The organism is Mycolicibacterium brumae, from assembly GCF_025215495.1.
GTDB lineage: Bacteria > Actinomycetota > Actinomycetes > Mycobacteriales > Mycobacteriaceae > Mycobacterium > Mycobacterium brumae.
Genome location: NZ_CP104302.1, coordinates 397,099 through 839,020, shown reverse-complemented (window position 1 = coordinate 839,020; position 441,922 = coordinate 397,099). Strand labels below are relative to the sequence as shown.

At 68.8% G+C, this 441,922-nt stretch carries 460 protein-coding genes, 10 tRNA genes, 11 pseudogenes and 1 riboswitch (2 of these 482 running past the window's edge); of the genes and pseudogenes, 230 read left to right on the top strand and 251 right to left on the bottom strand.

The features are described 5' to 3' along the window. A protein-coding gene (locus L2Z93_RS04360; protein ID WP_090589302.1) for a hypothetical protein crosses the window boundary here: on the top strand, window positions 1-72 show its end. 1,161 nt of this gene lie to the left of the window's left edge; only the last 72 of its 1,233 coding nucleotides appear in the window; its start codon lies beyond the left edge, outside the window; its stop codon occupies window positions 70-72. Between the two features lie 89 nt (window positions 73-161). Here L2Z93_RS04360 and L2Z93_RS04355 read toward each other — a convergent pair whose 3' ends face one another. Further along, window positions 162-545: a hypothetical protein gene (locus tag L2Z93_RS04355; RefSeq protein WP_090589301.1), complete on the bottom strand. Its 384-nt coding sequence runs from the start codon at window positions 543-545 to the stop codon at window positions 162-164. An 86-nt stretch (window positions 546-631) separates the two neighbouring features. Between L2Z93_RS04355 and L2Z93_RS04350 the strand changes: the two genes are divergently transcribed. Continuing rightward, window positions 632-868, top strand: coding sequence for a DUF2191 domain-containing protein (locus tag L2Z93_RS04350; protein ID WP_090589300.1), 237 nt, complete (start codon window positions 632-634; stop codon window positions 866-868). Next, a complete protein-coding gene (locus L2Z93_RS04345; protein WP_090589299.1) occupies window positions 865-1,194 on the top strand; it encodes a type II toxin-antitoxin system PemK/MazF family toxin in 330 nt (109 codons plus the stop codon). Before L2Z93_RS04350 ends, L2Z93_RS04345 begins: the two co-directional genes overlap by 4 nt. 1 nt (window position 1,195) lies before the next feature. On the opposite strand, the gene mshB is transcribed toward L2Z93_RS04345, so the two are convergent. Further along, window positions 1,196-2,089, bottom strand: coding sequence for an N-acetyl-1-D-myo-inositol-2-amino-2-deoxy-alpha-D-glucopyranoside deacetylase (gene mshB / locus L2Z93_RS04340; protein ID WP_090589298.1), 894 nt, complete (start codon window positions 2,087-2,089; stop codon window positions 1,196-1,198). A gap of 101 nt (window positions 2,090-2,190) precedes the next feature. Here mshB and L2Z93_RS04335 point away from each other — a divergent pair, with 101 nt between their 5' ends. The 4 genes from L2Z93_RS04335 to L2Z93_RS04320 all read left to right on the top strand — a co-directional run bounded on the left by L2Z93_RS04335 (window position 2,191) and on the right by L2Z93_RS04320 (window position 6,082). Then, the gene (locus L2Z93_RS04335; RefSeq protein ID WP_128111807.1) at window positions 2,191-3,168 is read left to right on the top strand and encodes a hypothetical protein; all 978 of its coding nucleotides are present in this window, start codon (window positions 2,191-2,193) and stop codon (window positions 3,166-3,168) included. 91 nt (window positions 3,169-3,259) lie between these two features. After that, window positions 3,260-3,925: a hypothetical protein gene (locus L2Z93_RS04330; RefSeq protein WP_090589296.1), complete on the top strand. Its 666-nt coding sequence runs from the start codon at window positions 3,260-3,262 to the stop codon at window positions 3,923-3,925. A gap of 308 nt (window positions 3,926-4,233) precedes the next feature. Beyond that, window positions 4,234-5,145, top strand: coding sequence for a hypothetical protein (locus L2Z93_RS04325; RefSeq protein WP_128111806.1), 912 nt, complete (start codon window positions 4,234-4,236; stop codon window positions 5,143-5,145). A 517-nt stretch (window positions 5,146-5,662) separates the two neighbouring features. Then, window positions 5,663-6,082 (top strand): cupin domain-containing protein, encoded by a 420-nt coding sequence (locus L2Z93_RS04320; protein ID WP_090589294.1) that lies wholly within the window; start codon window positions 5,663-5,665, stop codon window positions 6,080-6,082. Between the two features lie 72 nt (window positions 6,083-6,154). Here the strand turns inward: L2Z93_RS04320 and L2Z93_RS04315 are convergent, their stop codons facing one another. Both L2Z93_RS04315 and typA read right to left on the bottom strand, forming a co-directional pair. After that, window positions 6,155-7,990 carry an ABC transporter family substrate-binding protein gene (locus L2Z93_RS04315; protein WP_090589370.1) on the bottom strand — a complete coding sequence of 612 codons (1,836 nt, stop codon included), beginning with the start codon at window positions 7,988-7,990 and terminating at the stop codon, window positions 6,155-6,157. 52 nt (window positions 7,991-8,042) lie between these two features. Continuing rightward, window positions 8,043-9,947, bottom strand: coding sequence for a translational GTPase TypA (gene typA, locus L2Z93_RS04310; protein ID WP_090589293.1), 1,905 nt, complete (start codon window positions 9,945-9,947; stop codon window positions 8,043-8,045). Window positions 9,948-9,998: 51 nt separating this feature from the next. Between typA and L2Z93_RS04305 the strand changes: the two genes are divergently transcribed. The 3 genes from L2Z93_RS04305 (at window position 9,999) to L2Z93_RS04295 (ending at window position 12,436) form a co-directional block, all read left to right on the top strand. After that, window positions 9,999-10,166, top strand: a complete 168-nt coding sequence (locus L2Z93_RS04305; RefSeq protein ID WP_090589292.1) for a hypothetical protein — start codon at window positions 9,999-10,001, stop codon at window positions 10,164-10,166. Window positions 10,167-10,212: 46 nt separating this feature from the next. Next, window positions 10,213-10,479, top strand: a complete 267-nt coding sequence (locus L2Z93_RS04300; RefSeq protein WP_090589291.1) for a hypothetical protein — start codon at window positions 10,213-10,215, stop codon at window positions 10,477-10,479. 241 nt (window positions 10,480-10,720) lie between these two features. Beyond that, the gene (locus L2Z93_RS04295) at window positions 10,721-12,436 is read left to right on the top strand and encodes a BCCT family transporter (RefSeq protein WP_090589290.1); all 1,716 of its coding nucleotides are present in this window, start codon (window positions 10,721-10,723) and stop codon (window positions 12,434-12,436) included. Between the two features lie 9 nt (window positions 12,437-12,445). Here L2Z93_RS04295 and L2Z93_RS04290 read toward each other — a convergent pair whose 3' ends face one another. After that, the gene (locus L2Z93_RS04290) at window positions 12,446-12,832 is read right to left on the bottom strand and encodes a (deoxy)nucleoside triphosphate pyrophosphohydrolase (protein ID WP_090589289.1); all 387 of its coding nucleotides are present in this window, start codon (window positions 12,830-12,832) and stop codon (window positions 12,446-12,448) included. Window positions 12,833-12,857: 25 nt separating this feature from the next. Between L2Z93_RS04290 and L2Z93_RS04285 the strand changes: the two genes are divergently transcribed. Next, the gene (locus L2Z93_RS04285; protein WP_090589288.1) at window positions 12,858-13,151 is read left to right on the top strand and encodes a 4a-hydroxytetrahydrobiopterin dehydratase; all 294 of its coding nucleotides are present in this window, start codon (window positions 12,858-12,860) and stop codon (window positions 13,149-13,151) included. Here L2Z93_RS04285 and L2Z93_RS04280 read toward each other — a convergent pair. Genes L2Z93_RS04280 through L2Z93_RS04270 form a run of 3 tightly spaced genes read right to left on the bottom strand, consistent with a single transcriptional unit; the run spans window position 13,105 to window position 15,994 of the window. Continuing rightward, a complete protein-coding gene (locus L2Z93_RS04280; RefSeq protein ID WP_234786159.1) occupies window positions 13,105-14,343 on the bottom strand; it encodes a mannosyltransferase in 1,239 nt (412 codons plus the stop codon). The genes L2Z93_RS04285 and L2Z93_RS04280 overlap by 47 nt on opposite strands. Beyond that, window positions 14,340-15,287 carry an Rv1157c family protein gene (locus L2Z93_RS04275; RefSeq protein WP_090589287.1) on the bottom strand — a complete coding sequence of 316 codons (948 nt, stop codon included), beginning with the start codon at window positions 15,285-15,287 and terminating at the stop codon, window positions 14,340-14,342. Before L2Z93_RS04275 ends, L2Z93_RS04280 begins: the two co-directional genes overlap by 4 nt. Before the next feature lie 50 nt (window positions 15,288-15,337). Beyond that, window positions 15,338-15,994 (bottom strand): hypothetical protein, encoded by a 657-nt coding sequence (locus tag L2Z93_RS04270; RefSeq protein ID WP_128111805.1) that lies wholly within the window; start codon window positions 15,992-15,994, stop codon window positions 15,338-15,340. A gap of 533 nt (window positions 15,995-16,527) precedes the next feature. Here L2Z93_RS04270 and L2Z93_RS04265 point away from each other — a divergent pair. The 4 genes from L2Z93_RS04265 (at window position 16,528) to L2Z93_RS04250 (ending at window position 19,518) form a co-directional block, all read left to right on the top strand. Next, entirely contained in the window at window positions 16,528-17,328 is an 801-nt protein-coding gene (locus L2Z93_RS04265; protein ID WP_370745839.1) for a class I SAM-dependent methyltransferase, read from the top strand. Window positions 17,329-17,337: 9 nt separating this feature from the next. After that, a complete protein-coding gene (locus L2Z93_RS04260; protein WP_090589285.1) occupies window positions 17,338-17,916 on the top strand; it encodes an HhH-GPD-type base excision DNA repair protein in 579 nt (192 codons plus the stop codon). A gap of 92 nt (window positions 17,917-18,008) precedes the next feature. Next, a complete protein-coding gene (locus L2Z93_RS04255; RefSeq protein WP_090589284.1) occupies window positions 18,009-19,358 on the top strand; it encodes an acyltransferase family protein in 1,350 nt (449 codons plus the stop codon). Then, entirely contained in the window at window positions 19,345-19,518 is a 174-nt protein-coding gene (locus L2Z93_RS04250) for a DUF5302 domain-containing protein (RefSeq protein ID WP_090589283.1), read from the top strand. Before L2Z93_RS04255 ends, L2Z93_RS04250 begins: the two co-directional genes overlap by 14 nt. A gap of 12 nt (window positions 19,519-19,530) precedes the next feature. Here L2Z93_RS04250 and L2Z93_RS04245 read toward each other — a convergent pair whose 3' ends face one another. Further along, a complete protein-coding gene (locus tag L2Z93_RS04245; RefSeq protein WP_090589282.1) occupies window positions 19,531-19,974 on the bottom strand; it encodes a PPOX class F420-dependent oxidoreductase in 444 nt (147 codons plus the stop codon). A 71-nt stretch (window positions 19,975-20,045) separates the two neighbouring features. On the opposite strand from L2Z93_RS04245, the gene L2Z93_RS04240 reads away from it, so the two are divergent. Together L2Z93_RS04240 and L2Z93_RS04235 are read left to right on the top strand one after the other, a co-directional pair. Continuing rightward, a complete protein-coding gene (locus L2Z93_RS04240) occupies window positions 20,046-20,564 on the top strand; it encodes a DUF1697 domain-containing protein (protein ID WP_090589281.1) in 519 nt (172 codons plus the stop codon). An 11-nt stretch (window positions 20,565-20,575) separates the two neighbouring features. After that, window positions 20,576-21,397, top strand: a complete 822-nt coding sequence (locus tag L2Z93_RS04235; protein WP_090589280.1) for a class I SAM-dependent methyltransferase — start codon at window positions 20,576-20,578, stop codon at window positions 21,395-21,397. Between the two features lie 34 nt (window positions 21,398-21,431). Here the strand turns inward: L2Z93_RS04235 and L2Z93_RS04230 are convergent, their stop codons facing one another. After that, window positions 21,432-22,175, bottom strand: coding sequence for an SIR2 family NAD-dependent protein deacylase (locus L2Z93_RS04230; protein ID WP_090589279.1), 744 nt, complete (start codon window positions 22,173-22,175; stop codon window positions 21,432-21,434). Between the two features lie 38 nt (window positions 22,176-22,213). On the opposite strand from L2Z93_RS04230, the gene L2Z93_RS04225 reads away from it, so the two are divergent. Next, the gene (locus L2Z93_RS04225) at window positions 22,214-22,567 is read left to right on the top strand and encodes an Rv1152 family transcriptional regulator (RefSeq protein WP_090589278.1); all 354 of its coding nucleotides are present in this window, start codon (window positions 22,214-22,216) and stop codon (window positions 22,565-22,567) included. A 2-nt stretch (window positions 22,568-22,569) separates the two neighbouring features. Here the strand turns inward: L2Z93_RS04225 and L2Z93_RS04220 are convergent, their stop codons facing one another. Genes L2Z93_RS04220 through L2Z93_RS04210 form a run of 3 tightly spaced genes read right to left on the bottom strand, consistent with a single transcriptional unit; the run spans window position 22,570 to window position 26,197 of the window. After that, window positions 22,570-23,214 carry a class I SAM-dependent methyltransferase gene (locus tag L2Z93_RS04220; RefSeq protein ID WP_090589277.1) on the bottom strand — a complete coding sequence of 215 codons (645 nt, stop codon included), beginning with the start codon at window positions 23,212-23,214 and terminating at the stop codon, window positions 22,570-22,572. Next, complete coding sequence (locus L2Z93_RS04215) at window positions 23,211-23,903, bottom strand: TetR/AcrR family transcriptional regulator (RefSeq protein WP_090589276.1); 693 nt, start codon at window positions 23,901-23,903, stop codon at window positions 23,211-23,213. The genes L2Z93_RS04220 and L2Z93_RS04215 overlap by 4 nt, the downstream gene beginning before the upstream one ends. Then, a complete protein-coding gene (locus L2Z93_RS04210) occupies window positions 23,900-26,197 on the bottom strand; it encodes an MMPL family transporter (RefSeq protein WP_090589275.1) in 2,298 nt (765 codons plus the stop codon). Before L2Z93_RS04210 ends, L2Z93_RS04215 begins: the two co-directional genes overlap by 4 nt. A 229-nt stretch (window positions 26,198-26,426) precedes the next feature. On the opposite strand from L2Z93_RS04210, the gene L2Z93_RS04205 reads away from it, so the two are divergent. Further along, complete coding sequence (locus tag L2Z93_RS04205) at window positions 26,427-26,552, top strand: hypothetical protein (protein WP_090589274.1); 126 nt, start codon at window positions 26,427-26,429, stop codon at window positions 26,550-26,552. Between the two features lie 362 nt (window positions 26,553-26,914). Here L2Z93_RS04205 and L2Z93_RS04200 read toward each other — a convergent pair whose 3' ends face one another. Next, entirely contained in the window at window positions 26,915-27,889 is a 975-nt protein-coding gene (locus tag L2Z93_RS04200) for an NAD(P)H-dependent flavin oxidoreductase (protein WP_090589273.1), read from the bottom strand. 11 nt (window positions 27,890-27,900) lie between these two features. Then, window positions 27,901-28,989: a CaiB/BaiF CoA transferase family protein gene (locus tag L2Z93_RS04195; RefSeq protein WP_090589364.1), complete on the bottom strand. Its 1,089-nt coding sequence runs from the start codon at window positions 28,987-28,989 to the stop codon at window positions 27,901-27,903. 128 nt (window positions 28,990-29,117) lie between these two features. Between L2Z93_RS04195 and L2Z93_RS04190 the strand changes: the two genes are divergently transcribed. Then, the gene (locus L2Z93_RS04190) at window positions 29,118-29,927 is read left to right on the top strand and encodes an enoyl-CoA hydratase (RefSeq protein ID WP_090589272.1); all 810 of its coding nucleotides are present in this window, start codon (window positions 29,118-29,120) and stop codon (window positions 29,925-29,927) included. On the opposite strand, the gene L2Z93_RS04185 is transcribed toward L2Z93_RS04190, so the two are convergent. Next, window positions 29,924-30,448, bottom strand: coding sequence for a gamma carbonic anhydrase family protein (locus L2Z93_RS04185; RefSeq protein ID WP_090589271.1), 525 nt, complete (start codon window positions 30,446-30,448; stop codon window positions 29,924-29,926). The two genes, L2Z93_RS04190 and L2Z93_RS04185, sit on opposite strands and share 4 nt — an antisense overlap. 275 nt (window positions 30,449-30,723) lie before the next feature. Here L2Z93_RS04185 and L2Z93_RS04180 point away from each other — a divergent pair, with 275 nt between their 5' ends. Continuing rightward, on the top strand, window positions 30,724-31,521 hold the full coding sequence (locus tag L2Z93_RS04180) for a fasciclin domain-containing protein (RefSeq protein WP_090589270.1): 798 nt from the start codon (window positions 30,724-30,726) through the stop codon (window positions 31,519-31,521). Window positions 31,522-31,581: 60 nt separating this feature from the next. On the opposite strand, the gene L2Z93_RS04175 is transcribed toward L2Z93_RS04180, so the two are convergent. Next, complete coding sequence (locus tag L2Z93_RS04175; RefSeq protein WP_090589269.1) at window positions 31,582-32,391, bottom strand: crotonase/enoyl-CoA hydratase family protein; 810 nt, start codon at window positions 32,389-32,391, stop codon at window positions 31,582-31,584. A gap of 23 nt (window positions 32,392-32,414) precedes the next feature. Further along, on the bottom strand, window positions 32,415-33,632 hold the full coding sequence (locus L2Z93_RS04170; protein WP_090589268.1) for a WS/DGAT/MGAT family O-acyltransferase: 1,218 nt from the start codon (window positions 33,630-33,632) through the stop codon (window positions 32,415-32,417). A 115-nt stretch (window positions 33,633-33,747) separates the two neighbouring features. Between L2Z93_RS04170 and L2Z93_RS04165 the strand changes: the two genes are divergently transcribed. Next, the gene (locus tag L2Z93_RS04165; protein WP_234786158.1) at window positions 33,748-34,455 is read left to right on the top strand and encodes an SDR family oxidoreductase; all 708 of its coding nucleotides are present in this window, start codon (window positions 33,748-33,750) and stop codon (window positions 34,453-34,455) included. A 55-nt stretch (window positions 34,456-34,510) separates the two neighbouring features. Next, window positions 34,511-35,584: a DUF4185 domain-containing protein gene (locus L2Z93_RS04160; protein ID WP_090589266.1), complete on the top strand. Its 1,074-nt coding sequence runs from the start codon at window positions 34,511-34,513 to the stop codon at window positions 35,582-35,584. Between the two features lie 52 nt (window positions 35,585-35,636). Here L2Z93_RS04160 and L2Z93_RS04155 read toward each other — a convergent pair whose 3' ends face one another. The 3 genes from L2Z93_RS04155 to L2Z93_RS04145 are packed head-to-tail and all read right to left on the bottom strand — an operon-like array spanning window position 35,637 to window position 37,273. Beyond that, window positions 35,637-36,371 carry an aminoglycoside 3'-phosphotransferase gene (locus L2Z93_RS04155; protein ID WP_090589265.1) on the bottom strand — a complete coding sequence of 245 codons (735 nt, stop codon included), beginning with the start codon at window positions 36,369-36,371 and terminating at the stop codon, window positions 35,637-35,639. Continuing rightward, entirely contained in the window at window positions 36,368-36,925 is a 558-nt protein-coding gene (locus L2Z93_RS04150) for a VOC family protein (protein ID WP_090589264.1), read from the bottom strand. The genes L2Z93_RS04155 and L2Z93_RS04150 overlap by 4 nt, the downstream gene beginning before the upstream one ends. Window positions 36,926-36,937: 12 nt before the next feature. After that, window positions 36,938-37,273: a hypothetical protein gene (locus L2Z93_RS04145; protein ID WP_128111804.1), complete on the bottom strand. Its 336-nt coding sequence runs from the start codon at window positions 37,271-37,273 to the stop codon at window positions 36,938-36,940. A 202-nt stretch (window positions 37,274-37,475) separates the two neighbouring features. Between L2Z93_RS04145 and L2Z93_RS19415 the strand changes: the two genes are divergently transcribed. Both L2Z93_RS19415 and L2Z93_RS04140 read left to right on the top strand, forming a co-directional pair. Beyond that, on the top strand, window positions 37,476-37,595 hold the full coding sequence (locus tag L2Z93_RS19415; RefSeq protein WP_090589262.1) for a helix-turn-helix domain-containing protein: 120 nt from the start codon (window positions 37,476-37,478) through the stop codon (window positions 37,593-37,595). A gap of 38 nt (window positions 37,596-37,633) precedes the next feature. Next, window positions 37,634-38,824, top strand: coding sequence for an alpha-hydroxy acid oxidase (locus L2Z93_RS04140; RefSeq protein ID WP_090589362.1), 1,191 nt, complete (start codon window positions 37,634-37,636; stop codon window positions 38,822-38,824). Between the two features lie 25 nt (window positions 38,825-38,849). Here L2Z93_RS04140 and L2Z93_RS04135 read toward each other — a convergent pair whose 3' ends face one another. After that, window positions 38,850-39,242: a type II toxin-antitoxin system VapC family toxin gene (locus tag L2Z93_RS04135; protein ID WP_090589261.1), complete on the bottom strand. Its 393-nt coding sequence runs from the start codon at window positions 39,240-39,242 to the stop codon at window positions 38,850-38,852. A gap of 28 nt (window positions 39,243-39,270) precedes the next feature. Further along, complete coding sequence (locus tag L2Z93_RS04130; RefSeq protein ID WP_162561929.1) at window positions 39,271-39,738, bottom strand: DUF1877 family protein; 468 nt, start codon at window positions 39,736-39,738, stop codon at window positions 39,271-39,273. A 218-nt stretch (window positions 39,739-39,956) separates the two neighbouring features. Here L2Z93_RS04130 and L2Z93_RS04125 point away from each other — a divergent pair, with 218 nt between their 5' ends. Further along, window positions 39,957-40,463, top strand: a complete 507-nt coding sequence (locus L2Z93_RS04125; protein WP_090589259.1) for an SRPBCC domain-containing protein — start codon at window positions 39,957-39,959, stop codon at window positions 40,461-40,463. Here L2Z93_RS04125 and L2Z93_RS04120 read toward each other — a convergent pair. The 3 genes from L2Z93_RS04120 to ychF all read right to left on the bottom strand — a co-directional run bounded on the left by L2Z93_RS04120 (window position 40,426) and on the right by ychF (window position 42,186). Then, entirely contained in the window at window positions 40,426-40,689 is a 264-nt protein-coding gene (locus L2Z93_RS04120; RefSeq protein WP_090589258.1) for a type II toxin-antitoxin system RelE family toxin, read from the bottom strand. The genes L2Z93_RS04125 and L2Z93_RS04120 overlap by 38 nt on opposite strands. Then, window positions 40,686-40,970 carry a type II toxin-antitoxin system Phd/YefM family antitoxin gene (locus tag L2Z93_RS04115; protein ID WP_090589257.1) on the bottom strand — a complete coding sequence of 95 codons (285 nt, stop codon included), beginning with the start codon at window positions 40,968-40,970 and terminating at the stop codon, window positions 40,686-40,688. Before L2Z93_RS04115 ends, L2Z93_RS04120 begins: the two co-directional genes overlap by 4 nt. A gap of 136 nt (window positions 40,971-41,106) precedes the next feature. Further along, complete coding sequence (gene ychF, locus L2Z93_RS04110) at window positions 41,107-42,186, bottom strand: redox-regulated ATPase YchF (RefSeq protein ID WP_090589256.1); 1,080 nt, start codon at window positions 42,184-42,186, stop codon at window positions 41,107-41,109. Window positions 42,187-42,290: 104 nt separating this feature from the next. On the opposite strand from ychF, the gene L2Z93_RS04105 reads away from it, so the two are divergent. Next, complete coding sequence (locus tag L2Z93_RS04105; RefSeq protein ID WP_090589255.1) at window positions 42,291-43,580, top strand: DUF6542 domain-containing protein; 1,290 nt, start codon at window positions 42,291-42,293, stop codon at window positions 43,578-43,580. Between the two features lie 35 nt (window positions 43,581-43,615). Here the strand turns inward: L2Z93_RS04105 and L2Z93_RS04100 are convergent, their stop codons facing one another. After that, complete coding sequence (locus L2Z93_RS04100) at window positions 43,616-44,617, bottom strand: 4-hydroxy-3-methylbut-2-enyl diphosphate reductase (protein WP_090589254.1); 1,002 nt, start codon at window positions 44,615-44,617, stop codon at window positions 43,616-43,618. An 81-nt stretch (window positions 44,618-44,698) separates the two neighbouring features. Between L2Z93_RS04100 and L2Z93_RS04095 the strand changes: the two genes are divergently transcribed. From L2Z93_RS04095 to L2Z93_RS04080, 4 genes are read left to right on the top strand one after another with little or no spacing between them, the layout of a single operon-like run. Then, window positions 44,699-45,265, top strand: coding sequence for a lipid droplet-associated protein (locus L2Z93_RS04095; protein ID WP_090589253.1), 567 nt, complete (start codon window positions 44,699-44,701; stop codon window positions 45,263-45,265). Then, window positions 45,262-46,524, top strand: a complete 1,263-nt coding sequence (gene xseA / locus L2Z93_RS04090) for an exodeoxyribonuclease VII large subunit (protein ID WP_090589252.1) — start codon at window positions 45,262-45,264, stop codon at window positions 46,522-46,524. The genes L2Z93_RS04095 and xseA overlap by 4 nt, the downstream gene beginning before the upstream one ends. Beyond that, window positions 46,514-46,735: an exodeoxyribonuclease VII small subunit gene (locus L2Z93_RS04085; RefSeq protein WP_090589251.1), complete on the top strand. Its 222-nt coding sequence runs from the start codon at window positions 46,514-46,516 to the stop codon at window positions 46,733-46,735. The genes xseA and L2Z93_RS04085 overlap by 11 nt, the downstream gene beginning before the upstream one ends. 28 nt (window positions 46,736-46,763) lie before the next feature. Then, window positions 46,764-48,095, top strand: coding sequence for an AI-2E family transporter (locus L2Z93_RS04080; protein ID WP_090589250.1), 1,332 nt, complete (start codon window positions 46,764-46,766; stop codon window positions 48,093-48,095). Here the strand turns inward: L2Z93_RS04080 and L2Z93_RS04075 are convergent. Continuing rightward, window positions 48,079-48,888 (bottom strand): dienelactone hydrolase family protein, encoded by an 810-nt coding sequence (locus L2Z93_RS04075; RefSeq protein WP_090589249.1) that lies wholly within the window; start codon window positions 48,886-48,888, stop codon window positions 48,079-48,081. The two genes, L2Z93_RS04080 and L2Z93_RS04075, sit on opposite strands and share 17 nt — an antisense overlap. Before the next feature lie 60 nt (window positions 48,889-48,948). Continuing rightward, entirely contained in the window at window positions 48,949-49,644 is a 696-nt protein-coding gene (locus tag L2Z93_RS04070; protein WP_090589248.1) for a DUF4245 domain-containing protein, read from the bottom strand. A gap of 111 nt (window positions 49,645-49,755) precedes the next feature. Between L2Z93_RS04070 and glpX the strand changes: the two genes are divergently transcribed. From glpX to L2Z93_RS04040, 6 genes are all read left to right on the top strand, one after another. Then, window positions 49,756-50,811, top strand: a complete 1,056-nt coding sequence (glpX, locus tag L2Z93_RS04065) for a class II fructose-bisphosphatase (RefSeq protein ID WP_090589247.1) — start codon at window positions 49,756-49,758, stop codon at window positions 50,809-50,811. Between the two features lie 85 nt (window positions 50,812-50,896). Further along, window positions 50,897-52,297, top strand: a complete 1,401-nt coding sequence (locus tag L2Z93_RS04060) for a class II fumarate hydratase (protein ID WP_090589246.1) — start codon at window positions 50,897-50,899, stop codon at window positions 52,295-52,297. 130 nt (window positions 52,298-52,427) lie between these two features. Next, window positions 52,428-52,595 carry a hypothetical protein gene (locus L2Z93_RS04055; RefSeq protein WP_162561928.1) on the top strand — a complete coding sequence of 56 codons (168 nt, stop codon included), beginning with the start codon at window positions 52,428-52,430 and terminating at the stop codon, window positions 52,593-52,595. Window positions 52,596-52,617: 22 nt separating this feature from the next. Continuing rightward, window positions 52,618-52,749 (top strand): hypothetical protein, encoded by a 132-nt coding sequence (locus L2Z93_RS04050; RefSeq protein WP_260575705.1) that lies wholly within the window; start codon window positions 52,618-52,620, stop codon window positions 52,747-52,749. A 331-nt stretch (window positions 52,750-53,080) separates the two neighbouring features. Beyond that, window positions 53,081-53,515, top strand: a complete 435-nt coding sequence (locus L2Z93_RS04045; protein ID WP_128111803.1) for a hypothetical protein — start codon at window positions 53,081-53,083, stop codon at window positions 53,513-53,515. Between the two features lie 66 nt (window positions 53,516-53,581). Beyond that, complete coding sequence (locus L2Z93_RS04040) at window positions 53,582-54,466, top strand: type IV toxin-antitoxin system AbiEi family antitoxin domain-containing protein (protein WP_090589244.1); 885 nt, start codon at window positions 53,582-53,584, stop codon at window positions 54,464-54,466. A gap of 304 nt (window positions 54,467-54,770) precedes the next feature. Here L2Z93_RS04040 and L2Z93_RS04035 read toward each other — a convergent pair whose 3' ends face one another. The 4 genes from L2Z93_RS04035 to L2Z93_RS04020 all read right to left on the bottom strand — a co-directional run bounded on the left by L2Z93_RS04035 (window position 54,771) and on the right by L2Z93_RS04020 (window position 59,941). Further along, the gene (locus L2Z93_RS04035) at window positions 54,771-56,120 is read right to left on the bottom strand and encodes an RNA 5'-3' helicase PhoH2 (RefSeq protein WP_090589360.1); all 1,350 of its coding nucleotides are present in this window, start codon (window positions 56,118-56,120) and stop codon (window positions 54,771-54,773) included. 247 nt (window positions 56,121-56,367) lie between these two features. Then, complete coding sequence (locus L2Z93_RS04030) at window positions 56,368-57,198, bottom strand: acyl-ACP desaturase (RefSeq protein ID WP_090589242.1); 831 nt, start codon at window positions 57,196-57,198, stop codon at window positions 56,368-56,370. Window positions 57,199-57,261: 63 nt separating this feature from the next. Continuing rightward, window positions 57,262-58,701, bottom strand: a complete 1,440-nt coding sequence (locus L2Z93_RS04025; protein ID WP_090589241.1) for a glycine hydroxymethyltransferase — start codon at window positions 58,699-58,701, stop codon at window positions 57,262-57,264. Window positions 58,702-58,732: 31 nt separating this feature from the next. Beyond that, complete coding sequence (locus L2Z93_RS04020; protein WP_090589240.1) at window positions 58,733-59,941, bottom strand: DUF885 domain-containing protein; 1,209 nt, start codon at window positions 59,939-59,941, stop codon at window positions 58,733-58,735. Window positions 59,942-60,009: 68 nt separating this feature from the next. On the opposite strand from L2Z93_RS04020, the gene coaA reads away from it, so the two are divergent. Further along, window positions 60,010-60,948, top strand: a complete 939-nt coding sequence (gene coaA, locus L2Z93_RS04015; RefSeq protein ID WP_090589239.1) for a type I pantothenate kinase — start codon at window positions 60,010-60,012, stop codon at window positions 60,946-60,948. A 63-nt stretch (window positions 60,949-61,011) separates the two neighbouring features. Here the strand turns inward: coaA and L2Z93_RS04010 are convergent, their stop codons facing one another. The 3 genes from L2Z93_RS04010 to L2Z93_RS04000 form a co-directional block, all read right to left on the bottom strand. Further along, window positions 61,012-61,422 carry a hypothetical protein gene (locus L2Z93_RS04010; protein WP_090589238.1) on the bottom strand — a complete coding sequence of 137 codons (411 nt, stop codon included), beginning with the start codon at window positions 61,420-61,422 and terminating at the stop codon, window positions 61,012-61,014. A 138-nt stretch (window positions 61,423-61,560) separates the two neighbouring features. Then, the gene (locus tag L2Z93_RS04005; protein ID WP_090589237.1) at window positions 61,561-62,919 is read right to left on the bottom strand and encodes a hypothetical protein; all 1,359 of its coding nucleotides are present in this window, start codon (window positions 62,917-62,919) and stop codon (window positions 61,561-61,563) included. Window positions 62,920-62,961: 42 nt separating this feature from the next. After that, complete coding sequence (locus L2Z93_RS04000) at window positions 62,962-63,759, bottom strand: (2Z,6E)-farnesyl diphosphate synthase (RefSeq protein ID WP_090589236.1); 798 nt, start codon at window positions 63,757-63,759, stop codon at window positions 62,962-62,964. A 167-nt stretch (window positions 63,760-63,926) separates the two neighbouring features. Between L2Z93_RS04000 and trhA the strand changes: the two genes are divergently transcribed. Beyond that, on the top strand, window positions 63,927-64,634 hold the full coding sequence (trhA, locus tag L2Z93_RS03995; RefSeq protein WP_370745844.1) for a PAQR family membrane homeostasis protein TrhA: 708 nt from the start codon (window positions 63,927-63,929) through the stop codon (window positions 64,632-64,634). On the opposite strand, the gene L2Z93_RS03990 is transcribed toward trhA, so the two are convergent. Together L2Z93_RS03990 and L2Z93_RS03985 are read right to left on the bottom strand one after the other, a co-directional pair. Further along, window positions 64,627-64,989 carry a nuclear transport factor 2 family protein gene (locus tag L2Z93_RS03990; RefSeq protein WP_090589234.1) on the bottom strand — a complete coding sequence of 121 codons (363 nt, stop codon included), beginning with the start codon at window positions 64,987-64,989 and terminating at the stop codon, window positions 64,627-64,629. The two genes, trhA and L2Z93_RS03990, sit on opposite strands and share 8 nt — an antisense overlap. Window positions 64,990-64,999: 10 nt before the next feature. Then, window positions 65,000-67,000 carry a thioredoxin domain-containing protein gene (locus L2Z93_RS03985; RefSeq protein WP_090589233.1) on the bottom strand — a complete coding sequence of 667 codons (2,001 nt, stop codon included), beginning with the start codon at window positions 66,998-67,000 and terminating at the stop codon, window positions 65,000-65,002. 35 nt (window positions 67,001-67,035) lie between these two features. Here L2Z93_RS03985 and L2Z93_RS03980 point away from each other — a divergent pair, with 35 nt between their 5' ends. Next, window positions 67,036-68,034, top strand: a complete 999-nt coding sequence (locus L2Z93_RS03980) for an alpha/beta hydrolase family protein (protein WP_234786154.1) — start codon at window positions 67,036-67,038, stop codon at window positions 68,032-68,034. Window positions 68,035-68,072: 38 nt separating this feature from the next. Here the strand turns inward: L2Z93_RS03980 and L2Z93_RS19480 are convergent, their stop codons facing one another. Together L2Z93_RS19480 and mca are read right to left on the bottom strand one after the other, a co-directional pair. After that, window positions 68,073-68,402: a hypothetical protein gene (locus tag L2Z93_RS19480; protein WP_438804074.1), complete on the bottom strand. Its 330-nt coding sequence runs from the start codon at window positions 68,400-68,402 to the stop codon at window positions 68,073-68,075. A 20-nt stretch (window positions 68,403-68,422) separates the two neighbouring features. Next, window positions 68,423-69,286, bottom strand: a complete 864-nt coding sequence (gene mca, locus L2Z93_RS03970) for a mycothiol conjugate amidase Mca (protein WP_090589231.1) — start codon at window positions 69,284-69,286, stop codon at window positions 68,423-68,425. Window positions 69,287-69,424: 138 nt separating this feature from the next. Here mca and L2Z93_RS03965 point away from each other — a divergent pair, with 138 nt between their 5' ends. The 3 genes from L2Z93_RS03965 to L2Z93_RS03955 all read left to right on the top strand — a co-directional run bounded on the left by L2Z93_RS03965 (window position 69,425) and on the right by L2Z93_RS03955 (window position 71,337). Further along, complete coding sequence (locus tag L2Z93_RS03965) at window positions 69,425-69,856, top strand: DUF4307 domain-containing protein (protein ID WP_090589230.1); 432 nt, start codon at window positions 69,425-69,427, stop codon at window positions 69,854-69,856. Window positions 69,857-70,085: 229 nt separating this feature from the next. Then, the gene (gene greA / locus L2Z93_RS03960) at window positions 70,086-70,580 is read left to right on the top strand and encodes a transcription elongation factor GreA (protein ID WP_090589229.1); all 495 of its coding nucleotides are present in this window, start codon (window positions 70,086-70,088) and stop codon (window positions 70,578-70,580) included. Window positions 70,581-70,638: 58 nt separating this feature from the next. Continuing rightward, window positions 70,639-71,337, top strand: coding sequence for a GPP34 family phosphoprotein (locus L2Z93_RS03955; protein WP_090589228.1), 699 nt, complete (start codon window positions 70,639-70,641; stop codon window positions 71,335-71,337). Window positions 71,338-71,372: 35 nt separating this feature from the next. Here L2Z93_RS03955 and L2Z93_RS03950 read toward each other — a convergent pair whose 3' ends face one another. From L2Z93_RS03950 to L2Z93_RS03935, 4 genes are all read right to left on the bottom strand, one after another. Further along, window positions 71,373-72,545: a cystathionine gamma-synthase gene (locus L2Z93_RS03950; RefSeq protein WP_090589227.1), complete on the bottom strand. Its 1,173-nt coding sequence runs from the start codon at window positions 72,543-72,545 to the stop codon at window positions 71,373-71,375. Window positions 72,546-72,583: 38 nt separating this feature from the next. Next, a complete protein-coding gene (locus tag L2Z93_RS03945) occupies window positions 72,584-73,594 on the bottom strand; it encodes a hypothetical protein (RefSeq protein ID WP_090589226.1) in 1,011 nt (336 codons plus the stop codon). Window positions 73,595-73,674: 80 nt separating this feature from the next. Continuing rightward, window positions 73,675-75,069, bottom strand: a complete 1,395-nt coding sequence (locus L2Z93_RS03940; protein ID WP_090589225.1) for a cystathionine beta-synthase — start codon at window positions 75,067-75,069, stop codon at window positions 73,675-73,677. Window positions 75,070-75,125: 56 nt separating this feature from the next. Further along, a complete protein-coding gene (locus tag L2Z93_RS03935; protein ID WP_090589224.1) occupies window positions 75,126-76,163 on the bottom strand; it encodes an alpha/beta hydrolase in 1,038 nt (345 codons plus the stop codon). Between the two features lie 194 nt (window positions 76,164-76,357). On the opposite strand from L2Z93_RS03935, the gene L2Z93_RS03930 reads away from it, so the two are divergent. The 3 genes from L2Z93_RS03930 to purT are packed head-to-tail and all read left to right on the top strand — an operon-like array spanning window position 76,358 to window position 79,787. Further along, the gene (locus L2Z93_RS03930; RefSeq protein WP_090589223.1) at window positions 76,358-77,314 is read left to right on the top strand and encodes an SGNH/GDSL hydrolase family protein; all 957 of its coding nucleotides are present in this window, start codon (window positions 76,358-76,360) and stop codon (window positions 77,312-77,314) included. A gap of 50 nt (window positions 77,315-77,364) precedes the next feature. Then, window positions 77,365-78,582 carry an acetyl-CoA C-acetyltransferase gene (locus L2Z93_RS03925; protein WP_090589222.1) on the top strand — a complete coding sequence of 406 codons (1,218 nt, stop codon included), beginning with the start codon at window positions 77,365-77,367 and terminating at the stop codon, window positions 78,580-78,582. 2 nt (window positions 78,583-78,584) lie between these two features. After that, window positions 78,585-79,787 carry a formate-dependent phosphoribosylglycinamide formyltransferase gene (gene purT / locus L2Z93_RS03920; RefSeq protein WP_090589221.1) on the top strand — a complete coding sequence of 401 codons (1,203 nt, stop codon included), beginning with the start codon at window positions 78,585-78,587 and terminating at the stop codon, window positions 79,785-79,787. 73 nt (window positions 79,788-79,860) lie between these two features. Here the strand turns inward: purT and L2Z93_RS03915 are convergent, their stop codons facing one another. Continuing rightward, entirely contained in the window at window positions 79,861-80,724 is an 864-nt protein-coding gene (locus tag L2Z93_RS03915) for a Bax inhibitor-1/YccA family protein (protein ID WP_090589220.1), read from the bottom strand. 225 nt (window positions 80,725-80,949) lie between these two features. Between L2Z93_RS03915 and L2Z93_RS03910 the strand changes: the two genes are divergently transcribed. Genes L2Z93_RS03910 through lpqV form a run of 4 tightly spaced genes read left to right on the top strand, consistent with a single transcriptional unit; the run spans window position 80,950 to window position 84,998 of the window. After that, the gene (locus L2Z93_RS03910) at window positions 80,950-81,978 is read left to right on the top strand and encodes an enoyl-CoA hydratase/isomerase family protein (RefSeq protein WP_090589219.1); all 1,029 of its coding nucleotides are present in this window, start codon (window positions 80,950-80,952) and stop codon (window positions 81,976-81,978) included. Between the two features lie 26 nt (window positions 81,979-82,004). After that, complete coding sequence (locus L2Z93_RS03905) at window positions 82,005-82,781, top strand: enoyl-CoA hydratase (RefSeq protein WP_090589218.1); 777 nt, start codon at window positions 82,005-82,007, stop codon at window positions 82,779-82,781. 9 nt (window positions 82,782-82,790) lie between these two features. Further along, complete coding sequence (locus tag L2Z93_RS03900) at window positions 82,791-84,575, top strand: alpha/beta hydrolase (RefSeq protein ID WP_438804073.1); 1,785 nt, start codon at window positions 82,791-82,793, stop codon at window positions 84,573-84,575. A gap of 3 nt (window positions 84,576-84,578) precedes the next feature. Continuing rightward, on the top strand, window positions 84,579-84,998 hold the full coding sequence (gene lpqV, locus L2Z93_RS03895; RefSeq protein ID WP_193438870.1) for a lipoprotein LpqV: 420 nt from the start codon (window positions 84,579-84,581) through the stop codon (window positions 84,996-84,998). On the opposite strand, the gene L2Z93_RS03890 is transcribed toward lpqV, so the two are convergent. Together L2Z93_RS03890 and L2Z93_RS03885 are read right to left on the bottom strand one after the other, a co-directional pair. Continuing rightward, complete coding sequence (locus tag L2Z93_RS03890; RefSeq protein WP_090589217.1) at window positions 84,999-86,627, bottom strand: long-chain fatty acid--CoA ligase; 1,629 nt, start codon at window positions 86,625-86,627, stop codon at window positions 84,999-85,001. Window positions 86,628-86,763: 136 nt separating this feature from the next. Next, window positions 86,764-87,831: a YncE family protein gene (locus tag L2Z93_RS03885; protein ID WP_128111802.1), complete on the bottom strand. Its 1,068-nt coding sequence runs from the start codon at window positions 87,829-87,831 to the stop codon at window positions 86,764-86,766. A gap of 528 nt (window positions 87,832-88,359) precedes the next feature. Between L2Z93_RS03885 and L2Z93_RS03880 the strand changes: the two genes are divergently transcribed. Genes L2Z93_RS03880 through L2Z93_RS03870 form a run of 3 tightly spaced genes read left to right on the top strand, consistent with a single transcriptional unit; the run spans window position 88,360 to window position 90,641 of the window. Next, window positions 88,360-88,785, top strand: a complete 426-nt coding sequence (locus tag L2Z93_RS03880) for a hypothetical protein (RefSeq protein WP_090589215.1) — start codon at window positions 88,360-88,362, stop codon at window positions 88,783-88,785. Between the two features lie 3 nt (window positions 88,786-88,788). Next, window positions 88,789-89,451, top strand: coding sequence for a response regulator (locus tag L2Z93_RS03875; protein WP_090589214.1), 663 nt, complete (start codon window positions 88,789-88,791; stop codon window positions 89,449-89,451). After that, complete coding sequence (locus L2Z93_RS03870; RefSeq protein WP_090589213.1) at window positions 89,448-90,641, top strand: sensor histidine kinase; 1,194 nt, start codon at window positions 89,448-89,450, stop codon at window positions 90,639-90,641. The genes L2Z93_RS03875 and L2Z93_RS03870 overlap by 4 nt, the downstream gene beginning before the upstream one ends. A 5-nt stretch (window positions 90,642-90,646) precedes the next feature. On the opposite strand, the gene L2Z93_RS19280 is transcribed toward L2Z93_RS03870, so the two are convergent. After that, a complete protein-coding gene (locus tag L2Z93_RS19280; protein WP_090589212.1) occupies window positions 90,647-90,892 on the bottom strand; it encodes a hypothetical protein in 246 nt (81 codons plus the stop codon). Between the two features lie 250 nt (window positions 90,893-91,142). On the opposite strand from L2Z93_RS19280, the gene L2Z93_RS03860 reads away from it, so the two are divergent. Further along, on the top strand, window positions 91,143-92,147 hold the full coding sequence (locus tag L2Z93_RS03860; protein ID WP_090589211.1) for an alpha/beta hydrolase: 1,005 nt from the start codon (window positions 91,143-91,145) through the stop codon (window positions 92,145-92,147). Window positions 92,148-92,150: 3 nt separating this feature from the next. Here the strand turns inward: L2Z93_RS03860 and L2Z93_RS03855 are convergent, their stop codons facing one another. Then, window positions 92,151-92,777 carry a LysE family translocator gene (locus L2Z93_RS03855; protein ID WP_090589210.1) on the bottom strand — a complete coding sequence of 209 codons (627 nt, stop codon included), beginning with the start codon at window positions 92,775-92,777 and terminating at the stop codon, window positions 92,151-92,153. Window positions 92,778-92,860: 83 nt separating this feature from the next. Between L2Z93_RS03855 and L2Z93_RS03850 the strand changes: the two genes are divergently transcribed. The 3 genes from L2Z93_RS03850 to L2Z93_RS03840 all read left to right on the top strand — a co-directional run bounded on the left by L2Z93_RS03850 (window position 92,861) and on the right by L2Z93_RS03840 (window position 95,116). After that, window positions 92,861-93,316 (top strand): Lrp/AsnC family transcriptional regulator, encoded by a 456-nt coding sequence (locus L2Z93_RS03850; protein WP_090589209.1) that lies wholly within the window; start codon window positions 92,861-92,863, stop codon window positions 93,314-93,316. A 16-nt stretch (window positions 93,317-93,332) separates the two neighbouring features. Further along, window positions 93,333-94,142: a BPSS1780 family membrane protein gene (locus tag L2Z93_RS03845; protein ID WP_090589208.1), complete on the top strand. Its 810-nt coding sequence runs from the start codon at window positions 93,333-93,335 to the stop codon at window positions 94,140-94,142. A 407-nt stretch (window positions 94,143-94,549) separates the two neighbouring features. Then, window positions 94,550-95,116, top strand: a complete 567-nt coding sequence (locus tag L2Z93_RS03840; protein WP_090589207.1) for a GNAT family N-acetyltransferase — start codon at window positions 94,550-94,552, stop codon at window positions 95,114-95,116. Between the two features lie 15 nt (window positions 95,117-95,131). On the opposite strand, the gene L2Z93_RS03835 is transcribed toward L2Z93_RS03840, so the two are convergent. From L2Z93_RS03835 to L2Z93_RS03825, 3 genes are read right to left on the bottom strand one after another with little or no spacing between them, the layout of a single operon-like run. Continuing rightward, window positions 95,132-95,890, bottom strand: a complete 759-nt coding sequence (locus L2Z93_RS03835; RefSeq protein WP_090589206.1) for an Rv2686c family ABC transporter permease subunit — start codon at window positions 95,888-95,890, stop codon at window positions 95,132-95,134. Continuing rightward, complete coding sequence (locus L2Z93_RS03830; protein ID WP_090589205.1) at window positions 95,887-96,600, bottom strand: fluoroquinolone export ABC transporter permease subunit; 714 nt, start codon at window positions 96,598-96,600, stop codon at window positions 95,887-95,889. The genes L2Z93_RS03835 and L2Z93_RS03830 overlap by 4 nt, the downstream gene beginning before the upstream one ends. Then, window positions 96,597-97,496: an ABC transporter ATP-binding protein gene (locus L2Z93_RS03825; RefSeq protein ID WP_090589204.1), complete on the bottom strand. Its 900-nt coding sequence runs from the start codon at window positions 97,494-97,496 to the stop codon at window positions 96,597-96,599. Before L2Z93_RS03825 ends, L2Z93_RS03830 begins: the two co-directional genes overlap by 4 nt. A 163-nt stretch (window positions 97,497-97,659) precedes the next feature. On the opposite strand from L2Z93_RS03825, the gene L2Z93_RS03820 reads away from it, so the two are divergent. Then, window positions 97,660-98,118, top strand: coding sequence for a GbsR/MarR family transcriptional regulator (locus tag L2Z93_RS03820; RefSeq protein ID WP_260575504.1), 459 nt, complete (start codon window positions 97,660-97,662; stop codon window positions 98,116-98,118). A gap of 24 nt (window positions 98,119-98,142) precedes the next feature. On the opposite strand, the gene L2Z93_RS03815 is transcribed toward L2Z93_RS03820, so the two are convergent. Then, window positions 98,143-98,216 (bottom strand) — tRNA-Leu (locus tag L2Z93_RS03815). Window positions 98,217-98,503: 287 nt separating this feature from the next. Between L2Z93_RS03815 and L2Z93_RS03810 the strand changes: the two genes are divergently transcribed. From L2Z93_RS03810 to L2Z93_RS03790, 4 genes and pseudogenes are all read left to right on the top strand, one after another. After that, window positions 98,504-98,593, top strand: coding sequence for a potassium-transporting ATPase subunit F (locus L2Z93_RS03810; protein ID WP_090589202.1), 90 nt, complete (start codon window positions 98,504-98,506; stop codon window positions 98,591-98,593). Continuing rightward, window positions 98,593-100,539 (top strand): annotated as a pseudogene (gene kdpB, locus L2Z93_RS03800) (potassium-transporting ATPase subunit KdpB); the annotation flags it as partial. The gene L2Z93_RS03810 and the pseudogene kdpB, both read left to right, overlap by 1 nt. Next, a pseudogene (locus tag L2Z93_RS03795) lies at window positions 100,515-101,024 on the top strand (sensor histidine kinase); the annotation flags it as partial. The pseudogenes kdpB and L2Z93_RS03795, both read left to right, overlap by 25 nt. Further along, complete coding sequence (locus tag L2Z93_RS03790; protein ID WP_090589201.1) at window positions 101,017-101,703, top strand: response regulator; 687 nt, start codon at window positions 101,017-101,019, stop codon at window positions 101,701-101,703. The pseudogene L2Z93_RS03795 and the gene L2Z93_RS03790, both read left to right, overlap by 8 nt. Before the next feature lie 14 nt (window positions 101,704-101,717). Here L2Z93_RS03790 and L2Z93_RS03785 read toward each other — a convergent pair whose 3' ends face one another. Genes L2Z93_RS03785 through eno form a run of 4 tightly spaced genes read right to left on the bottom strand, consistent with a single transcriptional unit; the run spans window position 101,718 to window position 105,269 of the window. Beyond that, window positions 101,718-102,674, bottom strand: coding sequence for a Ppx/GppA phosphatase family protein (locus L2Z93_RS03785; protein WP_090589200.1), 957 nt, complete (start codon window positions 102,672-102,674; stop codon window positions 101,718-101,720). Further along, a complete protein-coding gene (locus tag L2Z93_RS03780; RefSeq protein ID WP_090589199.1) occupies window positions 102,671-103,177 on the bottom strand; it encodes a DUF501 domain-containing protein in 507 nt (168 codons plus the stop codon). The genes L2Z93_RS03785 and L2Z93_RS03780 overlap by 4 nt, the downstream gene beginning before the upstream one ends. Continuing rightward, window positions 103,170-103,961, bottom strand: coding sequence for an FtsB family cell division protein (locus L2Z93_RS03775; RefSeq protein WP_090589198.1), 792 nt, complete (start codon window positions 103,959-103,961; stop codon window positions 103,170-103,172). The genes L2Z93_RS03780 and L2Z93_RS03775 overlap by 8 nt, the downstream gene beginning before the upstream one ends. A gap of 27 nt (window positions 103,962-103,988) precedes the next feature. After that, complete coding sequence (gene eno / locus L2Z93_RS03770) at window positions 103,989-105,269, bottom strand: phosphopyruvate hydratase (protein WP_090589197.1); 1,281 nt, start codon at window positions 105,267-105,269, stop codon at window positions 103,989-103,991. A gap of 175 nt (window positions 105,270-105,444) precedes the next feature. Here eno and L2Z93_RS03765 point away from each other — a divergent pair, with 175 nt between their 5' ends. Further along, window positions 105,445-106,326: a type IV toxin-antitoxin system AbiEi family antitoxin domain-containing protein gene (locus L2Z93_RS03765; protein ID WP_090589196.1), complete on the top strand. Its 882-nt coding sequence runs from the start codon at window positions 105,445-105,447 to the stop codon at window positions 106,324-106,326. Between the two features lie 325 nt (window positions 106,327-106,651). Here the strand turns inward: L2Z93_RS03765 and L2Z93_RS03760 are convergent, their stop codons facing one another. Further along, window positions 106,652-107,383 carry a lytic transglycosylase domain-containing protein gene (locus L2Z93_RS03760; protein WP_162561927.1) on the bottom strand — a complete coding sequence of 244 codons (732 nt, stop codon included), beginning with the start codon at window positions 107,381-107,383 and terminating at the stop codon, window positions 106,652-106,654. A 167-nt stretch (window positions 107,384-107,550) separates the two neighbouring features. On the opposite strand from L2Z93_RS03760, the gene efeU reads away from it, so the two are divergent. From efeU to efeB, 3 genes are read left to right on the top strand one after another with little or no spacing between them, the layout of a single operon-like run. Then, the gene (efeU, locus tag L2Z93_RS03755; RefSeq protein WP_234786153.1) at window positions 107,551-108,462 is read left to right on the top strand and encodes an iron uptake transporter permease EfeU; all 912 of its coding nucleotides are present in this window, start codon (window positions 107,551-107,553) and stop codon (window positions 108,460-108,462) included. Further along, window positions 108,459-109,616 (top strand): iron uptake system protein EfeO, encoded by a 1,158-nt coding sequence (efeO, locus tag L2Z93_RS03750; protein ID WP_090589194.1) that lies wholly within the window; start codon window positions 108,459-108,461, stop codon window positions 109,614-109,616. Before efeU ends, efeO begins: the two co-directional genes overlap by 4 nt. After that, window positions 109,597-110,889, top strand: coding sequence for an iron uptake transporter deferrochelatase/peroxidase subunit (gene efeB / locus L2Z93_RS03745; RefSeq protein WP_090589193.1), 1,293 nt, complete (start codon window positions 109,597-109,599; stop codon window positions 110,887-110,889). The genes efeO and efeB overlap by 20 nt, the downstream gene beginning before the upstream one ends. 11 nt (window positions 110,890-110,900) lie before the next feature. Here efeB and L2Z93_RS03740 read toward each other — a convergent pair whose 3' ends face one another. From L2Z93_RS03740 to L2Z93_RS03730, 3 genes are read right to left on the bottom strand one after another with little or no spacing between them, the layout of a single operon-like run. Next, window positions 110,901-111,821, bottom strand: coding sequence for a nucleoside triphosphate pyrophosphohydrolase (locus L2Z93_RS03740; protein ID WP_090589192.1), 921 nt, complete (start codon window positions 111,819-111,821; stop codon window positions 110,901-110,903). Beyond that, window positions 111,818-115,474, bottom strand: a complete 3,657-nt coding sequence (mfd, locus tag L2Z93_RS03735) for a transcription-repair coupling factor (protein WP_090589191.1) — start codon at window positions 115,472-115,474, stop codon at window positions 111,818-111,820. The genes L2Z93_RS03740 and mfd overlap by 4 nt, the downstream gene beginning before the upstream one ends. Window positions 115,475-115,514: 40 nt before the next feature. Beyond that, a complete protein-coding gene (locus L2Z93_RS03730) occupies window positions 115,515-116,108 on the bottom strand; it encodes a TetR/AcrR family transcriptional regulator (protein WP_090589348.1) in 594 nt (197 codons plus the stop codon). A gap of 86 nt (window positions 116,109-116,194) precedes the next feature. Between L2Z93_RS03730 and L2Z93_RS03725 the strand changes: the two genes are divergently transcribed. The 7 genes from L2Z93_RS03725 to pth all read left to right on the top strand — a co-directional run bounded on the left by L2Z93_RS03725 (window position 116,195) and on the right by pth (window position 121,517). Next, a tRNA-Gln gene (locus tag L2Z93_RS03725) sits at window positions 116,195-116,266 on the top strand. 39 nt (window positions 116,267-116,305) lie between these two features. Then, window positions 116,306-117,748: a bifunctional UDP-N-acetylglucosamine diphosphorylase/glucosamine-1-phosphate N-acetyltransferase GlmU gene (gene glmU / locus L2Z93_RS03720; protein ID WP_090589190.1), complete on the top strand. Its 1,443-nt coding sequence runs from the start codon at window positions 116,306-116,308 to the stop codon at window positions 117,746-117,748. A 197-nt stretch (window positions 117,749-117,945) separates the two neighbouring features. Continuing rightward, window positions 117,946-118,926, top strand: a complete 981-nt coding sequence (locus L2Z93_RS03715) for a ribose-phosphate diphosphokinase (RefSeq protein ID WP_090589189.1) — start codon at window positions 117,946-117,948, stop codon at window positions 118,924-118,926. Window position 118,927: 1 nt separating this feature from the next. Continuing rightward, entirely contained in the window at window positions 118,928-119,266 is a 339-nt protein-coding gene (gene arsC, locus L2Z93_RS03710) for an arsenate reductase (glutaredoxin) (RefSeq protein WP_090589188.1), read from the top strand. After that, on the top strand, window positions 119,266-120,126 hold the full coding sequence (locus L2Z93_RS03705) for an oxidoreductase (protein WP_090589187.1): 861 nt from the start codon (window positions 119,266-119,268) through the stop codon (window positions 120,124-120,126). Before arsC ends, L2Z93_RS03705 begins: the two co-directional genes overlap by 1 nt. A gap of 132 nt (window positions 120,127-120,258) precedes the next feature. Continuing rightward, complete coding sequence (locus L2Z93_RS03700; protein WP_090589186.1) at window positions 120,259-120,909, top strand: 50S ribosomal protein L25/general stress protein Ctc; 651 nt, start codon at window positions 120,259-120,261, stop codon at window positions 120,907-120,909. Window positions 120,910-120,938: 29 nt separating this feature from the next. Beyond that, the gene (gene pth / locus L2Z93_RS03695) at window positions 120,939-121,517 is read left to right on the top strand and encodes an aminoacyl-tRNA hydrolase (protein ID WP_090589185.1); all 579 of its coding nucleotides are present in this window, start codon (window positions 120,939-120,941) and stop codon (window positions 121,515-121,517) included. Window positions 121,518-121,573: 56 nt separating this feature from the next. On the opposite strand, the gene L2Z93_RS03690 is transcribed toward pth, so the two are convergent. The 11 genes from L2Z93_RS03690 to L2Z93_RS03640 form a co-directional block, all read right to left on the bottom strand. Then, complete coding sequence (locus tag L2Z93_RS03690; RefSeq protein WP_090589184.1) at window positions 121,574-121,822, bottom strand: hypothetical protein; 249 nt, start codon at window positions 121,820-121,822, stop codon at window positions 121,574-121,576. Between the two features lie 193 nt (window positions 121,823-122,015). Next, window positions 122,016-122,249 (bottom strand): hypothetical protein, encoded by a 234-nt coding sequence (locus tag L2Z93_RS03685; RefSeq protein WP_090589183.1) that lies wholly within the window; start codon window positions 122,247-122,249, stop codon window positions 122,016-122,018. Window positions 122,250-122,288: 39 nt separating this feature from the next. Next, window positions 122,289-122,693 (bottom strand): hypothetical protein, encoded by a 405-nt coding sequence (locus L2Z93_RS03680; RefSeq protein ID WP_099541257.1) that lies wholly within the window; start codon window positions 122,691-122,693, stop codon window positions 122,289-122,291. 168 nt (window positions 122,694-122,861) lie between these two features. Next, entirely contained in the window at window positions 122,862-123,080 is a 219-nt protein-coding gene (locus tag L2Z93_RS03675) for a hypothetical protein (protein WP_234786152.1), read from the bottom strand. Window positions 123,081-123,195: 115 nt separating this feature from the next. Further along, window positions 123,196-123,438, bottom strand: coding sequence for a hypothetical protein (locus L2Z93_RS03670; RefSeq protein WP_128111801.1), 243 nt, complete (start codon window positions 123,436-123,438; stop codon window positions 123,196-123,198). A gap of 144 nt (window positions 123,439-123,582) precedes the next feature. Next, window positions 123,583-123,828, bottom strand: a complete 246-nt coding sequence (locus L2Z93_RS03665; RefSeq protein WP_090589179.1) for a hypothetical protein — start codon at window positions 123,826-123,828, stop codon at window positions 123,583-123,585. A gap of 15 nt (window positions 123,829-123,843) precedes the next feature. Continuing rightward, window positions 123,844-125,481 carry a fatty acyl-AMP ligase gene (locus tag L2Z93_RS03660; protein ID WP_090589178.1) on the bottom strand — a complete coding sequence of 546 codons (1,638 nt, stop codon included), beginning with the start codon at window positions 125,479-125,481 and terminating at the stop codon, window positions 123,844-123,846. A 122-nt stretch (window positions 125,482-125,603) separates the two neighbouring features. Continuing rightward, window positions 125,604-126,551, bottom strand: a complete 948-nt coding sequence (locus L2Z93_RS03655; protein WP_090589177.1) for a 4-(cytidine 5'-diphospho)-2-C-methyl-D-erythritol kinase — start codon at window positions 126,549-126,551, stop codon at window positions 125,604-125,606. Window positions 126,552-126,560: 9 nt separating this feature from the next. Next, window positions 126,561-127,502, bottom strand: a complete 942-nt coding sequence (gene rsmA / locus L2Z93_RS03650; protein ID WP_234786157.1) for a 16S rRNA (adenine(1518)-N(6)/adenine(1519)-N(6))-dimethyltransferase RsmA — start codon at window positions 127,500-127,502, stop codon at window positions 126,561-126,563. Continuing rightward, complete coding sequence (locus L2Z93_RS03645) at window positions 127,466-128,593, bottom strand: resuscitation-promoting factor (protein WP_234786151.1); 1,128 nt, start codon at window positions 128,591-128,593, stop codon at window positions 127,466-127,468. The genes rsmA and L2Z93_RS03645 overlap by 37 nt, the downstream gene beginning before the upstream one ends. Window positions 128,594-128,743: 150 nt before the next feature. Beyond that, on the bottom strand, window positions 128,744-129,574 hold the full coding sequence (locus tag L2Z93_RS03640; RefSeq protein WP_090589176.1) for a TatD family hydrolase: 831 nt from the start codon (window positions 129,572-129,574) through the stop codon (window positions 128,744-128,746). Between the two features lie 26 nt (window positions 129,575-129,600). Between L2Z93_RS03640 and metG the strand changes: the two genes are divergently transcribed. The 5 genes from metG to L2Z93_RS03615 all read left to right on the top strand — a co-directional run bounded on the left by metG (window position 129,601) and on the right by L2Z93_RS03615 (window position 136,174). After that, window positions 129,601-131,145 (top strand): methionine--tRNA ligase, encoded by a 1,545-nt coding sequence (gene metG / locus L2Z93_RS03635; RefSeq protein ID WP_090589175.1) that lies wholly within the window; start codon window positions 129,601-129,603, stop codon window positions 131,143-131,145. A gap of 15 nt (window positions 131,146-131,160) precedes the next feature. Continuing rightward, window positions 131,161-132,516: an NADP-specific glutamate dehydrogenase gene (gdhA, locus tag L2Z93_RS03630; protein WP_090589174.1), complete on the top strand. Its 1,356-nt coding sequence runs from the start codon at window positions 131,161-131,163 to the stop codon at window positions 132,514-132,516. A 204-nt stretch (window positions 132,517-132,720) separates the two neighbouring features. Further along, window positions 132,721-133,884 carry an NAD(P)/FAD-dependent oxidoreductase gene (locus L2Z93_RS03625; protein WP_234786150.1) on the top strand — a complete coding sequence of 388 codons (1,164 nt, stop codon included), beginning with the start codon at window positions 132,721-132,723 and terminating at the stop codon, window positions 133,882-133,884. After that, window positions 133,881-134,786 carry an RNA polymerase sigma-70 factor gene (locus L2Z93_RS03620; protein ID WP_090589172.1) on the top strand — a complete coding sequence of 302 codons (906 nt, stop codon included), beginning with the start codon at window positions 133,881-133,883 and terminating at the stop codon, window positions 134,784-134,786. Before L2Z93_RS03625 ends, L2Z93_RS03620 begins: the two co-directional genes overlap by 4 nt. 128 nt (window positions 134,787-134,914) lie before the next feature. Further along, entirely contained in the window at window positions 134,915-136,174 is a 1,260-nt protein-coding gene (locus L2Z93_RS03615; RefSeq protein WP_090589171.1) for an aminodeoxychorismate synthase component I, read from the top strand. On the opposite strand, the gene rsmI is transcribed toward L2Z93_RS03615, so the two are convergent. After that, a complete protein-coding gene (rsmI, locus tag L2Z93_RS03610) occupies window positions 136,147-136,983 on the bottom strand; it encodes a 16S rRNA (cytidine(1402)-2'-O)-methyltransferase (protein ID WP_090589170.1) in 837 nt (278 codons plus the stop codon). The two genes, L2Z93_RS03615 and rsmI, sit on opposite strands and share 28 nt — an antisense overlap. 24 nt (window positions 136,984-137,007) lie before the next feature. Here rsmI and L2Z93_RS03605 point away from each other — a divergent pair, with 24 nt between their 5' ends. After that, window positions 137,008-138,552, top strand: coding sequence for a dolichyl-phosphate-mannose--protein mannosyltransferase (locus tag L2Z93_RS03605; protein ID WP_090589169.1), 1,545 nt, complete (start codon window positions 137,008-137,010; stop codon window positions 138,550-138,552). Between the two features lie 2 nt (window positions 138,553-138,554). Here the strand turns inward: L2Z93_RS03605 and arcA are convergent, their stop codons facing one another. Then, on the bottom strand, window positions 138,555-139,760 hold the full coding sequence (arcA, locus tag L2Z93_RS03600) for an arginine deiminase (RefSeq protein WP_162561925.1): 1,206 nt from the start codon (window positions 139,758-139,760) through the stop codon (window positions 138,555-138,557). 81 nt (window positions 139,761-139,841) lie between these two features. Between arcA and L2Z93_RS03595 the strand changes: the two genes are divergently transcribed. Beyond that, the gene (locus L2Z93_RS03595) at window positions 139,842-140,438 is read left to right on the top strand and encodes an alpha-ketoglutarate-dependent dioxygenase AlkB family protein (RefSeq protein WP_090589167.1); all 597 of its coding nucleotides are present in this window, start codon (window positions 139,842-139,844) and stop codon (window positions 140,436-140,438) included. Between the two features lie 185 nt (window positions 140,439-140,623). Here L2Z93_RS03595 and L2Z93_RS03590 read toward each other — a convergent pair whose 3' ends face one another. Continuing rightward, a complete protein-coding gene (locus L2Z93_RS03590; protein WP_128111800.1) occupies window positions 140,624-141,304 on the bottom strand; it encodes an LpqN/LpqT family lipoprotein in 681 nt (226 codons plus the stop codon). Window positions 141,305-141,353: 49 nt separating this feature from the next. Between L2Z93_RS03590 and L2Z93_RS03585 the strand changes: the two genes are divergently transcribed. Continuing rightward, a complete protein-coding gene (locus tag L2Z93_RS03585) occupies window positions 141,354-142,010 on the top strand; it encodes a DUF5642 family protein (RefSeq protein ID WP_090589166.1) in 657 nt (218 codons plus the stop codon). Between the two features lie 4 nt (window positions 142,011-142,014). On the opposite strand, the gene L2Z93_RS03580 is transcribed toward L2Z93_RS03585, so the two are convergent. From L2Z93_RS03580 to L2Z93_RS03535, 10 genes are all read right to left on the bottom strand, one after another. Next, on the bottom strand, window positions 142,015-142,833 hold the full coding sequence (locus L2Z93_RS03580; RefSeq protein WP_090589165.1) for a shikimate 5-dehydrogenase: 819 nt from the start codon (window positions 142,831-142,833) through the stop codon (window positions 142,015-142,017). A 1-nt stretch (window position 142,834) separates the two neighbouring features. Further along, window positions 142,835-143,821 (bottom strand): acetyltransferase Pat, encoded by a 987-nt coding sequence (locus tag L2Z93_RS03575; RefSeq protein WP_090589164.1) that lies wholly within the window; start codon window positions 143,819-143,821, stop codon window positions 142,835-142,837. A gap of 12 nt (window positions 143,822-143,833) precedes the next feature. Further along, on the bottom strand, window positions 143,834-144,754 hold the full coding sequence (locus tag L2Z93_RS03570; RefSeq protein ID WP_090589163.1) for a hypothetical protein: 921 nt from the start codon (window positions 144,752-144,754) through the stop codon (window positions 143,834-143,836). Beyond that, window positions 144,754-145,722: a hypothetical protein gene (locus L2Z93_RS03565; RefSeq protein ID WP_090589162.1), complete on the bottom strand. Its 969-nt coding sequence runs from the start codon at window positions 145,720-145,722 to the stop codon at window positions 144,754-144,756. Before L2Z93_RS03565 ends, L2Z93_RS03570 begins: the two co-directional genes overlap by 1 nt. A 183-nt stretch (window positions 145,723-145,905) precedes the next feature. Further along, entirely contained in the window at window positions 145,906-146,340 is a 435-nt protein-coding gene (locus L2Z93_RS03560) for a hypothetical protein (protein ID WP_234786149.1), read from the bottom strand. A 52-nt stretch (window positions 146,341-146,392) separates the two neighbouring features. After that, window positions 146,393-146,465 (bottom strand) — tRNA-Ala (locus L2Z93_RS03555). 59 nt (window positions 146,466-146,524) lie between these two features. Next, entirely contained in the window at window positions 146,525-147,556 is a 1,032-nt protein-coding gene (gene sepX / locus L2Z93_RS03550) for a divisome protein SepX/GlpR (protein ID WP_090589161.1), read from the bottom strand. Window positions 147,557-147,875: 319 nt separating this feature from the next. After that, the gene (locus tag L2Z93_RS03545) at window positions 147,876-148,532 is read right to left on the bottom strand and encodes a GNAT family N-acetyltransferase (RefSeq protein ID WP_090589160.1); all 657 of its coding nucleotides are present in this window, start codon (window positions 148,530-148,532) and stop codon (window positions 147,876-147,878) included. After that, complete coding sequence (glp, locus tag L2Z93_RS03540; RefSeq protein ID WP_090589159.1) at window positions 148,532-149,782, bottom strand: molybdotransferase-like divisome protein Glp; 1,251 nt, start codon at window positions 149,780-149,782, stop codon at window positions 148,532-148,534. Before glp ends, L2Z93_RS03545 begins: the two co-directional genes overlap by 1 nt. A gap of 41 nt (window positions 149,783-149,823) precedes the next feature. Continuing rightward, on the bottom strand, window positions 149,824-150,789 hold the full coding sequence (locus L2Z93_RS03535) for a UTP--glucose-1-phosphate uridylyltransferase (protein ID WP_090589158.1): 966 nt from the start codon (window positions 150,787-150,789) through the stop codon (window positions 149,824-149,826). A gap of 85 nt (window positions 150,790-150,874) precedes the next feature. Between L2Z93_RS03535 and L2Z93_RS03530 the strand changes: the two genes are divergently transcribed. Continuing rightward, a complete protein-coding gene (locus L2Z93_RS03530; RefSeq protein ID WP_090589157.1) occupies window positions 150,875-151,471 on the top strand; it encodes a 5-formyltetrahydrofolate cyclo-ligase in 597 nt (198 codons plus the stop codon). A 52-nt stretch (window positions 151,472-151,523) separates the two neighbouring features. Here the strand turns inward: L2Z93_RS03530 and L2Z93_RS03525 are convergent, their stop codons facing one another. Then, a complete protein-coding gene (locus tag L2Z93_RS03525) occupies window positions 151,524-151,865 on the bottom strand; it encodes a hypothetical protein (RefSeq protein ID WP_090589156.1) in 342 nt (113 codons plus the stop codon). Between the two features lie 194 nt (window positions 151,866-152,059). Between L2Z93_RS03525 and L2Z93_RS03520 the strand changes: the two genes are divergently transcribed. After that, entirely contained in the window at window positions 152,060-152,377 is a 318-nt protein-coding gene (locus L2Z93_RS03520) for an FmdB family zinc ribbon protein (RefSeq protein WP_090589155.1), read from the top strand. Window positions 152,378-152,396: 19 nt separating this feature from the next. On the opposite strand, the gene L2Z93_RS03515 is transcribed toward L2Z93_RS03520, so the two are convergent. Next, on the bottom strand, window positions 152,397-152,735 hold the full coding sequence (locus L2Z93_RS03515) for a hypothetical protein (protein WP_128111799.1): 339 nt from the start codon (window positions 152,733-152,735) through the stop codon (window positions 152,397-152,399). 178 nt (window positions 152,736-152,913) lie between these two features. On the opposite strand from L2Z93_RS03515, the gene L2Z93_RS03510 reads away from it, so the two are divergent. The 5 genes from L2Z93_RS03510 (at window position 152,914) to L2Z93_RS03490 (ending at window position 158,438) form a co-directional block, all read left to right on the top strand. Then, window positions 152,914-153,570: an SAF domain-containing protein gene (locus L2Z93_RS03510; protein WP_090589153.1), complete on the top strand. Its 657-nt coding sequence runs from the start codon at window positions 152,914-152,916 to the stop codon at window positions 153,568-153,570. Between the two features lie 119 nt (window positions 153,571-153,689). Further along, the gene (gene mscL, locus L2Z93_RS03505) at window positions 153,690-154,130 is read left to right on the top strand and encodes a large-conductance mechanosensitive channel protein MscL (RefSeq protein WP_090589152.1); all 441 of its coding nucleotides are present in this window, start codon (window positions 153,690-153,692) and stop codon (window positions 154,128-154,130) included. 70 nt (window positions 154,131-154,200) lie between these two features. Further along, window positions 154,201-154,935 (top strand): response regulator transcription factor, encoded by a 735-nt coding sequence (locus L2Z93_RS03500; RefSeq protein WP_090589151.1) that lies wholly within the window; start codon window positions 154,201-154,203, stop codon window positions 154,933-154,935. Next, window positions 154,935-156,101 (top strand): sensor histidine kinase, encoded by a 1,167-nt coding sequence (locus L2Z93_RS03495; RefSeq protein WP_164886118.1) that lies wholly within the window; start codon window positions 154,935-154,937, stop codon window positions 156,099-156,101. The genes L2Z93_RS03500 and L2Z93_RS03495 overlap by 1 nt, the downstream gene beginning before the upstream one ends. 18 nt (window positions 156,102-156,119) lie before the next feature. Continuing rightward, window positions 156,120-158,438 carry a SulP family inorganic anion transporter gene (locus tag L2Z93_RS03490; protein WP_090589149.1) on the top strand — a complete coding sequence of 773 codons (2,319 nt, stop codon included), beginning with the start codon at window positions 156,120-156,122 and terminating at the stop codon, window positions 158,436-158,438. A 20-nt stretch (window positions 158,439-158,458) separates the two neighbouring features. On the opposite strand, the gene L2Z93_RS03485 is transcribed toward L2Z93_RS03490, so the two are convergent. The 7 genes from L2Z93_RS03485 to rpmF all read right to left on the bottom strand — a co-directional run bounded on the left by L2Z93_RS03485 (window position 158,459) and on the right by rpmF (window position 165,100). Then, the gene (locus L2Z93_RS03485; protein WP_090589148.1) at window positions 158,459-159,112 is read right to left on the bottom strand and encodes a porin MspA; all 654 of its coding nucleotides are present in this window, start codon (window positions 159,110-159,112) and stop codon (window positions 158,459-158,461) included. Window positions 159,113-159,262: 150 nt separating this feature from the next. After that, window positions 159,263-159,919, bottom strand: coding sequence for a porin MspA (locus L2Z93_RS03480; RefSeq protein ID WP_090589344.1), 657 nt, complete (start codon window positions 159,917-159,919; stop codon window positions 159,263-159,265). 688 nt (window positions 159,920-160,607) lie between these two features. Then, the gene (locus tag L2Z93_RS03475) at window positions 160,608-161,159 is read right to left on the bottom strand and encodes a MogA/MoaB family molybdenum cofactor biosynthesis protein (protein ID WP_090589147.1); all 552 of its coding nucleotides are present in this window, start codon (window positions 161,157-161,159) and stop codon (window positions 160,608-160,610) included. Continuing rightward, window positions 161,156-162,535: a S1C family serine protease gene (locus L2Z93_RS03470; protein ID WP_090589343.1), complete on the bottom strand. Its 1,380-nt coding sequence runs from the start codon at window positions 162,533-162,535 to the stop codon at window positions 161,156-161,158. The genes L2Z93_RS03475 and L2Z93_RS03470 overlap by 4 nt, the downstream gene beginning before the upstream one ends. A 50-nt stretch (window positions 162,536-162,585) precedes the next feature. Beyond that, window positions 162,586-164,085 (bottom strand): HAMP domain-containing sensor histidine kinase, encoded by a 1,500-nt coding sequence (locus L2Z93_RS03465; protein ID WP_090589146.1) that lies wholly within the window; start codon window positions 164,083-164,085, stop codon window positions 162,586-162,588. 80 nt (window positions 164,086-164,165) lie between these two features. Next, a complete protein-coding gene (locus L2Z93_RS03460) occupies window positions 164,166-164,852 on the bottom strand; it encodes a response regulator transcription factor (RefSeq protein ID WP_090589145.1) in 687 nt (228 codons plus the stop codon). A 74-nt stretch (window positions 164,853-164,926) separates the two neighbouring features. Then, window positions 164,927-165,100, bottom strand: a complete 174-nt coding sequence (rpmF, locus tag L2Z93_RS03455) for a 50S ribosomal protein L32 (protein WP_090589144.1) — start codon at window positions 165,098-165,100, stop codon at window positions 164,927-164,929. 212 nt (window positions 165,101-165,312) lie between these two features. Here rpmF and L2Z93_RS03450 point away from each other — a divergent pair, with 212 nt between their 5' ends. The 7 genes from L2Z93_RS03450 (at window position 165,313) to L2Z93_RS03420 (ending at window position 174,418) form a co-directional block, all read left to right on the top strand. After that, complete coding sequence (locus L2Z93_RS03450; RefSeq protein WP_090589342.1) at window positions 165,313-167,007, top strand: acyclic terpene utilization AtuA family protein; 1,695 nt, start codon at window positions 165,313-165,315, stop codon at window positions 167,005-167,007. Then, window positions 167,004-168,152: an acyl-CoA dehydrogenase family protein gene (locus L2Z93_RS03445; RefSeq protein ID WP_090589143.1), complete on the top strand. Its 1,149-nt coding sequence runs from the start codon at window positions 167,004-167,006 to the stop codon at window positions 168,150-168,152. Before L2Z93_RS03450 ends, L2Z93_RS03445 begins: the two co-directional genes overlap by 4 nt. 28 nt (window positions 168,153-168,180) lie before the next feature. Further along, on the top strand, window positions 168,181-169,776 hold the full coding sequence (locus L2Z93_RS03440; protein ID WP_090589142.1) for an acyl-CoA carboxylase subunit beta: 1,596 nt from the start codon (window positions 168,181-168,183) through the stop codon (window positions 169,774-169,776). A gap of 8 nt (window positions 169,777-169,784) precedes the next feature. Then, window positions 169,785-171,773 (top strand): acetyl/propionyl/methylcrotonyl-CoA carboxylase subunit alpha, encoded by a 1,989-nt coding sequence (locus L2Z93_RS03435; RefSeq protein WP_090589141.1) that lies wholly within the window; start codon window positions 169,785-169,787, stop codon window positions 171,771-171,773. Between the two features lie 28 nt (window positions 171,774-171,801). Further along, window positions 171,802-172,968, top strand: a complete 1,167-nt coding sequence (locus tag L2Z93_RS03430; protein ID WP_090589140.1) for an acyl-CoA dehydrogenase family protein — start codon at window positions 171,802-171,804, stop codon at window positions 172,966-172,968. Further along, the gene (locus L2Z93_RS03425; protein ID WP_090589139.1) at window positions 172,968-173,756 is read left to right on the top strand and encodes an enoyl-CoA hydratase family protein; all 789 of its coding nucleotides are present in this window, start codon (window positions 172,968-172,970) and stop codon (window positions 173,754-173,756) included. Before L2Z93_RS03430 ends, L2Z93_RS03425 begins: the two co-directional genes overlap by 1 nt. Window positions 173,757-173,827: 71 nt before the next feature. Further along, window positions 173,828-174,418, top strand: a complete 591-nt coding sequence (locus L2Z93_RS03420) for a DUF1707 SHOCT-like domain-containing protein (protein ID WP_090589341.1) — start codon at window positions 173,828-173,830, stop codon at window positions 174,416-174,418. Between the two features lie 121 nt (window positions 174,419-174,539). Here the strand turns inward: L2Z93_RS03420 and L2Z93_RS03415 are convergent, their stop codons facing one another. Further along, window positions 174,540-175,754 carry a hypothetical protein gene (locus L2Z93_RS03415; RefSeq protein WP_128111796.1) on the bottom strand — a complete coding sequence of 405 codons (1,215 nt, stop codon included), beginning with the start codon at window positions 175,752-175,754 and terminating at the stop codon, window positions 174,540-174,542. Between the two features lie 197 nt (window positions 175,755-175,951). Here L2Z93_RS03415 and L2Z93_RS03410 point away from each other — a divergent pair, with 197 nt between their 5' ends. From L2Z93_RS03410 to L2Z93_RS03395, 4 genes and pseudogenes are all read left to right on the top strand, one after another. Beyond that, a complete protein-coding gene (locus L2Z93_RS03410) occupies window positions 175,952-176,809 on the top strand; it encodes a 3-hydroxyacyl-CoA dehydrogenase (protein WP_090589137.1) in 858 nt (285 codons plus the stop codon). A gap of 127 nt (window positions 176,810-176,936) precedes the next feature. Next, window positions 176,937-178,441: pseudogene (locus L2Z93_RS03405) on the top strand (oleate hydratase). Window positions 178,442-178,514: 73 nt separating this feature from the next. Beyond that, window positions 178,515-178,937 (top strand): DUF6188 family protein, encoded by a 423-nt coding sequence (locus L2Z93_RS03400; protein WP_090589136.1) that lies wholly within the window; start codon window positions 178,515-178,517, stop codon window positions 178,935-178,937. Window positions 178,938-178,975: 38 nt separating this feature from the next. Then, window positions 178,976-179,563: a nuclear transport factor 2 family protein gene (locus L2Z93_RS03395; RefSeq protein WP_090589135.1), complete on the top strand. Its 588-nt coding sequence runs from the start codon at window positions 178,976-178,978 to the stop codon at window positions 179,561-179,563. Here L2Z93_RS03395 and L2Z93_RS03390 read toward each other — a convergent pair whose 3' ends face one another. The 9 genes from L2Z93_RS03390 to sucC all read right to left on the bottom strand — a co-directional run bounded on the left by L2Z93_RS03390 (window position 179,564) and on the right by sucC (window position 191,455). Next, window positions 179,564-181,525 carry a vWA domain-containing protein gene (locus tag L2Z93_RS03390; protein WP_090589134.1) on the bottom strand — a complete coding sequence of 654 codons (1,962 nt, stop codon included), beginning with the start codon at window positions 181,523-181,525 and terminating at the stop codon, window positions 179,564-179,566. Next, entirely contained in the window at window positions 181,518-182,933 is a 1,416-nt protein-coding gene (locus tag L2Z93_RS03385; RefSeq protein ID WP_090589133.1) for a sigma 54-interacting transcriptional regulator, read from the bottom strand. Before L2Z93_RS03385 ends, L2Z93_RS03390 begins: the two co-directional genes overlap by 8 nt. A 9-nt stretch (window positions 182,934-182,942) precedes the next feature. Continuing rightward, window positions 182,943-183,845 (bottom strand): bestrophin family protein, encoded by a 903-nt coding sequence (locus L2Z93_RS03380; RefSeq protein ID WP_234786148.1) that lies wholly within the window; start codon window positions 183,843-183,845, stop codon window positions 182,943-182,945. A gap of 30 nt (window positions 183,846-183,875) precedes the next feature. Then, window positions 183,876-185,441 carry a bifunctional phosphoribosylaminoimidazolecarboxamide formyltransferase/IMP cyclohydrolase gene (gene purH, locus L2Z93_RS03375; protein ID WP_090589132.1) on the bottom strand — a complete coding sequence of 522 codons (1,566 nt, stop codon included), beginning with the start codon at window positions 185,439-185,441 and terminating at the stop codon, window positions 183,876-183,878. Between the two features lie 31 nt (window positions 185,442-185,472). After that, entirely contained in the window at window positions 185,473-186,114 is a 642-nt protein-coding gene (gene purN / locus L2Z93_RS03370; RefSeq protein WP_090589131.1) for a phosphoribosylglycinamide formyltransferase, read from the bottom strand. A 516-nt stretch (window positions 186,115-186,630) separates the two neighbouring features. Then, window positions 186,631-188,166, bottom strand: a complete 1,536-nt coding sequence (locus L2Z93_RS03365; protein WP_090589130.1) for a cell division protein PerM — start codon at window positions 188,164-188,166, stop codon at window positions 186,631-186,633. 25 nt (window positions 188,167-188,191) lie between these two features. Further along, the gene (locus L2Z93_RS03360) at window positions 188,192-189,166 is read right to left on the bottom strand and encodes a DUF5336 domain-containing protein (protein ID WP_162561922.1); all 975 of its coding nucleotides are present in this window, start codon (window positions 189,164-189,166) and stop codon (window positions 188,192-188,194) included. 208 nt (window positions 189,167-189,374) lie between these two features. Further along, window positions 189,375-190,277 carry a succinate--CoA ligase subunit alpha gene (sucD, locus tag L2Z93_RS03355; protein WP_090589129.1) on the bottom strand — a complete coding sequence of 301 codons (903 nt, stop codon included), beginning with the start codon at window positions 190,275-190,277 and terminating at the stop codon, window positions 189,375-189,377. 14 nt (window positions 190,278-190,291) lie between these two features. After that, complete coding sequence (gene sucC / locus L2Z93_RS03350; RefSeq protein ID WP_090589128.1) at window positions 190,292-191,455, bottom strand: ADP-forming succinate--CoA ligase subunit beta; 1,164 nt, start codon at window positions 191,453-191,455, stop codon at window positions 190,292-190,294. 266 nt (window positions 191,456-191,721) lie between these two features. Here sucC and L2Z93_RS03345 point away from each other — a divergent pair, with 266 nt between their 5' ends. The 4 genes from L2Z93_RS03345 to L2Z93_RS03330 all read left to right on the top strand — a co-directional run bounded on the left by L2Z93_RS03345 (window position 191,722) and on the right by L2Z93_RS03330 (window position 195,786). After that, window positions 191,722-192,705 (top strand): M23 family metallopeptidase, encoded by a 984-nt coding sequence (locus L2Z93_RS03345; protein WP_090589127.1) that lies wholly within the window; start codon window positions 191,722-191,724, stop codon window positions 192,703-192,705. Between the two features lie 8 nt (window positions 192,706-192,713). Continuing rightward, window positions 192,714-193,418 (top strand): hypothetical protein, encoded by a 705-nt coding sequence (locus tag L2Z93_RS03340; protein WP_234786147.1) that lies wholly within the window; start codon window positions 192,714-192,716, stop codon window positions 193,416-193,418. A 43-nt stretch (window positions 193,419-193,461) separates the two neighbouring features. Further along, on the top strand, window positions 193,462-194,559 hold the full coding sequence (locus tag L2Z93_RS03335) for a hypothetical protein (protein ID WP_090589126.1): 1,098 nt from the start codon (window positions 193,462-193,464) through the stop codon (window positions 194,557-194,559). 462 nt (window positions 194,560-195,021) lie between these two features. Beyond that, the gene (locus L2Z93_RS03330; RefSeq protein ID WP_193438871.1) at window positions 195,022-195,786 is read left to right on the top strand and encodes a hypothetical protein; all 765 of its coding nucleotides are present in this window, start codon (window positions 195,022-195,024) and stop codon (window positions 195,784-195,786) included. 4 nt (window positions 195,787-195,790) lie between these two features. On the opposite strand, the gene L2Z93_RS03325 is transcribed toward L2Z93_RS03330, so the two are convergent. Then, complete coding sequence (locus L2Z93_RS03325; RefSeq protein ID WP_090589125.1) at window positions 195,791-198,169, bottom strand: UvrD-helicase domain-containing protein; 2,379 nt, start codon at window positions 198,167-198,169, stop codon at window positions 195,791-195,793. A 293-nt stretch (window positions 198,170-198,462) separates the two neighbouring features. Here L2Z93_RS03325 and L2Z93_RS03320 point away from each other — a divergent pair, with 293 nt between their 5' ends. Then, a complete protein-coding gene (locus L2Z93_RS03320; RefSeq protein ID WP_090589124.1) occupies window positions 198,463-198,717 on the top strand; it encodes a chorismate mutase in 255 nt (84 codons plus the stop codon). Window positions 198,718-198,735: 18 nt separating this feature from the next. Here L2Z93_RS03320 and L2Z93_RS03315 read toward each other — a convergent pair whose 3' ends face one another. After that, window positions 198,736-200,184, bottom strand: a complete 1,449-nt coding sequence (locus tag L2Z93_RS03315) for an NAD-dependent succinate-semialdehyde dehydrogenase (protein WP_090589123.1) — start codon at window positions 200,182-200,184, stop codon at window positions 198,736-198,738. Window positions 200,185-200,273: 89 nt separating this feature from the next. Here L2Z93_RS03315 and pgi point away from each other — a divergent pair, with 89 nt between their 5' ends. From pgi to L2Z93_RS03300, 3 genes are read left to right on the top strand one after another with little or no spacing between them, the layout of a single operon-like run. Continuing rightward, the gene (pgi, locus tag L2Z93_RS03310) at window positions 200,274-201,926 is read left to right on the top strand and encodes a glucose-6-phosphate isomerase (RefSeq protein WP_090589122.1); all 1,653 of its coding nucleotides are present in this window, start codon (window positions 200,274-200,276) and stop codon (window positions 201,924-201,926) included. Window positions 201,927-201,942: 16 nt separating this feature from the next. After that, a complete protein-coding gene (locus L2Z93_RS03305) occupies window positions 201,943-202,797 on the top strand; it encodes an Fpg/Nei family DNA glycosylase (RefSeq protein WP_090589121.1) in 855 nt (284 codons plus the stop codon). A 13-nt stretch (window positions 202,798-202,810) separates the two neighbouring features. Continuing rightward, window positions 202,811-203,560, top strand: coding sequence for an SDR family oxidoreductase (locus L2Z93_RS03300; RefSeq protein ID WP_090589120.1), 750 nt, complete (start codon window positions 202,811-202,813; stop codon window positions 203,558-203,560). On the opposite strand, the gene cobF is transcribed toward L2Z93_RS03300, so the two are convergent. Next, window positions 203,544-204,293: a precorrin-6A synthase (deacetylating) gene (gene cobF, locus L2Z93_RS03295; RefSeq protein ID WP_090589119.1), complete on the bottom strand. Its 750-nt coding sequence runs from the start codon at window positions 204,291-204,293 to the stop codon at window positions 203,544-203,546. The two genes, L2Z93_RS03300 and cobF, sit on opposite strands and share 17 nt — an antisense overlap. Before the next feature lie 140 nt (window positions 204,294-204,433). Here cobF and L2Z93_RS03290 point away from each other — a divergent pair, with 140 nt between their 5' ends. From L2Z93_RS03290 to L2Z93_RS03280, 3 genes are all read left to right on the top strand, one after another. Further along, on the top strand, window positions 204,434-205,348 hold the full coding sequence (locus L2Z93_RS03290; protein ID WP_090589118.1) for an AurF N-oxygenase family protein: 915 nt from the start codon (window positions 204,434-204,436) through the stop codon (window positions 205,346-205,348). Next, the gene (locus tag L2Z93_RS03285; RefSeq protein ID WP_128111795.1) at window positions 205,345-205,992 is read left to right on the top strand and encodes a DUF4873 domain-containing protein; all 648 of its coding nucleotides are present in this window, start codon (window positions 205,345-205,347) and stop codon (window positions 205,990-205,992) included. Before L2Z93_RS03290 ends, L2Z93_RS03285 begins: the two co-directional genes overlap by 4 nt. 72 nt (window positions 205,993-206,064) lie before the next feature. After that, window positions 206,065-207,954 (top strand): propionyl-CoA synthetase, encoded by a 1,890-nt coding sequence (locus tag L2Z93_RS03280; RefSeq protein ID WP_090589116.1) that lies wholly within the window; start codon window positions 206,065-206,067, stop codon window positions 207,952-207,954. Here the strand turns inward: L2Z93_RS03280 and L2Z93_RS03275 are convergent. Beyond that, complete coding sequence (locus tag L2Z93_RS03275) at window positions 207,945-208,931, bottom strand: phosphotransferase enzyme family protein (protein ID WP_090589338.1); 987 nt, start codon at window positions 208,929-208,931, stop codon at window positions 207,945-207,947. The genes L2Z93_RS03280 and L2Z93_RS03275 overlap by 10 nt on opposite strands. Before the next feature lie 114 nt (window positions 208,932-209,045). Between L2Z93_RS03275 and L2Z93_RS03270 the strand changes: the two genes are divergently transcribed. After that, window positions 209,046-209,324: a hypothetical protein gene (locus tag L2Z93_RS03270; RefSeq protein WP_090589115.1), complete on the top strand. Its 279-nt coding sequence runs from the start codon at window positions 209,046-209,048 to the stop codon at window positions 209,322-209,324. A gap of 106 nt (window positions 209,325-209,430) precedes the next feature. Then, on the top strand, window positions 209,431-209,559 hold the full coding sequence (locus tag L2Z93_RS03265) for a DUF3349 domain-containing protein (RefSeq protein WP_109395660.1): 129 nt from the start codon (window positions 209,431-209,433) through the stop codon (window positions 209,557-209,559). Here L2Z93_RS03265 and L2Z93_RS03260 read toward each other — a convergent pair. Continuing rightward, window positions 209,556-211,448, bottom strand: a complete 1,893-nt coding sequence (locus tag L2Z93_RS03260) for a CocE/NonD family hydrolase (RefSeq protein WP_090589114.1) — start codon at window positions 211,446-211,448, stop codon at window positions 209,556-209,558. The genes L2Z93_RS03265 and L2Z93_RS03260 overlap by 4 nt on opposite strands. 76 nt (window positions 211,449-211,524) lie before the next feature. Between L2Z93_RS03260 and L2Z93_RS03255 the strand changes: the two genes are divergently transcribed. Next, window positions 211,525-211,597, top strand: a tRNA-Arg gene (locus L2Z93_RS03255). A 356-nt stretch (window positions 211,598-211,953) separates the two neighbouring features. Beyond that, window positions 211,954-212,232 carry a hypothetical protein gene (locus tag L2Z93_RS03250; RefSeq protein ID WP_090589113.1) on the top strand — a complete coding sequence of 93 codons (279 nt, stop codon included), beginning with the start codon at window positions 211,954-211,956 and terminating at the stop codon, window positions 212,230-212,232. Here the strand turns inward: L2Z93_RS03250 and nagA are convergent. From nagA to L2Z93_RS03235, 3 genes are read right to left on the bottom strand one after another with little or no spacing between them, the layout of a single operon-like run. Then, entirely contained in the window at window positions 212,229-213,386 is a 1,158-nt protein-coding gene (gene nagA / locus L2Z93_RS03245; RefSeq protein ID WP_090589112.1) for an N-acetylglucosamine-6-phosphate deacetylase, read from the bottom strand. The genes L2Z93_RS03250 and nagA overlap by 4 nt on opposite strands. After that, window positions 213,387-214,172, bottom strand: coding sequence for a glucosamine-6-phosphate deaminase (gene nagB, locus L2Z93_RS03240; protein WP_090589111.1), 786 nt, complete (start codon window positions 214,170-214,172; stop codon window positions 213,387-213,389). After that, window positions 214,172-214,630 carry a PTS sugar transporter subunit IIA gene (locus L2Z93_RS03235; RefSeq protein ID WP_090589110.1) on the bottom strand — a complete coding sequence of 153 codons (459 nt, stop codon included), beginning with the start codon at window positions 214,628-214,630 and terminating at the stop codon, window positions 214,172-214,174. Before L2Z93_RS03235 ends, nagB begins: the two co-directional genes overlap by 1 nt. A gap of 71 nt (window positions 214,631-214,701) precedes the next feature. Here L2Z93_RS03235 and L2Z93_RS03230 point away from each other — a divergent pair, with 71 nt between their 5' ends. Beyond that, window positions 214,702-216,249 carry a PTS transporter subunit EIIC gene (locus L2Z93_RS03230; protein ID WP_090589109.1) on the top strand — a complete coding sequence of 516 codons (1,548 nt, stop codon included), beginning with the start codon at window positions 214,702-214,704 and terminating at the stop codon, window positions 216,247-216,249. Window positions 216,250-216,344: 95 nt separating this feature from the next. Here L2Z93_RS03230 and L2Z93_RS03220 read toward each other — a convergent pair whose 3' ends face one another. Next, window positions 216,345-216,764: a hypothetical protein gene (locus L2Z93_RS03220; RefSeq protein WP_090589108.1), complete on the bottom strand. Its 420-nt coding sequence runs from the start codon at window positions 216,762-216,764 to the stop codon at window positions 216,345-216,347. A gap of 76 nt (window positions 216,765-216,840) precedes the next feature. Beyond that, window positions 216,841-217,230: a phage holin family protein gene (locus tag L2Z93_RS03215; RefSeq protein WP_090589107.1), complete on the bottom strand. Its 390-nt coding sequence runs from the start codon at window positions 217,228-217,230 to the stop codon at window positions 216,841-216,843. Between the two features lie 281 nt (window positions 217,231-217,511). Between L2Z93_RS03215 and L2Z93_RS03210 the strand changes: the two genes are divergently transcribed. Beyond that, window positions 217,512-218,162: a response regulator transcription factor gene (locus L2Z93_RS03210; protein WP_090589106.1), complete on the top strand. Its 651-nt coding sequence runs from the start codon at window positions 217,512-217,514 to the stop codon at window positions 218,160-218,162. After that, complete coding sequence (locus L2Z93_RS03205; RefSeq protein WP_090589105.1) at window positions 218,155-219,264, top strand: GAF domain-containing sensor histidine kinase; 1,110 nt, start codon at window positions 218,155-218,157, stop codon at window positions 219,262-219,264. Before L2Z93_RS03210 ends, L2Z93_RS03205 begins: the two co-directional genes overlap by 8 nt. A 761-nt stretch (window positions 219,265-220,025) precedes the next feature. Here L2Z93_RS03205 and L2Z93_RS03200 read toward each other — a convergent pair. From L2Z93_RS03200 to L2Z93_RS03190, 3 genes are all read right to left on the bottom strand, one after another. Beyond that, window positions 220,026-220,457, bottom strand: coding sequence for a type II toxin-antitoxin system Rv0910 family toxin (locus tag L2Z93_RS03200; protein WP_090589104.1), 432 nt, complete (start codon window positions 220,455-220,457; stop codon window positions 220,026-220,028). Window positions 220,458-220,531: 74 nt separating this feature from the next. Beyond that, window positions 220,532-220,747 carry an antitoxin gene (locus L2Z93_RS03195; RefSeq protein WP_090589103.1) on the bottom strand — a complete coding sequence of 72 codons (216 nt, stop codon included), beginning with the start codon at window positions 220,745-220,747 and terminating at the stop codon, window positions 220,532-220,534. 46 nt (window positions 220,748-220,793) lie between these two features. Continuing rightward, the gene (locus tag L2Z93_RS03190; RefSeq protein ID WP_090589102.1) at window positions 220,794-223,199 is read right to left on the bottom strand and encodes a cation-translocating P-type ATPase; all 2,406 of its coding nucleotides are present in this window, start codon (window positions 223,197-223,199) and stop codon (window positions 220,794-220,796) included. A gap of 137 nt (window positions 223,200-223,336) precedes the next feature. Here L2Z93_RS03190 and L2Z93_RS03185 point away from each other — a divergent pair, with 137 nt between their 5' ends. Continuing rightward, window positions 223,337-223,771: a hypothetical protein gene (locus L2Z93_RS03185; RefSeq protein WP_090589101.1), complete on the top strand. Its 435-nt coding sequence runs from the start codon at window positions 223,337-223,339 to the stop codon at window positions 223,769-223,771. On the opposite strand, the gene L2Z93_RS03180 is transcribed toward L2Z93_RS03185, so the two are convergent. Both L2Z93_RS03180 and L2Z93_RS03175 read right to left on the bottom strand, forming a co-directional pair. Further along, the gene (locus L2Z93_RS03180; protein ID WP_090589100.1) at window positions 223,768-224,874 is read right to left on the bottom strand and encodes an MBL fold metallo-hydrolase; all 1,107 of its coding nucleotides are present in this window, start codon (window positions 224,872-224,874) and stop codon (window positions 223,768-223,770) included. The two genes, L2Z93_RS03185 and L2Z93_RS03180, sit on opposite strands and share 4 nt — an antisense overlap. Before the next feature lie 2 nt (window positions 224,875-224,876). Continuing rightward, window positions 224,877-225,614: an enoyl-CoA hydratase gene (locus L2Z93_RS03175; protein WP_090589099.1), complete on the bottom strand. Its 738-nt coding sequence runs from the start codon at window positions 225,612-225,614 to the stop codon at window positions 224,877-224,879. 26 nt (window positions 225,615-225,640) lie between these two features. On the opposite strand from L2Z93_RS03175, the gene L2Z93_RS03170 reads away from it, so the two are divergent. The 5 genes from L2Z93_RS03170 (at window position 225,641) to L2Z93_RS03150 (ending at window position 231,341) form a co-directional block, all read left to right on the top strand. Then, window positions 225,641-227,203 carry a carboxyl transferase domain-containing protein gene (locus L2Z93_RS03170; RefSeq protein ID WP_090589098.1) on the top strand — a complete coding sequence of 521 codons (1,563 nt, stop codon included), beginning with the start codon at window positions 225,641-225,643 and terminating at the stop codon, window positions 227,201-227,203. A 66-nt stretch (window positions 227,204-227,269) separates the two neighbouring features. Next, complete coding sequence (locus L2Z93_RS03165; RefSeq protein WP_090589097.1) at window positions 227,270-228,109, top strand: ABC transporter ATP-binding protein; 840 nt, start codon at window positions 227,270-227,272, stop codon at window positions 228,107-228,109. After that, window positions 228,110-229,171 (top strand): ABC transporter permease, encoded by a 1,062-nt coding sequence (locus L2Z93_RS03160; protein WP_090589096.1) that lies wholly within the window; start codon window positions 228,110-228,112, stop codon window positions 229,169-229,171. 65 nt (window positions 229,172-229,236) lie between these two features. Beyond that, complete coding sequence (locus L2Z93_RS03155; protein WP_165782298.1) at window positions 229,237-229,935, top strand: response regulator transcription factor; 699 nt, start codon at window positions 229,237-229,239, stop codon at window positions 229,933-229,935. Window positions 229,936-230,015: 80 nt separating this feature from the next. Further along, window positions 230,016-231,341, top strand: a complete 1,326-nt coding sequence (locus L2Z93_RS03150; RefSeq protein ID WP_090589337.1) for a sensor histidine kinase — start codon at window positions 230,016-230,018, stop codon at window positions 231,339-231,341. Between the two features lie 192 nt (window positions 231,342-231,533). On the opposite strand, the gene L2Z93_RS03145 is transcribed toward L2Z93_RS03150, so the two are convergent. After that, entirely contained in the window at window positions 231,534-231,668 is a 135-nt protein-coding gene (locus tag L2Z93_RS03145) for a hypothetical protein (RefSeq protein WP_260575503.1), read from the bottom strand. Window positions 231,669-231,739: 71 nt separating this feature from the next. On the opposite strand from L2Z93_RS03145, the gene L2Z93_RS03140 reads away from it, so the two are divergent. Both L2Z93_RS03140 and L2Z93_RS03135 read left to right on the top strand, forming a co-directional pair. After that, window positions 231,740-232,678 (top strand): MbnB/TglH/ChrH family RiPP precursor modification enzyme, encoded by a 939-nt coding sequence (locus L2Z93_RS03140; RefSeq protein WP_090589094.1) that lies wholly within the window; start codon window positions 231,740-231,742, stop codon window positions 232,676-232,678. Beyond that, window positions 232,675-232,860 carry an SCO6045 C-terminal-like domain-containing protein gene (locus tag L2Z93_RS03135; RefSeq protein ID WP_090589093.1) on the top strand — a complete coding sequence of 62 codons (186 nt, stop codon included), beginning with the start codon at window positions 232,675-232,677 and terminating at the stop codon, window positions 232,858-232,860. The genes L2Z93_RS03140 and L2Z93_RS03135 overlap by 4 nt, the downstream gene beginning before the upstream one ends. Here L2Z93_RS03135 and L2Z93_RS03130 read toward each other — a convergent pair. From L2Z93_RS03130 to L2Z93_RS03110, 5 genes are all read right to left on the bottom strand, one after another. Then, complete coding sequence (locus L2Z93_RS03130) at window positions 232,857-234,554, bottom strand: serine/threonine-protein kinase PknH/PknJ (RefSeq protein ID WP_234786146.1); 1,698 nt, start codon at window positions 234,552-234,554, stop codon at window positions 232,857-232,859. The two genes, L2Z93_RS03135 and L2Z93_RS03130, sit on opposite strands and share 4 nt — an antisense overlap. Window positions 234,555-234,579: 25 nt before the next feature. Continuing rightward, window positions 234,580-235,509, bottom strand: coding sequence for a channel accessory protein ArfC (arfC, locus tag L2Z93_RS03125; protein ID WP_090589092.1), 930 nt, complete (start codon window positions 235,507-235,509; stop codon window positions 234,580-234,582). Next, window positions 235,509-235,655, bottom strand: coding sequence for a channel accessory protein ArfB (gene arfB, locus L2Z93_RS03120; RefSeq protein WP_090589091.1), 147 nt, complete (start codon window positions 235,653-235,655; stop codon window positions 235,509-235,511). Before arfB ends, arfC begins: the two co-directional genes overlap by 1 nt. A gap of 13 nt (window positions 235,656-235,668) precedes the next feature. Next, window positions 235,669-236,673, bottom strand: coding sequence for a channel-forming protein ArfA/OmpATb (gene arfA / locus L2Z93_RS03115; protein WP_090589090.1), 1,005 nt, complete (start codon window positions 236,671-236,673; stop codon window positions 235,669-235,671). A 70-nt stretch (window positions 236,674-236,743) separates the two neighbouring features. Continuing rightward, window positions 236,744-237,106, bottom strand: coding sequence for an FKBP-type peptidyl-prolyl cis-trans isomerase (locus L2Z93_RS03110; protein ID WP_090589089.1), 363 nt, complete (start codon window positions 237,104-237,106; stop codon window positions 236,744-236,746). 30 nt (window positions 237,107-237,136) lie between these two features. On the opposite strand from L2Z93_RS03110, the gene L2Z93_RS03105 reads away from it, so the two are divergent. Continuing rightward, window positions 237,137-238,732: a phytoene desaturase family protein gene (locus L2Z93_RS03105; RefSeq protein ID WP_090589335.1), complete on the top strand. Its 1,596-nt coding sequence runs from the start codon at window positions 237,137-237,139 to the stop codon at window positions 238,730-238,732. Between the two features lie 116 nt (window positions 238,733-238,848). Here the strand turns inward: L2Z93_RS03105 and L2Z93_RS03100 are convergent, their stop codons facing one another. From L2Z93_RS03100 to L2Z93_RS03080, 5 genes are all read right to left on the bottom strand, one after another. Beyond that, window positions 238,849-240,129, bottom strand: coding sequence for a citrate synthase (locus L2Z93_RS03100; protein ID WP_090589334.1), 1,281 nt, complete (start codon window positions 240,127-240,129; stop codon window positions 238,849-238,851). 62 nt (window positions 240,130-240,191) lie between these two features. After that, the gene (locus L2Z93_RS03095; RefSeq protein ID WP_162561920.1) at window positions 240,192-240,875 is read right to left on the bottom strand and encodes a TetR/AcrR family transcriptional regulator; all 684 of its coding nucleotides are present in this window, start codon (window positions 240,873-240,875) and stop codon (window positions 240,192-240,194) included. A 24-nt stretch (window positions 240,876-240,899) separates the two neighbouring features. After that, window positions 240,900-241,553, bottom strand: a complete 654-nt coding sequence (gene pdxH, locus L2Z93_RS03090; protein ID WP_370745834.1) for a pyridoxamine 5'-phosphate oxidase — start codon at window positions 241,551-241,553, stop codon at window positions 240,900-240,902. Window positions 241,554-241,694: 141 nt separating this feature from the next. Then, the gene (locus L2Z93_RS03085) at window positions 241,695-243,353 is read right to left on the bottom strand and encodes an FAD-dependent oxidoreductase (protein WP_090589086.1); all 1,659 of its coding nucleotides are present in this window, start codon (window positions 243,351-243,353) and stop codon (window positions 241,695-241,697) included. Between the two features lie 6 nt (window positions 243,354-243,359). Beyond that, window positions 243,360-244,442 (bottom strand): AurF N-oxygenase family protein, encoded by a 1,083-nt coding sequence (locus tag L2Z93_RS03080; protein ID WP_090589085.1) that lies wholly within the window; start codon window positions 244,440-244,442, stop codon window positions 243,360-243,362. Window positions 244,443-244,651: 209 nt separating this feature from the next. Here L2Z93_RS03080 and serC point away from each other — a divergent pair, with 209 nt between their 5' ends. Then, a complete protein-coding gene (gene serC, locus L2Z93_RS03075) occupies window positions 244,652-245,764 on the top strand; it encodes a phosphoserine transaminase (protein WP_090589084.1) in 1,113 nt (370 codons plus the stop codon). A 104-nt stretch (window positions 245,765-245,868) separates the two neighbouring features. After that, window positions 245,869-246,747, top strand: a complete 879-nt coding sequence (gene sepH, locus L2Z93_RS03070; protein WP_090589083.1) for a septation protein SepH — start codon at window positions 245,869-245,871, stop codon at window positions 246,745-246,747. Window positions 246,748-246,873: 126 nt separating this feature from the next. On the opposite strand, the gene L2Z93_RS03065 is transcribed toward sepH, so the two are convergent. Continuing rightward, the gene (locus L2Z93_RS03065) at window positions 246,874-247,329 is read right to left on the bottom strand and encodes an SRPBCC family protein (RefSeq protein ID WP_090589082.1); all 456 of its coding nucleotides are present in this window, start codon (window positions 247,327-247,329) and stop codon (window positions 246,874-246,876) included. 60 nt (window positions 247,330-247,389) lie between these two features. Beyond that, window positions 247,390-247,650 (bottom strand): DUF2530 domain-containing protein, encoded by a 261-nt coding sequence (locus L2Z93_RS03060; protein ID WP_090589081.1) that lies wholly within the window; start codon window positions 247,648-247,650, stop codon window positions 247,390-247,392. Window positions 247,651-247,725: 75 nt separating this feature from the next. Between L2Z93_RS03060 and L2Z93_RS03055 the strand changes: the two genes are divergently transcribed. Further along, entirely contained in the window at window positions 247,726-248,532 is an 807-nt protein-coding gene (locus L2Z93_RS03055) for a TrmH family RNA methyltransferase (protein ID WP_090589080.1), read from the top strand. Further along, the gene (locus tag L2Z93_RS03050) at window positions 248,529-248,807 is read left to right on the top strand and encodes a DUF2537 domain-containing protein (RefSeq protein ID WP_090589079.1); all 279 of its coding nucleotides are present in this window, start codon (window positions 248,529-248,531) and stop codon (window positions 248,805-248,807) included. The genes L2Z93_RS03055 and L2Z93_RS03050 overlap by 4 nt, the downstream gene beginning before the upstream one ends. 408 nt (window positions 248,808-249,215) lie before the next feature. Here the strand turns inward: L2Z93_RS03050 and L2Z93_RS03045 are convergent, their stop codons facing one another. Next, window positions 249,216-249,956, bottom strand: coding sequence for a DUF3027 domain-containing protein (locus tag L2Z93_RS03045; protein WP_234786156.1), 741 nt, complete (start codon window positions 249,954-249,956; stop codon window positions 249,216-249,218). Between the two features lie 477 nt (window positions 249,957-250,433). On the opposite strand from L2Z93_RS03045, the gene L2Z93_RS03040 reads away from it, so the two are divergent. Then, window positions 250,434-252,014 carry an MFS transporter gene (locus L2Z93_RS03040; protein ID WP_090589077.1) on the top strand — a complete coding sequence of 527 codons (1,581 nt, stop codon included), beginning with the start codon at window positions 250,434-250,436 and terminating at the stop codon, window positions 252,012-252,014. Next, on the top strand, window positions 252,011-252,490 hold the full coding sequence (locus tag L2Z93_RS03035) for a DUF2771 domain-containing protein (RefSeq protein WP_090589076.1): 480 nt from the start codon (window positions 252,011-252,013) through the stop codon (window positions 252,488-252,490). Before L2Z93_RS03040 ends, L2Z93_RS03035 begins: the two co-directional genes overlap by 4 nt. Before the next feature lie 399 nt (window positions 252,491-252,889). On the opposite strand, the gene L2Z93_RS03030 is transcribed toward L2Z93_RS03035, so the two are convergent. After that, complete coding sequence (locus L2Z93_RS03030; RefSeq protein WP_090589333.1) at window positions 252,890-253,306, bottom strand: cold-shock protein; 417 nt, start codon at window positions 253,304-253,306, stop codon at window positions 252,890-252,892. A 151-nt stretch (window positions 253,307-253,457) separates the two neighbouring features. On the opposite strand from L2Z93_RS03030, the gene L2Z93_RS03025 reads away from it, so the two are divergent. Then, window positions 253,458-253,859, top strand: a complete 402-nt coding sequence (locus tag L2Z93_RS03025; protein WP_090589075.1) for a YccF domain-containing protein — start codon at window positions 253,458-253,460, stop codon at window positions 253,857-253,859. A gap of 289 nt (window positions 253,860-254,148) precedes the next feature. Then, window positions 254,149-254,324: riboswitch (cyclic di-AMP (ydaO/yuaA leader) on the top strand. Between the two features lie 49 nt (window positions 254,325-254,373). Continuing rightward, entirely contained in the window at window positions 254,374-255,063 is a 690-nt protein-coding gene (locus tag L2Z93_RS03020) for a transglycosylase family protein (protein WP_370745833.1), read from the top strand. Between the two features lie 306 nt (window positions 255,064-255,369). On the opposite strand, the gene L2Z93_RS03015 is transcribed toward L2Z93_RS03020, so the two are convergent. Next, on the bottom strand, window positions 255,370-255,570 hold the full coding sequence (locus L2Z93_RS03015) for a hypothetical protein (RefSeq protein WP_193438960.1): 201 nt from the start codon (window positions 255,568-255,570) through the stop codon (window positions 255,370-255,372). A gap of 55 nt (window positions 255,571-255,625) precedes the next feature. Between L2Z93_RS03015 and L2Z93_RS03010 the strand changes: the two genes are divergently transcribed. The 6 genes from L2Z93_RS03010 to L2Z93_RS02985 all read left to right on the top strand — a co-directional run bounded on the left by L2Z93_RS03010 (window position 255,626) and on the right by L2Z93_RS02985 (window position 261,944). Further along, the gene (locus L2Z93_RS03010; RefSeq protein WP_090589066.1) at window positions 255,626-257,878 is read left to right on the top strand and encodes a helicase-associated domain-containing protein; all 2,253 of its coding nucleotides are present in this window, start codon (window positions 255,626-255,628) and stop codon (window positions 257,876-257,878) included. Between the two features lie 9 nt (window positions 257,879-257,887). After that, window positions 257,888-259,537: a DNA repair helicase XPB gene (locus L2Z93_RS03005; RefSeq protein WP_090589065.1), complete on the top strand. Its 1,650-nt coding sequence runs from the start codon at window positions 257,888-257,890 to the stop codon at window positions 259,535-259,537. A gap of 133 nt (window positions 259,538-259,670) precedes the next feature. Continuing rightward, window positions 259,671-259,979 carry an SDR family NAD(P)-dependent oxidoreductase gene (locus L2Z93_RS03000; RefSeq protein ID WP_162561916.1) on the top strand — a complete coding sequence of 103 codons (309 nt, stop codon included), beginning with the start codon at window positions 259,671-259,673 and terminating at the stop codon, window positions 259,977-259,979. Then, window positions 259,945-260,490, top strand: coding sequence for an SDR family NAD(P)-dependent oxidoreductase (locus L2Z93_RS02995; RefSeq protein ID WP_090589063.1), 546 nt, complete (start codon window positions 259,945-259,947; stop codon window positions 260,488-260,490). The genes L2Z93_RS03000 and L2Z93_RS02995 overlap by 35 nt, the downstream gene beginning before the upstream one ends. Before the next feature lie 10 nt (window positions 260,491-260,500). Further along, window positions 260,501-260,926, top strand: coding sequence for a pyridoxamine 5'-phosphate oxidase family protein (locus L2Z93_RS02990; RefSeq protein WP_090589062.1), 426 nt, complete (start codon window positions 260,501-260,503; stop codon window positions 260,924-260,926). Between the two features lie 10 nt (window positions 260,927-260,936). Beyond that, window positions 260,937-261,944 (top strand): nitronate monooxygenase, encoded by a 1,008-nt coding sequence (locus L2Z93_RS02985; protein WP_090589061.1) that lies wholly within the window; start codon window positions 260,937-260,939, stop codon window positions 261,942-261,944. Here L2Z93_RS02985 and L2Z93_RS02980 read toward each other — a convergent pair. Then, the gene (locus tag L2Z93_RS02980) at window positions 261,941-262,927 is read right to left on the bottom strand and encodes an LLM class F420-dependent oxidoreductase (protein ID WP_090589060.1); all 987 of its coding nucleotides are present in this window, start codon (window positions 262,925-262,927) and stop codon (window positions 261,941-261,943) included. The genes L2Z93_RS02985 and L2Z93_RS02980 overlap by 4 nt on opposite strands. Before the next feature lie 77 nt (window positions 262,928-263,004). Here L2Z93_RS02980 and L2Z93_RS02975 point away from each other — a divergent pair, with 77 nt between their 5' ends. Continuing rightward, the gene (locus tag L2Z93_RS02975; RefSeq protein WP_090589059.1) at window positions 263,005-264,648 is read left to right on the top strand and encodes a tetratricopeptide repeat protein; all 1,644 of its coding nucleotides are present in this window, start codon (window positions 263,005-263,007) and stop codon (window positions 264,646-264,648) included. Here L2Z93_RS02975 and L2Z93_RS02970 read toward each other — a convergent pair. Further along, window positions 264,645-264,812, bottom strand: coding sequence for a hypothetical protein (locus tag L2Z93_RS02970; RefSeq protein ID WP_162561915.1), 168 nt, complete (start codon window positions 264,810-264,812; stop codon window positions 264,645-264,647). The two genes, L2Z93_RS02975 and L2Z93_RS02970, sit on opposite strands and share 4 nt — an antisense overlap. A gap of 138 nt (window positions 264,813-264,950) precedes the next feature. Continuing rightward, window positions 264,951-265,844 carry a DUF8017 domain-containing protein gene (locus L2Z93_RS02965; RefSeq protein ID WP_128111792.1) on the bottom strand — a complete coding sequence of 298 codons (894 nt, stop codon included), beginning with the start codon at window positions 265,842-265,844 and terminating at the stop codon, window positions 264,951-264,953. 94 nt (window positions 265,845-265,938) lie between these two features. On the opposite strand from L2Z93_RS02965, the gene L2Z93_RS02960 reads away from it, so the two are divergent. Continuing rightward, window positions 265,939-266,526 (top strand): class I SAM-dependent methyltransferase, encoded by a 588-nt coding sequence (locus tag L2Z93_RS02960; protein ID WP_090589057.1) that lies wholly within the window; start codon window positions 265,939-265,941, stop codon window positions 266,524-266,526. Between the two features lie 70 nt (window positions 266,527-266,596). On the opposite strand, the gene L2Z93_RS02955 is transcribed toward L2Z93_RS02960, so the two are convergent. Beyond that, window positions 266,597-268,741, bottom strand: coding sequence for a 3-hydroxyacyl-CoA dehydrogenase NAD-binding domain-containing protein (locus L2Z93_RS02955; RefSeq protein ID WP_090589056.1), 2,145 nt, complete (start codon window positions 268,739-268,741; stop codon window positions 266,597-266,599). Window positions 268,742-268,781: 40 nt separating this feature from the next. Continuing rightward, entirely contained in the window at window positions 268,782-269,993 is a 1,212-nt protein-coding gene (locus L2Z93_RS02950; RefSeq protein ID WP_090589055.1) for an acetyl-CoA C-acetyltransferase, read from the bottom strand. 141 nt (window positions 269,994-270,134) lie between these two features. On the opposite strand from L2Z93_RS02950, the gene L2Z93_RS02945 reads away from it, so the two are divergent. Further along, window positions 270,135-271,301, top strand: coding sequence for a pyridoxal phosphate-dependent aminotransferase (locus tag L2Z93_RS02945; protein WP_090589054.1), 1,167 nt, complete (start codon window positions 270,135-270,137; stop codon window positions 271,299-271,301). Between the two features lies 1 nt (window position 271,302). Here L2Z93_RS02945 and L2Z93_RS02940 read toward each other — a convergent pair whose 3' ends face one another. Continuing rightward, window positions 271,303-271,743, bottom strand: coding sequence for an SRPBCC family protein (locus tag L2Z93_RS02940; protein ID WP_090589053.1), 441 nt, complete (start codon window positions 271,741-271,743; stop codon window positions 271,303-271,305). A 70-nt stretch (window positions 271,744-271,813) separates the two neighbouring features. On the opposite strand from L2Z93_RS02940, the gene L2Z93_RS02935 reads away from it, so the two are divergent. From L2Z93_RS02935 to puuE, 7 genes are all read left to right on the top strand, one after another. Then, on the top strand, window positions 271,814-272,170 hold the full coding sequence (locus tag L2Z93_RS02935; protein WP_090589052.1) for a carboxymuconolactone decarboxylase family protein: 357 nt from the start codon (window positions 271,814-271,816) through the stop codon (window positions 272,168-272,170). A 97-nt stretch (window positions 272,171-272,267) separates the two neighbouring features. Continuing rightward, window positions 272,268-272,525, top strand: coding sequence for a hypothetical protein (locus tag L2Z93_RS02930; protein ID WP_090589051.1), 258 nt, complete (start codon window positions 272,268-272,270; stop codon window positions 272,523-272,525). A gap of 10 nt (window positions 272,526-272,535) precedes the next feature. Then, window positions 272,536-274,239 (top strand): redoxin domain-containing protein, encoded by a 1,704-nt coding sequence (locus tag L2Z93_RS02925; protein ID WP_090589050.1) that lies wholly within the window; start codon window positions 272,536-272,538, stop codon window positions 274,237-274,239. A gap of 28 nt (window positions 274,240-274,267) precedes the next feature. Next, on the top strand, window positions 274,268-274,486 hold the full coding sequence (locus L2Z93_RS02920; RefSeq protein WP_090589049.1) for a DUF1990 family protein: 219 nt from the start codon (window positions 274,268-274,270) through the stop codon (window positions 274,484-274,486). Between the two features lie 59 nt (window positions 274,487-274,545). After that, a complete protein-coding gene (locus tag L2Z93_RS02915) occupies window positions 274,546-275,766 on the top strand; it encodes a DUF6986 family protein (protein ID WP_090589048.1) in 1,221 nt (406 codons plus the stop codon). Beyond that, entirely contained in the window at window positions 275,763-276,725 is a 963-nt protein-coding gene (gene alc, locus L2Z93_RS02910; RefSeq protein WP_090589047.1) for an allantoicase, read from the top strand. The genes L2Z93_RS02915 and alc overlap by 4 nt, the downstream gene beginning before the upstream one ends. Window positions 276,726-276,739: 14 nt before the next feature. Next, a complete protein-coding gene (gene puuE, locus L2Z93_RS02905) occupies window positions 276,740-277,621 on the top strand; it encodes an allantoinase PuuE (protein WP_162561917.1) in 882 nt (293 codons plus the stop codon). A gap of 62 nt (window positions 277,622-277,683) precedes the next feature. On the opposite strand, the gene L2Z93_RS02900 is transcribed toward puuE, so the two are convergent. From L2Z93_RS02900 to urtA, 7 genes are all read right to left on the bottom strand, one after another. Then, window positions 277,684-278,391 carry an aspartate/glutamate racemase family protein gene (locus tag L2Z93_RS02900; RefSeq protein ID WP_090589045.1) on the bottom strand — a complete coding sequence of 236 codons (708 nt, stop codon included), beginning with the start codon at window positions 278,389-278,391 and terminating at the stop codon, window positions 277,684-277,686. Further along, window positions 278,388-279,941 (bottom strand): NCS1 family nucleobase:cation symporter-1, encoded by a 1,554-nt coding sequence (locus L2Z93_RS02895; protein WP_193438959.1) that lies wholly within the window; start codon window positions 279,939-279,941, stop codon window positions 278,388-278,390. The genes L2Z93_RS02900 and L2Z93_RS02895 overlap by 4 nt, the downstream gene beginning before the upstream one ends. 84 nt (window positions 279,942-280,025) lie before the next feature. Further along, window positions 280,026-280,718, bottom strand: a complete 693-nt coding sequence (urtE, locus tag L2Z93_RS02890) for an urea ABC transporter ATP-binding subunit UrtE (protein WP_090589044.1) — start codon at window positions 280,716-280,718, stop codon at window positions 280,026-280,028. Further along, window positions 280,718-281,545: an urea ABC transporter ATP-binding protein UrtD gene (urtD, locus tag L2Z93_RS02885; protein WP_090589043.1), complete on the bottom strand. Its 828-nt coding sequence runs from the start codon at window positions 281,543-281,545 to the stop codon at window positions 280,718-280,720. Before urtD ends, urtE begins: the two co-directional genes overlap by 1 nt. Next, window positions 281,542-282,618, bottom strand: a complete 1,077-nt coding sequence (gene urtC / locus L2Z93_RS02880; RefSeq protein ID WP_090589042.1) for an urea ABC transporter permease subunit UrtC — start codon at window positions 282,616-282,618, stop codon at window positions 281,542-281,544. Before urtC ends, urtD begins: the two co-directional genes overlap by 4 nt. Further along, the gene (urtB, locus tag L2Z93_RS02875; RefSeq protein WP_090589041.1) at window positions 282,615-283,499 is read right to left on the bottom strand and encodes an urea ABC transporter permease subunit UrtB; all 885 of its coding nucleotides are present in this window, start codon (window positions 283,497-283,499) and stop codon (window positions 282,615-282,617) included. The genes urtC and urtB overlap by 4 nt, the downstream gene beginning before the upstream one ends. Window positions 283,500-283,506: 7 nt before the next feature. Beyond that, window positions 283,507-284,766 carry an urea ABC transporter substrate-binding protein gene (urtA, locus tag L2Z93_RS02870; protein WP_090589040.1) on the bottom strand — a complete coding sequence of 420 codons (1,260 nt, stop codon included), beginning with the start codon at window positions 284,764-284,766 and terminating at the stop codon, window positions 283,507-283,509. 153 nt (window positions 284,767-284,919) lie between these two features. Between urtA and L2Z93_RS02865 the strand changes: the two genes are divergently transcribed. Genes L2Z93_RS02865 through L2Z93_RS02830 form a run of 8 tightly spaced genes read left to right on the top strand, consistent with a single transcriptional unit; the run spans window position 284,920 to window position 290,389 of the window. Next, window positions 284,920-285,222 (top strand): urease subunit gamma, encoded by a 303-nt coding sequence (locus L2Z93_RS02865; RefSeq protein ID WP_090589039.1) that lies wholly within the window; start codon window positions 284,920-284,922, stop codon window positions 285,220-285,222. After that, entirely contained in the window at window positions 285,219-285,539 is a 321-nt protein-coding gene (locus L2Z93_RS02860; RefSeq protein WP_090589038.1) for an urease subunit beta, read from the top strand. Before L2Z93_RS02865 ends, L2Z93_RS02860 begins: the two co-directional genes overlap by 4 nt. After that, window positions 285,536-287,257: an urease subunit alpha gene (locus L2Z93_RS02855; protein WP_090589037.1), complete on the top strand. Its 1,722-nt coding sequence runs from the start codon at window positions 285,536-285,538 to the stop codon at window positions 287,255-287,257. Before L2Z93_RS02860 ends, L2Z93_RS02855 begins: the two co-directional genes overlap by 4 nt. A gap of 16 nt (window positions 287,258-287,273) precedes the next feature. Beyond that, window positions 287,274-287,909, top strand: coding sequence for an urease accessory protein UreF (locus L2Z93_RS02850; protein WP_162561914.1), 636 nt, complete (start codon window positions 287,274-287,276; stop codon window positions 287,907-287,909). A gap of 10 nt (window positions 287,910-287,919) precedes the next feature. Next, window positions 287,920-288,585 carry an urease accessory protein UreG gene (gene ureG / locus L2Z93_RS02845; protein ID WP_090589036.1) on the top strand — a complete coding sequence of 222 codons (666 nt, stop codon included), beginning with the start codon at window positions 287,920-287,922 and terminating at the stop codon, window positions 288,583-288,585. Continuing rightward, entirely contained in the window at window positions 288,585-289,241 is a 657-nt protein-coding gene (locus tag L2Z93_RS02840; protein ID WP_090589035.1) for an urease accessory protein UreD, read from the top strand. The genes ureG and L2Z93_RS02840 overlap by 1 nt, the downstream gene beginning before the upstream one ends. A 33-nt stretch (window positions 289,242-289,274) precedes the next feature. Next, window positions 289,275-290,027: an energy-coupling factor ABC transporter permease gene (locus tag L2Z93_RS02835; RefSeq protein ID WP_234786142.1), complete on the top strand. Its 753-nt coding sequence runs from the start codon at window positions 289,275-289,277 to the stop codon at window positions 290,025-290,027. Continuing rightward, the gene (locus tag L2Z93_RS02830) at window positions 290,024-290,389 is read left to right on the top strand and encodes a PDGLE domain-containing protein (RefSeq protein ID WP_090589034.1); all 366 of its coding nucleotides are present in this window, start codon (window positions 290,024-290,026) and stop codon (window positions 290,387-290,389) included. The genes L2Z93_RS02835 and L2Z93_RS02830 overlap by 4 nt, the downstream gene beginning before the upstream one ends. Here L2Z93_RS02830 and L2Z93_RS02825 read toward each other — a convergent pair. Then, a complete protein-coding gene (locus L2Z93_RS02825; RefSeq protein WP_234786141.1) occupies window positions 290,350-291,351 on the bottom strand; it encodes a hypothetical protein in 1,002 nt (333 codons plus the stop codon). The genes L2Z93_RS02830 and L2Z93_RS02825 overlap by 40 nt on opposite strands. Before the next feature lie 43 nt (window positions 291,352-291,394). Between L2Z93_RS02825 and L2Z93_RS02820 the strand changes: the two genes are divergently transcribed. Continuing rightward, window positions 291,395-294,367: an alpha-mannosidase gene (locus L2Z93_RS02820; protein WP_090589033.1), complete on the top strand. Its 2,973-nt coding sequence runs from the start codon at window positions 291,395-291,397 to the stop codon at window positions 294,365-294,367. A gap of 174 nt (window positions 294,368-294,541) precedes the next feature. On the opposite strand, the gene L2Z93_RS02815 is transcribed toward L2Z93_RS02820, so the two are convergent. From L2Z93_RS02815 to L2Z93_RS02795, 5 genes and pseudogenes are all read right to left on the bottom strand, one after another. Continuing rightward, window positions 294,542-295,810 carry an acyl-CoA dehydrogenase family protein gene (locus L2Z93_RS02815; protein ID WP_090589032.1) on the bottom strand — a complete coding sequence of 423 codons (1,269 nt, stop codon included), beginning with the start codon at window positions 295,808-295,810 and terminating at the stop codon, window positions 294,542-294,544. Window positions 295,811-295,827: 17 nt separating this feature from the next. Then, a pseudogene (locus L2Z93_RS02810) lies at window positions 295,828-296,454 on the bottom strand (SDR family NAD(P)-dependent oxidoreductase). Between the two features lie 69 nt (window positions 296,455-296,523). Further along, window positions 296,524-297,393 (bottom strand): MaoC/PaaZ C-terminal domain-containing protein, encoded by an 870-nt coding sequence (locus L2Z93_RS02805; protein ID WP_090589031.1) that lies wholly within the window; start codon window positions 297,391-297,393, stop codon window positions 296,524-296,526. A 1-nt stretch (window position 297,394) separates the two neighbouring features. Further along, window positions 297,395-297,835 (bottom strand): type II toxin-antitoxin system Rv0910 family toxin, encoded by a 441-nt coding sequence (locus L2Z93_RS02800; RefSeq protein WP_090589030.1) that lies wholly within the window; start codon window positions 297,833-297,835, stop codon window positions 297,395-297,397. After that, window positions 297,778-298,341 carry a SulP family inorganic anion transporter gene (locus tag L2Z93_RS02795; protein WP_090589029.1) on the bottom strand — a complete coding sequence of 188 codons (564 nt, stop codon included), beginning with the start codon at window positions 298,339-298,341 and terminating at the stop codon, window positions 297,778-297,780. Before L2Z93_RS02795 ends, L2Z93_RS02800 begins: the two co-directional genes overlap by 58 nt. 201 nt (window positions 298,342-298,542) lie before the next feature. On the opposite strand from L2Z93_RS02795, the pseudogene L2Z93_RS02790 reads away from it, so the two are divergent. Continuing rightward, window positions 298,543-299,031: pseudogene (locus tag L2Z93_RS02790) on the top strand (sulfatase-like hydrolase/transferase); the annotation flags it as partial. Window positions 299,032-299,099: 68 nt separating this feature from the next. Beyond that, window positions 299,100-300,271, top strand: a protein-coding gene (locus L2Z93_RS02785; RefSeq protein WP_409347462.1) for an IS3 family transposase whose coding sequence is annotated in 2 segments (ribosomal slippage) — window positions 299,100-299,352 and window positions 299,352-300,271 — 1,173 coding nt in all. Because the reading frame shifts where the segments join, the coding sequence is not laid out codon by codon here. Window positions 300,272-300,291: 20 nt separating this feature from the next. Here L2Z93_RS02785 and L2Z93_RS02780 read toward each other — a convergent pair. From L2Z93_RS02780 to L2Z93_RS02745, 9 genes and pseudogenes are all read right to left on the bottom strand, one after another. Next, window positions 300,292-300,780 (bottom strand): annotated as a pseudogene (locus L2Z93_RS02780) (ExeA family protein); the annotation flags it as partial. A 38-nt stretch (window positions 300,781-300,818) separates the two neighbouring features. Continuing rightward, a complete protein-coding gene (locus tag L2Z93_RS02775; protein WP_090589027.1) occupies window positions 300,819-302,282 on the bottom strand; it encodes a DDE-type integrase/transposase/recombinase in 1,464 nt (487 codons plus the stop codon). Window positions 302,283-302,370: 88 nt separating this feature from the next. Continuing rightward, window positions 302,371-302,757, bottom strand: a complete 387-nt coding sequence (locus tag L2Z93_RS02770) for a hypothetical protein (RefSeq protein WP_234786140.1) — start codon at window positions 302,755-302,757, stop codon at window positions 302,371-302,373. A 718-nt stretch (window positions 302,758-303,475) separates the two neighbouring features. Then, window positions 303,476-303,997 carry a hypothetical protein gene (locus L2Z93_RS02765; protein WP_090589025.1) on the bottom strand — a complete coding sequence of 174 codons (522 nt, stop codon included), beginning with the start codon at window positions 303,995-303,997 and terminating at the stop codon, window positions 303,476-303,478. 7 nt (window positions 303,998-304,004) lie between these two features. Continuing rightward, window positions 304,005-304,292: a DUF4326 domain-containing protein gene (locus tag L2Z93_RS19405; protein ID WP_368859697.1), complete on the bottom strand. Its 288-nt coding sequence runs from the start codon at window positions 304,290-304,292 to the stop codon at window positions 304,005-304,007. A 1,025-nt stretch (window positions 304,293-305,317) separates the two neighbouring features. After that, window positions 305,318-306,157: a short-chain dehydrogenase/reductase gene (locus tag L2Z93_RS02760; protein ID WP_090589023.1), complete on the bottom strand. Its 840-nt coding sequence runs from the start codon at window positions 306,155-306,157 to the stop codon at window positions 305,318-305,320. Next, complete coding sequence (locus L2Z93_RS02755; protein ID WP_090589022.1) at window positions 306,154-307,671, bottom strand: flavin-containing monooxygenase; 1,518 nt, start codon at window positions 307,669-307,671, stop codon at window positions 306,154-306,156. The genes L2Z93_RS02760 and L2Z93_RS02755 overlap by 4 nt, the downstream gene beginning before the upstream one ends. A 31-nt stretch (window positions 307,672-307,702) precedes the next feature. Further along, window positions 307,703-308,779, bottom strand: coding sequence for a PDR/VanB family oxidoreductase (locus L2Z93_RS02750; protein WP_090589021.1), 1,077 nt, complete (start codon window positions 308,777-308,779; stop codon window positions 307,703-307,705). Beyond that, on the bottom strand, window positions 308,776-309,669 hold the full coding sequence (locus L2Z93_RS02745; protein WP_090589070.1) for a metal-dependent hydrolase: 894 nt from the start codon (window positions 309,667-309,669) through the stop codon (window positions 308,776-308,778). Before L2Z93_RS02745 ends, L2Z93_RS02750 begins: the two co-directional genes overlap by 4 nt. A 102-nt stretch (window positions 309,670-309,771) precedes the next feature. Here L2Z93_RS02745 and L2Z93_RS02740 point away from each other — a divergent pair, with 102 nt between their 5' ends. After that, complete coding sequence (locus tag L2Z93_RS02740; protein WP_090589020.1) at window positions 309,772-310,401, top strand: TetR/AcrR family transcriptional regulator; 630 nt, start codon at window positions 309,772-309,774, stop codon at window positions 310,399-310,401. Here L2Z93_RS02740 and L2Z93_RS02735 read toward each other — a convergent pair. From L2Z93_RS02735 to L2Z93_RS02720, 4 genes and pseudogenes are all read right to left on the bottom strand, one after another. Next, window positions 310,390-311,016, bottom strand: a complete 627-nt coding sequence (locus tag L2Z93_RS02735; protein ID WP_090589019.1) for a TetR/AcrR family transcriptional regulator — start codon at window positions 311,014-311,016, stop codon at window positions 310,390-310,392. The genes L2Z93_RS02740 and L2Z93_RS02735 overlap by 12 nt on opposite strands. A gap of 20 nt (window positions 311,017-311,036) precedes the next feature. Then, window positions 311,037-312,176: an acyl-CoA dehydrogenase family protein gene (locus L2Z93_RS02730; protein ID WP_090589018.1), complete on the bottom strand. Its 1,140-nt coding sequence runs from the start codon at window positions 312,174-312,176 to the stop codon at window positions 311,037-311,039. A gap of 17 nt (window positions 312,177-312,193) precedes the next feature. Further along, window positions 312,194-313,954 (bottom strand): AMP-dependent synthetase/ligase, encoded by a 1,761-nt coding sequence (locus L2Z93_RS02725; RefSeq protein ID WP_090589017.1) that lies wholly within the window; start codon window positions 313,952-313,954, stop codon window positions 312,194-312,196. A gap of 629 nt (window positions 313,955-314,583) precedes the next feature. Beyond that, window positions 314,584-314,955 (bottom strand): annotated as a pseudogene (locus L2Z93_RS02720) (hypothetical protein); the annotation flags it as partial. A gap of 723 nt (window positions 314,956-315,678) precedes the next feature. Between L2Z93_RS02720 and L2Z93_RS02715 the strand changes: the two are divergent. The 5 genes from L2Z93_RS02715 to L2Z93_RS02695 all read left to right on the top strand — a co-directional run bounded on the left by L2Z93_RS02715 (window position 315,679) and on the right by L2Z93_RS02695 (window position 318,814). Then, window positions 315,679-315,948, top strand: coding sequence for a hypothetical protein (locus tag L2Z93_RS02715; RefSeq protein ID WP_128111762.1), 270 nt, complete (start codon window positions 315,679-315,681; stop codon window positions 315,946-315,948). Window positions 315,949-316,298: 350 nt separating this feature from the next. Continuing rightward, window positions 316,299-316,550, top strand: a complete 252-nt coding sequence (locus tag L2Z93_RS02710; RefSeq protein ID WP_128111763.1) for a hypothetical protein — start codon at window positions 316,299-316,301, stop codon at window positions 316,548-316,550. Beyond that, entirely contained in the window at window positions 316,547-317,428 is an 882-nt protein-coding gene (locus L2Z93_RS02705; RefSeq protein WP_234786138.1) for a DUF4436 family protein, read from the top strand. Before L2Z93_RS02710 ends, L2Z93_RS02705 begins: the two co-directional genes overlap by 4 nt. Window positions 317,429-317,456: 28 nt before the next feature. Then, window positions 317,457-318,200, top strand: a complete 744-nt coding sequence (locus L2Z93_RS02700) for a cysteine peptidase family C39 domain-containing protein (RefSeq protein ID WP_128111764.1) — start codon at window positions 317,457-317,459, stop codon at window positions 318,198-318,200. 14 nt (window positions 318,201-318,214) lie between these two features. After that, window positions 318,215-318,814 (top strand): DUF4190 domain-containing protein, encoded by a 600-nt coding sequence (locus tag L2Z93_RS02695; RefSeq protein ID WP_162561912.1) that lies wholly within the window; start codon window positions 318,215-318,217, stop codon window positions 318,812-318,814. Window positions 318,815-318,841: 27 nt separating this feature from the next. Here the strand turns inward: L2Z93_RS02695 and L2Z93_RS02690 are convergent, their stop codons facing one another. Genes L2Z93_RS02690 through L2Z93_RS02680 form a run of 3 tightly spaced genes read right to left on the bottom strand, consistent with a single transcriptional unit; the run spans window position 318,842 to window position 320,627 of the window. After that, a complete protein-coding gene (locus L2Z93_RS02690) occupies window positions 318,842-319,732 on the bottom strand; it encodes a helix-turn-helix transcriptional regulator (RefSeq protein WP_234786137.1) in 891 nt (296 codons plus the stop codon). A 41-nt stretch (window positions 319,733-319,773) separates the two neighbouring features. Further along, on the bottom strand, window positions 319,774-320,223 hold the full coding sequence (locus L2Z93_RS02685; protein ID WP_090589011.1) for a hypothetical protein: 450 nt from the start codon (window positions 320,221-320,223) through the stop codon (window positions 319,774-319,776). Beyond that, window positions 320,220-320,627 (bottom strand): hypothetical protein, encoded by a 408-nt coding sequence (locus tag L2Z93_RS02680; protein ID WP_234786136.1) that lies wholly within the window; start codon window positions 320,625-320,627, stop codon window positions 320,220-320,222. Before L2Z93_RS02680 ends, L2Z93_RS02685 begins: the two co-directional genes overlap by 4 nt. Window positions 320,628-320,783: 156 nt before the next feature. Here L2Z93_RS02680 and L2Z93_RS02675 point away from each other — a divergent pair, with 156 nt between their 5' ends. After that, complete coding sequence (locus tag L2Z93_RS02675; protein WP_090589010.1) at window positions 320,784-320,963, top strand: hypothetical protein; 180 nt, start codon at window positions 320,784-320,786, stop codon at window positions 320,961-320,963. Beyond that, complete coding sequence (locus L2Z93_RS02670) at window positions 320,960-321,196, top strand: hypothetical protein (RefSeq protein WP_090589009.1); 237 nt, start codon at window positions 320,960-320,962, stop codon at window positions 321,194-321,196. The genes L2Z93_RS02675 and L2Z93_RS02670 overlap by 4 nt, the downstream gene beginning before the upstream one ends. On the opposite strand, the gene L2Z93_RS02665 is transcribed toward L2Z93_RS02670, so the two are convergent. After that, window positions 321,197-322,204: a site-specific integrase gene (locus L2Z93_RS02665; protein ID WP_234786135.1), complete on the bottom strand. Its 1,008-nt coding sequence runs from the start codon at window positions 322,202-322,204 to the stop codon at window positions 321,197-321,199. It lies immediately after the preceding gene. Between the two features lie 503 nt (window positions 322,205-322,707). Here L2Z93_RS02665 and L2Z93_RS02660 point away from each other — a divergent pair. Beyond that, window positions 322,708-323,115, top strand: coding sequence for a hypothetical protein (locus L2Z93_RS02660; RefSeq protein ID WP_128111765.1), 408 nt, complete (start codon window positions 322,708-322,710; stop codon window positions 323,113-323,115). Between the two features lie 129 nt (window positions 323,116-323,244). Here L2Z93_RS02660 and L2Z93_RS02655 read toward each other — a convergent pair whose 3' ends face one another. The 3 genes from L2Z93_RS02655 to L2Z93_RS02645 are packed head-to-tail and all read right to left on the bottom strand — an operon-like array spanning window position 323,245 to window position 324,558. Then, the gene (locus L2Z93_RS02655; RefSeq protein WP_128111766.1) at window positions 323,245-323,832 is read right to left on the bottom strand and encodes a hypothetical protein; all 588 of its coding nucleotides are present in this window, start codon (window positions 323,830-323,832) and stop codon (window positions 323,245-323,247) included. Between the two features lies 1 nt (window position 323,833). After that, entirely contained in the window at window positions 323,834-324,367 is a 534-nt protein-coding gene (locus L2Z93_RS02650) for a hypothetical protein (protein WP_090590046.1), read from the bottom strand. Further along, complete coding sequence (locus L2Z93_RS02645; protein WP_128111767.1) at window positions 324,364-324,558, bottom strand: hypothetical protein; 195 nt, start codon at window positions 324,556-324,558, stop codon at window positions 324,364-324,366. Before L2Z93_RS02645 ends, L2Z93_RS02650 begins: the two co-directional genes overlap by 4 nt. 874 nt (window positions 324,559-325,432) lie before the next feature. Between L2Z93_RS02645 and L2Z93_RS02640 the strand changes: the two genes are divergently transcribed. From L2Z93_RS02640 to L2Z93_RS02630, 3 genes are read left to right on the top strand one after another with little or no spacing between them, the layout of a single operon-like run. Beyond that, window positions 325,433-325,771 carry a hypothetical protein gene (locus tag L2Z93_RS02640; RefSeq protein WP_090590049.1) on the top strand — a complete coding sequence of 113 codons (339 nt, stop codon included), beginning with the start codon at window positions 325,433-325,435 and terminating at the stop codon, window positions 325,769-325,771. After that, window positions 325,768-326,112, top strand: coding sequence for a VOC family protein (locus L2Z93_RS02635; protein ID WP_090590053.1), 345 nt, complete (start codon window positions 325,768-325,770; stop codon window positions 326,110-326,112). The genes L2Z93_RS02640 and L2Z93_RS02635 overlap by 4 nt, the downstream gene beginning before the upstream one ends. A gap of 57 nt (window positions 326,113-326,169) precedes the next feature. After that, window positions 326,170-326,391: a hypothetical protein gene (locus L2Z93_RS02630; RefSeq protein ID WP_090590057.1), complete on the top strand. Its 222-nt coding sequence runs from the start codon at window positions 326,170-326,172 to the stop codon at window positions 326,389-326,391. Between the two features lie 85 nt (window positions 326,392-326,476). On the opposite strand, the gene L2Z93_RS02625 is transcribed toward L2Z93_RS02630, so the two are convergent. After that, on the bottom strand, window positions 326,477-326,830 hold the full coding sequence (locus tag L2Z93_RS02625; protein WP_090590379.1) for an Rv2640c family ArsR-like transcriptional regulator: 354 nt from the start codon (window positions 326,828-326,830) through the stop codon (window positions 326,477-326,479). A gap of 103 nt (window positions 326,831-326,933) precedes the next feature. Here L2Z93_RS02625 and L2Z93_RS02620 point away from each other — a divergent pair, with 103 nt between their 5' ends. From L2Z93_RS02620 to L2Z93_RS02605, 4 genes and pseudogenes are all read left to right on the top strand, one after another. Next, window positions 326,934-327,356, top strand: a complete 423-nt coding sequence (locus tag L2Z93_RS02620; RefSeq protein ID WP_090590061.1) for an ArsI/CadI family heavy metal resistance metalloenzyme — start codon at window positions 326,934-326,936, stop codon at window positions 327,354-327,356. Next, window positions 327,335-328,459 (top strand): ACR3 family arsenite efflux transporter, encoded by a 1,125-nt coding sequence (gene arsB / locus L2Z93_RS02615; protein WP_090590066.1) that lies wholly within the window; start codon window positions 327,335-327,337, stop codon window positions 328,457-328,459. The genes L2Z93_RS02620 and arsB overlap by 22 nt, the downstream gene beginning before the upstream one ends. Next, a complete protein-coding gene (locus tag L2Z93_RS02610) occupies window positions 328,459-328,899 on the top strand; it encodes an arsenate-mycothiol transferase ArsC (protein WP_090590070.1) in 441 nt (146 codons plus the stop codon). The genes arsB and L2Z93_RS02610 overlap by 1 nt, the downstream gene beginning before the upstream one ends. A 333-nt stretch (window positions 328,900-329,232) precedes the next feature. Then, window positions 329,233-330,291 (top strand): annotated as a pseudogene (locus L2Z93_RS02605) (tyrosine-type recombinase/integrase); the annotation flags it as partial. Window positions 330,292-330,422: 131 nt separating this feature from the next. On the opposite strand, the gene L2Z93_RS02600 reads toward L2Z93_RS02605, so the two are convergent. The 3 genes from L2Z93_RS02600 to L2Z93_RS02590 all read right to left on the bottom strand — a co-directional run bounded on the left by L2Z93_RS02600 (window position 330,423) and on the right by L2Z93_RS02590 (window position 332,215). Next, a tRNA-Phe gene (locus L2Z93_RS02600) sits at window positions 330,423-330,522 on the bottom strand. 41 nt (window positions 330,523-330,563) lie between these two features. After that, entirely contained in the window at window positions 330,564-331,790 is a 1,227-nt protein-coding gene (locus L2Z93_RS02595) for a tyrosine-type recombinase/integrase (RefSeq protein ID WP_090590077.1), read from the bottom strand. Beyond that, window positions 331,787-332,215 carry a helix-turn-helix domain-containing protein gene (locus tag L2Z93_RS02590; protein ID WP_090590081.1) on the bottom strand — a complete coding sequence of 143 codons (429 nt, stop codon included), beginning with the start codon at window positions 332,213-332,215 and terminating at the stop codon, window positions 331,787-331,789. The genes L2Z93_RS02595 and L2Z93_RS02590 overlap by 4 nt, the downstream gene beginning before the upstream one ends. Window positions 332,216-332,343: 128 nt before the next feature. On the opposite strand from L2Z93_RS02590, the gene L2Z93_RS02585 reads away from it, so the two are divergent. The 7 genes from L2Z93_RS02585 (at window position 332,344) to L2Z93_RS02555 (ending at window position 335,908) form a co-directional block, all read left to right on the top strand. Next, complete coding sequence (locus L2Z93_RS02585) at window positions 332,344-332,622, top strand: helix-turn-helix domain-containing protein (RefSeq protein WP_162561962.1); 279 nt, start codon at window positions 332,344-332,346, stop codon at window positions 332,620-332,622. A gap of 2 nt (window positions 332,623-332,624) precedes the next feature. Next, a complete protein-coding gene (locus L2Z93_RS02580) occupies window positions 332,625-332,990 on the top strand; it encodes a DUF3846 domain-containing protein (protein ID WP_090590089.1) in 366 nt (121 codons plus the stop codon). Window positions 332,991-332,992: 2 nt separating this feature from the next. Further along, the gene (locus L2Z93_RS02575) at window positions 332,993-333,478 is read left to right on the top strand and encodes a hypothetical protein (RefSeq protein WP_099541375.1); all 486 of its coding nucleotides are present in this window, start codon (window positions 332,993-332,995) and stop codon (window positions 333,476-333,478) included. Window positions 333,479-333,481: 3 nt separating this feature from the next. Then, window positions 333,482-333,745 (top strand): hypothetical protein, encoded by a 264-nt coding sequence (locus tag L2Z93_RS02570; protein ID WP_090590097.1) that lies wholly within the window; start codon window positions 333,482-333,484, stop codon window positions 333,743-333,745. A gap of 2 nt (window positions 333,746-333,747) precedes the next feature. Continuing rightward, the gene (locus L2Z93_RS02565; RefSeq protein WP_090590101.1) at window positions 333,748-334,101 is read left to right on the top strand and encodes a hypothetical protein; all 354 of its coding nucleotides are present in this window, start codon (window positions 333,748-333,750) and stop codon (window positions 334,099-334,101) included. Window positions 334,102-334,332: 231 nt separating this feature from the next. Continuing rightward, entirely contained in the window at window positions 334,333-334,773 is a 441-nt protein-coding gene (locus tag L2Z93_RS02560; protein ID WP_099541372.1) for an ATP-binding protein, read from the top strand. 850 nt (window positions 334,774-335,623) lie between these two features. Further along, window positions 335,624-335,908 (top strand): hypothetical protein, encoded by a 285-nt coding sequence (locus L2Z93_RS02555; protein WP_090590109.1) that lies wholly within the window; start codon window positions 335,624-335,626, stop codon window positions 335,906-335,908. Here L2Z93_RS02555 and L2Z93_RS02550 read toward each other — a convergent pair. The 13 genes from L2Z93_RS02550 to L2Z93_RS02490 form a co-directional block, all read right to left on the bottom strand. Continuing rightward, entirely contained in the window at window positions 335,901-336,929 is a 1,029-nt protein-coding gene (locus tag L2Z93_RS02550) for a DNA cytosine methyltransferase (protein ID WP_090590112.1), read from the bottom strand. The genes L2Z93_RS02555 and L2Z93_RS02550 overlap by 8 nt on opposite strands. Then, window positions 336,926-337,081 carry a toxin-antitoxin system HicB family antitoxin gene (locus tag L2Z93_RS02545; protein ID WP_109790706.1) on the bottom strand — a complete coding sequence of 52 codons (156 nt, stop codon included), beginning with the start codon at window positions 337,079-337,081 and terminating at the stop codon, window positions 336,926-336,928. Before L2Z93_RS02545 ends, L2Z93_RS02550 begins: the two co-directional genes overlap by 4 nt. 99 nt (window positions 337,082-337,180) lie before the next feature. Next, window positions 337,181-337,339, bottom strand: coding sequence for a hypothetical protein (locus tag L2Z93_RS02540; RefSeq protein WP_162561964.1), 159 nt, complete (start codon window positions 337,337-337,339; stop codon window positions 337,181-337,183). Between the two features lie 107 nt (window positions 337,340-337,446). Next, entirely contained in the window at window positions 337,447-338,187 is a 741-nt protein-coding gene (locus L2Z93_RS02535) for a hypothetical protein (protein ID WP_090590116.1), read from the bottom strand. Between the two features lie 13 nt (window positions 338,188-338,200). Next, on the bottom strand, window positions 338,201-340,138 hold the full coding sequence (locus tag L2Z93_RS02530) for a P-loop NTPase family protein (RefSeq protein WP_162561966.1): 1,938 nt from the start codon (window positions 340,136-340,138) through the stop codon (window positions 338,201-338,203). 98 nt (window positions 340,139-340,236) lie between these two features. Then, complete coding sequence (locus L2Z93_RS02525) at window positions 340,237-340,701, bottom strand: hypothetical protein (RefSeq protein WP_128111769.1); 465 nt, start codon at window positions 340,699-340,701, stop codon at window positions 340,237-340,239. Then, the gene (locus L2Z93_RS02520) at window positions 340,698-341,798 is read right to left on the bottom strand and encodes a hypothetical protein (RefSeq protein WP_090590130.1); all 1,101 of its coding nucleotides are present in this window, start codon (window positions 341,796-341,798) and stop codon (window positions 340,698-340,700) included. The genes L2Z93_RS02525 and L2Z93_RS02520 overlap by 4 nt, the downstream gene beginning before the upstream one ends. Before the next feature lie 136 nt (window positions 341,799-341,934). Next, window positions 341,935-342,201, bottom strand: coding sequence for a hypothetical protein (locus L2Z93_RS02515; protein ID WP_090590134.1), 267 nt, complete (start codon window positions 342,199-342,201; stop codon window positions 341,935-341,937). 492 nt (window positions 342,202-342,693) lie between these two features. After that, window positions 342,694-343,725, bottom strand: a complete 1,032-nt coding sequence (locus tag L2Z93_RS02510) for a hypothetical protein (protein ID WP_128111770.1) — start codon at window positions 343,723-343,725, stop codon at window positions 342,694-342,696. 56 nt (window positions 343,726-343,781) lie between these two features. Further along, entirely contained in the window at window positions 343,782-344,900 is a 1,119-nt protein-coding gene (locus L2Z93_RS02505) for a hypothetical protein (RefSeq protein WP_090590141.1), read from the bottom strand. Then, window positions 344,897-345,181, bottom strand: a complete 285-nt coding sequence (locus L2Z93_RS02500; protein ID WP_090590145.1) for a hypothetical protein — start codon at window positions 345,179-345,181, stop codon at window positions 344,897-344,899. The genes L2Z93_RS02505 and L2Z93_RS02500 overlap by 4 nt, the downstream gene beginning before the upstream one ends. Window position 345,182: 1 nt before the next feature. Further along, window positions 345,183-346,865, bottom strand: coding sequence for a hypothetical protein (locus L2Z93_RS02495; RefSeq protein ID WP_090590149.1), 1,683 nt, complete (start codon window positions 346,863-346,865; stop codon window positions 345,183-345,185). Window positions 346,866-346,925: 60 nt separating this feature from the next. After that, complete coding sequence (locus L2Z93_RS02490; RefSeq protein ID WP_090590155.1) at window positions 346,926-347,192, bottom strand: hypothetical protein; 267 nt, start codon at window positions 347,190-347,192, stop codon at window positions 346,926-346,928. Window positions 347,193-348,199: 1,007 nt separating this feature from the next. Here L2Z93_RS02490 and L2Z93_RS02485 point away from each other — a divergent pair. Continuing rightward, complete coding sequence (locus L2Z93_RS02485) at window positions 348,200-348,736, top strand: hypothetical protein (protein ID WP_128111771.1); 537 nt, start codon at window positions 348,200-348,202, stop codon at window positions 348,734-348,736. Window positions 348,737-348,824: 88 nt separating this feature from the next. On the opposite strand, the gene L2Z93_RS02480 is transcribed toward L2Z93_RS02485, so the two are convergent. From L2Z93_RS02480 to L2Z93_RS02465, 4 genes are all read right to left on the bottom strand, one after another. Then, a complete protein-coding gene (locus L2Z93_RS02480; RefSeq protein WP_090590163.1) occupies window positions 348,825-349,196 on the bottom strand; it encodes a hypothetical protein in 372 nt (123 codons plus the stop codon). Window positions 349,197-349,776: 580 nt separating this feature from the next. Beyond that, on the bottom strand, window positions 349,777-351,336 hold the full coding sequence (locus L2Z93_RS02475; protein ID WP_090590166.1) for a hypothetical protein: 1,560 nt from the start codon (window positions 351,334-351,336) through the stop codon (window positions 349,777-349,779). Then, window positions 351,333-351,704 carry a hypothetical protein gene (locus L2Z93_RS02470; RefSeq protein WP_090590170.1) on the bottom strand — a complete coding sequence of 124 codons (372 nt, stop codon included), beginning with the start codon at window positions 351,702-351,704 and terminating at the stop codon, window positions 351,333-351,335. The genes L2Z93_RS02475 and L2Z93_RS02470 overlap by 4 nt, the downstream gene beginning before the upstream one ends. 360 nt (window positions 351,705-352,064) lie before the next feature. After that, entirely contained in the window at window positions 352,065-352,463 is a 399-nt protein-coding gene (locus tag L2Z93_RS02465) for a hypothetical protein (protein ID WP_090590174.1), read from the bottom strand. A gap of 155 nt (window positions 352,464-352,618) precedes the next feature. Between L2Z93_RS02465 and L2Z93_RS02460 the strand changes: the two genes are divergently transcribed. After that, window positions 352,619-353,053 carry a type II toxin-antitoxin system RelE/ParE family toxin gene (locus L2Z93_RS02460; protein WP_090590178.1) on the top strand — a complete coding sequence of 145 codons (435 nt, stop codon included), beginning with the start codon at window positions 352,619-352,621 and terminating at the stop codon, window positions 353,051-353,053. After that, window positions 353,050-353,358, top strand: a complete 309-nt coding sequence (locus tag L2Z93_RS02455) for a type II toxin-antitoxin system RelB family anti-toxin (protein ID WP_090590181.1) — start codon at window positions 353,050-353,052, stop codon at window positions 353,356-353,358. The genes L2Z93_RS02460 and L2Z93_RS02455 overlap by 4 nt, the downstream gene beginning before the upstream one ends. Window positions 353,359-353,414: 56 nt before the next feature. On the opposite strand, the gene L2Z93_RS02450 is transcribed toward L2Z93_RS02455, so the two are convergent. After that, window positions 353,415-353,657, bottom strand: a complete 243-nt coding sequence (locus tag L2Z93_RS02450; RefSeq protein WP_090590185.1) for a hypothetical protein — start codon at window positions 353,655-353,657, stop codon at window positions 353,415-353,417. A gap of 135 nt (window positions 353,658-353,792) precedes the next feature. On the opposite strand from L2Z93_RS02450, the gene L2Z93_RS02445 reads away from it, so the two are divergent. The 4 genes from L2Z93_RS02445 to L2Z93_RS02430 all read left to right on the top strand — a co-directional run bounded on the left by L2Z93_RS02445 (window position 353,793) and on the right by L2Z93_RS02430 (window position 356,819). After that, the gene (locus tag L2Z93_RS02445; RefSeq protein ID WP_090590189.1) at window positions 353,793-354,020 is read left to right on the top strand and encodes a hypothetical protein; all 228 of its coding nucleotides are present in this window, start codon (window positions 353,793-353,795) and stop codon (window positions 354,018-354,020) included. A gap of 288 nt (window positions 354,021-354,308) precedes the next feature. Continuing rightward, a complete protein-coding gene (locus L2Z93_RS02440; RefSeq protein WP_090590192.1) occupies window positions 354,309-354,560 on the top strand; it encodes a hypothetical protein in 252 nt (83 codons plus the stop codon). Further along, window positions 354,557-355,882 (top strand): hypothetical protein, encoded by a 1,326-nt coding sequence (locus tag L2Z93_RS02435; RefSeq protein ID WP_090590196.1) that lies wholly within the window; start codon window positions 354,557-354,559, stop codon window positions 355,880-355,882. Before L2Z93_RS02440 ends, L2Z93_RS02435 begins: the two co-directional genes overlap by 4 nt. 223 nt (window positions 355,883-356,105) lie before the next feature. Beyond that, entirely contained in the window at window positions 356,106-356,819 is a 714-nt protein-coding gene (locus tag L2Z93_RS02430) for a hypothetical protein (RefSeq protein WP_090590200.1), read from the top strand. Between the two features lie 195 nt (window positions 356,820-357,014). Here L2Z93_RS02430 and L2Z93_RS02425 read toward each other — a convergent pair whose 3' ends face one another. The 6 genes from L2Z93_RS02425 to L2Z93_RS02400 all read right to left on the bottom strand — a co-directional run bounded on the left by L2Z93_RS02425 (window position 357,015) and on the right by L2Z93_RS02400 (window position 362,005). After that, window positions 357,015-358,514, bottom strand: coding sequence for a serine/threonine-protein kinase (locus L2Z93_RS02425; RefSeq protein WP_090590203.1), 1,500 nt, complete (start codon window positions 358,512-358,514; stop codon window positions 357,015-357,017). A gap of 42 nt (window positions 358,515-358,556) precedes the next feature. Further along, complete coding sequence (locus L2Z93_RS02420) at window positions 358,557-359,117, bottom strand: hypothetical protein (RefSeq protein WP_202971908.1); 561 nt, start codon at window positions 359,115-359,117, stop codon at window positions 358,557-358,559. 117 nt (window positions 359,118-359,234) lie between these two features. After that, window positions 359,235-360,350: a DUF7373 family lipoprotein gene (locus L2Z93_RS02415; protein ID WP_090590206.1), complete on the bottom strand. Its 1,116-nt coding sequence runs from the start codon at window positions 360,348-360,350 to the stop codon at window positions 359,235-359,237. Between the two features lie 95 nt (window positions 360,351-360,445). Then, a complete protein-coding gene (locus L2Z93_RS02410) occupies window positions 360,446-360,778 on the bottom strand; it encodes a hypothetical protein (protein WP_234786178.1) in 333 nt (110 codons plus the stop codon). A gap of 286 nt (window positions 360,779-361,064) precedes the next feature. Beyond that, entirely contained in the window at window positions 361,065-361,469 is a 405-nt protein-coding gene (locus L2Z93_RS02405; RefSeq protein WP_090590210.1) for a hypothetical protein, read from the bottom strand. Continuing rightward, window positions 361,466-362,005 (bottom strand): hypothetical protein, encoded by a 540-nt coding sequence (locus L2Z93_RS02400; protein WP_090590213.1) that lies wholly within the window; start codon window positions 362,003-362,005, stop codon window positions 361,466-361,468. Before L2Z93_RS02400 ends, L2Z93_RS02405 begins: the two co-directional genes overlap by 4 nt. 123 nt (window positions 362,006-362,128) lie before the next feature. Between L2Z93_RS02400 and L2Z93_RS02395 the strand changes: the two genes are divergently transcribed. From L2Z93_RS02395 to L2Z93_RS02370, 6 genes are all read left to right on the top strand, one after another. Continuing rightward, window positions 362,129-362,767 carry a hypothetical protein gene (locus L2Z93_RS02395; RefSeq protein WP_090590216.1) on the top strand — a complete coding sequence of 213 codons (639 nt, stop codon included), beginning with the start codon at window positions 362,129-362,131 and terminating at the stop codon, window positions 362,765-362,767. 193 nt (window positions 362,768-362,960) lie between these two features. Continuing rightward, a complete protein-coding gene (locus L2Z93_RS02390) occupies window positions 362,961-363,527 on the top strand; it encodes a recombinase family protein (RefSeq protein ID WP_090590219.1) in 567 nt (188 codons plus the stop codon). Further along, the gene (locus L2Z93_RS02385) at window positions 363,524-363,865 is read left to right on the top strand and encodes a hypothetical protein (protein WP_128111772.1); all 342 of its coding nucleotides are present in this window, start codon (window positions 363,524-363,526) and stop codon (window positions 363,863-363,865) included. Before L2Z93_RS02390 ends, L2Z93_RS02385 begins: the two co-directional genes overlap by 4 nt. Before the next feature lie 25 nt (window positions 363,866-363,890). Further along, window positions 363,891-364,226, top strand: coding sequence for a hypothetical protein (locus L2Z93_RS02380; protein ID WP_090590226.1), 336 nt, complete (start codon window positions 363,891-363,893; stop codon window positions 364,224-364,226). Beyond that, a complete protein-coding gene (locus tag L2Z93_RS02375) occupies window positions 364,223-364,549 on the top strand; it encodes a VOC family protein (RefSeq protein WP_090590230.1) in 327 nt (108 codons plus the stop codon). The genes L2Z93_RS02380 and L2Z93_RS02375 overlap by 4 nt, the downstream gene beginning before the upstream one ends. Before the next feature lie 187 nt (window positions 364,550-364,736). Further along, window positions 364,737-364,934, top strand: a complete 198-nt coding sequence (locus L2Z93_RS02370; RefSeq protein ID WP_128111773.1) for a hypothetical protein — start codon at window positions 364,737-364,739, stop codon at window positions 364,932-364,934. Here L2Z93_RS02370 and L2Z93_RS02365 read toward each other — a convergent pair. The 7 genes and pseudogenes from L2Z93_RS02365 to L2Z93_RS02335 all read right to left on the bottom strand — a co-directional run bounded on the left by L2Z93_RS02365 (window position 364,931) and on the right by L2Z93_RS02335 (window position 366,925). Continuing rightward, window positions 364,931-365,449 (bottom strand): hypothetical protein, encoded by a 519-nt coding sequence (locus tag L2Z93_RS02365; protein ID WP_128111774.1) that lies wholly within the window; start codon window positions 365,447-365,449, stop codon window positions 364,931-364,933. The genes L2Z93_RS02370 and L2Z93_RS02365 overlap by 4 nt on opposite strands. Window positions 365,450-365,496: 47 nt before the next feature. Continuing rightward, on the bottom strand, window positions 365,497-365,730 hold the full coding sequence (locus tag L2Z93_RS02360; protein ID WP_090590241.1) for a hypothetical protein: 234 nt from the start codon (window positions 365,728-365,730) through the stop codon (window positions 365,497-365,499). A gap of 181 nt (window positions 365,731-365,911) precedes the next feature. Further along, window positions 365,912-365,988: transfer RNA gene (locus L2Z93_RS02355), tRNA-Phe, on the bottom strand. A 44-nt stretch (window positions 365,989-366,032) separates the two neighbouring features. Then, window positions 366,033-366,109: transfer RNA gene (locus L2Z93_RS02350), tRNA-Asp, on the bottom strand. Between the two features lie 39 nt (window positions 366,110-366,148). Next, window positions 366,149-366,221, bottom strand: a tRNA-Glu gene (locus L2Z93_RS02345). Window positions 366,222-366,316: 95 nt separating this feature from the next. Then, window positions 366,317-366,839 (bottom strand): annotated as a pseudogene (locus L2Z93_RS02340) (type 1 glutamine amidotransferase domain-containing protein). Window positions 366,840-366,849: 10 nt separating this feature from the next. Then, window positions 366,850-366,925: transfer RNA gene (locus tag L2Z93_RS02335), tRNA-Lys, on the bottom strand. Window positions 366,926-367,164: 239 nt separating this feature from the next. On the opposite strand from L2Z93_RS02335, the gene L2Z93_RS02330 reads away from it, so the two are divergent. Further along, a complete protein-coding gene (locus L2Z93_RS02330; protein ID WP_234786179.1) occupies window positions 367,165-368,847 on the top strand; it encodes a SulP family inorganic anion transporter in 1,683 nt (560 codons plus the stop codon). Here the strand turns inward: L2Z93_RS02330 and L2Z93_RS02325 are convergent. Together L2Z93_RS02325 and L2Z93_RS02320 are read right to left on the bottom strand one after the other, a co-directional pair. Next, on the bottom strand, window positions 368,826-369,902 hold the full coding sequence (locus tag L2Z93_RS02325) for a serine/threonine-protein kinase (protein ID WP_193438931.1): 1,077 nt from the start codon (window positions 369,900-369,902) through the stop codon (window positions 368,826-368,828). The genes L2Z93_RS02330 and L2Z93_RS02325 overlap by 22 nt on opposite strands. Window positions 369,903-369,920: 18 nt before the next feature. Then, window positions 369,921-370,925 (bottom strand): oxygenase MpaB family protein, encoded by a 1,005-nt coding sequence (locus tag L2Z93_RS02320; RefSeq protein ID WP_370745800.1) that lies wholly within the window; start codon window positions 370,923-370,925, stop codon window positions 369,921-369,923. 58 nt (window positions 370,926-370,983) lie between these two features. Here L2Z93_RS02320 and L2Z93_RS02315 point away from each other — a divergent pair, with 58 nt between their 5' ends. The 5 genes from L2Z93_RS02315 to phoU all read left to right on the top strand — a co-directional run bounded on the left by L2Z93_RS02315 (window position 370,984) and on the right by phoU (window position 376,835). Continuing rightward, window positions 370,984-371,571 carry a TetR/AcrR family transcriptional regulator gene (locus L2Z93_RS02315; protein WP_090590249.1) on the top strand — a complete coding sequence of 196 codons (588 nt, stop codon included), beginning with the start codon at window positions 370,984-370,986 and terminating at the stop codon, window positions 371,569-371,571. Window positions 371,572-371,648: 77 nt separating this feature from the next. Further along, entirely contained in the window at window positions 371,649-372,641 is a 993-nt protein-coding gene (locus tag L2Z93_RS02310; RefSeq protein ID WP_275984778.1) for an acyl-ACP desaturase, read from the top strand. A gap of 59 nt (window positions 372,642-372,700) precedes the next feature. After that, window positions 372,701-373,819: a tRNA dihydrouridine synthase DusB gene (gene dusB / locus L2Z93_RS02305; protein WP_090590255.1), complete on the top strand. Its 1,119-nt coding sequence runs from the start codon at window positions 372,701-372,703 to the stop codon at window positions 373,817-373,819. A gap of 97 nt (window positions 373,820-373,916) precedes the next feature. Continuing rightward, window positions 373,917-376,082, top strand: a complete 2,166-nt coding sequence (locus L2Z93_RS02300; protein WP_090590258.1) for an LCP family glycopolymer transferase — start codon at window positions 373,917-373,919, stop codon at window positions 376,080-376,082. A 69-nt stretch (window positions 376,083-376,151) separates the two neighbouring features. Continuing rightward, a complete protein-coding gene (phoU, locus tag L2Z93_RS02295; RefSeq protein ID WP_090590262.1) occupies window positions 376,152-376,835 on the top strand; it encodes a phosphate signaling complex protein PhoU in 684 nt (227 codons plus the stop codon). On the opposite strand, the gene L2Z93_RS02290 is transcribed toward phoU, so the two are convergent. Then, complete coding sequence (locus tag L2Z93_RS02290; RefSeq protein ID WP_090590266.1) at window positions 376,832-377,371, bottom strand: helix-turn-helix domain-containing protein; 540 nt, start codon at window positions 377,369-377,371, stop codon at window positions 376,832-376,834. The two genes, phoU and L2Z93_RS02290, sit on opposite strands and share 4 nt — an antisense overlap. A gap of 74 nt (window positions 377,372-377,445) precedes the next feature. On the opposite strand from L2Z93_RS02290, the gene L2Z93_RS02285 reads away from it, so the two are divergent. Continuing rightward, the gene (locus L2Z93_RS02285) at window positions 377,446-378,225 is read left to right on the top strand and encodes an aldolase (protein WP_090590270.1); all 780 of its coding nucleotides are present in this window, start codon (window positions 377,446-377,448) and stop codon (window positions 378,223-378,225) included. A 21-nt stretch (window positions 378,226-378,246) separates the two neighbouring features. After that, on the top strand, window positions 378,247-379,140 hold the full coding sequence (locus L2Z93_RS02280; RefSeq protein WP_090590273.1) for a dihydrodipicolinate synthase family protein: 894 nt from the start codon (window positions 378,247-378,249) through the stop codon (window positions 379,138-379,140). A gap of 443 nt (window positions 379,141-379,583) precedes the next feature. Here L2Z93_RS02280 and pstB read toward each other — a convergent pair whose 3' ends face one another. From pstB to L2Z93_RS02250, 6 genes are all read right to left on the bottom strand, one after another. Beyond that, window positions 379,584-380,360: a phosphate ABC transporter ATP-binding protein PstB gene (gene pstB / locus L2Z93_RS02275; RefSeq protein ID WP_090590276.1), complete on the bottom strand. Its 777-nt coding sequence runs from the start codon at window positions 380,358-380,360 to the stop codon at window positions 379,584-379,586. A gap of 10 nt (window positions 380,361-380,370) precedes the next feature. Continuing rightward, the gene (gene pstA / locus L2Z93_RS02270) at window positions 380,371-381,285 is read right to left on the bottom strand and encodes a phosphate ABC transporter permease PstA (RefSeq protein WP_090590280.1); all 915 of its coding nucleotides are present in this window, start codon (window positions 381,283-381,285) and stop codon (window positions 380,371-380,373) included. Further along, window positions 381,282-382,361 carry a phosphate ABC transporter permease subunit PstC gene (pstC, locus tag L2Z93_RS02265; RefSeq protein ID WP_090590283.1) on the bottom strand — a complete coding sequence of 360 codons (1,080 nt, stop codon included), beginning with the start codon at window positions 382,359-382,361 and terminating at the stop codon, window positions 381,282-381,284. The genes pstA and pstC overlap by 4 nt, the downstream gene beginning before the upstream one ends. A gap of 10 nt (window positions 382,362-382,371) precedes the next feature. Next, window positions 382,372-383,484: a phosphate ABC transporter substrate-binding protein PstS gene (gene pstS, locus L2Z93_RS02260; protein ID WP_234786180.1), complete on the bottom strand. Its 1,113-nt coding sequence runs from the start codon at window positions 383,482-383,484 to the stop codon at window positions 382,372-382,374. Window positions 383,485-383,583: 99 nt separating this feature from the next. Further along, complete coding sequence (gene mshD, locus L2Z93_RS02255; RefSeq protein ID WP_090590294.1) at window positions 383,584-384,465, bottom strand: mycothiol synthase; 882 nt, start codon at window positions 384,463-384,465, stop codon at window positions 383,584-383,586. Continuing rightward, on the bottom strand, window positions 384,462-385,187 hold the full coding sequence (locus tag L2Z93_RS02250; RefSeq protein ID WP_090590300.1) for a winged helix-turn-helix transcriptional regulator: 726 nt from the start codon (window positions 385,185-385,187) through the stop codon (window positions 384,462-384,464). Before L2Z93_RS02250 ends, mshD begins: the two co-directional genes overlap by 4 nt. 95 nt (window positions 385,188-385,282) lie before the next feature. Between L2Z93_RS02250 and lmeA the strand changes: the two genes are divergently transcribed. The 5 genes from lmeA to L2Z93_RS02225 all read left to right on the top strand — a co-directional run bounded on the left by lmeA (window position 385,283) and on the right by L2Z93_RS02225 (window position 388,161). Continuing rightward, on the top strand, window positions 385,283-386,089 hold the full coding sequence (gene lmeA, locus L2Z93_RS02245) for a mannan chain length control protein LmeA (protein WP_090590304.1): 807 nt from the start codon (window positions 385,283-385,285) through the stop codon (window positions 386,087-386,089). Between the two features lie 13 nt (window positions 386,090-386,102). Continuing rightward, on the top strand, window positions 386,103-386,519 hold the full coding sequence (locus L2Z93_RS02240) for a thioredoxin family protein (RefSeq protein WP_090590308.1): 417 nt from the start codon (window positions 386,103-386,105) through the stop codon (window positions 386,517-386,519). Window positions 386,520-386,693: 174 nt separating this feature from the next. Then, complete coding sequence (locus tag L2Z93_RS02235) at window positions 386,694-387,155, top strand: DUF4395 domain-containing protein (RefSeq protein ID WP_090590312.1); 462 nt, start codon at window positions 386,694-386,696, stop codon at window positions 387,153-387,155. Continuing rightward, window positions 387,152-387,400 carry a DUF1416 domain-containing protein gene (locus L2Z93_RS02230; RefSeq protein WP_090590315.1) on the top strand — a complete coding sequence of 83 codons (249 nt, stop codon included), beginning with the start codon at window positions 387,152-387,154 and terminating at the stop codon, window positions 387,398-387,400. The genes L2Z93_RS02235 and L2Z93_RS02230 overlap by 4 nt, the downstream gene beginning before the upstream one ends. Before the next feature lie 116 nt (window positions 387,401-387,516). Next, complete coding sequence (locus tag L2Z93_RS02225) at window positions 387,517-388,161, top strand: heme-binding beta-barrel domain-containing protein (protein ID WP_234786181.1); 645 nt, start codon at window positions 387,517-387,519, stop codon at window positions 388,159-388,161. 16 nt (window positions 388,162-388,177) lie between these two features. Here the strand turns inward: L2Z93_RS02225 and L2Z93_RS02220 are convergent, their stop codons facing one another. From L2Z93_RS02220 to L2Z93_RS02210, 3 genes are all read right to left on the bottom strand, one after another. Next, window positions 388,178-388,999 carry an ABC transporter substrate-binding protein gene (locus L2Z93_RS02220; RefSeq protein WP_090590326.1) on the bottom strand — a complete coding sequence of 274 codons (822 nt, stop codon included), beginning with the start codon at window positions 388,997-388,999 and terminating at the stop codon, window positions 388,178-388,180. A gap of 7 nt (window positions 389,000-389,006) precedes the next feature. Next, the gene (locus L2Z93_RS02215) at window positions 389,007-390,404 is read right to left on the bottom strand and encodes an ATP-binding cassette domain-containing protein (protein ID WP_090590330.1); all 1,398 of its coding nucleotides are present in this window, start codon (window positions 390,402-390,404) and stop codon (window positions 389,007-389,009) included. A gap of 107 nt (window positions 390,405-390,511) precedes the next feature. Next, the gene (locus L2Z93_RS02210) at window positions 390,512-391,363 is read right to left on the bottom strand and encodes an aminodeoxychorismate lyase (protein ID WP_090590390.1); all 852 of its coding nucleotides are present in this window, start codon (window positions 391,361-391,363) and stop codon (window positions 390,512-390,514) included. Between the two features lie 35 nt (window positions 391,364-391,398). On the opposite strand from L2Z93_RS02210, the gene ygfZ reads away from it, so the two are divergent. Both ygfZ and L2Z93_RS02200 read left to right on the top strand, forming a co-directional pair. Further along, on the top strand, window positions 391,399-392,478 hold the full coding sequence (gene ygfZ, locus L2Z93_RS02205; RefSeq protein WP_090590394.1) for a CAF17-like 4Fe-4S cluster assembly/insertion protein YgfZ: 1,080 nt from the start codon (window positions 391,399-391,401) through the stop codon (window positions 392,476-392,478). A 120-nt stretch (window positions 392,479-392,598) separates the two neighbouring features. Beyond that, the gene (locus L2Z93_RS02200; RefSeq protein WP_090590335.1) at window positions 392,599-392,763 is read left to right on the top strand and encodes a DUF3073 domain-containing protein; all 165 of its coding nucleotides are present in this window, start codon (window positions 392,599-392,601) and stop codon (window positions 392,761-392,763) included. A gap of 21 nt (window positions 392,764-392,784) precedes the next feature. Here the strand turns inward: L2Z93_RS02200 and purM are convergent, their stop codons facing one another. From purM to L2Z93_RS02170, 6 genes are all read right to left on the bottom strand, one after another. Further along, window positions 392,785-393,858 carry a phosphoribosylformylglycinamidine cyclo-ligase gene (purM, locus tag L2Z93_RS02195; protein ID WP_090590342.1) on the bottom strand — a complete coding sequence of 358 codons (1,074 nt, stop codon included), beginning with the start codon at window positions 393,856-393,858 and terminating at the stop codon, window positions 392,785-392,787. A gap of 44 nt (window positions 393,859-393,902) precedes the next feature. After that, window positions 393,903-395,465 carry an amidophosphoribosyltransferase gene (gene purF, locus L2Z93_RS02190; RefSeq protein WP_090590345.1) on the bottom strand — a complete coding sequence of 521 codons (1,563 nt, stop codon included), beginning with the start codon at window positions 395,463-395,465 and terminating at the stop codon, window positions 393,903-393,905. A gap of 40 nt (window positions 395,466-395,505) precedes the next feature. Continuing rightward, on the bottom strand, window positions 395,506-395,913 hold the full coding sequence (locus L2Z93_RS02185; RefSeq protein ID WP_090590396.1) for a sterol carrier family protein: 408 nt from the start codon (window positions 395,911-395,913) through the stop codon (window positions 395,506-395,508). After that, window positions 395,900-396,484, bottom strand: a complete 585-nt coding sequence (locus L2Z93_RS02180; protein WP_090590349.1) for an Rv0804 family intramembrane glutamic endopeptidase — start codon at window positions 396,482-396,484, stop codon at window positions 395,900-395,902. Before L2Z93_RS02180 ends, L2Z93_RS02185 begins: the two co-directional genes overlap by 14 nt. Window positions 396,485-396,649: 165 nt before the next feature. Then, on the bottom strand, window positions 396,650-398,932 hold the full coding sequence (purL, locus tag L2Z93_RS02175; RefSeq protein WP_090590352.1) for a phosphoribosylformylglycinamidine synthase subunit PurL: 2,283 nt from the start codon (window positions 398,930-398,932) through the stop codon (window positions 396,650-396,652). Window positions 398,933-398,941: 9 nt separating this feature from the next. Further along, complete coding sequence (locus tag L2Z93_RS02170; protein WP_090590356.1) at window positions 398,942-399,301, bottom strand: VOC family protein; 360 nt, start codon at window positions 399,299-399,301, stop codon at window positions 398,942-398,944. An 86-nt stretch (window positions 399,302-399,387) separates the two neighbouring features. Between L2Z93_RS02170 and L2Z93_RS02165 the strand changes: the two genes are divergently transcribed. Both L2Z93_RS02165 and L2Z93_RS02160 read left to right on the top strand, forming a co-directional pair. Continuing rightward, window positions 399,388-399,960, top strand: a complete 573-nt coding sequence (locus tag L2Z93_RS02165; protein WP_193438930.1) for an LGFP repeat-containing protein — start codon at window positions 399,388-399,390, stop codon at window positions 399,958-399,960. Between the two features lie 111 nt (window positions 399,961-400,071). Further along, the gene (locus tag L2Z93_RS02160) at window positions 400,072-400,635 is read left to right on the top strand and encodes an LGFP repeat-containing protein (RefSeq protein ID WP_164886111.1); all 564 of its coding nucleotides are present in this window, start codon (window positions 400,072-400,074) and stop codon (window positions 400,633-400,635) included. Here L2Z93_RS02160 and L2Z93_RS02155 read toward each other — a convergent pair. Next, entirely contained in the window at window positions 400,619-401,935 is a 1,317-nt protein-coding gene (locus L2Z93_RS02155; RefSeq protein WP_090590360.1) for a M18 family aminopeptidase, read from the bottom strand. The genes L2Z93_RS02160 and L2Z93_RS02155 overlap by 17 nt on opposite strands. Before the next feature lie 53 nt (window positions 401,936-401,988). Between L2Z93_RS02155 and L2Z93_RS02150 the strand changes: the two genes are divergently transcribed. After that, entirely contained in the window at window positions 401,989-402,972 is a 984-nt protein-coding gene (locus tag L2Z93_RS02150; protein ID WP_090590363.1) for a Dyp-type peroxidase, read from the top strand. Further along, window positions 402,969-403,769: a family 1 encapsulin nanocompartment shell protein gene (locus L2Z93_RS02145; protein ID WP_090590365.1), complete on the top strand. Its 801-nt coding sequence runs from the start codon at window positions 402,969-402,971 to the stop codon at window positions 403,767-403,769. Before L2Z93_RS02150 ends, L2Z93_RS02145 begins: the two co-directional genes overlap by 4 nt. Window positions 403,770-403,790: 21 nt before the next feature. Here the strand turns inward: L2Z93_RS02145 and purQ are convergent, their stop codons facing one another. Next, complete coding sequence (gene purQ / locus L2Z93_RS02140) at window positions 403,791-404,465, bottom strand: phosphoribosylformylglycinamidine synthase subunit PurQ (RefSeq protein ID WP_090590368.1); 675 nt, start codon at window positions 404,463-404,465, stop codon at window positions 403,791-403,793. After that, a complete protein-coding gene (purS, locus tag L2Z93_RS02135) occupies window positions 404,462-404,704 on the bottom strand; it encodes a phosphoribosylformylglycinamidine synthase subunit PurS (RefSeq protein ID WP_090590372.1) in 243 nt (80 codons plus the stop codon). The genes purQ and purS overlap by 4 nt, the downstream gene beginning before the upstream one ends. 71 nt (window positions 404,705-404,775) lie before the next feature. On the opposite strand from purS, the gene L2Z93_RS02130 reads away from it, so the two are divergent. Next, window positions 404,776-405,420, top strand: a complete 645-nt coding sequence (locus L2Z93_RS02130; protein WP_090590376.1) for an MBL fold metallo-hydrolase — start codon at window positions 404,776-404,778, stop codon at window positions 405,418-405,420. Between the two features lie 228 nt (window positions 405,421-405,648). Here L2Z93_RS02130 and L2Z93_RS02125 read toward each other — a convergent pair whose 3' ends face one another. The 3 genes and pseudogenes from L2Z93_RS02125 to L2Z93_RS02115 all read right to left on the bottom strand — a co-directional run. Further along, a complete protein-coding gene (locus L2Z93_RS02125; protein WP_099541445.1) occupies window positions 405,649-407,280 on the bottom strand; it encodes an IS1634 family transposase in 1,632 nt (543 codons plus the stop codon). 287 nt (window positions 407,281-407,567) lie between these two features. Next, entirely contained in the window at window positions 407,568-409,205 is a 1,638-nt protein-coding gene (locus tag L2Z93_RS02120) for an FAD-binding dehydrogenase (RefSeq protein WP_090593184.1), read from the bottom strand. Window positions 409,206-409,350: 145 nt separating this feature from the next. Beyond that, a pseudogene (locus L2Z93_RS02115) lies at window positions 409,351-409,671 on the bottom strand (alpha/beta fold hydrolase); the annotation flags it as partial. A 107-nt stretch (window positions 409,672-409,778) separates the two neighbouring features. Between L2Z93_RS02115 and L2Z93_RS02110 the strand changes: the two are divergent. Next, window positions 409,779-411,134, top strand: a complete 1,356-nt coding sequence (locus L2Z93_RS02110; protein ID WP_090593191.1) for a cytochrome P450 — start codon at window positions 409,779-409,781, stop codon at window positions 411,132-411,134. Window positions 411,135-411,718: 584 nt separating this feature from the next. Here L2Z93_RS02110 and L2Z93_RS02105 read toward each other — a convergent pair. The 4 genes from L2Z93_RS02105 to L2Z93_RS02090 all read right to left on the bottom strand — a co-directional run bounded on the left by L2Z93_RS02105 (window position 411,719) and on the right by L2Z93_RS02090 (window position 416,864). Then, complete coding sequence (locus L2Z93_RS02105) at window positions 411,719-412,420, bottom strand: DUF2334 domain-containing protein (RefSeq protein ID WP_090593194.1); 702 nt, start codon at window positions 412,418-412,420, stop codon at window positions 411,719-411,721. Between the two features lie 140 nt (window positions 412,421-412,560). After that, window positions 412,561-413,732, bottom strand: a protein-coding gene (locus tag L2Z93_RS02100; protein ID WP_409347462.1) for an IS3 family transposase whose coding sequence is annotated in 2 segments (ribosomal slippage) — window positions 412,561-413,480 and window positions 413,480-413,732 — 1,173 coding nt in all. Because the reading frame shifts where the segments join, the coding sequence is not laid out codon by codon here. A gap of 64 nt (window positions 413,733-413,796) precedes the next feature. Continuing rightward, on the bottom strand, window positions 413,797-415,974 hold the full coding sequence (locus tag L2Z93_RS02095; protein ID WP_193438963.1) for a S9 family peptidase: 2,178 nt from the start codon (window positions 415,972-415,974) through the stop codon (window positions 413,797-413,799). Beyond that, window positions 415,971-416,864: a phosphoribosylaminoimidazolesuccinocarboxamide synthase gene (locus L2Z93_RS02090; RefSeq protein WP_090593203.1), complete on the bottom strand. Its 894-nt coding sequence runs from the start codon at window positions 416,862-416,864 to the stop codon at window positions 415,971-415,973. The genes L2Z93_RS02095 and L2Z93_RS02090 overlap by 4 nt, the downstream gene beginning before the upstream one ends. A 51-nt stretch (window positions 416,865-416,915) precedes the next feature. Between L2Z93_RS02090 and L2Z93_RS02085 the strand changes: the two genes are divergently transcribed. Beyond that, a complete protein-coding gene (locus tag L2Z93_RS02085; protein WP_090593206.1) occupies window positions 416,916-417,527 on the top strand; it encodes a hypothetical protein in 612 nt (203 codons plus the stop codon). 4 nt (window positions 417,528-417,531) lie between these two features. On the opposite strand, the gene L2Z93_RS02080 is transcribed toward L2Z93_RS02085, so the two are convergent. From L2Z93_RS02080 to L2Z93_RS02070, 3 genes are read right to left on the bottom strand one after another with little or no spacing between them, the layout of a single operon-like run. Then, complete coding sequence (locus L2Z93_RS02080) at window positions 417,532-418,521, bottom strand: glutathione S-transferase family protein (protein ID WP_090593209.1); 990 nt, start codon at window positions 418,519-418,521, stop codon at window positions 417,532-417,534. A gap of 18 nt (window positions 418,522-418,539) precedes the next feature. Next, window positions 418,540-419,958 (bottom strand): adenylosuccinate lyase, encoded by a 1,419-nt coding sequence (gene purB, locus L2Z93_RS02075; protein WP_090593212.1) that lies wholly within the window; start codon window positions 419,956-419,958, stop codon window positions 418,540-418,542. 26 nt (window positions 419,959-419,984) lie between these two features. Beyond that, window positions 419,985-420,602 carry a TetR/AcrR family transcriptional regulator gene (locus tag L2Z93_RS02070; RefSeq protein WP_162562033.1) on the bottom strand — a complete coding sequence of 206 codons (618 nt, stop codon included), beginning with the start codon at window positions 420,600-420,602 and terminating at the stop codon, window positions 419,985-419,987. A gap of 80 nt (window positions 420,603-420,682) precedes the next feature. On the opposite strand from L2Z93_RS02070, the gene L2Z93_RS02065 reads away from it, so the two are divergent. Beyond that, window positions 420,683-421,519, top strand: coding sequence for an alpha/beta hydrolase (locus tag L2Z93_RS02065; protein WP_090593218.1), 837 nt, complete (start codon window positions 420,683-420,685; stop codon window positions 421,517-421,519). A 392-nt stretch (window positions 421,520-421,911) separates the two neighbouring features. On the opposite strand, the gene L2Z93_RS02060 is transcribed toward L2Z93_RS02065, so the two are convergent. After that, entirely contained in the window at window positions 421,912-423,435 is a 1,524-nt protein-coding gene (locus L2Z93_RS02060) for a PPE family protein (protein ID WP_090593221.1), read from the bottom strand. A gap of 190 nt (window positions 423,436-423,625) precedes the next feature. Here L2Z93_RS02060 and L2Z93_RS02055 point away from each other — a divergent pair, with 190 nt between their 5' ends. Continuing rightward, entirely contained in the window at window positions 423,626-425,287 is a 1,662-nt protein-coding gene (locus tag L2Z93_RS02055) for a hypothetical protein (protein ID WP_128111844.1), read from the top strand. Window positions 425,288-425,590: 303 nt separating this feature from the next. On the opposite strand, the gene purD is transcribed toward L2Z93_RS02055, so the two are convergent. Then, window positions 425,591-426,847 carry a phosphoribosylamine--glycine ligase gene (gene purD, locus L2Z93_RS02050; protein ID WP_090593229.1) on the bottom strand — a complete coding sequence of 419 codons (1,257 nt, stop codon included), beginning with the start codon at window positions 426,845-426,847 and terminating at the stop codon, window positions 425,591-425,593. 39 nt (window positions 426,848-426,886) lie between these two features. On the opposite strand from purD, the gene L2Z93_RS02045 reads away from it, so the two are divergent. Continuing rightward, window positions 426,887-427,291, top strand: a complete 405-nt coding sequence (locus L2Z93_RS02045; protein ID WP_090593232.1) for an HIT family protein — start codon at window positions 426,887-426,889, stop codon at window positions 427,289-427,291. Here the strand turns inward: L2Z93_RS02045 and L2Z93_RS02040 are convergent. Then, window positions 427,263-428,768, bottom strand: coding sequence for a sensor histidine kinase (locus L2Z93_RS02040; protein ID WP_090593407.1), 1,506 nt, complete (start codon window positions 428,766-428,768; stop codon window positions 427,263-427,265). The genes L2Z93_RS02045 and L2Z93_RS02040 overlap by 29 nt on opposite strands. Window positions 428,769-428,856: 88 nt before the next feature. Further along, complete coding sequence (locus tag L2Z93_RS02035) at window positions 428,857-429,585, bottom strand: response regulator transcription factor (RefSeq protein WP_090593410.1); 729 nt, start codon at window positions 429,583-429,585, stop codon at window positions 428,857-428,859. Between the two features lie 124 nt (window positions 429,586-429,709). Here L2Z93_RS02035 and L2Z93_RS02030 point away from each other — a divergent pair, with 124 nt between their 5' ends. Next, window positions 429,710-430,492, top strand: a complete 783-nt coding sequence (locus L2Z93_RS02030) for a hypothetical protein (protein WP_090593235.1) — start codon at window positions 429,710-429,712, stop codon at window positions 430,490-430,492. An 11-nt stretch (window positions 430,493-430,503) separates the two neighbouring features. On the opposite strand, the gene L2Z93_RS02025 is transcribed toward L2Z93_RS02030, so the two are convergent. Continuing rightward, window positions 430,504-430,911, bottom strand: coding sequence for an HNH endonuclease (locus L2Z93_RS02025; protein WP_090593238.1), 408 nt, complete (start codon window positions 430,909-430,911; stop codon window positions 430,504-430,506). Window positions 430,912-431,003: 92 nt separating this feature from the next. Here L2Z93_RS02025 and L2Z93_RS02020 point away from each other — a divergent pair. Then, window positions 431,004-431,078, top strand: a tRNA-Thr gene (locus L2Z93_RS02020). Here the strand turns inward: L2Z93_RS02020 and L2Z93_RS02015 are convergent. Next, the gene (locus L2Z93_RS02015; RefSeq protein WP_090593242.1) at window positions 431,057-431,683 is read right to left on the bottom strand and encodes a TetR/AcrR family transcriptional regulator; all 627 of its coding nucleotides are present in this window, start codon (window positions 431,681-431,683) and stop codon (window positions 431,057-431,059) included. The genes L2Z93_RS02020 and L2Z93_RS02015 overlap by 22 nt on opposite strands. A 43-nt stretch (window positions 431,684-431,726) precedes the next feature. Here L2Z93_RS02015 and L2Z93_RS02010 point away from each other — a divergent pair, with 43 nt between their 5' ends. The 6 genes and pseudogenes from L2Z93_RS02010 to L2Z93_RS01985 all read left to right on the top strand — a co-directional run bounded on the left by L2Z93_RS02010 (window position 431,727) and on the right by L2Z93_RS01985 (window position 437,828). Next, window positions 431,727-432,407 (top strand): DUF899 domain-containing protein, encoded by a 681-nt coding sequence (locus L2Z93_RS02010; RefSeq protein WP_090593413.1) that lies wholly within the window; start codon window positions 431,727-431,729, stop codon window positions 432,405-432,407. 182 nt (window positions 432,408-432,589) lie between these two features. Continuing rightward, a complete protein-coding gene (locus tag L2Z93_RS02005; protein WP_193438965.1) occupies window positions 432,590-434,020 on the top strand; it encodes an amino acid permease in 1,431 nt (476 codons plus the stop codon). After that, on the top strand, window positions 434,017-434,907 hold the full coding sequence (locus L2Z93_RS02000) for a universal stress protein (protein ID WP_162562034.1): 891 nt from the start codon (window positions 434,017-434,019) through the stop codon (window positions 434,905-434,907). Before L2Z93_RS02005 ends, L2Z93_RS02000 begins: the two co-directional genes overlap by 4 nt. A 63-nt stretch (window positions 434,908-434,970) precedes the next feature. After that, window positions 434,971-436,059, top strand: a pseudogene (locus L2Z93_RS01995) (LCP family protein); the annotation flags it as partial. A 170-nt stretch (window positions 436,060-436,229) separates the two neighbouring features. Further along, window positions 436,230-436,391 (top strand): hypothetical protein, encoded by a 162-nt coding sequence (locus L2Z93_RS01990; protein WP_090593256.1) that lies wholly within the window; start codon window positions 436,230-436,232, stop codon window positions 436,389-436,391. Beyond that, window positions 436,392-437,828, top strand: coding sequence for an alpha,alpha-trehalose-phosphate synthase (UDP-forming) (locus tag L2Z93_RS01985; protein WP_090593259.1), 1,437 nt, complete (start codon window positions 436,392-436,394; stop codon window positions 437,826-437,828). Between the two features lie 3 nt (window positions 437,829-437,831). Here L2Z93_RS01985 and L2Z93_RS01980 read toward each other — a convergent pair whose 3' ends face one another. The 5 genes from L2Z93_RS01980 to L2Z93_RS01960 form a co-directional block, all read right to left on the bottom strand. Next, window positions 437,832-438,389, bottom strand: a complete 558-nt coding sequence (locus tag L2Z93_RS01980) for a DUF5078 domain-containing protein (protein ID WP_162562035.1) — start codon at window positions 438,387-438,389, stop codon at window positions 437,832-437,834. Window positions 438,390-438,419: 30 nt separating this feature from the next. Beyond that, on the bottom strand, window positions 438,420-440,018 hold the full coding sequence (locus L2Z93_RS01975; protein WP_090593266.1) for an acetolactate synthase large subunit: 1,599 nt from the start codon (window positions 440,016-440,018) through the stop codon (window positions 438,420-438,422). A 3-nt stretch (window positions 440,019-440,021) separates the two neighbouring features. Next, window positions 440,022-441,053: an LLM class F420-dependent oxidoreductase gene (locus L2Z93_RS01970; RefSeq protein WP_090593270.1), complete on the bottom strand. Its 1,032-nt coding sequence runs from the start codon at window positions 441,051-441,053 to the stop codon at window positions 440,022-440,024. Between the two features lie 93 nt (window positions 441,054-441,146). Then, window positions 441,147-441,686, bottom strand: coding sequence for an alkylhydroperoxidase, AhpD family (gene ahpD / locus L2Z93_RS01965; RefSeq protein WP_090593274.1), 540 nt, complete (start codon window positions 441,684-441,686; stop codon window positions 441,147-441,149). 3 nt (window positions 441,687-441,689) lie between these two features. Beyond that, window positions 441,690-441,922, bottom strand: the 3' portion of a protein-coding gene (locus L2Z93_RS01960) for a peroxiredoxin (RefSeq protein ID WP_090593277.1). 355 nt of this gene lie beyond the right edge of the window; only the last 233 of its 588 coding nucleotides appear in the window; its start codon lies beyond the right edge, outside the window; its stop codon occupies window positions 441,690-441,692.

Genomic DNA, 441,922 nt, shown 5'->3' with positions numbered 1-441,922 from the left:
GGCCAGAAGGTTCAGCAGGCCGCCAAGTCGTTGACGAGCAAGGTCGCCAAGAAGGACGGCCCGAGCGAATAGGGCCCGGGCCCGACGGCGAAGGCGCACGCATACCCGCTTTGCCGTTCGAGCGTGCGCCCTCGCGAGGAAACACTGACCTGCGGAAGGCTCTACGCGCCTGCCGCGTGCCGTTGTCGCCGCAGCACCCACCACACTGAGGGCCCGCACCCCAGCAGGAGCAGCAGCAGCGGACCGGCCTGGTAGATGCCGGGCCCGCCGTACACGGAGTCACCGCCGGGGCCGAACACCATCAGCACGAACACCGTCGCCAGAAAGGTGTACATCGGCAGCGCCGTCAACCGGCTGCCGGGCGGCGCCCAATACGCGGCGGCCCACACCAGCGCCAGGTTCATCGCGCCGGCGGCGATCGCCGAGATCGGGAACGGGACGACGCCGAGGAACTCCGGCAGAAAGAACGTCCCCAGCAGCCCAACCAGCACCCCGTCGAGCCCGAGCAACACCAGCACGATCACCCGGAAGCCGCCGCGATCCATCCCGCGCATCCTTCCGTCGGCCGACGCCGCACAGCCTACGTCGGCGACGAACCACGCCCCTCGACTACCAGTGGCATAATTGTGGCATGTCTCGCATACGCGTTTCGACGACGGTGGACGCCGACCTTCTCCACGCCGCCCGCCAAACCCGATCCGGCGGCACCGACGCGTCGTTGCTGGACGCGGCACTCAGTGCCCTGCTCACCGCACATCGCGCAGCGCAGATCGACGCCGCCTACGTCGCCTATGACTCCCAGCCGCTGTCGGATCCTGATGAGTGGGGCGACCTGGCCTCGTGGCGTGACGCCGCAGGGTCATCATGAGCGGATTGCCAACACGTGGCGAAGTGTGGTGGTGCGAACTGCCAGACATCGGTCGACGTCCCGTCGTCGTGATCTCCCGCGACGTGGCGATTCCCCGTACACGCCGGCCCCTGGTCGCACCTTGCACCACCACGATCAGGGGCCTACCAAGCGAAGTTCAGCTGGAACCGGGCGTCGACCCGGTTCCTCGGCCATCGGCAGTCAACCTCGATTCCATCGAGAGCGTCGCCATCGGCTCACTGGTCGAGCGACTCGGGAGACTTGCCGACGATCGAATGCGCGCGATCTGCAGCGCCCTGAAAGTCGCGACGGGCTGCGGCGCCTAACTCAGCCGAGGTCGCAGCCGAGTTCGAGGCCCGCCAGCAGGTCCTGCTCGAGGCCGTCGTCGCCGACCGGTCCGAGCTCGCCGACCACCAGCTTGTAGTGCTCCGCACCGACCAGCGGCAGCGCCATGTCATTTGACAGCGCGCACGCCCGCCCCGTCGGCCCCACCACCACCTGGGTGGCGTGGGCGCGCAACGCCTCGATCTTGGCCGCCAGCCCGTCGGTGGCGTCGACGACAGTGGTGATCTCGTCGTCGGGGAATCCGAACTCGGGCGCTTCGGGCTTGTGCCAGTGCGTCAGCAGATCCTCGGGCCGCAGCTCGGCCAGCGCCGCCTGCCACAGTGAGCGCGGGGAGACCGTCCAGTAAAACTTCGGCACCGTCCACGGCTCGCCCGGAAACGACGGGTCCGCGCACGCCGCCACCGCCGCGGTGGTGACCCGATGCGCTTGAATGTGGTCGGGGTGCCCGTAGCCGCCGTAGGGGTCATAGGTCACCACCACGTGCGGGCGCAGTTCACGCAGCAGCGCCACCATCGCCGCGACGGCCTCGGCCTCATCGGCGTCAACGAAGCGCTGGCGACCCGGCCGCGGGTGGGTGTCGGCCATCCCGGAATCACGCCAATGGCCGGCGCCGCCGAGGAAGACCGGTTCGACGACGCCGAGCCGGCGCAGCGCCAAGGACAGCTCCGCGATCCGATATCCGCCCAACTGGTCGGCCCGGTCGGCGACCAACTGCGACCACTGCTCGCCGATGACCTCGCCCTCCTCCCCCAACGTGCAGGTCACGACGTCGACGCGGGCGCCCAGAGCGGCGTAGTGGGCGATGGTCGCGCCGTTGTTGATGCTCTCGTCATCGGGATGGGCGTGAACGAAAACGAGCCGGGGGCGCTCAGACATCCCCTGAGCGTAGGACGCCGCGCGGATTGGCTATGGACCGCTCCTACTTCTCCGCAAAACATAAGTTCTCTTCTCAGGGTTCCCTCAGGTACAGTGAAGGTTTGACCGAGCGACCGACGCCTGGGGGGCCGATGCAGCAGAAACTGCGCGCCTTCGCCGCCGCCGGGGTTTCGCTCGCCGTCGGCGGCGCCATCGTTGCCCTGCCGTTCACCGCGCTCAAGAACGATGAAGTCGCGATCCCGCAACGCACCGCCGTCTACGATCCGGCGTCCCTGGACTCCGAGACCGCCGATCTGATCCGAACCGTCACCGAAAACTCCGGCTACACCAACGGCGAGCAGGGTTACCCCCTGGCCTCCCCGCCGTCCGGCGAGATCCCGGCCGCCGTCGTCGAGGAGCTGCGCGGGCCCGACGCCTCCGCTCCCGACGACCTGTCAGCCGTGCTCAGCAATCTGGCCGAGGGCCCTCAGCGACCCGAGGATCACCATCGCAAGGGCACACCCCCGGGGTTGGCGATTTCCGACGCCGGCCCCAAGAGCGGCGACGACGTCGACAACCTCCTCGATTTGGTGGCCGGCATCGAGCCGGAGACCCCGCAGCCGCCGCCCGGCGCGACATTCGAAGACCCCGGCGCCCAGACCGGACCGACGCTTTCCGGCCCCCCAGGCACACCAGACATCGGGGACTTCGACTCCGGAAACGCCGATCCCGACACGACGGACCTGAGCGACGGCCCGTCGAACACCGGAGGGGACACCAACACCGGACAGGGCGCGTTGGAGACCAATACGGGGGGCCTGACGCCACCGAGCGCCGAGCCGACGTCCATCAGCGAGGGCACCGCCCAGAAGCCCAACGGCAAGCGGCGTGACCTCGCCAGCAACGGGGAGTCTGGGATTCCGGCCGCGAACGCGAAAGCGGGCGCGGACGCCGACAAGCAACAGTCGCAATCGTCGAAGGCGGCGACCAAGATCGTCGACCGGGTCAACGGCGCCGTCGACAAGGTGGAGAAGACGGTCAAGCGGGTCTTGGAGAAGCTGACCCCGAAGCGCACGGCCACCGTCGACAAGAGCGAATAGCCTCCGGCTGCGTCGCTGCCGCGCGGGACTTCACCCTGCGCAGCGCCGTTGGCCGTGCCATACTCGACCCCGATTCTTCGGAGGTAGACACATGGCCAAGACGATTCGCACGCTCGCTCTCGCCGGCCTGATTGGCGCGGCGTCCCTGACCGTCGCCGCCCCGGCGTCCGCAGAGGACTTCAACGGGCAGTACTTCCTCAAGGTCCGCGGCATGGACCCGACGGCCTGGGTCGTCCGGCCGTGTGACGGCGCCGCCAATCCGGGGCCCAGCCACTGTGTGCGAATCACCGACGGCGGCAGCGCCGAATCCGCGCCGTTCGAGGCGGACGCATTCTGGGCGGTCGGCTACTGGACCATGAAGGTGCAGCGGCCCGACGCGATCGTCTGCGACGACGGCGCCGCGGTGCCGGGGTTTGTCACCTACTCCTGGGATGCGACGTCGTTGGAGGGTCAGCTGGGCTTCTCCTACGACGGCAGCTGCGAGGGCACCGAGGCCGGCAGCCTGTCCGCGCCGTTCCGGTTGAGCCGTGAGGCTCCCGCCCCGGAGGCCGCGGGTGAAGACGAGTTCGCCGGCGAGGAGTACCCGCAGGAGGAACCCGTCGAGGAGGCGCCGGCGGAGGAATCCACCGGTGACGAGTCGACCGGTGAAGAATCCGGTGAGGAATCCACCGGCGAGGAGGCCGCTACCGAGGAAGGCGGTGACTCCGAGGCCACCGCCGAAGAGGCGCCTGCCGAGGAGTCCGATTCCGGCGAGTAGCCCCCGCAACCAGGGGTTTCACCCCGACACGACGCCGCGGGAACGCCCGATTCGGCTGCGACGAATTTCATCCCCGATTGTGGCGAGATTCGGGAGCGGTGTTTTCATTTTCAAGCAATAAACCGGTTGGTTGAGGATCGATTGCGCAGGCTGGAGTCGCTCCGAAAAACTGCAGGCCAAACGCCAGTAATCGGGCTTATTTTCAAACGAAAATACGAATCGTTGCGTTCTCAATAAACAGCCTTCGGGGCGCTGTTTATTACAGCTCCATCTCTTCTAGCTCAGTCATTTCTCAGGTAGCTTTCGCTGTGTCAACCAAACAGCTTCAGCTTCTAGGGGGAATCATGAAATCGGCTGTTGGAACATTTCTCACCGCGGGAATCGCGACGGCCAGTGCCGCCGCCGTCGCTCTCGCACCCATCTCACCACTGAACACCGCCTCCGACGAGGTGGTCGTCATCCCGGCGGCTTCGGTTCAGACGCAGCAGCGCGACGTCGCGCTCACTGGTGTTGTCGAGGACTTCTTGAAGCATGTCGAGTGGTACTGGGAGGGCGTGTCCGAAGCACCCGAGCGCACTTGGGAATCAGCGCAGGCGGTCGGGAACTTGTTGGAGGGCGCATTCGAGACGGCTCCCGCCACCACGGTCACGTATGCGGTGGTCGGAGCCCCGGCAATCGCAGGGAGAATCCTTCAACAGGGCCGAATTAAAAGCGTGGATATCAAAGTTCTGAAGATCGCGGCAGATCTGGACGGGAAGGATCGCAAGCTTGAAGCTGCGACGCTGCGTAATACGGTGCAGACAAGGAACAACCTTGAGGATGCCATACTCACAGTCGCCGAGCGTCCAGCCGCGGACCTGAAGCAAATTGTCAACGTGCTTGAGGACAAGAGCGTCAAGTGGGACAAGAAGCCCGGGGAAATTCTGAAGCAGCTGAGGGTCAACGATAGGGCAACTCGGCAATCTCTGTTCGGCAACGACCCCAACGGTCAGTTGGGCGGTGCCTTCGGCAACGTTCGAGACGCAATGGATAACCAACGCGCAGCCTTCCAAACCGCCGTCGACAAAGAGCTGAACAAGACCGGTGTCGGACGTTCGCTTCAGAAGAACGTCGTCAAACCACTCCGTGATGCGGCGGATAACCTTCGGACAGAGGTCCGCAAAGCAGGAGACAGCATCCGCAAGACGGTCCGCAAGGCGCTCGGCGACGACAAGCCCTGAGCCCCAGCCGAACAACGGTGGCCCTTCCGCTCAACCCGGGAGGGCCACCGCCTGTCGCGCCTGTATTCAGAATGGCCGATGGTGTTGCAGCGGGTCCGCGAGCGTGTGGTGTTGCAGCGGGTCCGCGAGCGCGCGTTCACCGCCGTGCTCGTTCGCGAGGGTGCACTCAGAGTCAGATTCGGCCGCGAGGGTGCACACAGGTCAGATTTCAGGCGCGAGGGTGCGTGTAGGGCCGCACCGTCCAGCGGATTTGCGGATCTCCGCGCACCCTCGCCGGAGGATCCCGACCTACGTGCACCCTCGCCGCCGAAAACGAATCTCAGTGCACCCTCGCGGCCAAAATCGAACTTCCGCGCACGCTCGCGAGCAGTGAGAGAACCACTACGGAGACCAAAGCCCATCCCTACCAAAAGTGACCTTTGGCAGTCGAATAAGTGCTGGTCGGCGGCCGGAAAGCGCTTGCAAGATTGATAGCGTTAAAAGCGTTCAACGCCGAGCAACACTGGGGAGAGTGACCATGACTGACAAGGGACCCGAGCCGTTCGTCACCGATATCGAGGACGCGACGCTGGGCAACACCGCTTTCCGCGACACCCTGTGGACCGGTAAGTACCTGCAGCTGACCGTGATGAGCATCCCGCCCGGCGGCGTCGTCGGCGGCGAGATCCACGATGACCACGACCAGTTCATCCGTATCGAGTCGGGTAAGGCGCAGGTCGTGATGGGTCCGGCCAAGGATGACATCACCTTCGACGAGACCGTCGGCGACGACTGGATCGCGCTGATCCCGGCCGGCAAGTTCCACAACATCATCAACATCGGTGATGAGGACCTGAAGCTGTACTCGCTCTACGGCCCGCCCGAGCACAAGCCCGGCACCCGGCACGAGACCTTCGCCGACGCCTGCGCGGACCCGCAAGAAACCGACATGGTCTGACCGGCCATTCCAAAAGCGCCGCAGCCCGAAAAGGGTTGCGGCGCTTTGCTGTTGCGGCGCTTTGCTATCGAGCTACTGCGGAACCTTGGCCCAGGTGCCGGCCCCGCTGACGATGCCGACCGGAATCGCGCCGGTCAGGCTGACGTGCTGCACCGACGGGCCGGCCGCGACGATGGTGGTGTCCTGCAGGATCGGCAACACGGTGGCCAGCTCCCATAGCTTCGGCTCCACCTGCGTGAGCACGTCGTCGATCTCCAGTGATCCGTCCAGCGCGCCGTCGATGCTCGGCTGAATGCTGCGGTCGCAGATCCCGGTCAGGTTCGACGGGGCCTGCACCAATGTCCCGGACTCCGGCGCCGAGGTCGGCGCGGTGGTGACGGCGGTGGTCGGGGTGGGCGTCGGCGCGGGCGTTGTCGCGGGGGTTCGCGGCGCCGGCTTCGGAACCGATGAGGTGGTCGGCGGGACACCGGTCGTGGACACCGGGGTCGCCTCCAGCGCCGGGCAGCCGTAGCGCGAGGCCAGCACCGTGGCCAGGTCTCCCCCGGCGGCATGCCAGCCCATCACCGCGTCGACCTTGTTGGTGGCCAGCGCGTCCCCGTACAGCGCGACGGGGTCCAGTGCCTTCACCGACGCGTCGATTCCGGCGTTGCGCAACTGGTCTGCGGCGGTGTTGGCCACCGCCACCGACGTCGGATCGTTGGAGGCCGCCCCGATCACCAGCGCCAATTGCTGGTCGTCTTTGACGATGCGCCCGCGGGTCGGGATGGTGTCCGGCGCCGGGGCCGAGGACTCGGTGTCCTTCGTATAACCGGCCTGCTCCAACAGCTCCATCGCCCCGTCGGCGGTGAGCTGTTTCGGGGCCGTCGCGACATACCCCGGATCCGACGGCGCGCGCACCAGCGCCTGGGCCAGCGTCACCGTGTTGTCGCTGCCTGCGCCGACGGCAGCCAGCAGGTTGGTGTCGAGCATCCCCAGAATCGCTTTGCGCACCAACGGATCCGCCAGCTGAGGCTGTTCCGCCCGCAGCGACATCTGCATCACCCGCGGCGTCATGATCCGGTTGGTTCGCACATCGGGGATCGCCGAAAGCTGCGCGAAGGCCGCCGCCCCACCGTGCACCTGCGCCACCTGGGTGTCGCCGATGCGGATCGAATCAGCAAGTGCGGCAGTCGATCCCGCCCGCCGGAACAGCAGCAGGTCCGGGACCGCCGGGGTGCCCCAAAACCGGTCGTTGCGGGCCAGCAGGATCTCGTCGCGCTGCGGGTCGATGGTCTCCACCCGGAACTGGCCACCGGTCACCGGCAGCACCCGCGCCAGGCCTGCTCCGAATCCGCCGGGGATGTCCTTGACGATGTGCTGCGGCAGCAGATCGGCGAACAACTCCCGCCACGCGGGGTACGGCTGGGAGAAGGTCACCACCGCGGTCTTGCCGCCGTCGATGGACTGCACCCCGGTGATCAGGTCGTAGCCGGCCGGGTCCACCACGCCGGGATGGGCCACCATCTGCCGCCACAGGTACCAGAAGTCGTCGGCGGCGATCGGGGCGTTGTCGGTCCAGGAAGCCTCGGGCCGGATCTTGTAGGTGACGGTGAATGGGTCGTCGTTGGTGACCTCCGCCGACACCAACAGCGTCGGGTCCATCTCCCAACGCGAACCGGTGGCCGACTCGGCGTCGGGAACCGGCCGGAACGCGCTCGGCAGCACCAGCGAGCTGATCGCCGCAGTCACCGGCGACTGATCCGAGAGCAGGTGCGGGTTGAACCCGGGCCCGATGTTGTCGATCGCCATGATGATCTGCGTCGCCTTGGGCTTGGGCGGCGGCATCACCGTCGTCGTCTCGGTGCTCTGCGGCGCCGGCGGCGGGTCGACGGCGCACGACCCGACCAGGGGCAGCGACAGCACTGCCATGGCGCTCAGCACACGGCGAATGGCGGTCGGCACGGGATCAGGATATCGGCCGTCAGGCCTTGGCCCCCTGCTTGGCGCGGTTCCGGTTGCGCGCCCGGGTGTTTGAGTCCAGGTCCACCTTGCGCACCCGGATGATCTCCGGGGTGACCTCGACGCACTCGTCGCTCGCGCAGAACTCCATGGCCTGCTCCAGATCCAGCGTCAGCGGCTTGGCCAGCGTCTCCATCACATCCGCGGTGGAGGACCGCATATTGGTCAGCTTCTTCTCCCGGGTGGCGTTGATGTCCAGGTCCTCGGCGCGCGGGTTGATCCCGACGACCATGCCCTCGTAGGTCTCCTGGCCGGGCTCGACGAAGAACTGTCCGCGGTCGGCCAGCTGGATCATCGCGTAGGCGGTGACCTGCCCGGATCGGTCCGACACCAGAGAGCCGGTGTGCCGGGCCCGGATGTCGCCGGCCCACGGCCGGTAGCCCTCGAAAACCGCGTTGGCGATGCCGGTGCCGCGGGTTTCGGTCAGGAAGTCGGTCCGGAACCCGATCAGGCCGCGCGAGGGCACCACGAAGTCCATCCGCACCCAGCCGGCGGCGTGGTTGGCCATCTGCTCCATCCGGCCCTTGCGGGCGGCCATCAGCTGCGTGATCGAGCCGACGAACTCCTCCGGACAGTCGATGGTGAGTTCCTCGAACGGCTCGTGCAGCTTGCCGTCGACCATCCGGGTCACCACCTGCGGCTTGCCGACGGTCAGCTCGAAGCCCTCGCGGCGCATCTGCTCGACCAGGATCGCCAGCGCCAGTTCGCCACGGCCCTGCACCTCCCAGGCGTCGGGGCGGCCGATGTCGACCACCCGGATCGACACGTTGCCGACGAGTTCGGTGTCCAGTCGCGACTTGACCATCCGCGCGGTCAATTTGTGCCCGGACACCTTGCCGGCCAGCGGCGAGGAGTTGGTGCCGATGGTCACCGAGATCGCCGGCTCGTCGACGGCGATGCGCGGCAGCGCGTGCGCATTGTCCGGATCGGCCAGCGTGTCGCCGATCATGATCTCCGGGATGCCCGCGACCGCGACGATGTCGCCGGCCACGGCCTCCTCGGCGGGCGTGCGCTCCACGCCGACGGTGCTCAGCAGTTCCGTGATCTTGGCGCTGGTGATCACCGGGACGCCGTCGACCTCACGCATCCAGGCCACCTGCTGGCCCTTGCGGATCCGCCCGTTGTAGATGCGAATCAGCGCCAGCCGGCCCAGGAACGCCGACGCGTCGAGGTTGGTCACCAGCGCCTGCAGCGGCGCCTCCGCATTGCCCGACGGAGCCGGGATGTGCTCCAGCAGCACGTCGAACAGCGGGTCCAGGTTCTCCCCGTCCGGGTTCTCACCATTGGCCGGCTGGGTGGTCGAGGCGATGCCCGCCCGGCCGGAGGCGTACAGCGTCGGCAGGTCGAGCGCCCTCTCGGCCGCGACCTGCGCCTCCTCGTCCAGGTCGGAGGCCACATCCAGCAGCAGGTCGTGGCTTTCCTCGACCACCTCGGCGATCCGCGCGTCGGGGCGGTCGGTCTTGTTCACCACCAGGATCACCGGCAGGTGCGCGCTCAACGCCTTGCGCAGCACGAACCGGGTCTGCGGCAGCGGGCCCTCGGAGGCGTCGACGAGCAGCACCACGCCGTCCACCATGGACAGACCGCGCTCCACCTCGCCGCCGAAATCCGCGTGTCCGGGGGTGTCGATGACGTTGATCACAGTCACCGAGCCGTCGGGGTGATGGCGATGCACCGCGGTGTTCTTGGCCAGGATGGTGATGCCCTTCTCCCGCTCCAGGTCGCCGGAGTCCATCACGCGTTCCTGCAGGTCACCGCGCTCAACGAGGGCGCCGGACTGCCGCAGCATCGCGTCCACCAGGGTGGTTTTGCCGTGGTCGACGTGAGCGACGATGGCGACGTTTCTAAAGTTGGAAGCAGAAGTCACGGCTCATTGTCGCAGCGCAGACCCTGATCACGAAAACGAGACGCTCCACCAGTGAAGACACCGAAGTTCGCCCGGCTCAAGCCCAAGAAGAAGTGCTGCCGGTCCAAGCCGCGGTGCAAACGCTGCCCGGTGGTGCTGCACAAGGTGCACAAGGCACAGCAGGCGGGAGCTTCCGACAAGGACCTGGTCCGGGTCTTCAAAAGCGCGCGCAAGCACTGACCCGGTACCGGCGGTACCATCACAGGTATCGGCTGGAGGTGTCGAAATGACCGGATTCGAAGTCCTGGGCATAGCCGCAATCGTCGCCGTGGGCGCGATCGCGATCGTCGGAATCTTCCTGGGCCTGGCCAACTGGGTCGGCGGATTCCACATGGTGCACTGCCGAACGTGCCATCACCTGACCGGCTCCGCGCAGCAGGGGCCGGTCGAGGACTGCGTGCACTGTCGGCATCCCGCGCTGCTGCACCCGCTCTACGCGGCCATGCACCGCGCGGCGCCCATCCGGATCCGCCGCGATCCGTTGCACTACTGAAGTCCTGACGCGGCCAGCAAATCACCGACCCCCGGCGGGGCGGTGATTTCAGCCGTGCCCGCAATACCCGACTGCCTCATCGATCCGCCGCGGTATGGTCGGACTTCGACCTCCAGCACCAGAACTGATCTGGCACACGTGACCATGATGAAGATGAGGAGGACTCGTGAGCACGCGCGACGAGCCCCGATCGCAGGACGAAAACCGAACAACGGATGAACCGCGGCCACGCTGGCACAGCGTGAAACCGGCGGTGTTCGTCCCCGCATCCTTGATCATCGTCGGGCTGGTCGCCCTCGCCGTCATCTATTCATCCGCTGCCGCAGGCGCATTCGGCGAGCTCAACGCGCTCATCACCGACGGCGTCGGCTGGTGGTACGTGCTGGTCACCACCGGCTTCGTCGTCTTCGCCATCTATTGCGGGGCGTCGCGCGTGGGCACCCTGAAGCTCGGGAACGACGACGAGTCGCCGGAGTTCAGCTTCATGGCTTGGCTGGCAATGCTTTTCAGCGCGGGCATGGGCATCGGCCTGGTGTTCTACGGTGTGGCAGAACCGCTTTCGCACTACATCAACCCGCCGAGATCCCTCGGGGTCGAAGCCGCCACCGACGCCGCGGCAAATCAGGCCATGGCGCTCACCATGTTCCACTGGGGCCTGCACGCCTGGGCGATCTACGTCGTCGTCGGCCTCGGCATGGCGTACATGACCTATCGCCGCGGCCGGCCGCTGACCATCCGCTGGCTACTGGAGCCGTTGATCGGGGCCAAGCGGGTCGAAGGCTGGATGGGCCACACCGTCGACGTCATCGCCATCGTCGGCACGCTGTTCGGCGTGGCGACCTCGCTGGGATTCGGCATCACGCAGATCGCCGCCGGGCTGGACTACCTGGGCTGGATCCAGATCAACAACTGGTGGATCGTCGGGCTGATCGTGGTGATCACCGGAATGGCCACCTACTCGGTGGTCAGCGGCGTCGGGCGCGGCCTGAAGTGGCTGTCGAACATCAACATGGCACTGGCGGCCGCGCTGGCCCTGTTCGTGGCGCTGGCCGGGCCGACGCTTTTCCTGCTGCAGGCCTGGGTGCAGAACATGGGCAACTATCTGTACTCGTTGCCCGAGCTCATGCTGCGGACGGGCCCGTTCACCGACGGCACCTGGCTGGGTAGCTGGACCATCTTCTACTGGGGCTGGTGGATCAGCTGGGCGCCGTTCGTCGGGATGTTCATCGCCCGGATCTCCCGCGGCCGCACCATCCGCGAGTTCGTCGCCGGAGTGCTGTTGGTCCCGACGGTCATCGGTTCGCTCTGGTTCACCGTGTTCGGCGATTCGGCGATCCTGCGGCAGCGCAACGTCGGCGACATGCTGGTTCCGGGCGAGGTCGACGGCGTCGCCACCGAGGTCGTCGACACCAACACCTCGCTGTTCCAACTGTTGAACACGTTGCCGCTGGCCACCATCACCAGCGTGCTGGCGATCATTGTGATCGGGTTGTTCTTCGTCACCTCGTCGGATTCCGGATCGCTGGTGATCGATATCTTGAGCTCCGGCGGCCACCTCGACCCGCCGAAGGCCACCCGGGTGTATTGGACGGTGCTGGAGGGTCTGGCCGCGGCGGTGCTGCTGATCGTCGGCGGGGCGGGTTCCCTGACCGCGCTGCAGACGGCGTCGATCGCGACCGCGGTGCCGTTCTCGGTGATCATGGTGCTGGCCTGCGTCTCGATGACTCGGGCCTTCCACTACGACCTGGCCACCACGCCGCGGTTGATGCACATCAAGGCCCCGGAGAGCCTTCCGGTCCACCATCCGGCGCGTCATTCGCTGTCCGACAGCTCGGCGACGTTGGCCGGGCTGGTCGAGGTTCGCCGGGTGGCGCCTGGCGACATCGAGGTGTCTCAGGACACCGGAGAGCTGGTGATCGTCGAGCCGACCGATCCGCTGGAGCGCGACGCCGAATAGCGCGCGACGTCATCCCAGCGCCTCGCGCAGCGCCGGCAGCCAAGCGATGTCGGCGGGCACCCAGGCCAGTTCGTCGAGTTCGGCGGCGTCCACCCACCGCAGCGCGCGGTGATCGTGCGGATGCGGGTCGCCGTCTTGGCGGGTCACCCGGTAGGCGCGCAGCGTGAGCGTAGGGGACAGCGCCACATCGGCGCCGAGTCGCTCCCCCACCGCCACGGCGACGCCCAGTTCCTCGCGCAGTTCCCGGGCCAGCGCCTGCCCGTCGGTTTCGCCGTCGGCGACCTTCCCGCCGGGCAGTTCCCAGAGCCCGTCGAGTTCCACGGGGCGGGCACGCTGGGCGACCAGCAATCTTCCGTCGGCGATCAGCGCGCCCGCCACCACGATCCGTGTCGCCACAGCTGGCAACGGTATACCGTCGGGTATGGCCGTGTTATCCGATGAACAAGCAGACGCCGCTGCCGCCGAACTCGACGGTTGGTCCCGCTCCGACGGTGCGCTTCGGCGTTCCATCAAGTTCCCGTCGTTCCTCGCCGGTATCGAAGGGGTGCGGCAGGTGGCCGAGGCCGCTGAGACCGCCGACCACCACCCCGACATCGACATTCGTTGGCGCACCGTGACTTTCGCGTTGGTGACGCATTCCGAGGGCGGGATCACCGATAAGGATGTCGCTATGGCGCGCGATATCGACAGGATCGTTTCGCGCCTGGATTCCTGAGCCGCAGGCTCGCCATCCAGGCCAGCGTCGCGATGGTCGCGACGATGTAGACCAGTCCGGCCCAGGCCAGGTGCCACGGCCGGCCGATCTCCCAGATGCTCGGCTGCGCGAAACTCAGCAGCCACGGCACGCCGACGACGATCAGCGCAAGCCACCCGATCCCGACCGCCCGCGCCTCGCCGAGGTAGCGGTAGGGGCCCTGCCAGAGCCAGATCAGCAGCGGCAGCAGCCACACCCAGTGATGGGTCCAGGAGATCGGCGACAGCAGCAGCCCGAACAGCGCCACCACCAGCAGCAGCCCCAGCCGGTCTGGTTCTCCCGGCGCGTCGGCGAGTGATCGCCAGGCCAGCCACGCCAGCACCGCGGTGCCGGCCAGCGCGATCAGCACCGGGGCGCTGAGGCCGGCGTCGTAGCCGAGGATCCTCGAGATGCCGCCGCGCCAGGACTGATTGAACGACGTGCCGATCGGCCCGACCCGACCGGCGTCGCCGAGCAGATCGGTGAAGTAGTAGCGGGCCTGCTGCCCGACCACCGCGATGGACAGCGCGATCGTCGCGCCGAACGCGAGGACGGTGAAAATCGCTGCCGCCCAACGTCTCACGCCGATCAGGTACAGGATGAACACCGCGGGCGTGAGTTTGACGCCGGCGGCCACGCCGATCAGCAGGCCGGAGACCCAGTTCCGGGTGGAACACACGGCGGCGAGCACCATCAGCGCCATCAGGACGTTGATCTGTCCGTAGTCGAAGGTGCTGCGCAGCGGTTCGGTCCAGATGCCGATCGCGGTCCACAGCATGGCGCTGCGTTGGCCGCCGGCCAGGCCGATCAGCCGTTGGCTCAGCCGCACCACGCCGTACAGGCACGCCATGATGCCCAGCGTCCAGCCCAGCGCCACCACCGGGAACGGCAGCAGGGTCAGCGGATAGAACAGCACCGCCGCGAACGGCGGGTAGGTGAACGGCAGCGGAAAGTCGGGCGTCTGATCGGCGTAGACGTAGCTGTAGAGCGTGCCCGGCTCGTTCAGCGCGGCCGCGCCGCCGAGGTAGACGTGCAGGTCGACGAAGTTGGCGCCGTTGGGCAGCAGGTAGGTCCAGGCCAACCGCGCCGCGATGCTCAGCGCCAACAGCAACGGGGCCGACCGCAGCAGCAGTGTGCGGCGATCGGCCCGTCCGCTGGTTGCCCCGGTGGTTATGGCACCACCGCCGAGCCGATGGTGGGCTGGAATTGGCACTGGCCGTCGACGGTGGTGACGCCGCCGAAGATGGTGGTGATGATGCTGCCCGCGCCGGTGTCGGCGACCCCGGTGAGGGTGGCCGGGCCGTCCGGGTTGACCTCGGGGTTGCCCTGCAACGTCAGGCTGCCGGACTTCCCGGTGGACAGGTTCACCCAGGTGACATTGAGCGGCAGCTTCTGGTGCTCGGCGAGCTTCGGCGCGCCCATCGCGGTGAACACGTAGCCGATCTGCCCCGGGCCGGGGCCCGGCGGGGGCAGCGTCGCGGGGCCGGCGACCGACAGCGCCAGACCCATCGGCGATCCGCCGTCGGCCAGGCAGGCGTTGCCGAACGACGGGTACATGAAGTCCTGTGTGGTCGGGAAGTCCGCCGGCGGCGCGGGCTGCCCGTCGGGCGTGGCGACGGCGGCCGGGACGACCTCGGGTGCGGCCAGCGGTTCGGCCGGCGCCTCGGCGGGGGCCTCTTCGACCGGGCCGACGGCGTTGGCCGGGTCGATGCCCGGGGGCAGGTGGCTCTCGGAGCCGGCGACCATGCCCTCGGGGATCACATGCGGGATGGCCTGCGGGCCGGGCGCGCCGGGCGCGCCGAGGTGCGCCACCGGCTGGACCGGTTCGGCGGCGACGTTCATCACCGCGTTGGCGACATTGTTGGACTGCTCCGGCGCTTTGCTGTTCGCGATGAACACCTGCGCCGCCGACATCAGCAGGCTCGCCGCGCCACTGGGGTCGGCGGCGGCCTGCTGGATGATCGGGCTGAGGTTTTGCATGGCCGGCAGGCCAGGAGCCTGCTCGCTGCTCACCGGGGGCGCGGTCGGGTCGGCGTGTGAGACACCGGCCGTGACGAGCGCCATCGAGGAGCCGATCACTGCCGCGGTGGTGGCGAGCAGGTTCCTGGTCCGTGACATCGGTTTAGTCCAATCCTCTTGTGCTGGTTGGGTTATCCGCTAACGCGCGATCAGGGCAGACCGGCGATCATGTTCAGCGGGCTGCCCGTCGCCGCCGGGGCGGTCTGGGTGAGCGCCGGGGTGGTCGCCGCCGGCGTGGTGGCCGGAGTGACCTGGTTGGCGATCGGCATCAGGGTGCCGAGGTCACCGGGGACGTTCACCTTCTGCGGCAGCGGCACCGGGACACCGGGGACCTGCGGCACATTGATCTCGGCCGACGGCATCAGGTTGGCGTTGGCGAGCTGGTTGGCCGCGGTGGCGTCCGGGGTGGTCGCCACCGGCGTGGTCGCGGTGGTGCCCAGGCCCGGCAGCGAGCTCAGACCCGGCAGGGTCTGCGCCGGAGTGGTCGGGGTGGTGACGGTGCTGACCGGGCTGGTCACACCGGGCAGGTTGACCAGCGGCGCCTGGGTGGTGGCGGCCGGGGTGGTCGGCGTGGTGGCGGTGGTGCTGGTCGCGCTGGTCAGGGTCTGGCCCAGCGCCTGCAGCAGCTGCGGCGCCTTGCCCGGATCCACGAGCTGCTGCACCGCCTCGATGCCCGGCACGCCGGGGATGCTCGGGATGCTGGGGGCCGGCGCGGGGTCGGCCTGGGCGGCGCCGGCGCTCAGCAGAGCGGCCGACACTCCCGCCAGCATGGCGGACCCGGCGAACAGGGTTTTCACTCGTGACATTGACTTTCCCATCGGTAGTTGTGGTGGCCTGTCGCCGAAGCTACGGCGTTACTGGTGGGACTCAAGTGACACGTGTGGCATTTATTCGACCGTTACTGAAGCGAACAGGGATGGTGACCCAAGCCACCCGCGAGCGACGAGCCACGCCAGTTCGGCCACCGGGCCACGAGTGGGCCAGGCGGCGCACATTTTCCTTCGCGAACGGCCCACCAGGGCGCGAGCGGCCAACAAAGTACACAAAAGCCCAGGATCGCCCTGCGCGAAGCGGACACCAAGGAGCGCTCGCGCGCTACCTGGCCGCTCGGCGACCGCAATGTGCCACAGGTGGCCGCTCGCAGCCGTCTTCGTGCGCTACCTGGCCGCTCACCAGGCGCTTGTGCGGAAACTGGCCGTTCGTGGGGATTCTCGTGCGCCACCTGGTCGATCACCCCAAGGGACCTCGGACCTTCCATTGCGCACCGCAAGGCCCTGGCGACCTGCCGAGAAGATAAGGAAGGCTGGCCTAATTCGCACGTTCACAAGGAGTGATGACGATGGCCGCCAATGACGCCGCCCTGCCCATGTCCGACCGCGACGCCGACCACCTCCCGGGGCACTGGCTGCTGGCCCGACTCGGCAAGCGCGTGCTGCGCCCGGGAGGCCGCGAGATGACGACCCGCATGCTCGCCAACGCCGGCCTGTCCGGCTCACAGGTCGTCGAATTCGCCCCGGGCCTGGGCCGCACCGCCCGCGAGATCATCGCCGCGGGTCCCTCGTCGTACACCGGCGTCGAGGCCGACGAAGACGCCGCCGGTCTCAGCCGCTCCGTCGTCGGGGACCGCGGCCAGGTCATCATCGGCCAGGCCGACCACACCGGCCTGCCGGATGCCACCGCCGATGTCGTCATCGGTGAGGCGATGCTGTCCATGCAGACCGACGCGCGCAAGGCCGACATCGTCAACGAGGCGTTCCGGGTGCTGCGGCCCGGCGGCCGGTACTGCGTTCACGAACTCGCGTTGACCCCCGACAACGTCTCCGACGACGTGAAAACCGAAGTGCGCCAGGCTCTTGCGCGTGCGATCAAAGTCAACGCCCGGCCGCTGACGCACACCGAATGGAGCACCCTGCTCACCGAGGCGGGCTTCGAGGTCGCCGAGGTGTCCTTCCTGCCGATGGCGCTGCTGGAACCCAAGCGGATCATCTCCGACGAGGGCCCGCTGCGGACGCTGAAATTCGTCAGCAACGTTATCCGCGATTCCGACGCCCGCGCCCGCGTGCTCGGGATGCGCCAGACGTTCCGAAAGAACCGCGACAATCTCTCGGCTATCTGCGTCATCGCCCGTAAACCGTCCTAGTCTGGTGCGGTGGCCACACTGCATCTCGTCCAAGATCCCGCCGCCGACGCGCTGCTGACCGACGATCCGCTGGCGCTGCTGCTGGGGATGTTGCTGGATCAGCAGATCCCGATGGAGGTGGCGTTCGCCGGGCCGAAGAAGCTGGCCGACCGGATGGGCGGGCTGGACGCGGCGAAGATCGCCGACGCCAGCCCGGAGGAGTTCACCGCGATCATGGCGCAGACACCGGCCGTGCACCGGTTCCCGTCATCGATGGCCGGCCGGGTGCAGGCGCTGTGCCGGGTGATCGTCGATGAGTACGACGGCGACGCCGCCGGCATCTGGACCGACGGCGACCCGGACGGCAAGACGGTGCTCAAGCGGCTCAAGGCGCTGCCCGGATTCGGCGACCAGAAGGCCCGCATCTTCCTGGCGCTGCTGGGCAAGCAGCGCGGCCTGACCGCCCCGGGCTGGCAGGAGGCGGCCGGCGACTACGGTAACCCCGACGCGTTCATGTCCATCGCCGACGTGCGTGATCAGGGCTCGCTGGAGAAGGTGCGCGCCTACAAGAAGCAGATGAAGGCCGCAGCCAAGGCCGCCAAGAGCTGACGCCCGAGGCGAAATTGGCGCCGACGCCTCGACATGATGAGGCGCACACTTAGGGAGTAATACCTAGTCCGCCCCGCCATAGGTTCCCTGGTATGCCCATCTTCCCCACTCCCGCCGACGTCGAAGCGCAGACCCCGCCGGGTCGTGACCGCGCCATCGACGTCATCCGCATCGTGTCACTGGTCGGTGTGGTGCTCGGCCACACCATCATGGCCACCTCCAAGATCGTCGACGAGGTCTTCGTCTGGGACAATTTGCTCACCACCTCGACGGTGTTCCAGGCCCTGACCTGGGTGTTGCAGATCATGCCGCTGTTCTTCTTCGCCGGAACCGCCGCCAGCGTCAGCTCCTGGCAACCCCACCACAGCTGGGGTGGGTTCCTGCTCAAACGCTGCACCCGGCTGTTCCGGCCGGTGTTCTATTACCTGGCCTTCTGGGCGGTGTGCCTGGCGGTGCTGTATCCGCTGCTCCCCCGCCGCGTCTACGAACCGATCGCCGGAGTGTCCACCCAGCTGCTGTGGTTCCTCGGCGCGTACGTGCTGGTGCTGGCTGCCACCCCGGTGCTCGCCAAGGTCACCACGCTGCCACGGTTGGCCGTCGGCGTCGGCGCGGTTTACGCCGGCATCGCCGTGGTCGACGCGATCCGGGTGCACACCCCCGGCATGGAGCTCCTCGGCTTCCTGAACCTGACCGTCTGGCTGATCCCAGGGATGTTCGGGGTGGCCTACCGCCGCGGCCTGCTCAACCCGCACGAGGCGCTCACCCTGGGCATCGCGATGCTCACCGTCGACCTGGCGCTGCTGCGCTTCGGCCCCTACGAGCTGAGCCTGGTCGGGATCGAGGGCATGCGGCTGCCGAACATGACGCCGCCGTCGCTGCTGATGGCCGGGCACGCAATCGCCATGTGCGCGTTCGCGATTGCCGCCGCTCCGGCGATCAACCGCTGGGCCCGGCGGCCGCGGGTGTGGCAGTTCGCGGCGATCGGCAATTCCGGCGCGATGACGTTGTACCTGTGGCACATGCCGGCGTTGCTGCTGACCCACCTGGCGTTCGACTACGCGGGATTCCCCCGTCACCCCAGCGAGCCGAACCTGCTGGTGCTCAGCATCGTGCAGATCTCGTTGATGATCGCGGTGGTCGGGGCACTGTTCGTGGTGCTGCGGCCGCTGGAGAACAATCCGCTGCCCGGCTGGGACGGCGGCGTGGTCGACGGACCCGGACCGCGCAGCGCCGCGGTGGGAACCCTGCTGTGCGTGGCCGGCGCGGCGACGCTGCTGTCGGTTCGATGGGGGCTCAAGGACGACGGCTTGTACTGCGTGGCCGTCATGCTGGCCGCGCTCATCGGCGCTCGGCTGCTGGCCCGCCCGACGCGTGGCGCGCGGGGGAAAACGTCTCGCGCCGCCGTCGTCGATCGCGTTAAGGTGCCGTATGGCAAAGCATGAGACGCCCGAGCCGGAGTCCCAGCGCAAGTTCCGCGAGGCGCTGGAACGCAAGAACGACAAGGCGAATTCGGGCACCTCGCACCGCGATGGCGGCGCCGGTCAGTCCAAGGCGCACGGGCCGGTGGAGAACAAGCGGACCTTCCGCCGCAAGAGCGGCTAGCGGTACCGCGGTCTAGCGCCGCCCCGGCGGCATGCCGTACAGGTGGCTGATCGTCAGGGTCAGCAGCACCCGACGGTCGGTGACCATCGCTTCGCGGTATTCGTCCCAATCGGGATGCTCACCGTGGATCTGCCGGTACAGCTCGATCAGTTTCGCCACGGTGTCGTCGTGCGGGTCGGCGGCGGTCGCGCTGAGTTCCGCCTCCCCCTCGGCCACCGCGTACGCCCAGCCGTCGTCGGCGTCCACCAGGATCGAGGCCCGCGGATCGCGACGCAGATTTCGGGTCTTGGCCCGCGGCTCGGTCACCGACACCGAGAAGGTCAATGAGCGCGGGTCGAAGTGGTAGGCGACGTTGGACAGCTGCGGCCGACCGTCGCGCTTGATGGTGGCCAGCACCCCGAGCGAGTTCCCGCAGATCACGGCCAGCAATTTGTCGTCGAACACGTCGCGGCTCATGCAGCGAGCCTACTGACCGGCCGCGGTCGCCACTACCGTGTTGGAAAGTGCCGGAAACTCGGGAGCAGCCGATGACCAGATATGCAGTCCTATTGCGCGGCGTCAACGTCGGCGGGGTGAACCTGAAGATGGCGGAGGTCGCCACCGTGTTGACCGGCGTCGGATTCTCCGGCGTCAAGACCGTGCTGGCCACCGGGAACGTCCTCCTGGATTCCGACGACGACGCCGCCACGGTCCGCGCGGGCGTCGAGCAGGCGTTGGGCCGGGTGTTCGGTTACGACGCCTACGCGCTGGTCTACGACCTCGACACGCTGGCCGACATCGACGCCGGGTTCCCGTTCACCCGGGAGGTCGACGACACGCACTCCTACGTCACCTTCGTCTCCGACGCCGAGATCCTCGACGAACTCGCGGAGCTGACCGCAGGCCCGCAGGAACGCATCGCCCGCGGCGACGGGGTGCTCTACTGGCAAACCCCGCGAGGAGCGACCCTGGCGTCGACGATCGGCAAGACGATGGGCAAGTCCCGCTACAAGTCCTGCACCACCACCCGGAATCTGCGCACCCTGGTCAAGATGTTGAGTCGGTAGGGTCGGAGGGGATGACTTCCAAGGCCCGCGCCGATCTGACCGGCGTCTCCGAGACCGCGCTGCTGACCCTGCACTCCCGGGCGCGTGAAGCGCAACGACCCGACACGATCCTGTCCGACCCGGTGGCCGTCGATCTGCTCGCGTCGATCGACTATGACTTCACCCGTTTCGGGAACCCACGTCAGGACATGGCCATCCGGTCGAAGACCTTCGACCGGCAGACCCGCGAATACCTGCAGGACTTTCCGAAGGCCACCGTGGTCGCGCTGGCCGAGGGATTGCAGACGAGTTTCTGGCGCCTCGACACCGCGATCGACGACCCGCAGTTCCGTTGGCTCACCGTCGACCTGCCGCCGATCGTCGAGTTGCGCCGTGCGCTGCTGCCGGCCTCGGATCGGGTGGAGTTGTGCGCGCAGTCGGCGCTGGACTACAGCTGGATGGACCGCGTCGACACCGACAACGGCGCGTTCGTCACCGCCGAGGGCCTGCTGATGTATCTCCAGCCCGAGCAGTCGATGGCGTTGATCACCGAGTGCGCCAAGCGCTTCCGCGGCGGCCGGCTGATGTTCGACCTCGCGCCGCGGTGGTTCACCGGGCTGGCCAATCGGGGTTGGCTGCGACCAACCCGCCGCTACACCCTGCCGGGGATGCCGTTCACGCTGAGCCCGGCGGAGGTGGCCCGCCTCGTCGACGTCCCCGGGGTACGCGTCGTCCGCGAGATTCCGGCCGAACTCGGGCGCGGCTTGTTCGGCGGGTTCGCCGGGGCGCTGAGCCGGTCGCACAGCATCCTCGACCCGGTGCGGCCGCTCACGGTGCTGCTCGAGTTCGCTTAGAACCTGTCGCAAAAGCGGCCGATAGTGCGGCCAGCTAGTTGCTCTTCCGAGCGCGTTCCTCGCTCGGCGAACCCGCCGCGGCCAGGCGCTGCAGCAAGGTCGGCAGCGCGACGCCCGCGGATTCCCGCACGACGGCCGTGGCCGACTCCGACAGCGGCGTCGCCAGCGGGTTGACCTCGATGACGGGGATCCCCCGCGACAGAGCGAGGTCCGGCAGCCCGGCGGCCGGGTAGACGACGCTGGAGGTTCCGACGACCACCATCAGGTCGGCGCGCTGGACGGCGTCGACGGCAGCGTTCCAGGGGCCGTCGGGCAGGCTTTCGCCGAACCACACGATGCCGGGCCGGATCAGGCCGCCACAGCCGCAGCGCGGCGGCGCAACTTCGTGCAGCGGCTCCGGCATATCGGGCATCGGGTCGCCGAAGTGCCGTTCGCAGGTGTCGCAGCGGAACTCGAAGAGACTTCCGTGCAGGTGCTGGACATCGCTGCTGCCCGCGCGTTCGTGCAGATTGTCGACGTTCTGGGTGATCACGGTGACCTCGGCGATGTCCTGCCAGTGCGCGATCGCCCGGTGCCCGTCGTTGGGTTCGACATCGAGGACCAGGTGATGCCGCCACAGATACCAGGCCCACACCCGCTCCGGATTGTTCTTCCAGCCGTCGGTCGAGGACAGCTCATAGGGGTCGTACTTGGACCAGAACCCGTTGCGGTCGTCACGGAAAGTCGGCACTCCGCTCTCGGCGGAGATTCCCGCGCCGGACAGCACCGCAATTCTCACTCCCCAAAAATAGCGGCTCGCACGACATACTTTGTCGGATGGAGTGGCTTCGGGTAGACAGCACCGGGACGACGCCATTGTTCGAGCAGGTGCGCGCGCAGATCGTCACCGCGATCCGAGACGGCAGGCTGACGCCGGGCACCCGGTTGCCGACGGTCCGCGACCTGGCGTCCTCGCTCGGGCTGGCGGTGAACACCGTGGCGCGGACCTATCGCGAGTTGGAGTCCGCGGGCCTGGTGGAAACCCGCGGACGCAAGGGCAGCTTCGTCGCGCGGATGGATCCCGCCGACGCCGCGATGTCGGAGGCCGCCCAGGAGTTCGCGGACGTCGCCCGGTCGGTCGGCCTGGGGCGCGAGGCCGCCCACCGCTATCTGGACGCCGCGTTCCGGTAGCCCTACGAAGGGCGGACGGCGCGGCCGATGGCGAACTCGGACACCGGGACCGGCGCCCAGCGGGGCATGGTCCAGGTGTGCCGCGCGGCCAGGACCTCGAACCCCGCGCCGGTGATCACCGACTCGGTGTCGCGGTGGGTGTGGCAGTTTCCGAACAGCCGTGGCCACAGCGTGGCGTCGGCGACCTGTTGGACACGGCCGCGGCTCCCGGCGCTGGCCACGTGCTCCAGATAGCGCAGCTCACCGCCCGGCCGCAGGTGCGAATAGGCCTGCCGAACAACGGTTCCCGGTTCGAACACCGTGCACAGCACCAGGGAGCACACCACGGCGTCGAACGGCTCATCGCCCGCCGGGTCGTTGGCGAGGGCCTCACCGGTCTTCTCGGTCACGCTGACCGGTATACGCGCCGCGGCGGCCGCCGCACGGGCGTGCTCCAGCAGGTGCGCCTCGGGTTCGATCGCGACCACTTCGGTGACGGTGTCGGGGTAATAGGCGAAGTTGGTGCCGGCGCCGGCGCCGATCTCCAGCACCCGCCCGGACAGGCCGGCCAGATTCTCCATCCGCAGCGCCTTGATCTTGGCGGTCTCGTGGGCGGCCAGCACCACCCACAGGCGGGCGAACAGGGGGTTGTCGACGGCTGCGGTCATATCGCCATCCTGCCGTGTCCGGCGCCGAGCCGGTCCAGCAACTCCTCGGCGGTGGCGTCGTCGCCCAGCATGCCGAACACGATCTGGCCGGCCGCCGCCGCGCGCAGCACCCGGTCGGCGAACGTCAGCAGGTCGCCGAACGGCAGGTACGGCTTGGAGACCGCCAGGGCGACGACGCCGTGCGCGGCCGCCCACAGCTCCAACGTCGCCGGCGTGGGGTCGTCCTCGGGGGCGTAGATCCCAGCATCCATCAACGCCTGCACCGAGGCGCGCAGATGCTGGAACGCGGAGCTGCCGAGCACCGCGTCGGTGTCGCTGCCCGGGCGGGCCTCGCCCATGGTCGCGATCCGGTACAGCTCGGGGTTCGCGGCGGCGAACGCCACGTAGGCCAGGCCCTGGGCCCGCAGCGCCTCCAGGGGATTGCTCTGTCCGGCGCCGGCCCGTTGCATCTGCTCGTCGAGCTGCTCGAAGTAGCGGGCGCACACCGCGTCGAGCAGCGCGTCACGGTCGGCGAAATGCAGGTAGATCGACGGCGGGGTGACCCCGACCCGCTGGGCGACCGCGCGGATGGACACCGCTTTCTCGTGCCCGGATTCCAGCAGCAGTCCGGTGGCCGCGTCGAGGATGTCGTCGCGCAGCTGTTCTCCCGAACCCCGCGGGCTCCGACGGCGTCGCGACGGCGTCGTCACGACGACGAGGTCTCCGGCGCGGAGGCCTTCGGCTTGGTCTTCACCTTGGGCTTGGCCGGGATGAAGCCTTCCTCGCTGAATCCCCACCGCTGGTGCAGCCGGGCCATCGGCGCGGGCGCCCACCAGTTCCACTTGCCCATCACCTGCATGAACGACGGCACCAGCACCGCGCGGACCAGGGTGACGTCGACCAGGATGGCCAGCGTCAAGCCGACACCGAACATCCGCATGAACGACACCTTGGCGGCGATCAGCGCGGCGAACGTGATCGACATGACCAGCGCGGCGGCGGTGATCACCCGGCCGGTGCGGGCCAGGCCGAGCGCGACGGCGGCGCTGTTGTCCGCGTCGGTGCCCTTGCCGGCCAGCCAGAATTCCCGGATCCGGGACAGCAGGAACACCTCGTAGTCCATCGCGAGCCCGAACGCGATGCAGAACAACAGCACCGGCATGTTCGCGACCAGGATTCCGTTGGGCGTCGTGCCCATCGCGCCCAGATGTCCGTCCTGGAAAATCCACACCAGCGCGCCGAACGCCGCCGATAGCGACAGCACGTTGAGCACCAGCGCCTTCAGCGGCAGCACCACGGATCCGGTCAGTAGGAACAGCAGCACGAAGGTGACCACGGCGATCAGCCCGAGCACCAGCGGCAGCCGGGAGGTGATGGCGTCGACGCTGTCGCGGTTGACCTGCGCCGTTCCGGTGATCTGCACCGGGACGTCGTTGGGCGGGGTGATCGCGCGGATCGCGTCGAGCTGGTCTTCGGACTGTTGGCTGAACAGGGGCGCGGAGCTGGCCGCGGTCAGATACGCCTTGCCGCCGGCGAACCCGGTGGGCGCCGACGGCGGGGCGGTGCGCAGGCCGCCGACGAACATCCCGGTGGGCGCGGACACCGAGGTGATGCCGTCGATGGTGGACGACACCCGCGACGCGTACAGCTCCAGGTCCGCGGCCTGCAGTTCGGTGGCGTCGGGGACCACGATGATGATCGAGTTCGGCGAATGCGCGGGGAACTGATCTCGCAGCACGTCGCCGACCTCGTGGGCGGTGGCGCCCTTCGGCAGCACGCGGTCGTCCGGGAAGCCCCACTTGACGTGCAGGAACGGCAGGCCTAGGAAGACCAGGAACAGCACGCCGACGATGCCGACCGGGATGGCGTGGCGCATCACCAGCCGGCTGGAGCGGTAGAAGAACATCTGGTCGACGGGCTGGACGACGGCGGGCGGACGGCGGAACAGCCGGCGCAGCAGTTTGCGCATGTCCAGGGCGTCCAGCCGCTTGCCCATCAGCACGATGACCGCGGGTGTGACGACGATGGAGGCCAGCGCCGCGAAGACCGCCACCGCGACACCGGCGTAGGCGAACGACCGCAGGAAGTACATCGGGAAGAAGACCAGCGCCGCCATCGACAGGCCGACCGTGGTGGCCGAGAACAGCACCGTGCGCCCGGCGGTGGCCATGGTGCGATGCAATGCGCGCTCCATCGGCTCGCCGGCGTTGATCTCGTCGCGGTACCGGCTGACGATCAGCAGCGTGGAGTCGATGGCCAGCGCCAGGCCCATCGCGGTGGTCAGGGTCAGCGCGAAGATCGACACGTCGGTGGCGAAGGTGATCAACCGCAGCACCGCCATTGAGGCGACGATGGCCAGACCGCCGACGGCCAGCGGAATGCTGGCGGCCAACAGCCCGCCGAACACCCAGACCAGCACCACGAAGCTCAGCGGCAGCGCGATGGCCTCCATCAGCAGCAGGTCACGCTCGGTCTGGGCGGTGATCTGGGCGTAGACCATCGCGGCGCCGCCGGCCAGCGCGGTGACGTCGGGGTGCTTGGGCAGGATGTCGGCGTTGACATGGTCGACGATCTGCTGGGCGTAGCGCTGCGCCAGGTTCTCGCCGCCGTCCATGCTGGCCAGGATCAGCGCGGAATTGCCGTCGGCGGAGACCAGCGTTCCGTTCATCGGGTGCGGTGAGGTCCATGGGCTTTCGATGTTGTGCGCGTGCCCGTTTTCCTTCATCGCGGTCATGATGTCCCCGGCGACGGCGCGGACGTTCTCGTCGGCCAGGCCACCGGGCCCGCTGACCACGAAGAGCAGCTGCATATCCGTCTGGCCGAAGGTCTCCGACAGGATCCGGGTGGCGTTGCCCGACGGCGCCGTCGGATCCTGGAAGCCACCGGCGGACAGGCTCTTGGCGACCGGGAAGCCGAAGGCGGCGGCCGCCACGAACAGCAGCAGCGCGCCGGCGATGACGCGCTTCGGCGCGGACAGCGCCAGCCGGGTTATGCGGTTGAGCATCAGGGACTCCTGGGGTGGACCGTGATCGGGGGACGCCGGCGCGTCGGGCGGGTCGAACGGACAGTAGTTAACACCGTTAAGTTATCGAGGTCAACGTATTGGCCGCGGCGTGTCATCGGGCCGGCGGCGACGCAACTTCCGATCGCACCCTACTCGGAAGTAATAATTGCCACAGTTTTCCGAGAGCGGGCTCAAAGATTCCTTAAGAGTCGAACCTACTCTCAAGTACATGTGGATCGACGACACCAATGCCGACGTCATCAAGGTTGATTTCGAGGCGCTCTACCACGGTGATTTCCTGGTCGAGGGCGACACCTCCGAGCAGCTCGAAGACGTTCACCCCATCGCCAGCTGAGCGGTAGCCGATCACCACGCCACCCGGCGCGGTGATCGGTTCTGGCTTTGCCCGACTCCGGCGGCACACCCGCCCGGCGTCGGCGCTTCCTGGCCGGACAGCGCCTGCCTCGCGTCACGCGACGAGGCAGGCGCTTTGTTGTCTCCGGGCGTCGCTTGCGATCAGCCGTGTCCAATGCGGCCGACCCGCCGCGCAAAGCCCTCCGCAAGCTCCGGGCTTCGCTTGCGATCAGCCGTGTCCAATGCGGCCGACCCGCCGCGCAAAGCCCTCCGCAAGCTCCGGGCTTCGCTTGCGATCAGCCGTGTCCAATGCGGCCGACCCGCCGCGCAAAGCCCTCCGCAAGCTCCGGGCTTCGCTTGCGATCAGCCGACCATCCCGGCCAGTCGGCCGGTGATGATCGATTCCGCGTCGGCGACCATTCCCGAGATCAGCTCATCGCAGGTCGGGATGTCGTTGATCAGGCCCATCGCCGTGCTGGCCGACCAGATGCCGGCTTCCAGATCGCCGTCCTCGAAGACCTTGCGGCCCCGGGCGCCGGCCACCAACTCCATCACGTCCGGGAACTGGCCTCCGTCGTTGAGGATCTTGACGACCTCGCGCGAGACGGTGTTGGACGCCACCCGGGCGGTGTTGCGCAGCGGGCGGAAGATCAGCTCGGTGCCACGCTCATCGGTGGCGACGATCGCCTCCTTGACGTTCTGGTGAATGCAGGACTCGACGGTGCACATGAACCGGGTGCCCATGTTCACGCCGTCGGCGCCCAGCGCCAGCGCCGCGGCCAACCCCCGGCCGTCGGCGAACCCGCCGGAGGCGATCATCGGGATCTCGATCTGATCGGCGGCCGCGGGGATCAGCACCAGGCCGGGGATGTCGTCCTCACCCGGGTGTCCGGCGCACTCGAACCCGTCGATGCTGATGCCGTCCACGCCCAGCGACTGGGCCTTCACGGCGTGCCGCACCGAGGTGCACTTGTGCAGCACCTTGATCCCGTGGTCATGGAAGATCGGCAAGTGCGGCGCCGGGTTGGAGCCCGCGGTCTCGACGATCTTGACCCCGGAATCGACGATCACCTGCCGATACTCGTCATACGGCGGCGGGGTGATGGCCGGCAGGATCGTCAGGTTGACGCCGAACGGCTTGTCGGTCAGGTCCTTGGTCTTGGCGATCTCGTTGGCCAGGTCGGCCGGCGTGGGCTGGGTCAGCGCGGTCAGGAACCCCAAACCGCCGGCGTTGGCGACGGCGGCGACCAATCCGGCCCGGCCGACCCACTGCATCCCGCCCTGGGCGATGGGGTGCTCAACTCCGAAGGTTTCGGTGAACTTCGTCTTCAATGCCATGGCAAGCCTTTCTATTGATCCCAGTCGGCCAGCACCGACTCAGTGTCTTCACCACGAACTCGTGGCGGGGTCGGAGTGTCCAGGGTGCTGCGCGAGAACCGAGGGGCCGGCCGCGGCTGCAGCCCGTAGGTCCCGGCGTCGTAGAAGGTGTCACGTTCGGCGATGTGCGGTTCTTCGCAGACCTCGTTGAAGGCCAGCACCGGCGTCACACAGGCGTCCGAGCCGGCGAACACCTCTGCCCAGTGGTCGCGGTCGTGGCTCCGGAAGCGCTCGGTGAAGACCTCGCGCAGCTTCGGGAACCCGGTGGGGTCGATCTGGTACGGCAGTTCGGCCGGGTCGAGTTCGAGCTTGGCCAGCAACTCGGCGTAGAACTGCGGCTCGATTGCGCCGACCGCGACGTAGCGGCCGTCGGCGCATTCGTAGGTGTCGTACCAGGGAGCACCGGTGTCGAGGAAGTTGACGCCACGCTCGTCGGTCCACATGCCGGTGGCGCGGAACGCCCACATCATCTGGATGAGCACCGACGAGCCGTCGACCATGGCGGCGTCGATGACCTGGCCCCGCCCCGAACTCTGTCGCTCGTAGAGCGCGGCCAGGATGCCGACCAGCAGGAACATCGATCCGCCGCCGAAGTCGCCGGCGATGTTCAGCGGCGGCACCGGCCGCTCCCCCTTGCGGCCGACGGCGTGCAGCAGGCCGTTGATCGAGATGTAGTTGATGTCGTGGCCGGCCTGCTGGGCCCGCGGCCCATCCTGCCCCCAGCCGGTCATCCGGGCGTAGATCAGCCGGGGGTTGATCGCGTCGCAGTCCTGCGGACCCAGGCCCAACCGCTCGGCGACCCCGGGCCGAAACCCTTCGATCAGCACGTCGGCCTTGGCGATCAGCTTGAGCGCGAGCTCACGCCCGTCGTCGGACTTCAGGTCCGCGGTGACCGAGCGGCGGTTGCGCAGCATGGCGTCACGTTCGGGCGCCGCGCTTTTAGACGGCCGATCGATCCGGACGACGTCGGCGCCGAGGTCGCCGAGGATCATCGCCGCGTGCGGACCGGGGCCGATACCGGCCAGTTCCACGACGCGCAGGCCTTGCAGCGGTCCCGCCACCTGTTCCACCTTTCCGAGGTTCGCCGCCGGACGTCGACGATATCCTCCGGCGATCATGTCACCATAGCCAACCAACCGATTGGTGGATAGACCTACCAACCGATCGGTTGATTACGTAGGGTGATCGAATGCCCGCGAAATCCGGAATCGCCGCCCTGCCACCCGTCGACGGACTGCTGGTCGAACTGACCGCCGGCGTGCTCACGCTGACCCTGAATCAGCCCGAAACCCTGAACGCTCTGACCGCCCCCGTGGTGGCCGGTCTGGCCGACGCGCTGGAGGCGGCCGCGACCGATCCGCGGGTCCGGGTGGTGCGTCTCGGCGGCGCGGGACGCGGCTTCAGCTCCGGCGCCGGTCTGAGCCGGCCCGAGGGCGCCGAGGCGCCGCCGCCACTGGACGTGCTGATCGAAGGCAATCGCGCGGTGCGGGCCATCATCGACCTGCCCCGGCCGGTGGTGGCCGTCGTGCAGGGACCGGCCGCCGGCATCGGGGTGTCACTCGCGCTGGCTTGCGACCTGGTGATCGCCGCCGAAGAGGCCTACTTCCTGCTGGCCTTCACCAAGATCGGCCTGATGCCCGACGGCGGCGCGACCGCGCTGGTCGCCGCGTCGGTGGGACGGGCCCGGGCCATGAAGATGGCGCTGCTGGCCGAACGGCTGCACGCCGCCGACGCGCTGGCGGCCGGCCTGATCGCCGCCGTCCACCCCGCCGAGGAGTTGCCGGCCGCTGCCGACGAGCTGGTCAGTCGGCTGCTGGCCGGACCGGTGGTCGCCTACGGCAACACCAAATTGGCCATCAACGCCGCCGCGCTGCCGGAACTCGACGCCGCCATCGCCCGGGAAACGGCCTGGCAGCACCGGCTGTTGCAGGCCGACGACCAGCGCGAGGGCATCGCCGCGTTCCTGGAGCGGCGCGCGCCGAAGTTCACCGACTGCTAGTCCTGGGCGTCCCGGTGCATGACCAGCAGGTGCTCATAGCCCAGCGCGTTGTGCCGATTGGCCGCGACCTCCTCGTCGCTGAGCTCGCGACGGACCTTGGCCGGCACCCCGGCGACCAATGACCGCGGCGGGACGACCATCCCCTGCGGCACCAACGCCGCCGCCGCGATCAGCGAGCCCTCGCCGATCACCGCGCCGTTGAGCACGACCGCGCCCATGCCGACCAGGACGCCGTCGCCGACGGTGCAGCCGTGCAGCACCGCGTTGTGACCCACGCTGACGCCCTCGCCTACGGTCACCGGAAATCCGGGGTCGGTGTGCACCGCGACGCCATCCTGGACATTGGAGCCCGCGCCGATCACGACCGGTTCGAGTTCACTGCGCACCGTCGCGCCGTACCAGACGCTGGCCCGTGCCTCCAGCGTCACGTCGCCGACCACATTCGCGGTCGAGGCGACCCAGGATTCCGGATGCAATTTCGGGGTGCGATTTCCGACACTTCGGATCAGCGGCTCAGACATAGCCACCGATCGTAGAACGTGACGTCAAACGTCCGCCTGAACTGCGGGTTTTGGGCCGTCAGCGGCCCTGTGCGTACCATTTATCTCGATCTGGCGCGTCCGGTTGACCGGTTTCGCCGAACGTGTCGACCCGGTTCGGCGCGACAAAACACGCTGCGGCGGTAACAACGGTCGTTATCAGAACGACATAGTGCGCAGTGTCCGACAACAGTGTTGGACAGCAACAGCGTTTCAATAGCATCAGCGTTCAACAGCAACAAGGAGACAGCTCGACGATGAGGATCCACAACAGCCGCAAGACCTTCGGCGCGTTCACCGCAGCGGTCGCGCTGACCGTCGCCCTGCCGATGGGGATCGCCAACGCCGACGATCCCAAGCCCCCGCGCGAGCCCGAGGGCCCGGCCTGTGGCGCCTACAAGGAAGCCCACCCGTCCGGCTCGGCTGCCTTCACCTCGATGGCCACCGTCCCGGCCTCGCAGGCGATCGCCAACAACCCGGATCTGTCGACCTTCAGCTCGGCCATCTCCGGTGGGCTGAACCCCGAGGTCAACATCGCCGCGGTGCTGGACAACGGCCCGTACGTGGTGTTCGCGCCGACCAACGACGCCTTCGCCAAGCTGGCCCCGGCCACCATGGAAGCCCTGAAGACCGACACCCCGTACCTGTACTCGATCGTCTACTACCACATGGCGCTGGGCCTGCTGACCCCCAAGACGGTTCAGGGCAAGATGACCTCGCAAGAGGGCCGCCAGCTCACCATCGAGGGCAAGGGTGACAACATCACCGTCGACGGTGTCGCCAAGGTGACCTGCGGCGGCATCACCGCGCAGAACGCTCAGATCTACATGATCGACACCGTGCTGGACCCGGCCGGCTCGCAGCCCGCCTACGAGGGCGAGCCGACGGCCACCTCCACCACTGAGGCTCCGGCGGAGTCCACCACCGAGGCGACCCCGACCGAGGAGACCTCCGCGACCGAGTCGGCCGCCCCGGCCAGCGGCGAAGAGGCCACCACCGAGGAGTCCGCCGCGGCGACGACTTCCGAGGAAGCCGCCACCGAGGGCGAGAACTAAGCACCAACCGAATCGGCCCGGCCGCTCATTTGAGCAGCCGGGCCGATTTGTCTGTCCGGGTCAGCGGGCCTGCCAAACCGGCGCGCGTTTCTGCGCGAACGCCAGCGGTCCCTCCATCGCGTCGGCGGTCTGCATCAGCGCGGCCATCTCGCGGTTGGACCGGGCCCAACGCCGATCATCTCCGGCGATCCGACCGTCGTCGACGCCGAGCGCCACCCGCTTGCTGGCCTGCACGGCCAGCGGCGCATTCACGGTGATCCGCTCGGCCAGCGCGATCGCCGCGTCGAGCACCGTCCCGTCGGGCGCCACCTGATTGATCAGGCCCCAGCGCAGCGCGTCGGCGGCCGTCAGCGGATCCCCGGTGAGCACCATTTCCAGCGCCACCTTCTGCGGCAGGTGGTCCATGATCCGGAACGCTCCGCCCGCTGCGGCCATCAAACCGCGCTTGACCTCCGGCAGCCCGAACTGAGCGCGTTCCTCGGCGACCACCAGGTCACTGGCCAGCGCGAGCTCCGATCCGCCGCCGAGCGCCGTGCCGTTGACCGCGGCGATGGTTGGCTTGTCGATCACGTGGCTGACGTAGCCACCGAAACCCCAGTCCGGCCGCGTCGGGTGGAACAGGTTCTCGCCCTTATAGAGCGCCTTCAGATCGGCGCCGGCGCAGAACGACTTGTCGCCGGCCCCGGTGAGCACGACCGCCCACACTCCGGGGTCTTCCTGAGCTTGCTCGAGCGCGTCGCCGAGTCCGGAGCTGACGGCGCCGTTGACCGCGTTGCGCGCCTGAGGCCGGTTCAGCGTGATCACCATGACGTTGCCGCGGCGTTCGACCAACACGGCGGGTTCGGTGGCGGGATTCTCGGTGGTTGTCATATCGCTGAGGCTAGCCCGGCGGTTTAGCGCAGCCGCGTCGCAAGTCGGGCCAGGTATCCGTCGATGTCGAAATCGCCGCCGGCGTGCACACTGAGCGCGATCGTGTCGCCGATGCCGTGCACGCCGTGGGTCAGGCTCATCATCGGCGACAGCGCCGGGTACCCGGCCGTCAGCAGCACCGACGCCCCGCCGAAGCGCAGGTCCTTGTCGCCGCGGTCCACGCTGGACACCACGGTGTGGCCGCTGACCGCCAAGGCGCGAACCGTCGCGTCGAACTGGCGCACCCCCCAACGCAGCAGTGGCGCCGGCACGGCGGCCAGGGCGTCGGCTTCGGCACGGGCCGCCGGGTGCTCAGCGCGCCGGCGCGCGGCGGACAGCTGCGCGGCCAACAACTCGGCCCTCTCAGACCGCGGCAGTTCGGGCCGCAGCGCGATCGACACATTGCGAAAGTGGTTGCGCGCGTGGCGGATGCCGGGTTTTCGCAGCGGCACCTCGGCGGACAGCCCGGCTGCCTCGCCCAGCTGCTGCGCCAGCGCATCGCCGACGGCCAGCAGCGCCCCGACTGTGACAGTGTGTCCGCGGTTGAGCGCGTGCCGGGGCACCACCAGCGTGCGCAGCCGCGACCGGCCGGACGGGGCCGCGTTGGTCGCCAGCAGCGACCGCGGTTCGGGCGGCGGCGGGAGCGCGCCGGCGTCCAGATCGCGAACCAACTGCCGGTGCGCCCGGGCTGCGACCATGCTGCGCAGCAGCAGCGACCCCCGCCGACGCTCGGCGATGGCCGGGACCGGCGCGGGCCGGCCGAGTAGCCAGGCCGCGAGTTGCGCGGCCCGAGAGCCGTCGGCCAGCGCGTGTGCCACCTGCAGCACCAGCACCGTGGCCGGTCCGGCCGCACTCGGCGCCCCGGATACCGGGGCGAAAACATGTGCCCGCCAAGCGGATTCGCGGGCGTCGAGCTGGTCCGACGTCAACCCCGCGACCGCGTCCAGGCAGCCCGCCCAGTCTAGGCCGGCCTCGCGCACCCGGACCTGGTCGGCGCGCAGGGCGGCCGGCGCCCAGCGCGGATAGGCCCACCACCGATCATCGGCGACTCGTTGGCTCAGGTCCGGGCAGGCCCGGGCTCGCCGGAGCAACTCCGCGGTCGCCGCGTCGGTGTCGACCACCCCGTCGAACGCGTACAGCAGGAACTCGTCGCTGGGGATCTTCGCCGACATCCAGTAGGTCTGCGCGTCCACCGCGGCCATCGGCGCGGCTCGGCGATCGGCTGTCACGAAACCCGACAGTAGCCAACGGGTTTCTGCGTACTGTGACGTTTCAAAATCCGCGTGGCCATCAGAAGAGAAGAGGGCAACTGTGTCGATGGAACTCGAGGGCAAGGTCGCGGCGGTCACCGGCGGGGCGTCGGGCATCGGCCTCGCCTGCGCGAAGGCGATGGCGGGCGCCGGCGCGCGGGTCGCGCTGGTCGACTACGACGCCGCCGCCCTGGACCGAGCCTGCTCCGAGCTCGGGGCGGGCGCGTTCGGCGTGCGCGTCGACCTCACCGATCCCGGCGACGTCGCGACCATGCTGCCGCGGATCCTGGAAACCGCGGGCCAACTCGACATCTTCCACGCGAACGCCGGGTCCTACGTCGGCGGCGAAGTGGTGGGCCAGGATCCCGACAGCTGGGACCGGATGCTGAACCTGAACATCAACGCGGCGTTCCGCACGGTGCACGCGGTCCTGGGCTACATGACCGAGCGCGGCGAGGGCGACATCGTCATGACCAGTTCGGTGGCGGGCGTCGAGCCGGTGCGGGCCGAACCGATCTACACCGCGTCCAAGCACGCCGTGCAGGCCTTCACGCACACCGTCCGACGGCAGGTCGCCGAGTTCGGAGTGCGGGTCGGCGCCGTGCAGCCGGGCCCCGTGGTCACCCCGCTGCTCAACAGTACATGGTCAAGGATCTGCGCTCCGGCGCCGAGGTGGCCGAGTCGACCGGCACCCGCGCCGTCCTGCTGCCGGCCTTGTCGGCGGCGTTCGAGGAGATCGTCGAGGCCGGCCTCGGCGACCGGGACATGTCGGTGACACGGCGGTTCATCGCCGAACGCTGATTCACCGGCCTCGGGGAGGGGGCGAAGGGTTGGGCAAACACTCACCGCGCGAGGCGCTGGTCGCTTCGACGCAGTTGATGCCCGGGCAGGTCCGCAATCGCGGAGTGGTGGCCGGCACCGGCAGCCATCCCGGCGTTCCAGGGATCGGCGCGCTGGACCTCGGCGAGGTGGTTCGCACACCCGCCGGACGCCACCTGGCGATCTTCGGGGACTCCTTCACCGGGCACACCGTCTACGCGGGCACGCATTACCCGTCGGTGGCGGTGCCGGTTGTCTTGGATATCGACGGGCTCCCAACCTTCGGCACACCACTCAACGGGCCGAGCCACGATGCGCTCTTCCCGCGCCCGGCGCAGGCGGGGCTGACCAACACCCTGCCGTCGGGCAGCATCGAGATGCTCGACGGGACCACCTACATGCTGGTGGTGGGCGCCGTCGACCTGAACCCGGTCGGCGGGTCCTGGCTGGTGCGCGTGACCGACAATCCGACGGACGGGTGGACGCCGATCCCTGGTTCGTGGCGGCCGTGGGCGCCGAATTCCGTTCCCGGGCGGGCGAATCCGCATCCGGGCACGGCGGCTGCGAGTCACCCGACTCAGCTCAGCGGATACCAGGATCCCGACGGAATGGTGTACATCCTCGCCGACGCGTTCGACCGGTCCCGGCCCGTCACGATGTACCGGGTCGACGGCCCGCAGGTCGCCGATCGGGGCGCCTGGCAGCCGTGGGACGGCGCCGATTGGGGAGAGCCGGGTTCGGTCGCGACGTTCGCCGTCAGCCGCACGAACTTCGGGGAGTTGAGTTTTCGCCGCCTGGCCGGCCGCCCGGTGCTGTCCGGGTTCAATAGCGCCCGCGGGGTGTGGCAGGTCGAATTGCGGGTCGGTCGCGATCCCGTTCGGATCTTCAGCGACTGCGACCCGATGGTGGTCGCGCATAACGACCACGGCGCCGAACCGACGTCATTGCTGCAGCCCTACGGCGGCTACATTCTGCCCACGTCCACGTGTGAGAACGTGAATCTCTTTGTCAGCCAGTGGATCACGTCGAACAACTCGGCCTACCGGGTGGTGCAGTTTGCGGCTCGGCCTGGTCGACTGAGCTAGGTCAGGGCGTCCCCGCGAATCGACAGGCGACACCGCTGCGGTCTCTGCGGGCTCAGGGCGCGTCCCAAAGCTCCCGATAGAACCGGATCCGTTCGGCGTCGGGCGCCACTCCATACGCCTCAAAGAAGAGCTCGTCGTAGTTCCCGCCGAAGTTGAAGTCCCAGCTGATGCTCGCGGTGGCGATCGCCAGGTCCGCCCAGCGGTCTGCGACGCCGAGTCGGCTGAAGTCCACGTGCGCGGTGAACTGACCCTCGTTGTCCAGCAGGGTGTTCGGCACGCATGGGTCGCCATGGCAGACCACGAGCCGATCCGGTTCGGGCGTGCGCGTTCCCGGCGGGATCCAGGTGTCGCGGTAGCGACATTCGTCGACGGGGAGGGTGTCGTGCAGCCGTCGCAAACCGGTGGCGATTGCGCGCACAGCGGTTTCGGGCCGGTCGCGCCACCGCGGGTCGACGGCCGAGGTCGCGTCGATCGCCGCGGTGACCAGCCAGAGCCCGTCGACAGTGGCGCCGCAGTCGATGACCCTCGGGACTGGGACGTAACAGCCGGCCCAGCGGAGCTTTTCGGCTTCTCTGACCAGATCGACATCGCCGCACTGCGCGGCCGTCAATCCGGCGGTGGGCTGCCATTTGATGTAGCGCCCCCGAGCCTCGCCCAGCGTGCGAAAGGTGAGTCCGCCGAGCTCATTTCGCCACACGAGTTCGACCTCGGCGCCGCCGGCGAGGTCTCGGACCTGCCCGTGAAACGCCACGTCGTCGCCATCGGCCGAAACTGTCGATCCGCTCACCCGCGTCGCGGCAACGATCGCCGGGCCTGCAGCGCGATTCCCGGAACCGAGTTCGCCAGGTCCGCGCGACTGCGGGCGAATCCACGCAGCGCCTTGTAGCTCGCCCAGGCCTGCCGGGGCGACGGGATCTTCGGCACCCATGCCAGCTCCCAGTGGATGCCGTTGATCGGGTCATCGAAGAACACCCCGTAGTAACCGGGGGTGTACTGGGGGTAGTCCCGGGGCGGGTCCGTCACCGGAATCCCCTGGGCGACAAGGAAATCCCGGTGGAAGCGATCGACCTCCCGCCTGCTGCGCGCCCACAGCGCGATGTGATTGATGCCGACCGCCTGGTCGCTGTGCGTCAACTTCTCTCCGCTGCGCGCCGGCTGAATGCCGATGTAACTGTGCTGAGGAAAGTGGTTTCGCGTCATGTAGTAGACGGACTGGTACTCCATGTTCAGTGACGAGAAGCTGCTGTAGCCCAGCCAGCCGAGCATCGCGTCGTAGAACTTGAGCGACTCGTCGTAGGCCAGCACCGCGAACTCGACGTGACAGACTCCGCGCCAGCGCATCAGGCCCTCCGGTCAGCCGATCTTGGTCAGTTGGATCGGGAAGGCGGGCAGCAGCGGGCACTCGTAGGTGCCACTCAGGGTGTTCTCGTCGATCGCGGTGTTGCAACCGGCGTTGGTGACCCCGGTCCAGAGGCTGCCCTTGCGCGTCAGTTGGCCGTTGGCGCCGCCGTCGACGCTCACGCAATCCGGGCCGCAGGAGACGAACTGCCAGGTGAAGCCACCTTCCTGCAGCGCGTCACCCTGGACCGAGTAGGTTCCGCCGAGGGCATCGGCGTTGGCCGGGGCGGCGAACGCCATCGACGCGCCAGCCAGCGCCAGGGCGAGCCCGGCAAATCGAATCGATGTCATGTTGTTCCTCAGATCTTGGGCCCGACCCCGGTGATGCGCGGATCATATCCGCCGTTCCCAGCCCCCGGGGCGCATGACGACTTCGCAAGCTCGATGGCGTCTCGGACGCGACCCATGACGTGCGCGTGCAAGCGTAGTTTTAAGCCATGCCCAACGTGGCCGTTGCTCCTGAGTTCGTCGCGCCCCAGCCAGATCGGCGGCGGTGGCGTCGGCGAACCTGCACGTTCACCGCACGACGTTGTACTACCGACTCTCGCGCATCTCCGACGTGACCGGCCTGTACCTCCGATCCCGTCGTCCGTCCAGAAAGGGCCCACCGTGAAACGCACCATCCCCAAGCCGCACGACCTCGCCCCGCTGATGCGGTTCAAGAAGCCCCAGTTGAACGCCACCCGGCGCCGGCTGGACGCGGCTCTCACGATCGAGGACCTCCGCGCGATCGCCCGGCGCCGCACGCCCCGGGCCGCATTCGACTACACCGACGGCGCAGCCGAGGAGGAGTTGTCCATCGAGCGGGCGCGGCAGGCGTTCCGCGACATCGAGTTCCATCCCGCGATCCTTCGCGACGTCTCGAAGGTCGACACCTCGTGCGCCATCCTCGGCGGCCGATCGCAACTGCCGTTCGGCATCGCGCCCACCGGCTTCACCCGGATGATGCAGACCGAGGGCGAGTACGCCGGCGCCCGCGCCGCAGGCAGCGCCGGCATCCCGTTTTCGCTGTCCACCATGGGCACCGCCTCGATCGAGGATGTGAAGTCGGCAAACCCGCACGGCCGCAACTGGTTTCAGCTGTACATGTGGAAGGACCGCGATCGATCGATGGCCCTGGTCGAGCGCGCGGCGAAGGCCGGCTACGACACCATGCTGGTCACGGTCGACGTTCCCGTCGCGGGCGCCCGGCTCCGGGACAAACGCAACGGGATGTCCATCCCACCCGCGCTGACCGCGAAAACGGTGCTCAACGCCCTCCCGCGTCCGCAGTGGTGGATCGACTTCCTGACCACCGAGCCGCTGGCGTTCGCGTCGCTCGACCGGTGGTCCGGGACCGTCGCAGAACTGTTGGACACCATGTTCGACCCGACCGTGACGTTTGAGGACCTCGCCTGGATCAAGGAGCAGTGGCCCGGAAAGCTCGTGGTCAAGGGCATCCAGACGGTCGCCGACGCCAAGGCCGTGACCGACCTCGGCGTCGACGGCATCGTGCTGTCCAACCACGGTGGGCGTCAGCTGGACCGCGCCCCGATCCCGTTCCACCTGCTGCCGTCAGTGGTGAGCGAGGTCGGCGAGGACACCGAGATTCTCATCGACACCGGCATCATGTCGGGCGCCGACATCGTGGCCTCGGTCGCGCTGGGCGCCCGCTTCACGCTGATCGGACGCGCGTACCTCTACGGCCTCATGGCCGGCGGCGAGGCGGGTGTTCGCCGAGCGATCGAGATTCTCTCCGACCAGATCGAGCGCACCATGCGGCTGCTCGGGGTGACCTCACTCGACGAACTCACCCCCGAGCATGTGACCCAGCTCGAGCGGCTCACCCCGCGGGCGCGCTGACCCCTCGACGTCGCAACGGGAGGATTCAACGCCAGGGGTCGATCAGCGTGACCCCGGTGTGGTCGAAGTCCCTCACGTTCCTCGTCGCGCACGACGCTCCGCGCGCCAGGCAGATCGCGACAATTTGAGCATCTGCCATGGTGATCGGCAAACCAGCGCGTTCTCGCGCGACGAGCACGTCGGCATAGCGGTCGGCGGCGACATCGTCGAGCGGCAGCACCGCGCCGGCCTCCCGATAGGGCGCCACCGCAGCGTCGATGGCGGAGCTCAGCACCGATCTGCGGCGGCCATCCGGCAGCCGGCGCACCACCGCCACCAACTCCGCCAGCGTGATTGCGCTGATCCCGACGCCTCCGGTCAACGACTCCAGCCATGAGACGACGCGGGGATCAGGTCGCGCCCGCAGAGCTTCGGACACGACGTCGGTTCGCCGGGCGACGTTCCGGTCACCCGATGGTGTAGGTCATCCCCCGACCTCGGGCGGCGAGGTCGGCCATGAAGGAACGCGCATCCCGCAGATACTGCAGCGCGTACTCCACGTCGTCACTGCGCGTGGTCCCGAAGGGCGCCTCCGGACCCAGCCGCTCGGCGACCTCAGCGTCGCTGAGCTCGGCGATATCCGCGGCGGCCGCCGACACCTCCGCCGGGGTCAGCACCCGCACGAATGGCACGTAGTCCCCCCTTTTCGTCATGGTGGGGTGCCCGTCGAACATCCGGTGTGCCGGCCGGGCCGACTCCCCGAATTGCGGTCTGGTCACGCGTTCCAGGAGACTCCAGGCCTTGTCGAGGTAGAGCGTGTCGCGTTCGAAATCGTATTCCTCTTCCTCTTCCTCGAAACCGGCGTCGAGAACCCCGAGTGAGCCGGGCGCGAACCCCCATGGATCATCGCTGACCGCGGTGGCCGGACCCTCCACCGGCTCCGCTTCAGCTGCGTTGTTTGCGTGTGCGTAATACCGAATTCCCATGAGTCAAGCCTGATCACCGGGAGCGCCCGCCACCAGGCCGTCCCCGCATTCTGTGGATAACCGGCGAATACGCGGCTGAGTTGTCCACAGATTCCGACCCGATAAGCTAGAAGTGATGGCGCTCTTGCGCGTCGCTCGCGAGGGCGGCGTAGCGTCAATCCACATATATGACGGCGCCAGATCTCGAAGTCACACAAGTCTTGACGGCAAGCCCCGCAGCCGTCGCGTCAGCGTGGTCGAGCCCCGAGACCATCGAACAGTGGTGGGGCCCAGCAGGGTTCACCAGCACAGTTCGCGAGCTCCGATTCACCGACGGCGGTGTGCTCGACATCGTCATGCGATCCCCCGATGGCGCCGAATTCTCCAACGTGTACGACTTCCAAATTGTCGACCTGCCCTCAAGAATCGAATACGCGCACCGAGGATCCGTCGAGTGGGGCCTGTCCCCGTCGCGCACGGTCGTGCTCATCGCAAGCGATCCGCGCGACCCCAAGCTGACCAGGGTGTCGTGGCTGTCCTACTACGCGACCGATGAAGACCGGCGAAAGCACCTCGAGGAATCCCACGCCGAAGCCGGCGCCCGCGAACTACTCGGGAGGCTCGAATCGGTGGCCGCCTCCCTGGATCGACGTGCCGTCACCGATAAGCGTCACGACGATGTCGAACGTCAATGACCCGGACGACGACGACGTTCTCATGAATCTCGTAGACGACCCGGAAATCCCCACGCCGCGCTGACCAGCGGCCGGCCAACTCGTCGCGCAGGCACTTGCCGACCCGATGCGGGTTCTCGGCGAGCGGGCCACGAATGAACTCCCAGCAAGCCGCGGCGACAACCTCGGGAAGCTCCTCGGACAGACTTCGCCGAGCGCGTCGAGTCAGTTCGACCCGGTAGGTCATGAACCGATGATGCCCTTCGCGCGGAGTTCGGCTTCCACCTCGTCAAGCGGGTAGACCCGGCCGGCCGCGATATCGGCGTCCGCCTCGCGGAGGGCGTCCATCGCTTCTCGATCACCGAGAATTTCGAGGGTCTCCATGAGGGAGTCGTAGTCGTCGGCGCTGATCAGCACGGCGGCGCGGCGCCCATTCTTGGTGACCTCGACCCGCTGATGCGTGCGCACGGCTTCGTCCACCAATTTGGACAGGTTGGCTCGCACCTCGGCAATCGGCAACGTGGTCATGTACAAAATTCTAGCGCGATAATCGCGAGCGCCGCGGCAGTAGGCGAACGAGGTCAATCACGGATTGCTGATCGCGCCGAGGCGCAGGGCGGATCACGGACCCAGAAGGGCGAGCGGCACCACTCCGTCAATAACGCTACACGTTAAACCGGAACTCGACCACGTCCCCGTCGGCCATCACGTAGTCCTTGCCCTCCATCCGGACCTTGCCGGCGGCCTTGGCGGCGGCCATCGATCCGGATTCCTTGAGGTCGTCGAAGGAGACCACCTCGGCCTTGATGAAGCCTTTCTCGAAGTCGGAGTGGATCACCCCGGCCGCCTTGGGCGCGGTGTCGCCCTGGTGGATGGTCCATGCGCGGGCCTCCTTGGGCCCGGCGGTCAGATAGGTCTGCAGCGCCAAGGTGTGGAAGCCGGCGCGGGCCAGCGCGTCCAAGCCACGCTCGGTCTGACCGATCGACTCCAGCAGCTCCAGCGCGGACTCGTCGTCCAGTTCGGCGAGCTCGGCCTCGATCTTGGCGTCCAGGAACACCGCGTCGGCGGGGGCGACCAGTTCGCGCAGCTCGGTGATCTTCGCCTCATCGCCGAGCACCGACTCGTCGGCGTTGAACACGTACAGGAACGGCTTGGTGGTCAGCAGGTTCAGCTCGCGCAGCGCCGCGGTGTCCACGGACTTGCCCGCCGCGAACAGCGTCTTGCCGGTGTCCAGCACCGTCTGCGCAGCCAGCGCGGCGTCGAGGATCGGCTTGCGCTCCTTGTTGTTGCGGGCCTCCTTCTCCAGCCGCGGCACCGCCTTCTCCAGGGTCTGCATATCGGCCAGGATCAGCTCGGTTTCGATGACCTCGATGTCCGAGCGGGGGTCGACCCGACCGTCGACGTGCACCACGTCGTCGTCAGAGAAGACCCGGACCACCTGGCAGATCGCGTCGCACTCCCGGATGTTGGCCAGGAACTTGTTCCCCAGGCCCGCGCCTTCGGAGGCGCCCTTGACGATGCCGGCGATGTCGACGAAGCGCACCGGGGCGGGCAGGATCCGCTGCGACCCGAATATCTCGGCCAGCACATTCAGCCGCGGATCGGGCAGCGACACCATGCCCTCGTTGGGCTCGATGGTCGCAAACGGGTAGTTGGCCGCCAGCACGTCATTGTTCGTCAGGGCGTTGAACAACGTCGATTTCCCGACGTTCGGCAGGCCGACGATTCCCAGGTTCAGGCTCACGGGTGTAAGAGTCTATGCCGTCGTCGGCGCCACCAGCCCCGCCGCGGTCCGACGCGTGGCCGACCATGCCATCGGCTGCGAGTAACAGCAGTTAGGGTCTACCCATGTCCGCGCAGCGATCAGGGCCGCCCATTGCGCCCGAAGACGCCGCCGCGCACCCCGGAATTCTGGGCGTGCCGTGGTGGGGCGCGATCGTCATCGCGGTCGGAGCGACGCTGGTCGGAATCACTTTCGACGGCCTGGTCGACGGCTCGAACCTGACGACCATGTTCTCGGCGATGTACTTCTCCGGGTGTCTGGCCGCGGTGCTCGCGGTGCGGCGATCCGGGCTGTTCACCGCCGTGGTGCAACCGCCGCTGATCCTCTTCGTCGCGGTGCCCACCGCGTACTACGTCTTCCACCACGCCGATATCAACGGCCTGAAGGACATCCTGATCAACTGCGGATACCCGCTGATCGAACGCTTCCTGCTGATGTTCGGCACCGCGGTGGTGGTGCTGCTCATCGGCATCGCCCGCTGGGCGCTAACACCAGCGCACGCCACCGAGGACGGCGAGCCCGCCGAGCCGTCGGGCGCCGTCGCGGAGTTCGGCGCCGCGGCGGGCGCCAAGATCGCCGCGCTGCTCGGCGCGGCGGGCGCGGCCATCGGCAAGGCCTTCACGTCCATTCGCGGGGACGGCGAGGACGACGAGACGCCGGCTCGACCCAAACGCGCCAGCCGGGCGACCGCTGAGTCGCAGCGGCGTCGCGGCGCCGAGCGACCGGCGCGCTCCCGGCACAACCGGCCCGGCGCCGAGGAGACCGGCGAGGAACCGCGTCGCCGGCGCCGCTACGCCGACGACGAGCCGGGCTACGAGCCGCGCCGCCGCCGTCCCGCCGCCGGCCCCGACGGATACGAGGGCGCCGCCGAACCACGTCGTCGCGCGCCCCGGGACGCCGATCCGCGGGCGCCGCGCCACGTCGTCGACCACGAGGGTTATCAGCCCCGCCGCCGGCCCCCCGCCGACGGGGCGCGTCGGCCGGCCGCCGAGGACGGGCGTCGCAGCCGCGGCGAGTACCGTCGTCCGGCCCCGGAGGGGTACCGCCCCCGCGAGGGGTATCGGCCCGCGCCGGAGGGGTACCGCCCGCCGGAGGGCTACCGGCCCGGCGAGGGCCGTCGCAGCCGCGCGGACTCTCCCGAGCCCGGTCAGGGCCGCCGTCGCGCGGCCGAGGCCCAGGGTGAGCCACGTCGGCGCCCCAATCCGTACCTGGAAGGCGAGCCGCCGCGCCGTCGGCCGGCGCCGCAGCCCGGGGAGAACCACCATCCGGTGTCGCGGGTGCGTTACCGCGGCGACGGTGAGGACCCCGATGTCGACCCCCGGCCACGCCGGGCGCGGCACAGCCGCGAGCAGTAGCGCGTCTTTCGCCCGCCCGAACAGGTCAGGTCAGGTCAGCGGCGGGCGGCGCGGATCTCGCGCGGCAACGAGAACACCAGCGTTTCGTTGGCGGTCGTCACCGGCTGCACGGTGTTGAAGCCGTACTCGGCGAGCCGGTCCAACACCCCGCGGACCAGGATCTCGGGCACCGAGGCGCCCGAGGTCACGCCGATGGAGACCACCCCGTCGAGCCAAGCCGGATCGATGTCCTCGGCGTAGTCGACCAGGTAGGACGTCCGCGCTCCGGCATTCAACGCCACCTCGACCAGTCGAACCGAATTCGACGAGTTGCGCGAGCCCACCACGATCACCAGATCGCACTCCGGCGCCATCGCCTTGACCGCGACCTGCCGGTTCTGGGTGGCGTAGCAGATGTCGTCGCTCGGCGGATCCTGCAGCGTCGGGAACTTCTCGCGCAGTCGACGCACCGTCTCCATGGTTTCGTCGACGCTCAGCGTGGTCTGGGACAACCAGATCACCTTGTTCTCGTCGCGGACGGTCACGTTGTCGACGGCGTCCGGATTGTCGACGACCTGCACGTGGTCGGGCGCTTCCCCGGCGGTGCCGACGACCTCCTCGTGGCCCTCGTGGCCGATCAGCAGGATGTCGTAGTCGTCGCGCGCGAAGCGCTTGGCCTCGTTGTGCACCTTGGTGACCAGCGGGCAGGTCGCGTCGATGACCTTCAGGTCACGCTCGGCGGCGTCCTCGTGCACCGTCGGCGCGACGCCGTGCGCGGAGAACACCACGGTCGCGCCCTCGGGCACCTCATCGCACTCGTCGACGAAAATCGCGCCGGCGCGGGCCAGGGTCTCCACCACGTGCCGGTTGTGCACGATCTCGTGGCGCACATAGACAGGCGCGCCGAACTTCTCCAGCGCCCGTTCCACCGATTCGACGGCGCGATCCACCCCGGCGCAGTACCCGCGCGGCTCGGCCAGCAGCACCCGTTTGCCCTCCACGGGGGTGGCCACCGCCCGCGAGGCGCCGGGAATCCCCATGTTCACAGTTGGCGGCATGTCCTCCAGGGTACTTTCCCCAGCCCAACCAGCACCACCGAGAGCGACGGCGGCAGCTGACCGCCGTATACGCTGAAGGCCATGAGTAGCGCACCATATGGCGTTCGACTGCTGGTCGGAGTGGCCGTCACCGCCGTCGACGAGACCAAGAAGCTCCCCCAGACGATCCTGATGGCCCCGATGACCCTGGCCAGCCAGCTGGCGCAGCTGGTCATGAAGCTGCAGCAGGATCTGGCCGATTTCGTCATCCGCGGTGACGCCACCCTGGAGGCGCTGTTCCCGCCCACCGACGAGCAGGCCGAGTGGGCGGTCTTCGACGAGGACGATTCGCCCGCGAGCGCCCCGGCGGAGCCCGCCGAGCCGCGCACCGAGGGCCGCTTCGCGCTGTACTCGGTCTCCGGTGAGGACGCCGCGGCGGCCGCCCGCGCCGAGCGGTCCGCCACCGCCGCGCCCGCCGACCGCACCGCCCCGCCGGTGGCCGTCGAGATCGACTACGACGAGCTGACCCTGGCGCAGCTGCGCTCGCGGCTGCAGTCGCTGAGCGTCGACGAGCTTGAGCAGTTGCTGAACTACGAGGAGGCCGGCAAGGCCCGCGCCCCGTTCCAGACTCTGCTGGCCAACAGGATCACCCGCGCCTCCGCGAAGTGAGCGCACCCGCACCGGGCAGTCCGGGCCAGTCTCCGGAGAACCCGTTCCCGGTGCGCGCCGTGTCGACCCGGGTCGCCGCCTGGATCGACAAGCTGGGCAGCGTGTGGGTGGAGGGCCAGATCGCCCAGCTGAGCATCCGCCCCAACACCCGGACCGCGTTCATCACGCTGCGTGATCCGGCGGCGGATATGTCGCTGACGCTGACCTGCCCGCGCGAGCTGGTGGCCGGCGCCGCGGTCCCGGTGACCGAAGGCGCCCGGGTGCTGGTCTGCGGCAAACCTAACTTTTTCACCGGGCGTGGCACATTCTCATTGCGGGTCAACGAGATTCGCCCGGTCGGGATCGGCGAGTTGCTGGCCCGTATCGACCGGTTGCGCCGACTGCTGGACGCCGAGGGTCTGTTCGACCCGCGTCTGAAGCGGCCGCTGCCCTTCCTGCCGTCGGTGGTGGGCCTGATCACCGGGCGCGCCAGCGCCGCCGAACACGACGTCGTCGCGGTCGCCGGCGGCCGCTGGCCGGCGGTGCGCTTCGAGATCCGCAACACCGCGGTGCAGGGTCCGACCGCGGTCGCCCAGATCGTCTCCGCCCTGGTCGAACTCGACGCCGACCCCGCTGTCGAGGTGATCGTGCTGGCCCGCGGCGGCGGCAGCGTCGAGGACCTGCTGCCGTTCTCCGACGAGACGCTGTGCCGGGCGATCGCCGCGTGCGTCACCCCGATCGTCAGCGCCGTCGGCCACGAACCGGACAACCCGCTGTGCGACCTGGTCGCCGACCTGCGCGCCGCCACCCCGACCGACGCGGCCAAACGCATCGTCCCGGACGCCGCCGCCGAACGCGCGCTGGTGGTCGACCTGCGCCGCCGCAGTGTGCGGGCGCTGCGGCAGTGGGTGGAGCGTGAGCAGCGGACACTCACCGGGTTGCGCACCCGCCCGGTGCTGGCCGATCCGCTGGCGTCGCTGTCCGCCCGCGGTGAGGAGATCGGCCGGTCGCGGCGCGCCCTGCGTCGCGACATCACCCGGCTCATCGACGCGGAATCCGAACGGGTGGGCCACCTTTCGGCCCGACTGTCCACCCTCGGGCCGGCCGCGACGCTGGCTCGCGGGTACGCGGTGGTGACCGCGGGAGATCGGGTGCTGCGCTCGGTGGCCGACGCGCCGGCCGGGACGTCGCTGCGGATCCGGGTGAACGACGGGTCGGTCGCGGCCCGCAGCGACGGCGTTCCTCAGACCTCGGAGAACGGAGCAGACCATGGCCAATGAGCCCACCCCCGTCAGCGAACTCGGTTACGAGGCCGCCCGCGACGAACTGATCGAGGTGGTCAGCACCCTGGAGCGCGGCGGGCTGAGCCTGGACGACTCGCTGGCGCTGTGGGAGCGCGGCGAGGCGCTGGCCAAGCGGTGCGACGAGCAGTTGGCGGGAGCCCGCCGCCGGGTCGAGGACACTCTGGCAGGCGCCGCCGAGCAGGACTGAGCGGGTCGGCGACGATAGGGTCGGCCTCATGTTGCAGACGTTCACCGGCTCGCAGCGCCGCGCGCTGGCGGTGCTGACCGTCATCGCGTTGTTGTTCGGCGCGTACTTCCTGCGTAGCTACCTGGTGTTGATGGCCATCGCCGCGGTGCTCGCCTACCTGTTCACGCCGAACTACGAATGGTTCCGCCGACGGTTCAATGTGGGCATCTCGGCGACCGGCACGTTTCTCACCGCGACGGCGATGGTGCTGGTGCCGATCTCGCTGGTGGTCACCCTCGCGGTGATGCAGATCGGCCAGATGGTCACCGGCATCAACCACTGGATGTCCAACACCGACCTCAACGAGCTCGGCCGACGCGTGCTGGCCTCGGTGAACGAGGCGCTGCAGCGGGTTCCGTTCATGGAAATGCAGCTCACCCCAGAGGGCGTGCGCGCCGCGATCACCAAGGTGGCTCAGCACGCCGGCGAGTTCACCCTGGGGTTCGCCCAGTCCTCGGTGGGCAGCGTCGCGATGATGGTGACCGCCGCCGTCATCTTCCTGTACGTGTTCCTGGCGCTGCTGACCAACGGCGACAAGGTGATCGAACTGTTCCGCGACCTCAATCCGCTGGGCCGCGAGGTGTCGGATCTGTATCTGGCCAAGGTCGGCGCGATGGTCACCGCGACGGTCCGCGGCCAGTTGATCATCGCGGTCTGCCAGGGTGTCGCCGCGGCCATCTCGATCTATATCGCCGGCATCCACTCCGGCTTCTTCATGTTCGTCATCTTCTTGACGGCGCTGTCGTTCATCCCGCTGGGCGCGGGCATCGTCACCATCCCGCTGGGCATCGGCATGGCGCTGTTCGGCAACATTCCCGGCGGCGTGTTCGTCGTGCTGTTCCACATCCTGGTGGTCACCAACATCGACAATGTGCTGCGGCCGTTCCTGGTCCCCAAGAGCGCGCACCTGCATCCGGCGCTGATGCTGATCGCGGTGTTCGCCGGGCTGCAGATGTTCGGTTTCTGGGGCATCGTGCTCGGGCCGGTGCTGATGATCATCATCGTGACCACCATCAACATGTACCGGATGGTCTACCGCGGGGTGGAGATGGACATCGGCGTCGAGGACGCCGACGACGACCCCTCCGACAAGTCCGCAGGCGGCTTGTGGGGCCGGGCGTGGAACTGGGTGGCCAACAAGTTCGGGTTGAAGTCCGACGACGCTGCGGATTCGTTCGCCGACGTCGCCCCGGAGGTGGAGGCGGCCGACGCCAATCTTCCCGACGCCGAGCCGTCGGGCGTTAAGCCGTCGGGCGCCAAGCCGTCGAGCGCCGAGCCGTCGAGCCCCGAGCCGTCGGACGTGGCTAAGCCGTCGGAGTAGACAGCCGCGCGCGAAGGAACTCGACCACCCGGACCCGAGCCTGATAAGTCGGATGATCGGGCCGGTCGACGACCTGATCGGTCAGCACCGAATGCGCGAACCGGTTGATGCCGTCCGGGTTGCCCGGCGCCGAGTTGATCTCGATCACCTCGAACGCGTCGCCGAGGCGATTCTTGAGCGTGGTGAACCGTTCCCGCGGGGCCATCGCGTCCTCGGAGAAACGCAACCCCAACGCACATAGGCCGTCCTCATCGACCCGCCGCTTCACCTCGGTCAGCTCCAGCTCCGACATGCCGGGATCGCGCCTGGCAGCCAGCGTGAGCGCGATGGGCAGCGACGGTTGGCTAAGCACCGGGGCGAGCACCGCGTCGTCGACGGCGGCGGCCAGCGCGAACCCGCCGGTGAAACACATGCCGATCACCCCGACGCCCGGGCCAGGGGTCTGCTCGTTGAGGTCGCGGGCCAGCGCGCGCAGATAGTCGGTGACGGGGCGCTTCTTGTTGAGCGCGAACGCGGCGAATTCCTTGGTGACGCAGCCGCTGGCCAGCGCCATCAGGCTGCCGGCGCTGACCGCCGGAGCTCCCGGGGTCCCGAACAGCGACGGCATGACCACGGTGAAACCGTTGGCGACCAGGTGATTGCCCAGTTCCAGCACGCCCGGATGAATGCCGGGCATCTCCGGAATCAGCACCACACCGGGGCCGGAACCCTTGCGGTAGACATCGTGGGTGAACCCGCCCGCGGTGAACGGTTCACAGGTCCATCCGGCGAACTGCGCCTTGGTTTCAGCCATCGATTCAGATCCTCCGGTTCGTTGTCGCTGCGGGTGGGCCGTCGGTGGGCTCGGCGAGGCTCAGCGGGTGGTCGGCAACGGCGGCTGGCTCTGCACAGCCTTGGCCAGGGTGCGGAACTCCTCCGGGTTGCCGGCGCCGGTGATCGCGACCTGCGTCGCGGCCCCGTCGGGTCCGGCGAGGCGGGCGGCCCACACCGCTTCCTCGGTCCCCGCGCCCTGGTAGACGATCCAGGTGATCCCATCGATGTCCTGCGTGCCGGTAGGGAACACGTCGGGCTGGATCGAGGCGACGAGTTTGTCCTCGTCGGCGCTACTCTGGGTGACGCTCATGTAGACCCCGCGGGGGGTGATGTAGCCGACCCGCGACAGTCGGGCGCGCACCCGCTCACCGGTCTTGGGGTCGACGGTCCCGGAGTCGATGCCGTCGCGGGCCCCGGAGTTGGGCTGCCAGTCGTCGGGAACCTTCGGAAGCCGGACCGGGAATTCCATGATGCGGGCGTCGTCGTGCAGCGCCGCCGACGCGTCATAGCTGGGCACGTCGCCCGGCTCCGGCCCGGTCGGCTGGAACGCGCAGCGTCCCATCACGCCGGCCAGCACGATGCACGCGATGACCAGCGGCGCCATCGACCAGAACATGTCCCGGCCGTCTTGCAGCAGCCGATTCTTGGCCGGTTTGGGCGCCGGGCCGGCCTCGGCGTACCTGACCTGATCGGCACCGCGGTCCTCCGCGGACGGTTCCTGGGGCGGCGTGCTCACCCCTTCAGTATCCAGAGGCGCGCCCGACCGCCGGGATCCAGGGCCGACGTCGCGGCATGCGGGTTCTGGCCCAGCCACCCGCGTCGGGCGCCGTAATGAAACAATCGGCGCATGAGCGACTCGGCGTCCACCTCCCCTGCCCCCACCAAGCGGCGCGAGGCGCCCGACCGCAACCTGGCCCTTGAGCTGGTCCGGGTCACCGAGGCCGGAGCCATGGCCGCCGGCCGCTGGGTCGGCCGCGGCGACAAGGAGGGCGGCGACGGCGCCGCCGTGGACGCCATGCGCCAGCTGGTCAACTCGGTGTCCATGAACGGCGTGGTGGTCATCGGCGAGGGCGAGAAGGACAACGCCCCGATGCTCTACAACGGCGAAGAGGTCGGCAACGGCGACGGCCCGAACTGCGACTTCGCCGTCGACCCGGTCGATGGCACCACCCTGATGGCCAAGGGCATGCCGAACGCCATCTCGGTGCTGGCCGTCGCCGAGCGCGGCGCGATGTTCGACCCGTCGGCGGTGTTCTACATGAACAAGATCGCCGCCGGCCCCGACGTCGCGGACTTCATCGACATCACCTCCCCGATCGCGGCGAACATCCAGCGCATCGCGAAGGTGCGCAAGGCGTCGGTGTCCGACGTGACGGTGTGTGTGCTGGACCGGCCGCGGCACGCCAAGCTGATGTCCGAGGTTCGCGCCGCCGGCGCCCGGATCCGGCTGATCTCCGACGGCGACGTCGCCGGAGCGATCTCCACCTGTCGCCCGGAATCCGGCACCGACCTGCTGGTCGGCATCGGCGGCACCCCGGAGGGCATCATCGCCGCCGCCGCCATCCGCTGTATGGGCGGCGAGATCCAGGCCACCCTGGCGCCGACCGATGATGAGGAGCGCCAGCGCGCCATCGACCGCGGCCACGACCTGGACCGCGTGCTCAACACCAAGGACCTGGTCTCCGGCGAGAACGTCTTCTTCTGCGCGACCGGCGTCACCGACGGCGACCTGCTCAAGGGTGTCCGGTTCTTCGGCGGCGGCTGCACCACGCAATCGATCGTGATGCGCTCCAAGTCCGGCACCGTCCGGATGATCGACGCCTACCACCGGCTGTCCAAGCTCAACGAGTACTCGGCCGTCGACTTCACCGGCGACAACAGCGCTGCGGCGCCGCTGCCCTGAGTTATCGGGTTAGCTTTTCGATAGCACCCCCTTCCTGCACTACGTCCACCTTCCCACCCACCACCGACAACTCCGAAGGACAACGATGACCGACGGCGAATACCGCATCGAGCACGACACCATGGGCGAGGTCCGGGTTCCGGCCAAGGCGCTGTGGCGGGCCCAGACCCAACGCGCCGTGGAGAACTTCCCGATCTCCGGACGCGGCCTGGAGCGCACCCAGATCCGGGCGCTCGGACTGCTCAAGGGCGCCTGCGCACAGGTGAACAAGGACCTCGGCCTGCTGGCCCCGGAGAAGGCGGACGCCATCATCTCCGCGGCCGCCGAGATCGCCGACGGCCTGCACGACGACCAGTTCCCCATCGACGTGTTCCAGACCGGCTCGGGCACCAGCTCGAACATGAACACCAATGAGGTCATCGCCTCGATCTGCGCGGCCAACGGCGTCACGGTGCACCCGAACGACGACGTCAACATGTCGCAGTCCTCGAACGACACCTTCCCCACCGCCACCCACATCGCGGCGACCGAAGCCGCTGTGCGCCACCTGATTCCGGCGCTGGAGGTGCTGCACGAGTCGCTGGCCGTCAAGGCCAAGCAGTGGCGCACCACCGTGAAGTCCGGCCGCACCCACCTGATGGACGCCGTCCCGGTCACCCTCGGGCAGGAGTTCGGCGGCTACGCGCGGCAGGTCGAAGCCGGCATCGAGCGGGTCAAGGCCTGTCTGCCGCGGCTCGGCGAACTGGCCATCGGCGGCACCGCCGTCGGCACCGGCCTGAACGCCCCGGATGGCTTCGGCCCCAAGGTCGTCGAGGTGCTGCGCGCCGAGACCGGCATCGCCGAACTGCGCCCGGCCGTCGACGCCTTCGAGGCTCAGGCGGCCCGCGACGGACTGGTGGAGGCATCCGGGGCGCTGAAGACCATCGCCGCCTCACTGACCAAGATCGCCAACGATGTGCGCTGGATGGGCTCGGGCCCGCTGACCGGCCTCGGTGAGATCCAGCTGCCGGACCTGCAGCCGGGCTCCTCGATCATGCCGGGCAAGGTCAACCCTGTGCTGCCCGAAGCGGTCACCCAGGTCGCCGCACAGGTGATCGGCAACGACGCCGCGGTCACCGTCGGCGGCCTGTCGGGCGCCTTCGAGCTCAACGTCTACATCCCGATGATGGCCCGCAACGTGCTGGAGTCCTTCACGCTGCTGTCGAACGTGTCGAAGTTGTTCGCCACCAAGTGCATTGACGGACTGGTGGCCAACGAGGATCACCTGCGCACGTTGGCCGAGTCCTCGCCGTCCATCGTGACCCCGCTGAACTCCGCGATCGGCTACGAGGAGGCCGCCAAGGTCGCCAAGGAAGCGCTCAAGGAGAAGAAGACCATCCGGCAGACCGTGATCGACCGCGGCCTGATCGGTGACAAGCTCTCCGAGGAGGAATTGGACCGCCGCCTGGACGTGCTGGCCATGGCCAAGGTGCGCGACGGGGAGTAATCGCCACCTGTTTTCGCGGGAATCCGGCGCAGACTGAACGGCGGGTCCGAGGGTCACCCTCCGACCCGCCGTTGTCGTTGGTCGGGCCGTTCCTACCTTGTCGCCTGGCACCCGCAAACATAGGATTGTGATGATGGATTTCCTGGACGCAATCGACGAGTTGGCCCGACGGGGCGCCACGCTGTCCAGGGACGAGCCCGACTACGGCGGCGAGTCCGCGCTGACGTTCCTCAGCGCCTTGGCAGTTGCGGAGAACGGTGGCGTCGAGGGTGCCGGCGAGCCCTTAGACTCGGCGTAGTCGTTTGCGGGAGGGGCGGGTTTTGCCGGAGGAACAGGTGTTCGGCCGGTACCGGCTGCGCGGGTTGCTCGGGGCGGGCGGGATGGGCCAGGTCTACCGGGCCTACGACACCACGCTGCACCGCCTACACCACCCTGTGGCGCTACAACTCTGACGGCCACGGCCCAAACGACACGTACGGCGTCCTCGCGATCATCGACCTCAACACCAACATCATCACCGGCGTCGTCAAGGTCGGCTGGAATCCACGGGACGTCGTCGTCGACCCCACCACCCACACCGTCTACGTCGCCAACTTCGGCGACGGCACCATCGCGGTCATCAATCGTCCGGGCTGACAAGCCTGCCGACAAAAGTTGGCGCCTGCCGGACGTCCGAACTCGAAATAGGCTTTTCTGCAAGGGTTTCGGTCCAGGTGGGAGGCACCGATGCTGAGGTCGGTTTCGCCATTGCTCGCCGCCGCGATGCTGTGCTCAGGGTGCTGGGTGAACTCCCCCGCACACCCTACGGACATCTGGCAGTTGGCCGACGCTCTCGTCGCGCTCGTCCCGCCCAGTGAGCAGAGCTTCGCCAGACTGGTCGGCGCACCGCTCACCGAGAACGGCCCGTACCGAATGGAAGGCGGGCCCGTGGAACTCAGCCCGTCACTGAAGATCACCGACTCGGTGATCGCCTTGCACCGTGATCAATGGTCGTTTGCGACCGTCGGCGTCGAACCCGAACCGTGTCACACCGCCGACGACGTCAAGGCCCACTATCCCACCGCCGTCGTCAAGTACACCCCCCATGGCCACTCGCCGGAAGAGTCGTTCATCTGGTCGACGACCTACGACTGGGGCGAGTTGTGGCTCGCCATCCGGGAGAAGGACCGCTGCCTCATCGGGGTGTCCATCCGATCATCGGCGGAGATTTCGCGGTAGCCCGGTTATCCACAGGACGCGCCCGGCTGAATACCGCTGACCCGCCGGAGCGGCGACGATCCGTCAATGAACCCTCATCTGCGGGCGCTGTTCGCCGCTGGCGATGGTGTGGCCACCATCCAGGACATCCAAGCGACGCTGTCCCGCCGCGAGATCCGGCGGATGCTGCGCAATCACCAGCTCACGAAGGTCCTGCCCGGGATCTACGCGCTGGGGACGCCAGATAAGCGCACGCTGCTCAGCGCGCTCGACCTGCATTGCGGGGAGGCCGTCGTCGTCTGCATGTCCACTGCGGCGGCGGTCTTCGGGTTCAACACCGAATCCAACGCTGTGTTGCATGTGCTCGATCCTGAACGGCACCGGCTCCACCCCACGCCCTGGCTCGCCGTCCACCGGCGCGACGGCGCCCCGGTGATCGAGTGCCGCGGTCGCCCGGTCACTGAACCAGTATGGACGGCCATCGAAGTGGCGCGGTCATTGTCGCGGCCACGAGCACTGGCCACCCTCGACGCGGCGCTGAGCAGCGGGACGTGCGACCGCGCCGGGCTGGAAGCCGCCGCCCAAGCGCAGCGCGGACGTCGCGGGATCGCCGCCGTTCGAAAGCTCATCGCGCTGGCAAGCCCGCTGGCCGAATCACCCATGGAGAGCGAGGCGCGGCTGGCCATGATCGACGGCGGGCTCACGGGTTTCGTCGAGCAGCACAAGATGATCGACCGCGACGGCAGGGAATGGCGGGTGGACTTCGCCTGGCCGGAGTTCAAGCTCGCGATCGAGTACGACGGCTTCGACTACCACAAGTCCCCCACAGACCTCGCTCGCGATCGCGAGAAGGACAACGCGCTGCGGGAAGCCGGCTGGACGGTCCTACACATCACCGCCGACGACGTGCGCCGCCACCCCGAGGTGATGCTCCGCCGGATCCGCCAGCATCTGGTGGCCGCAGCTGCGTAGTCCACACGCCAGCGGCCGGTCCCTGTGTGGAAACCCTCCGCGAGCGCCACTTTTTGCACGAGCGCCGGTTTTCGCACACCCCTTCCTGGGCTTTCACGTACCAGAAGCGGCGCTCGTGCAAAAAGTGGCGCTCGCGGAGGTACGACGCCTCCTCACGACGGAATGACGCCTCCTCGCGACGGGTGGCACGAGCCGGCGTACACAAGTGAGCGCCCGCGGGGAAGTGGCCCCGCGAGCGCTCGACTTGGTACAGCTGCGGGTCCGCAGATGGAAGCCGCGGAACCGCAGTCGGCAGGTGGAACCCCTACGGCAACGCCGCGGGGCTGATCTCCTCCAGCATCTCGGTGACCAGCGCCGCGATCGGCGAACGCTCCGAACGCATCAGGGTGATGTGGGCGAACAAGGGATGGCCCTTGAGCTTCTCGATCACCGCGGCGACGCCGTCGTGGCGGCCCACTCGCAGGTTGTCACGCTGGGCGACGTCGTGGGTGAGCACCACCCGTGAGCCGGCGCCCAGGCGGGACAGCACTGTCAGCAGCACGTTGCGCTCCAGCGACTGCGCCTCGTCGACGATCACGAACGAGTCGTGCAGGGAACGGCCGCGGATGTGGGTCAGCGGCAGCACCTCGAGCATCCCGCGGGAGGCCACCTCGTCCAACACCTCCGGGCTGGCCAGCCCCTCGAGGGTGTCGAAGACGGCTTGCGCCCAGGGGCCCATCTTCTCGCTCTCGCTGCCGGGCAGGTAGCCGAGTTCCTGACCGCCGACGGCGTACAGCGGCCGGAACACCACGACCTTGCGCTGGGTGCGGCGTTCCAGCACGGCCTCCAGACCTGCGCACAGTGCAAGGGCGGACTTCCCCGTACCAGCCTTGCCACCGAGCGACACGATGCCGACCGACTCATCCAGAAGCAGATCCAGCGCGACGCGCTGTTCGGCGGAGCGTCCACGCAGCCCGAAGACCTCTCGGTCACCGCGCACCAGCTGCACCTTCTTGTCGGCGTTCACCCGGCCCAGCGCGGACGAACTACCGCTCAGCAGTCGAACGCCGGTGTGGCACGGCAGATCTCGGGCCTCCATGAGGTCCAGCTCGCCCTCGGCGAACAGCCGCGAGATGTCGTCGGAGGCGATATCGAGCTCGGCCATCCCGGTCCAGCCGGAGGTGACGACTTCCTGGGCCCGGTACTCGTCGGCGTCCAGCCCGACCGCGCCGGCCTTGACCCGAAGCGGGATGTCCTTGCTGACCAGGGTCACCTGCTTGCCCTCGGCGGCCAGATTGGCCGCGCAGCACAGGATGCGAGAGTCATTGGTGTCATTGCGGAATCCGGCCGGCAGCACCGCGGGGTCCTGGTGGTTGAGCTCGACGTGCAGGGTGCCGCCGTCGGCGCCGATCGGGATCGGCTGGTCCAGCCGGCCGTGTTCCAGGCGCAGATCGTCGAACAGGCGCAGCGCCTGCCGGGCGAACCAACCCAGTTCGTGGTGATGTCGTTTGGCTTCCAGTTCGCTGATCACAACCAGAGGAACGACTACTTCGTGCTCGGCGAACCGAGTGATGGCCCAGGGATCCGACAGCAGGACCGACGTGTCGAGCACATAGGTCTTGACGGCTTCTCGGGGCGGTTTCTTGCGCGCAGGTCCGAACTTTCCAGAACCCAACGACGGCGAAACGGTCACGTGGCGCTCCTCGACCCCCGCGGTCCCGCGAAGGCAATTTCGGCGGGCGCAGCGGCATCAGGACCGGGACCGGTCCTGCCGTCGTAACGGGAGGTGCCGCCCGGATAGCAGAGCGTGTCGCTAGCCATCGAAGCCGACGCTACTCCCGCGCGTTCACCTTCGCGCGGCAGGCGCGCCGCAGCCGAAATCGGGGGTTTTCAGCAGTTCCGCGGTGGAAACCCGCCGGACACTAGGCGTTAACGAACTCGGCGAATTCGGCGCGATCGGACAGGCCCCAGGCCGCGATCCGGTCGCCGACGACCTTGCGCAGGGTCTCGTCGTTGGAGATGCCGGCGGCGGCCACATTGGCCCGCTTCTCCTCGTACTTCTTGATGTCCCAGCCGAGGATCTGGAGTTCGGCGGCCCGGGCGCCGATCGCGGCGATGGTCTCGTCGGTGTGGTGCTCCAGCAGGTACTCCACGATGTTGGACCAGGCCAGCTCGTGCCGCTCGGCGTCGTAGGCGACCTTCTCCATCAGCGACTTGAGGATGGGCTCCTCGGTCTGCTCGGCCAGATTCCGGCTGTAGGACAGCCGCAGGGCCTCGTAGAACGCCATGTAGACGATGGTCTCGATCTGGCTGAAGTGGCCGGCGCGGTAGCCGGTGTTCATCACGTGATCGATGCGGACTTCTTCGTTGGCGTTGGCGTCGCAGTTGCGCGTCACCATCAGGTAGTTGCGCAGGGTGATCGCGTGCAGGTGCTCCTCGGCGGTCCAGCGGCCGATCCAGTGGCCCCACGCGCCCTCGAGGATGAAGTGCTCGACGAGCTCCCGGTGGTAGCCGGCCAGGTTGTCCTTGTCGATCAGCATGATCTCGACGGCGTCGACGATGTGCTGCGGGAGGGTCTGCTGAGAGGGCTCCCAGTCCACGCCATCGAGCATGGCGAAATTGCGACCTTCGTCCCACGGGACGTAGTCGTGGCCGAACCACTCGACGTGGGTCTCGCAGTGCCGGTCGTATTCCTTGCCGACGATGGGGTCGAGCTCCAGCGTCAGCTCATTCGCAACGGGGAAGACAGCCATGGAAGTAACTGTAACCCGAGTTCACATGTTCTTGAAAATCGGGTCCCGGGCGTGTCGCGACCCTTACAGCGTGAGGCCCGGGTACAGCGGGTTGGCGTCCAGCAACTCCGCGCTGGAGGCCTTCACTCCATCGGCGATGTTGTCCGGCAGCGTGTACTTCGCCTTCGAGGAGCCGTCGGCGCTGGTGTTGCTGAGCACCTCGACCACCAGGTCGGCGACCTTGTCGAACTCTTTCACGCCGAAGCCGCGAGTGGTCAGCGCCGGGGTGCCGAACCGGATCCCGGAGGTGTACCAGGCGCCGTTGGGGTCGGCGGGCACCGCGTTGCGGTTGGTGACGATGCCGGCGTCGAGCAGGGCGGACTCCGCCTGCCGGCCGGTCAGCCCGAACGAGGTGACGTCCAGCAGCACCAGGTGGTTGTCGGTGCCCCCGGTGACCAGGTTCCCGCCGCGCTTGAGGAAGCCCTCGGCCAGCGCCTGGGCGTTGTCGGCGACGGCCTGGGCGTAGCTCCGGAACTCGGGCCGGCGGGCCTCGGCCAGCGCGACGGCCTTGGCGGCCATCACATGCGACAGCGGACCGCCGAGCACCATCGGGCAGCCCTTGTCCACGGCCGGGGCGTACTCCTCGGTGGCCAGCACCAGGCCGCCGCGCGGGCCGCGCAGCGACTTGTGCGTGGTGGTAGTGGTGACGTGCGCGTGCGGCACCGGATCCTCGTCGCCGGTGAACACCTTTCCGGCGACCAGACCGGCGAAGTGCGCCATGTCGACCATGAGGGTGGCGCCCACCTCGTCGGCGATCTCGCGCATCTTGGCGAAGTTCACCCGGCGCGGGTAGGCCGAATAGCCGGCGACCAGGACCAGCGGCTTGAACTCGCGGGCGGCGGCGGCGACGGCGTCATAGTCGATCAGCCCGGTTTCCGGGCTGGTGCCGTAGCTGCGCTGGTGGAACATCTTGCCGGAGATGTTCGGCCGGAAACCGTGGGTGAGGTGCCCGCCGGTGTCCAGCGACATGCCCATCAGGCGCTGGTTGCCGAGCTTGGCGCGCAGCAGCTCCCAGTCCGCCTCGGACAGGTCGTTGACGTGTTTAACGCCGAATTCGGCCAGCCCCGGGGTCTCGACCCGGGTGGCCAGGATCGCCCAGTAGGCGACCAGGTTGGCGTCGATGCCGGAGTGCGGCTGGGCGTAGGCGTAGGGGGCGCCGAACAGTTCGCGGGCGTGCTCGGCGGCCAGCGCCTCCACGGTGTCGACGTTCTGGCAGGCCGCGTAGAAGCGATGCCCGATGGTGCCCTCGGCGTACTTGTCGGAGAACCAGGTGCCCATGGTCAGCAGCACCGCCGGGGACGCGTAGTTCTCGCTGGCGATCAGCTTCAACGAACCGCGCTGGTCGGTGAGCTCCTGCCGGGTCGCGGCGGCCACCCGCGGTTCGACCTGCTCGATGACGGACAGGATATCGCGGTAGGCAGAGCTGGCGGTCTCGGCGTAGTCGGCGCCCTGGGCAGCAGTCATGGGCCTCAGCCTAGTCCGGGCACGGCCCCGGTCAGCGGGGCAGGGTGGACGGAATCAGCGGCTCGTCGAGCAGGGTTCCGAACCGTTCGGCCAGCCCGACGCCGGCCGGGCGATCGTCCAGCCAGCCGCGCAGCAACCGGTAGCCCTCGATGTAGGTGGAGGTGTAGGCCCGCCACAGCGGCGAGGCGATGAACCGCATCGCCTGCCGGGCGCGGGTGTCGTCGACCAGCAGCCAGCGCCGCAGATAGGCGGCGACGTCGTCGGGGTCGGCGTGCTCGTCGTGCAGCATCAGCGCGGCGTCCTGGCGCACCTCGGCCAGACCCGCCATCGCCGCCGACACCGCCTGTGCCTTCTCCCCGTCGAACCGCAGGCCCAGGTCGGCGTAGATCTCGGCGGCCCAGCTCCCCCACTCCGGGCCCACGATGGCGTACAGCGCGAGATCGGCCAGGCCCTCGGCCATCAGGCACTGCGGGGTGTTGACCAGGAAGATGGTCTGCTCGGCCTGGCCGAGTTTCGCGACCAGCCCGGCTTCCTTGCGGCAGTGCTCGGTGTGGTGACCGGGGTAGGACTCATGCGCGACCAACCGCGGCAGGTTGGACATCTGCTGTTTGAGGTCGGCGTTGACAGCCACCGTCGAGGTGTAGTCGCCCAGGTAGTAGTTGAAACCCGACCACGGCTTGTCGGTCACGATCTCGTAGTTGATGGTCTCGGTCTCCGGCAGCGGATAGGTGGCCCGGACCCGGTCGCGCAGCGCGGAAGAGAACGCGTTGATGGCATCAGCCAGGCGGTGCGGCGGGATCTCCTCGCTCGCGCGGTAGGCCTGGACGCGTTCGGCGAGATCCCCGTCGCCGCCGAGCGCCTCGTCGAGGGCCCGGTGCGCGGCCCGGTAGCGGTCCGGGTCGCCCTTGGCGATGTCGACGTCGAAGTACTGCCGCACCTCCTCGACGAACCCGACAGGCTGGCCGGCGAAGGTGCGGCCGGCGCACTCCAGCGCCTGCAGATGCCCGCGCAGGTACTCCGCGCGCAGGTCGGTGAAGTCGTCGTCGCGGGGCGTCGCGGGCAGCGCGTCGAGCAATCGGCGGGCCTGTCGAGCCAGGTCGGCCGGCTCCGGCGCGGGTTCGTCGGCGACCTGGCGGCGCAGCGCGGCGTCGCCGGTGAACGAGTCGACGTAGCCCTCCTCGATGCGGTCGAAGCGCAGGCCGAGCAGCAGGTAGTCGCGGATCAATTCGTTGGCTGCCATGTTTGTCACGGTAACCCCAGTTACACCCAGATGGCCGCGCGGTGGCCGATGCTGCAAGACTTAGCGCCATGGCCCGGCTGAGCGAGCCCAGTCCGTACGTCGAATTCGACCGGACTCAATGGCGTGCGCTCCGCATGTCGACGCCGCTGAAACTCACCGAAGAAGAAGTCGTCGGATTGCGCGGCATCGGCGAGCAGCTCGACCTGCTGGAGGTCGAAGAGGTCTACCTGCCGCTGGCCCGGTTGATTCACCTGCAGGTCGCCGCCCGGCAGCGGCTGTTCGCGGCGACGGCGGAGTTCCTCGGCGAGCCGCAGCAGAACCCGGAGCGGCCGGTGCCGTTCGTGATCGGGGTGGCCGGCAGCGTCGCGGTGGGCAAGTCCACCACCGCTCGTGTGCTGCAAGCGCTGCTGGCCCGCTGGGAGCACCACCCGCGGGTCGACCTGATCACCACCGACGGCTTCCTCTACCCGAACGCCGAGTTGGCCCGTCGCAAGCTCATGCACCGCAAGGGTTTTCCGGAGAGCTACGACCGACGCGCGCTGATGCGGTTCGTGACGGCGGTGAAATCCGGCGCGTCGGAGGCGTGCGCGCCGGTGTACTCGCACCTGGCCTACGACATCGTGCCGCGGGAGAACATCGTCGTGCGGCACCCCGACATCCTGATCCTGGAGGGCCTCAACGTCCTGCAGACCGGGCCGACGCTGATGGTCAGCGACCTATTCGACTTCTCGGTGTACGTCGACGCCCGGATCGAGGACATCGAATCCTGGTACGTGTCGCGATTCCTGGCGATGCGCGCCGGGGCGTTCTCGAACCCGGCGTCGCACTTCCACGAGTACGCGACGCTGACCGACCGGCAGGCGGAGTTCGCCGCCCGCGACATCTGGCGGGCGATCAACCTGCCGAACCTGGTGGAGAACGTGCTGCCGACGCGGCCGCGGGCGACGCTGGTGCTCCGCAAGGACGCCGACCATTCGATCAACCGGCTGCGGCTGCGCAAACTGTAGGCGCGCAGAAACCGGTGCGGGGGCGCCTGCCGTGGCGGCACACCCCGCACCGGGCGGAGGGAGTCACGCCAGACGGCGCACTCCGAGGTACTGCGCGATCGCGAAGACCGCGGTGTAGGCGGCGCTGAACAGCAGCGCGGCGATGCCCAACCCGGTCAGCGGCCACACCCCGAGGGCCACCACGGCGATCGCGGCGACGGTGCACAGTTCATTGGCCGCGATGGTGGCCAGCGCGCCGGGTTTGACCTGCTCGGCGGCGGCCAGCTTGTAGACCACCACGCCGTAGGCCAGGAAGAAGACGCCGATTCCGAGCACCCAGGGCCGCGGGATGCCGGTCCAGTCGGCCAGCATTCCGGAAACTGCGACGAACGGGATGCCCAGGGCGCCGACGAGAATCGCGTCCAGGCGCATCGCGCCGCGCACCAGAGTGCTGTCGGAGTCGGCCTCTGCACGGGTGTCCAGGTGAGCAGTCATGGGTGGTCCTTCCCTCGGTGTCTTCGAACGCCGCCACATCGGCGGGACACCATTGATGCTGCTCAGCGGGCACTGCCAGGTCTACGCACGGCACTGCCAGACGCTGCCAGACTCAGTCGACGCGCCGTCGTGGCGGTCTCAGTCGACGCTGACCTGGGCGCGCAAATCGGCTGCGATCACCTTGGCCGCGGCGTTCTGCCAGTTGTGCAGGGAGCGCTGCGGCACCTCGTTCACCAGCCACTGCCAGGCCCGGCGGGCGGACGGGTCCAGTCCGGCGGCGGTGGCGTTCTGGGCGTAGGCCCGCACCCCGGCGACGTACGGGAAATACAGCGCGTTGTAGTACCGCCATTCCTCGGTGGTGCCGAACTCGTCGTCGCCGCGGGGTTTGAGCGCGGCGATCCGCTCGGCCAGCAGTTCCTTGAGTTCGTTGGCGCGTTCCAGCGGCGCGTCGGCGGCGCCGCGGGCGGCCAGCCGCTCATCGATCACCGGCAGCGCGGTCAGCGGGCTGGCGACCAGCTTGGTGATGTTGGAGTAGTTGCCCAGCGCCCGACGGGTGAGCCGGGCCAGGTTCTCGTCGTCGACGTCGTCGAGTGGGTTGGGTCGGCGCAGCGGCAGCGCGGCCTCGGTGTCGCGCAGCACGGCGCGGTCGGCGCGCAGTTCCGGTGAGCGGGCGAACACCACCCGGTCCAGCAGCGCGGCCAGCGGGTCGGCGAGCACGGTTCCGATCAACGCGAGCCCGACGGTGGTGAAGGTCAGCACCGTCACCACGACGCGGGCGCCGCCGGAGGTCAGCGCGATCCCGGCCAGCCCCTGGCCGGCGAACAGCACCGTCACCAGCATCGCTCCGACGAAGGACCGCCGCATGTCCGCGCGCAGGGCCTGGCCCTCGTCGAAGGAGTCCCACAGCGCGACCGCCACGCCGAGTGCCAGCACGTCGACGCCGGTGGAGGCCAGCGCCACCCAGCTGGGCAGCACCCCCAGCGGGATCAGCAGCACCGCGTTGGCGAGCGCGAAGAACAGGGTGGCCACGATCAGCACGCCGACCACCGGTCGCGGCCGCGGCGCCCGGCGCACGGCGATGACCAGCGCGACCAGGGTGGCCACCAGGATGACGCCGAACATCAGCCAGTGCCCGAAGCGCAGCGGCGGGCCCACCCCGCCGGCCAGCGCGGCCCCGGTGAGAGCGGACGCGGTGACCACCACGACGGCGGCCAGGTCGACCCCGCGGTGCCACCAGTGCTGGCCCGGGCGGCCGATCTCCAGCAGCACCGTCAGCCAGGCCACCGCGGGCAGCACGGACAGGAACACCTCGACGCGGCCGAGCAGCTCGGGGTCGCCGGGCAGACTGAGCCGGATCGCGTCCAGCGCCACCACCAGCGCGAATCCGCACAGGCCGACTGCGGCGGACACCAGCACGGGTTTGCGGGGGTCGCGGGCGAGCAGGTACAGGCCCAGCCACCAGCTCAGCGCGAAGGTGAGGATAGCCAAAGCTGCCATGGCGTCAGTGTGGCATGCGACGGGCGCCCACCGGGGACTCGGCTATGCGCCGAACCGGCGGTGCCGACGGCTGTAGTCACGCAGGGCCCGCAGGAAATCGACCCGGCGGAACGCCGGCCAGTGCGCCTCGGTGAACCACATCTCCGAGTAGGCGCTCTGCCACAGCAGGAACCCGGACAGCCGCTGCTCGCCGGAGGTGCGGATCACCAGGTCCGGGTCGGGCTGGCCGGAGGTGTACAGGTTTTCCGAGATGCCGTCGGCGGTGACGGCGTCGATCATCTCCTCGGCGCTGGCCCCGTTGGCGAGTTCCTTGCCGAGCAGCGCCCGCACCGCGTCGACGATCTCCTGCCGGCCGCCGTAGCCGACGGCGACGTTGACGTGGAACGCGCCGGGGGCCGCGGAGCCGGCCGCCCGGTCGACGGCCTCGCGCAGCCGTCGGGCCGGTTCTTCGCCGAGCAGTTCCAGGTCGCCGACGGTCCGCACGCTCCACGGGTTCTCCGGCGCGCAGATCTCCTCGACGACGTCGGTGATGATCTCGATCAGCGCCGAGAGTTCCTCGGGGTCACGCTGCAGGTTCTCGGTGGACAGCAGGTAGACGGTGGCCAGTTCGATGCCTTCGGCGGCGCACCAGCGCAGCATCTCGGCGATCTTCGCCGCGCCCATCCGGTAGCCGTAGCTGACGTCGTCGTAGCCGGCGTCGCGTGCCCAGCGGCGGTTTCCGTCGCACAGCACCGCGATGTGTCGCGGCAGCTCGGAGCGCGATTCCTTGAGGTCCTGACGCAGCCGCATCTCATACAGCCGGTACATCGGCTCTTTGAGTCGGGACGGAATGACCTCCACAACGGATCAGACTACTGCCGTCAGCTGTGGTGGCACTCACCCATTGGACCGGGCGGGTTCGGCCGGGTCTCGCGGCATAATGAAGCGTTGCCGCATTCCACCCCAGGAGGCTGCCTGTGACCGCTCAGACCAAGCGTCCCGTCGACCGGCCGATCACCCAGCTCGACATCGACGGCGATGGCATCGACCTGCCGGAGGCCATCGCCGACGGAGTCGCCCAGTTCCTGGGCAAGCCGCGCGCGCGGGGCTGGATCCACCTGTACTCGGCGATCATCGCGACGCTGGCCGGGGCGACGCTGGTGGCGGTTTCCTGGGCGATGAAGGGCCTGACCGCGGGCCTGGCGACCCTGCTCTACACCTTCACGATCGTGGCGATGTTCACCGTCAGCGCCACCTATCACCGGGTGAACTGGACCTCGCCGAAGGCCCGGATCTGGATGAAACGGCTGGATCACTCGATGATCTTCCTGTTCATCGCGGGCAGCTACACCCCGTTCGCGTTGCTGGCGCTGCCCTCGCATCAGGGCTGGGTGCTGTTCTGGATCGTCTGGGGCGGCGCGCTGGCCGGGGTGGCGTTGAAGATGCTGTGGCCGTCGGCGCCGCGCTGGCTGGGGGTGCCGCTCTACATCCTGTTGGGTTGGGTGGCGGCGTGGTTCATCGGGCCGATCATGGACGGCGCCGGGGTGACGGCGGTGGTGCTGTTGATCGTCGGCGGCGCGCTGTATTCGATCGGCGGGGTGCTGTACGCGCTGAAGTGGCCGAATCCGTGGCCGACGACGTTCGGTCACCACGAGTTCTTCCACGCCTGCACCGCGGTGGCGGCCATCTGCCACTACATCGCGATGTGGTTCGCGGTGTTCTCCAACGTCAGCTGATGACGTCGGCCGGGGTCCAGTAGGCCTTCATCGAGGTGATCAGGCCGTCCCGGTCGAAGGTCATCACCTCGATGGGCTGCACCCGGAACTTGTCGCCGACGGTGATCTCGAACATGAACGCGGCCTCGTGCCCGCCGTCGCGGAACGTCAGCAGTTCGGTGTTCACCTCGGCGGCGGCCAGTCCGCTGTAGAAGCCTTCGATGGCCCGGCGGCCGATGTGCACTTCACCGCTGCCGACCGGGTCGGCGACGGTGGCGTCCTCGGCATACAGGGCGGCGACGTCGGCCGCGGTGCCGGAGTTCACCGTGTGCAGGTAGCGCCGGACGAGGGCCTGGGTGTCCACCGAGTAGGTCATGCGGCCGACGCTACACGCGGGACTCCAGCGCGACCGCCAATTCTGCGGCGCTGCCGACGGGCAGATCACAGGCCTTGCCGCGGCAGACATACGCGGCGTCACGACCGTCGACGCGGCCTCGCCCGGCCAGCAGCGCAGCGGAATCCGCCGGTCCGCCGACGACGATCGCGCCGCCCGGCGCGAACCGGCGGGCGGCCGCCAGCAACTCCGAATCGGGCCCGTCGCAGGCGACGGCGATCTGCAGCGGCCCGCGCAGCGCGGCTTCCGCGACGGCCAGCCAGTGCCCGGCCGCCCGCGGCGCCCGGGCCAGCAGCGCCGAATAGCGGTGCAGCGATGCCGACGCCGCCTCGGCGTACTGGTTGGCGCCGAGATGCCCGGCGGTCAACAGCGCCTCGGTGATCAGCGACGCGCCCGCCGGGGTGGCGTCGTCGGTCGGTGTGGCGGGCCGCAGCATCAGCGTCTCGGCGTCATCGGCAGTGTCGAACCAGGAACCCTCGTCGGCGAAGTGGGCCAGCGCGGTGTCGATCAGCGCGCTCGCGGCGGCCAGCCGGTCGGGGTCACCGGTGAGTTGGTGCAGCGCCAGCAGCCCGACGGCCAGCCCGCCGTAGTCCTCCAGCACTCCCGGGTTGACGCCGACGGAGCCGTCGAGTCCGGCCCGGCGCAGTCGTCCGTCGACCAGATGCGTCGCCAGCAGCGCGTCGGCGCAGCGGTTCGCCGCGTCCAGCAGGTCGGGCCGATCCAGCGCCACCGAGGCCTCGGCGAGCGCGGTGATGGCCAGCCCGTTCCAGGCGGTCACCACCTTGTCGTCGCGCCCGGGTTGCGGGCGACGGGCCCGGGCCTCCAGCAGCGCGGCGCGCACCCGACTCAACCGATCCGGGTCCACCGGATCGGTTGGCCGTTGCAGCACCGAGGCGCCGTCTTCGAAGGTGCCGGTTTCGGTGACGGTGAAAACCTCCGCGGCCCAACGCCCGTCGTCCTCACCGAGCACCTCGCGCAACTGCGCGCGGGTCCACACGTAGCTGGATCCCTCTCGGCCATCGGCGTCGGCGTCGAGTGAGGAGATGAACAATCCGCTGTCCCCGGCGGCCAGGTCGCCGAGTAGGAAGTCGGCGGTCTCCCCCGCGACCCGGGCGGCCAGCGCCGATCCGGTCCGTCGCGCCAAGTGCGCGTAGAACCGCAGCAGCAGCGCGTTGTCGTAGAGCATCTTCTCGAAATGCGGCACCACCCAGGCGGTGTCGACCGCGTAGCGGGCGAACCCGCCGGCCAGTTGGTCATAGATGCCGCCGCGTGCCATCGCGGTCGCGGTCCGCTCGGCGGCGGCCAGCGCTTGCGGGGACCCGGTGCGCTCGTGGTGGCGCAGCAATCCCTCCAGCAGCGCCGAGGGCGGGAATTTCGGCGCGCCGCCGAAGCCGCCGTGCGCGGTGTCCTCGCTGCCCAGCACGGTGTTGACCGCGTGATCGCAGAGCTCGCCGCTGATCGGCGGCCCGCCGGGAAGCGTCTCGGCCAGCCGTCGCAATTCGCCGGCGATGCGACCGGCAGCCTGTTCCACCTCGTCGCGGCGGTTGCGCCAGGTGTCCGTCACCGCCGAAAGCAGTTGCAGGAAAGACGCTTTTGGGTAGTAGGTGCCGCAGAAGAACGGCCGGCCGTCGGGTGTGAGGAAGCACGTCATCGGCCAGCCACCCTGCCCGGTCAGCGCGACGGTGGCGTTCATGTAGATGGTGTCCAGGTCGGGACGTTCCTCCCGGTCGACCTTGACGCAGACGAAGTCGGCGTTAGCCACGGCGGCGACATCGTCATCCTCGAAGGATTCGTGCGCCATCACGTGGCACCAGTGACAGGCCGCGTAGCCGATGGACAGCAGGATCGGCACATCGCGGCGGGCGGCTTCGGCCAGCGTCTCCGGCGACCACTGCTGCCAGTGCACCGGGTTGTCGGCGTGCTGGCGCAGATAGGGGCTGGCGGCCTCGGCGAGACGGTTCACGTTTTGACGCTCCGCGTTTGGATACTCCATCGAGATCCAGCGTAGGTGAATTGAGGAGGCGGCAGATGGGCAACTCGTCGACGACGCAGGCCGGTGAGCAGGACGCTACCAAGCTGGGCTTGATGGGGCAAATGGCCAAAACCGTCAGGGACGTGGTCGCCGACAAGGCCCATCCGATGGTCGAGCAGTACGCCACGCTGTTCACCGCCGGCGCGCGCACCCCGGTGCTGCGCACGCCCGACGATGTGGGGCTGGAGTTCGAGGAGTGCTGGTTCCCCTCGGCGGACGGCGTCACCCTCGACGCGTGGTTCATCCCCGCCGATTCCGACAAGCTGCTCATCGTCAATCATCCGATGCCGTGCAATCGCTACGGGTTTCCCGGGCACCTGGCGCCGTGGAACGCGTTGTTCGGCGGTTTCGAGGTGAATTTCCTGCCGGAGCTCAAACACCTGCACGACGCGGGCTACAACATCCTCACCTACGACATGCGCAACCATGGCCGAAGCGGCGTCGGCAGCGGCGGCTTGGCCGGCATCGGCTTGCTGGAATGCCGCGACGTGCTGGGATCGGTGCAGTACGCGCGGTCCCGGCCCGAATTAGCCGCCATGACCACCGGGCTCTACAGCCGCTGCATGGGCGCGAACTCGACCATCATCGCGCTGTCGAAGTGGCCGGAGGAATTCGCCCACATCAAGGCCGCGCTGTTCCACCAGCCCGCTGCGGGAGAGGCCCTGGTGCGCGCCGCCGCGCGCTTCTTCAAATTGGACCCCGACAAGATGGCCGAACGCACCGATCAGCGCATCTTCGAACTATCCGGCTTCCGGCTCGCCCAGATGTCCCCGACGTCCTACGCCCACGCGGTGACGATCCCCACCATGATCGTCCAACTGCGGCGGGACTGGCTGATGCCCCCAGAGGCCATCGAGGAGATCTACGACAACCTCGGCGCCACCGACAAGGACCTGTTCTGGATCGAGGGATCAGACCAGCGCTTCTCCGGCTACAACTACTTCGGGCAACACCCCGAACCGCTCATCGGGTGGTTCGACCGGCGCCTGAACTGACCTCAGCCGGCTCGTGGCGCCGGCCGGCCGGCCCGGTTTCAGACGCCCGGTTTGGCGTCCCCCGCGGGCTTCTCGCCGGCGGCTTCCTCGACGGCGCGCTCGAACTTGGCCTCGACCGTCGCCTCCACGTCGCGCAGCTCGTCCACCTCGCGCTCGTGATGCAGCTTGCGCGCGCGTTTGCGCAGCTTCGGGTCGGCGGCCGGGACGTCGTCGAAATTTTCCGGAACCTTGCGCAATTGCTTGCCCATCGAACGGCCCAGCAGCAGCACCGCGATCAGCAGCAGCACCAGGATCAGCAGCGCGATCGGGCTGGCCTTGCCGAAGTCCGGGCCGCGGTTCTGCACGTCCTCCTCGGCCAGCAGCACCATCGTCGCGGTCAGAAACTCGGTCATCGCACCCCTTCGAAAAGGTCGTTCTCGGGCAGGCTCACCGGAACCCGGGACCGGGCCAACTCGAACTCCTCGGTCGGCCACAGCCGGGTCTGCCATTCCAGGGGGGCGGTGAAGAACTCCCCGGTCGGGTCGATCTGGGTGGCGTGCGCGCGCAGCGCGTCGTCGCGGTGCGGGAAGTAGTCCGCGCACTGGATCCGCGTGGTGACCCGGGACTCCAGGTGGTCATGGGCCGGGTCCCAGGCCTCCAGCCACTTCGCGAACGGGCCGGTGCGGCCGTTGCGGGCGAACTCGTCCTGCAACACCTGCATGCGCTTCCGCAGGAAACCGTGGTTGTAGTACAGCTTCGCGACGTCCCACGGGTCGCCGGCGTCGGTGTAGCGGTCCCGGTCGGCGGCGGCCTCGAACGCGGCCACCGAGACCTCGTGGCAGCGGATGTGGTCGGGGTGCGGGTAGCCGCCGTTCTCGTCGTAGGTGGTCATCACGTGCGGCCGGAACTCGCGGATCAGTTTCACCAACCGGGCCAGCGGCTCATCGATCGGGATCGCCGCAAAAGAGCCCTCCGGCACCGGCGGCGGCGGATCGCCCTGCGGCAACCCGGAATCCACAAAGCCCAGCCAGGTGTGCTCGACACCCAGGATCGCCGCGGCGCGGGCCATCTCCTCGCGACGCACCTCGGCGATGCGGCCGTGCACGTCGGGGCGGTCCATCGCGGGATTGAGGATGTCGCCGCGCTCACCACCGGTCAGCGTCACCACCAGCACCCGGTGCCCCTCGGCCGCGTAACGGGCCGTCGTCGCGGCCCCTTTGCTGGACTCGTCGTCGGGGTGCGCGTGCACGGCCATCAACCGCAATTCACTCACCGTGCTGTCACTCCCTTCCGCGCCGGGCGCCTATAGTGCAGACCATCGCCGCGGTTCCAATATTTCCATTCCCGGCGGTCTGGGACAAAAGGCCGACGCCGGGTTGGAACCACATCCAACAGCAGGAGCACCCACCGCATGGCCGAGGACACCCTAGCCCGACCGGCTCACCGGTACGGCCGCGGCGCGGGCGGATCGACGTCGTCGATTAGGTGGCCCGCCGTCCTGACGGCGCTGGTCATCGTGCTCGGCGTGGTGATCGCGGTGATCGGCTACCAGAAGCTGGGCGTCAGCGACGTCCGCGGCGACCTGGCCGCCTACCGGCTGATCGACGACCAGACCGCCGAGGTAACCATCAGCGTGACCCGAACCGATCCGGACCGTCCGGCGGTCTGCATCGTGCGGGCCCGGTCCCGGGACGGCAGCGAGACCGGCCGCCGCGAGATTCTGGTGGGACCCGCGCGGGAGAGCACCGTGCAGGTGAAGGCGCTGGTCAAAACCAGCAAGCCGCCGGTCGCCGGGGACGTCTACGGCTGCGGCAACGACATCCCGTCGTACCTGACCGACTAGTCCCTCCCACGGGACAGCGTGTCCGATTGGGAAATGGCGGGCGGCGTGACGGTGGTAACATGGTGATCACACGGTTCCTGCTGGGAGCCGTGTATTGCATATTTGGCGGGCTGTGGCCGCGGCCCGAAACGCAATGCACGCAGGCCTGACGCCCGCATCTCCCGGCAGCGAAGCACACAACACTGCCCAAAACGCGGCCATCGCGACATCAACGAAGAGGAGCGCGACGATGACTGACACCCAGGTGACCTGGCTGACCGAGGAGTCCTACGATCGGCTCAAGGCCGAGTTGGACCAACTCATCGCCAACCGCCCCGTCATCGCCGCCGAGATCAACGACCGGCGCGAAGAGGGCGACCTGCGCGAGAACGGTGGCTACCACGCCGCCCGCGAGGAGCAGGGTCAGCAGGAGGCCCGGATCCGCCAGCTGCAGGAGTTGCTGAGCAACGCCAAGGTCGGCGAGGTGCCCAAGCAGTCCGGTATCGCGCTGCCCGGCTCGGTGGTCCGGGTCTACTACGACGGCGACGAGAAGGACACCGAGACGTTCCTGATCGGCACGCGTGAGCAGGCCATCAACGACGGCAAGCTCGAGGTCTACTCGCCGCAGTCCCCGCTGGGCTCCGCCCTGATCGACGCGAAGGTCGGCGAGACCCGGCGCTACCAGGTGCCCAGCGGCGGCACCGTCGAGGTCACGCTGGTCAGCGCCGAGCCGTACCACGCCTGAGCGACCCCTGCCGTCCGCTGATCTGCGGGCGCAGCCGGGTTGCGGCATCCTGACGCCCATGGCCGATATCGCCGACGCGCTGATGCAGTTGTTGCTCGACAATGCGACAGCGCGGCCGCTGCTGGAGACCGCTCAGCGCCGCCGTGCGCTGGCCGCCGCCACCCTGCTGGATCTGGCGCTGGCCTGCCGCATCCGTCCGGCCACCGAGGCCGACGAGGTCCCCGACGGATCGCTGGTGGTGCTGGCCGGCCCGGACCCCGAGGACGCGGTGCTGGCCGCGGCGCTGCGACTGCTGTCCAGCACGCCGCTGACACCGGCGGCCGCGGTGACCAGGCTGGCGCGCAACACCGAGGAGCGGGTCATCGCCGGCTTGCGGGACTCCGACCGGGTGGCCGAGTTGCGGTTGCGGCCGTCGTTCTCCGGGCCCGCGGTGATCAGCGGCCGACGGCTGCGACGCTCGGACCGTCGGGCCTGGCTGCTGCGCGATCGCGGGACGGCCGCGGCGTTGCGCGAGGAACTGTTGACCGTGCTGGTCGACGGCGCGCCGGTGCGTCCGCCGACGGCCGCGCTGATCGCGGTACTGTATTCGGTCGACGGGCTGCACGATCTGCTGTCGCTGGAACCGCGGGTCTGGCTGATCGCCGACGAGCGCGCCGCCGAGATCGCTTCGGCGACCTGGGTGTTGAACGGCGAAGAGCCGAGCGTGCCGGAGATGAATTTGGCGGTCACCGCCGCCGCGGTCTGCGGCGCGCTGTAGTTGCCCGTTCGGCGCAGGCGGAGACCTCAGACAGCTCAGCTCAGCGCTTGCTCGAGGTCGGCGATCAAGTCGCTGATGTCCTCGATGCCGACCGACAGTCGCACCAGGTCCTCGGGCACCTCGAGCTGAGATCCGGCGGTCGACGCGTGCGTCATGGCGCCCGGGTGCTCGATCAACGACTCCACCCCGCCGAGGGACTCGGCGAGAATGAAAATCTCGGTGCGCGAGCACAATTGACGCGCGGCCTCGATGCCTCCGCGCATCCGCACGCTCACCATCCCGCCGAAACCGCGCATCTGCCGGGCCGCGACGTCGTGGCCCGGATGCGTGGGCAGGCCCGGGTAGAGCACCTGGGACACCGCCGGGTGCAGGGACAGGAACTCCGCCACCGCGAACGCGTTGTCGCTGTGCCGGGCCATCCGCAGCGGCAGCGTCTTGAGGCCGCGCATGGTCAGGTAGGCGTCGAACGGTCCGGGCACCGCGCCGGATCCGTTCTGCAGGAACGCGAACGCCCCGTCGAGTTCTTCGTCGTTGGTGACCAGGGCGCCGCCGACCACATCGGAATGCCCACCGATGTACTTCGTGGTCGAGTGCAGCACCACGTCCGCGCCGAGCGCCAGCGGATTCTGCAGTGCCGGCGAGGCAAAGGTGTTGTCGACCAGCACCTTCAGCCGCCGCGGCGCGGCCAGTTCGACGATGCCCGCGATGTCGGCGATGGACAGCAGCGGGTTGGTCGGGGTTTCCACCCAGATCAGCTTGGTGTCGTCGGTGATCGCCGCCGCGACGGCGTCCAGGTCCGCCAGCGCGACGGGCGTGTGCCGAACACCCCAGTGCGAGAACACCTTGTCGATCAGCCGGAAGGTGCCACCGTAGGCGTCGTCGGGGATGATCAGGTGATCGCCGGGGCGCAGCATCGCCCGCAGCGCGGTGTCGGTGGCCGCCATCCCGGACGAGAAGGCGCGGGCGTAGGCGCCGTCTTCCACCGCCGCCAGCGAGGCCTCCAACGCGGACCGGGTCGGGTTGCCGGTGCGGGCGTATTCGAATCCGCCGCGCAATCCGCCCACGCCGTCCTGGGCGAAGGTGGAGCTGGCGTAGATCGGCGCGTTCACCGCCCCGGTGGCCGGATCCGGCCGGTACCCGGCGTGGATCGCGCGGGTGGCCAGGCCGGCCCACCGGTGACTGTCTGCGGTGCTGCGCTGCTCGCTCATGCCCCGAGCCTATCGGCGCGGGGGCGGGCGCCGCCGCCCTACTGGGTCAGCGGGGCGACCTGCGCGCCGGTCAGCCGGCGCCAGGCGTAAACCAGCATCAGCGCGGCCACCGGGCCGGCGACGAGCAGGCCGACGCCGCACAGGAACGCGCCGACGGTGGTGATGATGTTGATCACCAGCCAGGTCAGCAGCGAATCGCCGAATCGGTTCTTCACCACGTCGAAGCTGGCCTTGATGCCGTCCACGCCGGACAGGTTGCGGTCCACCACCGCGATGGTCGCGTACAGCGCGAAGATCGACACGACGACGGAACCGATGATGACCAGCGAGCCGATCATGCTGGCGATGCCGATCAGCACGGTCGCGAGGATGACCGCGCCCAGGCTGCGGGGTTTGAAGAAGGTGCCGACGGTGACCGGTTTGCCGTCGGCGATGTCGACGATGCCACCGAGGTAGGCCGACATCATCGCCGCCACCGCCACCATCATCACGATGACGCCGAGGAACATGATGACCATCGCGCCGACCGGAAGCTCGAAGCTCGCGCTCGAGCTGTATCCGTAGTCGTATTCGTCGCTGTAGCTGGTCACCGCGGTGCCCATGGACATCGCCGGCACCGCGAAGAACAGGAATCCGAGCGCGCCGAGGATCAGCGCGTAGAGCAGCGTCGGGACGATCAGCACGCCGGCGTTCTTGCTGAACTTGTTCCACGCCCAGCTGAACGCGTCACCGATGCTGTAGGCCGGCGGCATGCCGTACCCGGGGGGCGGCGGCGCCCAGCCACCGGAAGCCGACGGGGGCGGCGGGTAGGCGCCGGGCTGACCGCCGGGGTACGGCGGCGGAAAACCCTGACCGCCCTGCGGCGGCGGGAAACCGCCCTGACCGCCCTGCGGCGGCGGGTAGCCGCCGGGCTGCGGTTCATAGGCGCCGGGGGTGGGCTCGTAGCCTCCGGGCGGCGGGTAGCCGCCGGGCTGGCCCTGCGGCGGCGGGAAGTTGCCGGGCTGGCCGCCCTGGTGGGGCGGCGGGTAGCCACCTGGCTGATCGGTCATGACGCCTCCGACGGTCGACGGTTGATGGAAATACTTCTGTGATGGCGACGCTGCCACTGCCGGGAAAGCGTAACCCGGGCTCAGCGCCGTTTGCTGCCCTCCGACCAGAAGCCGAGCAGGTCGTGTCGGGTGATGACGCCGACGGGTTTGCCACCGTCGACCACCATCAGGGCGTCCTCGTCGTGGAAAGCCGCCGCGACCGCGGCGATCGACTCCCCGGAGCCGATCATCGGAAGCGGCGGGCTCATGTGCTGGGCGACGGCGTCGGCCAGCGATGCCCGGCCCTCGAACACCGCCGACAGCAGTTCGCGCTCGGACACGCTGCCGGCCACCTCGCCGGCCATCACCGGCGGTTCGGCCCCGACGACGGGCATCTGCGACACCCCGTACTCGCGCATGATCTCGATGGCGTCGCGCACCGTTTCCGACGGGTGGGTGTGCACCAGATCGGGCAGTTCGCCGGATTTGCGGCGCAGCACGTCACCGGCGGTCGCGTCGTCGACGCTGCCGTCGAGCCGACTGCGCAGGAACCCGTAGGAGGACATCCAGGCGTCGTTGAAGATCTTGGACAGGTAGCCGCGGCCACCGTCGGGCAGCAGCACCACGACCAGCCCGTCCGGGCCGGCCTTCTTGGCGACGTCGATGGCGGCGACGACCGCCATTCCGCAGGATCCGCCGACCAGCAGGCCCTCCTCGCGAGCCAGCCGGCGGGTCATATCGAAGGAATCCGCGTCGGACACCGCGATGATCTCGTCCGGGATGGCCGGGTCGTAGGCCGCCGGCCAGAAGTCCTCCCCGACGCCCTCGACCAGGTAGGGCCGCCCGGTGCCGCCGGAGTACACCGACCCCTCCGGGTCGGCGCCGACGACCTGCACCCGGCCCTCGGAGACGTCCTTGAGGTAGCGGCCGGTGCCGGTGATGGTGCCGCCGGTGCCCACCCCTGCGACGAAGTGGGTGACCCGGCCGTCGGTGTCGGCCCAGATCTCCGGACCGGTGGTGTCGTAGTGGCTGGCCGGGCCGTTGAGGTTGGCGTACTGGTTGGGCTTCCAGGCGCCCGGGATGTCGGCGACCAGCCGGTCGGAGACGCTGTAGTAGGAATCCGGGTCCTCCGGCGCGACGGCCGTCGGGCAGACCACCACGTCCGCCCCGTAGGCGCGCAGCACGTTGCGCTTGTCCTCGCTGACCTTGTCCGGGCAGACGAACACGCACTTGTACCCGCGGCGCTGGGCGACCAGCGCCAGCCCGACGCCGGTGTTGCCGGAGGTCGGCTCCACGATGGTGCCGCCGGGCTTGAGCTCACCACTGGCCTCGGCGGCGTCGATCATCTTGACCGCGATGCGGTCCTTCGAGCTGCCGCCGGGGTTGAGGTACTCGACCTTGGCGACCACCGTCGCGGCGCCCGGCGGGACCACGGAGGTCAGTTTGACCAGAGGGGTGTTGCCGATGAGATCGGTGATGTGTTCGGCGATGCGCATGGGTCCATCGTGTCAGGCCGACGGAAATCCCGGGCGCCGGTCCGGCGAACGCGGGGCTACTCGGTCGCCTCGCGGATGTACTGGCCGATCTGGCGCAGCGAGCGGTCGGCCTCCGGGATCAGCGGGGCCGCCATCTGGAAGTCGTGGATCTGGCCGCGCCACACCCGCACCTCGGTCGGCACGCCGGCCGCGGCCAGCCGCCGGGCCGCCAGCCGGGCGTCGTGCAGCAGCACCTCGGATCCGGAGACGTGGATCAGGGTGCGCGGCAACCCGGGCTGAATGTGGTCGAGCGGCTCGTAGACGTCCTCGCCGCGGCGCCCCGCCGCCCGGGACACCAGCCCCACCAAAGCGGTGAAGGCGCCCGGGCCGAACATCGCGTCGGTGTGGATATTGGGGTGCGCCTGCTTGGGCTCCTTGGCCAGTTGCAGCAGCGGCGAGATGCCGACCAGCGCCGCCGGCTCCTCCCCCAGTTCGCGCAACCGCTGAGCCAGCGTCAGCGCCAGGTAGCCGCCGGCCGAATCCCCGGCCAGCACAATCTGATCCGGGTCGTAGCCGCGCAGCCGTAGCCAGCGGTAGGCGTCGTGACAGTCGTCGACCGCCTCGCCCACCGAATGCCGGGGAATCAGCCGGTAGTCGACGACGAGCACCGGGGAGTCGGCGTACTGGGAGATCGACTCGACGATCCTGCTGTGCGAGTTGACCCCGCAGGTCAGGAAGGCCCCGCCGTGCATGTACAGCACGATCCGCCGATTGCCGTCGGCCGGCAGCACACCCCGGGCGCGCACCAATTGCGCTGTGGCATTGGGCAATCCGATGGTGGCCCGCACCGTCCCGGATTCCGGCACCAGCGCCTTGCCGAGTTGGTCGAGGACACCGAACGGCCAGGGCAGGTGCGGCACGAAGCTGCCCAGCGCCAGCGCGGGGCGCACGGTGAGGCGGCAGGCCAGTGACACCGCCCGGGCGGTGAGGCTGGGGCCGCCCTCCACCACTTCGACGGGCGCGCCGTCGCTCACCGGATACTTGCGGGTCTTTCGCAGACTCGCCGCGCCCACGTATGGCCCGGGCGCTCCCGAAAGCTTGCTCGGTGCGGTCATGTCGATCACTCCCCTACGCCGTTGTAGTGCCGGAGCTCCAGGCTGTGCGTCACCTGGTGAACCCAGGGTGGCCAGACTCTTAGAGTTTTGACAATCTCCGTAGGAGAACTGTTACCCGATCCGACGCCTGTTCGTGACTCAGCTGTCCCCAGTTATGCACAGACCTGAAGTGACCGCGCCGATAGCATGAAGGCGTGAGTATAGGCGTTCCGCGTCGCTCGACCGTGGCAACCACGGCGGTGGGTCTGGCCGCCACCACCGGGGTGGGGCTGCTCAGTGCCCGAAACCTGTTGAGCGGCCAGGCCGTCAAGGTCCGCCAGGTGATCCCGAAGTCCTGGGACGTGCCGCCGCGCGCCGACGGTGTCTACGCTCCCGGAGGCGGCGAGGTGCAGCGCTGGAAGCGCGGCGTCCCCGTCGATTTGCATCTGATGGTGTTCGGCGACTCCACGGCCACCGGCTATGGCTGCCGCAGCGCCGAAGAGGTGCCCGGGGTGCTGCTGGCCCGCGGGCTCGCCGAACGGTCCGGCAAGCGAATCCGGTTGAGCACCAAGGCCATTGTCGGCGCCACCTCCAAGGGGCTGGCCGGTCAGGTGGACGCGATGTTCGTCGCGGGGCCGCCGCCGGACGCGGCCGTCATCATGATCGGCGCCAATGACGTCACCGCGCTCAACGGCCTGGGCCCCTCGGCCCGACGGCTCTCTGACGCGGTCACCCGGCTGCGGGCGGCCGACGCGGTGGTGGTCGTGGGGACCTGCCCGGATTTCGGTGTGATCACCGCGATTCCGCAGCCGTTGCGCTGGGTGACCCGGGACCGGGGCCTGCGGCTGGCCCGCACCCAGGCCCGCGCAGTCCGCGCCGCCGGCGGGGTGCCGGTGCCGCTGGCGGACCTGTTGAGCCCGGACTTCCGCCAACACCCGGAGCTGATGTTCTCTGCCGACCGCTACCATCCGTCGGCGGCCGGGTACGAGCTCGCCGGCATGCAGCTGCTGCCTGCGCTGTGCTACGCCCTCGGCGAGTGGCCCGGCGACCTACCGTGGGAGTCCCGGTCCGCAGAGGCCCGCTCGCTGACGGACCGGCTGGCGATGCTGGCGCAGCGCTGGCCGCGGCGCAGCACCGGGGTACCGGCGCCGATGGTCGCGGCCGCCGACTAACGTCGGGCGCACAGCGCGCCAATATCCGAACGCGCAGTGAGGAGCCCGTCATGCCCGAAGCCGTCATCGTCGCCACCGCCCGCTCTCCGATCGGGCGCGCCGTCAAGGGATCGCTGGCCGGGATGCGTCCCGACGATCTGACCGCCCAGATGGTCCGCGCCGTGCTGGACAAGGCGCCGGCCCTGGACCCGCGCGACGTCAACGACCTGATGGTCGGCTGCGGGCAGCCCGCCGGTGAGGCCGGCTACAACATCGCCCGCGCGGTGGCCGTCGAACTGGGCTACGACTTCATGCCCGGAACCACCGTGAACCGGTACTGCTCGTCGTCGCTGCAGACCACCCGGATGGCGTTCCACGCCATCAAGGCCGGCGAGGGCGACGTGTTCATCTCCGCCGGAGTCGAGACGGTGTCGCGGTTCGGCGTCGGCGCGGCCGACGGCGCCCCGGGCAGCGCCAACCCGATCTTCGACGAGGCCCAGGCCCGCACCGCCACCCGCGCCCAGGGCGCCGACGAGTGGCACGACCCGCGCGAAGACGGTCTGCTGCCCGACGTCTACATCGCGATGGGCCAGACCGCCGAGAACGTGGTGCTGGCAACCGGCATCAGCCGTGAGGAGCAGGACCGCTGGGGCGTGCGCAGCCAGAACCGCGCGGAGGAGGCCATCAAGGCCGGCTTCTTCGAACGGGAGATCACCCCGGTGACGCTGCCCGACGGCGCCGTCGTCAGCACCGATGACGGGCCGCGCGCCGGCACCACCTACGAGGCGGTCTCCCAGCTCAAGCCGGTGTTCCGGCCGAACGGAACCATCACCGCGGGCAACGCCTGTCCGCTGAACGACGGCGCCGCCGCGGTGTTGATCATGAGCGACACCAAGGCCAAGGAACTGGGGCTGACCCCGCTGGCCCGGATCGTGTCCACCGGGGTCTCCGGCCTGTCACCGGAGATCATGGGGCTGGGCCCGATCGAGGCGGTGCGCCGCGCGTTGGACATCGCGGGCATGTCGATCTCCGACATCGACCTGTACGAGATCAACGAGGCCTTCGCGGTGCAGGTCCTCGGCTCGGCGCGCGAGCTGGGCATGGACGAGGACAAGCTGAACGTCTCCGGCGGAGCGATCGCGCTCGGCCACCCGTTCGGTATGACCGGCGCCCGGATCACCGCGACGCTGCTGAACAACCTGGCGACCTACGACAAGACCTTCGGCATCGAGACGATGTGCGTCGGCGGCGGTCAGGGCATGGCCATGGTCGTCGAGCGGCTCAGCTGAGCGTGACGACGATCGGGACGCCGCTGTCGCCCAACGCGACGCGGGTGATGCTGCTGGGCGCCGGCGAACTCGGCCGCGAGGTGACCATCGCGCTGGCGCGCCTCGGGGTGGAGACCATCGCCGTCGACCGCTATGACAACGCGCCCGGCCAGCAGCTGGCGCACCACAGCAGGACCATCGCGATGACCGATCCGGATCAGCTGCGGGCCCTGATCGAGGCGGAGCGGCCGGACCTGGTGCTGCCGGAGATCGAGGCCATCGCCACCGGCGTGCTGCAGGAGCTGGAGGACGCGGGCGTGGTCCGCGTCATCCCGACCGCGCGGGCGGCCCGGCTGACCATGGACCGGGAGGGTATCCGCCGGCTGGCCGCCGAAACCCTCGGCGTGCCGACCAGCCCGTACGCGTTCTGCGATTCGCTGGAGGAATTGCGGGCGGCCATCGACGGCGGCGTCGGCTACCCGTGCGTGGTGAAGCCGGTGATGAGCAGTTCCGGCAAGGGTCAATCGAAGCTGGACGGCCCGGCCGATGTGGCAGGCGCGTGGGAGTACGCGATGGGCGGCGCACGGGTGGCCAACACCCGGATCATCGTCGAGGGCTTCATCGACTTCGACTACGAGATCACCCTGTTGACGGTGCGCTCCGTCGGCGCCGACGGCGGGGCCGTGACCTCGTTCTGCGAGCCGATCGGGCACCGCCAGGTGGCCGGCGACTACGTGGAGAGCTGGCAGCCGCACCCGATGAGCGAGGCCGCGCTGGCCAACGCGAAGGCGATCGCCGCCGCGGTGACCGACAACCTCGGCGGCCAGGGCGTGTTCGGCGTCGAACTGTTCGTCAAGGGCGACGAGGTGTGGTTCTCCGAGGTGAGCCCGCGCCCGCACGACACCGGCATGGTCACCATGATCACCCAGTGGCAGAGCGAGTTCGAGCTGCACGCCCGCGCGGTGCTGGGCCTGCCGGTGGACACCTCGCGCAAGACCCCGGGCGCCAGCGCGGTGATCTACGGCGGGGTGGAGGCCGAGGGTGTGGTGTTCGACGGGGTGGCCGCGGCGCTGGCCGTGCCCGGCGCCGACCTGCGGCTGTTCGGCAAGCCGGAGAGCTTCGCCACCCGCCGGATGGGGGTGGCGCTGGCCCGCGACGCCGACGTGGCGGTGGCCCGCGCCAACGCGGCGGAGGCCGCCTCGCGGGTCACACCCCGCGCGCCCTGAACGCTCTCGGACACCAAAAAGCCCGGCCCCACTCGGGGGCCGGGCTTCTTTGGTCGCGACTAGTCCTGCTCAACTAGTCCTGGTTGAAGTAGGACAGCAGACGCAGGATCTCGACGTACAGCCAGACCAGGGTGACGGTCAGGCCGAGCGCGATGCCCCAGGCCGCCTTCTCCGGGGCGCCGGCGCGGATGGCCTGGTCAGCCTGGTCGAAGTCGATCAGGAACATGAACGCGGCCAGGCCGATGCAGACCAGCGAGAAGATGATCGCGATGGCGCCACCGCTGCGCAGGCCCAGGCCCTCGCCGCCGTTCACACCGAAGATCGACAGCAGGAAGTTGCCCAGCGCCAGGAACAGCACGCCGAACAGGCCGGCGACGACCATCCGGGTCAGCTTGGGGGTCACCCGGATGGCGCCGGTCTTGTAGACCACGAGCATCCCGAAGAACACACCGAGCGTGCCGAGCACCGCCTGGCTGATCAGCGCGCCCGCGCTGATGCCGGACACCACCATGTTCGCGAACACGAACGAGATCGAGCCGACGAACATGCCCTCGAGCACGGCGTAGGTCAGCACGATGGCCGGGTTGTCCTGCTTGCGCCCGAAGGAGGCGATCATCACCATGACGAGGCCGCCGATGGCGCCGATGAGCATCAGCGGCATGGCCAGCGGGTAGGTCGGGGCGCCCGCGTCGACCAGGAAGTAGCTGACGACGGCGGACAGGATGACCACGCCGAGGGTGATGCCGGTCTTCTGCACCACGTCGTCGATGGTCAGCGGCCGGCCGACGCCCTGCTGCTGGGTGTAGGGCTGGTCATAGCCCTGGTGAGCCATGCCGGCGGCGCCGGCCGCCGCCGCGTTGCCGAATGTCGCGTACCCGCCCTGCGCCGGCGACTGCTTGGACAGCGAACGAAGTACCGGGTTGCTGGATTCCCGCACCGTCGGTTTCCTCTCGTGAAAGTTTCTCTGAAGCGTGTTGTTCCTGGTCTGAGCCTCGAACATCGGATCAACGAACACCGACCGTCCCGAGTTCCCAAAACTCCAAGGAGTTTCACAGCAAACCCTACCGGGTGCCGGCCCGAACCCGCACCGCCAGTTCGAAATGACGCGCGCCTAACATGATCGGTTGGACTTCCAAGCTTCCCGGAGCAGACAGGACCACACGTGACGGATGACCTTCTGACTCGCGTCGACAACGGCGTCGGCATCGCCACGCTGAACCGGCCGAAGGCGCTCAACTCGCTCAACCAGCCGATGGTCGACGCGCTCGGCGAGGTGCTGGCCGGCTGGGCCTCCGACGACGAGATCCGGGCCGTGGTGCTCGACGGCGCCGGAGAGCGCGGACTGTGCGCCGGCGGGGATGTCGTCGCGATCCGGGAGAGCGCGCTGCGCGACGGCGTCGCGGCGGCCAAGTTCTGGTTCGACGAGTACCGCCTCAACGCCGCGATCGGCGGCTACCCCAAGCCGTATGTGTCGCTGATGGACGGCATTGTGATGGGCGGCGGCGTGGGCGTCGGCGCGCACGGCAACGTCCGGGTCGTCACCGACACCACAAAGATGGCGATGCCCGAGGTCGGCATCGGTTTCATTCCCGACGTCGGCGGCACGTATCTGCTGTCCCGCGCGCCCGGCGGCCTCGGTCTGCACGCGGGTCTGACGGGTTCGGTGTTCACCGGCGCCGACGCGATCGCGCTGGGGTTCGCCGACCACTACGTCCCGCACCAGCGACTGACCGACTTCACCGCCGAGATCGTCGCCGCCGACGTGCACACCGCGCTGAGCCGCTACGCCGTCACCCCGCCGGCCTCGGCGCTGGCGGCGGCCCGCGAGTGGATCGACGAGTGCTACGCGGCCGGCTCGGTCACCGAGATCATCGCCGCGCTGCGCGGCCACGACGCCCCGGGCGCCCAGCAGGCCGCCGACGTGATCGAGACGCGCTCGCCGATCGCCCTGTCGGTCACCCTGGAGGCGGTGCGCCGCGCCGCGGGCCTCGGCTCGCTCGCCGAGGTGCTGGTTCAGGAGTACCGGGTGTCGTGCGCGTCGCTGCGCAGCCACGACCTGGTGGAGGGCATCCGCGCGCAGCTCGTCGACAAGGACCGCAACCCGAAATGGTCCCCGGCGACCCTGGCCGAGGTGACCCCCGACGCCGTGTCGGCCTACTTCGCGCCCGCCGACCCCGACCTGACGTTCTAACCCCAACGCGACGAGGAGCATCAAAGATGAGCGACTACGAGACCATCAATATCCACCGCGAGGGCCGCGTCGGGGTGATCACCCTGAACCGCCCCCAGGCGCTCAACGCGCTGAACACCCAGGTGATGCACGAGGTCACCGCGGCGGCCAAGGAATTCGACGACGATCCGGACATCGGCGCGATCGTGCTGACCGGCAGCGAGAAGGCGTTCGCCGCGGGCGCGGACATCAAGGAGATGGCCGAGCTGTCCTTCGCCGAGGTCTACAGCGCGGACTTCTTCGCCAAATGGGACGAGTTCGCCGCCACCCGCACGCCCACCATCGCCGCGGTCGCCGGCTACGCCCTCGGCGGGGGCTGTGAGCTGGCGATGATGTGCGACATCCTGATCGCCGCCGAGAACGCCAAGTTCGGCCAGCCCGAGATCAAGCTCGGCGTGCTCCCCGGGATGGGCGGCAGCCAGCGGCTGACCCGCGCCATCGGCAAGGCCAAGGCGATGGATCTGATCCTGACCGGCCGCAATATGGACGCCGAGGAGGCCGAGCGGGCTGGGCTGGTGTCGCGGGTGGTGCCCACCTCGGATCTGCTGAGCGCCGCGATGGGGGTCGCCGAGACCGTCGCCGGGATGTCGCTGTCCGCCGCGCGGATGGCCAAGGAGGCCGTCAACCGGTCTTTCGAGACCAACCTGAGCGAGGGCCTGCTGTTCGAGCGCCGGGTGTTCCACTCCGCCTTCGCCACCGAAGACCAGAAGGAAGGCATGGCGGCGTTCAGCGCCAAGAGGGCGCCGCTTTTCCGCCACCGTTAATCTCACTCCGTGACCGATACCGAGGACGCTCCGCCGCCTGACGCCGTTCCCTCGACGCATTCGCCGATCCGGGAAGCGCTGAGCGAGGGCGCGGCCGTCGTCGCCGTGGGCGCCACCGCCGTCGCCGAACGCGGCGCCGAGGCCGGCGAGGACGTCGTCAAATGGTGGGCCAAGCACTACACCTTCTTCGGCACCGCCGTCGGCCTGGTGTTCGTCTTCCTCTCGTTGACGCCGTCGCTGCTCCCCCGCGGACCGCTGTTTCAGGGCCTGGTCAGCGGCGGCGCGGGCGCCATCGGTTACATGTTCGGCGTGCTCGGCGTCTGGGTGGTCCGGTATATGCGGAGCAAGGAGACCAGCCCGCGCGCGCCGCGCTGGGCCTGGTGGACGCTGCTGACCGTCGGGGTGATCGGCATGGTCGGCATGCAGTTCCTGTTCAGCTCGTGGCAGGACGACGTCCGCGACCTGATGGGTGTGCCGCACCTCACCTGGTACAACTACCCGCAGGCTGCGGTGATCAGCATCCTGGTGCTGTTCTTCTTCGTCGAGATCGGCCAGAACCTGCGCCGGCTGGTGTTGTTCCTGGTCCGCCACCTCAACCGGGTCACGCCGCCGCGGGTGTCCGGGGTGGTGGCCGTGCTGTTGGTGGTCTTCGTCACCGGCGCGCTGTTCGACGGTGTGATGGCCCGCGCGGTGGTGCCCTGGATGAACAGCAGCTTCGGCGCCGTCAACGACGAGGAACTGCCGGACCGGCCCGCGCCCCGCACCCCGTTGCGCTCCGGCGGTCCGGGTTCGCTGGTGAGTTGGGACTCCCTGGGCCGCCAAGGCCGCATCTTCGTCGCCGGCGGTCCGACCGTCGCCGAGCTCTCCGAGTTCAACGGCGCCCCGGCCAAGGAACCGATCCGCGTCTACACCGGCCTGATGTCCGCGGACACCATCCGGGATTCGGCCAAGCTCGCGGCCCGCGAATTGCAGCGCACCGGCGGGCTGAACCGTCAGGTGGTGGCGGTGGCCACCTCGACCGGCACCGGCTGGATCAACGCCGCCTACCCGGCGGCGCTGGAGTACATGTACAACGGCGACTCCGCGGTGGTGTCGATGCAGTACTCGTATCTGCCGAGTTGGCTGTCCTTCCTGGTCGACAAGGAGAACGCCCGGATCGCCGGGCAGGCGCTGTTCGAGGAGGTCGACGCGCTGGTCCGGCAGATGCCCGAGGCCAGCCGGCCGAAGCTGGTGGTGTTCGGCGAGAGTCTGGGCTCCTTCGGCGGGGAGGCGCCGTTCCTGAGTCTGGACAATCTGGTCGCCCGCACCGACGGCGCGCTGTTCTCCGGGCCGACCTTCAACAACACCATCTGGACGGAGCTGACCGCCAACCGCGATCCGGGCTCCCCGATGTGGTTGCCGATCTATGAGGACGGTCAGCACGCCCGATTCGTCGCCATCCCCGACGACCTGAACCGCCCGGACGCGCCGTGGGGCGACCCGCGCGCGGTGTACCTGCAGCACGCCTCGGATCCGATCGCCTGGTTCAACCCGGATCTGCTCTTCCGCGAGCCGGATTGGCTGAGAGAGAAGCGCGGCTACGACGTGTCGCCGATGATGCATTGGATGCCGGTGATCACTTTCCTGCAGGTGTCAGCGGATATGGCGGTGGGCGTCGATGTGCCCGACGGTCACGGCCACGTGTATGTGCAGAACGTCGCCAACGGCTGGGCGGCGGTGTTGCGGCCGCCGGGCTGGACACCAGAGAAGACCGAGCGGCTGCGTCCGCTGTTGCACTCCGACGAAAGCCTCTGACACATGGGCAGATTCACCATCATGTTGGCGACCGGCCTGCTGAGCGTGCTGGCGGCCGGTTGTTCGTCCGCCGAGCAGGACACCGGGCCGACCTCGGAACCCGTTCAGGCCGCCGAACCGACCACCGCGTCCGCGGTCCCCGACGGCGTCGGGGTGTCGGCGGCCGGGGTCACCACGTCGGTCGACGCGCCGCCGAACCTCACCGAGAACGGTTACGGCCAAGCGTGTTTGGCCGCCCGCGCCTGGTACGACGAGCAGGGCGGTGACCCGCTGGCGCGGGTCGAGGATTACCTCGCGACGGTGCAGCACCCGGAATACACCGGCCCGGCCACCTTCGAGCGGACCTGGTCGCAGCTCAATCCGGGCGAGCAGGCCGGCGCCATCCTGGCCGCCAACTCCGCCGCCCGCGGCGAGTGCGGATAGTTAGATCGTCACGACCTCGTACTCGCCGTCGGCGTAGCGCGCCCGGATGGTCTTCTTGTCGTACTTGCCGACGCTGGTGCGCGGGATCTGCTCGGCGAACGCCCAACGCTCGGGAAGCCACCAGCGAGCGACCTTGTCGGACAGGAATTCCCGAAGCTGCGCCGGGGTGGGCGGCTCGCCCGCGATGGGCACCACCACCGCCAGCGGACGCTCCTGCCAGCGCTCGTCGGGCACCCCGACCACCGCGGCCTCCAGCACCAGCGGGTGGCCGATCAGTTCGTTCTCCAACTCCACCGAGGAGATCCATTCGCCGCCGGACTTGATCACGTCCTTGGCCCGGTCGGTGAGCGTCACGTAGCCCTGCGCGTCGATGCGGCCGACGTCGCCGGTGCGCAGCCAGCCGTTCTGGAACTTCGACTCGTCGGTGTTGCGGTAGTAGGACCCGGTGATCCAGGCGCCTCGGACCTCCAATTCGCCGACCGCCTCGTTGTCGTTGGGCAACGCGTTGCCCTCGTCGTCGACGATCCGGGTCTCCACCCCGCACATCGGGCGGCCCTGGCTGCCGCGGACCTCCCAGTACCGCTCCTCCGGCGTGCCGGGCGCCGGCCAGGCCAGCGTGGCCATCGGCGACGTCTCGGTCATCCCCCACAACTGCCGGACGTCCACCCCGTGCTTGGCCTTGAACGCCTTCATCAGCGACACCGGGACCGCCGAGCCGCCGCAGACCACCTGGCGCAGCGACGAGATGTCGCGGCCCGGGTTTGCGTCCAGGTGGTGCATGACGTCGTTCCAGATGGTCGGCACGGCGGCCGCCACGGTGGGTCGCTGGTCCTCGATCAGATTCACCAGAGAGGCGCCGTCGAGGAAGCGGTCCGGCATGACCAGGTCGGCGCCGGACATCAACGCCGCGTACGGGATCCCCCAGGCGTTGGCGTGGAACATCGGCACCACCGGCAGCGCCCGGTCGACGAAACCCAGACCGACGCCGTTGGCGCTGCAGCAGCCGGTGGAATGCAGGTAGGTGGACCGGTGGCTGTACACCACGCCCTTGGGGTGTCCGGTGGTCCCGCTGGTGTAACACATTGCCGCAGCGGAGGTTTCGTCCATATCAGGCCACTCGAAGGAATCGCTCTCGGCCGCGAGCAGGTCCTGGTAGCTCAGCACCGTCTTGCCCGAGGCGAGCAGCGCGGAGGTGTCGGCGTCGCCGGAGACGATCACAGTGCGCACCGTCTCCATCCGGTGCAGCACCGGCGCGATCAGCGGGATGAGGGTGGCGTCGAGGATCACCACGCGGTCCTCCGCCTCGTAGGCGATGAACTCGATCTGCTCGGGGAACAGCCGGATGTTGAGGGTGTGCAGCACCGCGCCCATCGCCGGTACGGCGAGGTAGGCCTCCAGGTGTTCCTGGTTGTTCCACATGAAGGTGGCGACCCGGTCGTCGCCGTCGACGCCGATCCGGCGCAGCGCGTTGGCCAGCTGGGCGGCCCGGTTGATCACCTCGCGGTAGGTGGCGCGGCGGTACTCGCCGCCGCCGACCGCGGTGACCACCTCACGGTCGGCGTGCACCGCCTCGGCGTGCCGCATGATCGAGCGGACGGTCAGCGGGAACTCCTGCATGGTGCTCTGCATCGTCGACGGCCTCCATGAGTGGGTGTTGAGTGGCACCAGGCTAACGGTTGCCGCCGCGGCCGCCCCCGCGGACCTGCGCGCAACGAAAAATCCCCGTCCGGAATGTCCGGACGGGGATCTTCGTCAAGGTCGAACTCTAGGCGCGGGCCAGTTCCAGCACCGGCACGTTGATGATGTCGGTGGACATCATCTGGGCCAGCAGCTCGTCGGTGACCTCACCGACCGACAACGTGCTCACGTTGCCGTCGTAGTCGGCGACGTACAGCATCGAGCCGTCAGCGCTTTCGGCGATGCAGGACGGGGCCGCCACACCGGTGAAGGTCTCGATGGTCTGCATGGTGCTGGCGTCGAGCACCTTCACCCGACCGCCGGCCACCAGGTAGATGCGCTCACCGGCGACGCTGAACACCATGTCGGTGACCAGTCCGGCGACGGCGACGGTCTCCATGACGTGCAGGCTCGCGGCGTCGATGATGTCCAGGTCGGTGCCGGCCTGCGGATCGCAGCGGGCCACCAGCAGGGTGGAGCCGTCGCGGCTGATCGAGACGGCGTGCGGCTGGGTCGGCAGCGCGCGGACTCCGACGACGCGCTGGTAGACGGTGTCGACGGCGATCAGCTGACCGCCGTTGTAGTCGGCGGTGACCAGGTAGGCCTTGCGCCCGTCCAGGCTGACCGCGATGGCCTCGGCGCTGGCTTCCGCCGCGCCGGGGACGGCGATGGTGGAGACCGAGCCGGTGATGATGTCCACGACGGCGATGCCGGCGCCGCTGCGAGCGGCGTAGACACGCTCACCCTCGGGGCTCAGCGCCAGGTCGCGGACGGCTTCCCCGACCCCGAACACGTCGGTGGCGACCTCGCCACCGGCGTAGAGCGCGGTGTCGAGGACCGAGACGGTGTCGCCGTCCTCGGTGACGGTGCTGACGTAGGCGTTGCCGCCGGCGGCGACCACCGAGTGCGCCTCGGCGAGGTCGGTGATCACCTGGGTGACGGTCAGGGTGTCGGTGTCGATGACGGCCAGGCTGTTGTCGGTCGGGTTGGTGACGTACAACTGGCCGGTGTAGGGGTCCAGCGCCATATCGGCGATCGGGCCGCGGCCGACGGCGATCTGCGGCTTGCTGGCATCGGCGGCCGGCGCAGCGCCGGGCAGCGCGCGCAGCCAGCCGGCGACCGGCAGCGCGTTCAAGTCGAATACCTTGTTAGCCATATTGTCGTACACCTTCCCGGCGGGTAGCCCCGCGTCGGTTGTCGAGGTTGTGGTCAGCGGCAGTGGCCCCCCGGCCGCAACCCTGCATCGATTATAGCGACAGTTATGGACCTCCAATTATTTCTTTTTGGGCGTTTGGTCACATTCGGTACGGGCGTTTAGCAATGGCGCCTCGGCGCACCGGAGGGCCCACTGAGCATTTCCGTTGGTTTGTCACTTTTGTGTCGTTAACCTGCCGTTTTACAGATTAGGGTAGGCTAACTCCACGCGCCGGAAGCATTTTCCGCCCCTTTTTTCAAGGATGCCCGCGGGTTAAAACTATGGGTGACATCACAGTGGAGAACGGCGCGTGTCCGGGGCGGCGAACCGGCCCTCCGCGACAACACCTGACGCCACATGTGACTCACCGGTAACTTCGATGCGGCGGTGACCTGCGGTTTCCCGCCGCCTGGCGCGATTCGCCCCCAGCCGCGCCCGGAACCTGGATAGCATCAGCAAACCCGCCCGACGCGCCCGAAGGGAGCATCCGTGACCGCCTCCCCCGCCATCGGGCGACGCTGCGGACTCGCGGTCGCAGTCGGTGTCGCGCTGGCCACGGTGGCCCCCATCGGCGTCGCGTCGGCCCTGCCCGGGGACGAGAACGACCGGCGTCTCCCGCGCCTGCAAGGCGCGTACACCTACTCGGTCGCCAACGGCGGCGACGACCTCAAAACCAACGGCCGGTACAGCACGCCGTGCGGCGGCTGCGCGGCCACCGGCGAAGACGGCCAGACCCTGCAGTGGACCGGGGCCGGGTGGTCGCACAACTATCCCGACGAGTGCGGGACCGTCCAGGTCATGCTGATCCCGAAGTCGATCAAGAACGGGGTCGCCACCCGACTGTCCAGCACCACCTGGGGCGGCTGCCTGGAGGGCAGCGTCGTCCAGGGCAGTCTGGTCTGGACCGACAACTAGGACATGGACGCCCAGCTCCCCGGGTCCGCGACGGACCGGGTTCGCGTGGTGGTCGGCGACGACCACCCGCTGTTCCGCGACGGTGTCGTCCGGGCCTTGGCCTCCAGCGACGAGATCGCCGTCGTCGCCGAGGCCGATGACGGCGTCTCGGCGCTGGCGGCCATCCGCGAGCACCGGCCCGCCGTCGCGCTGCTGGACTACCGGATGCCGGGGCTCGACGGCGCGCAGGTCGCCGCCGCCGTGGTCCGCGACGAGCTGCCCACCCGGGTGCTGCTGGTCTCCGCCCACGACGACGCCGCGATCGTCTACCACGCCATCCAGTCCGGGGCGGCGGGGTTCCTGCCGAAGGAATCCACTCGCGCGGAGATCATCGCCGCGGTGCTCAACTGCGCCAAAGGCCGTGACGTGCTGTCCCCTGGACTGGCCTCCGGGCTGGCCGGCGAGATCCGCCGCCGCGCCGAGCCGTCCGGCCCCGCGCTGAGCCCGCGCGAACGCGAGGTGCTCGACCTTATCGCCGCCGGGAAAACCATCCCCGCCATCGCCGGGGAGCTGTTCCTAGCCGCCTCGACGGTGAAAACGCATGTGCAGCGGCTCTACGAGAAGCTCGGCGTGGGCGACCGGGCCGCCGCCGTCGCCGAGGCCATGCGCCGGGGGCTGCTGGAATGAATCTTCACCACCGGGTTCGACGGCTCAATGACTTCCTGACCGCCGAGCCGGTGCGGGTGGCCGCGGTGCTGCGGCCGCCGATGGTGGCACTCATCGTGATGATCGTCGACGTCGGCGATGTGGATCACTGGCTGCCCGGTGTCTACCACACCACCATCGTCATTTACCTTGCGGCGTCGCTGATTTGGCTGATCCGCATGATGCGCGATCCGATCCCCCGCTGGGCCGGCTGGGCCTCGACCGTCGCCGACGTGACGCTCGTGGTGCTGCTCTGCCTGTCCTCGGGTGGGGCGACCGCGTGGCTGCTTCCGGTGTTCTTCCTGCTGCCGATCTCGGTGGCGTTCCAGGACCGGCCGTGGTTGACCGCGCTGCTCGGGTTCACCACTGCGTTCGCCTACTTGGGTGTGTGGATCGTCTACTCCAAACGTGACGACACCGTCGGCCTGCCCAACATCGTCTACATGCACTTCGCCTTCCTGGCCTGGTTCGCCGCCGCGACCACCGGGCTGAGCCTGGTCATCTCCTGGCGCAATCGCCGGGTTCAAACGCTGCTCGATGTGCAGCGCCGACTGGTCTCGGAGTCGCTGCGCGCCGACGAACGGCACAGCCGCGAGCTCGCCGAATCACTGCACGACGGCCCGCTGCAGGAACTGCTGGCCGCCCGGCTGGCCCTCGACGAGCTCGCCGAGCGGGTGCCGGACCCGACGATCAGCGCGGTGCGCGAAGCCTTGGCGGGCACCGCGACCCAGCTGCGCTCCACCCTGCGAACCCTCCATCCGGCGGTGCTCTCCGAGCTTGGTCTGACACCGGCGCTGGCCGAGCTGCTGCGGTCCTACCGCAACCGCGGCCCGTTCGCCGTCGAGGGCGAACTGGCCGAGGTCGGCAAGCCGTCGGCACAGGACCTGCTGTACCGGGCCGCGCGGGAATTGCTGGGCAATGCGGCCAAGCACGCCCGGGCGAGCACGGTGCGAGTGACGCTGGTCCGCGACGGCGGCTCGCTCACCCTGACTGTCACCGACGACGGCGTCGGGTTCGATCCGGGGATTCTGGCCACCCGGATTGCCGAGGGTCACATCGGGCTGGCCTCGCTGGCCGCCCGGGTCGAGGCGATGGGCGGGACGATGAAGGTCGGACGCGCCGGTGGGCACGGGACCCGGATTCGGGTCACCGTGCCCATCGACGCGGACTAGCAGGCTCAGCGCTGGATGTAGGTGTTGTAGTGGTGCCGGATGCTCCACGGCTTCATCTGCGGGTTGTGGCTGACGGCGTCGGAGGACTTGCCGTGCGACGGGGCCGGGGCGGAGATGCTGGTGGTGGCCAGTTCAGCGGCGTCGGTCGGGTTGACGGTGGCGTTGGCGCCAGCGGCCACGCCGATGGCGATCAGGGCCGGGGCGGCGATCATGGTGGCGGCGGCGGTGATCCGACGGGCGATGGCGTTCATTTGAGTTCCTTTGCGGTAGTTGGTTTTTCGTTCGGTTCCGGTGTGTTCCGGTGCTGAATCAAGAATGCGGGATCCGGCGGTGGATGTATGTCGGGCAGCCGGTTGACGAACCGGATGAATTCGGTGTCCCCCGATCGGGGGACACCGGCCGTCCCCCGAAATATTTGCGCCCACAAGCACCCGTAAATGGATTGCGTCTATATCGGCGTTTGACCCCGCCGGAGCAGGACGACGGAGTGATAATCGATTAATGACCCGATTCACCCGACGTCTGACGGCGACGGCCGCGGCGGCCCTGATCGCCCTGTCATTTCAGTCCTTCACCCCTGCCCACGCCGAGCCCGGCGTCAATCCGGAACTCGGCGGCGCGCCGCATATCACCAACATCGAGAAGGTCAACGAGCGCTGGGACAAGGTTTCGGTGTACTCGGCGGCGATGAACAAGGTCATCGTCAACGACGTGTACAAGGCTCCGAGCAGCGGCGCTCCCACCTTCTACCTGCTGCCCGGCATCGACGGCGGCGACAATCTGGATCCCGGCGGCTCGTGGGCGCCGGGGACCAAGAGCTGGTTCGGCATGACCGATATCCAGGGATTCTTCGCCAATCGGAATGTCAACGTGGTTTCTCCGCTGGGCGGCCAATTCAGTTGGTGGACCAATTGGGTGAATGACGCCAGCCGGCAGTACCAGACTTATATGACCGCTGAATTGCCGCCACTCATCGACGCGCAATACAACACCAATGGGCGCAACGCCGTCGGCGGGCTTTCCAGCACCGGCGGCACCGCCGTCGACTACGCCATTCAGGCCCCCGGCCGCTTCCAGGCCGTCGGCTCCTACAGCGGAATGCTGAACCCATCCCGCGATCCCGGACAGATCGGCATCACCCTGATGGGCGGCGGCGTCAGCGCCGACAACATGTGGGGCCCGGGCGGCGGCCCGTTGTGGATCGCCCACGACCCCACCCTGAACGTGGCGAAGCTGCGCGGCGTGGCGGTGTACGCGGCCGCGTCCAACACCGGTGACGTCGGCGACGTCGACCGGATGCCCGCCGGATCCGGCAATTTCACCGGCGGCATGATCGAGCGGATCGTCTGGGAGAGCACCAGGGCGTTCGCCGACGCCGCCGCGGCGGCCGGCATCCCGATCACCTACGTGGCTCGGCCCACCGGCTCGCACACCTGGGGACTGTTCGAGTCCGAGATGCAGGAGTCCTGGACCACGACCATCGGGCCGGCCCTCGGCGTGGGCTGATCGTCAGAGCACCGCGGCCAGGTGCTCGGCGGCCAGCCCGACGCCGACCGCGATCATCGCCACGCCGGAGGCCCGGGTGACCAGCCGGGTCAACGCGGGCCGCGCGCCCAGCAGCCGGTGCGCGGCGTGCCCCAGCGGCAGGTAGATCACCGCGCAGGCGGCCATGAACACCAGTCCGAGGGCCGCCAGCTGCGCGGCGATCGGCCAGGCGTCGGAGGCGCGCGTGAACTGCGGCAGGATCGCCAGGAAGATCAGCAGGCCCTTCGGATTGGTCGCGCTGACCCCGGCGCCGCGCAATAGCTGGCGCGCCGGCGAGGTCGCGGGCTTGGCGTCGTCGGCCATCTCGAAGCCGCCGGGGCTGCGCAGCACGCCGACACCCAGGTAGACGACGTACGCGGCGCCGGCCAGCGTCAGCGCCATCATGGCGGCGGGCGCCGCGGAGACCAGTGTCCCGACGCCGGCGACCACGATCACAGTGACGAAGGCGTAGCCGATCAGGATGCCGCCGACGGCGGGGACGACTACGTGGTCGCGGGCGCCGGCGGCGAGCACGAAGGCCCAGTCCGGGCCCGGGACGGCGACCAGGGCGAGTGCGACGGCGGCGAACGCGACGAGAACCGAGAGCTCCATGAGCAGCAACTTTAGGAAAGAAGCCGCAAAAAGTGCTTGCGAGTTTTGGCTGGTAACGATGTGTTTGTGCAAAAATATTCGCTATGGATCGGCTTGACCGCAAGATTCTTGCGGAGCTCCAGGTGCACGGCCGGATTTCCATGACCGACCTGGCCGCGCGGATCGGTCTGACCGTCGCCCCCACCCACCGCCGGGTCCGCGACCTGGAGGCTTCCGGGGCCATCGTCGGATATCGGGCCGTCGTCGACCCCACTGCGCTCGGACTCGGCTTCGAGGCGCTGGTGTTCGTCACCATGAAGCAGTCCGACCACGCGTCGCTGCTCGGCTTCGAGGAGGCCGCCGCCGCGATGCCCAATGTGCTGCAGCTGCAACGACTGTTCGGGGACCCGGACTACCTACTGCGAATCCGGACGGTGGATCTCGACGCGTACACCCGGTTGCAGGACGACGTGCTGTCCACGCTGCCCGGGGTGCAGCGGTTCACCTCCACCCTGGTCATGAAGAATGTGGTCGTCGACCGCCCATACCCGGCGCCCTGAACCGACGAGGAGAGCGATGACCCACCAGCCGCCGTTCGGCGCGTACCCGCAACAGCCCGGCTACGGCCAGCCCGCGCCGTTCCACCTCGGCGAGGCATTCGGGTGGGCGTGGAACAAGTTCACCAAGAACCCGGCCGCGACAATCCTGCCGGTGCTGATCATCGGGGTGATCTTCGCCGTGGTGTTCACCGCGCTGTGGGGTTCGTCGATGAGCGCCGTGATGGCCGGTGATCCGGCGGCCGGCGACTCGGTCTCCGAGGTGGATGTCACCGCCGGCACGGACCTCTTCAGCATGTTCGTGTTCAACGTGATCGCGATCCTGCTCGGCGCCGCGTTCACCTCCGCCTATTACAGCGGTGCTCTGGAGCTGGCCGACGGCCGGCCGGTGACGGTGTCCTCCTTCATCAAACCGCGCCGTTTCGGCGCCGTCGTCGCCGTCATGCTGATCATCGGCGCGACGTCCTCAGTGATCAACTGGCTGATCGTGTTGCCCGCCAACAACTCCGGGTCGATGGCGCTGTCGATGCTCGCCTCCACCGCGGCGTTGGTGGTCGCGCTCGGCATCGCGCTGTTCACCATGTTCGCGGTGATGGCCCTGCTGGACCGGGGCCTGTCACCGGTCGAGGCGCTGAAGTTCAGCATCGCCCTGGTCCGGCGGAACCTCGGCACGGCGATCGTCGTGCTGGTGACGGCGGCGGTGATCTGCATCGCCGGCGCAATGCTCTGCGGTGTCGGCATTTTGGTGGCCGCGCCGGTCGCGATGCTGCTGCAGACCTACACCTGGCGCAAGCTCACCGACGGGCACATCGCGCCGGTCACGGCGTAGGTCGCGTCACGAAAAGCCTGACTGCGACGCTCGTTATCGGTCGCGAGGGCACCGCCACGGTGAGGTTCGGTGCGTGCAGGTTCGCGAACGGCCCGTGAGCGCACGATTTCCGCCACGAGCGGCCAGCTGGCGCACGTAGAACGCCTCGAGTGGCCAGCTGGCGCACGAGGGCTCCATGGCGTCCGCTTCGCGCGGGTCGGTCCTGGGGCTTTGTGTTCATAGTTGGACACTCGTGCCGCCGTTGGCCGCTCGCCGTCGAACACGACCGCCGTTGGCTGCTCGCGCCGGAAAACGACCCCTGCGTGCACACTCGCGCCAGAACAACTGGCGCATGCTCGGCGACCAGAAATCCCATTCGCAACACCGCCACCACCAGCATCTTCCATAACAGCGCGTAGCCTTTGGCCATGAGAGTTCGCCTGCGGCCAGCGGAGCTCGGCGACGTCGCGTTGCTGGAGAAGTGGGATCGCGCGCCGCATGTGATCGCCTGTGCGACCGACAATCCCGACGCCACCACCGCGTTCGAGGACACCGACTGGGCCGAGGAGATCACGGCCGCCTCATCGGTCAGCTACTACCTGATCGCCGAGGTCGACGCCCGGCCGATCGGCGCCATGCAAGTCATCGACCCGCAGGCCGAGCCCACTCACTACTGGGGCGACGTCGCGCCGAACCTGCGCGCGCTCGACATCTGGATCGGCGAGCCGGACATGCTCGCCCGCGGATACGGCACCGAGATGATGACCCAGGCGATCGACGACGCCTTCGCCGATCCGGCCGTCGAGGCGATCATCATCGACCCGTTGGCGTCCAACACCGACGCGCATCGCTTCTACGCCCGGCTCGGCTTCCGGCCCGTCGGGCGGCGGATGTTCGGCGACGACGACTGCCTGGTGCACCGCCTGAACCGGATCACCTGGCTGAACTCTTCGGTTCAAATGGCCGCACCACCACGGCGGCCGCGGATCGTGTGAACCGCGTCAACCAGCTCACGTGATTCTGTTGATGAACCGGCGAAACAACGGCCAGGCGATGGCGAGGTTGTAGACCACGCCGCCGAGCAGATACGGCCACCAGGCGCCGTGATCAGATGCCACCCAGAACGCCTTTGCCGCCCAATAGGGCGGCAGCACACCGAACGCGAGATTCCACGCCGAATCGATGAACCACGGGAGGCACGGTAGCCCGGCGATGAGCATGCCCAGCGCGCGCACCATGGCGATGCCTTGAATTTTGTTGCCGGCCACCGCCACGATCAACAGCAACGTGACCACCGCCGACAATCCGGCGACCATACCGATCGGTATCAGTGCGGGGATCAACCCCGGCTCCAGGATCCCACTGAAGGACATGGTGGTGATGACATAGACGGTGGTGACCGCCATGACGGTGGCGGCGCGGTAGCCGAAAAATGTTGATAGCGGCGCCGGAGTGATGCGCAGCGCCCTGATCGTGCCGGCATCGACCTCCTCCAGGACCAGGAATGCGCCCAGCCCGCCGGCGATGATGATGCTGGTCAGCAAGAGAAACGCGGTGAGCACCAGCGGGTAGTAGGGCACCAGATCGAAGTCGTAGCGTTCGGCCAGAAGTTCGGTGACCGGTGGGGTGAGCAGCGCGACCCCGGTGGTCCAGATCACCGGCGCCAGCACAAGCATCACGAGCAGGGGGTCGCGATAGGTGCCGCGAATGTCGTTGCGGCCGAATGCCGCCAGAGTACGGGCAGCGCGACGCGCGGACACAGTGGTCACAGCGCACCGGACCTTTCGATCACGTAGTGGTTGAACATCGCCTTGGCCGCCACTGACAGGACAGTCAACGACAGCAGCGGATAGGCCACGGCGTAGATGGCCTGGCCGGCGCTCAAGGTCAGCTGATCAAAAGCCGCGCCCAGGAGCAGTATCGGCCCCTGGGTGGGGACGATGTAGAGCGCCGGATTGGGCCATAGACCCGAGTAGTAGATCAGCGGTGGGACCAACATCAGCGCCAACGGGATGGTCGCGGCCAGAAACCAGTCGGTCACCGACCCGAACGGCAACGAGGTGATGAATCCGACGACCAGCATCAACAGCGTTCCCAGTACCACCCCGCCGATCAGCGGCGCCGGTTGATAGGTGAAACCATCGGCGACGGTGGCCACCACGAGCGCGACGAATAGCGAGATCGACAACAGGACAAGAAGTTTGGCGCTCAGGTACTCCCAGAACCGTAACGGCGTGGAGATAACCGCACTCAGGGTGCGTTCTTGTCTTTCGAAGAACACTGAGGCGCCAACGAAGAAGAATCCGATGATCGCGATGTCTCCGGCGAGCACGTACGGCTCGACGACCGGGCGCAAGCCCGCCGGCATCGGTAGCAGCACGGCCAGCCAGATCAGGCCCGAAAAGACCCCGGCGTGCAGGAACTTCTGCCGGTATTGCAGGGTCAGTTCCAGCCGCAGCGCGGTCGCTAGGCGGGTCATGTCAGCTGCCGTCCGGTGACCTCGACGAACACGTCATCGAGGCTGGCTTCGCGGCTGTGGATGGTCTCCACGTGGTGATTGCGCAGAATCTCGTGGAACGCGGGGTCGTCAGCTAGGCCGTCCATCGTGAATTCGGCGGTGTCCAGGCTGCCCGTGTGAGTGCGGTACTGGACCCGCACCCGGCGTTGGCTGCGTGCGATCTTCAGTTCAGTGGGGCTGTCGAGGGCCACGATGGCGCCGTCGACGACGAAGGCCACCCGGTCACACAGTTCGTCGGCAGTCGACATGTCGTGGGTGGTCAGAAAGACGGTGCGGCCCTGCGCTTTGAGAGACAGGATGATGTCTTTGACTGCGCGGGCGTTGACCGGGTCCAAGCCTGAGGTGGGCTCGTCGAGAAACAGCAACTCGGGGTGGTTGATCAGCGACCGCGCAAAGGTGAGCCGCATCTGCATCCCCTTGGAGTATTTGGCCACACGAGTGTCGGCGGCCTCAGTCAGACCCACCGACTCCAGCAGTTGCATCGGGTCTGCGGTCGGTCCGTCATACAGTGCGGCGAAAAACCGGAGGTTTTCTGCGCCGGTGAGCTTCTGATAGTGGTTGGGCAGCTCAAAGGACACCCCGACGCGCTGGTAGTAGTCCGGGCCCCACCCGAGCGGGTCGCGGCCCCACACCGTGGCCCGGCCGCCATGCCCGCGCAGTAGCCCGATGAGCAGTTTCTGCGTCGTGGATTTCCCAGCGCCGCTCGGACCCAGAAACCCGAAAATCTCGCCGCGGCCGACGGTGAAATCCATTCCGCGCACCGCGGGTCGGTCGGATTTGGGATACGTATAGGTCAGCCCGTGCACGCTGATGATGTCGGTGCTGTCGGCGGTGATCGACGTCGGCGCTAGTGACATGAGGCGGTGATGCCCTTCGGGTCGGCGCGGAACCCGTCGTGGAGCCGACGGCCACCGCGCTGGCGGTTACAAACATCTCCGACCAGACTTCCCGGAACACCACCTACGACCGTACTAAACTTTCAATAATTTGTGAAGGTTGTCTGAGTTGAGGAGGATTCAGGTGCCACCTTCATCGGATCCGCAGGATGCCGCCGAACAACTGGCCGTCGTTCTGGCCAGCCACGGGCTCCAGCGGATGACCGCGCGGGTGCTGGCCACGCTGTTGTTCACCGAGCGGCCCAGCCTGACGATGGGCGAACTCGCCGAGACACTGCATGCAAGCGCGGGAGCGATCTCAGGTGCGCTGAAGATGCTGACCTCGGTCGGACTGGCCGAGCGGGTCGCCGCACCGGCCAGTCGCCGCGAGCACTTCCGACTACGTGAGGACGCCTGGGCGATCCTGTTCACCAACCAAAACGAGACGCTTACCGCCATGCAGGCCGCGGCCGACGCGGGCATCGCGGTCACCGATAACCGCAGCGCGGCCCATCAGCGTCTGACTCAGATGCGCGACTTCTACGCGTTTCTGATGTCAGAGATCCCAGCGATCCTGGACCGCTGGCACGATCGCGGCCAGTAGGAGCCTCTACCAGCCCTTTTATCGTGCCCCCAGTCGGACTCGAACCGACACTTGGCGGATTTTAAGTCCGCTGCCTCTGCCAATTGGGCTATGGGGGCCCAGGGCGCAAACCTACCTGCGCGGCGGGTCTAGCCAGGCAGTAATCCCACCTGGCGGTGGCCAGCGTCTTCGCGTCACCAAGCCGTCAAGATCACCACCCTGGGCGTAAAGATCCCGTCAAGGCCGGGTTCGGTTCATCACGGCCCGGCTTAGCTTCGTCACCGGAGCAACCCACCCCGGGATGCTCGACGGATCTCGGAGCAAACATGTCGGCACTCGCCTATCTCGCCCTGACGATCGGCGTATTCGCGCTGCTCGGCCTCATTCAGCGGTGGGTGGAAGGTCTGTGAGCGCGCAGAACCTCATCGGGTTGGCGCTGGCGATCGCCATCGCCGCGATCCTGTTCGCCGCTCTGCTGTTTCCCGAGCGATTCTGATGACCACCACCACCGCGGGCCTCGTCTTCCTGGCCGCCCTCATCGTGGCTCTGGTCGCCGCGCATGTGCCGCTCGGGGACTACATGTACCGGGTATACAGCGCGAAGCGCCACTCCCGCGTCGAACGCGCCATCTACCGCGTCATCGGCGCCAACCCGGATTCCGAGCAAACCTGGGGCGGGTACGCGCGCAGTGTGCTGGCGTTCTCGGCGATCGGCATCGTGGCGCTGTTCGCCCTGCAACTGACACAAGGCCACCTGCCGCTGCGGCTGAACGATCCAGCCACCCCGATGACCGCAGCGCTGGCCTGGAACACCGCGGTCAGTTTCGTGACAAACACCAACTGGCAGAACTACTCCGGCGAATCGACGATGAGCCATCTCACCCAGATGACCGGATTGTCCGTGCAGAACTTCGTTTCGGCTGCCGTCGGGATGGCGGTCGCCGTCGCCCTGGTCCGTTCCGGGCACACCGGAGACGGGCCGGGGGCGCTGCTGAGCCCCAGAATGCTGTGGGCATCCCTGCCAGACGCGCTGCGCAAGTTGGACCCGCGCACCCTCTGGCGCAACCCGGTGATGCTCGTCGTCGAGATCGGCGCGGCCTGGAGCACCGTGCTGGCGATCATCGACCCCAGCTGGTTCGCCGCGTTGATCGTGGTGTGGCTCTGGCTGACCGTCGTCTTCGCCAACCTCGCCGAGGCCGTGGCCGAGGGGCGCGGCAAGGCGCAGGCCCAGTCGCTGCGCAGAGCGAAGACCACCACCAGCGCCCGTCGGCTCATCGACTGGAAGCCCGGGACTCCGGGGTACGAGGAAGAGGTTTCGGCGCCGCTGCTGCGGCAAGGCGACATCGTCGTCGTCGAGGCCGGCCAGACCATCCCCGGAGACGGCGATGTGCTGGAAGGCATTGCGTCAGTGGATGAGTCGGCGATCACCGGCGAATCCGCGCCCGTCATCCGGGAATCCGGCGGAGACCGTTCCGCGGTCACCGGCGGCACCACCGTGCTCTCGGACCGGATCATCGTCCGGATCACCCAGCAGCCCGGACAGAGCTTCATCGACCGGATGATCGCTCTCGTCGAAGGCGCGAACCGCCAGAAGACACCGAACGAGATCGCGCTCAATATCCTGCTGGCGTCATTGACGATCATCTTCGTGTTCGCGGTGGCGACGCTGCAGCCGCTGGCAATCTACGCCAAGGCCGACAACCCCGGCGTCGCAGACTCCGCCGCGCTGACCTCCGACGGCCTGACCGGCATTGTGCTCGTCGCCCTGTTGGTGTGCCTGATCCCGACCACCATCGGCGCGCTGTTGTCGGCGATCGGCATCGCGGGCATGGACCGGCTGGTGCAACGCAACGTGCTCGCCATGTCGGGGCGTGCGGTGGAAGCCGCGGGCGACGTCAACACCCTGCTGCTGGACAAGACCGGCACCATCACGCTGGGCAACCGGCAAGCGGCCGCTTTCGTTCCGCTGTCTGAAGTGTCGGGCGCTGAACTGGCCGACGCGGCGCAGTTGTCCAGCCTGGCCGACGAAACCCCCGAGGGACGTTCCATCGTGGTCTTCGCCAAGGAGGAGCACGGGTTGCGCGCCCGCACCCCCGGCGAGCTGACCGGCGCCGAATGGATCCCCTTCAGCGCCACCACCCGAATGTCCGGGGTCGACCTCGACGGTGGGCGCCAACTGCGCAAGGGCGCCGCCGGCACGGTGGCCGAATGGGTGCGCAGCCACGGGGGCGTGGTCCCGGCCGAACTCGGCGTCCTCGCCGACCGGATCGCCGCCGGCGGTGGCACTCCGCTGGCCGTCGGCGAGCATCAGGACGGCGCCGCCCGGGTTCTCGGCGTCGTCCACCTCAAGGACGTGGTCAAACACGGAATGCGGGAGCGGTTCGACGAGATGCGCCGGATGGGCATCCGCACCGTGATGATCACCGGCGACAACCCGCTGACGCTGTACGTCCGCGGCTACAGCGGACCTATCTGGAGGAGACGGTCCAGCGCGCACTCGTCGGGATCAATCGCGGCGCCACCGGGTACGCCCGTGACGGGCTGGACCGGGTCAAGGTCGACGTCGGCGCCACCGTCGCGCTGGCCGACGCCGGACTGCTGGAACGGGTGCTGGCCAATCTGATCGACAACGCGCTGCGATACGCGCCGAACAGCCCGGTTCGGGTCACCGCAGGCCGGATCGGTGACCGGGTGCTGATCGCGGTTGCCGACGAAGGCCCCGGCATCCCTGCCGGAGAGCAGGACCGGATCTTCTCCCCCTTCCAGCGCCTCGACGACCGCAACACCGGAAACGGTGTCGGCCTTGGCCTTTCGGTCGCCCGCGGCTTTGTCGAGGCGATGGGCGGCACGGTCACCGTCGACGACACCCCGGGTGGGGGCCTGACGGTCGGGATCGAGCTGGCCGCCCCGGAGTCCGCCAATGTCTAAGACCCAGGTGCTGGTCGTCGACGATGAGCCGCAGATCCTGCGTGCGCTACGCATCAACCTGTCGGTGCGCGGTTACGACGTGGTCACCGCGGCCACCGGCGCGGCGGCTTTGCGGGCCGCCGCCGAGCACAAACCCGACGTTGTGATCCTCGATCTCGGGTTGCCGGACATCTCCGGCGCCGAGGTCCTCGCGGGCCTGCGCGGCTGGTCCACCGTTCCGGTGATCGTGCTCTCGGCCCGCAGCGATTCGGCAGACAAGGTCGACGCGCTCGACGCCGGGGCCGACGACTATGTGACAAAACCCTTTGGCATGGAGGAGTTCCTGGCCCGGCTCCGGGCCGCGGTGCGCCGATCGGCCGCCGGCGCGCCGCCCGATGAGCCGGTGGTGGTCACCGAGTCGTTCACCGTCGACCTGGCCGCGAAGAAGGTGATCCGGTCCGGCGCCGAGGTGCACCTCACCCCGACCGAGTGGGGCCTGTTGGAGATGCTGGTCCGCAACCGCGGCAAGCTCATCACTCGCGAGGAACTGCTGCGCGAGGTCTGGGGGCCCAGTTACGCGAAGGAAACCCACTACCTGCGGGTCTATTTGGCGCAGTTGCGCCGCAAGCTGGAGGACGATCCGAGCCGGCCCCGGCACCTGGTCACCGAATCGGGCATGGGGTACCGGTTCGAGGTTTGAGCGCCGAGGGACCGTCAGTCGTCGGTGATGCTGAACGCGATGCCGTCGAGGATGTCGTGCTCGCTGACCATCAGCGAGTCGATGCCCATCCGGGCGCCGAGCTCGCGGGCCAACTCCTGGACGACGATCGCGCCGCCGCCGATGACGTCGACGCGGCCCTCGTGCATGGGCCCCAAGGACGCACGCTGTTCGCGGGTCATCCCGATGAGCTCGTCGCACACCGCGAGCAGTTCGGGGAATCCGACCCGGGACAGGTGGATCACCTCGGAGTCGTAGACCGGCAGCCGCATGGCCAGCGCGGCCAGCGTGGTGAAGGTGCCGGCCACCCCCACCCAGGTTCGTGCGCCGTCGACCGGCACGGCCTCCAGCGCCACGGCGATCTGTTCGGCGGCCACCGCGCGCGCGGCGGCCACTTCCTGCGGGGTCGGCGGGTCCGAATGCAGACAGCGCTCGGTGAGCCGAACGCAGCCGATGTTCACCGACTTGGCAGCCTCCACGTCATCGGTCCCGCGCACCACCTCGGTGGAACCCCCACCGAGGTCGACGACGACGAAAGGCGCGTCCGCGCTGTCCAATTCGGCGACGGCGCCCCGGAAGGACAGGGCGGCCTCCTCGTCACCGTCGATCACTTCGGCCACGGCGCCGGGCACGACGTCGCCGAGCACCTCGGCGGTCATCGCGAAGAACTCGTCGCGGTTGGCGGCATCCCGGGTGGCCGAGGTGGCGACCATCCTGACACGTGAAACCCGGTGCTGGACAAGGAGATCAGCGTAGTTCGACAGCGCTTCCCTGGTGCGTTCGATGGCGGCGGAGCTGAACGCCCCGGTCGCGTCGACGCCTTCACCGAGCCGCACAATCCGCATCTCCCGGCACACATCCGTCGCTTGCCACCGGCCCTTGTCACGGGAGACATCGGCGATCAGCAGCCGAATTGAGTTGGTGCCGCAGTCAATTGCGCCGACCCGCGTCATGCGTCCTCATCGGGTAGCCACAGCGCGCGGTCCAGGATGCCGGCCATCGCGGGTTCGTCGGCCAGCATCGCCAGCGTCTCGTCACCAAACGGGTTCACCCCGGGGCCCTTGGCCAGCGAATGCGCGATCACCACGTGCAAGCACTTGACCCGGTCCGGCATACCGCCGCCGGAGAAGTCGGTGCCCAGCGATTCGATCGCGTCGCGTTCGGCCAGGAACGACTCGTGCGCGCGGCGATACGCGGCGGCCAACTCGGCGTCCTCACCCAGGCGCTGGGTCATCTCCCGCATCAGCCCGGTGGTCTCCAGCCGGCTGGCGGCCGCGGTCAGCGCCGGATGGGTGAGGTAGTACAGCGTCGGGAACGGTGTGCCGTCGGGCAACCGCGGGGCCGTCTTGACCACCGCCGGCTCCCCGTTCGGGCAGCGGTAGGCGATCTCCAGCACGCCGCGCGGCTCGCGCCCGAGCTGCGCCTGCACCGCGGCGAGATCCTGCGGGTCAACCACCGGGACCTGCCGGGGGTGGGGCGTCAACGGGCGCATTGGGGTCGACCGGAAGGTTCGGGTCCACGGGAGCGTTCGGATCCACCGGCGCGTTCGGGTCGATGGGCGCGTTCGGGTCGAGCACCTCCGGGCCCGTCGGCGCCGGCGGTGGCCCGTGCGGATCGTCGGCGATGGTCTTCCACAGCGCCGTGTACCACGGGTCGGTGCTGGCCTGGACGTGATGGCCCGGGGTCTCCTCGCCGTCGGTCACCACCGCGCCCGGGGGCAGTTGCACCTGGTAGGGGATGTCGCCGGGCATCACAAAGCCCAGCCGCTCCCGGGCCTCGGAGGCGATGTACGCAGGATCGGCCAGCCGCGCCTTCTGATCCTCGAGGTCGGCGATCTGCTGGCGTAGCGCCTGCTCGGCCGCGGCGAGCTGATTCATCTCGGTGCGCTGGGCGAAGAAGGTCCGCACCGGCCCGGCGATCGTCAGGGTCAGCACGCACACCACCGCCGCCAGCACGGCCGCGCGCCGCGCGGTCAGGCCCATCCGCTGCTCGTTGGCCCGGTTCGCCGATTCGACGATGGACTGCCGGATCGGCTCGATGATCTCCGGCATCGCCCGCGGCGCGGACCCCGCCACGTCATCGGTGTCGGGGTCGACCGGCTTCGGCGCCGCCTTCGCGGCGCCCTTGGCGCCCGGCGAATTGCTCGCCGAGCTACGCCCCTTGCCCGCAGCGCCGGACCTGCCGGCCGTCCCGGGCCTGGAGCCCGGGGACCGCCGCTTCGGTCGTTTGCCGTCGGACACGCAGACGAAGATACCCGCCCGTAGGGGCTAGGCGTTGAACCGCGGGAACGCCAGGTCGCCGGCGTAGCGCGCGGCGTCGCCGAGGGCTTCCTCGATGCGCAGCAGCTGGTTGTACTTGGCGACGCGCTCGGAGCGGGCCGGGGCGCCGGTCTTGATCTGCCCGGAGCCCACGGCGACGGCCAGGTCGGCGATGGTGGTGTCCTCGGTCTCACCGGACCGGTGGCTCATCATCGTCTTGTAGCCGGCGTGGTGCGCCAGCGCGACGGCGTCCAGCGTCTCGGTCAGGGTGCCGATCTGATTGACCTTCACCAGCAGCGCGTTGGCGGCGCCGCGTTCGATGCCCTCTTCCAGGCGCTCGGGGTTGGTGACGAACAGGTCGTCGCCGACGATCTGCACCCGGTCGCCGATCGCGGTTGTCAGCGACACCCAGCCGTCCCAGTCGTCTTCGGACAGCGGGTCCTCGATGGAGACCAGCGGGTAGGCGCCGATCAGCTCCTCGTAGAACGCCGTCATCTGCTCGGCGGTGCGGTTCTCCCGCTCGAACGCGTAACCCGTTCCGTCCGTGTAGAACTCGGTGGCGGCCACGTCCAGAGCCAGCGCGACGTCGGAGCCCGCCTTGAAACCGGTGGCGTCGACGGCCGAGAGGATCAGGTCGAGCGCCGCCTTGGTGCCGGCCACGTCGGGGGCGAAACCGCCCTCGTCGCCGAGGCCGGTGGCCAGGCCCTGCTTCTTGAGCACCGACTTCAGCGAGTGGTAGACCTCCGCGCCCCAGCGCAGCGCCTCGCGGAAGTTCGGCGCGCCGATCGGGGCGATCATGAATTCCTGGACGTCCACGCCGGTGTCGGCGTGCGCGCCACCGTTGAGGATGTTCATCATCGGCACCGGCAGGATGTGCGCGTTGGGTCCGCCGATGTAGCGGAACAGCGGCAGGCCCGCGGAGTCCGCGGCGGCCTTGGCCACTGCCAGCGACACACCGAGGATGGCGTTGGCGCCTAGCCGCGACTTGTCCGGAGTGCCATCGAGGTCCAGCAGCGACTGGTCCACCAGACGCTGATCGTCGGCCGACAGCCCGATCACGGTCGGGGCGATGTCGTCGAGAACCGCCTCGACCGCCTTCTGCACACCCTTGCCGCCGTAGCGTTCGCCGCCGTCACGCAGCTCGACGGCTTCGTGCTCGCCGGTGGAGGCGCCCGACGGGACCGCGGCGCGCGCGATGGTGCCGTCAATGAGCGCCACCTCGACCTCGACGGTCGGGTTGCCGCGCGAATCGAGGATCTCCCGGGCGCCGAGCTGCTCGATGATGGGCACGGACGTCTCCTTGCGTTGGTGGGTGTCACGGACGTACTCGGCCAGCGTAGTGGGTTCGACGCCGACGCACCTCGCGGCGGCGGAAATCTCCAGCCGCCGGCTTCGAACCCGAAGTTATGCACAGGGTGGCGCGAGCTGAATAGCGCGTCGACGACGCCCTGGCGATGCTCCGAGCATGGATCCTCAACTGCTCAGCGTCTTTCAGTCACACGGCGGTGTGGCCCGCTTCGCCGAGATCCGAGCGGTCCTCCCGCGGCGCGAGCTCCAGCGGCTGCTACGCACGGCGCAGGTCGCGAAGATCCACCCGGGCGTCTACACCCTGGGATCGCCGCGGACGCGGATGCTGCTCAAGGGACTCGATCTGTTGTGTGGCGAATCCGTCGTCGCGTGCATGGGCACTGCGGCGGCGGTCTTCGGGTTCGACACGGAATCCGTCGTCGCGCTGCATGTGCTCAACCCCGAAGGGCGCCAGCTGCGCAATCACGCGGGTCTCGTCGTGCACCGCCGGGAGGGCGCTCCGCTGGTCACCCATCACGACCGGCTCGTCACGGCGCCGGCATGGACTGCTGTCGAGGTGGCCCGCGCACTGCCGCGCCCCCGCATACTGGCCACCCTGGACAAGGCGCTGCGCAGCGAAACCTGTGACCACACAAGCTTGGAGGCCGCAGCGGCGGCCCAGCGCGGACGGCGCGGGATCGTCGTCGTCCGGAAGCTCATTCCGCTGGCCAGTCCGCTGCCCGAGTCGGAGATGGAGAGCGAGGCCAGGCTGGTCATGCTCGACGGCGAGATCCCGGACCCGGTCCTGCAACACAAGATCATCGATCGCGACGGCAACTGCTGGCGGGTCGACTTCGCGTGGCCGGCCTTCCGCTTCGTTGTCGAGTACGACGGATTCGACTTCCACAGGACCCCGGCCGACCTCGCCCGTGACCGCAGAAAGGACGCCGCGCTTCGGGAAGCGGGCTGGACGGTACTGCGTATCGTCAGCGCCGACGTGCGGCGTCACCCCGACGTCATGCTCCGGCGGATCCGGCAGAACCTGGGCATCGTCGCCTGATCCCGGCCTGGGGTGCGACGAGCGCGACGTACGCCGTTCTGCCGCCGTGAGCGTGCGCACAGGTCCGCCTCCCGGGCCCGAGCGTGCGCACAGGTCTGATTCCGGGCGCCAGCGTGCGCACAGGTCCGCCTCCGGGGCCCGAGCGTGCGCACAGGTCCGCCTCCCGGGCGCGAGCGTGCGCGTAGGTCCGCTTCCGGGGCGCGAGCGTGCGCACAGGTCCGCAAACGCCCAGGACGGGGTGAACCTACGCGCACGCTCGCCAGAGAAACCGGACCTACGCGCACGCTCGCGGCCGGCGTCACCCAGATCGCCCCAGAACAGAGCTTTACAGCGAGCGGCCGTTGGCGTAGGCGGTCGCCCAGTCGCGGACGGCGCGGGCGTACTGATCGGAGTAGTTGTAGGCCCGAAGCGCGTTCATCCAGCCGTGCGCGGTGGAGAGGTCCTTGCCCCGCGAGCACAGGTAGCCCGCCGCCGACAGCGCCGCGTCGTCGAAGTTGTCCGGGTCGATGTTGCCGTCGTTGTTGGCGTCGACCCCGTAGAGCTTCCAGGTCTCCGGGATGAATTGCATGGGCCCCATCGCGCGGTCCAGGGTCGCGTCGCCGTCGAGCTCGCCGTTGTCGGTGTCGGCGATGTGCATGTTGCCGCTGGTGCCGTCGAGCTGCACGCCGCGGATCGGCGGGGTCACCGTGCCGTCGGGCAGGATCTGCGCGCCGTGATAGGTGCCGTGGTGGCTTTCCACCATCCCGATGCCGGCCAGCGTGGTCCAGTTGAGGTTGCATCCCGGGTTGAGCACCTGCGCCACCCGAGCGGCGTAGCCGTAGGCCTCCAACGCGGTCACCGGGATGCCCAGCGCGTCGGAGCGGGCGGCGGCCCAATCGTGCAGCTGGTCGGCGGGGCGGCCGTGTTTGAGGTCGATGCGCACCGCGGGCACCGGGTCGCCCGCGGGCGGCGGCACACCGTCGGGAATGGGGACACCGCGCTGCCAGGAACAGCCGGACGCCAGGAGCACGCCTGTCGCGATCAACACGGCGACAGCCCTCAGCCAACGCCGCGTCACAGGACTCCCCTACACCAGAACATTCGCCGTCCATCGTCCCATGAGCGTCGCCGAGCTTCGCGCGTGACCGTCCGACGCCGATTTGGCCCGACCCGCTGTTAAAGTTAGCCGAACCTACATTCGGGGTGGCCAAACGTCATGCCTGGCGCGGCGGAACGGGGACAAAGTTGCCGACGGGATTTGCCGATTCCGCACTAACCCTGCTGGCCGCCCCCAGCCCGGGAACGCAGCTGTTCGGCAGCTTTCTGATCGGCCTGCGCGAGGGCCTGGAAGCCGGGATCGTGGTCTCGATCCTGGTGGCGTTCCTGGTCAAGAGCGACCGTCGGGACGCGCTGAAATGGGTCTGGTTCGGCGTCGGCGCCGCGGTGCTGATGACCGTCGGGGTGTTCCTGGGCATCCAGCTCGGCGAGAACACCATCAAGGATCTGGCCGCCGAAGCCTTCGCCGGCGTCGCGTCGCTGCTGGCGGTGGTCATCGTGACCACCATGGTGCTGTGGATGAAGAAGGCCTCCGCCGGCATCTCCGGTGAACTGCGCGAGGGCATGACCCGGGCGCTGGACACCGGTGGGCTGGCCGTCATGTCGCTGTCGTTCCTGGCGGTCGGCCGCGAAGGCCTGGAAACCGCGCTGTTCATGGTGGGCTACGCCAATGCCTCCACCGGTTGGCCGCTAACCGGGCTCATCCTGGGTGTGCTGGTCGCCGCCGCCATCGCCTACGGCATGTATCGCGGCGCGGTGCGTTTCAACCTGGCCAAGTTCTTCCGGTACACCGGGATCTTCCTGATCGTGGTGGCCGCGGGCATCCTCTCCTATGGCGTCGGGGCGCTGCAGACCGTGGGCTGGCTGCCGTTCCTCACCGGCAAGGCCTTCGACCTGTCGCCCTGGTTCACCTTCGACTCGACCTTCGGCCAGGCGCTGACCGGTGCGATCGAGGGCGTCTTCAACATCACCCCCACACCGACGGTGCTGCAGTTGCTGTGCTGGGCGGGCTACTTGGTCATCGTTCTCGCACTGTTCCTCCGTCCCGCCAAACCCCCGGCCCAGCCGGTCACCAAAGAACCCGAAAGGTCAACCAGATGAGCAACTTTCACGCCAAGTCGGCGACCGCCCTGGCTTGCGCCGCGCTGACCGGCGTCGCGCTGGCCGGCTGCACCGCCAAGGAGGCGAGCAATGACGGCGCCGCCTCCAACGAGGCGATCACCGTCGCCGCCACCGACACCGAGTGCGTGCTGTCGGCCACCGAGGGAACCACCGGCGCCAACACCTTCATGGTCACCAACAATGGCTCCAAGGTCACCGAGTTCTACGTCTACGACGAGGGCGACCGGGTGATGGGCGAGGTGGAGAACATCTCCCCCGGACTGGAGCGCAAGCTGATCGTGCAACTGTCCGAGCCGGGCACGTACCAGACCTCCTGCCGGCCGGGCATGGTCGGCGACGGCATCCGCGGCGAGTTCACCGTCACCGGCGAGGCCGTGGAGATCGACACCGAGGGCAAGTTCAAGGAAGCCGCCGACAGCTACAAGCGCTACGTGGTCAGCCAGACCGAGGCGTTGCTGGCCGCCAGCCAGGTGTTCGTCGACGCGATCAAGGCCGGCGACATCGAGGGCGCCAAGAAACAGTTCCCGATCGCCCGCACCTACTACGAGCGCATCGAGCCGGTGGCCGAGTCCTTCCCGAATGACCTCGACCCGCGCATCGATCTCCGCGAAGCCGACCTGGAGGAGGGCCAGAAGTGGACCGGGTTCCACCGGCTGGAGAAGGACCTCTGGGTCTCCGGTCTGCAGCCGGACACCAACGCGATGGCCGATCAGCTGATGACCGACCTGAAGGAACTTCAGGACGGCGTGAACTCGGACAGCTACAAGATCGACTCCACCCAGATCGCCGGTGGCGCACAGGGTCTGCTCGACGAGGTCGCCGCCACCAAGATCACCGGCGAAGAGGACATCTTCAGCCACACCGACCTGTGGGACTTCAACGCCAACGTGGAGGGCTCCCGGACCGCGGTCGCGTCGGTGCGGCCGATCCTCGACGAGCGCAACGCCGATCTGGGCAAGCGCGTCGATCAGCGTTTCGACGAGGTCGAGAAGCTGCTCGACGGGCTGCGTGAGGGCGACGGCTTCGTGTTCTACGACAAGGTGACCGAGCCGCAGCGCCAGGAGTTGTCCCGCGCGATCGACGCCCTGAGCAAGGAAGTCAGCCAGGTGCAAGGTGTCGTCGCCGGACAGTAACCAAGAGCCGCAGGGCTTTTCCCGGCGCCGGCTCCTCGCCGGCGCCGGGGTCGCGGCCGCCGCCGTCGGTGTGGCCGGCGCCGGTGTGGCGGCCGGGCGGGCGACGGCGCCGCATCACGGCCTGCTGCAGTCCGCGGTGCCGTTCCGCGGCGTCCACCAGGCCGGAATCGTCACCCCGGCCCAGGATCGGATGCACTTCGCCGCCTTCGATCTGATGACCGACAAGCGCGACGAGGTCATCCAGATGCTGCGGGAGTGGACGCACATGGCCGAGCGGCTCACCGCCGGCGATGAGACCGCCCGCAACGGCGCCACCGGCGGGAACCCGTACGCGCCGCCGGAAGACACCGGCGAGGCGCTCGGCCTGCCGGCGTCCCAGTTGACCCTGACGATCGGCTTCGGCCCCAGCTTCTTCCGCAAGGACAGGGTGGACCGGCTCGGCATCGCCGACCGCCAGCCCGAACTGCTGCGGGATCTGCCGAAGTTCTCCAACGAGTCGATGGACCCGGCGCGGTGCGGCGGCGACATCTGCGTGCAGGCCTGCGCGAACGACCCGCAGGTCGCGGTGCACGCAGTGCGCAACCTGGCCCGCGTCGGTTTCGGCACGGCCGCGGTGCGGTGGTCACAGCTGGGCTTCGGTCGCACCTCGTCGACCTCGCGGGACCAGGACACCCCGCGAAACCTGTTCGGGTTCAAGGACGGAACCAACAACATCAAGGCCGAAGAACCCGGTGTGCTCGACGAGCACGTCTGGGTGGCCGACGGTGACGGGCCCGCCTGGATGACCAACGGCAGCTACCTGATCACCCGGCGGATCCGAATGCGGATCGAGCCGTGGGACCGCACCACCTTGATGGAGCAGGAGCGGGTGATCGGGCGGACCAAGGGCAGCGGCGCGCCGCTGGGGTTGCCCGACGAGTTCGACGAACTGGACCTCGGCCGGGTCGACGCCGACGGCGAGCCGGTGATCGACGTCGACGCGCACGTCCGGATGGCCTCGGCCGAGGAGAACGCCGGCGCGCAGATGCTGCGGCGCGGCTACAACTTCACCGACGGCACAGACGGTTTCGGGCACTTGGACGCCGGGCTGTTCTTCATCGCGTTCGTGCGGAACCCGAAGACGAACTTCATCCCGATCCAGTCCAAGCTCGCGAAGAAGGATCTGCTCACCGAGTACATCCTGCACACCGGCACCGGTATTTTCGCCGCGCCGCCGGGAATCCCGGAGGGCGACAATGACGCCTACTGGGGCTCGACGCTGTTCGAGTCCTAGATCGGCGCCGACTAAACCGCCGGCCAAGCCGCGCGCCATTCGTCGGCCGAAGCCCCGGCCTGCGGGGTGTCGAAGTCGCCGCGCGTCGCGGCGATGGCGCGCTCGGCGGCCCGCACATCGTCCATGAACGCCAGCGCCGTTCCACGCAAACGTGTTTCGGCGTCCTGGTCGACGGTGACGGTCTGCAGGTCGGCAGGGATCAGCTCGGCGGGTATCCCGGCGCGCTCGGCGCGGGCGAGCACCTTCTGCGCCAACAACAACGCCGGGGAGGCGGTGGGCAGGTCGTCCATCACCGAGGCGTCGACGCCGACCAGTCGCGCCTTCTCGGCGGCCTTGCGCTCCTCCCACTGCGCCAACTGGTCCTCCAGCGAGATCTCCTCACCGGCCAGGACAGCGGGCACCCGGTTGACCAGCTTGCGGATCAGCGCGTCGGCGACGTCGTCGATATCGAACGAACCCGCGGGCGCGTCTTCGGCGATGCGGGCGTGGAAAAGCACCTGCAGCAACACATCTCCGAGCTCACCGCGCAGTTCCTCTGCGTCGCCGCCGCGCACCGCGTCGAACAGCTCGTAGGTCTCCTCCAGCAGGTATCCGCGCAGTGAGTCGTGGGTCTGCTGAGACTCCCACGGCCCGTTGGTCCGCAACCGGTCCATGATCTCCACCGCCTCGAGCAGCCGCTCACCGCGACGGGGTTCCGGCGCCGCCAGCAGCCGGGCCCCACCGTCGAGGCGCGCGCGCACCTCGGGGTGCTTCGGATCCGAGGACAGCAGCACCGGGGCCGGGTCGCCAACGCCGACCGGGCGTGCGGCGGCCAACGCCCACACCACTTTCGGGGGCAGCTCCTCGGTGTACTGCACCGGGCCCGCCAGCAATTCGACCGCGTCCACCGGCACCAGCTGCGGCCGGAGCGGGTCCACCAGAATCACCGTCATGCGTCGCCTTCCGTCGGGCCGCTGACCGCAGCGAGATCCACCTCGCCCTGCGGGCGGCCGTCGAGGGCCAGCAGCAGATCGGCGACCGTCTGCGCCAGCTCGAGGTCGCGGATGCGCGGCGCCCCGATTCCGCTGCCGGAGCGCGGGATCGGCGCCTGCACCATCGAGGTGGTGGGTCGGTACGTCGCGCCGGGGTACATCCGCTTGAGCCGCAGCTGCTGGGAGTCCAGCAACGTCAGCGGCGCCAGCCGCAGGGTGGCGGCGTCGGCGCCCGTCGCGGTCACCTCGGTCACCCCGTAGCGCCGGCACAGCAGCCGCAGCCGGGCCACCGCGGCCAGGCGGCGGGCAGGTTCGGGCAGCGGGCCGTAGCGGTCGACGAGTTCCTCGACCACCCGGGCGACCGCGTCCTCGTCGGCGGCCGATGCCAGCCGCCGGTAGCCCTCCAGGCGCAGCCGGTCGCTGCCGATGTAGTCCGGCGGCAGGTGGGCGTCGATCGGCAGGTCGATGCGGACTTCCTTGGGTTCTTCGGAGCGCACCGGCTGCCCGTCGGCGGCAGCGCGGTAGGCCTCGACGGCCTCACCGACCAGCCGGACGTACAGATCGAATCCCACCCCGGCCACGTGCCCGGACTGCTCGACGCCGAGAACGTTTCCGGCGCCGCGGATTTCGAGGTCCTTGAGCGCCACCGCCATGCCGGCGCCCAGGTCGTTGTTCTGGGCGATGGTCGCCAGCCGGTCGTGCGCGGTCTCGGTCAGCGGCATCTCCGGCGGGTACAGGAAGTAGGCGTAGCCGCGTTCGCGTGACCGACCGACCCGGCCGCGCAGCTGGTGCAGCTGAGACAGTCCGAAGGTGTCGGCGCGTTCCACGATCAGGGTGTTCGCGTTGGAGATGTCCAGACCGGTCTCGACGATCGTGGTGCACACCAGGATGTCGAACTCCCGGTTCCAGAATCCTTCCACCGTGCGTTCGAGTTGCTCCTCGGGCATCTGTCCGTGTGCCACAACAACTCTGGCTTCGGGCACCAAGGCCCGGATCCGGGCGGCCGCGTCGTCGATGGTGCGGACCCGGTTGTGGATGTAGAACGCCTGCCCGTCGCGCAGCAGTTCACGCCGCAGCGCGGCGGCGACCTGCTTGTTGTCCTGCGGGCCGACGTAGGTCAGCACCGGGAACCGTTCCTCCGGCGGGGTCAGGATGGTCGACATCTCCCGGATGCCGGCCAGGCTCATCTCCAGGGTGCGCGGGATCGGCGTGGCGCTCATGGTGAGCACATCGACGTGGCTGCGCAGGCTCTTGATGTGTTCCTTGTGTTCGACGCCGAAGCGCTGCTCCTCGTCGACGATCACCAGGCCGAGGTCCTTCCAGCGCACCCCGGTCTGCAGCAGCCGGTGCGTGCCGATCACCACATCCACACTGCCGTCGGCCATTCCGGCGACGATGGCCTTGGACTCGGTCGGATCGGTGAACCGGGACAGGCCCTTGACGGTGACCGGGAAGCCGGCCATCCGGGCGGTGAAGGTCTGCAGGTGCTGGTCGGCGAGCAGGGTGGTCGGCACCAGCACCGCGACCTGCTTGCCGTCCTGGATGGCCTTGAACGCCGCGCGCACCGCGATCTCGGTCTTGCCGTAGCCGACGTCGCCGCAGATCACCCGGTCCATCGGCACCGGCTTCTCCATATCGGCCTTCACCTCGGTGATCGCGGTGAGCTGGTCGACGGTTTCGGTGAACCCGAACGCGTCCTCCATCTCGGCCTGCCAGGGGGTGTCGGGGCCGAACGCGTGGCCGGGCGCGGCCTGCCGCTTGGCGTAGAGCGCCACCAGTTCGGTGGCGATCTGCGCGACGGCCTTGCGCGCCTTGGTCTTGGTGTTGGTCCAGTCGCTGCCACCGAGCCGGCTCAGCGTGGGCGCGGTTCCGCCGACGTAGCGCGACAGCTGGTCCAGCGAATCCATCGGCACGTACAGCTTGTCGGTGCCGCCGCCGCGCTTGGCCGAGGCGTACTCCAACACCAGGTACTCCCGGCGGGCGCCGCCGACGATGCGCTCCGTCATCTCGACGAACTTGCCGATGCCGTGCTGGTCGTGCACCACCAGGTCGCCGGCGGTCAGCGCCAGCGGGTCGACGGTGTTGCGGCGCTTGGCCGCCAGCCGCCGGCCCTCGCCGGCGGTGGCCCGGTTGCCGGTCAGGTCGGTTTCGGTGATCACCACCAGCTGCGCGCCGGGCACGATCAGCCCGGTGTGCAGCGGCCCCTGCAGCACGCTGACGACTCCCGGCTTCGGGGTTTCGCCGCCGGCCAACATCGTTGCCGGAGTGTCGGATTCGCCGAGCTGCTCCACGACGCGGTGCGCGGTGCCGACACCTGGGGCCACCACCGCCGCGGTCCCGCCGGTGGCCACGTGCGCGCGCAGCATGGCGAACAGCTCATCGATGCTCTGCTGGCTGCCGCGGGTGGACGGCGCGGGGCGGACATCGAGTTCCACCGCGTGCTCGTCGGGCAATTGGCTCAGCGTCCACCACGGGTGCCCGCCGGCCGACGCGGCGGCGCGCACCTCGTCGAGCGCCCGGAACCCGGAGCCGCCCAATTCCTCGATGTCGATCGGGGCGTCGCCGCCCAGGGCCGCCACCGACCAGGACGCCTCCAGGAATTCGCGGCCGGTCTTGATCAGGTCGGCGGCGCGGGTGCGGACCTTCTCAGGGTCGCAGACCAGCAACGGGGCGCCGTCGGGCAGGTGGTCGGTGAGCTGGGTGAGCTCGTCACCCCACAGCACCGGGGCCAGCGCCTCCATCCCGTCGACCGGGATGCCTTCGGCCAGTTTGGACAGCATCTCCCCCACCGTGCCCAGCACCGCGTTGTCGGTGGCCGGGGTGGAGTCGGCGAGTTGGGCGGCGCGCTCCCGCACGGCGGTGGTGAGCAGCAATTCGCGGCACGGCATCGCGACCAGGTGCCGCACCGGGATCTCCGGGATGGAGCGCTGGTCGGCGACGGAGAACATCCGCATCTCGGTGACCTCGTCGCCCCAGAACTCGACGCGCACCGGATGCTCGGCGGTCGGGGCGAACACGTCGAGGATTCCGCCGCGCACCGCGAACTCGCCACGCTTGCCGACCATGTCGACGCGGGTGTAGGCGAGCTCGACCAGCCGGGCGATGACGTCGTCGAAATCGGCCTCGCGGCCGACGGCCAGGCTGACCGGCTCGGCGTCGGCGGCGGCGCCGTCGCCGCGGGCCATCGGCTGCAGCAACGAGCGGACGGTGGTGACCACGGCGCGCAGCGGGGGGCCGAGCCGATCGTCGTCGGGGTTGGCCAGCCGTCGCAGCAGCAGCAGCCGGTTGCCGACGGTGTCCGCGCCCGGGGACAGCCGCTCGTGCGGCAGCGTCTCCCAGGACGGGAACAGCGCGACGGCGTCGCCGAAGACCCCGCGCAGTTCGGCGGTCAGGTCGTCGGCGTCGCGTCCGGTGGCGGTGACCAGCAGCAGCGGGCCGCGGCGGGCCAGCGCCGCGGCGACATACAGCTGGGCCGCCGACGGCCCGACGATGTCGAGGGTCTGCGGAGCGGCGGCGGCGCGTTCGGCGAGATCGGTGAAGGTCGGCGCGGTCAGCGCCAGCTCCACCAGACCCGCGATCGGGGTCTGGACATGCGGGTGCCCCGGTGTGGTCATGATGGGGGAAGTCTAGTGCCGCCGCCGGACGCCGCGCCCGCTACTCCTCGTGCAGCACCGGGTCGGACTCGAGGTGGGTCAGGCCGTTCCAGCACAGGTTCACCAGATGCGCGGCGACCACTTCTTTGCTGGGCTCGCGGACGTCGAGCCACCACTGCGCGGTCATCGACACCGAGCCGACCAGCGCCTGGGCGTACAGCGGCGCCAGTTCGGGGTCCAGGCCGCGTCGGGAGAAGTCACCGGCCAGGATCGAGGACACCTGATTCACCGCGTCGTTGAGCAGGCTGGAGTAGGTGCCGGAGCTGATCGAGGCCGGCGAATCGCGGATCAGGATGCGGAATCCGTCGGTGTGTTCCTCGACATAGGTCAGCAGCGCCAGCGCGACCAGCTCGACCCGCACCCGGGACCGGTTGTTGGTGAGCGAGGAGGTGATGGCCTCCAGCAACGCCGACATCTCCCGGTCCACCACCACGGCGTAGAGACCCTCTTTGCCGCCGAAGTGCTCGTAGACCACCGGCTTGGACACCCCCGCGCGGGAGGCGATCTCCTCGATGGACGCGCCGTCGTACCCCCGCTCGGCGAACAGGGTCCGGGCGATGTCGATGAGTTGACGCCGGCGCTCGCTGCCCGTCATCCGGGCCCGCGGCGCGCGGACCTCCTTCTCCGGGGCTGCCACGAGATGTCAGCCTATGGCACCCGATAGGATCCGTTGGCAGGCGATCCGTCGTGGTGTAATCGGCAGCACCTCTGATTTTGGTTCAGATAGTTCAGGTTCGAGTCCTGGCGACGGAGCATGATCGCGCTCCCCGGCGAAGGTAGGCGCTCACCCATATGACAACTGGCGACGCTGTGGTGGTCCTGGCGGCCGGGGCAGGCACCCGGATGCGGTCGGACACCCCGAAGGTTCTGCACACCCTGGGCGGGCGCAGCATGCTCGCGCACGCGCTGCACGCCGCGGCCGGCGCGGACCCGCGCCATCTGGTGGTGGTGCTCGGCCACGACCGCGAGCGGATCGCGCCGGTGGTCGCCGAGCTGGCCGCCGAGCTGGACCGCGACATCGCCATCGCGGTGCAGGAAGAGCAGTTGGGCACCGGGCACGCGGTGGCCTGCGGGCTGAGCGCGCTGCCGTCGGACTTCACCGGGACGGTCGTCGTCACCTCCGGAGATGTGCCGCTGCTGGACGCCACCACACTCGCCGAGCTGACCGACTACCACCGCGACGAGCCCGCCGCGGTGACGGTGGTGACCACCACGGTGGCGGACTCGACCGGGTACGGGCGCATCCTGCGCACCCAGGACGGCGAGGTCACCGCGATCGTCGAGGAGGCCGACGCCACCGCGCAGCAGCGCCGTATCCGGGAGATCAACTCCGGGGTGTACGCGTTCGACATCGCGGCGCTGCGGGGTGGGCTGGAGCGGCTGTCGTCGAACAACGCCCAGAACGAGCTGTACCTGACCGACGTCATCGGGATCGTCCGGTCCAACCGGCAGGCGGTGCACGCGCTGCACGTCGAGGACGCCCATCTGGTCGCCGGCGTCAACGACCGGGTGCAGCTGTCCACGCTGGCCATGGAGCTGAACCGCCGGGTGGTGGCGGGTCTGCAGCGTTCCGGGGTGACAGTGATCGACCCGTCGACCACCTGGGTCGATGTCGAGGTCACCGTCGGGCGCGACACGGTCATCCATCCGGGCACCCAGTTGCACGGCGTCACGGCGATCGGGGCGCGCTGTCAGATCGGTCCGGCCACCACGTTGCGGGACGTGACCGTCGGTGACGACGCCTCGGTGGTGCGCACCCACGGCAGCTCGTCGGCGATCGGCGACGGCGCGGACGTCGGACCGTTCACCTACCTGCGGCCGGGCACCGTGCTGGGCGCCGACGGCAAGCTGGGCGCGTTCGTCGAGGTGAAGAACTCCACCATCGGCGAGGGCACGAAGGTGCCGCATCTGACGTACGTGGGGGACGCCGACATCGGCGAGCAGACCAATATCGGCGCGTCCAGCGTCTTCGTGAACTTCGACGGCGAGTCCAAGAGCCGCACCCGGGTCGGGTCGCACGTCCGCACCGGCTCGGACACCATGTTCGTGGCGCCGGTCGACGTCGGTGACGGCGCCTACACCGGGGCCGGCACGGTGCTGCGCCACGATGTGCCGCCGGGCGCGTTGGCGTTCTCCGACAACGCCCAGCACATCGTGGAGGGCTGGGTCGAGTCCAAGCGACCGGGCTCGGCGTCGGCTTCAGCTGCCAGGCGGGCGCGCGAGAGCGACGATTAGCTCCGCACGCGTACCGAAATGGGGCCTGTGGCGAGCGTCGTTTGGATAATCCAAACGAAGGCCCGCTGCGGCCCCATTTGTGTACACGCAGCACCTCGCGGCCACCGCGCGTTCGGTTTCGGGCAACCCGGGTACGCATGGGTAACCGGTGTTCGTAAGATTGGCGCGTATCGATCCCCGAGGCGAGGGTGGCGCAAGTGGGCCAGGAATGGACCGACAACCGTAAGAATCTGATGCTCTTCGCGGGTCGGGCGCACCCCGAGCTGGCCGAGCAGGTGGCCAAGGAGCTGGGTGTCGAGGTGACGCCGCAAACCGCGCGGGACTTCGCCAACGGCGAGATCTTCGTGCGGTTCAACGAGTCGGTGCGCGGCTGCGACGCGTTCGTGCTGCAGAGCCACCCGGCGCCGCTGAACACCTGGCTGATGGAGCAGCTGATCATGATCGACGCGCTCAAGCGCGGCAGCGCCAAGCGCATCACCGCGATCATGCCGTTCTACCCGTACGCCCGGCAGGACAAGAAGCACCGCGGCCGTGAGCCGATCTCCGCGCGGCTGGTCGCCGATCTGCTCAAGACCGCGGGCGCGGATCGCATCATCACCGTCGATCTGCACACCGACCAGATCCAGGGCTTCTTCGACGGGCCGGTGGACCACATGCGCGGCCAGTCGCTGCTGTGCAGCCACATCGCCGAGAGCTACGCCGATCAGGACCTGGTCGTGGTCTCCCCCGACTCCGGCCGCGTCCGGGTCGCGGAGAAGTGGGCCGACGCCCTGGGCGGCGTCCCGCTGGCCTTCATCCACAAGACCCGCGACCCGCTGGTGCCCAACCAGGTGGTGTCCAACCGGGTCGTCGGTGAGGTCAAGGGCAAGACCTGCATCCTGACCGACGACATGATCGACACCGGCGGCACCATCGCCGGCGCGGTGAAACTGCTGCACCAGGACGGCGCCAAGGACGTGATCATCGCGGCCACCCACGGCGTGCTGTCCGACCCGGCCGCGCAGCGGCTGGCCGAATGCGGCGCCCGCGAGGTGATCGTCACCAACACGCTGCCGATCGCCGAGGAGAAGCGCTTCCCCACGCTGACCGTGCTGTCCATCGCGCCGCTGCTGGCCTCGACCATCCGCGAGGTGTTCGACAACGGTTCGGTGACCGGGCTGTTCGACGGTTCGGCCTAGCATGGCGCGGATCTACCACAACCCCAAGTGCTCCACGTCGCGCAAGACGCTGGAGCTGTTGCGGGACAACGGGATCGATCCGGAAATCGTGCTGTATCTGAAGACCCCGCCCACCCGGGACGAGTTGGCCAAGCTGATTGACGACGCCGGCATCGAGGTGCGGGCCGCGGTGCGCAAACGCGAATCGCTCTACGGCGAGCTGAATCTGGCGGAGGCCACCGATGAGCAGCTGCTCGACGCGATGGCCGAGCACCCGATCCTGATCGAGCGGCCGTTCGTCGTCACCGACAAGGGCGTGCGCCTGGCCCGTCCGATCGATTCGGTCAACGAGATCCTGTAATGACCTGGACCGCAGGCGAACTGCCCTCCTTCGAGGGGCGCACGGTCATCGTCACCGGCGCGAACAGCGGCCTGGGCGAGGTGACCGCGCGTGAGCTGGCCCGGGTCGGCGCGCGCACCATCTTGGCGGTGCGCAACGTGGACAAGGGCCGCGAAGCCGCCGAGACGATGTACGGCGACGTCGAGGTCCGCCAGCTGGATCTGGCCAACCTGGCGTCGGTGCGCGCCTTCGCCGAAGGCGTCGACGGGGACGTCGACGTGTTGGTCAACAACGCCGGGATCATGGCGGTGCCGTACGCGTTGACCGCCGACGGTTTCGAGAGCCAGATCGGGGTGAACCACCTCGGGCATTTCGCGCTCACCGGGCTGCTGCTGCCGCAGATCACCGATCGAGTGGTCACGGTGTCCTCGTCGGCGCACTACCTGGGCTGGGTCAGCCTCGACGACCTGAACTGGAAGGCCAAGCCGTACTCGGCGTGGCTGGCCTACGGCCAGTCCAAGCTGGCCAATCTGCTGTTCACCCGCGAGTTGCAGCGACGGCTGGACCGCGCCGGGTCCTCGGTGCGGGCGCTGGCCGCGCACCCGGGGTATTCGGCGACCAATCTGCAGGGCCACACCGGGGGTGTGTCGGACAAGGTGATGGCGGTCAGCAACCGGCTGGCCACCAGCGCGGATTTCGGCGCGCGCCAAACGTTGTTCGCGGCGTCCCAGGACCTGGCCGGGGACACCTTCATCGGCCCGCGGTTCGGCTTCGCCGGGCCCAGCCGGGCCGTCGGGCGCAGCCCGCTGGCCCGCAGTGACAACACCGCGGCCCGGCTGTGGTCGTTGTCGGAGAAACTCACCGGGGTGGAGTTCGGATAGGCGCCTGCGCTACCCTTGTCGGGCGTCACGGCGAGGGTGGTGAGAAGCCACCGTTATCGACGGGGACCCGCGAATCGCGGATTGTCTGCTCTTGCCGTGCCCCACACCCAGGTACGACATATGAGGAGCGACATGGCCAAGAACGCCACCACCAGCAATAACCTGAGCGCGGTCGTCCGCGAGGAGACCGGCAAGGGCGCCTCGCGCCGGGCCCGCCGTGCGGGCCAGGTCCCGGCCGTGCTCTACGGCCACGGCGAGGATCCCCGCCACCTGCTGCTCAACGCCCACGATCTCGCCGCGGTGCTGCGGAACTCCGGCACCAACGCGGTGCTGGTGCTCGACATTGAGGGCAAGGAGCAGTTGGCGCTGACCAAGGCGCTCGACATCCACCCGATCCGCCGCAACATCCAGCACGCCGACCTGCTGGTCGTGCGCCGCGGTGAGAAGGTCACCGTCGAGGTCAACGTGATCGTCGAGGGCGAAGCCGCCTCCGGCACCCTGGTCACCCAGGAGACCAACGCCATCGAGATCGAGGCCGAGGCGCTGTCCATCCCCGAGCAGCTGGTCATCTCCGTCGAGGGCATCGAAGCCGGCACCCAGATCGCCGCCGGCCAGGTCGAGCTGCCCAAGGGCGTCACCCTGGTCTCCGACCCGGAACTGCTGGTGGTCAACGTAGTCGAGGCGCCGACGGCCCAAGAGATGGACGACGAGGGCGCCGGCGACGATGCCGGCGCCGCGCCGGCCGAGGCCGCCGAGGAAGCCGGCGAGGAAGCCGCCGAGTAACAGCACTTCGAGGATCGACGGGGTTTGCCATGGCCGACACACTGCTCGTCGTCGGCCTTGGCAACCCCGGACCCCGGTACGCCAACACCCGACACAATGTCGGGTTCATGGTCGTCGACCTGCTGGCGGGCCGAATGGGCGAAACCTTCAAGGCGCACAAGAAGTCCGGCGCTGAGGTTGTCACCGGCCGGATCGGCGGCCGCGCCGTGGTGCTGGCCAAGCCGCGGGTGTACATGAACGAATCCGGTCGTCAGGTCGGTCCGCTGGCCAAGTTCTATTCGACGCCGCCCGCTGAGGTCATCGTGGTGCACGACGAGCTCGACATCGACTTCGGGCGCATCCGGCTCAAGCGGGGCGGCGGCGAGGGCGGCCACAATGGGCTGAAGTCGGTGGCTTCTGCGTTGGGAACAAAGGATTTTCAGCGGGTCCGCATCGGCATCGGCCGCCCACCCGGCCGCAAGGACCCAGCGACGTTCGTACTGGAGCCGTTCAGCTCCGTCGAACGCGCCGAGGTCCCCACCGTTTGCGAGCAGGCGGCCGATGCCGCGGAATTGCTTGTCGCACAGGGGCTGGAGCCAGCCCAGAACATCGTGCACGCTTGGGCTTGAGGCCTACTGACCGGGGCCTGGCCTGAGCCGGGGCTTACCCGGCCAGCGGCGTGCGGTTACCAGCCGAGGAAGATCTGGCGCGGGACCATGCCCAAGGCGCCCATCTGCTGGCCGCTCATCGGCGCCCGGGTCTGCGGCACGACCTTGATCGACGTGCTGCCATTGGTCTCACACCGCGTCTTGGTCGCGGTCTGCTCGCAGACCGGCCGCGCCTGCGCCTCCGTCGCGGTCACCATCGGCGCCGCGACCATCGACATCGCCATCAAGCCGGCCGCAGCGACTGCGCTCTTGTTGCGTAACTTCATTTTTCGGCCTCCCCTCTCTGTGGGGTCTGGATTCGCTTACACCATCCAGAGTCACCAAGACCGGGGCGGAGCTCCATGAACTCCATGGCTTCGTCACATCACTGTCCGGGGCCCTACACACGAAAGACCTCGACCTGACATATCAGGTCGAGGTCTTTGGGGCCTGCCGGAGCAGGCCGCAATCGTGGTCGGGTTACCAGCCGAAGAGGGTGTCGCGACGGACGCCGCCGATGCCACCCAGGCCCTGCCCCGGCTGCTGCGCCCGGGTCTGCGGCACGGCCTTTATCGAGGTGCTGCCGTTGGTCTCGCAGCGGGTCTTGCCGCCGCTTTCCCGGCAATTCGGGCGCGCCATGGCGCCCGGCGCCGAGATCAACGAAACCGACATCAGCGCCGCAGCCAACAGGGCAACTTTCCTACGCGTGTTCATGCGGTTCCCCTTTCTAGGGATTGGTCGGGCGGAGCTGAATTACGGGCAGGCTTCGATCAGCGTCCGGGCGCTGGGGTCGAATGGGTAGCCGCCCTCGGCGGCGTGCGCGAACGCGTCGTCACGCGCCGCAGCGGGGTTGGCGCCGGCGCCGCCACCGACCTGGCCGGTGTTGTCGTTGCCGATGGAGACGATGCACAGATTGTCGCTGGTCACCTCGTCCCAGCTGCAGTCCATGCCGCCGCCGGCCTCGCAGGCCGCGATGACGTTCGCGGTCGCGGCGCCCTTGTTGTCGCCGGTGGCGCGGAAGCCGACCAGCGAGTCCCCGACGTACCCGGAGCCGACGGCCTCATAGACATCGTCGGAGGGGTCGGAATTCACGGCAGGCTCCACGTAACCGTTGTCCTCGTTATAGCCGTCCGGGCCACCGGCCCACGCAACGCCCATCGAGATCGCAGCGGCGGCGACGCCTCCTGCGAAGAGTGCAGAAACCGTGCGGGTCAACGCCATTGCGGTCCTTTCATCGAATTCTTTGAGTTTGGTATGGAACTTAACATGAGCAATCCGGATTCGCGCGAGGTGCGCGATGAACGCCGAATTTTCGTCCGGGGGGTGCTACCAGCCCCACAGCATCCCGCGGCGAAGTCCGCCGATGCCGCCGATCATTCCGGCTTGCGGACCCATTGCCCGGGTCTGCGGCACGGCCTTGATCGAGGTGCTGCCACTGGTCTCACACCGGATGGCTCCACCGGTGTCGCGACAGCTCTGCCGTGCGCCGGCGACCGGTGAGGAAATCATCGAAACGACGATCAAGCCCGTCGCGGCCAATGCCATCGTTGCGCGGGTATTCATTCAGGCTCCCCCTCGGGTAATGAGAAATTCAACGGTGATTCACCCTTGGCGGGCTGATCGGAAACTTCAGAAACTGCGGAAACCGGAGTCCGGGCGGCTACTTGTCCAGGTAAATCTGCCACGGCGCCATCATCATGCCCGGCATCTGCTGCGCCGGCGTCTGCGCCCGGCTCCGCGGCCCGGTGGTGATCTGCACGCTGCCATTGGTCTCGCAGCGCATGGTGGCCCCGGCTTCCCGACATTCGGGTTGAGCGCCGGCCGGGGCGGCCGCCAGCACAGCGCCGATCAGTGCGGCGCCCACGATCGTCGCCGACACCGATGCGGTGTTGCGTCTAGTCACCGATGCGGTGTTGCGTCTAATCATTGGGCCCCCTCTCGGTCACTGTGTGCCTCCACAGTAAGTGACACTCGCCCCTGTGCGTAAGGCCTGCGGCGCCTGGTGGGGAAAATTGATGACTTTGGCAATCAGTTTTCGCTGCCGGGACTACCAACCGATGACGCCGACCGGGCCGCCGACGAACGCCCCGGGGCCCAGCCCGGGCCAGAAGACGTTGGCCTGCGGGGCGCGGATGTGCGGCACGCTCTTGATCGAAACGCTGCCGTTGGTCTCGCACACCACGTTTCCGTCGCCGCCCCGGCAGGATTGCCTGGCGACGGCGCCCGGCGCCGAAATCAGCGCGATCATCGACGTCGTCGCACCGATCAGTGCGATCGTCGCCACGGCCCTCATGTTCCGGTCCCGAACCTAGGTGACCAGGGCGACGGAGTTGGACCGGCGCAGCTTGCCCGACGGGGTCTTCGGGATGGTGCCCGGCCCGAGCACGACGACATTGCGCGGCCGGACGTCGACCTCGGCCACCACCTCGTGGGCGACCTGGCGCTCGATCCGGTGCACCTCGTCGGGGTTCTGGTAGTCGTTGGATTCGACGGCGACGGCGAACGTCTCCCGGGAGTGCCCGGCGTCGAGGCGCACCGCGACCGCGCAGCCCGGGCGCACGCCGGCGACCCGCCCGGCGGCGCGTTCGATGTCGGTCGGGTAGATGTTGCGGCCGGCCATGATGATGACGTCCTTGACCCGGCCGCAGACCACGATGTGGCCCAGTTCGGTGATGTAGCCCAGGTCGCCGGTGTCGTACCAGCCGTGCTCGTCCTGGGCCGGCAGGAAGCCGCCCATGGTCAGGTAGCCGGGGGTGACGCATTCGCCGCGCAGTTCGATGACGCCGACGCCGCGGGGGGCCATCACGTTGCCGTGCTCGTCGACGATGCGGACCTCGAGGTCCTGCAGCACCGGGCCGAGGGTGGCCAGCCGGCGGGTGTTGCCCTTGGTGGCCGGGACGGCCTGGCGCAGCGCGGCCAGCAGGTCGGCGTCGACCTCGTCGACCAGCAGGCCCTGGCCCAGGTCGGAGAAGGACACCGCCAGCGTGGTCTCGGCCATGCCGTAGGCCGGCATCACGGCTTCGGGCCGCAGGCCGAACGGCTTGCCGGCGTCGATCAGATCCTCGACGTCGGCCGGGTCTACCGGCTCGGCGCCGGAGAGCGCGAAACGCAGCGACGACAGGTCGAACTGACCCGGCTCGGCCTGCTTGCGCAGCCGCTTGGCGAACAGCGCGTAGGCGAAGTTCGGCGCCGCGGTCATGGTGCCCTTGTACTTGTCGATGAGCTTGGCCCACAGCAGGGTGTCGCGCAGGAAGTCCATCGGGGTGACCTTGACCAGCTCGACGCCGAAGAACATCGGGATGGTCAGGAAGCCGACCATGCCCATGTCGTGGAAGCACGGCAGCCAGCTGAGCATGACGTCGTTGCCGTCGGGGTCCATCTTCGCGCCGACGAACATCGCCTCGGCGTTGGAGTAGATATTGCGGTGCGTGATCTGCACCGCTTTGGGCGATCCGGTCGAGCCCGAGGTCAGCTGCATCAGCGCCAGGTCGTCCTCGCCGGTCTCGATCGGGTCGATCGGGTCGGCCTTCAGCAGGTCCTCGACGGTCAGGACGGTGATGCCCTTTTCCTCCAGCACCGGGACCGCGGCCAGGAACGGATCGGAGATGATGACGGCCTTCGCCTCGATCATCCCGACGACGTTCATGGTTTCCTCGGCCCACATCACCAGGTCGGTGCGCGGGGTGGGCTGGTGCAGCATGGTCAGGCTCGCGCCGCGCATCCACAGACCCTGGGCGGCCGGGGCGATCTCCACCGGAGCGCCGACCAGCATGCCGACGGCGTCGCCGTGGCCGATCCCGGCGGCGGCGAGGCCGCCCGCGACCTGGCGAGCGCGCTCGTGCACTTCGAGCCAGGTCTGGCGGACCGGTGCGTGGGGCTCACCCGTCACCATTCCCCGGTTGCTGTTCCGGGCGTTGAAGAACATCTTCTCGGTGAACCTGCTCACGAGAACCTCCTGGACAATCGGAGCGATGGCGTCGGCGGCGCCCAGTTAATAGTCATCACCGCCGTTCATCTTAAACTCCTCTTAAGTAACTACCAAACTATGTGATGAATTCGATGCGCGTGTCATTTGCCCGCCGGAACCACCCGGGCGCCGTGCACCGGCCCGCTGGCCACCCGCACGGTGCGGCACACCCCGGCGCCGGCCAACTGGCTGCACACGTCGACGGCGACGTCGACGGTCTCGCAGAGGAACGCGCACGTCGGCCCGGACCCGGAGACCACACCGGCCAGCGCCCCCGCCTCGACGCCGGCACGCAGGGTGCGGCGCAGGCCCGGGTTCAGGCTGAGGGCCGCCGGCTGGAGTTCGTTGCCCAGCAACGGGGCCAGCCGGGTCGGATCGCCGCTGGCCATCGCCGCGAGCACCGCCTCGGGTTCGGACAGTCGCGGCTGGGCGCCGGTCAGCCGTAGCCGATCGATCTCGGCGAAGACCTTCGGCGTGGACAACCCCGAATCGGCGAACGCCAGCACCCAGTGGAAGGTGCTGCGGGCCAGCACCGTGGTCAGCTCCTCGCCGCGGCCGGTGCCCAGCGCGGTGCCGCCGTGCAGCGCGAACGGCACGTCGCTGCCGAGCTTGGCGGCCAGGGTGTGCAGGTCGGCGCGGGGCACACCGAGTTCCCAGAGCGTGTTCATCGCGACCAGCACCGCGGCGGCGTCGGCGCTGCCGCCGGCCATGCCGCCGGCCACCGGGATGGACTTCTCGATGGTGATCGCCACATCGGGTGAGCGTCCGACGTGTTCGGCCATCAGCTCGGCGGCCTGCCAGGCCAGGTTGCGCCGGTCGGTGGGCAGCGTGTCGGCGCCCTCGCCGACCACCGTCAGCGACATCAGATCGGCGTTGGCGACCACCACCTGGTCGAACAGCGACACGGCGTGGAACACCGTCGTCAACTCGTGATAGCCGTCCGGGCGGGTGTCGCCGACGGACAGGAACAGATTGACCTTGCCCGGCACGCGGACCGTCACCGATCCGGTCGGGACCCATTCGGTGGCGGTGTTGCCGGTGAGAGACACCCGACGAGACTATCCGGCCTCGTCGGCGGGAGCCGTCGACGGCGCGAGGGGCAGCGCGGCCAATCGGGTGAAGTCGTCGATGGACAGCGTCTCGGCGCGGGCGGACGGGTCGATGCCGGCGGCGCGCAGCAGCTGTTCGGCGGCCTCGCCCGAACCGGCCCACCGCGACAGCGTGTTGCGCACCGTCTTGCGGCGCTGGGCGAACGCGGCGTCGATCAGCGCGAAGGTCTTCTCCCGGAACGCCGGGTCGGTCGGCCAGCGCGGCGACGGGTCGCGGTCGATGCGCACCAGCCCGGAGTCGACCCGCGGGACGGGCCAGAACACCGACGGCCCGACGGTTCCGGCCCGGCTGACGTCGCCGTAGAACCGGGCCTTGACGCTGGGGACGCCGTAGTCCTTGCCGCCGGGTTCGGCGGCCAGCCGCTCGGCGACCTCGAGTTGGACCATGACCAGCGCCCGCTGCACGGTCGGGAAGCCGGCCAGCACGGTCAGCAGGGCCGGCACGGCGATGTTGTAGGGCAAGTTCGCCACCAGCGCGGTGGGTTCGACGAGCGGGCCGTTGGGTTCCGGCAGGTCCCCGGGGCCCAGGGTGAGCACGTCGCGGTTGAGGACCGTCAGCGTCGCCGACTCCCCGCTGGAGCGTTCGGCCAGGGTCTGCGGCAGCCGCCCGGCGAGCACCGGGTCCACCTCGACGGCCAGCACCGAGGCGCCGGTTTCCAGCAGCGCCAGGGTCAGCGAGCCCAGCCCGGGGCCGACCTCGATGACGGTGTCGTCGGCGGTGACGCCGGCGGCGGCCACGATCCTGCGCACCGTGTTGGCGTCGTGGACGAAGTTCTGGCCCCAGGATTTGCGGGGCCGAACGCCCAGCTCGTCGGCCAGCTCCCGGATGTCGGCAGGGCCCAGCAGTCGGATGGTCAGCGGGCGCCGATCCGCGAGCTGCAGGTCGGCCAGGCGCCCCAGCCCTGCACGGCCTGAGTCTTCGAAGCGATGGCGATCTGCTCCTCGCGGGTGGCCAGGTCGGCGCGCGGGGCGTACTTGGCGCCGCCGTGGGCCAGCCAGGTGCCGTAGTCGAACTGCACGCCGCCGTAGAAGCCGTTGCCGGTGTTGATCGACCAGTTCCCGCCGGCTTCGCACTGCGCCAACGCGTCCCAGGTGCCGCCGTTGGTCACCGGCGGCACCTCGGTGCCCGGCTTGGCGCCGACGCGCAGCACCGAGTCGCGGGCCGGGGTGATCACCACGTTGGCGACGGGCAGCCGACCGGTCTCGCGGCCGTTGACGGTGGCCACCGCGTAGGTCACGTCCTGCAGGCCCGGGGTGCCCGGGTCCTCGACGACCTTGCGGCTCATGTTCAGCGTGACGTCCTCGATGCGCTGCGCGTTCGGCGTCAGCGGCTCGCGCGCGGTGACCTTCTCCATCCGGATCCGGGTGACCTCGACCTGCATGCCCTCGGCGACCGGGGTGGCGGCGGCGGGTTCGACGCGGTCGTTCTGCTCCAGCGGGACACCGGCGGCGGCCAGCAGGCCGGCGACGTTCGCGGCGGCCAGCTTCACGGTGCGCACGGCGCCGCCGTCGTTCAGGACGACCTTCTTGGCGCTCACCACAGGCAGCGCCATGCCGCCGAGCGGCAGCCGGGCGGACCGGTTGGCGGCCACCGGGGCGGTGTCGGTCATCTGCAGCTGGGTCAGCGCCTCGTCGACGGTGGACGCGGTGGTCCACACCTGCTGGGCGCCTTCGCCGTCGAGGGAGATCTCCAGCGGGCGGCTGCGGCGCAGTTCGATGGTGGTGTCGTTGCCGACGGCGTCCTCGGCGGCCGGGAAGAGGTCGTCGCGCTCGGCGACGTCGAAGCCGTTCTCCTTGACCACGTCGATGACGCGGGACTTCATGGTCTTGACGGTGGTGGACGCGCCGTCCACGGTCAGCGTGACGGTCTTCTGCGAGGCGACGGCGTAGCCGCCTGCGACGGTCAGGGCAACCAGCATCGCGCCGACGAGGGCGCGCAGCTGCCCGGAGCGGGAGTGGTGCAATTTGTGGACGACGTTCACGCGGGACTACCTCAGCTTTTCTTCGCGGCCGGCGGCATGCCAGACGGCCGTTGATAACAAGACGGTAACGAAGGGCGCTGGGGCGGGGCAACCCTGCCAGACCAAGCTCACACCCTGCGCGCACGGCAAGCCGTGGCGCCATAACTGCTCTTAGGAAAGATTGTACACCCGGCGGGCGTTTGCTGACGAATCCCGCGCCAGCTCCTCCGCGGGACGATTCAGCAGTTCAGCGAGGGCGCGGACGGTGTATGGCAGGCAATACGATTCGTTGCGTGCGCCACGAAAAGGGTGCGGTGTGAGGAACGGCGCATCGGTTTCCACCAGCAAGAGCTCCCGCGGGATCAATCCGGCCGCCTCCCGCAACTCATGCGCGTTTCGGAAGCTGACGGTGCCGGACAGGCTCAGATACCAGCCCTGATCGACGCAGCGGCGCGCCATCTCCGGCCCCGACGAGAAGCAGTGGAAGATCACCCGCTCCGGGGCGCCCTCGGCGGCGAGCACCTCGAGCACGGCGTCGTCGGCGTCGCGGTTGTGGATCATCAGCGGTTTGCCGGTCCGCTTGGCCAGATCGATGTGCCAGGCGAACGCCTCGGCCTGGGTGGCCGGGTCCGCGCAACCCTCCAACCGGCCCGGCCAGTACAGGTCCATCCCGGTCTCGCCGATGGCCACCACCCGATCGCGGGCGGCGAGCTCGGTGATCTCGGCGCGGGCCGCGTCGTCCAGCGCGCCGGCGCGGGTGGGGTGCAGCGCGACGGCCGCGTAGACCCGGTCGTCCCAATCGGCGGCGGCCGCCGCCCACCGGGCGGCCTCCAGGTCGTCGGCGATGGTGACGACGGCCTGCACCCCGACAGCCTGAGCCCGGTCCAGCACCGCCGCGACGTCGTCGGCGTCGGCGCACCCGCAGGCGTCCAGGTGAGTATGTGCGTCAATCAGGGGGGTCAACGGCTCCGGCGCCGGAGGAGGTGGCCGATCGGAGCACATATTGACACCATAAGCTGATCGGCGAGATGACCGAACCCTTCTACATCACCACGGCGATCACCTACCCCAACGGCGCGCCGCACATCGGGCACGCCTACGAGTACATCGCCACCGACGCCATCGCCCGGTTCAAGCGCCTCGACGGGTTCGACGTGCGCTACCTGACCGGCACCGACGAGCACGGGCTGAAGATGGCGCAGACGGCGGCCGCCGAAGGCGTCCCGACCGCGGAGCTTGCCCGGCGCAACTCCGATGTCTTCGAGTCGCTGCAGCGCAAGCTGGGCATCAGCTTCGACCGCTTCATCCGCACCACCGACGCCGACCACAAGGTCGCCTCCCAGGCGCTGTGGCAGCAGATGGCCGACGCCGGCGACATCTATCTGGACGCCTACGCCGGCTGGTACTCGGTGCGCGACGAGGCCTACTTCGCCGAGTCCGAGACCGAGCTGCGCGACGGGGTCCGGGTCGCGACCAGCTCCGGCGCTGAGGTCACCTGGACCGAGGAGCAGACCTACTTCTTCCGGCTCTCGGCCTACACCGACCGGCTGCTGGCGCACTACGCCGAGCACCCGGAGTTCATCGGCCCGGATGTGCGCCGCAACGAGGTGGTCAGCTTCGTCTCCGGCGGGCTGAAGGATTTTTCGATCTCCCGCTCGTCGTTCGACTGGGGCGTGCCGGTGCCCGGGGACCCCGATCATGTGATGTACGTGTGGGTCGACGCGCTGACGAACTACCTGACCGGCGTGGACTACCCGAACACGAAATCCGAACTCTTCGAGCGATATTGGCCAGCCGATCTGCACATGATCGGCAAGGACATCATCCGGTTCCACACCGTGTACTGGCCGGCGTTTTTGATGTCGGCGGGAATCGCGTTGCCGCGCAGGGTTTTCGCGCACGGCTTCCTGCTCAACTCCGGCGAGAAGATGAGCAAGTCGGTGGGCAACGTGGTCAGCCCCGACGCGCTGGTCGACGCGTTCGGGGTGGACCAGGTGCGTTATTTCCTGCTGCGCGAGGTGCCGTTCGGCCAGGACGGCTCCTACTCCGAGGACGCCATCACGGGGCGGATCAACGCCGACCTGGCCAACGAATTCGGCAATCTCGCGCAGCGCAGCCTGTCCATGGTCGCCAAGAACCTCGGCGGCGTGGTGCCCGAACCGGCCGAGTTCAGCGCCGAGGACGCCGCGCTGCTGGCCGAGGCCGACGGCCTGCTGGAGAAGGTGCGGCGGCACTTCGACGAGCCCGCCATGCACCTGGGCCTGGAGGCGATCTGGGCGATGCTCGGCTCGGCCAACCGGTATTTCACCGCGCAGGAGCCGTGGGTGCTGCGCAAGTCCGACGACGCGGGCGATCAGCAACGGTTCCGGACGGTGCTCTACACCACCATGGAGGTGGTGCGGATCGCGGCGCTGCTGACCTCCCCGGTGATGCCGACATCCGCCGACAAGCTGCTCGACCTGCTCGGCCAGGATGACACCAAACGTGACTTCGCCGCGCTGGGCACGCGGCTGGTCCCCGGAACGACCCTGCCCGAACCCGTCGGGGTGTTCCCCCGGCATCAGACCGACTGACGGAAATGAATAGGTATGGCTGAAATCAAACTGCACGACAAGCTCGAGGTCCTTTTCGACGAGGTGATGCACCGCAACGCCGGTGAAACCGAGTTCCACCAGGCGGTGCACGAGGTGCTCGACACCCTCGGCCCCGTCGTCGTCAAGCACCCCGAGTACGTCGACAGCGCGATCATCCGCCGCCTCTGCGAGCCCGAACGCCAGATCATCTTCCGCGTGCCGTGGGTCGACGACGACGGCGTCGTGCAGATCAACCGCGGGTTCCGGGTGGAGTTCAACTCCGCGCTCGGGCCGTACAAGGGCGGGCTGCGATTCCACCCGTCGGTGTACCTGGGCATCGTGAAGTTCCTGGGCTTCGAGCAGATCTTCAAGAACTCGCTGACCGGCCTGCCGATCGGCGGCGGCAAGGGCGGGTCGGACTTCGACCCCAAGGGCCGCTCCGACGGCGAGGTGATGCGGTTCTGCCAGTCGTTCATGACCGAGCTGTACCGCCACCTGGGCGAGTACACCGACGTGCCGGCCGGCGACATCGGCGTCGGGACCCGCGAGATCGGCTACATGTTCGGCCAGTACAAGCGGATCACCAACCGCTACGAGTCCGGCGTGTTCACCGGCAAGGGTCTGACCTGGGGCGGCTCGCAGGTCCGCACCGAGGCCACCGGCTACGGCACGGTGTTCTTCATCGACGAGATGCTGCGCTCCAAGAAGGACTCCTTCGAGGGCAAGCAGGTGGTGGTGTCCGGTTCGGGCAACGTCGCGATCTACGCCATCGAGAAGATCCACCAGCTCGGCGGCACGGTGATCGGCTGCTCGGACTCCGGCGGCTACATCGTCGACGAGAAGGGCGTCGACGTGGAGGTGCTGCGCGAGGTCAAGGAGGTCCGCCGGGCCCGGATCGGTGAGTACGTCGAGCTGCGCGCCGGCGGGGCGACCTACGTGCCGGACCGCAGCGTGTGGGAGCTCGGCTGCGATATCGCGGTGCCGTGCGCCACCCAGAACGAACTCTCCGGCGCCCAGGCCGCGGCGCTGATCAACTCCGGCTGCAAGGTCGTCGCCGAGGGCGCGAATATGCCGTGCACCCCGGAGGCGGTGAAGCTGTTCGCCGAGGCCGGCGTGATGTTCGCCCCGGGCAAGGCCGCCAACGCCGGCGGTGTGGCGACCTCCGCGCTGGAGATGCAGCAGAACGCCTCGCGGGACTCCTGGACCTTCGAGGAGACCGAGGAGCGTCTCGCCGAGATCATGGGCCGCATCCACGACCGCTGCGTGGAGACCGCCGAGGAGTACGGCCAGCCCGGCAATTACGTCGCCGGGGCGAATATCGCCGGCTTCATCCGGGTCGCCGACGCCATGTCCGCGCTGGGCATCGTCTGACTCAACGAGTAAGCGAGGAACGAGCGCACGAGGCAGAGGTCAGACGCATAGGACCGTCTGATTCTTTCGCCGAAAGCCCGTCCGTCCCGTCTCGGGGCGGGCGGGCTTTTGTCTGTGATCTGGGCCACAATCGTCTCTGGGCTGTCACATCCGCGGGCGCGGCGGTGTCTTGAGGGCATGAGCAACCCAACCCAAGGAGCAGAGATGAACACCTCGATCGTCGTCATCGGCGGTGGCTACGCCGGCGTGCTGGCCGCCAACCGGCTGCAGGCCCACCCCGGGGTGGCCGTCACGCTGGTCAACCCGCGCGCGGAGTTCGTCGAGCGGATCCGGCTGCACCAGCTGGTCGCCGGCAACGACGACGCCGTCGCCGGATACGACGAGTTGCTGCACCCGTCGGTCGAGCTGGTGGTCGACACCGCGGAGCGGATCGACGCCGACACCACTCGGGTGCTGCTGGCCTCGGGAAGCGCGTTGCACTACGACTACCTGGTGTACGCCGTGGGCAGCGCCGCGGCCAAGCCGACGGTCCCCGGCGCCGACGTGTTCGCCTACACCCTGGCCGAGTACGAGGATGCCCGACGGCTGCGGTCGCGGTTGCAGACGCTGACCGAGATGGACCCGATCGTCGTCGTCGGCGCCGGTCTGACCGGCATCGAGACCGCCGCCGAACTGGCCGAGGCGGGCCACCCGGTGACCCTGATCGGCGCCGCGCTGGCCCCGTCGCTGGGTGGCGGCGCCCGCGCCGACGTGCGCAGCCGGCTGCTGAAGCTGGGCGTGCGGGTCATCGAGGAGGCCACCGTGGCCGCGGTCGGACCGCATGCGGTGCAGCTGGCCGTCGGCGACGACGTGCCCGCCGCGATGACGGTGTGGACCGCCGGTTTCACGGTGCCGCAGCTCGCCGCCGACAGCGGGCTGGCCTGCGACGAGCTGGGCCGGTTGCTCACCGACGAGACGCTGACCAGCTGCGACAGTGACCGGATCGTCGGCGCCGGGGACGCCGTCGCGCCGTCGGCCGCGCCGCTGCGGATGAGCTGCCAAGCCGCGATGCCGCTGGCCGCCCAGGCCGCCGCGACCGTGCTGGCCCGGCTGGACGGGACCGTTCCCGCCGACCTGGACCAGGCGTTCACCGGCCAGTGTGTGAGCCTGGGCCGGCGGGCCGGAGTGGTGCAACTGTCGCACCCCGACGACAGCCCGCGGCGGGTGTCGGTGGGCGGGCGGCCCGGCGCGGCGATCAAGGAACTGGTCTGCAAGGGCACGCTGTGGTTCCTGCGCCGGGAGGCCCGCAAGCCGGGCAGCTACATGTGGCTCAAGGGTGATCACGAGGTGCGGGCCAACCGCGAGCTGGCCAGCGCGGGCGCGCTGTGAGCTCGGACTCCCGCGAGGCCGCAGCCGGGGAATTCACCCGGCTGCGGCCGCTGCTGTTCACCATCGCCTACGAGATCCTCGGCTCGGCGACCGAGGCCGACGACGTGCTGCAGGACAGCTATCTGCGCTGGGCGGAGGTGTCGACTGACGAGATCCGCGACACCAAGTCCTACCTGGCGTCGCTGGTGACCCGGCAATCGCTCAACGCGCTGCGGGCCGCCGGCCGCCGCCGCGAGGAGTACGTCGGGCCGTGGCTGCCCGAGCCGCTGCTGGTGGAGCAGACCGCGGTGGACGCCGCGGAGGACATCATCCTGGCCGAGTCGGTGTCGATGGCGATGATGGTGGTGCTGGAGACCCTGTCGCCGGATGAGCGCGCGGTGTTCGTGCTGCACGACGTTTTCGGCTTCCCGCACGCCGAAATCGCTTCTGCGATAGGGAAATCCGCGGCCGCGGTGCGGCAGTTGGCGCACCGGGCGCGGGCGCACGTGCACGCCCGTCGGCGCCGCTACGAACCCGTGGACGCCGAAACCTCCGAGCAGTTGACCATCAGCTTCTTCACCGCGGCCGCGACCGGTGACCTCGACGGATTGATGGGGATGCTGGCGCCGGAGGTGGTGTGGACCGCCGACAGCGACGGCAAGGCCAGCGCGGCGCGGCGGCCGGTGTCCGGGGCCGAGCGGGTGGCCCGGCTCATCATCGGCTTGGTTCGCCTCGGCGGGCCGGAGGGCCGGGTCGAGTCGGCGATGTACAACGGCGCCCCGGCGTTCGTGCTCTACAGCGGCGACCAGCTGGAGGGGGTGGTCAGCGTCGAGGTCACCGACGGGCTGATCACGAACTTCTACGCGATGCGCAACCCGGAGAAGCTGGCCAGCGTGCTGGTGCCCCGACCAATCGGACGCTGATCGGGTATCCGCCCGGCGACGTCGAGGCGCGGGCCTATATCGCCGCGTGGGTCGACCACGCCGGTCTGGCGCTCGGCCTGCGACCGCCCAACACGCCGTGACCACCGGCTGCGTGACAAGCTGAGCCGATGCGCGTGGACCGGCTCGGCGACCTGGGGGCAGCCGCCGATGTGCTGCGCGCCGTCGCCGCCGCGACTGCCCGCCGGGGCCTTGCTCCGCCGGCCGCGCTGACCGGGGACTGGCTGGGGTCGACGGCGCTGATCGCCCCGAGCCTGACGACCGCGCCGTGTGATCCGGGCGCGGTGTTCTCCCCCGGAGTGGAACGCCGCAGCCGTGGGCCGGTGGTGGGCGGCGGTTGGCTGGGCTATCTGTCCTACCCCGACCCGAGCGGCGACGGGTCCGGGCCCCGGATCCCGGTGGCCGCCGGCGGCTGGACCGATCACCTGCTGCGCCGCGACGCCGACGGCGCCTGGAGTTACGAGAGCCTGCGGGATGAGCCGATGCCCGGGTGGCTGGTCTCCGCGCTGGCCGACGAGACGACCGGTGAGGCGGCCGACGCCGGCTGGCACATCGACTGGCGCGCGCCGGACCGCGGGCAGCACCTGGCCGCGGTGCGGGACTGTCTGGAGGCGATCGCGGCCGGCGAGGTGTACCAGGCCTGCGTGTGCACCCGATTCACCGGGCGGCTGAGCGGATCGTCGCTGGAGTTCTTCGCCGACGCCGTCGCCGCCACCGCCCCGGCGCGCGCGGCGTACCTGGCCGGACCGTGGGGCGCGGTCGCCTCGCTGTCCCCCGAGCTTTTCCTGGCCCGCCACGGCGACCGGCTGACCTCCAGCCCGATCAAGGGCACGCTGCCCGCCACGGCGAACCCGGCCGCGCTACGGAGTTCGGTCAAAGACGTCGCGGAGAACGTGATGATCGTCGACCTGGTCCGCAATGACCTGAGCCGCGTCGCGGCCGTCGGCTCGGTGACCGTGCCGGAGTTGCTCGCGGTGCGCCCGGCGCCCGGGGTGTGGCACCTGGTGTCCACGGTGGCCGCGCGGCTCAAGCCCGGCGTCGACATGCCCGAGGTGCTCGACGCCTGCTTCCCGCCCGCCTCGGTGACCGGGACCCCGAAGCTGCGGGCCCGCGAGCTGCTGCCGTCCTGGGAGCCGCACCGGCGCGGGATCTATTGCGGGACTGTCGGTTTCGCCTCACCACTGGCCGGAACGGAGCTCAATGTGGCGATCCGGACGGTGGAGTTCGACGCCGACGGCGGCGCGGTGCTCGGCGTGGGTGGCGGCATCACCGCGGACTCCGATCCCGACGACGAGTGGCAGGAATGCCTGCACAAGGCCGCGGCCACCATCGGCCTGGCGGGTCAGTCCCGCGCCTGCAGCACCGCTTGATACAACTCCCGGCGCGACGGCGCCCCCGGGTGCTCGGCGATCACCTGCGCGCAGGCGTCCTTGACGCCCATCCCGTCGTCGGTCAGCTCCAGCACCAGCTCGACCAGGTCGCCGACGTCGGCCTTCGGCGTCGCGCCAGACAGCACCACGGTGATCTCGCCGAGCACCCCGTCCTCGGCCCAGTCGGCCAGCTCGCTCAGGGTCCCGCGGCGGATCTCCTCGTGGGTCTTGGTGAGTTCGCGGCACACCACCGCCCGGCGGTCACCGCCGAGCACCTCGACGGCGTCGCGCAGGCAGCCGGGCAGCCGGCGCGGGGACTCGAAGAAGATCACCGTGCGCGGCTCGGCGGCGAATCCGGCCAGCCAGCCGCGTCGGGCCCCATCGCGGCGCGGCGCGAAGCCCTCGAAGCAGAACCGGTCGGCCGGCAGCCCGGAGACGGCCAGCGCCGTCGTCACCGCCGACGGACCGGGCAGGCACGTCACCGACAGTCCGGCCGCCACCGCCGCGCCCACCAGCCGGTAGCCGGGATCGCTGATGAGCGGCATCCCGGCGTCGCTGACCACCAGCACCGTCGCGCCGGCTTCCAGTTCCGCGATGAGCGACGGGATCCGGCCCGCCTCGTTCTGGTCGAACAGGCTGAGCACCCGGCCGCCGATCTGCACGCCCAGCGCCGTGGCCAGGGTGCGGACCCGCCGGGTGTCCTCGGCCGCGACGACGTCGGCGTCGGCGAGCGCCGCGCGCAGCCGCGCCGAGGCGTCCTCGGGCCGGCCCAGCGGCGTCGCGGCCAGTAACAGTGCGCCACCCGTCATGACCGACAGCCTACGATCGAGGCGATGACCGCTCCCAGTTCCGTGATGCCGGAGCGCGCCGCACCCATGATCAGCCCCGCACCACTGGTCCCGGTGGCCGACTTCGGCCCGGTGGACCGGATGGCCGGCCTGTTGATGTCGGTGGTGATCGGCTCGCTGGCCGCCATCAGCCGATTCGTCAATCTGCGCTCCCCCACCGACGCGGGCACCCCGATCTTCGACGAGAAGCATTACGCGCCGCAGGCCTGGCAGATGCTGCACAACTCCGGCGTCGAGGACAATCCGGGCTACGGGCTGGTGGTGCACCCGCCGCTGGGCAAGCAACTGATCGGCGTCGGCGAGTGGATGTTCGGGTACAGCTCGCTGGGCTGGCGGTTCACCGGCGCCGTGCTGGGTGTGGCGCTGGTGGTGGTCGTCGCGCGCACGGTGCGCCGGATGACGCGTTCCACCATGGCCGGCGCGATCGCGGGCATCCTGCTGATCTGCGACGGCGTCAGCTTCGTCACCGCCCGCACCGCGCTGCTCGACGGGTTCCTGACGTTCTTCGTCGTCGCGGCGTTCAGCGCGCTGCTGGTCGACCGGGATCAGGTCCGCGAGCGGATGCACAACGCGCTGCTCGAGGGCCGGATCGACGAGACGCCGTGGGGGCCGCGGCTGGGCATCCGGTGGTGGCGCTTCGGCGCCGGGGTGCTGCTGGGCCTGGCGTTCGCCACCAAGTGGTCCGGGCTGTACTTCATCGCCGCGTTCACGCTGATGACGCTGGCCTTCGACGTCGCCGCCCGCCGCCAGTACCGGGCGCCGCGGCCGTGGGTCGGGACCCTGCGCCGTGATCTGGGGCCTACCGGTTACGTGATGCTGTTCATCCCGTTCGCGGTGTACCTGGCCAGCTACGCGCCGTGGTTCGCCTCCGAGACGGCGATCAACCGGCACCAGGTGGGCCAGACCATCGGCGAGCGGCTCTGGTACCAGCCGCCGGACGCGATCCGTTCGCTCTGGTACTACACCTACAAGGCGTACAGCTTCCACGCCGGCCTGACGAACGCGGCCGGCAATCACCATCCGTGGGAGTCCAAGCCGTGGGCGTGGCCGATGTCGCTGCGCCCGGTGCTGTATGCGATCGACCAGAACGACGTGCCCGGCTGCGGCGCGCAGTCCTGTGTGCGGGCGGTGATGCTGGTGGGCACCCCGGCGCTGTGGTTCGTGGCGATCCCGGTGCTGGCCTACGCCGTGTGGCGGGCATTCGTGCGCCGGGACTGGCGCTACGCGGCGGCGCTGGTCGGCTACTGCGCGGGCTGGCTGCCGTGGTTCGCCGACATCGGCCGGCAGATGTACTTCTTCTACGCCGCGCCGATGGCGCCGTTCCTGGTCATGATGATCGCGCTGATCTGCACCGACATCCTGTGTCAACGCGGGATCGGCAAGGAACGACGAACGCTCGGGATGCTGGTGGTGTCGATCTACATCGCGGCGGTGATCACCAACTTCGCCTGGTTGTTCCCGGCGCTGACCGGCCTGCCCATCTCTCAGCACACCTGGAACATGCAGATCTGGCTGCCGTCCTGGCAGTAGCGCTACAGGCTGTCGCGAGCGATCGGGCAGGACATGCAGCGCGGCCCACCGCGGCCGGTGCCCAGTTCGGAGGCCTCGATGGCCAGCACCTCGATGCCGGCGTCGGCCAGCCGGCCGTTGGTCTGGGCGTTGCGCTCATAGCCGACCACCACGCCGGGCGCCAGCGCCAGGGTGTTGTTGCCGTCGTCCCACTGCTCGCGTTCGGCGGCCACGCCGTGGGTGTCGTCGGACAGCCGGGTGTCGATGACCCGCAGCTTCTCGATGCCCATCGCGTCGGCGGCGGCCTCCACGAACGGGCGGGCCTCGTCGATGCGCAGCCCATCCTCGGTGCGCCGCATGGTGTACGCCGACAGCGAGTCGACGATATTGGGGTACATCACCACCGCGTCCACGTCGACCATGGTGCAGACGGTGTCCAGGTGCATCTGGGCGCGTTCCTGGGCGATCGGCACCGCCAGCACGGTGTGCGCGAGGTCGTCGTCGAACAGGCTGCGCGCCAAGGCTTCCGCGCCCGCCGGGGTGGTCCGCTCACCGACGCCGACGGCCAGCACCCCGGGGCTCAGCAGCAGCACGTCGCCGCCTTCCACCGGCGCCGAGCGTGACTCGTAGGCCCGCCGCACGCCGAGGAACCGCGGGTGGTGGGCGTAGATCAGGTCGGTCAGCGAGGTTTCCCGCGACCGGGCCGGCATCGCCAGCGAGGTGATGGCCACCCGCGGGCCCACCCAGACCGACGAGTCGCGGGTGAACAGCAGGTTGGGCAGCGGGTCGATGACGAAGTCGCCGCCGTGGTGCATACGCACCACCAGGGATCCGCTGCGGTCGATGGGCAGCTCGGTGAAGGTCATCCCGGCGATCAGCACCCCGGCCAGCTCGTCGGGTTCCAGCGTCCGCAGGTAGGCCGAGAGTTCCTGCGCCAACGGCGCTCCCAGCAGTCGGGCGTCGACCGCCGCGGCGATGCCGTGCATCCGGGCCGCGCCGCTGGCCAGTGCCTCGGTCAGCAGGTCGGCCAGCAGCAGCACCTCGACGCCGCGGCCGCGCAGCAATTCGGCGAACGCGTCGTGCTCCTGTTGCGCCCGGGCCACCCACGGCAGACCGTCGAAGAGCAACCGGTCGCTGTTGCGGGGTGTCAGGCGCAGCAGTTCCGGGCCCGGGCGGTGCAGAATCACTCCGCGCAGGGTCCCCACTTCGGTGTCGGCGCCCAATTCCATGGCTGCCACGGTATCCGCGTCGAGCCGGCGGCGCGCAGGAGGATGCGGTGCCATCGAACGTCTGTGCGATATCATGACCGGGTGGCGGTCGCGGTCCAGGAAGGGTTGTTCGAGTCCGGCGACCGCCGGATTCTGAGCGACGGCGCCTGGATCGAGCTGCGGATGGGCTGGTTCGACGCCGACCCGCAGCTCTTCGACGAGCTATTGGCCGCCGTGCCGTGGCGGGCCGAACGACGGCAGATGTACGACCGGACTCTCGATGTCCCCCGGCTGCACAGCTTCCACGATCTGAGCGCCGGGGATGTGCCGCACCCGGTGCTCAAACAGCTGCGCCGGCAGCTCAACGATGTCTACGCCGGCGAGCTCGGTGAGCCGTTCACCAGCGCCGGGCTGTGCCTGTACCGCGACGGCGAGGACAGCGTGGCCTGGCACGGCGACACCATCGGCCGCGGCCGCAGCGAGGACACCATGGTGGCCATCGTGTCGCTCGGCGCGACCCGGACGTTCGCGCTGCGTCCCCGCGGCGGTGGGCCGTCACAGCGGATCCGGCACGGCCACGGCGATCTGTTGGTGATGGGTGGCAGCTGCCAGCGCACCTGGGAACACGCGATTCCCAAGACCGCGCGCCCGGTCGGCCCGCGGATCAGCATTCAGTTCCGCCCCCGTGGAGTGCGCTGACTGTACGCAGCCGAGCGGTCGCATTCGATAGGTGCGCGAGCGCTCGCCTACGTACGCCCGGTGCTGTACACAGCCGAGCTCTCGCGTCCGTGGAGCCCGGCGAGCGCTCGGTCAGGTACACGGGGCGCTGTACACAGCCGAGCGGTCGCGGACCGTGGGCCCGGCGAGCGATCGGTTGGGTACGCCTACGGGGTGATCACCGTGTCGGAATCCACCGCTCCGGTCAGCGTCGTCAACGCGGCGGCGTCCTCCTGATGGCCGGTGACATGGATCTGCAGCACATATGAGTCCGCACCGGACGGGATCAGCACGGTTTCCTGGGCGGCCAGGCCGCCGTCGGTGGTCAGCGCGGCGATCCGGTCGGCGACGAAGCCGCTCAGCCGGGCGCTGGTGACCGAGGAGTCCTGCACACCGGGCAGGTTCTTGATCTCGTTGGCGCTGGACGCGAACACCTCGTCCCGGTTGACCTCCCCGCCGCTCAGCTTCGTCATCCGCATCGACAGCACAGCCGGCTTGTCCGGGTTGACGGGCTGCTGCAGCACCAGCGCGCCGAACGGCGCGTCCGGGCGGTCATAGACCAGGTCCCATCCCTCGACCTTCGGCAGCGTGACCGTCGGACCGGGGTCGCCGTGGGCAACCGAGGTGGCGGTCAACTTATTGGCCTCGGCGTAGGCGGCCAGCGACGCCGCGCCGGTCGCCGTCGGTGTGCTGGGCGCGGGTTCGGTGGTCTCGGTGGACTCCGCGCTGGTGGTCGCGGCGGCGGTGGTCTCGGCCGGATCCCCGGAAACCTGCTTGGAGCAGGCGGCGGATCCGATCAGCAGGGCGGTCGCAGCCAGCGCGGCGGCGGTCCTGGTCAGTGTCTGCATGGGCACGACATTACTGCCGGTGGAGCCGGGGCCGGTAGATTGACCGGCGATGCGGACCACCAAGATTCTCATGCTCCCGGCGCTGATCGGCCTGCTGGCCGGCTGCGCCACGTCGACCGAGACCAACGCCGACATCTCCAAGCTCGCCGAGCTGAAGTCGTCGTTCCCCGAGGGTTACACGGTCGAGGTTGTCCCGATCACCGGTATCGACCCGGAGCGGCTGCGGCAGGAGCAGAAGCTGCCCGAGGGGGTGACCTTCGACCCCGCGGAATGCTCCAAGCTCGCCGGCGGTCAGGAGCTCCCCGAGGACCTGCGCGGCAATATGACCGCGGTGCAGGCCGTCGGCGAGGGCAACCGGTTCATCGTCATCGCGATGGAGACCTCCGAGCCGTTGCCGCTGGCCGAGCCGGGCGAGGAATGCCAGAAGGTGAGCTTCGCCGGTTCCACCATGCGCGGCACCATCGAGGTCGTCCCGGCGCCGGAGATCAAGGAAGCCACCACCTCCGGCGTGCACCGGGTGATGCAGGCCAACGTCGGCGGCAAAGAACAGACCGGGCACCTTTACAGCTACGTGGCCCAGTTCGGGAACTACCGGGTGATGGTGACCGCCGACCCCGTGGTGGAGGCCGATAAGCCGACGGTCCCGGTGAACACCGAGCTCGCCGAGAAGCTGCTGACCGACGGCGTCGCCGACATTCGCGGCTGAGAGCTCAGGCGCGGGAGTACGCGGAGGCTTCCGCGATCAGCTCCGGGCTGGGGCGCACGCCGGTGTAGCGCTCGAACTGCTCGGCGGCCTGCAGGGCGATCACCTCGGATCCGGTGATGACCTGCTTGCCGGCGGCGCGCGCGGCCCGGATCAGCGGGGTCTCCGCCGGCATGGCGACAACGTCGAAGATCGTGTCGGCGGCCTCGATGGCCTCCGGGCCGAAGGGCAGGTCGTCGGCTTCAGGTGCGCCCGCCATGCCGATCGGCGTGACATTGACCAGGATCGACGCGCACGCGCCGCCGAGATGGTGTCGCCAGTGGTAGCCCAGCCGCTCGGCCAGCTCGGGCCCGGACTGGGCGTTGCGGGCGACCACGGTTCCGTCCTGAAATCCGTTGTCGCGAAACGCCGTCGCCACCGCGGACGCCATCCCGCCGCTGCCGGCGATCAGCAGTGATCGCGACGGGTCCAACCCATTCGAGGCGATGAGTTGCTCGACGGCCAGGTAGTCGGTGTTCGACGCGGTCAGCACTCCCCCGTCGTTGACGACGGTGTTCACCGCGCCGATGACCGTCGCCGAGGGTTCGACCACGTCGGCCAGTTCCAGCAGATCGGCCTTGAACGGCATCGACACCGAGCAGCCGCGGATGCCCAGCGCCCGGACCCCGCCGATGGCGGCGGCGATGTCGGTGGTGGTGAACGCCTTGTAGACGAAGTCCAGTCCGAGGCGGTCGTAGAGGAAGTTGTGGAACCGGGTGCCGATATTGCTGGGCCGCGCGGCCAGCGAGATGCACAGCGTGGTGTCCTTGTTCAGCTCAGGTCTCATCTCAGAATGCCTCCAGCACCCGTCGGGCCATTTCCTCGATCCGCTCGGTGAGTTCCGCGTCGAACGGATCGGCTTCCGGCACTTCGATTTCGGTGACCACCACACCCAGATCGTCACGGCGCCACTGCGCGCCGAAGTGGTTGAGGATCGCCCGCATCGGACTGTTGTGGGCCAGCACCCGGGCGTGGAAGACCTCGACTCCGGCGACCCTCGCCGCGGCCCACAGCGCGCCCATCAGGAAGGTGCCGATGCCCTTGCCCTGGTAGTCGTCGGCGACGATGAAGGCGATCTCGGCGCGTTTGGGGTTGTCTTCGTCTCGGACGAACCGGGCGTCGGCCACCGGTTCGCCGTCGGTGGTCACCACCACCCACACGAAATGGTCGACGTAGTCCACTTCGTACAGGTAGCGCAGCAACTGCGGGGTGGGCCGGCGGGCGCCCTGGAAGCGGCGGTACAGCGTCTCGTCGGAGAAGGTGATGTGGCTGTTCTCGATGCTGGCCGGGTCACCGGGCAGCGACGGCCGCAGCAGCAGGTGCCCGCCGTCTTTCAGTTGCAGCGCGACGGGAGTGATGAAGCCGGCCAGTCGTTGCCGCGCAGTCCGGATCAGTTGGTCCAGAACGCCGGGCAGTTCGATCAGGACATCGAACGCGTCACCGTCGCCGATCCAGCCGGTCAGGTCGTGGGTGACCGTGACGGTCGCCGACCGCTTGGCGGAACGCAGCAGCGCGATCTCACCGACGACGCGGCCGGAGTCCGCCTCGATCCGGAACTCTTCCCCGTCGGAGCTCCGCCGATGGATTTCCACCGATCCGGCGAAGACGATCAGAAACTGGTCGGCCGGATTCCCTTGGCGCATAAGCACTTCGCCCGAACGAGCGCGCAGGGGTTGCAGCCGCTCGGCGAGCGGCCGCAACTCCTGCGCGTCGCACTGTCCGAAGATATCCAGTCGAGCGAGCGCTTCGACGCGCCGGTCAACCGTTTCCACCACGGGCGGCGCGGCTCAGTCGCCGGTGCGCTTGGCGTTGACGCTGTAGTCGGTGGTCGACGGGCACGGCGCCGCATTGACCATGGTGCGGATGCCGACCATGTCGGTGATCGGGGTCGGCGCTTCCTCCGGCAATGCCAGCGAGGAACTGTCGGCGACGGTGGTTTCCCGACCATCCGCGCACTTGGCCGGGCCGTTGTCGGTGTAGTTCCACTGGCCCTCTTCGAACGTCCAGGTGAGCAAGCGGTCCTGACCCGTCATCACGGTGACGCAGCGATCCCCGGTCCGCACGCAGTACGTCGCGACCTTGCGATCCAGCGAAACCTGTTTCTGGTCAGCCTGATTCGTCAGCTCGAACTGGTAATCACCGGTGAAGCCGGCGGCGCGGTTGCGCACCCGGTCGGGCATGGCGAACGGATCGGGCACCGTCACCGACTCGTCGGCGTCGCCCACCCGGGTGACCCGGACCATCCGCTGGACGTTGCAATCGGAATCCGTCAACGACGTGTAGCTGCCGTTGAACTGGCCGTCTTCTCCCGGAGTCAGCTGAAGGACCTTGAACTCCTCAGCCTGCTGCTCTCCGCAGGTCGCCGGGTGGATGCCGACGGCAACCCATTTGTCGTCGATGTAGTCAAGGGTGAAGGAGTTGGAAGCCATTTCGGCCAGCGGCTCGACGAAGACCGCGCTCGCCACGCACTCGTCCTCATCGCATTCCGACTTGACCACCAGGTCCGCCGAGGCGGCGTCGTCGCCCAATGAGTCCTTGCCGGCGTCGACCGCGTCCACGGCGCCCAGTTCGAACTTGTAGGTGCCCGCGAAGGAGGTCGCCTCCTTCGTCTCGGCGTCCTCGGCGGGCTTGGAAGAGCATCCCGCCAGCACGGAAGCCGTCAGCAGCGCTGCGGCCGAGATCCGTCCGATCATCTTTGCCGATGCCATCAGCGATCAGAGCCTTCCGTGCGTTCCAGCGTCAGTTGGAAATCCCGGGACGTTCCGGCGCAGGCGCCGCTCAGCGTGGCCACCTCCGAGCCGCTCAACGATTTGATCGGATTGCCGGCGTCGTCGGGCAAGCTGTACTGCTCGTGCACGAACTGCTCGGCCGTCATATCGCTGCCGGGGCAGTTCATCTGCGGCACGCCGTAGACCACCGACCACCGGCCCTTGCTGAAGCTCAGCGGGATGGTCCAGGTCTTGCCGTCGACCTGGAAGGTCTTGAGCGCGATGCATTTATCGGTGTTGCGGACGCAGAAGCTGCGGAAGTTGACTTCCGACCGGTCGGCTTCGCCGTCCTTGCCGTCCGCCACCGTCGCGGTTCGCATGTAGGCGCCGGTGAGTCCGGCGGGGCCGGTGCGCTCGAACGGCGGTTCCTCGGCGGGCTCGTCGACCTCCAGCGCGGGGTCGACGTCACCGATGCGCTCCATGGTGAAGGGCTGCTCCATCACCACGATGCAGTCCGGGCTGGCGACCCGCACGTCGGTGCGGGTGCCGTTCATCAGCTGGCCGTCGTCGGTGGAGTCGAGTCGCCATTCCACCGTCTGGGTGCCGATGCTGCCGTCCGAGCAGGTCCATTCGGCCTGCTCCACCAGTTGCCAGGCGCCGTCGACGTAGTCCATGGTGGAGGCGACGGCCTTCTCGCCGTCCTCGTCGACGAAGACCTTGGACGGGTCGCTGTCATCAACCCGGACACCCTTGGCCACGCAGACATCGCCATCGCAGTCGGTGACCGAGGCGTAGGTGCGCTCCCAATCTTCGCTGGGGCTCGGCTGGCCGAGGTCGGTGAGCTTGGAGCCGTCGGCCTTCATCCGGTACACGCCCTGGAAGGCGTGCGAGGGCAGGTCCGCGGAGTCGGAGGACGGGGCCTCCGATGACGAGTCGCAACCGGCCAGCGTTCCCGCGGTCAGCAACACCGCCGCCGATACTGCTAGAACGGACCGTTTGGACCGTTTTCCGATCCCGACTCGTACTCGCATCAACCCTCTTCCCGCACATCGGTCAGCACAGCACCCGGTTTGGGCGGGCGCGACGGGCTCATCGTACGACGGGTGAGCGTCCGGCGCGCGGTGTCCGGAATGATTGCGGGAGCGGCCCGTTTAGGACACGGTGGCGCGGGCCAGCATGACGGGTGTGCCGGGCGGTGCGTCCGTCGGAGCCCATGGCGGCAGCACGAATCCCGAGCCGGAACCGACGACGTTCGCGTCCCGCAGGATCTCGCCGCAGCACTGCCCGCCGGGGTCGCTGAACACGCTCACCATCGGATATGCCGACGCCCACCGCGTGTGGATCGTGACGGCATGCTCCCACGGCACAAACGGTGTCACGGTGACGACGTCGGTGGCCCACAGATCGCCGCCGTTGGGATTGTCGCCGACCCGATAGGAGATCTCGGCCTGCTGCGGCGCACCCGGCGTCTGCAATGTGACGCGGTAAACGAGGTCGACCGTGACCTCAGCCTGCGCGACCGGGCCGGTGAGCACACCGACCGACACGATGAGCGCCGGCAGAACGCCGCGCCAAAACCGTCGCACAATCCCATGATGCCACGAGAAAACCCCCTGCGAACAGGGGGTTTTCTTATTGTGGAGCTAAGGGGAATCGAACCCCTGACCTACTCGATGCGAACGAGTCGCGCTACCAACTGCGCCATAGCCCCGCGTGCTGTCGAACGCTAGCAGGCTACCAGCCGCCGCGATTCAACCGGAAACCCGCTGCTCACTGCCCCGCGGCGCGCGGCAGGTCATAGCCGCCGGGCGCGCCGGCCCGGGCGAAGGCCACCTCGTCGAGGTGCTCGAAAATGGGGTCCTCGTCGTCGATCTCGAGCACCGCCGCGCCGGGCTGGCGCAGCCGAGTCGGAACGACCTCCATCTCCCGGTCGTAGGTGTTCTCCACGCCGAGCCGCGAGCGGGCCACCCGGGCCATCCGGCGCCGGCGCAATTGCTCCTCGATCCGGGTCTGCCGGCGCAGGTAGCTCAGGTAGATCAGCGCCAGCGCGGCGATTCCGGCGCAGGCGTACCAGAACTCCGGGGCCAACACCACGGCGGCGGTCGCCGACAGCGCCAGCAGCGCGCACATGGTCAGCAGCGCCCGGGAGCGGAAGCGGTACTTGCGCGCGCTGACCCGCGCGGCGGTCTTGGTCGCGTACCCGCGGCCGCGGCTGACCGGGGCCCCGCGGTCCTGCCGGCTCGGCGCCTCCTCGGGCTCGACGCCGGCGCTGTCCTCGACGTACTCGTACTCGTCGTCGGTCATTTCGTCGTGCTCGTCGTGCGCGGCGACCGGCTCTTCGGGTGCGGTTTCGACGACGATCTCCTCCACGACCACCTCTTCCACCACCTCGAAGGCGTCGGTGTCGGCGGCGGCGACCTTGCCGACCGGCAGCGCGCCGGAATCGGGGTCGACGATGTCGACGTCCAGGTAGTCCGGCTCGGCGATGACGGTCTCGGCGTTCATGACGGCGACCGACTGCGACGCCTTGGCGGTGACGACCACCGGGCCGGTGGCCTCCTCGTCCCAGTCGTCGTACTCCTCGGCTTCGGGCTGCCAGTGCGGATCGTGGCGGTGTCCGTGGGCCGGCCCGCGCCGACTGCGCAGCAGCCGGGAGGCCTTCACGTTGAGCACGCGGGTAGACAGCGCGACATCGCTGGTGCGGCGCACATTGTCGCGTTTGTTGATGAGCATGGGCACCAGCACGAACAGCCAGAGCACCACGAGTGAGATCCAGAGCAATGACTGGGGGATGCTTGGCATGGTGGCCTGCTCCTTTCGGTCCTCAGGCTAGGCCGGAGATCCCCTCAACCAGGGGCGACGCGCCGAGGTCAATTACATACCTGTAATTCGGCAATTACAAGAACCATAAACCACACGTGTCACGCCAGCATCACTAGTCACAGGTCGTCGTGCATCCGGCTCCGGCGAGCGCCACTTTTGGCACGAGCGCCACCTTCTGCACACAAAAGCCCAGGGAGGACCGTGCCAAAACTGGCGCTCGTGCCAAAAGTGGCGCTCGCGGGGCTGCCGGGCACGTCAACGCGTCAGGACCAGCGCTGATGGGACCAGCCCGCTGCGACTAGGACCAGGAGGCGCGGCCTTCGCGGATCAGCCGGGAAACCACCGATCCCCCGATGTCCTCCACCGTCAGCCCGACCAGCAAATGGTCGCGCCAATCGCCGTCGACGTGCAGGTATCGCCGCAGCAGGCCCTCCTCGCGGAACCCGGTCTTGGCCAGCACCCGTCGGCTCGCCGCGTTCTCCGCCCGCACCGTGGCCTCCATCCGGTGCATCCCGACGGCGGAGAAGCTGTGGTCCAGGCCGAGTGCCAGCGCCCCGGTCGCGACCCCACCTCCGGTCACCGCGCTGTGCACCCAGTACCCGATCCAGGCCGAGCGCAGCGCGCCGTGGGTGACGTTGCCGATGGTCAGCTGCCCGCAGAACGACCCGTCGAGCTCGATGACGTAGGGCAGCATCCGGCCCGCGCGGGCTTCGGCCCGCAGGCCGGACAGCAGTCCCGGCCAGACCGAGGTGGCGTGCCGGGTGCGCCAGTCCACCTCGGCGCTGGGTTCCCAGCGCTCCAGGATGGCCTGGTCCTCGGTGCGGATCCGGCTCCACGCCGAGCCGTCACGCAGCCGCGGCGGCCGCAGTTCAATGACCCCGGCGTCGACTCGCAGCGGCCCGACGGGCGTCGGCCAGCCCGGATGCCTGCCCGATCGGGGACGCCAGAGCGGCACTAGCCGCGCTGCGCCAGGAAGGCGACGTCGACGACCTCGCCGGTGCGAACCTCTTCCACCGCGGCGGGGACCACGACGAGGCAGTTGGCCTCGGCGAGGGTGGCAAGCAGGTGCGACGACGCGCCCGGCGCCCCGCCGAGCGCCTGCACCAGGTACTCGCCGGTGTCGGAATCGCGCATCAACTGCCCGCGCAGGTAGCCGGTGCGGCCGGGCATCGAGGTGATCGGCGCGAGCGCCCGGGCCTGCACGACGCGGCGCGCGGGCTGCCGCTTGCCCAGCGACAGCCGGATCAGCGGCCGCACCATCACCTCGAACACCACCAGCGCGCTGACCGGGTTGGCCGGCAGCAGGAAGGTCGGCACGCCGTCGCGGCCGAGCTGCCCGAAGCCCTGGACCGAGCCCGGGTGCATGGCGATCCGGGACACCTCCATCTCGCCGAGTTCGCTCAGCGCCTCCCGGACCGATTCGGCCGCCGCGCCGCCGACGGCGCCCGCGATCACCACGATCTCGGCCCGGGACAGCTGTCCCTCGACCACCTCGCGCATCTTGACCGGGTCGTTCTCGACGATCCCGACGCGGTTGACCTCGGCGCCGGCGTCACGGGCCGCGGCGGCCAAAGCATAGGAGTTGACGTCGTAGACCTGGCCGTTGCCGGGGGTGCGGTTGACGTCGACGAGTTCCCCGCCGACACACAGCACCGACACCCGCGGCCGCGGGTGCACCAGCACCCGGTCGCGGCCGACGGCGGCCAGCAGACCGACCTGGGCCGCGCCGATGATGGTTCCGGCGCGCACCGCGACGTCGCCGGGCTGCACGTCGTCGCCGGTGCGCCGCACGTAGGCGCCGGACCGGACGCCGCGCAGCACCCGGACGCGGGCCTCGCCGCCGTCGGTCCAGCGCAGCGGCAGCACCGCGTCGGCGAGGGTGGGCATGGGCGCGCCGGTCTGCACGCGCACGGCCTGGCGCGGCTGCAGACGGCTCGGGGAACGGGCACCGGCGGAGATGCTGGCCACGACCGGCAGGCTCACCGCGCCACCGGACTCCGAAGCGGTGTCACCGGCCCACAGCACGTCGACGCTGCGCACCGCGTAGCCGTCGATCGCGGCCTGGTCGAAGCCGGGCAGCGGCCGTTCGGTGACGACCTCCTCGGCGCACATCAGACCCTGTGCCTCGGCGATCGCCACTCGCACCGGCCGGGGCGCCACCGCCGCGGCCTGCACTCGAGCCAGCTGTTCTTCCACCGAACGCACTGATTGGTCCTTTCTCGACGACTGCCCGGACCGGAGACTACCTAGCTGGGCCCCAGACCCGACCGGCTGTGCTGATCACCGCCGGACTGCTCCTCGTTCGTGCCTCGCTCGTTCAACCGGCGGGTGAGCCACTCACGCAGTTCGGGACCGTAGTCGTCGCGTTCCAAGGCGAAGTCAACCGCAGCCTTGAGGTAGCCCCCCGGATTTCCCAGGTCGTGTCGGTCACCGCGGTGCACGACGACGTGCACCGGGTGCCCCTCTTCGATCAACAATTCCACCGCGTCGGTCAGCTGAATTTCGCCGCCCGCGCCGGTGTCGACGCGGCGCAGCGCGTCGAAAATCGCCCGGTCCAGCACGTAGCGGCCGGCCGCGGCGTACAGCGACGGGGCCTGGTCGGCCGGTGGTTTCTCCACCATGCCCTTGACCTTGAGCACGTTCGGGTTGACGGCGTCCGGCAGCGTCTCGACGTCGAACACGCCGTAGGCGCTGATCTCGTCCGGGGACACCTCGATGGCGCACAGCACCGAGCCGCCGCGCTTGGCGCGCACCTTCGACATGGTTTCCAGCACACCGGTGGGCAGCACCAGGTCGTCGGGAAGCAGCACGGCGACGGCGTCCTCGTCGGGGTCCAGTTTGGGTTCGACGCACAGCACCGCGTGGCCCAGGCCCAACGGTTCGGCCTGCACGACGGACTCGACCTTGATCAGGGCGGGGGCGCGGCGCACCTTTTCCAGGATCCGGTGCTTGCCGCGGGCTTCCAGGGTGCCTTCGAGCACCAGGTCCTCGACGAAGTGCGCGACGACGCCGTCCTTGCCCTCGGAGGTGACGATGACCAGCCGTTCCGCGCCGGCCTCTGCCGCTTCCGCGGCGACCAGTTCGATGCCGGGGGTGTCGACCACCGGCAGCAATTCCTTGGGCACGGTCTTGGTGACCGGCAGAAACCGGGTGCCCAATCCCGCGGCGGGCACAATCGCCGTGCGCGGGATCGGGGTGTCGGGCGTACTCACCGGTTCAGCGTAGACGGTGCGTGGCGGCTGGGCTTTGCTCTCCCACGGGCGGCGCCAACCACCGGGCTCTGGCAGGGTGCAACCCATGGTTGACGAAGCGAAGCAGGCGCTGCGGGCCCGGCTGCTCGCGACGCGGCGGGCGGCGCCGCGCGAGCGGCGCGCTGCCGAGGCCGCCGCACTGGGCGCCGCGCTGTTCGACGCGATTGCCGCGCGTCCCGGTGACACGGTTGCCGGGTATCTGCCGGTGGGGGCCGAACCCGGGTCCGTCGAGTTGCTGAACCGGCTGGCCGATGCCGGCGCGCGGGTGCTGCTTCCGGTCACCGCGCTCGACGGCGACGGCTCGCCGGCGCCGCTGCGCTGGGGGCGCTACCGGCCCGACGACCTGCGCCCGGCCCGGTACGGGTTGTTGGAGCCCGGGGATCCGCCGTCACCGCCCGAGGAGCTGCGGACCGCCCGGGTGGTGATCGTCCCGGCGCTGGCGGTGGATCACGCGGGCCGGCGGCTGGGCCGCGGCGGCGGGTTCTACGACCGGTCCCTGCCGCTGCGGGACCCGGCGGCACAGCTGATCGCCGTGGTGCGCGACGACGAGTTTCTCGACGAGGTGCCGGCTGAGCCGCACGACATCACCGTCAGCGCGGTGGCCACGCCGGGGCGCGGAGTGCTGCGCCTGCCGCTGAAATGACGCAATCCCCCCGGCCGGAGCCGAGGGGATTGAGTCGACGTTGATTAACGGATCACCAGTCGCCCTGGCCCGGGCCGACCGGGTAGGCGCCGCCGAATCCGGTTGCCCGGCTGCCCGGCACCGCCTTCGTGGAGTCGCGCACCTCGCCCTGGGCTTCGATCACCCCGGCGTCGGCCAGGCGGGTCTCGGACTGGCCGCGAGCCACCCCGTAGTCACTGTTGCGGACGCCGACGTAGTCCGAGGTGCTGGCCTGTCGGCTCTGCACCGCGGGGCTGGGCGCCTGCTCGTTGATATCGGCGCTGGCCACACCGGAGGTGAGGGTCGCGGCGGCGAGCGCGCCAAGACCGACAATGCCCCAGGTCATGGCCTTGCGGGCGAACGTACGTGCGGTCATGGTGTCCTCCTTGAGAAGCTGCTCCGAAATCGTATCAGCGCATCGGTCGAATCGCAGGGCCAAAAGCCATCGTGAAGGGAAACACAGGACCCCGAACGGTCATTCCCCGGCACCTGCGGGAATGACCAAGCCCACATAGCGGTTTTGGCACTTAGAACGGTAGAGTGCTAACAGCTTTGAATCCGGAGGTAACCGTGCCCACCTACAGCTACGCGTGCACCAACTGCGACGACCGCTTCGACGCGGTGCAGGCCTTCACCGACGATGCGCTGACCACCTGCGCCAAGTGCGACGGCAAGTTGCGCAAGTTGTTCGGCTCGGTGGGCGTGGTGTTCAAGGGCAGTGGCTTCTACCGCAACGACAGCCGCACCGCGGGCTCCAACACCGGGTCGACGGCCGCCAAGTCGGAGAAGTCGGGCGGCGAGTCGTCCAGCAAGAGCGAATCGGCCAAAAGCGAGTCCAAGAAGAGCGACTCCTCGCCTGCCAAGGCGCCCGCCGCCGCCAGCAGCTGAAGGGCCCGTCCGGCGACAGCTACGGGCAAGCGCCGTCCTTGCAGATCACGCCAGCCTCGGTGGAACCCTTGGTGTGCGGCAGCGCCATGTCGCCCGGGTGCGAGAACAATCCGTGTCGGACCAGGTTCTGGGTCGTTCGCGCGTCGAAGTCGGAATCGCCCTTGTGACTGCGGACCTCGGGGGCGGTCGGGGAATCGTTATCCCAGCCTTGGCCGTCCACGCCGCCGTGTTCGTTGTCGGTGTAGCCGGCGGGCAGCGGCGCGGGAGCGGCGACAGCGGCCGGCGCGCCCAGCACCCAAGCGCTGACGCCCACGGAGAGAGCGCCGAAGGCGCAGGCGATCCGATGGTGTGCGTTCACGGCGCCCACCTCCTCATTTCGACAGGTCACCCGGTATTTCCGGGGGTGAGATGACGCTAGATCCGCGAGCCAGGCGGCCGCCATCCACCGAAGCCACCTGTGGGCGTCCTGGCAGCTTGTACACAGCCTGAGGGCAACCTGAATACCGCTGTGAGCTGCGGTTTCCTACCGTCTCACCATGCCCGATGTGCCGCAGCTCTCAACGCTGAACCCGTCGACACTCGACCGGATCCGGGCGCTTTTGGCCCCGGACTGGGCACACCGCATCGCGGCCCGCCGCAGCGCCGCGGCGGGCCTGGCGGTCCTGGCCCTGGTCGCCGCGCTGCGCCCGGACCCCGGCCTCGCCCCGGCCCCGGTATTGATCGCGACCAGGGACCTGCCGCCGGGCGTTCCGCTGGCAGCCGGCGATGTCCGGGTGCAATCGCGGCCGACCGCCACCGTGCCTGACGGCGCACTCTCCGATCCGGCAGGGGTGCTGAACGCCACCCCCGCGGTCGGCATCCGGCGCGGCGAGATCCTCACCGACCTGCGGGTGCTCGGTTCCCGGCTGACAGAGACCGGCGACGATCCGACGCTCCGGGTGGCGCCCATCCGACTGGCCGATCCCGCCGTCGTCGACGTGCTGCGTGTCGGCGATCTGGTGGACGTGCTGGCCGCAGGCGAGGACAGTGAGAATGCCCAGCTATTGGCATCCGACGCATTGGTGGTGCTGATTCCCCCGCCGCGGAACGGTCCGGCAGATGGCCGCATTTTGCTGGTCGCGCTTCCGGCTACCGCCGCTCAACGCGTCGCCGCCGTCGCGCTGACGGAAGCCATCACCGTGACGCTGCGCTGACGCGAATTGACGGCAATCCGGCAACGAATCAGCGGCAATCCGAGCAGCGTTCGCTGGCAAGCGATATGGCGGATAATCTGTCACGCTGAAACAACACCCGCCGCAGAAAGGCACCGAAGATGTTGAAGGGCTTCAAGGAGTTCATCGCCCGGGGCAACGTGATCGACCTCGCTGTCGCGGTCGTCGTCGGCGCCGCGTTCACGCAGGTCGTCACCGCGTTCACCGAGCAGGTGCTCGAACCACTGATCAACCGCATCGGGGCCGGCCCGGACGCCGACTACGGCGTCCTGCGGATCGCGCTCGGTGGCGACCAGTACATCGACTTGAACGTCGTACTGACCGCGATCATCAACTTCCTGCTGGTCGCCGCGGTCATCTACTTCCTGATCGTAGTGCCGTTCAAGAAGCTGAAGAAGGAAGATGAGGCCGTCGACGCGTCCGACACCGAACTGACGCTGCTGACCGAGATCCGCGACCTGCTCCAGACGCAGCAGGCCCCGGCCGCCCGTCCGGCCGGCCCGGCGTCGCCCGCCGGACCGCGGCACGGGGCGCCCGAGTAACCCACGCTTGCCCGACGGTGGCCTTCGGCGTTCAACGCCGGAGGCCATCGTCGTCGTTACTCTCGATACGGTGACCACCGCGCAGACCCCGCCGACACCGGCCGCCTATCGGGCGCTGGTGATCGATGATGAACGATCACTGACCAAGGTGATCCGCGAGTACCTGGAACGCGACGGCTTCACCGTTCGCGAAGCCTGGGACGGGCTGTCCGGGTTGGCGGCGGTGCGGGAATTCGACCCGGAGGTCGTGATTCTCGACCTGGGTCTGCCCGGGCTCGATGGCATCGAACTGTGCCGGGAACTGCGGCGTTTCTCCGACTGTTACGTGATCATGCTGACCGCCCGCGGCGACGAGGTGGACAAGCTGGTCGGACTCTCGGTGGGCGCCGACGACTACCTGACCAAACCGTTCAGCATGCGGGAGCTGGTGGCCCGGATCAAGGTGATGCTGCGCCGGCCCCGCTCGCTGCCCACACCCGGCGAATCCCCCGGCGCCAGCTCCGCGCCGATCAGCATCGGCGCCATCACCATCGACTCCGACGCCTGGACGGTCACCCTCGACGGCGCTCCGGTCGAACTCACCCCCACCGAGTTCCACATCCTGGCCGCGCTGGCCAACCGGCCCAACCTGGTGCTCAGCCGCCGCCAACTGGTCGACCTGGTGTGGGGCGAGGACTGGTTCGGCGAGGAGCGTCTGGTGGACGTGCACGTCGGTCGGCTGCGCCGCAAGCTCCGCGACCACGCCGGTGACCCGCGCTACATCATCACCGTGCGGGGCGTCGGCTACCGCATGGGCGCCGGATGATGGGCAGAGTTCATCGGTGGTTGCGCGGCACCTCGCGGATCGGCCTCACCATGCGGCTGACCATCGCGATGATGACGGTCGAGGTCGTCACCTCGGTGGTGACCTGGATCATCGCCACCATTGCCGGACCGCGGTTGTTCTGGTCCGAGCTGCACCAGCACAACGATCCGATGACCAAGGCGATTGCCCAGCACGCCCAGGAGGCGTTCGCCGGGGCGAACCTGGTGGCGCTGTCGATGGGCCTGGCGGTGGCCTTCTTCGCCTCCCTCATGGTCAGCGCGTTCATCTCTCGGCGTATCGCCCGCTCCACCCGCCGGCTGGCCAACACCGCCACAGCCATCGCCGACGGCCGCTACCGGACGCCATCGGTGAGCCCGGGGCTGGGGCCCGAACTGGATTCGCTGGCCATCGCGCTGGGCCGGATGGGGCGGCGGCTGGACACCATCGAAGCCAACCGGCGGCGGCTGCTCGCCGACCTCGCCCACGAGGCACGCACCCCGTTGACCATCCTGGACGGGCACCTGGAGGCCATCCAAGACGGGATCGTCGAGCCCAACGAGGAAACCGTCGAACTGCTGCGGGTGCAAACCGCCCGGCTGGCCCGGCTGACCGAGGACATCAACGCCATCTCCGCGGCGGAAGAGGGCCAGCTGAGACTGGAACCGGAGCTGATCGAAGTGGCCGATCTGCTGTCCCAGGCCGAACGCGCGGTGCGGCTGGCATTCGACGACAAGGGAGTGAGCCTGATCGTCACGCCCGCGCCGCCCGGAGTGACGGTCTGCGTCGACACCCAACGCATGGTTCAGGTGCTGGTCAATCTGCTGCAGAACGCGCTGCGCCACAACGGGCCCGGCGGAACGGTGATCCTGTCGGCCGGGCGCGACAAGCGGAATCTCACCGCCACCATCGCGGTCTCTGATGATGGAGAAGGCATTGCCGCCGAACACCTGCCGCACATTTTCGAGCGGTTCTACCGCACCGACACCGCCCGCGACCGCGACGCCGGCGGAAGCGGTATCGGCCTGGCGATCGCCAAGGCCATGGTGGAAGCGCACCGCGGCTGGATCCGCGCCGCATCACCCGGAGCCGGGCAGGGCGCCACGTTCACAGTCGAGCTTCCGGTGTCACAGAATCGTCATGATTTGACCGGGAATCTCGCCACATAGCCTCCGGACAGTGGAGGGGTGAGCATCACCTCCTCCGCGCCGCCTGCCGCGCCACCCGCCGATTCCGCGTCCACCGACACCCGCGGCTACATCCGGGATGTCCTGATCCGCCACGATCTCCCCGCCTCCATCGTGGTGTTCCTCGTCGCCCTGCCGCTGTCACTGGGCATCGCGGTCGCCTCCGGCGCGCCGCTGATGGCCGGCCTGATCGCCGCCATCGTCGGCGGCATTGTCGCCGGCGCGCTGGGCGGGTCACCGTTGCTGGCCAGCGGCCCGGCCGCCGGCCTGACCGTGGTTGTGGCCCAGATGATCAACACCTTCGGCTGGACCACCACCGCGGCGATCACCGTCGGAGCCGGGATCCTGCAGGTCATCATCGGCATGAGCCGGGTCGCCACCGTCGCGCTGGCGATCTCCCCGATCGTCGTGCACGCGATGCTGGCCGGTATCGGTCTGACCATCGCCATCCAGCAGCTGCACGTGGTGCTGGGCGGAACCTCCGCAGCCGGGGTCTGGGACAACCTGGTGAGTCTGCCCTCGGCGATCGCCAACCTGCATCCCGCCGACGTGCTGGTCGGCGTGATCGTCATCGCGGTCATGCTGCTCTGGAAGTACACCCCGGAACGGCTGCGGAAGATCCCCGGCGCCCTGGTCGCCATCCTGCTGGCCACCGTGCTGTCCCTGATCGCGCCGCTGTCGGTGGAGCGCCTCGATATGAGCGGCTCGTTGTTCGACGCCATCGGCTTGCCGACCCTGCCGGAGTCCGGAATGTGGCTGGCCTTCATCGGTGGCGTGCTGACCATCGCCATGATCGCCAGCGTGGAGTCCCTGCTGTCGGCGGTGGCCGTGGACAAGATGCACGACGGCCCCCGATCGGACCTCAACCGGGAGATGATCGGCCAGGGCGCCGCGAACACGGTGTCCGGCATGCTCGGCGGACTCCCGGTGACCGGCGTCATCGTCCGCAGCGCCACCAACGTCACCGCCGGCGCGAAGAGCCGCGCCTCCACGATCATGCACGGCATCTGGGTGCTGGTGTTCGCGACCTTCTTCGGCACCGGGATCCAGCAGATTCCGCGTGCCGCACTGGCCGGGTTGCTCATCGTGATCGGCATTCAGCTGGTCAAGATGGCCCACGTTCGGCTCGCCCACAAGACCGGTGACCTGGTGGTCTACCTGGTGACCGTCGCGGGCGTGCTCTTCATCAACCTGCTCGAAGGCGTGGCGCTGGGCCTGCTGGTCGCGATCGCGCTGGTGGTGTGGCGTGCGGTGCGCGCCTCGGTGCAGGCCGAGGAGCTCGGTGACGGGCGCTGGCAGGTCGTCGTCGAAGGCGCGGCGAGCTTCCTTTCGCTGCCGCGGCTCACCCGGACCCTGGCCTCCATCCCGCCGGGCGCCGAGGTCAACGTGGAGATCACCGTCGACTTCATCGACCACGCCGCGTTCGAGGTCATCAACGACTGGCGGCGGCAGTACCAGGCCGGCGGCGGTGTGGTGCACGTCGACGAGCTCGGCGCGGCGGTGCTGGAAGCCGCGGCCACCGCTCCCCCACGCCGGCACACCAATGTCGCGCTGGCGCGTGAGCTGGCGCCGCTGGCCGACAACGCCAAGCAGTGCAACGGGGACGGGAAAAGCGGCACGGATCTGGTGTTGTCCGGCATCGACCGCTACCACCGCAAGCACGCCTCCGCCTTGCGGCCGCACCTGGACAAGCTCAGCGGCGGCCAGGACCCGCACGCCGTCTTCCTGACCTGCGCGGATTCCCGGGTGGTGCCGAACCTCATCACCGGCACCGGCCCCGGTGACCTGTTCACCATCCGCAATGTCGGCAACCTCGTGCCACGGGAGGGCTCCGACCCGTCGGTGGAGGCGGCCCTGGAGTTCGCGATCGGCGAGTTGGGTGTCGACACCCTGATCGTGTGCGGGCACTCCGGCTGCGGCGCGATGCACGCGCTTTGGCACGGCGGCGGCGAGCACACCGGCGGCGGCGGCGCATCGGCGGTGATGGACTGGATCGAGTACGCCAAGCCCTCTCGGGACGCGCTGCTGGCCGGGCACCCTGTTGCGCAGGCCGCGGCAGCCCGGGGCTTCGGCATCATCGACCAGCTGGCCATGGTGAATGTGGCGCTGCAGGCGCACACGCTGCGCACCCACCGCGCCGTCAACGACGGCGGGGCCGGCCGCGACGTTCTCGGGTTGTTCTTCGACATTCCGACCGGGCGGGTGCTGCAGATCACCACCGACGACATCATCGATCCATCGACGCAGGCAGACCGTGACGATGTCGCGCTCGCGTCCGCCGCGCTCAACGGCGAGCTGATCTCCCAGGGCGCGCGCTAGTCGGGACACACAGAGCGAGATCAGTTCATGTTCCAGGGCTCGCCGTAGGTGGTCACCGAGTCACCATCGTTGGAGATGAGACGGGCGTACGGACGAAGCAGCACACCGCCGGCGGCGCCGGTCACCGTGCCGTGCGCGTTGGAGACGGCCACCGCGCCGTGCGGGCCGGCGATATCGACGGAGAAGGTGGCGATCTCCTGGATGCCGGGGCCGTTGCCCAGGTCAGCCGAGATCGACACACCGGGAAGCAACGGGGGGGTCACAATGCTGTTCGCCAGCCCGGTGCCGGTGATAACGCCGTCCTCATCGGGATCAACTCCCCAGCCGTCGAACGCGATGTTCGGGGTGGTGTAGGAGAAGTTGATGCCCACACCGAGTGACCAGGGGAAGCCGACCTGGTAACCCAGTTCCAGCACACCCTCGAAGTCCTCAGCGCCCTCGCCCTGGACGTCGAACACCGCGCGACCGGAGTGGAACCACTCACGGGTCAGCCGGTTGCGGTCCAGCGGGAACACACCGTTGAGGAAGGTGTCCCACTGCTCAATCACCATGGTCCGGCCCTTGCCGTCGACGAGGGTGTTGGAGTTGTCCAAACCCGCCGAGGCCGTGCCCGTACCCACAAACAACGCGCCGATGGCCAGCGCCATCGTGAGGAAAATCCGCGCGAGGCTCATCCATCCTTCTCCATGCGTGAGCGGCCCGTCAACGCAGGCTAACCTACCTTCACTGCCCTGGCTCGGCGGAGAATGGGATCTTCAGGTCATTCACAAAAGAGCGGCGGCGGTGTCGAATTCGACACCGCCGCCGCTCTTTGACGTGAGAGATCAGTTCATGTTCCAGGGCTCGCCGTAGGTGGTCACCGAGTCACCATCGTTGGAGATGAGACGGGCGAATGGGCGCAGCAGCACACCGCCGGCGGCGCCGGTCACCGTGCCGTGCGCGTTGGAGACGGCCACCGCGCCGTGCGGGCCGGCGATGTCGACGGAGAAGGTGGCGACCTCCTGGATGCCCGGGCCGTTGCCCAGGTCAGCCGAGATCGACACACCGGGAAGCAACGGGGGGGTCACAATGCTGTTCGCCAGCCCGGTGCCGGTGATAACGCCGTCCTCATCGGGATTAACTCCCCAGCCGTCGAACGCGATGTTCGGGGTGGTGTAGCTGAAGTTGATGCCCACACCGAGTGACCAGGGGAAGCCGACCTGGTAACCCAGTTCCAGCACACCCTCGAAGTCCTCGGCGCCCTCGCCCTGGACGTCGAACACCGCGCGACCGGAGTGGAACCACTCACGGGTCAGCCGGTTGCGGTCCAGCGGGAACACACCGTTGAGGAAGGTGTCCCACTGCTCAATCACCATGGTCCGGCCCTTGCCGTCGACGAGGGTGTTGGAGTTGTCCAAACCCGCCGAGGCCGTGCCCGTACCCACAAACAACGCGCCGATGGCCAGCGCCATCGTGAGGAAAATCCGCGCTAGCACCTTCATCTCGCGTTCGCTCCGTCTGTCGGCGGTGATCCGGATGTGGCTCACCGGTCGGTGGGTGGTGTGTGAGTGGGGTCAATATTGACGCACTCACCGCACCTGAGCGGCCTTTTGGCGATTCCCGATGGGACGCTCGTACTTGACCTCATCGTCGATGTCGAAAGGAACATAACGGGGGCCATTCGACCCGGCAACGCGTACGGGACAAATCACAACTTATGTCTGCCGTGCCGAGAAGTTTGCTGACCGTGGTGAGGAGTCGCCGCCACCACGGCGAAGTGTCCGACCTGGGTGCGCCCACGGCCGGTCGCGTCGCGCGAGTCGTCGGAAAAATGTTGGTGAGCAAATCTCCAGCACAGTCCCAGCAGAAACACTGGTTACTGATCAGTTATGGTGCGGCGGCCGGTTGTCCTGGATCCATTGATCACGGTCCGATCGCTGCCTGGACGCGTCCGCATCACGCTCATCGGAGGATTCGCGGGGACTGTCGGAGCCGAAGATCTTGTTAACTAGCGCCGGATCCGGCCGGGAGCCACCCATCACACACCCATCCTAAATGTGATCAAGATCACATCTGCTGCGGGATTCTGGGTCAGGACAGGAATCCTTCGGACACCGTACGCCGGGCTGTGTTCAGCGCTTTCACATGCGTAAACCGACATATCCGTGTCCCGCCGGTTTCACCGAGCGTTCAGATCTCGAGCGTCGACAGCTGGACGATCACCGCGGCGGCGAGCGGGTTGAGCGTCGCCATCCCGTCCCGCACCGCCGGCCGCGAACCGGGCAGGTTCACCACCAGCGTCGAACCGGAAATCCCGGCCAGCCCGCGGGACAACGCCGCATCGTGGATGCCGGCCGCCAAGCCGGAGGCGCGCAGCGCCTCGGCGATGCCCAGCAACTCCAGATCCAGCAGTTCGCTGGTGGCCTCCGGGGTGACATCACGCGGCGTGACACCGGTGCCGCCGACCGACACCACCAGATCGACACCGCCGATCACCGCGGTGTTGAGGGCATTGCGGATCTCCACCTCGTCCGCGGAGACCACCAGCACACCGTCGACGACGAACCCGGCTTCGGTGAGCAGTTCGGTGACCAAGGGGCCGCTGTGGTCTTCTTCGCCATGGGCGGTGCGGTCGTCGACGACGACCACCAGGGCCCGTCCGACAACGCTCGTGGGCTGTTCCATGGGTGCCACCGTATATGGGTCCACCGACACGGTCGTCACATTGCCCAGCGTGGTCATTTCTGCGTCTGCCCGAGAGTGACCTTCAGGGTCTGCGGCTGGCCACCCGGTTCGGAGTAGGTCAGTGTGACCTCGTCCCCGGGCGCCCGGGAGCGCACCGCCGCCACCAGCGCGTCCGAAGTGGTGATGGTGCGGTCGTCGAGCTTGGTGATGATCACCCCGGCCGGCAGGCCGGCCTTGTCCGCGGCGCCGCCGGCGACCACTTCCATGACCTTGGCGCCACTGACCGCGCGGTCGTGGCTGACCTGCACACCCAGCGAGGCGTGGGTGGCCTTGCCGGTGGCGATCAGTTCGTCGGCGATGCGCTTTGCCTGGTCCACCGGGATCGCGAAGCCCAGACCGATCGAACCACCCTGGCCCTGCTGGGAAGACGCGCCCAGGGTGGCGATCGCCGAGTTGATGCCGACCAGCTCGCCATTCATGTTGACCAGCGCGCCACCGGAGTTACCCGGGTTGATCGCGGCGTCGGTCTGAATCGCGTCGAGCACGGTGTTCTGGTTATTGGCGTCCCCGGAGGCGGCCACCGGGCGATTCAGCGCGCTGACGATTCCGGTGGTCACGGTGCCCTCCAGGCCCAGCGGCGAACCGACGGCCACCACGTCCTGACCAACCCGCAGGTCGGCGGAACGGCCGATGGTGATCGGCGTGAGGTCGGTGACCCCGTCGGCGCGGACCACCGCGATGTCACTGGCCGGGTCGGCGCCCACGATGGTGAAGGGAGCGGTGCGGCCGTCGGCGAAGGCCACCGTCCGTTCCGGATCACCGCTGGTGGCCGCGCCGCCGTCGCCGGCGACCACGTGGTTGTTGGTGAGGATCAGGCCGTCGGCGGTCAGGATGACACCCGACCCCTCCCCTTCGGCCCGGCCGTAGTTGGACTGCAGCTTGACCACCGAGGGCACCACCTTGGCGGCGACCTGCTCTCGGGACCCGACCGGCAGGCTCACCGCGGGCTGCGTCGGGGTCTCCGTCGCGCCCGGGGAATCCGGCGCCACCGCGTTGCTGATGGAGGTGGCCTGGTCCGGGGTCGCCAGCACGGCGACGCCGCCGCCGATGCCGGCCGAAACCATCGCGATGGCCAGCGCGCCGGCCCACAGCCCGGCGGTGCGGCCGCGGCGCGACTTCGGCGCGGGCTGGGCCGGCGCGGGTGTGGGCTGACGCCGGTACGGGTCATAGGCCGCGCTCTGTTGCGTGTGCTGACCGGGCTGCTGGGTGGCGTAGCGCCAGTCGTAGCCGGGGCGCTGGTGCGCGCCGGTCTGGTAGCCGGGCTGCTGTTGGGCGCCCGTGGTGTAGCCCGGCTGCTGGTGCGCGCCGGTGTTGTATATCGGTGACGCGCCGGTGCGGGTCTGGGGCGCGGAATACCGCGGGTCGTGGGTCATCGTCCTGGTCTCCCGATCCTCTGCGCGCAGCGCGTGTGTGGCGTTGCCGATCAATCTGCCGACGACTGCTTAGAGTCGACTGAGATGACGTTCGGCGCGCCCGGTGGTTTTGCCACTGATTCAACGTGCTTCTCATTGTGGGCGTTCCCGATCCACTCATCAGTAGCCGAGATCACCGTGTCGCGGTCGACGTCGAACTCGTCGACCTCCGCAGGCGGCAGGCCCGGCTCACCGGGCAGCAGCACGTAGAAGGAGGTGCCGGGCGCGTTCGCGCCGGGCGAGGTCTCGGCGACGCGCAACGCGCCGCCGTGTTTGAGCACCACCTGTTTGACGATCGCCAGGCCCAGGCCGGAGCCGGGCATCGCGCGCGCGGCGTCCGATCGGTAGAACCGCTCGAACACCAGCCGTCGTTCGTCCGCGGGAATGCCCGGGCCCCGGTCGGCGACCACCAGTTCGGCGTTGGCCGCGTCGTAGCGGTGCAGATCCACGGTGACCCGCCCGCCGGGCGGGCTCCATTTGGCGGCGTTGTCCAGCAGGTTCAGCACCGCGCGGGACAACCCGGCGGAGTCGCCGAACATCTGCCACGGAATGACCGAGACGTCGAATTCGACGTCGTTGCGGCGGCGGCGGATCCGCTCCAGGCAACGGTCGATCAGCTCCGGCACGTCGACGGTGTCGTTGACCACTCCGCCGGCGTCGTCGCGGGCGAGATCGACCAGGTCTCCGACCAGGGTGGAGAGTTCCTCGATCTGGGCGATCACGTCCGCGCGCAGCTCGACGAGGTCGGATTCGGCGATCTGCGGGGCTCCGGGCGCGTGAGCGGCCATCAGCAGCTCGACATTGGTGCGCAACGAGGTCAGCGGCGTCTTCAGTTCGTGGCCGGCGTCGGCGACCAACCGGGCCTGGCGTTCCCGGGACTCCGCCAGCGCGCGCAACATCATGTTGAACGACGAGGTCAGCCGCGCCAGCTCGTCGGTGCCGTACACCGGGATCGGGCGCAGGTCGTCGGTGCGGGCGACCCGTTCGGCGGCCCGGGTCAACCGGCCGACTGGTTTGAGACCGGTTCGGGTCACCGCGCCACCGGCGATGGCGGCGATCACCAGCCCGACGCCGCCCACGCCGAGCAGCACCCAGCGCAGCCGGTTCATCACCGCCTGGGTGGGCGCGAGGCTCTTGGAGATCAGCAGCGTGCTGCCGTTGCTGAGATGGATCGCCAGCACCCGCTGGTTCCCGGCGGTGCGCCGGGACATGAACAGCTCGCCGGTGATGACCCGCTTCTCCTGCTCCCCGATCGGCAGGGTCTGACCCTCCTGGTTGGTGGAGTAGACCGAACGACCGGGGTTGATCAGCATGGCGTTCACGTCGGAGTAGGCGGTGCCCTCGATGGCCTTGCCGGGATCGGCGGCCAACGACCCACTCGCGATCAGCAATTGGGCCCGACTGAGCAACTGATCGTTGACGTCGTCGGAAAGCGCGGCGCCGACCACGGCGTAAACCGCCAGGCTGATCAGCACGAAGGCCATGACGACCATCGACATGGCCAGCGCCATCACCCGCCAGCGCAATGAGAGCGACGCAGCGGCGGGCGGGCCCTGTTCACGCTCGGCGCGCCGCCACGGCAGCCGCGGGCTCACGGCGGAGTTTCACGCAGCACGTAACCCACCCCGCGCACCGTGTGAATCAATCGCGGCTCCCCCTCCGCTTCGGTCTTCCGGCGAAGATAGCCGACGTAGACCTCCAACGCATTTCCCGACGTGGGGAAATCGAAGCCCCACACCTCCTCCAGGATGCGGCTCCGGGTCAGCACCCGGCGCGGGTTCGCGATCAGCATCTCCAGCAGCGCGAACTCGGTGCGGGTCAGGCTGATCTGGCGCTCCCCGCGGGTGACCTCGCGGGTCACCGGGTCCAGAGTCAGATCGCCGAAGGACATCGCGGCGTTGTCGCCGGTGTCGGTGGCGGTGGTGCGCCGCAGCAGCGCCCGCATCCGCGCCAGAAGTTCTTCCAGCGCGAAGGGCTTGGGCAGATAGTCGTCGGCGCCGGCGTCCAGGCCGGCGACCCGCTCGGACACCGAATCCCGCGCGGTCAGCACCAGGATCGGCAGATCGTCACCGGTGCTGCGGAGTCGGCGGCAGACCTCGAGGCCGTCCAGCCGGGGCATCATCACATCCAGCACGACGGCGTCGGGCCGCTCCGCGGTGATGGCCTCCAGCGCCTCCTGGCCGTCTTCGGCCAGCGAGACCGAATAGCCGTTGAAGGACAGGGATCGACGTAGGGACTCACGGACCGCTCGGTCGTCGTCAACGACAAGAATTCGCACGGCGACCAGTGTTATCGCACGACCTGAGAGCGCACTGAGAGGCGCGCCGGGAACTCCCACAGGTCAGGGGAGCGTCAGCGCTTGTCGAGGTCAATCAGGCCGAGGCGGACGGCCTTCTGCAACCGGCGCGGCACCTTGTGCTGGCGGCCGGCGACGGTCACGGTGACCAGGCCAGGGGCCTCGGCCTTCCACTGCGCGCGACGGGAACGGGTGTTCGCGCGAGACATCCGGCGCTTGGGCACAGCCATGACGTGCAACTCCTTGATCGGTGAATCCGTCGGGCGGGATGAACGCACGCCAACGGCGACAGTTGTCGAAAAGAATAACCGGTGGGCACGGCGTCCGCCAAAACGCGGCCCGCGCGAAACGCTACCCGGTACCGGCGTTCCCAATTAACCGGTCGGTTGGTAGGTTCGTGGCGGTTGGCCTTCTGACGACGGGAGCTTGCGTGACCGCTGCGGTGCGTATCGGGAACTGTTCGGGTTTCTACGGCGATCGACTGGCCGCCATGCGGGAGATGCTCACCGGCGGTGAGCTGGACTTTCTCACCGGCGACTACCTCGCCGAGCTGACCATGCTGATCCTGGGCCGGGACCGGATGAAGGACCCCGCCCGCGGATACGCCAAGACGTTCCTGCGCCAACTGGAGGACTGCCTCGGCCTGGCCCAGGACAAGGGCGTGCGCATCGTCGCCAACGCCGGGGGGCTCAACCCGGCCGGGCTGGCCACCGCGATCCGTGAGCTCACATCGAAGTTGGGCCTGGACGTCAACGTCGCCCACGTCGAGGGCGACGACCTGCTGCCCAGGGCCGCCGACCTCGGCCTGGGCGCCCCGCTGACCGCCAACGCCTATCTGGGCGCCTGGGGAATCGTGGACTGCCTCAACAACGGCGCCGAGGTGGTGGTCACCGGCCGAGTCACCGACGCCTCGGTGATCGTCGGGCCGGCTGCCGCCACCTTCGGCTGGTCGCCGACCGACTATGACCGGTTGGCCGGCGCGGTGCTCGCCGGGCACGTCATCGAATGCGGCACCCAGGCCACCGGCGGCAACTTCGCGTTCTTCCGCGAGGTCCCGGATCTGCTGCACCCCGGCTTCCCCATCGCCGAGATCCGCGACGACGGCTCCTCGGTGATCACCAAGCACGACGGCACCGGTGGGCTTGTCAGCGTCGACACCGTCACCGCGCAGTTGCTCTACGAGATCACCGGGGCCCGCTACGCGAACCCCGATGTCACCGCCCGCGTGGACAGCATCTCCTTGAGCGACGACGGCCCGGACCGGGTGCTGATCAGCGGCCCGGTGGGCGAGGCCCCCCCGCCAACGCTCAAGGTGTCGCTGAACGCCATCGGCGGGTTCCGCAATTCAGTGACCTTCGTGCTGACCGGTCTGGACATCGAGGCCAAGGCCGCTTTGCTGCAGCGTCAGCTGGAGGCCGCGATCACAGTGCGGCCCGCCGAACTGGAGTGGACGCTGGCCCGCACCGACCACGTCGACGCCGAGACCGAGGAGACCGCCAGTGCGCTGCTGCACTGCGTGGCCCGCGACGCCGACCCGGCCAAGGTCGGCCGCGCGTTCACCGCCGCCGGCATCGAACTCGCGCTCGCCAGCTACCCGGGCTTCAATGTGACCGCGCCCCCCGGGGACGGCCAGGTCTACGGGGTCTACACCGCCGGCTACGTCGACGCCGCCGAGGTCCCGCACGTCGCCGTACACGCCGACGGCGCCCGGGTGAACATTCCGCCGGCCACCGAAACTCTCCCGCTGGCCCCCGCCGAAGATCCGGCCCTGCCGGAACCACTGCCGGCCGACACCCTGGCTCGCACCCGCCGCGTGCCCCTCGGGCTGATCGCCGGCGGCCGCAGCGGCGACAAAGGCGGGTCCGCCAATATCGGCCTGTGGGTGCGCACCGACGCGCAGTGGCGCTGGCTCGCGCACACCCTGACCGTGGATAGGCTGCGCGAATTGCTGCCGGAGACAGCCGATCTCGACGTCACCCGGCACCTGCTGCCCAACCTGCGGGCAGTCAACTTCGTCATCGAAGACATTCTCGGCCAGGGCGTCTCCTACAACGCCCGCTTCGATCCGCAGGCCAAGGGCCTGGCCGAATGGCTGCGCGCCCGCTATCTCGAGATCCCGGAGGAACTCATCCCGTGAGCATCTGGAACACCCCCGAGCGACTGGCGTTGCGCGCCACCGTCCGAGACTTCGCCGAAAGCGAGATCCTGCCGCACGTCGAAGCCTGGGAGAAAAGCGGCGAACTGCCGCGTGAGCTGTCCCGCAAGGCCGGTGAGCTCGGCCTGCTGGGCGTGCAGTTCCCCGAATCGGTCGGCGGCAGCGGCGGTGACAGCGCCGATGCTGTGGTGGTCTGCGAGGCGATGCACGAAAGTGGTGTTCCCGGTGGGGTTTTCGCCTCGCTGTTCACCTGCGGAATCTCCGTCCCGCACATCATCGCCTCGGGCAACCAGGACCTCATCGAGCGCTTCGCGGCCCCCACATTGCGCGGCGAACTGATCGGGTCGCTGGCCATCACCGAACCCGGCGGCGGCTCCGATGTGGGGCATCTGACGACCCGCGCCGACCGCGACGGCGACCATTACGTGCTCAACGGGGCCAAGACGTTCATCACCTCGGCGGTGCGCGGGGATTACGTCGTCACCGCCGCGCGCACCGGCGGGCCCGGCGCGGGAGGGGTGTCGCTCATCGTGATGGAGAAGGGCACGCCCGGCTTCGAGGTCACCCGCAAGCTGGACAAGATGGGCTGGCTCTCCAGTGACACCGCCGAGCTGTCCTACACCGACGTGCGGGTGCCGGTGACCAACCTGGTCGGGGCCGAGAACAGCGGCTTCTTCCAGATCGCCGCGGCGTTCGTCTCCGAACGCATCGGCCTTGCCGCGCAGGCGTATTCGAGCGCGCAGCGCTGCCTGGAACTCACCCTGGCGTGGTGCCGGGACCGGGAAACCTTCGGCCGGCCGCTGATCTCCCGACAGGCCGTGCAGAACACGCTGACCGAGATGGACCGCCGGATCGACGTGGCCCGGGTGTACTCCCGCAACGTGGTGGAGCGCCAACTCGCCGGCGAGACCGATCTGATCGCCGAGGTCTGCTTCGCCAAGAACACCGCGGTGGAGGCCGGCGAATGGGTGGCCAATCAGGCCGTCCAGCTCTTCGGCGGCATGGGTTACATGCGCGAATCCGAGGTGGAGCGACAGTTCCGGGACATGCGCATCATCGGCATCGGCGGCGGCACCACCGAAATCCTCACCGGACTGGCCGCCAAGGTCCGCGGCTACCAGAGCTGATCAGCACCCGAATTCATCGGAAGGCAAGATGACCACCCTCAAATCCACCCTGGACACCTCCTCGGAGGCCTACCGGGACGCAGCTGCGGCCGCCGAGTCCAAACTCGCCGACCTGGACGTCGAACTCGGCAAGGCGCTGGCCGGTGGCGGCGAGAAGTACGTGGACCGGCACCGCAAGCGCGGCAAGATGACCGCGCGGGAACGCGTCGAGGCCCTCATCGACGAGGATTCGCCGTTCCTGGAGCTGTGCTCGCTGGCCGGCTACGGCTCGGACTTCCTGGTTGGCGCGTCCATCGTCACCGGAATCGGCGTGATCGAGGGCGTGGAGTGCCTCATCGTCGCCAATGACCCAACCGTCAAGGGCGGCGCCTCCAACCCGTGGACGCTGCGCAAATCCATGCGGGTCAACGACATCGCGATGCAGAACCGGCTGCCGGTGATCTCGCTGGTGGAGTCCGGCGGCGCCGACCTGCCCACCCAGAAGGAGATCTTCATCCCGGGTGGCGCGATGTTCAAGAATCTGACGCAGGCGTCGGCGGCCGGAATCCCCACGGTGTCACTGGTTTTCGGCAACTCCACCGCCGGTGGCGCCTACATCCCCGGGATGAGCGACTACGTGGTGATGATCAAGGAACGCTCCAAGGTGTTCCTTGCCGGCCCGCCGCTGGTGAAGATGGCCACCGGGGAGGAGTCCGACGATGAGTCCCTCGGCGGCGCCGAGATGCACGCCCGCATCTCCGGCCTGGCCGATTACCTGGCCGTCGACGAACTCGACGCCATCCGGATCGGGCGAAACATCGTCAAGCGGCTGAACTGGCAGAAGCAGGGGCCCGCGCCCCAGCCGTATGCCGAACCACGGTACAGCGCAGAGGAATTGATCGGGATCGTGCCGGCGGATCTGAAGATCCCATTCGATCCCCGCGAGGTGATCGCCCGCGTGGTCGACGATTCGGACTTCGACGAGTTCAAGCCGGTCTACGGCAGCTCGCTGGTCACCGGCTGGGCCAACGTGCACGGCTACCCGCTGGGGATTCTGGCCAACGCCCGCGGCGTGCTGTTCTCCGAGGAGTCCCAGAAGGCCACCCAGTTCATCCAGCTGGCCAACCGCTCCAACACGCCACTGCTGTTCCTGCACAACACCACCGGCTACATGGTGGGCCGCGAGTACGAGGAAGGCGGGATGATCAAGCACGGCTCGATGATGATCAACGCCGTCTCCAACTCGAAGGTCCCGCACATCTCGATGCTGATCGGGGCGTCCTACGGGGCCGGGCACTACGGCATGTGCGGCCGGGCCTACGACCCGCGGTTCCTGTTCGCCTGGCCGTCGGCCAAGTCGGCGGTGATGGGCGGCGCGCAGCTGGCCGGTGTGCTGACCATCGTCAGCCGGGCCGCCGCCGAATCCCGCGGACAGGCCTTCGACGAGGACGGCGCCGCCGCGCTGGCCGCCATGGTCGAAGCGCAGATCGAAGCCGAGTCGGTGCCGATGTTCCTGTCCGGACGGCTCTACGACGACGGCGTCATCGACCCCCGCGACACCCGCACGGTGCTCGGGATGTGCCTGTCCGCCATCGCCAACAACAAGATCGAGGGGACGTCGAACTTCGGCGTCTTCCGGATGTGAGTAGGGACATGACGCACACCCCCATCACCAAGGTCCTGGTCGCCAACCGCGGCGAGATCGCCCGCCGGGTGTTCCACACCTGCCGAAAGCTCGGCATCGGCACCGTCGCGGTGTACACCGACCCCGACGCAGGCGCTCCGCACGTCGCCGAGGCCGACACCCGGGTCCGGCTCGATGACGTTCGCGGGTACCTGGACATCGACGCCATCCTGGCCGCCGCCCAGGCCTCCGGCGCGGACGCCATCCACCCCGGCTACGGATTCCTTTCCGAGAACGCCGATTTCGCGGGCGCCGTGCAGGCCGCGGGCTTGGTGTGGATCGGCCCGCCGGTCGCCGCGGTGACCGCGATGGGCTCCAAGATCGAATCCAAGAAGATGATGGCCGAGGCCGGGGTTCCGGTGCTCGCCGAACTCGACCCGGCAGGCGTCACCGACGCGGAACTGCCGGTGCTGGTGAAGGCCTCCGCCGGCGGCGGCGGCCGCGGCATGCGGGTGGTCACCGAGTTGGCCGCGCTGGCCGACGAGGTGGCCGCCGCCGGCCGGGAGGCCGCCTCCGCGTTCGGGGACCCGACGGTGTTCTGCGAGCGCTACCTGCCCACCGGGCACCACATTGAGGTGCAGGTGATGGCCGACGCGCACGGCACCGTCTGGGCCGTCGGAGAACGAGAATGCTCCATCCAGCGTCGGCACCAGAAGATCATCGAGGAAGCACCCGCGCCGCTGGTGCAACGCGTCGACGGAATGCGGGAGCGGTTGTTCACCGCCGCCCGGTTGGCGGCGGCCGCCATCGGCTACACCGGCGCGGGCACCGTGGAATTCCTCGCCGACGACAACGGCGACTTCTTCTTCCTGGAGATGAACACCCGCCTGCAGGTGGAGCATCCGGTCACCGAGGCCACCACTGGGCTGGATCTGGTGGAACTGCAGCTCCAGGTCGCCGAGGGCGCCGCACTGCCGGCCGAGCCGCCGGCCGCGCGCGGTCACTCCATCGAAGCGCGGCTCTACGCCGAGGACCCGTCCCGCAACTGGCAGCCGCAGGCTGGGTCCGTGCTGGACTTCCAGGTCCCCACGGCCACAACGGAGTTCGAGAACACCGGCCGCACCGAGGTGCGGCTGGACACCGGCATCGTCAGTGGCTCCGAGGTCTCCATCCACTACGACCCGATGCTGGCCAAGGTCATCTCGTATGCCCCCACCCGCCGGGCGGCGGCGGCGCTGCTGGCCGACGCGCTGGCACGCACCCGACTGCATGGCGTGCGGACCAACCGCGACCTGCTGGTGAACGTGCTGCGCCACCCGGCGTTCATCGCCGGCGCGACCGACACCGCGTTCTTCGACACGCACGGACTGGCCGGGCTGGCGTCGCCGCTGACCGACGACCGGGTGATCCGGGCCGCGGCGGTGGCCGCCACCATCGCCGAAGTCGAGCACAACCGCGCGACCGCCAGGGCGGTGCCCGGGATCCGGGCCGGGTGGCGCAACGTGGTCTCCACCGACCAGCGCAAGGCCTTCCGCTTGGCCGGCGTCGACGAGGACGCCGAGGACATCACGGTGGCCTACCGCTACACCCGCACCGAGATCGTGTTGCCCGATGACGAGGACCTGCGGGTGGTGTCCTCGACCCCGGACCGGGTGGTGTTGGCCGACGGGGCCCGCGAGACGAGTTATGACGTGGCCCGCCACGGCGACGCGGTGTTCGTCGACTCACCATGCGGCGGTGTGGAGTTCGCTCGCGTGCCCAGGTTCGTCGAACCCGGTTCGCAGCTGGCCAAGGGTTCACTGGTCGCCCCGATGCCCGGCCTGGTGATCCGCGTCGGCGCCGAGGTCGGCGACACCGTCACCGCCGGGCAGCCGCTGCTGTGGCTGGAGGCGATGAAGATGGAGCACACCCTGTCCGCGCCGAACGACGGTGTGCTGGCCGAACTCAATGTGACCGCAGGACAGCAGGTCGACGTCGGCGCCGTTCTGGCGCTCGTCGCCGACCCCGCAGACAACTGACCCGAACCCCAACCGAGGAGCACAGCCCATGACCGACACCGGATTCATCGAGAGCGAAGACCGCCGCGAATTGCGCAAGGCGGTCGCGGACTTCGCCGCCAGCTTCGGCCCCGAGTACTACCTGGAGAAGGCCCGCGCGGGCGAGCACACCACCGAACTGTGGAACGAAGCCGGCAAGCTGGGCTTCATCGGGGTGAACCTGCCCGAGGAGTACGGCGGCGGCGGCGCCGGCATGTACGAGCTGGCCATGGTGATGGAAGAAATGTCGGCGGCCGGCTGCGCGCTGCTGATGATGGTGGTCTCCCCCGCCATCAACGGCACCATCATCTCGAAGTTCGGCACCGACGATCAGAAGAAGCGCTGGATTCCCGGCATCGCCGACGGCTCGATCACCATGGCGTTCGCCATCACCGAGCCCGACGCCGGCTCCAACTCGCACAAGATCACCACCACCGCGCGCCGCGACGGCAGCGACTGGATCCTCAACGGCCAGAAGGTGTTCATCTCCGGCGTCGATCAGGCGCAGGCGATTCTGGTGGTGGGGCGCACCGAGGAAGCCAAGACCGGGAACCTCAAGCCCGCGCTGTTCGTCGTCCCCATCGACACCCCCGGTATGAGCTGGACCAAGATCGACATGGAGATCGTCAGCCCGGAGTCGCAGTTCCAGTTGTTCTTCGACGATGTGCGGTTGCCGGCCGACGCGCTGGTGGGCGCCGAGGACGCCGCGATCGCGCAGCTGTTCGCCGGGTTGAACCCGGAGCGGATCATGGGTTCGGCCAGCGCGGTCGGCATGGGCCGTTTCGCGATCGGCAAGGCGGCGGACTACATGAAGACCCGACAGGTGTGGAAGACGCCGATCGGCTCGCATCAGGGCCTGTCGCATCCACTGGCCGCCATCCACGTCGAGATCGAGATGGCCAAGCTGATGATGCAGAAGGCCGCCACGCTGTACGACGCGGGCAATGACTGGGGCGCCGCCGAGGCGGCGAACATGGCGAAGTACGCCGCCGGTGAGGCGTCGGTGCGGGCGGTGGACCAGGCCGTGCAGAGCCTCGGTGGCAACGGCCTGACCAAGGAGTACGGCATCGCCTCGGTGCTGACCGCGTCCCGGCTGGCGCGAATCGCGCCGGTCAGCCGCGAGATGATCCTTAACTTCGTCGCTCAGACCTCGCTGGGTCTGCCCCGGTCGTACTGATGTCGGATCCACTCGTCGAGTACCGCGTCGAGGGCCGGGCGGCGCGGCTGACGCTGAACTCCCCGCACAACCGCAATGCGCTGTCCACCCGTCTGGTGGCCGAATTGCACCAGGGGCTGCGCGACGCCGTCGCCGACCCGGACGTGCGGCTGGTGGTGCTGTCCCACACCGGCGGCACCTTCTGCGCCGGAGCGGATCTGTCGGAGGCCTCCGGCGGCTCGCCGGAGGAGATGGCCTCCGCCCGCGCCCTGGAGATGGCCGGGCTGCTGCGGGCGCTGGTGGCGTGCCCGTTACCGGTGATCGGGGTGATCGACGGGCACGTGCGCGCCGGTGGGATGGGTCTGGTCGGCGCGTGCGATCTGGTGCTGGCCGGTCCGCGGTCGACGTTCGCGCTGACCGAGGCGCGGATCGGGGTGGCGCCGGCGATCATCTCGCTGACGCTGCTGCCGAAAATGACCGCACGGTCGGCCGGGCGGTACTTCCTGACCGGGGAGACGTTCACCGCCGCGACGGCCCAGGAGATCGGGTTGATCACCCTGGCCGCCGAGACCGGCGAGGATTTGGACTCCGCGCTGATCGACCTGGTGGCCGATCTGAGCAAGGGTTCTCCGCAGGGATTGGCGGAGTCCAAGAAGCTCACGACGGCGGCGATCCTGGCCAGCTTCGACCGCGACGCCGAGGCGCTGGCCGCCACTTCGGCGCGGTTGTTCACCACCGCCGAAGCGCACGAGGGGATGCTGGCGTTTCTGCAGAAGCGCCCGCCCAGTTGGGCTGCTCCGGCGGATTGAGGTCACGACCCGGCCTCACCTATCGATGCTGACTAGGAGGTTGCGGCCGGTTCGTCGTAGGCTCGATGGTGATGTCTTCTCCAGCTCCCAGGGACGCGTTGTCGCGCGCGGACAACACCGACCGGATCCAGGTCGCGCAGTTGCTGACCGACGCCGCCGCCCAGGGCCGGTTGGACCTCAATGAGTACGAGTCGCGGCTGGCCCGCGCCTACTCGGCGAAGACGTATCACGAGCTGGATCGGTTGGCCTCGGACCTACCCGGCATCGCCACCACCCCGCGCGGCGCCTGCCGGGCGCTGCCCAAATCGTTGGTGTTGGGGATCCTGAGCAGCTTCGAGCGCCGCGGGCGCTGGAACGTCCCGCGCAAGCTGACACTGATCGCGCTGTGGGGCAACGGGGTGGTGGATCTGCGCTACGCCGATTTCACCTCCTCGGAAGTGGAGATCAAGGCGTACTCGATCATGGGCATTCAGTCTATCCTGGCCCCGCCGGAGATCAACGTCGTGGTCGAGGGCACCAAGCTGATGGGCAATATCGAGGACGCCGCCAGCGGTTCCGGCGCCTCGGGCGCCCCGGTCGTGACGGTGCGCTGCTTCGCGCTGTGGGGCGGGATTCACATCAAGCGCAAGAAGCGCAGGCCGCTGGCCATTCCGGCTGATTAAGAGCCGTCAACGTGCCTTCAGCGATTGGGCCTCAGCCCTGCCGCGCCGTCGCCACGAATACAAAACCGGGACAACGCACTTAGGCGTTGTCCCGGTTTCGTGGGACTGCGTTGAACTACTGCTATTCAGCGGGCTTCTTCTTCGTATCCCCGCTGTCGCTGCCGTTGTCGCGACCACCGGCGAGGTTCTTTACTGCGGTGGCGACCTTGTCGATGCCGTTCCTGATGTCCTTGCCGAGACGCTCGACCCTCTTGGTCACGAACTTGCCGCTTTCTTCGGCGGCGCCGACGACGTTGCCTTCGGACAGCTGGTCCCCGATCTTGCCAAGTTCAACCATCCGCTTGCTAAGGCTGCTGTCCTTGTCGGCGCCGATCAGCTTCTCAGCAAACTTCGACTTGCTTGATAGTTCGTCTCGCAGCTTGGCGAGCGGAGCAGACTTCTTCTGGTCGTCCTTGGTATCGGTGAGACCCTTAGTCGTTTCGTTGTCCTGAACAACGGCGGCCGTGAACGTTCCGGCCTCCTGCTGTTGGACCACAGTGGTCTCCTGATGGACAAACCGCGCGCCGGCAGGTGCAGGCTCCTCACTCTCGTCGCCACCCAGAAGGCCTCCGAACAGACCTCCGCCGCCCAGGATGTCTCCCAGTCCTCCACTGCCCAATTGATCGGTGAGAAGCCCAACCACCAACATGATGGGATTGGTCAGGCCCTCCCACAAGAGCGCCGTCCCCTCATCCCCCAGAGTCTGGCCTCCGATGAGCCCGATCAAGCCCTCGATGGGACTGTCAATGACGTCGAGGAGATCCTTTAGCGGGCCGATGTCCTCGGACCCGGTGGTCCATTCGGCGACCTGGTACAAGAGCGCTCTCAGCGTCGTGGTGCTGGGACCCGTAGTGAAGAAGTAGTCATCGACGACGAAATCCTTCCCGAGGACATCTCCGAGGGCATGATCGACCAAGTAGTACGCCGCGCCCCACGGACCGCTGGCGCTGTTCGTGTACTCCGCTGCGACGCCTCCACCCACAGTTTCAGCCTTGTTGCGCGTGGTGTAGATCTCACCGTCCGCGCCCTTGAACACGTCCCAATTCAGCCTGTCGTCGTAGGGCATCGAATCGGGATCGGTGTACTGCCCGCTGTGAGAACCGAACGTGGAGAAGATGGTCAGCGCCTGCAGCGGATCGATGTCCTGAATGCCCGTCAGCTGGTAGTCGGCCGACACACTGGCCATCGGCACGACGGCATCGGAGTTCGGCGTCTGGGTCAGCGCTGTGCCAGCAGCAACCAGACCCGCCGCGCCAACAGCGGCAACACCGCTGGTCAAGGTACGTTTCATCGCCATCGGGATATCCCCCCATTTTATGTCCCCCGACCCGCACCCAAATGGCTGCGAATCCGCTGAGATCAACCTGAGACAATCTTAGGTACCGAGACCGACATCACGCAATCAACACCTCGGTTTGATCAACAACCCCCTCCTGCCACGGCAGGTCATTAGGGTTCGGCTCGACACCTGTCATCGACCGTTCAGGGAGCGCCATGGCCACCGAGATCCGCAACGTCACCGTCATGGGCTGCGGGGTGCTCGGCGCCCAGATCGCCTTCCAAGCCGCGTACAAGAGGTTCCCGGTCACCGCCTACGACATCAACAACGACGCGCTGGTCGCCGCCCGCGGGCGTTTCGAACGGCTGGCGGCCAACTACGTCAAGAACGTCGACGGCGCGGACGAGCACAACACCCGGGCCGCGCTGGACCGACTCACTCTGACCACCGATCTGGCCGCGGCCGTCGCCGACGCCGACCTGGTGATCGAGGCGATCCCGGAGATCCTGGCGCTCAAGCAGGAGACCTACCAGAAGCTGGCGGACATCGCGCCAGCGAAGACCATCTTCGCCAGCAACTCCTCCACCCTGCTCCCGAGTGATCTGGTCACATACACCGGCCGGCCGGACCGGTTCCTGAACCTGCACTTCGCCAACATGATCTGGCTGCACAACACCGCCGAGGTGATGGGCCACCCCGACACCGACCCGAAGGTGTACGCCGAAGTCGTCGAATTCGCCCGCGCCATCGGCATGGTGCCGATCGAACTGCACAAGGAGAAGGCCGGCTACGTGCTGAACTCGCTGCTGGTCCCGTTCCTGCGCGCGGGAATGGAACTGGTCGCCGGCGGCTACGCCGACCCCGGCGATGTGGACAACACCTGGCGGATCGGCACCGGCGCGCCGGCCGGGCCGTGCCAGATCTGGGACGTCGTCGGGATGCGCACCGGCTACAACATCATGAGCCACGGCGACGAGGAGGAACGCAAGCTCGCCGCCTGGCTCAAGGAGAACTACATCGACAAGGGCAAGCTCGGCCTGGAATCGGGCGAGGGTTTCTACAAATACGTCTAATCCTCACTTGTGGCGCGACACAACAGGACTCGTCAATATCTCGCGTCACGCACAAGCTGGCGATGAACCCGGGCAGCGGAGCACCGGATCTCGCTACCGTCCGATCCGCCACGACCGAGGAGCGCCCATGTACTACAGCAACGGAAACTACGAAGCCTTCGCCCGCCCCCGCAAACCCGCCGGAGTCGATGACAAGACGGCATGGCTCGTCGGCGCCGGACTGGCCTCGATGTCGGCCGCCGCCTTCATGATTCGCGACGGCCAGATGCCCACCTCGACGGCAAGTTCACCCTCACCCAGACCGCGCAGAAAGAACTCGTGCACGTCTTCCTGGCCACCCGGGCTGAGATGGAGAACAAGCGCATCAACGAGGTGTTCGGCGAGGAGTTCCTGGCCAGCAACTTCTGGCTGTACTGGCGCACCATGTTCGCCTTCGAGGAGTGGCACAGCGCGCTGGAGATGAAGCTCTACCTGCACCGGTTCATCCACCACATCGGCGGGCTGCCGGACTTCTCGGCGCTGAAGTTCACCAAGTACAACCAGTACGAGTCGCTGGTGCTGCCGCTGTACCGCTGGCTGCTGGGCCAGGGCGTGACCTTCAAGTTCGGCACGCAGGTCACCGACATCGACTTCGACATCACCGCGGATCGCAAGCAAGCCACCAGGATTCACTGGATCAGCGGCGGCGAGCCCGGCGGTGTGGACCTCGGGCCCGACGACCTGGTGCTGGCCACCATCGGCTCACTGACCGAAAACTCCGACGAAGGGGACCACCACACGCCGGCCAAACTGAACACCGGGCCCGCTCCAGCTTGGGATCTGTGGCGGCGCGTCGCCGCGAAGGACCCGTCGTTCGGGCGCCCCGACGTGTTCGGCGGCGACATTCCCAAGACCAAGTGGGAGTCGTGCACCGTCACCACCCTGGACAAGCGGATCCCGGAGCACATCCAGCGGATCTGCAAACGGGACCTGTTCAGCGGCAAGGTCGTCACCGGCGGCATTGTGACGGTGAAGGACTCCAAGTGGTTGATGAGCTGGACGGTCAATCGTCAGCCGCACTTCAAGCAGCAGCCCAAGGACCAGATCGTGGTGTGGGTGTACGCGTTGTTCGTCGACACCCCAGGTGATTTCGTGGAAAAGCCGATGCAGGACTGCACCGGTGAGGAGATCACCAAGGAGTGGCTCTACCACCTCGGGGTGACCGAGGCCGACATCCCCGAACTGGCGGCAAACGCGGCCAAAGCGGTGCCGGTGATGATGCCCTACGTCACGTCGTTCTTCATGCCGCGGCAAGCCGGCGACCGCCCCGACGTCGTGCCCGAGGGCGCGGTGAACTTCGCGTTCATCGGGCAGTTCGCCGAGACCACCCGCGACTGCATCTTCACCACCGAGTACTCGGTGCGCACCGGCATGGAGGCCGCCTACCGGCTGCTCGGCATCGAACGCGGCGTGCCTGAGGTGTTCGGCTCCACCTTCGACGTGCGCGAGCTCGTCAAGGCCACCGTGTACCTGCGGGACAAGGAAGAGGTCGACCTGCCGGTGCCGGAGATCATCCGCAAGCGGCTGGTCGGCAAGCTCACCGACAACGAGATCGGCGAGCTGCTGGTGGAGTACGGGCTGATCAAGGACTGACCTTGAGCCCTGTTCGGCCCCTTCGGACCGGCGTAGCATCGGTTTCACCTCGCCAGGTCGAAGGGAGTCGACCGTGCATACGCTGTGGATCGAGCAGTGCGTCGTCCAGCGGATCGGCCTGCGCGACGGACTCGTGCTCAATTTCAACGACAACAACGAACTCGTCATCGCGACGCCCATGCGGCTCACCTCCCCACCGGTGGAACCCCACCCCGAGGAACAGGTCCTCGTCGACCCGAAGCACTTCCACGATTACGAGGTGCCGTTGCTGAACTTCAGCGGCGCGGCGGTCACCGAGGCGTGCTGCGAAGAGAACGGCGCCCTGCGCGTCAGCTTCTCCCACGGGCACCGCATCGACGTCGACCCCGATGAGAATGAGACCGCGTGGGAGCTTTACGGCCGGCGACACGGATACATGGCCTGCCTGCCCCCGGGTCGGGTGCGCGTCGTGCGCCATGACCTGCCCGACGACGAGTTGGACCGCGCTTCGAAATGACGCCGATACCTGTCCCGGCGTCATGCGAGACTGATCCCATGTTGCGAACCATGGTGGCCGGACTGGCCATTGCCTCCGTCGGGCTGGTCGGATGTTCGAAGCAGTCCGAGGAGCCGGCAGCCGCGCCCGAATCCTCAAGCGTCAGCGACGAGCAGCAGATCCGGGACGTAACCGACCAGATGCTGTTGGCCACCGCCAGCTACGACCGTTCCGCGATGGCGGCGCTGACCTGCTCGAAGAACCGCGAAGAGGTCGCCTCCAAGCCGACGAAGGCCCCGCAGGTCGCCGAGATCGGAACCCCCGCGGAGAACGCCGCCCTGGATCGGGCGACTGTGGCGGCGAAGTTCCAGCGGGACTACCCGAAGGCCAGCGAAACCGCCGTGAACGCCGCCGCCGACGCGCTGCTCGCCAGCGACCAGGCCGCGATGGACAAAGCGTTCCAGCAGATCTACGCGGACTCCACCACCATGACGCTGGAACAGATCGAGAACATCGCCGTCGACGGCGACACCGCGACGGCCGACGTCACCGTTGTCAACCAGGTGGGCGACGACGCGCCGAAGACCTTCTCCAACAAGGCCACCTACGTCCGCGAGGACGGAAAGTGGCTGGACTGCTCGGACTGATCACGCGCGCTTGCGGCGGGAGCGCAGGTAGTCCCCCACCACCGCGGCGCCCAGGCCGTCCAGGTCAGGATCGACGACCCGCCCGCCGACCCGGCGGGCGATCTGGTCGATGAACCTCGCCAATCCAGGATCGTCGCCGAGCCGGAAGATGGTGATCTGCGTTCCCAGCCGGGCGACGTCGTCGAGCGCCTTGACCGTCAGCGCGATGGTCCGGGGGTGCGGCGGGTAATCGAAGTACGATTCGGCGCCGTCGCCGAAGTCCTCCAGGTGCGCAGTCGGCTCCCCGTCGGTCACCACCAGCAACACCGGCTGGGCGTTCGGGTGCCTGCGCAGATGCCTGGCGGCCAGCAACAGCGCGTGATGCAGGTTGGTTCCCTGGGCGTGGGCGCCTTCGAGCGCGGTCAGCTCGGCGGCCGACAGTTCCCGGGCATGCCGCCCGAACCCGATGATCTGCAGCTCGTCGGAGCGGAAGCGGGTGCCGATCAGGTGATTGAGCGCCAGCGCGGTGCGTTTCATCGGCAGCCAGCGGTTCTCCATCACCATCGAGAACGAGGTGTCCACCAGCAGCGCGACCGCGGCCTGGGTGCGGGTCTCGGTCTCGGAGACCTCGACGTCCTCGACGGTGACGCGCAGCGGACCCGGCTCACCGGATCCGGCCTGGCGCAGCACCGTGTTGGTCAGCGTTCGGGTGACGTTCCACGGTTCGGTGTCGCCGAACTCCCACGCTCTGGTGGCGCCGGTCAACTCACCGGCCGCGCCGGCGCGCCGGGTCTGCCGCTCACCGTGGCGGCCGGAAAGCTGTTGTGCCACATCGCGTAATGCGGCTTTGCCCAGTTGGCGCATCGCTTTCGGGGACAGCCGCCAATTGCCGTCGGCGCCGCGGTCCAGGAAGCCCTGATCTGCCAGGGCGCGCTCCAGTTCGGCCAGCTGGCGGGCGCTGACAGCGGCGTCCTCGCCGAGTTGTCGGGCCAGCAGGTCCAGGTCGATGTCGTCCATGCTGGCCCCGGCATAGCCCTGGGACAGTTGTTCGGCGAGCTGCTCGAGTTCGCCGATATCCTCCATCATCCGGGTCGCCTCGCCCATGCCGAGCGGGTTGTCCCCGGAGAACTGCTGCTCACCGGACCAGTCCTCACCGGGGCGGGCGGCCTGCAGGTGCGCGTCGAGATGGTCCAGCGCCGACATCAGCTCCGGGGAGCCGAACGCCTGCTGCGCCAGCGCGTCGAGTTCGGCGCGTTGCTCGGCCGAAAGGCTGTTGCGGAACCGCTGGGCTGCCGCGGCGCGACGGGCAAGCGAGTCCAGCAGTTCGTCGATGTTCGACGGCTTCTCCGGGAAGTGCCGGCCGTGTTTGGCCATGAACTCGTCGAAGTCCGCCTGGGTGTCCTCGCCGCGGGAATGCCTGTCCAGCAACGCGTTCAGGTCATTGACCATCTCGGTGACCGCTTGGCGGTCTTCGTCGGTGGCCCCCTGCAGGGCGTCCTTCATACCCTCGAAACGCTGGTCCAGCACCTCCGCGCCGAGCAGGTCCTTGATCTGCTGGTACTTGTCGCGGCCGTCCACGCTGCGCCAGTTGTATTCGGAGAGTTCGGACACCGCCTTGGCCGGCGAGTTGGGCAGCGCCTCCAGCATCAGCTCGCCGAAGCGGGCGTCGTCGTCCAATGCGCGGGCGAGTTCCTTGCGTTCGGCCAGCACCGCCTCGTCGAGCAGCCGCTTGACCTCGGCCAGGGTGCCGTCAAGGTTGTTCTCCCGCAGCAGTTCTCGGCGCTTGCGGTTCGCGGCGGCGGCCAGCCCGTCGGCGCCGGTCATGCCCTTCATGCCGCGGCGCAGCAGTTCGCGCAGCGCCCGCCGCGGTGACGCGCCCGCCATCACGTCCTCGCCGATGCGCTCCAGCGCGTCGCGCAGGTCGATCGGCGGGGCCAGTGGGTCGGGGCCGCCGGTGTAGGGGGAGTAGCGCGTTCTAGCCATAGACCACTTCGCCGTCCTCGGAGGACTTGTCGATGCGTTTGGCCAGGTACAGCGCCTCCAGCGCCAATTCTATTGCGGCGGCGCGCTGCCCGTCGTTCTGGGCGTCCACCCGGTCGGCGATCTCGTCGAGCACCGACAGTTCCGGCAGCGCCTCCAGCACCTCGGCGGCCGACACCCGCTCACCGGTGGTGACCGGCGCGCCGTCGTCGATGGCGGCGACCAGCGGCGCGACGTCGATGCCGCCGATCACCCGGGCGGCGGTGTCGGCGGTGGCGCGGCGCAGCAGGTGCTCCAGCACGGCCTGCTCGCGGCCCTCCTCCCCCGACTCGAACTCCAGCTTGCCGCGCAGCACGTCGATGATCGCGCCGAGGTCCACCACCCGCGCGACAGGCTCCGCCTCGCCGAGCAACGCGCCGCGCCGGCGCGCCGAAGCGGCGGCCGTCTCGGCGGCGGCGATGGCGAACCGCGCCGAGACCCCGGACCGCTGGTCCACCGAGGTGGATTCGCGCAGCAGCCGGGTGAACCGGGCGATCACGGCGAGCAGGTACGGCGGGACCTCCGCGCTCAGCTGCGCTTCCTGGGCGATGACATCGACCTCGGCGGCCAGCTCACGCGGATAGTGGGTGCGGATCTCCGCGCCGAAGCGGTCCTTGAGCGGGGTGATGATGCGGCCGCGGTTGGTGTAGTCCTCCGGGTTGGCGCTGGCCACCACCAGCACGTCCAGAGGCAGCCGCAGCGTGTAGCCGCGGACCTGGATGTCGCGCTCCTCCATCACGTTGAGCATGGCGACCTGGATCCGCTCGGCCAGGTCCGGGAGTTCGTTCACGGCGACGATGCCGCGGTGCGCGCGCGGGATCAATCCGTAGGCGATGGTCTCCGGGTCGCCGAGGCTGCGACCCTCGGCCACCTTGATCGGGTCGATGTCGCCGACGAGGTCGGCGACGCTGGTGTCCGGGGTGGCCAGCTTCTCGGTGTAGCGCTCGCTGCGGTGTCGCCACTCCACCGGCAGGTCATCACCAGATTCTCTTGCCCGCCGGATGGATTCGGGGGTGATCGGGTGGTACGGATGCTCACCGAGCTCCGAGCCGGCGATCACCGGGGTCCATTCGTCGAGCAGGTTGGCCAGCGAACGCAGCAGTCGGGTCTTGCCCTGGCCGCGTTCGCCGAGCAGCACCACGTCGTGGCCGGCGATCAGCGCCCGCTCCAGCTGCGGCAGCACCGTGTCGTCGAAGCCGTGGATGCCGGGCCAGATGGTTTCGGCGGTGTCTCCGGCGGCCAGCGCCACCAGCAGGTTGTCACCGATCTCCTGCTTGACGCCTTTGGCCCGGTGCCCGGAGGCGCGGAGTTCGCCGACGGTGCGGGGCAGGTCGGCGGGTGCGGTGGTGGGTGCGGTGGTGGGTGCGCTCACACCTCCACGTTAGGTCACGTAGTCGTCGTGCACCGAGGGCCAGGGTTCGGGCAGGTCGGTGCGCCCGAGCATCTCCAGCAGGTTGATCTCGATGGTGCGGCTGATCTGGTCCAGCGGGGTGCCGAAGATGGTGGGTTCGAACGGATTCAGCAGGGTCATCCCGATGCCCTGGCTCACCAGGAAGACGTAGCCGACCGCGAAGGCCAGCACGATCCCCAGCACTCCGACCGCGGTCGAGAGCACCACGGTGAGGCTGGCGATGAAGATCCACACGAACAGCCGGGTGTAGTAGTTATAGGTCGGCGGGAAGACCGTGTTGCGGATCCGCTCCGCCTTGCCCATCTCGTCGCACAGCTTGACGATCCGCTCGTTGAATTCGATGAACCGGAAGCCGTCGACGTTGCCGCCGGCCCGCAGCCGCTCCAAATCCCTGCTGTGCCAGTCCAGGAGCGCGTTGTGCTTGTTCTTCTTGTCGGCCAGTTCGGCGTACTCGTCGTCGGTCAGATACTTGACGACGTCCTGCTTGAGCTTCGCGTCCGACGCGCCGCGCAGGGTGTCCTTCAATGCGTAGACGAACGCGATCTGGCGCAGCACCATTCGTTCGGCGACCGCGCGCTCGCCGTCGATGTTGTTCAAGCAGTTCCGCGCCCAGGAGCGGGATTCGTTGGTGATGGCGCCCCACACCACCCGCGCCTCCCACCAACGGTCATAGGCCTGACTGTTGGAGAAGCCGATGAAGAAGGCCAGCGCGGTGCCCAGCAGGGTGGGGACCACCGTCGGGAACTCGAACTCACTGTTGGCCAGGTACTTGTCGGCGAAGAACGTCCCGACGGTGATGCCCGCCGCGAGCAGCAACTCGTGCCAGGTGCGCCCGACGATCATCTTCACCGGGATGCGTTTCCTGATCAGCATCGGCGTCTCCCAATCCCGCGGCAGCGGCCCCTAGTGCGCGAAGTGCCGCGCTCCGGTGAGGTACAGCGTGATGCCGGCGTTCGCGGCGGCCGCGGTCACTTCGTCGTCACGCACCGATCCGCCCGGATGGACGACCGCTTTCACGCCCGCGGCGATCAGGGTCTCCAGCCCGTCCGGGAAGGGGAAGAACGCGTCCGACGCGCCGACCGCCCCCTGGGTGCGCTCGCCGGCGCGCTCCACCGCCAGCCGGGCCGCGTCGACCCGGTTGACCTGGCCCATCCCGACGCCGACGGTGGCCCCGTCGGCGGCGATGACGATCGCGTTGGACTTCACCGCGCGGCAGGACCGCCAAGCGAACACCAGGTCGGCGAGGGTGGCCGGATCGGCGGGGTCGCCGGTGGCCAGCGTCCAGTTGTTCGGGTCATCGCCGTCGGCGCCGAACTCGTCGCGGGTCTGCACCAGCAGGCCGCCACTGATCTGACGGAACTCCGCGCCGCCGGGCTGCGGCTCGGCGGCCACCAGGATGCGAATGTTCTTCTTGCGGGCCAGAATCTCCACCGCCCCGTCCTCATAGGCGGGGGCGACGATCACCTCGGTGAAGATGTCCGCGACCGTCTCCGCCATCTCGACGCTGACCGTGGTGTTGGTGGCGATCACACCGCCGAAGGCGCTCAGCGGGTCACACGCGTGCGCCTTGCGGTGCGCGTCGGCCACCGACGTCGTCGAGACCGCGATGCCGCACGGGTTCGCGTGCTTGATGATCGCCACGCAGGTCTCTTCGTGGTCGAACGCCGCCCGCCAGGCCGCGTCGGCGTCGGTGAAGTTGTTGTAGGACATCTCTTTTCCGTGCAGCTGCTGGGCCTGCGCCAGTCCCGGCCAGCCGACGTTGTCGACATACAGCGCGGCCTGCTGGTGCGGGTTCTCCCCGTAGCGCAGCACCGCGGAACGCTTCCACGCCCCGGCCACCCACTGCGGCAGGGTCTTGTGGTCGCCGTCCTCGGGTGACAGCGTCTCACCCATCCAGGACGCGACGGCGACGTCGTACTCGGCGGTGTGCCGGAATGCCAGCGAGGCAAGGCGTTTGCGCTCCTCGAGGGTGAAGCCGCCGGAGCGCACCGCGGCCAGCACCCCGTCGTAGCCGAGCGGGTCGACGACCACGGCGACACTGGGATGGTTCTTGGCGGCGGCGCGCACCATCGACGGTCCGCCGATGTCGATCTGCTCGACGCACTCGTCCTCGGACGCGCCGGACTCGACGGTCTGGGAGAACGGGTACAAGTTGACGACCACCAGGTCGAAGCCCTCGATGCCGAGTTCAGCCAGCGCCGCGACGTGCTCAGCCTTGCGGGTGTCGGCCAGCAGCCCGGCGTGCACCTTGGGGTGCAGCGTCTTGACCCGGCCGTCGAGCACCTCCGGGAAGCCGGTGACATCCTCGACCGGCGTCACCGGAACACCGGCGGCGGCAATGGTTTTCGCGGTCGAGCCGGTGGAGACGATGGTCACGCCGGCCTCGTGCAGGCCGCGGGCAAGATCTGCCAGGCCGGTCTTGTCGTACACGCTGATCAGGGCACGCCGGATCTGTCGTTTCGCGCTCATCGGGTTCTCCTCACTCGGCCTTCACTGACCTTCACTCGGCCTTCACACCAAACTGGGCCTGACGGCCGTTCCAACTCACTCCGCGGGTCACCACCGCGTCGATCACATCCACCAAGAGCTTCCGCTCGACGGCCTTGATCCGCTCGTGCAGCGTGTCGACGTCGTCGTCATCGAGCACCGGCACGGCTTGCTGCGCCAGGATCGGGCCGGTGTCCACGCCGTCGTCCACCACGTGCACGGTGGAGCCGGTGACCTTCACGCCGTAGGCCAGTGTCTCCGACACCGCGTGCGCGCCCGGAAACGCCGGCAGCAGCGCCGGGTGGGTGTTGATCACCCGGCCGGGGAAGCGGCCCAGAAACTGCGGCCCCAGGATCTTCATGAAACCGGCCGAGACCACCAGGTCGGGGTCGTGCGCGGCGGCGGCCTCGGTCAAGGCCGCGTCCCAGGCGTCGCGGTCTTGGTGGTCGCGCAGTTTTGCGGTGAACACGCTCGCCCCGGCTTGCTCCGCGATGTGGGCGGCGCGGCAGTCGCGATCCACCCCGACGGCCACCACGCGGGCCGGGAAGTCCCCGACCGCGGCCTTCAACAGCGATTCCAGCAGCGAACCCTGCCCGGAGGCCAGCACCACCAGTCGCGCCGGCGCACAGGCGGGCAGGCTGGGGGGATTCGGCACGTGAGCAGCTTAATCGGCGTGCTGCCGGCGAGTTCGGTGGGTCGTGGCGTGCGCTGCCTTGTCGGGCGTGCCCTCATGGGCGCCTCCGCGTGGCGGGCGGCGTGCTTCGAAGCCGTCCACCGTCCGCGAGCGCGTGTTTCGAAGGCCGTCCGCCGTCCGCGAGCGGCGTGCCTCGAAGGCCGTCCGCCGTCCGCGAGCGCCACTTTCTGCACGAGCGCCGCTTCTGGCACACCCTGTCCTGGGCTTTCGCGTACCAAAAGTGGCTCTCGTGCAGAAAGTGGCGCTCGTGCAGAACGTGGTCTCTCGTGCCGAGCCCGCGACGCTCGCGAGGAAGCTCGCACAAATTCGCAGAAGAACGCGGGCACAGCCGAGCGCTCGCGGCTAGCCAGCCCGGCGACAGCTCGGCTAGGTACAGCCCCCGGCGTACACAGGCGAGCGCTCGCGGAAAGCGAACTCCGCGAGCGCTCTGTTCCGTACGGGATTACCCGGCAGCGACGGCGCAACCGCGGGTAGGCCCTACCCGTCGTCGTCGGTGTCGAGCAGGTCCTCGACGTCGGGGAGGTCCGGCGGCGCAGCGGGCCCTGCCGGGGGCACAGCGGGCCGTGCCGGAGGCCCAGCGGGGCGCGGCGGAGGCCCAGCGGGCCGTGCCGGGGGCCCAGCAGGAGGAGGAGCTGCCGAAGCTGGGCGGGGCGCAGGATCGGGGCCCAGCCGCAGCGCCGGCCCCTCGTCGGCGGGCGGGGCTTCCGGCTCGCCGAGCAGGCCACCGATGGGTTCGGTCACCGGGTTGGACCAAGACAACGGATCGGCGTCCTCGGCGGCTTCTGGATCGTCGAAGTCGTCGAACTCAACGGACTCCTCAGCCGAGGACTCGGAGAGGGGTTCCGTGGGCTCAGGGGTGGCGGCGACCTTGGGCTTGCGCGGCGCGCGGGTCAGCCCGCCGGCCATCGCGACGGTCAGCGCGCCGATGGTGAAGAACCAGAAGAACACCGCGGGACCGAAGGTGGCCTGGTCCACTCCGACGTCGCCGAAGTTGCCCAGCGCTCCGGCCCCGAAGTGGGCGAGCACCGCCATCGCCAGCGCACCGAGCAGCGAGGCCACCGCCAGCTTCGCCGCGGCGGGGCCGATCGGCAGCGGGCGCCGCGCGCACTGCTGCCCGAGGGCGACGCCGGCTGCCGCGCCGATGATCAGCCAGGCCACCCAGACCGGGCCCAGCGGCGGCGTCGGGGCGGCCGCCAGGATCGGCAGCGCCGGGATGTCACCGCCGTAGACGGTGAACGCGCTGAAGGTCGCGAAGCCGATGTTGGCGCTGGATCCGACGGCGACCGCGGACATGCCGAGAATCACGTTCGGCGCGTACAGCACCGACAGCACGGTGAGGCTGAACTGCCCGAACATCGAGTCGGTGATGCCGTACAGGTCGTGCATGGTGCCCCAATGCACCACCAGCGACAGGGCGGTGACGGCGGCCGAGAGGCCGAACAGCGCCAGCACGCCCGCGGCGGCTGCCCGCAGCGCGTCGAACGTCCATCCGGGCAGCGGGGTGGCGTCCAGGGCGCGTCGGCCCACCCGCGAGCCGACCCCGATGACGGCCCCGACGCCGTGCACGAACAGCACGCAGCCGAACGACTGCAACGCGTTGGGGGTCTGCAGTTCGGTGAGCACCGACGCGGCGTCGTGCACGACGGCCAGGCACACCGCCGCGATCAGCAGCGGGCCGCCGAGCGCGCAGGCCACCACCCAGCGGATGACGAACCAGGACGAGTTGGCCGCGGTGGCGGCGGCGGTGGTGCGCGCCGCGCCCCAGGCCATCAACATGGCCGGCAGCAGCGGCATCACGCCGAGCACCCGGCCGCCGATGGAGATCGGCACCTGGTGCGCGCCCAGCCACATGCTGGCGATGGCGCCGAAGGCGCCGGTCATGTCGCTGTTCGCCATCAGCAGCTGCAGCAGCACCACTGCCGCGATGATGAGCAGCGCGATGAGTGCGGGGGCGAAGGCGACCCGGAGCAAATCCCGGGCCTGCCTCGCCCCCGCTACGCCGTTGTCCGTCATTCAGACCCGGTCGCGATTGACCGGATCAGGCCGACGGGCCCTGACCGGGCCCCGACGACGGATTCTGCTCGACCTGCTGCGTCGGCTCCGCGGACGGCTCCGGAGCGGAGCGCTGGCTCGGCTCGGAACGCTGGCTCGGCTGCGACTGCTGAATCGGCTGCGCCTGGGTGGGCTGCGCCGAGTGCTGCCCGGAGCCGACGGCCGGCGGCGGGCTGAAGCTCGGGAACCCGGTCGGCGGGGTGTCCGGACCCTGCGGGGCATGGCCCTGCGACGACTGCGGGCCGGTGCGCTGCTGCGGAGCCTGACCGTAGGACGGGGCCTGGCCGTAGGACGGCGACTGCCCGTAGGACGGGGTCGACGGCGGGTTGTAGCCGCCGTACTGGGTCGGGTAGCCGGGGCGCTCGCCGGGACCGCCCTGCTGCGGGGCCTGGCCGTAGTAGCCGCCCTGCGCGCCGTAACCGCCGTACTGCGGGAACTCGGGGGCCTTGGGCTGCGGGACCGGCGGGGTCAGCACGCCGCTGTCGTACAGCAGCTCCAGCACCGCCGCGGCGGCCTGCAGCAGCGCCAGCGCCAGCACGATCCAGATGGCCCAGCCGTACTCGAGGCCCTCGCCCGCGTTGACAATCTTGGCGATCACCACCAGCAGGCCGAGCGACGCGAGCACCGCCACCGTCGGCGACAGTTCCTTGGCCTTGGGCAGCAGGCTGACGCCGGCGACCAGCGCGGCGGCCAGCGAGAACAGCACCAGCCAGCTGTCGGTGGCGTTGCCCTCCAGGTACTCGCTGTTGTAGACCAGCGTCGGGCCGAACGCGGCCAGGTAGGCCAGCAGGCCGGTGGCCACCACGGTGATCTTCAGCAGGAACGGCAGCTTGCTCTCGCCGGGTTCGGCGGGCTCGACGGCCGCGGCCGGGGCCGGATTCTGGGCGGCGAACGACCCGGAGCCGGGACCGCCGTAGGACGGCGGCTGTGGCGGCTGGTAACCGCCGGACGAGTAGGTCATGACCCCTCCTGAATCATTGGGCGCCGACAGATGGCGCAACCGTCCCGCATCGCGCGCACGCAGACAGCGGCGCGCGGTGCGGCTCGGTGAACCACGCTAGCGCACGTTGCTGGGCTGACCGTGTGCCCGCTTGGCGTGTCAGGGCGGCGAGACCGAAAAGCGATCGGCGCCGGGGCGGTTCGCCCCGGCGCCGGTCTTGTGGATGTGCCTACAGCGACTGGTAGAGCTCGCGGGCCAGCCGCGCGGCCTCCGACGGGGTCTTTCCGACCTTGACGCCAGCGGCCTCCAGGGCCTCCTTCTTGGCCTGCGCGGTGCCCGAGGAGCCCGACACGATCGCGCCGGCATGGCCCATGGTCTTGCCCTCCGGGGCGGTGAAGCCCGCGACGTAGCCGACGACCGGTTTGCTGACATTGGCCTTGATGTAGTCGGCCGCCCGCTCCTCGGCGTCGCCACCGATCTCGCCGATCATCACGATGACCTTGGTCTCCGGGTCCTTCTCGAAGCCGGCGATGGCGTCGATGTGGGTGGTGCCGATGACCGGGTCGCCGCCGATGCCGATCGCGGTGGAGAAACCGAGATCGCGCAGCTCGTACATCATCTGGTAGGTCAGCGTGCCGGACTTGGACACCAGGCCGATCGGCCCCTTGCCGGTGATGTTGTTCGGCGTGATGCCGACCAGCGCCTCACCCGGGGTGATGATGCCCGGACAGTTCGGCCCGATGATCCGGGTCTTCTGCCCCTTCTCCAGGTTGTAGGCCCACGCGTAGGCGGTGTCCTGCACCGGGACGCCCTCGGTGATGACCACCAGCAGCGGGATCTCGGCGTCGATGGCCTCGATGATGGCGTCCTTGCAGAACGCCGGCGGCACGAAGGCGATCGACACGTCGGCGCCGGTCTTCTCCATCGCCTCGGCGACGCTGCCGAACACCGGCAGCTCGACGTCGTTGCCGTCGGCGTCGACGTGGGCCACGGTGGTGCCGGCCTTGCGGGCGTTGACGCCGCCGACCACCTGGGTGCCGGCCTTGAGCATCAGCTTGGTGTGCTTGGTGCCCTCACCGCCGGTGATGCCCTGGACGATGACCTTGGAATCCTTGTTCAGGAAGATAGACATGTTCGTGGGCTCCCTTACTTGTTCGCCAGCTCGGCGGCCTTGTCGGCGCCGGAGTCCATGGTCTCGGCCTGGATCACCAGGGGGTGGTTGGCTTCGGCCAGGATGCGGCGGCCCTCTTCGACGTTGTTGCCGTCCAGGCGGACGACGAGGGGCTTGTTGGCCTCATCGCCGAGGATCTCCAGCGCCTTGACGATGCCGGTGGCCACCGCGTCGCAGCTGGTGATACCGCCGAACACGTTGACGAACACGCTCTTGACCTGGCTGTCGCCCAGGATCACGTCCAGTCCGGCGGCCATCACCTCGGCCGACGCGCCGCCGCCGATGTCCAGGAAGTTGGCCGGCTTGACCCCGCCGTGGTTCTCCCCGGCGTAGGCGACGACGTCCAGGGTGGACATCACCAGGCCGGCGCCGTTGCCGATCACGCCGACCTGGCCGTCGAGCTTGACGTAGTTCAGGTCGTGCTGCTTGGCCTTGAGCTCCAGCGGATCGGTGGCGTCCTGGTCGACGAACTGCTCGTGGTCGGGGTGCCGGAAGTCGGCGTTCTCGTCCAGGGTGATCTTGCCGTCGAGCGCCAGGATCTGGTCGTCGGGGGTGCGGACCAGCGGGTTGACCTCCACCAGGGTGGCGTCCTCGCCGACGAACACCTCCCACAGCTTGGCGATGGTGATCGCGGCGGCGTCGAGCACCTCGGCGGGCAGGTGGCCCTGCTCGGCGATGGACCGGGCGGTGGCGATGTCGACGCCGTTGATGGCGTCGACGGGCACCTTGGCGAGGCGGTCCGGCTTGGTGGCGGCGACCTCTTCGATCTCCATACCGCCTTCCACTGAGCACATCGCCAGGTAGGTGCGGTTGGACCGGTCGAGCAGGAAGGAGATGTAGTACTCCTCGGCGATGTCGCTGGCCTCGGCCACCAACAGCTTCTTGACGACGTGGCCCTTGATGTCCAGGCCGAGAATATTTCCGGCGTGGGTGTGCGCGTCGTCGGCGGTGGCGGCGTACTTCACGCCGCCCGCCTTGCCCCGGCCACCGGTCTTGACCTGGGCCTTCACCATGACCGGCTTGCCGATCTCCTCGGCGATGGCCTTGGCGTCATCGGCGGATTCGGTGACCCGTCCGGCGCTGGTGGGGACGTCGTGCTTGGCGAAAAGCTCCTTCGCCTGATACTCGAAAAGATCCATGTGAACTCACTGTTCTATTCGGCTTATGGTTGGCGGCGCCGCGGGATCCAAAGGTGGCGGTAGTCGCCCGGTACAAACCATATCGACCCGCATGTAGAGTCGTCACAGCGACCTCTGGTTGTGGTTAAAGTCACCGGGCGGCGCGGGTGATACCACTCACAAAGCCATGGCGCTCCCCTGATTCGCTTGCGAGGATCGCTGGGGTTTCGTTAACGTTCCCTTGGTCAAGATAACGCTTTGGTTACGACACGTGGAGTTTTGGGTTGGTGCAGCAGACATTTTCAGGTGCTTCGCGTTCGGGAGCTCCGCGGGATGCCCGCCGCTCGAAGACGGCCGCCAGCGGGGCTAAGAGGCCCGTCCGACTGAACCGCGACGACGCTTCCGACCTGGACTTTTTCGACAACACCTTCGGCGGCGCCACCGACGTGCTGCGGGCGCCCGAGCTCGACGACCTGGCCGACACCGAGAACCTCGTCGCGATCCGCCTGGAGCGCCGCGACGACTCCGACAATGTCAGCACCGAGGTGCTGCCCCGCCTCGGCCAGCACCGCAAGGCCGACACCAGCGCAGCCAAGGGCCGCGCGCTGATCGTCGCGATGGCAGCCGGCGCCGCCGCTGCCGCCGCCTACACCGCGATGGCCCCCCGCGACGTCGCCCCGGTCACCAAGACCGTGCTGGCCGCCGGCTCTGCCGACGAGGTCGAGGGCGCCACCATCACCGGCACGTCCAAGGGCATGCAGTTGGTGGCGATGAACCCGGCGCTGAGCACGAGCGGACATCAGGAAGAACTGGCCAAGGGCACCGCGTTCGCCCAGGAGCGCGCCGAGCGTGAAGCCCGGCTGTCGCGCCCGCTGTTCGTCAAGCCCACCCAGGGCATCTTCACCTCCGGCTACGGCTACCGCTGGGGCGCGCTGCACGGCGGCATCGATATGGCCGCCCCGATCGGCACCCCGATCTACGCGGTGTCCGACGGCGTCGTCATCGAGGCCGGTCCGACCGCCGGCTATGGCGCCTACGTCAAACTTCGCCACACCGACGGAACCGTCACGCTCTACGGCCACATCAACTCCTGGACCGTCACCACCGGCCAGCAGGTAATGGCCGGTGACCAGATCGCCACCGTCGGCAACCGCGGCTTCTCCACCGGCCCGCACTGTCACTTCGAGGTCATGCCCGACGGCAGCAGCCGCATCGACCCGGTGCCGTGGCTGGCCGCCCGCGGTATCAGCGTCGGTTCCTACGCCGGCTGACCAGGCGTTTGCCTGATTCGACTGCTTCACCAAACCCGGATTCGGGCTCGGATTCGGGCTCGGGCTCGGGTGAGCACACTCGCATTCTGCGCCGCGCGCCCGCGCAGGCCGCCGAGGAACCCAGCGAGCGCGGCTCGGACGGGACTGGCTCGGAGACCCGAATCATTCGCCGCGCCCCCACCGGCGCGATTCCCGTCGTCCCCGCGGAGGTGGCGGCCGCTCGTTCCTCGCTCGTCGAGCCGTCCGGGAATGTCGCGGAGGGCCCCTCCCTCGCTCGTTCCTCGCTCGTCGAGCCCTCCGGGGATGTCGCGGAGGGCCCCTCCCTCACTCGTTCCTCGCTCGTCGAGCCCTCCGGGCTAACCGCGCAGGCCGCCGCCGTCACCGCCATGCTCAGCGGCTGGCCGACCTCGGTGGTCGCCACCAATCTGATCGCCGGCTGGTGGGACGGCGACCAACTGTTCTGCGTGGCGATCGGGTTCCTGACCTGCGTGTTCGCCGCGGCCACCATCGTCGGCGTGCTGTTCACCCTGCGCCGACGATCCTGGGGCCCGTACCTGCTGACCGCGGGCGCGGTGATCGCGCTGTTGATGTTCGCCGGGGTGTTCGTCGCCGGCGCACGGCTGGAAGCGGTGGTCTACGCAGTGCCCGCGTTGCCGCTGGCCACGGTCATATTGGCGTTGTTGCCGTCGACCCGCCGCTGGGCGGCCGGGTGAGCTGGTGCTGCGTCGGCCTCAGCGGCCGCGATAGTCTGCGTTGGTGAATTCGAACGAACCTGAGGGCCAGCAGCCCCAGCAGCAGCCCTCTTCGCCGTGGGATCAGGCCGGGGCTCCCGCCCCGCAGGACGACCCGTCCGCGCAGCCGACCACGGTGTACCCGCAATTCGATTCGTCGGCCTCGTCGTCCGGTTCTTCTGCTCCGCAGCCCGGTTCCTCGGCTCCTTCATCTGCTCCGCCGTCCGGTTCGTCGGCGCCGCAGTTCGGCTCTTCCGCGCCGCAGTTCGGCGCCTCGCCTCAGTCCGGATCGTCCGCGCCGCAGTTCGGCGCCTCGGGTCCGCAGCAGCCCTACTCCCAGCCGTACTCACAGCCGGGTTCGTCGGCGCCGCAGTACGGCGAGCAGGCCCCGCAGTTCGGGCAGCAGCCGCAGTACGGGCAGCCGCCCCAGTACGGACAGGCCCCCCAGTACGGACAGCCGCCGCAGTTCGGGCAGGCTCCGCAGTTCGGTCAGCAGGCGCCCTACGGCCAGCAGGCGCCGCAGCCGGGCGCCCCGTACTCCCAGCCCGGTTCTGCGCCGTACGGCCAGCCCGGCGCTCAGCCCGGTTACGGAATGCCCGGCGCGCCCTACTCGCAGCCCGGCGCCCAGCCCGGCTACGGCGCCCCCGGCGGCTTCAACATCCCCGGGTTCGGAACCCCGGACGCGTCGAACCTGACCACGTTCATCATGGTCGGCCTGGCCTTCCTCGGCGCCCTGCCGTCGCTGTACGGCGGGTTCTCCGCGTTCGGCGCCAGCTCCGCGACCGCTTTCAGCTCGGTCGGCTGGTACAGCGGCTGGCTGCTGGTCCTGGGCCTGCTGAACCTGGCGGTGGCCGCGGGCCTGATCACCGGCGGCGTGTTCTCGTTGCAGCGCAAGAGGCTCGGACCGCTGATCATCACGATCACCTGCGCGGTGGTCATCGCGATCGGAATCCTCAGCATGCTGTTGGCCGCCGCCGTGGTGTCCAGCCTGTCCTCGACCTACGGGGTCAATATGAGCGGCGCCGGCGCGGCCTCGTTCTTCTCCATCGTCGGTCTCATCTTCCCGGCGGCCACCCTGTGGCTGTCGCTGCTGGCCTCGACCAGGCAGTACTGCAACCGGTGATTTCGTCCGTTCGCGCCCCGTCGACCCCGGTCGGCGGGGCGCGACGCGTTTTCGGGCCAGAGTGCGCGACGACGATGGAAGGTCTGGGCTTCTCCCTGGCCAGGAGGACGAACGTGCAGCCACGGTCGTATCTCGTCACGAGCGTGCACGCAGGTCAGAATCCACGGACGAGCGTGCGCCCACGTCCGCAAACTCCCAGGACGAGGCGGACCTGAGCGCACGCTCGCGCCCGAAAACTGACTCTGAGCGCACCCTCGCGCCTGAAAACTGACCTGCGTGCACCTTCGCCGCCCGAATCTGACGCTGCGTGCACGCTCGCCCCGAGTGGCGGCGCTGGATGCACGCTCGGCGGCAGAAGGCCCAGCTGCGACGTGCGGCCCAGACCAGGCTCCGAGTGCCGGGAAGCCCATCCCGGCGAAACTCGTGCGCTCATCGGCGCTCAGGCCGGGATAACCTGCTCAGGTGAATCCGTACCAGCCCCCGGGCCAGCAGCCGCAGTGGGGCCAGCCCCATCCTCAGCAAGGTCAGCCCTACTCGCAGCCCGGCCAGCCGTACCCACAAGGCCAGCCATACCAGCAAGGCTACCCGCAACAGGGGCAGCCACCGCAGGGCCAGCCGTACCCGCAGCCGGGCTACGGTGGACAACCCGGATACGGGGCCCAGCCCGGTTACGGCGCCCAGCCGGCACAGCCGGGCTATGGCGCCCAGCCCGGGTACGGGCCGGCGGGCGCCCCGTTCGGCGCGCCTGCCCCGTCGAACGTCACCGCCATCATCATGGCGATCATCTCGTTCCTCACCGGCGCCCTGCTGCTGTGGGCCGCGGTCGAATCCTTCAACGCGATGTCGGCACTGTCGACCTACGAGTCATACGGCCTTTCCGCCCTTCCCGGCTGGTACAGCCCGGTCATGATGCTCGTCGGCGTGCTCTGCCCGATCGCCGGCGCCGCGATGATCGCCGGCGGCGTCTTCGCGCTGCTCCGAAAAGCCAAGGGCCCGCTGCTGGTGATCATCGGTGGGGCGGCGGCCATCATCGCGGTCGTCGTATCCATCGTCGCCAGCAAGCTGATGATCGACTCGGTGTTCGGTGACCTCTCCGACATGCTCGGCGGAATCTCGGTCCCCACGCCCAGCGTGGTGTCGGCGGATTCCATCCTGGTCATCCTGCTCGCCGCGGCGGCCATCGCGCTGGCGTTCCTGAAGCCCACCAGGCAGTACTGCAGCCAGTAACCGGCTACAGCTTGGTCAGCGGAGCGTGGTTGTGCATCAACTTGACCCGCCCCGCTGAGCCGAAGTCGATCAGCGACATCGCCGACTCGCCGACGCCGGAGACCTCCTCGACCCGGCCCAGGCCGTACTTGTCGTGGGTGACCCGGTCGCCGGGCTCCAGGGTGATCACCGAACGATTGCGCGGCGCGGCGCTACGGCCCGGCGCGGGTCGCCCGGATCCGAAACCGCCACCGCTGACCGGGGCGCTGCGGCCATAACCGTCGCCGCTGCGGCCGTACCCGTCCCGGTTGCCGAAACCGCGCGCAGGCTCGTTGTCGGTGCGCCGCCAGTCGATCAACTCCTGCGGGATCTCACGCAGAAACCGCGACTCCGGGTTGAGCATCGGCTGCCCCCACGACGATCGGACCTTGGCCCGGCTCAGGTACAGCCGCTGCCGCGCCCGAGTGATGCCGACGTAGGCCAGCCGTCGTTCCTCGGACAGTTCCCGCGGGTCGCCCAGGGCGCGCATGTGCGGGAACATCCCGTCCTCCCAGCCGGTGACGAACACCGCCGGGAACTCCAGGCCCTTGGCGGTGTGCAGGGTCATCATGGTGACGACGCCGTCGCCTTCCTCCGGGATCTCGTCGGCGTCGGCGACCAGCGAGACCCGCTCCAGAAACTCGGCCAGCGCGCCCGCGTCGGGCACATCATCGGCCAGCCCCTCTTCCTCCCGCAGCGCCTGCGCGTTAGCCCGGTCGGTGCTGAATTCGTGTGCGACGGAGACCAATTCGTTGAGGTTGTCCAGCCGGGCCAGCTCCTGCGGGTCGCTGCTGGATTCCAGCTCGCGGCGGTAGCCGCTGCGATCGAGCACCGCCTCCACCAGATCGCCGAGTTCGTCGCCGAGCAGGCCGCGCAGCCCGTCGAGCATCTCCATGAAGCCCGCGATGGCCTTCTCCGAGCGCGAGTTGAGCATCGCGACCTTGCCGTCGGCGGCATCGCGCAGGGCGTCGTTGAACCCGATGCCGGCGTTCTCGGCGTGCACGGCCACGCAGGCCTCGGCGCGGTCGCCGATCCCGCGGCGGGGGGTGTTGAGGATGCGCCGCATGCTGACCGCGTCCCCGGGGTTGTCCAGCACCCGCAGGTAGGCGACGATGTCGCGAATCTCCTTGCGCTCGTAGAAGCGAACGCCGCCGACCACCTTGTACGGGATGCCGGTGCGGATGAACACCTCCTCCAACGCGCGGGAGGAGTTGTTGGTCCGGTAGAAGACCGCGATGTCGTTGTAGGTGAACCCGCCCCGATCAACCAGCGCGTCGATTTCGCCGGCCACGAACCGGGCCTCGTCGTGCTCGTTCTCGGCGACGTAGCCCACGAGCAGCTCGCCCTCGCCGGCGTCGGTCCACAGCCGCTTCTCCCGGCGACCCGCGTTGCGCGAGATCACCGAGTTCGCGGCGCTCAGGATGTTCTGGGTGGAGCGGTAGTTCTGCTCCAACATGATGGTGGTGGCGTCGGGATAGTCGCGCTCGAAGTCCTCGATATTGCGGATCGTCGCGCCGCGGAACGCGTAGATGGACTGGTCGGCGTCGCCCACCACGCACAACTGTCCCGGCGGCGCCGGGTCGTCGGCGGCCACGTTGTGCCCGACGAGTTCGCGGACCAGCACGTACTGCGCGTGGTTGGTGTCCTGGTACTCGTCGACCAGGATGTGCCGGAAGCGCCGCCGGTAGTAGCTCGCGATGTCCGGGAACGCCTGCAGCAGTCCGACGGTCTCGGAGATCAGGTCGTCGAAGTCCATCGCGTTGGCCGAGCGCAACCGGCGCTGGTACTCCCCGTAGACCGAGGCCACCAGCCGGGACAGGTCATCGGAGCTGTCATCGAGGTTGGCCACCGCCTGATCGGGGTCGATCAGTTCGTTCTTCAGGTTCGAGATCGAGTTGGCCAGCAGCCGCGGCGAGTGCTTCTTGACGTCCAGGCCCATGTCCCGGGCGATCATGCCGAGCAGTCGGCGCGAGTCGTCGGCGTCGTAGATGGAGAAGTTGGAGTTCAGCCCCTCCAGCAGCGAGGCCTGGCTGCGCAGGATCCGCACGCAGGTGGAATGGAACGTCGACACCCACATGCTGCGCGCCTGCGGACCGACCAGGGTGGCGACACGCTCCCGCATCTCCGCGGCGGCCTTATTGGTGAAGGTGATCGCCAGGATCTGCCCGGGACCGACGTCGCGGGCGCCCAGCAGATAGGCGATCCGACGGGTCAGCACCGCCGTCTTGCCCGAGCCGGCCCCGGCGACGATCAACAGCGGCGTGCCCTCGTGCAGCACCGCCTGGCGTTGCTGGGGATTCAGGCCGACCAGGAGCTCGTCGGACCCGCTGCTGGTTTCCGGGAAAAGGGACAGTTCACCGCTCATATCGGTGTCAAACCTACCGCCCGGCTCCGACGAGGCCGCCAACCGTCGGGCCTACCGCCGAAGGCGTACCGAATTATTCCCGGAGCGGGCCATGGATTGGATAATCCACTCGAAGGTCGTCACCCACCCCATTTCGGTACACGACCGCCGAAGGTGTGCCAAACCACCGGCTGTGCGGACCATGAAATGGATTATCCAATTCATGGCCCGCACAGCCGGTGGTTTGGCACATCGGATCGCGGCGAGCGCAGCCGGAATTGGCCGCGGCGGCCCCGGGTGCGAGAATCACCGGCATGTCAGAAGCCGCACCGGACATCGACGACCTGCGCAAGGAGATCGACCGCCTCGACGCGGAGATCCTGGCCGCGGTCAAACGCCGCCAAGAGGTGTCCCAGGAGATCGGCAAGATCCGGATGGCCTCCGGTGGGACCAAGCTGGTGCACAACCGCGAGATGCGGGTCATCGAGCGGTACAGCGTGCTGGGTCCCGAAGGCAAGGACCTGGCCATGCTGCTGCTGCAGATGGGCCGCGGCAAGCTCGGGAAGTAGCCCCGTCGGCCCACCGCCTCAGCTGGTCAGGGCGATGTACTTGGTCTCCAGGTACTCCTCGATGCCCTCGCTGCCGCCTTCCCGGCCGAACCCGGACTCCTTGATGCCGCCGAACGGCGCCGCCGCATCCGAGATCACCCCGCGGTTGACGCCGACCATGCCGGCTTCCAGCGCGTCGGCCACCCGCAGCGCGCGGTCCAGCGACTGGGTGTAGACGTAGGCCGCCAGGCCGTACTCGGTGTCGTTAGCCGCGGCGATCGCCTCCTCCTCGGAGTCGAAGCCGGTGATCGGCGCGACCGGCCCGAACACCTCTTCCTTGAGGATGCGGGCGTCGGCGGGCACGTCGGCCAGCACGGTCGCCGGGTAGAAGTTGCCCGGACCGCCCGGGGCGACGCCGCCGACGGCCACGGTCGCGCCGCGGGCGACCGCGTCGGACACCAGGTCGGCGATGGAGGCAACCTGCTTGGCGGTGATCATCGGGCCCAGCCGGGTGCCGTCCTCGAGCCCGTTGCCGAGGGTGTACTCGCTCATCCGGGCCACCAGTTTGGTGGTGAACTCCTCGCGCACCGAGTTGGCGACGTGGAACCGGTTGGCGGCCGTGCAGGCCTCGCCGCCGTTGCGCATCTTGGCCAGCAACGCACCCTCGACGGCGGCGTCGACGTCGGCGTCGTCGAACACCAGGAACGGGGCGTTGCCGCCGAGCTCCATCGAGGTTCGCAGCACCTTGTCGGCGGCCTGCCGGATCAGCGTCTTGCCGACCCCGGTGGAACCGGTGAAGGTCAGTTTGCGGAGTCGTCCGTCGTCGATGAGCGCGGTGGTCAGCTCCGCGGACGACGTGGTGGGCAGCACCGACAGCACGCCCTTGGGCAGCCCGGCGTCGGCCATCAGTTTGGCCAGCAGCAGCATGGTCAGCGGGGTCTCATGCGCGGGCTTGACGATCATGGTGGAGCCGGCGGCCAGCGCCGGGCCGATCTTGCGGGTGCCCATGGCCAGCGGGAAGTTCCACGGGGTGATGGCGTAACACTGCCCGATGGGCGCCTTGGTCACCATGATCCGGCCGTTGCCCGCCGGCGCGGGGGTGTAGCGGCCGCCGATGCGCACCGCTTCCTCGGCGAACCAGCGGAAGAACTCGGCGCCGTAGCGGACCTCGCCGCGGCTCTCGTCGAGCACCTTGCCCATCTCCAGGGTCATCAGCGCGGCGATGTCCTCGATGCGGTCCATCATGGTCTCGAACACCGAACGCAGAATCTCCCCGCGCTGCCGGGCCGGGGTGGCGGCCCACTCCGCGGCGACCGCCTCGGCGGCGTCCAGGGCGGCGATGGCGTCGGCTGGTTTCGCGTCGGCGACAGTGGCGATCACGTGCTCGTTGGCCGGGTTGAACACCTCGAACGTGTCCGTGCCGTCGCGCTCTTCACCCCCGATCCACAATCCCGTGGGAACTCCGGAAAGCAGGCGCGAGGTATCCATGCCTTCATCTTCTACCTTGTCCAGCGGCCCGGCGCAGGCAGGTTCGCGAACCCCCGCACGGGCGCCCGACGGCCACTAAGGTTTGGGCCATGCCGACCTCCGATATCGCCGCCACCGCCGCCTGGACCGCGCTGTCCGAGCACCACCGCGAGATCGGCGAGACGCACCTGCGGGAGTTCTTCGCCGAGGACCCCAACCGGGGCCGCGAGCTGACGCTGGCCGTGGGTGATCTGTACATCGACTACAGCAAGCACCGGGTCACCGCCGAGACGGTGCGGCTGCTGTGCGACCTGGCCCGCGCCGCCGGCCTGGAGCAGCGCCGCGAGGCGATGTTCACCGGCGAGCGGATCAACACCTCGGAGAACCGTTCGGTGCTGCACACCGCGCTGCGACTGCCCCGCGGGGCCCAGTTGATGGTCGACGGGCAGGACGTCGTCGCCGACGTGCATGAGGTGCTCGACGCGATGGGCGATTTCACCGACCGGCTGCGCAGCGGTGAGTGGACCGGGGCGACCGGCAAGCGCATCGAGACGGTGGTCAATATCGGCATCGGCGGTTCGGATCTGGGCCCGGTGATGGTGTACCAGGCGCTGCGGCACTACGCCGACGCCGGCATCTCGGCGCGCTTCGTGTCCAACGTCGACCCGGCCGACCTGGTCGCGAAGCTCGACGGATTGGACCCCGCCACAACGCTTTTCATCATCGCGTCCAAGACGTTCACCACCCTGGAGACGCTGACCAACGCGACCGCGGCCCGCCGCTGGCTCACCGAATCCCTCGGCGACGACGCGGTCAGCAAGCATTTCGTGGCGGTGTCCACCAACGCCGAGCTGGTCTCGGAGTTCGGCATCGACACCGCGAACATGTTCGGCTTCTGGGACTGGGTGGGCGGACGCTACTCGGTGGACTCCGCGATCGGGCTGTCGGTGATGGCCGTCATCGGCCGGGAGCGTTTCGGGGAGTTCCTGGCCGGTTTCCATCTGCTCGACGAGCATTTCCGCACCGCGCCGCTGGAGTCCAACGCGCCTGCGCTGCTCGCGCTGATCGGCGTCTGGTACTCGAATTTCTTTGGCGCACAGTCGCGTGCGGTGCTGCCGTACTCCAATGACCTGGCCCGCTTCGCCGCCTACCTGCAGCAGTTGACCATGGAGTCCAACGGCAAATCGGTGCGCGCCGACGGGTCGCCGGTGACCGTCGACAGCGGTGAGATCTTCTGGGGCGAGCCGGGCACCAACGGCCAGCACGCGTTCTACCAGCTGCTGCACCAGGGCACCCGGTTGGTGCCGTCGGACTTCATCGGGATCTCCCAGCCGGTCGACGACCTGCCGACCGCCGACGGATCCGGCTCCATGCACGACCTGTTGATGAGCAACTTCTTCGCCCAGACCCAGGTGCTGGCCTTCGGCAAGACCGAGGACGAGACCATCGCCGAAGGCACGCCCGCCGAGCTCGCGCCGCACAAGGTGATGCCGGGAAACCGGCCGTCGACCTCGATCCTGGCCGACCGGCTGACCCCGTCGGTGGTGGGCCAGCTGATCGCGCTGTACGAACACCAGGTGTTCACCGCGGGCGTGGTGTGGGGCATCAACCCGTTCGACCAGTGGGGCGTGGAACTGGGCAAGGTGCAGGCGAAGGCGCTGCTGCCGGTGATCACCGAGGACAACTCGCCGCCGGAGCAGAGCGATAGCTCCACCGACGCGCTGGTCCGCCAATACCGCGCCGCCCGCGGGCGGGCCCGGTAGCGGGCACACTGGAGTCATGCCGGAACTCCCCGAAGTCGAGGCGCTCGCCGAGCATCTGCGCCGCCACGCCGTCGGGGCCACTATCGACCGGGTCGACGTCGCCGCGCTGTCCGCGCTGAAAACGTTCGACCCGCCGCTGACCGCGCTGCACGGCCGGCAGGTCACCGGCGCGCGACGGTGGGGCAAGTTCCTGGGCCTGGAGGCCGACGGACTGGTCCTGATCGCGCACCTGTCCCGGGCGGGCTGGCTGCGCTGGTCCGACGCGCTGCCGGCCAGCCCGCTCAAACCGGGCCGGGGCCCGATCGCGTTGCGGGTGCGACTAGGTGAGGGAGCCGGCTTCGACCTCACCGAGGCCGGCACCCAGAAGCGGCTGGCGATCTGGCTGGTCGACGATCCGCAGGCGGTGCCCGGCATCGCGTCGCTGGGACCCGACGCGCTGGAGCTGGACCGGGACGGGCTGGCCGCGGCGCTGGCCGGCAACACCGGCCGGATCAAGACGGTGATCACCGATCAGCGGGTGATCGCCGGGATCGGCAACGCCTACAGCGACGAGATCCTGCACGTCGCCGGGATCTCCCCGTTCGCCACCGCGGGCAAACTCACCGACGCGCAGCTCGACGATCTTTACGCGGCGATGACCGGCGCGCTGACCGACGCGGTCACCCGGCTGGTCGGCCAGCGCGCGGCAACGCTGAAGGGCGAGAAGCGATCCGGGCTGCGGGTGCATGCCCGCACCGGTCTGCCGTGCCCGGTGTGCGGGGACACCGTGCGGGAGGTGTCCTTCGCCGATCGTTCGTTCCAGTACTGCCCCACCTGCCAGACCGGCGGCAAGGTGCTGGCCGACCGGCGAATGAGCCGCCTGCTCAAGTAGTTACGCTGCGGGCATGCACAGGCAGAAGATCCTCATCACCGGCGCGAGTTCCGGTCTGGGCGCGGGCATGGCCCGCGCGTTCGCCGCCAAGGGCCGCGACCTGGCGCTCTGCGCCCGCCGCGTCGACCGCCTCGAAGAGCTCAAGGCCGAACTGACCGCCCGGCACCCCGGCATCACCGTGGCGATCGCCGCGCTGGACGTCAACGACCACGAGGCCGTCGCCGACGTGTTCGCCCGGCTGGCCGGGGAACTCGGCGGGCTCGACCGGGTGATCGTGAACGCGGGCCTGGGCAAGGGCGCGCCGCTGGGCACCGGGCACCTGGCCGCCAACGTGGCGACCATCGAAACGAATCTTGTTGCGGCCCTGGTGCAGATCGAGCACACCTTGGAGATGTTCCGGGCCGCCGGCGCGGGGCACCTGGTGCTGGTCTCCTCGCTGGTCGCCAACCGCGGGCTGCCCGGGACGCTCACGGCGTACGCGGCCAGCAAGTCCGGGCTGACCTCGATCGGGCAGTCGCTGCGCGCGGAGTTCCACGGCACACCGATCAAGGTGACGGTGCTGGAGCCGGGCTACATCGAATCGGAGATGACCGCGCGTTCCAACGCCACCAAGATGGTGGTGGACACCGACACCGGGGTGGCGGGGCTGGTCAAGGCCATCGAGGCCGAACAGGGCAGCGCCGTCGTTCCGGCGTGGCCGTGGCGGCCGGTGGCCGCGCTGATGCGGGTGGCGCCCACCGCCCTGGTCAAACGGATGGCCTGAGCAGGTAGGTGTCCATGATCCAGCCGTGCCGCGCCCGGGCCTCGGCCCGCAGCGTCGCGATGCGCTCGCCGTCGGCGCCGACGGTCCCGTCGGCCAGCAGTTCGTGCGGCGTGCCCAGGTAGGCGCCCCACCAGATCCGGGTGTCCGGCGGGCACCGCAGGAACGAGCATTCGGCGTCGAGCATCACCACCGCCGCGCCGCGCAGCCCGTGCTCGCGCAACTGGCGGCCGGTGGTGATCAGCACCGGCTCGCCGAGGTCGTTAAGCGGGATCCGGTGCCGCGCGGTCAGCGTCTGGATGGCGGTGACGCCCGGGATGACGTCGTAGTCGATGTCGGTTCGCGCGGCCACCCGGTCCAGGATCCGCAGCGTGCTGTCATACAGCGACGGGTCGCCCCAGGCCAGGAAGGCGCCGACGCCGCCGTCGGGCAGCTCCGATTCGATGGCGGCAGCCCACACCCGGGCCCGGGCCTCGTGCCAGTCGGTGACCGCGCGGCGGTAGCCGTCGGCGTCGTCTGAGCGTTCCCGCGGCGGGTCGGCGAGTTCGACGAACCGGTAGCCGGGGTCGGCGATGAACCGGGCGCAGATCTGCCGGCGGAGTTCGACGAGGTCGGATTTCGCCTCGCCCTTGTCCATCGCGAAGAACACGTCGGTGTCGTTGAGGGCCTCGACGGCCTGCGCGGTGACCTGCGCCGGATCGCCGGCTCCGATGCCGATGACGTGGATCTTTCGCATCCCGACACCGTAGTCTGAGAACGCCGTCGGCCCGGGTTGGTCACGATCAGAAGTACCCGGTACCGCCGGTATTGACTGAGGCTATAATCGTGATTACGGTCACTCCCGACCACGCCCCCGGGGAAGAGAGCGATGCCGACATGACCCGCGCATTGGAAAACCCGAACAGCACCCGCGCGCGCAGCCGCGAGGAAGTCGCCCAGCGCCTGCTGAAGGGGTCGGTGCGCAAGTCCTACGCGCCCGTCGTCGACATCGACTGGGAAGCCCCGGTCGAGCCGGATGTCTTCTTCCTGCCGCCGCAGATGCTCAGCCTCTACGGCACCGAACAGTGGGACAACATGTCCCGCGAGCAGCAGATCGAGCTGTCCCGCCAGGAACTGGTGAACGTGCTCTCCGCCGGCATCTGGTTCGAGAACATCCTGAACCAGGCGCTGCTGCGCGACCTCATGCACCGCAACCCGACCGCGGCCAGCTCGCACTACAAGCTCACCGAGCTCGGCGACGAGACCCGGCACATGGTCATGTTCGGCAAGGCCATCGACTGGGCCGGCGGCATCCCGGTGCGCCCCCGGCTGTGGCAGCGGATCATCATCAACGCGCTGCCGTTCCTGTTCCGCGGCCCCGTGCTGTGGGGCGCCGCGCTGGTCGGCGAGGAGATCTTCGACGCGCTGCAGCGCGACATCCTGGAAAACGGCGACGCCCAGCCGATCGTGTTGCGGCTGATGCGGATCCACGTCACCGAGGAAGCCCGGCACATCCAGTTCGCCCGTGACGATCTGCGCAAGACCGCGCCGACCATGCCGTGGTACCGCAAGATGCTGGTGGCCAATCTGCATGGCGTGGGCGGGCCGTTCTACCGCTACCTGTTCACCAACCCGGCCATCTACGCCCGCGCCGGCCTCGACCCGCGCGAAGCGCGCCGCGCGGCGCTGGCGAATCCGAACTTCCGCCGCTCGTGCAAGGAGGGCGCGGCCCCGCTGACCGATTTCTTCACCGAGGTCGGCCTGATGGGCCGGCTGTCGCGGCGGATGTGGCGCCGGGCCGGATTCCTGTGAGCTATCTGCTGATCGGCGCCGCCGACGGGCTGCCCGGCGAACCCGTCGCGGTGCTGCCCGACGACGCTCGCCCGCGGTTCGACAACGCCACCGACACCTGGTCGGCGATCTCGGTGGACAACCGCCCGGTCACCGCGCATCTGATCGTCGACGCCCGCCGCACCCAGTGCCCGATGATCGCCCTGCACGGCAGGCCGAACTGGTTCGCCATCGGCGACCCGGACAATCCGGTGCAGCTGAAGACGGTGAGCCGGCTGATCGAGCTGGTCGAGCGATCCGGCGTCGGCCGGATCGAGGCGCGTTCGAAGGTGCGCGCCCGCAGATTCTATCCGGGCGGGCTGGCGCTGCGGTTCTACCTGTCCGGGACCGAAAGCGTGGAGGACGACGTCTACGACGGCCCCGCCACCCTGGCCGTCGGCGACACCGAACTCACCGCCCGAGTGCGGCTCACCGGGCATCTGCACCCGGTCGACGGCCACTTCCATTGGCAGGGCATCGTTTTCGACGGCCAGGAGATCGACCGGGCGGGACCGGTGCGGTTGACCATCGACGGGAACACGGTGGAGGCCAAGCTGACCGAACGGACCTCGCAGGGCGTGTTCATGATCGTCGGCGCCGGCGCGCCGCCGTACGCGCTGACCTGAAGCCCAAAGTCCCCGCCGGTGAGGCCCAAATCTTCCCCATGACCAGGCCCGCACGCCGGTAGGGTCCCTACCGTGGGCGCCTATTCCGACGTATACGACGCAAGCCTCGCCGTTCCCGAGGCGTTCTGGGCCGAAGCCGCCCTCGCGGTGGACTGGACACGCCCGCCCACCCGCGTCCTCGACGACGACCGGCCGCCGTTCTACCGCTGGTTCCCCGACGCGGAGCTCAACACCTGCGCCAACGCGCTGGACCGCCACGTCGTGGCGGGCCGCGGTGAGCAGCCGGCGCTGATCTACGACTCCCCGGTGACCGGGGTGAAGAAGACCTACAGCTACGCCGAGCTGCTCGACGAGGTCGCCCGGTTCGCCGGGGCGCTGCGCGGGCTCGGCGTCGAGCGCGGCGACCGGGTGGTGGTGTACCTGCCGATGATCCCGCAGGCCGTCATCACCATGCTGGCCTGCGCGCGGATCGGCGCCGTGCACTCGGTGGTGTTCGGCGGGTTCGCGCCACACGAACTGGCGGTGCGGATCGACGATGTGCGGCCCAAGCTGATCGTCACCGCCTCATGCGGCATCGAGCCGAGCCGGGTCGTTGAGTACCTGCCGATGATCGAGGACGCCATCGCGCTGGCGGCCCATCCCCCGATGCACTGCGTGGTGGTGCAGCGCGACGGCTACCACCGCGAGATCGCGCACTACCGCGACCGCGACTACGACGAGCTGATGGAGACCGCCGAACCCGTCGACCCGGTGCCGGTCGCCGCGACGGACCCGCTGTATGTGCTCTACACCTCGGGCACCACCGGCAAACCGAAAGGCATCGTCCGCGACAACGGCGGGCACGCCGTCGCACTGCTGTGGACGATGCGCAATATCTACGACATCAAACCCGGCGAGGTGTTCTGGGCCGCCTCCGACGTCGGCTGGGTGGTCGGGCACTCCTACATCGTCTACGCGCCGCTGTTGGCCGGCGCGACGACGGTGCTCTACGAGGGCAAGCCGGTGGGCACCCCGGATCCCGGCGCGTTCTGGCGGGTCATCGCCGAGCACAACGTCAAGGCGCTGTTCACCGCTCCGACCGCGATCCGGGTGATCCGCAAGGAGGATCCGGACGCCGCCCACCTCAACTGGCACGACGTGTCCGGCCTGAAGTACCTGTTCGTCGCCGGTGAGCGGCTGGACCCCGACACCTATCACTGGGCGTGCGAGAAGCTCGGCATCCCGGTCATCGACCACTGGTGGCAGACCGAGACCGGTTGGCCGATCGCCGCCAATCCGATGGGGCTGCAACAGCTTCCGGTCAAAGCTGGATCCCCGACCGTGCCGATGCCGGGTTATGACGTGCGGATCCTGCACGACGACGGCACCGCCTGCCGGCCCGGTGAGGAAGGCGCGATCTGCATCAAGCTGCCGATGCCGCCGGGCACCCTGGCCACCCTGTGGGACGCCGAGGACCGGTTCGCCGCCTCCTACCTGTCCGAGCATCCCGGCTACTACCTCACCGGCGACGGCGGCCGCATCGATCAGGACGGCTACCTGTGGGTGATGGGCCGCACCGACGACGTCATCAACGTCGCCGGGCACCGGCTGTCCACCGGGGCCATCGAGGAAGTGCTGGCCACCCACCCCAGCGTCGCGGAATGCGCGGTGATCGGGGTGGCCGACGAGATCAAAGGGCAGGCGGCCCGCGGCCTGGTGGTGCTCAAGGACGGCGCGACCGCCGACGGTTTGGCCCAAGACCTGGTCACCATGGTGCGCGATGAGATCGGCGCGGTGGCGGCGTTCCGGTTGGTCAATGTGGTGCCCGCGTTGCCGAAGACGCGATCCGGCAAGATCCTGCGAAAGACGTTGCGCGGCATCGCCGCCGGCCACAACGAGCCGATCCCGTCGACCATCGAGGACGCCTCGGTGCTGGACGCGCTGCGGCCGATCCTCACCGGCGAGGACTACAACTACAGCTGACGACCATCCGAGCCGAGGTAACGCTCGGCGAGTTCCACGCTGCCGGTGGCGTAGTCGGCGAGGAGGGCGCGCGCCTCGTCGGCGTGGCCGTGGGTTCCCATCCAGGCCAGCAGCAGCAGCCGGCGCAGCAGCACGAACGACGCGAGCATCCCCTCGTCGGCGGTCGAGAGTTCCCGGCGGCTGCGGTAGCCGTCGACCCAGGCCTGCTGCCAGTCCCCCAGCTCCGGGCTGTCCTCGACGAAGGACACCGCGGCGCCGAAATCGTAGAGCAGCCAACCGAATCCGGAATCGTCGAAGTCGATGACGGTGACCTCGCCGTCGTCGATGAGCAGGTTGGCCGCGCGCAGGTCGGCGTGCACCAGGCCGAAGCGGTCCGGTCCGTCGCCGTAGTCGGCCAGCCGGCGAGCCAGCAACCCGGCTACCCGGGTGAGCACCGCGCGATCGTGAGCGCTCACCCCGGGGGCCTGTTCCCAGCGGCCCCAGCGCGGGTCGTCACCCAGGCAGTGCCGCCAGTCCCAGACGAATCGGTCGAAGGACGCCGGCCGCCGCCAGCGCTGCGCGTGATCGTGCAGGGCCGCGGTGATCCGGCCCAGGGTGGCGAACTCCTCGATGGTCTGCGCCCCGGCGTCGGGGTGCGCGCCGTCGACGAAGGCGAATCGGACCACCTGCCGGCGCCCGGCGGGGGTGTCGACGTCGACGACCCGCCGGCCGTCGGGGGTGGCCAGCACTGCCGGGACCGCGACCTCGCCGTCGCCGCGCAGCGCCGCCAGCCAGTCCAACTCGGATTCGATCTGGGCGCGGCGGTGATACCCGGGCCGGTGCACCCGCAGCACCGACCGCTGCCCGTCGACGTCGGTGTGGGCGAAGGTGGTGTTCTCCGAACGGTTGAGCAGCCGCAGCGCCGACCCCGGCGCGAGGCCGTGCCGGGCGGCCGCGGCCAGCGCCGCGGCGCGCGCGTCCTCGTTGCCCACCGACATGGCGAACACAGTAGGGCTCCGTTGTGGCGGAGACCGGGCGGCCCGGGCCCCCGCGTTCTACGATGAACGACAGGCGCCAATCCGCTGCCGACTGACTGTCTGGGAGGACGAAGCATGACGAACAAGCGAGCTGGACTGATTTCGGGGTTCCTGGTCGCCGGCGGCGCAGCGGTGGCTCTGACCCTGAGCCCGGCCGCCGCCGCGGAGCCGGGCCTGAACCCGGCCTGTGTGGAGACCGATCAGGGCGCGGGCGGCATCGAGGGCGGCGGCACCACGGTTTGCGAGTCCCCGGGCAACGCCGAGATCACCAGCCACCCGGCCTACATCCCGCCGACCGGCGCCATGGGCGGCATGGGCATGTTCCCGTGGGGCGACGGGATGTTCATGCTCTGAGCCGGCGCTTGCGCATTTGCGCAGGTCACCGGGCGCGCCAAAGTGAATCCTGGCCAAACACGAGGTAAACTGTTGTCACGAGACACAGCTGACCGAGGACGTTGCCATGATCGATATCGTCAACAAGGCAGTCACTTGGGTGCGGACGGGCTACCCGCCCGAAGCCCCGCGGCACGGTTATCTTCCCCTGCTGGCCCTCGGCGACCGGCACCGCGCCTTCAGGCTCCCGAACTAAGGAACTGACAGAAATGTCAGGTGACCCGGGTTCGCCGGGTCGATCAGCACGCTCTGGCCACGCACCCGATTCTTGAGCCATCGCGGCAGGTAGTGCCGTGGAAAGCTGCCCGCGGCGACGGCCACCCGCAGCCGGTGTCCGCACCGCAGCACCGCGTCGGTCGGGTTGATCTCGATGTCGATGTCGAACGGCTGACCCGGGGTCAACGGGTGCGCGTCCTCGGCGCGCAGGCTGTGGATCGGGAACAGCAGCTGCCCGTCCACATAGGTGCTGGCCTTCTCGTTCACCGCCCGGCGCGAGGACAGCAGCGCGCCGCGGGTCAGCGCCACCGACGTCCCGGTCGGTTCCACGTCGCTGACGGTGACCGACCAGAACGCGTCGGCGCCACCGGCCACCGCCCGCAACCGCAGATTCATCGGTCCGGAGATCACCACGTCGTGGTCGAACGGTTCGGTGCTGAACGTCACCGCGCCGGCCTCGGCGCGGCGTTCGTCGGCGAAGAAGTCCGGACCGAACAGCACACTCAACCCGGTGGTGATGATGGCCGTGTTGTTGGAGGCGAAGCTGCTCCGGGCGGCCGGCAACCCCAGCACCGACCGCTCGGTCGGCGGGTCTTCGCGCAGGGACGCGTCCAGCGCGGCGTGGCCGGCCGACCCGCTGGGCGCCGCGTGCAGGTACAGCCGGCGCACCTCGGCGGCGGGGTCGGGGAACTGCGGCTGGGTGAGCCAGCCGTTGCCCTGCCGGCGCAGCGTGATCGGGCCGTAGCCGTCGACGCCATTGTCGATGTCGCGCAGCCAGCGGTCGAACCAGGCGCACTGCAGTTCATCGAGCCGTGGCGGGCCGCCCGGCTCGCCGAACCCGGCGCCGGCGCTGAGGTGGTAGCCCTCGTCGACGACGACCTGCTTGCGTCCCGGTGGCGTCGGGATCCGGTCGTACATGGCGAAGGTGGAGCGGTTGTAGACGTCGTGCCAGCCGGCGTGGATGAGCGTCGCGCACCGGATATTCTCCAGCTCCGGGGTGCGCTGCGCCCACTGGTCATTGAGGTAGCCGTCGGGGTGGCCGTCGACGCCCAGAATCTTGATGGCCCGGCCCAGCCAACTCGCCGGGTGGCTGATGCGGTCGGTCAGATACTTGGGCCAGAGCCCATTGACGAACAGGGTGCGCGGCGAAGGCGCCCACTTGGCGAAGTTGACCGCGGCCAGCCACACCCCCATCAGCGGGGTGATCACCCCGCCGGTCAGTCCCAGCTCACGCGGCGCGTCCTCGCCGGCCATGCTGGCGAAGACCGCGTCCAAACCCTTGGGCCGTTGCGCGCCGGCCAGCAGCCCGGCGATCCCGGCGTAGGAGATGCCGGTGGTCCCCAACCGCCCGTCGCACCACGGCTGCGCCCCGATCCACTCCAGCGCTTCCCGGTAATCCTGCTGCTCACGCGGGCTGAAGAAGTCCCACTCGCCGGTCGAGGTTCCGGCGCCCCGCACATCCACCACGACGACGGCGTAGCCGCGGGCCAGCAGCGCGCGGTTTTGGCTCCACACGTCGGCGATCCCGCTGGCCGGGCCGTGCAGCAGGTCGCGGCGCTGGAACCGGCTCCGGTCCGAGGGCGCGACCCAGTCGGCGACGCGTGCCAGCATCGGGGCCAACCGCCCGACCGTGCGGTGCACGACCCGGTTGTAGGCGGTGAACTGCACGACGGTCGGCAGTGGCTCGGCGACCGGGGCTCCGGCGTCGTCGGCGGGGCGGAACAGGTCGGCGCACAGCATGATCCCGTCGGACATCGGGATGACGACCGTGCTGTCCAGGTGCGTCTTCGGGTAGATCTCGGGTCCGATGTCGAATCGGGCGCCGGGGTCGGGCCGATCTGCTGCGGGGCGTGTGGTCTCCGGGTGCACCCGGCCGATGGTATGCGGTACTCGGAGTTCGGGGAACCATCCGCGATACACTCGCACCCGCCGAACGTGGCCGACTGCCCCCGTAGCTCAGGGGATAGAGCACGGCTCTCCTAAAGCCGGTGTCGCAGGTTCGAATCCTGCCGGGGGCACTCCGCGTTTCAATTGCCGCGCGAGCGGCCCTGCCAGCGCTTAATCTGTAGGCGCTCGGCCGCAACGCGACGTCGCAAAACCGCCTTTTGCCACGTCACGTAGCAAATTCGTCATCGTTGTCGCAGGATCGTCACACCATCTTCGTCGATATTCCAGTGATCGGAACCGCCGAACGCTGTAGCTTCGGGAATGTTGTCAGACCAGCTGTCGTTGCAAGACCCGTAGGAAGGGAAACCTGAGGGAGACAACCCGAAAGGCCACCTTCCCAGCAACACCAGGTGGACCTGCCTTCCACAGCGTTGCCGCATCTGCGGCAGCCGACTGGCCCACCTGAACACAAGGGAGTGCTCACACCATGACGAACATCAAGACCGCGTTCATCGCCGGCGCTTCCGCCGCGGTGCTGGCCATCTCACTGCCTGTCACCGCTGCGGCCGACACCGGATTCGACCAGCCGGCGCCGGGCCCCAACTCCGCGACCACCCAGCCGCAGTGGACCCCGCCGGTGAGCGCGAACAACCAACAGCTGACCCCGAGGAGCCAGCGGCAGCGGTACAACTACCGCAACGACTACTTCAAGCCGACGAACCCGAACAAGGACTCCTCGCCGTCGTCCGGTCGCTCGAACTTCTAACCGGAGACCCAGCGTCCGGAGCGCATCACGGCGCTGACCCGTAACCGCGGGTCCAGCACCACGAGATCAGCCACCGCCCGGGCACTCAGACCGCCGTCAGGCAGTCCGAGTGCCCGGGCGGGGTTGATTGAGGACTGCCGCACCGCCTGCAGCAGCGCGTCGTCGCGGGGCAGACCGGCGTTCTCGACGGCGAACCGGAACACCGCGTCCATGGTGGCGGTGCTGCCGGCGATGGTGTCGGTCCCGGCCAGCCGGGCCACCTCGCCGCTGACCCGCACGTCCAGGGCGCCCAGCCGGTAGGACCCGTCGGGCATCCCGGCCGCCGACATCGCGTCGGTCATCAGCGACACCCGGTTCCCCCCGGCCACCGCGCAGACCTGCCGGTACAGCGCCGGGTGCACGTGCACCCCGTCGCCGATCACCTCGACGGTCACCCGCGGGTCCTCCAGCAGCGCCACCACCGGCCCCGGCTCGCGATGATGGATCGGGCGCATCGCGTTGAACAGGTGGGTGGCCACCGTCGCGCCGGCGTCGACGGCCGCCCGGGTCTGGGCGTAGTCGGCGTCGGTGTGCCCGACGGCCGCCACCGCGCCGCCAGCGACGACCCGCCGGATCGCTTCCAGCGCGCCCCGGCGCTCCGGCGCCAGGGTGACCATCCGAACCGCGCCGCCGCTGGCGTCGAGCACCCGGTCCAGTTCGGCGGGGTCCGGGTCGCGCAGCAACTGGGGATCGTGCGCGCCGCACCGCGCCGCCGACAGCCAGGGGCCCTCCAGGTGGACACCGGCGATCACGCCCGCCCGGGTCAGCCGGGCCAGCCGGGCGGTCTGCTCCAGCAGGTCCGCCGGCGTCGCGGTCACCAGCGACGCGACCAGCGTGGTGGTGCCGTGGCGCAGGTGGAACTGCGCCGCGGCGACGACGGACTCGTCGGCGGTGTCCGCGCCGCCCTCCGCCGCGAACGACGCTCCCCCGCCGCCGTGCACGTGGGTGTCGACGAACCCGGGCACCACGGTCACCGCGCCGAGGTCGCGAGCGGGTTCGGCGCGCCGCGGCGGCGTGCCGGCGCCAACGCCCAGGATCTGCTCGCCGTCGATCTCAATCCAGCCGGGCCGCAACAGTTCCCAGCCGGTGAGCACCGTCTCGGCGGTCAGCAGCACCTAGATGCCCTGCCAGTCGGGCTTGAGCCGCAACGTCTCGCGGTAGTAGTCCAGCAGTTCCAGGCCCGTCGCGGCAGCCTCGTCGACCAGCACCGTCACGTGTTGGTGCAGCTGCAAGACGGTGGCCGGCCAGCGGGCGCTGATCGGGCCTTCCACGAGTTGGCGCACCGCTTCGGCCTTGTTCGCGCCGGTGGCGACCAGGATGATGTGGCGGGCCTCGCTGATGGTGCCGAGCCCCTGGGTCAGGCAGTGCGCGGGCACCGCGTCCACGTCGCCGCCGAAGAACCGGGAGTTGTCGACGCGGGTCTGCCGGGTCAGCGATTTGATCCGGGTCCGCGAGGACAACGACGAACCGGGCTCGTTGAACGCGATGTGCCCGTCGGCCCCGATGCCCAGGATCTGCAGATCGACTCCGCCGGCGGCGCTGATCGCGTCGTCGTAGGCGCGGCAGGCGGCCGGGATGTCGGGCGCGGACCCGTCCGGGGCGGCCACCGCGCCGGGCCCGAAGTCCACCCGGGAAACGAACTCGCGGTCGATCACGGCCCGGTAGCTCTCCGGATGCCCCGGCGGCAGGCCGACGTACTCATCGAGGGTGAACCCGCGCGCACGGGCGAACGACACCAGCCCGGCGGCGCAGCGCTCGGCCAGTTCGTCGTAACTGGGCAGTGGCGACCCGCCGGTGGCCAGCCCGAGCACCGCGTCGGGTTTGCGGCGCAACAGCTCGCACACCGCGTCGGCGACCCGGACCGCGATGGCGTGGGCGCCGGATTCGACAATGACTTCCATCAGCGGCTCACGGTGAAAAGGACACCGCCGCCGTCAATTTCACCGCTGGCGACTCCGGTGACGCTGTTCGGGTCACGCTCGTCCATCACCACAACCAGGGCGATCGGGTTGTACCCGGCGGCCGTCACGGCGGGCACGTCGTAGACCATCAGCGGCTGGCCGGCAGCCACCTCGTCGCCCTCGGCGGCCAACGCGATGAAGCCTTCGCCGTTGAGCTTCACGGTGTCCAGCCCGAGGTGGGTGAGCACGCCGACCCCGTCCGGAGTCATCACCACATAGGCGTGCGGCATCAGCTTGAACAGTTTGCCGCCGACCGGCGCCACCGCGTCGACCGGCCCCGGCGGCGGGTTGACCGCGGCGCCCCAGCCGACCATGCCCTGGGAGAACACCGGATCCGGGACGTCGGCCAGCGCCACGGCGACTCCCGGCACCGGGGCTAGAATCTGGATGCTGGTCATTGGCGGCACTCCTTCACAGTCTTCGTCAGTTCGGCGGGCGGCCCGGCTGATCGCTGCCTAAGCTCCCCGAAATGAGCGTATCGACCCCGGCCTCCGCCGGCCCCGGAAAGTCACGACTGCGCGTTCCTGGGTTCGCCCAGATGCAACGCCTCGGCAAGAGCCTGATGCTCCCGATCGCGGTGCTGCCCGCGGCCGGTCTGCTGCTGCGGCTCGGGCAGGACGACCTGCTGGGCCGGATCGACATTCCGGTGATCGGACCGTTCTTCGTCGCGATGAGCGCCGCCGGCGGCGCGCTGTTCACCAACCTGGCGCTGCTGTTCGCCGTCGGCGTGGCGATCGGGTTCGCGCGCAAGGCCGACGGATCCACCGCGCTGGCCGCCGTCGTCGGATATCTGGTGATGGACGCGGTGTTCAAGACGATGTCCCCGGTGGTGCTCGACGGGGTGCTCGACAAGAGCGGCGAGCAGGCCCAGATCAACTACAGCGTGCTGACCGGCATCGTCGTCGGCCTGGTCACCGCGTGGTTGTTCGACCGCTACCACAACATCGAACTGCCTTCGTATCTCGGCTTTTTCGGCGGCCGGCGATTCGTGCCGATCGTCGTTGCGGTGACCTGCCTGGTGCTGGCGTTCGCGATGAGCTACGCCTACCCGCTGTTCAACGCCGGCCTGACCGCGCTCGGTGAGTTCATCGCCGGCGCCGGCGCGTTCGGCGCGTTCGTCTACGGCGTGGTCAACCGGCTGCTGATCCCGATCGGCCTGCACCACATCGTCAACTCCTACGTGTGGTTCATCTACGGCGACTACCAGACCCCCGACGGGGAAGTCGTCACCGGCGAGCTGACCCGCTTCGCCGCCGGCGATCCGACCGGCGGACACCTGACCGCGGGCTTCTACCCGATCCTGATGTTCGGTCTGCCGGCCGCCGCGCTGGCGATGATTCACGTCGCCAACAAGAAGCAGCGCAAGGTTGCCCTGGGCATCCTGTCGGCCGCCGGACTGACCGCGTTCCTCACCGGTGTGACCGAGCCGCTGGAGTTCGCGTTCATGTTCGTGGCGTTCCCGCTGTACTGCGTCCACGCCCTGCTCACCGGGGCGTCGTTGGCCATCGCCTACCTCCTCGACATCCACTTGGGCTTCTCGTTCTCGGCCGGGTTGATCGACCTGCTGCTGTGGGGCAACGCGCCGGCCGCCAAGAACATCCCGCTGCTGCTGGTGATGGGCGTCGTCGCTTTCGTCGTCTACTACGCGCTGTTCCGATTCGTGATCGTCCGGTGGAATATGCGCACCCCGGGCCGCGAGCCGGAGCGGGAATTCGACGCCGAGCAGGCCGCCAACGCCTCCGACGACACCGTGGTCGCGGCTGCTGCCACGGCCGCCGGGCCACCGGACAGCTTCCCCGAGCAACTCATCGCCGCGTTCGGCGGCCGCGGGAACCTGGTCAACGTGGACGCCTGCATCACCCGGCTGCGGATGGAGGTCGCCGACACCGCCCTGGTCGACCAGGCCCGGCTCAAGGAACTCGGCGCGGCCGGGGTGATTCAAGTCGGCAACAGCATGCAGGCGGTGTTCGGCACCCGCTCGGAAGCGCTGAAGAACGACATTCTTGAGGTGATGTAGCGGCCGAGCTGTGCCGAAATGGGGTGTGCGCCAGGCGCGGATTGGACTATCCACACCGCGGGCCGCAGCCACCCCATTTCGGTACGGATGCCGAATCAGGCGCGGCGCGCAATGATCGCCTCGACCAGCGCCCACACCGACAGCGCCGCCGCGACACCCGCCGCGCCCGCGGCAATGTGGAAACCGAAACCGGCGCTGACCTCACCGCCGACACCCAGGTGGTGATACCGCCAGATCAGGACGTTGAGCAGCACGCCCAGCCCCAGCGCCGCCGACGCGGCGACGATCCGCAGCAGTCCGCGCGCCGTCATCGCGCCGGCCACCAGCAACGCCGAAGCCAGCAACGCAATGGTCTGCCCGATCCCGAAGCCGGGCGCCACGGTCATCCCACCGCCGGTGCCGCCGATCGCGCTGACCCGGCCGAATTCGCCGCTCACCAGCCACGGCAGCCAGCAGCTGGCCGCCAGCACGGTCGCGCACGCCACGACCAGCCACCCGGGATTGAGACGAATCACGATCCGACCTTATCGGCGCGACAGGGGGATGGAAGCGCGCAGTCTCACCACGGGCAGACCTAGTCACCGCCGACCGCTACTGCGCGCCGGCCTTCTTCTTGACCAGCAGCACCGGCAGCGCCACCGATGCCAGCGCGGTCGCCAGCCAGACGATCACCGTCGCGGCGATCCAGGTGCCGACCCCGGAGATGTTCAAGCCGCCCGAACCGGTCAGCAGGGTCGCGAGCAGCAGCGCGGCCAGCGTGGACAGCAACCCCACCCCACCCAGGAACGCGCCGGCGTACCGGCTGGCCATCTTGGCGAAGAACGGCGCGAGCACCGCCTGCGCCACCGCCAGGATCAATACCGCGGTGATGAAGCCCGACGGCCGCACGGACAACTCCGGACGCAGGATCAGCCAGGCGACCAGCAGGCCGATGGCTGACGAGCCGAGGAAGATGAGGAAGTTCACCAGCAGTCTGATCACAGCCGCCAGCGTAAACCCCGCACCGCCCGCCGGCGTCTAAGCGCGGCGGCCGCCGGCGTCATAGCGCGGTGGCAACTGCGCCGCCGCCGGATCACCAGGCGAGGAATCGGCAGACCGCCGCAACCAGCGCCACCGGGACCTCCCCCGCGGAGTCCGGGTCACCGTCGCCGGCGGTCTGCCACCCCTGACATTGCCAGCCTGAGCAGCCCTGAAATACCGGCGAACGTCCCCGATACGCGCGCCAAAGTCCCCAAACGGTCCCCGATCGCTAGGGTGTAACCGTGATCACGGTGTTCCTGGTCGACGACCACGAGGTGGTGCGACGCGGCTTGGTCGATCTGCTCGACGGCGACCCAGAGTTGCAGGTGGTGGGCGAAGCGGGGTCGGTCGCCGAGGCCAAAGCCCGCATCCCCGCGGCGCACCCGAACGTCGCGGTGCTTGATGTGCGCCTGCCCGACGGCAACGGGATCGACCTGTGCCGCGACCTGCTGGCCGCCCACGACGACCTGCGCTGCCTGATCCTGACGTCCTACACCGACGAGGAATCCATGCTGCAGGCCATCCTGGCCGGGGCCAGCGGATTCGTCGTCAAGGACATCCGCGGCATGGAGCTGTCCCAGGCGATCAAGGCGGTCGGCGCCGGAAAGTCCCTGCTGGACAACCGCGCCGCCGCCGCGCTGATGTCCAAGCTGCGCCGTGACGACAGCGCCGAGGCCGAGGACGACCGGCTGCGCGACCTGTCCCCCACCGAGCGCACCCTGCTGGAACTGCTCGGCGAGGGCCTGACCAACCGGGAAATCGGTGAGCGGATGTTCCTGGCCGAGAAGACGGTGAAAAATTACGTCTCCCGGCTGCTGGCCAAGCTCGGGCTGCACCGCCGCACCCAGGCCGCGCTGCTCGCCGCGGAGTTGCTGCCCCGCGACCATGGCTGAGCCGGAGGCCACCGGCCTGGTTCGCGACGGCCTGATCGACGCGATGCTGGCCGTCACCACCAACCTGGACCTGGAAGAAACTCTGACCACCATCGTGGACACCGCGATGCGGCTGGTCGGGGCCCGGTACGGGGCGCTCGGCGTGATCGGGCCGTCGGCTGACCTGCTGGAGCGGTTCATCCATCAGGGCATCGATCGGGCCACCGCCGACAAGATCGGTCCGCTGCCGCAGGGCCGCGGTGTGCTCGGGGTGCTGCTCGACGAGCCGGAGCCGGTTCGGATCCCCGACGTCGCCGAGCATCCCGCCTCGGTGGGTTTCCCGCCGCACCACCCGCCGATGAGAACCTTTCTCGGTGTCCCGATCCGGATCCGCGACGAGGTCTACGGCAACCTGTACCTGACCGAGAAGGCCGACGGCAAGCTGTTCACCGCCGACGACGAGGTGCTGGTGGTGGCGCTGGCGGCGGCGGCCGGCATCGCGATCAACAATGCCCGGCTGTACCGGCGCACCCGGGAACTCGACGTGCTCTCCGAGCGCGACCGGATCGCCCGCGACCTGCACGATCACGTCATCCAGCGGTTGTTCGCCGTCGGGCTGTCCCTGCAGGGCGCCCTCGGCGCGGGGTACGAGCAACAACGCGACCGGATCTCGGTCGCCCTCGATGATCTGCAGGACGTGGTGCAAGAGATCCGCACCACCATTTTCGACCTGCACGGCGGCCAGGTGACCCGGCTGCGCCAGCGCCTGGAGCAAGCCGTCAACCAGATGACCGACCACTCGCCGGTGCGCGCGACGCTGCACTTCACCGGGCCGCTGTCGGTGGTCGACGCGTCGCTGGCCGACCACGCCGAGGCGGTGGTGCGCGAGGCGGTGGCCAATGTGGTGCGCCACGCCGACGCGACGACGGTTGTCGTCAACGTCGTCGTCGACGACAACCTGCGGGTGACGGTGATCGACAACGGCCACGGCATCCCGGCGTGCACCACCCGCAGTGGGCTGGCGAACCTGGCCAGCCGGGCCGACGAGTGCGGCGGCGTCCTGTCCGTCGGGGCCGACCCCGGCGGCGGCACCCGCCTCGAGTGGAGCGTGCCCCTGCCCTGACTCGACGAGCGGCCTGCCGCGAGGAGAGGTCAGGGCGGAATCAGCCCTGCCCTGACTCGACGAGCGGCCTGCCGCGAGGAGAGGTCAGGGGTCGGATCTTCGCCGCGAAGGCGAAGTCTGGTCCGTGTTCCCGGGGTGAGCGTGCGCTCTCAGTCGCTTCGGCAGCGTGAGCGTGCATCCACGGTCAGTTTCGGCAGCGAGCGTGCATCCACCGTCGGTTTCGGCGGCGAGCGTGCATCCACGGTCGGTTTTGGCCGCGAGCGTGCATCCACGGTCGGTTTTGGCCGCGAGCGTGCATCCACGGTCGGTTTTGGCCGCGAGCGTGCAGCCAGGCCCACTTCTGCGTCACGAGCGTGCAGTGGCGTTCGCCCTCACCTGGGGAAACGCGAACGTGAGTGCACGCTGGCGCGAATCCACGGACCTCAGTGCACGCTCGCGGCCAAAACCGACCCTCAGTGCACGCTCGCCGCGGAATCTGACCGTCAGTGCACGCTCGCCCGCCAAAACCGACCCTCAGTGCACGCTCGCCAACGAAACACTGACCGTCAGTGCACGCTCACGACGGAATGTGACCGGCAGTGCACGCTCGCCCGCCAAAACCGACCCTCAGTGCACGCTCACGGCAGGATCGACCCGGGACGCAACCCTCGGGGCGAACATGACGTCCGTCCGTCACGCCACAGCATCACCAGCCACCTACGTAACACGCCCTGACGGCAACCCACGTTCACATGTGCGAGGCCCCAGCCTCCTCATACCGCCTAAGCGTAGATCGCCTTGAACTGGTCCAGGGACTGGCGAATGTCGCCCTTGAGGGCGCCGGCGACGATCATGCCGATCGGGCCGAACAGCGCCGGGCCGCCGAGGTGGATGTCGAGGGTGAAGGTGGAGCCGTCCCCGGTGGGGACCACCCGGCCGATCAGCTTGATCTTCACCCCACCCTTGCCGTCGCCGTTGAGGGTCATCGACTGCGGAGGCTTGTAGCTCACGATGGTCCACTTGACCAGGTTCGGCATGCCCTTCACCTCGACGATGGACGAGATGACGGTGCCCTTTTCCAGCTTCTCCGGCAGCGCGCTGCGCCACACCCGGTGGATCGAGAGCCAGTCGGAATAGCGCGACAGATCCGAGGCAGCCTCCCATGCCTGCTCGGGTGTCAGCGGGAGATCAACGGAGACAGAAAGCTTCGCCATACCCCTGATTCTGGCAGGCGGCCCGACCCGGGTGTGGGTCAGGCCGCCCGTTCAGCTGCGGACCGCGCGGGCTGTCAGGGCTTGTCGCCCTTGAGCTTGTCGGCGGCGCTCTTGGCGGCTTCCTGCGCCTTGTCGACCGCGGAGGCGAACTTGCCGTCGGTCTTCTCGTCGATCTTGTCGCCGACCTTATCGATCGCGGCCTCCACCTTGTCGGCGTTGGCGCTGATGACTTCCTTGGCCTTGTCGGCGTTGGCCGCGATGGTCTCCTTGGCCTTGTCGATGAATGACATCTGTTCCCCTCTCAAACGGTTGACCTTGCCCGGCAATTGTGAGCGCTCAGCGCTCCCGCCACAAGCGTCTCGGCTCGCCGAGGATCCGGCCCTGGGCCCACCACAGACCCTCGATGGCCACCGCCGCGACCAGCCCGATTCCCACCGCCGTCAGCATCATCGGCGCGTTCGACGGGTCCAGCAGGAAGGTCTCGCGGGCCAGCGGGATGGAAAAAATCACCGCGTAGGCCAACGCCGAGGTGGCCACCAACAGCACCCGCCACCACTCGTACGGGCGGGCCACCGTGGCCAGCACCCACCACGCGCTGATCAGCAGCGTGACGAACGCCGCGGTCGAGGCCTGCGCCTGCAACTCGGCTGGCGCGGACATCCCCGGGTTGGCGAGCACGTAGCTGACGAACGTCGCGATGCCCACCACCAGGCCCGACGGCAGCGCGGCGGTCATCACCCGGCGCACGAAACCGGTGTGCGCACGTTCATTGTTGGGAGCCAGTGACAGCACGAACGCTGGGATTCCGATGGTGAACCAGGCGGCGATGGTGACGTGGATCGGCTGGAACGGGAAGAGCATCGGGTCGGCGCCGAACAGTTCGGCGCCGAGGCCGACCACACCGACCAGCATGGCCAGCAGCACCGAGTACACGGTCTTGGTCAAAAACAGGTTCGAGACCCGCTCGATATTGCCGATCACCCGCCGGCCCTCGCCCACCACATAAGGCAGGGTGGCGAACTTGTTGTCCAGCAACACGATCTGGGCCACCGCGCGTGACGCCGGGCTGCCGGAGCCCATCGCGACGCCGATGTCGGCGTCCTTGAGCGCCAGCACGTCGTTGACACCGTCGCCGGTCATCGCGACTGTGTGGTCGCGGGACTGCAGCGCACCGACCATCGCCCGCTTCTGATCGGGGCGGACCCGGCCGAAGGTGGTGTACTCCTCCAGCACCTCGGCCAGCGGCTCCTGGTCGGACGGCAGCTTGCGGGCGTCGAGGGTTTCGCCGTGCAGCCCAAGGGATCCCGCGACCGCGCCGACGGACACCGCGTTGTCGCCGGAGATCACCTTGACGGTGACGTTCTGGCTGGCGAAGTAGTCCAGGGTGGCCTTGGCGTCGGGCCGGACCTTCTGCTCCAGCACCACCAGCGCGACCGGGGTGACGTCGCCGGGCGCGTCGGGCGCGTCGACGCTGCGGTCGGACTGGCCCAGCAGCAGCACGCGGAGACCCTGCGCGCCAACGGTTTCGGCGCGCTCGGCGACCGGCGAGTCCTGGTCGGTGAGCACGTCGGGGGCGCCGATCACCCAGTTGCCGTCGGCGCCGAACGAGCTTCCGCTCCACTTCGTGGCGGATTTGAAAGGGGCCGAGGCGGTTTCGGTCCACCCCGGGGCCTCGGGGTAGGCCTCGGCGATGGCCTGCATGCTGGCGTTGGGCCGGGAGTCGGCGGCGGCGAGCGCGGCCAGCGCGATCTCCGGGTTGGTTTGGTCGCCGGCGCGGTCGTCGAGCCAGGTGACCTCGTGCAGCCGCATCCCGTTCTCGGTCAGGGTGCCGGTCTTGTCGGCGCACACCACGTCGACGCGGGCCAGGCCCTCGATGGCCGGCAGTTCGTTGACCAGGCACTGGCGCTGCCCCAGCCGGATGACGCCGACCGCGAACGCGATGGAGGTCATCAGCACCAGGCCCTCGGGCACCATCGGCACCAGCGCGCCGACCATCCGCAGCACCGCTTCGCGCCAGTCCGCTCCGGTGGTGAACAGCTGGGTGTAGATGGTCAGCAGCCCGGCCGGCCACAGCAGGTAGGTGATGAACCGCAGGATCTGGTTGATGCCGCTGCGCAGCTCGGATTTCACCAGGGTGAACTTGCTGGCCTCTTCGGCGAGCTTCGCCGCGTAGGCCTCCCGGCCGACCTTGGTGGCGCGGTACGCGCCGGAGCCGGCGACCACGAAGCTGCCGGACATCACCGCGGCGCCGACGGTCTTGTCGATCGGGTCGGCCTCGCCGGTCAGCAGCGCCTCGTCGACCTCCAGGTTGGCCGCCTCCAGCACCTCGCCGTCGACGACGATCTGATCGCCGGGCCCGAGTTCGATGACGTCGTCGAGCACCACCTCGTTGGGCGGCAGTTCCTTGGTCCCGGACGCCCGCCGGACGGTGGGCCGGGCCTGGCCGACGATGGCCAGGTTGTCCAGGGTCTTCTTGGCGCGCAGTTCCTGGATGATGCCGATGCCGCTGTTGGCGATGATCAGCAGCCCGAACATGCCGTTGATCAGTGAGCCGGTGGACAGCACGATCAGAAACAGCACACCCAGTATCGCGTTGATCCGGGTGAACACGTTGGCGCGGATGATCTCGGAGACACTGCGCGCGGCGCGGGTGGGGACGTCGTTGGTGCGGCCGTCGGCGATGCGCTCGGCCACCTGGGCGTCGGTGAGGCCGGCGGCCGACGTCACGGCGGGGGTCGTCACAGCAGGAACTCTAACCGCTGCCCGCGCCGGCGTGCCGGGCGCGACGCCAGCGGAAACGGCGGGAGCCCCCGATTTCACGTAAGACGGAAGGGCAGGACGAACAGAGGATGTGCCCCCGACAGGCTGTGAGGAAAGCCATGACGAAAATCGCACGAACCATCACCGCGTCCGCTCTGCTGATCGCCCCGTGGTGCGTCCCGCCCACCGCGTCGGCGGCCGGTCCCATCGCGCTGGAGGGCTGGGTGAGCACGCCGATGCTCCGGGACCCGCTGCCGTTCCCCAACGCGCACTACTCCGGTTGGGTGGACGACGCCGGCGTGCTCAACGTCCGCGCGGACTGCGTGAAGGGCGGCCTGGCCGGTCCCGCCGCGCCGTGCGTCACGACGGATCAGTACTGGGGCATCGACGACCGGGTGCTGAACTGGCAGAACTTGACCAACGCGACGTCGGGCAGCGTGCCCGCCGCGTGGGACGGCTCCTTCGTGGTCGACGCCGGCAGCGGACTGGTGAACGTCCAGGTGCTCAAACCGTGGAACGGCGTCGGGATGGCCGTCGGCAGTTATACGAGCTAAAGCTCCCGCCACCACGCGTCGGCCGCGTCTCCGAGCTGCGCCACCCGCTGCCCGGGGCGCGGCGTCGCGGTGGCGACCCCGGTCTCCGCGGCGGCGCTGAGCATCCGCTCGACCGGCTCGGACCAGGCGTGCGGGGCCAGCCGGAAGGTGGCCCAGTGGATCGGCACCAGCAGCCCGGAGTCGGAGACGTCGCGGTGCGCGCGGACCGCCTCCTCCGGGTTCATGTGGATGTCCGGCCAACTGGGGTGATAGGCCCCGACGGGCATCAGGGTCAGGTCGAACGGGCCGAGCTCGTCACCGACGTCGGCGAACGCCTTGGTGTAGCCGGTGTCGCCGCCGAAGAAAACCCGGTGCCGCGGCCCGAGCACCGCCCAGGACGACCACAGCGTGTGGTCGCGGCTCAGGCTGCGGCCGGAGAAGTGCCGGGCCGGGGTGCAGACGAGCTCCAATTCGGCGAGCCGGGCGCGCTCGCCCCAGTCCAGCTCGGTGATCCGGGCGTCCGGGATGCCCCACCGGCGCAGGTGCTGGCCGATGCCGAGCGGAACGTAGAACAGCGCGTTCTGACCGCGGCCCAGTTCGACGATGGTTTCGGTGTCGAGGTGGTCATAGTGGTCGTGGCTGATGATCACCGCGTCGATGGCCGGCAGCGAGCTCAGCGGCAACGGCGTCGGGTGCAGCCGGGCGGGGCCGACGACCTGCGAGGGCGAGCAGCGCTGACTCCACACCGGGTCGGCCAGCACCCGGTAGCCGTCGACCTCGATGAGCACCGAGGAGTGGCCCATCCAGGTGGCGGCCAGGTCGGCGGCCGGCGAGCAGATGTCCGGCACGACGACCGGGATCTCGCCGGCCGGCCGCTGCCCGGTGCCGCCGAACATGTCGTGGGCGACCTTCCACATCTGGGCCCGGTCGATGCTGAGCATCACCGACGGCTCGGTGTTGTGGAACACCCCGTCGCGGTAGTTGGGCGAGTCCTTGGCGACGCGGTGGATCTGCATCGGGCTGGCGCCCAGTGATTTGGGCACACCGTGCAGGGCGTGCATCACCCAACCGCCGGACACCATCGCCGCGGTGCCACCGGCCAACCGAATCGCTTGCCCCAGCATGTTCAGCCGCCGATGAACTTCGGGGCGCGCTTCTCGAACCGCGCCACCTGGGCCTCGATGACGTCCTTGCTGGCCCACGCCTTATCGAACATCTGCTTGTGCTGATCGGGGGTGACGTCGTAGGCGCCGTCGTCGTTGAGCACGCGCTTGGAGTGCTGCAGCGACAGCGGGGCGTAACCGGCGAGTTCGGCGGCCCAGGCCTGCGCGTCGGCCAGCGTGCCCATCCGGTTGACCAGGCCGGTCTGCAGCGCGGTCTCGACCGAGAGCCGCTCGGCGCCCAGCAGCATGGCCCGGGCCCGGCCGGCGCCCACCAGCGAGGTAAGCCGACGAATGCTCCAGTTATCCAGGGCCAGACCGTATTTGGCGATCGGGAACTGGAAGAAGGTCTCCGGGACCGCCACCCGCAGGTCGCAGATCATGGCCAGGATCAGGCCGGCGCCGATCGCCGGCCCGTTGAGCGCGCCGATCACCGGCAACCGGGACTGGTCGATGGCCAGGTTCAGCGCCAGCGCCTTGTCCGGCAGCTTCTCGGCCATCCCGGCGGCGTCGGTCAGATCGGCGCCGGAGCTGAACACCGAACCGGCGCCGGTGAGCACCACGACGTGCACGTCGGGGTTGGCGCCCGCCTCCTCGATGGTCTCGCGCAGTGCGTCCACGAGTTCGCAATTGAGCGCGTTCCGCCGTTGCTCGCGCTGCATTTCGATGGTGAGGACATTGCCGTCCAAGTTCACTCCGATCATGGGCGGAGCGTAACTAACCTTTGGATATGACGTTGCGGCCAGGTTTGCCGACGCCCACCCGGATCAGCGCCCGGGAGCTGCTCGACGTGGTGCTGGATCCGGGTTCGTTCGTCAGCTGGGACGGTGCGCCGTACCCGGTGCCCGCGGGCCCGGAGTACGCCCGCGAGTTGGCCGACGCCCGCGCGGCGACCGGGGTCGACGAGTCCGTGCTGACCGGGTACGGGACGGTGTTCGGCCGGCCGGTGGCGGTGCTGGCCAGCGAGTTCGATTTCCTGGCCGGCTCGATCGGGGTGGCCGCCGCGGAGCGGATCACCGACGCCATCACCCGCGCGACCGAGCTCGGTCTGCCGCTGCTGGCCTCCCCCGCCTCCGGTGGCACCCGGATGCAGGAGGGCACGGTCGCGTTCCTGCAGATGGTCAAGATCACCGCGGCGGTGACCGCGCACAAGGCGGCCCACCTGCCGTATCTGGTGTATCTGCGCCATCCGACCACCGGCGGGGTGTTCGCCTCCTGGGGTTCGCTGGGCCACGTCACCGTCGCCGCGCCGGGCGCGCTGATCGGTTTCCTGGGCCCGCGGGTCTACTCCCAGCTGTACGGCCGGGAGTTCCCGGCCGGGGTGCAGACCGCGGAGAACCTGTGCGCGCACGGGGTGATCGACGCGGTGCTGCCGCCCGCGGCGGTGCGCGTCGCACTGGACCGGACGCTGACGGTGATGGCCCCGCCGTCGGGCGCCTCCGCTCCCCCTGAGTTCGACGAGCCCGTTGATCCGTCGCCCGCGGGTGCTGATTTCGCGGGCTCCTCCGCTCCGCGCTCCGCAAGCTCCGCGCTCACTCCGTCACCCGCGTGGGACTCCGTACTCGCCTCCCGTCGTCCCGACCGTCCCGGGGTCGACGACCTGCTGCGCGACGGCGCCGACGGGTCGGTGCTGTTGTCCGGGACGGGGCGCGGCGAGTCCGGCACGACGGTGCTGGCGCTGGCCCGTTTCGGCGGTCAACCGGTGGTGCTGCTGGGGCAGCGGCGGGTGGCCGGGGCGATGACGGGCCCGGCCGCGCTGCGCGAAGCCCGTCGCGGCATGGCGCTCGCCGACGGTTTGGCGTTGCCGCTGGTGCTGGTCATCGACACCGCCGGGCCCGCGCTGTCCCAGGAAGCCGAGGAGGGCGGGCTCGCCGGGGAGATTGCCCGCTGCCTGGCCGATCTGGTCACCCTCGATGTGCCGACGGTGTCGGTGCTGATGGGCCAGGGCTCCGGCGGCCCGGCGCTGGCCATGGTCCCCGCCGATCGGGTGCTGGCCGCCCGCAACGGCTGGCTGGCGCCGCTTCCGCCGGAAGGAGCGAGCGCGATCGTGTTCCGCGACACCGCGCACGCGCCCGAACTGGCCGACGCCCAGGGCATCTCGTCGATCGCGCTGCGGCGCAGCGGCATCGTCGACGTGGTGGTGCCGGAGTGCCCGGACGCCGCCGCCGAACCCGAGGCGTTCATCGCCCGGCTGGCCGGGGCCATCGCCGCGGAGGTCGCCGCGGTCCGCGACCAGCCGTCGTCGCGACGGATGACCGCCCGGCTGGCCAAGTACCGCCGGATCGGGCTGTAGCGGGACGCCGGAGTCCGTGAAAAATAGTGCCATGCGCCCGTCCGAACCGGACTTAGGCTGACCGCCATGACGTTTCAGGCCGCCGGGCTGCGCCGCGCGTTCGGCTCCCAGGTGGCCGTCGCACAGGCGGATCTGACGCTGACGCCCGGCCGGGTGACCGGCCTGGTCGGGCCGAACGGCGCGGGCAAAACCACCCTGTTGCTCATGCTCGCGGGGCTGCTGGCGCCCGACCAGGGCGCTATCCGCTACCAGGGCCGGGACCTGGCGCCGCAGCGGTTGCGCAGCCTGGTGGGCTGGATGCCCGACACCATCGGGGTGTGGGAGACCCTGACCGCCGCGGAGATCCTGACCGCGTTCGCCCGGCTGCACCAGCTGCCGACGCCGACCGCGCGGCAGCGGGTGGCCGAACTGCTGGACCTGGTGCATCTGCGCGAGTTCGCCAACACAGCTGCCCACGAGTTGTCCCGCGGGCAGAAACAGCGGCTGAGTTTCGCCCGCGCGCTGATCCAGCGGCCCGCGGTGTTGCTGCTCGACGAACCCGCCTCCGGGATGGATCCGCGCTCGCGGCTGGACCTGCGCGACCAGTTGCGCGAGCTGGCCGACGGCGGCGCCGCGGTTCTGGTCAGCTCGCACATCCTGTCCGAGCTGTCCGAGATGGTCGACGACGTGGTGGTGATGGCCGCCGGACGCACCACCGAACCGCTGGCCGCCACCGGGAACCTGTGGCGGATCCGGCCGGCCGGCCAGCCCAGCGCAGCGGCGGAGGTCCGCAGCTTCCCCGACGACGCCAGCGCCGCGGCCTACCTGGCCACGCTGATCGCCGGCGGCACGCTGGTCGCCGAGTTCGCCCGCGCTGGCAACGACCTGGAGGCGCTGTACCTGGCGTCGATCGAGGAGCGGGTCTGAATGACCAGCTGGTGGCAGCCGGTCGGGGTGATCACCGGCCTGGAACTGCGCCGGCGGGTGCGCGCCACCGGGTGGCGCTACAGCCTGGCCGGGCTGTTCGCGGTGATCTCGCTGGCGGTGTTCGGGTCGCTGTACCTGGTCCTCGCCAACGGCGACCGGTTCGAGGAGTGGTCGAGGTGGCTGTACACCCTGGCCATCTGCGTGGTGCTGTTCCTCGGCGTCATCATCGCCCCGACGCTGTCGGCGGCGTCGATCAGCGGCGACCGTCGTGACGCGACCCTCGCGCTGGTGCAGGCCACCCCGATCACCCATTGCCAGCTGGCCACCGGCAAGCTGCTGGGCAGTTGGGCGGCGAGCATGGTGCTGCCGCTGCTGTGCCTGCCGTACCTGATCTGGGGCATCATCGCCGCTCCCGCAGGCGTCGGCTGGTGCCTGCTGGGCGTGGTCGTCGTGGCACTGCTGCTGGGCTGCTTCTGCGCACTCGGCCTGGGATGTTCGGCACTGGCGTCGCGCCCGACCACCTCGGCGGTGCTGGCCCAATTCGCGGTGCTGTTCCTGGTGCTCGGCCTGCCCGCGCTGTTCGGGCTGCTGCAACCATTGACACACCGTGATCACGTGATTCCCACCATCGAGATCGAGGTGATCCCGGTCCCCGACGGGGAGTCCACCCGGACCGAACGCGAATGCGTGGACACCACCAAATCCCGGCGCTTCACCCACACCGAGCAGATCTGGTGGCTGCTGGCGCCCAACCCATTCGTGATCGTCGGGGACGCCGTCGGCCCGCACGAGCCCGGTCACACGTCCCAATACTCCGCGACCTTCCTCCGCGAGCTGTCCGAGGTGGTGTCCCAGGCCAGGTCTGGTCCGTACCTGACCGGACAGCGTTGCAACGTAGATCTCGCACCGAGCCGCAGCGAGCACGACGACGCCTACCTGGGCCGCAGTTGGCAATGGGGCCTGGCGGTGAACCTGGCGCTGGGCGCCGGCGGCTTCGCGTTCGCGGCCCGTCGGCTCCGCACACCCGCGAGGAAACTGCCCCGCGGTGTCCGGATCGCGTAATGCGTGACGCGGCGCGGGCACGGCGCATCCGCACCTCGCCGACCCGGTCAGGCAAAATGACAGCCATGGACAACGGATCCAATCCCCGGTTGCTGGTGGTCGACGACGACCCGGACGTGCTGAGCTCGCTGGAACGCGGCCTGCGGCTGTCGGGCTTCGAAGTGTCCACCGCCGTCGACGGGGCCGAGGCCCTGCGCAGCGCCACCGAGACCCGGCCGGACGCGATCATCCTGGACATCAACATGCCGGTGCTCGACGGGGTGTCCGTGGTGACCGCGCTGCGCGCCATGGACAACGACGTCCCGGTCTGTGTGCTGTCGGCGCGCAGCTCGGTCGACGACCGCGTCGCCGGGCTGGAGGCGGGCGCCGACGACTACCTGGTCAAGCCGTTCGTGCTGGCCGAATTGGTGGCCCGGGTCCGCTCGCTGCTGCGCCGCCGCGGCACCGCCGCGTCGACGTCGTCGGAGACCATCGCCGTGGGCCCGCTGGAGGTCGACATCCCGGGCCGGCGAGCCCGGGTCAACGGCGTCGACGTCGACCTCACCAAACGCGAGTTCGACCTGCTGGCCGTGCTGGCCGAGCACAAGACCGCGGTGCTGTCCCGCGCACAGCTTTTGGAGCTGGTGTGGGGCTATGACTTCGCCGCCGACACCAATGTCGTCGACGTCTTCATCGGATACCTGCGCCGCAAACTGGAGGCCAACGGCGCGCCCCGGCTGCTGCACACCGTGCGCGGCGTCGGCTTCGTGCTGCGGACCCAATAGTGCCCTTCGACGACGAGACCGTCAGCACCGGCGCGATCCCGCTGCCCGACGAACAGGGCCGCCGGTTCCGGACGCTGCAACTGCCGCTGCTGTCGCTGCGCACCATCGTCATCGGGGCGGCGCTGTCGGTGATCGCGACGGTGCTGACGATCGGCGCGTGGGTGTGGATCGGCATCACCAATGAGCAGTACAGCCAGCTGGACCGTCGCCTGGACTCGGTGAGCAGCCTCGGCGACGTGACCACCCTGCTGCGCACCGCGATGGACGCCGACGCCGATGAGCCCGAACTCAAGGGCAGCATGGTCCGCACCATCCGGGTCGGCCCGGTGGCGGTGTCCCAGCCCCACGACGTGGTGCTGCCGGATCTGCCCAGCGGCTACGCCGACACCACCATCGACGGGGTGCCGTATCGGGTGCGGACCTTCACCGCCGGGCAGGCCTCGATCGCGCTCGGCGAGCCGCTGGCCGACACCCAGCGTCGCATCGACGAGCAACACACCCGGGTGCTGATCATCTGCGGCTCGGTCATCCTGGGAACGTTCCTGGTCGGCGGCGTGATGTGGTTGATCATGATCAACCCGTTCCGGGTGCTGGCCCAGCAGGCGCGCGCGATCAACTCCCAATCCAACCCGGACGAGGTGCAGGTGCGCGGCGTCTGGGAGGCCGTCGAGATCGCCGAGGCGGTCGAGGGCATGCTGGCGCGGATCGGCGACGAGCAGGAACGCACCGCCGCCGCGCTCGAGTCGGCGCGCGACTTCGCCGCGGTGTCCGCGCATGAGCTGCGCACCCCGCTGACGGCGATGCGCACCAACCTCGAGGTGCTGGCGACGCTGGACCTGCCGGAGGCGCAGCGCAAGGAGGTGCTCGGCGACCTCATCCGCTCCCAGGCCCGCATCGAGGCGACCCTCGGCGCGCTGGAACGCCTGGCGCAGGGCGAATTGTCGACCGCCGAAGACCATGTGCCCGTCGACCTCACCGAGCTGCTGGACCGCGCCGCCCACGACGCGATGCGCACCTTCCCCGGCGTCGAGGTGGCGCTGGAGCCGGCGCCCGCAGTGCTGATCGTGGGCCTGCCGGCCGGGCTGCGACTGGCCGTCGACAATGCGATCGCCAACGCGATCAAGCACGGCAACGCCACCTACATCCGGTTGTCGGCCACCCCGTCGCGCAAGGGCGTGGTGATCGCCGTCGATGACAACGGCACCGGGCTGCCCGAGGAAGAGCGCAAGCTGGTTTTCGAGCGGTTCACCCGCGGCTCGACGGCGTCGGTGTCCGGATCCGGCCTGGGCTTGGCGCTGGTCGCTCAGCAGGCCCAGTTGCACGGCGGCAAGGCGGCTCTGGAGCAGAGCGATCTGGGCGGGGCGCGGCTGGTGCTGCGGCTGCCGGGGCATCCCGCGGCCGAATGACGAGCAGTGTAGTTCTGCGAGAAAAGGTCGGCCGCCGGCAAACACCGGCCGACTGACGGTCTTATCCGGCCCTCAGCCTCTGTCCAACTATTTACTTCCATTTGCCAAATCCGTTGCTAGACATGGTCTTACCCATTTCGGACCCGGGAAGCGCACAGGAGGTGAAGTGATGTCGAACAACAGCATGTTCGATCAAATCTCAGAGGCAATGTCCGGCACGGCGTACGGATTGCTGGCCGCGGTGGTCCTCAGCATCGTTTGCGGGATCGCCTGGCGGATCATCGCCTCACCGCGCAAGCCCGTTGTCGCGGAGCCGATCACCGCCACCGAGCTGGCCTGCCTGCGCTCCGAGGTGGCCCCGGTGGTGACCGCTGCGGTGGCGGCGGCGGGTGCGGCGGATGAGCGCCGTCAGCCGCGCCGTCCCCGGGCCTGGGCTCAAACTCGGGTTGGGGCATATCGGAATCGGCTGGCGGCGCGAGATCGCCGGGGTGATCGCCGATCTGCGGCCGGGGTTCTGCGAGGTGATCGCGGAGTCGGTGCCGCTGCGGTTCCGCCGGGTTCGACGAGCAAGGAACGAGCGAGGAAGAGGCCCGGCGCCGAAGTTCCGCCGTGCGCGACCGGACCCGGCATTGGCCGAACTGGCCGCGCGCGGTGTTCCGGTGGTGCCGCACGGGGTCGCGCTGTCTCTCGGCGGCGTCGAACCCGTTGCCCCGGCGCGGGTCCGGCGGCTCGCCGCCTGCGCGACGGCGCTGGGATCGCCGTTGGTCAGCGAGCACATCGCGTTCGTCCGGGCCGGTGGTGTCGAGGCCGGGCACCTGCTGCCGGTCCCCCGCACCACCGAAGCCCTGGACGTGCTGGCGGCGAACATCGGCCGCACCCGCGATCAGTTGCCGGTTCCGCTGGCGGTGGAGAACATCGCGGCGTTCCTGGAATGGCCCGAATCCGACCTCACCGAGTCGGAGTTTCTCACCGAACTGGTGGAGCGCACCGGTGCGCTGCTGGTGCTCGACGTCGCGAATGTCTATGCCAACGCGCGCAATCGGGGCCGTGACCCGCACCGCGAACTGGCTCGGCTTCCGGTGGAACGGGTCGCCTACAGCCACGTCGCGGGCGGCGCGCAAGGAGACGATTTCTACCACGACACGCACACCGACCCGGCGCCACCGGAGGTGCTGGATCTGGTCGCCGACCTGAGCGAGCGTGCGGACATCCCGTTCATGTTGGAACGCGACGGGGCCTATCCGCCGGCGGCGGAGTTGTTCGACGAGCTGGACGCGATCGCCGCGGCGGCTCGCGTCGCACCGATCACCGGGCAGGCGCGGGAGGTGTGGTCATGACGCGGAACACGTTGGCGCAGCGGCAGGAGGCGCTGGTGCGCGCGCTGGTCGACGGCGGCCCGGTTCCCGACGGGTTCGATCCGGCGGCCATCGCCGCGGCCGGACAGGTGTGCCGACACAAGCGTGACGCGCACAGCGCGGCCGCGACGCGTCGCCGACGGCGATGGTGGCGGCTGAGTTAGCCTGCGGCGTCGATCTTCTCGGCGATCGCGTTCAGCGCCAGCAGGCCCTGGTCGACCAGGTCGACGCGGCAGGCCTGCAGGTCGATCACCACATTGTTTCGGGCGCTCAAACCACGCTGGCAACGCCAGTTGTTGATGTCGTCCTTGGTGGTGACCATGGACAGCACACCGTTCTCGTCGACCAACGGGCCAAAGGTGGTGTGCTGCACCGGCTGGTCGGCAGCCAGCTGCGAATCGAAGGTGCGCCCTTGGCAGGCCTGCCACTGTGGCTTCTGGTTGTCGACGGCCTGCTGCGCGTCCGCCGGAGTCCGGTAGGTCACCACAGCCTGGTTGAGCATGTACAGGGTTCGCACCTCGGTGTCCTTGAGCAATTGCACTCGCGCGGAGTTCCATCCGGTGCCGGCGTAGACGCTGTACTGCCCGGGCAGGAAGACCGCGCCACACTCGTGGAAGAACTGTTCGGCAGCGGGATCGGTCGTCGGTGTGCTGACCGTGGCGGACACGACCAGCTGCGGGGCGCCGAGGATCTCGGCCGCCTCCGCCGGCGCCAACAGCAGATTCGCCAACTGGGACGCGACTATTGGCGCGGCAGATTCCGTCGTGGTCGTCGGCGTCGATTCCGATTCCGATTCCGGGGAGACCGAATTCGATCGCAGACCCACGGTCAGTCCGACGGCCAACAACACAACCGCCAGCACGGCGCCGGCCACTGCCAGCCACCGACCTCGGTTGCTCTTCCGCGGTGGGGGCGGTGGAGCCCCCGGAGCTGACGGCGGTGGCCAGCTCGCGGCCGGCGCGGTGGCCACCGAGTTGCCGGGGAACTCGGCCGTTTCGGCCAGCGGAGCTCCCGGGGCCCCGACCGCTCCGAGTGCGTGGGCGGCGGCGGCAGCCAACTCCCGCGCCGTGGCGAACCGTTGCGCCGGGTCCTTGGCCATCGCCGTCGCGATGACGGCGTCCATCCGCTGCGACATGCCCGGCACCCGGTCGCTGACGGTCGGGGGCGGGGCATGCAGGTGTGCGGCCATCACCGCGGCGATTCCGTTCGGCGAGGTGAACGGCGCACGGCCGGTGAGCATCTGAAACAGGGAGCAACCCAGCGAGTAGATGTCGGACCGGGAATCCACCGTCCCGCCGGCCAGCACCTCGGGTGCGGCGTAGGCGATGGTGGCCATCACCGACCCGGTGGCGGTTAGTCCGACATCGCCGAGCGCGCGGGCAATACCGAAGTCCCCCAACAACACTCGCTCTTCCGGTCCCGGCTGTCCGGAAAGCATGAAGTTCCCGGGCTTGACGTCGCGGTGCAGCACGCCGCGTTGGTGCGCGTAGTCGAGCGCCTTGCCGACCTCACCGGTGACGTGCACCGCGCGGCCCGGTGTCATCGTTCCGGCGCGCACCGCGGCGTCGGCGTCTGTCCCGTCGACGAACTGCATCGCGATCCACAATTGGCCGTCGAACTCGCCGCGCTGATGCACCGAGACGATGTTCGGATGGTCCAGCGCCGCAGCGACATCGGCCTCGCGGACGAAGCGAGCCCGGAAATCCGGATCGCCGGAGAGCTCCTTGGACAGCACCTTCAGCGCTTCGCTGCGCGGCAGGTCGGGGTGTCGGGCCAGGTAGACGGTTCCCATCCCGCCGGCGCCCAGCGTCCGCTCAATGGTGTAGCCGGCGAACACCGTGCCCGGGTTGAGTGTCACGTCAGTGAATCCTCAAGGACGCCAACTAGTTCGGAATATCAGCGGCGTCGGCATTGGCCAGATCCACACCCTGGCCGCTCACGTCGGTGCGGCAAACCTTCACATCGATGATGATGTTGTTCTGCACCTTCATGGCCCGGTCGCACCCGTAGCGCGGATTCCCGACGGCCTGCTGGCGCATGGACGCGACTCCGTCGACGTCGGTCACCTCGCCGAAGCTGAATTGAACCGGACCAGTTGCCACGGTCCGCCCGGCGCAGGTCTGCCACAATCCGAGCTGCCGCTGGTACACCTGCTCGGCCGCCGCGCGATCCGGGAACGAGATCAGCCCGTCGTAAACCACAGTCGGGGCCGGCGTCTCCTTGTTCTGCAGGATCCGGGAGACCGCGCGGATGTACCCGCTGTCGCGGTAGCTGGCCTGCAGCGACGGCACCCACACCGGATTGCACTCCGGGTCGTCGATGGCGGTGGAGGCGCCGCCCGGTGGCAGTCCGGCCACGGTGGGCCCTTCGAGCTTGCTGGATGAACCGACCAGGTCCGAGACCGCGGTCTCGCCGGGCAGCATCGCCATCGAGGCGAGGATGGGTGGGGCCGGCTGAGTCTCCGTGGCTTCCGCTGCGCTGACATCGCCGGCCCGCAGCGCGGCCGAGCCCACCCAGGCCGCCAGCAGCGCGCCAACCGCCGCGCCGACGATCCAGACCTTCGGCCGCACCACCGAGGCTTCCGGCACGCTCGCCGTCGCCGCGGGGACTTTGAGCACCTCGATCTTTTCGGTGGTCTTCGCCGCGTGATCGTCGACCTGCTCGGTGGCGGCGACGGCCAGCACCTCGGTGGTGTCCTCGGCGGTCACCGGCACACCCGCGCGGACATGCACCTGGCGCAGCATCGCGGCGACCGTGATCAGCGCGCCGAGCAGGAACGCCAACAACATCAGATACCAGTTGACGTCGGCCATCAGCGTGCCTCCGCCTTCGTCGCCAGGGCCGCCTCGGCCTGCTGGGCATTGGTCTCCTTGATGGTGACCGTGAGTATCGCCCAGGCGACGCCGGAGCCGATCAGGAACGCGGCCAGGTACCACAGCCAGGGAATGATGAAGTCCATTGCAGAAATCTCCTTAGCTGGCGCTGACCGTGACGTCCACGCGGCGATTCAGGGCCCGCCCGTCCTCGGTGTCGTTGGCCGCGATCGGCTGGGCGGCGCCGACGCCACCGGTCGAGATCGATTCGAACGGAACGCCGTTGGCGACCAGCAACCGGCCGACCGCGTCGGCGCGCTGCACACTCAGCGGGTTGTTGACGCTGTCGTCGCCGGTGTCATCGGTGTGGCCGATGATCGTCACCTTCGCTCCCGGGCAGGACGCCACCTTGCCGGCGATCGCCGTGACGGTCTGCTCGGACTCCGATGTGAGCGTCACTCCCCCGGTGTCGAACGTGATCGGTTTGCCGATCAGGGTCGAGACATCCGTGGGCAGGTCCTGGCAGTCCGGCGCGTCGGGCGCCGGTGCGGCCGCGGTCTCCGACGCCGAAGTTTCCGGAGCCGGCTGCGCCGGGGTGGTCGCCGGGGCGCCGCTGCTCGGCGGTTCGCCGATCTCGATCCTGTTGATGACGTGCAGGCCCGGCCAGGTCTCTTCGACGGCGTCGGCCACGGCGTCCACGTCGGACGAACTCGTGGCGTCACCTACCAGCAGCACACTGGATCCATCGATCCGAACCCCGAGGTACGACAAGTTCTTGGCGGCCTCGAACACGGGCGCGGCGCCGGATAGATCCGGCGGTGTCACCGCGGCAGTGGTGGCCGGGTCGACACCGATGTTGATGGTGGCGTCGGGCCCGGCCACCGCCCGGAGCTGACTGGTCGCGGCGTCCTTGGCCGCCTCGGTGGTGACCACGCCGACGGCGGTGAACTTGCCGTGATCCCAGATCAGGGTCGTCGGCGCGTAGCCCTCGGCGGGGATCTCTTCGCCCACCGATGACTCGGCAACCGTCGTGCCGGTGTGCGAACCCCACCCGGACGGCGCGCTCATGCCGATCCCGGCGATCAACAGCGGGACAGCCGCCGCGCCGATCAGCCAGGCGACGCCCGGTGTGCGGCGGTAGAACGCCGTGCGTGAGTCCGTCATGCGGCCCCTCCCCCTGTTGACTCCTCTAGCGGCCGCTGCCCATCAGCGGCGAGAAAAACTGCTCAGCGGTCTAGCGGACGCCGAGCAGGTCGATCACGAAGATCAGCGTCTTGCCCGACAGCCGGTGCCCCGCGCCGGCCGGGCCGTAGGCCTGCGCCGGCGGGATGGTCAGCTTGCGGCGGCCGCCGACGCGCATGCCGGGGATGCCGTCCTGCCAGCCCTGGATCAGGCCGCGCAGCGGGAACTCGATCGACTCGCCGCGATTCCAGGAGCTGTCGAACTCCTCGCCGGTGTCGTACTCGACGCCGACGTAGTGCACCTCGACCTGGCCGCCGGGAACCGCCTCGGGCCCATCGCCGACCACGATGTCTTCGATGACCAGTTCGGTCGGGGCCGGGCCGTCGGGAAATTCGATCTCGGGTTTCGTCGCCATAGCCGATGACATTACCGTTAGCTAGTGACCATGGCGCACGCTAAGTCCCAGGAAGAGAACGTCGATGTCGTCGTGGTCGGAGGCGGCCACAATGCGCTGGTGGCCGCGGGCTATCTGGCCCGTGCCGGACTGACGGTTCGACTGCTGGAGCGACTGGATTATCTCGGTGGGGCCGCGGTGTCCGCGCAGGCGTTCCCCGGCGTCGACGCCCGGCTGTCGCGCTACTCGTATCTGGTGAGCTTGCTGCCGCCGCAGATCAGCGAGGATCTGGGCGCGCCGGTCGAGCTGGCCCGGCGGGAGTGGTCGTCGTACACCCCGAACCCATCCGACGGCGGCGCGACCGGACTGCTGATCGGGCCGCGGTCCACCTTCGACGAGATCGGCGCGGCCGAGGACGAGGCCGGGTTCCACGAGTTCAATCGGCGGATCAACCTGGTGGCCCGCGGCCTTTGGCCGACGCTGCTGGAACCGCTGCGGACCCGGTCGCAGATGCGCGAGTTGGTGCTCGACCAACTGAGCGCCGACGACCGCCCGGACGCCGAGACGGCGTGGACGCAACTCACCGAGGCGCCCATCGGGTCGGCCATCAACGCCGCGGTCCGCAATGACCTGGTCCGCGGCGTGCTGGCCACCGACGCGCTGATCGGCACCTTCGCCGACGTCTTCGATCCGAGCCTGGCCCAGAACATCTGCTTCCTGTACCACCTGATCGGCGGCGGCACCGGCGACTGGGATGTGCCCGTCGGCGGCATGGGCGCGGTGACCGGCGCGCTGGCCGCCGCGGCGCAGCGCCTCGGCGCGGAACTGGTCACCGAGGCCGAAGTGCTGTCCATCGATCCCGACGGCTCGGTGCGCTACCTGCACGACGGCGCCGAGCATCAGGTCCGCGGCAAGAAGATCCTGGCCGGATGCTCGCCGGCCGAGTTGGCCCGGCTGCTCGGCGAACCGGTCCCGGACACCACCGGCGGGGCCCAGGTGAAGGTGAACCTGATGCTGCGGCGGCTGCCCAAGCTGCGCGATGAGTCGGTCGCCCCCGAGCAGGCGTTCGGCGGGACGTTCCACATCAATGAGACGCTGACCCAGCTGACCACCGCGCACGGGCGCGCCGCAGCCGGGGTGATCCCCAACCCGCTGCCGTGCGAGATCTACTGCCATTCGCTGACCGACCCGAGCATCCTGGGCCCGGAACTGCAGGCCTCCGGCGCGCAGACACTGACAGTGTTCGGGCTGCACGCCCCGCACTCGCTGCTGGAGGGCCGCGATCCCGACGCGGTGCGTGAGGAGCTGAAGGCCTCGGTGCTGGCGTCGCTGAACTCGGTGCTGGCCGAGCCGATCGAGGATGTGCTCTACACCGACGGCGACGGCAACCCGTGCGTCGAGGCGAAGACCACCGCCGATCTGGACGACGCATTGCGGATGACCTCGGGCAATATCTTCCACGGCGCGCTGGGCTGGCCGTTCGTCGAGGACGACGAGGTGTTGGAGACTCCGGCGCAGCGCTGGGGCGTGGCGACCGCGCACCCGAACATCCTGCTGTGTGGGTCGGGGTCGCGCCGCGGTGGCGCGGTGTCGGGCCTCGGCGGCCACAACGCCGCGATGGCCACCCTGGAAGAACTGCAGGACTGACGCGCCTGATCGAGCGCTCGTGTCGCGCGGCGGCGCGAGCGCTCGGCTGAGTTCGGTCAGCCCCGATGGACGGGCTCCTCATCGCGGCTCGTGCCTCGCCGCTTGATCGTCGCCCGTCAGCGCTTGGGCAGCGCGACGTAGTCGCGCTCGGTGTACCCGGTGTAGATCTGGCGCGGGCGGCCGATCTTGGTGGTCTCGCCGTTCATCTCCCGCCAGTGCGCGATCCAGCCGGGCAGCCGGCCGAGCGCGAACAGCACGGTGAACATCCGGGTCGGGAAGCCCATCGCCCGGTAGATGACGCCGGTGTAGTAATCGACGTTCGGGTAGAGCTTGCGCTCGATGAAGAAGTCGTCGGTCAGCGCGATCTCTTCCAGCGCCTTCGCGATGTCCAGCAGCTCGTCGTCGCCGCCGAGCTTGGCCAGCAGCTTGTCGGCCTGCTGCTTGACGATCTTGGCCCGCGGATCGTAGTTCTTGTACACGCGGTGGCCGAAGCCCATCAGCTTGACGCCGTCCTCGCGGTTCTTGACCTTGCGGACGAACTCCTCAACGTTGCCGCCGTCGCGACGGATGCGCTCCAGCATCTCCAGCACGGCCTGGTTGGCGCCGCCGTGCAGGGGGCCCCACAGCGCGTTGATGCCGCCGGAGATCGAAGTGAACAGGTTGGCCTGCGACGAGCCGACCAGCCGCACCGTCGACGTCGAACAGTTCTGCTCATGGTCGGCGTGCAGGATCAGCAGCATGTCGAGGGCCTGGACGATCTCCGGGTCCACCACATAGGGCTCGGCCGGGAAACCGAACGTCATCCGCAGGAAGTTCTCCACCAGCGTCAACGAATTGTCCGGGTACAGGAACGGCTGCCCCTCGGACTTCTTGTAAGCGTAAGCGGCGATGGTCGGCATCTTGGCCAGCAGTCGGATGGTGGACAGCTCCACCTGCTCGATGTCCATCGGGTCCAGCGAGTCCTGGTAGTAGGCCGACAGCGCGTTGACGGCGCTGGACAGCACCGGCATGGGGTGCGCGTTGCGCGGGAAGCCGTCGTAGAAGCGCTTGAGGCCCTCGTCGATCAGGGTGTGCCGCTGGATCTTGCCGGTGAAGTCGGCGAGCTGCTCAGCGGTGGGCAGTTCCCCGTAGATGAGCAGGTAGCTGACCTCGATGAAGGTCGACTTCTGGGCCAGCTGCTCGATCGGGTAGCCGCGGTAGCGCAGGATGCCGGCGTCACCGTCGATGTAGGTGATGGCGCTCTTGGTCGACGCGGTGTTGACGAACCCGCTGTCGAAGGTGGTGTAGCCGGTCTTGGCCAGCAGCGGCCCCAGCGCGATACCGTCGGAGCCCTCGGTCGCGTGGACGATCTGCAGGTCCAGCTCCCCGCCTGGGTACTGGAGAGTAGCGGTGTCCATCGAGTCGTCGGCCACAAGAACTCCTTCTGCGCTTCCGGCAGCACCACGCTGCGTAATAGAAGTTAGTCGGTAACCCACGCTCGCGCCTGCGGGGGGTCAGAATCCGGCAAACCCGGTTCCGTCGTGAGCCCGTCCACCAGCTCGGCGAACTGCCGAAAAGCGTCTTCGTAGCGGTCCGCGACCAGCTCCGGCGTCATCAGCGCCGGGTTGAAATCGGCGTCCAGGTCGCCGCACACCGAGGCCGAGATCGCCGTGAAGACAGCTGTGATCAGTTCGTGCTCCCGCTCCCCCGGACCGGAGCCGCTGCGCGCGGTGATCGCCTCGCTCATCCCGGCGCATCGCATCGCGGCCGGCACCCGCAGCTCCGGCGCGGAGTTCAGCACCACCATGGTAATCACCATGTTGTCCACGGTCACATCGGGAACGCCGCCGGACCGGATCCGCCGGAACACCGCGGCGTGCGCGTCGCACAGCGCCTGCAGCGCCGGGACACCCGCGTCCATCTTCATCAGCTCCGCCGACACCGCGTCGGCCAGGCCGTCCACCAACGTCAGCAGCACCTCGTCCTTGCTGCTGAAGTGTCGCGCGAAGGTGCGCGGGGACACTCCGGTCGCGGCGCTGATCCGCTCGACGGTGGTGTATTCGTATCCCCGGCTCAAGCAGAGCCCGACGGCGGCGTCCACCAGCCGCGCCCGGGTGCGCGCGGACTTCGGGATACGGCCCGGGCCGTCGCTGTGCTGGGACACATCGGCGATGCTATCCGGCGGGCCTCACGGCTGCAGGCGCTCGACCCGCCCGTCGGCGTGCGCCCGGATCCGGTTGTGCACCCGGTCACGGCGGCCCTGCCAGAATTCGACGACCTCGGGGACGATCCGGTAGCCGCCCCAGTGCGGCGGCGCGGGGATGGGCTCCTGGTCGGCGAAACGGGCCTCGACCTCGACGACGCGGGCCAGCAGCTCCTCGCGGGACGCGATGGGCCGGGACTGCTGCGACGCCCACGCGCCCAGCTGCGCGCCGCGGGGCCGGGCGGCCCAATAGGCCTCGGTGTCCTCGCGGCTGACCTTGTGCACCGCGCCGCGCACGTGCGCCTGACGGCTCAGCCGGTACCAGGGGAACGTCGCCGAGGCGTACGGGACCTCGGCGAGCTGGCGGCCCTTGTCGGAGTCGTAGTTGGTGTAGAAGGTCACCCCGGCGGCGTCGACGCTCTTGCACAGCACCGACCGGGTCACCGGACGGCCGTCGTCGACGGTGGCCAGCACCATCGCGTTGGGCTCGGTGGAGCCGGCCGCAGCGGCGTCGGCGATCCAGCGGAGCAGCAGCGCCACCCAGCCGTCGGCGAGGGCGTCGACATCGAGGTCGGCGCTCGCGTCACGCTCCGCCGACCCGTACTCCACCCGCATCCCGGACAGGCCCGCGTCATCCATGACGTGCAGGCTACGCCGGGCCGCTCGACTCAGACGGCGCTGATACGTCTGAGCTCTTCGCAGCCTCGTTCCTCGGCCGCTCGACTCAGACGGCGCTGATACGTCTGAGCTCTTCGCAGCCTCGTTCCTCGGCCGCTCGACTCAGACGGTGATGGCCTCGCGCAGGCGGTCGCGCCAGGTCGGCCGTGGCGCGGTGGCGGCCACCGCCAGCATCGGGGCGATGCGGGTGAACTTGTCTCGCGGCCGCACCCCGGCGCCCCGCGCGATCTCCGCGGCGTCGATGGCGTGCCAACCGGCCAGGTCCACCAGCTGCGGCTGACGCTCGCGCGCCAGGCGCTGCAACTCGCTCCGGTGGCGGTGCGCCGGGTCGGCCAGCGCCCCGCTGTTGAAGTCCTCGACCAGCTGGTGCACGGTGTGCTGCGCGCAGCTCTTGTTGGTCCCGATGAACCCCGTCGGGCCGCGTTTGATCCAGCCCGCGACGTAGGTCCCGGGACAGTCGGTGACGCGGCCGTCGTCGTTGGGCACCACACCGGCCTTCTCGTCGAACGGCAGGTCCGGCACCGCCCGGCCGTGGTACCCGATCGAGGTGGCCAGCAGCCCCGCCTCGAACCGGTGGGTCTCCTCGGTTCCGGTGCGGACGAATTCGACGGCCTGCACGCGGCCGTCGCCCACCACGCGTTTCGGGGTGAGCCGGTAGGCCAGCCGGATCCGGCGCTCGTCCCCGTCGGCGTCGGACAGGGTGGCCAGGATGTCCAGCTTGTTGCGGGTGAGCTCGTCGTGCTCGCCGGCCAGGTCCTCGCGAACCAGCCCCTGCGCGTACTCGTCGAGCACGACGCTGCGGTGCGCGGTCAGCCCGATGAGCTCCGGCAGCGTGAACGCCGAGTCGGCCGGGCCGCGACGGGCCGCGACGATCACCTCGCGCACCTTGGACTCCCGCAGCACCGCCAGCGCGTGGTCGGCGATGTCGGTGCGGGCCAGCTCATCGGCGTCGGCGGTGAGGATCCGCGCCACGTCCATGGCCACGTTGCCGTTGCCGACCAGCACCACCCGCTCGCAGGACAAGTCCACCGGCAGGTCGACGAAATCCGGGTGGCCGTTGTACCAGGCCACCAGTTCGGTGGCGGTGTGCACGCCGACGTTGTCCATGCCGTCGATGTCCAGGCGCCGGTCGTGCGGGGCGCCGACGGCGTAGAGCACCGCGTGGTGGTGCTGCAGCAGCTCCGCGTGGCTCACGTGCTTGCCGACCTCGACGTTCAGGTAGAACGTGAAACCCGCCTCGTTGGCGATGGTGTCGAAGAGCTTGGTGACCTTCTTGGTGTGCGGGTGGTCCGGGGCGACGCCGGCGCGCACCAGCCCGTAGGGCGTCGGCAACTTCTCGAACACGTTGACCCGCACACCGTGTTGGGTCAGCAGCTCGTCGGCGGCGTACATCGCGGCCGGGCCGGAGCCGACGATCGCCACCGTCAGCGGCATGCCGCCGCGCTGGATCTCCGGGGCCGGGGGCACCGGCGCCAGCTTGGACGTCGGGGGGACCTTCTGCCCGTGCCGGTCCGGGTAGTAGGCCCGGTTCAGCGGAATGAACGGCAATTGCTCGGGGACCAGCTTGCTGTCCGGCACGATCGCGCCGACCGGGCAGGCGCTGACGCAGGCGCCGCAATCCACGCACGCGTCCGGATCGACGTAGAGCATCTCCGCGCTGGCGAACTCCGGCTCATCCGGGCTGGGGTGGATGCAGTTCACCGGGCATGCGTAAACACACGACCCGTCGCTGCAGCACGACTGGGTGATGATATGCGGCATGTGCGCCTAGGCCGGGATCGACTCGACCGCGTCGGCGGTCGCCATCGGCGCCAGCGGCCGCGCCTCGATCGGCAGATGGGCCCGGTTGGGCTCGCTGCGGTAGCGCGACGCGTCGCCGCTGATCCGGCAGAGCTTCCACACCAGCCGGGCCAGCGGGTTCATCAGGCCGGTGTCGTGGCACAGCATCCGGACGTCGCCGAAGACGTCGGACAGCATCTGCCGCGCTTCCGGTGATTTGAAGAAGATGTCCTTCTTCACCGAGCGCGGGATGTCGAACTCCCGCCAGAAGGCTTTCGGCGGCTTGGTGATCGCCGAACACAGCACGCGCATGGTGATCGGCACGAACAGCGACAGCACGAACCGCGGCCCGCGGCGCATCAGCGGAACGCGGCGCTCCAGGAATTCGTGCGCGAACGAGATGTGCCGGGCCTCCTCGGCGACGTGGATCGCCATCACCCGTTCCATGATCGGATGCAGTTCGGAGCCCTCGCGCAGGATGGACTTCTGCAGGTGGTCGATCGGCTCCTCACCGGCGAGCACGCCGAAGAAGAACAAGCCGGGCAGCGGCTGGGCGGCCAGCGGGACGAACGGCGAGACCCACTTGAGCATCCGCGGCATACCCGGAACGTCCATCCCGATGTGGTTCACCATCTCCTGGAACATCAGGGTGTGGTTGCCCTCTTCGATGGTTTCGTGCAGGCAGTACCGGTACTCCGGGGAACCGTTCGGGTTCCAGAAGACGTAGCCGAGCATGCCGCGCATCAGGATCGACTCGAAGTGCAGGCCGACCTTGGCGACGTTGGCCTGACGCCACATGCCGATCTCGATCTGCTTCTCCAGCGGCTGCGCGCGGTACCAGGGATGCCGGCCGATGGGATCGCTGTTGGTCAGCACCCAGCGCGGATCGTTCGGGATGACCTCGAACGCGGGGTCGTCCCAATCGATGTCGACGTACGGGCTGAAGTTACGCCGCACCGAGCCTTCGGACAGGGTCTGCAGTCGTTCGGTGTACGCCTTGTCCTGGCGGACCTCCATATTGCTACGCCAGCGGCGCATGATCTTCGTGCGCGGCTGCTTGACGCGTGCCATCCTGCGAACCTCCTGTGAGGGGTCTTCGGGTGCTTCGGGGTTTAACGACGGTACCGCAGGTATCGGTACCGCCAAAAGCTTTCAAACGCGCCGAATAAAGTGAGGTTACCTGCGGAATCGGCGCTGGTGTGTCACAGGTCACTATTCGGCCGCTTCCGGCCGAGGGGCCCCGGATGGAACTCCCGGACCGGTCACTACGCTTGACGCCCATGGCTGACGAATTGACCATTCCCGCAGATCTCAAACCCGCCGACGGCCGGTTCGGCTGCGGTCCGTCGAAGGTGCGGCCCGAACAGTTGTCCGCGCTCGTCGGCAAGGGCGCCGCGCTGTTCGGCACCTCGCACCGCCAGGCCCCGGTGAAGAACCTGGTCGGCCGGGTGCGCGACGGGGTTTCTCAGCTCTTCTCCGCGCCCGAGGGCTATGAGGTGATCCTGGGCAATGGTGGCGCCACCGCGTTCTGGGACGCCGCGGCGTTCGGCCTGATCAACGAGCGCTCGCTGCACCTCACCTACGGCGAGTTCAGCTCGAAGTTCGCCTCCGCGGTCAAGAAGAACCCGTTCGTCGGGGACCCGATCGTGGTGTCCGCCGACGCGGGCAGCGCCCCAGAGGTGCAGTCCGACCCGTCGGTCGACGTGGCCGCCTGGGCGCACAACGAGACCTCCACCGGCGTCGCGGTTCCGGTGACCCGGCCCGACGGCGACGCCCTGGTGCTGATCGACGCGACCTCCGGCGCCGGCGGCCTGCCGGTCAACATCGCCGACACCGACGCCTACTACTTCGCGCCGCAGAAGAACTTCGCCAGCGACGGCGGGCTGTGGCTGGCCGTGATGAGCCCGGCCGCGCTCGAGCGGGTCGAGCAGATCAAGGCCTCCGATCGCTGGGTCCCGGAGTTCCTGTCGCTACCGATCGCCGTCGACAACAGCCTCAAGAACCAGACCTACAACACCCCGGCCATCGCCACCCTGCTGCTGATGGCCGAGCAGCTGGACTGGCTCAACGGCAACGGCGGCCTGGACTGGGCGACCGCGCGCACCGCCGACTCGGCGTCCCGGCTGTACGGCTGGGCCGAGGCGTCGTCGTTCGCGACGCCGTTCGTGTCCGATCCGGCGCTGCGCTCGCAGGTCGTCGGGACCATCGATTTCGACGAGGCGGTGGACGCCGCCGCGGTCGCCAAGGTGTTGCGCGCCAACGGGATCGTCGACACCGAGCCGTACCGCAAGCTGGGCCGCAACCAGCTGCGGGTGGCGATGTTCCCGGCGATCGACCCCGAGGACGTCAGCGCCCTGACGGCCTGCGTCGACTGGGTCGTCGAGCGGCTCTGACAGTCCGCGGCGTTTGATGGCGGCGTGTCACCGCGTTACGGCTTCGTTACTCCCGTAGGGTGCGCTGAAAGCGCGCTCGGCACCGGGCTCGCGGGGAGGTCGACATGCGGGATCTGAAGGTCGTCGGGCTCGACGGCCGGCACATCATCTGTGAGACCGCCTCGGGCGCCGGTCCCGCCGACAAGTTCCGGCTGCCGGTGAACGACAAGCTGCGCGCGGCGGTCCGCGGCGATCAGGCCGCCGCCGGCCAGACCGAGATCGACATCGAGTCGAGCACCCGGCTGCGCCCGCGCGACATCCAGGCCCGCATCCGCGCGGGGGCCTCGGTGGAGCAGCTGGCCGCGTCCTGCGGCGGCGACATCGACCGCATCCAGCGGTTCGCCGACCCGGTGCTGCTGGAACGTTCCCGCGCCGCCGAACTGGCCACCGCCGCGCACCCGATCCTGCCCGACGGGCCGTCGGTGCTGACCCTGCTGGAGACCGTCACCGGAACCCTGGTCAACCGCGGCCTGAACCCCGAGCAGGTGTCCTGGGACGCCTGGCGCAACGAGGACGGCCGGTGGACGGTGCAGCTGTCCTGGCAGGCCGGCCGCTCGGAGAACGTCGCGCACTTCCTGTACACACCGGGCTCGCACGGCGGGACCGTCTCGGCCGCCGACGACGCCGCGAACGCGCTGATCAACCCGTCGTTCGAGCGGCCGCTGCGCCCGGTCGCCGCGGTTGCGCAGCTGGACTTCGGGCCGCGCCGCGCGAAGGAGCCCGCCGCTCCCGTCGTTCCGGCCGCGCGTCAGGAAATGCTGGTCGACGAGGCGCCGGCCGCTCCCGCACCGTCAGCGCCGGCTGCTTCAACTGCTCCGGCTGCATCGACTGCGGACACCCCGGCCGACGAGGACTCCCCCAAGCCGCGTCGGCGCGCCGCCCACCCCACGGTTCCCGGCTGGGAAGACGTGTTGCTGGGCGTTCGCTCCGGCTCCGGCCGCTAGGCTTTCCCCTCGGCGTTGTCTACTCGGGGCCTCTTCGCGTCAGCTCGCAAGCTCGCTGACACTCAGCTCCCCTCGGCGTTGTCTACTCGGGGCCTCTTCGCGTCAGCTCGCAAGCTCGCTGGACACTCAGCTCCCCTCGGCGGCCGCCTTGATGCGGGCCAGCGAGGTGTTCATGCCCTCGACGAGCTCCTGCTCGAAGGTGTCGACGCCACCCAGCATGTTCTTGGTCAGCACGACGGACACCTTGCTGACGCCGTTGGGGGCGCGACGGGACTCGACGACGCGGGTGCCGTCCACCGTCGGCTCCAGCTCGTAGCTCCAGATGCTGCCGTTGGCGTCGACTTTGAAAGCCAGCTTCGATTGCGGCACCACATCGGTGATGGTGCAGGTGGTGGGCCAGAAGAGCATCCCGCGGCGGTTGAGGTTGAGGGTCTTGGTGCCGGGCTTGAGCGCGCCGAGGGCCTTCATCTTCCGGCACTGCGGGCTCCACTCGGGCATCCGGCTGAGGTCGCTGATCAGCTCCCACACCTTGGCCGGCGGGGCGGCGATGTCGATCTGGGCCTGCAGAAGTTCAGCTGCCATGGGTTCACTCCGATTCTTCAGGGATAACAACGGCCGCACCGTGGTTGGACGGCGCAGGGTCTACATATCGCGCAGCACGTCCTGGGCGCCCTTCGAGCCGCGCCGGGCGGCGCTGCGCTGCCAGGTGAACAGGAACAGTCCGAACGCGCCGACGCCCAGCCCGGCGACGGCGATCGGCCGCCAGGTCTGCAGACTCGGGACAGTGAAGGCCGCGATGGCCACCGCCAGCCAGATCAACGCGCCGACGGCGATCATCGGCATCGGATCCAGCAGCGACTTGGGCAGCGCGGGGGCCTGCACGGGAGTCTTGGGCTCGGGCATCGAGGTTCAAGATAGCCGATCGCATAGGTTGTCCGAGTGCCCTGCCCGCCCCAGCCTGAAACCGTCGGTACCGGATTGGTGATCGACATCGATGACCCGGCCGACCCGCGGCTGGACGACTTCCGCGACCTCAATAGCGTCGACCGTCGCCCGGACCTGCCCAGCGGCAAGGGCTTGGTGATCGCCGAGGGTGTGCTGGTGGCGCAGCGGATGCTGGCCTCCCGGTTCACCCCGCACGCGCTGCTGGGGGTGGAACGCCGTCGCGTGGAATTGGCACACGATCTCGCCGGGCATCCCGGCCTGCCCTTTTACCGGGTCAGCGCCGACCTGATGGCGCAGGTCGTCGGCTTCCACCTCAATCGCGGGGTGCTGGCCGCCGCCCGTCGTCCCGAGGAACTGGACGCCACCGCGTTGCTGGCGCAGTCCCGCACCGTCGCGGTGCTCGAAGGCGTCAACGACCACGAGAACCTCGGGTCGATCTTCCGCAACGCCGCCGGACTGGACGTCGACGCGGTGCTGTTCGGGCCCGGGTGCGCGGATCCGCTGTACCGCCGCGCGGTGCGGGTCTCGATGGGGCATGTGCTACTCGTGCCGTTCGCCCGGCTGCCGCAGTGGCCGCAGGGCCTGCGCCTGCTGCGCGACGGCGGCTTCACCCTGCTGGCGATGACGCCGGGCGAAGGGTCCGTGCCGCTGAGCGAGGCCATGCCCGACGACGCGAAGGTGGCCATCCTCGTCGGCGCCGAGGGTCCGGGTCTGACCGAGACCGTGCTGCGCGCCGCTGACCTGCGCGTCCGCATCCCGATGGCCCGCGGCACCGACTCGCTCAACGTCGCAACCGCTGCCGCCTTGGCGTTCTACGAGCGGGTTAGGGTCGGGTCATGACGCGGGAGCCGACGCCCTGGGGCACGGGCCTGACGTTGACCGCGTTCGTCGCCGTCGTCACCGCGATCGCCGTGGTGGTGCTCAGCACCGGCCTGGTGCGCGTGCATCCGATCCTGGCGGTCGGGCTGAACCTGGTGGCCGCCGGCGGTCTGGCGCCGACGGTGTGGAGCTGGCGGCACACCCCGGTGTTGCGCTGGGTGGCGCCTGGTCTGGCCGTCGGGACCGGCGGGGCGTGGGTGGCGCTGCTGGCGCTGGGCGCCACCGGGAGTCTTTAAACGCGGGCGAAGGACTCGCCTATGCCACGCAGGCACGTTTGCGGCCGCGAAAGACGACCGCCGTGCACGCAGGTTCGCGAGTGGCCTGTTAGCGCACGCAGAACGCCTTGAGCGGCCGGTTAGCGCACGAGGGCTCCGTGGCGTACGCCTCGCGCGGGGCAGTCCTGGGCCGTTGTGTTCCTGGTCGGCCGCTCGTGCCGTCGTTGGCCGCTCGCTATGGAAAACGTGCCGTCGTTGGCCGCTCGAGAAGGAAAACGTGCCGCCGTTGGCCACTCGCGGTCAGGAGACGACCGCAGTTGCACACTCGCGCCGGGAACGACCCCTGCGGGCACACCGCACCCAAAACGGCTGGCGCATGCTCGCCGGCGCGGAACCCCATCCGCAACACCGCCGCCACCAGCAATCTTTCTAGACGCTGGTCGGGTTCTCGCTGACGTCGAGCACACCGTCGTCGAACGGGTCGAACAGCGGGGAGCCGTTGCCGGGCGCCGGCGGAGTGTCGGAGTGCGCGCCGCAGCCGTAACCGAAGTCCACCACGTGCCCGTCGGCCGCGAATTCGTTGGCGCACACCCCGAAGAGGGTGCCCAGCTCGCCGGACAGCGGGACCAGATAGCCGCAATCCCGGCAGGCGCGCTTGGTGGATCGCGCCATCGCGCTATTGGGACCGTAGTCGCCGTCGTGCCAGCGCTCGGCGGCGTCGGCACGACCCCACGGCGAGAGCACCTGCTTGCGGCCGAACCCGAATTCGGGCGCGGTCTCATCGACCGCCGGATCGCCGGACAGCGTGTAGCCGGGGACCAGCCGCGTGTCGTCGGCGGGCGGGGCGAGCAGATCGCCGGGGCCCAGGTCTCCGGGGCGCACCCGCTGATCCCACGGCAGCCAGTCCGGGGCCAGCAGCGCGTCGGGCCCGGGCACCAGCACCACTTCACTGACGGTGACGTGCTGGGCGCCGGGGTAACCGGCCACCACGACGGCCCACTGCCAGCCGCCGTAACCGGGCACCTGCGCCAGGAATCGGTGGGTGGCCGCGGTCGGGTCTTCCAGTTCGGCGCCCAGGTAGTCGCCGACGGTGTCGCCGCTGTGCTCGGTGACCGCGTCGCGGGCCTGCTCGGCCGCGCCGAGCAGTAGCTCGGCCAGGGCCGCCAGCAGCGCGGGGTCCGGCTCGGGTTCCGGTTCCGGCTCGACGGCCGGTTCTTCGTCGACGGCTTCATCGACGACGGGTTCTTCACCAACAACGTCGTCGACAACGGGCTCAGCGTCGATGACGGCCTCGGTCACGTCCTCGACCTCGATGGCCTCGGTGGTGACGACCTCGGGAACGTCGGCCGCGGTCTCGTCGGCCTCCGTCGCGAGGATGCACGCGTCCTCGATTTCAGGCGCGGCGACCTCGACGTCGGGCGTGGTCTCGTCCGGGGCGAACTCGGGTGCGTCACTGGGGCTGTTCATAGCGCCTCTATCTTGCCCGACACCTGCCCCGATAAGCCACACCGCCGGTGGCTTTGCCGACACCGGCAGACGGTGCGCATAGCTGTCGCCCGGATAGGGAACAATCTCACTGTGTCCAATAAGCAGCGACGGCAACCGGGGAACGGCCCCGGGTCCGGTCGCCGCGACGAGCATCCGGGAATGGCGAACTATCCCACCGACCCGCCGGGACACCGTCGTCCCGGGGTGGCCTACACCGGCCCGAGTTCCAATCGCTACCTGCCACCGCTGGACGAGGACTGGGACAGCCGTCACCCCGACGAGCCCACCGATCCCGATCAGCGGATGGACGGGGCGTACCGGATCACCGTGACCCGCGCGGCCGCCATGCGCAGCCGCGAGATGGGCACCCGGATGTACGGCCTGGTGCACCGCGCGGCCACCGCCGACGGCGCCGACAAGTCCGGTATGACCGCGCTGACCTGGCCGGTCGTCGCGAACTTCGCCGTCGACGCCGCGATGGCCGTCGCGCTGGCCAACACGCTGTTCTTCGCCGCCGCGACCGGGGAGTCCAAGAGCCGGGTGGCGCTGTACCTGCTGATCACCATCGCGCCGTTCGCGGTGATCGCGCCGGTGATCGGGCCCGCGCTGGACAAGCTGCAACACGGCCGGCGGGTGGCCCTGGCGATGTCGTTCGTGCTGCGCACCGGCCTGGCGCTGGTGCTGATCCTCAATTACGACGGCGCCACCGGCAGCTTCCCGCCGTGGGTGTTGTACCCCGCCGCGCTCGGCATGATGGTGCTGAGCAAATCGTTCTCGGTGCTGCGCAGCGCGGTCACGCCGCGGGTGATGCCGCCGACCATCGACCTGGTGCGGGTGAATTCGCGGCTGATGATGTTCGGCCTGATCGGCGGAACCATCATCGGCGGCGGCATCGCGGCCGGCATCGAGTACCTCTGCAACACGCTGTTCGACATGCCCGGGGCGCTGTTCGTCGTGGTGGCGGTGTCCCTGGCCGGCGCCGCGCTGTCGATGAAGATTCCGAGCTGGGTGGAGCAGACCGCAGGCGAGGTGCCGACCACCCTGAGCTATCACGACCAGTCGGCCCCGTCGCGCCGTCACCCCGGGCCCGTCGAACAGCCGCGTCAGCAGCTCGGCCGCAACATCATGACCTCGATCTGGGGCAACTGCACGATCAAAATGATGGTCGGCTTCCTGTTCCTCTACCCGGCGTTCGTCGCCAAATCGCACGACGCCAGCAGCTGGGAGCAGCTGGCCATCCTCGGCGTGATCGGCGCGGCCGCGGGGGTGGGCAACTTCGCCGGCAACTTCACCGCCGCCCGGCTCAAACTGGGCCGCCCGTCGATGCTGGTGGTGCGCGCGACGATGGCGGTGACGGCCGTCGGGCTGATCGCCGCCATCGTCGGCAACCTCGCCGCCGCCGCGGTGGCCGCCGGGGTGACCTCGGCGGCCAGCGCCATCGGCAAGTCGTCGCTGGACGCCGCGCTGCAGGACGACCTGCCGGAGCGCTCGCGGGCGTCGGCGTTCGGGCGCTCGGAGTCGCTGCTGCAGCTGGCGTGGGTGCTCGGCGGCGCCCTCGGCGTGCTGGTCTACACCGACCTGTGGGTAGGGTTCACCGCGATCACCGCGCTGCTGATCCCGGGGCTGGCGCAGACCATCGCCAGCTTCGAGGGCGGGTCGCTGATCCCCGGCTTCGGCGGCAACCGCCCGGAGTTGGTCGGCACCGAACGACCGGCCCCCAAGACCGGGAGTCCCCGATGAAGCGCTTGGCCCTCATTGCCGTCGCGGGTGTGCTGTTGCTGATGGCGGCCTTCGGCGTCGGCGGCTACCTGGGCACCCGACATTCCGCGGAATTCCCGCGGGTCAGCGCGTTCACCCGGGGCGAGCTCAGCACCCCGGGCCCGTTCGTCTACTGCGACCCGCTGTTCACCGAGTGCTTCGACCCGCAGGACAGCGGGGCGCTCGATGTCGACCCGGGCAATGTGGTGCAGCTGTCGGTGCCCGACGAGATCGGGAAGCACCTGTGGCGGCTGCTGCTGGTCCATGAGGACGGCGCCATCGAGGCGATCTTCCGCCCCGGTGAGCGCTCCGCGGTCACCATCGCCACCGTCGACCCGAATCAGGGCAAGCTGCAGCGGATCGTGGTGCAGCTGCCGACGATCGTGCTGGTCGACGGCGAAGAGGCCGAGACCTTCCACGCCGAGTGGAGCGTCGCGGCCAACTGGCCGGCGGGCTAGGCGGGGTACGACGGCGGTTCTAGGCCTCAGTCGCCTGCCGGCGCTGCGACTCAGAATGGAAACGCGTCCCGAACGCCGGACTGCGAGGCCCTGCGCCAGGCTGCAACGACGGCACGTTTTCGTTCTCGAGCGGCCAACGGCGGCACGAGCGGCCGACTAGGAACACAACGGCCCAGGACCGCCCCGGCCGAGGCGTACGCCACGGAGCCCTCGAGCATCAACTGACCACTCGAGGCGTTGTGCGTGCGCCAATTGGCCACTCAACACGTTCTGCGTGCGCCAACTGGACCCTCGCTGCACGCACGGCAGTCGTCGCTGGCGGACGCGAACGCGCACCCCGGATCCATCTCTGACGGCGACGGTCCATGTCAGGATTTTCATGACACGACCCAGGCGAGGCTAGGCGTCGAGCTCCCGGGCGACGGCCTTGACCACCTCGGAGACCCGACGGGCGATCTTGCGGTCCGGGTAGCGGCCCTTGCGCAGCTCGGGCTGAACCGTGCTCTCCAGCAGGGTGATCATGTCCTCGACCATGCCGTGCAGCTCATCGGGGGTGTGCTTGTGCTCAGCCGGCCCGCTGGGTTCCCGACGGGGGCGCGAGGACAGCGTCGGCGGCGCCTCCAGCAGCGTGACCTGCAGGGCCTGCGGGCCGCGGCGGCCCGAGGCGATGCCGAACTCGACCCGCTGGCCGGGCTTGAGCGTCTCAACGCCCGCGGGCAGCGCCGAGGACCGGACGTAGACGTCCTCGCCCTCTTCCTGGGACAAGAACCCGAAGCCCTTGTCGGCGTCGTACCACTTCACCTTGCCGGTCGGCACTGTCTTCACCTGCTCATCTCGCGGCCATCGGGCCTGTCACAACAATTAAGCGCCCCACGTGGAGACGCTGTCCGAGTCATGCTACTCGGCCGGGTGGCGTTGCGGCATTCGGATTTGATCGCCGCCGCAATCCGGTGGGTAGCCTCGAAATATGCGCGTCGTTCTGAATGTCATCTGGCTGATCTTCGGCGGCCTCTGGCTGGCCATCGGCTACTTCCTGGCGGCGCTGGTGTGCTTCGTGCTGATCATCACCATCCCGTTCGGGTTCGCGTCGTTGCGGATCGCGTCCTACGCGCTGTGGCCGTTCGGGCGGACGATCGTCGCCAAGCCCGGAGACCGGCCCGGCGCGCTGATCGGAAACATCATCTGGGTGGTGCTGTTCGGGTGGTGGCTGGCGCTGGGACACCTGGTGTCCGCGGCTGCGATGGCGATCACTATCATCGGGATCCCGTTGGCCCTGGCGGACCTGAAAATGATCCCGGTCTCGCTGGTTCCGCTTGGCAAGGAGATCGTTCCGGTCGACGGAAAACCGGTTGAGTACGCCCGATCCTGAGGGTTTAAACCCCTCAACCTGAGAATTTCATTGTGATTTGGCTCACATAACGAACAGGTCACGAAATGTCCAACACTCGTGACAGCGCGACGCCGTCCTGCGGAAACGCGATCGCGTAGTGGCGCTTTAGAATCCTCTTAAAGTTTGCTGGCGGGCGAATCGCTGCTTTAGCGATCGCGTGACGAGATTGCCGATAGGCATTAGCGTCTCCTCTCGTGCCTGCCCGTCATGGACGACGGCACGCACGCCTGAACCCGGTTGCGCCGAGCTCCATCCACCGGGTAAGGGCCACAGCAACCCGCGGATGGAGACGGGGGACCCAACCGGTCCCGCCGATCGGACCTGGGGCCAACGGCCCCTTGGGGTGAAGCCGACGTTTGGTCATTCGTGGCTAGACGACGGCCGGGCAGCCTCTCCAGCCCGAACCCGACAGCTGACCTCGTGGGCGCGTTGCAGAGAGGAATACAGACTTATGAGCGGACGTCATCGCAAGCCTTCGTCATCGGCCGCGAACGTGGCCAAGATCGCCGTGACCGGCGCGGCCCTCGGTGTTGGCAGCCTCGCTGCGGCCGGCGCCGCCAATGCGGCCCCCGACAGCGAGTGGGATCAGGTCGCAGCCTGCGAGTCGGGCGGCAACTGGGCCATCAACACCGGCAACGGCTACCACGGTGGCCTGCAGTTCTCCCCCAGCACCTGGCGTGGCGCGGGCGGCGGCGAGTTTGCCCCGGCCGCCTACCTGGCCACCAAGGAGCAGCAGATCGCTGTCGCCGAGCGCGTGCTGGCCTCCCAGGGCCGTGGCGCCTGGCCGACCTGCGGCCGTGGGCTGTCCAGCCCCACCCCGCGCAACGTGAGCGTGGAGACCGCCCCCGAGGCCCCCGTTGACGCCCCGGACATGCTGGCGCTGCAGAACCCGGCCCCGGCCGCTCCTGCCCCCGCCCCCGAGGCGCTGCCGCCGGCCCCTGAGGCCCCGGCTCCGGCCCCCGAAGCCCCGATCGACGCTCCGGAGCTGAACGCGGTTCCCGAGGCCCCGGCCCCCGAGCTGCTGCCCGCCCCCGAAGCCCCGGCCGCCGAGCCGATGGCCGCCCCGGCCCCGGCCCCCGAGGTCGTGCCGGTCGCCGCGCCGACCACCGAGGACTACATCGCTGCGGTCCAGCAGGCCGTCGCCGCCCAGGGCCTCAGCCAGAACGTCGTGCTGAAGGGCTAACAGCCCCCAAATAGTTCGGCCCGGAGGGATTCCCTCCGGGCCGAACTGCTTTGCGTGGGTCGCGAGACTGCTTTGCCTGGGTCGCGAGCGCCACTTTTTGCACGACGGCCAGTTTTCGCACACCCCGTCCTGGGCTTTCGCGTACCAAAAGTGGCGCTCGTGCAAAAAGTGGCGCTCGCGGGCCGCGCGGGATACGCAGGCAGGCGTAAGCAGCCACGGGCAAGGAAAAGCGCACGGCGAGCCGGAGCCGTCGTGCGCTGAACCCGCGAAACTACCGACGCCTGACGCGGTAGAACCTGCGAGAACTTACCGGTTCACCACCGTGTACGGCTGGATGTAGGGCAGCTCGTCGGCGGGCAGCGGGAAGTGGGTGTCGCCGAACGGCGACAGCGAGCCGGTGCGGTCGCTGACCAGCTCGGAGACGGCGTGCTCGCCCGGGGCCACCTCGGGCCAGCCCGGATCGACGTACTGCTTCTTGGAGTTCGCGTTGTCAGCCACGAGTGTCATTGTGACAGCCATGGTCGGCCAGCGTGCGACAGAGGCTGTTTTACGCTGGTCGACGATGAAAAAACAGTCCCGGGGCACACCGCTCGGCGCGTGGCTCGCCGAGCTGCCCGACGACGGCCTGGTGCGGCTGTTGACGCTGCGGCCCGACCTGGCGCAGCCCGCCCCGGCCAGCATCGCCGCGTTGGCCTCCCGCGCGCAGGCTCGGCAGTCGGTGCAGGCCGCCACCGACGAGCTGGATCTGCTGCGACTGTCGGTGCTCGACGCGCTGCTGGTGCTGCACGCCAATGTCAGCCCCGTCCCGCCCGCGGCGCTGACCGACCTGCTCACCGGACGCGCCGACCCCGCCCAGGTGCGCCACGCCCTCGATGAACTGAAGGCCCGCGCGCTGGCCTGGGGCGACGACGAGATCCGGGTGGCGTCGGAGGCCACCGCCGGACTGCCCTGGTACCCCGGCCAGGTCATGCGCGACGGCGGCGACCTGACCAACGACGAACTCGCGGCCCTGATCGGCGGGCTGGACCCCGAGCAGCGCGAACTGCTGGACCGGCTCGCCGAGGGTTCTCCCGTCGGGCGCACCCGCGACGCCCGCCCGGACGCTCCCCAGGCCAACCCGGTGCCCCGACTGCTGGCCGCCGGCCTGCTGATGCGCGTCGACGACGAGACCGTGCTGCTGCCCCGGCGGGTGGGCCAGCTGCTGCGCGGCCAACAGCCCGACCCGATCGAGCTCACCCCGCCGGACGCGGCGGTCGCGCAGGTCAGCCAAATGGAGGCCGACGGGGCCGCCGCGGTGGCCGTCATCGACCTGCTGCGCGAAGTCGACACGGTGCTCAACACGCTGGCCGCCTCCCCCGCGCCGGAGCTGCGCAGCGGCGGGCTCGGGGTGCGGGAAGCCAAACGGCTGGCCAAGGCGACCGGCATCGGTGAGGACCGGCTGACGCTGATCCTGGAGCTGGCCGCCACCGCGGGGCTGATCGCTTCCGGCATGCCCGACCCGGCGCCCGAGGACGGCAACCCGCCGTACTGGGCGCCCACGGTGGCCGCCGACCGCTACCAGGACACCCCCGCCAGCGGCCGCTGGGCACTGCTCGCCCAGGCGTGGCTGGCGCTGCCGGCCCGGCCCGGCCTGGTCGGCCAGCGCGGGCCCGACGGCAAGCCGCTGGTCGCGCTGTCGCACGCGCTGCACTCCTCGGCCGCGCCGCTGGACCGTCGGCTGCTGCTGACCATGCTCGACGAGTTGCCCGACGGCGCCGTCACCCGGGCCGAGGAGGCGTCGGCGGCGCTGGCCTGGCGTCGTCCCCGCTGGGCCGCCCGGCTGGCCCCGGAGCCGGTCGGGCATCTGCTAGCCGAGGCGCAGATCCTCGGGATTCTGGGCCGCGGCGCGCTGACCACCCCCGGCCGCGCGCTGCTGCGCGACGGCGTCGAGGCCGCCGCCGAGGCGATGGAGCAGGCGCTGCCGGACCCGGTCGACCACTTTCTGCTGCAGGCCGACCTGACCGTCGTCGTGCCCGGGCCGCTGGCTCCCGAACTGGCCGAGGAACTCACCGCGGCCGCCGACATCGAGTCGGCGGGGGCGGCGTCGGTGTACCGGATCAGCGAGGCCAGTGTGCGCCGCGCGCTGGACGCCGGACACAGCGCCGGCGGGCTGCACGGGTTCTTCGAGCGCCACTCCAAGACCCCGGTTCCGCAGGGGTTGACCTACCTGATCGATGACGTGGCGCGCCGGCACGGGCAGCTGCGGGTGGGGATGGCGTCGTCGTTCGTGCGGTGCGAGGACCCGGCCCTGCTGGCCCAGGCGATCGGCGCGCCGGCGGTCCGGGTGCTGGAACTGCGGCTGCTGGCCCCGACCGTGGCGATCTCCCAGGCGCCGATCGGCGAGGTGCTGGCCGCGCTGCGGGCCGCGGGGATGGCGCCGGCCGCCGAGGACGCCTCCGGCGCCATCGTCAACCTGGCCGCCCGCGGCGCCCGGGTGCCGGCCAATCCGCACCGGCGGTCCTTTCGACCCCCGCCGAACCCGTCCAACCACGACAATCTGGTCGGGCTGGTGTCGGTGCTGCGCCGGGTCGAGGCCACCCCGGACGGCGAGGTCATCGACCCGAACCAGGCGACGGTCGCGCTGCTGCGCGCGGCGATGCAGCGCTCCGACGTGCTGATCGGCTACCGGGACAACGCCGGGGTGTCGAGCCGACGGCTGGTCACCCCGGTCAGTGTGCGCGGCGGCATCCTCACCGCGTTCGACGAGACCTCCGGCCGGGTGCGGGAGTTCGCCGTGCACCGCGTGACGTCGGTGGTGTCGGACCTTGGAGGATAATGGCGGGTTATGACTGACGGCCCGCTGATTGTGCAGTCCGACAAGACCGTGCTGCTGGAGATCGACCATGAGCAGGCCGGCGCCGCGCGGGCGGCGATCGCGCCGTTCGCCGAGCTGGAACGCGCGCCCGAGCACGTGCACACCTACCGGATCACCCCGCTCGCGCTGTGGAACGCCCGCGCTGCCGGGCATGACGCCGAGCAGGTGGTCGACGCGCTGGTCACCTACTCCCGGTACCCGGTGCCGCAGCCGCTGCTGGTCGACATCGTCGACACCATGGCCCGCTACGGGCGCCTGCAGCTGGTCAAGCACCCCGCGCACGGCCTGACGCTGGTCAGCCTCGATCGCGCGGTGCTCGAGGAGGTGCTGCGCAACAAGAAGATCGCTCCGATGCTCGGCGCCCGCCTCGACGACGACACCGTGATGGTGCACAACAGTGAGCGCGGCCGGATCAAGCAGATGCTGCTCAAGATCGGCTGGCCCGCCGAGGACCTCGCCGGTTACGTCGACGGCGAGGCGCATGCCATCGAACTGACGCCCGATGGCTGGGAGCTGCGGGACTACCAGCAGCTGGCCGTCGACTCGTTCTGGGCCGGCGGGTCGGGCGTGGTGGTGCTGCCCTGTGGCGCGGGCAAGACCCTGGTCGGCGCGGCGGCGATGGCCAAGGCCGGGGCGACGACGCTGATCCTGGTCACCAACACCGTCGCCGGTCGGCAGTGGAAGCGCGAGCTGCTGGCCCGCACCTCGCTGACCGAGGCCGAGATCGGCGAGTATTCCGGCGAGCGCAAGGAGATCCGGCCCGTCACCATCGCCACCTACCAGGTGATCACCCGTCGCACCAAGGGCGTCTATAAGCATCTGGAGCTGTTCGACTCCCGCGACTGGGGCCTGATCGTCTACGACGAGGTGCACCTGCTGCCGGCGCCGGTGTTCCGGATGACCGCCGATCTGCAGTCGCGCCGGCGGCTCGGCCTGACCGCCACGCTGATCCGCGAGGACGGCCGCGAGGGCGACGTGTTCTCGCTGATCGGCCCGAAGCGCTACGACGCGCCGTGGAAGGACATCGAGGCCCAGGGCTGGATCGCGCCGGCCGAATGCGTCGAGGTGCGGGTCACCATGACCGAGAACGAGCGGATGACCTACGCGATCGCCGAGCCGGAGGAGAAGTACAAGCTCTGCGCGACGGCGCACACCAAGATCGCGGTGGTGCGCTCCATCCTGGCCCGCCACGAGGGCGAGCAGACCCTGGTGATCGGCGCCTACCTGGACCAGCTCGACGAACTCGGCACGGAACTCGACGCCCCGGTGATCCAGGGGTCGACGAAGAACGCCGAACGCGAGGAGCTGTTCGACGCGTTCCGCCGCGGCGAGATCAAGACCCTGGTGGTCTCCAAGGTCGCGAACTTCTCCATCGACCTGCCGGAGGCGTCGGTCGCGGTGCAGGTGTCCGGCACCTTCGGCTCCCGCCAGGAGGAAGCACAGCGGCTGGGCCGGCTGCTGCGGCCCAAGCACGACGGCGGCGGCGCGGTGTTCTACAGCGTGGTCAGCCGGGATTCCCTGGACGCCGACTACGCCGCGCACCGGCAGCGTTTCCTGGCCGAGCAGGGCTACGGCTACATCATCCGCGACGCCGACGACCTGCTGGGACCAGCCATCTGAGAGCAGCTCGTTCCATTTGCTGTGATGTTCGACACGACGGCCGATCCGGGGAATAATCCTACTTATGTTCCGCTGCTCACAATCGCCCTTTCGGCGCGTCTGTATTGCGTTGAACAGGAGTAACGTCCACTTCGTGGACGTACGTGGATGCAAGATTCTGATCACGGGAGCGTCGAGCGGCATCGGCCGCGCACTCGCCATCGAGCTTGCTGAGCGGGGCGCGACCCTGGCCATCGCAGCACGCGGCGCAGACCGGCTCGCCGAGGTCGCCGACCGAACCGGCGCCACCGTGCATCCGGTGGATCTGTCGATCCGCGGCGAGGCCGCCCGGCTCGCGGCGGAGGTCGGCCCGGTCGACATTCTGATCAACAACGCGGGGCGCCGGACTCGCCGCTCCGGTCGCGACCATCGGGGACAACGACGAGGCCCGCGCCGCATATGAGCTCAACTATTGGAGTCCCCTGGCACTGATCCACTCCCTGCGCCCGGAGGCGATCGTCAACGTCACCTCGCTGGCCCCGGTCACCCCGTGGCCACTGTCCGGCGGTTACGCGTCGGCCAAGGCGGCGCTGTCGGTGGCCACCGAGATCATGCGGATGGAGCTACCGGACTCCCTGGTCATCGAGGTGGTCCCCGGACCGGTGGACACCCCGGTGCAGGCCGAAGTGCGACTCATCCCGGGCACCGGCGAGATGCTCGACCGGTTCCCCGTCGGGGACGCCGGAACCTGCGCGAAGCGGATCATCAAGGCCATCGAACACGGTCGGCGCACAGTGGTGTACCCGCGGGAGTACGCCCCGGCGCTCGCGTTCCCGACGATCGGCCGTCGATTCCTGCGCTGGCGCACCCGCAACGTCCGCCTCGGCGAAGTCATCCTGCGGACCGGCAGCCACGGCGACCCGGAGGCCCAGGCGGCCCGTCGATCCTGGACGCCCCGCCAGCACGCCTCCTAACCTGGAAGCCATGGCTCTCTCCAAGGATGATCGCGAACAGTTTCTGTCCGAGCCGCACATCGCGGCCCTGTCCGTCAGCGCCGGCGCCGACCGCGGCCCGTTGACCGTGCCGATGTGGTACCAGTACTCCCCCGGCGGGCAACCGTGGGTGCTGACCGGCAAAGGCTCCCGCAAGCACCGGCTGATCGAGGCCGCCGGGTGCTTCTCGCTGATGGTCGAGCGGCTGGACCCGTCGGTGCGTTATGTCGCCGTGGACGGCGCGGTGGACAGCATCGAAGCGGCCTCCGACGAGCATCTGGTGGAGCTGACGCGGCGCTACCTGCCGGCCGACAAGGTGGAGGGGTATCTGGAGATGGCCCGCGCCGAGCACGGTGAGAGCGTGATCGTCCGGATGCGCCCGCAGCACTGGAACGCCTCCGATCTCGGCTCCCTGTGATCGCGAAACCGTGATCACACAGCTCGACGTTCCGCTGGTCGCGGCGCCCATGGCCGGCGGGCCCACCACTCCCGCCATGGTGATCGCGGCCGGTTGGGCCGGTGGGCTGGGTTTCCTGGCGGCCGGTTACCAGACCGTCGAGACGATGGCCGCCGCGATCGCGGAGGTGCGCGCCTCGGGAATCCCGTTCGGGGTCAACGTCTTCGCTCCTACCCCGGTGCCGATCACCGCCGAGCGCTACGCGCAGTACGCGGCGCTGATGCAGCGCGAGGCCGACCGCTTCGAGATCACGCTGCCGACGGTCCCGGTCGACGGCGACGACGATTTCGACGTGAAACTCGGCGCGCTGCTGGCTGACCCGGTCCCCGCGGTGAGCTTCACCTTCGGCCTGCCGTCGGCCGCGGTCATCACCCGACTGCGGCGCGCGGGGACCTTCGTGGCGCAGACCGTGACCTCGGCCGCCGAGGCCCGCGCTGCCGCGGACGCTGGCGTGGACTGCGTTGTGGCGCAGGCTTATACGGCCGGCGGGCACAGCGGAACCTTCACCCCCGACCGGATGCCCGAGCCGCTGCCGATCACCGACCTGGTCACGGTGGTGAGCGCCGAGGTGAAGCTGCCGGTGATCGCGGCCGGCGGATTGAGCACGGAGTCGGAGGTGGCCGCGGCGCTGGCGGCCGGCGCGGCAGCCGCGCAGCTCGGCACGGCGCTGCTGCTCGCTGAGGAAGCCGGCACGTCGGCGATCCACCAAGCGGCCCTGCGGGATCCGGCGCGCACCGAGACGGTGCTGACGCATGCGTTCACCGGACGCCCGGCCCGCGCGCTGCGCAACCGGTTCACCGACGAGTACACATCCGCGGCGCCGCTGGGGTATCCGGCGCTGCATTTCCTGACCAGCCCGCTGCGCAAGGCGGCCGCCGCAGCTGGCGACCCGGAGTTGGCGCACCTGTGGGCCGGGACGGGTCACCGAAATATCCGTCGCGGCGGCGTCGGGCAGATCTTCGGCGAACTCTCCCCCTAGCGGAGAGTAGGGATCACCGCGCGTTCGAAGAGCTCGATCCCGGAGCGGTCGTAGGCGGCTTCGGGGAAGTAACAGATCAGGTACCCGCAGCCCAGATCCTTGAGCCGCGAAAGCTTTTCGATGACCTGCTCCGGGGTTCCGGAGGCGGGGCCGCGCATGGTGTCCACGCCGGTCTCGGCGGCCTTCTCCCCGACCAGCGAGCCGTAGCGGCCGCGCAGCTGCGCCAGCCGCGCGTCGACGTCGGCCTCGATCTGTCCGATCACCACGTTCACGCACGCCGAGCGGACGATGGCGTCGTAGTCGGTCCCGACGTCGGCGCAGTGCGCGGCGAGCACCTTCGACTTGTGCTCGAACTCCACCGGGTTGCCGCTGAAGTTGGTGTAGTCGGCGTAGCGGGCCGCGATCTTGAGCGTGACCTTCTCCCCACCACCGGCGATCCACAACGGAATCCCGTTCTCCTGCAGCGGTTTCGGCGCGACAATCGCGCCGTCGACCTGGTAGTGCTTGCCGTCGAAGCTGACGAGGCCGTCGCGCCAGGCGTCCCGCATGATCTGCACGCCCTCGTTGAGGCGGGCCAGCCGGACGCCGGCCGAGGGGAATCCGTATCCGTAGGCGCGCCATTCGTGCTCGTACCAACCGCCGCCGATGCCCATCTCGGTCCGGCCGCCGGAGATGATGTCGACGGTGGCCGCGACCTTCGCCAGGTACACCGGGTTGCGGTAGCTCATCGCCGTGCACATCTGGCCGAGCCGGATCCGCGAGGTGCTCGCTGCCAGCGCGGCCATCAGGGTCCAGGCCTCGTGGGTGGCCTCGCCGGTCGGCTCGGGCACGGTGTGGAAGTGGTCGTACACCCACAGCGATTCCCAGGCGTCCCCGGCGTCGGCGTGCCCGGCCAACGAGTTCATCACCGCCCAGTGCTCGGCGGGTTCGATCCCCACCAGATCCAGTCGCCAGCCCTGTGGAATGAACATTCCGAAACGCATGAGTTCGACTGTAGCCGCGGGCCGGTGCGGCGCATACCCTGACGGAACCCCGACCCACGGCGATAGGCGCAGTGCCAATGGACAATTATTTCGACCTTGGCGACTACCACCGCGCGGTGAGCACTTCATCCGAGCAGGCGCAGATCTGGTTCGACCGGGGCCTGATCTGGGCCTACGCGTTCAACCACGGTGAGGCCGTCGCCTGCTTCGAGCGCGCCCTGAGCCACGACCCGCAACTCGCGTTGGCCCGGTGGGGCATCGCGTACGCCATCGGACCCAATTACAACAAGGCCTGGGACGCCTTCGACCCGCTGGAACTGGGCGTCGCGCTGGCTCGCGCCCGCGACGAACTGCGCCTGGCGCGAGACGGCCGGGCGACCCCGGCCGAACGTGGTTTGATCGACGCGCTCACGACGCGGTTCGCCGACGTCGACGCCGATGACCTCGAGGCGCTGGCCGCCGGGCACGCCGCCTACGCCGACGCCATGGCGGTGTTGGCCGCCCGGTTCCCCGACGACCTGGACATCGCGGTGCTGACCGCCGACGCGCTGGTGAACGTCACCGCGTGGGCGCTGTGGGACACCCGCACCGGCGAACCGGCGCCGGGCTCCCGGGTCGCGCAGGCCCAGGCGATCCTGGAGGCCGGCCTGGCCACCGAAGCGGGCCGGGCGCATCCGGGCCTGCTGCATCTGTACGTGCACACCATGGAGATGTCGGCGCATCCCGAAACCGCGCTTCCCGCAGCGGATCTGCTGCGCGGGTTGGTCCCCGATTCCGGGCATCTGGAGCACATGCCGACCCACATCGACGTGCTGTGCGGGGACTACCACGCCACGGTGGAGTCGAACCTGGCGGCCGTCGCCGCGGACCACAAGTTCCTCGCCGCCGAAGGACCGCTGAACTTCTATTCGCTCTACCGCGCGCACGATCTGCACTTCGTGGTCTACGGCGCGATGTTCAGCGGGCAGTCCGCGGTGGCGCTGCGGGCCGCCGACGAGCTCGCCGCGCAACTGACCCCGGAGCTGCTGTCCATCACCTCACCGCCGATGGCGGACTGGCTGGAGGCGTTCGTCCCGCTGCGCGCGCACGTGCTGGTCCGGTTCGGGCGCTGGGATGAGCTGATCGCCGAGCCGCTGCCGAGCGACCAGCAGTTGTACTGCGCCACGACGGCAACCCTGCACTACGCAAAGGGCGTCGCGCACGCGGCGAAAGGCGAACTGCCCCAGGCCCATGCGCAGCGTGCGGCGTTCGCCGCCAGTTACGCGGCGATTCCGGAGTCGCGCTACCTGTTCAATAACACCGCCCGCGACATCTTGTCCGTCTCCCAAGCCATGCTCGACGGTGAAATCGCCTACCGGGAGGGCGATTTCGAGGACGCGTTCGCACATCTGCGGGAGGCCATCGCCCGTGACGACGCGCTGCCCTATGACGAGCCGTGGGGGTGGATGCAGCCGACTCGGCACGCCTACGGAGCGCTGTTGTTGGAGCAGGGCCGGGTCGCCGACGCCGCCACGGTGTACGAGGCGGACCTCGGCCTGGATCCGACGCTGGCCCGCTGCTGCCAGCATCCGGGCAACCTGTGGAGCCTGCACGGGTACCACGAGTGCCTGCGGCGGCTGGGCCGAGAACGCGAGGCGAACATCATCGGCAAGCAGCTGGCCCTGGCGGCCGCCCGCGCCGACGTGCCGGTGCGCGCGTCGTGCGCCTGCCGGCTCGACTAAGCGCCCGGCTCGCCGAGGGCCTCCAGGCCGAACGCTCCAGCGGCCAGCCAGGCGCCCAGCCGGCTGCGGCGTTTCGGCGCCGACGGCGCGGGGTCCCGGTAACCCAGCCACACCGGCTGGTCCCACGGCGCGTACTGCGGCACTCCCATCGGCGAATGGGTCACGGCGTCCTCCTGCTGTCGGCTTCGCTTGCATCCGAAGCCAACCGCGGCCAACGCCCATACCGTGCACAAGTTTTCGCCGCCGTGGACGACGGGCTCAGCCCTCCGGGGATGCCGGGGGCGGGAGGTCACTGACCGGATTCAGGCCGGGACCGACGGCCGCAGGGTCGCCACCATCTGGTCGATGACCTCGGGGGCGGGGGCGCCGGCGACGCCCTGACCCATGCTGATGATGAACAGCACGGTGCCCTGCTGACCGTCCACCGTGGTGGCGACGACGGAATGCAGCCCGGCCGGGCCGTCGCACTGGTCGGCGACATCGCTGACAGTGGCGAGGATCTGCACGGCGTCGCGGCCGCCGACGGTCAGCGGGCGCGGCTGGCTCAGCGAGACCGTCGGCACGTGCCCGCCGGTGGTGAAGATGTCGACGACCTTGGCGGCCTCGGCGTTCGCCGCCTGGTAGATGTCGTCGATGTCGGAGGATCCGGGCACGCCGGCCACCGCGAGCGACTCGTCGGCGCACTGGCCGGGGAGTTCGGAGGCGCCGGTCATGGCCCGGATCGGGCAGTAGCCGAACGGCCCGTCCGGGCACTCCTTCTGCCAGCCGACCATGGTGTCGCAACTGAGGATGTTCCAGTCGGCGGGCACGTCGTAGGTCAGCTCGCGCTTGGTGGTGACGGTCTGCCAACCGGCCGGCGTGGCCGGTCCCGGTTCGGCGAGATACCCCTGGCAACCGGCCACCTCCGCTTCGGCCGGTTGCTCGACAGACGGGGTCATCGACGGCGTGTTCTGCACCGGTTGCGCGGTGACCGACCCCTTGGTCGTCGTCGCGGTGTCGCTCCCGCTGAGATCCGGGGACGCCCCTTTGCCCAGGACCACGGCCACCGCGCCACCGGCCATGATCAGCGCGAAGACGAGGACGGCCGCCAGCCACAGCGGCCACCGCGACGGGCGCTTCGGCGGCGGCCCGACGGGGCCATAGCCCACCAACTGGCTCGGCGCCCATTGCCCGTAGGGCCCCTGCGGATAACTCACAACGACCCCTTCCGGTCTGACCTGCGCACCAAACCTAACGCCGCCCCGGACCTGTCCAGGGCGCCAATTTCGGGCGCGGGCCTACATTGGAGTCATGGTCTCCAAGCAGCTGATTTTTCGGGTGATGTACCGGCTCGGATTCACTCCGTGGGACGGGCATCCGATCGCCCAGAACCTGCAAATGCTGGTCGCGGAACTGCCCGCGGGCCGGGCGCTGGACCTCGGGTGCGGCACCGGGGACGCCTCGATCTATCTCGCGCAACGTGGCTGGACGGTCACCGGCGTCGACTTCGTGCCGCAGGCGCTGGACAAGGCCCGGGCCAAGGCGGCCGCGGCCAACGCGCCGGCGGAGTTCGTCGAGGCCGACGTCACCCGGCTGAGCTCCGAAGGAGTCGGCGACGGCTTCGGGCTGATCGTCGACAACGGCTGTCTGCACAATATGAGCGACGCCGACCGGGACGGCTATGTCCGGGAGGTCGGCGCCGTGGCCGCGCCGGGCGCGCGGCTGCTCATCGTCGCGTTCCTGCCCGGCGGCCGGATGGGCGTCCGGGGCGTGTCGGCCGATGAGATGCGGCGGCGCTTCAGCCCCGGGTGGACGCTGCTGTCGTCGGGCAATGAGCGTCAACTCGACAAGGAGCAGACCCCCGCGCCGTTCTATCTCTACGAACGCAAAAACCCCTGAAATCACCGGGATTCCAGGGGTTTTCGCTCGTACTTGTTAGTTGCGCAGCCTAGTTAGTCGCGCAGCCTGGTCAGAGCAGCGACGCCGGGGGCAGGAAGCGGTCGCCGTAGCGCTCCGCCAGCTGCTTGGCGCGGGCCACGAAGGCCTCCTGACCGATGCCCAGCTCACCTTCGTAGCCGACGATGAACTGGTGCGAGCCGCCGGTGTAGGGCGGGAACCCGATGCCGAAGATGGAACCGATGTTGGCGTCCGCGGTGGACATCAGCACACCTTCGTCGAGGCACTTCTGGGTCTCGATGGCCTCGGCGAACAGCATCCGGTCGATCATGTCCTGGAACGGGATTTCCTTCGAACCGGAGTTGAAGGTCTCGATCAGGCCGGGCCACAGGCCGGTGCGCTTGCCGTCGGCGTACTCGTAGAAGCCGGCGCCCTTGAGCTTGGACGGGCGGCCCAGCTCGATCATCTTCTCGACCACGTCGCCGGCCGGGTTTTCCGGCGGGGTGCCACCCTCGGCGATGATGCCGTCGCGGGTGGCGACCGCGATCTTGTGCATCAGCTCGAGGTTGAGCTCGTCGGACAGCTGCAGCGGCGCGGCCGGGTAGCCCGCCTGCAGACCGGCCTGCTCGATGCTGGACGGCAGCACGCCCTCGTTGAGCATGGCCAGCGCCTCGTTGACGAAGGTGCCGATCACGCGCGAGGTGAAGAATCCGCGGCTGTCGTTGACGACGATCGGGGTCTTCTTGATCGCCAGGGTGTAGTCGAACACCCGGGCCAGCGCCTCGTCGGAGGTCTTCTCACCCTTGATGATCTCGACCAGCGGCATCTTGTCGACCGGCGAGAAGAAGTGGATGCCGATGAAGTCCTCCTGGCGCTTCACGCCGGTGGCCAGTTCGGTGATCGGCAGGGTGGAGGTGTTGGAGCCCAGCACCGCGTTCGGCTCGACGATGTCCTCGATCTCCTGGAACACCTTGTGCTTGAGCTCGACGCTCTCGAAGACGGCCTCGATGACGAAGTCCACGCCCTTGAGGTCGGCGGCGTCGGCGGTCGGGGTGATCCGGGCCAGCAGGGCGTCGGAGCGCTCCTTGGTGGTGCGCCCGCGCTCCAGCGCCTTGGCCTCGATCTTCTCCGAGTAGTTCTTGCCGCGCTCGGCGGCCTCCAGAGAGACGTCCTTGAGGACGACGTCGTAGCCGGCCTTGGCCGAGACGTAGGCGATGCCCGCGCCCATCATACCGGCGCCCAGCACACCGATCTTGGCGATCGGGGTCTTCTCGATGCCGTCCGGGCGGCTGCTGCCGCCGTTGATGGCCTGCAGGTCGATGAAGAACGCCTGGATCATGTTCTTCGCGGTCTGGCCGGTGACCAGTTCGGTGAAGTAGCGACTCTCGATCCGGCTGGCGGTGTCGAAGTCGACCTGGGAACCCTCGACCGCGGCGTCCAGGATCTTGCGCGGAGCTGGCATCGGCGCGCCCTTGAGCTGCTTGCGCAGCAGCGACGGGAACGACGGGAGGATGGCCGCCAGCGCCGGGGACGACGGGGTGCCGCCCGGGATCTTGTAGCCCTTCTTGTCCCACGGCTGCTCGCCGCCTTCGGGGTTGGCCTTGATCCACGCCTTGGCGGCCGGGATCAGCTCATCGACGCTGCCGACGAGTTCGTCGACCAGGCCGACGCTGTGCGCCTTGGCCGGCTTCATTCGGGCGCCCTGGGAGAGCACCTCCATGAAGGCCTTCTGGATGCCGAACATCCGGACGGTGCGGGTGACGCCGCCGCCACCGGGCAGCAGGCCGAGGGTGACCTCGGGCAGGCCGATGATGGAGCCGGGCACGTCCGCGGCGATGCGATGGTGACAGGCCAGCGCGATCTCCAGGCCGCCGCCCAGCGCCGCGCCGTTGATGGCGGCGACGACGGGCTTGCCCAGGGTCTCCAGGGCGCGCAGGTCGGCCTTCATGCCCTCGACCTCGGCGAAGATCTGCTCGGCGTTCTCCGGGCCGACCTGGAGCATGCCCTTGAGGTCACCGCCGGCGAAGAAGGTCTTCTTCGCGCTGGCGATCACCACACCGGTGATGTCGTCCTTCTCGGCCACCAGTCGCGCCACCGCGTCGCGCATGGAGTCGCGGTAGTGCTCGTTCATCACATTGGCCGAGCCGGTGGGGTCGTCCATGGTGAGGGTGACGATGCCGTCGGCATCCTTATCCCACTGAATGGTGTTCTCGCTCATGTCTTTTCAGGCTCTCTTCTTCAGGTTCCGGGGCGGGCGATCAGACGCGCTCGATGATGGTGGCCACACCCATGCCGCCGCCGATGCACAGCGTGATCAGCGCGCGCTTGCCGCCGCGCCGCTCCAGCTCGTCCAGCACGGTTCCGGTGATCATGGCGCCGGTGGCGCCCAGCGGGTGGCCCATGGCGATGGCGCCACCGTTGACGTTGAGCTTCTCGTCGGGGATGTTGAGGTCCTTCTGGAACTTCATCACCACCGAGGCGAACGCCTCGTTGAGCTCGAACAGGTCGATGTCGTCGACGGTCAGCCCGGCCCGCTCCAGCGCCTTCTTGGTGGCCGGGGTGGGGCCGGTCAGCATGATGACCGGGTCGGCGCCGCTGGTGGCGGTGGCCACCACGCGAGCGCGCGGGGTCAGGTTCGCGGCCTTGCCGGCCTTTTCGGAGCCGAGCAGCACCAGGGCGGCGCCGTCGACGATGCCGGAGCTGTTGCCGCCGGTGTGCACGTGGTTGATCTTCTCGACCCAGTGGTACTTCTGCAGCGCCACATCGTCGAAGCCGCCCATCGCGCCCAGGCCCTCGAAGGCCGGCTTGAGCTTGCCCAGGTCCTCAACGGTGGTGCCCGGACGCATGTGCTCGTCGTGATCCAGCACGACGAGGCCGTTCTGGTCCTTGACCGGGACGACCGACTTGGTGAAGTAGCCGCCGGACCAGGCCGCGGCGGCGAGGTCCTGCGAGCGCACCGCGTAGGCGTCGACGTCCTCGCGGCTGAAGCCCTCGATGGTGGCGATCAGGTCGGCGCCGATGCCCTGCGGCACGAAGCCGAGCCGGTAGCTGGTCTCCGGGTCCATCGCCCAGGCGCCGCCGTCGGATCCCATCGGGATGCGACTCATCGACTCGACGCCGCCGGCGTAGACGAAGTCGTCCCAGCCGGAGCGGACCTTCTGCGCGGCCACGTTGACCGACTCCAGACCGGAGGCGCAGAACCGGTTGAGCTGGACGCCGCCGGTGGTCAGCGGCAGGTTGGCCAGCAGCGCGGCGGTGCGGGCGATATCGGCACCCTGGTCGCCGACCGGGGTGACACAGCCGATGATCACGTCGCTGATCATGTTCTCGTCCAGATCGGGATGCCGGGCGCGCATCTCCTCGATCAGGCCGACGAGCAGGTTCACCGGCTTGATCTCGTTGAGGGCGCCGTTGCGCTGCTTACCGCGGGGGGTGCGGATGGCCTCGTAGATGAAGGCTTCTTCGGACATGTGGTTGCTCCAGGTCCTGTTCTTGAGTCGAAGACGTGGTCCCGGGCGGGCCGAGCCACTGGAGGGTGGTCCTCGTGGGCTCAGACTAGCAGCATCTCCCAACCAGTCGGTTGGGTGGTTGGTCACGTAGCCTGTACTGCCATGACGGTCTCCCGGCTGCAGCCCTACGCGACCACGATTTTCGCCGAGATGTCCGCCCTCGCCGCGCGGTTGGGCGCGGTGAATCTGGGCCAGGGCTTCCCCGACGAGGACGGCCCGCACCACATGCTGACCGTCGCCAAACACAGCATCGCCAGCGGCGTCAACCAGTACCCGCCCGGAGCCGGCATCCCCGAATTGCGCGACGCGATCGCCGACCAGCGACTGCGACGCTACGGCGTCGACTACAACCCCGACACCGAGGTGCTGGTGACCGTCGGCGCCACCGAGGGCATCGCCGCCGCGGTGCTCGGCTTAATCGAACCGGGCTCGGAGGTGCTGCTGATCGAGCCGTTCTACGACTCCTACTCGCCCGTGGTCGCGATGGCCGGCTGCGACCGCATCAGCGTGTCCCTGGTCGCCGACGGCGCCGGGTTCGCCCTGGACCTGGACGCGGTGGCGACGGCCATCACGCCGCGCACCCGGGCGCTGATCTTCAACAGCCCGCACAATCCGACCGGCTGGGTGGCCTCCGACGACGAGCTGCGCGGGCTGGCGGCGCTGGCCGTCGAACACGACCTGCTGGTGATCGCCGACGAGGTCTACGAGCACCTCACCTTCGACGGGCACACCCACCGTCCCATCGCCGGATACCCGGGGATGGCGTCGCGGACGGTGACGGTGTCCAGCGCGGCCAAGATGTTCAACGTCACCGGCTGGAAGATCGGCTGGGCCTGCGGTCCGGCGAACCTGATCGCCGGGGTCCGCGCGGCCAAGCAGTACCTGACCTACGTCAGCGGCTCACCGTTCCAGCCGGCGGTCGCCGGCGCGCTCAACACCGGCGACGAATGGGTCGACGAGCTGGCCGACACCCTGCGCCGCCGCCGCGACAAGCTGGCCCACGCGCTGACCGACATCGGCTTCGGCGTGCACGCCAGCTCCGGCACCTACTTCCTGTGCGCGGACCCGCGGCCGCTGGGCTACTCCGACAGCTCACAGTTCTGCGCGGAGCTGCCGGAGCGGGCCGGGGTGGCGGCGATCCCGATGTCGGCGTTCTGCGACCCGTCGTCGCCGTCCTTCGCCGAGTGGAACCACCTGGTGCGCTTCGCGTTCTGCAAGCGCGACAAGACCCTCGACGAGGCGATCAAACGCCTGCGGGTGCTGCGCTGAGCTAGTTGCCCTGCACCGAAAGGACCTGCTTGCGCAGCCGATCGGTCGCGGTCTCCATGACGCCCTTGAGGATCTTCTTGACGATGAACCCGGGCAGCGGGATGGACGGCTCGACGGCGATCTCGAAGCGGACCCGGGTCTTGTCGCCCTCCGGGGTCAGCACGTAGCTCGCGTCCTGGGACTTCATCTGCCCCGCCGACACCATCGTCCAGCTGACGCCGTCGTCGGCCCAGGTGTACTCCAGCACCATGGTGTCGGTCATCCCGGCGGCCTTGGCGACGAACTTCACCTGCTGCGGCTTGCCGTCGTCGTAGCGGCTGAGCACCTCGGCGCTCTCATACTGCGGGGACCAGCTCGGCGCGGACTCGGCCTCGGAGAGGACGTCGAGGATCTCGGCGGGGGTGGCTTCGATGAGGATCTCGCGGGTGTCACTGACGGCCATGCCCGGAACCCTAGCCGACCCGTCTCGGACACCTGGCCCGTCCATACCCCTGCGGGCATATGGTCGACAGATGAGCGAAGAACTCCACAACCACGACCTGCTGACCACCCTCGGCGCCCAGGGCCGCGAGCTCCGCGAACTCATCCCGGACGTCTACAAAGGCTTCTCCGCCACCAGCAAGGCCGCGATGGCCGAGGGCGCGCTGTCGACCAAGGTCAAGGAGTTGATCGCGCTGACGATCGGCGTGACCAACCGCTGCGACGGCTGCATCGCCAGCCATGCCCGCGGCGCGGCCCGCGCCGGGGCCAGCAAGGAAGAGGTCGCGGAGGCGCTGGGCGTGGCGATCCTGATGAACGGCGGCCACTCGACGGTGTACGGACCCCGCGCGTTCGCGGCTTTCAGCGAGTTCTCCCAGGTCCAGGCCTAGCCACAGGCCTGGTCAGAGGTCGATGCGCCAAGTGTGGCCCGGATCACACACGCGGCGTACGCTCGTCGCAGGGGGCTGCAACCCATAGGGGTCCGCCATGAGGAATGCGAGCCGTTTCTTCATCGCCGCCTGCGCCGTCACACTGGCGCTGGGCCATAGCGCCGCGGTGGCCGGCGCCGACCCGGACCCGCCACCGGCGCCCGGGTCCTCCTGCGGGGACAGCAAGGTGATCACCACCATCGGCACCTGCGAGCCGATCAACTCCGATTGCACCGGGTACGACTTCATGGTCATCGGCCGGGTCGCGGCCAACGGCCGCTGCGTGTTCCCGGGCGTCGACGGCACCACCTGGTGATCGAACCGGCGTGACGTACCTGCTGGTCGGGTTCGTCGGCGGATTCCTCGCGGCGATCTCCCCGTGCGTGCTGCCGGTGCTGCCGGTGGTGCTGCTCGGCGGGGCCACCGGCCCGGACGCCGACGGCGCCGTGGCGACCCGGACCCGGACCTGGCTGCGACCGGTCGCCGTCGTCGCCGGGCTGACCCTGAGTTTCAGCCTGGTCACCCTGTTCGGCGCGCTGCTGCTGCGGTTGCAGCGTCTGCCGCCGGACCTGCTGCGCTGGATGGGCATCGCCGCGCTGGCCATCCTCGGGGTCGCCATGCTGGCGCCGGGTGTGGAGCGCCTGCTGGAGCGCCCGTTCGCGCTGATCCCGCAGGCCCGCGTGGAGAACACCGGGGCGGGCAGCGGCTTCGCGCTGGGACTGGCGCTCGGCGTGGTGTACGTGCCGTGCGCGGGCCCGGTGCTCGCCGCCATCGCGATCGCCGGGGCCAGCGGCGAGGTCGGCGGGCAGGTGGTGGCGCTGACGCTGGGCTTCGCCGTCGGCACCGCCATCCCGCTGCTGGCCATCGCGCTGGCCGGCAGCCGACTGCGCGCCCGGACCCGATTCCTGGCCACCCACGCCCGCGGCGTGCGCGCGGCCGCCGGAGTGGCGATGATCGCGCTGGCGGTCGCCCTGGCGCTCAACGTGACCGACCTGATCGCCCGCACCGTCCCGGACTACACCAAGACGATCGGCGCCGCGCTGCCCTCGGCGGCGGTCGCCGCGCCCCGGGTCAGCGGGACCGGCGCGCTGGAGCCCTGCCTGGACGACGCGCTGCGCGGCGCGGCGAAGCTGACCGACTGCGGACCGGCGCCGGAGTTCGCTGGCATCTCGGAGTGGATCGACTCGCCACCGCTGACCCTCGCCGGGCTACGCGGCAAGGTGGTGCTGGTCGACTTCTGGGCCTACTCCTGCGTCAACTGCCAGCGCGAGTTGCCGCACGTGCAGGACTGGTACCGGACGTACGCGCCGTTCGGCTTCCAGGTCGTCGGCGTGCACACCCCTGAGTACGCCTTCGAACGCGACCCGGACAACATCACCGCGGGCGCGAAACGGCTCGGCCTGACCTTCCCGATCGCCGTCGACAACGACTACGCGACCTGGAAGGCCTACCAGAACATCGCCTGGCCGGCCGGCTACCTGATCGACGCCAACGGGGTGATCCGGCTGGTGAACTTCGGCGAGGGCCGCTACGCCGAGACCGAACGCGACATCCGGGCGCTGCTGACCGCCGCGCAGCCGGGCGTCGCGCTGCCCGAGCCCAGCGGCATGACCGACCCAGCCCCGGCCGACCGCCGCCAGACCCACGAGATCTACCTCGGCGCCCAGCGGGCGCGGGACTACGCCGGCAGCGACGACGGAGGGCTCACCGAGGGGACCCGGGACTTCACCGCCGCGGACCCGCCGCCGCTCGGCGAGTTCAGCCTGACCGGCCAGTGGAGCGTCGGCGGCGAGTCGCTGACCGCGGGCCGCGACGCCGTCATCACGCTGTCCTTCCACGCCGCGACGGCCTATCTGAACGTCTCCGGGGAGGGCGCGCTGACCGCCACCGAGGGCAGCCACATCTCCCGGCTGCCGGTCGGCGGGGCGCCCAACATCTACCCGGTCGCCGAGCATCCCGGATCCGACGACCGCGTCGTGTCCGTCGCCGTCTCCCCCGGGCTGAGCGTCTACTCCTTCACCTTCGGCTGAATCGTTCGCCCGGCGCTACCGTGGCCGGGTGGACTTCGACGACCTGGCCGGCCGGCAGTTGAGCTACCCCGAGGTCGGCGAGGAGTTCTTCGCGGTGCGCCACGATCCGGACACCGACCGGGTGTTCGCCGAAGTCGTGGCGTTCTCCCGGCACGGGCCGTGGTGGATCCGGCTGGGCGCCCCGGTGGCCTCGGCGGCCCAGCGGCTGATCACCGACCGCTATCTGGCCGCGCTGCGGGAAACCTAGGGGCCCGCGCCGAACGCTCTCAACCGACGCGGTGGCCGAAGTTCTGTGACGATGGACCGATGGCAGAACCTGGCAACCCGATTTCGGCGGCGCAACGCACCCGGATCGACGTGTTGCTGGCCGAGGTCGACGCCGAACTCGCCGCCCGCTACCCGGATCCGTCCGACGACGCCCAACCGGCGCACACCGTCTACCTCAGCGCGGCGGACGCCACCGCAGACACTCCGCGACGCTGGGGCGCCGCGGCCCTGGACCTGGCCGACCGGCACGGGGAACTGCTGACCGAACTCGGTGGTCCCGACGTCCTCGCCCGCGTCCGGGACCGCCTGGCCGCCGCGCCGATCCAGGACCTGCGGCTGGACTTCGAGGACGGCTACGGCCGTCGACCCGACGAGGTGGAGGACCGCGACGCGCTGGCCGCCGGCCGCACGCTGCGCGCGCTCGGACTCCCGATCAGCGGCATCCGGATCAAGGGGTTGACCACCGCCGAGCGGCGCCGCGCCATCCGGACCCTCGAGCTGACCCTCGACGGCGCCGGCGGGGCGCCGCCGGGGTTCGTGTTCACCGTGCCGAAACTGCGGCTGGCCCAGCAGGCCACCGCCGCGGTGTGGCTGTGCGAGGCGCTGGAGCAGGCGCACGGATTGCCGTCCGGGGCGCTGCGCTTCGAGCTGCAGATCGAGAGCCCGCAGGCGGTGCTCGGCGCGGACGGCGCCGCCACCCTGGCCAGGGCGCTGCACGCCAGCGACGGCCGCTGCCTCGGATTGCACTACGGCACGTACGACTACAGCGCCGCCTGCGGGATCAGCCCGCAGCAGCAGGCGCTGGACCATCCGGTCGCCGACCACGCCAAGGCGGTGATGCTGGCCGCGGCGGCGCAGACCGGTGTCCGGGTGGCCGACGGCTCCACCCAGGTGCTGCCGGTCGGCGACGACGAGCAGGTCCGCGCCGCCATCCGGCGTCATCACCGACTGGTCACCCGCTCCCTGGAACGCGGCTACTACCAGGGCTGGGATATGCATCCCGGCCATCTGGTCACCCGCTGGCTGGCCGTGACCGTGTTCTTCCGGGCCGCGCTGGCGGCGGCCGCGCCGCGGCTGCAGGCCTACCTGGACCGCCGGGGCGGGACGATCGTCGACGAACCGGCCACCGCCGAGGCGCTGGCCACCGTGGTGCTGCGCGGGTTGGCGCTGGGCGCGTTCGGCCCGGAGGATGTGCTGGCCGCCGCTCCCGGCGCCGAACTGACCGTGCTGCGAAACCTGAAGGAACGCAAACACTCATGACCGACTCGCTGCCCGACTTCACCTGGTTCCCCGACCTGGCGCTGCGCACCGTCGGCGGCGCCGTCGTCTGGGCCAACGACGACGCGTTCGCCGAGAAGGAGAACCTGATCCGGCCCGGGCCGGCGAAGTACCAGCCGGCCACCTTCGGCCACCGCGGACAGGTCTACGACGGGTGGGAAACCCGTCGGCGCCGCGATGTCGGGTACGACGAGGCGATCGTCCGGCTCGGGGCGCCCGGGGTGATCCACGGCGTGGTGATCGACACCGCGTGGTTCAAGGGCAACTACCCCACCTCGGCCTCGGTCGACGCGCTGGAACTCGACGGCCACCCCAGCGTCGACGAGCTCATCGACCATCCCGGCTGGACGTCGCTCATTCCGGAGTCGAAGGTGTACGGGGACACCAGGAATCTGTTCGAGGTGGAGTCGCAGCGGCGCTGGACCCATGTGCGGCTGCGGATCTATCCCGACGGCGGGGTGGCGCGGCTGCGGGTGCACGGCGAAGGCCGGCCCGATCCGCGGTTCCTCGGCGTCGGACCGCTGGACCTGGCGGCGTTGGAGAACGGCGGACTGGTGCTCGACGCCTCCAACCGGTTCTTCAGCTCGCCGCAGAACCTGATCTTCCCGGGCGTGGCGAAGGTGATGGGCGACGGCTGGGAGACCGCCCGGCGCCGCGATGACGGCAACGACTGGGTGCGGATCAAGCTGGCCGGCCGCGGCCGGATCCGGATGGCGGAGATCGACACGTCGTATTTCATTGGCAACAGCCCCAATTCGGCGCGGCTGCTGGGCCGCGACGGCGACGGCGACTGGGTGACGCTGCTGGAGCCGGTGGATCTGCAGCCCGACACCCGGCACCGGTTTCTGGTCGAGTCGGACGCGCCGGTGACCGAGGCGCAGTTGGACATCTATCCCGACGGCGGGCTGGCCCGGTTGCGGCTCTACGGGGAACTCTTGTGAGCTATCCGCGCGACATGGTCGGCTACGGCCGGCGCCCCCCGGATCCCCGCTGGCCCGGCGGCGCGGTGATCGCCGTGCAGTTCGTGCTCAATTACGAAGAGGGCGCGGAGAACTGCGTGCTCGACGGCGACCCGGCCTCGGAGACGTTCCTGTCCGAGATCACCCCGGCCGAGGCGTTCGGGAACCGGCACATGAGCATGGAGTCGATCTACGAGTACGGGTCGCGGGCCGGGCTGTGGCGGATCCTTCGGCTGTTCGAATCCCGCGGACTGCCGCTGACGGTGTTCGCGGTGGCCCGGGCCATGCAGCGAAATCCCGAGGCGGTGGCGGCGTTTCGCGAACTCGGCCACGAGATCGCCTGCCACGGGCTGCGCTGGAAGTCCTACCAGCTGATCGGCGAGGACACCGAACGCGCGCATATGGCCGAGGCGGTGCAGATCCTGACCGAGCTGACCGGACAGCGGCCGCTGGGCTGGTACACCGGCCGGGACTCGCCGCACACCCGGGCGCTGGTGGTCGAGCACGGCGGGTTTGTCTACGACTCGGACTCCTACGCCGACGACCTGCCGTACTGGGTCGACGTCGGCGAGCACACCCAGCTGGTGGTGCCGTACACGCTGGACACCAACGATATGCGGTTCTCCTCGCCCGCCGGGTTCGCCAACGGCGAGGAGTTCTTCGCGCACCTGCGGGACGCGTTCGACGTGCTCTACGCCGAGGGTGTCGCCGGGGCGCCCAAGATGCTCTCGGTGGGCCTGCACTGCCGACTGGTCGGGCGTCCGGCCCGCGCCGCGGCGCTGGCGCGGTTCCTGGACCACGTGCAGTCCCACGATCGGGTGTGGGTGGCCCGCCGGATCGAGATCGCCGAGCATTGGCGCGCCACGCATCCCGCCTGACGACCTACGTCGCCCACGTTCAACCCGCGCGCGGCAACACCATCAGCCACATCGCGACAGGTTCAGCGCAACTGTTTGACCGGCGGCTTCGCGTACTCCCCCAGCTTCCCGGTGCGCAGCCCCATGGCCACCAGCGACTGCACGGTCAGCGTCGCCGCGGCGACCCCGTCGACCACCGGCGCCCCAATCTCCGCGCTGATCTGCGCGCACATGTCGGCCATCCCGGCGCAACCGAGGACCACCGCGTCGGAACCGTCGACCGCCAGGGCGGTCCGGCAGGCGTCGGTGACGATCCGGCGGGCCTGCGGGTCGGTCTCCAGCGCAAGCACCGGCAGGTCGCAGGCGTGCATGCCCCGGCAGAACCGGTCCATGCCGTAGCGCTCGGCCAGTTCCTCGGACCGCCCGATGGAGCGACTCAGCGTGGTCACCACGCTGAACCCCCGGCCCAGGTGGCTGGCGGCGTGCATGGCGGCCTCGGCGATGCCGATCACCGGTCCGGTGGCCAACTCGCGGGCGGCGTCGAGTCCCGGGTCGCTAAAGCAGGCGATGACGAAGCCGTCGGCGCCCTCTTCCTCGCCGCGCGCCACCGCCTCGAGCACTCCGGGCACGCTCATCGCCTCGTCGTAGTGACTCTCCAGCGACGGAACGCCGCGGGCGTTGGTCACCGGGACCACCACCGTGCCCGGCGCTGCCACCGCGCGGGCGCTGCGGCCGATCCCGTCGGTCATCGATTCGGTGGTGTTGGCGTTGATCACCCAGATCGTCGTCACGACACCGACTCTGCCACCAGCCGGTCCCGGGACGCCATCCGGAGGTACAGCGCGAAGGCCACGCCGCAGCCGATGAACCAACTGTACTGCGCGGCGGTGTGCATGCCGGTCACGCTGCCGCTGAGCAGGACCGGGATCATCGCCAGCACCGCGCCGACGGCGGTCGCGAGCACCGCCACCCGGTTGTATCCGCCGGAGTACCAGTACTTTCCGTCCTGCGACATGGTGAACAGGTCGTCGACGATCACCTTCTGTTTGCGCACCAGGTAATAGTCGGCGATCAGCACGCCGAACAGTGGGCCGATGAACGCGCCGAGGGTTTCCAGCGTGTAGTGGATGACCTCCGGGTTGGCGTACAGGTTCCACGGGGTGATCAGCACCGAGCCGACCGCGGCGATCATGCCGCCGGCTCGCCAGCTGATCCGCTGCGGGCTGACGTTGGAAAAGTCGAAGGCCGGGCTGACGAAGTTCGCCACGATGTTGATGCCGATGGTGGCGATGGCGAAGGTCAACGCGCCCAGCACGATTGCGAAGGTGCTGTCGATGCGGGCGACCGTCTCCACCGGGTCGGTGATGAGTTCGCCGAACACCGGCACGGTCAGCGAGGCGGTCACCACAACCAGCACCGAGAACACCAGGAAGTTCACCGGCAGCCCGAGAAAGTTGCCCTTCTTGACGGCCTGGAAGGACTTGCCGTACCGGGAGAAGTCGCCGAAGTTCAGCATCGGGCCGGAGAAGTAGGACACCACCAGTGCGATGGCGCCGAGCATGATCGGCGCCGACGACCAGCCGGTGTAGGCCACCCCGCCGAGGTTCATCTTGATCGCGCCCCAGCCGGCCTTGTAGATCAGGTAGCCGCAGAGCAGGAACATCACCGCGTAGACGGCCGGTCCGCAGAAGTCGATGAACTTGCGAATGGACTCCATACCGCGCCAGAACACGCAGGCCTGCAGCACCCACAGCAGCAGGAAGCTGCACCAGCCCAGCAGCGACAGCCCGGCGAACCCGTAGTCCTCCACGATGGCGTACGGCATTAGCGAGGGGAACAGTTTCAGCAGCACCACGTCGAGGGCGGCCGAAGCCAGGTAAGTCTGAATTCCGTACCAGGCCACCGCGATCAGGCCGCGGATGATGGCCGGGATGTTGGCGCCCAGCACGCCGAAGGAAGCGCGGCAGATCACCGGGTACGGCACGCCGGCGGCCTGGCTGGGTTTGGCGACCAGGTTGCAGAAGAAGTAGACGATGGTGATGCCGACCAGCAACGCGACCAGCACCTGCCAGCTGGCCAGCCCGAGGGCGAACAGGCTGCCCGCGGTGACGTACCCGCCGACGCTGTGCACATCCGACATCCAGAACGCGAAGATGTTGTACGACGACCAGGTCTGCTTGCCGAGCGGGGCGAGGTCCTCGTTGGTCAGCCGCGGGTCGTAGCCGTCCTTGATGACGCCGCCGCCGACCGGGTGGCCGGCGGCCTCCACGATGTCGCCGGCGCCGACGACCGATCCTGGTGGAAGTTCACGGGATTCGGGTCGATCTGCGATCTCGGTCATGCTGAAAAACGTTAGGAGCGTGGTGTTTCCGCGTTATTTCCCGGGCAATATGAGCTGATTGCCCGCGGGAAATTTCAGGTGGCCTCAGATCGCCATCGCGGCGCGCACATCCGCCGCGGAGTCGACGCCACCGGCGCCGGAGGCGGTCAGCCGGCCGGACTCCAGGATGTAGTAGGTCTGCGCGGCTTCCAGCGCGAACCCGATGTGCTGCTCGACCAGCAGCACCCCCAGGTCACCGCGGCGGGTGAGCGCGGTGATGGCGGCCTCGATCTCGGCGACCACCGACGGCTGGATGCCTTCGGTGGGCTCGTCGAGGATCAGGCACTTCGGTCCGGTGATCAGCGCCCGGGCGATCGCCAGCTGTTGCCGCTGCCCACCGGAGAGCAGGCCGGCGCGCCGGGTCAGCAGTTCCTTCAGGGCCGGGAACAGGTCGAGTTGTTCGTCGATCAGCGCCTTGCCGTTCGGCCGTCCGTCGGCCACCACCTGCAGGTTCTCCGCGGTGGTGAGTTGGCCGAAGGACTGCTGGCCCTGCGGCACGTAAGCCAATCCTCGTGCCACCCGGGCGCTGGGCCGCAGTCGGGTGATGTCCTCGCCGTCGAAACGCACGGCGCCGGAGGTGGTTTTCAGCAGCCCGACGGCGGCCCGCAGCAGCGTGGTCTTACCCGCGCCGTTGTGTCCCATCACCGCCGCGACGCCGTCGGTGGGCACCTCGATGGACACTCCGTGGATCACTTCGGAGCGGCCGTACCCGCTGCGCACGTCGATCATCTCCAGCATCAGGGCTTCTCCTCGATCATCGCCTCCGGCACGTCCTCGACGCCGGCGGCCGCGGACCCGAGATACACCTCCTGCACCTTCGGATTGGCCTGCACCTCGGCGACGGAGCCCTCGGCGATCATCTGCCCGCGGGCCAGCACCGTCACCGAGGTGGCGAACGCGCGCATGAAGTCCATATCGTGCTCGACGACCACGACGGTGCGTTCGGCGCCGATGCGCCGCAACAGGTTTCCGGTCTCTTCGCGTTCCTCGTGGCTCATCCCGGCGACGGGCTCGTCGAGCAGCAGCACGTCGGCGTTCTGCACCAGCAGCATGCCGATTTCCAGCCACTGCTTCTGGCCGTGCGCGAGCACGCCCGCCGGTTGCCCGGCCAGCGAACTCAGACCGATGGTCTCCAGCGCCTCCTCGATGGCCGGTTCGACGGTGTGCCGGCGCCGCAGCAGGGTGCGCCAGGATCGGCCGGCGCCGGCGGCGATGTCGAGGTTCTGCAGCACGGTGAGCTGTTCGAACACCGACGCGGTCTGGAAGGTCCGGCCCACCCCGAGGCGGGCGATCTGGTGGGTCTTCTTGCCCAGCAGTTCGACACCGGATTTGTTCACCGATCCGGTGGCCGACACCAGTCCGGTGATCGCGTCGATCACCGTGGTCTTGCCGGCGCCGTTGGGGCCGATCAAGAATCGCAGGTCGCCCTGGAAGAGGGTCAGGTCTACCTCCCGCACGGCTTTGAACCCGTCGAATTCCACACTGAGGCCGCGAACTTCGAGGTACTCAGTGCCCATGCCGACGTTGCCGCCTGCGACCGGCCCGGTGCTGGTCTTCTCGGTCATCGGGACACCTCCGCCTTCTCGGGCGACCGGAGTCGGCGCGCCAGCGCCCCCAGGCCGGCCAGCCCGGCCGGGAAGAACCCGACCACCACGATGAACAGCAGGCCCTGGGCGTAGATCCACTCCGACGGGAACCGCTCGGAGAAGGTGGTCTGCGCCCAGGCGACTCCGATCGCGCCGAGCACCGGGCCCAGCAGGGTGGTGCGCCCACCGATCGCGACCCCGATCAGGAAGGCGATGGACGGCGCCACGCCGACCTGCGCAGGGGTGATGAAGCCGATGATCGGCGCGAACAGCGCGCCGGCGATGCTGGCGAACAGCGCCGCGGCGGTGTAGGCGACGACCTTGATATTGGCCGGGTCGTAGCCGAGGAACCGCACCCGCTCCTCGCCGTCGCGCACCGCGACCAGCAGTTCGCCGTAGCGGCTGTGCATGAGCTGGCGGACCACCGCGACCACGATCAACAGGGTGGCGGCGGCGATGAAGTACAGCATCTGGCGGTTCACCGGATCCGAAAGCCGGAACCCGAAGAAGGTGCGAAACCCGTTGAGCCCGTTGCTGCCACCGAGGGTGGACTGACCGACCAGCAAGATCGCCAGCGCCGCGGCCAGCGCCTGGGACAGGATCGCGAAGTAGGCGCCTTTGACCCGGCGTTTGAACACCCCGAGTCCCAGCAGCACGGCCACGCCGACCGGGATGACGACGATGGCGGCGAGAGTGAAGGCCGCGGATTCGAAGGGTTGCCAGTAGCCCGGCAGGGTGGCGATGCCCGCGGTCTGCATGAAGTCGGGCACCGACGCCTTGGCGTGCGCGGCGTCGGCGATCTTGAGGTGCATGCCCATCATGTATGCGCCGAGGCCGAAGAACACGCCCTGGCCGAGGGTGAGCATTCCGCCTCTGCCCCAGGCCAATCCGATGCCGGCGGCGACGATGGCGAAGCACAGGTACTGGCCGAGCAAACCAAGCCGGAAGGTGGACAGCGCGGCCGGGGCGACGCCGAACAACAGCACCGCGGCGACGGCGAATCCGGCCCAGGTCTGCCAGCGTCCGAGCATTTCTCGTACCGGGATCGTCATACCAGGCTCCTCGTCCGGACGGTGAACAATCCCTGTGGGCGGACCTGCAGGAAGATCACGATGATCACGAACACGATGACCTTGGCCAGCGACGCGGTGGTGCTGTACTCGATGAAGGAGTTCAGCAGGCCGAGGCCGAACGCTGCGATGACAGTGCCCTTGATCTGGCCGAGACCGCCGACCACCACGACCAGGAACGCGTCGATCAGATAGCTCTGTCCGGTGGTGGGGCTGGTGGATCCGATCAATGTCAGCGCGACCCCGGCCACGCCGGCCAGCCCGGAGCCGATGAAGAAGGTGGTCAGGTCGGTGCGCCGGGACGAGATGCCGCTGGTTTCGGCGAGGTCCCGGTTGGCCACCACGGCCCGGATCCGGCGGCCCATCGGACTGGCCTTGAGCACCAGCGCCAGCACCGTCACACAGACCAGCGCGAGCACCAGGATGAAGATCCGGGTCTTGGGCACCACCGCGCCGAGGATCTCCACCCCGCCGGACAGCCACGACGGCGCGGTCACGTTCACCGCGGGAGCGCCGAAGATGTCCCGGGCCACCTGCTGCAGGATCAGCCCGACCCCGAAGGTGACCAGCAGGGTGTCCAGCGGCCGGTGGTACATCCGCTGGATCAACGTCGTCTCCAGAAGCACCCCCAGCAGCCCGCCGACGATGAATCCGAGCACCAGTGAGATCAGCAGCGAGGCGCCGGCGTTGGAGATGATCTGCTGGGTGAGGAAGGCCGTGTAGCAGCCGGCCATGATGAATTCGCCGTGCGCCATATTGATGACGCCCATCTGACCGAAGGTCAGCGCGAGGCCCAGGGCCGCCAGCAACAGGATGGAGCCGAGGCTCAATCCCGTTGCCAGCTGGCCGATCAGCGCGTCCATGCCCGCCTCAGCCGGACAGGCCGGCAGCCCACGGGTAGCCCTTGAGGAATGGATCCGGCTTGATCGACTCCGGGGACTGCCACACCGTGTAGATCAGGCCGTCGGGGTGGATCTCACCGATCCGCGCGGTCTTGTAGATGTGGTTGTTCTCGCCGTCGATCTTGACCTCGCCCTCCGGGGCGGCGAAAGTGACGCCGTCGGCGGCCTCCTGGACCGCGGCCGTGCCGAAGTCCTGCGCCTTCTCAACGGTGTTGCGCCACAGGTAGACCGAGACGTAGGCCGCTTCCATCGGGTCGGAGGTGACGCGGTCGGCGCCGTATTTCTGTTTGAACGCGGCGACGAACTTCTCATTCTCCGGGTTCTCGACGGTCTGGTAGTAGTTCCACGCGGTCAGCTGGCCGTCGATGTTCTGCGCGCCGATGCCCTTGACCTCTTCCTCGGCGATCGACACCGACAGCACTGGCATGGTCTGCGGGTTCAGCCCGACGTTGGTGTACTCCTTGAAGAACGCCACATTGGAGTCGCCATTGAGGGTGTTGAACACCGCGCCGGCCCCCGAGGCGCGCACCTTGTTCACGATGGTGGAGAAGTCGGTGGAGCCCAGCGGGGTGTAGTCCTCGCCCTTGATCTCGATGCCATTGGCCTCGGCGTAGGCCTTGATGATCCGGTTGGCGGTCTGCGGGAAGACGTAGTCGCTGCCCACCAGGTACAGCGAGGTGACGCCCTTCTCCTTCAGGTAGTCCAGGGCGGGGACGATCTGCTGGTTGGTGGTCGCGCCGGTGTAGAAGATGTTCGGGCTGGACTCCAGTCCTTCGTACTGCACCGGGTAATACAGCAGCGAGTTGTTGCTCTCGAACACCGGCAGCATGGCCTTGCGGCTCGAGGACGTCCAGCCGCCGAACACCGCGGCGACGCAGTCGTCCTGGATCAGCTTCTCGGCTTTCTGGGCGAACACCGCCGGGTCGGACGCGCCGTCCTCGCCAACCAGCTGGATCTGCTTGCCGAGCACGCCGCCGTCGGCGTTGATCTCCTCGACGGCCAGCTTGATGGCGTCGCGGACGGTCACCTCGGAGATCGCCATCGTGCCCGAAAGCGAGTTCAGCGAGCCGACTTTGACGCTCGGGCCGGAGGTGTCGACGCAGGACGCGGCGGCGCCGGACTCCTCGTCGCCGGCGCGGCTGCCGCATCCGGCGAGGACCAGTGACGCGGTGGCGGCGACTGCGCCCGCGGCCAGCAGGGAACGGGAGAAACGAATGTGTCCGGGCATCGAAAGCCTTTCGGTGGGGCGGTGATCGCTCCCCACGCTAAGGACGGTCCGGTTTCAGCCAGGTGACTTCAAGTTACGGCCGGGTTAGGTCTGTCCGCGCACTCCCAAGCGCATGCCGCGCACCCCGGTTCCGGCCGTGGCAAGATCCTCGCCATGCGTCTGACTCCGCATGAGCAGGAGCGTCTGTTGGTTTCCTACGCCGCGGAACTGGCCAGGCGCCGCCGAGCCCGTGGTCTGCGGCTCAATCACCCGGAGGCCGTCGCGGTGATCACCGACCACCTGCTGGAGGGGGCCCGGGACGGCCGCACGGTCGCGGAGCTGATGAGCAGCGGGCGCGAGGTGCTGACCGCCGACGATGTGATGGAAGGGGTGCCGGAGATGCTGCACGACGTCCAGGTGGAGGCGACGTTCCCGGACGGGACGAAACTCGTCACCGTCCACCACCCGATCAAATGACGATCCCCGGCGAGATCCTGTTCGCCCCCGGGGAGATCGAGCTCAACGAGGGCGCGCCGCGGCTGGTGCTGGAGATCGTCAACACCGGTGATCGGCCGGTGCAGGTGGGCAGCCACGTGCACATCACCCAGGCCAACGCGGCGCTGGAGTTCGACCGTGTCGCCGCCTACGGGCGCCGCCTGGACATTCCCGCGGGAACCGCGGTGCGGTTTGAACCCGCCGTGGCCCAGCAGGTTTCGCTGGTGCCGCTGGGCGGCAGCCGCGAGGTGCACGGCATCAGCCTGACCCCGCCCCATAAGTTGGACGAGCGCTCATGACCTCGCTGTCCCGCGCGCACTACGCCGCGCTGTTCGGGCCGACGGCCGGTGACCGGATCCGGTTGGCCGACACCGATCTGCTGATCGAGATCACCGAAGACCGCAGCGGCGGGCCCGGACTCGCCGGCGACGAGGCCGTGTTCGGCGGCGGCAAGGTGCTGCGCGAGTCGATGGGTCAGTCCCGGGCCAGCCGCGCCGACGGGGCGCCGGACACCGTCATCACCGGCGTGGTGATTCTCGATCACTGGGGAATCATCAAGGCCGATATCGGGATTCGCGACGGCCGGATCGTCGGGATCGGCAAGGCCGGCAATCCCGAGATCATGGACGGGGTGCACCCGGACCTCGTCGTCGGGCCGTCGACGGAGATCATCGCCGGCGGCGGGCGGATCGTCACGGCCGGCGGCATCGACTGCCACGTGCATTTCATCTGTCCGCAGATCATGGAGACCGCGCTGGCCGGCGGCATCACCACGCTGATCGGTGGCGGGACCGGGCCCGCCGAAGGATCCAAGGCCACCACGGTCACCCCCGGCGCGTGGCACCTGGCCCGGATGCTGGAGGCCCTCGACGGCTGGCCGATGAACATCGCGCTGCTGGGCAAGGGGAACACCGTCGGCGCCGAAGCGATGTGGGAGCAATTGCGCGGCGGCGCATCGGGTTTCAAGATCCACGAGGATTGGGGGGCCACTCCCGCGGCGATCGACGCCTGCCTCACCGTGGCCGACGCCTCCGGCGTGCAGGTCGCGCTGCATTCGGACACCCTCAATGAGGCGGGTTTCGTCGAGGACACCTTGGCCGCCATCAAGGGCCGCGGGATCCACGCGTATCACACCGAGGGCGCCGGCGGCGGGCACGCGCCGGACATCATCACTGTGGCCGGGCATCCGAATGTGCTGCCCAGTTCCACCAACCCGACTCGGCCGCACACCGTGAACACCCTCGACGAACACCTCGACATGCTGATGGTGTGCCACCACCTCAACCCGGCGGTGCCCGAGGATCTGGCGTTCGCCGAGAGCCGGATCCGGCCGTCCACCATTGCCGCCGAGGACCTGCTGCACGACATCGGCGCGATCTCGATGATCGGCAGCGACGCGCAGGCGATGGGCCGGATCGGCGAGGTGGTGCTGCGCACCTGGCAGACCGCGCACGTGATGAAACGCCGTCGCGGCGCGCTGCCCGGGGACGGCGCCGCCGACAATCTGCGGGCCCGGCGCTATGTCGCCAAGTACACGATCTGCCCGGCCATCGCGCACGGCCTGGATACCGAGATCGGATCGATCGAGGTCGGCAAGCTGGCGGATCTGGTGCTGTGGGAGCCGGCGTTCTTCGGGGTGCGCCCGCACGCGGTGCTCAAGGGCGGCATGATCGCCTGGGCGGCGATGGGCGACGCCAACGCCTCCATCCCCACCCCGCAGCCGGTGCTGCCCCGGCCGATGTTCGGCGCCGCTCCGGCCGCCGCGGCGGCCACCTCACTGCACTTCGTGGCGCCGCAGGCCCTGGAGGACGGGCTGGCCGACCGGCTGGCGGTCAACCGGCGTCTCGCCGCGGTGACCGATGTGCGCGGCGTCGGCAAGGCCGATATGCCGCACAACGACGCGCTGCCGCATATCGAGGTGGACCCGGACACCTTCACGGTGCGGGTCGACGGCGAGGTGTGGGCCGAGCAGCCGGCGGCGGAATTGCCGATGGCGCAACGGTATTTCTTGTTCTGATGGCGCGGGTGTCCTGATGTCGCTGGTGTCGCTGCTGGTGCTGGCCGATTCCCGGCTGCCGGCCGGCGGGCACGTGCATTCCGGCGGGGCCGAGGAAGCGGTCACCGCCGGCCTGGTCTACGACGTCGACACGCTACGCGCCTATCTGCGGCGGCGGATCCGCAGCTGCGGGCTGGTGACCGCGTCGATCGCGGCCGCGGTCACCGACGGCCGTTTGGCGCCGGTGGCCGCCGACCGGGAGACCGACGCCCGCACGCCCTCACCGGCCGCCCGGGCGGCCTCCCGCGCCCAGGGCCGCGGGTTGACCCGATTGGCCCGCCGGGTCTGGCCCGACGCCGAGGCGTGGGACACCCTCGGCCGCACGCCGCATCTGCCGGTCGCGGCCGGTGTGGCCGGCATGCTATCCGGCCTGAGCGCGACGCAGACCGCGGTCTCGGTGGTGTACACCACGATGACCGGGGTGGCCACCGCCGCGCAGCGCCTGCTCGCGCTGGACCCCGCCGACGTCGCCGCGCTGACGTTCGAGTTGGCGGGGCTGTGCGAGGAGACCGCCGCGATGGCCGCCGCCGAGTTGACCGACCTGTCCGACCCGCTGCTGGATGTGCTCGCCGAGCAGCACACCTGGCGTGACCGTCCACTGTTCGCATCCTGAAAGGCCGACCATGCCACCGCATTTCCTGCCCGACGGCGCCGCCCACGTGCATCACCCCAAGCGGGAGCGCAAACCCGGCGAGGCGCTGCGCGTCGGGATCGGCGGCCCGGTCGGCTCCGGCAAGACCGCGCTGGTGGCGGCGCTGTGCCGCGAGCTGCGCGAGGACACCTCGCTGGCGGTGCTGACCAATGACATCTACACCACCGAGGACGCCGATTTCCTGCGCCGGCACGCGGTGCTGCCCGACGAGCGGATCACCGCGGTGCAGACCGGCGGCTGCCCGCACACCGCGATCCGCGACGACATCACCGCCAACCTGGACGCCATCGACGATCTGATCGCCGCGAATCCGCCGCTGGAGTTGATCCTGGTGGAGTCCGGCGGCGACAATCTGACCGCGATGTTCTCCTCCGGGCTGGTGGACGTCCAGATCTTCGTCATCGACGTGGCCGGCGGCGACAAGGTGCCGCGCAAGGGCGGGCCCGGGGTGACGTATTCGGATCTGCTGGTGATCAACAAGACCGACCTCGCGCCGATGGTGGGCGCCGACCTCGAAGTGATGCGTCGCGACGCCGCGGCGGTCCGCGACGGCCGTCCGGCGGTGTTCCTGTCCCTGACCGAGGACCCCTCCGCGGCGCCGGTGCTCTCCTGGATTCGCGGGCATCTGCGTTCCTGATGCGCTCGCAGGTCCTGATCGTCGCCGCCCCGGGCCGCTACCCGCGGATCGAGGCGAGCGGCGCGATTGCGGTGCGCCACACCGCATCCGACACGCTGCACCTGGTTTCGGCCGCCGCGACACCGCTGGGCGGGGACCACACCCGCATCCGGGTGGTGGTCGAGCCCGGCGCGCTGCTGCGGATCCGCAGCGTCGCGGCGGCGGTGACGCTGCCGGGCCGGCACAGCCGGGATTCGCACACCCGCTTCGACCTGGAGGTGGCCGGCGATCTGAATCTGGATCCGGAGCCGACGATCGTCGCGGCCGACTCCCGGCACTTCAGCGACATCCGGGTGCGGCTGGCCGACGGGGCCCGGATCGCGCTGCGCGAACGGGTGCAGATCGGCCGGACCGGCGAGCGCGACGGGTTCTTCAGCGGTTCGCTGACCGCCGACCTCGACGACGGGCCGTTGCTGCGGCACCGGGTGGAACTCGGCGCCGGTTCGATCGCCGACGACGCGCTCGGCTCGCCCCGGGCGCTGATCAGCGAGTTCGGCTACCCCGATGTCGCCGAGGCGCCGTTGGGGATGGCGCTGACGCTGGCGCACGGCGGGGTGCTGTCGACCTGGCAGGGCGACCGATTGCCCGCGCAGCCATCGAATCCGCCACTCCGATAGACAGCCTCACGCGATCGTCCTAGGCTTTTCGGAATGGTCGAGTCAACCGTCGCGATGCACATGGGCAATGGCATCGTCAATTCCCCCACCTGCGCGTTGTTCGGTGTGATCGCGCTGTTGGCAATCGGATTCAGCGCCGTGCGGGCCCGCGCGGAGCTCACCGAACGGACCGCCGAGTTCGACGAGCGGGGAACGAGCGCGGAAAAGGCCCGACGTGTCACACCCGCGGGGCTGGCCGCGCTGGTCACCGCGTTCATCTTCGCCACCCAGATGGTGAACTTCCCGATCCTGCCGGGTGTCAGCGGGCACCTGCTCGGCGGCACGCTGGCCGCGATCCTGGTCGGCCCCTACACGGCCGTGCTGTGCGTCAGCGTGGTGCTGACCGTGCAGAGCGTGCTGTTCGCCGACGGCGGGCTGACCGCGCTGGGGGCCAATATCGTCAATATGGCGGTCATCGGGGTGGCGGCCGGGTACGGCGCGGCGGTGCTGCTGGCCCGCCGATTCGACGCCGGGCGCAGTGTCGGCAGGCTCGGCGCGGTGGCCTTCGTCGCCGCGGCGATCGGGACGGTCTGCGCGTCGATGGGCGTGGTCATCGAGTACGCGATCGGTGGCGCCGGGGACGCGTCGCCGGCCGATCTGGCCGGGTACCTGCTCGGCACACACCTGCTGATCGGCGTCGGCGAGGGCGTCATCACCGCGCTGACGGTGATGACGGTGGCCCGGACCCGGCCGGACCTGATCTTCCTGACCGGACCCGCCGGTTCCCGCCAGGCGGTGCCCGCGTGAAGGGCACGCGGTTCTGGGTCGGGTTCGTCGCGGCGATCCTGCTGATCGCCGGCGGGGTGTCGTATCTGGCCAGCCCGCACCCCGACGGCCTGGATTCGGCGACCCTGCGGGGCTGCGAAGTGACGGAGGTCGACGGGGCGACCGAGCTCACCGGCGACTGCATCGCGCAGCACGCGACCGAGCACCAGTTGGCGGCCTCACCGCTGGCCGACTACACCCTCCTGGGCAATGACGGCACGAGCGGAATCGCCGGTCTGCTCGGCGCGGTGGTGACCTTCGGAATCGCGTTCGGCCTGTTCTCGCTGCTGGCCCGGAACCGGCGTCACCCGGCGACGGCGGCCCGGAACTCCTCGGAGACGTAGAACGGCAGCAACCGCCGGCGCAGCAACTCCTCGAGGTGGCCGCGTTCGTCGAGCATGGCCAGCACCGGCGGGCCGAACCGCAGGGCTTCCTCGATCATGTCCTCGCGGCCGACGCCGACCTCGGCGAGCAGCTCGTAGAGGCTGACATCGCCGTACTTGGCGAAAAGCTGGTCGATGGCACCGTCGAGCAGCGAGCGGAAGTAGTCGCTGTGCCGGAACGACCGCCAGAACTCGAAGACGACGACGATCAGGTCGTCGACGTCGCGTTCGGTCAGCACCGAGGCCACCACCGACACCGGGGTGTCCTGGTTGCGCCGCCACAGGTCATTGGCGATCTCGGCGAGCAGTTCGGTGTCGGCGCTGATCCGGTTGAGCACGAACCGGGCGCCGACCCGGGACAGTCGGTCGGCGCTGCGCTCAAGGCGGTCCCCCGCCCCGGCGAACGGCAGCCCCAGCGGGGCCAGCAGCCGGCCCACCCGGCTTTCAGCCACCGACCGACGGGCCTCGTCGGCGCCGTCGGTGATGGTGTGCCGGATCAGCGAGGCGCACAGTTCGGCGAACTCGGCGCTGTCCAGCACCTGTTCGAGCAACCGGGTGACGAGCGCGGTGTCGGCGACCGCGGCGGACAGCTCCGCGAAGCGGGCGACGTCCAGCAATTCGCCGACGGAGGTCTCGGAGGTCGCGGTGATCTGGTGCAACTGGGCGGCGATCTCCCCGGCGAGTTCCAGGATCGCGCCCTCCACGGGCATCTGCGCCGCGTACTTGGCCGCGGTGTCCTTGATCATCTTCGGCGTGACGGCGTCGTTCAGGGTGACCGTGGAGGCGTTGGACAGCGCGTGGTCGACCTCGTCGATCACCAGGGCGTGGTAGTTCTCGCCGCGCAGCTGGTCCAGGGCGAACCGCACCTGCGCGTCGAGCAGCCGGGTGGCCAGCGGGTCCAACATCGTCTCCTGGTCGGTCATCAAGATGCACCCTACCGAGCGGCGCGGCCGTAAGGTCGGCGCCATGCACGACGATCGGCGGTTGACCGAGGAGCGCCTCGACCGGTTTGTGAATCACTTTCTGGCCGGCGCGGTCTACGGCGCCACCGCGCCGGTCGAGGTGCGCGCCTGGGCGGCGCCGGGCGAACCCGTGCCGTTCGCCGAGGCGGTGGCACAAGAGTTCGCCCCGATCGCCGAGGGCGATCCGTGGGGCGCCCCGTGGTCGACGCTGTGGCTGCACGTGACGGGCGCCGCGCCGGCCCAGTGGTCCGACCAGGCCGGAAAAGCGACGGAACTGCGGGTGGAGCTGGGCTTCACCGGCGGTCCGGGATTCAACGCCGAAGGGCTCGTCTACCGGCCGGACGGCACTCCGGTGAAGGGCATCTCGCCGTTCAACGCCTATGTGCCGGTGGCTCCCGGTGAGCCGGTCGACTTCTACGTCGAGGCGGCGGCAAACCCCGATCTGGGTGGGGACTTCGTCTCCCCCACGCCGCTGGGCGATCCCGGCACCGCCGGCACGGACCCGCTGTACCGGCTGGGCCACATCGAGTTGGCGCAACGCGAGGTGGACGTGTGGGAGCTGCAACAGGACATCTGGACGCTCAGCGGGTTGATGCGTGAACTGCCGTTCGACCTGCCGCGGCGGCACGACATCCTGCGGGCGCTGGAGCGGATGCTGGACATCGTCGACCCCGACGACATCGCCGGCACCGCTGCGGCCGGGCGCGCCGCGCTCGCCGACTGCCTGTCCCGCCCAGCGTATGCCAGCGCGCATCGGATCACCGCGGTGGGCCACGCGCATATCGATTCGGCATGGCTGTGGCCGGTCCGTGAGACGGCCCGCAAATGCGCCCGCACCTTCGCCAATGTCATCGACCTGATGGACCGCGACCCGGAGTTCGTCTTCGCGTGTTCCTCGGCGCAACAGTTCGCCTGGGTCAAGGAGAATCACCCGGATCTGTTCGCCCGCATCGCCGAGAAGGTAGCCGACGGCCGGTTCGTTCCGGTGGGCGGCATGTGGGTGGAGGCCGACACCAACATGCCCGGCGGGGAGGCGATGGCCCGGCAGTTCGTGGCAGGCAAACAGTTCTTCCTCAACGAGTTCGGCGTCGACACCACCGAGGTGTGGCTGCCCGACTCCTTCGGCTATTCCGCCGCGATGCCGCAGATCGTCACCGCCGCGGGCGCCGAATACTTCCTCACCCAGAAGCTGTCCTGGAACCAGACCAACCGGATGCCGCACTCGACGTTCGTCTGGGAAGGCATCGACGGCACCGGGGTGTTCACCCACTTCCCGCCGGTGGACACCTACAACTCGAGCCTGTCCGGCGCGGAGCTGGCTCGGGCGCAACGCAATTACCGGGAGTCCGGGGCGGCCAACAGCTCGCTGGTCCCGTTCGGCTGGGGCGACGGCGGCGGTGGGCCGACCCGCGAGATGCTGGCCGCGGCCGCTCGCACCGCGTCGCTGGAAGGATCCCCGACGGTGCGGGTGGACGCGCCGTCGGAGTTCTTCGCCCGCGCCCGCGCCGAGTACCCGAGCCCGCCACGCTGGTCCGGGGAGCTGTACCTGGAATACCACCGCGGGACCTACACCTCGCAGGCGAACACCAAGCAGGGTAACCGCCGCAGTGAAGCGCTGCTGCGGGAGGCGGAACTGTGGTCCGCCACCGCCGCGGTGCGCGCCGGATTCGACTATCCGGCAGCCGAATTGGAGCAGATCTGGCGGCTGGTTCTGCTGCAGCAGTTCCACGACATCCTGCCGGGCAGTTCCATCGCCTGGGTGCACCGCGACGCCGAGCGCAATTACGCCGCTATCGCCCGGCGGCTGGAGGGGATCATCGACGACGCCACCCGGGCGTTGGCAGGCCCAGGATCCCAAGCCCTGGTGTTCAATGCCGCGCCGCACCCGCGTGACGGTGTGCCCGGCATGGGCGCGGTGACCGGCCAGCCCGCCGCGCCGGTCGCGCCGACACCCGACTCCGATGGGTTCCTGCTGAACAACGGCGTGATCGCGGCGCGGATCGACGCCGAGGGTCTACTGGTGTCCCTGGAGGACGCGGCGTCGGGCCGCGAGGCGATGGCCGCACCCGGCAATCTGCTGCAGCTACACCGCGACATCCCGAACCATTGGGAAGCCTGGGACATCGACGAGTTCTACCGCCGCAACGTCACCGAGCTGCGGGAAGCGGAGTCGGTCGGCGTCGTCGACGACGCCGTCGAGATCCGGCGTTGCTTTGGCGGTTCCACCGTGGTGCAGCGCATTTCGCTGCGTGCCGGCTCACCGGCGCTGGACATCGAGTTGGACATCGACTGGCACGAGACCCAGAAACTGCTGAAACTGGCGTTCCCGTTCGATGTGCGGGCCGACCGCAGCGCCTCGGAGATCCAATTCGGCCACGTGTTCCGGCCCACCCACGCCAACACCAGCTGGGACGCGGCGAAGTTCGAGATCTGCGCGCACCGCTGGGTGCACGTGGGCGAACCCGACTACGGGGTCGCGGTCGCCAACGACTCCACCTACGGCCACGACATCACCGCCCGGCCCGACGGATCCGGAACCCTGGTGCGGATGTCGCTGCTGCGCGCGCCGCGCTACCCCGACCCGCACGCCGACCAGGGCCGACACCTTCTGCGGTTCTCGGTCCGCCCGGGCGCCGGCATCGGCGACGCCGTCGAAGAGGGTTACCGACGCAACCTTCCGCCTCGCGTCGTCGGCGGGTCTGTCGCAGCTGTGGAACCGCTAGTCCGCGTGGATGATCCGGCCGTCGTCGTCGAGGCGGTCAAGCTGGCCCAGGACGGCAGCGGGGACGTGGTGGTGCGACTGTACGAGTCCCGCGGTGGCCGCGCGGAGGCGACGATCACCGCGAACTTCGACCATCGCGGCGTCGTGCTGACCGATCTCTTGGAACGCCCGATCGAGGATGTTCGCGAGGCCGGCGATGTGCGGCTGACGCTGCGGCCGTTCAAGATCGTGACCCTGCGCTTCCAGCGCGCCTGATCCAGTGCGCGTGACCCGGCGCGCGAACGCAACCGACCGCCTCTACGTCGTCGCGCAAAGTGGCGGCATCGCCGGCTGTGGCGGCCGAATTGCCGGCCCGGTACGCTGAGGGAAGCCCAGTCTCGTTCCTTTCCCCCCGTATCGGTGCGAGCCTGGGTCTCACTTTCTCAAGATTCAGCCCGCGAGCAGCCCCTTGGCCACGTGTGTCACCTGGATCTCGTTGCTTCCGGCGTAGATCATCAGCGACTTGGCGTCACGGGCGAGTTGCTCCACGCGGTACTCGTCCATATAGCCGTTCCCGCCGAACAGCTGCACCGCTTCCATCGCCACGTCGGTGGCGGCCTTGGTGGAATAAAGCTTCATCGCTGAGGCCTCCGCCAGCGATGGTGTCTTGCCCGCCGCCATCGCCTCCAACGCGTTGAACACCATGTTCTGCACGTTGAGCCGTGCGATCTCCATCTCGGCCAGCTTCAGCTGAATCAGCTGGAACGTGGCGATCTCCTGGCCCCACAATGTGCGGGACTTCGCATATTCCACGCACAGTCGATGGCACTCGTTGATGATCCCCAAGGACAGGATGGCGCATCCGATCCGCTCGGTGGTGAAGCTCGACCGGGCGCTCTCCCGGCCATCCCCACCTTTGTGCTGCTCGGTCTCACCGAGCAGCCGGTCGGGCGAAAGCCGGATGTTGTCGAAGAACAGCTCACCGGTGGGCGAGGAATGCATGCCCATCTTTTTGAACGACCTGCCCTGGGTCAGGCCCTCCATGCCCTTGTCCAGGACGAAGGTCAGCACCTTGCGGTCCCGCTTGTCCACCTGGTCGCCCGCGTCGAGCTTGGCGTAGACGACGATCAGGTCCGCGTACGGCCCGTTGGTGATGAACGTCTTCTGGCCGTTGAGGATGTAGTCCTCACCGTCGCGGCGGACGTAGGTCTTCGTGCCGCCGAACGCGTCCGAACCGGAGTCCGGCTCGGTGATCGCCCAGGCGGCGATCTTGTCGAGCGTGACGATGTCCTTGAGCCAACGCCGCTTCTGTGCCAGGGTGCCGCGCGAGGCGATGGTCGCCGCGCCGAGGCCGAGGCTGACGCCCACCGCCGCGACGCTGCCGAGGCTGACCCCGGCCAATTCGCTGACCAGAACCGCGGCTAGGGAGCCCTGCGCCCCGAACGGACCGCCGCCGGACTTGCCATCGCGCTTCTTCTTCTCGGGCTCGGGCTCGCCGGCGGCGATGCGGTCGGCCTTCGCTTGCTGCTTGGCCAGCATCTTCTCGACCTGCTCACCGAGCATCACGTCAATTCCGAACTCACTGAAGAGTTTGCGCATGATGCCGTACGGCGGCAGATCGCCGTGCTCCAGATCGTCGATGTTGGGACGAATCTCCCGGTCGATGAAGGTGCGAACGGACTCGCGGATCATCTCATCGGTCTCGGACCATTCGAACATGGCCAGTCTCCTCCGTGTCAGGGCAGCCGGGCGGCGATGTCGTCGATCGCCCAGTCTTCTTCGGTCTCAATGGTTTTGACGTCGTGCCAGCCGGCCAGTTCGCCGGGCTGAAGGCGTCGAAGCTGCCCTCGGCCTCAGCGTCGGCAGCCTCGGCGGCCATCAATGCGCCCATGCCGGGCGTGGCCAACGTCAGCCGGGTGCGGGCGATCGGGGCGATCGCGTTGGCCCGCACCCCGTAGCGCTGCAACTCATCGGCGGCGACCAGGGTGAGGGCCGCGATTGCGGCCTTCGCGGCGCCGTAGTTGGACTGCCCCGCGTTGGGAACGGTCACCCCTGACGCCGACGCCGTGTTGACGATGGCGCCTTTGGGCCGGCGGCCCGCCTTCGACTCGGTTTTCCAGTCCCTCGGCCCCCGCCCAGGTCGCGATGTTCTCGGTGTTCACCACCGCGCGCCCACCGGCGGAGACGATGTCGTCGACGGTCTCCTGCGCGGGGGTGATGTCCGTGCCGTCACCGCTGTTGCTGCCACCCAGGTCGTTGACCACCACGGCGGCGCCTTCACGGGCGAACAGCAGCGTGTGCTCACGGCCGATGCCGCGACCCGCGCCGGTGATGACGGCAACGCGTCCTTCCAAGGCGCCCATGCCTTACTCCTTCGATTTGAGAACTATTGCACCGCTGACACTTTCGAGTGCCAGCGGTGTGAAACCAGATCAGTCGGCGATCTCGGCGATCCCGTTGCTCAGCACCACATCCTCACCACGGATGGTCTCGAACGCGTAGGTGGTGACGCCGTCGGCGGTTCCCGCCATCCAGATCCGGGTCTCCAGGTCGTCTCCCGGGAAGACGAACTTCGAGAACCGAACCGCCAGGCGCTTGACCCGCGCCACGTCGGAATCCGCGACCTCGGCGAGGATGCCCCAGCCCGCCATCGCCATGGTGCACAACCCGTGCGCGATGATGCCCGGCAGCCCGGCCGATTTGGCGAAGTCGTCGTCGAGGTGCAGCGGCACCGGATCGCCGGACGCCGGGGCGTAGCGGAAGGTCTGGTCGTCGTCGACGTGGGCCTTGGCCGTGGCCGTGGCCGTCGGCGTCGCACCCTTGACCTCGGCGTGCGGCGCGATCACCGGAATCGCGTAGCCGACCTTCTCTCCGGCGTCCACGCCGCGGAAGAAGCCGGACAGGTACTGCTCGTTGACGAGATCACCGGAGACCTCGTCGTGGCAGGTCAGGTGAATGTGGACCAGCGCGCCGGTGGACTTGGTCTCCCAGCCGATCACCCGGCCGCGGGAGACCAGCTTGTCACCCGGACTGATCGGACGGTGGAAGTGAAAGTCCTTCTCCCCGTGGGTTATTCGACCGAAGATCTCCATCGGCACCACGTCGACGGCGGGCGCCATCAGCGCGTCGAACACCGGCACGATCGCGAACACCGGAGAACCGACGTCACCGGCCAGATGCGCAGGAATCGGGTCGTTGGTGGCCGCGGCGTACTCGGCGAGGCGCTCGCGGGTCACCTCGAAGCGTTCCTCGTCCGACCACAGGCCCAGGCCCTCCCGGTCGAATTCGTGCCTGTCTCCCATCTCAGGCCCCGGCGGCCAGCTCGGCGAGCTTGTTCAGCGACGCCTGGATCTGCTTGGCGCCGTCCCTCTCGACGGCCTTGCCGAGTGCGCCCTTGATCAGCGCGCCCTCGAAGTCACCGGCCACGGCGACGTCGGCGCCCTCGCCATTGGGCGTCAGGACGAAGGAGAAGGCCACCTTCACCCCGGCCATTCCGGCGCCGGAGAGCACGAGCCTGTCGTCGGCGATCTCCTCGACAACCCAGTCGATCTTGTTCGCCATGCCGAGCATGAAGATCTTCGCGACGAGTTTGGCGCCGCGGGTCAGCGTCGTCGGCGGCTCCTCCATCCAGCGCTCGTGGATGGTGAACCAGTCACCCCAGGTGGCCGGATCGCTGATCACCGCGATCAGCTTCTCCGAAGGCGCGGCGAGCGTTTCGGTCTGCTCGATGTGTCCAGCACCCATTGGTGGAGCTGGCCGAGCGCTTCGACGAACCGCCCAATCGTGTTGTGGCTGTGCGGCCGGTAGCCGGTCGCATCGCCGATCGCCCCGGCGAGAATCTGCACGGCGATGCCAGCAGTGAACCCCGTCATCACCGCGTTGGAGACAAAGTCCATAATCGCGCCGAACTTCAGCGCGCCGAACACCAGCATCACCGCACCGACGACGATCGCCAACGCCGCAACGTTCGCCGGATCGGTGTGATCCAGGCCGGCATCGGTGAGAACGCTGCGTGACGACAGCGCTAGGGCGCTGGTCACTGTGGTGACCATCAGCACCGTTCGGCTCAGTGCCGAGCCCACAATGGTGCTGACCATGCCGGAATACAGGCCAGCGACTGGGTTGAAGCCGCCAACGTTGGCGTAAGCCATCCCCCCGGGCACAGAGAACAGGCCGTTGGCCAGGCCTGCCACCACGTCACCGACCTGGGGGCGCCCCAGCCCGGCCACGGCCCGCACGGGGTTGATCATGACGCGACGGCACTGACCGACGTGCTGGGCGCACTCCCCGTCTGCGAGCGCGACAAAGGCATCAGGGAGGGATCTCGCCGACGCAGGGCGCAGTGGTTGATCACGGCCGTGATTATCGGAAGCTTCCGGCCCGACCGCAATCACCCCTTTTGGGTGAATGCGTGCCGGCGCATCTCGAACCTGAGCTGCTACAGCCGCGGGATGATGGGCTACACCACCCCCAACATCGATCGGATCGCCACCGAGGGAATGCTTTTCACCGACTCCTACGGCGAACAGAGCTGCACGGCGGGACGTGCTTCGTTCATCACCGGCCAAAGTGTTTACCGCACCGGGATGAGCAAGGTCGGTATGCCTGGCGTCGACGTCGGACTGCACGCCGAAGACCCGACCATCGCGGAGTTGCTCAAACCGCTCGGCTACGCCACGGGGCAATTCGGCAAAAACCACCTCGGCGATCTCAACAAGTACCTGCCCACCGCCCACGGCTTCGACGAGTTCTACGGCAACCTGTACCACCTCAACGCCGAAGAGGAACCCGAACACGAGGACTACCCCACCGAGTCGGAGGCGCCACTGCTACGCAAAGCGCTACTGCCGCGGGGCGTCATCCACTCGTGGGCCGTCGCCGAGGACTCCGGCGAAATCGACCCCCGCTACGGCCCGGTGGGCAAGCAGCGCATTGAGGACTGAGGTGCCGGGAGTTTCTCGGACAGTGGACCCAAAGTAGGATTGGGGTTTACTGAAATGGAGTTGTTGTGGCTCAGAAGAATACACGGTACACGCCTGAGTTTCGGGAGGCGGCGGTCAAAGAGGTGATCGACTCTTCCCGGCCGATCGCGGATGTGGCGCGTCAGTTGGGGATCGTGGAGCAGACGTTGGGGAACTGGGTGAAGAAATATCGCGCGACCCACCCCGCGGTGGAGCAGGAATTGTCGATTCCGGAGCGAGCGCGGCTGAAGGAGTTGGAACGCGAAGTTCGAGAACTCCGGATGGAGAATGAATTTCTGGGAAAATCGGTGGCCTTCTTCGCGAAGAAGTTCCGGTGAGCGCCAAATACGCGTTCATCGCTGGCGAAGAAGGCAACTATCCGATCAGCTCGATGTGCCAGTGGGCGCGAGTGTCACGCTCGGGCTACTACGACTGGCGCGACCGCGAACCGTCAGACCGGGCCCTGCGCCGGGAGGCACTGGCCGCTGAAGTCCAGTTCGCGTTCACCCACTCCGATGGCACCTACGGCTACCGCCGTGTCCATGCCCAGTTGGCCCGCTGGGGCACCGTCGTCGACCCCGAGACGGTCCGCTCGATCATGGTCGAACTGGGCCTGGTGGCCTGCCAACCACGCCCGTTCCGCCCGGTCACCACGATCGCCGGCGATGCCGGCGACCTACCCGACCGGGTGGCTCGGGATTTCACCGCCACCGCGCCCGGGCTCAAACTCGTCGGCGACATCACCTACATCCGGACCTGGGAAGGATGGCTGTACCTGGCCACCGTGCTCGACTGCTTCTCGAAGAAGGTCCTCGGCTACGCGATGGCCGACCATATGCGCACCGAGCTGGTCGCCGACGCGCTGCGCATGGCGGCCCGCAATACCGAATTCACCCCTGGAGTGACGGTGTTTCATTCCGACCGCGGGGCGCAGTATCTTTCCGCAGAATTCGCCAACGTGGCCAAGGAACTGGGAGTGCTCCGATCTGTCGGGCGGACGGGTATTTGTTACGACAATGCATGGGCCGAGTCGTTCAACGGCACACTGAAAAATGAACGGGTCTACCGTACCCAATACCCGACGCGAGAACACGCGCGGAAGGACATCACGGGGTACATCGAACTTCGATACAATCAAATCCGCCTCCACTCCGCGATTGGATATCGAACACCCAATGAGCTAGAATCGGAATGGTTCGCTCGCGAGAGCGCGGCGTAAGGAAACCAAGAAATTCACTGTCCGAATTTTGTCGGGCCCCTCAGGGTGGGTTGCCCGACGAGCACGACGGCGAACGGGGATCCGGAGTCCATGTCGTGGTTAGTCAAGAGGCGGATCGCTTCGAGTTGATGGTTGTCGAGCAGGTGGGCCTCGTCGACGACGAGCACGGGGTTGCGGCCGCGTTCGGCGTGCTCGGCGGCCAGAGCGTCGGCGGCCTGGGGAGCCAGGCGGGCGGTGTGAAACGCCGGGGTGTGCCCGAGGGTGGCCACGATGTGGGTGAGCATGCCGCGCACCCCGATGGTGGGGTTGGCCAGGTAGATGATGACGTGCCGCGCCGGATCCAGGGAGGTGGCTGCCGCGCGGATCGCGACGGTTTTACCGGCGCCGACTTCGCCGGTGATGACCCCGATGGCGCATTGGTCCACACACCAGCCGATCCGGGCGATGGCTTCGCTGTGGCCGGTGTGGCGGTGCAGCATCGAGGGGGCCAGGTCACGTCCGAACGGCATCCGGGTGAAACCCCAATGTGATTGCAGCCGTTGAATACTCACGCTGACACCCCGTCCTTGAAGTCGCCACTGACCGAGCCGAGGTCGGTGATGGAGAGCTGCTGGGCGACCTGCTCGTCGTCGGGGTCGGTTCCGTAGAGGGCGTGGTAACCGATGCGTTCATCCTCGCGGAGCTGGTCGTGGTGGGCCGCGGCGGTCAACGCCAGGTAATCGATCCCCGTCGGTGCCGGTGGAGTCTCGGCGGTCTCGGGTCGGGCTTTCGGATGGGCATGGCGGGTGATGGTGTGCGGCACCGCAGCACCGAAACTGCGAGCGCCATGGCGGACCTCGATGGTTTCCAGGTCGAATGGGGAGAACACCAGCTCGACGCGACGCCCGGCCAGGGCGGGATCGACCCGGTAGGTGTTGGCGTGCAGGGAAACGGTGGCGGTCTTGGTCACCACCCGAAACTCCGACCACAGGAACGCTTCGGTCAGATCCGCCGCCGTCGGCAACGCCGGTAGTCCGCCGAGCCGGTCCCAGCCGGTTTCCCACCGGTGCAGTGGGGATTGCCCGGTCTCGGTATGGGGCCGGCGGTGGTATTCGGTCTCGACCCACGCCATGAACAGCCGGTTGAGTTCCAATAACGCGCCGGTGTGGTCGACCCCGGCCGCAGCGAGGTCCTCGACGCTGGTGTCGGTGACCTCGACGAGGAATTGCTCCCGCACAGTCCGGAGAAATCGTTCGATCTTGCCCCGTCCTTGCGGCCGGCCGGGTGCCGAATGCACCAGCCGGATCCCGAGTGTGGCGCATGCCCGCAGCAGCCAGGCGTCGACGAACGCCGATCCGTTGTCGACGTAGACCGAGGCGGGCACGCCGCGGGCTGCCAGGGCGGGTTTGAGGGCGGCGGCCAGGCGCACGGTGTCTTCGGCGAACCCGAACCGGTGCCCGACCACCAGCCGGGAATGGTCATCGAGGAAGGCGAACAGGTAGGTTTTGCGGTCCCCCACCCGGGGGCCGTGCAGAGCGTCACCGACCCACAGCTCGTTGGGGTCAGCGGCCTCGAACCGGCCGAACACCTCGCCGGTGCCACCGGCGGCCGGGCCCATCAGCTCGCAGCGGTGGAAATGGCGCAACAACGTCGATTCCGAGGGTGCCCACCCGGTCGCGGTGCGCAGGATCCGGGCCACCTGCGCGGCGGTGCGCGAGGGGTTCTCCCGCTTCAGCGAGGCAGCCAGCTCGAGCACCCCGACATCGGTGCGGGTGGCCAACCTGCGCGGTTCGGGCACCAGCGCCTCGAACCCGCCGGCCCGATAACGGCGGATCCAGCGGTCCAGGGTCGCCCGTGCGATCTGCACCCGGGTGCCGAACGGGTCGACATGGGTGCGCTCGGCGATCTCACGGACCAGCCGGCCGCGCTGCTTGGTCGACAACCCCGCCTCCAGGGCAGGGCAGATCAGCTGATACCGGAACAAGCCGATCGCCTGGGCCCGTTCGCGACGCTTGTGTTCTTCCAACGACACCGTCTCTCCTCACACAGTCGATGGCCCCGTCCGAAACCGTTTGTCGGGCAGGTGCCTTCGCGAGGATCACCGATTCCCACGTGGCGCATCAGGGGCAATTGGTGTTGCGAACGCGCGGCGACCGCGTCGTCGGCCACTGCGGTGCCAGTAGTCGGCCACCGGTGACCGCGACCAGCACCTGTGCCGGCGTCACCGCGCCTACCAACCCCGCCGGCCCGAACCGCTGCCCGATCGCCGCCACTGCGGCCTCGACCGCGGCCACCACGTCACCCCAGCCGCAGCCTTGCCCCTCGGGGATCCTCACGTCGATCCCGACGAGCACCGCCATCTGAATGAACCGCGCCCGGATCGCCTCCCGCCGGCCGCCGGCCCGGCGCAGCCACCCACGCACCGTGGTCGGCGGAACCCGCAACTGCTCAGCGATCCGCCGATGCCCCCACCCGCGGCCGCGCAGCCACAATGACTCCCAAACCACCTGCGCCGCATAACCCCTGCGCAACAACACTGTGACCGGTAGCAACACATGCGTCACCAGACAGGACCGGCACCGCGCCCGCCGCGGCCGAACCACACCAGCCAGACCGACGACACGGCGAGTGCGGGCGAATCCCCAGCCGCCCAGCACACCCTGTGAACACGCCGGGCACCTGAGCTGGCCCGCCGCCAACCGGGACTCGACGCAGACCAGATCAGCCTCTACCGTCACCATCGGTGCCTCCGTGCACTACAGCGCGGCACCCTGCGAGCCCGCCAAGACTTCGGCGGGGTGCCGCGCACCCATCAGTTCCTCATCACACTGATGGTGCACACCACCAAGCTCAAGCCGGCGGGCCACGCCAACGATCACATCGGCAAACTCAATGACGAATGGCTACCCCGTGGTCGCCATCCAGAGAGACGGTCTACAACGCGCACGGGCCGATCATCGGACTCAAAGGGCTGCTGTACACGGGTCAACTGAGCCCAGCGGACCGGGAACCGGTCGCTCTCCGGATTGATGGCTACAGCATCGACTCACGGATGGAATCACGTCTGGCCACCCAAGCCCGGTGACAACGCAGCCATGGAGAGCTTCTTTTCCCTGCTGCAGAAGAACGTCCTGAACCGCCGCCGACGCCAGGCCGGCCTTGGCCGATTGACCCCGATTGAATTTGCCGCCAGCCCTGGTCACTGATTTCCATTCCTGCGCAATGTCACGGTGTCGGCTCTTTCAGACCGAAGCAGAGGTCGTCGTCGATCTCTTCGCCCACGTTGGTCGGCGCCGGGACATCTGGGTCTGTGGGCTCGGTGACGATCGGGATCACCGCACCGGGTTCGGTTGTTAATGCGGGGGCTGGCGGAGTTGTCGGCAATCCGTCGATCTGCGGGTGCCGCTGGTCCCAGGTTCGCGTGAACTCAGCCTCGAATTCCAGTCGATCGACGGCGGTGAGAGCACGCTGGCGCGCGGCGGCCATCTCCTCACCGCTGTTGTAACAGTGCAGACCGGGCCGGAGCAGCTGCTCCAGATTGTCATCAGCGGTCTCCGGGCCTGGCTTCGGAACGTAGGTGTCGAGCGCCATGAGAACCAGAACAACTCCGAGCGCAATCGCCACGCACCAACCGACTGATTGTTTGACCGCCTTCAGGCGCACCCGCACGAGCCGCGCTTCGAGGTCGTCCACGCGGCGGCTCAACGTCTCGATCTCCACAGGCAACTCATCGTGGTTGTTGTTCACGCAACGCTCACCTGCCCCGAGTTCGGTTGGCCGTCTCAATCAGGACGTCCCCGTGGCACTCCAGATCGGGCCCACACCAGCGCGCCACGTCCTTGCCGTTCAACACTTCTCGAATTTCCTCAACGGAGGGATACCCGGGGACATACAGTTCTTGGGCCATAAGCTCACGGAAAAGCGCGACCGCCTGGGCGCGATCTCGCACGCGCACCCGGCGGGTCACGCCGTCGCGGACGAACTCAGTCTCGGAGCCTGAACGAAACGGGTTTGCGAACCGGGACGGCTTTGATACGACCACCGCATTGGGGTTAGCCGCCCGCCAGGGCCCCGACGAGTGATTTGTATCCTCTTTGGCGCCGAGGTGTTCATAGGTCCTCCACTGCAGTGTCGTTTCGATGGCCACCCGCGGACATAGGGAACAGCTGAACAACTTCGAATCGATAACATGACTTTCGTTACGTTGCGGCAAAACCGTAACACCAGTCACATTGATTTCTCAGCTAGATTTCGAACGTTGAATGGCAAAAAGGTATGTTTGTGTGAGCATTACCAGGCTATTTGCGATACTCGGTGCCGCACCACAACGCCGCGTTCGAACATGGCCGCAGTTTCGGTCGATCCTCGCGCAGGCAGAAACCGATGGCCTCCGACCTCCACGGCGGCCTCTGGGTTCGGATGAATCAGCGGTGCCGCGATGCCGTTGGGATTGCCACCAACACCGGTGCGCAAACTTCGGCGAGCCCTACGCCGGCATCCGAGAACCCGGTGCTGTCGTGCTCGACGAAACGGTTGTCACCTCACCGGCAGCAATGCGTGCCAGCCTGAGGCGATCGATGTCGCCCTTTTCGGTCACCGGCAATGACTTCATCACCGTTAACTGGTCAGGAATCTCGTAGCCCGGCAGCCGGTCTCGGCAGTAGTCAGTGCGTGCCGTGAGCCTGCTTACTAGGTCTCACATGCAGTCCGGTGGGCACCATTTCTCGACACCGTCGTCCCACCACTGGCCCTGGTATTGCGGTGTGTCTTCAACCGGTCCCGGAGATGTGTCGCGGGAGCACAGTCCAATCACCCAAGCCTCGTAGGAGCAGTCCGCGCTAACCGACGGAGCCACAGCAAGACCGAAGCTGACGCCTATGGCAGCCAGTGCCACAACCACAAGTCTCCGCATTCGTTTCCGCTCCTTTGCCAGGACCTTTTCAGTTGCGGGGTTTTATCACTATGGAACAGATCTCCGGATCGACGAGAGTCCGCTGGGGCATCGTGGGCCACCCGGAACCGAATCGATTGGGCCGGTGAAAGATCGTGGCGGAGACTCGCATCGGGCTACTTCTCCAGCGCGCGGATGATGCCGGCCAGCTCCGCATCGGCAACCAGGAACCGATCGAGCACCGTGTTGATGACGCCACGGAACCAGGCGTAGGGAACCCAGGTGCGCGGAACGATGCGCGACGCCGTCCGGCTGCGTACCGCCGCCACAATGGTCGACGCCGCGTAGTCGGCGTGCACCCTGCGGTTCAGCGGCCACGGGAGCAACTTGCCGATCTGCCGGCCCATCGGATCCTCATCGAGGGTAGCGCGGGTCAGGGACGTCTCTACGATGCCGAAGTAGGAGATACCGACGGAGACCCCGTGCGGCGCCAATTCGATCCGCAACGCCCGGGCGAGCTGCTCCACCCCGGCCTTGCTCACCATGTAGGCGGCGCCACACATGCCCGGTGCGAACGCGGCGCACGATCCGATCAGCTGAATGTGCCCGCCCCGCGCGATGATCGGTTCGACTGTCGCGCGAACGGTGTTCAGCGCACCGATCAGGTTGATGTCGATGACCCGGCGGAAATCGTCGAGGTCGACGATGCGCAGGGTGGCGGTCGGCGGCGTGACCCCGGCGTTGGCGACGACGACGTCCAGCCCGCCGAACGCTTCGAGTGCCTGCACAGTGGCGCCGCGCAGGGCGTCGACGTCGCGGACATCGGCCACGACGGCAATTGCGTTGCCGCCCAGCGAAGCCACGGCCCGGTCGAGCCGGTCACCGTCCACGTCGACGAGCACCACCTTGGCTCCGGCGGCGGCGAAACGCCGCGCAGTGTCCAGGCCGATGCCCTGAGCCGCACCGGTGATCAGCACGACCGCCCCGGGCAGGGACAACGGCGGTGTACGGGTCATCGACCCATCACCAGTTCGGCGCCGTCGGACACCGGCGGCGCCGCGGCATACCGGACCTCGAACTCGCCGAGGTCAGCGTGGCGCATGCGGCGCTGGAAGGTGAACACGAAACCGGGCCAGAAGGTGAAGTTCCGGCCGCTCGGGCTCAGGTAGTAGCTGCTGCAGCCGCCCGAATTCCAGACCGATCCTGCCAACCTGTGATCCACGGTCCGCACGAACTCGCGCATTGCCTCGGCGGTGACCTCGATGGAACGGATTCCGCGCCTGCGCATCTGCGCGATCGCGTCGAGGATGAAGTCCAGCTGCGCCTCGATGGTCACGATCTGCGAGGTGTAGACCACCGAGTTGGGACCCAGGATCATGAACAGGTTCGGGAAGCCCGGCACGACGGTACCCAGATGTGCGCTCATTTCCCCGCCCGCCCACACGTCGGCGAGGCTGCGGCCGTCACGACCGCGGATCCGGCCGAAACCCTCGTTCTGCGTCAACTTGAACCCGGTTCCGAACACGATGGCGTCGAGGCGGCGATGGGCGCCGTCGGCGGTTTCGATGCCGTCCGCCGTGACCCGGCGGATGCCGGCCGTCTCGACCGTCGTGTTCGGGGCGGTCAGCGCGGGAAAGTAGCGGTTGGAGAACGTCGGCCGTTTGCAGCCGAAGGCATACGTCGGGGTCAGCTTCTCGCGCAGCACCCGATCATGGACCTGACGCTTGAGATGCCAACGCCCAACGGCCGCCATCGGATTCAGCAGCTTCGGCCAGTACACCAGCCCCGGCACCATGGCCTCCTGGACCAGGCTCACCAGTGCGCGCGCCGCCCGCTGCAGGCTCGGCACGGCGGCGAAGGAGCGCCGCAGTCCCGGCCCGATCGGGCGGTCGGGATGCGGCAGGATCCACGTCGGAGTCCGTTGGAAGACGGTCAGTTCGGATGCCACCGGCTGGATCTGCGGGATGAACTGCACGGCCGAGGCGCCGGTGCCGATGACCCCGACGGCCTTGCCGCGAAGATCGACGTCATGGCGCCACTGTGCGGAATGGAACACGGGACCGTCGAATTCATCCAGACCGGGCACGTCCGGGATGGACGGCTCACTGAACGGCCCGGTGGCCAGGATCAGCACCGAGGAGGTGAACTCTCGCCGGTTGGCCTGGATACGCCACACCTGGGCCAGGTCGTCCCAGTCGGCGCCGGTCACCTCGTGCCCCAGCAGGAGGTGCCGCCCGATCCCGTTGTCGGACACGCATCGCTGCATATAGGACTTGAGTTCCTGCTGCAGCGGGTACAGGCGCGACCAATCGGGATTCGGGGCGAAGGAGAAGGAGTAGAGGACCGACGGGATGTCGCACTGCGCACCCGGGTAGGTGTTGGCCTGCCAGGTTCCTCCCACTTCGGGTGCACGCTCGAACACCAGGAAATCGTCGTCGTTCGCGGATTTCAGCCGGATCGCTGCACCGATCCCGCCGAAGCCCGCTCCGATGATGGCGGTGTTGACATGAGTGGTCGTCGTTTGCGTCATGACACGTCCAATCTGAGGTTGCACAGACGATCTAGAGGTCGATGACGATCGAGCCGGCGGCGGCCCGCGAGACACAGATCATCATCGAGTCGGTTTCCTGGGCCGGAGTGAGGACGCGGTCGCGGTGCTCGACCGCCCCGCTGAGCACCGGGACCCGGCACGCCCCGCAGATGCCCTGCTGGCAGGAGTACCGCACGTCCGGTTTGACCCGACGGATCGCCTGCAGTGCCGTCTCGTCGCTGCCGACCTCGATGGTCTGGCCCGAGCGAGCCAGCACGATGGAGAATTCCCGGCCGTCGACGACCCGGGCCGCGGTGAACCGCTCACTGTGGAACTCCACCGAATCCCGGCCCCCCGAGGCGGCGGTCCGGGCCCCGTCGATCATGTCGGGTGGGCCGCAGACGTAGAAGGCGGCGCCGGCCGAGGAATTCCCGAGCATCACCGCCAGATCCGGGGTGCCGCATTCGGCGTCGGGGCGGATGTCCACCTGCCTGGACCCGAGTGCGGTCAGCTCGTCGATGAACGGCATGGAGTCGCGGGTCCGGCCGGTGTAGATCAATGCCCAGCACCGGGTTCGGGCGGCCACCTCGCGCACCATGGGCAGGATCGGGGTGATCCCGATGCCGCCGGCGACGAACACGTAGTTGTCGGCGGGGGCGAGGTTGAAGGCGTTTCGCGGTCCACGCACGTGCAGGCTGTCGCCGACCCGGAGGCGATGCATTTCGGCCGATCCGGCACCGTCGGGGACGCGTCGCACCGCGATCCGGTAGTGCCGCAGATCATGGCGGTCACCGGTCAGCGAGTAATGCCGTTGGCGCCCTTCGGGGGTGAAGACGTCGATGTGGGCGCCCGGTGTCCACGCCGGCAGCGGGGTGAAGTCGGGTCGGCACAGGGTGAGGGCGACGACGTCGGTCGCGACGGTCTGCACGTCCACCACGTCGAGGCGGGTGTCGAAACCTCCGCGGCGGACCGGATCGACCGGCGAGAGCCGTTCGGCGAATCGGCTTTCGGTGAACACGCAGGAGTAGCCGCGGGCCAGCCTGCCGAGGGTCCGCAGTACCGGTGTGGTCTCCGCCGCGGCGGTCAGGGGTGCGTTCGGATGGCTCATCCCTGCGCAGCCTGCGCCGCCGGGGACAGTGCCAGATACCGCACGGCCTTGCTGATGTCCCCCATCGACGACGGGTGGAAGCCGGGCCGCAGGTAGTAGTACATCTGGGTGAACAGGAACGACACCCCGGGGACGAATCCGCCCTGGGCGGCGCGGATGTAGGCCCACGGCCACGGCCTGCGACGGCGGACCGTGGTGTCGTTGCGGTAGAGGAAAGCCGCACTGGAGAACCAGAGCACCGCCAGTCCCAGACAGGCGATGAGCGCGGTGCGGGCACGCCGGGCATAGCCGCCGTCGACATACTGATAGGCGTCGAAGGCGACGTTGCGGTGTTCGAGTTCCTCGGCTCCGTGCCAGCGCAGCAGGTCGAGCATGGTGGGGTTGACTCCGACCCGATCCAAAGCGGCGTTGTCCAGCAGCCATTCGCCGACCACCGCGGTGAAATGTTCTGCTGCCGCGTAGATTCCGAGCCGTTCGGCCAGCCAGGCCTTGCCGGCGCGGCCGGTCAGTCCGTGATCGCCGAAGATCGTGTTGACCGCGTACCCGACGGCGCGGAGCACCGGAGCGACCTCGACGTCGTGGGCGCGCAGGTAGTGCCGGAAGCTTTCGTGGGACGAGGCGTGGGTGGCCTCCTGCCCGATGAATCCGATGACTTCCTCGGTGAGCCGCTCGTCGTCGATGTAGGGCAGGGCCTGTGCGTACACGTCCGCCATGGCCCGCTCCCCCTCCGGGAGCACCAGGTGCATGACGTTCCAGAAGTGGGTGGCATAGGGCTGGCCGGGAATGTATTCCAGGGGTACGCCGGTCCAGTCGAAACGCACGTGACGTGCGTTGATGGCCAGGGCCTCATCGTTGTACTCGCGGATCTTTCGACCGGTGTGACCGCTCACGCTCACGCGCGTTCCTTTCACTCGACCCCGTTGTAACGAAACGTTGAAACAGATTACATCTCATTGTTTCATCTGCCAAGGTTCTCCACTAGACTCGTTTCCGTGCACCCGGACCTCTTCGCCGATGGAAGTACGCGTGGCGCGAGCGTGGACGAGGTGCTCGACGCCGCGCTCGACGTGTTCGCGAAAGTCGGTATCCGGCGGGCCACCGTGGACGAGATCGCGAACCAGGCGGGCCTGGGGCGGGTCACCGTCTACCGCCGGGTCGGCGGCAAGAGCGAGATCGTCAACGCGGTGTTGATGCGGGAATCGCAGAAGCTGTTCACCGCCGTGCGCGATGCCGCCGCACGCGCCGACGATTTCGCCGACCGGGTGGTGCGCGCATTTGCCACCACCATCGACACCGTACGCAGCAACGCCGTGTGGAACCGGTTACTGGAAATCGAACCCGACACGGTGCTGCGTCAGCTCACCATCGAGGCCTCCCCGCTGTTGGCCGGCGCGGTGGCCGCCACCGCGGAGGTGCTGCGCGGCTCCGACATGGCCGAGCTCTCCGACCGCGACCTGCTGGCCCGAGCAGAGATTCTGGTGCGGATCACCCATTCCATCCTGCTGACACCGGACGTGTTGTCCCCGTTGCACAGTTATGACGAGATCGAAGGCTTCGCCCGTCAACACCTGCTGCCGATTGCCGCGACGGCCGGTGTCGACGGCGAGCCGCTAGGCGCCTGACCGCGACGTCTCCAGCACCACGACCAGGGTTTCGCACAGCAGCGTCCGCACCTGGTTCTGGGTGAGCGAACCCCGGTCGACCCACTCACGGACCGCCGCCTTCACCATGCCGCCGTAGGCGCGGACCGCCGCCAGCGCATTCGCCCGCTCGGTCACCGATCCGGTGAAACCGACCGCGTCGAGGACCCGTTCGGCGGCCTTGTGGTCGGCCTCATCAAGAATGGCCCGCACCTCGGGATCGCCTCCGGCGCCCTCGACACCGACCGCCAGCCAGGTTCTCCCGTGCGCAGCCAGGACCGTCATCAGCCAGTCCACCGTCGCCTCGACCCGCCGGCGCAGCGTCCCCGTCGGCAGGTGCACCTCATCGGGTTCCGGGACGAACATGACCGCCCGCACGACGTCGAGGTAAAGCTCTCGTTTGGTGCCGAAGTAGTGGTTGACCAGGCCTCGGGCCACTCCCGCGTCGGCGGCCACCGCCGCCATCTGCACCGCGGAATACGGTTGCTCACCGAACGCGCGGATTCCCGCGGTCAGGATGGCGGTGCGCCGCTCATCCGGGCCGAGCCGTCGCCACCGCGGTTCGGCGGCCGGCTGCGTTGATACCGATGAACTCACAGCTCGTGTCTACCCGGCCCTCAGAGCTGCCGCGCGATGAGGTCCTTCATGACCTCGTTGGCGCCCGCGTAGATCTTGGAGATCCGGCTGTCGACATACAGCCGTGCAATCGGATACTCCTCCATGTAGCCGTATCCGCCGTGCAGCTGTAGGCAGCGGTCGACCACCTGGGTCTGCTGCTCCGAACACCACAGCTTGATCTGGGCGGCCCGCTTGACGTCGAGATCACCGCGCACGTGCCGGTCGATGGCGTCCTGGACGAAGACCTGCATGACGTCGAGGGTGGTGGCGATATCGGCCAGTTCGAATCGCGTGTTCTGCATGGCGAACAGCGGCTTGCCGAAGGCGTGGCGTTCCTTGACATAGGTCAGCGTGTGCTCGTAGGCCGCCTCGACGGCGCCCAGCGCGGCGACCCCGATGATCAGCCGCTCCTGAGGCAGCTGCTGCATCAGCTGGATGAAGCCGTGCCCCTCGGTGCCGCCGAGCAGGTTCTCCGCGGGTATCCGCAGACCGTCGAAGAACAGTTCGGTGGTGTCCTGGCCCTTCTGGCCGATCTTCTTGAGTTTGCGTCCGCGCCGGAATCCGGGGGTGTCGTCGCCGACCTCGGCCACCAGCAGGGACACGCCCGCCGCCCCCTGCGCGGGGTCGGTCTTGGCGGCGATGATCACCAGGTCGCAGGTCGCGCCGTTGGAGATGAAGGTCTTGGCGCCGGAGATCACGTACTCGTCTCCGTCGCGCACGGCCCGGGTCTTGATGGCCTGCAGATCCGAGCCGGTGCCCGGCTCGGTCATCGCGATGGCGCCGATCCATTCGCCGGACGCCAGCTTGGGCAGCCACCGGTTGAGCTGTTCGGGCCGGGCGTAGGCGTGCAGGTAATGCGGGACGATTCCGGAGTGCACACCGAGTTGCATCGACAGGTCCCCGGCGCGAGCCTGCTCCCGGAACAGCACCGACTCGTGGGCGAACGTCGCTCCCCCGCCGCCGTACTCGGACGGGATGGACATCAGCAGCAGCCCGAGCTCACCGGCACGCCGGTAGAGCGCACGGTCGGGTTCGCCGTCGGCGGCGAACTCCTCGTAGCGCGGGGCGACTTCCTTGGTGAAGAACTCGCGTGCCAGGACGGTGAGATCTTCGAGCTCGGTGGCCAGATCCTCGGTCATGGGGGTTTCCTTTCCGGTCAGCGCTGGTAGAGGGCGTCGATCTGGTCCGCGTACTTCGACGCGATGGGGGCACGGCGCAGCTTGAGGGTCGGGGTCAGCTCGTCGCCGCCCGGAATCCAATACTGCGGCAACACTTTCCAGGTCCGGATCTGCTCGACGCGGGACAGTTTCGCGTTGGCGACGGCAATGCCGTCGCGCACCGCGTCCTTCACCGCCGGATCGTCGACGATGTTCTCGACCGCGGCGTCGGCCAGGCCCCGAGTGCGGGCGAGCTCGGCAACCGCGTCGGGGTCGAGGGTGATCAGCGCGGAGATGTGCGGCCGTTTGTCGCCGATCGCGACGGCCACCCCGATCAACGGACAGGCGGCCTTCAATGCGCCTTCGATGTTGCTGGGCGACATGTTCTTTCCGCCCGTGTTGATGATCAGTTCTTTTTTGCGGTCGATGATCCGCAGATAGCCGTCACGGTCCATCGTCCCGATGTCCCCGGTGTGGATCCAGCCGTCGGAATCGAGGATCTCGGCGGTGCGTTCGGGATCGTTGTGATAACAGCGCATGACGCCGGCGCCGCGCACCAGGATCTCCCCGTCGTCGGCAAGGACGACCTCGGTTCCCGGTAACGCCGTTCCGACGGTGCCGTACCGCGGGGCCCGCCGCGGGTTGACGGTGGTGACCGCGGAGGTTTCCGACATCCCCCACGCCTCCTGCACCGAAATGCCGATGGCCAGCATGAATTCGATGACCGACACGTCGATCGGCGCCGCGCCGGAGACCGCGGCGGCCAGCCGGTCCAGCCCGAGCCGGTTGCGGATCCGCGACAGCACCAGCCGGTCGGCGAGCTCCGCAGCGAGGGAGTCGACGGGGCCGAGTCGCCGGCCGGCGACGATGGCCGCGGCCTTGCGCTTACCCGCCGACAGCGCCCAGCGTGCCAGTTCGCCCTTGGGGCCGGGTTTCTCGGCGACGATGGCCTCGACGCGGGCCCGAATCTTGTACCAGAGCATCGGGACCGCGACGAAGAAGGTCGGATGGACCCGGCCCAGCACGTCGATGAGGGTCTTGGGGTCCGGCACGTCGGTGACGGTGATGCCGAAGTACATCGGCGCGTACTGGCCGATCCAGCGGTTGATCAGGTGGGCATCCGGCAGGTAGGACAACACCCGGCCGGAGGACAGGCCACCGACGAGGTCGGTGATGACCTCCAGCTGAGAGAGCAGATTGCCGTGGGTGAGCTCGACACCCTTCGGATTGCCGGTCGTTCCGCTGGTGTAGATCAGCGTCAACACGTCGTCGCGCCGCACCGCCTGCCAGGACGCGTCGAACTCGAAATCGGCGGAGCCGCAGGTCATCACGTCGTCGAGGGTGAGCACGCCGTCGATGGCCTGGTCCACCGACACCACCTGGCGCACGGTGGTGCCTTTTGCGGCCTCACACACCTTGGCGAGGAACTGCGATTCGGAGACCACCACCACCGGCTCGGCGTTGCTGAACAGATAGGCGATCTGGGGAACGGCATTGGTGTTGTACACCGAGACGGTTAGCGCGCCCAGATGCATGGCTGCGGCATCGACCAGGTGGAATTCGGGCCGGTTGGTCAGCATCAGGGCGACGACATCACCGCGTCGCACCCCGAGCGCCGCCAGTCCGGCAGCCACCTTCCGGACACCGGCTCCGTACTGCGACCAAGTGTAGGCCGTGGTTCCGTCCGCGCGGTTGATCGCCGGCCGGTTGCCGCCCTCTGTGACCTGCGCCTGGAAATACGCGCACAAGCTGTCCGCCATCGCCAACTCCTTCGACTCGACGTTCGCCGCCCCGTTATTGGCAGCACGCCAAATGCTGACGTATATTTGGCGCGCTGTCAACAAGACGGCGCGTCAGGCCCGGCGGCTACACCCCATGTCCGGCGATGTCCATTGACCCCCGATGCCGTGCCCGCGTTCACGATCGGCAACGCGGCGACGGGGACTTCTCACTGGAGCCCCCCGAAACGAGAAAAACCACCCGTCACCGGGTGGTTTTCAAAGTGGCCAGGGCCGGGATCGAACCGGCGACCTTCCGCTTTTCAGGAGTGCGTTTCACTGTTCTCCCAGGTCGCCGGTTCGCACCCCGGAGCGGTGACCTGGGCTTTCTCCGCGCCGACACCAACGTGGGTGAGCGCTTGTGTGTCACTTCTGTGTCATGTTGTGTCACCTCGATGGACGGATCGCACGATTGTTCCCCGGCTCATCTCAGAACCTCGGTGTCATACCCGTGGTCGGTCATGCCGAGCGCAACGGGGGTCAGTCGGGTCCAAGGTGCGGCGAATCGGTTGCCGGGACTCAGCGTCGAGGAGGTCTACTTCGACAATCGGGCATAACGTAGCCCCACTGCCGATTCGGTGACAGGCTACGGTTCACTCGGGCGAAGGTTGTCAACCCTGGTCGGTGAAGTCGCTATCCCCAGGCTCCGGCGGCCCGACGTCGTCCCCGCCACCGTTGTTGGGGTTCGTGCAGATACTCCCCTCACACGGCACGTCGCCGTCATCCCCAGCACCGTTGTTGGGGTTCGTGCAGATACTCCCCTCACACGGCACGTCGCCGTCATCCCCAGCACCGTTGTTGGGGTTCGTGCAGATACTCCCCTCACACGGCACGTCGCCGTCATCCCCAGCACCGTGATTCGGGTTCGTGCAGATACTCCCCTCACACGGCACGTCGCCGTCATCCCCAGCACCGTGATTCGGGTTCGTGCAGATACTCCCCTCACACGGCACGTAGGTGCCGTCGCCGTTGGGGTTGGGGATCCAGTAGCCGCCCTCGTCACCGGCACCGTTGTTGGGGTTCGTGCAGATGCTCCCCTCACACGGCACCCAGGTGCCGTCACCATTGGGGTTCGGGATCATCGGCGCGGTCGGTTTGGGGGTGGCCGATGGCGTCGCCGGGACGTAAGCGGGCTTGCCGCTGCCCGGCTTGATTGTCGTGCTTACCCGGTGGGAAGTCGTCGAGGAGGTGCCGGAAGGAGTGTCAGAGGCGGCACATGCCGTGGTTCCGAACCCAAACAGCATCAGGGTGGCCAGGGTCGCAAATACCCGTGAACACGTCGAAGCAGTCATGGTCGCGGCAGCTTATCCGGACAATCCCCCAGGGGCTTTCGAATTAGCTGTCGGCACTTTCAGAATCCTTGTTACTGTCAAATTCGCTACCGGATGTATCGGGTGGCTATGCAGCAGCGCAGTGGGGGCGAGCGCTTCGCTTCGTAGCTCACTTATCGCAACGTGATCAGCTAAAGGCCAGCGTGTGCGGCGAACACCACCGTGAGCCTCCACAACTTCGGGAGGCAGGTCCGGCAGCCGACAGCGGCGGGAGGCCGCGGGGAAGGCCATCCTGCGGAGGTAGGTCAAGCGGAAACTGGGGCGCCCACTTTTGCGAAAGTCGCAATCTTTGAGAAAGCGAACCCGACGTTCGCTGTATACCGTCCACTCGATTAGCCGGGACGGCCGTCCCGGCCGTGAGTCGAGGAGATTTCCGTGCTGAAGAGGATTGCTGCCGCCGGTGCCCTGGCACTGGGCGGCGCGCTAGCCAACGTGACCGGTGTGGCGCACGCCGACGACATCCTGGTGGTCGGATTCGACGGCGTCGAGGAGTACTACAACACCGAAGCCGAATGCCGCGAAGACGGGCCGAACGTGCACCTGCAGATCAACGACACCACCTACCCGTACTGGTACTGCCGGATCGGTGATGACCGCGGCGACACGGTCCACTGGTACCTCTGGAACTCCGACGTACCGAACTAGTCGACGTACGCGCCGACGGAGCCCGAGGTCGGACAGCCCTGGTCGGGGCGTGCAGGGCTGTTCAACCTGTCTGTAATCTGCCCCAGCTCTTGCGCGACCGGCAGAGATCGCGCGCAATCACTCGGCAGGGCCAGAACGTGAGGAAGTGTGTGATGAAGATTGGCGGATGGGTCGTGACCGTCATCGCGATCGCCGTCGGAGCTGCCGGTGTGTCGCTCGGCGGTCCGGGAGTTGCTGCGGCTGAACAGATCCTGCCGGTCGGCCCGTACGGGGTCACATACATCAGAACCGAGACGGGCCGAACGATGTGTGGCCTCCAGGGCGACACCGTGAACTGCACTGTGCAGTTCGTGAACCCACCCCAGACTGCCGACGGTGACCCCGCGAACTCAGTGACGCTGAATCAGGACGGAACCTTCACCTACCTGGCCGCCGACCTCGGTGTCGCCGATCCGATGCACACCCTTTCCTACGACCAGACCTACATCGCCAACGGCTGGGCGATCGAGGCGTTCAACGACGGCACCCGATTCACCAACAACCGGACCAACGAGGGCTTCTGGGTGAGCGTCACCGAGGTGAACTCGCTCGGGCAGATGTGACGGCGGATCGGACGGTCGTCAAGCGGCTGGGCCTGCGTGGTGCCCTCATCGCGGGAATCGCCCTGCTGCTGTCGATCACCGCCAGTCTGAGCGTCTACCTGGTGCATCGGAATGCGAACTACTCCACGGAATTCGGTGCCGTGGACACGGCCGATCGAGTCAACGTCCAGGTCTGGATCAATCAGATCGACACCACCCGCCAGACCATGTCAGTCGAGATCGTCGACGTCGAACCAACCGGGGCACTGACCGACCCCGACGGGAGCTCTGCCCGCGACATCGTGCTCACCACCTCCGCGCTGGGAGATCCCATCACCGTGCGGAGTGGGCAGACAGGCACCGACACCCCGCGCACGTTCGCAGTGAACGGGACCGTCACCGACTACCCGTTCGACCGGTACCACTCGCTGATGACGTTCGCGGCCAGCGCAGACGGAGCGTCCGTACCCGTCGCAGTGACAATCTCGAGCGCCGACCCGTTCTTCCGCAACACCCCCGCTGTCTCACCGCCGTTAGCGGATCAACCCGACGGCGAGGTGGGCATCGACCTGACGTCAACCCGCTCCACACCGACGCTGGTGTTCGCCGTGTTCGTCATGCTGCTGATGCTGGGCCTCGCGGCGGCGGCGGTCACCGCGAGCTACTACATCCTCCGCTGGCGCAGGGGACTGATCTTCCCCGCCTGCTCGATGATGGCAGCGATCCTCTTCGCCCTGATCCCGCTGCGCAACGCGGTCCCCGGCAACCCGCCGATCGGCTCAGTCATCGACTTCGCATCGTTTTTCATCGCCGAGACCGTGATCGCGGTGGCACTCATCGCGTCGGTGATCATCGGGTACCGCGTGGAGATCACCAACGAGCTCACCGGAACAGATTGATATTCACAACGTCACAAGGAGCTTCACCATGTGGACTGGCCGGCCGCCAAGAATCAGAGCCGCCGCGACACTATTGCTGTGCGCGGCGGTGTCCGGCTGCGGCACCGCGGATGTCGACAGCAGCACGCTCCAAACCGAGGCGGTGTCAGCACAGGCTCCGGCGGGCCTGCCCACACAACGTTTAACCGGTCCGGTGTACGGCAACCCGGACGACGCATCGAGATACTGGGTGGAGCAGTCCTACAGCGACTGCGGCCTGATGGCCGTGGCCACCGTCGTGGGCATGGTCACCGGAGACGCACCCACCGAACAGGACATGATCGAGTTGGCCGGCAACATCCCCAGCCAGGAACGACCCGGCCCCATCTACCTACCACCACAACCAGGGGACGACACCACCGACAACGCCACCGCGCCCGAAGATCAGCTTCGCCTGCTCAAACACTTCGGCATCGGGGCCACCGTCACCAACGACGACATCGCCGCCGCCGGCGGTATCCCCACCGGCCTCGACGCGCTGCAGCAATACCTCGGCACAGACCGCAAAGCGATCGTCGCGGTGAACGCGGAAACCATCTGGGACCAGGACGGCGACCACACCGAAGAGGACCACGCCGTCGTCGTCGCCGCGATCGACAGCGACCAACAGGTCGCCTACCTGTCCGACAGTGGCACCGAAACCGGTGCGGGAGAACAAGTCCCGCTCGACACCTTCGAAGCCGGATGGCGGGCCAGCGGACACGCGCTGCTGGTCACCGACGAGCCGGCCTAACGAGAGGCACAACCATGACGGACCACCCCGCTGCACTACCGCCTCAGCCCCCGACCCAACCGCCACGGCCGACTACGGGCTGGGCGATCGCCGCGCTGATCTTCGGCATCATCGGCGGCGCAGTGATCGGCATCATCTGCGGCCTCGTCGCGCTCAGCAAAATCAAGACCGGCCGGTTCGCTGGTCGCGGCCTCGCCATCACCGGTTTGATCCTGTCGGGGCTGTGGATCGTCATCGGCATCATCGCCGTCGTGGTGCTGACTCTGCTGCCGAGCGATACCGACGACCATTTCGTCCCCGCGGTCGGCACCTGTTTCGCCGCCGAGCCCGACGGAAACTTCTACGAGAGCGACGTCCTCTCCTGCGACCAGCCGCACAAGGTCGAGGTGTTCGCGGTGTTCACCGTCCCCGGCGACCAGTATCCCGGCGACGCTGCCGCCGAGAAGTTCGTCGACCGCTGCAACAGCGAGTACGCGGCATACGCCGCAGAGGACGCCCCGAACGTCGACATCGAAGGTCTCCGCCCCACCGCGCAAAGCTGGGGTGAGGGTGTCCGCACAATCAAATGCCTCGCGGTCTCGGAAGAACCCCTCACCGGATCCGTCAAAGGGTGAGCCCCGACATCCGGCGGCGCACCCACGTCAAGTGTCGGACCTCGCCGCGTTCGGCCACATGGCTCGGCGGTAGGCAGTCGGGGTGACACCGACTCGGTTCTTGAACGTCGTCGCGAAGTGACTCGGCGTGGAGAAGCCGACGAGACTGCCGATCTCGGTGATCGATATGGGCGCAGTCTCCAGCAGCATCTTGGCTTCGGCGATCCGTTGGTCCAGCACGAACTGGTACGGCGTCATGTGGAACGCCTTGCCGAACGCATGACGAAACACGTCGAGCGTCATCCCGACCAACCCGGCCAGCGTCGGCAGGTCGATCTCCGAGTTGAGGCCGTCGCGGATGAACTCGACCAGTCGCCGCTGCTCGGAGTCGCTCAGCTCCCGGCCCTCCCTGGCCCGCTGCGGAGCACCGCCGCCGTAGCGGTCCCGCACATGCAGGCGCAACCCAGCGGCGAGCGACTCCTGCAACAGCCGCGCCGCAACGTCACCGCGACCGTTCAGTCCGACCATCCGCTCGATCATGTGATGCAGCAAGGGATCCTGCCTACCTGCTGTCGCCTCCAGCCTGCCGCTCCCGATGAACGAAGTCGGGAGTGTGAGCTGAACGAAACTGCATTCCGCCTTTGTCGCAAAGGCGACCGATCGATGTTCCGCCGGAATCACCCACACATTGCTCACCCGCGGGGCAACGCGACTGATCTGACCACCGTCGAACTCGACTTCCTTGGAGGTCGCGCTTCCATTCCGCCAAACGAGCACCTTGTGGTCCGACTCGGAAAAAGACCAATCAACCGAACTGGCGAACGGCTGGTCAACAAACTCGACACCGATCCCCAATACCGAGAAATCGCGTGGCGCGCCGCCGCGCCCGGCGTCCCGCCGCACATCACCGTCGCGGTCGGCGTTCCGTTCTGTAGTCACGGCAGGAGAAGCGATGTCAGGTCAGCTAACACACGTTGATGCTAACGCCCATTGGCTGCTGCATACGGGGCAAACCTTTGCGCGCCCCGTTGATGGCAATAGCGCGCCCCGTTGATGGCAATAGCGCGCCCTGTTGATGGCAATAGAAAGTCCGTTGCCGGAACGATCGCGGCGAACGCCGCTTCGTAGCCGTCGACGAGTACCAACGCGTCTTCCGGGAGTTGGTCGAGTAGCTGGCGCAGTTCGGCCACCGTCGACGGCGGTGGGAACCCGGCACGTTCGGTTACCGTCACCGCTCCACCACCTCGTCCAGGTCGTGGCTCATCGACACTCTCGAAGACCGCGACGACGGGCTCGCCGAAGCCTTCCGCGATCGGCTTGTCCATTCTGACCATGCGCCAGCCGTCGCCGAGCAGCTGAAGCATCTGCGGCCGCAGCTCGAACATGGTCGGCGCGCTGATCTCGATGCGCTCCGGCCCGTCGGCACTCACTCCAACGCCTTCGCAGGCTGGTAGCCCCTGGCTTCCGCAGTCGCGCACGCCGCGCACAGCGTGCGGTACCAGCCGTGCGGCGTCGTGTGCATTTCTCCGGGCTCGCCGCAGAGCTCGCATGTCGCCCCGCAGCGGGCTTCGGCCTCACGAACCAGTGCGCGCATCCGCTGGTGATCCGCCTCTGAGATCGACTGGGACGCACCGAAGTAGTACCTGAGACCGCCGAACTTCTCCTTGACCTGATGCAGCTCGTACGCGGGATCGATCGCGGCGAGCGCCTGGTCGAGCTGAATGATGATCGGGTACCAGCCGCGCGAACAACTGATCCAGCGGCCCCAGTTCGGTGGGATGCGCCGCATGATCGCGCGGAGTCCGTCCTCGTGTTCACCGGCGTCGTCGGGCATGTGGATCTTGTTGAGCAGAGCCTCCCGATCCAACTGCGAGCCAGCAACATCGACTGGACCAGCGGCGACGCCTAAGCGCGTTGCAGGATCACCGAACTATACTGCAAGACTGCACAATCCAGCTATCCCGTGTCGTAATCACGTGGCAGCCTTCTAATGAGCAACGCTATCGACACCCGTCCCGTGATCCGCGCCAGCGCCCCGGACATCGCCGCCGCGGCCGAGTTCCTGAGCATGTTGTTCGACGCCCCGATCACGATCACCTCCGCGAGCGACGAAGTGTCGGCACCACCAGAGCGCCACCTGGTGCTGATCGTGTCGGAGAAGGCCCCATGATCACGGCGGTCAAGCTCCAGTCGAACAACGCCGAGAGCACCGCAAGGTTCTGGTCCGCGGTTCTCGACGTACAGGTGTGGCAGATGATCAGCAGGTACGTCGACCTCACCGGTGAGGTCGACGTGGGTGCGGCGGATCGTCTGCGAGAGAACGGATTCGAGGCGGCAGTCGATGGATCACAGGCTGTGGATGTGAACGGCTGCGACAACACCGTGTTCCTGGTCCAGACGTAGTCACAGCCCGAGCACGGTGACCGCGTTCCCGATCAGCGGCGCACTCTCGCGGATGTAGCGGGTAACCATCGCGGGAGTCCGATGTCCTGTCTGCCGCATGATGCTGTGGTGATCGGCGCCGGCCCGCGCGGCCTGGGTCACGAACCCGGCGCGCAGCGAGTGCCCGCCGAGACGCTCGACGGCCTCGGGATCGAACCCGGCTCGCAGCGCCCGTCTCCGGATCACAGCGTGGACACCGGCACCTGATAGCGGACCTTCGGACAGCACTCCGTTACGGCACGACCGGAACAGCGCCGCACGACGGTTGAGCTTCGGTGCGCGAGACCGACAGACGTGACGGCTTCCGAACTCCGCAGAGTCGGAAACGACCCGGATCACCGCATCCTTGCCTCCGTCCTCGTGTGCGGAAACCACTGCGGCCCAACGCACGAAGGCACACGCGGGGCAGCGCAGCGGGTCCTTGGTTCGTGGTAGCGGGTAGACCCCACCCTCACCGAGCTGGTCGGTTTTGCTCTTCCGCAGGTGCACGTGGACACCATCCACCGCGTGCAGCTTCACGTCGGCTCCCGTCAGTGCTGACAGTTCGGATCGGCGGAACGCGCCCGTGAACCCCATCAGAAGCAGCGCACTGTCACGGCACTCGCACACCTGCGACGCCCAACCTGTCGCCTGCTCCCGCGCCGTGGATACGAGCAGCATCACATCGTCGGTGAGCAGAGGGGTGCGCGGCATACGCGGTCGGTCGCCGCGGGAGGCGTACTGCCTCCTGATCCCAGACATCGTCTGCCGCACCAACTCATGCCCCGCCGGGTTCGGGTCAATGCCCGCCCGGCGGTGCCGGTCGAAGATCGCCGAGGACCACTTGCCCAGTGACTGTGTCGAGTACGCGCGCTCCCCGTCCTCGGTGACCGTCTCGGCGGCGTCGACGAGGTAGGCGGCGATGGTCGCCGGGTGCGCCGGCAGCGCCTCGTACCCGTTGCGTCGGCACCACCCCCGAACCGCCGCCATGAACTCTCGTACGCGCGGCGCGTGCCTTCCGACTGACTATCGACGGCGCCAGTGCGGATCCGCTCCACCACATCGACGGGGGAGGTCCGGGACCTCAGCAGCGGCTGTCACGGCAGGAAGCATCATGCGGCGCAAGGTAGGCGCTGGACCTCGCAGTAGCTGTGCGCGGCGCGAGTACAGACACCCCGGATTCGCCGCCGCGTCCGCCGAGAATCCCCTCTTTCCTTCCCCGTTTCCGCAGCTCACCGCGCCGTCATGTGCGGGAACTGAAATTCTCGTCGCCTCGCGCGCATCCATCGCGAGTGACTACGCGGGGGCGGGTGGAGAGGGGGATTTAGGGGTGGAGCGGGGGCTGGAGGGGCGTCGGTGACAGGTCGGACGAAATTCTCGTTGGTAACGAGGGTTGGGTTTGAGCTGGTCAGGAGTCGAGGGTTACCCCGAGGGCCATCCCGAACCTCGCTGGGACTTTCACCTCGCCGTAGTAGAGTGCCGTCGTCAGCAACTTGGCTGACCTGCACCGGTGGCGCCACGACACGGCGTACGTCTATGGCACTCAGCAACGAAAGGGCGCAGTCCCTTCCTCTGCGGTGAACCCCAACCGCATCCGCCGCCGGCGCCGAGATGGCGCGGCGTTGCGCTATCTCGACCAGTGGCGCCAGCACGTCGTGCTCACGGAGAACCGGGTACGTCGTGGCGGCCATACACCGACCGGATTCTGTTCACTGTGCGATGGGCACATCCAAGATGACGCTCGCGACCGGCTCGAATCCCTCATGCGAAATGGCGGACGGCGCGCCCACCGCCTCCGAGTCGCCGTCAACGCGCTCGATGAACGCTACCGCGAAGTGACCGTCGAATACGGCACCTGGCAATCACTGCCGTGGTGGCATCGTCGCGAACCACGCTGCTAAACGCCACGGCGATGGCCGACTCCTATCCCGTGCACCAAGGCGATCGGCGAGCGACGGGGTGGGTTCGCCGAGGGTGGAACGGGGACGGCAGGGGCGTCGGCCCCGTCGACGCCGGCGGAGGATGTCCGGTCAGAAGACCTCCATCACGTTCCACCACGGACCCCCGATGTGCTGGACCGAATCGCGATCGGGGTGCTCTCCGTAAGCCTGGGGCGTGGATCCGTCGGGTGCGTAGACAAAGTACCGGGTGTCCATGAAGCCGCCAGCGTTCCGGACCAGGAATCGAACCGTGCCGCCGCGGACTTCCGGTGACACGTCGAACGTGCCGGCCCGCAGATCTTCGTGCAGCGGGAGCCGTCCCGCGAGCGCATCGGTGGCGGCGCCCTCCAGTGCGGGCTTCGCATGCGCCCAGCGTGCCTGAAACGGAACGTCGAACACCACCAGCGTGAAGGTCAGAACTCCGATGGCGGGAACCACGAGATAGCGGTAGTTCCAGCGGCGGTACCGCATCGCCAGGATCACGCGCACCATCCACGTGAGGCCGACGATTCCGATGCAGCCGAGCAGAGCCAGCGCGGTCAATATGAACACACCGGGAGAGCTGGCCTCGTACAGGATTGCCGCCGCCACGAGCCCGGCGAACGCGGCGAGGGGCCAGCCGGGGGGACGCCGCCACCAGGGCAAGGTGGCCGCAGGTGTCACGGGATCCGGTGCCATCTCAAGCTCTTCGCTGTGGTCGTGGTGCCCACACCCGGCTCCACACCTCACGGACACCGACCCCGAGCAGCACGAGGGCGAACACGACGAGCATGTTCAGCTGCAGCCCGTCTGCGAACCCGCTGCGGTAGTGGAGCGCACCGAGGATGACGGCTGCGCCCACGATCGGCGTCACCACGGTGGCGACTCCGGCCGGCCAGCGGCCCACCGTGACGGCTTCGACCACCGCAGCGATCACGGTCACGGCCAAGGCGATCGCGGTGCACACGGCGAGTGTGTCCATCACGGTGATGGCCGCAGAGCGCGATGCCATGTCCGTCAGCGGTTCGTAGCCGGTCCAGCCGGCGTCACTCTGGCCTAAGCCGACTCCGAAGATCGACTCGTCGTAGTCGGCGTAGCGACGCGGGGTGTAGTACCCGTCGACTTCACTCAGGAGTGCGCCGACCACGAACACCCACCACGCCACATCACCGCTCACATGCGCGATCCGCGCGGCGAGGTAGCGCCTACCGGTCAGCTCGACGAGGCGGCTCACCCGAACACCGGCAAGCCGTTCGGGCCGATCTGCGGTGGCGGCATGAAGCACGGTGGGATGCCGGGCGCGTAGGGAGGCACGCAGGGCTGCGGGAAGCACGGCTGGCCGTTCCAGTACGACGGCTGACCGACCGGGCACACCGTCATCGGCTCCGCACCGGCCGGGGCCGCAGCAGGAACGGAGACGGCCACAGTCACAAGGGCACCTGCGAGCACCAGACCAGTGGTTGCCAGAACAGCACGACATGTCTCGAATATCGAGTAGAGGCGCATAACGGAGAATTCCAATAAATAACCAGCGGGCGCTGGGACGCTCGTGCCCTCAGTACACCGTCACCTTCGCCGCGGACGAAACCTGCTGTGTGTACCCGTCCCGCGATCACCGGCTGGACAATCATTGCCACCTGCTGTTACCAGTGATCCATGAGTCCGGACGGCACCCACGCCGACACGGCACGCCTGCAAGCGGCGTTTCCCGCATCTATCCGCGCCGACATCTCCACCGCGTTGACGCTCATGCCCGTGACCTCATCGGCCCTGCCCAACGGGCCGCTGCTCTCGCCGAACTCGATCGGCTCCAACCGCAAGCGCTACCCCCTGACGATCGCCGGCGAGCCGATCGAGGTTCCCTACCGCATCTATCACGACAGCCCTGCCCTCGACGTCGCCGGCCTGCAACCGATGCACCGAACGATCCTGGGCTGCATCTACACCCGCCACCACGACGGCCTGGTCCGCCAACGCTGGCTGCACACAGTCCTGGAAGCCGAACAGCCCTGGACAGCACCGTTCGTGATCCAGCTGCTCAGCGAATACGTGCTCGACATCATCAACGACATCGACTGCGCGCTCCGCTCACGTCGTTGCGAAATCTACGAACGTTTCGTCGCCGAGAACCCGCACTTTCACGCACTCGCCCTGCACCGCGCGACCAGCTACTGGAACGCCTACCACCGATCGCTGTATCCGCCGCTGTGCGACTATCCCGCGTACTCACTCACTGTTGTCCGCACTGGCGCCGTAAACAGCTCGCTCCATGTCGCAGCCCCGGCCTACCCTGCAGGCCATGACCGCGTCGACCGAACTGTGCGACTGCCCACGCCGCGACCACATCAGCTCCGCGGACGGGCACTGCCTGAACCCGTCGATCCGCAGCGAGGAGACCGGCGACCCGGACATCGATCCCTCCCGCTACTCGGAGTGCGGCTGCTGCATGGCGGACTGCCCGGACGTGCACCCGACGCCGACCGAAGGGTTCGGCCCGGTGCCGGGTTCGCTTGCCATCGCCAAGGAGTACGTGGCCACGTTGCCCAAGGAGAAGCAGACGGCGCTGCGCGAGCAGGAGGCGCGCGGCGAGCTGCGGATCGTGCCCCGCGCGGAGATGGTTCCGGGTGCCGCCCGATGAAGCTGTCGCTGATGGTCCTGTACGTGCCGGAGCCGGTCCTCGACCGCGCCGCAAAGTTCTACGGCGCGATCCTCGATGCCGAGCCTGTGGCCGAGAAGCACGGCTCGGGGCCGCGACATTGGTCGGTCACGGGTGCCGAGACCGGCCTCGTGATAGAGCTGTACCCGGCCACCTCGCGCCCTCCCACCACGACCAGGTTGGAGTTCCGCGGCCCGGACGTGGACGCAGCGGTGACCAGGTTGATCGACTGTGCCTACGCGCTGCCCGAACGGACGCGGGACGGCGCGGGTTGGTGGTGCCACGACCCCTGCGGCAACACGGTGGTTCTGCTGCCGAGCTGAGATCAGCTACTCGCGCCGCGCACACCATTTCACCGGCAGCAGTCAGATGGTGTCCCCATGAACGCTGTGAATGAACCGCTCGCCGCCGAGGACACGCCACCGGAGCTGCTCCACGAACTGCTGGCAGTTCTGAACGAGTTCCAGCAGCTCGACCCATCCGCCGACGGCTACGACGAGGCCGCCTCTGCGCTGCGGGTGGCCCGGGACGCCATGGCCGCCGCGGTGGCCGCCGCCGATCCGGCCTACATGGCCGCGCACCGGGACGGAGCACGAGCATGACCGGACCAGTGTACGACGACGAAGACATCCGCGACGACGGCGAGCGGTGGGAAGACGAGGACGAAGGACGCGACGCGCCGGCTACCTAACAGCAGCTCGGGTCGAGCACCTTGCAGAGCGCGGTGAGCGCGTCGCGGCGCGGCGTGTGGTGCACGCTCATGCCCTGTCGTTCCGAGGTCACGAAGCCTGCGGTCCGAAGCTGTCCCAGGTGATGACTCACGGTGGACTCCGCGAGGTCGACCACAGCAGCGAGCGAGCCTGTGGTGCACGGCTCACCGCACGTGAACAGCAGGGATAGCAGCTTCACGCGGACCGGATCCGCCAAGGCTTTGAGCCGCATCGCCACGTCCAGTGCCGCTGTGTCATCGGCCGGAGCTGCCGCGACCGGCACGCAGCATACCGGGTCGGTCATGTCGATCACTGGCAGCGCCTTGGGCATGAAGCCGATCGTACGCACCTCGTTGACATATGTCGAAGAGGTGGCGTAGAACGGGTCATTGAAGTGATTCGATAAACGTCTCAAAGCTACGGAGGTAGGTGCCATGTCCCGCACGCAACTCGCCCTCAACGTGGACAACCTGGAGGAGTCGATCGCGTTCTACTCCACGCTCTTCAACACCGAACCGGCGAAGGTCAAGCCCGGGTACGCGAACTTCGCGGTCGCCGACCCCGCGCTGAAGCTGGTCCTGATCGAGAACCCCGGTCACGGCGGCACCCTCAATCACCTCGGCGTCGAGGTCGAGTCCAGCGAGACGGTGCACTCCGAGATCGCGCGTCTCACCCAGGCCGAGATGTTCACCGAGGAGGAGATCGGTACGACCTGCTGCTTCGCCACACAGGACAAGGTCTGGGTGACCGGCCCGGGCGGTGAGCGGTGGGAGGTCTACACCGTCCTCGCCGATGCTGAGACCTTCGGCGGTGAGCAGGTCGCCACGGCCGCCGCATGCGACTGCGGCCCGCAGTGACCGCGCCCGCCGCCGGCCAACCGGCCATCGACAAGCTGTCTACCCTCGACCGGTTCCTACCAGTCTGGATCGGCGCGGCGATGGTGGCCGGGCTGCTGCTCGGCCGGATGATCCCCGGTCTGCACACGGCGCTGGAAAAGATTCAGGTCGACGGCATCTCGCTGCCGATCGCCCTCGGGTTGTTGATCATGATGTACCCGGTGCTGGCGAAGGTTCGCTATGACCGCCTCGACACGGTCACCGGCGATCACAAGCTCCTGTTGGGCTCGCTGCTGCTGAACTGGATCGTCGGTCCGGCGCTGATGTTCGCTCTCGCCTGGCTGCTCCTACCCGACCTGCCGGAGTACCGCACCGGGCTCATCATCGTCGGCCTGGCCCGCTGCATCGCCATGGTGATCATCTGGAACGACCTCGCCTGCGGTGACCGTGAAGCCGCCGCGGTGCTCGTTGCTTTGAATTCGGTGTTCCAGGTGATCATGTTCGCCGTCCTCGGCTGGTTCTACCTCTCGATCCTCCCGGGTTGGCTCGGCCTCGAACAGACGATCATCAGTGCCTCGCCGTGGCAGATCGCCAAATCCGTGCTGATCTTCCTCGGCATCCCGCTGCTCGCCGGCTACCTTTCGCGCCGCGTCGGGGAGAAGACAAAGAGCCGCGCCTGGTACGAGGCGAAGTTCCTGCCCCGCGTGGGACCGTGGGCGCTGTACGGGCTGCTATTCACCATCGTCATCCTCTTCGCCCTACAGGGCGAGCAGATCACCTCCCGCCCCTGGGACGTCGCCCGCATCGCGCTGCCGCTGCTGGTGTACTTCGCGATCATGTGGGGCGGCGGCTACCTACTCGGCGCAGCGATGGGCCTCGGTTACGAGCGCACCACCACACTGGCGTTCACCGCCGCGGGCAACAACTTCGAGCTCGCCATCGCCGTCGCGATCGCCACCTATGGCGCCACCTCCGGGCAGGCCCTGGCCGGCGTCGTCGGACCGCTGATCGAGGTCCCCGTTCTGGTTGCCCTGGTGTATGTCTCACTGGCCCTGCGCAAGCGATTTACCCTCACTCCGCCCTCACCGGCCGTGTGTGCCGCCCCTTCCCGGAGCGTGAACTGATGCCCGACCACGACAGCATCCCCGACACAAAGACACCGAGCGTGCTGTTCGTGTGTGTGAAGAACGGCGGCAAGTCACAGATGGCCGCCGGTCTGATGCGCCAGGCAGCCGGCGACGCGGTGACCGTGTACTCAGCAGGTACCGAGCCCGGCACCGCAGTCAACAGCGTCTCCGCCGAGTCCCTGGCCGAAGTTGGTATCGACATCACGGGTGAGGTCCCGAAGCCGATCGATCCTGACCTACTTGCTCGCGTCGACCTGGTGGTCACACTCGGCCGCGAAGTTTCTGTCGAGCCGCCGGCCGGCGTGCGATTGGTCAACTGGGACACAGACGAGCCATCAGAACGTGGCATTGAGGGGGTCGAGCGGATGCGCCTCGTGCGTGACGACATCGCCACCCGCGTCGAAGCCCTCGCCACCGAACTCACTACCGCCCGCTAAGGCCTCCGCGTCGAAGTTACCCCTGCCTCACCCCGGCACAGAACACCCCGCAACCTGCACGGCTGCGGGGTGTTCTGTTTCTCGTGTCAGCGCACGGCAGACGGGTCGAGCGCGGTGGTCGACGGTGACGGCTGACCCTGCCTCGTACCCGCCGCGGTGGACTCCGCCGAGCTCGGTCCGCCTCCCGCGGCGGGCTTCGGCGCACCCGGTGTACCCGCCGACGGAACTCCACCCGGGGCCGGCGCCGGAGCACCGGGAGCGGGATCGGCGGGCTTCGCGGCGCTGGCATCGGTCGGTGCGGCAGGAGTCGGAGTGCCTCCCGGCACCGCCTGATCGACTGTCGTCTCCGAACTCGGTCACGGCACCCATGTCGCGCCGAGCGAGATCACCGTGCGCCAGGCCGTGGACTCGTGGTTGATCGGGCAGCGCATACGACCCAAGACCATGAGCGCCTACGTCACGAGCTTGCGGCCGCTGGTCGACGCGCTCGGCGATCGGCCCGTGCAGCAGGTGACGAAGGACGACATCGAGAAGGTGGTCACCGCGCTGCGCGACGGCACGAGCCGCATGGGCACCTGGCACGCGCCGGAGAAGCTGACCAAGAACAAGAAGCAGGTGCGCGCCGCGTGGTCACCGGCCTCGATCAACCCGATGCTGGCACGCGCCCGCTCGATCTTCGATGACTTGATGGCGCAGGGCATCGTGGTCCGCAACCCCGCCGCGTTGGTGAAGAGTCTCCCCACCGAGAAGTCCACGATGCACACCCTCGACGCGGAGCAGGTGACGAAGCTGCTCAGCGCGACGGCCGCCGACACGTTCGGGGTCGCGTGGCAGCTCGCGGTCTACGGGCTGCGCCGCGGTGAGATCCTCGCGCTCGACTGGGCGTCGGTGGACTTCGACAAGAGCACCCTCTCCATCGCCGCTGCGCGCCTTGCGGTCTCGGGCGGCAGCGTCACCGCCGCTACGAAGACGAAGACCAGTACCAGGACTCTGCCGATGCCCGACGATCTCGCGCGCGCGTTGAAGGCGGAACGGAAGCGGCAGCGAGAGGCGAAGCTCGCGCTCGGGAGCAAGTGGAAGGACACAGGGCTCGTGGTCGTCGATGAGCTCGGCCACCCGCCGCACCCGGACACGTTGACGAAGGCGTGGAAGTCGGCGCTCGAGTCCGCCGGTCTCCCGCACGTACGGCTGCATGATGCGAGGCACTCCTGCGCGACGCTGATGCACATGCGCGGCGTTCCCGTCGCGGTGATCGCGGCATGGCTCGGGCACCAAGATGCCGGCTTCACTCTCCGTACCTATGCGCACTCAACGAACGACGCGCTCACTGATGCCGCCGCGGTGTTGAACTCGATCACGACCGCGAAGCCAGACGCCGCCTCTTCCGAGTGACCCACGGTTGGGTCATCGGGGTCACCGCGAAGGCGATTAATTCCGGAATGGGTCACTGTGGGTCATCGGGACCTTCTCACGGAAGCGCCCAGAGACGAGAAAAACCACCCGTCACCAGGTGGTTCTCAAAGTGGCCAGGGCCGGGATCGAACCGGCGACCTTCCGCTTTTCAGGCGGCAGCGCAACGCGCGTCCAGGCGTTTTCCGATCAGCCGAGGAGCGCTGACCTGGCGTTTCGTCCACCCAGCGGCGCCGAGCGTGTACCCGTCTGTGTCACTTCCGTGTCACCTTTGCCTTCGCAGCGGTCTTCCCGAACACCTTCCCCATCGTCTCGGCGGTCTTCGACAATCCCGTGTCGGTGCTGTGGGTGTACGTCCGCAGCGTGAAAGTGCCGTCCTTGTGGCCCAGCCACGCGGCGATGTCCGCCAGGGGAACCCCAGCGGCGTGCGCCAGCGAGGCGAAGCCGTGGCGGGCGTCGTGCAAACGGACATGCGGGAGTTTCAGCTCAGCGAGCACGTCGGCCCACTTGTGCGTGAGCGTGTCTGGGTGCAGTCCGCGACCGAGTTCGTCGCACACGACGTAACCCTGACCGACGTAGAGGTTCGCGGCGCGCAGCCGCTCCGCCGCCTGGCGCTTCTTCTCCCGTTTCAGCGCGGCCTTCACGTCGGGGAGCATCGGCATCTCGCGGATCGCGGTCGGCGTCTTCGGAGGCCCGGTGTGCGTGCCACCGCTCACCGGGACTCGGTTCTCCATGATCCTCACGACCCCGGCGGTGAAGTCCACGTCCGTCCAACGCAGGGCGCAGATTTCACCGCGGCGCATCCCGCACGTCGCCAGCCGCCAGGCGACGCCGAGACGATCCTCGGCGGTGTCGGCCAGCAGCCGCTTGGTCTGCGCGTCGGTCAGCACCACGATGGGCGGCTTCTCGGTCTCCAGGCGCTTCACCAACTCGGCGACGTTGCGCGGCAGGACGCCCTGGTCGAGCAAGTCCTTGAAGATCGTGGTTACCAACCGCAGCGTGACGTTGATGTTCGACGCGGCCCACTTCTTCCTGACCGGCTTGCCCTTGAGCTTCGTCGGGGCGTTCCACGTCCCCATCGTCGAGGTGCCGTCCTCCAGGGAGCCGCGCACCTTCTCCAGGTCGGCCTTCGTCACGGCCTGCACCCGCTTGTTCCCGAGCGCGTCGACCACCGGACGCAGCGCGGTGATGTACGCGCTGCGGGTCTTCGGCCTGATCCGCTGTCCAGCGAGCCAGTCGTCCACGGCTTGCTGCACCGTCATCTCTGACGGTGACACGAACGTGCCGCGAGCCCTTTCGCTCTGCACGCCGTTGTAGAACTCCAAGGCTTCGGCCTTGGTCTTGAAGCGCTTCCTGACCTGCTCCCGCTGCGGCCCCTCGGCGTTCGGGTTGTGCACGTCCACCCGAACCTCGTAGCGAATCGCGCCCGAGGCCAGGGTCTTGCGCTTCACCCCGGGCGGCAGATTCCTCCGCTCCGTCATCGCCTACTCCCCCATGCCCACGGCGGCAGCGACCGCCTCCGGAACTGCTCGACCGCATCGGGGTCTCGCAGGTCGCCCTCGTCGAACGGCTCCTGGCCGCGCAACCACGGCAGCAGCAACATCGGCAGCGCCCGATCAACGCCCGTGAGGCTCACCATCTCGGTGTCCTCCAGGATCGACTCCGGCATCAGCAGGGCGACTGGGCTCACGTGCAGCGCAGCGGCGAACACGGTCAGATCGTCCACCGTCGCCTTTCGCACGCCGCGCTCCAGTTCACTGATCGACGCCGTGCTCATCGGGTGCCCCAACGCGGCCAGGCGCTCGCCGAGCTGCGCCAGCGTGAGCCCCATCTGCTCACGAAGCCTCTTTGCGTTCTTCCCGACCACACGACTCGTTTCTCCAACCTGCGGTTTTGGGCGTGCCATGCCGCGAATACTACCGAAAACCCGTGACGAAGACGGTTTCTCCAGATGAAAAACGGTGAATCCCGCCTACTTGTGATATGGTTTTACCATAACCATCACGGTTACCCCGCATCTCGAAAGGAAACGCCGTGACCGTACCGAGCGAACTCGCCTCGCGCATCGCCGAACTGGTGGACGCCGCCGTGAGCGCGGCTGCGAACTCGACCCCCGCTCCCGCCGTGGACGACGACTCCACGTACTTGCTCCGCGCCGAGCAAGCCGCTGAGCGTCTCGGCGTCTCGCGCAGCCAGGTGTACGCGATGGTGAAGTCCGGCGAACTCGAAGGGGTGCGCGTCGGCCGGTGGATCAACGTGCCGCTCAGCAGCGTGAAGCGCTACATCGCGGCCAACCGGATCAGCGCGGCGTAACCATGACCGCCACCATCACTGCCCTGCTGATCCCGCCGTCTGGCGAACCCCGCACGGAGCAGGTCGAGCCAGACGACGCCGAGGGCTACCAGGCCATCGTGGGCGGGCCAATCGAGGCGGTGTACGGCACGACTGACACCGACCTCCGCGCCGCCTTCTATGCGCACTCCGACTCCATCGCGGCGGGCCTACCGATCAACCTGATCGCCACGGCTTTGTGGAAGCGGCTGAACCGCGAAACAGGGCGGAACGTGTTGAGGGGCACCGTGATCGTCGTCGGCGGCGAAGGGCCGTCGGACGCCGATGTGCCGATCCTGGTGACCCGTATGGCGCGCACTCTCCAACGGTCACTCGCGGCGGGGTGGTGACGATGATCCTGCACGACGCCGAGTACCTGCTCGATAATTTCCACGAGACCTACGACCCCGACGTGCTGGCCGCGCGTGATGCGATCTTGGCCGAGCACCACCTCTCAAACCTCGCCGACGACGAACAGCCGGACACCGCAGTCTGCCGCGCCGAGGCCGACGACACTGCTTGGACGAACCTCCTACTGCTGCTCGTGGAAGTGCGGGAGGCACGCGCCACGATCCACTCCCGACTCGCCCACGACAGCGCTCTGCCCACGATCCTCGGGCGTCTGGCCCACCTCCACCAGGACGCCCTCCACGAGGTGCAGGAGCACTGGGATCAGGGCGTGCGGGCATATCTGAAAGCCGTTGGCCTGCGCTGTGATCAGAGTCGCTGCTGCTTCTGCGGAGAACTCGTCGATCGCGCGACTTGGGAGTTCGAAGGCCGCTGCGCGAAGTGCATGTGCGTCGTCTGCCTGGACGACGACGGGGAGGGTTGGAGTTGAACGATGAACAGGGGCGCCTATCAAAGCCTCGCTGCGCAATGTCGTGGCGGGGACGGGGATTCGCTGAGCGACTTGATCGTCTACGCGGCGCTGGATCTCTGCGAGCCGACGGGCCTGCGCCCGCTCACCGCAGCGGCGTACACCCGCATGGAGCTTGAGACCGTCCAGAGCGCGATCGACCGTCTGGTGCTGGGTGGCTTCGTCACCCCAGTGACCATCGGCCACATCGCGACCGACACCTATATCCCGACGCCTGCGAGGAACTGACCATGAGCAAGAAATCCGACCACGACACCGTTGCCGAAGCCGCCGGGCACCTCTTCGGGCTCGTCGTCCGCACCCGCTTCCGCAACCCGGGCACCAGCAGCGACCCGTACATGGACTCGCTGTTGCTCTGGCTCAGCGTCGTCCACGAAGTCCGCGAAATCATCGAACCCGTAGCGGTGCGCCCCGAGGTCACGCTGGATCACGTTGAGACCATCTACCGCTGCGGCGTGAAGCACTGGCTGGCGGGCGATGCTCCGGTCGACGATCCCAACCCGAGCGACGATTACCTGACCAATGACGAGCTGATCGCCGCGCTCCGCGACGCCATCGACCCGCCGGACGTGTGGCTCCCATGACCAGCACCGCTGAGCTGATCCCTGGCACGACCATCATGGCCGTCCCGCCCACGGGGCCAGCGAGGGAGTGCCGCGTGGATCATGTGAGCGAGAACGGGATGGTGGTGCTGAGCTTCCCACGTCCCCGTGGGCGGGGGCGGTTCGTGTGGACGAAATCGGTGGAGTGGCTGTGAAATCCACCACCACGCAACAGCTTCCCGCCCGAACGTGGCGGGGTAAGGAGAAGGAAAAATGACCGAATCAACGATCATCGTCGGCGTCCCTGGGTCGGGGTTGACCACCACCGCACGGGAACTCGCCCGCGAGCACGTCTCCAACGGCGGGCACGTAGCCGTGCTGATCCCGAACGAACACCACGAACGGGAATGGGACGGACTCGACCGCGCGCTGGTGACCACGGCGCGCGACCTCATGGAGTCCCGGATCGCTGACGAATCGCTCTCCGAGCGGCTGAGCTTGCCACGCCAGGTGCCGATCCCGCTGCTGCTGGTGATCGACCCGGCTGACCACCTGACCCGCGAGCAGTGGGAGCAGGTGGGGCGGATCGCCGAGCGTGGGCGCGGGCGCGGTACTGGTGTTTCGGTCGTCGTCACCGCTCACCGGCTCTCGTCGGTCCCGCGCAACCTGCTCGACGAGTGCGAGCTGGTCGAGCTGGAGCGCCGCGCGGCCTGAGAACAGCAGCGGGGCCGCGCTTCCGACGCGGCCCCATTCACTGCTACCCATCCCCACACGCTGCGAGAGGAGGTGATTGACATGGTATCGAGCCCATGCACATGTGAGAGCCCCACGCTGCGCGCACTGGCCGCACACGGCATCGAGTACGAAGTCGTGGACGGCCTGGCTGAGTCCAACACCAGCACGACGAAGTAGCGGGATATGCCCCCGTGACACGGCCCCTGCATCACCCACGATGCAGGGGCCACTTCACTTTTCACTCGTGCCCCGCACCAAAAGTCGCGGATCGGGATGACCCCTCCAGCGCGCACCGGAAACGAGCATCGAGCTATGAGCACCGTGGGTCGGGATGACCGCGGGCAGCCAGAGAAGTTGCACCGTGTCCCGTGGAGCGGTCGGGCTCGGCGGGAGTGGTGCGCTACCCACCTACTCGTCACCCGGGCGCGCACGCCTGGGACATGATTTTCCCTGCTTGACGCCACGATGTCCCCATGTGCAAAGCAATCGCCCAGGGTGGCCACCGTTGCCCGTGCAGCGGCGGGCGCCGCCCGACCCCGACTACCCGCGCCGAGAAGATCGCGCTGGCCGAAGCGGTGTCGCTACGGCGAGCTGACAACCGGGCGTGCGCTGCTCGGTACAGGGCTGCCCAGCAAGAGCAGGAACGGGATGCCGCGCGCTGGTGCGCGGGGCGGTCTCTGGCGGCGATCTCTGCGCGGCTGGCCGACATTGAGGATCGTCGGGGCCACGCTGCGGAGAGGCGGGTGCTGGCGGAGGCGCTTCAGGCGCGTTTGGCCGCTTGACCTCGCATAATCATGTCCCAGCCTCCCCAGCGTGGGATGCTCAGCAGGTGTCCGACGCCGACGACCTCCATGCCAGGTTGGCCGCGTTTCTCGCCGCCGGTGGTGAGCTGACGGCTGCCGATGTGCCGCCAGTCTCGCGGCGTGGGGCGTTCGATGAGCTGCGGGAGACCTACGCGGATCTGGTGTCGGCACGGCGGCAAGCGTCGCGGTGGTTGGCGGTGCCGGTGACCGCGTTTTCGGGGGCGGATGAGCTGCGGGATTTCTTGGAGGGCGCGGCGGCAGAGTGGGTGGATGCGCGACTTCGGTTGGCCGTCGTGCGGTACCTCACCTGATCGCTGAGAGTGCCTCTGCCGCAAGTGCTCCCGCTGACACGCCCTGTTCGACAGCGGCCAGTCGCAGCCGCTTGTGGAGGTCGCTCGGGATGCGAACGCTGAGTTCGGTCATGCTCGGCTTCGGCTTGCGTCCGACGGGGTGACTCGCCGCGCGAATGAGCGGTGCGGCCAGCCCAGGCGGAACCGCGTTGCCCGCCTGCAACCGCTGCGCGCTGACCGTGCCCGACCACGGGTAGTCACGCGGGAATCCTTGCAGGACACCGCACTCCGCTGGCGTGAGCGTGACTCGCCTCCCGTCAGGCCACTGCCATTGAGGCGCGCGGCGGGTGATCGTCACGGCGGGCTCGTCGAGCCGCCGGATAGTCCGGCCCCGCTCTGCTGCCGTCCTTCCCCCGCCCGCGACGTGTCCCGAGTAGTTGGATCGCAATACCCGGTCATCCCTGATTCCCAACGCCGTGCCCATGCTCACGCGAGCCGTCGGTTCGGGGAGCCGAACCTCGCCCACACGGCTGGCGATGAGCACCGCGCGGCGCCGATCCTGCGGGACGCCGTAATCGGCGGCGGTCAGCACACCAGTCACGGCGTGGTAGCCCAGCGCTTCGAGCCTCTCCGCGTAGACCCTCCACACGGGCAAGACGGGCACCACCTGCTCCATGCAGATCCACTCGGGGGTCAGCGCTTTCACCCACCGCAGCGGTTCAACCGTGAGCCGTGTCTTGGCGTCGAGTCGCGGTAGGCGACCGCGCACGGCACTCACCACTCTGTCGAGCGCGGCCCGTCCTTCACCAGCACCAGCCACCGAGAACGGCTGGCACGGTGGGCTGCCAGTCATGCCGATGATCGGGCCAAACGTCGCGGGGTCGAGCGCGGTGATGTCAGCGGCGATCACCGTGTGTCCGGCGGCGCGCGAGGTCGTCACCGCGTCGGGGTCGATTTCGACGCCGAGGTGATCGGTGCCAGGATGCAGGGTAAGCAGACCCTCCAGCCAGCCGCCCGCGCCAGAGAACAGGTCGAGGATCACGCGCCGAGGGTGGAGAGGTGTTTCTCGATCGCTTCTGTCACCAGGGTTTGCACGCTCACGTCGTGCTCGATCCCCGCAATCCTGATCCTCTTGTGCAGCGCGGTGTCGAGGCGGATCGTCAGCTTGGTCATGGTCTCTGCGGGTGCGGTCACGGCGTCAAGGTAACCCCGCTGACGGCTGTTTCCGTGGAGGCCAGCAGCAGGGCGTGTCGGCGTGCCAGCATGACGGCGCGCCCTGGTGCTGTCTCGGGGTCAGCGACCCTCGGCGTCTCCCTGCATAGGCATGCGAAGCCGGGCTCCCAGGCGCGGCGGGTCGTCGTCGTTCTTCGGCGGCATCGACGTCGCGGTATCGGTGCGTTCGTTGTGGGGCTCGATGCAGAACTTCTTAGCTGCGGCGGGTTGATCGGACATGGCTCCTCCTGGGCGTCGATGGGCGACGCGGATCGCCGCCCGCGGGTGCAGGGTTGCACGGATCGGGCGGCGCAGCCGCCTGGGGCGCGTCTGCGCCCGTTGTCGGGTCAAACCCCGACGGTGAGCACCTCGGGATGCCTCCTGCGCTCATCCCACGACGCGGGGGTGGACGGCGGGACGAACTCGGCGGGCCACTGGATCATCGCGTTCTTGGCCGCGTCCAGCATCCCCAGGCGGGCGTCCGTGACCTCGATCCCCGCCACCTCAACACCGACAGCCATCGCGCCGATGGCGGCGAGGACGGCCACTGCTGGACGGAAGCTGCGGGTGTGCGGTTTGCCGTCCCGTCCGATCTCGGTGCGCTGCTCGATTCCCCAGGTGGAGGCCACGTAGTCGGTCAGCGCGGTCATCACCTCACCGCCGCGCCCCTTCTCGCCGTAGCCCCTGGCCCACTTCAAGGCCGTGACGTAGGGAAACTCGGCGACGGGCACGCCGAGGCGGTGCAGCCGGTCTTCGATCAGCGTGTGGATCTGGATGCGGCGCTGTGCGCTCGGGTCACCTGGGAGCGACGCCCGCGAGTTCCCCCGCAGTTTCCACGGCGCTGTCGGCCCCCACTGCTGCTTTGCCATGACCACCATCGTGGGGTTTCCCGCTGAGGTGATCTTGGCGACCACCTCGTCGGCCACCTCGCAGGCTTTCTGCCAGGTCGTCAGGGGGCGGTGCGACCCGCCGAACGACGGCGGGTCGATCCAGCTCACTGCTGGAATCGCGGGGCCGTCGGTCTCCTGCACGCGGGCGATGCTGACGACGCTCGTGGTCACGTCCACGGCGAAAACGGTGCGGGTCACTGCTCAGTCCTTCTCAGAAATCGGGGGTGTCGTTGACGACGGTCTCGGCGGTCTTGGCCGCGCGGGTGCGCCGTGTGGGCTTCACTAGCTCGGATGGCTCGACCATCGCGGCGGGAACCTCCACCACGGGGGCGGGATCGCTGCCCCGAAGCTGCGCGACGAGACGCATGACCTCGATGCGCTCGGCGACCGTCATCTGCGCGATTTCCTCGGCGCTCGGGATCAGCGCGGCCAGCGGGTCGGGGGTCGGCACGGGTGCAGGCTCCACGACGTCGGGAACCACGGTCAGCACGGGGGCGGTCGTGGGTTCGGGGGCCGTCAGCCGCTCGGCCACCGCTGCCTGATCCTCCACTGGCTCGGCGTCGGCCAGTTCCGATTCGAGGTCGTCGGGATCGCGGTACCCGGCCTGTCCGAGGATGGTTCCCTGCCCCTCGGTTTCCATCACGAACCGCCCCTTGGCGCTCATCGGGATTTCGGTCGGATCGGGTGCGTCTGGCGCTTGCTTTCCGAGGATCGTGATGGCCTGCTCGGGGGTGCTGACCTTGAAAGCCAGCTTCAGCGCGGCGTTGTCGCGCACTTTCGTCGGGATCGTCGTCGCGTCTGGCTTCTGTGTGGTCAGGATCGTCACGATGCCCGCGCTGCGGCCCTTCTGGATCAGCGTGCGGATCAGCGCGGTGATCTCCTCGGCGACGGCCTTGGTCGCCTTGTCCATACCGCCGGTGTCCGTCCACGTCTGCACCTCGTCGAGCACGACGAACACCGGCTTGACGCCCAGGCGGCGGCGGGTCGCCAAGTCGGAGTTCCAGAAGTTGTTGATTCCCTCGCGCGCGTAGAGCGCCTCGGCCCGCTCCACCCGCAGCCGGTCGAGACGGCGCAGGGTCTCCAGCGGCGCCGCGACGTCGCCGCTGCGGTCATACGTCGCCGCGATATGCCTCAACGGATGCAAGTCGAAGCCCGACTTCCCGTCGAAGATGTGCAGCTCCACCTCGCCGCGCATGGCAGCGAAAACGGGAAGCATCGACGCCGTTTTGCCCGATCCCGGCACTCCGCCCACCACGAGTCCCGACGACCCCTTCCAGGTGATCCACGCGGGTTCACCCGAGGCCGTCACACCCAGCAGGGAGCGGAACCGCTCGGGGTCGTAGATGTGGTCGATCTGCACCGCATCGGAGAGCGGATCACGGTCGTTGAGTCGTATCACGATGGCGCCGCTGCCGTCCTCGGTGATCGACATGTTCCCGGCGGGCGCGCCGACGGCCTTGAAAGCCGCGCGAATGTGCTCCAGGGATTTCTTCCACCTCGCCCCGTTGTCGCCTACGCGCGGCGCGATGCGGATGCGAAGACCATCACCGGCGACCTTGAGCCCGGCGACGACGGGGAGGTCGTAAGTGACGATCTTCTCGCGTCCAGTGGCGTACTGCCCAGTCCATGCGTGCTCGCTGTCCACGCGGATAGCGACGTGCGGCGTGCCCGCTGCGACGGGGGCGCACACGGACGCCCACCACGCTTCGTCGCGGATCGCGGCCAGCAGCGATCCGTAGCGGCTCCGCACATCAGGCCACGCGGCGTCGGCCAGCCGCGCTTTCTCCATGAACCGCTCGTCCGTCGCCAGCTCGGGCCGCTGGTGAACCAGGGCGCGGGCGCCGTTGATGAGCGCGGGATCGCCGCTGTCCGGCGGTGGGAGCACTGCCACCGGCACTTTCCCCGCGCGGTGATGTAGCACGCGGATCGGGTCGGGGTGGCTGTTCCCGCCGCTGTAGCGCGGGGCTGCGGCCCATTCGCGCCAGGCCGCTTTTTCCTGCTCGGCCAGCTCGGCTCGGCGCTGCTTTTCCCATGCTTCGTGCTGCCTTTGCTGCTCCTTCGCGGCGCGTTCCGCCGCCGCCTGCTCCTCCTTCGGCCCGTTGTACACCGCAGAGATTTGGTGCCGTTGGTGCTGGAGCGCGGCGTCCATCGCCAAGCGGTTGTGGGTGCCCCTCGCGCCTGGCCCCATCATCTTCCACTTGGCGGCTTCTACACCCGTGTCAAGCAGGAACCGTCCTACGCCCATGGTCACTGGCCTCCGTCTTTGTCGTGCCCGAAGACCGAATCGAGATGGCTGAACTCGCCGTCGGCGCGGAAGGTCGGCGCTGCCGGTGGTGCGGGCTCAGGGGTCGGCGGTTCGGGGTACGAGGTGGGCTCAGGGGTCGGCGACGGAGCTGGTGCAGGGGGTGCGCCGTGGCCCGGGTACCGCGAGGCGGGCCGGTGTGGGAGCGGTGCTGGTTGCGTGAGCGCGGCCAGGCGCTCGCGGAGGGACGGCCCGCGCCGGTAGGTGGGCCGTGGCGGCTGGTCGTCATCCTCGGGTCGCAGCATCCACAGCGCGACGGAGACGACGGCCAGCACCGCCGTGGTCGCGACGTGACGGAGCGCGGAGGACGCTCCCAAGTTGGTCGCGGTCGCCGTCCAGACGGCGAGGGTGCCGGACAGCGCGGCCAGGGCGGTCACGGTGTTGCGGTTCAGCAGGGGGTTCATGTTCACCAGTCCTCACTGTCGGATGCGAGCGCCGCGCGCCAATCACCGGCGCTCTGCGCGGTCGGGGTTGCGGGAGTCTGCGGCGGCAGTTTCGGTTCGGGCAGATCGCCGTCGCCACCCATGCCAGGCACCCATCCGCCGCCGAGGCGACGCTTCCTCTCAGCGTTCGCTCGCGTGGCGACGTCGTGGTAGCGATCAGCCCGCCCTTCGTCGGCAACTGGGTTGCCGCCGAACCAGTGGATGCGCTGCGAAAATGCTTCGCTGGCCGCGTCATACGCGGCTGGGACGACCGCCTCCAACTCCTCGTGGCGAGCCCGCCACTCCTCCCCCTCGGGATATGTGCGGTCGAACTGGTCGACCGCGAGACAGTCCCGCTTGTGCTTTACGTAGACCTTCATGCGTCGCCATCCGATGATCACCGAGCCGATGCTCAGGATGATCGCCAGCCACTGCAGGACGCCCGAGAACCCGCCCCGCGAGCCCTGGCACTTGTCCACCGCCGCGCGGTGCGCGGAGTTTGCTGACGCCTGGGCCGACGCCGCCGACGAGGTGGCGCTGGCGTAGCTCGACTCCGCGCTCGCCGACGCCGAGCGCCACGATTCGTATTGCGGCACGGGGTATATCTGATCGCTGTCCGTCAAGCACTCCAGCCGCTCCAGCCGGGTGCCGAGCACCTGGCACTGCGCGAATCCGTCTGCGGTGGCTCCGGGACGCGCGGAGATCGTCACTGGCGAATCGGCCCAGGCGGGCGCCGTGGTGGTCGGTGGGGTCGGCATCGGGATGCTCGGCGAGTTCGCGGCGAGCGCGTCACAACTGGACGGCCGGATCAACGACATCAACACCCACGCCGTTACGGCAGCGAGCGCGAGCGCGTGCCAAAGCCTCGGGCGCCTGACGGGGTATCCAGCGGCGTGGTCGGGCGCGCCGTCGGTGTACCCGTTGTAGTCCTCTGCGTAGGCGGGATCGCTTGGGTACGTCATGTCGTGGCGCTCCCTCCACCGCGCGACTCCGACGTGCTCGGTGCGCTCGGCGCGCGGCCGGTTCCGTTGCGCTGGCACCAGCCGCTGGGGAGCGCTGTGGTCCCCGCTGGGCAGGTCATGCACGTGACGCGCCCAGTCGTCTTTTCGATGAACGGGATCTGGCCGCTCTCGCACGGGCTCGCGCTCGCCATCGGGGTCGGAACGGCGACGGCGAATCCGGCAGTGAGGACGAAGGCGCCGAGCGCCACGGCGCAGCGGTTCATCGTGCACTCCGCGCGGCGTGGACGCGGTAGCCGATCAGCCCAGCCAGCATCAGCGTCATCACGGTGATCGTGATGAGCGCGACGACGGCTCCAGGGGTCGCGTACCAGGGGACGTGACTCCCCATCGCGTTGAGGTACTCGGCGACTTGATCCAGGGCGCCAGTGGTGCCAGGGGAGCCGACCCCGACCACTTCATGCAGCGTCGGGCAGTGGACGCCGCCGCAGTCGGCGGCGGGGGCCAGGGGGATGTCGTGGATACTCATAGCAAACTCCTTTAGAGATAAATGCCGCCGAAGGCAGGCGCTTAAAGTGGAGGGTACCGGGCTTCTCCAAAACCACCCTTCTGGGCGTGCTACCCCCGGTGACGACATCATGTGACCTGCGGTGATTAGTGCCGTGAGAGCTGGCGAGCCGTACTTGATCTGCGGTGTCGGCGACGGTCCGCGGTGTTCGCCGCGCTCGGCGTGTAGCAAACTCTGAAACGGGGTCGGGAACGCCGCGAGGGCGACCCACGCGAACCCAAACATCTGACCCAACCGAACCCAAGGATCGGCGGCAGGAGGCTGCAATTTCAGCTCTCCCGTGATGCTCTGTTCGTGCAGCTCAGAGCTAGTTTCGGGAACGCAAACACCACGATTTCGCGGCTGCTGCGCCAAGAACCCAAACTTGGAACCCAAACCGACCCAAACCCGCGCATGAAGAAGCCCCGCCACAGGGGGGATTGTGGCGGGGCTTCGGGTTGAGCGTATCGGCGATCAGCCGACGGCGGCGAGGACTCGCGCGGGGTCGGGCTGGTCGCTGTCCTGGTCGGCCTCGGCACCGCCCAGGGCGTCCGCGTACTGCACTTCCGCTGCGGCGTTGACGATCCGCCCGACCGTGCTGGCCGACACGCTGGTCGCCCCAGCGATCCGCCGCTGCGACTCACCGGCGGCGTGGCGGGTGAGCACGTCGCCGATCACCTCGACGGACTGCGTGATCGTCGTCTGCTCCACGATCCGCTGCGCCACGGCCTCCACGTCATCGGGAACCACGACGCGGTTCTGCTGCGCCGTGGGCCGTGTCACCGATGCCCCGCGGTTCGCATCACGGTGCGCCACGGAGCGCTCCTGGGGCGTCTCGCGGGCCGTTGTGACGCGGCCCGTGGCGCGCTCCACAGGGGTGCTCTGCGACGCCTCACGGCGCGCTGGGGGCTGCGTCACGGTGCGGTTCACGGGTGCGTCGTCGGTCTGCTCCACGGCTCCCACCTGCGGTGACGCATCGGCGGGAACGTGCGCTTCCTCAGCGTGTCCGCGGCGGCGGATCTCCAGGCGAAGCACGGCGGCGACGATGCTGACGTCCACGATGATCGGCATAATCGCCGCGACATAGAGCGGGACGCCGAGCAGCATGTGCGTCAGCTCGGTCATGGCGATCGCGCTCAGCACGAACGCTCCACCGGCGATAGTCCACGTCGTGCTCCGCGCCGCCGTGCCGCGCCCGCTCGTGGTGTGCGGGTCGGGCTTCACTAGCGCGTTGGTGGCGCACGCCAGCGCCACCGGCGGGATCTGCGAAACGGCCACGGCGGTCACGGCCAGCCAGGTCGGCATCGCGCCCGACACCGCCAGCCAACCGCGGATCGAGTCGTTCATCGCATCCCACGCTCGGGGCATGGCGATGTAGGCGTGCAGTCCGTTGAGCGCCATCGAGATCAACGTGAAGAGTGCGAACCAGGCGACGTAGAACCCGCGCCCATAGCGCGGTGCGGTCTCGGCGTTCGGCATCTCTGCTCCTTCGGTGCTGGTGTCCATCTCCGTGATCATGGCGTCTGTCCCCGACGCCACTCCGTCACGTCCCGTGTTTGCTGTCATCGTGCGAGCACCCTCTGCAACGCGGCCTCCGACTCGCGGTTCACCAGCGCGGCGTCAGCGCGCGCCTGCCGATCAGCGAGCGCCTTCGCGCGCATCTGAGCGGCTGCCCTCTGCTCGGCGACGGCCTGCTCGAAACCGCCCGGCGTCCATCCCAACCTCGACGCATCGACGAGGTGATAACGCCGATGCGAGAGCCGGAGCGCACCAACTCCAACCGCGTACGCTAGAGCTGCGCTGGCTGTATCCCTCTGCGCTTTCGAAAGCCGGTTAGCGGTCAGCTCGCTGCGGGTGATCGGCCCGTGGGCGCCGATCAGGACGGCCACATGCTGCGCGAGCGCGAGGCGTGCAGCGTCCGCGCTGTACTGAACCTCGGAGCCCATGCCGACGCGCCCAGCGGTGTCGGCTTGGAGCACGGTGCTCCGCTCCAGGGCGTCGGCGATCCGCTCCAGGGTCGCCTCGGCGCGGGACGGGATGAGCGCGGTCGTGGTCGGCGCGGCCACCGGCTGCGGGGTGACGGGGGTCGGCGGCTGCTTGACGACCGGCGCGGCTGCCTTCTCCACGACGACGGCCACCGGCTTCTCCACCGTCGCCTGCTTGACGACCGGCGCGGGCTTCGGTGCGACCGGCGCGGGCTCCACGGGGGTCGGGGTGCTCGGCTCCAGTGCCGTCACCGTCGTCGGCGCCGCTGATCGCCCTTGCCGGTGCAGCGGCCCGGAAGTGTCGGTGACCCGTCCGTCGGCGGCGCGGACGAGTCCGTCCTCGGTCAGCGCGGACATCGCCGCGCGGTGCACGCGCGCGGCCCGCTGCTTGTCGCCGAGCAGCTCGGCGAGCTGTCCGGCTCCGTCCCCGATCCCGCGTGGCTTTCCCTCGGCTCCGATCAGCACACGCTGCATGACGAGCAGCGCCGTCGCGCGGTCGTCGGCGTCGAGGTCTTGGATGCGCGGCGGGTTGACGAGGCGCAGCGTGTGGCCGTCCTCGCGCACCTGGTCGTGGCGCGTGAGCAGGCCCAGACCGTCCACCAGCTCGACGCTCATCTCCGTTGGCACGGGCATCGTCCCACCACGGATCAACAGCTCGCGGAGGATGCCCCGGCGGTGTTCTTCGACGGTGCTCATCGCTTCTTCTTCTTCCTCTCGGTCTTGGGCTCGCCGTCCATGCGGCCCCAAATCACGGCGTCTCCCCACGGCTCCAGCCCCTCACGGAGCAGCGGCACGGCTTCGGGACTCACGACCCAGCCGTTGTGGCCGGTGTCCCAGTGGCGCAGTGGGATCGGGATGCGGTTGCGCAGAACGCCGTACAACAACGGTTCGTAGTGCCGCCAGCGCACGATCACCGCGCCAGGCCAAGCGACGAACGGGGTGACGGTGATCGGTCCGGTGCGTGCGATGTCGTCCATGTCAGACCCCCACGCCCTGCGCGCGGAGCCGCTCGCACTCCCGAAGGTCGGCGCGGGTGGACTCTCCGACCTTCGGTGGGCCGAGTTCCTCGCCGGTTTCTGGGTCGAGCGCGCCGTACTCCTTGGCTGATGTCACCTGGAACCAGCCTTCCTCCAACCCGAGCGCCCTCGCGGGCCTGATGTGCTGACGCATGTCGGTGGAAATCCATCGGTTGTGCCAGCCCGAGCTGCGCGGCCCGACATCACGGTGCTTGCGCCAGATCGTCAGCATCACCTTGCGCACGGGGTTGCGACGAGCCTCCTGCTCCGCCAGCCACTCAGCGCCGCGCTCGGTGCCGCGCTGATGCGCCGCCACGGCACGGGCGGCCTGCCCCTCGATCCACAGGTAGCTCAGCATCCCGAGGTTCACCCGCATGACGGGCTCGGTGAGCGTCCAGTCGAGGTCGGCGGGCTGCATGTCGGAACGACCGTGCAGCAGGCCGAGTGCGACGGTGATCTTCAGGCGGGTCAGGATGGCGTGCTTCTGGATCGCCAGCGCCTTTCGAGCCTCGCGCTCCTCGGGGCTCAGTGCCGCCTTCTGGGCTGGGCTCAGGCGCTGCGCCCGCATGGCCGCGTCCAGCGCGGCGATCTCCGCGCGGGCGGCGGGCGGCTGCTTGATCCACACCGCCTCCTCTGGGGAACGTGCTGGACGCGGGAACTGGAGTTCGGGCGGCAGCGTGTTGATCTGCGGTGCGTTTGGGGTCGGAGCCGCCGTTCCGCCGACCTGCGGAGCGCCTGCGGGCGCAGCTGGTGGTGTCACCGACGGCTGCGGGTGCATCGACTGCGGGAGCTGCTGCCAGCATTTCTGCGGCGAGGCGAGCGCGACTCCCGTGGGGGCGGCGGTCACCGGGCACGGCGACCAGTCGTAGCCAGGGAGCCAGAGCGGGCGCTGCGGGGTGCCACCTGCCACCAACTCGTCGGTGAACAGACCTTCGCACAGACCAGGCTGCGCGAGCATCACCACACACACCCTGGCCGCGTGGGCGGGCAGTTTTGTGCGGCTGTCCTTTCCGCCCGTGTTGGAGCCGGTGAGCTGTCCCGACCACAGCGATGTGAGGATTCCCGCGGTCTTGCTTCCCGTGCGCGACAGCTCGCTCAGGTAGGTCGAGACCTCGTCGATGTGGAGCACGGCCACGTCGGTGCGCTGCGTCATCACCTCCGACGTTTCCTTGGTGGCGGGATCGGTCACGCTCCGCGAGCTGACGAAGTGCTTGAGGAGCCCTTCGCCCGTGCCAGAGCTGAGCAGGTCGGCCCCCGACCCGGACTCGCTGCCGTAGCGATCGGCGTTCGGGGGGAGCAGCTCGCGGGCCACGTTCAGCACCCGGGTCTTGCCGTCGCCGGAGTCGCCGATCAGATGGACGAACAGGTTCAGCGATCCAGCGCTGGCGATGTGCTGGGTGCCGTCGCGGTCGGTCAGCATCACATAGGGCGGCAACCAGGAGATGAGGTTCGCCAGCACGGCACCGAGCAGAGCCCAGCGGCCCACGTCGCGGCGGTGCGCTGTAGCGCAGATCAGGGACAGTTCTGGGGTCGCCGACCAGAAGCCCGCCTCGATCTCGGCGAGGTCGTCGCCGAGCGGCGCGACGCCGTAGGGGTTCGGGGGGCCGTCGTCCGCGCCAGTTCCGGTAGTCTTTGGGTCGTACATGGGGTTCCTCTCGGGGAATCGGAAGCGCCTCGGGCCGCAATCCCGGGGCGTTTCGCTTTGTCAGGCCGTCGCCAGCTCGGTGGGGGCAGGCAGGTCAAGGTCGGGGATCTCGCCCCACAACGCCCGCGCATCGGCGGGCCTCACCGCGTAGATGGCTCCCTGCGGGGTGTCCACGGTGTACGCGGGCAGTCGCCCGCTGGTGATCGCATGCTGCACAGTCCGCAAAGGGACGCCGCAGCGCACGCTGACAGCACCCGTAGTCCACAGCCCGCTGGGGGCGATGCGAACGGCGCGGGCGCGGGTTCGAGGGGAGGTTTCGGTCGTCATGGCAAAGACGTTAGCTCTTCTATTGCATAAACGCGCCGAAGCGTTGCACCCCTATGACTCACCGTTTTAACCAGGGAAAATAAGCCGTAACGCTGATCGCTCAGAAACGTGACCACTTGTAGTGTGGTTATGAGATTTCAACATGTAGCAAATATCCATGCACCGTAACGCATATGTGAGATTTGATGTGGCGAGGATCACATTAGGGCTCGTTCAAGCGGGCCCCTGGAGCGGTCGACGGGCATGGTGCGGGACGCTCCGCGGTTCATCGCGGCGGGCCACCTCCGCGCCAATGTCGATCACGGCGGGGACACCACCGGGGCTCGTGGGTGGTGCTGGAGCGAGGTGCTCACTCTGCTCATCCGATGAGCACGGAAGTGAGCAACTCGGCGGTGGCATACGCGCAGCTCAAAGAGCATTTCTCCGCTCCAGAATGAGCAAAGTGAGCAGAATGAGCAGAGTGAGCAACGGGGGTTCGGAGACGCGGCTTGGCGTAGTCCCTTAAACGAAGAAACCTTTACTTAGCTTATCTATGTATTACGTTATCCCTCTATGCCCCCCCCGCCGCGTTGAGCGTCTCACGCGGGGCGGTTGCTCACTTTGCTCATTCTGCTCATTCTGCTCACTTTTGGTAGCGAAAATGTCTCTGAGCTGCGTAAATGCGGAGATGCGGCTGCTCACTTCCGTGCTCATCGGATGAGCAGAGTGAGCATCACCGCCGCGATTCACCCCGAAACACCGTCCACGAGTTGATGCGGTATCAACAGGCCGGCGTCGGAATCCTCATGCCCATGCGCGATCCGCAAGCGATCCGCGTGGTTGGTCGTGAGCATCGCGCACGCGGTTGTTGGATCTGCATGTGTGGGTGGAAGCCGTGGTGGTGCCCATCCGCTCCGCGCTCCGCGCGGAGCAGCGCGGAGCGGTTGTGCCCTTACCTGCTGGCCGTGGGTGGACAGGAATCCACGCACCACACCCCACTCCGTCCGGCACGGCCCACGGTGCTCTTCTTGCTGACCGCGCCGCGCTCGATGATCGGGACTCCCAGGGGGCATGGTGACCTCACCGCCGTCCGGCGAGCCGCGAACATCGAACCGAAAGGCAGCACCATGACCGAATACAGCATCACCGCCATGTCGAGCATCGCCCCTGGAATCCGCACCGAGAACGGGCGCCCCGTCGTGGCGGCGCTGGCCGTGGTCGTCCACGACAACCCTGGCATCCGCGCGCCGCTGCCGGACAGGGCGCAGGGGTACGCCGGTGCGCTCAACCGCGAAGGAAAGGTCGTCCCCGTCTTCGGCCGCGAGCCCGGCGACAGGATCGACTGGGAAACGCTCCCGCCCGTCAACGGGCGCGGCCCCTTATCGGCAACCGTCGAAAGCACCGCGCCAGACACGACCGTCCGCATCCGCTCTCTGGCAACCAGCCACGCGGACGGCTCCGAGAGCGGCGTCACGATGAGCTGGTCGCTGTCGCTCGACGAGGCCGACGGTCTGGCCCAGCAACTCGCCAGGAGCGTAGCCGCCGCACGCGCCGCCCAGCGGTGACCGCGCACCAGGGCTCAACGACGTGGTGTCGGTGGACTGGCGGTAGGCACCTGGGCTCGCGCTGGAGTGCTGGAGAGCGGTGCGGGGGTCAGTCCTCGTCGCGCTCCCTGCGCGCGGCCAGGTGCTGTCGCCACTGGTACTGGATCGAATCGTTGCAGTCGGCTTCGATCCGGCGGCGGACGCCGTCGGGAACCTCTCGGTAGTCGTCGTGCTCTTCCAGCCACCCAGCGCAGCGCTGCTCGACGAGCCAGTGGTAGCGATCGCGGAACTGCTGCGCGTCGGGGTCCTCCGGCTCGGCGTCGTCCTCGTCGGTTTCGTCGTCGTCGGGTGCTTCGAGGATGCGCTCGACCTCGGCGAGCGTCTTGCCCGTCGCCTCAGCGATCTCGGCGGACGACGGAACGACGCCGGTCCGCAGCCCCTGCAACAGCAACGGGTGCAGGTCGGCGAGGTCGTGAAGCATCGGTGGCCAGATTGTTAGAAGGTCCAGGAACCAGCGGGGTCGAGGACGAAGCCGTGATCCTGTCCGTCGGTGGTATCGAGGCAAGCAGTTATTCCGCCAGGTGCGACACCGCAGGTGATGTATCCGTACGAAACCTTCTGGCCCAGCTGAAGGACCTTCGCGCCCGTCGGGCCAGAGCAGCGCCCTCGGTAGTGCAGGATCGAGCTGGGACCAGTTCGAACTGTCCCCAGATCACAATCTCCGTTCGCGCTCCCACCGATTGGGATGTTCTGCAGGCCAGGCAATGTTCCGTAGCAGTTGACCGCCTGGCGACCTGGAGCTAGTTCGGCAGGCATCCCGAATCCACATTGAACGCCGTCTGCTGGGGCGAAAGTAACGACCTTTTCGCGTCCGTTGCTAGACGTAAAGTCTTGGGTGACGTCAGCGTATCCGCTGAGATCGGGGAACCCTGGTGGCTGCGCCGTAGCGGTAGGGCACAACGCGCAGGCAATTACTAGGAACCCCGCCCCGACGGTGGGCGCGGCCAAGCGCTGGTTCGTGATGCTCATGTTTCCTTCATCGGTCGGAGTTGTCGGTGGCGTTACTGCGGCGCTTGCGTCAGCTCGGGAGCAGGTGGCGGTGGTGGGGGCTGGGTGACGCTGAAAGTCGAAATGGCGGTTCGTGGGTCGTAGTCCTGTTCATGGGTCACTGGGTTTACTGGGGCGTCAGGGAGGGCGTACTGGCTGGTGCGCAGTGTGATCGTGTCGACGCCCGTAGCGGGATTGAACTGGTCGGTGACGACGGTGGGGCCGTAAGCGCCAATCAACCCCGCAGCGTCGTTTGTCACCACGACCTGCCCCCCTGTCTGGCCGATGAGCCCCTGTGGAGTTGCCGCTGCGACGGCGGTGACTGGGCCGCCATTCTCGGCTCCGACAAGCATGTATCCGCCGCCTTTCAGGCCGATGATCTGGTTCTCACGGTCGCCTGACAGCACTGCTCCAGGAACCCGCTCCCACGGGCCGCTTGCCCAGCCATTGGGATTGTTGTGGTCGATCGGCGCGGATCTCCACATTTCCCGATCCCGACCATGCCCGTCGCCAGGGTTGCCGACGACGTACATGCGGTTTGTGGCGGGGTCATAGACACCGCTGGCCTGGGCCACTGGGGCGTGTCCGATGATCTTCGACGGGTCCGCGAGGTCGACGATCGCGGAGTTCGGCGTGACGAAACTGTTGTTCTTCACCAGTTTGCCGTCGGGGCCGGGCACCATGTACGGCGGCTGACTATAGAAGGCGTACTGCTTGCCGTCGGAACCGACGGCGGTCCCCGTCGGGATCGGGCGGGTGCCGTCGTCGGTGTCAAGCGGGTTGAGCACTCCGTTGAGATACGGGTGGTGCGACTTGCCGTCGCCGCCGATCTTGATGCCCGTCCCAGGGATCGTGGCGTCCAGATCGACACCTTCGGTCTCCGTGGTGGGCTTCGTCCCATCGCCGTTCACCGTGGGGTTGGCGGGCGGCTGGTCCCCGTCGGCTGGCGTTTCGTTGTCGACGAGCTGGATGGTCGGGCCGTTCTTCTTGCCGTCGCTGGCTGTCGTCGGCGCCCGGCCGATGGACAGGTTCAGCGCCTCGGTGGCTTTGACGACGCCCGCCCGGGTCTTACGGTCGGCCGCGCCGAGTTCGTCGGCCAGCGGCTGCAGCCGCGCGGTGGCAGTTTTCGCGTCGTTGGCGCGCTGGGCCTGCTTCGCCTTGAGTAGTTCGACCGTCGCCGGGCCGAACGCCTGCGCCATCGACCACATGGCGTCGTAGTGCCACGCGTCGGTGACCGTCCAGTCCTCGGCGACGGTGAAGTCGTCGGCTTCCAGCGCCTGCCCCTCGGTGCGCAGCGTGGTGATCATCGGCCCCATCGTCGTTGCGCCGTCGCGTTGCGCGTCGCGGAGGTCGCCCATCGCTGTGAGCATGGTGTGGTCCTCGGCGATCTGACGGTCCGCGCGGATCAGTGCGGCGTCGTGGGCCGCGCCGTCCCAGTCGAAGTTGTAGATCGTGTTGTGCACGTTCGAGGAGGACTCCAGAGCGGTGGTGATGCAGGCGTCGAGTTCGTCGGCCAACGCCCCCAGCGGCGCAATGTCCATCACATACACGTCCGACTTGGCCGGGCGGGTCACACCAGCACCGGCTGCGAGGTGGTCGACCGCGGCGGGGCGGACATGTCGCCCATCGTGGTCATGCCGTTGCCGACGGCGACCGACATCCGGTAGCCGACCAGTGACGAGGACTCCTCGGCGAACGCGGTGGCCACGTTGTCGATCAGCGTGCCCATCCTGCTGTAGCGCCCCGACGCCTTCTTCAGCGCCGCCTTCGCCGCGTCCTGACCGTCGGTCAGCACCCCTGCGGTGGCGGTACCCGGCAGCGCCGAGACCGCCGCCGACGGATCGGGCACGGTCAGCCCCGACACCGAGTCGGCGTGACCAGCGATGGCCTTCGCCCCCAGCTGAAGATTCTCCGGCGTCACCCGCAGGATCTCGCCGCCCATGACATGACCTCCCCGACCACGCTGCCCTACCCCCGTCCGAAGTGTAGAGGCCCGCCGCCGAGCGGTCTTGGGAACCCGTTTCCCCGACACGCCGCCCACATCACCCCTCGGACTCAGTCCGATCACAACCCCGCCCCGACCCTGTCGACTCGCCACCAGGCCATGCGACGGTCGATCAGCGGGGGCACGCTGCGTCCCCGCGTGACAACGACGAGGGGACACATTCATGGCTGACGAGAACGCGACCTTCATTCCCGCACCCGTCGGAGTCACGGTGACGAGCTGATCCCGTACGTGCTCGTGGACGGCGGTGTCGTGGTCTCGTCAAACCAGCGGGTCATACGCGGGGTGAAGTAGCGCTCACTCCCTCTCCGGCTTCACCGCAACGCGTATCCGCTCGAACTCGTCATCGCCCAAGTAGCCGTGGAAGCAAGCCCGCACCACCCGATCCCATGTCCCCGGCACCCGTCCTTCATCGGGGTACGGCGCCACCACACCCCAGGTGTACTCACGCTCGCTGAGTGCGGCCACCAGCTCATCCCGATCACCGCCGTCGAGCCACGCGCGGAGGATCAGTTCCTCGACCGCATCCCCGTCGTCCCACCGCGCCGCCATTCGCAACAACCGGGCCGCTTCGCGCTCGTCGATCCCGAACCGCGCGGATATCACCGCCGTGTCCGCCAACGCCGCAGCTTCCCGTATGCGCTCGAACCGCGCAAGCCGCCGCAGCGCTCGCTCACGGCGTTCGGCGTCGTTCATGTGGTCGACGGTAGGGCGTCGTGGCGACGCTGGGAGGCCCGCCGAGCGCCGCTTCTGGTACGGGAGCCCTACCGCGACCCGCCCCGCGCGTTCGCGGGAACGCTAATCCTGATGCGACCCTGGAGAACATCAGGTTTAAGTGATACTCTCGTGGTGTGCGGAAATGGACCGTGGTCACCACGCTCATCGACGCATGGATAGCAAGTCTCGACGACGACGAATACGACTCTTTCATAGCCGCGCTGGGTTATCTGAGGGACAACGGTCCCGCTGCTGGGCGCCCCTACGTGGACACTCTGACGTTGCCGAAGAACGCGCTGTACAAGAACATGAAGGAACTGCGACCGCCAGTTGTCAACGGGGCGCACATGCGGGTGTTGTTCGCCTTCGACCTGCAATCGAAGGCGATCATGCTCGTAGCCGGAGACAAGGCGGGCAACTGGGACGGGTGGTACACCGACAACATCCCCACCGCCCAGAGGCTGTTCGGCGAGCACCAGGACGCGATCCGACAGGAGATCGCCGAACTCGAACAACGGAACAAGACCACCAAACCAGGAAAACCGCGAAGGAAGGGGAAGAAGAAATGACCACTCTCGAAGATTTGCTTGAGCGTCGTCCGGGCAACCCCGAACGGCAGGCGGAACTGCGTGCCGAGATGGAGCGCGTGGTCGCCGAGTACCGCTTGCAGGAGCTTCGCAAGGAGGCGGGCTTCACTCAGCAGGCTCTGGCGGCGTTCATCGGCGTGAGGCAGAACCGCATCTCGCAGATCGAGCACGGCCAGATCGGTTGCAGCCGCGTCGACACGCTGCGGAAGTACATCGAGGCCACTGGCGGTGAACTCGAACTCACGGTGAAGCGGCCCGACGGCAGCCGAGTGCTGCTGAGCACCTAAGCCCCACGGCGTCACGGGAGCCGCCACGTGGAGTGTCGCGTGGCGGCTTCGTCGTCTCAGTTCTCTGGCACCGCTGGATAGTCCGTCCACCCGAGCGCTTCCCGCAGGAGCGTGCCGACACCCACCCAGTCGACCTCGTCGGCGGTGACGGGTTCGTCCCGCCCGAGCGCGCCGATCACCGCGAGCGCCTGCATGGGCAGCTTCCCCGTCTCCACCGAAGTCAGCACCGCGATCGCATCGGGCCGCGCCTGCAATTCTCGAACCATCGGCTCCAACCAGGCCCGCGTCGCGTCGTTCACACCCGAACCCTAACCGCGAGAGCTCGATCCCGTCACAGCACTGTCGCGGCTCCCCACACCCGATCACCGCGCCCATACGGTCGATGAACGGGGGCGGTCTACGTCCCCGCGCACACCTACCGAGGGGACACATTCATGGCCGAGAACGCGACCTTCATTCCCGCGCCGAGCGGGCTCTGCTTGACGAACTCGTACATCACAAGAGAAGCGCAGACGACCGACACCTACGCCGTTGTCGCGTTCCGAGTGCGGGGGGACGAGCTGGTCCCGTACGTCATACCCAAAGAAGGCGTCACCGCCGTGGCAGCGGATAGCGCCTTTCCGACCGCGAACCCGAAGGCCATCTCCTACGTCTGGCGATGACCGCGAAGTAGCCACTGCGGACAACCTCGCCGCGCACCACTCCACCCTCTCCACCCACCTTCGACGAGCCACGGGACACGGTGCTCCTTTCGCGTGGTCGTCCTGACACCGGCGGCGCGGTGCGAGCTTTGAGCACCGTGTCTCGCGCCGGAGGCCGTGGGGATTGGTGCGATGCCCCGTTCTCTCCGTCGGCCACACTGGTCTCATGCGGATTCCGCACGCGGGGGTCGTCACCGGGGGTAGGGCCGATTTCGGGGGTCTCCCCAACATCGGAGCTAGAGTCGCCCCATGACCGCCGCGACCTGCACATACGCCGACGAGGAAGTCGCCGCCGCGCTCGACCGACTGAGGGACGTGACGAGCCGTTTGCACAATTCTCAAGACACAACGCGTTCACTGGCTGTGGAGCGCCGCAGCATCATCGCCGCGCTCCGCAGCCGCCGGGTGCCGTTGCGCGTGCTCGGCGACGCGATGGGGATGCAGCCGGAGAACGTGTGGGCGCTGACCCCGGCGGCGAACCGACTGGAGGTGTCGAAGTGACCGTTGTCCCGTACGCCACCCAAGCGCAAGGCTGGGGCACCTTCGCCGACGAGCTGCTCACGTTGGCTACCGACATCGACCCCGGCGTCCTCCTGGTCGGCCAGAGCGGCGGCAAAATCTCGGAGGCGATCGACGACCTCTACACGCTGCGTTGCAGCGTGGAGTCGTTGGCCGACAGCGCCAGCGAAATGAGCGCGGTGTGCGCCAAGCAGGACGGCTACGACGTCGACTTGGCGAACTGCCCAGCCACGCGCGAGCGGGTGGAAGCCGCCGCGCGGTTCGCCAAGGACATGCGCGTGATGCTCCGGCGCGGCCAGGTCGAGCCAGAGCAGGTCGTCAAGGCCGACGAGGTTGCCGACGAGCTTGCGCAGCAGCGCAAGGCAGCCGTGGAGAAGCACGCGGGCGAAACGGCGGGGACAAAGTTCCCCGAGGTACCGACGTGCGAAATGCCGGACGCGCATTACCCAGGTGGCGATCCGGGTAAGAAGGACGGCGATCCAGGGACGAAGGGCGGGGACGACGAGTTCGGCGATTGGGGTACCCCTGGCGGGAAGGACGGCGAGAAGAAGCCCGAGGGAAATCCTGAGCCAGGCGACGATGTGACTCCGCTCCCCGAGATCGTCTCGCCCGAGCCGAGCGGGCCGTCGCAGACGCCCGCCCCACGTGTGTTTTCGCCTGACGGTTCGGTCGAGCTCCGTCCCGAGCGGGTGCCGCCCGAGACGACCCTTTCGCGGGGCGATTCCACCCTCGTCGCGCCCAGCTCGTCGATGCTCGGCCAGCAGGCACCCACCGTGCCGAGCACCGCGCCGTGGCAACCGCCGCAGTACACGGGGATCAACCCGATACAGAACCGCATGTTGGGGAACGTGAACCCCAGCGCCAGCCCGCAGCGGAAGGATAGGCAGCAGCCTGATTACCGTCCCGTGCCGATCGAAGTCTTGGCCGCGGTCCCCGTGGCGCACCACGTCGCGTCCCCGACTCCGAGCGCGCCGACCCCGAACACGACCACTCCGTCGTTGGGAACGCCTGGAACGCACACTTCCGCCGCGAGCACCCCTGCCTCGACCACGCCAGGCGGGCAGACTCCCAGCGGTGTCGGTCCGACCGTCAGCGGGGCGCCCACCATCGGGCCGGGGGCGCGTACCTCGCTCCAGGGCGGCGGCATGAGGGAGAAGCCCAGCATCCCCGAGAACTTGAAAGCCGTCTTGGATGCCGACGTTGTGCGCGACCTGGAGGCGAGCTTCGACGCATTGTTCCCCGAGCCCGACAAGCCTGACGCCCCGAGCGGCACACCGCCGCTCGAACCGGCGAGGAGCGCATGATGAACGGTCTACGGCCCCTCGCAGCCGTGCTCGCCACCGGATTGTTCGTGTCTGGCTGCACGAACGCCATCGCCGGTGAAGCCACGGCGCCTCCTGGCGTGCCGTCCAGCGCCCCCACCCGGGTCCACGTCAATTTCGGCCCGCAGGTCGATCCACCGTGGACGCCTCCCGCACGCGTCCGTGAGCTGCCCGAAATCGTGCCCCCAGTGAATGGAGCCAGCCGATGATCCGCTGTCTACGGCCCCTAGCCGCGGGACTGGCCGTCGCCGGACTGGTCCTGACGGGCTGTTCGACGACCACTGGCGGCGAGCCGACCGCGCCGTCGGACGCGTCGCGCACCGCAGCCACCACGTCCAGCGCTGCGGCGACCACGACCACGACCGTTGCCGCCCCGCCGACGCAACCCGCCTCCGAAATCCCCTCGCAGTACACAGTTTTGGCAAAGCGCGCCAACGAAATCATCAGCGACAACTCGTCGTTCTGGGGCGCAATGGGGGCGCTCATCCCGCGCTCCGGCTTCATCGTCGCCGACACGATGGATGGCCCGTGCGGGAAGGAAACCAGCAGCCCCGCGTGGATCTGCGACGACGCGGGCGTTATGACTATCTCTGGTCCCGGGATGAGCCAGGTGCAGAGCGTCGTCGGCGACCTCGGCATGGCCGTCGTGATCGGACACGAAGCTGGGCACCTTGCTTTACCGAAGCTCGACCCCTCCGTGGACACTGGCGGGGACTTGGAGGAGCGCCGCGCCGACTGCGCAGCGGGTGCCTACATGAAGAGGATCGCGAACGGCCAGAGCTTCGTGTTCACCAACCCCTCGAAGGCCGACCTGGACACCGCGCGTACGCAGATGATGAACACACCCGCGCGACAGGCCGCGTACGACTTCGGCTGGAACGCGGGTATGGCTACGGACTGCGTGACCTACCAGCCGTGACGCGGTAGCCCCGCACCACTCTCCACCCTCCGGCACGAGCCCCGGTGCTCAACTGCTCGCCGCGACGACACCCATGCCAGCACGCCAGCGTCAGCGGGTGCTGGCAAGCTGGCAGCCGCCGATGCCTGGTCGCCGTGCCCCTCGCCGGACGGAGTGGGGAGTGGGCTGGAGGACTGACCAGGTGTTCTGTACAGGCTAGGTGCGGTTCAGCGTCGCCTGGCCCCCGCCGTCGTTGCCGAATCCGTAGCCGATCTCATTGGGGCGCAGCATGAGAGTGAGCGTGGACGGGGTGACGCACTTGCCCCTGGTGTTGACGGTGATGTTCTCCTGGAGCGTCAGCACGTTGCCGGACAGCGCGGCGTGGTCGAGTCGCCCGCTGCAGCTCAGCTCTGGGTAGACGATGGTGCCGACCACCGTGCGCCCATCGTGCTCAAGTTGGAGCTGCACGGTGTAGACGGGTGTTTGGGAGGCTGGTTGGGACACAGTGCCGTTCCAGCCCCCGAGCCACTGTTCGACCGCCGCGCGGTTGATCTCCGCGCCCGTCGGGTCGGTCGGCGTCGTGGTCGTCGGGGGTGTGGTGGTGGTGGTCGACGCAGCGGCCGACGTCGTGACTGGGGCCACGGGTGTGGACCTGCTGTCACCCCGACTCGTGACCAGCCACACGACTGCTGCCACAACCAACAGCAGCGTCATCGCGTAGGCGGCCACGGCGAGCGGGCTCTTCGGGCTGATGACCGCGCGGGCGGGATCGGATTCCCTGGACTCCGACGAGGGCCACGGCCAGGGTTGCCCCGCCGAACCGTGACCCACGGCGAACGGCACCGAGGCTGCCTTGGGAAGTTCCTCCGATGCTGTGCCCCGCAGCGCTCCGACGAAGTCCTCGCAAGTCTGGTAACGCTGCGCAGGGTCCTTCGCCAGCACGCGGGCGAACACGGAGTCCAGATGCTTCGGCAGCGCGCGATTGCGTTCGGTGATCGACGGTATCGGCTGGGCGATGTGGGCCATCATCAGGGCGGGGATCGTCGTCGCGGCGTAGGGCGGAGTCCCCGTCAGCAACTCGAACGCCGAACACCCCAGGGAGTAGACGTCGGCGCGGTTGTCCAGCTCCCGCCCCTCGATCGCCTCCGGGGCGATATAGGACATGGTGCCGATGGTGACCCCAGTGCTGGTCAGCGAGGTCGATTCCCCCGCCGCCTTTGCGATCCCGAAGTCCGCGAGCTTCACGGTCTTCAGCCGCCTGTTGCGGTCGAACTCCACCAGAATGTTCGCGGGCTTCACGTCGCGGTGGGTGATCCCGTACTCGCCGTAGGCGTAGTCCAGAGCGGCACCGGCGCCGCCGATGATCGCAACCGCGAGTTCTAGCGGCAGCGGCCCTTGACTCGTCAGCAACCGTGCGGCGTCGAGACCGTCGACGTACTCCATCGTCAGCCACAAGCGACCCTCGTGCACCCCGCGGTCGTGGATGGTGATGACGTTCGGATGTCGCAGCGGGGCGAGCAGATCCGCCTCCCGCTGGAATCGGCGGCTGAACTGGGCGTTCCTGCTGACCGTGGCGTCGAGCAGTTTCAGGGCGTCCAGGCGCGGCAGCCGAGGGTGCTGAACCAGGTAGACCTCGCCCATCCCGCCCGCGCCGATCCGATTCTGAATCTGGTAGTCCCCGACCCGGCTACCAACCCCCAAGGTCTCCCCGTCCATCACCGGAGTCTCCCACGACGAAGCGTTGGGGGGGCAGAAGGCTCAGTACCTCGGCGCGTAGTGCTGAACGGGACCGGCGGTGTACCGCTGGTTGTAGTTGTTGGCCGCGACGCCCGCCCACACGACCCCGGCCATCCAGGAGAAGAACATCAGAATCCACCCGAGACCTGCGGAGAGGAACCCAAGAACGAAGCAGAACAGGTTCACCCCGAAGATCGTCGCCGCGCCGGGGATGGTCGAATACAGCATCCCGATCGGGCCGAGGAAGAATGCCAGCACAGCCGCCAGCACGGGGCTCTTGAGCGGACGCCCAGGGCCTCCCGCCACCACGATGTTCACGTTGTTGTGCTGCGCGACCCCTGGCGCGGGGGCCTGGTAGCCGTACTGCGGCTGCTGGTGCTGCGGCTGGCCGTACTGCTGTTGCGGATACTGGTGCTGCGGCTGTTGCATCGGCTGCTGGCCGTACTGTGGCGCGGGATAGCTTGGCGGGGCCTCGTGATGCTGCTCAGCGGGCTGGTTCGGTTGCTCGAACGGGACGTGAACCGGCGGGCTGCTGTGCCCCTGTGCCTGGTGGTCTCCGTCGCCGCTGATCGGTGTGCCCATGCCGCTTCCCCTCATTCCTACAAGACTGCGAGTCTCTGTCAGATTTGACGCTATCGCATGTGTGTCACGTCCTATGACACGGATTTCGCCGCGGTTGGGGCACTTGACCCAAGTACGTCATTTGGACACCAGCATGACGTATTGCGCGGCCATCACCTGGTGCACCTGGTCTTCCTGCGCGCCCGAATAGGCGAAGACGACATCCCCCGCCGCGGCGGTGCAGGAGTAATCCCTCAAAGTCGAGGTGCCGAACACTCTGCAATGCGACCCAGGCATCCCCGGCACACCGTCGCTCGGCTCGTACTTGCGGTACGGGTTCTCCACGGCGGCGAGTGCTGCGGCCATCGTGGTCGCGGCGTCCGCGTCGCGGACCTTGTACGTGACGGTCTCGCCGAGCGTCACAATTGTCACCCCCGCCGCCTCGAATATCGGCTCCAGTGGGGCGGGATACTGGAACTGTGCGAGTCCGCCGCGCGGGCCGTAGCTGCCCTTTTCCACCGTGCGGCCATAGTCCTCGGGCGGTTCCATCGTGCGGGCAACCATGCCGGTGGGGTCCAGCGGCAGTGAAGCCAGCGCGTCGATGGCTGTCGGGACGAAGCTGTCGACCAGGGGGATCTGCTCGTCAAGGGTCTTTGCGACCAGCTCGGCGGCGTCCACGCCGTCACGCGTGGACCACGCATGCTGGGTCAGCACGTACGGGCCGCGGGCGGTGAACGCGAGCACATGCACTGCCCTGGGGTCGGTGGTGAAAGTGACCGCCACTGTGCCAGGGTGGCGCGGCACGGTAATGGGCTGCGTGGCGCTCGGCTTGCCGGTGAGGTCCATCGGCAGGCTGACCGTCGCGGCGCGGGTCGCCATATTCGCAACTGCGGCGGTGGCCTGCGCGTCGTCGGGGAAGCGCAGCCATCCGTTGCTCAGAGACAGGTCGGCGATACGCGGGTCCGCTCCCGCGATTCCAGTGACCTGGATTCCGACCACGAACCCGTGGTCGCCCACGGCTTCGGAGATCGGCGAGGCCATGCCCATTTTGGTGGCGCGCGCGTTCTTGTAGAGGCCGGTGTCCCAGTTCGTGGTCAGGGTCGGTTCGATTTGGAACGGCAGCACCAGCGCGTCGAACATCCGGTGCGCTTCCATCTGCCCGCCGCGTTCGCCCGCCGCGCCCAACTGCGTTCGCGGCGCGGTGGGGTATCCGCCTGGGTTGAGCAAGGCGGGCACTGCGGCGTCAGCGGACACGCTCGGGTCACGCTGGGCTTCACCTGGCATCGTGGTCGAACATCCAGCGAGAAGCGCCGTCGCACACGTCAATGCCGACAGCCAGCCTGGTGCGCTCACGAGTTCAGGAAAATCTGCACTCCAGTGCTGAAGGTCGTGCACTCGATCGTCTGCTGGTACAGCCGCGAGCAGGCGACCTGGTAACTCTTGCCCGTGACGGGGCTCGTGGCGGTGACCGACGTGTTCTGCCCAGTGAACCCGGCGGGGAACTTCCGCGCCACGATCAACGCGAACTCGCACGAGGTGGTGTCGGACTCCGCCGACACCGAATACCCGTTGGCACTTCCGCACTGCACGACCGACGCCTGGGCTATGCCCGCGCCGCCGATGGACAGCGTTGCCCCCGCTGCTGCGGCGGCCAAGATCGCGGCTCCGGTTCGTTTCCCCATGACGTTCCCCTTCGGATGGTGGTGCGGTGTGAGCCCACCATAAGCCGCGGAGCACGTGCCCCGACGCGGAAGTTTTGGAGATCGGCCCAGCGGTACGGTGGCCTTCGCACCATGAGCCCTGGTGCTCACTTCCACCCCATGCCAGCAAGCCAGCAATCTCCTCTGCTGGCAACATGACGATTCAACATGTGGGTGTGACGGCGCGGGACATGATCCGCGCAGGTCAGCCCTAGAAATGAGCGCCAGGGCTCAGGGGTGGTGATGGAGAGTGGCGCGATACCTACACCTACGCTGGCCCGACCTCCCACCCCGTCGTCGGCTCATGCGTCGGCAGCGACCGCAGGCCGAGCCGCCACGGGATCGGGGTGATGCGCAGCGTCCCGTCGGGGCAGCGCACTTCGGCGACAGGGCGTTGCAGCAGTTGGCGATCCACCAGCGTGCAGATCGTGATGGTGTAGTTCAGGCCGCGCGGGAACACCAACCGCTCCACACCGAGATCCGTTGCCAATTCCTCTATGCCGCAGCCGAGTTCGACCGCCGCGCCAGGTTCCGCGGCGTCGAGATAGTCGCCCACAACGGTGATCGGATCGCCGTCGGTCGGTGTCCACACGGCGCGGACGTTGACCGCGTGGAAGCCGGGCCAACGCGGCGTGGGGTTGACCAGCGGGCGGGTGTCGTAGGCAGGGATCATCGCTGCTTCACCACGGTGTACCCCTGCTCATGCTCACCAGCACACGACGGGCACAACGTCCTGTACCAGCCGTGCTCGCTTCGGTGCATAACTCCAGCGTTGCCACAGGACTCGCACGTCGCCAGCGACTTCGCCTCGGCGGCGCGGATCAGCTCGCGCGCCTCGGTGGCATCACTGCTGTGGTACACCCGCAATTCCCCGAACTTCTCCTTGATCTGGCGGTATTGGATCGAGGGATCGACGGCGACCAGCGCGGCGTGCAGCTCCAGGACGATGCCGACCCAGCCCTTCGGCACGAACACATCGCCGCCGCGTTGGCGCACCTCCGCGAGCGGGTCGACGGCCTCCAACTCATCGGCAGCGGCGTTCACCACGGCGGCGCCCTTCTCGTCACCGTCGCGCCAGAGCATCCCAGCCAAGGTGCGCGCCTGCACCAGCGTGAACCGATTGCCGTCGGTGTACCCGAGATAGCGCTGGATTCCCCGCACGCACACGTGCCCTTCGGACACCCAGGCGCGCACCTTTTCGTCGGTCATGCGGTCGACGCTACGGCGTCGCCACGACGTCGCGGAGCCCCGAATCATCACGTCCCACAAGGCCGCGCGGGACGTGATTTCTCGGCGTCGACGGGTGTCGGAGTGACGCCCTACGGTCGACCCATGAGCAGCGAAAACACCACTACCGACGAGCCCGAAACCATCACCGAGTTGACCTCCGGCATGGGCGGGCGCTGGCTCGTCACGACGCGCGGGAGCCAGCACATCTGGGACTTGGATCGGATGACTTACACCCGTCTCCCCGGCGCGGGACGTGGCCAGTTCATCGGCGACGGCCAGCCGCAGCGCATCTGGAACATCGGGGCCTGGCCGAAGGTCGGGTCGTCGTTCTACCTGGAGTGGGACTGGACGTACACGCAGGTGCAGACTCGGCTCTCGTCCACGGTGCAGAGGATCGAGCGGCTGGCCGACGACGAGCCGGAGATCGAGGACGAGGACTACGACCCCGACGATTTCGCCGACGACGTGGGGTGGATTTGGTGCGAGGTGACGCTGACCTATCCGAGCGGCGAGACCCGAACCGCCACAGGGAATTACCTGCACCCTGGCGAGCCGTTCCCACTTCTCCAATGCGGGATTTTCAATCTGTGCGAAGACCTCGGCCTGCCCGAGCCGAACGACGCGAAGTGCCTCGCCGTGTCCAACGTGGTTGACCCACAGCTCGCCAGGCGACCCTGGGCGACGTTGGAGTGCCCGCAGTTCAAGGCCAGGCTCGACCTCGTGGCGCCGCCGAGGGACTGACGCACCACTCCACCCTCTGTCCAGCACGGGCCACGGTGCCAACTCTAAACAGACGTCACCGCAACAGAACTCGCGTTCCGTATGACGAAATCGCATGTGACACTGGAGAAGGGGCACCGAGAGGCGTCACAGTGACACGTCGAGTGTCAGACCGCCGCGATACCGTCGGCCCACACCACCGAGGGGAGAGACCATGAGCACCGCCGCCTACCTGCGCGTGAGCACCAGCGGCCAGACCGTCGATCAGCAGCGCGACGCCATCACCGCCGCAGGCATCGACCCAGATCGCGTGTTCACCGACACCGCCTCGGGCCGCGCCGGAGCCGACCGCCCCGGGTGGCGCGACTGCCTCGGCTGGCTGCGCGAGGGCGACGTCGTGGTGGTCGTCGCCATCGACCGTCTCGGGCGTTCCGTGCGCGAGGTCGCGCAGACGATGCACGAACTGGAGCAGCGCGGGATCGCGTTGCGGTCTCTCCGTGAGTCCGTGGACACGAGCACGCCGACTGGCCGCGCGGTGGTGAACATCATGGCGACGGTCGCCGAGCTGGAACTCGAACTCGGCAAGGAGAGGCGCGCGGCCAGCAGAGCGGCCCGACGCGAGCGGGGCCTGCACGCGACGTGCCCGCCGAAGCTGTCCGGCGACCAGCGGGATCGACTCGTGCGGCTGTACCGCAGCGGTGAGCCCGTGGGCGAGCTGGCCGCGATGTTCGGCGTCTCGCGGCGCACGGTCTTTCGGTACGTGAAGGAGAGCGCAGCGTGACCGCCTACGACCTGACGCCCTACGTCGCAACGGCGCCACCACCGCCTCCACCGCCGCGCCCCCTCTGGTGCGAGGTGACCCTGACGCTGCGGGGCACCGGCGAGGTGCGAACCGAAGGGGGGACTTTCCTCGACGCACCGCGCGAGGGCGACGCTGGGCCGCGATTGTCGCTCGGCCTGCTGCTGGCCGTGGCCGCGTATCTGCGCGTGGACGAGCCGGACGGTCGTCACGCGGCGCAGATCATCCACGAGATCGAGCGCCAGCTCGCGCGGCGCCCCTGGGCCGTGCTCGCGTGCCCCGAAGGCGAGCTCCGCGTGACGCTGGTGCCAGCCCAGTGACCGGCACCGACATGAAGGACAAGCCGTGATCCCCATCCGCGATGTCTCCGTCGCCCCCGACGGCGACGGGTTCACCGTGCAGATCGGAGACGAACCCCCGCTCTGGCTAGGTCGCATCGAACTGATTTTGCTGCGGGTGCAGAGCGACAAACTGCTCGCCTCCGACCAGGTGTTGCACGAATATCTGGTGACATCGGAGCGCATCGTCAAGGGCATCCTGGCCGACGATCCGAAGACCGCGCAGGAGTGCTCGCTCACCGAAGCCGACATGCTCACGCTGCGGGATATGCGGCACAGGATCTCGTACCTCACGCGGTGGAAGGCTGGCGATCCGCTGCTTGGATCGCCGTCGCAGCGATGAACTCCGAACCCGAACTGCTCGCGGTGACGATCTTCTGCGCCAACGTCTCTCGCAGCATCACCTTCTACGAAGCGCTCGGCGTGCAATTCGACGACGATCTCCACGGGGGTGTCGGCCCCGTCGTGATCGGCCTTCACCCCGCATCGGAGCGGTGGCCGACGACGCGGACGGCTATCAGCCTCACCGTGCCCGACCTCGGCCTGGTGACCGCCGCGCTTGATGCGCTCGGCGTCCCGTGGGAATCCGTCGAGGGACTCAGCGGCAAGGTGATCCGCACAAGCGATCCCGTCGGGAGCCGCGTGCTCCTCGCGCAGCGGGTGTAGCCACGTACCTCTCTCCACGGCCTCCGGCGCGAGACACGGTACAGAGCGGAAGGGTCGCCGGTTCTCGCATCGAGGCCGACGTTGGCCGCGCACCGCGAGGGGTGTATCGGGCCTCGGGGAGAGCGGGTGGCTCGTGGGGAGAGATACGAGGGCTCTCATCGCACCGCAGATCGGGAAGGATGGGGGCATGGACGCTCGCCGTACCGCAGCCGAGGTGATTGGCGCCGATCAGATTGTCGTGTCAGTCGGGTTGACCAAGCTCGTGCTGACCGCCGTGGAACTCCAAGGACTCAGAGTCGAATTGGACGCCGCCGCAGGGGAACTCGGCCTGCCCAGCACGGCAGGCGCGTTGGAGGTCAAGGCCGCGCTCCAGTGCGACGGCTAGCAGCGCTCGACGAGAACCGCACCGAGCCTGTTGCCATATCGCTCGCGGTATTCGTCGGCGAACATGATCGTCGCATCGTCCGTCGTCCCGCAGATGCACGCGATGACGAACGGCACGGCGTTCGGATCGTCGGGCGCGGGAAGGCGAACCAGCACCTTTCGGGCAATGCCGATCAACTCCTCGTCCCCGCTCCACCAACCACCAGCCGGGCCTGGCGTGAGACCGCCGTGTACCCACGCCAGCGTGTCCCCGGCGCACTCTCCGGCGAACAGCGTGAGACAGCCGTGGCGCTCGGGCAGCGGTGAAACCCAAGGGCGGCGGTGCATCAGCGGAGAGTCCACCACCGCGTGGTCGCAGAGGTCGAGTTGATCGTCGCCGAGCACCATCGTCTGGTCGAGTTCGGCGTCGATGGGATCGAACCAACCCGTCCCCGGCGTCCACCCAGCGGCATCTTCCGCGTCCATGTAGTACGGCCCGACATCGGGCTGAGCCGCCCACCAAGCGTCGTCGTCCACGAGGTCGACGGTATGGCGTCCGCACGACACGGCCTGGCGGCGATCCGTCATTTCCCGTCGGCCAGCAGCGCGGTGACGGACTCGCTGACGCTCCCGTCCTCGCCGACCGCCGCCGCGATGGCCGCAGCGGTTCCGCGCAGCCCAGTGTCCTCGCCCCGGAGGATGTCGGCATGACGGGTCAACGCCCAGTCGCCGCGCCAGGAGCCGTACGACCAGGTGGCCTCGCGGCCATCGCTCGTGCGGCCCGTGAGGATGCAGGGGTCGAAGTCGGCGTCGGGCATAGGTCGACGGTAGGGCGTCGCGGCATCGCCGCGTGTCACGTCCTTCGGGACACCGCTCCCCTGACCCGCCGCCGTGTCATCTCGTGTCACCTGTACGGGCACCTGTGTCACTCTGTGTCACTTTTGCCCTGGGGAGCACTCCACCAGAACGAGAAAAACCCCAGCTGAGCTGGGGTTTCGCTGGTGGCCAGGGCCGGGATCGAACCGGCGACCTTCCGCTTTTCAGGCGGACGCTCGTACCAACTGAGCTACCTGGCCGGAAGGCACACCTGGTTGCTCACCACGGTGCCCCACCAAAAAGGTGGCGACCCTGACGGGACTCGAACCCGCGACCTCCGCCGTGACAGGGCGGCGCGCTAACCAACTGCGCCACAGGGCCTTGCTTGTACTGCCGTGCTCCAACTTTTACGTTGGCGCGTACCCCCAACGGGATTCGAACCCGTGCTACCGCCGTGAAAGGGCGGCGTCCTAGGCCACTAGACGATGGGGGCCCAATCCGAATCTCTCCGGGGTACTCACAACGCTTCACGCTGGGAGCTTCGATAGCTTAGGGCACGCCCGGCCGAATCCCCAAACCGGTTCCCGATCAGCCCTCCAAAACCGAGACGACGCGCTGCGCGGTCTCTTTCGCTGAGCCGGGATTCTGGCCGGTGACCAGGCGTCCGTCCCCCACCGTGTAGGAAGTGAACGGGAGCTTTCCCTTCTCGTAGCACGCGCCGCGGCTCTTTCATCCCGGGTCAACCGCTGCAGGCCCTCGCTGTCGGGGAAGTCGAACATCACCGCGTGGCCGCCGGTGAAGTAGATCGCGTCATAGTCGGCCGCGTTGACCTGATCGGGCGCCGCGGTGTTCGCCAGCAGCGCCATCTTCTGATCATCGGCTTTCCACGCCTGGCGGTCTTGTCGAAGTTCGGGAACTTCAGCGAGCGGGGTTCCAGCGGGGACAGTCCGCCCTGCGGGCTGATGATGGTCTGTTCGTAGCCGGCCTCGTCGAACACGTGCCAGGCGTGTGTCAACTCCGAGAGCCACAGACCGGTCGGCTCGGAGAGATCCGCGTAGTGCGAGACGTTGCTGACAACGTTCAAGATGCGTTTGGCCCTGCGGGCCAGCATCGCCGAAATCTGGTGCCCCCACCAGGGCTCGAACCTGGGACCTGCGGATTAAAAGTCCGTAGCTCTACCAACTGAGCTATAGGGGCCAACGCGGACACAATACCGACCCCGCACCGGGCTCGACGCACCCGGGACCTGCGGATTAAAAGTCCGTCAGTTCGTCGTCCGTCCTGCGTGCGCTCAGGTCGCGGATTTCGCCGGATGCGCGATCTGGTCGCACACAGAATGAGCGAAACCTGTCAGATCGCACTCAGGACGAGAGCCGACGCCGGAACCGCCCCGCAAAGCAAGCAAAACCTGAACCTCAGGCGAACAATGGGTGAACATGGCCTCCATGCTCGACGACTGGGTCCCCGGCTGGCGGCAGCTGCGGCGCTACCAGCGCGACTGGCTGCGCGGCGACGTGGTCGCGGGCCTGACCGTCGCCGCGTACCTGATTCCGCAGGTGATGGCGTATGCCACCGTGGCGGGGCTGCCGCCGGTGGCCGGGCTGTGGGCGGCGCTGGGCCCGATGGCGGTGTACGCGTTCCTCGGCTCGTCCCGGCAGCTATCGGTCGGCCCGGAGTCGACCACCGCCCTGATGACCGCCACCGCGCTGGCGCCGCTGGCCATCACCGACCCGGCCCGCTACGCGGCGATGGCCGCCCTCGCCGCCATCCTCGTCGGGGTGATCTGCCTGATCGCCGGATTGGCCCGGCTCGGGTTCCTGGCTGATCTGCTGTCCCGCCCGGTCCTCGTCGGCTACATGACCGGCGTCGCGCTGATCATGATCGCCGACCAACTCGGCCGCACCACCGGCGTTCCGGTCCACGGACGGGAGTTCGCCGACCAGATCGGCTCTTTCGCCGGCCAGATCGGCGACTACCACCTGCCGACCGTGCTGCTGTCGGCGGCCGTGCTGACCTCGCTGTTCGTCATGCGCTGGCTCTCGCCGAAGTTCCCCGGCGCGCTGTTCGCGGTGGCCGGCGCCGCACTGGCGGTATGGCTGTTCACCCTCACCGAGCGCGGCATCAAGATCGTCGGGGACATCCCGGCCGACCTGCCCGCGCCGATGCTGCCGGCGGTGTCGCTGGCCGATGTCGGCGTGCTGCTGCTGCCGTCGCTGGGCATCGCCGTCGTCGCGTTCTCCGACAACACCCTGACCGCGCGCACCTTCGCCGCCCGCCGCCGGGAGAACATCGACGCCAACGCCGAGCTCCGCGCCCTCGGGGTGAGCAATCTGGTCACCGGCGCCACCCAGGGCTTCCCGGTCAGCTCCAGCGGGAGCCGCACCGCCCTCGGCGACACCGTCGGCAGCCGCACACAGCTGTACTCGCTGGTCATGCTCGCCGCGGTGGTGGCGGTGATGCTGGCCGGCCGCGACCTGCTGGAGACCATCCCGATGCCGGCGCTGGGCGCCCTGGTCGTCTACGCCGCGCTGAACCTGATCGACGTCGCCGAGTTCCGCCGGATCGCTCGCTACCGGTTCTCCGAGCTGGCCATCGCGGTGTCCACCACGGTCGCGGTGCTGGTGTTCGGGGTGCTCAACGGCGTGCTGGTGGCGATCGCGCTGTCCATCCTGGACCTGCTGCGCCGGGTCGCCCGCCCGCACGACGCCATCCAGGGCATCGTTGACGGCCTGCCCGGCATGCACGACGTCGATGACTACGCCGACGCCCGCCCGGTTCCCGGCCTGGTGGTCTACCGCTACGACGCCCCGCTGTTCTTCGCCAACGCCGAGAACTTTCGGGAGCGCGCGCTGGCGGCCGTCGACGACAGCGAGACCGAAACCCGGTGGTTCGTGCTCAACGCCGAGGCCAACGTCGACCCGGACCTGACCGCCGCCGACGCGCTGGAACAACTGCACGACGAACTCACCGGCCGGGGCATCGTGTTCGCGATGGCGCGGGTCAAACAGGACCTGCTCGACGACCTGAAAGCCTCCGGCTTCCTGACCCGGCTCGGTCCGCAGAACATCTACCCCACGCTGCCGACCGCGGTGGCCGCCTATCGCGCGCGCGGCGGCTGATCGAAGAAGCTCGTCGCCGCCGCCGGCGCCACCGGGGCGCCTTCGGTGTGCGTGGACGCGCCCAGGAAGAACGCGACCGCGCCCACCACCAGCGCCACCAGCACCGCGACCAGCAGCACCCAGTGCCAGACCCGGCGTCGCACCAGCACCGGCTGGGGCACCATGATCACCGGCGGGCTCGTCGAGACCGGCGCCGGCGGAGGTGGGGGCGGCGCGACGATGGGGATCGGCCCGGTCACCGGCTCGCCACTGAAATCCATCAATTCGCCGAGCATGGCCTCGGCGCTGGGGAATCGGGCGGATTCCTCGCGGGTCATCGCCCGGTCGATGATCGCCGACAACTGCGGGTCGACGTCGGGCCGCAGGCTGGCCACCGACGGCGGCGGCTCCTGGGTGATCGACCGGGCCAGCGCCACCAGATTCTCCTGGGGGAAGGCCCGGCGACCGGTGAGCGCCTCCCAGCCGCACAGCCCGACGGCGTACAGGTCGTCGGACACCGTGGCTGCCCGGCCGGTGAGGCGCTCCGGGCTCATGTAGGCCATGGTGCCCATGATCTGGCCGGTCTCGGTTCGGTAGGTGTCCAGGCCCTTGGCCAGCCCGAAGTCGGCGACCTGAGCCCGGCCGGTCTCGGTGAACAGGATGTTCGCCGGTTTGATGTCGCGGTGCAGGATGCCGGCGGCGTGCGCGGCGGACAGCGCCGAGAGCACCTCGGTGAGCATCTTGCGGACATACGGCGGGGGCACCGGGCCCTGCGAGATCAGGTCGGCGAGGCTGCGCCCCGGCAGCCGCGGCATCACGATGTAGGGGGCGCCCCGATGCTGGCCGCGGTCGAAGACGCCCACGATGTGCGGATGGTTCAGCCCGGCGGCCGCTTCGGCCTCGGCCCAGAACCGGCGCAGGTAGTCCGGGTGGGTGTCGTAGCCGGGATAGAGCAGCTTGACCGCGACCATCTGGCCGCTGGCGGTGTCCCAGGCCTCACGCACCTCGGCCATGCCGCCGCGGCCGAGCACGCCACGCATTTCGTAGCGACCGCCGAGGAGTTCGGGGGCCGTCATGGCTATACCGTAGCCGGATCACACGTCAGGGCAGTAGTGCATACCTCGCCCGCGCGCCTCGACCGGCGGCAGATTGCGGGCCGGGGTCTCCGGCGGCGGGGTGTCGGCGGGGATCCGCCCGGTCGCGCGGTCCCAGCCGGCCTGGGCCCGCGGGTGCCGTCGCCAGCGCGCCGGGATCGGCAGGAACGCGATGCGCGCCACGTCGGCGACCCGCCGGTGCCACCATTCGTCGCGCTCGGACCAGGTGTAGCCCATCAGCTTGCGGACCGGCGGGTCATACAGGCCGACGGTGTACCAGACGAACGCCTTCGCGATGACCTTGCGCTGCAGCGCCCACATCCACTCCGGCATCCACTCCACGAACGGCGGTTTGGGCAGTTCGGTCAGGTCCAGTACGTCGCGGGCGGCCTGGTTGTTCTCCAGCACCTCGCTGCACATGTGGTCCCAGTAGATCTGGAAGTCCTCCCAGCTCTTGGGCACCGGGCGCATGCTCATGCCGTACAGCGCGTACCACTGCACGTGCTCGTCGAACATCTGCCGCTTCTGCGCCTCGGTCAGCCCGCCGCAGTACCGCTCGGCGATGATCATGGTGGACACGAAGAAGGTGGCGTGCGCCCAATAGAAGACGTCGGGGTTCAGCGCGTGATAGCGCCGGCCCTGGTCGTCGACGCCCTTGATGTCGACGTGGTAGTCACGCACCTCGGCGGCAGTGCGGGGCGCCCGATCGCCGTCGAACACCACCCCGGAGATCGGGTAGATGGAGCGCAGCAGCCGCGGCCAGCGCTCGGTGAAGAAGATGGAGTGTTCGCTGACCGCCGCGCCGAGCTGCGGATGCATGTTCTGCATCGAGCCGGCCCACGGTCCCTGCAGCATTCCGCGCCAGTCGCCGAAGTACTTCCAGGTCAGCGAGTCCGGTCCTAGCGGAACCGCTCGGTAGCCGGCGCCCATCGGGCAGCCGCCGGCGATGGGCGGCGCGGCGGATTCACTGGTCGAGGCCATCGCCTCGGACGTATCTTGGGTCACCTGACAACTTCCTGACGAAGAATGACTACAAGCGTTGTCAGTCGAGTTTAGGAGCAATGTGGTCGACGGTCAACGCCGAGGTCGCTGGGCGGGCGTGTCCATCAAGGAGCGCCAGGCCCGACGTCGTGGCGAACTGGTCTCCGCGGGCATCGAACTGCTCGGCGCTCCGCACGGGCCCGCGCTGACGGTGCGCGCGGTGTGCCGGCACGCGGGGCTGACCGAGCGCTACTTCTACGAAAGCTTCTCCGACCGAGACGATTTCGTCCGTGAGATCTACAACGAGGTCGGCGGCGGCGCGATGGCCGCGCTAGCCTCGGCGCGCACCCCGCGCGACGCGGTGGAACAGTTCGTCGCGCTGATGGTCGACGCGCCGGCCCGCGGTCGGGTGTTGCTGCTGGCGCCGAGTTCGGAGCCGGCGCTGGCCCGTTCCGGGGCGGCCTGGATGCCGAACTTCATCGAGATGCTCGCCCAGCGGCTGGCCTCGTTGAACGATCCGGTGGCCCAGCGGCTGGCGGCCACCAGCTTGGTGGGCGGGCTGACCGCCCTGTTCACCGAGTACTTGGACGGCCGACTGCCCGCCGAGCGCGGGCAATTCATCGACTATTGCGTCGAATTCGTGACCAGGCACGCACCCCGCGAAACTTGATGCTACCGACGTACACAGATATATTGAGTGCAACCATCAGGAACAGATAACCGGGAGGCGCTGTGTCGGAAGAAAACTTGACCGACCTTCAGCTGCTGCACGAGCTCTCGCCCGTCGTAGAGGCCAACATCAACCGTCACATGAAGATGGCCAAGGAGTGGAACCCGCACGACTACATCCCGTGGTCGGACGGCAAGAACTTCTACGCCCTCGGCGGCCAGGACTGGGACCCGGAGCAGTCCAAGCTGTCCGAGGTCGCGCAGACCGCGATGGTGCAGAACCTGCTCACCGAGGACAATCTGCCCTCGTATCACCGCGAAATCGCGATGAACTTCACCATGGACGACCCGTGGGGTTTCTGGGTTGACCGCTGGACCGCCGAGGAGAATCGGCACGGCATCACCCTGCGCGACTACCTGGTGGTGACCCGCGCGGTCGACCCGGTCGAGCTGGAGCAGACCCGCATGGTGCAGATGACCCGCGGCTTCTCCCCCGGCCAAAACGGCCAGGGCGACCTGTTTGCCGAGAGCCTGTTCGACTCGGTGATGTACGTGTCGTTCCAGGAGCTGGCCACCCGCGTGAGCCACCGCAACACCGCCAAGGCCTGCGCCTGCCCGGTCGCCGACGCGCTGCTGGCCAAGGTCTCCAACGACGAGAACCTGCACATGGTGTTCTACCGGGACACCAGCGCCGCTGGCCTCGACATTGCCCCCAACCAGGCGATGAAGTCGCTGCACCGGGTGCTCAGCAACTTCCGGATGCCCGGCTACACGGTGCCGGAGTTCCGCCGCAAGGCTGTCATCATCGCCGTCGGCGGCGTCTACGACCCGCGGATCCACCTGGACGAAGTGGTGATGCCGGTGCTGAAGAAGTGGCGCATCTTCGAGCGCGAGGACTTCACCGGTGAGGCCGCCGAACTGCGCGACGACCTGGCGCGGATCGTCGGGGAACTCGAGGAGACCTGCGTCAAGTTCGAGGTCGCCAAGGAGCGTCGCCTCGAGCGCGAGCGCCAGGTCGCCGAGAAGAAGGCGCTCAAGAACCTCAACCTGGTGTCGGCCTCGTCGAAGTGACCGCACCGCCTCAACAGGCGCCCAACTCGTCGGCCCGGCCCGCATTGCGGATCGGGCCGATGAGTTTGGCCAGCCCGGTGGTCCTCGCGCCGATGGCCGGGGTGACCAACGTGGCGTTCCGCACCCTGTGCCGCGAGCTGGAACTGGCCCGCGAAGGCACCGTCAGCGGCCTGTACGTGTGCGAGATGGTGACCGCGCGCGCCCTGGTGGAACGCCACCCGGTCACCATGCACATGACGACGTTCGGCCCGGACGAGTCCCCGCGCTCGCTGCAGCTCTACACCGTCGACCCGGACACCACCTATGACGCGGCCCGGATGATCGCCACCGAAGGCCTCGCCGACCACATCGACATGAACTTCGGCTGCCCGGTGCCCAAGGTCACCCGCCGCGGTGGCGGCGCCGCGCTGCCCTACAAGCGCCGGCTGTTCGGCCGGATCGTGGCAGCTGCCGTGCGCGCCTGCGAGGGAACCGACATTCCGGTGACGGTGAAGTTCCGGATCGGCATCGACGACGAGCACCGCACCCACCTGGACGCCGGGCGGATCGCCGAGTCCGAGGGCGCGGCGGCCGTCGCGCTGCACGCGCGCACCGCCGCCCAGCGCTACTCGGGCGCGGCCGATTGGGACCAGATCGCCGCCCTCAAACAGCACGTCCGCACCATCCCGGTGCTGGGCAACGGCGATATCTTCGACGCCGACGACGCGCTGGAGATGATGCGCCGGACCGGCTGCGACGGCGTGGTCATCGGCCGCGGCTGCCTGGGCCGGCCCTGGCTGTTCGCCGAACTGTCCGCGGTGTTCAACGGCCGGCCGGTGGCCACCCCGCCGAACCTGGGTGAGGTAGCCGACATCATCCGCCGGCACGGCGCCCTGCTCACCGAACATTTCGGCGAGGACAAGGGCATGCGCGATATCCGCAAGCACGTCGCCTGGTACCTGCACGGCTTCCCGGCCGGCGCCGAACTGCGCCGGGCGCTCGCCCTGGTCAAGACCCTCGATGAGCTGGACGCACTGGTCGGAGCACTCGACCCGGATGTGCCGTTCGGTCCGCAGGCGGCCGGGCCGCGCGGCCGACAGGGCTCGTCGGCCTCGGTGTCACTGCCCGACGGCTGGTTGGCCGACCCGGACGATCCGCGCGTCCCGGTGGGCGCGGACGTCATGCATTCGGGCGGCTGAGATCATCCGGGATGGTGCTGTGACCGTTCCGGAATTCGTTTGCGCAGCGGTTCTCTTCTAGCATGGATAACCGTACCTATGACGGTGAGGACCTGCGATGACCGACGGCGACAGCGCCAAACCCGGTCGTCGTCGTGTCCCCGAATCCGACACCGAGGTCACCGGTAGCCATCACACCGGCATCAATGTCGCTGATCTGATCGCCCGGGTGACCGGGGCGCCGGCGAACCTGCCGACGTCCGAGCCGGAATCCGACGTCGAGCCGGACCCGGAATCCGCGGCAGAGCCAGAGTCGGCAGCTGACCCGGAAGCCGCGGCGGCGCCCGAGCCTGAGTCCGATCCGGCCACCGAGGTCCTGCGCACCGCCTCGGAGATCCCCGACCTGACCGCGATCGCACAGCGCGCCGACCAGGCCGAGTTGGCCGAGCAGGCGCGATGGTCGGAATGGCAGCAGTACAGCCCCGCGGCCCTGCCACCGGCAGACCCGGCGCCGGAACTCTTCGGCGACCCCGCCTTCACCGCACCGCCGCCGAGCCTGCCGGCGTCGAACCTGCCGCCTGCAAACCTGCCGCCTGCAAACCTGCCGCCCAACCTGCCGGCGCCAACCAGCCCGCCGGCCCGGCCGCTGCCCGTCGTCAAGACCCACCGCCGCCGCCCGATCCTGCTGGCCGGGCGTTCGCTGGCCGCGTTGTTCGCGGTGCTGGCCCTGGTCCTGACCGGCGCCGCCTGGCAGTGGACGGCCACCAAGAACCACCGGCTGAACAAGGTCGCCGCGCTGGACCCGGACTCCCGCGACATCGTCGACCCCAATGCCCAGTTCGGCGACGAGAACTTCCTGATCGTCGGTGTGGACAGCCGCTACGGCGAGAACTCCGGGATGGGCGCCGGTGACACCGCCGACGCCGGCGGCGCCCGCTCCGACAGCGTCATCCTGGTCAATATCCCGGCCGACCGGAAACGCGTCGTCGCGGTGTCCTTCCCCCGCGACCTGGCCATCACCCCCGTCGAGTGTCAGGCTTGGGATCCGGCCACCCGCGAATACGGCCCGGTCTACGACGAGGAGACCGGCACCTACAGCCCGAACTATCGCTACACGGAAACGAAACTGAACTCGGCCTACGCCTTCGGCGGGCCGAAATGCCTGGTCAAGGTGGTTCAGAAGATTTCCGGCCTGAAGGTCAACCGGTTCATCGCGATCGACTTCGCCGGGTTCTCCAAGATGGTCGACGCCGTCGGCGGCGTCGACGTCTGCACTCCCACGCCGCTGGTGGACTACGAACTGGGCACCGTGCTCGAGCACGCCGGGCATCAGCGCATCGACGGGCACACCGCGCTGAACTACGTGCGCGCCCGCCAGGTCACCACCGAGGTCAACGGTGACTACGGCCGGATCAAACGCCAGCAGTTGTTCCTGTCGTCGCTGCTGCGTTCGATGATTTCCTCGGAGACGTTCTTCTCCATCAACAAGCTCAACAACGTTGTCAACACCTTCATCGACGACTCCTACGTCGACAACGTCGACACCAAGGACCTGGTGGACCTGGGCCAGTCGGTGCAAGGCATCGCCGCCGGCCGGATCACCTTCATCACTTTGCCGACCACCGGCATCACCGATGAGGACGGCAACGAGGAGCCCTACGTCGGCGCCATCGACGCGCTGTTCCAGGCGGTCCGCGACGACCAGCCGCTGCCCGGCGAGAACGACACCAACGAGACCACCACCCCCATCACCAGCAGCAGCACCAGCAGCGAAGCCGCCAGCAGCACCGAGCCGACCTCCACGACGACGACCACCCCGGAGGAGCGCGACACCTCCACGAGCGCGTCGTCGGAGTCCACCGAGGTGGTCAACGCGACGACCACCAACACCCACGAGGTCAGCGTGCACGTGGCCAACTCCACCCAGACCGCAGGTCTGGGCTCACGCGCCACCGCGGACTTCGCGGCGCACGGGTTCAGCGTCGACGATCCGGACGACTACTCGAAGAACCTGCACACCACCACGGTGCAGTACTCACCGGGCAACGAGGCCGCGGCCGTCACCGTCGCCGCAGCCCTGGGCAACCCGAAGCTGGAGCGCACGCCGGGCCTGGGAGATCAGATCCAGGTGGTGCTCGGCGAGGATTTCGTCAGCGTCGGCGACCCACTGGCGCCCGGTTCTCCGGTTGAGGTGCAGGTTTCCCACAAGACCCCGGTGACCACCACCGCGGAGCTGCCGGCCGGCCTGGAACTGACCAACGCGGCCGACGTCAGCTGCGAATAAGGGGTCCATTCACCGCGCGTTCACCTGTCGTGTCGCACACTGTTGTTTTGGCAGCCGTAGGCTCTAGGCATGCGCACTGCCTACCACGAACAACTCGACGCCCTGGCGAGCCTGCTCGGCGAAATGTGTGGCCTGTCCGGGCGGGCGATGGAGCGCGCCACCCAGGCCCTGCTGCAAGCCGACCTGGTGCTCGCCGAACAGGTCATCACCGACCACGAGCAGATTCGCGCGATGAGCGCCCGCGCCGAGGAATCCGCCTTCGTGCTGCTGGCCCTGCAGGCGCCGGTCGCCGGTGACCTGCGGTCCATCGTCGGCGCCATCCAGATCGTCGCCGACATCGACCGGATGGGCGCGCTGGCGCTGCACGTGGCCAAGATCGCCCGCCGCCGCCACCCGCAGCACGCGCTGCCCGAGGAGGTCAACGGCTACTTCGCCGAGATGGGCCGGCTGGCGGTCGATCTGGGCAACAGCGCCCAGGACGTGCTGATCACCCGGAACCCGCAGCGGGCCGCGGAGATCCAGGAAGAAGACGATGCGATGGACGATCTGCATCGCCACCTGTTCTCGGTGCTGATGGACCGCGAGTGGAAGCACGGCGTGGCCGCCGCCGTCGACATCACCCTGCTCGGCCGGTTCTACGAGCGGTTCGCCGACCACGCCGTCGAGGTGGCCCGCCGCGTGATCTTCCAGGCCACCGGCGAGTACCCCACCGACGACGCGCTGGTCGTCAACAACAACGGCGCCGCGAACTAACTGCCGCAGCCACGGCCGCCGGGCATGGTCGTCACGACCAGCACCGACGCCGGCGTTTCCGACGTGGAGCGCAGTCGATGGGGATTGCTCGCCGCGAAGTACGCGCAATCCCCTGTCGCCAGCTCGACCTCGTCGTCGTTGACGGTCAGCATCGCCGAGCCGGCCAGCACGTAGACGAATTCCTCGCCCGGGTGGTGCACCAGGGCCTGGGCGTCGGCGGCCGGATGCACGACGAACGGGTGCATCTGCTTGCCCGAGCGGATCGCCGCGATCGGGTCGTACACCGGCAGCGCGTCGGGTTCCGCGCGCAACCGCCCCGAGGACCGCTCCACCACCACCTCGGACCCCGACGACGCGGAGTCGCCGAACACCTCCGCGACGTCGACGCCGAGCACGTCGGCGATCCGCAGCGCGATGGCGATCGACGGCGAGCTCAGGCCCCGCTCGACCTTCGACAGGTAACTCTTGGTCACGCCCACCTGATCGGCCAGTTCGGCCAGGGTGAGTCCCGCGTTGAGCCGGTGAATTCGAACCATTTCGCTCGAGTGTACACACCGGCACTAAACGACATTGGTTGACGATAGGACACTTGTGTCATAGAGTTCCGGCCATGACCTCGACGATGAACCTCGGCAAACAGGAGTTGATGGACTCCGCGCAGGCGTCCATGCGGTCCAAGCTCGCTGTTCAGGACTGGACCGACCGCGAAAAACTCGCACTGACCTGCCGGGCGCTCTACGACGAGGGCCACAATTCCGGCCTGGCCGGCCAGATCTCCGCGCGCGGCGACGCCCCGGCCACCTTCCTCACCCAGCGTCTCGGTCTCGGATTCGACGAGATCACCAGCGACAACCTGCTGCTGGTCGACGAGGACCTCAACGTGCTGGAGGGCGACGGGATGGCCAACCCGGCCAACCGTTTCCACAGCTGGGTCTACCGGGCCCGCCCCGACGTGAACTGCATCATCCACACCCATCCCCTGCACGTCGCCGCGCTGTCCATGCTGGAAGTGCCGCTGGTCGTGTCCCAGATGGACATCGCGCCACTCTACGACGACTGCGCGTTCCTCAAGGACTGGCCCGGGGTGCCCGTCGGGAACGAAGAGGGCGAGATCATCTCGGCCGCCCTCGGCGACAAACGCGCCATCCTGCTGGCGCATCACGGCCAACTCGTCGTCGGCGCGACCATCGAGGAGGCCTGCTCGCTGGCGCACCTGATCGAGCGCGCCGCCCGACTGCAGCTGCTGGCCATGTCGGCCGGCGAGATCGCCCCGCTGCCGCCGCGGTTGGCGCGCGAGGCCCACGACTGGACGCTGTCGCCGCGGCGCAGCGTGGCCAACTTCCAGTACTACGCCCGGCGCGCGCTGCGCCACCACCCCGACGCCATCTGACCCGAAAGGACTCCACCCGCCATGCCTGCCTCCGGCGCCACCATCTCCGGCATCGTCGCCTACCCGATCACCCCGTTCACCGCCGACGGCGGGATCGACCACCACAGCCTGCACCTGGTGCTGGACCGCCTCGTCGACGGCGGCGCGTCGGCCATCGCCCCGCTGGGCAGCACCGGCGAGTCGGCCTACCTCGACCTCACCGAATGGACCGAGACCGCGGCCAGCACCATCAATCACCTGGGCGGGCGGCTGCCCACCGTTGTGGGTGTCTCGGATCTGACCACCGCCGGCGCTGCCCGTCGCGCGCGGATCGCCGAGGGTCTCGGCGCCTCGGCGGTGATGGCGCTGCCGGTGTCGTACTGGCAGCTGACCGCGCTGGAAGTGCAGAAGCACTTCGAGGCCATCGCGGCCGCCATCGACATCCCGGTGATGGTCTACAACAACCCCGCCACCGCCGGCATCGACCTGTCGCCGACCCAGCTGTGGGAGCTGGTGCGCGACGTGGACAACATCACCATGGTGAAGGAGTCCACCGGCGACATCAACCGGATGCATCAGCTGCGCGAGCTCAGCGATGGCACGCTGCCGTTCTTCAACGGCAGCAACCCGCTGGCGTTGGAGGCGTTCCGGGCCGGCGCCGCCGGTTGGTGCACCGCCGCGCCCTGCCTCATTCCGGATCAGATCCGCGCGTTCTACGACGCCATCCAGCGCGGCGACGACGAAACCGCCGACGCGGTGTTCGGCCGGATCCAGCCGCTGCTGAAATTCATCGTCACCCGCGGGTTGCCGACGGCGGTCAAGTCCGGCCTGGCGCTCACCGGCATCCCAGCCGGCGAACCCCGCCGTCCGCTGCTCCCGGCCACCGAGGCCGAAGCCGCCGAGCTCAGCGACTTGATCACCGCTTCGGTCGGGTAGCCGACGGCTCGGTCGGGCGTCGACCTCGATCTTTCCGGTCCGGCTCATCGAGTGAGACACCAAGGCGGTTAGTGAGAAACGTTGGCGCACAGGCGCATCGAGTGAGACATAATGTACGTCGATGAGACCTCAGGGACGTCAGTGAGAAATCTGGGATGGACTTTTCATCCATTGAGAACTCACGGCGCACCCTACTCGCAGAACGCGTCCCTAGCTTCTCACTCGATGGCAGCGGCCGCCATGACGTCTCACTTGCATCCATGACTTCTCAAACGCGCACACCAGTTCTCACTCGATGAGAGCTGCCGCCACCAGTTCTCACTAACGTGCGTCAATTCTCACTCGACGCGAAATCACCCTGCCTCGCGGCGAGTTCCACCGGACGGCTCGTTACTCGACGCGACCCGGCTCGTTACTCGACGCGACCCACCGCGACCCGGCGACTAGCCGAAACGCCCCGAAATATAATCCTCGGTAGCCTTCTCCTTCGGGTTGGAGAAGATCTTGTCGGTGTCGTCGATCTCGATCAGCATGCCCGGCTTGCCGGTGGCCTCCAGGTTGAAGAACGCGGTCTGATCGCTCACCCGGGCGGCCTGCTGCATATTGTGCGTGACGATGACGATGGTGAACTCCTGCTTGAGCTCGGAGATCAGGTCCTCGACGGCCAGCGTGGAGATCGGGTCCAGCGCCGAGCAGGGCTCGTCCATCAGCAGCACGTCGGGCTGCACGGCGATGGCGCGGGCGATGCACAGCCGCTGCTGCTGACCGCCGGAGAGGCCGCCGCCGGGCTTGTCGAGCCGGTCCTTGACCTCGTTCCACAGGTTCGCCCCACGCAGTGAACGCTCGCAGGTCTCGTCCAGCACGGCCTTGTTGCGGACGCCCTGCAGCTTCAGGCCGGCGACGACGTTGTCGCGAATCGACATGGTGGGGAACGGATTCGGCCGCTGGAACACCATGCCGATGGTTTGGCGGACGCCGACCGGGTCCACGCCGGGAGCGTAGATGTTCTCGCCGTCGAGCAGCACCGAACCCTTGACGCTGGCGCCGGGGATCACCTCGTGCATCCGGTTCAAGGTGCGCAGCACGGTGGACTTGCCACAGCCCGACGGGCCGATGAAGGCCGTCACGTGCCGCGGCGGCACCGACATCGACACGTTGGCCACGGCGTGGAATGCGCCGTAGTAGATGTTCACGTCTTTGAGATCGAGATGCTTGGCCATGAGATGTCTCCTAAACCTTCTTGGGGGCAAAGAATTTGGCGATGAACCGGGCGCCGATATTGAGCACGGCGACCAGGATCACCAGTGTCAGGGCCGCGCCCCACAGCCGTGCGTCGGTGATCGGATTGCCGGAGCCGCCGGCGGAGACCTGGTCGTACATCATCCCGGGCAGCGAACCCTGGAATCCGGAGAACATGTCGAAGTTCCGGCTCTGGGCGTATCCCACCAGGATCAGCAGCGGCGCGGTCTCGCCCATCACTCGGGCCAGCGCCAGCATGATGCCGGTGACGATGCCCGACAGCGCGGTCGGGATGACGATGCGGCTTATGGTCTTCCACTTCGGCACGCCGAGGGCGTAGCTGGCCTCGCGCAGATCCATCGGCACGATGCGCAGCATCTCCTCGGTGGCGCGCACGATGACCGGGATCATCAGCAGCACCAGCGCCAGCGACACCGCGAACCCGGAGCGCTGGAAGCCGAAGGTGGCCACCCACAGCGCGTAGATGAACAGCGCCGCGACGATCGACGGAACACCGGTGAGGATGTCCACCATGAAGGTGGTCAGTCGGCCCAGCCGGGTGCCGCCGCCGTACTCCACCAGGTAGATGCCGACGAAGACGCCGACCGGGATGGAGATCACGGCGCAGACCAGGCCCTGCAGCAGGGTGCCGACGATCGCGTGGTAGGCGCCGCCGCCGGCCTCGAAGGCGGTCATGCCGGCCTGCGAGCGCCACCACCAGTCCGCCGAGGTGACCGCGCCGATGCCCTTGCTGACGGTGGCCCACAGCACCCACACCAGCGGCACGATGGCCACTGCCACGGACGCGGTCACCAGCACGGTGGCCGTCTTGTCGGCGAACTTGCGGCGCGGGCTCAGACCGGGGAAGGTCGGCTCCTTGATCGGAGTGTCCATCGTGTTGGTCATGACTTCCCCTTCCCGGCGACCGCGGCGCGGGCCAGCGAGTTCACCACGAACGTGAGGACGAACAGCACAAGGCCCGCGGCGATGTACGCGCCGGCCTTGTATTCGTCATTGAATTCCGAAGCGGCCGAGGCGATCTTGGAGGCGAAGGTGTAGCCGCCGTCGAACAGCGACCAGCCGAAGGCCTGCTGGGTGCCGCGCAGGATGATCAGCAGGGCGATGGTCTCACCGAGCGCGCGGCCCAGACCGAGCATCGCGCCGCTGATGTAGCCGGACAGGCCGAACGGCAGCACCGTGGTGCGCACCACCTCCCAGCGGGTCGCGCCGAGGGCCAGCGCGGCCTCGATCTGCCCGGGCGGCGTCTGCACGAACACCTCGCGGGACACCGCGGTGATGATCGGCAGGATCATCACCGCCAGCACGATGCCGGCGGTGAAGATGGTGCCGCCGCCGGCCACCGAGGCGTTGCCGGTGGCGAACAGGAAGAACCAGCCGAAGGTGTCATTGAGCCAGGCGGCGAACGGCCCGATGACCGGGGCCAGCACGTACAGGCCCCACACGCCGTAGATGATCGACGGCACCGCGGCCAGCAGGTCGATGACGTAGGCCAACGGACCGGCAACCCGCTTGTTCGCGTACTGGGTCAGATAGATCGCGATGCCCAGCGCCACCGGCATGGCCAGCACCAGCGCGAACAGCGACACGAACACCGTCACCTGGAACAGTTCGGCTACGCCGAAGTGCATCGCCGAGGTGTCGGTGGTGACCCAGCTGCCGCCGAAGGTGAAGAAGTTCTCCTCGTTGCGGCTCAGCGCCGGGATGGCCCGCCACAACAGGAACACGCCGATCGCGACGATGAGCCCGATGACGGACAGCCCGGATCCCTCGGCCAGGCCGTGGAACACCCGGTCGCCCGGGCGGACCCTGGCCTTGCCCGACGGGTCGGTGGGGACGGGTTCCTTCTCACCGAAAGGCTGGGCCACCACCTGGCCCGATCCGGCCTTCGCCGGGTCCGGTGTGATCAATCCAGCCGCCTCGTCCACGTCGTCACCGACACCCCTGTCAAAGAATCGCGTCATTTCCGGGCCGCTACTGGATGGCTGCCGCAGCGGTCAGCAGCCGCTCCTTGACGGCGTCCGGCAGCGCCACGTAGCCGATGTCGTTCAGGCCGTCCTGGCCCTGGTTCGCGGACACCGTCAGGAAGGACTTGGCGGCCTCGGCGACGTCGGCGGGGTAGCCCTTGGAGCAGACGATGTTGTAGGTGACCAGCACCAGCGGGTAGGCGCCCGGCTCGGTGCTGGCGTACAGCGAGTTCAGGTCGAGCACCAGATCGTTGCCCTCGCCGACGAAGGTCGCGCCGGCGATCGCGGTCTTGGTGGCTTCCTCGGTCAGCGCGACCGGCCCGCCGCCATTGTCGACGGCGGCCACCGACAGGCCCGCCTGGTCGGCGAAGCCCTTCTCCACGTAGCCGATGGCGCCCGGGGTGGCCTGCACGGCCTGCACCACGCCGGCGGACTTCTGCGCGCCCTCACCGGCGCCGCCCTGGAACTCCTTGCCGGCGCCCTTGGTCCACTCAGCGGGCGCGGCCGCGGCCAGGTACTTCTGGAAGTTGTCGGTGGTGCCCGAGGAATCCGAGCGGTAGATCGGCGTGATCGCCGAATCCGGCAGCTCGACGCCCGGGTTGAGCTCGGCCAGCGCCGGGTCGTTCCACTTCGAGATGGCGCCGGTGAACACCTTCGCCAGCACCGTCGGGCTGACGGCCAGGTTGTCGACGCCGGGCAGGTTGTAGGCCAGCGCGACCGGGCCGAACACCAGCGGCAGGTGCCAGGCCGGATTGTTCTCGCAGCGCTTCGCCGCGGCGGCGACCTGCTCCTCGTCCATCGGCGAATCGGATCCCGCGATGTCGACGTTGCCGGCGACGAACTGCGAGACACCGGCGCCGGAGCCGGTCGGGTTGTACGACAGGTTCTTGCCCGGGCAGACCTGGCCCCAGAGCTTGTTGAACACGCCGACCGCGTTCTGCTGGGCGGTGGACCCCTCGGCAGTCAGGTTGTTCGCGCCCGCGCAATCCGCTTCACTGCCTGCGGCGACGCTCGACGGGGCGGTTTCGCCGTCGCTGCCACAGCCCGTGACACCGAATGCGACGAGTGCCGTCGCCGATCCCGCCAGTAGTGCCGATCGCCAAATATTGTGTGCGTTCACCCGATCCGACCTTCTGTAGATGTGCGTTCGCTGTGAAAGGTAGGCGGTGGTCATGGACGGAAGCCCGATGGAAGGTGAACGGAAGGTAAACCCGGCCGATCAGGTCGGTTTTGGGGCGCGCGCGTAGGCCACATCAGCCCGGAACACCTCGAAGCCGAGGCGTTCGTAGGTGCGCACCGCGGCGGTGTTGTCGGCCTCCACGTACAGCAGCACCGTCGGGTCGGGCTGGTCGGCGAGCGCGACGGCCAGGTGCTCGAGCCCGACGGCGGTCAGCGCCCGACCGAGGCCGCGGCCCTGGGCGTCCGGGTCGATGCCCACCACGTACACCTCGCCCAGACCGTCGGGATGGACCTTGGTCCAGTGGAAGCCCAGCAGCCGGTCGCCGTCGGCCGCGTCGAACGCCAGGAACAGCCCGTCCGGGTCGAACCACGGTTGGGTGAACTGTTCGGCCAGATCGGCGAGCGTCTGGCCGCCCTGTTCGGGGTGCCAGGAGAACGCCGCGTTGTTGACCCGCAGCAGTTCGGCGTCGTCGTCGGGGCCGCGGTAGCGGCGCACCGTCACCCGGTCGGGGATCTCCACGGGAACCAGATCGCGCAGCGACCGGCGCATCTGCAGCAGCCGTCGCACCGGGACCAGCCCGGCGGCCCGGGCGATCGCGGCGGCCGCCGGCAGGTCGCCGTGCGCCCACACCGACACCGGTTCGGCGCTGATCGACGACAGCAGCGCCGTGCCGATTCCGCGCCCACGAGCGGGTGGGGCGACCACCAATTCGGCCATTGCGGCGCCGAGATTCAAATAGCCGACCACGTGCCTGTCGTGCTCGACGGCGATCAGGTGCCGGGTCCGGTCGCGGCCCAGCTCGCGGCGCACCTGCTCGCCGACCGGTGCGACGCCGTCGGCCGAGGTGGCGGCGGCGATGATCGCTTCGATCTGTTCGCGCTGCCCCGGCGACGGGACATCGACCCAGCTCAGCGTGCTCACGGCGTCGGGATCTCCTCGGCGTCGACGGGTCCGGGGGCGGCCTGCCCGGAGCGGCGGGTCGGGCGCACCGCCTTGTAGCCGACGTTACGCACGGTGCCGATCAGCGCCTCATGCTCGGGGCCGAGTTTGGCGCGCAACCGGCGGACGTGCACGTCGACGGTGCGGGTGCCGCCGAAGAAGTCGTAACCCCACACCTCCTGCAGCAGCTGGGCCCGGGTGAACACCCGCCCGGCGTGCTGCGCGAGGTACTTGAGCAGCTCGAATTCCTTGTAGGTCAGGTCCAGCGGGGCGCCGCGCAACCGCGCGGTGTAGGTCCCCTCGTCGATGGACAATTCGCCGAGGGTGACCGTCCCGGTGGCCTCGCCGCCGGCCGCGTCTCCGCGGCGGCCGGCCAGCAGGCGCAGCCGGGCGTCGATCTCGGCCGGGCCGGTGCCGGGCAGCAGGATCTCGTCGAGCCCCCATTCGCCGTTGACCGCGACCAACCCGCCCTCGTTGAGCACCGCGACCACCGGCACCGTCCCGGCGGTGCTGCCCAGCAGGCGACACAGCCCGCGGGCGGCCACCAGGTCGGTGCGGGCGTCGACGATCACGATGTCGGCGTTGCCGGCCTCCAATAGTGAGGACACCTCGGACGGGGCGGTGCACAGGTTGTGCGGCAGCAGCGACAGGGCGGGCAGAACCGCGTCGGGGGTGGGATCGACCGTTAAAAGCAGCAGGTCCATCAGGGGGCCTCCAGTCTCCGGCAAACGCGCGGAATCGCGGCCGACACAGCGCCGTAACCGACCAGGGCGCCTATAACCATAGCGCCGAGAGCCCCATGAGCCACAATGACGGGGTGCCCAAGCTGCTGAAAGCGGCGATCGCGACGGTCGTCTCGATCGCCGTCGCATTCGTCGCCGTGGATTTCGGTTTCGCCATTTACGCCGAGTACAAGCTGTCTCGCACCATCCGCGCCGCGGCGAAATTGGACTGGGATCCGTCGGCCAACATCCTGGGCTTTCCGTTCGTCACCCAGGCGCTGGGGCACCGCTACCACGAGGTGGAGATCAAGGCCAACGACGTGGCGCACCCGCATGTCGGCCGGGCGTCGCTCGAGGCCACCATGCACGATCTGGACCTGACCGAGGCGTCCTGGCTGGTGCGCCCGGACGCGCCGATCCCGGTGGACACCCTGGAGAGCCGGATCATCATCAATTCCCGGTACCTGGGCGCGTTCATCGGGGTGAAGGACCTGATGGTGGAGGCCCCGCCGGACACCGACGACGACAACACCACCGAGTCCGGGATCTCCGCGCCGGTCGGTCTGGTGTTCAGCGGGACTCCGCGCAGCGCCGGCATCGACAAGCGGGTCAGCGTGTCGGTGGACCTCAGCATGGTCGGGCCGCAGCAGCACACCCTGCTGATCACCCCGACCGGGATCCTGACCGGCCCGGGCACGGCGGATCAGGAGGTGCCCGAGGACCGGGTCGGCGCGGTGCTGCGGGCTTTCGAAGGTTCGCTGCCGGATCAGGTGCTGCCGTTCGGGGTGGCCCCCAGCACCCAGGGCGCGCGGGGCTCCGACGTCATCATCGAGGGCGTCATCACAGGTGTGACGGTCACACTGGAAGAGTTCACCCAGTCCTGATCAGGAGGCCGACATGAATATGGGCATCACCATCGCGGTGGTCATCGCAGTGCTGGGTCTCGGGTTGGTGGTCGGCCGGCTGATCGCGCTGCGCGCCGGGATGCTGCGTTCGGCCGAGGCGGCCGCCAACGTCGACACCTCGGGTCTCGGGCTGAGCAGCACCGGCCCGACGCTGCTGCACTTCAGCGCGCCGTGGTGCGGGCCGTGCGGGCAGGTGCGGAAGGTGATCGACGCGGTGAGCGCCGAGCTGCCGCAGGTCGCCCACGTGGAAATCGACATGGACGCCGATCCGGAGGCCGCCCGACGACTGTCGGTGCTGTCCCTGCCGACGACCATCATCTTCGACGCGGATGGCAAGCCGCGGTACCGCACCACCGGGGTGCCGTCGGCTGCGGACCTCAAGTCGGCGCTCGCGCCGTTGCTCAGCTGAGACCGAAGTTGCTACCCTGGCACACGTGCCCAACCTGCTGACGAAGCGCCGCGCGGTGGATTACTGCCGGACCGCAGGTTGTTGCTGTCGTTGTAGTTGTCGCTGAGTCCCCGCGCCCCGTCGCGCCGCGGCTCACTCCGGCCAACCGACAGTGACCCCTTCAGGAGATTTTTCGTGACCACCCAAATCGATTCCCCCCGGGTTGACGTGCGCGGACCGCGCTTCGCCGCCTGGATCACCACCGCGGTGCTGATCGCCACCATCCTGGTCGCCGGCGTGGACCCGCGGATCGCGGCCGTTTTGCTGGCCGCCCAGGCCGTGGTGTTCGCCATCGGCGCCGCGTTCGGCCCGACCAAGACGCCCTACGGCCGGTTCTTCGCCACCGTCGTCAAACCGCAACTGGGACCGGCCATCGAGACCGAACCGGTCGCGCCGCTGCGATTCGCGCAGCTCATCGGCCTGGTCTTCGCCGTGGTCGGCGTCGCCGGCTTCGCCCTCGGGGCGCCCGCCGTCGGCCTGGTCGCCACCGGGTTCGCGCTGTTCGCGGCGTTCCTCAACGCCGCCTTCGACGTGTGCCTGGGGTGCCTGCTGTATCCGCTTGCCGTCCGCCTTCGCGCCCAGGGGGTCCGGTCATGAGCTGCGTGATCTCCGGCCGCGTGGTCGACGGCGACGGACGCCCGGTGGGCGGCGCGTCCGTGCGGCTGCTCGACGCCGCCGACGAGTTCACCGCCGAGGTCCGTTCGACCCCGGCCGGTGACTTCCGGTTCTACGCCGCGCCCGGCAGCTGGCGGCTGCGCGCGGCGTCGACTGTCGGCAACGGTGACGCGGTGGTGGCCCCGGCTGCCGAGGGCGTGCACCAGATCGACGTGTTGGTCGCCTGAGGCAGAGGTAGAATCACCGCCGTGGTCCTGTTCTTCGAGTTTCTCCTGGTCGCGGCCGTCGTCGTCATCACCTGGTTCGCGTTGTACACGCTGTACCGGTTGATCACCGACGAGTCGTGACGCACCCGATCCCGGGATCCGGCGACGCCGCGGTCGCTGCTGCGGCCGAACGCGCCAAGATCACCGCCGGTCGCAACATTCCGGTCTTCGACGATCTGCCGCTGCCCGCGGACACCGCCAATCTCCGGCTCGGCGCCGAGCTCAGCGATGAGTTGCTCGCGCTGCTGCCGATGGTCGGCGTGTGGCGCGGTGTCGGCGAAGGGCACGACCAGGACGGCGACTACCGGTTCGGCCAGCAGATCGTGGTGTCCCACGACGGCCGCGGCTACCTGAATTGGGAGTCCCGCACCTGGCGGCTGGACGACGACGGCGAATTCGCCGACCAGGATCTGCGCGAGACCGGGTACTGGCGCTTCGTCGTCGACCACGACGACCCGCTGGAAACACAGGCGGTCGAGTTGCTGCTGGCGCACTCCGACGGCTACATCGAGTTGTTCTACGGCCGCCCGCTGAGTCAGTCCTCCTGGGAGGTGGCCACCGACGCGATGGCCCGCAGCCGCAGCGGCCCGCTGGTCGGCGGCGCGAAGCGGCTGTACGGGATCGTCGAGGACGGCGACCTGGCCTATGTCGAGGAACGCATCGACGCCGACGGCGAGCTGACCCCGCACCTGTCGGCGCGGCTGCAGCGTTTCGCCGGCTGACAAGGCCGGCTGAGGGCTACTCCAACTCCCGGGCCGGGATCTCCGGCATCCAGCGGCGCTGCAGTTCGGCCAGCGTGCCGTCGTCGCGGATGCCGTCCACGGCCTCGCTCACGCACCGGGTCAGCGGGCTGCCGAGGTCCAGCAGAATCCCGAGTTGCTCGGGTGTGCCGCTGGGCAACCGGCCCAGGATGATCCCGCCGGGAATCTCTCCGGCCAACGTCCGCGCGGTCGGCAGGTCCGCCACCAGCGCGTCGACCTGCCCCGCGCGCAGGCCTTCCATCGACTCCACGGTGTTCTCGTACACCGTGATCGGCGCGGCCGACAGCGCTCGGGCGGTCCCGGCGCCGGTGGTGTTGGCGACCGCGCCGAGCCGCAGCGCCGCCAGCCCGCTGCGCGAGGTCACCGCGTCGGCGTCGGTCCCGGCCACGGTCACCACCGCTTGGACGATGTCGTAGTACGGCGAGGAGAAGTCGGCGATCTGCCTGCGCTGCTCGGTGATGGAGAACTGGTCGATCGCCGCGTCGAACGCCTTGGCGCCCGGCGCCATCGCGGTGTTGAACGGCACCCGGACCCAGCGCACCTGCTCGCGCTCGTAGCCCAACCGGTCGGCGACGGCGTAGCCCAGCGCGGACTCGAACCCTTCTCCGCTCTCCGGGCTGTCGTCGAGGAACCAGGGTGGGAAGGCCGGCGCCTCGGTGGCCAGGGTCAGCGTGCCCGGGTCCAGCGTCGGCAACGAGCTGGCCTGGCAGTGCTCTTCGGTCGGGCCGTCGCCGCCGGGGGCGCACGCGCAGAGCAACGCCAGCCCTGCCGCCAAAGCCAGTGCGCCCCCGGATCGCATTGGGGCATCATCCACGCCGCAACCCGCCCTCGTCCAGCAGCAGCCAGGTGTCGATACCCAGCCGAGACAGGAAATCCGCGTCGTGGCTGATCACCAACAGCGCGCCGCGGTAGCACTCCAGCGCGCCGACCAGCGCGTCCACGCTGCCGAGGTCGAGGTTGTTGGTCGGCTCGTCCAGGATCAGCAGCTGGGGCGGCGGGTCGGCCAGCAGCAGCCGGGCCAGCGCGACCCGGAAGCGCTCGCCGCCGGAGAGTTCCCCGACCCGACGGCCCACCGCGTCGCCGCGGAACAGGAACCGGGCCAGTTCGGCGCGCCGGTCGCCGACGGTCTCCAGCACGGTCAGCTCGTCGTCGAGTTCCAGGCGTTGCTCGAGCCGCCCGATCCGGTCGGTGTGCGCCGTCAGGGTGTTGGCCAGCCGGGTCTTGCCGATGCCGTTGCGCCCGGTCAGCGCGATCCGTTCCGGTCCGGCGACGATGTGCCGGCCGCCGCGCGGGTCGGTGAGTTCGGCGAGACGACGTCGCGCCGGGACCTCCGGGTCGGGCAGGTCGATGCGGATCCGGTCGTCGCGGCGCACCCGTTCGGTCTGCCGCGCCAGGTGCTCCCGCGCGTCGGCGATCTTCCCGTCGAACTCGGTGCGAAGCCTGCCCGCCGACACCTGCGCCTCGGTCTTACGCTGATTCATGATGATCTTCGGCGCGCGTTTGTTCTCGAAGTCGGTGCGGCCCTTACGCATTCGGCGCGCCAGTTTCGTCTCGGCCTCGACCCGCTGGTGTTTCTCCACGCGCAGCGACTGCTCGGCGGTGCGCACCGCCTGCTCGGCGGCGGCCTGCTCGGCGGCCAGTTGCTCCCGGTAGACGCTGTACGGCCCGCCGAACATGCGCAGCGTCCCGGCCCGAAGTTCGGCGGTGTCGTCCATCAGCTCCAGCAGCGTCGTGTCGTGGCTGACGACGATCAGCACGCCCCGCCAGCCGGCGATGGCGTCGTAGAGCAGCCGCCGCGATTCGGCGTCGAGGTTGTTGGTGGGTTCGTCGAGCAGCACCACGGCGTCGCCGGCCAGGCGCAGCCCGACCAGCGCGGTCAGCACCGTCTCGCCGCCGGACAGCGTGGCCACCGTGCGGTCCAGCCCGATGCCGGTGAGCCCGACCCCGTCCAGCGCCGCCCGGGCTCGGGCCTCGACGTCCCAGTCCTCGCCGAGTGTCTCGTAGTGCCCGGTGGCGGTGACGGCGCCGCCGGTGGGGGTCAGGTCGCCGGCGATCAGCCGTAGCAGGGTGGTTTTGCCGGCGCCGTTGTCGCCGACCAGCCCGGTGCGGCCGTGCCCGAACGCGGCGTCCAGGTCGGCGCAAACGGTGTCGCCGTCGGGCCAGCGGAAGGTCAGCGCGGTGAGAGTGACAGCAGGATGTTGCATGGGGACTTCAGGAAGTGGTCAGTGGAGGCGCTGACCGCCGGAGTCAGGAGAGCTACGACGTCAACGCGCGGAACTGGGCGGAGTCGAGGATGATCATGGACGCCAGTCTACCGCGCGATCGCAACATCAATTAGTCTGCGCATTTCGGTCGCCATCGGCGCCGCCGGCAACCGCACCCCGTCCAGGGTGTGCACCCGGGCCCCGAGCGTGATGCTGGAGACGAGCCAAACTCCTTGTGCGGCAAACAGATCCGCGGGCTTCAACGCCCGGTAGTCGCAGTCGTAGCCCTCGTCGCGGGCCACCTCGAACAGCGATTGCTGGGTGGTGCCGCGCAGGATCGGGTACCACGGCGGCGGGGTCAGCAGGCACGGTCGGCCGCCGTCGCCGGCCACCGCGATGACCACCGTCGAGCGCGGGCCCTCCAGCACCAGCCCATCGGAGCTGACGAACACCACATCGTCGGCGCCCTGGGCCGCGGCGTGCCGCAGTGCGGCCATGTTCACCGCGTAGGACAGCGTCTTGGCGCCGGCCAGCAGCCACGGCGTCTTATCGCAGCCCGCGGCGGGCAGCCCCCGGTCCAGCAGCACCGCCGCGACACCGTCGGCGCGGGCGGCGGCGACCCGTTCGGCCAGCGCGGACACCGTCACGTAGCTGGTGGGCGCCGACCCGCTCTCCCGGCCCCGCGAGCACACCAGCCGCAGCGCGCCCTCGCGCGTCGCGCCCCACTCCCGGGCGGCGACGTCGATCGCGGCGCGCCAGGCGTCGCGGTCGGGGGCCGGCAGTTCCAACATGGCCGCCGAGGCGGCCAGCCGGTTCAGGTGCGCCTCCACCTTGCACGCCCGCCCGCCGCGCACCAGCAGCGTCTCGAAGACCCCGTCGCCGCGGACCGCGGCCAGGTCGTCGGCGCACAGCAACGGCGCGTCGGGATCGCGCACCACACCATCGAGGGTGACCACCACCATCGCAACAGAGTATGCCGCCTATGGTGGAAGGCATGTCAGCGGTTCCCGCTCCCGAATCCGGCCCCGACGCGGGCGCGGTCTGGCACTACGGCGATCCGCTGGGCGAGCAGCGCGCCGCCGAGGTCGCCGCGGTGGTGGTGGACCGATCGCATCGCGGGGTGATCAGCATCTCCGGCGCGGATCGCCGCAGTTGGCTGCATTCGCTGACCACCCAGCACATCACCGAGCTGCCCGACGGCCTCAGCACCGAGAACCTGAGCCTGGACGGTCAGGGCCGCGTCGAGGATCACTGGGTGCAGACCGAGCTCGACGGCGTCAGCTACCTGGACACCGAGCCGTGGCGCGCCGAGCCGCTGCTGACCTACCTGCAGCGGATGGTGTTCTGGGCCGACGCATTGCCCGAGAAATCCGACCTGGCGGTGCTGAGCCTGATCGGGCCGAAGTTGACCGGCCCGGCGGTGCTGGCCGCCGTCGGCGTCGACGCCCTGCCCGAGCCGATGACTGCCGTGGCGCTGCCCGGCGGTGGGTTCGCCCGCCGGATGCCCGGCGATCCGCCGGAGCTGGACCTACTGATCCCCCGCGCCGACGTCGACGCCCGGCTTGCCGCACTGCGCCAGGCGGGGGTCCGCCCGGCGGGCCTGTGGGCCTACGAGGCGCACCGGGTGGCGGCGCTGCGGCCGCGGCTGGGCGTGGACACCGATGAGCGCACCATCCCGCACGAGGCCGGCTGGATCGGCGGGCCCGGGCTGGGCGCGGTGCATCTGGACAAGGGCTGCTACCGCGGTCAGGAGACCGTCGCCCGGGTGCACAACCTGGGCCGGCCGCCGCGGATGCTGGTGCTGCTGCATCTGGACGGCTCCGCGGACCGGCCGCAGACCGGGGACCCGGTGACCGCCGGCGGCCGCACGGTGGGGCGGCTCGGCACTGTCGTCGAGCACGTCGACGACGGCCCGGTGGCGCTCGCGTTGATCAAGCGCGGCATCCCGGCCGACACCGAATTGCTGGCCGGCGATGGTGTGACGGCCCGGATCGACGCCGATTCGATGCCGCCCGAGGACACCCCCGGCGCGGGCCGCGCGGCGGTGGACCGGCTGCGCGCGAACCGCCGGTAACGCCCGCGCTGCGACGGCAGATTCCGCGGCACGGTAGAGTGTCGGCAGGACAATACACACATTCAGATCGGAGCCGCTCGCACCTCGGGCCGCTCCGTTATTGCGCGAGGGGGTCCCCCCATGGGCCGCGGCCGGGCGAAGGCAAAGCAGACCAAGGTTGCTCGTGAGCTTAAGTACAGCTCCCCGCAAACCGACTTCGAGCGACTCCGTCAGGAGTTGGCCGGTTCGGGCGATGACGCCCGGTCCGACGATCGCTGGGTCGACGAGGACGACTGGCGCCGCTGAGCACCGGCCTGACCCCCGGGGTCAGAACCGGGGGTGTTCCCCTCTCAGGTGGGCTCGCACTGAGCCCTTGCCACCCTTGTTGACGGTGCCCAGCACCCAACAGTCCACATGGCGGGCGGTCAGAATGGCCAACGCGCGGTCGGTGTCCTCCGGCGCGACGACGGCCACCATGCCGACGCCCATGTTGAAGGTCTTCTCCATCTCGGCGCGCTCGATGCGGCCGCGCTGGGCGATCATGCCGAACACCGGCCCGGGGCTCCACGCGCCGCGGTCCAGTTCGGCGGTCAACCCGTCGGGGATGACGCGTTCCAGGTTCCCGGCCAGCCCACCGCCGGTGACGTGGCAGAACGTCCGGACCTGGGTCTCGGCGGCCAGCGCCAGGCAGTCCTTGGCGTAGATGCGGGTCGGCTCCAGCAGTTCCTCGCCGAGGGTGCGGCCGAATTCCTCCACGTGCCCCTCGAGCTTGAGCCGCTCGATCTCCAGCAGCACCTTGCGGGCCAGCGAGTAGCCGTTGGAGTGCAGCCCGGAGGCCGCCATGCCGATCACCACGTCGCCGGGGCGGACCCGCTCGGGCCCGAGCACCTCGTCGGCCTCCACCACGCCCACGCCGGTGGCGGACAGGTCGTAGTGTTCGGCGGCCATCAGGCCGGGGTGTTCGGCGGTCTCCCCGCCCAGCAGCGCGCAGCCGGACTGCACGCAGCCCTCGGCGATGCCGGCGACGATGGCCTGCACCCGCTCCGGGACGACCCGGCCGATGGCGATGTAGTCCTGCAGGAACAGCGGTTCGGCGCCGCAGACGACGAGGTCGTCGACGACCATGGCGACCAGGTCGATGCCGACCGTGTCGTGCTTGTCCATCGCCTGCGCGACGGCCAGTTTGGTGCCCACCCCGTCGGTCGATGACGCCAGCAGCGGCTCGCGGTAGTCGTTGCGCAGGGCGAACAGGCCGGCGAATCCGCCCAGCCCGCCGCGCACCTCGGGCCGCGTCGCGCGCTTGGCGAGCGGCTTGAAGAGTTCGACGGCGCGGTCACCGGCTTCGATGTCGACGCCGGCGGAGGCGTAGGAGATCCCGGGTTCAGAAGCGTGCTTGGTCATCGCCCATCAATCTACCGGGCGAGTTGGGTGACGGCGCCCCCGCGTTACGGCCGGCGCAGCGCCGAGGCGTTGTCGTTGGACGCCTGCACCGGGGTGGCCGGGTTTTCCCGGGCCGCATTCGCCAGCATCTGCTCGATGACGTTCTTGCCCAGCGCGGTCTCACTGGGCAGCTCGATCGGGTACACGCCGTCGAAGCAGGCGCAGCACAGCCGCGACGCCGGCTGCTCGGTAGCCGAGATCATCGCCTCGGTGGAGATGTAGCCCAGGGTGTCCGCGCCGATAGCGTGCCGAACGGCCTCCAGCATCTCCGACTGCGGCCCGTCGTGGGCGGCGTTGGCGATCAGCTCGGCCGGCGAGGCGAAGTCGATGCCGTAGAAGCACGGCCACTTCACCGGCGGGGAGGCGATCCGGACGTGCACCTCCAGGGCGCCGGCTTCACGAAGCATCCGGATCAGGGCGCGCTGGGTGTTGCCGCGCACGATCGAGTCATCGACGACCACGAGGCGCTTGCCGCGGATCACTTCGCGCAACGGGTTGAGCTTGAGTCGGATGCCGAGTTGGCGGATGGTCTGCGACGGCTGGATGAACGTCCGCCCGACGTAGGCGTTCTTCATCAGGCCCTGCCCGAACGGGATGCCGGACTCCTGGGCGTAGCCGACCGCGGCCGGGGTGCCCGATTCCGGGACGCCAATCACCAGGTCGGCGTCCACCGGCATCTCCTTGGCCAGCCGTCGGCCGATGTCGACGCGGGTGGAGTGCACCGACCGGCCGGCCAGGGTGCTGTCCGGGCGGGCCAGGTAGACGTATTCGAAGACGCAGGTCTTCGGGGTGGGGTTGGCGAAGCGGGTGGAGCGCACCCCGTCGGCGTCGATGGCCAGCAGTTCGCCGGGCTCGATGTCCCGGACGAAGGAGGCGCCGACGATGTCCAGGGCCGCGGTCTCCGAGGCCACCACCCAGCCGCGATCCAGCCGGCCCAGCGACAGCGGTCGCACACCGTGCGGGTCGCGGGCGGCGTAGAGGGTGTTCTCGTCCATGAAGGTCAGGCAGAACGCGCCCCGGACGGTCGGCAGCAGCTCGCAGGCGGCCTGTTCCAGGCTGGTGTCGGCCGCGCCGTGGGCCAGCAGCGCGCCCAGGATGTCGGAGTCGGTGGTCGCCGACATGCCGCCGTTGTTCATCACGCCGAGCTCGCGCGCCTGGGTGGCCAGTTCGGCGGTGTTGACCAGGTTGCCGTTGTGGCCGAGTGCCACCCCGGTGCCCGCGGCGGTGTGCCGGAACACCGGTTGGGCGTTCTCCCAGGTGGTGGAGCCGGTGGTGGAATAACGGCAGTGCCCGACGGCGACGTGCCCGACCATGCCGGCCAGGGTCGCCTCGTCGAACACCTGGCTCACCAGGCCCAGATCCTTGAACACGATGACCTGTGATCCGTCGGCGACGGCGATCCCCGCGGCTTCCTGGCCGCGGTGTTGCAGCGCATAAAGTCCGTAATAGGTGAGCTTCGCCACATCCTCGCCGGGCGCCCACACACCGAAGACTCCGCATTCCTCGCGGGGTGACTGTTCGTCGGGCTCGACGTGTGCGTCGGCGAGGTGTATCGGCTGCTCTGTCACGTTGGGGCTGCTCCCGGGACGTCGCGTTGGCTGACAGCAGTCAGTCTACGGGCCGGTAACCGGATTCACCTAGACGCAGGAGGGGCAACCACCCCGAAATCTCCCCCGCCCGGGACCCGGACAGCTCCACCGCCGGGCCCGCGGCGTCGAGCTCCAACAGCCCGGTGGCCAGCAGCAGCCAGGTGCGCGGATCGGTTTCCACCACGTTCGGCGGGGTGCCTCGGGTGTGCCGCGGGCCCTGCACGCACTGCACCGCGACGAACGGCGGCACCCGCACCTCGACGCTCGCTCCAGGGGCGGCGGCGGCCAGCGTGCGGGCGGTCAGCCGGACCGCCTCGGCCAGCGCCGCGCGCTCAGGTTCGGCCACGGCGGGGTCGCGCAGCCAGTCGGCAAGCGCCAGCACCGCCGCGCGGGCGGCCGCCGGGTCCGGGGGTTTACGGGGCGCCATCAGCACCAGCTCTGTCGCCGGCCCGTCGCACCGCCATGGTGGCGATCGCGCCGGATTCGTTGATCGCCAGGTGCGCCAGCATCGGGGCCAGCAGGCTGCCGGTCCGATCGGCGAGCTCCCCGAACACCCAGCCGGCCACACCGGTGACCGCGACGGTGCCCAGCACCGATTCGCCGTTGCGGTAGGCGCCCGGGGCATGACTGAGCCCGAACACCGCGGCCTGCGCCAGTTGCCCGCGGCGGCGGCCGAACGCCCGCTGCGCCCAGGTTTTCACCGCGCCGCGGTAGATCATCTCCTCGGTCCACACCGTCTGGACCGGGATCTGCCAGGCCAGCCAGCCCCAGCCGTCCCCGGGCGGGGTGCGTTCGGTCATGCCGTCACGCACCGCCGGAAGCGCGGTCCCGGCGGCGACCGCGAGACCGACCGTCGTGGCCGCAGCCGCGCCCCACACCGCGCCGTCGCGGACTTCTTTGCCGCGCAGCCCCAGCCGGTTCCCGGTGAGGCGGCCGGTGGCCAGTGCCAGCGCGGTCCCGACGCCCGCCCAGGCGAGCGGCACGACGAGCGGCTTCATCCGGTGTGCGCCCCGGTAGAGATTGGGGACCCGCGCTCCATCCTGGGTGCGCTCAGATCGAGGATTCGACGCAAACACCGACCTAGCCGCACTCAAGACGACGGAGATCTGCCTCAACACACACACAGGACCGCGCTCTCCGGCTGCTCGCATCGCCCTGATGTGCTAACCGAAGAGCTTGGGCAGGGTGGCTTCCCACACCCGGCGCAGCTCGGCGAGGGTCACGCTGAACTGGCCCTGGACCTCCAGCGCGTCGGAGCCCTGATCGACCACGCCGACCCGCTCGCACGGCAGCGCTCGGGCCTCGCACATGGCGCGGAATCGGCTCTCCTCGGTGCGCGGCACCGCCACCAGCACTCGGCCCGCGGATTCGGAGAACAGCAGCACAAACGGGTCGACGCCCTCCGGCAGCACCAGGCGCACCCCGGTCTCGCCGGCCAGCGCCGACTCGACGACGGCCTGGGCCAGTCCGCCTTCGCTGAGGTCGTGCGCGGCTGAGAGCAGCCCGTCGCGGGACGCCGCGGTCAGCACCTCGGCCAGCAGCTTCTCCCGGTCCAGGTCCACCTGCGGCGGCACGCCACCGAGGTGATCGCCGGTGACCTGAGCCCAGATGGAGCCGTCGAACTCGTCGCGGGTGTCGCCGAGCAGCAGCAGCGTCTCCCCCGGCTCGGCGCCCAGCCCGGTGGGGATGCGCCGGGCGACGTCGTCGATCACGCCGAGCACGCCGACCACCGGCGTGGGCAGGATGGCCGTCGCACCGGTCTGGTTGTAAAAGCTGACGTTGCCGCCGGTGACCGGGATCCCCAACGCGGCGCAGCCGTCGGCCAGCCCGCGGACGGCCTGGCTGAACTGCCACATCACGCCCGGGTCCTCCGGGGAGCCGAAGTTCAGGCAGTTGGTGACGGCGACCGGGGTGGCGCCGGTGACGGCGACGTTGCGGTAGGCCTCGGCCAGCGCCAGCTGCGCGCCGGTGTACGGGTCGAGTTGGGTGTAGCGGCCCGAGGCGTCGGTGGACACCGCGATGCCGCGACCGGTCTGCTCGTCAATGCGCAGCACGCCGCCGTCGGCGTTCTCGGCGAGCACGGTGTTGCCGCGGACATAGCGGTCGTACTGCTCGGTGATGAACGCGCGGCTGCACAGCGCCGGGCTGGCCAGCATGGCCAGCAGCGTGTCGCGCAGCTGCTCGCCGGTGACCGCGCGCTCCAGTCCAGCCGAGGTGTCGGCGATCAGCGCGTCCTGGCTGTCCGGGCGGGCCACCGGCCGCTGGTAGACCGGGCCCTCGTGCGCGACGGTGCGCGGCGGCACGTCGACGACGGTCTCGCCGTGCCAGTCGATGATCAGCCGGTCGCCCTCGGTGACCTCGCCGATCACGGTGGCCAGCACGTCCCATTTACGGCAGACGGCCATGAACGCGTCCACGTTGTCGGGGGTGACCACCGCGCACATGCGTTCCTGCGACTCGCTGGAGAGCACCTCGGCGGCGGTCATGCCGGTGGCGCGCAGCGGCACCGCATCCAGCTCGATCTTCATCCCGCCGTCACCGGCGGAGGCGAGTTCGGAAGTGGCGCAAGACAATCCGGCGCCGCCGAGGTCCTGGATGCCGACCACCAGATGCGCGGCGTAGAGCTCCAGGCAGCACTCGATGAGCACCTTCTCGGTGAACGGGTCGCCGACCTGCACACTCGGTAGTTTCTTGCGGCCGGACCCGGACTCGTCGCCGGAGAACGTGTCACTGGCCAACACCGACACCCCACCGATGCCGTCCAAGCCGGTGCGGGCGCCGAACAGGATGATCTTGTTGCCGGCGCCGGACGCGAACGCCAGGTGCAGGTCCTCCTTGCGGAGCACGCCCACGCACATCGCGTTGACCAGCGGGTTGCCCGCGTAGGAGGCGTCGAACACCGTCTCGCCGCCGATGTTCGGCAGGCCAAGGGAGTTTCCGTAGCCGCCGACGCCGCGCACCACGCCGTCGAGCACCCGGCGGGTGTCGGGGGCATCGGCCGCGCCGAAGCGCAGCTGGTCCATCACCGCGACCGGCCGGGCGCCCATCGCCATGATGTCGCGGACGATGCCGCCGACGCCGGTGGCCGCGCCCTGGTAGGGCTCCACGTACGACGGGTGGTTGTGCGACTCGACCTTGAAGGTGACCGCCCAGCCGTCGCCGATGTCGACGACGCCGGCGTTCTCGCCGATGCCGGCCAGCATGGCGGCCTTCATCTCCTCGGTGGTGGTCTCACCGAAGTAGCGCAGGTGCACCTTGGAGGACTTGTAGGAGCAGTGCTCGCTCCACATCACCGAGTACATGGCCAGTTCGGCGTCGGTGGGGCGCCGGCCCAGGATCTCCCGGATCCGGGCGTACTCGTCGTCCTTGAGGCCGAGTTCGCGGTAGGGCTGCGGCTGGTCGGGGGTGGCGGCGGCGTGCTCGACGGTGTCGAAGGCGTGGGTCACCCGAACAGTTTAGGAGCCCGCCGACAGGCAGAACGCGTTGCCGTCGGGGTCGGCGAAAACCACCCAGGAGAAATCCTCGCCGAAGCTGTGCCGCGCGGTCTCCACCGCGCCGAGTTCCAGCAACCGGCCCACCTGCGTTTCCAGGTCCACGCCGGGTTCGGCGCCGAGGTCCAGGTGCACCCGGTTCTTGCCCGGCGTCGGGTCGTCGACCTGCTGGAATCCCAGCCGCTGCCCCGAGGCCAGCGCGACTATCACGAACCCGCCCGGGACCACCGGGATCAGGGTTCCGCCGACGGCGTCGGCCCACCAGCCGGCCAGCCGGTCCGGGTCGCAGGTGTCGAAGGTGATCATCTCCACGCCGAGCGCCATCTGCCCAACCTAGCGCGGTGAGCCGTTTGGCGGCCGGTGTTGGCGGGTACCCGACCCGTCACCTCCACTGATGAAGGGATCTCACCATGCATAAGTCAGCAAAGCAGACCGCCGCGATCTCGATGGCCGCGCTCGGCATCACCCTGTTCGCCGCCGGCTGCTCCGACGCCGAACGCGACGATGCCGCGGCTTCGGCGACCTCGGCGGTGTCCGCCGCCACGGACGCCGCCGGTGACGCCGCCGCCTCGGCAACCTCCGCGGTGTCCTCGGCGCTCGCGCCCGAGCCCACCGTGATCAAGGGCGCCGACGGCGTCGACTACACCGTCGAAGGTGTGTTGCTGGAGAAGTACGAGGATCTCGACGACGCCTCCAAGACCGCGCTGGGCGCCCCGACCGGTGCGCAGCAGAGCAACCCCGACAACGGCGTCTACCAGCAGTTCGACGGCGGCGTGATCATCTCCAGCGGAGAGGGGTCCTACGTGGTGTGGGGCTTGATCCGGGACAAGTGGAACGAGTTGGGCGGTTCGCAGGGCGAGTTGGGCTACCCGACCAGCGATGAGACCGTCAACGACGCGGGCCAGAAGCAGACCACTTTCCAGCACGGCACCGTGACCTGGGATGAGGGCGCAACCGAGGCTGTGGTGACGCCGAGCCACTAACCCTTGTGCATGCGCACAGCGTGTTCTCAGGATCGTCCGAGAACGTCTCCGACCTGGCACTATCCGGCATCGAGGTGACGGGAACAGCCCGTCGCCCCGAGAAAGGATGTCATGCGGAACTCAACGAAGAAGACCGCGGCCGTCTCGGCGCTGGCCCTGGGGCTGGCGTTCGCCGGCATCGGCTGCTCCAACGACAAGGCCGACGAGGCCGCCGCCACCACGGTGACCGAGACCGAGGTCATCGAGGAGGTCGAGACCGTCGAGGAGCAGCTCATCCCCGGCCCGGAGGGCACCGAGCACATGGTCTCCGGGGTCATCCTGGACAAGTACAAGGCGATTCCGGAAGTCCAGCGCGAGGCGCTGGGCGGCCCGCTCGGCGACCTCCAGGAGAACCCGGACGGCGGCGTCTTCCAGCAGTTCAACGGCGGCGTGATCATCTCCTCGGAAGAGGGGACCTACGTGGTGTGGGGCAAGATCCGCGACAAGTGGAACGACCTCGGCGGTTCACAGGGCGACCTGGGCTACCCCACCAGCGACGAGATCACCAACGACGCAGGCCAGAAGGAGTCCGTCTTCGAGAACGGCGTCATCACCTGGAGCGAGGGTGACGCCGAGGCGGTGGCGACCATCGAAGAGGTCTTCATCGAAGAAGAGGTCATCACCGAGCAGGAGTGAGGAACGCGGCCAGCGCCGCCGCGTACGCCGTGACGTCGTGGGCGCCCATCAGCTCGCGGGCCGAGTGCATCGCCAGCTGGGGGGCGCCCACGTCGACGGTCGGGATGCCGGTCCGCGCGGCGGTCATCGGGCCGATGGTCGAACCGCACGGCAGATCGGCGCGATGCTCGTAACGCTGCAGCGGCACGCCGGCCTGCCGGCAGGCCAGTTCGAACACCGCGGCGGTGCGCCCGTCGGTGGCGTAACGCAGGTTCGGCTGCACCTTGAGCACCGGTCCGCCGTTGACGGTGATCAGGTGACCGGGCTCGTGGCGCTCCGGGTAATTCGGGTGGGTGGCGTGCGCCATATCGGCCGACGCCAGCACCGAGGACCGGATCAGCCGCAGGTACTCGCCACGGTCGCCGCCGTCGGCGGCCACGATGCGTTCCAGCACCGTCGGCAACAGATCGGAGGCCGCGCCGTGATCGGAAGTGGAGCCGACCTCCTCGTGGTCGAACATCACCAGCACCGGGGTGTGCGCGTCCGGTTCGGCGGCCAGCAGCGCCTCCAGCCCGGCGTAGCAGCTGGCCTGGTTGTCCAGCCGCGGCGCCGACAGGAACTGTCCGTCGCCCCACACCCTCGAGGGAGTCAGGTCATGGGTCATCAACTCGAAACTCAGCACGTCCGCGGGATCGATCCCGCTGCGCCGCGCCACCGCGGCGACGAAACCCTGCAAACCGCCCTGTCCATGCGGCGGTCCCGGCTTCGACTCGGCTCCGCAAGCTCCGCCGAGCCTCGCCGGACCGCCGGCCCACACCGCGTTGACGTGTCGCTGCGGGTCGAGCTTGACCCCGCCGCGGTCCTCGGACAGGTGGATGGCCAACTGCGGCACCCGCAGCAGCGGCTCGTCGACCCGCACCAGCCGCTGCGCAACGCCGCCGGCCCCGTCGGCGACCGCGATCATGCCGGAGACGCCGAGGTCGCGATCCAGCCAGGAGTTCAGCCAGGCCCCGCCGTAGGGCGCCAGCGCCACCTCGTGCCAGCCGGCGACCGCGCGGTCCGGGTGCTGTTTGACCCGCAGGTTCGGGCTGTCGGTGTGCGCCCCGACAATGCGGAAACCGTTGCGGGCCGCCCCATCCCAGGCGATCAGCGACCCGGCGCGGATCACGAAGAACTTCCCCGCCGCCGACTCCCAGACGTCGGTTTCGGACAGTTCCGCGTAGCCGGCGTCGCGCAGCCGCGCCGCCGCCGTCGCGCAGGCGTGGTACGGGGACGGGGAGGCGTCGATGAACTCGGCAAGTCCGGTCGCGGTCGCGGTCATATCACCATCTTTCACCTGCCGGCCGCGCCGACGCGGATTAGTCTCTGCAGAACGTGACGTCCGTGACCACCCAACCCATCCTTACCCCGCTGACACCGGCTGCGATCTTCCTGGTGCTGCGGGTGAATCCGGGCGGCGAGCAGCAGACGCACGACGCGCTCGGCGGGTTCGCCGGAGACGTCCGGGCGCTGCGCTTCCGGATTCCCGACTCCCGGCTGAGCCTGGTCGTCGGGATCGGCTCGCGGGCCTGGGACCGGTTGTTCAGCGGGCCGAAGCCGGCCAAGCTGCACGACTTCGTCGAACTGCGCGGCAGCCACCACCACGCGCCGTCCACCGGCGGGGACCTGCTGCTGCACATCAAGGCCGCCTCCGTCGACATGTGCTTCGAGCTCGGCGGCCGGCTGCTGGGCGCCCTCGGCGACGCGGTGACGGTGCTCGACGAGGTGCAGGGCTTCAAGTTCTTCGACATGCGCGATCTGCTCGGCTTCGTCGACGGCACCGAGAACCCGGTCGGCGCGCAGGCCGCCGCCGCGGTGCGGATCGGCGACGCCGACCCGGCGTTCGCCGACGGCTGCTACGTGCACGTGCAGCGCTACACCCACGATATGGCCGCCTGGAACGCGCTGACCGTCACCGAGCAGGAGTTGGTGATCGGCCGGACCAAGCTGGAGGACATCGAACTCGACGACGAGGTGAAGCCCGCCAACTCCCACGTCGCGGTCAATGTCATCACCGACGACGACGGCAGCGAGCTGAAGATCGTCCGGGCGAATATGCCGTTCGGGTCGCTGGCCGACGGCGTGTACGGCACCTACTACATCGCCTACGCCGGGAACCCGGACATCACCGAGCGGATGCTGCGGCGGATGTTCATCGGTGAGCCGGTGGGCAACACCGACCGAATCCTGGATTTCTCCACCGCGCACACCGGCGCGATGTTCTTCGTGCCGACCGCCGATTTCCTCGGCTCGCCACCGCCGCTTCCGCGTAAAGAACAATCCCTGTCCATCGGCAGTCTGAAAGGTCAACAACAGTGAACAACCTGTACCGCGAACTGGCCCCGGTCACCGACGCTGCCTGGGCGGAGATCGAGCTGGAAGCCAGCCGCACCTTCAAGCGCTACATCGCCGGCCGCCGGGTGGTCGACGTCAACAACTGCGACGCCGGGGTGGCCGCCGCGGCGATCGGCACCGGGCACCTGCGCGACGTCGACGCCCCCGCCGACGGTGTGGTGGCGCACCTGCGCGAATCCCAGCCGCTGGTGCGACTGCGGGTGCCGTTCACGCTGAACCGCGTCGACATCGACGACGTGGAGCGCGGCGCGGAAGACTCCGACTGGGACCCGGTCAAGGAGGCCGCCCGCACGCTGGCCGTCACCGAGGACCGCGCCATCTTCGAGGGCTACCCGCAGGCCGGCATCGCGGGGATCCGCACGCTGAGCTCCAACCCGCCGCTGAAGCTCCCGGAGGACACCCGGGAGTTCCCCGACGTGGTCTCCCAGGCGATGACCGAACTGCGGCTCGCCGGTGTGGACGGCCCGTACGCGGTGCTGCTGTCCGCGGACGCCTACACCCGGGTCAGTGAGGAGACCGCGAACGGCTACCCGATCCGGGAGCACCTGCGCCGGCTGGTGGACGGCGAGATCATCTGGGCGCCCGCGATCGACGGCGCGTTCGTATTGTCCACCCGCGGTGGTGATTTCGATCTGCGGCTGGGTTCCGATGTCAGCATCGGCTACCTCTCGCACGACGCCGACACGGTCCAGCTGTACCTGCAGGAGACGATGACGTTCCTGTGCTACACGGCCGAGGCGTCGGTCGCGCTGACGGTCTAGCGAGGCTCGGTGGAGGCGGTTCTAAGCCGTCAGCACCGCGTCCAGGGCCGAGTAGAACATTCCGAGCCCGTCGTCGCTGGGCCCGGTGAGCGCCTCGGTGGCGTGCTCGGGGTGCGGCATCAGGCCCACCACCCGGCCGTCGGCCGAGCAGATGCCGGCGATGTTGTTGCGGGAGCCGTTGAGGTCGTCGGTGTAGCGGAACACCACCCGGCCCTCGCCCTCGAGCTCGTTGATCGCCTCCGGCGACGCCTGGTAGCGGCCCTCGCCGGATTTCAGCGGGATGAGGATCTCCGCGCCGACGTCGTAGCGCGACGTCCAGGCGGTGCTGTTGTTGTCCACGGTCAGCCAGATGTCGCGGCAGACGAAGTGCAGGCCGGCGTTGCGGGTCAGCGCGCCGGGCAGCAGCCCGGCCTCGCACAGCACCTGGAAGCCGTTGCAGATGCCCAGCACCGGCATGCCGCCGGCGGCCGCGTCGACCACCGAATCCATCACCGGGGCGAACCGGGCGATGGCGCCGGCGCGCAGGTAGTCACCGTAGGAGAAGCCGCCGGGCACGATGACGGCGTCGACGCCCTTCAGGTCGGCGTCGGCGTGCCACAGCGGCACGGCCTCGGCGCCGGCGAGCCGCACCGCGCGGGCGGCGTCGACGTCGTCGAGGGTGCCGGGGAAGGTGATGACCCCAACCTTGGCAGTCACGACTGGTCTTCCCGCACGACGACCCAGTCCTCGATCACGGTGTTGGCCAGCAGCGACTCGGCGATCTGCTGCAGCTCGTCGTCGTCGACGGTGTCGTCGACCTCCAGCTCGAAGCGCTTGCCCTGGCGGACCGAGGTGATGCCGGGGTGGCCGAGCCGGCCCAACGCGCCGACGATCGCCTGACCCTGCGGATCCAGAATCTCCGACTTGGGCATCACCTGCACAACGACGCGCGCCACGTGCGACTCCTCGATTTCGGTATTCCCCAGATGGGGTGCGCGCCTCACTCTACCGGCGGACAATCGCGGGCATGGAACTGACGCATTTCGGCCATTCCTGCCTGCTCGCGCGCTTCCGCCGCGCCGACGCGACCATCTTGTTCGACCCGGGCAACTTCTCCCACGGCTTCGAGGGCATCACCGGTCTGGACGCCATCCTGATCACCCACCAGCACCCCGACCACGCCGACCCGGAGCGGCTGCCGGCGCTGGTGGCGGCGAACCCGGACGCTGCCCTCTACGCCGACCCGCAGACCGCGGCTCTGCTGGGCGGGGACTGGCAACCGGTCAACGTCGGCGACTCGTTGGCCATCGGCGGGTTGACGGTGCGCGGGACCGGTGGGCGGCACGCGGTGATCCACCCGGAGATCCCGGTGATCGACAACATCTCGTACCTGGTCGGCGACGACGAGCACCCGGCCGCGCTGATGCATCCCGGCGACGCGCTGTTCACCCCCGGCGAGCCGGTCCGGGTGCTGGCCACCCCGGCCGCGGCGCCGTGGATGAAGGTGTCCGAAGCGGTGGAGTACCTGCGCGCGGTGGCCCCCGAGCATGCGGTGCCGATCCATCAGGGAATCATCACCGCCGATGCCCGCGGCATCTTCTACGGCCGGCTGAACGACATGTGCGACACCGACTTTCGGGTACTGGAGCCGGAAGCGCCGTTCGCGGTTTAGCGTTCAGGATCGGCGAGCGTCGTATGCGCCCACGATTCTGGGTCAGTCGAGGATGCCATCGATATCTGCGGCGGTGGCGGCGCGGGTGAGCCAGATGTCCAGCTGGGCGAGGTCGGCGCAAGAGGCGATGCGGGCGCGGGTGTCCTCCTGAGTTAGGACATTTGGTTTAGTACCCCGATTTCCCGATTTTCGACCCGGCGCGGTGGCGTTTGTAAGGATATTTGGCGTTCAGGGCGCCAGTCCGAGGTGTTCGAGGATCTCGCGCTGGGTGGCGGGCACATCGGGTGGGAACGTCTGGGTGACGCCGTTGATGGCGATGGTCGCGCTGCGCAGTGTCCGTAGGCCTTTGACGACTTTGGCGATGGAGTACCCGGTCCGGGATTGAACGGCATGCGAGACGGCCAGTGCGGCGAACACGATCGTCAGGTGCGCTTCGATGGTTTCGCGTTGGCGATGCCAGATCGGGCGGGCGGCCAGGTCGGACTTCGACATCCGAAATGACTTCTCCACGTGCCACAAATCGTGGTACTTCGCCATGACCTCGTCCGCCGGCATGACCGTGGCCGGCACATTGGTGATGTAACCCTTCAGTCCCGCAAGGGATTTCGCCCGAGATAGTGCGGAGTCATCGAGGTGTCGGTCTTTGCCGCTGACTTTGACAAACCGCGCTGATTTCGCCGGCTGCGTTCCGTCGATGATGGCCTTGGCGCGGGCTTCCTGAGCGGCAAGGGTCTTCTGATCTCGCCGGGCCCGTTTGGCTGAGTACGCCCACACCGCCCGCCAGGCCGCCGAATGGACCTCGGGGTCCCACACGGGTTCAGCGCGCTTTGCTCGGTCGTTGACGCACTTGTTGTTGCCGTGCCGCGGGGTGACGGTGTCGATGACTTGGCCGTCGGTGAACGCGTCACCGTTCCAGTGGAAATGGGACTCCAGATCAGCTGGCGCCTTGGTTGCCCGGGAACCGACGATGAACGAGAGCCCCAGCTCATCGAGGTCCTTGAGATTCGAGGCAGACAACATGCCGGCGTCGGCGGCCACGACCATGTCGGTGTCGGTGAGCTGGTGGCGTTCCAGGAACCCGCGCACGACCGGCACAATGGTGGTGGTCTCGGCGGTATTGCCTTCATAGCAACCGATTTCGAGAGGGAACCCTGTCCGGTCGACCAGCAGTCCGACCACAATTTGAGGGTCGACCTTCCGGTCTTTCGAGTACCCGACTTTGCGTAGTCCGTCCTCGTTCTCAGCTTCCCACCACAACGTGGTGACGTCATACAAAAGGAGCGAGAGGCCGCCGCAGTCACGCGCGTAGGCGAAGCACTTCTCAGCAATGGTGTCGCGGTACTTCTTCGGCCCGACCTCATCGAGGTGACGTTGCACCGTCCGATACGAGCGCCCATCCGCGCCGAGATCGGCCAGCACCCGCAGGGAATCAAGTTTGCTGGTCGGTTCCACGATTCGGGCGATCACCAAATCCCGGAACACCGGATCATCGACCGCGTCGAACCCGAGCCAGTCATACACCGCGGCGAGGGTGTCATAGAGCAACCTCGAGCAAGTGCCGACCGTCCGGCCCGGCGGCGCCGGCGCTCCCGCGCAACTCGACGTGCCGGTCGCAGGCAGGATTCGTCGCCGGTAGTCGGCGACATCCTCGACCCGAGCTGAGCGGGCCGGGGCTTCGAAGTCCAGCGCCTCCTGGTCCCCGTGCACCAGCTGCCGGGCCTTCTCCAACAGGATCCCCAGCTCAGCATCGGTATGAGCAGATCCAACATGGGCGATGACCTGGACTTTCCCGGAATTCTTGCAGGCCACCTGCACCGCCACCGCGCCGGAGCCGGTGCGCACCTTCCGCACGTACGCCACCGCACGAATCTACCCGCTTAGTACCCCAAACCATCCACCCCAGCGAACGAACCTGCAGGTCAACGCGACGCACCCAAAGCTACCGACCAGTAATGTCCTAAGTCAGGCCAGATGTCCAGCTGGGCGAGGTCGGCGCAAGAGGCGATGCGGGCGCGGGTGTCCTCGGGGACGGTGAAGGCGCGGGTGGACACCATCCACGTCACCGGATGCTGGTGGACATGAGCTGCTCCAAATGGCGGCGTCCGGCGGCTGGCAGCGCGGAGTAGCCGAGTTCAGCGTATCGCGGGCTAGCTCTCCCGCGCCGCGGCCCGGCCCGCCGCTCGGCCGCTGAAAATGCAGCCGCCGAGGAAGGTTCCTTCCAACGACCGGTAGCCGTGCATCCCGCCTCCGCCGAAGCCGGCCGCTTCGCCTGCGGCATAGAGGCCCGGGATGGGGTCGCCGTCGTCACCGAGCACGCGGGAGTCCAGATCGGTCTCCAAGCCGCCCAATGTTTTTCGGGTCAACAGGTGCAGTTTCACCGCGATCAGCGGGCCGGCCTTGGGGTCGGTGATGCGGTGCGGGGCGACCACCCGGGACAGCTTGTCCGGCAGGTAGGCCCGGGCGCCGCGCAGCGCGGTGATCTGACCGTCCTTGGTGAACTTGTTGGCGATCTCGCGGTCCCGGGCGGTGACCTCGGATTCCACCGTCGCGTAGTCCAGCGGCGTCACGTCGGACAGCGCGTTCATCTTGTCGACGAGCTCGCGCAGCGTGGTGGCGGTGACGAAGTCGGCGCCGCGGTCGACGAACGCCTGCACCGGGCCGGGGGCGCCGGGGCGCACCCGGGCCAGCACCTGCTTGACGCTACGTCCGGTCAGATCGGGGTTCTGTTCCTGACCGGAGAGTCCGAACTCCTTCTCGATGATCCGCGCGTTGAGCACGAACCAGGTGTACGGGTGTCCGGACCGGGTGATGTGGGCCATGGTGCCGAGGGTGTCGAATCCGGGGTACAGCGGGCCGGGGAGCCGTCGGCCCGTCGCGTCGAGCCACAATGAACTCGGCCCGGGCAGGATGCGGATGCCGTGGTTGGGCCAGATCGGGTCGTAATTCGTGATGCCTTCGGTGTAGTGCCACATCCGGTCGCGGTTGATCACCCGGCCGCCGGCTGCTTCGGTGATGCCGATCATCCGGCCGTCGACGTGAGCGGGCACGCCGGTGAGCATCTGGCCGGGGAACTTGCCGAGCCGTTTGGGCCAGTTCTTGCGGACCAGCTCGATGTTGCCACCGATGCCGCCGCTGCTGACGATCACCGCGGGCGCGCGGAACTCGAACGCGCTCAGCACATTTCGGCTCGACGCCACCCCACGCGCGGTGTCAGAAGGTTCCAGCACCGCGCCGCGCACGCCGGTCACGGCGCCTTGGTCGGTGATCAGTGCGTCGACGCGATGGCGGTGGGCGAAAGTGACGCGCGGGTTGTCAAAGAGGCGGCTGGCGAAGATGTCGACCAGCGCGGGTCCGGTGCCCCAGGTGATGTGGAACCGCGGCACCGAGTTGCCGTGCCCGAGCGCGTCGTAGCCGCCGCGTTCGGCCCAACCGACGACCGGGAAGATCCTCAGCCCGCGCTGCTTGAGCCAGCTGCGCTTCTCCCCCGCGGCGAACTCCACATAAGCCTGCGCCCACCTGCGCGGCCAATAGTCCTCGTCGCGGTCGAAGCCGGCGGTCCCCATCCAGTCCTGCAGCGCGAGTTCGAAATTGTCGTGGATGCCGACCCGGCGCTGTTCGGGGCTGTCGACGAAGAACAGGCCGCCGAACGACCAGTACGCCTGGCCGCCGATATTGGCCTGGTTCTCCTGATCGAGGATGAGCACGCGTTTGCCGCGTTCCACCGCTTCGCAGGCGGCCACCAGGCCCGCCAGCCCCGCTCCGACCACGATGACGTCTGCGTCCATGCGGCTCAGGCTAACTCAGTAATGATTCCACGATGGCGAGGAATCGGTCGGGGGCCGAGGAGAGCGGCACAGTGCGGCGGCGAGCACGCGCCTCTGCGGAGAGCAGGCCCGCTCGATGGCCCGGGCCTGGACCTGACGGTCAAGGTCACTCTGAGCCTTCATATAGCCGGCCACGATTCGTGGGGAAGACCGTGCGCAGCACCGTCGGGGTTCCCATCGCGCGGGAGAAGCCCCGTATGGCCGCGTTGAGCGGCGTGAATCCGCCGGCCTGGACCAGGATGAGCTTATCGACGCGGCCTGGGTCGGTGATGGCCAATCGGGCGGCGGCGAACCCGCCGACCGAGTTGCCGATCAGCGTGACGGGCGGCAGGGCCAGATCGCAGACCACGTCCGCGAGAGCGTCGGCCAGCAGGTCCGCGGCGAGGATTTCGGGGTGCTGCGGCATGGATGAGTCGCCGCAGCCGGGCCGGCGTACGGTTCCCTTCCTTCCGCGACTCGAGGCCGTTGACCACGGCCGACCGGCGACGTACCGTCAGGTGGTACCCATACGTACCAATCGTTCGAGGCGGCGCCATGGCCCAGCAGACCACCGACCCCGTCCGGCTGCCACCCGGACCGCGGTTGCCGAAAGCCGCGCAGGCCGGCGCGTTCCTGCTGAACCGCCGCCGTGGACTGCGCGCAGTCGCGGACCGCTACGGCCACGCCGTCACGCTCAACCTGCCGATCTTCGGGCAGACGGTGGCGCTCAGCGATCCGGCGCTGATCAAAGAGGTGTTCACCGCCGGCCCCGATCTGGTGGGCCGAGCGGGAAACCTCGGTCAGATCTTCGGGCCCGGATCGACCTTCAGCCTCGATGGCGAGCAACACAAGCAGCGACGCAAACTACTGATCCCCGCATTCCACGGGACGCGGATGCGGGGCTACGAAGGCCTCATCGAGGAGGAGGTGCTGCGCGAGACCGCGCACTGGCCCGACGGCGCCGAGTTCCCGACCATGCCGTCGATGATGCGCATCACGGTCAAGGCGATCCTGCGCGCGGTGTTCGGCGCCGAGGGCGCGCTGCTCGACGAACTCGCCGACAAGCTGCCCAAGGCGGTGGAGTCCGCAGCGCAGCAGGCGGTGCTACCGCCGTTCCTGCGGGTCGACCTCGGCCCGTGGAGCCCGTGGGGCCGGGTGCAGCGACTTCGCCGCCGCTACGACGAGATCATCGCCGAACTCATCGCGATCGCGCTGGCCGACCCGGACTTCGAACAACGCGAGGACATCCTGTCCCTGCTGCTGCGGGCCCGCTACCCCGACGGCAGCGCCATCACCCACGAGCACATCGCCGACGAGCTGCTCACCCTGCTGGCGGCCGGGCACGAGACGACGGCCACCACCCTCGCCTGGGCCTTCGAGCGGATTCGCCGGCGCCCGGATCTGCTGAGCCGACTGTCGGAGGAGGCGGCGGCCGGCCGCGGGGAGCTGCGCCAGGCGGTGATCTGGGAGGTGCAGCGCAACCGGCCCGTCGTCGACCTGACCATCCGGGTGGCGCGCGTGCCGATCCAGTTGGGGCCCTGGGTGCTTCCGGCGGGCACCCACCTGATCGTCGCGATCGGCCTGACGCACGAGGATCCCGCCAACTTCGACGAACCGGACGGCTTCACTCCGGACCGGTTCCTCGGCGGGCACCCGGACACCAACCTGTGGATCCCGTTCGGCGGCGGAGTGCGGCGCTGCCCCGGCGCGGCGTTCGCCAACATGGAGATGGACACGACCCTGCGAACCGTCCTCACCCGATTCGACATCGAGCCCACCGAATCGCCAGCCGAGAAGATTCATTCCCGGGGTATCGCCACCGCGCCGGCCGACGGCGGCCGGGTCGTCGTGCGCCGACGCGCGGTCGTGGCGCCCGACGTCGTCGCTGCCGCTCAGAACGGCGGTTCGTAGCAGCGCGGTTGCTCCGGGGGCGCGGCGGACTGCCGGGGGCGCATCGACGGAGCTGACGCCGCCGGAGTGCGTCAAATCACGCGGACGCGGCGGCGGGGCGCATCGGCTGAGAACTCATGGCGGCTTGTGAGACATCCGGGCGGTGGCGCCCATCGATTGAGAAACCAGGGACGCCAGTGAGGCCTCAGGGATGCAAGTGAGACACCAGGGCGGCGATCTTCATCGAGTGAGAAACCAGGGACACGTTGTTCGAGTAACCCCCACCCGCATGTCTCACTCGATGAAGATCACCACCCTCACGTCTCACCGAGCCACCTCAGTTCTCAAACCCCTACCTGGTTTCTCACTCGATGAACCACCCCGCCACCAGTTCTCACAAACCGCCCTCACGCCTCACTCGATGAGGTGGCCCGCCACCAGGTCTCGAAACGCCGCCATGAAGCCGCACTCAATGAGCGGCGCGCCGGAACCTCCGGGTACGCCGCACCCGAGAGCCGCGAGCCGACAGCAACGGGGAACGGGGAACGGGCAACGGGCAACGGGCAACGGGCAACGGGCAACGGGCAACGGGCAACGGGGAGAATCTAGGCCGCGCGGGCCACCCGCCCGGCCTCCCAGCGGTATACCGCGGGTTCGCACCCATTCTGCAGCGCCACGTCGACCGCCGACAGCATCGCCTTGCGGACCAGGGGGATGGGCAGCCGGCGCGCGGACACGTTCAGCCGCGCCAGGCCGCCGCGCTGGGCGACCCGTTCGGCGGACAGCACCAGCAGTCGGCACCACCACGGGTCGGTCAGGAAACCTTCGCCGACGCCAAGCACTCGGCCCCGGTCGGAGCGACCTCGCACCAGGTCGGAAACCTCCCCCGGTCCGGCGAGCAGACGAAACCCGCACTGCGGCAGCGCTTTCACCGCACCATGCGAGGCGGCCCAGCCCGGTGCTGCGAACAGCCGCGTCCGCAGTCCGAGGTGTTCGAGCACCCGGTCGGCGGCCATCAGCCGAAGTTTTGCCTCGTGCGCGCCAAGTTCCGCGAACTCACCGCGGCGGGCCTTGGTGGCCGCTTGGTCGTACCCATGCAGCAACACGGCGTCACCGCCGTCGCGCCGGGAATGCAGCCAGTCGACGGTCTCCGGGTCTGCGTCGAGCCGATACCCGCCGGGCAGCCGCGGGGCCACCAGCAGTGATGCCGGCACGCCGCGGGCCGACAGCGCGTCACAGAAGGACGCCACCTGGGGCAGTGTCTGGTCGGAGATCCCGGAAACCGAGACGATCAGGCGACCTGTCACAAACGCAGTGTCGTCCTCCCGGGTGACCAGTTGGTGGCGGACACGCCGACAACGGGCGACTTTCCGGTTACCCCTCGGAACCGATGCCCCGGGCCTCTGAGGGGCCCGACAAAATTCGGACAGTGAATTTCTTGGTTTCCTTACGCCGCGCTCTCGCGAGCGAACCATTCCGATTCTAGCTCATTGGGTGTTCGATATCCAATCGCGGAGTGGAGGCGGATTTGATTGTATCGAAGTTCGATGTACCCCGTGATGTCCTTCCGCGCGTGTTCTCGCGTCGGGTATTGGGTACGGTAGACCCGTTCATTTTTCAGTGTGCCGTTGAACGACTCGGCCCATGCATTGTCGTAACAAATACCCGTCCGCCCGACAGATCGGAGCACTCCCAGTTCCTTGGCCACGTTGGCGAATTCTGCGGAAAGATACTGCGCCCCGCGGTCGGAATGAAACACCGTCACTCCAGGGGTGAATTCGGTATTGCGGGCCGCCATGCGCAGCGCGTCGGCGACCAGCTCGGTGCGCATATGGTCGGCCATCGCGTAGCCGAGGACCTTCTTCGAGAAGCAGTCGAGCACGGTGGCCAGGTACAGCCATCCTTCCCAGGTCCGGATGTAGGTGATGTCGCCGACGAGTTTGAGCCCGGGCGCGGTGGCGGTGAAATCCCGAGCCACCCGGTCGGGTAGGTCGCCGGCATCGCCGGCGATCGTGGTGACCGGGCGGAACGGGCGTGGTTGGCAGGCCACCAGGCCCAGTTCGACCATGATCGAGCGGACCGTCTCGGGGTCGACGACGGTGCCCCAGCGGGCCAACTGGGCATGGACACGGCGGTAGCCGTAGGTGCCATCGGAGTGGGTGAACGCGAACTGGACTTCAGCGGCCAGTGCCTCCCGGCGCAGGGCCCGGTCTGACGGTTCGCGGTCGCGCCAGTCGTAGTAGCCCGAGCGTGACACTCGCGCCCACTGGCACATCGAGCTGATCGGATAGTTGCCTTCTTCGCCAGCGATGAACGCGTATTTGGCGCTCACCGGAACTTCTTCGCGAAGAAGGCCACCGATTTTCCCAGAAATTCATTCTCCATCCGGAGTTCTCGAACTTCGCGTTCCAACTCCTTCAGCCGCGCTCGCTCCGGAATCGACAATTCCTGCTCCACCGCGGGGTGGGTCGCGCGATATTTCTTCACCCAGTTCCCCAACGTCTGCTCCACGATCCCCAACTGACGCGCCACATCCGCGATCGGCCGGGAAGAGTCGATCACCTCTTTGACCGCCGCCTCCCGAAACTCAGGCGTGTACCGTGTATTCTTCTGAGCCACAACAACTCCATTTCAGTAACCCCAATCCTACTTTGGGTCCACTGTCCGAGAAACTCCCGGCACCTCACTCTTCCTCGCTCGTTCCTCGCTCGTCGAACCCGGTGGAACCGATGCCCCGGGCCTCTTCCTCGCTCGTTCCTCGCTCGTCGAACCCGGCGTTCCCAGAAGTGGAGAGCAGCCAGGCGTACTGGAACGCGACTTCCTTCCAGCGCTCGTACCGCCCGCTGATGCCACCGTGGCCAGCGGTCATCTGGGTCTTCAGCAGCACCGGGGTCGCATCCGTCTTGGTGTGCCGGAGCGCGGCCACCCACTTCGCCGGCTCCACGTAGAGCACCCGGGTGTCGTTCAGCGAGGTCATCGCCAGGATCGCCGGGTAGTCCTTGGCGGCGACGTTCTCATACGGCGAGTAGGACGCCATGTAATCGTAGACGTCCTTGTCCGCCAACGGGTTTCCCCACTCGTCCCATTCGGTGATGGTCAGCGGCAGCGACGGGTCCAGCATGGAGGTCAGCGGGTCGACGAACGGCACCTGCGCCAGGATCCCGGCGAACAGATCCGGCGCCATATTGGCCACCGCGCCCATCAGCAGCCCGCCGGCGCTGCCGCCGAGAGCCACCAGCCGCGACGGCTCGGTCACCCCGGAGGAGACGAGGTGCCGGCCGGCCGCGATGAAATCGGTGAAGGTGTTGCGCTTGGCCAGCAATTTGGCGTTCTCGTACCAGAGCCGGCCCAGCTCCCCGCCGCCGCGGACGTGCGCGATGGCGAACACCATGCCGCGGTCGAGCAGGGACAGCCGGGCGATGGAGAACCGGGGGTCCTCGCAGGACTCGTAGGCCCCGTACCCGTACAGCAGCGTCGGCGCCGGGAACTCGACTCCGCGGCGGTGGATCACCGAGATGGGGATCCGGGCGCCGTCGTCGGCGACGGCCCAATCGCGGCGCTCCACATAGTCATCCGGGTTGTACCCGCCGAGCACCGGCTGCTCCTTGAGCAGGATCCGCTCGCCGGTGGACAGATCCAGGTCGTAGACCCGCATCGGGGTGACGAAGGAGGTGGACACGAACCGCAGCCGCACCGGGTTCCAGTTCGGATTCCCCGCCAGGCCAACCGATTCCAGCTCCGCGCCGAATCCCAGATCCGACGGCTCGCCGTAACTCCCGTCGGCGCGGATGGGCCACAGCTGACTGCGCGGCAGCCCGTCGCCGCGGTAGCTGATGACCAGGTGCGAGGCGAACGCGTCGACGCCTTCGACGCGGACGTCGTCGCTGCCCGGAATCAGCGTGGTCTGCGACGACGGGTCGCTGACCGGTGCCTCGGTCAGGGTGAAGTTCACCGCCCCATCGTTGTGGGTGATCAGGAAGCGGTCTTCGCCGCCGACGACGGCGTGCTCCGCGGAGTACTCGACCCCATCGCGGCGGCCGAGGATCGAGGTGAACTCGGCCTTCGGGTCGGCGGCGTCGGCGTAGAACACCTCGGCGGTCACGCCGGAGCCGGAGGCGATCATCACGTACTTGTTGCTGCGGGTGCGGCCGACGCCGAGCCAGAACCGCTCGTCGGGTTCGTGGTACACCTTCTCGCCGGGCCGCCCGGAGCCGATGGCGTGCCGCCAGACGGTGTCGGTGCGCCAGGCGTCGTCGACGGTCAGGTAGTAGACGGTGCGGTTGTCCGCCGCCCAGGTCACCCCGGCGGCGATGCCAGTGATCTCGTCCGGGTACAGCTCGCCGGTGCGCAGGTTCTTGAACCGCAGGGTGTACCGCTCGTCGCCGACGGTGTCGGTGGCGTAGGCGAGCACCTCGCCGTCCAGGCTGACCGCGGCCGCGCCGAGCGCGAAGAAGTCATGTCCCTCGGCGAGTTCGTTCTCGTCGAGCATCACCTGTTCGCCCGGAATCTCGGTGTTCTCGTCGAAAACCGGTGGGACCCAATCGTTCGGGTCGGCGACCGGGCAACGGCACTGCAGGCCGTACTGGCGGCCTTCGAAGCTGCGGGCGTAGTACCAGTAGTCGCCGCGGCGGGTCGGGACCGACAGATCGGTCTCCTTGGTGCGCCGTTTGATCTCGTCGAAGATGCTGTCCCGCAACGGTTCCAGCCCGGCGGTGACCTCGTCGGCGTAGCTGTTCTCGTCCTCGAGGTAGCCGATCACCTCGGCGTTGTCCTTGTCCCGCAGCCATTCGTACGGGTCGACGAACACCTCGCCGTGGTGAACGCGCTGGACCTCGACCCGCTTGGCGACCGGCGGGTTCACGCGGACGGCCTCAGCCAGTCGGCGAACCGCAGACCCGAAATCCGTTCGTATGCCTCGATATAACGGTCCCGGGTGGCTGCGACGATCTCCGGCGGCAACGACGGCGGCGGGGCGCCGCAGCCCCGGTCCCAGCCGGTTTCCGGCGCGGTCAGCCAGTTGCGCACGAACTGCTTGTCGAAACTGGACTGCACCACACCGGGCTGGTAGCTCGCGGCGTCCCAGTAGCGCGACGAGTCCGGGGTGCACACCTCGTCGGCCAACCGCAGCACCCCGTGGGCGTCGACGCCGAACTCGAACTTGGTGTCGGCGATGATCACCCCGCGGGTCAGCGCGTGGTCCGCGGCCTGCAGGTAGGTGCTCAGCGTCAGTCGGCTCAGCTGGTCGGCGCGCACGCCACCCACCAGGTCGACGACCTGCTGGTAGCTGATGTTCTCGTCGTGATCGCCGAGTTCGGCCTTGGTGGCAGGGGTGAACAGCGGCTCGTCGAACCGGCTGGCCTCGACCAGCCCGGCCGGCAGCGCGATTCCGCACACCGATCCGGTGCGCTGATAGTCGACCAGCCCGGAACCGGTCAGGTAGCCGCGGGCGACGCACTCCACCGGCATCATGTCCAGCTTCTGCACCAGCAGCGCACGGCCCAGCACCTCGTCGGGGATCCGCGGGTCATCGGGCGGGCCGGCGAGGTGATTCGGCGCGTCGATGAGTCCGAAGAAGAACACGCTCATCGCAGTGAGGATGCGGCCCTTGTCCGGGATCTCACTGTCGAGGATGTAGTCGTAGGCGGAGATCCGGTCGGAGGCCACGAAGAGCAGGGTGTGCTCGTCGACCTCGTAGAGCTCGCGGACTTTTCCGCTGGCCAGATGGCGGTAGTCGGACAACGCAGGACGCATTCGGCCAGCCTATCGACACCGCACGGCGCCGATTCGTGTTGGGATCGACTCATGACTTCGCGGTATCTGCCCTACGCCAGCCGCCCGCACCGGTTCGCCGGCCAGTTCCTCTCCGATGTGCTGGTCATCGGCTGGATCGTGGTGTGGGTGATGGTCGGGGTGTTCGTGCACGCGGCCATCGACACGATCGCCGACGTCGGCCGTCAGGTGCAGAGCGGGGCCACCGGCATCTCAGAAAGCCTGAACTCCGCCGGGGACAGCGTCGACAATGTGCCGCTGGTCGGCGACAAGCTGGCCGCGCCGCTGGACGCCGCGTCCCGGGCCGCCCTGGAACTGTCCGACGCCGGATCTACGCTGACCACCACCGCCACCTGGCTGGCCTGGCTGCTGGCGTTGGCGGTGGCGGCCGCGCCGATCCTCGCCGTCGGCGGGCCGTGGCTGTACCTGCGGGCGCGCTTCTTCCGGCGCAAACGGTTGGCGCTGAGCCTGGCCTCAAGCCCGGCCGGCGTCGAACTGCTGGCGCTGCGAGCGCTGACCAACCGCCCGGTGCGACGGCTGGTGGCGATCAGCCCCGACCCGGTCGGCGGCTGGCGCGCCCAGGATCCCGCGACGATGAGCGGCCTGGTCTCCCTGGAACTGCGGGCGGCCGGGCTGCGCGCGTAGGACGTCAGCCGGCGGGGGTGGGCAGCGGGTCCGGCGCGGTTCCGGCGCCGAACGGGCGGCCGCCGAGCTTCTCCCGCCCGTGCGGGCTGAACCAGTTCCGCAGGTCCGGGCCCTTCGGCACGATGCCCGACGGGTTGATGTCGCGGTGCACCTCGTAGTAGTGCTGCTTGATCTGCGCGAAGTTCGTGCTGTCGCCGAATCCCGGGGTCTGGAACAGGTCGCGCACATACGCCCACAGCACCGGCATCTCGCTGAGCTTCTCCCGATTGCATTTGAAGTGCCCGTGGTAGACCGGGTCGAATCGGGCCAGGGTGGTGAACAGCCGCACGTCCGCCTCGGTGATGGTGTCACCTACCAGGTACCGCTGGCCCTTGAGCCGTTCGCTGACCCAGTCCAGCCCGGCGAACAGCTGGTCGTAGGCGGCGTCGTAGGCCTGCTGTGAGCTGGCGAAACCGCACCGATACACGCCGTTGTTGACGTCCCGGTAGACCACCGCGTTCACCTCGTCGATCTCCGCGCGCAGGTCCTCGGGGTAGAGCTGCGGGGCGCCCGGCCGGTGGAAGTCCACCCATTCGAGTTCGAAGTCGATGGTGATCTGCGCGAAATCGTTGGTCACCACCGCGCCCGAGCCGACGTCGACGATCGCCGGGACGGTGATGCCCTTCGAGTAGCCCGGTGTCCGGGCGAAGTACGCGTCCTGCAGCCGCGGGATTCCCAGCACCGGGTCTACCCCATCGGGGTCGAGGTCGAAGGTCCAGGACCGGCTGTCGTGGGTGGGCCCGCACAGACCCAGGGAGATCGCGTCATCCAGGCCGAGCAGTCGCCGGACGATGATGGTGCGGGTCGCCCACGGGCAGGCGTACGCGGCGATCAGGCGGTAACGACCCGGCTCCACCGGGTAACCGTCGCGGCCGTCCCGGGTGATGCGGGTTTCGATGTAGCGGGTGTCGCGCTCGTACGGTTTATCAGCGGTGCGGTAACTGCCCTGGTCCATTGGGGCCAGGGTAGTCGGCTACAGGATCGAGCCGGGTCGATATCCGGCGGCGTCCGGATACCGCTCAACCAGCTCGGAGACCCGGGCGGCGACGGCGTCGACCTGGTCGGCGGCGGCGCCGGTGAACGCGGCCTTGTCGGCCAGCGCCGCGTCCAGTGCGGCGCGATCCAGCGGCAGCCGGTCGTCGGCGGCCAGCCGGTCCAGCAGGTCAGGGTCGCGGCCCTCCTCGCGCATGGCGAGCGCGACGGCCACCGCGTGCTCCTTGATGACCTCGTGCGCGGTCTCCCGGCCGACGCCCGCGCGGACCGCGGCCATCAGGATCCGGGTGGTGGCCAGGAACGGCAGGTAGCGGTCCAGTTCGCGCTGGATGACGGCCGGATAGGCGCCGAACTCGTCGAGCACGGTCAAGAACGTCTCGATCTGCCCGTCGATGGCGAAGAACGCGTCGGGCAGCGCGACGCGGCGCACCACCGAGCAGAACACGTCGCCCTCATTCCACTGCGCGCCGGCGAGTTCGGCGGCCATCGAGGCGTAGCCGCGCAGGATCACCTGCAGGCCGTTGACGCGCTCGCAGGATCGGGTGTTCATCTTGTGCGGCATCGCCGAGGAGCCGACCTGCCCGGCCGCGAACCCCTCGGTGACCAGCTCGTGGCCGGCCATCAGCCGGATGGTGTGCGCCATCGACGACGGCCCGGCCCCCAGCTGCACCAGCGCCGAGAGCGCGTCGTGGTCCAGCGAGCGCGGGTACACCTGCCCGACGCTGTCGAGCACGGCGGCGAAGCCTAGGAAGGCGGCCACCCGTCGCTCCAGGTCGGCGAGGCGCGCGGTGTCGCCGTCGAACAGGTCCAGCATGTCCTGCGCGGTGCCCATCGGGCCCTTGATACCGCGCAGCGGGTAACGGTCGATCAGCTCGGCGATCCGGTCCAGCGCGATCAGCGTCTCCTGCGCCGCGGAGGCGAACCGTTTGCCCAGCGTGGTGGCCTGGGCGGCGACGTTGTGGCTGCGCCCGGCCATCACCAGGGCGCGGTACTCGACGGCGCGGGCGGTCAGTCGGGCGGCGACGGCGACACCGCGGGCGAACACCAACTCCAGGGACTGCCGAATCTGCAGCTGCTCGACGTTTTCGGTGAGATCGCGGCTGGTCATGCCTTTGTGCACCTGCTCGTGGCCGGCCAGCGCGTTGAACTCCTCGATGCGCGCCTTCACGTCGTGGCGGGTGATCCGCTCGCGGGCGGCGATGGAGTCCAGATCGACCTGCTCGAGCACGCGCTGGTAGTCGTCGACGACGCCGTCGGGCACAGCGACGCCGAGTTCGGCCTGGGCGGACAGCACCGCCAGCCAGAGCCGGCGTTCGGCGACGATCTTGTTCTGCGGCGACCAGATGTCGCGCATCTCGGCGCTGGCGTAGCGGTTGGCCAGGACGTTGGGAATGCTCACGGCGAGGAAGTTTACGGGCGCGGGATTTACCGGCGCACCGTCAGCTCGTACGGCGCGAGCACGTCGATAACGTCGATCAGGGTGGCGCGGGCGGTGGCCCGTGGGCTCTCCAACTCCTCGACCAGCGCCGAGACCACCGCGCCGTCGACCGTGCAGACCAGCGCGGTCAGCAGTTCCGCGCGGGCGCGACGGCCGCAGCGGGTGACGAGTTCGCTGGCGGCGTCGGCGCGCAGCCGGCGGATCCGGCGCTGCACATCGCGCAGTCCGGGTTGCCGGGCGCAGGCGATGAACCGTTCGTAGCGGGAGATCAGTCGCGCGCCTGCCGGGTCGTCGTCGACGAGCAGGTCGACGAGCAGTTCGGCGGTCGACTCCGGTCCGCGGCGACGACGGGACAGCCGGTCCAATTGGGCGCGCAAAAGTTCGGCCTCGCGCAGCGCGATGTGTTCCACGGCGGCCGCGATCAACTCGTCCAGGGAATCGAAATAGTAGGTCGTCGACGCCAGCGGCAGCCCGGCGCGGGCGGCCACGGCGCGGTGCCGGACCGCGTCGAACCCACCCTCGCACAATAAGTCGGCGGCGGCGCTGACGAGCGCGTCCCGCCGGCGTTCCCCCTTGGGAGTGACGGCCGCAGTCACGGGGAACAATGCTGCCAGTCACCGCCATACGCTGGGGGTTTTCTGAAAAACTGGACGGTAACCAATCTTCGCTTCCGGCGGTCGGTGGCATGATTGCCGCCATGCCAGACATCAGCCGTCGCACCGCCTTGCGACTCGGGTTCGGCGCGGCCGCCGGGTTGGCCGGCGCGGCCGTGGTCAGTTCGCTGGGCGCCCCGGTCCCGTTCGCCGCCCCGGCGCCCACCATGTCCACCGGATCGTTCATCTCGACCGCGCGCCGCGGCACGAAGGTCAACTGGGCCATCGCCCGCCCGCCCGGGCAGGGCGGGCCGCTGCGGCCGGTGATCGCGCTGCACGGCAAGGACGGCAACGCCGCCTCGGTGATGGCCGGCGGAGTGGAGAACGGATTGGCTCAGGCGGTGGCGGCCGGGTTGCCGCCGTTCGCGGTGGTCTCCGTCGACGGCGGCAACGGCTACTTCCACCAGCGGGCCTCCGGCGACGATTCCGGCGCGATGGTGCTCGACGAGCTGCTGCCGCTGCTCGCCGAGCAGGGCCTGGACACCTCGCGGGTGGCGTTTTTGGGCTGGTCGATGGGTGGCTACGGCGCGTTGCTGCTCGGCGGCAGGTTGGGCGCGGGTCGCACCGCGGCGATCACCGCGGTCAGCCCGGCGTTGTGGCTGTCCTCGGGCGCCAGCGCGCCCGGGGCGTTCGACGGGCCCGAGGACTTCGCCGCCAACAATGTGTTCGGCATGCCGGGGCTTGCAGGCATCCCGATCCGCATCGACATCGGCTACGACGACCCGTTCTACGACGCCACCCAGGATTTCATCGCGCAGCTGCCCAGCCCGCCGGCCGGCGGCGCCTCCCCGGGCGGGCACGACGGCGCGTTCTGGAGCTCGCAGTTGTCCGCCGAGCTGGACTGGATGGCCCCGCTGCTGACGGCTTAGTCGGGGTCTGCTCTGGCGCGCCTGTCCTTGGTCTGGGCGCGGTGCCGTCGACCCATCGACTGAGAACTCTTGGCGGTTGGTGAGAACTGTTGGCGGCAGCGCCATCGGCTGAGACGTGATGGCGGTTAGTGAGACGTGAGGTCGGTTGGTAAGACATGAGGTAGGCCGTTTTCATCGACTGAGAACCTAGGGACACGTTGTTCGAGTAGGCCCCACCATCAGGCCTCAATCGATGAAAAACCCATCCCGGGTTTCTCACTGAGGTACCTGAGGTCTCACCAACGTGCCTAGATTCTCACTCGATAACGTTGTGCGCCAACGTTTCTCACTAGCGTCCCTGTGTTCTCACTCGCCGAAGGGTCCGAGGACGACGGGAGCGTGCCGCCCGGAGACTAGTTTCGCTCCCAGTCGCTGGGCAGCATCGGTTCGACGGGAGTCTCGTCGTCGGCGGCCAGCACGGTCAGGCCCGCGACGCCGAGGTGCTTGGGTCCGGTGACGCCGGTGAACCCGACGGTTCCCGCGCCCTTGCCGCCGGCGACGACGGTGGGTCGCTCCGGTTCCGTCGGCTCGGGATCCGGTGTGGCGTCCAGGAATTCGTAGCGGTAGGCGCGCACGTTGGCGTCGCCGCCCTGATGGCGCTTGCGACGGGCTTTGCGTCGGGCGGCCGCTGCCGCGGCGGCTGCGGCGGACGCGCCGACGTAGGCGGACTCCGAGGCCGACTCCGCGGCCTGGGCGCCGCTGCGCAACCCCGGGCCGAAGCCGATGCCCGGGTCGTCGCCGCCGACGGCGTAGACGACGGTCGGGCTCGCCGGGGCGGGGGTCGTCGGCGCCGGGGAGGGCGCGGGCGTCGTCGCGGACGACGCCCCGCCGGTGGCGGTGGCGCCGGCCGTCGGCGTCGGGTTGCCCGCCGGAACGCTGGCGGCCAGCTGCGGCTGCTCGGGGGCGGCCTCGGCCGGCGGCTCGGCGTACGCGTCGAGGTAATTGCCCATGCCACCGAGACCCAGAGCGATCGGCAGGGCGATCGCCGCGGGGGCGGCGAACGCCGGGTATAGCGGCGTGCCGATCAGCGCGAAGACAGCGCCGTAGGCGAACAAGAAGAACACATTGGCCATCGATCCGGATGGCCCGATCGCGCCGAGGCCCTCGCTGGCGATCGCCTCGCCCAACCGGATCGCAGTGTTGATCGGGTCGAAGATGATGTCGCGCAGCTGCACGTACATGCCGTGGAAGTGCTCGGAGACGCCGGCCAGCCACTTGTCGATCGGGTCATTGGCCACCAGCCAGTCATAGAGCGGGTTGGGGATCCGGAACCCGGAGTCGGCGGCGGTGCTCATGGCGCGGGCCGACATGACATTGGCGGTGGCGTCCCCGTCGCCGACGGCCAGGATCGGCGGGGCGACATCGGTGATCGGCGCGGAACGCACGGCCGTGCCCGCGGTCAGGTCGTAGGCGGCCATGGTGGCGGCGGCCTGAATCCACATCCGGATGTAGTTCGCCTCGTTGATCGCCATGGGGACGGTGTTGATCCCCAGGAAATTTGTGGAGGCAAGAACCGCCTGGGTGGTCCGGTTGGCGGTTAGCTCGGCCATGGTCGGCATGGTCGCCACCGCGCCGCTGTACGCGGCGGCGGCGGTCTCGTGCTGGGCGGCCAGCGCCGCGCTGTTCGTACTCGCTTGGGACAGCCAGGCGAGGAAGGGCAGGTGCGACACCAGGTACTGCGCCGCCGACGAACCCTCCCAGGAACCCGCTTCCACCGAGGCCAGCACAGCGCTGAGTTCCGTTGCGGTGTCGGCATATTCGGCGCTGAGCGACGTCCAGGAGGCGGCTGCGGCCAGCAACGGACCAGCGCCCGGCCCGCTATTGAGCAGGGTCGAGTGAACCTCAGGCGGCGCCGCCATCCACACCGGTGCAGTCATGGTCCTCGGAGTATTGCACGGCCTAAGCGGCGTTAGCTAAGCCAAACCTTTGCTACAGCGGTGAGGTTTGACACATGTCGATTACTTAGGTTAGCCGTACCTATTGTTTGATAGGCAACGCTCAGCTAACCTCCAGACGGTTCACAGGAACTTTCCAGCGAACCTCCAGCTGCTCTCAAGGAGAAGAATCTTGCAGTCACCCCGCCGAGCGTCGACCACGGAGCTCGAGTCCCCCGCCCCGGTCCGCAACCGGGCCAAGTACCTGGCCGCCGGCGTCGCCATCGCCGCCACCAGCGCCCTTGCCATCACCCCGTCGGTGGTCTCGCCGATGGCGTCTTCCGATGTCCAGATCCAGCGGATCGAGCAGGCCCGGGCGGATGCCTATGGGCTGACGGCTTTCCAGAATCCGCTGGAGGTTTGGCAGGACGTGTTCAACGGCTACGAGGTGGTCTTCACTAACCCGGACGGATCGCCGAAGGTCGTCCAGGAAGGCCTCTCGCTCCAGCTACAGAAGTTGTTCGAGGGCTCGTCAGAGCAGTGGGAGCAGCTTGCTGAGACCTTCAGCGACCCCGACGTTCAGGCTCAGTTCGTCAACAGCTTCCGCAACTTGGCGGATCCGGAGCGTTACCAGACAGTTGCGGCCAACATTCCGGACTACGTTGAGAGAATCGGCAACGCAGGCGAAGGCCTCTTCGACCAGATCCAGGAAGCCGTCGAGGCGCTTCCCGAGGTCCTGCAGGCCTCCGCGGCCCTACTTGCAGCGGGCGACCCATTCGGTGCCTACAGTGAGATCAACTACTGGTTCCTGACTGCCGGATTGTCAGACTTCCGCGGATCGATGCTGGACGCATTCCGCGTGCCAGGAGATTTCTTCGACGATCTCGGTGTGGAACCCTTGTCGAGGATCCTGGGTGCTTCGTGGATGGACGAGGCGTTCGATTCTCAGCAGCGACCCGGTTGGGCCTCATATGGACTACTGAACCGTGGAATGATCGGCAACTTCGCGCGGGCCGTTCTCGCCCCGCAGGTTACCACCGTCTTCCAGACGCTTGAGATCGTTGAGACCTTCGCCGGAGCGGTGCAAGGCGGAGATTTCGAGACCGCGGCCAGCGAGCTCGTGAACGCACCGGCGAAAATCACCGGCGCATTCCTCGTCGGTTACATTCCGAAGTTCGTGAGGGAGCAGGGTTCCGTCGGAACGGGACAAAATTTCCCGGGCATCTTCACTGTGAACAGCACCTTCGATTTCTTCACGCGCCAGGTGCCCGAGCAAATCAACAAGACGCTCACTGCCGAGCGGCCCGATCCCGAAGATACGTCGAACAGGAACGGCGATCCTGGTGCACTCCCAAGCAACCTCGCCCTCACAGTCGCGGCTGCACCGACCCAGACCGGCAGCGAGAAGAAGTCTCAGGATTTGACTCCGACTGCCGACATCCAGGGAACGAATGTTGCGAACCCCACCAATGAAGGCGATGAGGGGGACGGCACGGGCCGCCTGAAGGACAGGGCTGAGGCTCCCGCGAATCTTGCCTCTGAGCTGGCCAACGGCGCGAAGGCCGATGGCGAGGCTCCCGGCACCCAGGCACCGAAGTCGAGCACACGCTCGGCGAGCAGCAGTGTTGGCAGCAAGATTCAGCAGCGGGCTGAGAAGCTGCAGAACAGCATCACCAAGCGTGTGGACAAGCTGACCAACTCGATCACCAAGCGGATCGGTCTGGGAGGCAAGTCCAACGGCTCTGCCGCTGACTCCTCCAGCCCATCCGGTCCGAGCGCCAGCAGCGGCAATGGCGGAAACGGCGGCGGCGAAGGCTCCGGCGGCGGCAATGGCTCCGGCGGCAGCAGCGACTGACACCGCAGTGACCTAGCGCCTCGGCGCTAATCGAAAACCCGGGGGAAGGCGACCAGCCTTCCCCCGGGTTCTTCGTTGGGCGTGATTCCGGGCGACGCCAGTCACCTCACGACGATCGGCGGCGCTTTTGGAGCCTCGCCTTTGACCTCAGGACGATTCTTCGCGACCCCAGTGACACCGGGCAGATTCCAGGCCGAGTTTCCGTCCCACTGTTTCTAGCAAACGCGCATTCCGGCCTGGGGTAACTGGGGACGCGCAGGGTCGCCGCACCACCACCGCAGCGCTACTGGTGGCGCAACCGCGCTACTCCCCTGCCGCGGTCTTGGCGATATCGGTGCGGAAGTGGCTGCCGGCCAACTTGATTCCGGCGATCTTGGCGTAGGCGTCGGCGCGGGCGGCGGACAGGTCGGCGCCGGCGCCGACCACCGACAGCACTCGGCCACCGGAAGAGACGACGGCGCCGTCGTCGCGGCGGGCGGTGCCGGCGTGCAGCACGCCCGGCGCAGAAGCCCCGGTGATCACGTCGCCGGTGCGGGGCCGGCCCGGGTAGTGCTCGGCGGCGACCACCACCGTCACAGCCGAGCCGTCGCGCCAAGAAAGCGCACCGAAGGAATCAAGGGAGCCAGTCGAAGCGGCATGCAGGAGCTGGCCCAATGGCGATTCCAGCAGCGACAACACGGCCTGGGTTTCCGGGTCGCCGAAGCGGCAGTTGAACTCCACCACCGCGGGCCCCGATGACGTGATGGCCAGCCCGGCGTAGAGCAGCCCGGTGAACGGGGTTCCGCGCCGAACCATCTCGGCGGCAACGGGTTTCACCACATCCTCGACGATCGCGTCGACCGTCTCGGCAGCCAGCCAGGGCAGCGGCGAGTAGGCGCCCATGCCGCCGGTGTTAGGGCCGGTGTCGCCGTCGCCGACGCGCTTGAAGTCCTGCGCGGGCAGCAGAGGCACCACGGTCTCGCCGTCGACCACGCAGAACAGCGACACCTCGGGTCCGTCAAGGAAGGACTCGAGCAGCACCGGGTGCCCGTCGTCCAACAGCGCGGCGGCGTGCGCGCGGGCGACGTCGCGGTCGGCGCTGACCACCACACCCTTCCCGGCGGCCAGGCCGTCGTCCTTGACCACCCAGGCGGCCTGCCCGGCCGGCGGGCCGAAGCGGTTCAGCGCCGAATCCAGCTTGGCCGGATTGTCCACGATCTCACTCACAGCGGTCCGCACACCGGCCGCGCTCATCACATCCTTGGCGAACTGCTTGGACCCCTCGATCTGGGCGGCCTCCCGGCTCGGCCCGAAACAGGGGATGCCGGCGGCACGCACCGCGTCGGCGACGCCGGCGACCAGCGGCAGCTCGGGCCCGATCACCACCAGGTCGGCCCCGAATCCGCGGGCCAGCGCGACCACTTCGGCGCCGTTGGTGGCGTCGATGTCGCGCTGTTCGGCGATCGCCGCGGTGCCGGCGTTGCCGGGGGCCACCGCCAAGGCTTCCACCTGCGGGTCGCGGGCCAAGGCCAGCAGCAGAGCGTGTTCACGGGCACCGGATCCGATTACGAGGACGCGCACGCCGGTCAGCCTAGCCGCGGACTCCTATGCTGGGGTTCCATGGCCACCATTTTCACCAAGATCATCAACGGCGAACTGCCCGGGCGCTTCGTCTACGAAGACGACGAGTTCGTCGCGTTCCTGACCATCGAACCGATGACCCAGGGCCACACGCTGGTGGTTCCCCGCGCCGAGATCGATCAGTGGCAGGACATCGACCCGGAGGTCAACGCCCGGCTGATGACCGTCGCGCAGAAAATCGGGCAGGCCGTGGTGACGGCGTTCGACGCGCCGCGGGCCGGCCTGCTGGTCGCCGGGCTGGAGGTGCCGCACCTGCACGTGCACGTCTTCCCGCTGCGCAACCTCACCGACATCGGGTTCGCCGGCGTGGATCGCAATCCCTCCCCGGAATCCCTCGACGAGGCTCAGGCCAAGATCAAGGCCGCGCTGGCAGAGCAGGGCTGACCGCCACAACCTCTTCGACGGCGGAGTGCGGAGCGTCCACAGCGTCCGGAGCGTCCGCCGAGTCCGGAGCGTCCGCGGCGTCCGCAGAGTCCGGGGCGTCGGCGGTGTCGTCATCACCGACCAGACGCGGGATGGCGACCCGGAACCGGCAGCCCTGCCCGACGTCGGTGCTCACGCTGACCCGGCCGAGATGCGCCCGGACCAGCGAGTCGACGATGGACAACCCGAGCCCGGCGCCGCCGCTGGACCGGTTGCGGGAGGCGTCGGTCCGATAAAAGCGCTGGAACACCCGCTGGGCCTCCTCGGGATCCATCCCGGGGCCCTGGTCGACGACCTCCAACACCGCATCCTGCCCCTCGGTGCCGACCCGCACCGTGATGGACGCCGACGGCGGGGTGTGCTGCAGCGCGTTGGCGACCAGGTTGGACAGCACCTGCCGCAGCCGGGCGTCGTCGCCGAGGACCTCGGGCGTGCCGGGTCCATCGAACACCTCGAGCGTGATCAGTCGCTGCGGGGCCACCGAACGCGCGTCGTGCACCGCGTCGCTGGCGATGGTGAGCAGGTCGACGCACCGCTGCTCCAGCGGGCGCTGCGCGTCGAAGCGGGCGAGCAGCAGCAGGTCCTCCACCAGCAGACCCATCCGGGTGGCTTCGCTTTCGATGCGAGACATCAGCATGTCCACGTCCCGCGCGGCGCCCTGGCGGTACAGCTCGGCGAATCCACGGATGGTGGTCAGCGGAGTGCGCAGTTCGTGGCTGGCGTCGGTGATGAATCGGCGCATCCGGTGCTCGGACTGCTTGGCATGTTCGGCGGAGGCCTCCCGGTCGGCCATCGCGGTCTGGATCTGGGCCAGCATGCCGTTCAGCGCGAGCGACAGCCGGCCGACCTCGGTGCGCGGATCACGTTCGGGCACACGGCTTTCCAGCTCGCCGTCGGCAATGGCCGCAGCGGTCTTCTCCACCTCGCGCAGCGGCCGCAGACTCCGATTCACCAGCGCGTAGCCGGCGATGGCCAACAGCAACAGCATGCAGAACGCCATCCCGGCCTGGGCGAACACCAGCTCCCGCACGGTGGCTTCGGTGTCACGCAGGTCCCGGGCGACGGTGGTCAGCGAACCGTCCGGGCCGCGCTGGGAGACCACCCGCCAGCTGACCCCGGAACCGTCGCGGGATCCGATGGTGATCGGCACCCGGCCCACGTCCTTGCCGGCGGGCAGATCCGGTTCGGCGCCGCGATCGTTGATGGCCATCCAGGTGCGGCCCGCACTATCCACACCGCTGACATAGAACTTCGACGGCGGACGGCCCGGGTTCGGCATGTCCTTGGCAAGCTGTCGGGGGGCCTGCGCCCAGCTGTCCAGCGCGCTCACCAGGGATTGGTCCACCCGGTCGATCAGGTTGTGCCGCAGGATGGTGGTGACGGCGACGCCGGAGGCCAGCAGGCCGGAGGCCACCAGCACCAGCACCGCGGCGACCATGCTCACCCGCAGCGGAACGCCGCGTCGCAGTGGAGCCCCGGTTCCGTCGTTCACCCGGCCATTGTCCCCCAGGAAAGCCCCAAGAGCTCTAACGCGGTTCGCGGAGCACGTAGCCGACGCCGCGCAGCGTGTGCAGCAGTCGCTTCTCCCCGGTGTCGACCTTGCGCCGCAGGTAGGACACGTAGGACTCGACCACGTTCACGTCGCCGCCGAAGTCGTAGCGCCAGACGTGGTCGAGGATCTTCGGTTTGCTCAGCACGGTGCCGGCGTTGATGACGAAGTAGCGCAGCAGGGTGAACTCGGTCGGCGACAGCGAGACCGGCTCGCCGGCTTTCCACACCTCGTGGGTGTCCTCGTCGAGCTCGATGTCGGCGAACTTCAACCGGTTGGTCTTCGGGGCCTCCACGCCCTTGCCGACCCGGCGCAGGATAACCCGCAGCCGGGCCACCACTTCCTCCAGGCTGAACGGCTTGGTGACGTAGTCGTCGCCGCCGAGGGTGAGCCCGGCGATCTTGTCCTCCAGAGAGTCCCGCGCGGTGAGGAACAGCGCCGGGGCGTCGATGCCGTCGTCGCGCAGCCGGCGCAGCACCCCGAAACCGTCCATGCCGGGCATCATCACGTCGAGGATCACCGCGTCCGGGCGGATCTCACGGGCGGCGGCCAGCGCCTCGGGGCCGCTGCTGGCGGTGTGCACCTCGAAGCCCTGGAACTTCAGACTCACCGACAACAGGTCGACGATGTTGGCCTCGTCGTCGACGACGAGTACCCGGGCTTCCGGTTCGGCCTTGGTCGCCGACGCAGGTTCAGTGCTCGTCATGGTCATGGTTTCCATTTCCTCACGATCGGCTGCCGATTGTCCGCTCGCTCGCTGTGGAGTTGCTGTGAGCCACGCTTTGAAGTTCGACGGTCCCACACGTGCGGCGCCGCCATAGACTGAGTTCATGAATCTCGGCGATGCGCTGATCAACGCGGCGGTTGTCCCCCTCAAGGTCGGGCTGGCCGCCACCCAGGTCGGCCTGGAAGTCGCGGGCGAGGCGATCGACGCCGCCAAGAAGGCCGGGGTGGAGGTGCCCAAGGTCGACGACACCGCGACCGCCGTGGTGCACCTGCTCGGTCTGGACGACGCGGTGGCCCGGATCCAGCGCGCGGCCAAGCTCGCCGACGGACTGACCGACGAGAACTCGGCGCTGAACCGCGCGCTCGCGCCGGATGGCCCGCTGGACAAGCTGATGCGCAAGGACGGCCCACTCGACAAGCTGACGCGCCCGGGCGGCGTGGTGGACCGGTTGAGCGCACCCGGCGGAGCGCTGGACAAGCTCAACGCCGAGGGCAGCGGCCTGGAACGCGCGCTCGCCCCGGGCGGCCTGGTAGACCAGCTGCTCGCCGACGACGGGCTGGTCGAGCGGCTGCTCAGCGAGGACGGTTTGGCCGAGCGGCTGTTCGCCGAGGACGGCGTGCTGGAGCGGCTGCTGGCCGAAGACGGCGTCATCGAGCGGCTGACCGCCAAGAACGGTCCGCTGGAGCAGCTGATCAATATCACCGACACGCTGAACCGGCTGGCCCCCGGCCTGGAGGCGCTGACCCCGACAGTCGACGCGCTGCGCGACACCGTCGTCGCGCTGAGCACGGTGGCCAACCCACTGACCAACATCACCGACCGGCTGCGCCCCCGCAAGCCCCCGCCCCGTCCGGCGACCCCGAAGGTCATCGACGCCGACGAGTGAGCACGGTGCGGTCAGTACGACTGACCGTTGGCGTACCTCGTCCGACGGAACGCCCGACCATGGCCGCGGTTGCGACTCTTGTACGTCGGCAACTGCGAGTCGCAGTTCGGACAGACCAGCCGGAGGTTCTCCGGTCGATTGTTGTCCGGGTTGCCGTCAATGTGGTCCAGCACGAACGCGAGAATTTCGCCCTGCCACACATCTGAGCAGCCGCAGATGGCGCAGCGCCCGGACTGCGCCTGAGCGAGGTGCAGCCTGATGTAATGAAGCCGGTGGGAGCCCGCGCACGACGCCTCACCGGTCTCCAGCCAGTGCTTGGTTCGTTCTGCACGCTCAGCCGCACGCTGGCAGGCGTTACTGCAAAAACTCTTCTGGCTGCGTTTCGTGAGAGCCGAACCGCAGCCGCGACATGTTCTCATGGTTCGAACGCTAGTTCACACCTCTGACAAGTCAGCCTGCCAGCAAACACAGTTCTCGACCCTGTCGCTGATACCCTTACCAGCGCAGTTACGCCCCCGTAGCTCAGTGGTAGAGCACTGCTCTTGTAAAGCAGGCTGCGTCGGTTCAATCCCGACCGGGGGCTCCACACACGCCCGCGATGATGTCGTCGACGGTCCGGGCCGCCAGCGCGTCCAGCTGCTCGGCGGAGGCGCCCCGCAGCGGCCCGCGCAGCGCCAGTTCGGCGAATCCGTGCACGGCCGACCAGCACGGCCACTCCGCTCCGTCGCGAGACTCCAGCGCCAGCGAACCCTCGGCCACCATGGCGTCCAGCGCGGCGACCAGCGCCAGGAAGGGCGGCGAATCCGACACCTCGGCGCCAGCGGAGAAGAAGGCGACCGAGAACCAGCCCGGCTCGGCCAGCGCGAATCGGATGTAGCCCAGCCCGACGGCTGCCAGCAGCGAACGGCCGGCGGGCGCGGCGGGGAACTCGGCGGCCATCTGCAGCGCCATCCGGGTCTCGATGGCGCTGCCGACGGCGGCCAGCAGCGCTTCGCGGTCGGCGAAGTGCCGGTAGGCGGCATTCGGCGAGACGCCGGCCTGCCGGGTGGCGGCCCGAATGGTCAACGCCTCCGGGCCGCCGGCGCGGGTCAGCGCCAGCCCCGCCTCGACCAGCGCGGTGGCCAGATCGCCGTGGTGATAGCCCGCCTTCTCAGCCAACCCGTTGACCCCCGTCCGCGCGAAAGTGTACATTGTGAACATTATCATGTTCACGCCGTCCACATTGGAGCTTGCCATGACCACCCCGCTGCCCCCGATCGTCGACCAGCAGACCTGGCAACAGGAACTCGACGCACTCCGCACCAGAGAAAAGGCCGCCACCCGCGAACTCGACGCGATCGCCGCCCAGCGCCGCCGACTGCCGATGGTCGAATTGCCGGACTACACCCTGGATTCCGAATCCGGGCCGATTCGGCTGGCGGATGTCTTCGACGGCCGGTCGCAATTGATCACCTACCACCACATGTGGAACCCGGGCGCGCAGTGGCAGTGCGGCGGCTGCACCGGATACACCGCGCAATTCCGTGAGCCGCGGTTCCTGGACAACTACGACGCCCGGTTCGTCGTCGTCACCCAGGGCCCGATCGACGAAGCGCTGGCCTACAAGAAGAAGGTCGGCAATCAACTGCCCTGGTATTCAACCGCCAACAGCCCGTTCGGCGCCGATGTCGGCGCGCCGCCGCGAGCCGGGTTCGCGGTGAACGTCTTTCTGCGCGACGGTGATCGAGTGTTCCGCACCTGGCACACCGACGGCCGCGGCACCGAGCAGCTCAGCTACACCTTCGCGATGATCGACCTGCTGCCCTACGGCCGGCGCGAGGACTGGCAGGACTCCCCCGAGGGGTGGCCGCAAACCCCCGCCTACACCGGCTGGATGGACTCACCGGACATCGCCCGGATCTACGGCGACAACTGACTACGCGAAGGCGCGGCAAACACACCCAGCAGGCGCGATTGATTGTGTGTTCACCCATGATCTGTTGCGCGCATTCATAAATTGTCACAACCGAAATCGCGTTCACCCTGCAGTCACCTCGGGATAGGCCTAGATTCACAGCACTGCACACGCCCCTCCGAGGAGACCAAGTGACGTCGTTCATGGAAAGCGCGCTCCGGCGCAAACCGGTGAATGTGATTACCGCTGAAACCGGAGTCGACGGCGGCGGGGGCGGTGACCTCAAGCGCAGCATCGGCCTGATCGGCCTGGCGTCCATCGGCATCGGCGGCACCATCGGCACCGGTATTTTCTTCATCCTCTCCGAGGCGGTCCCGATCGCCGGACCGGCCGTCATCTGGTCCTTCGTCATCGCCGCGATCGTGGCCGGCTTGACCGCGCTGTGTTACGCCGAACTGGCCGGCGCCATCCCGGTGTCGGGGTCGTCGTACTCCTACGCGTACACCACCCTCGGCGAGGCGGTCGCCATCGGCGTCGGCGCCTGCCTGCTGCTGGAATGGGGTGTGGCCGGCGCGGCCACCTCGGTCGGCTGGTCGCAGTACGTCAACCAATTCCTGATGAACGTCTTCAACTTCGAGTTGCCGCACGCGCTGGCGAACGCCCCCGAAGAGGGCGGCTGGGTCAACTTGCCGGCGATGGTGCTGATCCTGATGTGCACCCTGCTGCTGATCCGGGGCGCCAGTGAGTCCGCCAAGGTCAACGCGGCCATGGTCGCGGTCAAGCTGATCGTGCTGCTGGGCTTCATCGCGATCGGCTCGTTCGGCTTCGACAGCGAGAACCTGGTTCCGTTCAACCCGCACGGCATCGGTGGCATCGGCCTGGCGGCCAGCATCATCTTCTTCACCTTCGTCGGTCTCGACGGTGTTGCGGCGGCCGGTGAGGAAGCCAAGAACCCGCGGCGCAATCTGCCGCTGGCGCTGATGATTTCGCTGATCGTGGTCACCCTGATGTACGTCGCGGTGGCGTTCGTCGCGATCGGCGCGCAGCCGGCCGAGGAGTTCGAGGGCCAGCGCGCCGGCCTGGCGAAGATCCTGGAGAACGTCGTCGGCTCGTCCTGGCCGGGCACCGCGCTGGCCGTGGGCGCCATCATCTCGATCTTCAGCGTCACCCTGGTTTCGGTGTACGGCCAGACCCGCATCCTGTTCGCGATGTCCCGCGACGGCATGATCTCCCCGGTGTTCCACAAGGTGAACCCGCGGACGCTGGCCCCGGTGCAGAACACCATCATCGTCGGCGCCGTCATCGCCATTCTGGCCGGCTTCATCCCGATCAACTTCCTCGCGGAGATGACCAGCGTCGGCACCCTGGCCGCGTTCGTCACGGTGTCCATCGGCGTGATCATCCTGCGCAAGCGCGCCCCCGAACTGCCCCGCAGCTTCAAGGTGCCGCTGTACCCGATCACTCCGATCCTGTCGGTGCTCGGCGCGCTGTGGATCATCGTCCAGTTGCGCCCCATCACCCTGGTGGTGTTCGTCGCCTGGATCGGCTTGGCGATGATCTGGTACGTGCTCTACGCCCGCAAGCACTCCAAGCTCGAGGCCCACGTCCCGCCGGTTTCGGGAGGACACCGGTGACGATCCTCGTCGGCTACCCGCTGAAACTGCGTTCCAAGGCGGTGACCAATCTGGCCGCCGCCCTGGCCCGCACCCGCGGCGAGGACCTGGTGGTCTGCGTGGTCGCCCCGGCGCCCTGGATGCCCGGCATGTCCCGCGCCGACCAGGGCTACCGCGCCTACATCGACGAGCTGACGGAGGAGGCCTTCGGGCACGCCCGCGCGGACCTGCCCGACGATGTCAAGGCGACCTACACCAGCGTGCAGGCCAAGTCCGCGCCCGTCGGCTTGATGGAGGCCGCCGAGCAGCACAAGGCCAGCGCGATCGTGGTGGGCTCCTCAGACTCCGGGCAGTTCGGCTATATCTCGCTGTCCAGCGTCGCCGACCGATTGCTGCACAGCTCCCCGATCCCGGTCGCGGTGGCCACCCGTGGGTACCGCAACACCGTCGGTTCGGTGAAGCGGGTCACGCTGGCGTTCACCGGCGGCAAGCACAACACCGGCTTGCTGGTGTTCGCCCGCACGCTGGCCGCCAGTTACGGCTGCGAGCTGCGGCTGGCGTCGTTCGCGGTGCATCTGTCGCCGCCGGAGACCGCGCGGTTCAACACCGAACGCGGCCAGGTGCTCGACGAGTGGACCGAGAACATCTACGCCGCGGCCGAACGCGCCCTGGACGACAATCCGGGCGACACCCCGCGCCCGGAGATCGTCATCGGGCACGGCGAGGACTGGGACGACGCGTTCGAGAGCATCGAATGGGAACCCGGCGACCTGCTGGTGCTCGGCTCCAGCGAGGCCGGGCCGATCGAGCGGGTGTTCCTCGGTTCCCGGGCCACCAAGATCGTTCGGCATTCGCCGGTCCCGGTGCTGGTGGTGCCCCGCCGAATCGTGAAGGCCCACGCCGACTGAGCAGGTCCGTGAACCTCGCCACTTTCTCGGTGAAACCTCAGGTCAGCGCTTCATACTGACCCGATGCCCGCCCACCGCCTCCCCCGCAGCAGCGCCCTGCCGCTGCTGTCCCGGGTGGCGGTGGCGGTGTTTTCGGTGGCGGTGCTATTCAGCACAGGCTTCGCGTGGGCCAAGGTGCACGACGCGCTCGGCGGCATCACCATTTCCGACGCGCTCGACGACGCCGACGGGTCCACCGAGGGCGTCACGATCCTGTTGATCGGCCTGGACTCCCGCAAGGACGCCAACGGCGACGACCTGCCGCAGGAAGTGCTGGACAACCTGCACGCCGGCAGCTCCGACGACGGCGGCTACAACACCAACACGCTGATCCTGATGCACATCGCGCCGGGCGCCGACGGCGAGCGCAGCGTCGCCTTCTCCATCCCCCGCGACGACCTGGTGCCGTTCACCGGGGTGCCGGGCTATCACCGGATCAAGATCAAAGAGGCCTACGGGCTGACCAAGGCCCACGTCGCCGAGCAGCTCGTCGAGCAGGGCGTCGACGACCCCCGCCAGGTGGAGACCCGCAGCCGCGAGGCGGCCCGACGGGCCACCCTGAAGGCCGTGCGGGAGCTGACCGGCGCCCCGGTTGATCTGTTCGCCGAGGTCAACCTGGCCGGCTTCTACGACCTCGCGGAGAACCTGGGCGGGGTGCAGGTGTGCCTGAACCACGCCGTCTACGACGAATACTCCGGCGCGGACTTCCCGGCCGGCCGGCAGACCCTGGACGGCGCGCAGGCGCTGGCGTTCGTGCGGCAGCGCCACGGTCTGGACAACGGCGACCTGGACCGCACCCGGCGGCAGCAGGCGTTCCTGGTGTCGGTGCTGCGCCGGCTCAACGACGCCGGCACGTTCACCGACATGTCCAAACTCGACGGGCTGATGGACGTCGTGCACAAGGACGTGGTGCTGTCCCACGGCTGGGACGTCAACGCGTTCAAGCGGATCCAGACGCTGGCCGGCGGCGGGGTCGAGTTCCGCACCCTGCCGATCCTCGGCTACGACACCGTCAACGGCCAGGACGTCAACATCGTCGACCGCGACGCCATCCGCGCCGAGGTGGCCCAGGCGTTCGGACTGGCCGCGCCCGCCACCACGGCCTCGTCGTCGATATCCACCTCCGTCGTCGAGGAGACCGAACCCTACCTCTCGGACACCGCTGCCGACGCCACCGTCACGACCGAGACCAGCCCGGATGTGGGACCGCCGATCACCGCCGCGAGCGGCGTGCCCTGCGTCAACTGAGGTGTCGACGTCACCGACCCGCGTAAGCTGGAACGATGCCCGCGAAATCTGAAACCGAGCTCGACGAACTGCAGTCGGTCGCCGACGACACCGCCAGCCAGGCCCGACGGGTCGTCGCCGCCTACGCCAACGACGCCGACGAGTGCCGGGTCTTCCTATCCATGCTTGGCATCGCCCCCGCCAAAACCGAGGTTTAAGTGGCCGACGGCGCCGCCGAATTCGTCGTCGTCGCAAACCGGCTCCCGGTCGATCAGGCCACCGAGCCCGACGGCTCCGTCACCTGGACCCGCAGCCCCGGCGGCCTGGTCACCGCGCTGGAGCCGCTGCTGCGCCGCCGCCGTGGCGCCTGGGTCGGCTGGCCCGGCATCGCCCAGGACGACACCGACGTCATCGACGAACCGGTGCAACTCGAGGACATCGAGATGCGCCCGGTCCGCCTGAACACCGACGACCTGGTCGAATACTACGAGGGCTTCTCCAACGCCACGCTGTGGCCGCTGTATCACGACGTCGTCGTCAAACCCCAGTACCACCGCGTCTGGTGGGATCGCTACCTCGCGGTGAATCGGCGCTTCGCCGAGGCCACCGCCCGCTGCGCCGGCCCGGGGGCCACCGTGTGGGTGCAGGATTACCAGCTGCAGCTGGTGCCGAAAATGTTGCGCGAGCTGCGCCCCGACCTCACCATCGGCTTCTTCATGCACATCCCGTTCCCGCCGGTGGAACTGTTCATGCAGCTGCCGTGGCGGACCGAGATCATCGAGGGTCTGCTCGGCGCCGACCTGGTCGGCTTCCACCTGCCCGGCGGCGCGCAGAACTTCATCATCCTGGCGCGCAAGCTGCTCGACGCGGAGACCTCACGCGGCAGCGTCGGGGTGCGCAACCGCTTCGGGGTGGTGCAAAACGGCGACCGCGCGGTCAAGGTGGGCGCGTTCCCCATCTCGATCGACTCCGCCGACCTGGACCGGTTGTCTCGCGGCCGGGAGGCCCGCCGCCGGGCCCGCACGCTGCGCGCCGAGCTGGGCAACCCGTCCAAGGTGCTGCTCGGGGTGGACCGGCTGGACTACACCAAGGGCATCGATGTGCGGCTGCGGGCGTTCGCCGAGCTGCTCGAGGAGGGCCGGGTCGACCCGGCTGACACCGTGCTGATCCAGCTCGCCACCCCGAGTCGGGAACGGGTGGACGCCTACCGGTTGCTGCGGGCGGAGATCGAGCGTCAGGTCGGCCGGATCAACGGCGATTTCGGCAGCGTCGCGCACCCGGTGGTGTCCTACCTGCACCGGCCGGTGCCGCGGGAGGACCTGATCTCCTTCTACGTCGCGGCCGACGTGATGCTGGTGACCGCGCAGCGCGACGGGATGAACCTGGTGGCCAAGGAGTATGTGGCCTGCCACGGCGACCTCGGCGGCGCCCTGGTGCTCAGCGAGTTCACCGGCGCGGCAGCCGAATTGCGGCAGTCCTACCTGGTCAACCCGCACGACACCGAGGGCGTCAAGGACGCCATCGAGGCCGCGCTAAATCAGACGCCCGAGGAGGGCCGAGCGCGGATGCGCGCGCTGCGCCGCCAAGTGCTGACCCACGATGTGGATCGGTGGGCGATGGCGTTCCTGTCCGCGCTGGATCGCAGCGGCGGCTGACTACTAGCCGTCGGTCAGGGCGTCGTCCACTACGTCGGCGACGGCGGGATCGACATCGGTGGCTGCCGGAGTCGCAGCGTCGGCGGGCGCGTTGGCGGCCGGCGCGGCGTCGGCGGGCGACTGGGCCGGGGCGACACTGGCCGGCGCCTGCGGGGTCCACACCGTCGGATCCACGGCCGGGTAGCTATGGCACTGGGCGGTGACGGCGTTGGCCGAGTCCATGTTCATCCGGAAGAAGTCCGCGTACTGCGGGAAGAAGACGGCCAGCTCATCGACCTCGGCCTGACGGTCGGCCGGGCTCTTCTCCAGCAGCAGGTCGAAGTGGTACTTGAAGTGGTCCTGGACCCAGGGGCTCTCGGTGTTGTACTTGTTGACGACCTCGTCGTAGACCGGCCGGTCGACCACCTTGGTGGCGGCCATCAGCTGATCCCGGCTGCAGTCGGTGTTCAGCAGAGCGGGCGCAACGGGCAGCGCGTCGTCGGCGGTGGCGACCGCGGCAGTTCCGAGCATCAGCCCACCGCCCATCACAGCGGCTCCGGCGGCAGTCACAAGCAACTTCACAGAGAACATGAGTGTGGGCGCTACCAGCAGCTAACCGGCCACGCTAAATATCGACGGCAGCATCGCCTCGATCAGGTGCGGGCCCGGCTCGGCGAACGACTCGGCCAGCGCGACGGCGAGGTCCTCGGCATTGCCGACCCGCCGCGCCGGCACACCCATGCCCTGGGCGATCTGGACGAAGTCCAGGTCGGGGCGGCCCAGGTCCAGCAGCTCGGCCGCGCGCGGCCCCGGGGCGGCGGCGTTCTCGGCGCCGACGCGCTGCAGTTCGACGCGCAGGATGTCGTAGGCGCCGTTGTTGAGGATCACTGTGGTGATGTCCAGGTTCTCCCGCGCGTGGGTCCACAACGCGGAGATGGTGTACATCGCCGAACCGTCGGCCTGCAGCGCCAGCACCGGCCGGTCCGGGGCGGCGATCGCCGCGCCGATGGCCGCCGGCAGGCCGTAGCCGATGGCGCCGCCGGTGATGCTCAGCACGTCGTGGGCGGGCGCGCCCGCGGTGGCGGCCGGCAACCCCATTCCGGCGGTCATCGACTCGTCGACGACGATCGCGTTCTCCGGCAGCGTCGCGCCGACCGCGGCGGCCAGGCTCAGCGCGTTCAGCGGCCCGGTGGGCGGGGTGGGCCGGTCCGCCGGGGCCGGCGACGCGGTGGTTCCGGGGGCCAACTCGTCGGCCAGCGCCGCCAGCGCGGCCGCCGCGCCGCGGTGGCCGGCCAAGGTGAGCACCTCTGCGCCCGGCGGAACCAGGTCGCTGGCCATGCCGGGGTAGGCGAAGAACGACACCGGTGCACGCGCCCCGGCCAGGATCAGCCGGGTGACGCCGGTCAGCTGCGCGACGGCCGCCTCGGCGAAGTAGCCGAGCCGCTCGACCGGCGGCACGCCCGCGCCGCGGCGCAGCCGGGTCGGGAAGGTTTCGCAGAGCAGACGCGCGCCGGTGGCCTCGGCGATCCGGGCGGCCGCGGCCAGCCCGTCCGCGTCGGTGGCGTCGCCGCCGATCAACAGGGCCGTTTGCGGGTTCGACGAACGTAGCCAGTACGCGGCGGTGTCCATCGCCGCGGCGGTGGCGGCGGGTTCAGCGCGTCCCGCCAAAACCGCCGCGGGGACCCCGGCGTCGGTGTCGGCGGCGCGCACGGCGTTCCAGGACGCGTCGGCGGGCAGGATCAAGGTGGCGATCTGCCCGGCCCGGCTGACCGACACGGCCAGCGCGGCGTCGTCGGCCACCTCGTCTGCCGTCGCGCTGCGGCGCACCCACCCGGAGACGGTGTGCGCGACGGCGTCGATGTCGGATTCCAGCGGAGCGTCGTAGCGCTTGTGATAGCCGGCGTGGTCGCCGACGACGAGCACCATCGGCACGTGCGCGCGGCGGGCGTTGTGCAGATTCGCCAGCCCGTTGCCCAGCCCGGGCCCCAGGTGCAGCAGCACCGCCGCGGGCCGCCCGGCGATGCGCGCGTACCCGTCGGCCGCGCCGGTGGCCACTCCCTCGAACAGCGCCAGCACCCCGCGCAGCCCGGGCGCGCCGTCCAGCGCGGCCACGAAATGCATCTCGGAGGTGCCGGGGTTGGCGAAGCAGACGTCGACTCCGCCGGTCGCCAGGGCGTCGAGCAGGGACTGGGCGCCGTTGCGCGGGTTCATCTTTCAGACCAGGTCGGCCAGGTCGCGGATCTGCGCGGCGCTGCCCGCGGTGACCACCATCATGGTGACGCCGGCGGCTTCCCAGACCGGGATCTGGGCGCGCACATAATTCAAGTCGCCGATGATCGCCGAATCGTCGACCGCCTCATCCGGGATGATGGCGGCGGCTTCGTCCTTGCAGCCGGAGCGGAACAACCGGGTGACGTCGTCGACCACCTCGGCGTAGCCCATCCGGCGGTACACGTCGGCGTGGAAGTTGGTGCCCTCCGCGCCCATCCCGCCCATGTAGAGGGCCAGGAACGGTTTGACCGCCGCCATAGTGGCGGCCCGGTCGTCGGTCACCATGACCTGCGCGGTGGCGCAGATCTCGAAGTCCTCGCGGCTGCGCCGGGCGCACGGTCGGGCGAAGCCCTCGTCGAGCCATTCGTTGTACATCGGGGCCAGCCGCGGCGAGTAGAAGATCGGCAACCAACCGTCGCAGATCTCGGCGGCCAGCGCGATGTTCTTGGGCCCCTCGGCTCCCAGCATGATCGGGATGTCGGCGCGCAGCGGATGCACGATCGGCTTGAGCGCCTTGCCCAGCCCGGTGGTTCCCTCACCGCTCAGCGGCAGCGGGTAGTGCGGGCCGGCGCTGGTGACCGGCGCCTCGCGAGCCCAGACCTGGCGCAGGATGTCGATGTACTCGCGGGTGCGGGCCAGCGGCTTGGCGAATCGCTGTCCGTACCAGCCTTCGACCACCTGCGGGCCGGAGACGCCCAGGCCCAGAATGTGCCGGCCGCCGGAGAGGTGGTCCAGGGTCAGCGCGGCCATCGCGCAGGCCGTCGGGGTGCGTGCGGACAGCTGCACCACCGACGTGCCCAGGCGCAGCCGGCGGGTCTCCCGGCCCAGCCAGGCCAGCGGGGTGTAGGCGTCGCTGCCCCATGCCTCGGCGGTGAACACCGTGTCGAAGCCGGCCTCTTCGGCGGCGGCGACGAGTTCGGCGTGATTGGTCGGCGGTTGCGCGGCCCAGTAGCCGAGCTGCAGTCCAAGCTTCACGTTTCTGTTTCTACCCGCAGGCGGAGAAACGACCGCCGCCGGGGTCGGCTGGATTTCTCCAGCGCGACCCCGGCGGCGGTTTATCGCTTGTGACTAGACGGAAACGCTCTGGGTGGCGTCGACGATGGTCAGCGCTTGCGCCACACCGGCGATGATCGACGCGAGACGGATCGCCTCGAACACCGCGGTCTTGGACAGCCCGGCCTCCCGGACGACGGCCTCATGCGAGCCGACGCAGAAGTGGCAGCCGTTGATGGACGAGACCGCCATCGACCACAGCTCGAAATCTTCCTTGGGCACACCGGGATTGGCGATGATGTTCATCCGCAGGCCGACCCGCTGGTCGTCGTACTTGCCGTCCAGCTGGCCGCGGGTGCGGTAGAACACATTGTTCATCGCCATGATCGAGGCGGCCCCGAGCGCGGCGTTGTAGGCCTGTTCGCTGAGGATGTCGAGCGCGTCCTCGTTGATCTCCTTGATCAGCCGAGAGTTGCCGGTGGCGGCCGCGGTGGCCACCAGGGCGCCCCACAGCTGCTGCTCGTTGAGCTCGGTGGAGCGGACGATCGAGCCCAGATTGAGTTTGAGGTCCTTGGCGAACTCCGGCAGTGCTTCCTTGATCGCGTCAACACTCATGGGTCAGACCGCCTCGCCCAGCAGCTCGCCGGCGTTGATCGTCGGGTCGCCCTTCTTCCAGTTGCAGGCGCACAGTTCGTCGGACTGCAGCGCGTCGAGCACCCGCAGCACCTCGTCGACGTTGCGGCCGACCGAGCCGGCGGTCACCGACACGAACTGGACGATGTTGTTGGGGTCGACGATGAAGGTCGCCCGGTCGGCGACGCCGTCGGCGTTGAGCACGCCTGCGGCCTCGA

Bases quoted from the DNA above. Each gene is read 5' to 3' on its own strand.
- arfB (WP_090589091.1), bottom strand. From the start codon at position 235,655: ATGGACTTCATCATTCCCTGGCTGTGGTACCTGGCCGCGTTCCTGATC.
- L2Z93_RS02085 (WP_090593206.1), top strand. From the start codon at position 416,916: ATGACTTCGCGGTATCTGCCCTACGCCAGCCGCCCGCACCGGTTCGCC.
- L2Z93_RS04075 (WP_090589249.1), bottom strand. From the start codon at position 48,888: ATGGCTGAAACCAAGGCGCAGTTCGCCGGATGGACCTGTGAACCGTTC.
- L2Z93_RS03690 (WP_090589184.1), bottom strand. From the start codon at position 121,822: ATGAAGTTACGCAACAAGAGCGCAGTCGCTGCGGCCGGCTTGATGGCG.
- L2Z93_RS03365 (WP_090589130.1), bottom strand. From the start codon at position 188,166: ATGACGGACAACGGCGTAGCGGGGGCGAGGCAGGCCCGGGATTTGCTC.
- sepH (WP_090589083.1), top strand. From the start codon at position 245,869: ATGCGGGATCTGAAGGTCGTCGGGCTCGACGGCCGGCACATCATCTGT.
- L2Z93_RS03110 (WP_090589089.1), bottom strand. From the start codon at position 237,106: ATGGCGACGAAACCCGAGATCGAATTTCCCGACGGCCCGGCCCCGACC.
- L2Z93_RS04355 (WP_090589301.1), bottom strand. From the start codon at position 545: ATGGATCGCGGCGGCTTCCGGGTGATCGTGCTGGTGTTGCTCGGGCTC.
- L2Z93_RS03010 (WP_090589066.1), top strand. From the start codon at position 255,626: ATGAAAAAACAGTCCCGGGGCACACCGCTCGGCGCGTGGCTCGCCGAG.
- L2Z93_RS02430 (WP_090590200.1), top strand. From the start codon at position 356,106: ATGATCCGCTGTCTACGGCCCCTAGCCGCGGGACTGGCCGTCGCCGGA.
- L2Z93_RS02960 (WP_090589057.1), top strand. From the start codon at position 265,939: ATGGTCTCCAAGCAGCTGATTTTTCGGGTGATGTACCGGCTCGGATTC.
- pstB (WP_090590276.1), bottom strand. From the start codon at position 380,360: ATGGCCAAGCATCTCGATCTCAAAGACGTGAACATCTACTACGGCGCA.
- L2Z93_RS03860 (WP_090589211.1), top strand. From the start codon at position 91,143: ATGACCCGATTCACCCGACGTCTGACGGCGACGGCCGCGGCGGCCCTG.
- L2Z93_RS03665 (WP_090589179.1), bottom strand. From the start codon at position 123,828: ATGAGGGCCGTGGCGACGATCGCACTGATCGGTGCGACGACGTCGATG.
- L2Z93_RS02290 (WP_090590266.1), bottom strand. From the start codon at position 377,371: ATGGTTCGAATTCACCGGCTCAACGCGGGACTCACCCTGGCCGAACTG.
- L2Z93_RS03705 (WP_090589187.1), top strand. From the start codon at position 119,266: ATGACCTGGACCGCAGGCGAACTGCCCTCCTTCGAGGGGCGCACGGTC.
- L2Z93_RS02030 (WP_090593235.1), top strand. From the start codon at position 429,710: ATGAATCTCGGCGATGCGCTGATCAACGCGGCGGTTGTCCCCCTCAAG.
- phoU (WP_090590262.1), top strand. From the start codon at position 376,152: ATGCGCACTGCCTACCACGAACAACTCGACGCCCTGGCGAGCCTGCTC.
- L2Z93_RS03570 (WP_090589163.1), bottom strand. From the start codon at position 144,754: ATGGCATCGGCAAAGATGATCGGACGGATCTCGGCCGCAGCGCTGCTG.
- dusB (WP_090590255.1), top strand. From the start codon at position 372,701: ATGAGTTTGGCCAGCCCGGTGGTCCTCGCGCCGATGGCCGGGGTGACC.
- L2Z93_RS04115 (WP_090589257.1), bottom strand. From the start codon at position 40,970: ATGACCACGTTGCCGATTGCCGAGGTGCGAGCCAACCTGTCCAAATTG.
- L2Z93_RS02490 (WP_090590155.1), bottom strand. From the start codon at position 347,192: ATGACGACCGAAACCTCCCCTCGAACCCGCGCCCGCGCCGTTCGCATC.
- L2Z93_RS03840 (WP_090589207.1), top strand. From the start codon at position 94,550: ATGAGAGTTCGCCTGCGGCCAGCGGAGCTCGGCGACGTCGCGTTGCTG.
- L2Z93_RS02610 (WP_090590070.1), top strand. From the start codon at position 328,459: ATGCCCGACCACGACAGCATCCCCGACACAAAGACACCGAGCGTGCTG.
- L2Z93_RS04105 (WP_090589255.1), top strand. From the start codon at position 42,291: ATGTCCGCGCAGCGATCAGGGCCGCCCATTGCGCCCGAAGACGCCGCC.
- nagB (WP_090589111.1), bottom strand. From the start codon at position 214,172: ATGGAAGTCATTGTCGAATCCGGCGCCCACGCCATCGCGGTCCGGGTC.
- L2Z93_RS03950 (WP_090589227.1), bottom strand. From the start codon at position 72,545: ATGAGCGAGCAGCGCAGCACCGCAGACAGTCACCGGTGGGCCGGCCTG.
- L2Z93_RS02015 (WP_090593242.1), bottom strand. From the start codon at position 431,683: ATGTACACTTTCGCGCGGACGGGGGTCAACGGGTTGGCTGAGAAGGCG.
- L2Z93_RS02640 (WP_090590049.1), top strand. From the start codon at position 325,433: ATGACCGCGTCGACCGAACTGTGCGACTGCCCACGCCGCGACCACATC.
- purH (WP_090589132.1), bottom strand. From the start codon at position 185,441: ATGAGCGCGAAACGACAGATCCGGCGTGCCCTGATCAGCGTGTACGAC.
- L2Z93_RS02565 (WP_090590101.1), top strand. From the start codon at position 333,748: ATGAGCAAGAAATCCGACCACGACACCGTTGCCGAAGCCGCCGGGCAC.
- L2Z93_RS02280 (WP_090590273.1), top strand. From the start codon at position 378,247: ATGCCTGCCTCCGGCGCCACCATCTCCGGCATCGTCGCCTACCCGATC.
- L2Z93_RS03015 (WP_193438960.1), bottom strand. From the start codon at position 255,570: ATGACACTCGTGGCTGACAACGCGAACTCCAAGAAGCAGTACGTCGAT.
- L2Z93_RS02620 (WP_090590061.1), top strand. From the start codon at position 326,934: ATGTCCCGCACGCAACTCGCCCTCAACGTGGACAACCTGGAGGAGTCG.
- L2Z93_RS02440 (WP_090590192.1), top strand. From the start codon at position 354,309: ATGACCGCCGCGACCTGCACATACGCCGACGAGGAAGTCGCCGCCGCG.
- L2Z93_RS02560 (WP_099541372.1), top strand. From the start codon at position 334,333: ATGACCGAATCAACGATCATCGTCGGCGTCCCTGGGTCGGGGTTGACC.
- L2Z93_RS02010 (WP_090593413.1), top strand. From the start codon at position 431,727: ATGACCACCCCGCTGCCCCCGATCGTCGACCAGCAGACCTGGCAACAG.
- L2Z93_RS03685 (WP_090589183.1), bottom strand. From the start codon at position 122,249: ATGAACACGCGTAGGAAAGTTGCCCTGTTGGCTGCGGCGCTGATGTCG.
- L2Z93_RS03395 (WP_090589135.1), top strand. From the start codon at position 178,976: ATGTTGCGAACCATGGTGGCCGGACTGGCCATTGCCTCCGTCGGGCTG.
- L2Z93_RS02505 (WP_090590141.1), bottom strand. From the start codon at position 344,900: ATGAGCACCGTCGAAGAACACCGCCGGGGCATCCTCCGCGAGCTGTTG.
- L2Z93_RS03035 (WP_090589076.1), top strand. From the start codon at position 252,011: ATGAAGCGCTTGGCCCTCATTGCCGTCGCGGGTGTGCTGTTGCTGATG.
- arcA (WP_162561925.1), bottom strand. From the start codon at position 139,760: ATGGAATTGGGCGCCGACACCGAAGTGGGGACCCTGCGCGGAGTGATT.
- L2Z93_RS04170 (WP_090589268.1), bottom strand. From the start codon at position 33,632: ATGGCCGCGGTGGACGCGCAGACCTACTGGATGTCGGCGAAGATCCCC.
- L2Z93_RS03675 (WP_234786152.1), bottom strand. From the start codon at position 123,080: ATGGCATTGGCCGCGACGGGCTTGATCGTCGTTTCGATGATTTCCTCA.
- L2Z93_RS03410 (WP_090589137.1), top strand. From the start codon at position 175,952: ATGGCCACCGAGATCCGCAACGTCACCGTCATGGGCTGCGGGGTGCTC.
- L2Z93_RS04085 (WP_090589251.1), top strand. From the start codon at position 46,514: ATGGCCAATGAGCCCACCCCCGTCAGCGAACTCGGTTACGAGGCCGCC.
- L2Z93_RS02835 (WP_234786142.1), top strand. From the start codon at position 289,275: ATGGTCGAGTCAACCGTCGCGATGCACATGGGCAATGGCATCGTCAAT.
- L2Z93_RS03680 (WP_099541257.1), bottom strand. From the start codon at position 122,693: ATGGGCGTTGCGTGGGCCGGTGGCCCGGACGGCTATAACGAGGACAAC.
- L2Z93_RS02410 (WP_234786178.1), bottom strand. From the start codon at position 360,778: ATGGGGAAACGAACCGGAGCCGCGATCTTGGCCGCCGCAGCAGCGGGG.
- L2Z93_RS03180 (WP_090589100.1), bottom strand. From the start codon at position 224,874: ATGCTGGGGCAAGCGATTCGGTTGGCCGGTGGCACCGCGGCGATGGTG.
- L2Z93_RS02580 (WP_090590089.1), top strand. From the start codon at position 332,625: ATGACCGCCACCATCACTGCCCTGCTGATCCCGCCGTCTGGCGAACCC.
- urtC (WP_090589042.1), bottom strand. From the start codon at position 282,618: ATGACGATCCCGGTACGAGAAATGCTCGGACGCTGGCAGACCTGGGCC.
- L2Z93_RS04040 (WP_090589244.1), top strand. From the start codon at position 53,582: ATGAACCCTCATCTGCGGGCGCTGTTCGCCGCTGGCGATGGTGTGGCC.
- L2Z93_RS03875 (WP_090589214.1), top strand. From the start codon at position 88,789: ATGGACGCCCAGCTCCCCGGGTCCGCGACGGACCGGGTTCGCGTGGTG.
- arsC (WP_090589188.1), top strand. From the start codon at position 118,928: ATGGCGCGGATCTACCACAACCCCAAGTGCTCCACGTCGCGCAAGACG.
- L2Z93_RS02840 (WP_090589035.1), top strand. From the start codon at position 288,585: ATGCGCTCGCAGGTCCTGATCGTCGCCGCCCCGGGCCGCTACCCGCGG.
- L2Z93_RS02675 (WP_090589010.1), top strand. From the start codon at position 320,784: ATGAGCAACGCTATCGACACCCGTCCCGTGATCCGCGCCAGCGCCCCG.
- L2Z93_RS02625 (WP_090590379.1), bottom strand. From the start codon at position 326,830: ATGCCCAAGGCGCTGCCAGTGATCGACATGACCGACCCGGTATGCTGC.
- L2Z93_RS02090 (WP_090593203.1), bottom strand. From the start codon at position 416,864: ATGCGTCCTGCGTTGTCCGACTACCGCCATCTGGCCAGCGGAAAAGTC.
- L2Z93_RS03980 (WP_234786154.1), top strand. From the start codon at position 67,036: ATGGGCAACTCGTCGACGACGCAGGCCGGTGAGCAGGACGCTACCAAG.
- L2Z93_RS03790 (WP_090589201.1), top strand. From the start codon at position 101,017: ATGTCTAAGACCCAGGTGCTGGTCGTCGACGATGAGCCGCAGATCCTG.
- L2Z93_RS04235 (WP_090589280.1), top strand. From the start codon at position 20,576: ATGACTTCCAAGGCCCGCGCCGATCTGACCGGCGTCTCCGAGACCGCG.
- L2Z93_RS02110 (WP_090593191.1), top strand. From the start codon at position 409,779: ATGGCCCAGCAGACCACCGACCCCGTCCGGCTGCCACCCGGACCGCGG.
- L2Z93_RS03890 (WP_090589217.1), bottom strand. From the start codon at position 86,627: ATGCAGAGCACCATGCAGGAGTTCCCGCTGACCGTCCGCTCGATCATG.
- L2Z93_RS04200 (WP_090589273.1), bottom strand. From the start codon at position 27,889: ATGGCATTGAAGACGAAGTTCACCGAAACCTTCGGAGTTGAGCACCCC.
- L2Z93_RS03470 (WP_090589343.1), bottom strand. From the start codon at position 162,535: ATGACCCACGACCCGCGGTATTCCGCGCCCCAGACCCGCACCGGCGCG.
- L2Z93_RS03160 (WP_090589096.1), top strand. From the start codon at position 228,110: ATGACCAGCTGGTGGCAGCCGGTCGGGGTGATCACCGGCCTGGAACTG.
- ureG (WP_090589036.1), top strand. From the start codon at position 287,920: ATGCCACCGCATTTCCTGCCCGACGGCGCCGCCCACGTGCATCACCCC.
- L2Z93_RS02120 (WP_090593184.1), bottom strand. From the start codon at position 409,205: ATGGACGCAGACGTCATCGTGGTCGGAGCGGGGCTGGCGGGCCTGGTG.
- L2Z93_RS04185 (WP_090589271.1), bottom strand. From the start codon at position 30,448: ATGTCTGAGCCGCTGATCCGAAGTGTCGGAAATCGCACCCCGAAATTG.
- L2Z93_RS02080 (WP_090593209.1), bottom strand. From the start codon at position 418,521: ATGGACCAGGGCAGTTACCGCACCGCTGATAAACCGTACGAGCGCGAC.
- L2Z93_RS04330 (WP_090589296.1), top strand. From the start codon at position 3,260: ATGGCCAAGACGATTCGCACGCTCGCTCTCGCCGGCCTGATTGGCGCG.
- L2Z93_RS02240 (WP_090590308.1), top strand. From the start codon at position 386,103: ATGAATATGGGCATCACCATCGCGGTGGTCATCGCAGTGCTGGGTCTC.
- sepX (WP_090589161.1), bottom strand. From the start codon at position 147,556: ATGCCAAGCATCCCCCAGTCATTGCTCTGGATCTCACTCGTGGTGCTC.
- L2Z93_RS01975 (WP_090593266.1), bottom strand. From the start codon at position 440,018: ATGAACCCGCGCAACGGCGCCCAGTCCCTGCTCGACGCCCTGGCGACC.
- L2Z93_RS02975 (WP_090589059.1), top strand. From the start codon at position 263,005: ATGGACAATTATTTCGACCTTGGCGACTACCACCGCGCGGTGAGCACT.
- L2Z93_RS02215 (WP_090590330.1), bottom strand. From the start codon at position 390,404: ATGCAACATCCTGCTGTCACTCTCACCGCGCTGACCTTCCGCTGGCCC.
- L2Z93_RS03700 (WP_090589186.1), top strand. From the start codon at position 120,259: ATGGCCAAGAACGCCACCACCAGCAATAACCTGAGCGCGGTCGTCCGC.
- arsB (WP_090590066.1), top strand. From the start codon at position 327,335: ATGCGACTGCGGCCCGCAGTGACCGCGCCCGCCGCCGGCCAACCGGCC.
- L2Z93_RS02540 (WP_162561964.1), bottom strand. From the start codon at position 337,339: ATGTCCGATCAACCCGCCGCAGCTAAGAAGTTCTGCATCGAGCCCCAC.
- L2Z93_RS02590 (WP_090590081.1), bottom strand. From the start codon at position 332,215: ATGGCACGCCCAAAACCGCAGGTTGGAGAAACGAGTCGTGTGGTCGGG.
- L2Z93_RS02395 (WP_090590216.1), top strand. From the start codon at position 362,129: ATGAGCAGCGAAAACACCACTACCGACGAGCCCGAAACCATCACCGAG.
- L2Z93_RS04140 (WP_090589362.1), top strand. From the start codon at position 37,634: ATGCGGTTCAAGAAGCCCCAGTTGAACGCCACCCGGCGCCGGCTGGAC.
- L2Z93_RS03625 (WP_234786150.1), top strand. From the start codon at position 132,721: ATGAACACCTCGATCGTCGTCATCGGCGGTGGCTACGCCGGCGTGCTG.
- L2Z93_RS02530 (WP_162561966.1), bottom strand. From the start codon at position 340,138: ATGGACGCCGCGCTCCAGCACCAACGGCACCAAATCTCTGCGGTGTAC.
- L2Z93_RS03250 (WP_090589113.1), top strand. From the start codon at position 211,954: ATGACGAACATCAAGACCGCGTTCATCGCCGGCGCTTCCGCCGCGGTG.
- L2Z93_RS02700 (WP_128111764.1), top strand. From the start codon at position 317,457: ATGTGGACTGGCCGGCCGCCAAGAATCAGAGCCGCCGCGACACTATTG.
- mfd (WP_090589191.1), bottom strand. From the start codon at position 115,474: ATGACCACACCGGGGCACCCGCATGTCCAGACCCCGATCGCGGGTCTG.
- L2Z93_RS03765 (WP_090589196.1), top strand. From the start codon at position 105,445: ATGGATCCTCAACTGCTCAGCGTCTTTCAGTCACACGGCGGTGTGGCC.
- L2Z93_RS02200 (WP_090590335.1), top strand. From the start codon at position 392,599: ATGGGCCGCGGCCGGGCGAAGGCAAAGCAGACCAAGGTTGCTCGTGAG.
- L2Z93_RS04220 (WP_090589277.1), bottom strand. From the start codon at position 23,214: ATGACCGCAGCCGTCGACAACCCCCTGTTCGCCCGCCTGTGGGTGGTG.
- L2Z93_RS04255 (WP_090589284.1), top strand. From the start codon at position 18,009: ATGCCCATCTTCCCCACTCCCGCCGACGTCGAAGCGCAGACCCCGCCG.
- L2Z93_RS04095 (WP_090589253.1), top strand. From the start codon at position 44,699: ATGAGTAGCGCACCATATGGCGTTCGACTGCTGGTCGGAGTGGCCGTC.
- L2Z93_RS02950 (WP_090589055.1), bottom strand. From the start codon at position 269,993: ATGTCCGAAGAAGCCTTCATCTACGAGGCCATCCGCACCCCCCGCGGT.
- L2Z93_RS03485 (WP_090589148.1), bottom strand. From the start codon at position 159,112: ATGAGCCTCGCGCGGATTTTCCTCACGATGGCGCTGGCCATCGGCGCG.
- ygfZ (WP_090590394.1), top strand. From the start codon at position 391,399: ATGTCAGCGGTTCCCGCTCCCGAATCCGGCCCCGACGCGGGCGCGGTC.
- L2Z93_RS03590 (WP_128111800.1), bottom strand. From the start codon at position 141,304: ATGCAGACACTGACCAGGACCGCCGCCGCGCTGGCTGCGACCGCCCTG.
- L2Z93_RS03235 (WP_090589110.1), bottom strand. From the start codon at position 214,630: ATGACCAGCATCCAGATTCTAGCCCCGGTGCCGGGAGTCGCCGTGGCG.
- L2Z93_RS04315 (WP_090589370.1), bottom strand. From the start codon at position 7,990: ATGGCAGTGCTGTCGCTGCCCCTGGTCGGGTCGTGCGCCGTCGACCCG.
- L2Z93_RS03925 (WP_090589222.1), top strand. From the start codon at position 77,365: ATGCCCGAAGCCGTCATCGTCGCCACCGCCCGCTCTCCGATCGGGCGC.
- L2Z93_RS02155 (WP_090590360.1), bottom strand. From the start codon at position 401,935: ATGACCGCGACCGCGACCGGACTTGCCGAGTTCATCGACGCCTCCCCG.
- L2Z93_RS03440 (WP_090589142.1), top strand. From the start codon at position 168,181: ATGACCACCCTCAAATCCACCCTGGACACCTCCTCGGAGGCCTACCGG.
- L2Z93_RS02750 (WP_090589021.1), bottom strand. From the start codon at position 308,779: ATGAGCCATCCGAACGCACCCCTGACCGCCGCGGCGGAGACCACACCG.
- ahpD (WP_090593274.1), bottom strand. From the start codon at position 441,686: ATGAGTGTTGACGCGATCAAGGAAGCACTGCCGGAGTTCGCCAAGGAC.
- L2Z93_RS02980 (WP_090589060.1), bottom strand. From the start codon at position 262,927: ATGCGTTTCGGAATGTTCATTCCACAGGGCTGGCGACTGGATCTGGTG.
- L2Z93_RS03830 (WP_090589205.1), bottom strand. From the start codon at position 96,600: ATGACCCGCCTAGCGACCGCGCTGCGGCTGGAACTGACCCTGCAATAC.
- L2Z93_RS03990 (WP_090589234.1), bottom strand. From the start codon at position 64,989: ATGACCTACTCGGTGGACACCCAGGCCCTCGTCCGGCGCTACCTGCAC.
- L2Z93_RS02850 (WP_162561914.1), top strand. From the start codon at position 287,274: ATGTCGCTGGTGTCGCTGCTGGTGCTGGCCGATTCCCGGCTGCCGGCC.
- urtD (WP_090589043.1), bottom strand. From the start codon at position 281,545: ATGACCGAGAAGACCAGCACCGGGCCGGTCGCAGGCGGCAACGTCGGC.
- L2Z93_RS02680 (WP_234786136.1), bottom strand. From the start codon at position 320,627: ATGCCCGACGACGCCGGTGAACACGAGGACGGACTCCGCGCGATCATG.
- puuE (WP_162561917.1), top strand. From the start codon at position 276,740: ATGGTCGGCTACGGCCGGCGCCCCCCGGATCCCCGCTGGCCCGGCGGC.
- L2Z93_RS03300 (WP_090589120.1), top strand. From the start codon at position 202,811: ATGCACAGGCAGAAGATCCTCATCACCGGCGCGAGTTCCGGTCTGGGC.
- L2Z93_RS03605 (WP_090589169.1), top strand. From the start codon at position 137,008: ATGACCGCTCCCAGTTCCGTGATGCCGGAGCGCGCCGCACCCATGATC.
- L2Z93_RS03905 (WP_090589218.1), top strand. From the start codon at position 82,005: ATGAGCGACTACGAGACCATCAATATCCACCGCGAGGGCCGCGTCGGG.
- L2Z93_RS03480 (WP_090589344.1), bottom strand. From the start codon at position 159,919: ATGAAGGTGCTAGCGCGGATTTTCCTCACGATGGCGCTGGCCATCGGC.
- L2Z93_RS02825 (WP_234786141.1), bottom strand. From the start codon at position 291,351: ATGACCGACCAGGAGACGATGTTGGACCCGCTGGCCACCCGGCTGCTC.
- L2Z93_RS04005 (WP_090589237.1), bottom strand. From the start codon at position 62,919: ATGGCAGCTTTGGCTATCCTCACCTTCGCGCTGAGCTGGTGGCTGGGC.
- L2Z93_RS04300 (WP_090589291.1), top strand. From the start codon at position 10,213: ATGACCGGATTCGAAGTCCTGGGCATAGCCGCAATCGTCGCCGTGGGC.
- L2Z93_RS02860 (WP_090589038.1), top strand. From the start codon at position 285,219: ATGACGATCCCCGGCGAGATCCTGTTCGCCCCCGGGGAGATCGAGCTC.
- L2Z93_RS03965 (WP_090589230.1), top strand. From the start codon at position 69,425: ATGGCCGAGGACACCCTAGCCCGACCGGCTCACCGGTACGGCCGCGGC.
- L2Z93_RS02855 (WP_090589037.1), top strand. From the start codon at position 285,536: ATGACCTCGCTGTCCCGCGCGCACTACGCCGCGCTGTTCGGGCCGACG.
- L2Z93_RS02730 (WP_090589018.1), bottom strand. From the start codon at position 312,176: ATGACCGAGGATCTGGCCACCGAGCTCGAAGATCTCACCGTCCTGGCA.
- L2Z93_RS02250 (WP_090590300.1), bottom strand. From the start codon at position 385,187: ATGGACCTGCTGCTTTTAACGGTCGATCCCACCCCCGACGCGGTTCTG.
- L2Z93_RS02405 (WP_090590210.1), bottom strand. From the start codon at position 361,469: ATGATCCCTGCCTACGACACCCGCCCGCTGGTCAACCCCACGCCGCGT.
- L2Z93_RS04150 (WP_090589264.1), bottom strand. From the start codon at position 36,925: ATGCGCTGGCGCGGAGTCTGTCACGTCGAGTTCGCGGTGCTGGCCTAC.
- L2Z93_RS02635 (WP_090590053.1), top strand. From the start codon at position 325,768: ATGAAGCTGTCGCTGATGGTCCTGTACGTGCCGGAGCCGGTCCTCGAC.
- L2Z93_RS04240 (WP_090589281.1), top strand. From the start codon at position 20,046: ATGACCAGATATGCAGTCCTATTGCGCGGCGTCAACGTCGGCGGGGTG.
- L2Z93_RS02220 (WP_090590326.1), bottom strand. From the start codon at position 388,999: ATGCGATCCGGGGGCGCACTGGCTTTGGCGGCAGGGCTGGCGTTGCTC.
- L2Z93_RS03940 (WP_090589225.1), bottom strand. From the start codon at position 75,069: ATGCGCATCGCCGAACACATCACCGATCTCATCGGCAACACCCCTCTG.
- L2Z93_RS02575 (WP_099541375.1), top strand. From the start codon at position 332,993: ATGATCCTGCACGACGCCGAGTACCTGCTCGATAATTTCCACGAGACC.
- L2Z93_RS02915 (WP_090589048.1), top strand. From the start codon at position 274,546: ATGGCAGAACCTGGCAACCCGATTTCGGCGGCGCAACGCACCCGGATC.
- L2Z93_RS02325 (WP_193438931.1), bottom strand. From the start codon at position 369,902: ATGACGGCCCCCGAACTCCTCGGCGGTCGCTACGAAATGCGTGGCGTG.
- L2Z93_RS02930 (WP_090589051.1), top strand. From the start codon at position 272,268: ATGAGGAATGCGAGCCGTTTCTTCATCGCCGCCTGCGCCGTCACACTG.
- L2Z93_RS03165 (WP_090589097.1), top strand. From the start codon at position 227,270: ATGACGTTTCAGGCCGCCGGGCTGCGCCGCGCGTTCGGCTCCCAGGTG.
- L2Z93_RS04345 (WP_090589299.1), top strand. From the start codon at position 865: ATGAGCGGATTGCCAACACGTGGCGAAGTGTGGTGGTGCGAACTGCCA.
- L2Z93_RS02040 (WP_090593407.1), bottom strand. From the start codon at position 428,768: ATGGTCGCCGCGGTGCTGGTGCTGGTGGCCTCCGGCCTGCTGGCCTCC.
- L2Z93_RS04245 (WP_090589282.1), bottom strand. From the start codon at position 19,974: ATGAGCCGCGACGTGTTCGACGACAAATTGCTGGCCGTGATCTGCGGG.
- L2Z93_RS02465 (WP_090590174.1), bottom strand. From the start codon at position 352,463: ATGAACGACGCCGAACGCCGTGAGCGAGCGCTGCGGCGGCTTGCGCGG.
- L2Z93_RS02035 (WP_090593410.1), bottom strand. From the start codon at position 429,585: ATGACGAGCACTGAACCTGCGTCGGCGACCAAGGCCGAACCGGAAGCC.
- urtE (WP_090589044.1), bottom strand. From the start codon at position 280,718: ATGCTGGAGATGATCGACGTGCGCAGCGGGTACGGCCGCTCCGAAGTG.
- L2Z93_RS03080 (WP_090589085.1), bottom strand. From the start codon at position 244,442: ATGGCACGCGTCAAGCAGCCGCGCACGAAGATCATGCGCCGCTGGCGT.
- L2Z93_RS03475 (WP_090589147.1), bottom strand. From the start codon at position 161,159: ATGACCACGCTGGGCAATGTGACGACCGTGTCGGTGGACCCATATACG.
- L2Z93_RS04350 (WP_090589300.1), top strand. From the start codon at position 632: ATGTCTCGCATACGCGTTTCGACGACGGTGGACGCCGACCTTCTCCAC.
- L2Z93_RS04120 (WP_090589258.1), bottom strand. From the start codon at position 40,689: ATGACCTACCGGGTCGAACTGACTCGACGCGCTCGGCGAAGTCTGTCC.
- L2Z93_RS02815 (WP_090589032.1), bottom strand. From the start codon at position 295,810: ATGTTCGAATGGTCCGAGACCGATGAGATGATCCGCGAGTCCGTTCGC.
- L2Z93_RS03850 (WP_090589209.1), top strand. From the start codon at position 92,861: ATGGATCGGCTTGACCGCAAGATTCTTGCGGAGCTCCAGGTGCACGGC.
- purM (WP_090590342.1), bottom strand. From the start codon at position 393,858: ATGACCAAGCACGCTTCTGAACCCGGGATCTCCTACGCCTCCGCCGGC.
- L2Z93_RS02420 (WP_202971908.1), bottom strand. From the start codon at position 359,117: ATGGGCACACCGATCAGCGGCGACGGAGACCACCAGGCACAGGGGCAC.
- L2Z93_RS03270 (WP_090589115.1), top strand. From the start codon at position 209,046: ATGACGAACAAGCGAGCTGGACTGATTTCGGGGTTCCTGGTCGCCGGC.
- L2Z93_RS02370 (WP_128111773.1), top strand. From the start codon at position 364,737: ATGGACGCTCGCCGTACCGCAGCCGAGGTGATTGGCGCCGATCAGATT.
- L2Z93_RS03050 (WP_090589079.1), top strand. From the start codon at position 248,529: ATGACGCGGGAGCCGACGCCCTGGGGCACGGGCCTGACGTTGACCGCG.
- L2Z93_RS02510 (WP_128111770.1), bottom strand. From the start codon at position 343,725: ATGGACACCAGCACCGAAGGAGCAGAGATGCCGAACGCCGAGACCGCA.
- L2Z93_RS03945 (WP_090589226.1), bottom strand. From the start codon at position 73,594: ATGACCGATCAGCCAGGTGGCTACCCGCCGCCCCACCAGGGCGGCCAG.
- sucC (WP_090589128.1), bottom strand. From the start codon at position 191,455: ATGGATCTTTTCGAGTATCAGGCGAAGGAGCTTTTCGCCAAGCACGAC.
- L2Z93_RS02065 (WP_090593218.1), top strand. From the start codon at position 420,683: ATGATTGCCGCCATGCCAGACATCAGCCGTCGCACCGCCTTGCGACTC.
- greA (WP_090589229.1), top strand. From the start codon at position 70,086: ATGACTGACACCCAGGTGACCTGGCTGACCGAGGAGTCCTACGATCGG.
- L2Z93_RS03870 (WP_090589213.1), top strand. From the start codon at position 89,448: ATGAATCTTCACCACCGGGTTCGACGGCTCAATGACTTCCTGACCGCC.
- L2Z93_RS03155 (WP_165782298.1), top strand. From the start codon at position 229,237: ATGGACAACGGATCCAATCCCCGGTTGCTGGTGGTCGACGACGACCCG.
- L2Z93_RS03100 (WP_090589334.1), bottom strand. From the start codon at position 240,129: ATGGACACCGCTACTCTCCAGTACCCAGGCGGGGAGCTGGACCTGCAG.
- L2Z93_RS04320 (WP_090589294.1), top strand. From the start codon at position 5,663: ATGACTGACAAGGGACCCGAGCCGTTCGTCACCGATATCGAGGACGCG.
- L2Z93_RS04020 (WP_090589240.1), bottom strand. From the start codon at position 59,941: ATGGCAGCCAACGAATTGATCCGCGACTACCTGCTGCTCGGCCTGCGC.
- L2Z93_RS03495 (WP_164886118.1), top strand. From the start codon at position 154,935: ATGGGCAGAGTTCATCGGTGGTTGCGCGGCACCTCGCGGATCGGCCTC.
- L2Z93_RS02500 (WP_090590145.1), bottom strand. From the start codon at position 345,181: ATGGACGACATCGCACGCACCGGACCGATCACCGTCACCCCGTTCGTC.
- L2Z93_RS04190 (WP_090589272.1), top strand. From the start codon at position 29,118: ATGCCCGCGAAATCCGGAATCGCCGCCCTGCCACCCGTCGACGGACTG.
- L2Z93_RS02230 (WP_090590315.1), top strand. From the start codon at position 387,152: ATGAGCTGCGTGATCTCCGGCCGCGTGGTCGACGGCGACGGACGCCCG.
- L2Z93_RS02820 (WP_090589033.1), top strand. From the start codon at position 291,395: ATGCACGACGATCGGCGGTTGACCGAGGAGCGCCTCGACCGGTTTGTG.
- L2Z93_RS03510 (WP_090589153.1), top strand. From the start codon at position 152,914: ATGCCCGATGTGCCGCAGCTCTCAACGCTGAACCCGTCGACACTCGAC.
- L2Z93_RS03640 (WP_090589176.1), bottom strand. From the start codon at position 129,574: ATGTGCTCCGATCGGCCACCTCCTCCGGCGCCGGAGCCGTTGACCCCC.
- L2Z93_RS02300 (WP_090590258.1), top strand. From the start codon at position 373,917: ATGACCGACGGCGACAGCGCCAAACCCGGTCGTCGTCGTGTCCCCGAA.
- L2Z93_RS04210 (WP_090589275.1), bottom strand. From the start codon at position 26,197: ATGCTCAACCGCATAACCCGGCTGGCGCTGTCCGCGCCGAAGCGCGTC.
- metG (WP_090589175.1), top strand. From the start codon at position 129,601: ATGACCGAACCCTTCTACATCACCACGGCGATCACCTACCCCAACGGC.
- L2Z93_RS03415 (WP_128111796.1), bottom strand. From the start codon at position 175,754: ATGGCGATGAAACGTACCTTGACCAGCGGTGTTGCCGCTGTTGGCGCG.
- arfA (WP_090589090.1), bottom strand. From the start codon at position 236,673: ATGACGGACTCACGCACGGCGTTCTACCGCCGCACACCGGGCGTCGCC.
- arfC (WP_090589092.1), bottom strand. From the start codon at position 235,509: ATGGCCGACGTCAACTGGTATCTGATGTTGTTGGCGTTCCTGCTCGGC.
- L2Z93_RS02670 (WP_090589009.1), top strand. From the start codon at position 320,960: ATGATCACGGCGGTCAAGCTCCAGTCGAACAACGCCGAGAGCACCGCA.
- L2Z93_RS02425 (WP_090590203.1), bottom strand. From the start codon at position 358,514: ATGGACGGGGAGACCTTGGGGGTTGGTAGCCGGGTCGGGGACTACCAG.
- L2Z93_RS02945 (WP_090589054.1), top strand. From the start codon at position 270,135: ATGACGGTCTCCCGGCTGCAGCCCTACGCGACCACGATTTTCGCCGAG.
- L2Z93_RS03305 (WP_090589121.1), top strand. From the start codon at position 201,943: ATGCCGGAACTCCCCGAAGTCGAGGCGCTCGCCGAGCATCTGCGCCGC.
- L2Z93_RS02895 (WP_193438959.1), bottom strand. From the start codon at position 279,941: ATGACCGAGATCGCAGATCGACCCGAATCCCGTGAACTTCCACCAGGA.
- L2Z93_RS03205 (WP_090589105.1), top strand. From the start codon at position 218,155: ATGGCTGAGCCGGAGGCCACCGGCCTGGTTCGCGACGGCCTGATCGAC.
- L2Z93_RS03175 (WP_090589099.1), bottom strand. From the start codon at position 225,614: ATGATCGGAGTGAACTTGGACGGCAATGTCCTCACCATCGAAATGCAG.
- L2Z93_RS02755 (WP_090589022.1), bottom strand. From the start codon at position 307,671: ATGACGCAAACGACGACCACTCATGTCAACACCGCCATCATCGGAGCG.
- L2Z93_RS03265 (WP_109395660.1), top strand. From the start codon at position 209,431: ATGATCGATATCGTCAACAAGGCAGTCACTTGGGTGCGGACGGGCTAC.
- L2Z93_RS03135 (WP_090589093.1), top strand. From the start codon at position 232,675: ATGACGCGGAACACGTTGGCGCAGCGGCAGGAGGCGCTGGTGCGCGCG.
- L2Z93_RS02045 (WP_090593232.1), top strand. From the start codon at position 426,887: ATGGCCACCATTTTCACCAAGATCATCAACGGCGAACTGCCCGGGCGC.
- L2Z93_RS02445 (WP_090590189.1), top strand. From the start codon at position 353,793: ATGGCCGAGAACGCGACCTTCATTCCCGCGCCGAGCGGGCTCTGCTTG.
- L2Z93_RS04205 (WP_090589274.1), top strand. From the start codon at position 26,427: ATGTGGATCGACGACACCAATGCCGACGTCATCAAGGTTGATTTCGAG.
- sucD (WP_090589129.1), bottom strand. From the start codon at position 190,277: ATGTCTATCTTCCTGAACAAGGATTCCAAGGTCATCGTCCAGGGCATC.
- L2Z93_RS02940 (WP_090589053.1), bottom strand. From the start codon at position 271,743: ATGGCCGTCAGTGACACCCGCGAGATCCTCATCGAAGCCACCCCCGCC.
- L2Z93_RS03430 (WP_090589140.1), top strand. From the start codon at position 171,802: ATGACCGACACCGGATTCATCGAGAGCGAAGACCGCCGCGAATTGCGC.
- L2Z93_RS02185 (WP_090590396.1), bottom strand. From the start codon at position 395,913: ATGGCGCCCCGTAAACCCCCGGACCCGGCGGCCGCCCGCGCGGCGGTG.
- L2Z93_RS02695 (WP_162561912.1), top strand. From the start codon at position 318,215: ATGACGGACCACCCCGCTGCACTACCGCCTCAGCCCCCGACCCAACCG.
- L2Z93_RS04180 (WP_090589270.1), top strand. From the start codon at position 30,724: ATGAGGATCCACAACAGCCGCAAGACCTTCGGCGCGTTCACCGCAGCG.
- L2Z93_RS02360 (WP_090590241.1), bottom strand. From the start codon at position 365,730: ATGCCCGACGCCGACTTCGACCCCTGCATCCTCACGGGCCGCACGAGC.
- cobF (WP_090589119.1), bottom strand. From the start codon at position 204,293: ATGCGAAAGATCCACGTCATCGGCATCGGAGCCGGCGATCCGGCGCAG.
- L2Z93_RS04175 (WP_090589269.1), bottom strand. From the start codon at position 32,391: ATGACAACCACCGAGAATCCCGCCACCGAACCCGCCGTGTTGGTCGAA.
- L2Z93_RS03275 (WP_090589338.1), bottom strand. From the start codon at position 208,931: ATGTCGGTGGGCAACGAGGACGCGCGCGCCGCGGCGCTGGCCGCGGCC.
- L2Z93_RS03200 (WP_090589104.1), bottom strand. From the start codon at position 220,457: ATGGCGAAGCTTTCTGTCTCCGTTGATCTCCCGCTGACACCCGAGCAG.
- L2Z93_RS03885 (WP_128111802.1), bottom strand. From the start codon at position 87,831: ATGGCTAACAAGGTATTCGACTTGAACGCGCTGCCGGTCGCCGGCTGG.
- L2Z93_RS02800 (WP_090589030.1), bottom strand. From the start codon at position 297,835: ATGGGTGCTGGACACATCGAGCAGACCGAAACGCTCGCCGCGCCTTCG.
- alc (WP_090589047.1), top strand. From the start codon at position 275,763: ATGACCGACTCGCTGCCCGACTTCACCTGGTTCCCCGACCTGGCGCTG.
- pgi (WP_090589122.1), top strand. From the start codon at position 200,274: ATGCCGACCTCCGATATCGCCGCCACCGCCGCCTGGACCGCGCTGTCC.
- L2Z93_RS02375 (WP_090590230.1), top strand. From the start codon at position 364,223: ATGAACTCCGAACCCGAACTGCTCGCGGTGACGATCTTCTGCGCCAAC.
- L2Z93_RS19280 (WP_090589212.1), bottom strand. From the start codon at position 90,892: ATGAACGCCATCGCCCGTCGGATCACCGCCGCCGCCACCATGATCGCC.
- L2Z93_RS03845 (WP_090589208.1), top strand. From the start codon at position 93,333: ATGACCCACCAGCCGCCGTTCGGCGCGTACCCGCAACAGCCCGGCTAC.
- L2Z93_RS04030 (WP_090589242.1), bottom strand. From the start codon at position 57,198: ATGGCTGTCTTCCCCGTTGCGAATGAGCTGACGCTGGAGCTCGACCCC.
- L2Z93_RS03005 (WP_090589065.1), top strand. From the start codon at position 257,888: ATGACTGACGGCCCGCTGATTGTGCAGTCCGACAAGACCGTGCTGCTG.
- pth (WP_090589185.1), top strand. From the start codon at position 120,939: ATGGCCGACACACTGCTCGTCGTCGGCCTTGGCAACCCCGGACCCCGG.
- L2Z93_RS02570 (WP_090590097.1), top strand. From the start codon at position 333,482: ATGAACAGGGGCGCCTATCAAAGCCTCGCTGCGCAATGTCGTGGCGGG.
- lpqV (WP_193438870.1), top strand. From the start codon at position 84,579: ATGGGCAGATTCACCATCATGTTGGCGACCGGCCTGCTGAGCGTGCTG.
- L2Z93_RS01990 (WP_090593256.1), top strand. From the start codon at position 436,230: ATGCCCGCGAAATCTGAAACCGAGCTCGACGAACTGCAGTCGGTCGCC.
- L2Z93_RS02495 (WP_090590149.1), bottom strand. From the start codon at position 346,865: ATGTACGACCCAAAGACTACCGGAACTGGCGCGGACGACGGCCCCCCG.
- L2Z93_RS04025 (WP_090589241.1), bottom strand. From the start codon at position 58,701: ATGACTGCTGCCCAGGGCGCCGACTACGCCGAGACCGCCAGCTCTGCC.
- pdxH (WP_370745834.1), bottom strand. From the start codon at position 241,553: ATGGATGACGCGGGCCTGTCCGGGATGCGGGTGGAGTACGGGTCGGCG.
- L2Z93_RS03170 (WP_090589098.1), top strand. From the start codon at position 225,641: ATGACGTTGCGGCCAGGTTTGCCGACGCCCACCCGGATCAGCGCCCGG.
- L2Z93_RS03195 (WP_090589103.1), bottom strand. From the start codon at position 220,747: ATGTCATTCATCGACAAGGCCAAGGAGACCATCGCGGCCAACGCCGAC.
- rsmI (WP_090589170.1), bottom strand. From the start codon at position 136,983: ATGACGGGTGGCGCACTGTTACTGGCCGCGACGCCGCTGGGCCGGCCC.
- L2Z93_RS02665 (WP_234786135.1), bottom strand. From the start codon at position 322,204: ATGGCGGCGGTTCGGGGGTGGTGCCGACGCAACGGGTACGAGGCGCTG.
- L2Z93_RS03320 (WP_090589124.1), top strand. From the start codon at position 198,463: ATGTCAGAAGCCGCACCGGACATCGACGACCTGCGCAAGGAGATCGAC.
- L2Z93_RS04080 (WP_090589250.1), top strand. From the start codon at position 46,764: ATGTTGCAGACGTTCACCGGCTCGCAGCGCCGCGCGCTGGCGGTGCTG.
- L2Z93_RS02760 (WP_090589023.1), bottom strand. From the start codon at position 306,157: ATGACCCGTACACCGCCGTTGTCCCTGCCCGGGGCGGTCGTGCTGATC.
- L2Z93_RS03525 (WP_090589156.1), bottom strand. From the start codon at position 151,865: ATGACCGCACGTACGTTCGCCCGCAAGGCCATGACCTGGGGCATTGTC.
- L2Z93_RS03855 (WP_090589210.1), bottom strand. From the start codon at position 92,777: ATGGAGCTCTCGGTTCTCGTCGCGTTCGCCGCCGTCGCACTCGCCCTG.
- L2Z93_RS03585 (WP_090589166.1), top strand. From the start codon at position 141,354: ATGCGGACCACCAAGATTCTCATGCTCCCGGCGCTGATCGGCCTGCTG.
- L2Z93_RS02060 (WP_090593221.1), bottom strand. From the start codon at position 423,435: ATGACTGCACCGGTGTGGATGGCGGCGCCGCCTGAGGTTCACTCGACC.
- L2Z93_RS03390 (WP_090589134.1), bottom strand. From the start codon at position 181,525: ATGGCTAGAACGCGCTACTCCCCCTACACCGGCGGCCCCGACCCACTG.
- L2Z93_RS03380 (WP_234786148.1), bottom strand. From the start codon at position 183,845: ATGCTGATCAGGAAACGCATCCCGGTGAAGATGATCGTCGGGCGCACC.
- L2Z93_RS04265 (WP_370745839.1), top strand. From the start codon at position 16,528: ATGGCCGCCAATGACGCCGCCCTGCCCATGTCCGACCGCGACGCCGAC.
- L2Z93_RS04270 (WP_128111805.1), bottom strand. From the start codon at position 15,994: ATGTCACGAGTGAAAACCCTGTTCGCCGGGTCCGCCATGCTGGCGGGA.
- L2Z93_RS02330 (WP_234786179.1), top strand. From the start codon at position 367,165: ATGGCCTCCATGCTCGACGACTGGGTCCCCGGCTGGCGGCAGCTGCGG.
- L2Z93_RS03425 (WP_090589139.1), top strand. From the start codon at position 172,968: ATGTCGGATCCACTCGTCGAGTACCGCGTCGAGGGCCGGGCGGCGCGG.
- L2Z93_RS02165 (WP_193438930.1), top strand. From the start codon at position 399,388: ATGCATAAGTCAGCAAAGCAGACCGCCGCGATCTCGATGGCCGCGCTC.
- L2Z93_RS03315 (WP_090589123.1), bottom strand. From the start codon at position 200,184: ATGGATACCTCGCGCCTGCTTTCCGGAGTTCCCACGGGATTGTGGATC.
- L2Z93_RS03360 (WP_162561922.1), bottom strand. From the start codon at position 189,166: ATGACCTACTCGTCCGGCGGTTACCAGCCGCCACAGCCGCCGTCCTAC.
- efeO (WP_090589194.1), top strand. From the start codon at position 108,459: ATGAGCAACTTTCACGCCAAGTCGGCGACCGCCCTGGCTTGCGCCGCG.
- L2Z93_RS02795 (WP_090589029.1), bottom strand. From the start codon at position 298,341: ATGATCAACCCCGTGCGGGCCGTGGCCGGGCTGGGGCGCCCCCAGGTC.
- L2Z93_RS02025 (WP_090593238.1), bottom strand. From the start codon at position 430,911: ATGAGAACATGTCGCGGCTGCGGTTCGGCTCTCACGAAACGCAGCCAG.
- L2Z93_RS02130 (WP_090590376.1), top strand. From the start codon at position 404,776: ATGGAACTGACGCATTTCGGCCATTCCTGCCTGCTCGCGCGCTTCCGC.
- L2Z93_RS04060 (WP_090589246.1), top strand. From the start codon at position 50,897: ATGACCGACGGCGAATACCGCATCGAGCACGACACCATGGGCGAGGTC.
- L2Z93_RS03420 (WP_090589341.1), top strand. From the start codon at position 173,828: ATGTCTTCTCCAGCTCCCAGGGACGCGTTGTCGCGCGCGGACAACACC.
- L2Z93_RS02285 (WP_090590270.1), top strand. From the start codon at position 377,446: ATGACCTCGACGATGAACCTCGGCAAACAGGAGTTGATGGACTCCGCG.
- L2Z93_RS02400 (WP_090590213.1), bottom strand. From the start codon at position 362,005: ATGACCGACGAAAAGGTGCGCGCCTGGGTGTCCGAAGGGCACGTGTGC.
- L2Z93_RS03985 (WP_090589233.1), bottom strand. From the start codon at position 67,000: ATGGAGTATCCAAACGCGGAGCGTCAAAACGTGAACCGTCTCGCCGAG.
- L2Z93_RS03580 (WP_090589165.1), bottom strand. From the start codon at position 142,833: ATGAGACCTGAGCTGAACAAGGACACCACGCTGTGCATCTCGCTGGCC.
- L2Z93_RS02480 (WP_090590163.1), bottom strand. From the start codon at position 349,196: ATGCTTCACGACCTCGCCGACCTGCACCCGTTGCTGTTGCAGGGGCTG.
- L2Z93_RS02180 (WP_090590349.1), bottom strand. From the start codon at position 396,484: ATGAAGCCGCTCGTCGTGCCGCTCGCCTGGGCGGGCGTCGGGACCGCG.
- mscL (WP_090589152.1), top strand. From the start codon at position 153,690: ATGTTGAAGGGCTTCAAGGAGTTCATCGCCCGGGGCAACGTGATCGAC.
- L2Z93_RS03730 (WP_090589348.1), bottom strand. From the start codon at position 116,108: ATGACGGGCAGCGAGCGCCGGCGTCAACTCATCGACATCGCCCGGACC.
- L2Z93_RS02655 (WP_128111766.1), bottom strand. From the start codon at position 323,832: ATGGCACCGGATCCCGTGACACCTGCGGCCACCTTGCCCTGGTGGCGG.
- L2Z93_RS02630 (WP_090590057.1), top strand. From the start codon at position 326,170: ATGAACGCTGTGAATGAACCGCTCGCCGCCGAGGACACGCCACCGGAG.
- L2Z93_RS03465 (WP_090589146.1), bottom strand. From the start codon at position 164,085: ATGGCGCTGGCCATGTCGATGGTCGTCATGGCCTTCGTGCTGATCAGC.
- L2Z93_RS02865 (WP_090589039.1), top strand. From the start codon at position 284,920: ATGCGTCTGACTCCGCATGAGCAGGAGCGTCTGTTGGTTTCCTACGCC.
- L2Z93_RS04055 (WP_162561928.1), top strand. From the start codon at position 52,428: ATGATGGATTTCCTGGACGCAATCGACGAGTTGGCCCGACGGGGCGCC.
- L2Z93_RS19480 (WP_438804074.1), bottom strand. From the start codon at position 68,402: ATGGTGCTGCTGGCCGAGGAGGACGTGCAGAACCGCGGCCCGGACTTC.
- L2Z93_RS03065 (WP_090589082.1), bottom strand. From the start codon at position 247,329: ATGGCAGCTGAACTTCTGCAGGCCCAGATCGACATCGCCGCCCCGCCG.
- lmeA (WP_090590304.1), top strand. From the start codon at position 385,283: ATGAGCCACAATGACGGGGTGCCCAAGCTGCTGAAAGCGGCGATCGCG.
- L2Z93_RS03435 (WP_090589141.1), top strand. From the start codon at position 169,785: ATGACGCACACCCCCATCACCAAGGTCCTGGTCGCCAACCGCGGCGAG.
- L2Z93_RS02005 (WP_193438965.1), top strand. From the start codon at position 432,590: ATGGAAAGCGCGCTCCGGCGCAAACCGGTGAATGTGATTACCGCTGAA.
- L2Z93_RS02470 (WP_090590170.1), bottom strand. From the start codon at position 351,704: ATGGGCGGCGAGATCCTGCGGGTGACGCCGGAGAATCTTCAGCTGGGG.
- L2Z93_RS04125 (WP_090589259.1), top strand. From the start codon at position 39,957: ATGACGGCGCCAGATCTCGAAGTCACACAAGTCTTGACGGCAAGCCCC.
- glpX (WP_090589247.1), top strand. From the start codon at position 49,756: ATGAGCGACTCGGCGTCCACCTCCCCTGCCCCCACCAAGCGGCGCGAG.
- L2Z93_RS02170 (WP_090590356.1), bottom strand. From the start codon at position 399,301: ATGGCGCTCGGCGTGGAGATGATCACCTTCGACACCTGCGACCCGGAC.
- L2Z93_RS03060 (WP_090589081.1), bottom strand. From the start codon at position 247,650: ATGCCCGAGCCCAAGACTCCCGTGCAGGCCCCCGCGCTGCCCAAGTCG.
- mshB (WP_090589298.1), bottom strand. From the start codon at position 2,089: ATGTCTGAGCGCCCCCGGCTCGTTTTCGTTCACGCCCATCCCGATGAC.
- L2Z93_RS03025 (WP_090589075.1), top strand. From the start codon at position 253,458: ATGCGCGTCGTTCTGAATGTCATCTGGCTGATCTTCGGCGGCCTCTGG.
- urtA (WP_090589040.1), bottom strand. From the start codon at position 284,766: ATGCCCGGACACATTCGTTTCTCCCGTTCCCTGCTGGCCGCGGGCGCA.
- L2Z93_RS03825 (WP_090589204.1), bottom strand. From the start codon at position 97,496: ATGTCACTAGCGCCGACGTCGATCACCGCCGACAGCACCGACATCATC.
- pstC (WP_090590283.1), bottom strand. From the start codon at position 382,361: ATGACGCGATTCTTTGACAGGGGTGTCGGTGACGACGTGGACGAGGCG.
- coaA (WP_090589239.1), top strand. From the start codon at position 60,010: ATGGCCCGGCTGAGCGAGCCCAGTCCGTACGTCGAATTCGACCGGACT.
- L2Z93_RS03140 (WP_090589094.1), top strand. From the start codon at position 231,740: ATGAGCGCCGTCAGCCGCGCCGTCCCCGGGCCTGGGCTCAAACTCGGG.
- L2Z93_RS03325 (WP_090589125.1), bottom strand. From the start codon at position 198,169: ATGAGCGGTGAACTGTCCCTTTTCCCGGAAACCAGCAGCGGGTCCGAC.
- serC (WP_090589084.1), top strand. From the start codon at position 244,652: ATGGCTGACGAATTGACCATTCCCGCAGATCTCAAACCCGCCGACGGC.
- L2Z93_RS02805 (WP_090589031.1), bottom strand. From the start codon at position 297,393: ATGGGAGACAGGCACGAATTCGACCGGGAGGGCCTGGGCCTGTGGTCG.
- L2Z93_RS02990 (WP_090589062.1), top strand. From the start codon at position 260,501: ATGGCTCTCTCCAAGGATGATCGCGAACAGTTTCTGTCCGAGCCGCAC.
- L2Z93_RS03230 (WP_090589109.1), top strand. From the start codon at position 214,702: ATGAGCGTATCGACCCCGGCCTCCGCCGGCCCCGGAAAGTCACGACTG.
- L2Z93_RS02725 (WP_090589017.1), bottom strand. From the start codon at position 313,954: ATGGCGGACAGCTTGTGCGCGTATTTCCAGGCGCAGGTCACAGAGGGC.
- urtB (WP_090589041.1), bottom strand. From the start codon at position 283,499: ATGGACGCGCTGATCGGCCAGCTGGCAACGGGATTGAGCCTCGGCTCC.
- L2Z93_RS03935 (WP_090589224.1), bottom strand. From the start codon at position 76,163: ATGACCGCACCGAGCAAGCTTTCGGGAGCGCCCGGGCCATACGTGGGC.
- L2Z93_RS03085 (WP_090589086.1), bottom strand. From the start codon at position 243,353: ATGCCGCATATCATCACCCAGTCGTGCTGCAGCGACGGGTCGTGTGTT.
- L2Z93_RS04250 (WP_090589283.1), top strand. From the start codon at position 19,345: ATGGCAAAGCATGAGACGCCCGAGCCGGAGTCCCAGCGCAAGTTCCGC.
- L2Z93_RS02935 (WP_090589052.1), top strand. From the start codon at position 271,814: ATGAGCGAAGAACTCCACAACCACGACCTGCTGACCACCCTCGGCGCC.
- L2Z93_RS02515 (WP_090590134.1), bottom strand. From the start codon at position 342,201: ATGAGTATCCACGACATCCCCCTGGCCCCCGCCGCCGACTGCGGCGGC.
- L2Z93_RS04165 (WP_234786158.1), top strand. From the start codon at position 33,748: ATGGAACTCGAGGGCAAGGTCGCGGCGGTCACCGGCGGGGCGTCGGGC.
- L2Z93_RS04145 (WP_128111804.1), bottom strand. From the start codon at position 37,273: ATGACATCGATTCGATTTGCCGGGCTCGCCCTGGCGCTGGCTGGCGCG.
- L2Z93_RS04225 (WP_090589278.1), top strand. From the start codon at position 22,214: ATGGAGTGGCTTCGGGTAGACAGCACCGGGACGACGCCATTGTTCGAG.
- gdhA (WP_090589174.1), top strand. From the start codon at position 131,161: ATGGCTGAAATCAAACTGCACGACAAGCTCGAGGTCCTTTTCGACGAG.
- pstA (WP_090590280.1), bottom strand. From the start codon at position 381,285: ATGACCAACACGATGGACACTCCGATCAAGGAGCCGACCTTCCCCGGT.
- L2Z93_RS02455 (WP_090590181.1), top strand. From the start codon at position 353,050: ATGACCACTCTCGAAGATTTGCTTGAGCGTCGTCCGGGCAACCCCGAA.
- L2Z93_RS03185 (WP_090589101.1), top strand. From the start codon at position 223,337: ATGACGAAAATCGCACGAACCATCACCGCGTCCGCTCTGCTGATCGCC.
- L2Z93_RS03955 (WP_090589228.1), top strand. From the start codon at position 70,639: ATGGCCGATATCGCCGACGCGCTGATGCAGTTGTTGCTCGACAATGCG.
- glmU (WP_090589190.1), top strand. From the start codon at position 116,306: ATGACAACTGGCGACGCTGTGGTGGTCCTGGCGGCCGGGGCAGGCACC.
- L2Z93_RS03785 (WP_090589200.1), bottom strand. From the start codon at position 102,674: ATGACGCGGGTCGGCGCAATTGACTGCGGCACCAACTCAATTCGGCTG.
- L2Z93_RS03040 (WP_090589077.1), top strand. From the start codon at position 250,434: ATGGCGAACTATCCCACCGACCCGCCGGGACACCGTCGTCCCGGGGTG.
- rpmF (WP_090589144.1), bottom strand. From the start codon at position 165,100: ATGGCTGTGCCCAAGCGCCGGATGTCTCGCGCGAACACCCGTTCCCGT.
- L2Z93_RS03530 (WP_090589157.1), top strand. From the start codon at position 150,875: ATGGTTGACGAAGCGAAGCAGGCGCTGCGGGCCCGGCTGCTCGCGACG.
- L2Z93_RS03290 (WP_090589118.1), top strand. From the start codon at position 204,434: ATGACCCGCGCATTGGAAAACCCGAACAGCACCCGCGCGCGCAGCCGC.
- L2Z93_RS04275 (WP_090589287.1), bottom strand. From the start codon at position 15,287: ATGTCACGGACCAGGAACCTGCTCGCCACCACCGCGGCAGTGATCGGC.
- L2Z93_RS02955 (WP_090589056.1), bottom strand. From the start codon at position 268,741: ATGAGCGAGAACACCATTCAGTGGGATAAGGATGCCGACGGCATCGTC.
- L2Z93_RS03105 (WP_090589335.1), top strand. From the start codon at position 237,137: ATGGCGCACGCTAAGTCCCAGGAAGAGAACGTCGATGTCGTCGTGGTC.
- L2Z93_RS02390 (WP_090590219.1), top strand. From the start codon at position 362,961: ATGAGCACCGCCGCCTACCTGCGCGTGAGCACCAGCGGCCAGACCGTC.
- L2Z93_RS04285 (WP_090589288.1), top strand. From the start codon at position 12,858: ATGGCCGTGTTATCCGATGAACAAGCAGACGCCGCTGCCGCCGAACTC.
- L2Z93_RS04100 (WP_090589254.1), bottom strand. From the start codon at position 44,617: ATGCCGCCAACTGTGAACATGGGGATTCCCGGCGCCTCGCGGGCGGTG.
- L2Z93_RS03740 (WP_090589192.1), bottom strand. From the start codon at position 111,821: ATGACGGTGATTCTGGTGGACCCGCTCCGGCCGCAGCTGGTGCCGGTG.
- L2Z93_RS03615 (WP_090589171.1), top strand. From the start codon at position 134,915: ATGCGCGTGGACCGGCTCGGCGACCTGGGGGCAGCCGCCGATGTGCTG.
- L2Z93_RS04010 (WP_090589238.1), bottom strand. From the start codon at position 61,422: ATGACTGCTCACCTGGACACCCGTGCAGAGGCCGACTCCGACAGCACT.
- L2Z93_RS02160 (WP_164886111.1), top strand. From the start codon at position 400,072: ATGCGGAACTCAACGAAGAAGACCGCGGCCGTCTCGGCGCTGGCCCTG.
- L2Z93_RS02595 (WP_090590077.1), bottom strand. From the start codon at position 331,790: ATGACGGAGCGGAGGAATCTGCCGCCCGGGGTGAAGCGCAAGACCCTG.